The 461,373-nt window shown below is 51.9% G+C and carries 308 protein-coding genes, 3 pseudogenes and 2 riboswitches (2 of these 313 cut by a window edge); of the genes and pseudogenes, 73 read left to right on the plus strand and 238 right to left on the minus strand.

Annotated features, from left to right (window positions below; translation table 11 throughout):
* The 3 genes from KJW29_RS16755 to KJW29_RS16765 all read right to left on the minus strand — a co-directional run.
* Nucleotides 1-353, minus strand: partial view of an AEC family transporter gene (locus KJW29_RS16755; RefSeq protein WP_214630620.1) — the 5' end (the start) only. The gene continues 601 nt to the left of window position 1, outside the view; the window shows 353 of its 954 coding nt (coding positions 1-353); the start codon lies at nt 351-353; the stop codon falls past the left edge of the window.
* 374 nt (nt 354-727) lie between these two features.
* Nucleotides 728-2,596 carry an ABC transporter ATP-binding protein gene (locus KJW29_RS16760; RefSeq protein ID WP_246608750.1) on the minus strand — a complete coding sequence of 623 codons (1,869 nt, stop codon included), beginning with the start codon at nt 2,594-2,596 and terminating at the stop codon, nt 728-730.
* Complete coding sequence (locus KJW29_RS16765; RefSeq protein ID WP_214630621.1) at nt 2,593-3,261, minus strand: PadR family transcriptional regulator; 669 nt, start codon at nt 3,259-3,261, stop codon at nt 2,593-2,595. Before KJW29_RS16765 ends, KJW29_RS16760 begins: the two co-directional genes overlap by 4 nt.
* Before the next feature lie 231 nt (nt 3,262-3,492).
* A riboswitch (ZMP/ZTP riboswitch) is annotated at nt 3,493-3,574 on the plus strand.
* A 49-nt stretch (nt 3,575-3,623) separates the two neighbouring features.
* Here KJW29_RS16765 and KJW29_RS16770 point away from each other — a divergent pair.
* From KJW29_RS16770 to tnpC, 4 genes are all read left to right on the plus strand, one after another.
* Nucleotides 3,624-4,733, plus strand: a complete 1,110-nt coding sequence (locus KJW29_RS16770) for a GNAT family N-acetyltransferase (RefSeq protein ID WP_214630622.1) — start codon at nt 3,624-3,626, stop codon at nt 4,731-4,733.
* A 511-nt stretch (nt 4,734-5,244) separates the two neighbouring features.
* Entirely contained in the window at nt 5,245-5,574 is a 330-nt protein-coding gene (gene tnpA, locus KJW29_RS16775) for an IS66 family insertion sequence element accessory protein TnpA (protein ID WP_214626437.1), read from the plus strand.
* Nucleotides 5,568-5,921 (plus strand): IS66 family insertion sequence element accessory protein TnpB, encoded by a 354-nt coding sequence (tnpB, locus tag KJW29_RS16780; protein WP_087567547.1) that lies wholly within the window; start codon nt 5,568-5,570, stop codon nt 5,919-5,921. The genes tnpA and tnpB overlap by 7 nt, the downstream gene beginning before the upstream one ends.
* 72 nt (nt 5,922-5,993) lie before the next feature.
* Nucleotides 5,994-7,571, plus strand: a complete 1,578-nt coding sequence (tnpC, locus tag KJW29_RS16785) for an IS66 family transposase (RefSeq protein ID WP_214626438.1) — start codon at nt 5,994-5,996, stop codon at nt 7,569-7,571.
* 354 nt (nt 7,572-7,925) lie between these two features.
* Here tnpC and KJW29_RS16790 read toward each other — a convergent pair whose 3' ends face one another.
* From KJW29_RS16790 to cysK, 13 genes are all read right to left on the minus strand, one after another.
* On the minus strand, nt 7,926-9,770 hold the full coding sequence (locus KJW29_RS16790) for an ABC transporter ATP-binding protein (RefSeq protein WP_214630623.1): 1,845 nt from the start codon (nt 9,768-9,770) through the stop codon (nt 7,926-7,928).
* Nucleotides 9,754-11,655 carry an ABC transporter ATP-binding protein gene (locus tag KJW29_RS16795; RefSeq protein WP_214630624.1) on the minus strand — a complete coding sequence of 634 codons (1,902 nt, stop codon included), beginning with the start codon at nt 11,653-11,655 and terminating at the stop codon, nt 9,754-9,756. Before KJW29_RS16795 ends, KJW29_RS16790 begins: the two co-directional genes overlap by 17 nt.
* A gap of 52 nt (nt 11,656-11,707) precedes the next feature.
* A complete protein-coding gene (locus KJW29_RS16800; RefSeq protein ID WP_214630625.1) occupies nt 11,708-12,697 on the minus strand; it encodes a carbohydrate ABC transporter permease in 990 nt (329 codons plus the stop codon).
* Between the two features lie 14 nt (nt 12,698-12,711).
* Nucleotides 12,712-13,566, minus strand: a complete 855-nt coding sequence (locus KJW29_RS16805) for a carbohydrate ABC transporter permease (RefSeq protein WP_214630626.1) — start codon at nt 13,564-13,566, stop codon at nt 12,712-12,714.
* Nucleotides 13,559-15,838 carry a DUF5696 domain-containing protein gene (locus tag KJW29_RS16810; protein WP_214630627.1) on the minus strand — a complete coding sequence of 760 codons (2,280 nt, stop codon included), beginning with the start codon at nt 15,836-15,838 and terminating at the stop codon, nt 13,559-13,561. Before KJW29_RS16810 ends, KJW29_RS16805 begins: the two co-directional genes overlap by 8 nt.
* Nucleotides 15,835-17,988 (minus strand): YIP1 family protein, encoded by a 2,154-nt coding sequence (locus KJW29_RS16815; RefSeq protein WP_214630628.1) that lies wholly within the window; start codon nt 17,986-17,988, stop codon nt 15,835-15,837. Before KJW29_RS16815 ends, KJW29_RS16810 begins: the two co-directional genes overlap by 4 nt.
* A 17-nt stretch (nt 17,989-18,005) precedes the next feature.
* Nucleotides 18,006-18,896, minus strand: coding sequence for a carbohydrate ABC transporter permease (locus KJW29_RS16820; RefSeq protein ID WP_214630629.1), 891 nt, complete (start codon nt 18,894-18,896; stop codon nt 18,006-18,008).
* The gene (locus KJW29_RS16825; RefSeq protein WP_425517561.1) at nt 18,897-19,865 is read right to left on the minus strand and encodes a carbohydrate ABC transporter permease; all 969 of its coding nucleotides are present in this window, start codon (nt 19,863-19,865) and stop codon (nt 18,897-18,899) included.
* 46 nt (nt 19,866-19,911) lie between these two features.
* Nucleotides 19,912-22,896, minus strand: coding sequence for an extracellular solute-binding protein (locus KJW29_RS16830; RefSeq protein WP_214630631.1), 2,985 nt, complete (start codon nt 22,894-22,896; stop codon nt 19,912-19,914).
* Nucleotides 22,897-22,959: 63 nt separating this feature from the next.
* On the minus strand, nt 22,960-24,069 hold the full coding sequence (locus KJW29_RS16835; RefSeq protein ID WP_214630632.1) for an ABC transporter ATP-binding protein: 1,110 nt from the start codon (nt 24,067-24,069) through the stop codon (nt 22,960-22,962).
* 66 nt (nt 24,070-24,135) lie between these two features.
* Nucleotides 24,136-25,500, minus strand: a complete 1,365-nt coding sequence (locus tag KJW29_RS16840; protein WP_108994483.1) for an ABC transporter substrate-binding protein — start codon at nt 25,498-25,500, stop codon at nt 24,136-24,138.
* Between the two features lie 149 nt (nt 25,501-25,649).
* Nucleotides 25,650-26,237 carry a thioredoxin family protein gene (locus KJW29_RS16845; protein WP_214630633.1) on the minus strand — a complete coding sequence of 196 codons (588 nt, stop codon included), beginning with the start codon at nt 26,235-26,237 and terminating at the stop codon, nt 25,650-25,652.
* A gap of 144 nt (nt 26,238-26,381) precedes the next feature.
* Nucleotides 26,382-27,326: a cysteine synthase A gene (cysK, locus tag KJW29_RS16850; RefSeq protein ID WP_214630634.1), complete on the minus strand. Its 945-nt coding sequence runs from the start codon at nt 27,324-27,326 to the stop codon at nt 26,382-26,384.
* 321 nt (nt 27,327-27,647) lie between these two features.
* Here cysK and KJW29_RS16855 point away from each other — a divergent pair, with 321 nt between their 5' ends.
* Nucleotides 27,648-28,313: a hypothetical protein gene (locus tag KJW29_RS16855; protein WP_425517541.1), complete on the plus strand. Its 666-nt coding sequence runs from the start codon at nt 27,648-27,650 to the stop codon at nt 28,311-28,313.
* A 101-nt stretch (nt 28,314-28,414) separates the two neighbouring features.
* Here KJW29_RS16855 and KJW29_RS16860 read toward each other — a convergent pair whose 3' ends face one another.
* The gene (locus tag KJW29_RS16860) at nt 28,415-29,218 is read right to left on the minus strand and encodes an alpha/beta hydrolase family protein (RefSeq protein ID WP_214630636.1); all 804 of its coding nucleotides are present in this window, start codon (nt 29,216-29,218) and stop codon (nt 28,415-28,417) included.
* Between the two features lie 407 nt (nt 29,219-29,625).
* Here KJW29_RS16860 and KJW29_RS16865 point away from each other — a divergent pair, with 407 nt between their 5' ends.
* The 3 genes from KJW29_RS16865 to KJW29_RS16875 all read left to right on the plus strand — a co-directional run bounded on the left by KJW29_RS16865 (nt 29,626) and on the right by KJW29_RS16875 (nt 33,053).
* A complete protein-coding gene (locus tag KJW29_RS16865; RefSeq protein WP_187101437.1) occupies nt 29,626-29,979 on the plus strand; it encodes a 4Fe-4S dicluster domain-containing protein in 354 nt (117 codons plus the stop codon).
* Between the two features lie 69 nt (nt 29,980-30,048).
* Nucleotides 30,049-31,428, plus strand: a complete 1,380-nt coding sequence (locus KJW29_RS16870; protein ID WP_214630637.1) for an ABC transporter substrate-binding protein — start codon at nt 30,049-30,051, stop codon at nt 31,426-31,428.
* A 20-nt stretch (nt 31,429-31,448) separates the two neighbouring features.
* Entirely contained in the window at nt 31,449-33,053 is a 1,605-nt protein-coding gene (locus tag KJW29_RS16875) for an FAD-dependent oxidoreductase (protein WP_214630638.1), read from the plus strand.
* 107 nt (nt 33,054-33,160) lie between these two features.
* Here the strand turns inward: KJW29_RS16875 and KJW29_RS16880 are convergent, their stop codons facing one another.
* From KJW29_RS16880 to KJW29_RS16920, 10 genes are all read right to left on the minus strand, one after another.
* Nucleotides 33,161-33,730: a type 2 periplasmic-binding domain-containing protein gene (locus KJW29_RS16880; protein WP_214630639.1), complete on the minus strand. Its 570-nt coding sequence runs from the start codon at nt 33,728-33,730 to the stop codon at nt 33,161-33,163.
* A gap of 33 nt (nt 33,731-33,763) precedes the next feature.
* Nucleotides 33,764-34,501, minus strand: a complete 738-nt coding sequence (locus tag KJW29_RS16885) for an ABC transporter substrate-binding protein (protein WP_214630640.1) — start codon at nt 34,499-34,501, stop codon at nt 33,764-33,766.
* Between the two features lie 150 nt (nt 34,502-34,651).
* Nucleotides 34,652-35,002, minus strand: a complete 351-nt coding sequence (locus KJW29_RS16890; protein ID WP_214630641.1) for a 4Fe-4S dicluster domain-containing protein — start codon at nt 35,000-35,002, stop codon at nt 34,652-34,654.
* A complete protein-coding gene (locus KJW29_RS16895) occupies nt 34,999-36,627 on the minus strand; it encodes an FAD-dependent oxidoreductase (protein WP_214630642.1) in 1,629 nt (542 codons plus the stop codon). Before KJW29_RS16895 ends, KJW29_RS16890 begins: the two co-directional genes overlap by 4 nt.
* Nucleotides 36,624-36,806, minus strand: a complete 183-nt coding sequence (locus tag KJW29_RS16900) for a YezD family protein (protein WP_214630643.1) — start codon at nt 36,804-36,806, stop codon at nt 36,624-36,626. Before KJW29_RS16900 ends, KJW29_RS16895 begins: the two co-directional genes overlap by 4 nt.
* A gap of 26 nt (nt 36,807-36,832) precedes the next feature.
* Complete coding sequence (locus KJW29_RS36140; RefSeq protein WP_246608751.1) at nt 36,833-37,048, minus strand: nitroreductase family protein; 216 nt, start codon at nt 37,046-37,048, stop codon at nt 36,833-36,835.
* Between the two features lie 2 nt (nt 37,049-37,050).
* Nucleotides 37,051-37,236, minus strand: a complete 186-nt coding sequence (locus KJW29_RS36145) for a hypothetical protein (RefSeq protein ID WP_246608752.1) — start codon at nt 37,234-37,236, stop codon at nt 37,051-37,053.
* A 48-nt stretch (nt 37,237-37,284) separates the two neighbouring features.
* Nucleotides 37,285-37,665 (minus strand): 4Fe-4S dicluster domain-containing protein, encoded by a 381-nt coding sequence (locus KJW29_RS16910; RefSeq protein ID WP_214630644.1) that lies wholly within the window; start codon nt 37,663-37,665, stop codon nt 37,285-37,287.
* Nucleotides 37,662-39,308: an FAD-dependent oxidoreductase gene (locus KJW29_RS16915; RefSeq protein WP_214630645.1), complete on the minus strand. Its 1,647-nt coding sequence runs from the start codon at nt 39,306-39,308 to the stop codon at nt 37,662-37,664. Before KJW29_RS16915 ends, KJW29_RS16910 begins: the two co-directional genes overlap by 4 nt.
* 44 nt (nt 39,309-39,352) lie before the next feature.
* Nucleotides 39,353-39,814 (minus strand): type 2 periplasmic-binding domain-containing protein, encoded by a 462-nt coding sequence (locus KJW29_RS16920; RefSeq protein ID WP_214630646.1) that lies wholly within the window; start codon nt 39,812-39,814, stop codon nt 39,353-39,355.
* A gap of 396 nt (nt 39,815-40,210) precedes the next feature.
* On the opposite strand from KJW29_RS16920, the gene KJW29_RS16925 reads away from it, so the two are divergent.
* Nucleotides 40,211-40,972, plus strand: a complete 762-nt coding sequence (locus tag KJW29_RS16925) for a class I SAM-dependent methyltransferase (RefSeq protein ID WP_214630647.1) — start codon at nt 40,211-40,213, stop codon at nt 40,970-40,972.
* Nucleotides 40,973-41,067: 95 nt separating this feature from the next.
* Here KJW29_RS16925 and KJW29_RS36500 read toward each other — a convergent pair whose 3' ends face one another.
* The 4 genes from KJW29_RS36500 to KJW29_RS16945 all read right to left on the minus strand — a co-directional run bounded on the left by KJW29_RS36500 (nt 41,068) and on the right by KJW29_RS16945 (nt 45,281).
* Nucleotides 41,068-42,561 (minus strand): methyl-accepting chemotaxis protein, encoded by a 1,494-nt coding sequence (locus tag KJW29_RS36500; protein ID WP_214630648.1) that lies wholly within the window; start codon nt 42,559-42,561, stop codon nt 41,068-41,070.
* Nucleotides 42,558-43,133 (minus strand): hypothetical protein, encoded by a 576-nt coding sequence (locus KJW29_RS16935; protein ID WP_214630649.1) that lies wholly within the window; start codon nt 43,131-43,133, stop codon nt 42,558-42,560. The genes KJW29_RS36500 and KJW29_RS16935 overlap by 4 nt, the downstream gene beginning before the upstream one ends.
* A 136-nt stretch (nt 43,134-43,269) precedes the next feature.
* Nucleotides 43,270-44,310, minus strand: coding sequence for an EamA family transporter (locus KJW29_RS16940; RefSeq protein WP_246608753.1), 1,041 nt, complete (start codon nt 44,308-44,310; stop codon nt 43,270-43,272).
* A 116-nt stretch (nt 44,311-44,426) separates the two neighbouring features.
* Nucleotides 44,427-45,281, minus strand: a complete 855-nt coding sequence (locus KJW29_RS16945) for an AraC family transcriptional regulator (protein ID WP_214630650.1) — start codon at nt 45,279-45,281, stop codon at nt 44,427-44,429.
* A 161-nt stretch (nt 45,282-45,442) separates the two neighbouring features.
* Between KJW29_RS16945 and KJW29_RS16950 the strand changes: the two genes are divergently transcribed.
* On the plus strand, nt 45,443-47,509 hold the full coding sequence (locus KJW29_RS16950; RefSeq protein ID WP_214630651.1) for a beta-galactosidase: 2,067 nt from the start codon (nt 45,443-45,445) through the stop codon (nt 47,507-47,509).
* A 191-nt stretch (nt 47,510-47,700) separates the two neighbouring features.
* The gene (locus KJW29_RS16955; RefSeq protein ID WP_214630652.1) at nt 47,701-48,186 is read left to right on the plus strand and encodes a hypothetical protein; all 486 of its coding nucleotides are present in this window, start codon (nt 47,701-47,703) and stop codon (nt 48,184-48,186) included.
* Here the strand turns inward: KJW29_RS16955 and KJW29_RS16960 are convergent.
* On the minus strand, nt 48,183-49,163 hold the full coding sequence (locus KJW29_RS16960) for a Gfo/Idh/MocA family protein (protein ID WP_214630653.1): 981 nt from the start codon (nt 49,161-49,163) through the stop codon (nt 48,183-48,185). The genes KJW29_RS16955 and KJW29_RS16960 overlap by 4 nt on opposite strands.
* Before the next feature lie 211 nt (nt 49,164-49,374).
* Here KJW29_RS16960 and KJW29_RS16965 point away from each other — a divergent pair, with 211 nt between their 5' ends.
* The 3 genes from KJW29_RS16965 (at nt 49,375) to mraY (ending at nt 52,566) form a co-directional block, all read left to right on the plus strand.
* Nucleotides 49,375-50,304: an ABC transporter ATP-binding protein gene (locus KJW29_RS16965; protein ID WP_214630654.1), complete on the plus strand. Its 930-nt coding sequence runs from the start codon at nt 49,375-49,377 to the stop codon at nt 50,302-50,304.
* Between the two features lie 2 nt (nt 50,305-50,306).
* Entirely contained in the window at nt 50,307-51,428 is a 1,122-nt protein-coding gene (locus KJW29_RS16970) for an ABC transporter permease (RefSeq protein ID WP_246608754.1), read from the plus strand.
* A gap of 187 nt (nt 51,429-51,615) precedes the next feature.
* Complete coding sequence (mraY, locus tag KJW29_RS16975; protein ID WP_214630655.1) at nt 51,616-52,566, plus strand: phospho-N-acetylmuramoyl-pentapeptide-transferase; 951 nt, start codon at nt 51,616-51,618, stop codon at nt 52,564-52,566.
* Nucleotides 52,567-52,585: 19 nt separating this feature from the next.
* Here the strand turns inward: mraY and KJW29_RS16980 are convergent, their stop codons facing one another.
* The 3 genes from KJW29_RS16980 to KJW29_RS16990 form a co-directional block, all read right to left on the minus strand.
* The gene (locus KJW29_RS16980; RefSeq protein ID WP_214630656.1) at nt 52,586-54,526 is read right to left on the minus strand and encodes a PAS domain S-box protein; all 1,941 of its coding nucleotides are present in this window, start codon (nt 54,524-54,526) and stop codon (nt 52,586-52,588) included.
* A 228-nt stretch (nt 54,527-54,754) separates the two neighbouring features.
* The gene (locus tag KJW29_RS16985) at nt 54,755-55,123 is read right to left on the minus strand and encodes an ArsR/SmtB family transcription factor (RefSeq protein WP_214630657.1); all 369 of its coding nucleotides are present in this window, start codon (nt 55,121-55,123) and stop codon (nt 54,755-54,757) included.
* 74 nt (nt 55,124-55,197) lie between these two features.
* A complete protein-coding gene (locus tag KJW29_RS16990; RefSeq protein ID WP_214630658.1) occupies nt 55,198-57,531 on the minus strand; it encodes a glycoside hydrolase family 95 protein in 2,334 nt (777 codons plus the stop codon).
* Between the two features lie 131 nt (nt 57,532-57,662).
* Between KJW29_RS16990 and KJW29_RS16995 the strand changes: the two genes are divergently transcribed.
* The 4 genes from KJW29_RS16995 (at nt 57,663) to KJW29_RS17010 (ending at nt 59,423) form a co-directional block, all read left to right on the plus strand.
* Nucleotides 57,663-57,824 carry a hypothetical protein gene (locus KJW29_RS16995; RefSeq protein ID WP_179215307.1) on the plus strand — a complete coding sequence of 54 codons (162 nt, stop codon included), beginning with the start codon at nt 57,663-57,665 and terminating at the stop codon, nt 57,822-57,824.
* A gap of 83 nt (nt 57,825-57,907) precedes the next feature.
* The gene (locus tag KJW29_RS17000; RefSeq protein WP_214630659.1) at nt 57,908-58,552 is read left to right on the plus strand and encodes a metal-dependent hydrolase; all 645 of its coding nucleotides are present in this window, start codon (nt 57,908-57,910) and stop codon (nt 58,550-58,552) included.
* Between the two features lie 195 nt (nt 58,553-58,747).
* Nucleotides 58,748-59,116, plus strand: a complete 369-nt coding sequence (locus KJW29_RS17005; RefSeq protein ID WP_087566041.1) for a DUF6864 domain-containing function — start codon at nt 58,748-58,750, stop codon at nt 59,114-59,116.
* A complete protein-coding gene (locus KJW29_RS17010) occupies nt 59,109-59,423 on the plus strand; it encodes a hypothetical protein (RefSeq protein WP_214630660.1) in 315 nt (104 codons plus the stop codon). Before KJW29_RS17005 ends, KJW29_RS17010 begins: the two co-directional genes overlap by 8 nt.
* Nucleotides 59,424-59,463: 40 nt before the next feature.
* Here KJW29_RS17010 and KJW29_RS17015 read toward each other — a convergent pair whose 3' ends face one another.
* The 9 genes from KJW29_RS17015 to KJW29_RS17055 form a co-directional block, all read right to left on the minus strand.
* On the minus strand, nt 59,464-60,525 hold the full coding sequence (locus KJW29_RS17015) for an S-layer homology domain-containing protein (RefSeq protein WP_214630661.1): 1,062 nt from the start codon (nt 60,523-60,525) through the stop codon (nt 59,464-59,466).
* A gap of 113 nt (nt 60,526-60,638) precedes the next feature.
* A complete protein-coding gene (locus KJW29_RS17020; RefSeq protein ID WP_214630662.1) occupies nt 60,639-65,039 on the minus strand; it encodes a CBM96 family carbohydrate-binding protein in 4,401 nt (1,466 codons plus the stop codon).
* 352 nt (nt 65,040-65,391) lie between these two features.
* Complete coding sequence (locus KJW29_RS17025) at nt 65,392-66,192, minus strand: polysaccharide deacetylase family protein (protein ID WP_214630663.1); 801 nt, start codon at nt 66,190-66,192, stop codon at nt 65,392-65,394.
* A 17-nt stretch (nt 66,193-66,209) separates the two neighbouring features.
* On the minus strand, nt 66,210-67,121 hold the full coding sequence (locus KJW29_RS17030; protein WP_214630664.1) for a carbohydrate ABC transporter permease: 912 nt from the start codon (nt 67,119-67,121) through the stop codon (nt 66,210-66,212).
* 1 nt (nt 67,122) lies between these two features.
* Nucleotides 67,123-67,998 (minus strand): ABC transporter permease, encoded by an 876-nt coding sequence (locus KJW29_RS17035; protein WP_246608755.1) that lies wholly within the window; start codon nt 67,996-67,998, stop codon nt 67,123-67,125.
* A gap of 161 nt (nt 67,999-68,159) precedes the next feature.
* Nucleotides 68,160-69,845 carry a type 2 periplasmic-binding domain-containing protein gene (locus KJW29_RS17040; RefSeq protein ID WP_214630666.1) on the minus strand — a complete coding sequence of 562 codons (1,686 nt, stop codon included), beginning with the start codon at nt 69,843-69,845 and terminating at the stop codon, nt 68,160-68,162.
* 100 nt (nt 69,846-69,945) lie between these two features.
* Complete coding sequence (locus KJW29_RS17045; protein ID WP_214630667.1) at nt 69,946-72,675, minus strand: sensor histidine kinase; 2,730 nt, start codon at nt 72,673-72,675, stop codon at nt 69,946-69,948.
* Between the two features lie 2 nt (nt 72,676-72,677).
* Nucleotides 72,678-73,454: a response regulator transcription factor gene (locus KJW29_RS17050; protein WP_214630668.1), complete on the minus strand. Its 777-nt coding sequence runs from the start codon at nt 73,452-73,454 to the stop codon at nt 72,678-72,680.
* 134 nt (nt 73,455-73,588) lie between these two features.
* Entirely contained in the window at nt 73,589-74,665 is a 1,077-nt protein-coding gene (locus tag KJW29_RS17055) for a sialidase family protein (RefSeq protein WP_214630669.1), read from the minus strand.
* Nucleotides 74,666-74,860: 195 nt separating this feature from the next.
* On the opposite strand from KJW29_RS17055, the gene KJW29_RS17060 reads away from it, so the two are divergent.
* On the plus strand, nt 74,861-75,751 hold the full coding sequence (locus KJW29_RS17060; RefSeq protein ID WP_214630670.1) for an AraC family transcriptional regulator: 891 nt from the start codon (nt 74,861-74,863) through the stop codon (nt 75,749-75,751).
* Here KJW29_RS17060 and KJW29_RS17065 read toward each other — a convergent pair.
* From KJW29_RS17065 to KJW29_RS17175, 23 genes are all read right to left on the minus strand, one after another.
* Nucleotides 75,676-76,674, minus strand: coding sequence for a D-2-hydroxyacid dehydrogenase (locus KJW29_RS17065; RefSeq protein ID WP_214630671.1), 999 nt, complete (start codon nt 76,672-76,674; stop codon nt 75,676-75,678). The two genes, KJW29_RS17060 and KJW29_RS17065, sit on opposite strands and share 76 nt — an antisense overlap.
* A gap of 59 nt (nt 76,675-76,733) precedes the next feature.
* Nucleotides 76,734-77,657 (minus strand): N-acetylneuraminate lyase, encoded by a 924-nt coding sequence (locus tag KJW29_RS17070; RefSeq protein ID WP_214630672.1) that lies wholly within the window; start codon nt 77,655-77,657, stop codon nt 76,734-76,736.
* Between the two features lie 25 nt (nt 77,658-77,682).
* A complete protein-coding gene (locus KJW29_RS17075) occupies nt 77,683-78,156 on the minus strand; it encodes a NanQ anomerase/TabA/YiaL family protein (protein ID WP_214630673.1) in 474 nt (157 codons plus the stop codon).
* A gap of 18 nt (nt 78,157-78,174) precedes the next feature.
* Nucleotides 78,175-78,921, minus strand: coding sequence for an RraA family protein (locus KJW29_RS17080; protein ID WP_214630674.1), 747 nt, complete (start codon nt 78,919-78,921; stop codon nt 78,175-78,177).
* 223 nt (nt 78,922-79,144) lie between these two features.
* Nucleotides 79,145-80,692 (minus strand): L-glutamate gamma-semialdehyde dehydrogenase, encoded by a 1,548-nt coding sequence (gene pruA, locus KJW29_RS17085; RefSeq protein WP_214630675.1) that lies wholly within the window; start codon nt 80,690-80,692, stop codon nt 79,145-79,147.
* A gap of 118 nt (nt 80,693-80,810) precedes the next feature.
* Nucleotides 80,811-81,938, minus strand: coding sequence for a response regulator (locus tag KJW29_RS17090; protein ID WP_214630676.1), 1,128 nt, complete (start codon nt 81,936-81,938; stop codon nt 80,811-80,813).
* A 22-nt stretch (nt 81,939-81,960) separates the two neighbouring features.
* Nucleotides 81,961-83,748: a cache domain-containing sensor histidine kinase gene (locus KJW29_RS17095; RefSeq protein ID WP_214630677.1), complete on the minus strand. Its 1,788-nt coding sequence runs from the start codon at nt 83,746-83,748 to the stop codon at nt 81,961-81,963.
* A gap of 35 nt (nt 83,749-83,783) precedes the next feature.
* A complete protein-coding gene (locus KJW29_RS17100) occupies nt 83,784-85,334 on the minus strand; it encodes an extracellular solute-binding protein (RefSeq protein ID WP_214630678.1) in 1,551 nt (516 codons plus the stop codon).
* A 65-nt stretch (nt 85,335-85,399) separates the two neighbouring features.
* Nucleotides 85,400-86,281 (minus strand): carbohydrate ABC transporter permease, encoded by an 882-nt coding sequence (locus KJW29_RS17105; RefSeq protein WP_187101462.1) that lies wholly within the window; start codon nt 86,279-86,281, stop codon nt 85,400-85,402.
* A gap of 13 nt (nt 86,282-86,294) precedes the next feature.
* Nucleotides 86,295-87,179 carry an ABC transporter permease gene (locus KJW29_RS17110; RefSeq protein ID WP_246608756.1) on the minus strand — a complete coding sequence of 295 codons (885 nt, stop codon included), beginning with the start codon at nt 87,177-87,179 and terminating at the stop codon, nt 86,295-86,297.
* Nucleotides 87,180-87,379: 200 nt separating this feature from the next.
* A complete protein-coding gene (locus KJW29_RS17115; RefSeq protein WP_214630679.1) occupies nt 87,380-91,174 on the minus strand; it encodes a cohesin domain-containing protein in 3,795 nt (1,264 codons plus the stop codon).
* A complete protein-coding gene (locus tag KJW29_RS17120; protein ID WP_214630680.1) occupies nt 91,171-92,859 on the minus strand; it encodes an S-layer homology domain-containing protein in 1,689 nt (562 codons plus the stop codon). Before KJW29_RS17120 ends, KJW29_RS17115 begins: the two co-directional genes overlap by 4 nt.
* A 247-nt stretch (nt 92,860-93,106) precedes the next feature.
* The gene (locus tag KJW29_RS17125; RefSeq protein ID WP_214630681.1) at nt 93,107-93,409 is read right to left on the minus strand and encodes a DUF6509 family protein; all 303 of its coding nucleotides are present in this window, start codon (nt 93,407-93,409) and stop codon (nt 93,107-93,109) included.
* Nucleotides 93,410-93,543: 134 nt separating this feature from the next.
* Nucleotides 93,544-94,476 (minus strand): manganese-dependent inorganic pyrophosphatase, encoded by a 933-nt coding sequence (locus KJW29_RS17130; protein WP_214630682.1) that lies wholly within the window; start codon nt 94,474-94,476, stop codon nt 93,544-93,546.
* Nucleotides 94,477-94,736: 260 nt separating this feature from the next.
* On the minus strand, nt 94,737-96,455 hold the full coding sequence (locus tag KJW29_RS17135; protein WP_214630683.1) for a methyl-accepting chemotaxis protein: 1,719 nt from the start codon (nt 96,453-96,455) through the stop codon (nt 94,737-94,739).
* A 171-nt stretch (nt 96,456-96,626) separates the two neighbouring features.
* Entirely contained in the window at nt 96,627-100,037 is a 3,411-nt protein-coding gene (locus KJW29_RS17140) for an S-layer homology domain-containing protein (protein WP_214630684.1), read from the minus strand.
* A 232-nt stretch (nt 100,038-100,269) separates the two neighbouring features.
* On the minus strand, nt 100,270-101,919 hold the full coding sequence (locus KJW29_RS17145) for a hypothetical protein (protein WP_214630685.1): 1,650 nt from the start codon (nt 101,917-101,919) through the stop codon (nt 100,270-100,272).
* Between the two features lie 25 nt (nt 101,920-101,944).
* The gene (locus KJW29_RS17150) at nt 101,945-103,720 is read right to left on the minus strand and encodes a type 2 periplasmic-binding domain-containing protein (protein WP_214630686.1); all 1,776 of its coding nucleotides are present in this window, start codon (nt 103,718-103,720) and stop codon (nt 101,945-101,947) included.
* Nucleotides 103,721-103,877: 157 nt separating this feature from the next.
* Nucleotides 103,878-104,801 carry a carbohydrate ABC transporter permease gene (locus KJW29_RS17155; RefSeq protein ID WP_214630687.1) on the minus strand — a complete coding sequence of 308 codons (924 nt, stop codon included), beginning with the start codon at nt 104,799-104,801 and terminating at the stop codon, nt 103,878-103,880.
* On the minus strand, nt 104,795-105,703 hold the full coding sequence (locus KJW29_RS17160) for an ABC transporter permease (protein WP_246608757.1): 909 nt from the start codon (nt 105,701-105,703) through the stop codon (nt 104,795-104,797). Before KJW29_RS17160 ends, KJW29_RS17155 begins: the two co-directional genes overlap by 7 nt.
* A gap of 763 nt (nt 105,704-106,466) precedes the next feature.
* The gene (locus KJW29_RS17165) at nt 106,467-107,696 is read right to left on the minus strand and encodes a response regulator (protein WP_214630689.1); all 1,230 of its coding nucleotides are present in this window, start codon (nt 107,694-107,696) and stop codon (nt 106,467-106,469) included.
* The gene (locus KJW29_RS17170; RefSeq protein WP_214630690.1) at nt 107,693-109,438 is read right to left on the minus strand and encodes a sensor histidine kinase; all 1,746 of its coding nucleotides are present in this window, start codon (nt 109,436-109,438) and stop codon (nt 107,693-107,695) included. Before KJW29_RS17170 ends, KJW29_RS17165 begins: the two co-directional genes overlap by 4 nt.
* Nucleotides 109,439-109,552: 114 nt before the next feature.
* Entirely contained in the window at nt 109,553-110,440 is an 888-nt protein-coding gene (locus KJW29_RS17175) for an AraC family transcriptional regulator (protein ID WP_214630691.1), read from the minus strand.
* A gap of 137 nt (nt 110,441-110,577) precedes the next feature.
* On the opposite strand from KJW29_RS17175, the gene KJW29_RS17180 reads away from it, so the two are divergent.
* Nucleotides 110,578-113,310: an alpha-L-rhamnosidase gene (locus tag KJW29_RS17180; protein WP_214630692.1), complete on the plus strand. Its 2,733-nt coding sequence runs from the start codon at nt 110,578-110,580 to the stop codon at nt 113,308-113,310.
* Nucleotides 113,311-113,812: 502 nt separating this feature from the next.
* Here KJW29_RS17180 and KJW29_RS17185 read toward each other — a convergent pair.
* From KJW29_RS17185 to KJW29_RS17195, 3 genes are read right to left on the minus strand one after another with little or no spacing between them, the layout of a single operon-like run.
* Nucleotides 113,813-114,712 (minus strand): sugar phosphate isomerase/epimerase family protein, encoded by a 900-nt coding sequence (locus KJW29_RS17185; RefSeq protein WP_214630693.1) that lies wholly within the window; start codon nt 114,710-114,712, stop codon nt 113,813-113,815.
* Nucleotides 114,713-114,731: 19 nt separating this feature from the next.
* Complete coding sequence (locus tag KJW29_RS17190; protein WP_187101477.1) at nt 114,732-115,592, minus strand: sugar phosphate isomerase/epimerase family protein; 861 nt, start codon at nt 115,590-115,592, stop codon at nt 114,732-114,734.
* Nucleotides 115,589-116,647: a Gfo/Idh/MocA family protein gene (locus KJW29_RS17195; RefSeq protein WP_214630694.1), complete on the minus strand. Its 1,059-nt coding sequence runs from the start codon at nt 116,645-116,647 to the stop codon at nt 115,589-115,591. The genes KJW29_RS17190 and KJW29_RS17195 overlap by 4 nt, the downstream gene beginning before the upstream one ends.
* A 162-nt stretch (nt 116,648-116,809) precedes the next feature.
* On the opposite strand from KJW29_RS17195, the gene KJW29_RS17200 reads away from it, so the two are divergent.
* Complete coding sequence (locus tag KJW29_RS17200; protein WP_087566008.1) at nt 116,810-117,688, plus strand: AraC family transcriptional regulator; 879 nt, start codon at nt 116,810-116,812, stop codon at nt 117,686-117,688.
* A gap of 347 nt (nt 117,689-118,035) precedes the next feature.
* On the opposite strand, the gene KJW29_RS17205 is transcribed toward KJW29_RS17200, so the two are convergent.
* The 6 genes from KJW29_RS17205 to thrC form a co-directional block, all read right to left on the minus strand.
* Nucleotides 118,036-119,553 (minus strand): ABC transporter substrate-binding protein, encoded by a 1,518-nt coding sequence (locus tag KJW29_RS17205; protein ID WP_214630695.1) that lies wholly within the window; start codon nt 119,551-119,553, stop codon nt 118,036-118,038.
* 41 nt (nt 119,554-119,594) lie between these two features.
* Nucleotides 119,595-120,491 (minus strand): carbohydrate ABC transporter permease, encoded by an 897-nt coding sequence (locus tag KJW29_RS17210; RefSeq protein ID WP_187101481.1) that lies wholly within the window; start codon nt 120,489-120,491, stop codon nt 119,595-119,597.
* A gap of 16 nt (nt 120,492-120,507) precedes the next feature.
* Complete coding sequence (locus KJW29_RS17215; protein ID WP_214630696.1) at nt 120,508-121,422, minus strand: ABC transporter permease; 915 nt, start codon at nt 121,420-121,422, stop codon at nt 120,508-120,510.
* A gap of 135 nt (nt 121,423-121,557) precedes the next feature.
* Nucleotides 121,558-127,308: an Ig-like domain-containing protein gene (locus tag KJW29_RS17220; RefSeq protein ID WP_214630697.1), complete on the minus strand. Its 5,751-nt coding sequence runs from the start codon at nt 127,306-127,308 to the stop codon at nt 121,558-121,560.
* A gap of 151 nt (nt 127,309-127,459) precedes the next feature.
* A complete protein-coding gene (locus KJW29_RS17225; protein WP_214630698.1) occupies nt 127,460-129,817 on the minus strand; it encodes a helix-turn-helix transcriptional regulator in 2,358 nt (785 codons plus the stop codon).
* A 640-nt stretch (nt 129,818-130,457) separates the two neighbouring features.
* Nucleotides 130,458-131,855 (minus strand): threonine synthase, encoded by a 1,398-nt coding sequence (gene thrC / locus KJW29_RS17230; protein ID WP_214630699.1) that lies wholly within the window; start codon nt 131,853-131,855, stop codon nt 130,458-130,460.
* 223 nt (nt 131,856-132,078) lie between these two features.
* Here thrC and KJW29_RS17235 point away from each other — a divergent pair, with 223 nt between their 5' ends.
* From KJW29_RS17235 to KJW29_RS17255, 5 genes are all read left to right on the plus strand, one after another.
* Complete coding sequence (locus tag KJW29_RS17235; RefSeq protein ID WP_214630700.1) at nt 132,079-132,678, plus strand: DUF4358 domain-containing protein; 600 nt, start codon at nt 132,079-132,081, stop codon at nt 132,676-132,678.
* Between the two features lie 10 nt (nt 132,679-132,688).
* The gene (locus KJW29_RS17240) at nt 132,689-134,176 is read left to right on the plus strand and encodes an MBOAT family O-acyltransferase (RefSeq protein WP_214630701.1); all 1,488 of its coding nucleotides are present in this window, start codon (nt 132,689-132,691) and stop codon (nt 134,174-134,176) included.
* Nucleotides 134,177-134,193: 17 nt separating this feature from the next.
* Nucleotides 134,194-135,357, plus strand: coding sequence for a DHHW family protein (locus KJW29_RS17245; RefSeq protein ID WP_214630702.1), 1,164 nt, complete (start codon nt 134,194-134,196; stop codon nt 135,355-135,357).
* A 669-nt stretch (nt 135,358-136,026) separates the two neighbouring features.
* Entirely contained in the window at nt 136,027-137,775 is a 1,749-nt protein-coding gene (locus KJW29_RS17250; RefSeq protein WP_214630703.1) for an alpha-glycosidase, read from the plus strand.
* A gap of 117 nt (nt 137,776-137,892) precedes the next feature.
* Nucleotides 137,893-139,134 (plus strand): sugar phosphate nucleotidyltransferase, encoded by a 1,242-nt coding sequence (locus tag KJW29_RS17255; RefSeq protein WP_214630704.1) that lies wholly within the window; start codon nt 137,893-137,895, stop codon nt 139,132-139,134.
* Between the two features lie 115 nt (nt 139,135-139,249).
* Here the strand turns inward: KJW29_RS17255 and KJW29_RS17260 are convergent, their stop codons facing one another.
* From KJW29_RS17260 to KJW29_RS17340, 17 genes are all read right to left on the minus strand, one after another.
* A complete protein-coding gene (locus KJW29_RS17260) occupies nt 139,250-141,115 on the minus strand; it encodes an FAD-dependent oxidoreductase (RefSeq protein WP_214630705.1) in 1,866 nt (621 codons plus the stop codon).
* A 2-nt stretch (nt 141,116-141,117) separates the two neighbouring features.
* Complete coding sequence (locus tag KJW29_RS17265) at nt 141,118-141,954, minus strand: hypothetical protein (protein ID WP_214630706.1); 837 nt, start codon at nt 141,952-141,954, stop codon at nt 141,118-141,120.
* A gap of 15 nt (nt 141,955-141,969) precedes the next feature.
* The gene (locus KJW29_RS17270; protein ID WP_214630707.1) at nt 141,970-144,279 is read right to left on the minus strand and encodes a helix-turn-helix domain-containing protein; all 2,310 of its coding nucleotides are present in this window, start codon (nt 144,277-144,279) and stop codon (nt 141,970-141,972) included.
* A 46-nt stretch (nt 144,280-144,325) separates the two neighbouring features.
* A complete protein-coding gene (locus KJW29_RS17275) occupies nt 144,326-145,219 on the minus strand; it encodes a carbohydrate ABC transporter permease (protein ID WP_214630708.1) in 894 nt (297 codons plus the stop codon).
* 50 nt (nt 145,220-145,269) lie between these two features.
* Nucleotides 145,270-146,175, minus strand: a complete 906-nt coding sequence (locus KJW29_RS17280) for an ABC transporter permease (RefSeq protein WP_087565992.1) — start codon at nt 146,173-146,175, stop codon at nt 145,270-145,272.
* A gap of 64 nt (nt 146,176-146,239) precedes the next feature.
* Nucleotides 146,240-147,883, minus strand: a complete 1,644-nt coding sequence (locus KJW29_RS17285) for an extracellular solute-binding protein (protein ID WP_214630709.1) — start codon at nt 147,881-147,883, stop codon at nt 146,240-146,242.
* Between the two features lie 168 nt (nt 147,884-148,051).
* Entirely contained in the window at nt 148,052-151,888 is a 3,837-nt protein-coding gene (locus tag KJW29_RS17290; protein WP_214630710.1) for a polysaccharide lyase family 8 super-sandwich domain-containing protein, read from the minus strand.
* 363 nt (nt 151,889-152,251) lie between these two features.
* The gene (locus KJW29_RS17295; protein ID WP_214630711.1) at nt 152,252-153,130 is read right to left on the minus strand and encodes a DUF72 domain-containing protein; all 879 of its coding nucleotides are present in this window, start codon (nt 153,128-153,130) and stop codon (nt 152,252-152,254) included.
* A gap of 20 nt (nt 153,131-153,150) precedes the next feature.
* The gene (locus tag KJW29_RS17300; protein WP_214630712.1) at nt 153,151-153,615 is read right to left on the minus strand and encodes an MEKHLA domain-containing protein; all 465 of its coding nucleotides are present in this window, start codon (nt 153,613-153,615) and stop codon (nt 153,151-153,153) included.
* A gap of 194 nt (nt 153,616-153,809) precedes the next feature.
* Nucleotides 153,810-155,696: a glycoside hydrolase family 5 protein gene (locus KJW29_RS17305; protein ID WP_246608758.1), complete on the minus strand. Its 1,887-nt coding sequence runs from the start codon at nt 155,694-155,696 to the stop codon at nt 153,810-153,812.
* Between the two features lie 14 nt (nt 155,697-155,710).
* Nucleotides 155,711-156,532 carry a carbohydrate ABC transporter permease gene (locus tag KJW29_RS17310; RefSeq protein WP_214631181.1) on the minus strand — a complete coding sequence of 274 codons (822 nt, stop codon included), beginning with the start codon at nt 156,530-156,532 and terminating at the stop codon, nt 155,711-155,713.
* A 71-nt stretch (nt 156,533-156,603) separates the two neighbouring features.
* Nucleotides 156,604-157,494 carry a carbohydrate ABC transporter permease gene (locus KJW29_RS17315; RefSeq protein WP_425517542.1) on the minus strand — a complete coding sequence of 297 codons (891 nt, stop codon included), beginning with the start codon at nt 157,492-157,494 and terminating at the stop codon, nt 156,604-156,606.
* A 52-nt stretch (nt 157,495-157,546) separates the two neighbouring features.
* Nucleotides 157,547-158,866: an ABC transporter substrate-binding protein gene (locus KJW29_RS17320; RefSeq protein ID WP_108993923.1), complete on the minus strand. Its 1,320-nt coding sequence runs from the start codon at nt 158,864-158,866 to the stop codon at nt 157,547-157,549.
* A 503-nt stretch (nt 158,867-159,369) separates the two neighbouring features.
* The gene (locus KJW29_RS17325; RefSeq protein WP_214630713.1) at nt 159,370-160,761 is read right to left on the minus strand and encodes a response regulator transcription factor; all 1,392 of its coding nucleotides are present in this window, start codon (nt 160,759-160,761) and stop codon (nt 159,370-159,372) included.
* The gene (locus KJW29_RS17330; protein WP_214630714.1) at nt 160,754-162,559 is read right to left on the minus strand and encodes a sensor histidine kinase; all 1,806 of its coding nucleotides are present in this window, start codon (nt 162,557-162,559) and stop codon (nt 160,754-160,756) included. The genes KJW29_RS17325 and KJW29_RS17330 overlap by 8 nt, the downstream gene beginning before the upstream one ends.
* Nucleotides 162,560-162,658: 99 nt before the next feature.
* Nucleotides 162,659-165,790, minus strand: a complete 3,132-nt coding sequence (locus tag KJW29_RS17335; RefSeq protein WP_214630715.1) for a glycoside hydrolase family 3 N-terminal domain-containing protein — start codon at nt 165,788-165,790, stop codon at nt 162,659-162,661.
* 12 nt (nt 165,791-165,802) lie between these two features.
* The gene (locus KJW29_RS17340) at nt 165,803-169,471 is read right to left on the minus strand and encodes a discoidin domain-containing protein (RefSeq protein WP_214630716.1); all 3,669 of its coding nucleotides are present in this window, start codon (nt 169,469-169,471) and stop codon (nt 165,803-165,805) included.
* Between the two features lie 228 nt (nt 169,472-169,699).
* Between KJW29_RS17340 and KJW29_RS17345 the strand changes: the two genes are divergently transcribed.
* A complete protein-coding gene (locus tag KJW29_RS17345; RefSeq protein WP_214630717.1) occupies nt 169,700-170,971 on the plus strand; it encodes a carboxylate--amine ligase in 1,272 nt (423 codons plus the stop codon).
* 168 nt (nt 170,972-171,139) lie between these two features.
* Here KJW29_RS17345 and KJW29_RS17350 read toward each other — a convergent pair whose 3' ends face one another.
* Complete coding sequence (locus KJW29_RS17350) at nt 171,140-171,733, minus strand: thymidine kinase (protein WP_214630718.1); 594 nt, start codon at nt 171,731-171,733, stop codon at nt 171,140-171,142.
* A 37-nt stretch (nt 171,734-171,770) separates the two neighbouring features.
* The gene (locus KJW29_RS17355) at nt 171,771-172,562 is read right to left on the minus strand and encodes a TerC family protein (protein ID WP_214630719.1); all 792 of its coding nucleotides are present in this window, start codon (nt 172,560-172,562) and stop codon (nt 171,771-171,773) included.
* A 398-nt stretch (nt 172,563-172,960) separates the two neighbouring features.
* Between KJW29_RS17355 and KJW29_RS17360 the strand changes: the two genes are divergently transcribed.
* Nucleotides 172,961-173,278, plus strand: coding sequence for a thioredoxin family protein (locus KJW29_RS17360; RefSeq protein ID WP_214630720.1), 318 nt, complete (start codon nt 172,961-172,963; stop codon nt 173,276-173,278).
* A 27-nt stretch (nt 173,279-173,305) separates the two neighbouring features.
* On the opposite strand, the gene KJW29_RS17365 is transcribed toward KJW29_RS17360, so the two are convergent.
* From KJW29_RS17365 to KJW29_RS17380, 4 genes are all read right to left on the minus strand, one after another.
* Nucleotides 173,306-173,983: a S1 family peptidase gene (locus KJW29_RS17365; RefSeq protein WP_214630721.1), complete on the minus strand. Its 678-nt coding sequence runs from the start codon at nt 173,981-173,983 to the stop codon at nt 173,306-173,308.
* Nucleotides 173,984-174,069: 86 nt separating this feature from the next.
* A complete protein-coding gene (locus tag KJW29_RS17370; protein ID WP_214630722.1) occupies nt 174,070-183,144 on the minus strand; it encodes an S-layer homology domain-containing protein in 9,075 nt (3,024 codons plus the stop codon).
* A gap of 97 nt (nt 183,145-183,241) precedes the next feature.
* Nucleotides 183,242-190,873: an S-layer homology domain-containing protein gene (locus KJW29_RS17375; protein WP_214630723.1), complete on the minus strand. Its 7,632-nt coding sequence runs from the start codon at nt 190,871-190,873 to the stop codon at nt 183,242-183,244.
* Between the two features lie 24 nt (nt 190,874-190,897).
* Nucleotides 190,898-196,228 (minus strand): DUF5011 domain-containing protein, encoded by a 5,331-nt coding sequence (locus tag KJW29_RS17380; protein WP_214630724.1) that lies wholly within the window; start codon nt 196,226-196,228, stop codon nt 190,898-190,900.
* Between the two features lie 789 nt (nt 196,229-197,017).
* On the opposite strand from KJW29_RS17380, the gene KJW29_RS17385 reads away from it, so the two are divergent.
* The 5 genes from KJW29_RS17385 to KJW29_RS17405 all read left to right on the plus strand — a co-directional run bounded on the left by KJW29_RS17385 (nt 197,018) and on the right by KJW29_RS17405 (nt 200,982).
* Nucleotides 197,018-197,650 carry a M15 family metallopeptidase gene (locus KJW29_RS17385; RefSeq protein ID WP_246608759.1) on the plus strand — a complete coding sequence of 211 codons (633 nt, stop codon included), beginning with the start codon at nt 197,018-197,020 and terminating at the stop codon, nt 197,648-197,650.
* A gap of 291 nt (nt 197,651-197,941) precedes the next feature.
* A complete protein-coding gene (locus tag KJW29_RS17390; protein ID WP_214630725.1) occupies nt 197,942-199,168 on the plus strand; it encodes an SPFH domain-containing protein in 1,227 nt (408 codons plus the stop codon).
* Between the two features lie 6 nt (nt 199,169-199,174).
* A complete protein-coding gene (locus KJW29_RS17395; protein ID WP_214630726.1) occupies nt 199,175-199,912 on the plus strand; it encodes a hypothetical protein in 738 nt (245 codons plus the stop codon).
* Between the two features lie 258 nt (nt 199,913-200,170).
* Nucleotides 200,171-200,476 carry a hypothetical protein gene (locus tag KJW29_RS17400; protein ID WP_214630727.1) on the plus strand — a complete coding sequence of 102 codons (306 nt, stop codon included), beginning with the start codon at nt 200,171-200,173 and terminating at the stop codon, nt 200,474-200,476.
* Between the two features lie 29 nt (nt 200,477-200,505).
* Nucleotides 200,506-200,982 carry a hypothetical protein gene (locus KJW29_RS17405; RefSeq protein WP_214630728.1) on the plus strand — a complete coding sequence of 159 codons (477 nt, stop codon included), beginning with the start codon at nt 200,506-200,508 and terminating at the stop codon, nt 200,980-200,982.
* A gap of 614 nt (nt 200,983-201,596) precedes the next feature.
* Here the strand turns inward: KJW29_RS17405 and KJW29_RS17410 are convergent.
* The gene (locus KJW29_RS17410; protein WP_214630729.1) at nt 201,597-202,631 is read right to left on the minus strand and encodes an LLM class flavin-dependent oxidoreductase; all 1,035 of its coding nucleotides are present in this window, start codon (nt 202,629-202,631) and stop codon (nt 201,597-201,599) included.
* Nucleotides 202,632-202,682: 51 nt separating this feature from the next.
* A complete protein-coding gene (locus tag KJW29_RS17415) occupies nt 202,683-203,468 on the minus strand; it encodes a DUF4184 family protein (RefSeq protein WP_214630730.1) in 786 nt (261 codons plus the stop codon).
* Between the two features lie 135 nt (nt 203,469-203,603).
* Between KJW29_RS17415 and KJW29_RS17420 the strand changes: the two genes are divergently transcribed.
* The gene (locus KJW29_RS17420) at nt 203,604-207,002 is read left to right on the plus strand and encodes a DEAD/DEAH box helicase (RefSeq protein WP_214630731.1); all 3,399 of its coding nucleotides are present in this window, start codon (nt 203,604-203,606) and stop codon (nt 207,000-207,002) included.
* 100 nt (nt 207,003-207,102) lie between these two features.
* Nucleotides 207,103-209,727, plus strand: a complete 2,625-nt coding sequence (locus KJW29_RS17425) for a winged helix-turn-helix domain-containing protein (RefSeq protein ID WP_214630732.1) — start codon at nt 207,103-207,105, stop codon at nt 209,725-209,727.
* Nucleotides 209,728-210,553: 826 nt separating this feature from the next.
* Here KJW29_RS17425 and KJW29_RS17430 read toward each other — a convergent pair.
* Both KJW29_RS17430 and KJW29_RS17435 read right to left on the minus strand, forming a co-directional pair.
* Nucleotides 210,554-211,318, minus strand: a complete 765-nt coding sequence (locus tag KJW29_RS17430; protein WP_246608760.1) for an HAD family hydrolase — start codon at nt 211,316-211,318, stop codon at nt 210,554-210,556.
* A gap of 230 nt (nt 211,319-211,548) precedes the next feature.
* Nucleotides 211,549-212,304 carry an RNA polymerase sigma factor gene (locus tag KJW29_RS17435; protein ID WP_214630734.1) on the minus strand — a complete coding sequence of 252 codons (756 nt, stop codon included), beginning with the start codon at nt 212,302-212,304 and terminating at the stop codon, nt 211,549-211,551.
* A gap of 183 nt (nt 212,305-212,487) precedes the next feature.
* On the opposite strand from KJW29_RS17435, the gene clpP reads away from it, so the two are divergent.
* A complete protein-coding gene (gene clpP, locus KJW29_RS17440) occupies nt 212,488-213,072 on the plus strand; it encodes an ATP-dependent Clp endopeptidase proteolytic subunit ClpP (RefSeq protein ID WP_214630735.1) in 585 nt (194 codons plus the stop codon).
* A 143-nt stretch (nt 213,073-213,215) separates the two neighbouring features.
* Nucleotides 213,216-213,626, plus strand: coding sequence for a hypothetical protein (locus KJW29_RS17445; RefSeq protein WP_214630736.1), 411 nt, complete (start codon nt 213,216-213,218; stop codon nt 213,624-213,626).
* Nucleotides 213,627-213,835: 209 nt separating this feature from the next.
* On the opposite strand, the gene KJW29_RS17450 is transcribed toward KJW29_RS17445, so the two are convergent.
* The 7 genes and pseudogenes from KJW29_RS17450 to yicI all read right to left on the minus strand — a co-directional run bounded on the left by KJW29_RS17450 (nt 213,836) and on the right by yicI (nt 224,785).
* Complete coding sequence (locus tag KJW29_RS17450; RefSeq protein ID WP_214630737.1) at nt 213,836-215,554, minus strand: ABC transporter substrate-binding protein; 1,719 nt, start codon at nt 215,552-215,554, stop codon at nt 213,836-213,838.
* A 274-nt stretch (nt 215,555-215,828) separates the two neighbouring features.
* Nucleotides 215,829-216,659, minus strand: a complete 831-nt coding sequence (locus tag KJW29_RS17455; RefSeq protein WP_397374756.1) for a carbohydrate ABC transporter permease — start codon at nt 216,657-216,659, stop codon at nt 215,829-215,831.
* Between the two features lie 72 nt (nt 216,660-216,731).
* A complete protein-coding gene (locus KJW29_RS17460) occupies nt 216,732-217,622 on the minus strand; it encodes an ABC transporter permease (RefSeq protein ID WP_425517562.1) in 891 nt (296 codons plus the stop codon).
* A gap of 969 nt (nt 217,623-218,591) precedes the next feature.
* Nucleotides 218,592-220,127 (minus strand): response regulator transcription factor, encoded by a 1,536-nt coding sequence (locus KJW29_RS17465; RefSeq protein WP_214630739.1) that lies wholly within the window; start codon nt 220,125-220,127, stop codon nt 218,592-218,594.
* Nucleotides 220,120-221,922, minus strand: a complete 1,803-nt coding sequence (locus KJW29_RS17470; RefSeq protein ID WP_214630740.1) for a sensor histidine kinase — start codon at nt 221,920-221,922, stop codon at nt 220,120-220,122. Before KJW29_RS17470 ends, KJW29_RS17465 begins: the two co-directional genes overlap by 8 nt.
* A 159-nt stretch (nt 221,923-222,081) precedes the next feature.
* A pseudogene (locus tag KJW29_RS36800) lies at nt 222,082-222,189 on the minus strand (glycoside hydrolase N-terminal domain-containing protein); the annotation flags it as partial.
* Between the two features lie 304 nt (nt 222,190-222,493).
* Complete coding sequence (gene yicI / locus KJW29_RS17480; protein ID WP_214630742.1) at nt 222,494-224,785, minus strand: alpha-xylosidase; 2,292 nt, start codon at nt 224,783-224,785, stop codon at nt 222,494-222,496.
* Between the two features lie 202 nt (nt 224,786-224,987).
* Between yicI and KJW29_RS17485 the strand changes: the two genes are divergently transcribed.
* Together KJW29_RS17485 and KJW29_RS17490 are read left to right on the plus strand one after the other, a co-directional pair.
* Entirely contained in the window at nt 224,988-225,890 is a 903-nt protein-coding gene (locus tag KJW29_RS17485; protein WP_214630743.1) for an AraC family transcriptional regulator, read from the plus strand.
* A gap of 106 nt (nt 225,891-225,996) precedes the next feature.
* The gene (locus tag KJW29_RS17490) at nt 225,997-226,725 is read left to right on the plus strand and encodes a class I SAM-dependent methyltransferase (RefSeq protein WP_214630744.1); all 729 of its coding nucleotides are present in this window, start codon (nt 225,997-225,999) and stop codon (nt 226,723-226,725) included.
* A 304-nt stretch (nt 226,726-227,029) separates the two neighbouring features.
* Here the strand turns inward: KJW29_RS17490 and KJW29_RS17495 are convergent, their stop codons facing one another.
* Nucleotides 227,030-227,950, minus strand: coding sequence for a fumarylacetoacetate hydrolase family protein (locus KJW29_RS17495; RefSeq protein WP_214630745.1), 921 nt, complete (start codon nt 227,948-227,950; stop codon nt 227,030-227,032).
* A 45-nt stretch (nt 227,951-227,995) separates the two neighbouring features.
* On the minus strand, nt 227,996-228,784 hold the full coding sequence (locus tag KJW29_RS17500; RefSeq protein WP_214630746.1) for an SDR family NAD(P)-dependent oxidoreductase: 789 nt from the start codon (nt 228,782-228,784) through the stop codon (nt 227,996-227,998).
* A 320-nt stretch (nt 228,785-229,104) separates the two neighbouring features.
* Here KJW29_RS17500 and KJW29_RS17505 point away from each other — a divergent pair, with 320 nt between their 5' ends.
* On the plus strand, nt 229,105-229,788 hold the full coding sequence (locus KJW29_RS17505) for a transcriptional regulator (RefSeq protein WP_214630747.1): 684 nt from the start codon (nt 229,105-229,107) through the stop codon (nt 229,786-229,788).
* Nucleotides 229,789-230,391: 603 nt separating this feature from the next.
* Here KJW29_RS17505 and KJW29_RS17510 read toward each other — a convergent pair.
* Both KJW29_RS17510 and KJW29_RS17515 read right to left on the minus strand, forming a co-directional pair.
* Nucleotides 230,392-231,138, minus strand: coding sequence for an IclR family transcriptional regulator (locus KJW29_RS17510; RefSeq protein ID WP_214630748.1), 747 nt, complete (start codon nt 231,136-231,138; stop codon nt 230,392-230,394).
* 97 nt (nt 231,139-231,235) lie between these two features.
* On the minus strand, nt 231,236-232,123 hold the full coding sequence (locus KJW29_RS17515) for a LysR family transcriptional regulator (protein ID WP_214630749.1): 888 nt from the start codon (nt 232,121-232,123) through the stop codon (nt 231,236-231,238).
* A 125-nt stretch (nt 232,124-232,248) separates the two neighbouring features.
* Here KJW29_RS17515 and KJW29_RS17520 point away from each other — a divergent pair, with 125 nt between their 5' ends.
* A complete protein-coding gene (locus KJW29_RS17520; RefSeq protein WP_214630750.1) occupies nt 232,249-233,433 on the plus strand; it encodes an MFS transporter in 1,185 nt (394 codons plus the stop codon).
* A gap of 177 nt (nt 233,434-233,610) precedes the next feature.
* Here the strand turns inward: KJW29_RS17520 and htpG are convergent, their stop codons facing one another.
* On the minus strand, nt 233,611-235,491 hold the full coding sequence (gene htpG, locus KJW29_RS17525) for a molecular chaperone HtpG (protein WP_214630751.1): 1,881 nt from the start codon (nt 235,489-235,491) through the stop codon (nt 233,611-233,613).
* A 448-nt stretch (nt 235,492-235,939) separates the two neighbouring features.
* On the opposite strand from htpG, the gene KJW29_RS17530 reads away from it, so the two are divergent.
* On the plus strand, nt 235,940-236,458 hold the full coding sequence (locus tag KJW29_RS17530; protein WP_214630752.1) for a hypothetical protein: 519 nt from the start codon (nt 235,940-235,942) through the stop codon (nt 236,456-236,458).
* A gap of 273 nt (nt 236,459-236,731) precedes the next feature.
* Here the strand turns inward: KJW29_RS17530 and KJW29_RS17535 are convergent, their stop codons facing one another.
* The 3 genes from KJW29_RS17535 to KJW29_RS17545 form a co-directional block, all read right to left on the minus strand.
* Nucleotides 236,732-237,136 (minus strand): carboxymuconolactone decarboxylase family protein, encoded by a 405-nt coding sequence (locus tag KJW29_RS17535; RefSeq protein ID WP_214630753.1) that lies wholly within the window; start codon nt 237,134-237,136, stop codon nt 236,732-236,734.
* Between the two features lie 106 nt (nt 237,137-237,242).
* On the minus strand, nt 237,243-238,886 hold the full coding sequence (locus tag KJW29_RS17540) for a thiamine pyrophosphate-binding protein (RefSeq protein WP_214630754.1): 1,644 nt from the start codon (nt 238,884-238,886) through the stop codon (nt 237,243-237,245).
* Nucleotides 238,887-238,900: 14 nt separating this feature from the next.
* On the minus strand, nt 238,901-241,135 hold the full coding sequence (locus KJW29_RS17545) for a putative bifunctional diguanylate cyclase/phosphodiesterase (RefSeq protein WP_214630755.1): 2,235 nt from the start codon (nt 241,133-241,135) through the stop codon (nt 238,901-238,903).
* Between the two features lie 392 nt (nt 241,136-241,527).
* Between KJW29_RS17545 and KJW29_RS17550 the strand changes: the two genes are divergently transcribed.
* Nucleotides 241,528-243,102 (plus strand): histidine kinase N-terminal 7TM domain-containing diguanylate cyclase, encoded by a 1,575-nt coding sequence (locus tag KJW29_RS17550; RefSeq protein ID WP_214630756.1) that lies wholly within the window; start codon nt 241,528-241,530, stop codon nt 243,100-243,102.
* A 507-nt stretch (nt 243,103-243,609) separates the two neighbouring features.
* Here the strand turns inward: KJW29_RS17550 and KJW29_RS17555 are convergent.
* A complete protein-coding gene (locus KJW29_RS17555) occupies nt 243,610-244,392 on the minus strand; it encodes a sporulation protein (protein WP_214630757.1) in 783 nt (260 codons plus the stop codon).
* Nucleotides 244,393-244,584: 192 nt separating this feature from the next.
* Here KJW29_RS17555 and KJW29_RS17560 point away from each other — a divergent pair, with 192 nt between their 5' ends.
* From KJW29_RS17560 to KJW29_RS17580, 5 genes are all read left to right on the plus strand, one after another.
* Entirely contained in the window at nt 244,585-245,268 is a 684-nt protein-coding gene (locus tag KJW29_RS17560; RefSeq protein WP_246608762.1) for a response regulator transcription factor, read from the plus strand.
* A complete protein-coding gene (locus tag KJW29_RS17565) occupies nt 245,265-246,695 on the plus strand; it encodes a sensor histidine kinase (RefSeq protein WP_214630758.1) in 1,431 nt (476 codons plus the stop codon). Before KJW29_RS17560 ends, KJW29_RS17565 begins: the two co-directional genes overlap by 4 nt.
* 99 nt (nt 246,696-246,794) lie before the next feature.
* Complete coding sequence (locus tag KJW29_RS17570; RefSeq protein WP_214630759.1) at nt 246,795-247,715, plus strand: ABC transporter ATP-binding protein; 921 nt, start codon at nt 246,795-246,797, stop codon at nt 247,713-247,715.
* Nucleotides 247,712-248,422: an ABC transporter permease gene (locus tag KJW29_RS17575; protein WP_214630760.1), complete on the plus strand. Its 711-nt coding sequence runs from the start codon at nt 247,712-247,714 to the stop codon at nt 248,420-248,422. The genes KJW29_RS17570 and KJW29_RS17575 overlap by 4 nt, the downstream gene beginning before the upstream one ends.
* Nucleotide 248,423: 1 nt before the next feature.
* Nucleotides 248,424-249,173 carry an ABC transporter permease gene (locus KJW29_RS17580; RefSeq protein WP_214630761.1) on the plus strand — a complete coding sequence of 250 codons (750 nt, stop codon included), beginning with the start codon at nt 248,424-248,426 and terminating at the stop codon, nt 249,171-249,173.
* 123 nt (nt 249,174-249,296) lie between these two features.
* On the opposite strand, the gene KJW29_RS17585 is transcribed toward KJW29_RS17580, so the two are convergent.
* From KJW29_RS17585 to KJW29_RS17670, 18 genes are all read right to left on the minus strand, one after another.
* Nucleotides 249,297-249,860, minus strand: coding sequence for an NUDIX hydrolase (locus KJW29_RS17585; RefSeq protein ID WP_343222819.1), 564 nt, complete (start codon nt 249,858-249,860; stop codon nt 249,297-249,299).
* A 33-nt stretch (nt 249,861-249,893) separates the two neighbouring features.
* A complete protein-coding gene (locus tag KJW29_RS17590) occupies nt 249,894-251,768 on the minus strand; it encodes an ABC transporter ATP-binding protein (protein WP_214630762.1) in 1,875 nt (624 codons plus the stop codon).
* Nucleotides 251,758-253,494, minus strand: coding sequence for an ABC transporter ATP-binding protein (locus KJW29_RS17595; protein WP_214630763.1), 1,737 nt, complete (start codon nt 253,492-253,494; stop codon nt 251,758-251,760). The genes KJW29_RS17590 and KJW29_RS17595 overlap by 11 nt, the downstream gene beginning before the upstream one ends.
* 5 nt (nt 253,495-253,499) lie before the next feature.
* Nucleotides 253,500-253,943 carry a MarR family winged helix-turn-helix transcriptional regulator gene (locus KJW29_RS17600; RefSeq protein ID WP_246608763.1) on the minus strand — a complete coding sequence of 148 codons (444 nt, stop codon included), beginning with the start codon at nt 253,941-253,943 and terminating at the stop codon, nt 253,500-253,502.
* Between the two features lie 490 nt (nt 253,944-254,433).
* On the minus strand, nt 254,434-256,365 hold the full coding sequence (locus tag KJW29_RS17605; protein ID WP_214630765.1) for a hypothetical protein: 1,932 nt from the start codon (nt 256,363-256,365) through the stop codon (nt 254,434-254,436).
* 199 nt (nt 256,366-256,564) lie between these two features.
* A complete protein-coding gene (locus tag KJW29_RS17610; RefSeq protein ID WP_214630766.1) occupies nt 256,565-257,974 on the minus strand; it encodes a restriction endonuclease subunit S in 1,410 nt (469 codons plus the stop codon).
* Complete coding sequence (locus KJW29_RS17615; protein WP_214630767.1) at nt 257,967-259,454, minus strand: class I SAM-dependent DNA methyltransferase; 1,488 nt, start codon at nt 259,452-259,454, stop codon at nt 257,967-257,969. Before KJW29_RS17615 ends, KJW29_RS17610 begins: the two co-directional genes overlap by 8 nt.
* Nucleotides 259,455-262,706: a type I restriction-modification system endonuclease gene (hsdR, locus tag KJW29_RS17620; protein WP_214630768.1), complete on the minus strand. Its 3,252-nt coding sequence runs from the start codon at nt 262,704-262,706 to the stop codon at nt 259,455-259,457. It abuts the gene before it with no gap.
* A 123-nt stretch (nt 262,707-262,829) separates the two neighbouring features.
* Nucleotides 262,830-263,549, minus strand: coding sequence for a DUF6946 family protein (locus KJW29_RS17625; protein ID WP_214630769.1), 720 nt, complete (start codon nt 263,547-263,549; stop codon nt 262,830-262,832).
* A 265-nt stretch (nt 263,550-263,814) separates the two neighbouring features.
* Nucleotides 263,815-264,423, minus strand: coding sequence for a Uma2 family endonuclease (locus KJW29_RS17630; RefSeq protein ID WP_343222820.1), 609 nt, complete (start codon nt 264,421-264,423; stop codon nt 263,815-263,817).
* 96 nt (nt 264,424-264,519) lie between these two features.
* Nucleotides 264,520-264,810: a hypothetical protein gene (locus tag KJW29_RS17635; RefSeq protein ID WP_214630770.1), complete on the minus strand. Its 291-nt coding sequence runs from the start codon at nt 264,808-264,810 to the stop codon at nt 264,520-264,522.
* Nucleotides 264,811-264,908: 98 nt separating this feature from the next.
* Nucleotides 264,909-268,373: a UvrD-helicase domain-containing protein gene (locus tag KJW29_RS17640; protein ID WP_214630771.1), complete on the minus strand. Its 3,465-nt coding sequence runs from the start codon at nt 268,371-268,373 to the stop codon at nt 264,909-264,911.
* The gene (locus tag KJW29_RS17645; protein WP_214630772.1) at nt 268,366-271,515 is read right to left on the minus strand and encodes a PD-(D/E)XK nuclease family protein; all 3,150 of its coding nucleotides are present in this window, start codon (nt 271,513-271,515) and stop codon (nt 268,366-268,368) included. Before KJW29_RS17645 ends, KJW29_RS17640 begins: the two co-directional genes overlap by 8 nt.
* 918 nt (nt 271,516-272,433) lie before the next feature.
* Entirely contained in the window at nt 272,434-274,608 is a 2,175-nt protein-coding gene (locus KJW29_RS17650; protein ID WP_214630773.1) for an alpha-amylase family protein, read from the minus strand.
* A gap of 158 nt (nt 274,609-274,766) precedes the next feature.
* Nucleotides 274,767-276,299 (minus strand): sulfatase, encoded by a 1,533-nt coding sequence (locus tag KJW29_RS17655; RefSeq protein WP_214630774.1) that lies wholly within the window; start codon nt 276,297-276,299, stop codon nt 274,767-274,769.
* On the minus strand, nt 276,280-277,737 hold the full coding sequence (locus KJW29_RS17660) for an ABC transporter substrate-binding protein (RefSeq protein ID WP_214630775.1): 1,458 nt from the start codon (nt 277,735-277,737) through the stop codon (nt 276,280-276,282). Before KJW29_RS17660 ends, KJW29_RS17655 begins: the two co-directional genes overlap by 20 nt.
* Nucleotides 277,738-277,763: 26 nt before the next feature.
* On the minus strand, nt 277,764-278,582 hold the full coding sequence (locus tag KJW29_RS17665; RefSeq protein ID WP_214630776.1) for a carbohydrate ABC transporter permease: 819 nt from the start codon (nt 278,580-278,582) through the stop codon (nt 277,764-277,766).
* Nucleotides 278,583-278,666: 84 nt separating this feature from the next.
* Nucleotides 278,667-279,563 carry a carbohydrate ABC transporter permease gene (locus KJW29_RS17670; protein ID WP_087565903.1) on the minus strand — a complete coding sequence of 299 codons (897 nt, stop codon included), beginning with the start codon at nt 279,561-279,563 and terminating at the stop codon, nt 278,667-278,669.
* A gap of 191 nt (nt 279,564-279,754) precedes the next feature.
* Between KJW29_RS17670 and KJW29_RS17675 the strand changes: the two genes are divergently transcribed.
* Both KJW29_RS17675 and KJW29_RS17680 read left to right on the plus strand, forming a co-directional pair.
* On the plus strand, nt 279,755-281,071 hold the full coding sequence (locus KJW29_RS17675) for a response regulator transcription factor (protein ID WP_214630777.1): 1,317 nt from the start codon (nt 279,755-279,757) through the stop codon (nt 281,069-281,071).
* A complete protein-coding gene (locus tag KJW29_RS17680) occupies nt 281,068-282,843 on the plus strand; it encodes a sensor histidine kinase (protein ID WP_214630778.1) in 1,776 nt (591 codons plus the stop codon). Before KJW29_RS17675 ends, KJW29_RS17680 begins: the two co-directional genes overlap by 4 nt.
* A 500-nt stretch (nt 282,844-283,343) precedes the next feature.
* On the opposite strand, the gene KJW29_RS17685 is transcribed toward KJW29_RS17680, so the two are convergent.
* From KJW29_RS17685 to KJW29_RS17770, 18 genes are all read right to left on the minus strand, one after another.
* Complete coding sequence (locus tag KJW29_RS17685; RefSeq protein WP_246608764.1) at nt 283,344-284,363, minus strand: asparaginase; 1,020 nt, start codon at nt 284,361-284,363, stop codon at nt 283,344-283,346.
* Nucleotides 284,364-284,388: 25 nt separating this feature from the next.
* Nucleotides 284,389-285,090 (minus strand): copper homeostasis protein CutC, encoded by a 702-nt coding sequence (locus KJW29_RS17690; protein ID WP_214630779.1) that lies wholly within the window; start codon nt 285,088-285,090, stop codon nt 284,389-284,391.
* A 241-nt stretch (nt 285,091-285,331) separates the two neighbouring features.
* A complete protein-coding gene (locus KJW29_RS17695; protein WP_214630780.1) occupies nt 285,332-286,192 on the minus strand; it encodes a phosphotransferase enzyme family protein in 861 nt (286 codons plus the stop codon).
* 205 nt (nt 286,193-286,397) lie between these two features.
* The gene (cntE, locus tag KJW29_RS17700) at nt 286,398-287,612 is read right to left on the minus strand and encodes a staphylopine family metallophore export MFS transporter CntE (protein ID WP_214631187.1); all 1,215 of its coding nucleotides are present in this window, start codon (nt 287,610-287,612) and stop codon (nt 286,398-286,400) included.
* 49 nt (nt 287,613-287,661) lie between these two features.
* Complete coding sequence (locus tag KJW29_RS17705) at nt 287,662-288,399, minus strand: ABC transporter ATP-binding protein (protein ID WP_214630781.1); 738 nt, start codon at nt 288,397-288,399, stop codon at nt 287,662-287,664.
* A complete protein-coding gene (gene cntD / locus KJW29_RS17710; protein WP_214630782.1) occupies nt 288,386-289,207 on the minus strand; it encodes a staphylopine uptake ABC transporter ATP-binding protein CntD in 822 nt (273 codons plus the stop codon). The genes KJW29_RS17705 and cntD overlap by 14 nt, the downstream gene beginning before the upstream one ends.
* 5 nt (nt 289,208-289,212) lie before the next feature.
* Nucleotides 289,213-290,112, minus strand: a complete 900-nt coding sequence (cntC, locus tag KJW29_RS17715; RefSeq protein ID WP_214630783.1) for a staphylopine uptake ABC transporter permease subunit CntC — start codon at nt 290,110-290,112, stop codon at nt 289,213-289,215.
* Nucleotides 290,113-291,045, minus strand: coding sequence for a nickel/cobalt ABC transporter permease (gene opp1B, locus KJW29_RS17720; RefSeq protein ID WP_214630784.1), 933 nt, complete (start codon nt 291,043-291,045; stop codon nt 290,113-290,115).
* Between the two features lie 52 nt (nt 291,046-291,097).
* A complete protein-coding gene (gene cntA / locus KJW29_RS17725) occupies nt 291,098-292,717 on the minus strand; it encodes a staphylopine-dependent metal ABC transporter substrate-binding lipoprotein (RefSeq protein WP_214630785.1) in 1,620 nt (539 codons plus the stop codon).
* A gap of 274 nt (nt 292,718-292,991) precedes the next feature.
* A complete protein-coding gene (gene rpmG, locus KJW29_RS17730; RefSeq protein ID WP_214630786.1) occupies nt 292,992-293,141 on the minus strand; it encodes a 50S ribosomal protein L33 in 150 nt (49 codons plus the stop codon).
* 160 nt (nt 293,142-293,301) lie between these two features.
* Nucleotides 293,302-294,144: a DNA alkylation repair protein gene (locus tag KJW29_RS17735; RefSeq protein WP_214631188.1), complete on the minus strand. Its 843-nt coding sequence runs from the start codon at nt 294,142-294,144 to the stop codon at nt 293,302-293,304.
* A gap of 134 nt (nt 294,145-294,278) precedes the next feature.
* Nucleotides 294,279-294,899: a Crp/Fnr family transcriptional regulator gene (locus tag KJW29_RS17740; RefSeq protein WP_246608765.1), complete on the minus strand. Its 621-nt coding sequence runs from the start codon at nt 294,897-294,899 to the stop codon at nt 294,279-294,281.
* Nucleotides 294,900-294,982: 83 nt separating this feature from the next.
* Nucleotides 294,983-295,756, minus strand: coding sequence for a DeoR/GlpR family DNA-binding transcription regulator (locus tag KJW29_RS17745; RefSeq protein ID WP_214630787.1), 774 nt, complete (start codon nt 295,754-295,756; stop codon nt 294,983-294,985).
* Nucleotides 295,757-295,812: 56 nt separating this feature from the next.
* On the minus strand, nt 295,813-296,889 hold the full coding sequence (locus KJW29_RS17750) for an aldose 1-epimerase family protein (protein ID WP_214630788.1): 1,077 nt from the start codon (nt 296,887-296,889) through the stop codon (nt 295,813-295,815).
* 59 nt (nt 296,890-296,948) lie between these two features.
* Nucleotides 296,949-297,452 carry a D-lyxose/D-mannose family sugar isomerase gene (locus KJW29_RS17755; RefSeq protein WP_246608855.1) on the minus strand — a complete coding sequence of 168 codons (504 nt, stop codon included), beginning with the start codon at nt 297,450-297,452 and terminating at the stop codon, nt 296,949-296,951.
* Nucleotides 297,453-297,682: 230 nt separating this feature from the next.
* A complete protein-coding gene (locus KJW29_RS17760; RefSeq protein ID WP_214630790.1) occupies nt 297,683-298,930 on the minus strand; it encodes a carbohydrate kinase family protein in 1,248 nt (415 codons plus the stop codon).
* On the minus strand, nt 298,927-300,093 hold the full coding sequence (locus KJW29_RS17765; protein ID WP_087565887.1) for a Gfo/Idh/MocA family protein: 1,167 nt from the start codon (nt 300,091-300,093) through the stop codon (nt 298,927-298,929). Before KJW29_RS17765 ends, KJW29_RS17760 begins: the two co-directional genes overlap by 4 nt.
* Nucleotides 300,090-300,935, minus strand: a complete 846-nt coding sequence (locus KJW29_RS17770) for a class I fructose-bisphosphate aldolase (protein WP_214630791.1) — start codon at nt 300,933-300,935, stop codon at nt 300,090-300,092. The genes KJW29_RS17765 and KJW29_RS17770 overlap by 4 nt, the downstream gene beginning before the upstream one ends.
* A 167-nt stretch (nt 300,936-301,102) precedes the next feature.
* Between KJW29_RS17770 and KJW29_RS17775 the strand changes: the two genes are divergently transcribed.
* The 3 genes from KJW29_RS17775 to KJW29_RS17785 are packed head-to-tail and all read left to right on the plus strand — an operon-like array spanning nt 301,103 to nt 306,048.
* The gene (locus tag KJW29_RS17775) at nt 301,103-302,869 is read left to right on the plus strand and encodes a hypothetical protein (RefSeq protein WP_214630792.1); all 1,767 of its coding nucleotides are present in this window, start codon (nt 301,103-301,105) and stop codon (nt 302,867-302,869) included.
* The gene (locus tag KJW29_RS17780) at nt 302,866-305,787 is read left to right on the plus strand and encodes a DEAD/DEAH box helicase (protein WP_214630793.1); all 2,922 of its coding nucleotides are present in this window, start codon (nt 302,866-302,868) and stop codon (nt 305,785-305,787) included. The genes KJW29_RS17775 and KJW29_RS17780 overlap by 4 nt, the downstream gene beginning before the upstream one ends.
* A gap of 33 nt (nt 305,788-305,820) precedes the next feature.
* The gene (locus tag KJW29_RS17785) at nt 305,821-306,048 is read left to right on the plus strand and encodes a hypothetical protein (RefSeq protein ID WP_214630794.1); all 228 of its coding nucleotides are present in this window, start codon (nt 305,821-305,823) and stop codon (nt 306,046-306,048) included.
* An 86-nt stretch (nt 306,049-306,134) separates the two neighbouring features.
* Here KJW29_RS17785 and KJW29_RS17790 read toward each other — a convergent pair whose 3' ends face one another.
* The 3 genes from KJW29_RS17790 to KJW29_RS17800 all read right to left on the minus strand — a co-directional run bounded on the left by KJW29_RS17790 (nt 306,135) and on the right by KJW29_RS17800 (nt 308,298).
* A complete protein-coding gene (locus KJW29_RS17790; RefSeq protein ID WP_214630795.1) occupies nt 306,135-306,920 on the minus strand; it encodes a DUF3226 domain-containing protein in 786 nt (261 codons plus the stop codon).
* Nucleotides 306,917-308,038 (minus strand): AAA family ATPase, encoded by a 1,122-nt coding sequence (locus KJW29_RS17795; RefSeq protein WP_214630796.1) that lies wholly within the window; start codon nt 308,036-308,038, stop codon nt 306,917-306,919. Before KJW29_RS17795 ends, KJW29_RS17790 begins: the two co-directional genes overlap by 4 nt.
* A 116-nt stretch (nt 308,039-308,154) precedes the next feature.
* Nucleotides 308,155-308,298: a hypothetical protein gene (locus KJW29_RS17800; RefSeq protein WP_214630797.1), complete on the minus strand. Its 144-nt coding sequence runs from the start codon at nt 308,296-308,298 to the stop codon at nt 308,155-308,157.
* Nucleotides 308,299-308,531: 233 nt separating this feature from the next.
* On the opposite strand from KJW29_RS17800, the gene KJW29_RS17805 reads away from it, so the two are divergent.
* Nucleotides 308,532-309,971, plus strand: coding sequence for a copper amine oxidase N-terminal domain-containing protein (locus tag KJW29_RS17805; protein WP_214630798.1), 1,440 nt, complete (start codon nt 308,532-308,534; stop codon nt 309,969-309,971).
* A gap of 71 nt (nt 309,972-310,042) precedes the next feature.
* On the opposite strand, the gene KJW29_RS17810 is transcribed toward KJW29_RS17805, so the two are convergent.
* The 10 genes from KJW29_RS17810 to KJW29_RS17855 all read right to left on the minus strand — a co-directional run bounded on the left by KJW29_RS17810 (nt 310,043) and on the right by KJW29_RS17855 (nt 320,635).
* Nucleotides 310,043-311,158 (minus strand): ABC transporter permease subunit, encoded by a 1,116-nt coding sequence (locus KJW29_RS17810; protein ID WP_214630799.1) that lies wholly within the window; start codon nt 311,156-311,158, stop codon nt 310,043-310,045.
* Nucleotide 311,159: 1 nt separating this feature from the next.
* Entirely contained in the window at nt 311,160-312,032 is an 873-nt protein-coding gene (locus KJW29_RS17815) for an ABC transporter ATP-binding protein (RefSeq protein ID WP_214630800.1), read from the minus strand.
* A complete protein-coding gene (locus tag KJW29_RS17820; RefSeq protein ID WP_214630801.1) occupies nt 312,016-312,816 on the minus strand; it encodes a hypothetical protein in 801 nt (266 codons plus the stop codon). The genes KJW29_RS17815 and KJW29_RS17820 overlap by 17 nt, the downstream gene beginning before the upstream one ends.
* Nucleotides 312,794-313,372, minus strand: a complete 579-nt coding sequence (locus KJW29_RS17825) for an RNA polymerase sigma factor (RefSeq protein WP_425517543.1) — start codon at nt 313,370-313,372, stop codon at nt 312,794-312,796. Before KJW29_RS17825 ends, KJW29_RS17820 begins: the two co-directional genes overlap by 23 nt.
* Nucleotides 313,373-314,816: 1,444 nt before the next feature.
* Nucleotides 314,817-316,760, minus strand: coding sequence for an FtsX-like permease family protein (locus tag KJW29_RS17830; protein WP_214630803.1), 1,944 nt, complete (start codon nt 316,758-316,760; stop codon nt 314,817-314,819).
* Nucleotides 316,757-317,512, minus strand: coding sequence for an ABC transporter ATP-binding protein (locus KJW29_RS17835; protein ID WP_108994868.1), 756 nt, complete (start codon nt 317,510-317,512; stop codon nt 316,757-316,759). The genes KJW29_RS17830 and KJW29_RS17835 overlap by 4 nt, the downstream gene beginning before the upstream one ends.
* Nucleotides 317,513-317,612: 100 nt before the next feature.
* Nucleotides 317,613-318,617 carry a sensor histidine kinase gene (locus KJW29_RS17840; RefSeq protein ID WP_214630804.1) on the minus strand — a complete coding sequence of 335 codons (1,005 nt, stop codon included), beginning with the start codon at nt 318,615-318,617 and terminating at the stop codon, nt 317,613-317,615.
* Nucleotides 318,614-319,303 (minus strand): response regulator transcription factor, encoded by a 690-nt coding sequence (locus KJW29_RS17845; protein WP_214630805.1) that lies wholly within the window; start codon nt 319,301-319,303, stop codon nt 318,614-318,616. The genes KJW29_RS17840 and KJW29_RS17845 overlap by 4 nt, the downstream gene beginning before the upstream one ends.
* A gap of 42 nt (nt 319,304-319,345) precedes the next feature.
* Nucleotides 319,346-320,302, minus strand: coding sequence for a permease prefix domain 1-containing protein (locus tag KJW29_RS17850; RefSeq protein WP_214630806.1), 957 nt, complete (start codon nt 320,300-320,302; stop codon nt 319,346-319,348).
* 6 nt (nt 320,303-320,308) lie between these two features.
* Nucleotides 320,309-320,635: a PadR family transcriptional regulator gene (locus tag KJW29_RS17855; RefSeq protein ID WP_108994871.1), complete on the minus strand. Its 327-nt coding sequence runs from the start codon at nt 320,633-320,635 to the stop codon at nt 320,309-320,311.
* A gap of 631 nt (nt 320,636-321,266) precedes the next feature.
* On the opposite strand from KJW29_RS17855, the gene KJW29_RS17860 reads away from it, so the two are divergent.
* The 7 genes from KJW29_RS17860 (at nt 321,267) to KJW29_RS17890 (ending at nt 328,625) form a co-directional block, all read left to right on the plus strand.
* Nucleotides 321,267-321,560, plus strand: coding sequence for a helix-turn-helix transcriptional regulator (locus tag KJW29_RS17860; protein WP_214630807.1), 294 nt, complete (start codon nt 321,267-321,269; stop codon nt 321,558-321,560).
* Nucleotides 321,560-322,378, plus strand: coding sequence for a MauE/DoxX family redox-associated membrane protein (locus KJW29_RS17865; protein WP_343222834.1), 819 nt, complete (start codon nt 321,560-321,562; stop codon nt 322,376-322,378). Before KJW29_RS17860 ends, KJW29_RS17865 begins: the two co-directional genes overlap by 1 nt.
* A 374-nt stretch (nt 322,379-322,752) precedes the next feature.
* The gene (locus KJW29_RS17870) at nt 322,753-323,244 is read left to right on the plus strand and encodes a hypothetical protein (RefSeq protein ID WP_214630809.1); all 492 of its coding nucleotides are present in this window, start codon (nt 322,753-322,755) and stop codon (nt 323,242-323,244) included.
* The gene (locus KJW29_RS17875) at nt 323,241-325,004 is read left to right on the plus strand and encodes an ATP-binding cassette domain-containing protein (RefSeq protein WP_214630810.1); all 1,764 of its coding nucleotides are present in this window, start codon (nt 323,241-323,243) and stop codon (nt 325,002-325,004) included. Before KJW29_RS17870 ends, KJW29_RS17875 begins: the two co-directional genes overlap by 4 nt.
* A gap of 501 nt (nt 325,005-325,505) precedes the next feature.
* A complete protein-coding gene (locus KJW29_RS17880) occupies nt 325,506-326,822 on the plus strand; it encodes an ABC transporter substrate-binding protein (RefSeq protein ID WP_214630811.1) in 1,317 nt (438 codons plus the stop codon).
* A gap of 22 nt (nt 326,823-326,844) precedes the next feature.
* On the plus strand, nt 326,845-328,155 hold the full coding sequence (locus tag KJW29_RS17885) for an ABC transporter substrate-binding protein (RefSeq protein ID WP_214630812.1): 1,311 nt from the start codon (nt 326,845-326,847) through the stop codon (nt 328,153-328,155).
* A 182-nt stretch (nt 328,156-328,337) separates the two neighbouring features.
* Nucleotides 328,338-328,625 (plus strand): hypothetical protein, encoded by a 288-nt coding sequence (locus tag KJW29_RS17890; protein ID WP_214630813.1) that lies wholly within the window; start codon nt 328,338-328,340, stop codon nt 328,623-328,625.
* A gap of 40 nt (nt 328,626-328,665) precedes the next feature.
* Here the strand turns inward: KJW29_RS17890 and KJW29_RS17895 are convergent, their stop codons facing one another.
* The 4 genes from KJW29_RS17895 to KJW29_RS17910 all read right to left on the minus strand — a co-directional run bounded on the left by KJW29_RS17895 (nt 328,666) and on the right by KJW29_RS17910 (nt 333,534).
* Entirely contained in the window at nt 328,666-329,454 is a 789-nt protein-coding gene (locus KJW29_RS17895) for a TatD family hydrolase (RefSeq protein ID WP_214630814.1), read from the minus strand.
* Nucleotides 329,432-330,025, minus strand: a complete 594-nt coding sequence (locus tag KJW29_RS17900) for an RNA 2'-phosphotransferase (protein WP_214630815.1) — start codon at nt 330,023-330,025, stop codon at nt 329,432-329,434. Before KJW29_RS17900 ends, KJW29_RS17895 begins: the two co-directional genes overlap by 23 nt.
* A 142-nt stretch (nt 330,026-330,167) precedes the next feature.
* A complete protein-coding gene (locus KJW29_RS17905) occupies nt 330,168-331,793 on the minus strand; it encodes a response regulator transcription factor (RefSeq protein ID WP_214630816.1) in 1,626 nt (541 codons plus the stop codon).
* Nucleotides 331,780-333,534, minus strand: a complete 1,755-nt coding sequence (locus tag KJW29_RS17910; protein WP_214630817.1) for a sensor histidine kinase — start codon at nt 333,532-333,534, stop codon at nt 331,780-331,782. Before KJW29_RS17910 ends, KJW29_RS17905 begins: the two co-directional genes overlap by 14 nt.
* 302 nt (nt 333,535-333,836) lie before the next feature.
* Here KJW29_RS17910 and KJW29_RS17915 point away from each other — a divergent pair, with 302 nt between their 5' ends.
* The 4 genes from KJW29_RS17915 to KJW29_RS17930 all read left to right on the plus strand — a co-directional run bounded on the left by KJW29_RS17915 (nt 333,837) and on the right by KJW29_RS17930 (nt 339,509).
* The gene (locus KJW29_RS17915) at nt 333,837-335,414 is read left to right on the plus strand and encodes an extracellular solute-binding protein (RefSeq protein WP_214630818.1); all 1,578 of its coding nucleotides are present in this window, start codon (nt 333,837-333,839) and stop codon (nt 335,412-335,414) included.
* A gap of 80 nt (nt 335,415-335,494) precedes the next feature.
* Nucleotides 335,495-336,403, plus strand: a complete 909-nt coding sequence (locus KJW29_RS17920; RefSeq protein WP_087565870.1) for an ABC transporter permease — start codon at nt 335,495-335,497, stop codon at nt 336,401-336,403.
* A gap of 19 nt (nt 336,404-336,422) precedes the next feature.
* Nucleotides 336,423-337,292, plus strand: coding sequence for a carbohydrate ABC transporter permease (locus KJW29_RS17925; protein ID WP_214630819.1), 870 nt, complete (start codon nt 336,423-336,425; stop codon nt 337,290-337,292).
* A gap of 21 nt (nt 337,293-337,313) precedes the next feature.
* Nucleotides 337,314-339,509 (plus strand): alginate lyase family protein, encoded by a 2,196-nt coding sequence (locus tag KJW29_RS17930; protein WP_214630820.1) that lies wholly within the window; start codon nt 337,314-337,316, stop codon nt 339,507-339,509.
* A gap of 83 nt (nt 339,510-339,592) precedes the next feature.
* On the opposite strand, the gene KJW29_RS17935 is transcribed toward KJW29_RS17930, so the two are convergent.
* Nucleotides 339,593-341,659 (minus strand): beta-galactosidase, encoded by a 2,067-nt coding sequence (locus KJW29_RS17935; protein WP_214630821.1) that lies wholly within the window; start codon nt 341,657-341,659, stop codon nt 339,593-339,595.
* 126 nt (nt 341,660-341,785) lie between these two features.
* On the opposite strand from KJW29_RS17935, the gene KJW29_RS17940 reads away from it, so the two are divergent.
* Nucleotides 341,786-342,634 carry a helix-turn-helix transcriptional regulator gene (locus tag KJW29_RS17940; protein WP_214630822.1) on the plus strand — a complete coding sequence of 283 codons (849 nt, stop codon included), beginning with the start codon at nt 341,786-341,788 and terminating at the stop codon, nt 342,632-342,634.
* A 146-nt stretch (nt 342,635-342,780) separates the two neighbouring features.
* Here KJW29_RS17940 and KJW29_RS17945 read toward each other — a convergent pair whose 3' ends face one another.
* The 20 genes from KJW29_RS17945 to KJW29_RS18040 all read right to left on the minus strand — a co-directional run bounded on the left by KJW29_RS17945 (nt 342,781) and on the right by KJW29_RS18040 (nt 370,473).
* Entirely contained in the window at nt 342,781-347,445 is a 4,665-nt protein-coding gene (locus KJW29_RS17945; RefSeq protein ID WP_214630823.1) for a DUF4838 domain-containing protein, read from the minus strand.
* A 350-nt stretch (nt 347,446-347,795) separates the two neighbouring features.
* Nucleotides 347,796-348,980, minus strand: coding sequence for an N-acetylglucosamine-6-phosphate deacetylase (locus KJW29_RS17950; protein ID WP_214630824.1), 1,185 nt, complete (start codon nt 348,978-348,980; stop codon nt 347,796-347,798).
* Between the two features lie 16 nt (nt 348,981-348,996).
* Complete coding sequence (locus KJW29_RS17955; protein WP_214630825.1) at nt 348,997-349,734, minus strand: glucosamine-6-phosphate deaminase; 738 nt, start codon at nt 349,732-349,734, stop codon at nt 348,997-348,999.
* Nucleotides 349,734-351,008 carry a Gfo/Idh/MocA family protein gene (locus KJW29_RS17960; protein ID WP_214630826.1) on the minus strand — a complete coding sequence of 425 codons (1,275 nt, stop codon included), beginning with the start codon at nt 351,006-351,008 and terminating at the stop codon, nt 349,734-349,736. Before KJW29_RS17960 ends, KJW29_RS17955 begins: the two co-directional genes overlap by 1 nt.
* Before the next feature lie 34 nt (nt 351,009-351,042).
* A complete protein-coding gene (locus tag KJW29_RS17965) occupies nt 351,043-353,022 on the minus strand; it encodes an alpha/beta hydrolase family protein (RefSeq protein WP_214630827.1) in 1,980 nt (659 codons plus the stop codon).
* Between the two features lie 45 nt (nt 353,023-353,067).
* Entirely contained in the window at nt 353,068-354,297 is a 1,230-nt protein-coding gene (locus KJW29_RS17970) for a Gfo/Idh/MocA family protein (RefSeq protein WP_214630828.1), read from the minus strand.
* Between the two features lie 18 nt (nt 354,298-354,315).
* Nucleotides 354,316-355,146 carry a carbohydrate ABC transporter permease gene (locus KJW29_RS17975; protein WP_214630829.1) on the minus strand — a complete coding sequence of 277 codons (831 nt, stop codon included), beginning with the start codon at nt 355,144-355,146 and terminating at the stop codon, nt 354,316-354,318.
* Nucleotides 355,139-356,020, minus strand: coding sequence for a carbohydrate ABC transporter permease (locus tag KJW29_RS17980; protein WP_214630830.1), 882 nt, complete (start codon nt 356,018-356,020; stop codon nt 355,139-355,141). The genes KJW29_RS17975 and KJW29_RS17980 overlap by 8 nt, the downstream gene beginning before the upstream one ends.
* Before the next feature lie 78 nt (nt 356,021-356,098).
* The gene (locus tag KJW29_RS17985; RefSeq protein WP_246608766.1) at nt 356,099-357,442 is read right to left on the minus strand and encodes an ABC transporter substrate-binding protein; all 1,344 of its coding nucleotides are present in this window, start codon (nt 357,440-357,442) and stop codon (nt 356,099-356,101) included.
* 283 nt (nt 357,443-357,725) lie between these two features.
* Nucleotides 357,726-358,760 (minus strand): LacI family DNA-binding transcriptional regulator, encoded by a 1,035-nt coding sequence (locus KJW29_RS17990; RefSeq protein WP_214630831.1) that lies wholly within the window; start codon nt 358,758-358,760, stop codon nt 357,726-357,728.
* Between the two features lie 44 nt (nt 358,761-358,804).
* The gene (locus KJW29_RS17995) at nt 358,805-359,884 is read right to left on the minus strand and encodes a GNAT family N-acetyltransferase (protein ID WP_214630832.1); all 1,080 of its coding nucleotides are present in this window, start codon (nt 359,882-359,884) and stop codon (nt 358,805-358,807) included.
* Nucleotides 359,885-360,112: 228 nt separating this feature from the next.
* Nucleotides 360,113-360,769, minus strand: coding sequence for an SGNH/GDSL hydrolase family protein (locus tag KJW29_RS18000; RefSeq protein WP_214630833.1), 657 nt, complete (start codon nt 360,767-360,769; stop codon nt 360,113-360,115).
* A gap of 5 nt (nt 360,770-360,774) precedes the next feature.
* The gene (locus tag KJW29_RS18005; RefSeq protein ID WP_214630834.1) at nt 360,775-361,395 is read right to left on the minus strand and encodes an SGNH/GDSL hydrolase family protein; all 621 of its coding nucleotides are present in this window, start codon (nt 361,393-361,395) and stop codon (nt 360,775-360,777) included.
* A gap of 174 nt (nt 361,396-361,569) precedes the next feature.
* Entirely contained in the window at nt 361,570-362,133 is a 564-nt protein-coding gene (locus KJW29_RS18010) for an SF0329 family protein (protein ID WP_214630835.1), read from the minus strand.
* Between the two features lie 229 nt (nt 362,134-362,362).
* Entirely contained in the window at nt 362,363-363,511 is a 1,149-nt protein-coding gene (gene dgoD, locus KJW29_RS18015; RefSeq protein WP_108994839.1) for a galactonate dehydratase, read from the minus strand.
* A complete protein-coding gene (locus KJW29_RS18020; RefSeq protein ID WP_214630836.1) occupies nt 363,501-366,299 on the minus strand; it encodes a glycoside hydrolase family 2 protein in 2,799 nt (932 codons plus the stop codon). The genes dgoD and KJW29_RS18020 overlap by 11 nt, the downstream gene beginning before the upstream one ends.
* A gap of 17 nt (nt 366,300-366,316) precedes the next feature.
* The gene (locus KJW29_RS18025; protein ID WP_246608767.1) at nt 366,317-367,150 is read right to left on the minus strand and encodes a carbohydrate ABC transporter permease; all 834 of its coding nucleotides are present in this window, start codon (nt 367,148-367,150) and stop codon (nt 366,317-366,319) included.
* Nucleotides 367,151-367,181: 31 nt separating this feature from the next.
* Entirely contained in the window at nt 367,182-368,060 is an 879-nt protein-coding gene (locus tag KJW29_RS18030; protein ID WP_214630837.1) for a carbohydrate ABC transporter permease, read from the minus strand.
* A gap of 71 nt (nt 368,061-368,131) precedes the next feature.
* A complete protein-coding gene (locus tag KJW29_RS18035; protein WP_214630838.1) occupies nt 368,132-369,427 on the minus strand; it encodes an extracellular solute-binding protein in 1,296 nt (431 codons plus the stop codon).
* Nucleotides 369,428-369,546: 119 nt separating this feature from the next.
* Nucleotides 369,547-370,473 (minus strand): ArsR/SmtB family transcription factor, encoded by a 927-nt coding sequence (locus tag KJW29_RS18040; protein ID WP_214630839.1) that lies wholly within the window; start codon nt 370,471-370,473, stop codon nt 369,547-369,549.
* Between the two features lie 128 nt (nt 370,474-370,601).
* Here KJW29_RS18040 and KJW29_RS18045 point away from each other — a divergent pair, with 128 nt between their 5' ends.
* Nucleotides 370,602-371,249 (plus strand): bifunctional 4-hydroxy-2-oxoglutarate aldolase/2-dehydro-3-deoxy-phosphogluconate aldolase, encoded by a 648-nt coding sequence (locus KJW29_RS18045; protein ID WP_214630840.1) that lies wholly within the window; start codon nt 370,602-370,604, stop codon nt 371,247-371,249.
* Between the two features lie 101 nt (nt 371,250-371,350).
* Here KJW29_RS18045 and KJW29_RS18050 read toward each other — a convergent pair whose 3' ends face one another.
* From KJW29_RS18050 to KJW29_RS18100, 11 genes are all read right to left on the minus strand, one after another.
* Entirely contained in the window at nt 371,351-372,391 is a 1,041-nt protein-coding gene (locus KJW29_RS18050; protein ID WP_214630841.1) for a sensor histidine kinase, read from the minus strand.
* Entirely contained in the window at nt 372,388-373,071 is a 684-nt protein-coding gene (locus KJW29_RS18055; protein WP_214630842.1) for a response regulator transcription factor, read from the minus strand. The genes KJW29_RS18050 and KJW29_RS18055 overlap by 4 nt, the downstream gene beginning before the upstream one ends.
* Before the next feature lie 22 nt (nt 373,072-373,093).
* A complete protein-coding gene (locus KJW29_RS18060) occupies nt 373,094-373,819 on the minus strand; it encodes an ABC transporter permease (RefSeq protein WP_214630843.1) in 726 nt (241 codons plus the stop codon).
* Nucleotides 373,758-375,569, minus strand: a complete 1,812-nt coding sequence (locus KJW29_RS18065; RefSeq protein WP_214630844.1) for an ABC transporter permease — start codon at nt 375,567-375,569, stop codon at nt 373,758-373,760. The genes KJW29_RS18060 and KJW29_RS18065 overlap by 62 nt, the downstream gene beginning before the upstream one ends.
* Nucleotides 375,566-376,243 carry an ABC transporter ATP-binding protein gene (locus KJW29_RS18070; protein WP_214630845.1) on the minus strand — a complete coding sequence of 226 codons (678 nt, stop codon included), beginning with the start codon at nt 376,241-376,243 and terminating at the stop codon, nt 375,566-375,568. The genes KJW29_RS18065 and KJW29_RS18070 overlap by 4 nt, the downstream gene beginning before the upstream one ends.
* Before the next feature lie 152 nt (nt 376,244-376,395).
* Entirely contained in the window at nt 376,396-381,102 is a 4,707-nt protein-coding gene (locus tag KJW29_RS18075; protein WP_214630846.1) for an S-layer homology domain-containing protein, read from the minus strand.
* Between the two features lie 318 nt (nt 381,103-381,420).
* Nucleotides 381,421-389,778 (minus strand): S-layer homology domain-containing protein, encoded by an 8,358-nt coding sequence (locus KJW29_RS18080; protein WP_214630847.1) that lies wholly within the window; start codon nt 389,776-389,778, stop codon nt 381,421-381,423.
* A 260-nt stretch (nt 389,779-390,038) separates the two neighbouring features.
* The gene (locus tag KJW29_RS18085; protein ID WP_214630848.1) at nt 390,039-395,039 is read right to left on the minus strand and encodes an S-layer homology domain-containing protein; all 5,001 of its coding nucleotides are present in this window, start codon (nt 395,037-395,039) and stop codon (nt 390,039-390,041) included.
* 639 nt (nt 395,040-395,678) lie between these two features.
* Nucleotides 395,679-400,820: an S-layer homology domain-containing protein gene (locus tag KJW29_RS18090; RefSeq protein ID WP_214630849.1), complete on the minus strand. Its 5,142-nt coding sequence runs from the start codon at nt 400,818-400,820 to the stop codon at nt 395,679-395,681.
* Nucleotides 400,821-400,834: 14 nt separating this feature from the next.
* Nucleotides 400,835-403,204, minus strand: coding sequence for a helix-turn-helix domain-containing protein (locus tag KJW29_RS18095; protein ID WP_214630850.1), 2,370 nt, complete (start codon nt 403,202-403,204; stop codon nt 400,835-400,837).
* 18 nt (nt 403,205-403,222) lie between these two features.
* Nucleotides 403,223-404,818: an extracellular solute-binding protein gene (locus KJW29_RS18100; RefSeq protein WP_214630851.1), complete on the minus strand. Its 1,596-nt coding sequence runs from the start codon at nt 404,816-404,818 to the stop codon at nt 403,223-403,225.
* 321 nt (nt 404,819-405,139) lie between these two features.
* Between KJW29_RS18100 and KJW29_RS18105 the strand changes: the two genes are divergently transcribed.
* Entirely contained in the window at nt 405,140-406,888 is a 1,749-nt protein-coding gene (locus KJW29_RS18105) for a DUF8769 domain-containing protein (protein WP_214630852.1), read from the plus strand.
* A 135-nt stretch (nt 406,889-407,023) separates the two neighbouring features.
* Here the strand turns inward: KJW29_RS18105 and KJW29_RS18110 are convergent, their stop codons facing one another.
* From KJW29_RS18110 to KJW29_RS36810, 23 genes and pseudogenes are all read right to left on the minus strand, one after another.
* Nucleotides 407,024-407,560, minus strand: coding sequence for a pyridoxamine 5'-phosphate oxidase family protein (locus KJW29_RS18110; protein ID WP_214630853.1), 537 nt, complete (start codon nt 407,558-407,560; stop codon nt 407,024-407,026).
* A 93-nt stretch (nt 407,561-407,653) separates the two neighbouring features.
* Nucleotides 407,654-413,380, minus strand: a complete 5,727-nt coding sequence (locus KJW29_RS18115) for a CBM96 family carbohydrate-binding protein (protein ID WP_214630854.1) — start codon at nt 413,378-413,380, stop codon at nt 407,654-407,656.
* 86 nt (nt 413,381-413,466) lie between these two features.
* Nucleotides 413,467-415,059 carry an extracellular solute-binding protein gene (locus KJW29_RS18120; RefSeq protein WP_214630855.1) on the minus strand — a complete coding sequence of 531 codons (1,593 nt, stop codon included), beginning with the start codon at nt 415,057-415,059 and terminating at the stop codon, nt 413,467-413,469.
* Nucleotides 415,060-415,083: 24 nt separating this feature from the next.
* Nucleotides 415,084-415,980: a carbohydrate ABC transporter permease gene (locus KJW29_RS18125; RefSeq protein ID WP_214630856.1), complete on the minus strand. Its 897-nt coding sequence runs from the start codon at nt 415,978-415,980 to the stop codon at nt 415,084-415,086.
* A gap of 2 nt (nt 415,981-415,982) precedes the next feature.
* Nucleotides 415,983-416,939 (minus strand): ABC transporter permease, encoded by a 957-nt coding sequence (locus KJW29_RS18130; RefSeq protein ID WP_246608768.1) that lies wholly within the window; start codon nt 416,937-416,939, stop codon nt 415,983-415,985.
* 157 nt (nt 416,940-417,096) lie between these two features.
* Nucleotides 417,097-419,397, minus strand: coding sequence for a helix-turn-helix domain-containing protein (locus tag KJW29_RS18135; protein WP_214630857.1), 2,301 nt, complete (start codon nt 419,395-419,397; stop codon nt 417,097-417,099).
* Nucleotides 419,398-419,763: 366 nt separating this feature from the next.
* The gene (locus tag KJW29_RS18140) at nt 419,764-420,468 is read right to left on the minus strand and encodes a response regulator transcription factor (RefSeq protein ID WP_214630858.1); all 705 of its coding nucleotides are present in this window, start codon (nt 420,466-420,468) and stop codon (nt 419,764-419,766) included.
* Between the two features lie 6 nt (nt 420,469-420,474).
* Nucleotides 420,475-422,622: an ATP-binding protein gene (locus tag KJW29_RS18145; protein ID WP_214630859.1), complete on the minus strand. Its 2,148-nt coding sequence runs from the start codon at nt 422,620-422,622 to the stop codon at nt 420,475-420,477.
* A 258-nt stretch (nt 422,623-422,880) separates the two neighbouring features.
* Complete coding sequence (locus KJW29_RS18150; RefSeq protein ID WP_214630860.1) at nt 422,881-423,666, minus strand: aspartate dehydrogenase domain-containing protein; 786 nt, start codon at nt 423,664-423,666, stop codon at nt 422,881-422,883.
* Between the two features lie 243 nt (nt 423,667-423,909).
* Nucleotides 423,910-424,023: pseudogene (locus KJW29_RS36805) on the minus strand (S-layer homology domain-containing protein); the annotation flags it as partial.
* Nucleotides 424,024-424,196: 173 nt separating this feature from the next.
* Nucleotides 424,197-426,884, minus strand: coding sequence for a right-handed parallel beta-helix repeat-containing protein (locus tag KJW29_RS18160; RefSeq protein ID WP_214630861.1), 2,688 nt, complete (start codon nt 426,882-426,884; stop codon nt 424,197-424,199).
* Nucleotides 426,885-427,010: 126 nt separating this feature from the next.
* A riboswitch (cyclic di-GMP riboswitch) is annotated at nt 427,011-427,096 on the minus strand.
* 36 nt (nt 427,097-427,132) lie between these two features.
* A complete protein-coding gene (locus KJW29_RS18165; protein WP_214630862.1) occupies nt 427,133-427,801 on the minus strand; it encodes a DUF4956 domain-containing protein in 669 nt (222 codons plus the stop codon).
* 21 nt (nt 427,802-427,822) lie between these two features.
* Nucleotides 427,823-428,533, minus strand: a complete 711-nt coding sequence (locus KJW29_RS18170) for a polyphosphate polymerase domain-containing protein (RefSeq protein WP_214630863.1) — start codon at nt 428,531-428,533, stop codon at nt 427,823-427,825.
* A 1-nt stretch (nt 428,534) separates the two neighbouring features.
* Nucleotides 428,535-431,651 carry an exopolysaccharide Pel transporter PelG gene (gene pelG, locus KJW29_RS18175; protein ID WP_214630864.1) on the minus strand — a complete coding sequence of 1,039 codons (3,117 nt, stop codon included), beginning with the start codon at nt 431,649-431,651 and terminating at the stop codon, nt 428,535-428,537.
* Nucleotides 431,626-433,065, minus strand: a complete 1,440-nt coding sequence (gene pelF / locus KJW29_RS18180; protein WP_214630865.1) for a GT4 family glycosyltransferase PelF — start codon at nt 433,063-433,065, stop codon at nt 431,626-431,628. Before pelF ends, pelG begins: the two co-directional genes overlap by 26 nt.
* Before the next feature lie 4 nt (nt 433,066-433,069).
* Nucleotides 433,070-434,917 (minus strand): DUF2194 domain-containing protein, encoded by a 1,848-nt coding sequence (locus KJW29_RS18185; protein ID WP_343222821.1) that lies wholly within the window; start codon nt 434,915-434,917, stop codon nt 433,070-433,072.
* 2 nt (nt 434,918-434,919) lie between these two features.
* On the minus strand, nt 434,920-435,813 hold the full coding sequence (locus KJW29_RS18190) for a hypothetical protein (RefSeq protein ID WP_214630867.1): 894 nt from the start codon (nt 435,811-435,813) through the stop codon (nt 434,920-434,922).
* Between the two features lie 4 nt (nt 435,814-435,817).
* On the minus strand, nt 435,818-437,998 hold the full coding sequence (locus KJW29_RS18195) for an NAD-dependent epimerase/dehydratase family protein (RefSeq protein WP_214630868.1): 2,181 nt from the start codon (nt 437,996-437,998) through the stop codon (nt 435,818-435,820).
* Between the two features lie 229 nt (nt 437,999-438,227).
* A complete protein-coding gene (locus KJW29_RS18200; protein WP_214630869.1) occupies nt 438,228-438,383 on the minus strand; it encodes a hypothetical protein in 156 nt (51 codons plus the stop codon).
* Between the two features lie 200 nt (nt 438,384-438,583).
* The gene (locus KJW29_RS36155) at nt 438,584-438,871 is read right to left on the minus strand and encodes a group II intron maturase-specific domain-containing protein (protein WP_343222822.1); all 288 of its coding nucleotides are present in this window, start codon (nt 438,869-438,871) and stop codon (nt 438,584-438,586) included.
* Nucleotides 438,783-439,883 (minus strand): group II intron reverse transcriptase/maturase, encoded by a 1,101-nt coding sequence (gene ltrA, locus KJW29_RS18205; protein WP_246608770.1) that lies wholly within the window; start codon nt 439,881-439,883, stop codon nt 438,783-438,785. Before ltrA ends, KJW29_RS36155 begins: the two co-directional genes overlap by 89 nt.
* A gap of 613 nt (nt 439,884-440,496) precedes the next feature.
* On the minus strand, nt 440,497-441,069 hold the full coding sequence (locus tag KJW29_RS36505; protein ID WP_214630870.1) for an IS66 family transposase: 573 nt from the start codon (nt 441,067-441,069) through the stop codon (nt 440,497-440,499).
* 97 nt (nt 441,070-441,166) lie between these two features.
* Entirely contained in the window at nt 441,167-441,670 is a 504-nt protein-coding gene (locus tag KJW29_RS36810; RefSeq protein WP_425517563.1) for an IS66 family transposase, read from the minus strand.
* 26 nt (nt 441,671-441,696) lie between these two features.
* Here KJW29_RS36810 and KJW29_RS18220 point away from each other — a divergent pair, with 26 nt between their 5' ends.
* Both KJW29_RS18220 and KJW29_RS18225 read left to right on the plus strand, forming a co-directional pair.
* Nucleotides 441,697-443,112 carry an EAL domain-containing protein gene (locus tag KJW29_RS18220; protein WP_214630872.1) on the plus strand — a complete coding sequence of 472 codons (1,416 nt, stop codon included), beginning with the start codon at nt 441,697-441,699 and terminating at the stop codon, nt 443,110-443,112.
* A 2-nt stretch (nt 443,113-443,114) separates the two neighbouring features.
* A complete protein-coding gene (locus tag KJW29_RS18225) occupies nt 443,115-443,999 on the plus strand; it encodes a hypothetical protein (RefSeq protein WP_214630873.1) in 885 nt (294 codons plus the stop codon).
* 83 nt (nt 444,000-444,082) lie between these two features.
* On the opposite strand, the gene KJW29_RS18230 is transcribed toward KJW29_RS18225, so the two are convergent.
* Complete coding sequence (locus KJW29_RS18230) at nt 444,083-444,682, minus strand: Uma2 family endonuclease (RefSeq protein ID WP_214630874.1); 600 nt, start codon at nt 444,680-444,682, stop codon at nt 444,083-444,085.
* A gap of 278 nt (nt 444,683-444,960) precedes the next feature.
* Between KJW29_RS18230 and KJW29_RS18235 the strand changes: the two genes are divergently transcribed.
* Nucleotides 444,961-446,988 carry a 5'-nucleotidase C-terminal domain-containing protein gene (locus KJW29_RS18235; RefSeq protein ID WP_214630875.1) on the plus strand — a complete coding sequence of 676 codons (2,028 nt, stop codon included), beginning with the start codon at nt 444,961-444,963 and terminating at the stop codon, nt 446,986-446,988.
* A 56-nt stretch (nt 446,989-447,044) separates the two neighbouring features.
* Here KJW29_RS18235 and KJW29_RS18240 read toward each other — a convergent pair.
* Nucleotides 447,045-447,530 (minus strand): annotated as a pseudogene (locus KJW29_RS18240) (response regulator transcription factor); the annotation flags it as partial.
* Nucleotides 447,531-447,652: 122 nt separating this feature from the next.
* Between KJW29_RS18240 and KJW29_RS18245 the strand changes: the two are divergent.
* Nucleotides 447,653-448,495, plus strand: a complete 843-nt coding sequence (locus KJW29_RS18245; protein WP_425517544.1) for a YitT family protein — start codon at nt 447,653-447,655, stop codon at nt 448,493-448,495.
* 142 nt (nt 448,496-448,637) lie between these two features.
* Here KJW29_RS18245 and KJW29_RS18250 read toward each other — a convergent pair whose 3' ends face one another.
* The 9 genes from KJW29_RS18250 to KJW29_RS18290 form a co-directional block, all read right to left on the minus strand.
* Entirely contained in the window at nt 448,638-449,633 is a 996-nt protein-coding gene (locus KJW29_RS18250) for an NAD(P)/FAD-dependent oxidoreductase (protein WP_214630876.1), read from the minus strand.
* A gap of 324 nt (nt 449,634-449,957) precedes the next feature.
* The gene (locus KJW29_RS18255) at nt 449,958-451,544 is read right to left on the minus strand and encodes an MFS transporter (RefSeq protein WP_246608771.1); all 1,587 of its coding nucleotides are present in this window, start codon (nt 451,542-451,544) and stop codon (nt 449,958-449,960) included.
* 656 nt (nt 451,545-452,200) lie between these two features.
* Entirely contained in the window at nt 452,201-452,911 is a 711-nt protein-coding gene (locus KJW29_RS18260) for a DUF421 domain-containing protein (protein ID WP_214630877.1), read from the minus strand.
* Between the two features lie 212 nt (nt 452,912-453,123).
* Nucleotides 453,124-453,960, minus strand: coding sequence for a carbohydrate ABC transporter permease (locus KJW29_RS18265; protein ID WP_214630878.1), 837 nt, complete (start codon nt 453,958-453,960; stop codon nt 453,124-453,126).
* Between the two features lie 11 nt (nt 453,961-453,971).
* A complete protein-coding gene (locus KJW29_RS18270) occupies nt 453,972-454,853 on the minus strand; it encodes a carbohydrate ABC transporter permease (protein ID WP_214630879.1) in 882 nt (293 codons plus the stop codon).
* Between the two features lie 105 nt (nt 454,854-454,958).
* Nucleotides 454,959-456,260: an ABC transporter substrate-binding protein gene (locus tag KJW29_RS18275; RefSeq protein ID WP_214630880.1), complete on the minus strand. Its 1,302-nt coding sequence runs from the start codon at nt 456,258-456,260 to the stop codon at nt 454,959-454,961.
* Nucleotides 456,261-456,373: 113 nt separating this feature from the next.
* The gene (locus KJW29_RS18280) at nt 456,374-457,966 is read right to left on the minus strand and encodes a response regulator (protein ID WP_214630881.1); all 1,593 of its coding nucleotides are present in this window, start codon (nt 457,964-457,966) and stop codon (nt 456,374-456,376) included.
* A gap of 2 nt (nt 457,967-457,968) precedes the next feature.
* On the minus strand, nt 457,969-459,774 hold the full coding sequence (locus KJW29_RS18285) for a cache domain-containing sensor histidine kinase (protein ID WP_214630882.1): 1,806 nt from the start codon (nt 459,772-459,774) through the stop codon (nt 457,969-457,971).
* A gap of 1 nt (nt 459,775) precedes the next feature.
* Nucleotides 459,776-460,705, minus strand: a complete 930-nt coding sequence (locus KJW29_RS18290) for a helix-turn-helix domain-containing protein (RefSeq protein WP_214630883.1) — start codon at nt 460,703-460,705, stop codon at nt 459,776-459,778.
* A gap of 204 nt (nt 460,706-460,909) precedes the next feature.
* Between KJW29_RS18290 and KJW29_RS18295 the strand changes: the two genes are divergently transcribed.
* On the plus strand, nt 460,910-461,373 hold the 5' portion of the coding sequence (locus KJW29_RS18295) for a phytanoyl-CoA dioxygenase family protein (RefSeq protein ID WP_214630884.1). The gene runs 448 nt beyond the window's last position; 464 of the gene's 912 nt are visible here — the first part of the coding sequence; it begins with the start codon at nt 460,910-460,912; its stop codon lies beyond the right edge, outside the window.

The following is a 461,373-nucleotide window of genomic DNA, read 5'->3' on the forward strand; positions in this document are numbered from 1 at the left end:
GCCAATTGATTAAGCGGTATACCGTAGTTCGCGCTGTTGTAGAAAAGCACGCTGTTCTTCATGGCGCTTCTCATGCTTGCCTTGTAGCCCTTTATGCGAATAACGATCTCGACGATGGCATACTGCGCGAACATGAATATCAACAGAAACAGGAACACTTTGCCGATTAGCGATAACTCTAGTTTCTGATTGTACAGCAAGTTAAACATGAGCGCGGGTGAAAACAGATAAAAGTTCAGCTTGGACAGCGTCTTGATATCGAGCTTGAATGCCCGCATTAGCACGATGCCGAGTCCGATCATCACGCCCATCGGAAGTACGTTATTCGTTAGAATGTGCATAAAAACCGTCATGATGATCTCTTCTTTCCAAGTCGGTGATGCGCTAAGCATGTCAGCGTGATAAATGGGCGAGCCGTGCAATTGCCGCTATCGGCCTTGGTTCCCCTCCAACTTCGAGGCAAACCCTTCCCCGCGAGCCTTCCTCCCTCTACGACGGAAGATCCCCAATAAAGTCTACCAGCATAAACGACTCCTGACTATACTTTTGGCCAAATTCGCTTGCGAAAAAAACATCCTGGCCGTTCATGCTCTGCATTCCCTTTCCTTGCCAAACCTAGTCTGACAGATTTGCGGCGCTCAATATTCGATGCTCGTCCTCATAAAGCTAGCTCTACGTCTACCTTCCTCCCCCGAACAGAACCCGCCTTCTGATCCGCGGTACCGCTCTACTCCAGACTTGCCCCGGTCTCGTACCCAGCACCGGCTCCTGCCTCCGCTTGCGGGAATTGCAACTCGTACAGTTGGCTATATCGTCCTTGCCTGCGAAGCAACTCTTCATGCGATCCGCTCTCGAGAATGCGGCCTTGCTCCAGCACGTAAATGCGGTCGGCCTGCTGGATGGTCGACAGTCGATGGGCGATGACGAGGCAAGTGCGGCCCTTCAGCAGAACGGCGAGCGCATCCTGAATATGCTGCTCCGATTCCGAATCGAGCGATGCCGTCGCTTCGTCGAGGATAATAATGCGCGGGTTTTTCAGAATGGCTCTCGCGATGGAGATGCGCTGCTTCTGCCCCCCCGACAGCTTGACTCCGCGCTCTCCTATTCCCGTATCGTAGCCATCTGGGAACGCGCTGATAAATGTATCCGCATTCGCGGCTCTCGCAGCCGCGATGACCTCCTCATCCGAGGCGTTCGCGTTGCCGTACCGGATATTTTCGCCGATTGTGCCGTTGAATAAGACGATGTCCTGAGACACGATGCCAATCTGTTCTCTTAGCGACTCCAGCTTAACATCCTTTAAAGAGTGGCCGTCTATAGTGATGTCGCCCGACCTCGGATCGTAGAAACGCGGAATCAGATGCGCGATCGTCGTTTTGCCGGAGCCCGACGAACCGACCAGCGCCGTAATGCGTCCCGCTTCCAGCTCCAGATTGAAGCCGCTCAGCACCTTCGCATCTCCCGAATAAACAAAATCCACATCGCGGAATACGATATGCCCGCGTACCGGCGGAAGCACAACCGCATCCGCCTTCTCCACGATATCCGCTTTCGTGTTCATCACTTCCATGATGCGCTCGTAGGCGGCTGCGGATTGTTGAACCGAATTAATAATGCGGCTGAAGTGGCGAATCGGATTCTGCAGCAGCCGCAAATACGCGATAAACGCCACGATCGTGCCGACGGACATATCGCCACGCATCGCCAGCCAAGCTCCGAACACGAGAACGATTGCCAGACCGACGAAGTTAAGAAAGTCGATGATCGGCTCGTAAGCGGCCCTCAATCGGACGACCTGGATGTTGGCGTCCATATTGATGCGCGTCCTTTCGGAGAACCGTTCGGACTCGTATTCCTCCTTCGTAAAAGACTTGATCAGCCGAATGCCGGTCAACGAATTCTGAAGATGATCGCTAACGTCCGCCACCGACTCCTGCACCTTGCGGAACGATGAACGCATCCGCCTGCCGAACAGGCGCGTCGTCATAATCATAAGCGGGAACGTCGCGAGCAGCAGCAGCGTCAGCCGCCAATCGATCCAAAGCATATAGACGGCAATCGCCGTAAAAGTGAAAAAATCGGTAAACAGCTGCATCATGCTCGAGGAGATAAGCTGCTGCAGGATGCCAACGTCGTTTGTGACCCTCGACATCAGATCTCCCGTTCGATTACGATCGAAAAAGGCGATGTCCAGGTTCTGCATATGGCGATAAAGATCGTTGCGGAATTTGTAAAGCACCGTCTGCCCTATTGTCGCCATCAGCGACGTGCTTAGGTACCGCAGCAAACCAAGCGCCAGAGCGGAGCCCAACACGCCTGCTCCGATGTAGAACAGCTTGTCGTACTGCTTGCCGGGGATAACCTGATCGATCGTATACCTCGTAAGCTGCGGAACGATAAATTCCAGCAGCGACACGCCGATGACGCATACGACGGCCAAAGCAATCGCGCGCCACTCCTGACGCGCATGCGAATAGATTCGGGCGAACATGCCATAGATGCTGGCGGGCTTCGCCTTCTCGCCGGTGCCGAACCTGCCCATGCCCATTCCTCTGCCGGGACGATAGGCGCCTGTCGGATTGGCATTGCCGCTCATTCCGCTCCCTCCCCGGGATCTCTTCCCGCCACATCGTTAACGGATTCAACAACGGCTCCCACGATCCCGGAATCCGTCTCCCCCGTAATTCCCCGCAGTTCGCTCCTCAATGCCGCGAGCGCCTCTCGAAGCCGCGTTGCAAGGGCTGCGTCAGCAAGCGCCGCCCGCTCCGCCGCCTTAAGCAAATGGATCAGCTCCTTGCCGGCAGGCGTCAGCCTGCGATTGCGTCGCACGCCGCCCGGCTCTTGCGATTCGCCTTCCTCGTCCTGCCCCTCTCGCACTCGATCCCTCGTCTCCCATTCTCCCGATGCGCCGGCTTCGGACGATTCGGCACGGCTCAGCTCCTCTTGCAAGTAGCTTCTGCCTTCTTCCGTAATTTGAAAAACGCGTTTGCCTTCCTGCTTGAACGGCTCTACCAAGCCTTGATCCCGAAGCATCTGCAGCGTCGGATAGACGGAACCCGCGCTGGGCTTATACGTGCCGCCGGACTGATCTTCAAGCGCCTTCATCATTTGATAGCCGTGCATATTCTCGTGCGAAAGCAGCTCCAACAGCGCATATTTCACGCCGCCTCTGGTGAAGTAGCGTCTGCCGGAACCGCTCGTGTCGCGTTCGTTGCCCAGATGGAGAAACAATCGTTCCTCCGGTTGCCATTGCTCGCTCATATCGCGAACACCTCCAATGCGATATATCGTATTATTTTAAATTCTATACGATATATCGTATTATGGCAATTGTATGGATAAACAAAATGATTAGACCGAATGTATTGCATTCGCGCGGTCGGTAACCTATCTTCTTTTGCTTTTCTCGACCGACGGCCATATTCAAGTTCGAATATTCCGAAAATTGATGTTGATTCAACCAATCACTAGATTTATAATAAACATTAAATAAATGGGATGCGTAACTGGCGAGAACGTAGATCACTACGGGGGAGCGCATTCGTCAAACTAGCCGTTCGCCTGGGCAAAGCATTTGGTTGATTGTAACCAAATGCTTTTCTATTTTTCGAGGAGAGTGTCGGATGAGAAAGGCGAAAAAAGTAGCAGTGCTGCTGTATGAACAAGTGGATGCTTTGGACGTGACAGGTCCGTTCGAAGCGTTCGCAGTGGCGAGCAACTGGGGGCAGCACTTTCAGGTTTATACGGTCGCCCTGGAATCGAACGCGCCGATTCGGACAATCAGCGGTTTGACAATTCAACCTGACTTCGTTTCCTCAGAATGTCCGGTGCCGGACATTCTGATCGTTCCGGGAGGCTGGGGGGCACGCAAAGAGATGCACAATGAAAAGTTGACCGACTGGATCAACGAAACTTCACGACGGGCTGCATTTACGCTTTCTGTCTGTACGGGGGCTCTGCTGCTCGCCAAGGCCGGACTTCTCGATGAATTGCGCGCGACCACCAATCAGCGAGCCATGGATTTGCTAAAGGAGTGCGCACCGGCGAGCGCAACGCTGGTGGAGAACGTCCGATACGTGGACAATGGCCGCATCATTACATCTGCAGGCGTTACGGCCGGAATAGATGCCGCTTTGCATCTTATCGCGAAGCTTCACGGGGAGGAACTGGCGATCGATACTGCGTCAAGGCTGGAGCATAACTGGAGACGTGAGCCTTCCGAAGCACTCGCTATCCGAAGAGCAACGGCTGAAGACGTCGACTGTATCCGCTCCTTGCTTATTGATGCAGCGCAATGGATTCATTCGGCGCATGGCTTCTGGCAATGGCGGGTTGAAAGCTTCGAACGCGAGATTGTCGAAGCATTCGTCCGGGATCATGAAGTGTTCGTCGCGGCATTTGGGAATGAGCCGGTGGGTTGCTTCTCTGTCCATTGGGGGCGCGAGGAAATATGGGGAGAGCAATTTCATGATGACGCGGGGTACGTTCATCGGTTATGCGTCTCACGCAAACGAAAAGGAGAAGGAATCGGCCGTGAGCTTATTCGATACGCGGAAAGTTATATTGGGGACAGGGGAAAAAGCTGGCTGCGCCTCGACTGCATGGCTGACAACCCTAGCCTTAATGCCTTCTACCTCAGTCTCGGATTTGTCTTGCAGGGGCGCTTCGACGAGAGCCTCTGGAGCGCCAATTTGTACGAGAGGGAGATTCTAGGAAAGGCAACCCGCCACTGAGCCACATGCATCCTTCGTCATGGACCCACGATCTGAGCAGTCTGCAAAATCGAAGGAGTTGCTTGTTGAAATAGCTCACTTGATGAATGAAACCTCAAAAATGAAGAAATGGCGGTGCAGTTCATTATCCCTTCACCGCCATTTTTGGCTTTTGGTCTATTGCCGCCATCTTAAGCAAATTGTGAGCGAGCGAAAACCACCCGACCTCAAGGCTTACCTTCGGCAGCCGAAACGTCGCTATTGTTGCTGTTACGAGCCCCATAGTCGTTAAATACGCCTATGGGATGTTTTTGTCGCTGTTACGAGCCCCATAGTCGTTAATAACGCCTATGGGATGTTTTTGTTGCTGTTACGAGCTCCATAGTCGTTAATAACGCCTATGGGATGTTTTTGTTGCTGTTACGAGCTCCATAGTCGTTAATAACGTAAGCGTCAAACTGTCCCCACCTTCGAATCGAGCGATCGTTATGAGATAATCCTCCTCAATAGCCATTCTGAGGAGGATTTTTCTATGAGCAGAGAAGAGATTCGAATGAAATGGGAAGCTCGTGTCGAGGCATTTCGTGCAAGTGGCGAAAAGACAACACATTGGTGCAAAGCCAATCAAATCGACCGCCGTCAACTTTACACATGGATGAAGAAGCTGGATGAGTCACCCCCATCTTCTTCCGTTAAACAGACGACCTTCATTCCTGTTCAGGTGACTCCTGAAGTGAAACCGGCGCCGTGCCGTTCACTTCGCATTCAGATCGGTGCAGTCGTCATCGAAGTCGATGCGGGATTTGAGCCCGCCTTGCTCCGCGAAGTTGTTCGAGCACTGGGGGCCGATCCAGTATGTTAAACGAAATCACGTCAAAGCCCGTCTATCTAGCTTGTGGCAGCACGGATCTACGTAAATCCATCGACGGCCTTGCCGCACTCGTCCAAGAAGGACTCGGGATGAGTCCCTTTTCTCCGGCGCTGTTCGTTTTCTGCAACCGTGAACGTAACAAACTTAAAATATTGTACTGGGAGCATAACGGATTCTGGTTGTACTACCGCAGGCTCGAACGCGGTACGTTCCAGTGGCCGCAGGCAAATGGGGAGCCTGTTGCGATCACAAACCGCGAGCTTCGCTGGCTGCTTGACGGGCTATCGCTAAGTCAACGGCAGGCGCATCCGAAAGTACGGGCCGAAGTAGTCATTTAACAAATCATTTCTTACGCAAATTGTCATACCTGGCAGCAGGTACTTGCCTGCGCGTTATCGAAATCATACGGTATGGAAAAGCGAACGGAAACCCCTAACCCCGAAATACTCCAGCAGCAAATTTCAAAGCAGGAACAGCAAATTGCCGAGCTCTCTGCGAAGCTCAAATGGTATGAAGAGCAGTTTCGCTTGGCTCAGCAGAAGCGCTTCGGCGCTTCCAGCGAGAAGACGCATCCCGACCAACTGGAGATGAATCTGTTTAACGAAGCTGAAGTGCTTGCTGCGTCCGCTCCTCAAGAGCCAGACGTCGAGACGGTCACGTACAGCCGGAAGAAGACCTCTGGCAACCGGGAAGCCAAGCTGGATCAGTTCCCTGTCGAGACGATCCACTATGCCTTGCCGGAGTCTGAGCAATTCTGCTCGTGCTGTGGCGGTGGACTCCATGAGATGAGCACCGAAACGCGTAATGAGATTGCTGTTATCCCGGCGGAGGTGAAGGTCATCCGTCATGTGCGGCAGGTCTATGCGTGCCGCCACTGTGAGCGGAAAGAGATTCGCACGCCCGTCGTTACGGCGCCCATGCCTAAACCGATTCAGCCGGGCAGTCTGGCGTCCCCGTCCATTGTGGCGCATGTCATGAGCCAGAAGTATGTGGACAGCCAGCCGCTCTATCGTCAAGAGCAGCAATTCGCAAGGCTCGGACTTACGCTATCGCGCCAAACACTGGCAAACTGGATGATCTACGGATCGGAGCAGTGGCTGTCGCTTCTCACGGACCGCATGCGTGCGCACTTGCTGAGCAAGGACATTCTGCATGCCGACGAGACGACACTGCAAGTTCTGCAGGAGCCCGGCAAGTCCGCGTCATCCAGTTCGTACATGTGGCTGTATCGTACGGGCCGTACCGATGCGCCAATCGTCCTCTACGACTACCGGTCGACGCGCGGCGGCGAGCACCCGAGGAACTTCCTCGAAGGTTTCAGCGGCTACCTGCATGTGGACGGCTATTCCGGCTATCACAAGGTCAAGGACGTGACACTTGTTGGATGCTGGGCCCATGCACGCCGGAAGTTCGACGAGGCATTAAAAGCGTTGCCGCCTACGCAAGATAAGACAACGACCGCAGCCCAGCAAGGACTTGCCTTCTGTAACCAGCTATTTGCGATCGAGCGCGAGCTGGTCAAGGCGGCAGCCGAAGAACGCTACACCATCCGTCAGGAGTGGAGTCTCCCCCTTTTGGATGCTTATTTGGTGTGGCTGAAGCAGCAGCGCTCGCGGGCATTGCCAAAGAGCAAGCTCGGAGAGGCGATCACCTACAGTATCAATCAGTGGGAGAAGCTGACGGTGTTCTTGAAAGACGGACGGCTGGAGATCGACAACAATCGGAGTGAACGCGCGATTAAACCATTCGTCATTGGACGGAAGAATTGGTTGTTTGCCAATACACCGCGAGGTGCAAAGGCAAGTGCGACGATCTACAGCGTTATCGAAACAGCGAAGGAGAATGGATTAAATCCGTTCAAGTACCTTCAGTATCTTTTTGAACAGCTACCTCAGTTAGCCGATCCTAAAGATCCGTATGCACTGGACAGGCTTCTTCCGTGGTCATCATCGCTACCGCTAACTTGCCGCATATTTAAACAAGAGTAAACTTGCCAAAACAATAGCCCTCATCTTGATTTCAAGGTGGGGGCTATTTGACGCTTACTTAATAACGCCTATGGGATGTTTTTATCGCTTTTACGAGCTCCATAGTCGTTAATAACGCCTATGGGATGTTTTTATCGCTTTTACGAGCTCCATAGTCGTTAATAACGCCTATGGGATGTTTTTGTTGCTGTTACGAGCCCCATAGTCGTTAAATACGCCTATGGGATGTTTTTGTTGCTGTGGGTCGGTCAAGGATTGGTATCCTGACCGACCCTTTCCGTGTCTATGTGCATTACTGTCTCGCTATTATTTTATATCTTTTGGGACAGCCCCCAATTTCCGTTTGATACCCTTCTACCTGGATTGAACGCTCTCCTTCGCGGCAGCGTCATGCTCCCCCTGGGAATGACGGTACAGCTCCTCGTAATAGCCGGCCGCGTCCAGAAGCCCTTGATGCGTTCCCTGCTCTACGATCTCGCCCTTGCTCATGACCAGAATGCGGTCCGCTCCCATAATCGTCGACAGTCTGTGGGCGATTACCAGCGTCGTGCGGCCGACTGCAACCAGCTTTAGCGCATTCTGAATCAGCTGCTCGGTATGGGAATCGAGATTGGCTGTCGCTTCGTCGAGAATCAAAATTTTCGGCTTGAACACGATGATCCGCGCGAAGGAGATCAACTGCCTCTCCCCGGCGGACAACCCGCTGCCGCGTTCGGACAGGCGCGTGTCGTAGCCATCCTTCATCCGCCCGATGATCTCGCCCGCTCCGATAAATTCGCAAGCCTCGATGACCTCTTCGCGGGATATGCCGGGATCGAACAAACGCACATTGTCGAGCACGGTGCCCGAATACAGGTAGGGCTCCTGCTGCACAAGCCCGACGATTCGATGAAGATCCCGCTGCGGTATCTCCCTCACGTCGTGGCCGTCAATGAGGACGCTCCCCGCGCTCACGTCATAGAATCGGCATAACAGACTGATCAGCGAGCTTTTGCCCGCGCCGGTCGTGCCGACAATGCCGACCAGTTCTCCTGCGCTTACATGAAGATCGAGGCCCTTGATAACGGGAGCTCCGTCGCCATAGGCGAATGTGACCCCGTTGAAATCTATTTTTCCTTTTATCTCTTCCCTCTTAAAGGGAACGGTCTCCGCCTTATCGTCTACTTCCGGCTTAATGGCGAAGATGCTCCAGACCCGATTGATCGCCACCGTGGCGGACTGCAGCGTATTCCATTGCTGCGTAATCGTATTGATCGGCTGGAAGAACATGCGAATGTACGTGATGAAAGCATACAACACGCCGAACTCCAGTTCCTGACCGAGCACGGCCCGGCCTCCGAGCCAGACGACGAAAGCGATCGCGATGTTGTTCAAGATCTCGAACGTGCGGTTGAATACGACATTGGTCCGGATTTCCCTTACATTCGCGCGGAAGTAGGAATCGTTCCGCTCCCGGAACTGCCGCTTCTGCTCATCCTGCTGATGAAAGACCTGGATCAGGTTCATCCCGGACAAGTTCTCCGCCACGAAAGCCACAAGCCGGGACAGCCGGGTTCGGGCCATCTGGTACGTTTCGCGCATGAAGGAACGGAAGGCGATCGCGATGCCCGCTATAATCGGAACGAGAATGAGGCAATACAGCGTCAGCTGCGGGTCGAGCTGGAACATGAGCACCAAAATGAACAACAACGTCAATCCGTCGCGGAACAAGCTCAGCACGACCTGGTTAAAGAATTGGTTGATCGCCTCCGTATCGCTGGATACGTGGGTAATGAGGCTGCCGCTCGGGACGCGGTCGAAGTAGGACATCGACAGCTTGCCGATATGCGCGAACAACCGCTTCCGTATGCTGGCGACGATGCTTTGGCCGGCCTTCTGGAGCAAGTTATTTTGCAAGTAGGAAAATATTAAACTTAATAAGGATAAAGCCATATAAATGCCGCAAACGAGCAGCAGCCCCTTGTAATCGTTCCTTCCCGACATCAAATTATCGTCGATCGCGATCTTGACCAAGTATGGCTGGAGCAGCTCCGCCGTAATGGCGATAAGCGTACAAACGATAAATCCCGCGAACGTCAGACGATGTTCTTTGATATAACCGGATAACGCCTTAAACGTCGAGATGTACTTCGGCTTGACCTGAGGCGCGGACAGATCGGCCTTCTGGTCCATCTGCCAATTGTTAATGGCCTGTGCCATTCCGCATCGTCCCCTCTTCCTGTATGTCGTGCTGCGTCCGGTACAAGCCGTTTTTGGCCAGCAATTCCTCATGGGTGCCGCGCTCCACGATTGCTCCCCCATCCATGACGATAATGGCGTCCGCATGCTTCAGAGCGCTGATCCGGTGGGCGATGACGATCGTCGTCTTGCCCCGGCGAATCTCGCGGATCGTCTCCATGATCTCGGTCTCGGTCACGGCGTCCACCGCACTGACACTGTCGTCCAATACGAGAATCGGCGCATCCTTAATGATCCCCCGGGCCAGGCTGGTACGCTGGCGCTGTCCGCCGGACAACGTGACGCCGCGCTCGCCGAGCCGGGTTTCGAACTTGTCAGGGAACTCGATAATATTGTCGTAGACCCGCGCCAGCTTCGCCGCCCGCTCCACTTCGGGCAATACCGAGTCGCGCTTGTAGAAAGCGATATTCTCCCGAATGGTAGAACTGAACAGAAAGCCGTCCTGAGGCACGTAGGCAATGCCCTCCCGCAAGCTCTTGAGACTGAGACGGCGAACGTCCTCCCCGCCGATCCATATCGTGCCCGGAGGCGGATCATAGGTGCGGAGCAGCAGCTTCATGAGCGTCGTCTTGCCGCTGCCGGTTCTGCCGATGATGCCGAGCGTCGTGCCGGGAGCCACGCTGAGGTTAATATCGCGCAGTACCTCTCGCTGAGCCTCCCCGCCGCTCGAGTCATTGCCGCCCGTTCCGGGCTCCCGCTTGCTCTCCGGCACGGAGGCAGTCCGGCCCTTCTTGTCACCGGCGCCCGTTACGCTGTCCGCCTTCATCTTCCTCTCGCCTTCGATAGCCGTCTCAGACTCTCCGTAAGCGAACGTTAATCCCCTTACCTCGATGCCCGCGCCGGAGGAAGAATCCAGCTCAAGCGCTTCGTTGTCCTCGGTGATGTCCGGCCGCTGCGACAGCAGATTGTTAAGCCGCTCCAGCGAAGCGCGGGCCCGCTGCACGACGTTGATGACGTTGCCGATCTGCTGCAGCGGGTTCATCAGCATGCGGATATACAGCGTAAGGGCAACGAATCCGCCAAGAGTTATCGTCCCGTTGATCGTCAGGTACCCGCCGAACGCCAACGCGATAATCAGCGACGTCGCCCCGAGGAAAGGGACAAGCGACTGGAAGAAGGAGGAGACGCGAACCAGACTGAGCTGCCTGCTCCGAATGCGGTCCACCGTCACCCCGAACCGCGCCCCCATCACTTCCTCGACGGCAAATTTCTTCGTCACGCGAATACCGCCGAATTGCTCCTCCGCCGATTCCGTCATCGCCCCGAGCGCTTCCTGCACGCCCATCGAACGTTTTTTGATCATGGGTCCGAACCAGGCCACCACGACCGGGATGAGAAGCAGCGGGAAGATGCTGGCCGCGACCAGATAAAGCGGAACATCCGTCAAAAGCAGCATAACGACGGTCGAGATAAGAAGCATCGACGCCCCTGCCGTCTGATTGACGCCCATGGAGATCGACTCCCTCACGGCCGTGACGTCGTTCATGAAGTAGCTGAGCAGCTTCCCGACGCCGTTGCGGGAGTAGAACCGTTCGCTAAGCCCCGCGAAATGAATAAACAGCTTGCGGCGGTTGATGAATTCGAAGAATCGGCCCGTGTACATGACCAGATATTGCGCGAAGCCGCCGATAATCGCGTACCCCGACCCGATCGCAAGCAGAATCCAGCTGTACTGGATGACAGAATCCAGCGTCAGGACTCCTTCCTTCAGCTCGTCGGTGAAATTCCCCAGCACGCGCGGGAAGTTTACATGCACGATGCTGGCAATCAGATGGAGACTGATGGACAAGACGTAATACAACCAGGTTTTACGGAAAAAATCGGCCAAAATGCGTTGTGAATCCAACCTCTGTTCACTTCCCGTCTCAAGGGCGTGTATGCATACACGCCCTAAAAAATTATTCTACCAGCCCCGTTCTCTCCACGCCCTCCACGAACCACCGCTGAGTGAAAGCATACAGCACGAGCAGCGGCAGAATGATGAGGAACGCCGCTCCCATTTTGACCGGTTCAAGGAAGGCTCTGAGCCTTCCCTCCTGCGCTTCCATCGCCAATTGGGCATTCAGCTTGGATAAGCCGACGGACAGCGGAACATCGGATGCGCCGAACATGTACATGGATGGGAAGTAGGCATCGTTCCACGCCCATACGAACGAAAACAAAAAAACGACGATGATCGCCGAACGCGAAATGGGAAGCATGACCCGAAAGAAGATGCGAAGCGCGCCGGCTCCGTCGATGCGGGCCGCCTCCTCCATCTCCTTCGGCAGCGTGAAGAAAAACTGGCGGAAAATCAAAACAAACAATGCGCCCTTGAGTCCGTGTCCGAATACCGCCGGCACGATAAGCGGCCAGAACGTGTTGATCCAGCCCAGCTCCTTGAACAACAGGATGGAAGGCAGGATCGTCACCTGCGGCGGCATGATGAACGTGAACAACAGCGCGGCGAACCAGAACTTTTTGAACGGAAAATCAAGACGCGCGAACGCGTAGCCGGCTACGGCGCAGGAAAATACTTGCAGCACGGCCGACAACGTCGATACGGTTAAGCTTACGCCAAAACTTTTCGCATAGTCCAGCATTTCTATCGCTTCCGACAGATGTCCTCCGTATACGCCCGTCGGCACCCAGATGACGGCGGGGTCCAGCAAATCCGGCGCTCCCTTAATCATCGTGGTGACCATATAGAAGACGGGCTTCAAATAAATAAAAGCCACGTCGATCAGCAGCAGGTACATAAGAAGGCGAAACAGCAGTCCTTTGTCCGCCTCCCTGCCTAGCAGCTTAAACTTCAGCCCGGCGAGAATCCCCTTTCTGCCAAACCCGGCTGGAGAGGACCTGCGCCTTGTCTTGATCCACGGTATACTTTCAAGCGACGGCTTGGCCATAATGCCCCTCCTCTCTATTGACGTCTAGGCGATAACGAAGCATTGATTCGCGAGTAGATCAGCAGCGCAAACGCGACGAACAACAGCACGATCATGAAGTAGATCCAGGCAAGCGCGCTGGACAGGCCGTAGTTCTCCGTCGTCACCTTGCTGATGATGGGGTTGGACGGATACGTAAACAGATCCACGATCGTGAAGATCACGTTAAGGAAGATAAAGGGCACCATGCCCGGAAGCGTGATCTTCCAGAAGGTGCTCCATGGATCGGCGCCGTCGATGCGCGCCGCTTCGTACACGGTACGCGCGATGGTCTGGCGGCCGGCGAGGAAGATCAGAATCTGGACGCCGGAGTACCAGAGCACGAGCACGAAGGAGCCGATGACATTGCCGATCGGTCCCGCCCAGGAAGGCGGCAAATAGCGGGCCAGCATATAATCGATTCGAAGCGACGAAATAATGCCGAGGGACCCTTCGCCCTGCGCGATGAATTCGCCGATGATCTGCCCCGACGCAAAAATGACCGGCAGGAAGAAGATGACGCGGAACGCCGTTCTTCCCGCGAATTTCAGATTAAGCAGGATCGCGATCATCAAAGAGAAAACGATAATGATCGGGATCATGACGAGCGCTTCCCTAAGGAACGGCACCAGATCGTCGTAGAGCAGCCCACCGTCGGCGAACAGAATCTCGCGATAATATTGCACACCGATGGGAGTCGTCTGCACGCCCGTCACCGTAATCCGCACCTGATGGAAGCTCATGTACAGCGAATAGAAGAGGGGGAATGCCACGAACGCGAGGAAGCCTATGATCCACGGCGCGATAAACATCGAGCCTTCTAGCTTGCGTTGCGCCGTCTTCTTATTCATAGACCTTCCCCTCCTTCCTGATGGCGAAATCGGATGCGCCTACGACGTATCCGTCTCCTTGATACGGCTCAGCGTTGTAATTGACGATAACGGCATGACCGTTCCCGTAGACCGTTTTCTTGACGCCCGGCGCGAGCGTCGCGTGATCGACGATGAACGCGTCCTGGACATCGCGCAGCGCCTCGTTCAACCTCTCGTACTGTTCGGCCGCCACGTCGATCCAGTCCTTGTAGTTCATGCTGTAATACCAGACGGAATAAGCCTTTTTAAACGCTCCGGACGCTGCCGCCGTGAACACGTAAGCCGGGTATGCTCCGTACTCCACGCTCTTTAAGTAATCGCTTTTGTATTCGTCGCGCAGGTTCCCCCACTCCGATGTATACGTCACAAGTCCATGCAGGGCGATCTGGGCGAAAGGAACGGCTTCGTCTACGAAAATATCGTAGGAGTAGTCGTCGGCCATACGGTGAATATGGGATATGCCGGGCAGCGAATAAAACGAAGCGTTTTCCGCCGCGGCATATCCGATCGTATCCGCCGTTGCGGCGAGCACGGCTTGCTGGCCGTCCAGCACCTCCGACCTCGTCGCCCGGTGGCGGCTGTTGAAGTCGGTATTTAGCGAGCCTCCTATGCCGCCAGTGAACAATATTCCGTCCACACCCAGCTTCTCGTACTCCGGCAGATCGTCCAGCGCTTCGCGGAACGCATACAACGGACTGACGACCGGCACATCTTCTTCCTTGGCCGGCAGCGGCTGATAGAGCAGCGTGCCCGCCAAATTCCGAAGGCCGTCGTTCAAGCTCCAGAAGCCGCCCCGCCCGCTGTTGTTGAGCGAGTAATTAGCTGCCAGGAGCAGCTTGCCGCCGAGCTCGCCTGCCGTATTCGCCAGCGACCTCAGCCCCTTGTCGCCGCCGATTCTCCGATCGGCCGGGAGCAACCCGCCGTGCGAGCTGTAGCCGTAACGCTGCCAGCCGTGATAGATGGCCGTAATGCTGCCTATGCCCGCATCCGTCAGCTCGCGCAGCATCTTCTCCGCTTCTCCCGTCGTCGTGCCCACGATGTAATCGTCCCATAGCGGACCTTGCTTCAGATCCGCCGCCACGATGTCGGCGAAGAACGGAATGTCGCCGTCCCCGGACGGCAGGCGCTGCAAGCCGCGTTCCTGAATCAAATAATCGCGGAATTTCGCGGCCATGGCGGGATAGCCGACATCCTCTCCCTCCAGCAAGTAATAACGGACGCTCCGCTCCGCGGCTTCGAACCGCTCCTTGCTGAACGTGTAGAAACCCTCGACGCCGCGGCGGTCGGTGCTTTGGAAAAATTTGATTCGGTACTGCCACTCCGCCGTGATCCAGTTGCCGTTGCCAAGAGAGCCCGCCGGCGCCGCGAACAGCTTGGCGTATTCCTCGCCTTCCGTCAGCACGCCGAGGAACGACTGCTCCCCCGACTTGAGGCCGAAGACGGGCATCTTAACCTCGCTTCTGTTCGTCACCTCGTTGTAGAAGGCCAGATCGGAGCCGTATACCGGCTCCCGATAGACGGACTTGTCATTGCTCCGGTTCTCGTCGAAGCGGGCAAGCGCGCCGGATCCGTCCGGCAGAAGCAAGTAACCATTCTTGTCGATCGACGGCTGCGAGCCGAACATCGGGTACGCCTTCAGGTTAAGAAGACTTAACGCTTCTTCCGTAATGCCGCCGTCTATGATCTTCACCTCGACGTAATCCCCCCGAAGCGCGACCTCAACGGGAATCTTGAAGCCCGTAGAGTTAAAATGGTAGGTCGCGCGGAAACCGTCGTCCAGCTTCTCGAACTCCAGGACGCCGCGCTCTTCCATCCAGTTCGTCAGCTTCGTCTGCGACTTGGAGCTCGAAGCGTCGATGTATTCCAGCATGATAGGCGACAGCAGATTGCTGCGCCAGACGCCGCTTGTCGCTTCATCCTCCCAATAGGCAGGCTTCGGGTAGGAACGCCAGACGTTGCCGCTGATCTTGCTCTCCGCCTTAAAGTGTCCCGTCTCCGCGTCGGCCCATAGAATAAGGGAAGCCGACTCGGCTACCCTCGCGAAGCTTTCCTCGTTCGGCAGTCTGGGCTCAATGGGAAAGGAGTGATTCCTCGAAGAGGAAGCCTCGTCTTGAACAGCTTCCCCGGCGACCGTTGTCGCGTTGCCCTGCCCGATCGCTGTTCCATCGCGCTGAATTAGCCAGAACATGGCACCTAGAAGGAGGATTATAGCGACGCCAACCGAAACCAATGCCAGTATCCTCCGTTTCATCGAATGGCCACCTCCTGATAGATGGAATAGATAAAGCCGATGAGTTCGCTGGTCAGGCTGAACGTGATGAAGATAAGAATAGCCATAATGAACATGGTGAGCACGGTCAGGAACAAATTTTTGACCGTTTCCCCTACACTGTAATTCTGAATGCCCTGCACTTGCCAGAACAGCAGCAGTCCCGCCCAACCGTACAAGCCGTATTCCAGAAATCCGTAAATAGACGCTTCGTTAAGCGTCATGACTCCGGACAATACGGTGAGCGGCACGCCGACGATCGCGAAGGGAAACATCGCATACGCGCTCGCCGCATAGACGTCCCGGAATCGTCCTTCCCCTTGATTAAGGGAGCTGACCAGGTAGCTTGCGACGACGAAGCCCAGCCAGACGACCGCGAATTGCAGCAGCGGCGTCAAGACGCTGGCATCCACTATAATAGAAGGATTATAGATGAAGTTCGTGCCGGAGCGAATGAAACCGTACGAGGCAAGCGCGATCAGCAGCACCGCGCTCCCGCCGGCCACGCTCCCCTTGCCTTCGTGCCTGATGCCGTAGAAGCCGTCAAGCGGGTGGCGAATCAGATACGACACAATGCCTAGCTGCGTCGACACCGCCTTCCATCCGCGCCAGAATTCTCTTCGCTTCCGGGCACGCTCCTTCCCGTATCGCCGTCCCAGCTTCTTGGCCAGCAGGAATATCAGGAAGAAAACGATGGCGGCGTTCATGAACAGCCCGAATTGGCTTTGGAACCACAGCAGTCTGTTCTGCCAGAAGGAATCGGAGTAGCCCTGCGCGAGGCCGATATCCTTGAACAGCCTTTGCGCCTCGGCGTAGTCTCCGCGCTTGTAAGCGGCCTTTGCCAATCCCAGCACGGCCGGGGCGTAATAGGCATTCTGGCGATAGACTTCCCGCCATAACGGCTCGCTGTCTTCATAACGTCCGTCCTCCGTCAAGCTGTTGGCCTGGTGCACCAGTGCTCCGAATTCCGTCAGCTCATACTTCTGAATGACGTTGTTCTCGCTGTCAAGAATGTACAGATTGTTGGAAGAATCGTTCGCGACGGCCGCCGGAGTCTTTACGAGGCCGAGCTTCGTCGTCGTGTCTCCCGCGGCGCCGCCCCAGAAAAACAGCAGATTGCCGTTGCCGTCGTATTGGCTGACGACGTTCAGCCGGGAATCGACCACCGTCATGTTGCCGTCGGCGTCCACGGTCAGATCATTTAATTGCGGAGCCGTCTGCCGTACGGCGTTCGGGTCCCGTATCGTTTCTCCAAAGCGGCCATCCGACAAAGAATCGGCGAATTCCCCCTTCCCGGACAGCTGATCGAGACCGGCGATGTTCAGCTTTTTGAGCTGCCCCTGCCCTACCTCCTTGGTGACCGTATAGATGAAGCCTTCTCCGTTCTGATCGACGCTCGTAATGGATCCCGGCAGCTTGCTGATCTCGCGCTCGTACATCTCCCGCGTATACAGAAGACGCTTCACGCTGTCGACGAAGGAAAAGCTTGTGCGGTTGGCGCCGAAGAAACCTTGAAATTCGCCCTTGGGATCCAGTTGCAGCAATCCTTGATAACCGCCAAGCGTGGCGATGTACAGAAATCCGCGTTTGTCGACGACGAGCTTGACGGGGTCGAACTTGAACGAATCCGGGATCAGCTTGGAGTCCGGCCGGCCGTATTCCGCGAGCACTTCTCCTTCCGCGCTGACGCGGAGCACGCGATTATTGCCCGTATCGGCAATGTAGATATCGCCGTTGTCATGCACGAACAGCCCTTGCGGACGATTGAGCGGATTATCGGGAAAGGTCAACATGCGCACGAGTTCTCCGCCGCTGTCCAGATGTACGATCCGATTGTTGTTCGTATCCGCGATATAGAGCTCATCCTGAGCATCGATAAACAAATCCTGCGGCTGATTAAGCGGAGAGTGCTTCAGCCCCCCCTCGCTTTCGGGGTCTGCGATGAACAGCTCCCGGCCAAGCGCGCCTTCGGGGCGATATGCCGTCTGAATGCGATATTGCTGATGATATTGGTCTTTGTAGTACGTCTGGTATGGCACATCCGCATGAGCCTTGCCCGGATAGACCGCAAGAAACGCGATCGTCGCCGCGGCGGTCAGCTGCAACGCGCGCAGCGCAAGCCGTCTCTTCATCTCTTCTCCCTCCGCTCTTATTTGATTCCGGAATGCGCCATCGTGGCGATCACCTTGCTCTGAAGAATGACGAACACGATGAGGTTCGGCACGAACATAATAAGGGAAGCCACGGCTGCCGCGCCTTGCATCGCCACGTTGTTGGCAAGATTGTTCGTCAAGGTCGACAGGAAAAACGCGAAGCTCTTCATCTCGTCGTCCAGCATGAACAGCGCCGAGGTTTCGATATTGCCCCACGAGTTCTGGAAAGCCAGAATCGCGACCGTCGCGATGGCGGGCATGCAGACCGGCACCACGATGCGGAGAAAAACGACGAATTCGCTCGCCCCGTCGATCCTTGCCGCCTCCAGAAGCGAATCCGGTATTTGGTCCACGAACTGCTTCAGCAGGAATACGCCGATCGGCATCGCCATTAGAGGCAGCAAATGGGCGAAATACGTGTTCATGATGCCGATCTCGCTGACGACCAGATATCGCGGAATCTGCACGACTTCCGGCGCGAACATCAGCGTCAGAAGAATGGCGGCGAACACGAAGCCCGCTCCCGGGAAGCGGTGCTTGGAGAGCGGGAAGGCGCACAGCGCGCTGACGCCCGTCACGAGCAGCACCGCAAGCGCCGATACGAACACGCTGTTGAACAGGTACCGGATCATAGGGACGGTGGAGCGCGCCGTCACGGCGAGCAGCTCGTTTACATTCTGCAGCGAAGGTTCTTGAACGAAAAACGTCGGCGGATACAGGAACAGCTCGTGGTAGGGCTTGAAGGCATGGCCTACAATATAGACGATCGGCAGAAGCATGAATACCGACAACACGATAAGCAATAAGGTGAGCAGCTTCTGAAAGCCGTCCATCGCCGACAGGCGGGGACGTCTCCGAAGCTTCAGCAGCGAGCGCAGCTTGTTCATCTATTCGTCTCCCTTCGAGCCGAACAAGCCCCAGCTTAATTTGTTGGACGCGTACATTAATAGAAGCAGGAAAACCGAGATAGCCGCTGCATATCCCATCTCGAACCGGATGAAACCAAAGTCGTCGATATGGTTAATGATGAGATGGCCGGAATAGGCGGGCGTCGGATTGACGCCGGACAGCTCCACGCCGATTGCGCCAGTCTTAAAGGTCGTCACGATCGCCATGACGGCGCCGAACAGCATCTGCGGCTTCATGGACGGAATCGTGATATACCAAATTTCCTGAAGACGGCTCTTCATGCCGTCGATGCGGGCGGCCTCGTAATAATCCTTGTTCACGTTCAGAATGCCGGCCAGCATCGCGAGGAAACCAACTCCCATGCTGGACCATAACGTCACGCCGATCATGGCATTCATCAGATAGCTGGGATCGGTGACCCACAGCTGCGGCGTGTCGATCCAGCCGAGCCTGAGCAGCACGCTGTTGAGATAGCCGATCCTATCCCCCGTCAGCATGGGCAGCCAGACGATGGACATTGCGATGCCGATCGTAAGCGACGGCGTATACATCGCCAGCGCGAACCACTTGCGCGTGACCGCAGGAAGCTGCGAGATGAGCCAAGCGAGCAGGAAGGCCGCGATGTAGCCGCCCGGACCTACAATAATGGCGAACTTGAACGTATTGGGCAGCGCATGCTTCAGGAACAGCAAATCCTGCGAGATGAGATATTGAAAGTTCTGCCAGCCAATGAAACGCGGCGATTCGATTGCGTTGAAGTACGTGAAGCTTAAAGCGACCGCGGCCAGGACGGGAACGACGATGAAGGCGACGAAACAAAGCATGAACGGCGCGATAAACAGATAGCTCAGGCGATAACTCCACACTTCGTTCAGCAGCGTTCTAAAGCGGCCCGGCGATCGAACGGAAACCGATACCGCTTCGGGTGGAGAGACCGGTCTTCCCAGCTCGGACCTCGATTCTCTCAATGCCGCGGTTCCTCCTGCTCCGGTCTTACTTGACATAACGATTCACCTCGTCCCATGGCTCCTTCACGATCGGGAAGTCCAACGTCCCCAGCGGATTGCCCTCCGCGTCTACGAAGCCGAACTCTTGCTGCTTCCGCAGCAGCTCCCGGTTAATGTCCAGAATGGACGCCTCCAGCGACGCCCTGTAGTTCATGCCGTCGATGACGGAGCGTACCCACGCGTTATTAAGCTCGCGCCCCATAAAGTACCCGCCGGGCGGATTCTCCTTCTCCTTGTACCAGGCCCACTGCCGCAGAATAACGTTGGCGTCCTCCCGCTTCCAGGGCAGCTGGACGAACGCTTCGATATTGGCGGTGTTCCAACGGAACGACACGCCGTTGATCGCCTCCAGGTCGGAGCCGTAACGCACTTGCGTCTCCGTGGACACCCACCATTTCAGAAACTCCCAGGCTTCATCCTTCTTCTGCGATTCCTGAAAGACGACGCCGGTCGTTTGCTGACCGCCCGCCCAACGCTTAACGGAGCCGTCCCCCTGTTCGACGCCCGGAATGAGCGCGATGCCCCAACGACCGTTCAGCTCCGGCGCCGCCGCGGAGAGCTGCACGTACATGTTGTAATCGGAGATGCCGATGGGCATCTTGCCGCTCCGGAAGTGCTGATAGAAGCTCGGCACTTGCTTCTCCAAGGCATACATATTAAACAAGTCGGTCCACTGCTTGAAGGCGGCGAAGCCCCCCGGCGTATCCAGTCCCGTCGCGAAGCCGTCCGGCGTATAAAACTCCACGTCGTTCTGCGAGATAAACGGGAGAAATTCCCCCGGATCGATATAGAAATTCATGAAGTGCTGCTGCAGCGTCGGCAGCAGATCGTATACATCCTGCCACGTCTCCGGTATGTCCAGCCCAAGCTCCCTCATAATGTCCTTGCGATAATAAAGCACCTGGAAGGATTGCGTCTCGGGCACCGCGTAGTACCCCTTATCGTAGTAGAGCGCCTGCCAGGAGCCTGGGCTATACTGATCGTAGATGTCCCCGAAGTCATCGAACTGGGACAAATCGTACACGCTGCCCCGAATCGCATAGTCGACGGGCAAATCCTGGTTAAGGCCCAGCGCAACATCCGGCTGTAAGCCAGCCGCGTTCGACATGACGAGGAGCTGCGGGTTCGGCAGCAGATTGACCTTTACTTTGATGCCGGTGAGCGGCGTAAACGTCTCATCCGCAAGATCTTGCAGCTGAGTCACGTAATCGCGGCCGCGCAGCACCCAGACGTTTAGCTCCCTGTCGTCCATCTCGCCAAGACTTTGACGCGTGTTAAAGGAATAAAAGAAGTTCGCAGCTACTCCAGCCGCCTTATCCGCCCACGATGCGGTCATATTCGGAAAGCTCTTGTCGCTCGGAGCGATGAAGATCTCGTCAAGCTGCAAAGGCTGCTTGTGCATATTGACCACGAAATTGTTGATCTTCTCCGTAATGGAGGATATTTCGTCGATATGGTACGGAATTTCGTCCGGAAAACGCAGCAGGCTGCGGATATCGCCGGCCGAAGAGCGGAAGCCTTCGCTTGCGCTGTCCTTGCGGCCGTTCACTTCTTCCATGCTCGCCGCCAGCGCATCCAGATTGGAAGCCGCCTGCTCCAGCTGCTCCCGCAGCCCCGGCAGATCGCGATCGATCTTCCATGTCCGGTTGCGGTCGGTTTGACCGCTGGTCATGGAGCTGAGATCCTGCTCGATGTCCCGCAGCAGGGCGCTCAAATTTTCGATGCCCCGCACGATGGGGCTTACCGCTGCATGCGTCAGCGCGATCGACAGCGTGTGTTTGCCCTGCTCCAAATATACGAGGAAGGGTTCCCCCGCATCGTCGGACAAGACGACTTCTTGCCAATCGGAGTGATACGGGAATCGATACGTCAGCCATTCCCGAAACGGCACTTCGCCGTCGATCCGGATCGTGCGGAACGAAGCCTTCTGGGAGAAGCGATTCTGCAACGCCCTCAGCCCGATCTTGTAATAGCCGCTCTCCGAGACGTCGAACTCCCAGCCTACCTCCTGGTTCGGCCAGTCCCAGCGCACGCCGCCCATCGTGTTATAGGTGATGCGTCCCTCGGCTCTGGGAACGGTGCGCCAGTCGCGATCCCACATCATGACGACGGACGGATCGTTTTTCCATGTCATTCGCTCGGCTTGAATCGTCAGCACCTCGGCGTCCCCCGATGCGGCTTCGCCATATGTCGCTGCCACCTCCCCGTACGAAAGCGGCGTCCGCGGCGGCTCAAGCGTCAGCTCGGAGATCGCGACGGGCTCGTAGCCCTCCAGCCGGATCGTATGTTTGCCCGGGGTGAAGTGCCATCGAAACGGTTCGGCGTAATTCGCTCCCGAATCGGCTAACGGATGGGTCAACCATCCCGATATGTCCTCGGCTACGGGGCGGATTTCATCCCCGTCGTCGTTTTTTTTCAGCTCGTCCTTGTCTCTCCACAACCTGTATAACGTAATGGAAGAAGCCTCCCGGAACGGGCGGGCGCCGTCTATCGTGACATCCAATACGATCGGACGGGTGTAGCCATCTCCCATAAGCGGGTGATAAGACGCGTAAATTTCATACAAGCCCTCCTCCGCCACAGTCACCTCGTACTCCACCCAGTTCGTATCCTTGGATTCCCATATCAGGACGCCGCTCTTTCCCTCGTATTCGCCTACGGTCAGCGCAGTGTCGCTTGATTTGGCGGATGGCGTACCGGCAGGGATCGTTATGCGAGATTCGGCGTTCTGTACGCCTTCCGACCCCAGCCCCGCCAGCACATTGGCATAGTAGGGCTCCAGCTCCGCTTCCGCGATGGAGCGGTCGTCCCATTGCCGGAAACCCGCCAGCTCGCCGGTCGGCTCGTAAGTCCCCGACAATCCCTTTGCTCCATTCGCCGGCGCCATAAACGCGGCCAGCAGCAGCACGGCGACGACCAGCGCGATCAGAATTCCGAACAATACCCTTTTGCCGCCGTATTTTCTCGTCATTCGTTATCTCTCCTTTCCGCCATGACTTCGCCGTCTTCAATAGAACTTTTTGAACGCCCCCATTTAATGCGTCAACCTTTGTCCGCTATCCGCATCGAAGAACAACGCCTTCGACATGTCCATGACGATTCTCAGCTTCTCGTTCTCTTCGCAGCGATAGTAAGCCTCAACGCGGACCACCAGCGGCTTATCTTGACCGATATCCAGATGCAGGAACCGGTCGGCTCCCATCAGCTCGCTGACTTTGTAGATGCCCGTCAAGACGGAGTCCGAATACAGCCCCTCGGGGCCGATATGCTCCGGACGTATGCCAAGCGTAATCCGGCGGCCGATCTTGTTATGCTTGCGCAGCAGATCGGCGGAATCCTTCGGAATCCGAAGTCCGAACCGCGAGGTGTTGAAGAGCAGGCCGCCGCCGGGCTCCTCGACGACCTTTCCTTCCACGAAGTTGATCTGGGGAGAACCGATAAAGCTGGCGACGAACGTATTGCTCGGCGTCTGATAGACGGCCTCGGGCGTATCGATCTGCTGAATGATGCCGTCCTTCATGACGACGATCCGGTCCGCCATCGTCATCGCTTCGATCTGGTCATGCGTCACGTAGATGAAGGTCGCGCCCAGCGACTTGTGCAGCTTGATCAGCTCCATCCGCATCTGAACGCGCAGCTTCGCGTCCAGATTGGATAACGGCTCATCCATCAGAAACACCTTGGGATCGCGCACGATCGCCCTGCCCAGCGCGACGCGCTGGCGCTGGCCGCCCGATAGTTCCTTCGGCTTGCGATTCAAGTAAGGCTCTATTTCCAGCACCCGGGCCGCGCGGCGCACCGCAAGATCGATTTCGTGGCGCGGCTGCTTGCGCAGGCGCAGGCCGAATGCAATATTTTCGTAGACGCTCATGTTGGGGTATAACGCGTAATTCTGGAATACCATGGCGATGTCGCGGTCCTTTGGCGGCAGATCGTTGACGAGCTGCTCGCCGATGTAGACCTCGCCCTCCGTAATGTCCTCCAGTCCCGCTATCATCCGCAGCGTCGTCGATTTGCCGCAGCCGGAGGGGCCGACGAAGACAAGAAATTCCTTATCCCTGATGTCGAGATGGAAGTCGTCCACGACGTTCTGCTTATCCTTGCCGTATCGCTTATACAAGTGCTGAATCGATATGCTTGCCATCCCGCCCGCCTCCTATGAGATGCAAAGGGACCGCCGCTTGCTTGGCGACGATCCCGCTTCGCTTGCTTACTTGCTCGTATTGTTCAGCGTCTCCAATTCCTTTTCGATTCCTTCCTGGGCTACGCGAAGCGCCGTATTGACGTCCACGCCGTCGACGGCGATGCTGCGCTCCGCCTCCGTCAAAAATTTGCGCACTTTGCTTTCGAATTTGTGAGGCTTGATCGCGTTGCGCGGCGGCGCTTTGAAAATATTTTCGACCGTCTTGCCCTCCAGCACCGGAATTTCCTGTCCGTACACTTCCTCGAACTGCTTGCCTTCCACCGTTGGCACACGTCCCGCCTTGGCAAGCGCAAGCTGCGATTCGTCCGTAAGCAGGTTCGCGATGACTTGGAAAGCCAAATCCTTATGTTTGCTCGCTTTCGTCACGACCAGGGAATGCACGTTGACTGCTTTGCCCGTGCCGAGGTTTTCCTCGAAATTCGGGAACGGCGCGAAATCCCAGTTCAGCTCGATTCCTTGCTGGCGCAGCTCCTCGAGCGGTCCCAGCAAGTGGGCGATATTGTAAGCAACAATGGCCAGATTCTGTTCATTAAAGAAAATATCGTCGTCGTTCGCATATTGGTATCGACCGTCGGCACCGATATATCCCGGCACCTCATAGCTCTTCTGCAGCTGCTCGAACACTTTGCGCCATTGCGGCGTCGTCACGTCGGCTTTGCCCGTCTCCGGGTCGATAATGAACAGATCAAGTCCGGTCGCGATGTTGCTGGAGCCGAATAGATCGATGCCGACATAGTCCACGCCATTGTCGCTGCGCGTTACCGATTTGCCGACCTCGATGGCTTGATTCCAGCTCATTTGCTCATTCGGCGGATACGAAGCCCCGAACTTGTCGAAGATGTCCTTGTTATAGAAAATAACGGGCAGGTTCACGGAGAACGGGATAGCCGCCACCCCCTCTTCCGGCGAATACTTCTGAACGACGTCCAGCACGACCGGCTTGAGACGGCTTAGATCCACGTTATGTTTCTCGATATAAGGCGCCAGATTCTCCACAAGATCCAGGTCCTTTAGCGTCGTGGCAATGGAAGTCGTCGACACGAACATAATGTCGGGAACCTCGCCCGACGTGATCAGCGGCTCAAGTTCCACATCCTCAGGCGCGTCCACCCACTCCAACGTGACATGCGGGAATTTCTCCTTCGTCTGTTGCAGCAGCGTCTTCTCGAATTCCGCTTGCGTGACGGTAATGCCCGCCCGAAGCACCTTCAGCGTGACGGGCTCCTGATTGTCTTCCCCCTTCTCCGTGGCCGTCGGCGTCGTGCCGCCGCTTGTATCGGCTCCCGAACCGTTTTTGGTTCCGCCGCTGCATGCCGCAAGCATCGTGATCATCATGATTAACGACAATAGAATAAGTCCAGCCCTTTTCATCTTTCATTCTCCTCTTGTGGGTCGATTTTATATATATTAATAATTCGCATTGAAATAGTTGGAATTAGTTACATGAAAAAAAGGACACGCGAGCGAGGCCTGCTTCGCTCCGCTCGCGAATGTCCTTATGTCTCGTACTGATCCGTTATTTAATTAAGCACCAAATCGCAAGCTTCTTCCGGCATCCACCGTTTGTCCTTGCCCTCCCATTTCACATTGCAGCCGATCGGGTTGGTCAGCGGTACGGCAACTTCCCGCCCAGCCAGGTAGTCGTCAAGCGCGTTCTCCAGATCATGTGATGTAATTTTCTCCGCATCCTTTGGAGAGTCGACCGCACGGCCCGTATAGATCAGCTTGCGCTCGGCATCGAACACATAGAAATGCGGCGTGCGAAGCGCGCCGTAGGCCAGTGCCGCTTCCTGCTGCGCGTCGTGAAGATAAGTCCACGGGAACTTATGCTCATCGATGCGCTCAATCATCTTCTCGTAGGAATCATCCGGGTTCGTTGTTGCGCTGTTCGCATTAATCGCGACGAAGGCAACGCCCTTCGGTCCGTACTTTAATGCCGTCGTCCGAGTCACCTCGTCCGAGCCCTTGACGAAGGGGCAATGATTGCACGTGAACCATACGACAAGCGCCTTCGCATCCGCGAAATCGTTTAAGGTATAATGTTTCCCGTCGGTCGCAAGCAATTTAAACTCCGGTGCGTTCTCACCTATTTGTACTGTGTATGCCATATTAATCATCCCTTCTCCATTTCAATGTTGTATAGCCGCTTCCGCCCATAGCGGAAACAAAAAAGAGACATGACTGCCCGATTCGGGAAGCCGTGTCTCTGGTTGACCAGTCGAACGCTTCATTTCTTATTTGAACTACCTCTATTAAGCTTGTTGTTCCTCCGCATACAGGACCGTCGACAAATAACGTTCTCCGTTGCTTGGCACGACGGCGATGACACGTTTGCCTTCTCCCAGTCTCTCGGCCAACCGCAGCGCGGCATAGATCGCGGCTCCCGACGAGATGCCGCCCAGAATCCCTTCCTTCTTCGCTGCCAGCCGTGCCGTCTCGAAAGCTTGCTCGTTCGTCACCTGGATCACTTCGTTGTAGATGTCGGTGTCCAGAATAGAAGGAACAAAACCCGCTCCGATGCCCTGAATTTTGTGCGGGCTTGGGCTTCCGCCCGACAACACCGGCGATGCGGCCGGCTCCACCGCGGCGATAACAATATCCGGGAACGCCGTGCGAAGTACTTCTCCGGCTCCCGTGATCGTGCCCCCGGTACCGATGCCGGCGATGAATCCGTCAAGTTTGCCATCCAAGGAGTTGATCGCCTCCACGATCTCCGGCCCCGTCGTCTCCCGGTGAATCTTCACATTGGCGGGATTGTCGAATTGCTGAGCCGGGAAATAGTCGGGATTCCGGTCCAAAATTTCTTTGGCGGTCCGGATGGCTCCCTTCATCCCTTCGGTACCCGGCGTAAGCACCAGCTCCGCTCCGTAGGCTCTAAGCAGATTGCGCCGCTCCAGGCTCATCGTCTCCGGCATAACAAGTATGGCGCGATAGCCTCTCGACGCCGCCACCAGTGCGATGCCGATCCCCGTGTTGCCGCTCGTCGCCTCGATAATCGTTGCGCCGGGCTTCAGTTTCCCTTCGCGCTCCGCTTCCTCGATGATACTGATGGCGATCCGGTCCTTCACGCTGCTGCCGGGGTTAAAAAATTCGAGCTTCAAATAAATTTCCGCGCTGCCCTCGGGAACGATTTTGTTCAAACGAACGAGCGGCGTATCTCCGATCAAATCGGTAATATGATTGACGATGCGTGCCATTAGAGCTTCCCCCTTCATGGTTTCGAAAATAAAAATGCGCCTCCTTAATAAAAGGAAGCGCATCTCCGTTTGAACGGTTGATTGCTTAATACCCACTATTCCAAGTGACTTTATAAACTTTTTATTACTATAACATGAGTCGTTTAACTTGACAATATGTATTTACACATTTGTTTACGTTGCTGCTCCGAACGAATACTTTTGCAGCTCGCTCGTTTTTGATTGAGTTCCAATTGAAGCCCCTTTATATGAATCTAGTTGTTATGTCCGAACTTTCTTATTCCTTTTCCATAAACTAATGGGAAAACCTCTATCAAGGTTATGCGAGTGAAAAAAGGAGATGAGAAAGTGGGTAAGAATAAGCATCGCTCTTTAAGCAAAGATGAAGCAAAAATAGGATCGGCACACCAAGAGTGTATTGACCGTGCCTATCGTATTCCCGTATTTTTAAGCACGACAACTCATTTAAACGACAAGCAACAACAGTTTCTAAACCGTCTAATTTTAGAGATCGAGAATGCTTTGCTTTTTCCGCGCACGTTACCTTTAAGTGAAAGTTATCCCGAATCCATTTTGACTGATATTCGCCGGTTGGTTTCATCCAGCTATGGAATGTTGGCAGTAAATCTTCGTCGTTTTAAAATTCAGACCGTTGAACTCAATGAACAGACCACTCCGCCAACCCCTCTACCATCTCCTGCGTTCTGGGAAGGATCCGTTTATTCGCAAGTGGAACCTTCAATGGCTTTTCAATTTGGTCTACCCTTATTATTAGTAAGGGAAGAAGATACCGACCTCAATAATGGAATTTGGGCAGGAGGAATTGCCCCGCTCAACCTGTTTATAGTTTGGCATTCCGATACTCAAACCGTGGATCAATTCTTTAACACTCCTGAATGGAGATCAGCCTTTGCAAATTGGAGTGCACAAGTAAGAAATGCTTTTTATATTCAAACAGAGCCTGCATTCAAGTACAGATGTGAATAATAAACCGGTACTTTAGCCGCTAGTCGAAAACCTCTAACGACAAATAACCCCCATCCCCGTTGTCGCGGGATGGGGGTTATTTGCGTTGCCTTTACTCTGACTTATACGGCTTTGCCCGACCATTCGTTCAGGAACGCGGCCGTCTCCTCGAACGCGGCGTTCAACTGCTCCGTCGCCCCTTCGTACGGATGCGTCACGCCAAACGTATGGTTTGCGCCCGGAATGGACACGTACTTCTGTCCCGGGGCCAGCTCCTTCAGCCGGTCCACGAAGTCGAGCAGCCGCTGGCTGTCGGCATCTCCTTGCACGATAAGAGCAGGCTGCTTCAGACCGACAAAATGGTTCGTCACATTGAAACGTTCCGAATTCTTCTCCTGATCCAGCGCTACGGCGCGCTGAACGGCCGTCAGATCGGGATCCGAGGAAACATTAACGGGCGAAGCTCCGCCGTTCCATACAATAACCGCCGACACCGCTTCGGGATTTTCGCCGGCATGGATAATGCCGCTGCCGCCCGACCGGCTGTGGCCGAGCAGTGCTACCTTTCCTGCGTCCGCCTCCTCTCGCAGCGGCAATCCTCCATGCTTGAGTTTTCCCAGCAACACCTCCAGATCCCTTAACTCTTGGCTGAGGGTGCTTGCTTCCGCGATCCTGGATTCGTCAAGCCCATCTTCCTTCGCCGTAATCCGGGAGAAGTCGAAGCTCACGGCGTAATACCCGAGCCCAGCCAGTCTCTCGGCGACTTCCGGCCAGAACGCCCAATCCTGGAAACCTCTGAATCCGTGGGCAATGACCACGACGGGCTTGCGAACGCCGTCCGGAGTTGCCCTGACTCGCCCTCTTACTTTCAATCCTTCGCCCAACCCAATTTCGAATGTTTCAGATGCACTCGCTTGTTTCGACATTTCTCCTCGCTCCTCTACTTAAAATAAAAAAACAGAAGTTTCGTCTTGCTGGCAAGACAACCTCCGTTTGAACGGTCAATTCCATTTGTAATTACAATAATCCCCATTGACTTACTATGTTATTCGATAAAAGCCTATCAGCATGCCATTCATTTGTCAACCGTCCCTTCCACGTCTTTTCTCCCAGGCCTACCCTTATAATTTGTTCTTGACCGCATCAGAATGGGAATGTATGATACCGATATATCCAAGTAAACTAATATGAATAATGTATATCGGTTTGCCAATCAACCGTTTGAGCGGAGATGCCTACAGTCGTAGCGCATCTTTTTTTATTTGCGCCTAAGCCTGTAGTGGCGTCATACACCTTGCATACCCTTATACGCACAAAGGAGGCAGAAAGGAAATTGATCGAGCTGGTTAGCGAGGAGAAATGCATTACCTGCGGGATATGCGTCAAGGTGTGTCCCACCTTCGTGTTCGATGCCGACGATAGCGGCCTTCCCGTTATCGCGCGCCAAGAGGATTGTCAGACTTGCTTCGTCTGCGAAGCCCATTGTCCCGCCGATGCGCTGTACGTTGCGCCCTACGCCGATACTCCCGTATCGGTAGACGAAGCCGAGCTTGCCGCTTCGGGAGTTCTGGGAAGCTGGCGCGCAACGATCGGATGGGGACCCGGCCGCACCAAGCTGGCGTCTATTGATTCAACCGAATTCATTAATCGTATTCTTCCGCCGCGTCCGCAGCAACGGACATATTGACCGGCTTGTTCGTTCTTGGAGCGACAAACTTGCGATTTCAATTCCCATATGAAGAGAGGGGCATTACCCATGAAAAGAAAATCAAAGACAACCGCGCTAACTATGGCGCTTATATCCGCATTCGCTTTATCGGCTTGCGGGAGCGGATCCGGCAACGCTCCGTCATCCACTGCAGGGGCCAAGGCAACGGATCAGCCGAGCGAGACAAAAGCTTCGGAAGCTCCCGTTACCGAAGCCGCATCGGAGCCCGTTACGCTCAAATTTTACGTCGGAGGCGGTACGTTGACCGATACGGAATTCAAATTATTTTTTGAAGAGCCGACCAGGGAAAAATTCCCGCATATTACGCTCGAGAAGATCGTTCCCGCCGATGGCGTCAAGCCGGCCGAAGTACTGACCTCGAACGATGTGCCCGACATTATCTATCAGACGAGCGGCTCCTACTATACGTTCCAGGAGCTTGGCGTATTTGCCGACCTGACTCCCCTGGCCGAGAAACACGGATTCGATACCAAGCGGCTGAAGCCGGTATTGCTGGACTCCGTCCTGAATTTCTCCAAGGAGGGAGAGCTGTTCACGCTCCCCTTCTCATCCAATGTCGCCGCACTATTTTATAACAAGGACATCTTCGACAAATTCGGCGTTGCCTATCCGCCCGATGAACAGATCACATGGGATGCCTTGCTCGACATCTCCCAGAAGCTGACGCGTTCCGATGGCGGCGTCAACTACATCGGCACCGATCTGAACAACGGCCCTGCCACTCTGCAAGGAAGCTACGGCATCTTCGCGCTTGATCCGGAGAGCGGCGAGCCGACGCTTCAATCCGGGCAATGGCGGCGTGTGTTCGAGACCGTGCAGAAGAACGTGCAGCTCCCCGGGTTCGTCCAAGGCGAACAATATCAATATGACCGTGACTCCTTTATCGTCGATCAGAATCTTGCCATTCGACCGACGCTGCTCGCTAATCTGATCGGCCCTCTGGAAGAGCTTCGCGCCCAAGGCAAGCCATTGAACTGGGATCTGGCTCCAATCCCGAACTTCGAGGATAATCTGAAGCAGGGCAAAGTCGCCAACGTGCATTCGGTATCCATCTCCAGCGTCAGCAAGCACAAAGACGAGGCTTTCCAGGTGCTCGCCCATATTTTGTCGGACGACGTGCAGCGGATTCTGTCCCGCAACGGCCGCGTGCCCGCCATCGACAATCCCGAGCTGGAGAAGGAGTTCGGCGCCGATATCGAGGTGCTGAAGGGCAAGAAGCTCGAAAATATTTTCAAAACGAAGCCTCCCGTTTTGGATCAACACCGTCTGGAGGGTGATGTCTCCAAACATGTAACACAAGCGTTCGCAGATATCGCGCTCAAAGGAACCGACGTCAATACGGCGATCCGAGCGGCCGAAGAGGCCATTCGCAAAGACTTGGAAACGTTAAAGATTACGAAACCTTAATGCAGAGAGGAGATGAAAGCATGAGCGAACTGGGACGTAAATTGACCGCGGACGTTCTCGTGCTGGGAGGCGGCCCCGCGGCCGCTTGGGCGGCGTGGAGCGCCGCCTCCCGAGGCGCGAAAGTCGTACTTGCGGACAAAGGGTATTTGGGGACAAGCGGCGCGACCGCACCCGGGGGCACGAATCTGCTTTATTTGCCGCCCGATCGGGAATTGAGAGACAAAGCCGTGGGGCAACGATACGTCGGCGGAGGTTATTTGTCCGAGCGCTCGTGGACTTATCGCGTATTGGACCAGGTATATATCAATCTGGAGCGCATTGAGCAATGGGGCTACCCGTTCGTGCGCGACGAGCATGGCGTTCCGCAACGCGGACATCTGCAGGGTCTGGAATATATGAATTTGATGCGAAAGGTCGTTCTAAAAGCTGGAGTCAAGGTGCTCGATCAGCATCCGGCGCTCGAATTGCTCGCGGATGAACATGGGGTCGGAGGAGCCCGAGGCGTATGTCGGCCGGACGGGACCGACTGGGAAGTCAGGGCGAACGCCGTCGTCGTCGCTACCGGCGGATGCGCCTTCTTGAGCAAGGGACTCGGCTGCAACGTGCTTACGGGCGACGGCTTATTGATGGCCTCCGAGCTGGGCGCGGAGCTGTCCGGCATGGAATTCAGCCGAGCCTATGCGCCAAGCGCGGCGTTCGGCACCGTCACGCGCGGACGATTGCTCGGTTGGGCGACGTATTACGACGAGGCCGGCAACGTGCTCAATTCGGACGGCAACCGCGGCCAAATTCTGCACAAGGCGGTTAGCGAAGGCCGGACGGTCTATGCCATGCTCAACAAAGCCGACACCCCGGAGAAGCAAGCCATTTTAAGAAGATCGCACGCGATCTTCTTCCTTCCTTACGATCGGGTCGGCATCGACGTGTTCACGCAGAAGTTCCCGCTTACGGTCAGGGGAGAAGGAACCGTCCGCGGCACGGGAGGCATACGGCTCGTCGGAGAAGATTGTTCGACTACGGTTGCCGGCTTGTATGCAGCGGGAGACGCGGCATCGCGCGAGCGGCTGATGGGCGGCATGTCCGGGGGCGGAGCTTTCAACGCTTCGTGGGCCATATGCTCGGGCACATGGTCCGGCGAGGCGGCGGCTGCTTACGCGGCGGTGCAGCCTGGCCACGCAGGTCAGCGCAATCTGCGGCCCGTTGGCCGATTCGGACTGCAGCCTAAGTCGGGCAGCGGCGTCAGCGAAGCCTCCGCGATCTCGGACATCCAACGTCCGGATAACTCCGAGCTCCTTAAAGCGGTTCAGCACGAAGTGTCGCTCAAGATCAACTACTTCCGCCGGGAGTCGACTATTCGGGAATCGCTGCAACGTCTGAACGCGTTATGGCGGATCGCCGGCAGCGCCGCCGGTTACGAGGGCTTCCAGCAGCGAATTAGAGCGCGAGAGATCGCGGCCATGACGGCTACCGCACGATGGATGCACACCGCCTCGCTCCAGCGCAAGGAGACTCGGGCCATGCATACGCTTGCCGAATATCCCGAGCAAGATCCCTCGCAGCTGCACCGCATCGCCCTGTGGGGGCTGGATCACATATCCGTGCGATATGACAAAGTACCTGTCTAAACGCGAATCAAGAACTCAGTTTGTTACAAAAAAAAGACGCAGGCATCATCCCTGCGTCTTACGATCCCCCTGCATCTTTTAGTCTTCCCACTCACCCCGCTCATTCGCTACTTCGTCTTTCCCAGCGTCTCCAGGTCTTTGTTTATTTTGTCCGCCGCCGTACGAAGCGCCGTGTTGACATCCACGCCGCGAATGGCGAGATCCGCCGCGGCTTCGCCGATGTATTTTGTAATTTTGCGTTCGTTCGCATTTTCCGCATTCAACTCACGCGGGTCGGCTTTGAAAATATTTTCGATCGTCTTTCCTTTCAGCACTTCAATATCCGCGCCGTATTCCACCTCAAGCTCCGGATTATTTAGTACGGAGACGCGGCCGTTCCGGCTGACGAGCCGTTGTACTTCATCGGACAGCAACTCGTTCAAGACCTGATAAGCCTCGTCCTGATATTGGCCGCCTTTCGTTATCGCGAATCGATGCACGTTAATCTCCACGCTGGTGCCGAGCGCTTCTTCGAAGTTCGGATGCGGCGCGAAATCCCAATTCAGCGTGACTCCCTGCTGCCGAAGCTCCTCCAGCGGACCGACAAGCTGGGCCAGGTTGTGGGTATAGATCGCCAAATTCTGATCCGCGTAGAATACGTCATCCTTGTCGTCGTGACGGTAATCCTCCCCTTGCACGAATCCCCGAATGGCATACAGCTGCTCCAGCGTCTAAAACACCTTGGTCCATTGCTCGTTCGTTACCGCAGCTTGCCCCGTGACCGGGTCGATAATATCGAGCGACAAGCCGCTACCCAGCCGCGTAGGAGAGAGATCGATGCCGACATATTGAACGCCTCCTTCGGACCTGGTCAAGCGGCTAGCTATTCCAATAATCTCGTCCCATGTTTTCACTTCATTAATATACGGTTCGTTGAATCGATCGAAGATGTCTTTATTGACGTACAAGACGGGCAAGTTGATCGAGAACGGGAATTGATTGCCTTCGGAGGACTGATTGATCGCGCTGACGACTTCCGGTTTCAACCGGCTTTCATCGTATCCGTACTTTTCCTTTAATGGTCCGAGATCCGCGATCAGATCCTTTTCCTTCAACTCCGCGTAACCGCCGCCGAATATAAGATCGGGAATCGTCCCCGCCGTTATAAGCGGTTCAATGGGATCGCCCTCCGGAATGTCGAGAAGCTTGATCTTGATGTGAGGAAATTTTTTCTCCACCGGCTTGAAGTACGTCTCGACCTCCGTGTTCGTCAAGGTGACTCCGCCGTATTTGAATATCGTCAGCTCGATTTCCTCTTGGGGGATCTCGGTCGCTTTCCCGGTCGGCGACGCAGAGACCGGAGCGCCTTCATTCGTACTCCCAGTGACCGTCTTGCCGCCTGTTCCCGACGCGCATGCCGATACGACAAACAACGTCAACACGATTAATCCAATCCATGATCTCTTCATACATATCCACCTTTTCATATAAATATAGTTGGTTTTAATTGCAATAAAAAAGGAGACAGCGCCCCGTCAAGGTACGCTTATCTCCTCCGTTTACACGGTCGCGATCCATTTCTCGCTATGCAATTGCAGCATGACTCTTTCATTGTCCGTTCATTGCGCTCTGCCGGTCCCGGACCTCATTCTCCTTAAAATCGGCGTCGTATCCGATGCAGCCATCGATACTTTGCCGCCGCTGCCAAATCCGATCACGGTCCGCCAACTGCCAAGCAGTCCGCGTTCGATCAAATCCTGTTCGTTCACGTCCACCTTCTCGTCGGCATGATGGGCAACATAAAGCGCGTCGGCGGGACAATGGGCTTCGCACATAAAGCAGGTCTGGCAGTCCTCCTGCCTGGCAATGACCGGCAAGCCTAGATCATCGCTGTCGAAGACGTTCGTGGGACATACTTTCACGCATAACCCGCATTGAATGCAGCGGTCCTCGCTTACCAGCTCGATCATACGGATTGCCGCTCCTTTACGCTGACCGGCGGGATATGACGGCCTTGATGCCCGGGAACTTGCTCCGCGCGAAACGTGATGGTATCGGTCCCGGACAATAACAACCGGTGATTCAACCGGTCGTCCAGCTCAGGGTATTCCTGCATCGTATGCATCCCCCTTGTTTCCTTTCTAAGCAGCGCGGCGGTATACATCCATCTGGCATTCGCGACCATCGCGGCAGCTTCCCGGGACTGCACGCGATTGGTCGCGGTAGGCCCGACTTGTCCTTGCACGAGCGGCCATAGTAGATTCAGCCTCTCCAAGGACGCCTTCAACACCGGCTCGCTCCGGAAGTAATTAATGCGAAGCGGAAACATCTCCCGCTGCACGCGCTCTATCACCTCGCGAACCGGAATTTCGACGGTTGCGGATGCGGTATGGGCAAGTCCATGCCTGCCTGCAGCCTGCAGATTGCGCTGTCGCGCTTCCTTGGCTTGCTCCAGCGCGTATTCCGCGGCCCCTTGGCCCGACCAGGTTCCCGACGCAATCGCCCACGAAGCGTTATAGGCGCCTCCGCCGGAGCGCGCTCCCGCCGTCTTCTCCCGCGAAGCCGCATCGCCGGCGGCATACAGACCTTGAACCGTCGTCGAACAATCCTCGCCCGTAATCCGAATGCCTCCGGTTCCGCGAATCGTCCCCTCGTATCTCATCGCAATCGGGAACTTCTGGGTGAAGGGGTCGATGCCCGCACGATCGAACGGGACGAACCACAGGGGCGTGGAAGCTCTCAGAATATCCCTTTTCTCTTGCGTGTCGGCCTGGGTAAGCATGGCGTACACCGGACCCTTGTCGAGCTGCACCGCAAAAAAATGGTCTCCGCGCGGGCCGCCCTCGTGAATGATCCGTCCCTCCTCGTCGTAGAAGGACGCGAATCCCAGCAGACGGTTGCGCGTAATCGTGCCGAACGCTGCCGTGGTCGCGTACTGCCGGCTGAACTCCATGCCGGACATCTCCACGCCAAGCTCGGCTGCCATTAACTGTCCGTCGCCGGTCTGAACATTGCAGCCCAGCCCTTTGCTAAGGAACGCGCAGCCGCCGGTCGCGATAATGACGGCGTTTGCCCGCACTTCCCAGGAACGGCCGTTCAGCCGGTTGATGCCGCGAGCTCCTCCTACACCGTGCTCGTCGGCAAGCAGCTCCAACGCCGGGTGTTGATCCAGAATTCGAACGCCGGCTCTCCGAACAACCCTCCGCATTAACTCCATGTACTCCGGCCCTTGCATATGCGCCCTGTATAAGTTGCCGTTATTGTCCAGCGGGAAACGATAGCCCCACTTCTCCACCAACTGTATATTGAGATAAGCCTGCTCCATCAATCGATAGATCCAAGGCCCCTCGGAGAGAAAACCGCCCGATGCAAGCCGCTCTTCCACCGCCTGCTCCCGCTTTCTCTCGTCCGGCTCCACGTACAGGAAGTTCGTGCCGCCTGGCGCCGTCGCGCCGCTCGTTCCCAGATATCCTTTGTCCGCCAGAATCGTTTTGGCGCCGTGCGAAGCCGCGCTCCATGCCGCCCATGCGCCTGCAGGACCGCCGCCGATAACCAGCACGTCGGCGGTTAACGTCTCTCCTTCGTGGCCGCTCACTTCCTTCTCGCTCCGCCGACCTGCGATTTGGGAACATCGAATCTGCTGCGCTCCGTCCGGTCGATCTGGACGATTTGTCCGTCATGCACCGTTATTTGCACCACGCCATAAGCAAGTCCTTGAACTTGCTCCAATATTTTTTTCAACCACTCATCCGTCACTTCTACTGAACGTCCCATCCACGTTCTCCCCTCTCGCATTGGAATTAATCGATTAGTCCATCCGTCTTCACCGGGAGGATGCTGTCGGTCAAGGGGCGCCTTCCGTTCGGTTTCTCCTGCTCGCGAAAGGCATAGTCCAGGCTGCCCGCTTCCCCCTTGTAACCAAGCGCGATTACCGCATGCAGCGCAAGATCATCAGACGTCTGCAACGTCTCTCTGGCGATTTCGTGATCAAAACCTCCGATGGCTCTGGTAGACAATCCTAGCAATCTGGCGTGAACAGCACTTCGTCGCTAACGGAGCGATCCTCGTACGATCGCGGAGACCAGCGGTTAAGAATAAGCGGATGTACCGGATGATCGGGCCGGCGCGCCTCGGCGACCTCGGCGTTATAGGCAAGTTCGGATAATGATGCGTAACCTTCCAATGGGTTGGCGGATATACTCATACTTCACTCTTCCTCTCGATTATATGGAATGATAAATAACAAGCGGCTCTACCCCGTAGTCGGAGATCCGACATCGGAGATGCCGGCAGCCCTGATCGGCCTGGCCGGCAAAATTCGATTAATGAAAGGCGTCTTGTCGACGGCAGCCAGCTTCGTCCTGCCCGGTCCCCAGCCAATCGTCGCGCGCCAGCTTCCCAGTATGCCGTCGGCGGCAAGCCCCTCTTCGTCCACGGGAACCGCCTCGTCCGCATAAGGCGACACATACAGGGCGTCCACCGGACAGTAGGCTTCGCAGATAAAGCAGGTCTGGCAATCCTCCTGCCGCTTTATGACAGGCGCATGATCCGTCCTGTCGAATACGTTCGTCGGGCATACTTTAACGCAAATGTTGCAGCCGATGCATCGTTCGGCGCTTACTAGCTCAATCATCCGATTCCCGCCTTTCTCTCCGACGGCTCGCTCGACGACGCCGGCTTTGCCGCCGCCAGGAATGATCGGTCTCTTTTTATTTCAATATGCTCCAGACCCGAGACTAGCAGCCGGTGATGTTGATGAGGGTCCAGCTCCGGATATTCCTTCAACAAATGAAGACCGCCTCCCCTCGTTTCCTTCCGCGCCAATCCCGCCGTATAAATCCATCTGGCCGTCGCCGCCATTGCCGCCGCTTCCCTCGCATGAACCCGCTCATGAACATCGCCGGGCGCCTGCCCGTTCACATGCTTCCATAAACCGTCCAGCTTCTGCAGCGCCGCGGTCAATCCCGTCTCGGTGCGGAAATAATTGATTTCCAGCGGCAGCACTTGATCCTGGATCGCCTTGACGAACTCCCTCGTTGCGACAGGTTCGGCTCCCGATGATGCTTCATTGGAGGAAGCACCAAGCCCGTATCGCCCTGCGGCTCGCAATTCGCGCCCCGCAACGGTCTCCCGATGAGATAAGGCATGCTTGGCCGCGCCCTCTCCAGCCCATGTGCCGGAGCAGATCGCCCAAGAAGCGTTAAAGGCTCCGCCCCCGGAGGCCGCGCCGGTTATTCGCTCTCTCGTGGCGGCATCGCCGGCTGCATACAAGCCCGCGACGGTCGTGCCGCAATCGTCGGTAACGATGCGGAGGCCTCCCGTCCCTCGAACCGTCCCTTCGTAACGAAGGGTGAGCGGGAACGGCTGAGTAAATGCATCGATTCCCGCTCTATCGTAAGGAAGGAAGAAGATAGCGTGCGACGAGCGTAAGATGGCTTGCTTCTCTGGCGTATCCGCCTTGTTCATGATGGCATATACCGGCCCCTGGAGGAGCCGCTTCGCCAGGAAATCCCCGTCCCGCTGCCCTTGCAGTTCATTGCCGTATTCATCGTAATACGTCGCCCAGCTAAGCAGGCGCGAACGCGTATTGGAACTAAAGGCCGGCGCCGGCGCGTATCTTCGCGAGAACTCCATGCCGGACAACTCCGCTCCGACTTCCGCGCCCATCAAATATCCGTCGCCGGTCAGCACGTTGCAGCCCAATCCTTTGCTCAGGAAGGCACAGCCTCCGGTGGCGATGACTACCGCGTTAGCCCTTATTTCCCAATCTTTCCCGTCCTGACGAAGCACGCCTCGCGCGCCGCCCACGCCATGATCGTCTACCAGCAGCTCAAGCGCCGGCGCATGATCCAATACTTTGACGCCGGCCTTCTTGACCGCCTTGCGCATAAGCGCCATATATTCCGGTCCCTGCAAGTGATTGCGCTGGGGAACGCCGTCTTCATCCCTTACGAACGGATATCCCCACTTCTCGACCAGCTCCAGATTGATGTACACCTGATCCAGTACTCTATGAATCCAGGCAGCCTCGGACAAATATCCGCCGGACTTCATTCGTTGCTGCACAGCTTGCTCCCGCAGTTCCTCATCCGGAGGCAGATAAAGCAGATTGGTCCCGCCCGGGGCGGTCGCTCCGCTGGATCCGAGATAACCTTTGTCGACCAGCGCCACCTTGGCGCCTTGCGATGCCGCGCTCCATGCCGCCCAAGCGCCAGCCGGCCCCCCTCCGATCACAAGCACATCCGTTGTCAGCTTCAAAGCCGTTTCCCCGCTCATTGCAACGCCTCCATGTTCGTGTTGTCGCAGCGTTCGTCGCTGCGTTATGGCCTTGTTTTCTCCCAAGCTTCAATGATCCGATTGCTCTCCTCCTCCGCGCCCCGCAGAGCCGAATTGACATCTTTGCCGTTAAGCGCGATCTCCTCCGCAGCCTGGCTTAGCTCCTCCCCGAGTTGATTATCCAAAGGATGCGGCGGATTGTTGGGTTTGGCTTCCAGCTTAAACACATTCTCGATCTTTTTGCCCTGCAAGACGGAGACATCCGCGCCAAATTCCTTCTCCATCTCAGGATTGACGATAGAAGGCACGCGGCCATTGCGCGCGACCAGCCTTTGCGTCTCGTCCGACAAAATATTGGCGATAACAAGAAATGCATCGTCCAGATGTTTGCTCTGATTGGACAAAATGACGGAATGAATGCTTCCGCACAGCATATCAAATAAAAAAAGATGCACGCCGCACGGCTTCCCGTCCCTCTTCGAACCGAGGGGCAGAATGCTATGCAAGCATACATCTCCATTTGTATGGTCAATGCCATCCATATAACCTATAAAGCCAATTGAATTACTATGAATTGTATAAAACCAATCTTAGCACCCTCTAAAGAAACTGTCAACAGGTGAAAATGCACCGATGAAAATGCCGATTCTCGAAGATTCGCCGCGCTATTCCCAATGATACATTCGCTCCTCCCGGGTCCTTTAGCTCTTCCATAGCTGTCCAAGTTTTTTGCAAAGTATTTTGGAGTTTGATAGAATTGGCGTAGATTCTATAATGAAAGCGAGTGATTATGATGACAGTCAGTTCCGTTAACTTAACAATCAATTCAGAGGTTCGGAAGGGATAACATCAGAATATTTTCTATGAAATCTTCCGAGTCCAAAAATGGAGGATATGAAAATATGTTTAGTTATTACAGTACACTTTGTACCGAAGTCTATGATTTCACAAAACCTGTGGGGTACTCTTTAGACGGGGATATTGAATATTACCAAGAACGATTAAAAACTTGTCAGGGACGTATTCTCGAAGCTGGAGTTGGCTCAGGGCGTTTTATAATACCGCTTCTTGAGGCTGGATATACAGTTGATGGAATCGATTATTCTCCTGAAATGTTGGATTCTTGTCGAAAACGTTGTGAAGAAAGAGGATTGACCCCTAATTTATATGAAGGTAAATTACAGGAATTTTCATTGCCTATTAATTATGAGGCCATTATTATTCCTACTGGTTCCTTTTGTTTGATCGAAAAGCGAGAAGACTCTCTAGACGCATTAAAATCCTTTTATAAACATCTTGTTCCAGGGGGGCGTTTAATCGTCGATCTTGTATTTCCTCATGCTTGGAAAACAGGAAGTATTTCTACCTCAACATTTTCTCTGCCTAATGGCGATGGTATTACGATGGAAAGCAAATCGATTGAAATGGATTGGTTAAATCAATCTACTGTATCCTATATTAAATATGAGAAATGGCGACAAGGAAAGTTGATTCAAAGCGAGTTGCAACGTTTTGCATTGCGTTGGTATGGAATTGATGAATTTAAACTAATTTTAGAAAGTATCGGTTTCACCGATATTACATGTTCTGCTGATTACGTTTACCAAAAGCAGCCATCTAGTGCGGGTCAAATCATTACTTTTGAAGCCGTGCGAAAGCATTAAAGCATATAGCAAATCCCCTAAACGACAAAAAAATCCCGCTGCGCGCGCCGCAGCGGGATTTCCATTTGCTGTTCCTTGCCGTTCTTATATCATTCTTATGCCGTTTTTTTGCCGCCGCCGCCCGATACGCGTTCCAGCTCGGATACGAGCGAATCCAGCTTGGCGTATTCGTCGACCATCTCGTTAATCTTGGCATGCTGCGTCTCCATGCTCGCCTGCACCTCTTGAACGGACGCCATGTTCTGCTGCGTCGTGGCTGCGATGCTGTCGAGCTCCTCCGCCAGAGAACCGTAACGAAGATGCAGGCCGCTCGTGCTGTCGCCTACCTGAAGCGCCTGCTCCTTGGCTAACCTGGCGTTATCGTTAATGGTGACGAACGTATCAAGCGCGCCTCTCGCCGCCGCATCGCCCCGCACCACCGCTTCCTGCCCGCGTTCTACATGGCCATACACATCATTAATGCCTGTGCGGATCGTCGTCAAAATAGCGCCGATCTCCTCGGCGGAGCGGCGGGAATGATCCGCGAGCTTCCGCACCTCGCCGGATACGACCGCGAAGCCCCGGCCGTGCTCGCCGGCGCGCGCCGCTTCAATCGCGGCATTTAACGCCAGCAGGTTCGTCTGCTCTGATATATCCCGGATCGTATCGACGATATCGGTCACTCGATCGTTCTGCTCCTGCAGCGTGCCCATCTTGTCGACCGTGCTCATAATCATGACGCGAAGCCCTTCCATCTCGGAGGACAGAGCTTCCAGCTGCGCCTTGTTGCGCTCCGCCAGCTCCGCATTGGAATCCGAATAACCGCGAAGCAGATTCGCGCCGTCCAGCAATCGTTGGATGGCCTGCTCGATTTCTTGAGCGGATTCGTTGATGGACAAAACGCTGCCCGTCTGCTTTTCGATCGCTGCCGCCATCTCGACGAAGGTGCCTGTTACTTCGCGGGAGATAACGCCTGTGGAGATCACATGCCCTTGCTGGCCGGCGCTGAACGATGTCAGCATCTCAATGGAGCCGCGCAGCTGCGACAATACGCCTTCCGCAAGCTCCTTCGACGCCAAGGCTTCGCTTTGGCGGGCGCCGACTTCGCGCTGCAGCTTCTGGCTGTAGTGCGCGGCTACGGACAAGCCTGCCGTGGCAAACGCCAGGTACAGGAACAACAGCACAAGAGAGTCCGAAGGGAATAAACGCTCCTGGAAAAATGGATCCGCGAACAGATAGGACGAAAGCGCCGCGCCCAATACCCCGGTTACGATGATAGGGCGATAATCCGAATAAAGAGCGATGATCGCCATATTGACATAGACGAGAAAGTAGGTACTGACTATGGGGTTAGGATCCATCAGAATCAGCATCGCTACGATAATCGTCAAATTGCAAGGCATGATGTACTTAACGAGGCCGCTGCCGACTTCCCGATACGTCATGAACGTTACAACGGCGCCTAGCGCTGCGCCGACGCCCGCCAGAAGCAGGATCATGTCGGCGCCAAGACCAATCATGATATCCGTCAAAATGCCTAGCAGAAGCATGCCCCAGTATATTTTGACCAAAAGCCTATTGCGCTTGTCCAGTTCCGATAGCTGCTTCATAAGCCTGCTTTCACCTCTATTGTCGTATTTATAGCTTCGGGATTAGACAGCCACTCGTAGCGTTGTTTGTTTAGATACATGGCCGACATGTCAAACAAGACGGGCACGACATAATCCCCTTTGTAGAACAGTCTTTCGCCAAGACGCTCGACCGGTACTTTGAACGAGATCTTGAGCGCGCGAAGAAATACAGGCTCCAGCAGGGAAACAAAGTAGTCCATGTCATGCTGTTCGGCGCTGTACACGGCGGAGGACAATATCCAGGGCAGCATATTGCCCTTGCCGCGATATGAGCCTAATATGGCAATCTTGTCGATCTCCGCGACGCGTCCCTCCGAAGCGATCACTTTGGGATGATCCCGGAAAGGGGCGATTTCGTTAATGGGACTGCTATCCCTGTCGTACGGCTTAATCTCCGAGGTGCCAACGCAGTAGCCTTCTTCATTCATCACAACGAACCGATCCAGAACATGCTCCGCGAATTCAAGCTCATATCCCTTCTCCCGCCAAACCGTCGTCCAAATGCCGTTAAACATGGCCAATTCCAGCTCATTCTCCACACGTTTAATCATCGATACGATACGTTCTCCTTATCCAATTATATTAATCTCTATTTGGAATGATATGTATATCGTATCGGATTGCTTAACAAAAATCATTAGTTCCAAAGCATGTTTTACAAAAATTTCAAAATATCCGCCATCGTCGTTATCCCCCGAAAAGCCGCATGAGCAAAATGCCTGCGAGCGACATAAAAATGCCTGCGAGCTCCGTTTTGCTAAACCTCTCCTTAACGACGAATCTAGTATAGAGCAGCACAAGCGGTACGTTTAGAGCGACGACCGCCGAAACAAGACCCGCTTTGCCGAGGTCGAACGCGGGCACGATCAGCAGCATGCCGGCCGTATTCGTCAGGCCGACCGCAAGTCCGGTCACGAAAGTTCGACGGATGCTCCAGCCCGCGACAGCCCGGTTAGCGGTAGACGCCGCTGCATGCTGCCCATCCGCTGCCTCGACGGAGGCAACCGCCGCCGACGTTGGCATCGACGAAGACACCGTCGCCACAGAATCGGAAGCTCCGCTGGATGGGGATGACAGCGCCCCGCCGGCAGTCTCGGAGGCTGCAGCTTGAGCACGAGCGTGCATCATGGCCGCTTCCCGGCGGAGATCCGCCAGCCACCACAGGCCGAAGCAGAGCATCCCCGTCGCGAACATAAAGAACAACGTCGGCATGAGATCGGCTCCCAGCAGCGTCGACCATTTGCCCGAAAGATCGTTGCACGCGAACAGCAGCATAGCCAACAGTCCCCACTGGGCTCCCTGCAGATTGCGTAGCGACAGCTCATTGGAGTATCGGACAAGCAACACGCCTCCCACGATAACGGCAAAGGCCGCAAGCTGGGCTCCGTTAATCCGTTCATCCCAAAGCAAGTAGGCGGCAAGGACGACGACGACCGACGGCAGAGCGGTCAGAATCGCGACGAGCGATGCCTTGCCGACGGCAAAACCTTTGAACATGCTGGCGTTCGCCCCGAAGGAGAACAATCCCATCTGAATGCCGACCAGCGTGCTGACCGTCCAGTCCGCGGACGTCGCCAAAGCGCCTACAAGATTGATGACGGCCCCGATGGCGAAAACGCCGCAGAGCATCAAATTCCGATTGACCGGCTTTTGGCTGGTCCAATGATAGAGCATGCCTCGCAATCCGAATGCAATGGCGGCAAGCAGAGATAATGTAAGCCACAACATGATGTAATAAAGCTCCTTCCGTCTTTTCACTATAATTTTCGCTGCCTGGATCGGCATCCCAGTAAATGCGAGTTCTAAAAATTAAGTTTTCAGCATCAGCGGTATGAAACGAGACTTCATCCCTCGTCCCGAGAAACGCTGGCATGCAGTTGCCGGTACGCTTGGGGAGTCAACCCTTCTGCCGTCCGGAACTGTTTAATGAAATAACTGGCTTGGCCGTAACCGCAGCGCTCTCCCACTTGTCCGACCGACAGCTCGGTCGTCGCGAGGAGTTGCTTTGCGCGGACTATACGGCTTTCCGCCAGGAACTCATTAGGCGTCCTTCCCGTCGCGAGTCGAAACAGCCTCAGGAAATGATAGCGGCTATAGCCTGCCAGAGCCGCCATCTCGCCAAGGCTCCAGTTCTCCTCGCAGCGGTCGCGAATCCCGTCGGCGGCCACTCGGATAACGTCGCGCTTCCGAAGCTGGGATGGAGCCTCCAGCCGCTCCGTCTGAACCGCAAGCAGCGACAGCGTTTCGTAGAGCAGCGCGGACAACGCCGGCTCGTCTGCGAGCGTTATTTTGCGGCCCAGCCCATACATGCGCTCCGACAACTCGACAAACCGTTCCCGCGCCGAGAAGGAGAACAGCCACATACCGTATTCATCCGCTTCCCTGAGCAGCGGCAGCGGCAACCCGGCCGTAAAGTGGATCCACCGGATATCCCAGGGCTCCGAAGGATGAGCGGCATATTGCTGATACGCCTTCTTGCCGTACAGGAAGCCATCCCCCGCCGCCAGTTCGATCCGTTCTCCCGTATCAAGCACAATGGAGCCGCGCCCGCCGAGCACAAGATGCAGATTGTACTCCTTGAGCGCCCCGCGCTCTCTGTGCTCGGCGTGCTCCGGCATGCCGGCATATCTGCCGAACATATCCGGATAACAGGCATAATGCAGGTACGATGGTTTCGGCACAATATAATGCTGCCTCACCTTCTGCCCTCCCTCTTCGCGATACTGGAAAAATGCGCAATTTCCTCATATGAAAAGCAATATGTTGTCATATACCGTTCATGACCAATAACTTTAAAATTAACATGAGACGTAGAATACCGCAATATCCTCATATTTTTCTCACAGGGAGGTTCTTATTGATGAGCAAGCTTACCCTACTGAACCAACTAAAGCTCGGCGTCTGCTACTATCCCGAACATTGGCCGGAGCAGCTCTGGGAAGACGATTACCGCAGGATGCGCGAGCTCGGCATATCCGTCGTACGCGTAGGCGAATTCGCCTGGTCGATCTTCGAGCCGGAGGAGGGCGTCTTCTCCTTCGAACTGTTCGACCGCGCGCTTGACCTCGCCCATAAGCAGGGCTTGAAGATCATACTCGGAACGCCTACGGCGACGCCCCCTGCCTGGCTTACGCAGCGTTATCCGGAGGTGCTCAACGCAACCTTTGACGGCGTCACCATCCAGCACGGGCTGCGCCGCCACTATAACTATAGCAGCACGAAATACCGCGAGTTATGCGCAATCATTACTCGCACGATGGCGGAGCATTACAAGAATCATCCCGCAGTCATCGGCTGGCAGATCGACAACGAGTTCAACTGCGAGACCAGCGAATTTTATGCCGATGCGGATCATGCCGCATTTCGTCAATGGCTAAAAAAGAAATACGGCACGCTCGACGCGCTTAACGCAGCCTGGGGCACCGTCTTCTGGAGCCAGACCTACTCCGACTGGGAGCAAGTCCATCTGCCCCGCCAGACAACGGGAGGCAAGCAGCCGAATCCGCATCTCGCGCTTGACGAGAAACGATTTATTTCCGATAACACGATTTCCTTCGCGGCCGTGCAAGGCCATATTCTGCGCGAAGTCGCGCCGAATCACTGGATTACGACCAACGGGCTGTTCGGCCATCTCGACAACCATCGCATGACCGACGAGCTGCTGGACTTCTTCAGCTACGATTCCTATCCGCAGTTCTCGACCATCTATTACGACGAGAAGGAGGAGAACCGGCTTGCCGACCGGGGCTGGAGCCAGTCGCTTGGCGCAGTCCGCTCCATCTCGCGAAACTTCTGCATCATGGAACAGCAGGCTGGTCCGGGAGGCTGGGTGAACAAGATGGACATGCCGTCGCCCAAGCCTGGCCAGATGCGGCTATGGACGTACCAATCGATCGCACACGGAGCGAACTTGGTCGTCTATTTCCGCTGGAGGACGGCAACGTTCGGCCAGGAGATCTACTGGCACGGCCTTAACGATTACCATAACCGGGAAAATCGCCGCATTCGCGAAGCGCGGCAGATCGGCGGAGAGCTGACCGCCATCGGCGATCGTGTTGCCGGCACGACCTATGCGGCAGAAGTCGCGATCGTACGCGATTACGACAACGAATGGGATGGCGAATACGACGTCTGGCACGGACCGTTCCGCTGGAAGAGCAACACGGAATGGTTCAAGGCGATGACGCGCCGCCATATTCCCAGCGATATTCTGTTCATGCGGACGACCACTTCAATCGAAGACCTGCGCCAATACCGCATGCTCGTCTACGCGCATCCTGCCATCATGACCGACGAAACGGCCGCGCTGCTGGAGCAGTACGTTAGCGAGGGCGGCATTGTCGTCTTCGGCTGCCGGACGGGCTACAAGGACATGCGCGGTCACTGCTATATGCGTCCGTTCCCTGGCGCCGCGGCCAATTTATGCGGCATCTCCGTCGAGGAATTTACGATGGTAAAGGGATCGCGCGCTCCGATGTCTATGGCTTGGGGCAAAGCCGGCGAGTCCGGAGAACCGGTCATCACAGCAGCAAACGCGTTCAACGACGTTTTGCTGCCGGAGTCGGAGAACGTGCAGGTGATGGCAACGTACACGAGCGAGCATTACGCCGGCAAGCCTGCCGTGACGCGCCATACGTTCGGCAGCGGCGAAGCCTGGTATTACGGCGCCGTATTCGATGAAGCCGCGGCCGCTCTCGTCCTGGAAGCCGCAGGCATCTCATCGCCCGTTAGCGACTGGCTGGAGCTTCCGCCGCAGGTGGAGCTTGCCATTAGGCAGGACGAGAGAGGCCCTCTCTGCTTCCTGCTCAACTACGGCGAGGAGCCTGCCGCCATCGCGGTTAAAGGACTCAAACGCGACCTCATTAGCGGCTCCGAACTGCATGGCGATGCCGTGATCGAGCCGTTTGGCGTCATGATCCTGGAGTAGCGGCAGGCACCGCACGCCTTCTTCACATAGACAAGGGACTGTCCTGACTGGACGGTCCCACTACCACTTTCCCGACTATATGCATCGGATTATATTCAAACATACATTGACGCGGCAGCCGACTGCCCTTAAAATGTAACATGGCGCAGAAGTTCTAGCCCCATAATCATTCGAAAGAAGGTTCCGCATTCATGCTTCGCTTCAAAACATATGCGATCTGCGTATATCTCGTCTTGATCTATTGGATTTCACTCCATATTCCACATATGAATGCCTTGTTCTTCCCGACGCTGGGCGCGTTCAGTCTTTTGTTCATCTCCCGGTCATTCGGCAAAGCCGAGGTTGGACGAATCGCCTTGGGTGCTGTCTCCGCTTCGCTCGTCGGTTCCCTGCTGGCCTATTGGAGTGCCGGAGCGCTCTCCCTGCTGGCTACGCTGTTGATCGTCATCGCGCTTATCAACATCTTTAAATGGAACGCCCCGCCCATTCTTGCCGTGGCGCTTATTCCTTACTTCACCCAGCCGCCGGTCTTTTGGGCCATCCCCTTGTCCGTGTGCGGAGCGCTCGCAGGCTTGCTGCTGACTTTATCCGTCGCCGACTATTGCGAACAGCTTATCGCGGAGTCCCGCTGGCTGGGCGCCAAGCCGTCCAAAACCGAGTCCGACACGGCGGCCTAAGATTTGTAGTAACTCTCGATCAGCTTGTCCATGACGACGTTCGCGCGAATGCCGCTCGTCCCGTCGCTAGGGCTGTCCGGGCCTCCTCGCAGCTCATCAACGATCATTCCAATTAGACCCTGCTGTATATGCGGCGGTTTCTCGAAGGTGAACTGCTCGGTGCCTGCCGCGGTCTCCAGCGTAATGATCTCGTTGCCGAAGGTGTCGAACAGAATGCTCCCCTTCTCGCCGACGATCTCGTTTACGTCGACATGTTTGTACGCGCTGAAGCACCAGACTCCGACGCCGCGCACGCCCGACTGAAATTCGAAGCTGCCCGTCACGATATCCTCCGCCTCGTACAACCCCGCTTGATTACCCGCTCCCCCTGCCGCCTCGGCGATAGGACCAAGCAAATAATCCATTATATCCAGCGTATGGCTGGCCAAATCGACGAACAAACCGCCTCCGGATTCCTCGGGGTTAAGCCGCCAAGGCAGCTGCTCTCCCTCATTTACTCTGGCAGGCTGGTATTGCTTCATGGAGACGAAGCAGACGCGGCCGATAGCCCCACTATCCAGCAGCTCCTTGATTTTGCGGAAATAATCGAGCCCTCTCCTATAATAAGCCACAAATAGCGGTACGCCCGCTTCGCGGCATGCGTCAATCATTGCCTTGCATTCCGCCGAGCTGCGCGCCATCGGCTTCTCTACATAGACAGGCTTGCCTGCCGCCGCGCATTGCAGCACGTATTCCATATGAGAAGCAGGAGGCGTCGCTACGTAAACCGCGTCCACGTCGGGATCGTTAATCAGATTATCCGCATTGTCATACCACTTTGGCACGCCATGCCTTGCCGCATAGTCCGCCGCGAGCTCGCCGTTGCGCCGCATGACCGCCACTAGCTCGGAGCCCTTCGTCTTCTGGAAGGCCGGACCGCTCTTAACCTCCGTCACATTGCCGCACCCGATGATCCCCCATCTTACATTATCCAGCATTGCCGCACACTGCCCCTCTCGATTACAACGTTAGAATTTTTCTAATAGAATACTCATTCGCTGTCTCTTCCCTTTTCCCTTCTTATCGGTCTCCAGACGGAGGAGAAAAGGTTCCTTGGACGGTTTAGCAGCCTCCCCGTTCCTTATACAATCAGAATAGATGTGGGGTTCAGGCGACGCCTGACACAATACCTGAAGGAGTGATATTGCGATGCCCGTATTGGAAGTTTCGCATTTAAAGAAGTCGTTCGGCGCCGTACATGCCGTCGAAGACATCAGCTTTACAGTGGAAGCCGGCGAAATATTTACGATCATCGGCCCTAACGGCGCCGGTAAAACGACAACTTTGGAGATGATCGAAGGTCTGCTCCCTCCGGATGAAGGCGACATATCGTTCGGCGCGATGAAGTGGTCGCGCAACGAAGAAGCGATCAAAAACGACATAGGCGTACAGCCGCAGTCCAGCGCTCTGTTCGATCTGCTCACCGTGGAGGAGAATCTAAAGCTGTTCGCCACCTTTTACGACAAGTCCCGGCCGGTTGCGGACATTCTGGAGATGATCAACCTGACGGAACATAAGAACAGACATGTGAAGAAGCTTTCCGGCGGACAAAAGCAGCGGCTGGCGATCGGCCTCGCGATGGTCAATGATCCAAATATTATTTTCCTGGACGAACCGACAACGGGGCTCGACCCGCAGGCCAGACGCAACATTTGGGACATTATTCTGAGACTGAAGCAATTAGGCAAAACAACGATTTTGACGACGCACTACATGGAGGAAGCGGAGAAGCTCAGCGATCGGGTGTGCATCGTGGATCAAGGCAAGGTGGTGACGCTCGACACGCCGAGCGCCCTGATCGACCGCCTGACGAAGGAACGCGAGGTGCGTCTGTCCTTCCTGGACGGCGAACAAGCCGCCATCGAGACGGAAGCGATCGTTCAGCGGCATCCTGCCGTCGTTCGTACGGTGCGGGAAGGTGCCGCGCTTCAGATATGGACGACCCAGCCGGAGGATACGCTGTATGAGCTGTTCGGCTATACGAAGGATTGTGGTTATCGCGTCGAACAGATTTCGATCCGAGAGCTAAGCCTCGAGGATGTATTCATCGCCTTCACGGGCAAGGAATGGAGGGACTAAGCATGGCGGCCAAGCAATTCGGTGCAATGTTCGGAGCACATCTCAAGATGATGTTTCGCGAGAAGCAGGTGTGGTTCTGGAGCGTATTTTTTCCCGTTATTTTAATGGTGTTGTTTATGATTATTTTCGGCGGAGGGGGCGGCAGCTCGGAGTTCAAGGCGAAGATCGCCGTAGTCGACGCGTCGCCGAACGTTTCCTCCGGCATGCTTCTGGAGCAGATCAAGTCGATTCCGATTTTCGAGCTAACGGAAGGGGAGCCTGTAACGCTGGAAGCGGGCCAGACGCTGGTCGAGGAGAAGGAGATCGACGCGTTGATCGTCTTGCCGGAGGTGGAAGGGACCTCCGAGGTTGGACTCATCGTCAACCGCGAGAACGAAGGCGGCGCCACCACGCAAGCCATCTCGAGCATCATGAGCAACTTCGTCCAGCAAGCTAATTTAGCAATTGCGGGCGTCCCTCCGACTTATACGCTGGAGCTGGAATCCATCACGACCGCATCCGAAGATACGAGCTACTCCGACTTCCTGCTCACCGGCATGATCGGGTTGTCCATTGCGCAAGGCGGCTTGTTCGGCATGGGCGATCTCGTCGATATGCGCAAGCGCGGCCTGCTCAAGCGGCTTCGCATGACTCCCGCTCGCATGGGGTTGTTCGGACTATCCAGCATGCTGGTTCGTCTTATGCTCGGCATCATACAAATCACGATTCTCGCGCTTGTCGGCGTCTACGGCTTCGGCGCCACGCTGCATATTAACTTGCTGAGCCTGTCCGTGGCGTTTTTCGCCGGCGCTCTCGTCTTCAACGCGATGGGCTACTTGTTCTCCTCCTTCAGCAAAACGATGGAAGCGTACATGGGCATGGCCAACATTACCAGCATGCTGATGATGTTCCTGAGCGGCATCTTCTTCCCGGTCGCCAACTTGCCGGAATGGCTGCAGGTTGTGCCGAAGGTGCTGCCGCTGTCCTACTTCGTCGAAGGCATGCGGGACGGCCTGATTTATGCGGAAGGCATCGCCTCGTCCAGCTTCTGGATAGGCATGGCGATTATGGCGGCTTGGGGCATTGTCTGCTTCCTTATCGCCGCGCGGCTGTACAAATCGCAATCGATCGCGGCAACCAGGTAAACTGAAAAGGGCAGTCCCGAGTCTTGGATGACTTTAGGGACTGCCCTTTCTCGTTACACCTGTAATATAGGAAGAAGACAACAGCAAACCTTCGCTTTTTTGAGACCGCAACATTATGTATAGTCAATGAAAAGGAGTCATTGAATCACATTTGTGGTTTAAAAACTGGCCAAGGGGGTCTATTTAGATGTTCGAGATGCTAGGCATATCCGCTCTTTCCTTTTTGCTTGTGGTCCTCATTACGCCAATACTTATTAGAGGGCTGCGCGTCTTGAATCTAACGCAGCCCATTCGTTCTGAATTACCCCCTGATCATCATGCCAAAAAAGGGACGCCATTGATGGCTGGCCTCATTCTTTTTATCGGTGTCGCAGCATCTCTCCAATTTTATCCGGAGCCACTAATGATTTTTTTGTGCGTTACGTTTCTTTTATTCAGTTCCATAGGCTTTATGGACGATCTAAAAAAGGCGGTTTGGCAAAATCCATCCGGCATTTCGGGACGAACGAAGCTTGTGCTTCAATTCGCATTTACAGCTACGCTGCTGATCGGTTTGTTCCATTCCTTTTCGCTAAAGAGTCATATATCGTTATTCGGCGGGTTTCAGCTGCATTTGCCTGTTTACATATACATATTAATCATGCTGCTATTCGTGGTTGGGTCCGCTAACGCCATTAATTTTACAGATGGACTGGACGGGTTATTGATCAATGTCGCGATACCAACTTATTTTTTCTTTTTCCTAATTTCAGACAAGCCCGAGGTCCAAATATTTGCAATCATCATGATAGGTTGTCTCCTCGGCTTGTTTCTCTACAATATATACCCTGCCAGGGCGTTTATGGGTGATACAGGCTCTCTCGCTATCGGGGGCTCACTCTCCATCCTAGCTGTAATCGAGAAGGTGGAAATATTAATCCCCATCCTGTTTTCAGTCTATTTAGCGGAACAAATATCTGTTATCCTGCAAGTCTGGTACTTTAAGCGAACGAAATTACGACTATTCAGAATGACCCCGATTCACTTCCATTTCAGTTTAAAGTACGGCTGGAGCGAAAATAAGATCGTTATGGTATTTGGTTTCATTTCCTGGGCCTCCGCCCTTTTATGCTGGTTGATTTGGAAATTTGCTCTTTGACAATGGTCAGGAATCATTACTACGATTTCATCTTTTTAACTCTTTCAATGATTTCCGAAATGGCGCTCATGCTGACCGGCTTGCTGATATAAGCATCCATGCCTTCGGAAAGATATTTTTCGCTGTCTCCTTTGATTGCGTGGGCCGTAACTGCCACAATATAAGGACTTTTCTTGCCATGTGTCATTTCAATGATTATCTTAGTGGCCGTCAATCCATCCATCGAGGGCATTTGAATATCCATAAAAATGATATCGTAAGGATAATGTTTAACGGCTTCCACCGTTTCTTTTCCGTTTTGTACGATGGTTGTTTTGTGACCGAGTTTCTCTATCATCTTTTTTAACACAAGTTGATTCACTTCATTGTCTTCTGCGATTAGAATTTTCAAGGATGGTTCGGCTGCATGATCGACAACGTCAACTTGTTGGGGCCACATATCATTTTGTGACGAGTCGGAAATATTGAATTGGGCCCGAAAGTTGGCTGTAAACAAAAATGTTGATCCTGGTTGATCTTTGGAAGCTTCGTGCCAGATTTGACCGTCCATGAGCTCAACAAGCTTTTTGCAGATCGCTAATCCTAAACCCGTTCCCACCGTTTTCCTGGTCATAAAATGATCCGCTTGATAAAAGGGTTCAAATAAATGAGCGACCTGTTCCTTCGAAACGCCAATGCCTGTATCCCGGATCGCAAATTGAAGGCGTACCGTCCCCCGCTCCTGCGACACGGCATCAACGACGATCGAAATCGATCCTTCAGGCGTGAATTTTATGGCATTGCCAAGTAAATTAATAAGAACTTGTCTTAACTTCGTACTATCTCCATAAACCAGGTTAGGAACCTTAGGGCAGACGGATGTCGTAATCTCCAGGTTTTTTTCCAGAGCCTTGGACATGACGATATAAAGCGTTTCCGATAAAATCGTTCTCACATTCAAAGGTTCTTCGATTAATTCGGTCTTGCCGGATTCAATTTTGGAGAAATCCAAAATATCGTTGATAATGGCAAGCAGCGTATCGCCGCTTTTTTTAATAATGTGTACATATTCAAGCTGCTCTTCATCCAGCTTCGTCTCCAAGAGCACATCCGTCATACCGATAACTCCGTTCATAGGCGTACGGATTTCATGACTCATCATGGCAAGAAACTCGCTTTTAGCCTTATTCGTCTTTTCAGCGGCTTCCTTCTCGATGATCAGCTTCTTTTGTTCCGTCATGTCTTTCGCTATGAGGTAAAAGCCCATGGTATGAGTCTGGATAATGATTGGAGCGAGCGTTACCAACACTTCAACGGAACGACCATCCTTGTGATCGATGAAAGTGATGTCTTTTTCAACTTTTTCGATTTCTTCATGATCGTTTAAAGCCAGAAGCAAACTGGATAATTTCTTTTCGCCGATTAATATGGACATTTTTTTGCCGATCAACTCTTCAATGAGATATCCGGTCATCTGCTGCACCATATTATTGCCATTCATAATGATGCCGTCTAATCCAAAAGAAATAATCGCATCGTGATTGTATTTTTTTAAAGACGTGTATCGTTCGATGCTTTCCTGCAGCTTTAGTTCCGCCAGCTTGTTTTTGGTTACATCGATAAATTGGGTAATGTAATACAAAGGTTTCCCGTCATGATCACGGACTAATGAAACATGTACGGAGGTCCAAACGATGTTGCCATTTTTATTAAAGTAACGATTTTCCAATTCAAACGACGGAATGACGCCATCCAATAATTCGATTAATAAATCGCTGCTGTTGCCGCTATCATCAGGATGTCGGATATCATCTATGGTAAAGGACTTAAATTCTTCTTCTTCGTAGCCGAAAATTCTGCAAACCGCAAGATTAACATTCATCCATTTTCGATCAAGAGAGATTAAAGCGATCCCAATGGGAGCATTTGTATAAATATGTTCGAATAAAGCCTGGGGATTAAATAACTTTATATCCTGCACCCACGCATCCCTCCATTTGAAATAACGCGTTAGCAGCCTCATGTTTTCACCTTGGCAGCTACTCCTATATTAACATAGTTTAAGCTGCCAATTTAATTAAGCTGGCACAAACACTCGATTCTCCAACATTGCTATAAGTTAAAAAAACGCATGAAGTCCACGCTCATACGCGAGCAGTGGTCTTCATGCGTCCAGGACCGGAGCCGTAAGAGGCCGGCAAACCGCTGGTTATTCGTGCCGCAGATGCTGCAGCGTCAAGACGAACAACTGCTCGACATGATCGTCGTCGAGCGAATAAAACACCGTCTTGCCTACCTTGCGTCGCTTGACGATGCGCATATTGCGCAGCAGCCGCAGCTGGTGCGAGACGGCGGATTGTCCCATCTCCAGCACTTGCGTCAGATCGTGTACGCACAACTCGGATTGCAGCAGCGCATGAATAATTTTTACGCGCGTCGGATCGCCGAGCGCCTTAAACAAGTCTGCCAGTTCCGACGCCGACGTATCGTCGACCAGCTTGGCCTTAACTTCAGTAATATCCGCTTCCGTGCCGGCGCATGTATCGTCGCATGCAGCCGTTGCCGTTACATTGTCCATTCGGGCATCCCACCATATCGTTCTTCGATTATGCCCCATTATACCATGAGTGCGGCCAATGTCGCACGTCGCGGTTACCTGTACGCCGGCACCAGAATTACCGACTCGCCTGCGCTTAGCGTCAGCCCGAGTTCGCGGGATGCCCTTGCCGCGACCGCAAGTTCAGGTTCAAATCCATCTTCTGTTCTTGCCGCAAGTCCCGCACCTTCATAACGGATGACATAGCTGCCGCCTTTCTCCGAACGAAGCACCGCTCTTGCAAGCGCCCCGCCGCTCCATTCCAAATCGACGACACAACCGCCTCTACCCCGCAGTCCCGATATTCTCCCATCGGGCCAAGCCTGCGGCAGCGCGGGGAGCAGCAGAATTTCTCCGCGATGCGACTGAAGCAGCATCTCCGCCAGGGCGGCCGTGCCGCCGAAGTTCGCGTCGATCTGGAATGGCGGATGATCGCCGAACAGATTAGGGTGCACCGACTTCGAGAGCAAGGCGGTCAGATGCTGGAACGCAGCCTCTCCATCGCCGAGCCTTGCCCAGAATTCGACGATCCAGGCACGACTCCAGCCCGTATGTCCTCCGCCGTTAGCCAGTCTGCGTTCCAATGTTGTACGAGCGGCCGCCGCCAGTTCGGGTTCGCCGCGCGGCGTAATTTGTTCGCCTGGGTGCAGCGCGAATAGATGCGAGATATGACGATGGCCCGGCTCCACTTCCTCATAGTCCTTCGACCATTCCATCAAGCCGCCGGCGCGGCCAATCGCCGGCTTCGGGAGCCTGACGATCGCGTCGGCAACCTCCGTCCGGAAGTCGCGCTCTTGCGTGTCGCCGCTGAAATCCAGCACATCGATCGCTTCCAGGCATGCAGTAAACAACGCATGCGCGATCTGGGAGTCCATCGACGGACCGACGCATAATCTTCCTGTCTGACCGCTCGGCAGACGGTACGTATTCTCAGGAGACAAGGACGGAGCTGTCACAAGTCTGCCGTCGGCATCTTCCACGAGGAAATCCAGCAAGAACAGCGCCGCTTCCTTAAGCGTCGGATAGGCCCGCTCGCGCAGGAACGTCTCGTCCATGTTATAGCGGTAATGCTCCCATAGATGCAGCGCGAGCCAAGCCCCGCCCATTGGCCAAATAACGGCTGGCATGTGTAAGCCGATAACATTCGTCTCGGCCCACAAGTCGGTCGCATGATGTGCCGTGAAACCTCTTGCGCCATAAATCTCCTTGGCCGTGACGCTTCCTCTCTCCCTCAGTCGATCCAGCAAGTCGAATACGGGCTCGTGGCATTCCGCCAGATTGCAGCTCTCGGCCGGCCAATAATTCATCTGAAGATTGATATTCAGATGATAATCGCTTTCCCATGGAGGCGTATGACTGTCATTCCAGACTCCTTGCAGATTGGCGGGAAGCGATCCCCGTCTTGAGCTTGCGATAAGCAAATAGCGGCCGTATTGATAGAAAAGCGCGAGCAAGCCGGGATCGGCGCCTCCTTCCCGGAATCTTGCTAGCCGCTCGTTCGTCGGCAGCCTCTCCGCTTCCTCTTCTGCGCCCAGCTCCAGCGATACCCGCCCGAACAGCTCGCCGTAATCCCGGATATGATCGCGGCGTATGTCCTCATAACCTTTGTTTGCTGCCGCGTCCAGCACACTCATACAGGCGCCAACGGGATCCGCGCAGCGGAACGTTGTGGCAGCAGCGATATACAGCGTCGCCGCATCCGCGCTGTTCACGGAGAGAAAATCTCCTATAACGGAAGCTTCTCCTCCCTCTGCAACGACTCGTGCCGCCATGCCATACCGGACGCCATTCGGACCGCATTGCCCGGTCATATAGACCGTTGGCGACTGCTCCAGTCTCCCGGCTTCGCCTTCGAACGGCCTGCGAATGAGATTGGCGTCGAACGTTAATGCGCCCGGCGTCCCGGCTGTCAGACGAATGGCAATAACGCCATCTACATGACTGGCCAGCACTTCCCTTCGATAATCGCAGCCTTCCAGCTCGTAACCGACGGTAACGATTCCTTGATCCAAGTCAAGCTCTCTTGCGTACTCGCTTGTCTCGCTAATCGGAGAATGGAAGCTGAGCTTGAGATCTCCCAATGTCTGATAAGGCGCGATATGCTTCGGCGTTGACGTTAGCGACAGCCTGGCCTTCCGCTCCGCCTCATCCAGCTTTCCTTCGAATAGCAGCCCCCGAATCTCGGCGAGCGCCTTCCCCGCTTCCGGATTAGCCCGCTCCATAGGGCCGCCGTACCATAACGAATCCTCGTTAAGCTGAATGCGCTCTTCGCGAACGCCGCCGAATACCATTGCCCCAAGCTTGCCTGATCCGATCGGAAGCGCCTCTATCCATTCGCGGGCAGGCTTGATATACCATAATCGATTACGTGTCGTCGACAAGTCCAACATCTCCTCGTTTTGTGATTCCTCTCATTATATAAACTTTGCGAATGGACAAGGAGTGTTTTTACAGGACTTTGACGGGTAAATTATTGACTTTTATAATGATAGTATCAGGAAGGACAGAAGGAGGGGCGGAGATGTTTACATTAAAAGAGAAAATATACCTGCTCAAGCTGCTGCAAACGCAGAAACGCAAATCATGGCTGGGAATCGGGCGGAAGGATCCCGTGCACGACAGGCTGGTGGAGAAGCTCGAGCAGATGGTCCGCAACGAGCAGGTCAATAAGGAGCATCTGTAAGCCGGCTGCAACCTGCAAACCAGATCATCCGCGACATGTAGCCAAAGTCAGTTAGTCAGTCACAAGAAGGGACAAATAGAATCATGACAGGGAAGACTCATCTCATCATCGGGGCGGCCATTGGCGCCCTCGCGGTTGTCGTACATTCGCCGGACATGGAGGATAGCCTCCTGTATATCGGCGTCGCGGCATTTTCCGCCTTGGCCCCGGATCTTGACGGTCCCAGCATGCTTAGCAGCAAGCTGACCAAACTAAGCAAACGAATTCGGGAGCTCGCCCTATGGGGCGGCATCCTGTATCTGGCGATTACGGCCTACTTGTATTTCAGCGGTCAACCGTTGTCTCCCATCTGGGCGGGAGGCAGCATCGCCGCTATTTTGGCCGGTCTTGTTATGAAGCAAGGTGCGATACGTAATGCCCTTGTCAGCGCCGTCGGCCTTTATTTGATCTATCATGGTTACATCCATGGAATGATATGGTTGATCGGATTGGGCGCCTTCGTCGTATGGGCGCCATGGCTCAAACATCGCGGGATGACGCATACCGTCTGGATGCTGCCCGTCTGGTTGTGGTTAGGCTGGGGATTGGAGGAGCAACTGAAAGCGCCCGGACTTGGCATAACCGCCATGCTGGGTTACCTCTCCCATCTCGTAGCCGACACTCTGACGCCAAGCGGCGTCAAATGGCTGTCCCCGCTGGTCAAGAAGTCGTTCAAGTTCCGTTGGTAATAAAGCTGCAGGCAAGCCCCGGTTCAAACCCGTCTTACAAAAGACGCGCTTGAACCGGGGCTTTTTAGTTTGATCGGATGGTTTATGACGTTCTCTGCAAATCTCTCTTTTCGGAGGTTGTCATGTCTCCGCCATTGCTTTCGTAGAATAGTAGTAGGAAGCCGCAATAGTTCAAATCGTTTTGGAGGGATTGCAATGAAAATTACGTCCGGAGGATTCGAGGTCGTCTATCACGGCAGGGTATTCGCCTATGAAATGAATCCGATCGAAATCGTGTTGTCGGAGGAAAACGATCCGCTTGCGTTTGTTTTTTGCATCGAATACATACAGGAGCAGGATGATTTTACAACCGATATCCGACTCGTGAAATACAATGAGGTACGAATTACATGCGTCAACTTCCCGAGAGGCAAGCCGATCGGAAGCTCGGACATGATTCATCTCGGCATTTTAAACAATCGAAAGCTTTCGCTGCGCTATGAGATTACCGTTAATTCCGATGCTTCTTCCTGGGCGCTGACCTTTACGTTTTATGCGGGCGAGGGGGTTCCTGCCCATGAATAAACTCGAAATCCAGGACCCCAAAGTCGCCAGCAAAATCATAGCGGCAAATGCGGAAAACGAGAAACGCAAAGCGGAACTCGGTTTTCTCGGCAAATTTTTCGGATCGGGCGACAATGTTCGCCTGTATATCGTAGGCACGATCGCATTATTTGTCCTTCTCATTGCGCTCGTCTATACGCTGACGCCGGAAACCTACCGTTCCCCCGGCTTCGGCTTAAAGGAGATGTGGACGTTAGTCGTGCTTCCCGTCGAATCAACCATAATCGGCTATTTGATCGGATCGCGATCGAAGGATAACGGCGGTTAGAGGGAGCGACTGACATCTATTATGGACGCGAGCAACATGATTAGCTCAACCCCGCTGAATCCAAGACAGAAAGAATTGCCTTTACCGCTTCTGCCCTTGTAGTTAATTCGTTCGGTTTAAACCGATTATTGCCTCTTCCTTGCAACAATCCCGCACTTACAGCAGCAGCAATAGATGGTTCTGCCCATTCCGCCATTTCTTTCGAATCGTTAAACGCATGATGGTGAACATCACTCGTATCCAGCTTTAATGTTCTGGCCATAATAACCGCTAATTCGCTTCGTGTAATGTCTCTTGTTGGCCGGAAGGTCTCGTCAGGATAGCCGTTTATAATCTCCCTTTCTACCAACGCCGAAACACCCGTATGAGCCCAATCATGAATAAGATTTTGATCTTTGAACATGGCTGGGTTTCCTTTAGGAGATAGTTCCATCGCTCTTGCTGTCATCACAGCAAACTCCGCCCGTGTGACCGGCCGGTTCGGGCGAAAGGTCCGATCTGGATATCCATTCACAAAACCTAACTCCAACGCACGTATAATATATTCCTCCGCCCAATGCCCGGCAATATCCTTTAATTGAATTTGAATCTGCGGTTTAATTTTAAAATCAACTTTTTTGCTAACATCGAATGAACTAGCATCCTGATCTCTAGTTATCAATTTTACTTTTGAAAGTTCAACTATGATCGTTGTATCTACATTTTTCTTGCTGATCACATCGAATTGAATTCCCGCTAGATCGAGATTCCCGCTATCTCCTTGCTGCCTCCCTGTTTTCGTGCCAAATACGAGTAATTTTCCCGGTTCCTTGTCAAAGAGTTTATGAAAAGATGCCGAACTGAATGAACTGGCTGACTTATTAAAGCGCAAATGCTCCGCAGGATAATGAATGGTTAATTCGTATCCATAGACAAGTTTGGCATCTTGTGCAGAGACTGATAGCTCGATGGTATCTCCGGGTTTCGCCTCAACGGTCTGACTAGTAATTTCAAATGTGGTATCACTTGCTGCTGCTTGTAGTTGTTTTGATGGTTGCAAGATTGATACTGCGATGAAACTAATGAGTAAAACAGCTATCATCGCAAATCGCGAATGTTTCATCCTCTGTCATCCTTTCTTCACCATAAAGAATCGAAAGGGGGCAAGCCCCCTTTCGTTATCCAACATGGTACATCTTCTCTAGGTTTAACTAAATGTGCAATCGCCTAAATCCATCATTGTTTATCCAGTATTAATCTAGCGACGAAGACAAGATCTTCAAGACCAATTTCTCCATCGTTATTGAAGTCCAGATGTTTCACTTGATTCCATTCAGGAGCATGTTCCGCTACTCTATATGCGTCAACGACCTTCACTAAGTCTCCGATAGTGAACTTGCCGTCTTCGTTCAGATCGCCTGGTTGTGCAACATGAACCGCTTTGCTGAAGATACTCAGCGCTTGCTTCAATGCTGTAATTGCTGCCTCCAACTCAGCCTCTGTTAATTTCACATTATCCGCTGCGGCTTGTGCTTGTTGTAATGCATGTTGCAGTGCCGCTTTTGCTTCAGCTGGATATTGACCCGGCAAGCTTCCCACTTGAGCCTTCTCCAAGACTTGTTCCACTTCTGCAATTAATGTGTTCAGAGCTGTTATATCAACCTTCACGCCTTGAATCTCTACTTTATATTCTGTGCCGGCACCGTAGATTTCTTCATCCGGCACATTGGCAAGCTGCAATTCCGTTACTTTAATCGATGCAGCAGCATTTTCTGCAGTTGGCGCGATCGCTTTAAAGCGAAGCTTCACAAGTTTTTCGTTGGATAGTTCAGTATTCTTCGAGACATCTACGGCGATAAATGTTAGTTCTCCCTCACCAAGCACATGTTCAACAATGATGAATCCTTCTTTCTCGCTTGGTTCAACGAAGCCTTCAAATTGTAATTGAGCAGGATCGAATTCTAACGTTGCCATCTGACCTTGATATAACTTCGTCCCTTTGGAAAGACCATAGGTCAGCTCAAAGCTTTCTCCGGCTTGAACTTGTTTCGGACCTGACAATACAGCTTGATCCACTTGATCCGACTCCCCTACCCATTGCATCGTCCGGAATTTGCTTGGCGCTTTCCCGTCGCCGATCCCGCCTCCCCATTCGATATAGCCTCTTCTTAGATTACCGTCGTTTTCATTAACCAGCAGCGAAAAGCTCATGACCCCGCTTTTGGTTTGGACAGGCGCCAATTCGGACCAGGGAAGCGCCAATTCATACGTCGTCAGCTTCCCTTCTTCGTCTCGGCTCACCTGAACCTGCCCGTTTGTGACCAAACCTTTTGTAACGTCTGCCGGCGAAATCCAGCGATAAATTTGAGGGCCTGCCGAGGTTTGCGAAATACCGTATTCATAATATCTCGTATCCTCCCCGGGCAGCCCATTCGAAATCGCAAATTGGATACTATCGTTGTTCCACATATTCACATCGGTTGCCGGATACGCATGGATGTCATCTTTGATTTTCGCTGTCAAATAAAAATGATCTTTGTCATAGTTCAGCCATATCGCACCGCTTAAATCGTCGGCCCCTTTATGGCCGCTTACTTTCACGTTCCCCTTGGAAAGATCGATGGTCGGCGGTTCAACCACGACAAGCGGGTCGGGGATTCCATCTATGTTAACCGTTTTCATGTAAATCGCATTAAACTGGATGACTCCGGCATAGGTGTAAGTTTTGTTATTCCCGTGTCGAACGGTTACGTTCGACTGGTAGTCTTTCCCTAAATCTATGTTTGGCAGCGCGATTTCGAAGACCCCTGTCGTGTCCGGCTGAACGATTGCGTTCAGGTCCTGCTTCCCCGTTAACGTTCCAAGCTGCCAATCCACCTCTTGAACAGGCAGTGCGTTTACCTTCGAGTGATTTTGGATCTGTACGTTGATTGATTGGCTTAGCGGCTCGGTACCGTTAATAACCGGACGAATTTCAATGGTCTCGGATGGATTAACCGCAGCCGTGTACTGCAATAGTCCGACCGATAGTCCGCCAGCCTTCAATACTCCTTTTACGATCCGGCTTCCAGGGGCATCCATTCCGCCGACGACGACCGTCTGCTGGCTTTTTTGGCCGGGTGCGGCTTGTAGTGCGTATGACTGTTGTTTTTCGGTCTCAAACGTAAAGTCAAGCGCTTCAGCCGTCTGATTGTTCAGCTCGACCTGCAGCGTCACCGGTTCGCCGGCTACTGCTCTCTCGCTGGAGAGGGTGAACGTGGCATCCTTTTCAATCCCTTTGATATCACCCTTTATATAAAGGGGCTCTCCGGTCAGGGCAACGTATATTTTGCCTTCGGTAGGCGTAAACGTTTGCGCATTTCCCATCATGTCCGTAATTTGAACCGGTTGATCCGTCCGGATAACAGCCGATTCAGGGGCAAGAGACCACACGACTCTATGATTCTCTCCGTCCTTGGCAAATAAATAGCTTTTCAGGTTCGGCTCAAGCGGCTCTTCACGGACGAATTGGGCGCCGGTAAGCTCTCGCGTCATCGCCGCATAAGCCGCGTAAGCGGGTTTTGGGGTAAATGCGCCAAGCGGGTCGGCCGCATTTCGGAGTATGCCGAAGTTGTCTTCGTTATAGTCTTTGCGCAGCCCGTCGTTCACCATATCATACCAATATAGTTTTTCGACGCCGCTGGAAAGCGCCACCACATGATAGCGGACCAAATAGTTCGCCTGCGTAATTTCATCGACCCCGTTCGTGGAATGGAAGGTCGGATATCCGAATTCCGTTAACCAGATCGGCTTCGTTTCGCCGTTATTGTATTTGCGCATCAAGTCCCTGATTTTCTCGAGCGATTCGCTCAATACTTCCGGCGCATTCGGGTAATAGTAAGGATGCAGCGTAACGGCATCCAAATACTGCAGCCCGCCTAGCTTGAATACTTCCTCGATCCAGCTTACGGCCTTATCGGAAGCGACCATGCCATAGACCGGAAATTCGGGATGCTCGGCTTTGACCGTCTCGTACGTCTTTTTCAAAAGTTTAAAATAATAATCGGGCTGGGAATTCGCCGGGCTGTTGCCTCTTTTGCCGAATCCGCCATGGAATTCATTGTAAGCTTCCATCGCAATCAGCTGGTCTTTATAGTGATCGACATACGCTTCCGCGTAATTCGCGAAACCTTGCCGGCCTTCGTCCGTATACGGCGTACCGTTATTGTCGTAGAACGGGTTGTTGTAAGCGGCGACAAGCACCATCCCGAGGTCGTGATCTTTCAGTTCAGCCATATAATTGTCCGGTACGGGACTGAACGTATACACCCCTTTGGTTTTCTCGATGTTATTCCATTCGATCCCGTCCCTGACGGATTTAGCGCCTGCCTTTTGAATGATAGGAATCGTACTTTTTTGCCCGCGGTGCAAATGGGTAGCCATTCCAAACGGAGAATCCGCCACTGCATGGAAGTCATAAGGTGACAGAACCGCGAATGAAGTCTCTAGTTGTACAGGCTGCAGGCCTGCCGATTCCACGGTCGCCTGGAGTTTGAAGTAGCCACGTTTGGAAAAGGGAACATTTACGATTGCCGCCCCCTTGTCGGTTTGTCCGGTTCCTTTGGAGACTTCGGCTCCTTGCATATCGTACACGGTCCATGATACGCTCGGCCGAAGCGTATCAATCTTGAATTGGATCGGTTCGTTATCGATAAAAACGTTGCCGATTTCCATCTGCTTAAGCTCCGTCTTCGGAACCGTAACCGTAACGAACGGGCCGTCGCTGCTCCAAGCATTCTGGCTGTTCCCGGCTTCAATTTTGAAGGTGTACGTTCGGCCGATATCCGCATCCTGAATCGGATAATGCCACGAGTTTCCGGGTACCGTTGCTACGAGTTTCCCGTTCTGATAGATTCGGTAACCCTGTACACCTGAAGGAGCTGCAGAATCAGACCAGCTCAAATCTAGCCCCGTCTCGTTTAATTGCATTAGCTTTACCTCGCTGTCGGATGGCCACTGCGGAGCGGATCCGTTGACACGTGCGCCCGACAGGGACAAGTACGGTTGATTCGCCACATTCTCTTTACTGTTGATATGGATCAGCGCGCCGGCCTTGGCATCCTGGGTAAACCCGAAGCTGGCAGTCTGGTCGAGCTCCAGCTGTCTCTTTACAAAAGAAGTAACATCCACTTTGATCCATTTCCATTCCACGCTTACGTTCACATTCGCCAAGTAATGATTCATGGCTGGCTTATCGTTCCAAGTGGTCATAAACTCGGACCATGAATCATCCTCGACTCCGTACACTTGGAACGCCAAAGGGCTTCCGTTTGCGTTGTTTACCGCAGCATACACGTTCAGTATTGCGGTTCCTAGCTCGCTGGTATATGTACTCAGGTCGAATTTCATGTAGGATTCACGGGTATAATTCGGATCGCCGCTCCATGTTCTCACTTGCAGCAGTTGCTCTCCGCCATAATTTAGATTGGCGGACGATCCCGCATTCAAATAAGTATCCGCAGAAGCCGGAACTTGAACGCTATCCGTCCCCTGGGCATGAACGAAAGCTCTCCCGTCAATGCAGAAAGTAAACAAGAATGCCGTAAGAACCCAAACCAGGAAAGTGCGGAAAAACGACCTCTTCTGATGCGTGGTCATGATTATTCACTCCTTTTACAGTTTTTTTGATTCAAAACATTTCCGTTCAATCACTTTAATTTGATAACGCTTCCATATAATTGCGAACCTCCATGATCTCCCTCCCTACGTGATCAACAGATTGTTTGTCTTGCATGTTTATTATATAAAAGAGGCCCCTTCGATCCGTAACAGAATCATCAGGGGGTTATAGTACGATTCTCACTTCTTTGTATGCGGTTCCAAGCGCCTTTTGTAAGGAAGTCGAGTCGTGCCGGTGCCAGAATCCCTCGCAACATACATCGGGTTCATTCATCACCATAAAAAAACGGCAAAAGCAGTTTCGCTCTTGCCGGGTTATCCAAAAGTTAAACTAACACAATTGCAGAACTTGCCCCGGCTTCACTTCCACGATGTCTCCATCCGCGCTGAACCACACGGACATAGCCGAAGGATTATGCACCCACTGACCAGAAACCGAAAAACGCAAATCACGAAGCGCATTCCGGTACAGAACCACTTCGATGTTGGTCGCATACCAGACTTCCGATCGACCGCCAACCATTTCGCAGAACCGTTCCAGCTGATCCCAGTTTTGCTGATTGTGAAATTCGTAGCTGTGCCCCCATACATACAGCAGCGACATAGCGGGATGCCGTATCTGGTTGTCCATAAAGCGTTGACCGCATTCCAACATATCGCGATGATGACAGGTAGGAGACCACGCCCAAAAGTCGTCAGGCATATCAAATCTTCCGTGGCTGTTAGTCGTCCTAGCGTATTCGATGCCCAAAACAGGAAGCATGGAGGCAATTTGTATATTCCAGTCTCCATGTGGATACGACATGCCTTTCACGGGGTAGGTCGCCAGCAGTTCCAACTCGCGGCGATCCTGCTGGATTTCATCCACGATTCTGTCCATTGGACATCTGGTCAGAAACGGATGCGTCGCCGTATGGCCGGATATTTCGTGACCAGCATATAGCTCCCTCGCCTCCAAGCGGTCAATATAACCTAGCTTTCCGAGCAAACCGGAATTGAGATGGAACGTCCCGCGGATTCCATAACGATTTATAATTTCAATGAATTGCCGATCATGCTCCCTTCCGTCATCGTAGCTAAGCGTTACCGCTTTTTTCTTCCCCTCCGGATAACAATCAAATTGAATTTTCATATGAACCCTCCGAGCCGTCAGCCTTTGATCGAACCTAGCATAATTCCTTTCACGAAGTACTTTTGCAACCACGGATACACCAATATGATAGGACCTATCGAGATCAGCGCAATTGCCGAACGTACATTGTTCATAGCCAACTTAGCTTGATTCGTATTATTGTCAAACATCAAATCATTACTGACATCGCTGACGGACATCAGCATTTCCCGCATAATTACCTGTATGACGGTCAAATTCCGGTCACGTATGTAAATCATGGCGTCAAACCAGGCATTCCAATGCTCGACAGCCGCCCACAATGAAATAGTCGCCAGCACGGGAGTGGAAACCGGAAGTATAATTTTAAACAAAAGCGTCATATAACCTGCTCCGTCCATATGCGCGGATTCCTCGAGCGCCACGTCCAGCGACATGAAATAATTCCGCATAATGATAATGCTGAATACGGCAACGGCTCCTGGCAGAATAAGCACTAGAAAATGATCGAGCAGCCCCAAGCTTCTTATAATCAAATAAGTCGGTATCAAACCGCCCCCGAAAAACATTGGAATGATGAAATACGTCGTCATGGTTCCGCGGAAGGGCAGTTCTTTCTTGGACAGCGGATAAGCTACCAAAATCGTAAATAATACTTCCAGCGCCGTTCCGAATATGGTTCGCAGTATAGAGTTCATATAGGGACGCATGATTTCTCCGGAAGAAAACAAAAATCGATACGCCTCATTCGACCAGCTCTGCGGCCAAAGATGAAAACCTAACGTTGTAGCTTCCCTTCCATCGGAAAAGGACAACAAAAAAACTTGCCAGAATGGATAAAGGATTAACAGAGCAAACACAACCATAAACGCACCGTTAAACAGATCGAACCACCAACCGGAATGAAGCTTGAATCGCTTTCCCCCTTTTCCAAGCTGCGTTTGTCTCATCTCACCACACCCCATAGTCGTTGTATTTCCGCACAATTTGATTTACCGTGACAAGCAGTACGATTCCCACCACATTTTTAAACAATCCGACCGCAGCGGAGTAGTCCATCCTGAATTCCACGAGGCCTGAACGGTAAACATAAGTATCGATAATATCCCCAACCTCGTACACGAGCGGACTGTACATGTTAAGAATTTGGTCGAAGCCTCCCGACAGGATGTGGCCCAGTCGAAGCAGAAATAATATGGTGATTACCGGTATGAGCGCAGGCAGTGTAATATAAATCATTTTGTGGAAACGGTTTGCTCCATCCGATTCGGCCGCTTCGTAAATGTCCGGAGAAATAGACGTGATCGAAGCCAAATAAATGATAGAAGCCCATCCGACCTCCTTCCAGATATCTGAAATGAGCAAAATCGGTATAAAAAACACTTTGCTGGATAAAAAGTTGATCGGAGTTCCGCCGAATAAGGTGATGATGTAATTAACAACCCCCCGTTCGGGCGAAAATACTTCCACAACCATCCCGGCAATAATGACCCAGGACATAAAATGCGGAAAATATGAAATGCTCTGTACCGTCCGTTTGAATCTCGTTTTTGTAATTTCATTGATCAGCAAAGCGAATATGATTGGGAACGTAAAGCCTACAAGTAGCCGCAATACACTAATGATGAGCGTATTGCGCAATGCTCGCAAAAAAACGAAATCCTGGAACATGCTTTTAAAATGTCCAAACTGGTTCCACGGGCTATCCCAAATGCCGATTCCGGGCTTGAAATCCTTGAATGCAATGATGATGCCATATAGCGGAGCGTAATGAAATATGGCCAGACTCAAGAAGGGCAGCAGCAAAAAGAGATACAGCATTTTCATTCGTTTCATACGTCTCCAGACCTGAGCTCTGGTTGTATTAACTTTAATCAAGGGCGTCGCCTCGGCCGAATTGTTCAAGATATACCGCCTCTCTAACCGCTGGGGGATTCGCTCATGCGCCCTCCCCCGCAGCTCTTGTTCGTGTCAATCGCAATCGATTGTCAGTTTTTGCGCAAATCAGCTACCTTAGGCGCTTTTTCCAATTCGGCGAGAAGTTCGCTTCCGCCGCTGTTAAGCCATTTTGTCACATAGGAATCCCAGTTGGAATCCACATCAACTTCTCCGGTAATGGATTTAAACAGAAATTCATCCGTTATCGTTTTCAGTTGCGCGCCGTAGGTCGTGTTTAAGTCGTTGTACTTGGTTTCATTAAAGTAATCCCATTTGTAAGGGCGGTATGCCATATTCCTGCCTTCATCGGCGCCAAAAAACATTTCCGTTAATTTCGACACGCCCTCATTCGCGTAATAGGCCGCAACGTCCCCGTGCTGAATGGATAGATTATAATAACCGATTCCGTGCTTCTCGCGATCGGCTTCCGCACTCTCAATCGGAATTACAGCCGAACGGTATGCCTCTCCTTCCCATGTGTAATCTATGCCTTCTTCGCCGAATTGCGAAAGCATAAGTCCTTCTTGATCGAAATTGATATAGTCGAAAATCTGCAAGATCCGAGCCAGCTTCTCGTCGGTGACATCTTTTTTAATGACCATCGCGTAGCCAAAGCCATCAACAGGCGTATACGCGGCGGAACCTTGCTGCCCCTCAAAGCCGATAGGAGGCGGAGTAAACAGAAACTTCGCATTGGAGTCATTTTGCACAAGATTTCCGGGAGGACGATTGAATGTAAAAGGCATCAGACCGGCCGCTTGAATTTGCACTTGCGCAGCGCCGTATTTCCCGGCTGCGAATTTCTCCCAGCTTTTTGCGCGGTTGAGCGTGGTGAATTCCGGATCGATCAGCCCTTGTTGATATAACTGAGCCAGATATTTCAGAAATTTTTTGTAGTTATCGCTGATTGCATACCCCGTTACCTTCCCGTTTTCTTCCAGATTATAGTCCCAGCCAAAGCCGAAGGCGCCCGCCACCGTGTTTAATGCCCAAGAGGCGTCGCTATTGTTCATCAATAAGCCGTGAGTATCCTTTTTTCCGTTGTCGTCAGGATCGTCTTGGACGAATTGTTCGAACATCTTCAGTTCCTCATCCAGTGTAAATGACTCCTTCGAGAAAAAAATGCGTTCAAGTCCGCCGGAAGTGCCTAAAGGAACGAGTTCTCCCTTGGGTTCGATCCCGAGCTTTTCCATCCAATCCAGACGGTACACCTGACCCCAGATAAGATTATCCCATTCTTCCTTGTAACCGGTGAGGGCGTAAAATTCTCCGTCCTTCCCATCAATTTGGTTCACTTTCCACCCCGTCGGCTGACTGTCCAGCATTTTAGCGTAATTAGGGGCGTGCTCCTCAATCATAGCTTTAGGAATGCTGCGAGTGGCAGCGTCTTCATAAAGCTTCACAGGGGTAGCCATGAAGGCGATATCCGGCAATTCGCCGGAAGCCACCATCAAATTTCGCTGTTCATTGTTGTTGGCGTCAATCTTCCGGTTTAACAGCTTGACATTAAATTTCTGTTCAATCATTTGCTGCACCTTGTTGTTATCTTCGACCTTGCCTCTGGCCCCTTGGCCCATCCAGCTAATTTCAAGCGTTTTGGGAGCCTCCGTATTCTGAGCAGGCGCAGTAGAGTCCGCAGGTTTTACTTCGTTCGTGACATTATTTCCCGAGCATGCTGAAGCTCCAAAAACCGCGAATGCCAATAGTGCTGCCATTCCAACCTTTTTTATTGCCATATTCATCCCCCATATTGCTCATATTTGGCTTGCAAGTTCATTATATAAAAGGAACCCCCGAGATACGTAACAGTATCATCAGGGGTTCATAATACGATTTTCAGTTATATTTATGCGATTCCGGCGAAGCTTCCCCGCGAATGGGCAGACGAAGCTTCACGATCGTTCCCGAGTCGCTGCTTTCAATCCGCAAGCCGAATTTCTCTCCAAAGTGGAGCTTGATTCTGCTGTTCACATTGTAAAGGCCTACCCTCCGATGATCTCTTCTGTTTAAATTCCGGCGAATTTCCTCCAGATTTCCAGATTCGATGCCGGGTCCATTATCTCGAACGGCGATTTCCAAATCATCTTCCATTCTTTGCGAGCTGATCACAATTGCAACCTGATTATTTTTCGGAAAGCTATACTGTATAGCATTCTCGATAATCGGCTGAAGGATCATCTTATTGACCCTCTGAGAATGGAGAGAACCATCTGTATCCCAAACGATATTAATTTTGTCATAGTACCTGTAATTCATAATTTTGACATAGGATTTTGTATAAGCGATCTCCTCGCCAAGCGTTGTTAGCGGACTTTCTTTCCCCATTGCGTACCGAAACAACCGGCTCAGCAACCCAATCATATCAACCGCAAGCTTTCGCTCGTCTTTTTCGATCATGTACATAATATTATCCAGCGTATTATAGAGGAAATGAGGGGTGATTTGCGCCTGCAGCGCCTCTATATGCAATTCCTTCTTCTCAAATTCCAGAGTCATTTTCTCTTGATTGGCTGTAAGCGTATCCTGCACCAGCTGATGAATCCGCTCCAACATCGCGTTAAACGAAATACGCAGCTGATCGACCTCGTCAATGGTATAGGCAGATTCGTCAGTCAATTGCTTAACGGTATCCAGTTCGATGTTTAGATACCGATTTTGCAAGGATGCGAGCGGTCTCACCAAATACTGGGACATGAAATAAGAAAAAAACAATGTCAGAAGAAAAAGAATGACCAGCAAATAGATATCATCGAAAAAAAGGCGGATCACTTGATCCTGTATGGCCGAAGCATCATATTGGGCAACAAGATACCAAGGCAAAGAATCGACCTTCGCAACATAATAGACCGCATTGCCCTCCCGGAACGTATTCACCGCTTCGCCTTCCGGCTGAAACGGCAAATCTATCTTTTGACCCGCTTTCTCCGCGTCAAGATGAGATAAGATGAGACCGTTCCCATCCACGATAAAAGCTTCGCTGCCGCTTCCCTTCAAATCGACATATAGATTCGTAAAGTAAACGCCGTCTATATCTACTTTCAAATATCCGAGCGTACGGGCATCGCTATGAATATCTACGATTCCGATTCCCAAGCTGATAGTAGAAGATGCCGAGCCCGGCGGCAGCCAATAAAACAAATTTTTGCGGTTTGCGCGCATTTGATCGAAAAACGCCGGATCGATTTGGGTCGCATGCTTGAAGCGATTGCTGTAAATCAATGTATTTTCCACCCCGTAGATGCCAAGGGCATCCTCGCTCAGCGTCGGGAAGCTGCTGTCGAATATAAGCTGGTCCATATCTCGCTGCCGCTCTTTGCTAGGCTGAAACACGTAAGATACCACGAAGGCATCGTACGCCAAACGGGCCATTGCGGTTTCTTTTTGATTGGCGAACAGCTCGACCCGGCGGGCGGTCTTGTCAAACAACATTTTAAAGGTTTCTTCCAGCTCATGGCCAATAATTTTCGATGAATTTACATAAAAAACCGTCACAAACAGAAATACGGGAAGCAGAATGGTTAGTAGAAAATAAATGAAAAAACGGTCTCTCATTGTCAACCTTCTACGTTTGTCCCGCTCCTCCCCTGACGGGTCCCATCTGGTATGAAGCGAGCGATGTCGTCCGATCCATTTGACCAGGCTGTGCAAAGGAAACATAGCTTTGTCGCTGATTAATTGAGAGAGATACAAAGCCAGTATGGCGCTGACTCCAAGCGTAACGAATGAATATATAGCGAGGGAGCGGAGCTGTTTCCGATGAAACCCGTTCTCCTCAACGTTCAAGGCAACGTGAAGGCCGTTAAACCCGATGTCGCGATAAAAACGGCCGCGCTCTGCGAAATCGGATGCGGCCTTGCTTCCTTTATACAACACCTCTTCATAGGCATCAAATACAGCCAACGATTTACTGTACGGGAGAATATGTTGAAATGCATCGAAGTTCAGATTCATCTTCAAGACGCCAAGCGTTCCGTCCGGACCAACGATCGGACACAAAAAGTAACTGGACCCGTTCCAGTCCTCAAGAAGGCGATGCAGCGCTTTATCCTTGATATTCGAGGACTTCAGACCAAGCGCTTCATAAGTCCGATTTCTGGTTATAAACTGTATCCCGTTACTGAAGGGCGCTAAAGGCAACTGATAACCTTGAAAATAATAAGAGGTATATTCCGTTTTTGAACTATACTGCTCATCTTCCGTCCATACCGTTATGCTGTCTATCAATTCATTCCCTTTATTGAGATTGAATAGGGAGGACTCCAGATTTTGCGACAATACGACTTCCTCGTAAGAAGTAGTCTGCTTCTGGCGAAGTCTGTCCAGTGTATGGATGAACGTCGAGGTATGGCGTAAGCTGTCCATCGTCTGATAGATATCTTCGAATTGCTTGCGCATATCCTTTACGGTCTGATTCATCTGCATCGATTGCATCAAATCGGATTTTTCTTCAATATACCTTTCCGTTTTCAAATAAATCATGCATCCGATACAGAGTGTCAGAACGGTTACAACCGAAAGGGAAAACAGCATCAAAAACCGGTTTAGCTTCAATTTTTCCCGTCTCATTCTCAGCCCTCTCTGCATGAGTAGACCAATCCGCCAGATTCCCTGTAGGTTTGTGGAGTTACGCCGCACAGACGTTTGAACATTTTGTTATAATACGAGAAGTTCCCGAAACCGACAAGCAACGAAATTTCGAACACTCTATGTTCGGTATAAAGCAGCAATTTTTTCGATTCATTAATTCTAACCTCATTCAAATAGTCGATGAAGTTTTTCCCCGTTTCCCGCTTGAACACGGAGCTGAAATAATTCGCGTTGACATACAGTCGTTCCGAAACGTCTCTTAGCCTGATCTGTTCGGAATAATGATCCGCTATATATTTCTTTGCGTGAGTGACATAAGCATTGCGATCTCCAGAATCGTCGATTTCACTTTGATAGCAAAGGGGAGGTGTTTGCCCCCCCTCTTCTTTAATGTCCTTGGCTATGCCTTGGAACAGCTCAAGAAATTCATCGCGAATGACTGGCTTTAGCAAATAACCCTTCACTCCGAAACGAATCGCTTCCTTCGCATAATTGAAATCATCGTAGGCGCTCATCAGAGCAACCTTTATTTTTGGAAATTCGCCTTTCAACCGTTGAGCCAGCTCCAAACCTGTCATATTTGGCATCAATATATCGGTCAAAATGACATCGGGAGGACATGCGCGTACTTTTTCCAGAGCCGCTTCACCGTTGGAAGCGCATTCAATTACTTCAAATCCAATCTCTTGCCACGGCATGTTATTCTTGATTCTCTCACGAATAAATTCCTCATCGTCAGCGATCAAAACTTTGAACATAGGATCCCCTCTGTTATTCAATCTCTACCATAAGCAAGAGCAGAAAGTTATCTCTATTATCATAACATATCCCGGTTAAGCAGAGCAGATATGATTGATCCGGCTTCTACGCTGCGTCACGACAGGAGTTGATCTTATTTGCCCGATAGTTCCTTCCCTTCCATTATAGCAGCCTTCAAATCCATGCCGGTCCTTTGAAATGGCGGGTCGCCCGATTCGTGAAACGCAGGATCTTCTACTTGCATATATGTGATGACGGCTTTTCCGGATCTTGTGAACATGCAATTCAGATTAGTGAATTCATAAGGACCTTCTGCAATATTGCCTATTTTTGACCATGTTGCACCGCCATCCTTGGACAACGCCGCACTTAGAGGCGTTCTCCTGCCAAAGTGATGCTTGCCCGGTTCGTACAGGCTATCGTTCCATAACAAAAGAAGTGCATTCGTACCGGGAATGGCCCGTAGACAAGTACACGATTCGGGGGCTTTCAAACCGCATGCCTCAGGCAGACTCCATCTGTTTCCGCCGTCGCTGGACATGCTGATAAACACCGACCCTAATTGTGACCGGAGCGACATCACAAGCCAGCCGTCCATTCGTTCTGCGATAGATGCTTCCATTGCGCCGCGCATAGGCAGATCCACAGTATCTTTTGAATGTGACCATGTTAGTCCTTCGTCATCGCTAAAGAAGCAACCAACCGTATTATGCTGATCTCCTTGGTGTCCATTGCCGAAGTGGTAAGGCAGCAGCAAACGGCCTCCTGATAACAAATTCATGTGATTTGCTCCGCCTTGCAGCCACTGGCCGCTCGTTCGTTTCCATATATGCGACCGAAACTCCCATGATTCTCCGCCATCACGCGAAATATAGACTTCCATCGTTGAGCTAGAACCGCCCTGATGACCTCTAAGACAATGAAGCAAAAGTTCGCCGCCGGGAAGCATGCAAAGGCCTGGAGCCTGTACGTTGTTGTCTTCCGGATTATTATCTATCAGTAATCTCTCGCGTTCCCATGTTAATCCGCCATCATAAGACGATTTGGCATAAATACGGCACAAATCAAAATCGCTTCCATCCGATCCTTCGTACTTATGCCATACTGCCAATAGAGAACCGTCTCTCATTTCAATGACGGAAGCTGTATCATTTCTTGGATTATTTGCTGAAGCTGCTGCAATCGTCGCATATTCTATTGATGCAAACAAAGCTGCCTCCCCTTTCTTACACCTTTTTTCTTTGATAACTATCATTATAAGAAAAAAATCATGAAGCTCGATAACAGAATCATCAGATATTAATAACACAATTCTTATGGAATCATTGCAAAAGGTTTACTTGACTTTCCAATAGCAGTATTATGTATAAAAAATATAAACAGGATATCCAGGAGGCGCAACCGCATGTACCCGGAATACTTGTTTGAATATCCAAATATGAGCTCTACCTTCCCTATATACGTCAAACGTAAGCTCCAGAGGAAAACCCCAGCACACCGTCATGACTTTGTTGAACTGACCTTGGTTGTATCCGGCAAAGGAACGGAAACTATTAATGGAGAAGCGCATGATATGCTGCCAGGCACATTGGTATTGCTGCTTCCTTATCAGGTTCACGAGATCGTATCCGATCCAAACCATCCGCTGGATTTATATATTTGCAATTTTGCGCTGGACATATTTTCTGAGCTGGACGACAAGGAATTGGTTCTGCACGAATATGTGATGAGAAACCACATGAACGAGCGGAGAGCATTTGTGCAGCTTCAGGACTCCCTCTTCGAAGAGATGCAGCTGTGCTTCTCCGACCTTCTCAAAGAGTATGAAAACGACCATCCGTTTAAAACAATGATGCTAAAAGCTCATTTAATGAGAACTATAGCCCAATATGCCCGAAGCAATCTTTCAGAAATACCTTCTTCATCCTCGCGAAGCTTGAAATGCGTGACCAATGCCCGCAGCATTTGGTCTATTATTAACTATATCCACAAGCATTATCAGGAGACGCTCACGCTAGGCAGCTTGTCCGAACAATTCCGCCTCCCCCCATCCACTCTTAGTGAAATGTTTATTCAACAATATGGCATTCATTTCACGGATATCCTCCATGAGCTGCGAGTGCGGCACGCTTGTTCACTATTGCGTACGACTGACATGCCGATTGCTGACGTGTCCGAGGAATCGGGATTTGGATCTTATTCCAGCTTTGTTCGCGTATTTCAAAATACCAAAGGCTTATCGCCCAGGGAATACCGGGCACACACCACGTTAATAGGCTTGCCTTCCATAAATTGAACCAGATTATATACGGCCGTATCCATCAAGCGCCCTCTGGCTTCTTTGGTTGCCCAAGCCATATGCGGTGTAATCATGCAATGCTTGGCTTTGAACAGAGGATTATCTTCGGAAGGCGGCTCAGAAGACAATACATCCAAAGCTGCCCCGGCTATCCAATCATGATTGAGCGCATATGCTAAATGCTCTTCATTTACAAGTTTTCCACGCGCTGTATTAATGAGAAAAGCGGTTCGCTTCATTGTCGACAAGGTATCTTTATTGATAAACCCTTCGTTATTTGCCGTAAGCGGACAGTGGAGGCTGATCACATCAGAACATTGAAGCAGTTCATCCATTTCTACCCATTTCAAATTTGGAATGTTGGTTTTATGACGGCTATTGCCCAAACGGCTCAAGGCCACTATATTCATTCCGAGAGCGCTCGCGATGTGTGCCGCTTGCAAGCCAATTCGTCCTGCTCCGACCACACCAAATGTTTTGCCCGCCAGCTCTATTAAAGGATTGTTCCAATAACTCCAATCTTTACTCCTTGACCAATCGCCCTGACGAACGGATTGCTCATGATGACCAATGCGGTGACAGAGCTCCATCATTAATGCGATTGTAAATTGGGCTACGGAATTTGTACCATAAGTCGGAATGTTCGTAACGATAATTCCTTTCTGAGCCGCTGATATTGTGTCAACCACATCATATCCTGTAGCAAGCACACCGATGTACTTCAAATCTGGCAGTTGATTAAGCGCTTCTGCATTCAAGGATGTTTTATTAGTCATTAAAACCCGTGCACCTTGAGCTCGCTCGATAATTTTATCTTTAGGTGTCCGTTCGTAAACGGTTAGTTCACCTAGCTTCTCCAACTGTCCCCAGCTTAGATCCCCAGGATTTAATGTAAATCCATCCAATACGACAACCTTCAACCCGCTTCCCCCTTAAACAACAAGCCATGAATTTCACTATTTAGCCTCCGCTGCCTCTGCTAGCTTTTAATGAGACTATTAGATTGCAAAACTTCATTTTGATCGTAAAATAACTTTATCTTCTGTTGCTCTTCTGTTGTAAGCTGTTTTAAAGGCTGGCGGATATAGGGACATTTAATAATTCCTTGCAAAAATAAAACATATTTTTCATACGACAGCACATCATATTTGATCAACTCTGCGATGATCTCATTAGCTTTAGCCTGAAGATTCTTCACAGACTGCCAGTCAGCTTTTCCTGCATAATCAAACAATTCTACGAATAGGCTTGCCATAATATTAAATGTGCTGCCAATGGCCCCATCAGCCCCGCTCAGTGCGCCGCCTGCATAAATTTCGTCATGACCATTGAAAATCAAGAAGTTCTCTCCGCATATCGAACGAATCTGCTGCATTTCAAACAAGTTAAGCGAGGTGAATTTTACTCCTAAGCAATTAGGATGCTTACCCATCGTTTCGTAGAAATCCATTGTCAAATTCACACCTGTCGCGCCAGGGAAATGATAAATAATCATAGGCAGCTCGGTGGAGGCCATTATCGCTTCATAATGCTCCTGAATTTCTTTCATCGAAAGCTTATAGTAAAACGGTACAACTGCAGAAATAGCGTCTACTCCGATTTTTTCTGCATGTTTTGCCAGGCGAATCGACTCGCTGGTACTGATACAGCCAACATGGGAAATGATCGTAAGCTGTCCTGCATTAGCATTTACAACCTCTTCCAACACCTGCATGCGTTCCTCGGCGGTTAGGATAAATCCTTCCCCTGTGCTTCCACCGACATAGAATCCTTTCACGCCTAAACTGATCTGATGCTTTACAAGATTTTTTAATGATGCAATATCTATTGCTCCATCTGCGTGCATTGGCGTAATCAATGCGGTAAAAATTCCTTTAAATTTATTTAGATCATAATTAGTCATCTTATAATCATCACCTTTATTTGGGTTAGACTAGCAAAGCTTTATTAATTTTAATGACAACCCGTTTAGTAGTTGTTCCACCTTCTTGACTGCAAGCAGGACGATGGAGATCTCTAGGAAAATAAACCACAAACATGCCTGGCATTAAATGAATATTCATTTCATTCTCAACTGTTTCATAAAGTGCATAATCTTTTGTTTCCAGTTCATTCTCAATAGCTTTATTCTTCTCTGATTGTTTAGCTACCCTATGAATTTCTTCCCCTGTTAAAACCATCTGTACATCAATATATTTAGCATGATGCTCCGATTTTCGTTCCTCGGGAACTACTGTTTTAGCTTCCTGCACCATAACATACATGTCATCTCCCCGCAGATCGTAGCGGCCAAGCTCCATGTTTAGTAAATCTGTAGTTTTCAAATAAGTGATAGCCTCCTGCAATATGGGGGCATAGGCCTGCTTCTCTTGTTCCCATGAATTCAAATCACTAATGATCATGTTTTTGTATTCCCTTTCTTACCATTCTCCGGTTGTTCCAAATCTCTGCTTCATATTATGTCCGAATTGACGGCCAGCCTCATCCATACCCGACAGTAATTGTTCAACAGTTTTGCCCATAACGTTTCTTGCAGCAGGAATAACGGTATTGCACTCATTGCCATCCATATATACGGATGCCTCAAGCAATCCAGCTTCATCTTCCTCGGGGATGACAAGGAAACCATGCTTATCGGCATGGATCAACTGTCCGGGTTTTACTCTGCAGCCGAACACCTCTACCTCAATTCCCCAACGAACCGGTGTACTGAAGGCATGCCCAACGCAAGTTCTGCGAGCCAGCGCCTTAAAGCCTGCGTTGTTCATTTCATCGATGTCACGAATCGCACCGTCTGTAATGGTTCCTACACATCCTAACGAGCGGTGAATGTTACTGTTCACTTCGCCCCAGAAGGCACCAATTACACTCGGTTTATCCAAATCCTGCACGACAACGATCTTAGGTCCCGGGATGCTTGCAACATATTGGCGATACTCGCTCCATGCGTTAGGATTTTGCCGCGGGTGTTCAGAATTTCCAGGTTCAACTTGCACCGTAACCGCATAGCCTGCCATCGGCCCCATATGCGGCATATAATCTCTTGTTTCCTCCCGATTGAATCCCTGTGTAATATCATGTTTGGTAATCGCCTCCCAACCATTGTAGATCGTAGGCGAATTCCACCTTTTTAACTGCAATAATTCTGAATGGGATAAGTTTGCCATCTCTATCATTCCTCCTATATGTCAATCTGTTTTGATTGTATAGGTTTAATGAAGACCATATCTTTCAACTCTTAATCAAAACCTCTCATTTTTTCGGGAATATCATTTCTCTTTTAACAGCATAATCGCCTTGTAATCGGTCGTTAAGTATAAAAATACTCCCCTAACAGTAACAGGTTTTGTTATTTCACCTGTCTACCGTAAGGAGAGTATATCAAGTCATCTAAAACCGCTCCGATACGACCTTCGGCTGCGTAAATAACAACAGATAATCTCTGCCGCCCGCCTTGGAATCCGTACCGGACATATTGAAGCCGCCGAATGGATGAACGCCGACGAGCGCCCCCGTACACTTGCGATTGAAGTACAGATTGCCGACGTGAAATTGCTCCCGCGCTTGCTCCAGCCGGCTTCGATTATGCGAGATGACGGCTCCGGTCAGTCCGTACTCCGTATTGTTCGCAATGTCGAGCGCCGCCTCGAAGTTCGCTGCCTTGATAAACGCCAGCACCGGACCGAATATTTCCTCTTGGGCGATAACCGCGTAGGGCTCCACGTCCTTGAAAATCGTCGGCTCGATGTAATAGCCGGAGCTGCTGCCCTTGTTGCCGCCGCATACAAGCGTTGCTTCCGATCGGCCGATCTCAATGTATTTCAGAATCTGAATGTAAGCCCGCTCGTCGATAACGGGACCGATGTACGTCGATTGCTCCGCGGCCTTGCCCATGCGAAGCGCAAGCGTCCGCTCCACGACTTTCCCCAACACTTGGTCATAGACCGCCTCGTGCACGACCGCTCTGGAGCAAGCCGAACACTTCTGGCCGGAATAACCGAATGCGGATGCCGTGATGGCGTCCGCCGCCAGATCCAGATCGGCGTCCTCGTCGACGATAATCGTATCCTTGCCGCCCATCTCCGCCATGACTCTCTTGATCCACTTCTGATCCGGCCGCGTCGCCGCCGCCTTCTCGTTAATGCGCAGGCCAACCTCGCGCGAGCCTGTAAAACAAACGAACCTCGTCAACGTATGCTCCACCAGAAAGTCGCCAATTTCTCCGCCCGCACCCGGCAAATAATTGACCACCCCGTCCGGCAGCCCCGCGTCTTCCAGCAGCTCCATAAATTTGGCGGCGATAACGGCCGTGGGGCTTGCGGGCTTTAGCACGACGGTATTGCCTGCCACAACGGCCGCCATCGTCATCCCGACCATAATGGCCAGCGGAAAATTCCACGGCGGAATAATGACGCCTACGCCGAGAGGCAGATATACAAGCTCGTTGTCCTCTCCGGCAAGCGGCACCAAAGGCTGACGTTCCGACAGGCGTTCCATCTCCCTGCCGTAGAACTCCATAAAGTCGATCGCTTCCGCCGTATCGCCGTCTGCCTCGGCCCAGCTTTTGCCCGCTTCGTAGACCAGCCATGCGGAGAATTCATGTTTGCGTCTCCGCAAGAGAGCCGCCGCTTTGTAGAGCACTCTTGCGCGAGCTTGGGCCGGGACCCGCTTCCAACCTTCGAAGGCCGCCGCGGCTGCCAATATCGCTTTATGGGCATGCTCCTCATCGCCTTGGGAAACCAGGCCGATCATTTGCGTAAATTGCGACGGATTCAACGACTTGCGTTTGTTCGTCGTCTCGATCCAGTCCGCCCCAATCTTGAGCTTGTATTCCCGCCCCAACTCGGCTTCCACCTGCGCAAGCGCAGCTTGAAAGTCCGCGATATTGTCGCTGACTCCGAAGTCGGTAAACGGTTCGTTGCGGAACGGCTCTCGCATACGCTTCTCCCCTTTGCCGATAGAGATAAAGTTCACGCTGTTTGTTTGAAACAGCTCTTCTTGAACTTTATGCGGCGAAAGGGGCGAGCATAACAAATACCACATACATTGTTCAAGCTCACCCTTCTTTATTTATCCCGTCCGCTTTTTTCGGCAAGATGCGCCTTCTGTACTCCATCGGGCTCAAGCCATAATAATCTTTGAACAGCTTGGAGAAATGGATGCTGTTGTCGTAGCCTACCTTTTCGGCAATTTCATAGCTCTTCAAGGAGCTGTTCAACAGCGCCTTGGCATTTTCCATCCGGATGACCAGTAAATAATTCCAGACCGTCATCCCGGTCTCCTGCTTGAACAAGTTAGCCAAATACGTCCGGCTGAACGACACGGAATCTGCGATGTCCTGCAGCGAGATCTTCCCTGCATAATGCGCTTCCATATATCGTTTGACTTGCTCTACCATCAGATGGGAATGATTGCCCCCGATGCCTCGGAGCACAGTGAACATTTGCGTTACCCCTTCTTCCAGCCTTCTACCCGCAGCATCCCGGAACACACGAAGGATGTCCGCATTGGGAACGGCTTCGCGCGGCGCTTCATCCGAATCGTTCGAGAACGACAGCTCTCCGGCTCGCTGCAGCGCCATGGCCTGGGTCAACTTGCCCCATACAAATTCCAGCCATGCCTCGGACAATTCCTTTATCAAGTAGAAACGATGGCCAACCCACGGCTCCAACGTACTAAGGGTTTCCTCGATTAACGGTTTGGCTTCATCCGCACGCATGGCCTTCAGGATCGTTATCCATCTTTCCACCAGGAAGGCGTGTTGCGCAATATGCTTCATCAGAATGTCCGTCGCCTGATGGCTTCGGCTTCGACGCAATCGTTCCACCGAAACGTTTAGCGCCTGATTCAATGCGCTTTGTTCGATCGGCTTCAGAATATAATCAATGGCGTTCAATTGCAGGCTTGTTTTGACATACGAAAAATCGTCATAGCTGGATACGACAATGCAAACCATCCAAGGATAACGAAGATTGATCTGATGAATCAATTCCAGGCCGTTCATGTGCGACATCTGGACATCCGTAATGCAAATGTCAGCATAAAAGCTATCCAGCCAATCCAGGCATTTGTAGCCGTTGGCAAAAGCCTCCGCAGCGCTGATTGCGGGATAACCGCCCACTTTGCTGGTCAGGCTGGTGCGAATCAGATGTTCATCGTCGACAACAACCGCATAATACGACATGACGCGCCTCCTTCCTGCCGAGCTAACGTCGCAACGGGAAGCGGACCTCCACGACCGCTCCGTTATGACGATTGTATACTTTCATGCCGGCTAGTTCGTCTTCCTGATAATACATTTTCAGACGAAAGTGAATATTCAGCAGGCCGACATTGGGATGGGCATATTGCAGCGGGAACACGTTCATCTGCTGAATTTGTTTGTTGATCCAGTCCAGCTTCCCTGCCTCGAAGCCCGAGCCGTTGTCGGAAATGCGAATTTCAATATAATCGGCGCTCCCTTGCTTAAGGTTGCGGACGGCAACCTCGATTCGCAGCGGCTCATCGAGCGGCACCTTCCCGTGCTTGACGCTATTTTCCACGATCGGCTGCACGATGGCTTTCAAGCATTCGGCTTCTTCCGTCTGCTCTTCGATGTCAATTTCGTATTCAAAATCGTCGCCCAGCCGTATTTTCATAATATCCATAAAATTGTTCAGATGGGCCATTTCATCACGGAGCATAACAACAATGCCATTATACTGCGAAGTATAGCGTAGCATTCGGGACAACAGGATCGTAATTTTTTCGATCTCCGAATTCCCAGACATATGGGCTAAAGAATTGATAGATTCCAAGGTGTTGTACATAAAATGCGAGTCGATCTGGGACTGCAAGGCAGACATAACCGCCTTCTCTTGCTTGATCTTCGAATTGGCCAGCTCGTCCACCGTATCATTTAGATCGTCCAGCATCGACTTGTATGATTTGCCTAGCTCCGCTACCTCGTCGTTACCGTTGATCACGATATAGGAGTCCAGCTTGCCGTTTCGCGTGTTCCGCATCATTTTGCGAAGCTTCTCGATCCTTCCCGTAAATGAAGACGATATGCCTGCAGCTATCAATACGGCTGCCGCAAGTCCGGCAAGCGCAATGATGACCGTCGTTCGCCCGATATAAGAAATAATCGAGACGAATTCGCGGTAAGGCAATACAACGACCGTCACCCAATCCGAGGAAGGAATGGAGCGGTACAATATGATTTCTTCCGTCTCCTCTTTGAGGGAATATCCTTGCGTCTGTCGCCCTATTCGTTGCTGCATATCCTCCGAGAGCGGCTTTAATACAAGATCGGGGTCATGGTGAGCCACGATTTGGCCAGCCTCATTGCTTATAAAGCCGTAGCCTTCCTCCCCTAACCCCATCTCATTGACGATGTCCAGCGCATGCTGCAGATCAATGTCTATTTTCATATAGCCGTTTTGCTTGCCGCTCCGTATCGCTTTATAAAGCGTCAATACGGGGATCTCTAGCGACTCTCCGCTCACCGACACATATTCGCCGCTGAGACGCAGCTTCTGGACAAAGCTTTGGTACGCTTGCAAATCCATCTCGGCCGGGTCAAAGCCATGGTTCAGCCTGAAACCGTATTTGTTCGCAAAATGAAAGGCGTTGCCGTTGTCGTGCACCAGACTGATGGATATGACATCCGGATATTGAAACATATACGGCTTCACATAAATATCGATCATTTCCTGAAAGTGATAGTAGGCATCCAGACGCCTATCCGCCCCCATTTTGAGCCATTGCTCCTCGGCCGGAGACGAGGAGATCAGCAGGAACCATTCCGAATATCCTCTCAAATATCTCTCCAGATTCAAATTCGCCTGCTTCAATATATGATCGCTTAATCGAATGACGTCGTTCTGGACCTTGCGGGTGGTCTGTTGATAAAATAAATAGCCGGTGGAACTGACAACAAACAAAATAAGTAATGAGATAACCGCAATCAGCTTCCGTTTCATTTTTTTGCCAAACCAATTTACGATATACACTTTATCGACCACCCGCATCGAGCCGCTTGTTCAGCTTATTTTTTGTTATTATTATACCAGTTCGTCATTTCGTCAATAAGTTCTTGGCCGCCCATCGCACGCCAGGACTCCGCGAACCGATCCCATGTCTCGTCGACGGGCGCGCCATCGATAATGATTTTTGCGGCAGGCTCGTGATATTCGTAATAGAGATTGAATAAATTTTGCCCTACTGCCGGCATGCCCATCGTCAGGCTCGGAATGCCTTCCGCATTGGATATTTCAATGGCCGCCTGCATTTTCTCTTTCATCAGGCCCGTATATTTGGCGGCAAAAGCTTGCTCGTTATAGCCGTGCATTTTGAATTGCTGACGCCATTCCGTTTTCTGCTCCACCTCGGATTCGGCTTTGTAGAAATAAGTCCCGCTTTCTTCCGCATAGTTGATTCCTTTGACGCCCAGCTCCGTGAACAGCTGCCCCTCTTCGGTGTACAACCAATCGAAAAACTTGATGATGGAAGCCGGGTCCTTGGCCGTTTTCATGATCAGGTACGACTTGTCAACCGGGAATACCGTTGCACCGATAGGTCCGTCGTATCCCGTTCCGCGCGGTGTCGGAATCGTGATGACATCCACGCCTGCGTCCGGCAAGCTGTCCGTCAGGCTTTCTTGCCACTTGTATCCGTCGGAAGGAACATGTCCCCAGACGCCAGCCAATCCCGCATTGATTTTTTGCGACCAGATCGGCGTGGAGTTTACCAGAAATTCGGCATCCAGCAGTCCCTCGCGGTACATGATCTGCATAAATTCCAATCCTTTTTTGAAATTGGGATGAAGGAAACCCGGAACGATCTCGCCGTTTAGTTCAATTCCCTCATAAGGCGATATGCCCCACATGCCCCAAATGTTATCGCCGGTCCAGGAGAAGTTCTCGCGCATCGTAAACGGGATTTCATCCTTTTCTCCGTTCTGGTTCGGATCGCCGTCCCTGAATTTGCGAAGCATGTCCAGCAGCTCATCCGATGTTGTCGGAATGGCGGTAACGCCTACTTTCTCCATCCAATCCTTACGAACGTACAACACGCGGGAAGAAGGCGTGTGATTGGTCTGCGGAATCGCCATAATTTCTCCGTTAACCGTTACGGAATCCCATACCGATTGCGGAATAACCCGCTTCATATTGGGGCCGTGCTGTTCGATCAGGTCGTTGAGAGGCATGATCAGACCGTTCTCCAGCGCGCCATCGCCCTGGGAAAGTCCGTACCCGAGATAAACATCGGGAAAGTCGTCCGATGCAAATTTCAGCTTCAACTGATCGACATAGTTGGCGTGCGAGAAAAACGTGATTTGCGGGTTAATGCCCGTCTTCTCCGCCATATGCTTGATTGTCGGATCCTCCAGCAGATTGCCCGAAGGCACCGGCTTATTCACGTCCGACACATACAGCTTGAAGCTTGGCGTTTCCTTCGGACTTGCCGTTTCCGGCTGTTTGGCGTCATTACGCGCATTGTTTTCTCCCTGAGTATTTGGCTGCTCGCCCGAACAAGCCGTTGCAGTCAACGCAACCGCAAGCACCAATGCGCCCATCGTCTTAATTCCTTTTTTCATCTGAATTCCCCCTCAATTACTCCATTTTATTATGTCAGGCTTAAGCCGTGGACATCAAATGAATCTTACTCCTTCAAGGAGCCAAGCATGGCGCCTTTAATGAAATGCTTCTGCACGAAGGGATACACCAAAACGATCGGCAGAGTGGCCACGATAATGGTTGCCATCTGCAACCCTTGCGGCGATACGTCCATGCTGACCAGACTGCTTGCACCCGTCTGCAGATCGCTGGTGTCGAATTGGGCCATCAGAAAGTATAAGTACAGTTGCAGCGGCCTCAAGCTTGTGTCCGTAATGTAAAGAAGCGCTGAATAATAATTGTTCCAATGGCCGACCGCATAAAAAAGCAGCAGCGTAATAACGATCGGCATGGACAGCGGCAAGGCGATCGTCCACACCATTCTGTACTCCGACATTCCGTCGACCCTTGCGGCCTCGAACAACTCCTCGGGCAACGAGCGGAAAAAGGTGATGCACAATATGAGATTAAACGCGCTTAGCGCGCCCGGTATAATAAGTCCCCATATGGAATTAAGCAAGTCCAGATTTTTGACCAGCAGATAAGTGGGGATCATCGGCGCCTGGAAAATCATCGTTACGATAATAAACAGGATAAACAGCTTTTTCCCCTTCAAATAGGACTTGGACATCGGATACGCGGTTAGCACCGTCAGAAACAGGTTGATGCTGGTCCCTATGACGACAATAAGCAGCGTGATCGCAAACGACCTCCAAAACGGCTTGCTTTCAAATACCAGCTGATAGTTATCCAGATTGAACCCGACGGGCCACAGCCCGACCTTCGAATGGATCAGAGCGTTTGTATCGCTGAAGGAGCCCGCCGCGACATGCAGAATGGGAATGGCGACCAAGAGACAAGTCAGCAGCATAAAGATGATATTTCCCGTATCAAATGCTCTTTCCGCCAACGTTTTTTTTATTTTCATGCGAATATCCTCCCTAATATAACCCTTCGCCCGTCGTCGATTTGCTCACCCTGTTCGCTACGACCAGAAGCAGGAAGCCAATGACAGACTTGAACAATCCGATGGCGGTTGCAAGACTATATTTGCCGCCAAGAATTCCGATGCGGTAGGAGTAAGTATCGAGGACATCTCCTACGCTCATGGTCATCGGATTAATAAACAAATAAATTTGCTCAAAACCCAAATCCATAATATGACCGATTTTCAGCAGCAGCAAAATCATGATCGCGGGCAGCATGCCGGGCAACGTAATGTGGAGAAATTGTTTGAATCTTCCTGCGCCATCCATTTTGGCCGCTTCGTACAGCCCCGGGCTGATGCCCGCAATCGCGGCCAGAAAAATAATCGCGCTCCATCCCATCTCCTTCCACATGCCGGTCGCGATGATGACTGTGCGGAAGTACTCCGCCTTTTGCAGGAAGTTGACGGCCGTTCCTCCGAAGCTCTCGATCGATTGATTGACGATTCCGGTGCGGACGGACAGCAGCATGTACACAAACCCGAATACGATCGTCCATGACAGAAAGTGAGGCAAATAAACAACCGTTTGCACAACCCGCTTGAAGACGATATTGCGTAATTCATTCAGCAGAACGGCCAGAAGAATCGGCGCAGGAAACGAAAATATGATTTGGTAGAAACTGATCACCAACGTATTCTCTATCAATCTTTGCAAGTTTGGATACGAAAAAAATTGAATGAACCATTTGAGCCCTACCCAGTCGCTGTTCATAAACCCGCGGAAAATATTAAAATCCTGAAACGCGATGACGCTGCCCAATAGCGGGACATACTTGAACACCAAAAAATACAGCAAACCCGGCAGCAGCATGACATACAAAGCCCGGTTTTTAACCATAAAACGCATACCTCTCCGCACCACCTGTCTTTAATCTCTCAATATAGCTAAATGATACCGTTTGCACTCAAAATCCAACAATGAGGCGATGTTTGTATTTGATGTGAAATGTTAAGATGTTGTAATGAAACAAAAAACTCCGAATCCGCATTTGTACGGATTCGGAGTTGCATGAGAAAATTGTTATGCGGTAAATAAAGTCAAGTCGTTCCTCGTATTCTGTATGCGGCCAACGCAATATCTTTTACGTCTATCCGGCCGTCTCCGTTCAGATCGTACCGCGCCGTTGCCGCGTCGACGGCCATGCCGGCATGCTGCGCCACATCCGAAATATCCGCATCATTCAGCAGACCGTCCCGATTCGCGTCTTCGGGCTCGTAGACGCCTGCCGCCCATACCCTGTCCTGTCCGACAGGGAAGAATCCGCCCGTAATATGCGCATCGTCCGCAAGCAGCAGACTGCGGCCGTCAAGTCGAACGGAGGCGCTTGGGTCGCCGTTCAGCGCCGTCAAATGAAGGATAGCAGCTTCCCCGTCCGAACGGATGCTCCTCGCCCCTGTCAGCGTCAACACCAGCTCAATGCGTCCGGGCACCGTCTCCCGATAGAACAGTTCACCGTCGCGGAACAAGCTGCCGGCAACGACGCCGTCCCAATGAAATACAGCCGGATCGTAATGAATCGTCGCCTTAAGCGCGTACAGCGAATTCGCTTGATCGGTCAGCAGCGCCATTGACGCCTGCCGGCCCGTCACAATCTCCGAATCCCCTTCCAGGCTCAAAGAACCTGGATGTACAGGGGCATTCGCTCTGGCAATCTGAATTTTTTTTAGCTCGGTGGCTTCCGCGTAATAAATATTGCCGTCTTCGCCCAGCTCGAATAATGGCGTGATCACCGGCAAAGAACGATGCTCCATCGTCGCGGTATCCACTATGGTCAATTGGCCGTGCAGATCGGTATAAAGCAGGCCGTCGCTTCCCCAGCGCATATGAATGGGCCGCCATTTCCCGTATTCGGTCACGCCCGGATAAATGACTTTGCTTTTCGCCACTTCCAGCGTATCCGGATCAAGCGCAAAAATAATGCCGTCGGCAGCCGCCCACAATAAACCGTCCGGCCCAAAGGTCAGGCCGCTTATCATGATGGGGGCTTTCAAAGCGCCCGGAATGTCCGGCTCGAATTCGGAAATTTTGCCCCCGCCTTCGACATCCCAGACAAACATCTTGGCCGATGTCTCGGTAGGCGTGCTGCCCTGGCCGCCATGAATCGAACTGGAGCCGTAAATTTTGCCGTCGCGATAGGCCAGGCCTACGATGCTTTGATTATTGACCACATGGCGATACACGTCCGTTTGCAAGGATAACGTGTCATGAACCACCAATGCGCCGCCAAGCTTGCCGTAATCCGGAATCGTTCCGACAAACAGCTTGGTCCCGTAAGATTCCATCACATAAGGACGATCTTGCTCATTCCCGATATGAAAGGTCAAGCGAGGATTCTGATCCGGCTGCGATGCCTCCGTCTGAAGCGGCTTGGTTGTATCCCATTCATGGACGTAGGCTCCCGGATAAACGCCGAAATAAACGCGGTTGCCGAGTACGCCCATGCTTTCCGCCTGCCCCATCGGGAAGGAAAACGACGAGGCTGTCGCCGGATCGTAGCGAACCCCGGTAGAGGACATGAACGCACCCATATAAAGCGCTCCGTCAGGACCTTTCTCCAGCGAATGAATTTCGATCGGTTCTCCCTGAACGACAACCGGAAGGTGGCCGGAACGTCCCGATTGCGGATTCAGCTTGGCAACCGTTCCATTGTATTGAATGGAGACAAGCGTTGAACCATCCGCCGGCGCATCTCCCGGAAAACTCACCCATCCCGTATGGCGCAAACCGACGGAATAGGATATTCCGGTAGTCTGGGCGGTTCCGGTCGTCAGATCGAAGGACGCAAGCATGCCGTCCCGGACAAAATACGTTTTCCCGTCGTAGACAGCCGACATATGCAGCCCTTTGACGCCGGTATAAACATCATTCAGCCATTGTCCGTTTATCAAGTCGTATATAATCAGACTGTCAATGCCGTTCCCGTACAAATAAGCAAACAAATAATCTCCTCTTGCATCGAGGCCGTACACAAACGGATATTCGGCTACACCTTCCAAAACGGGCAAGGCAAGCTCCTCTTTGGCTCCCGTGGCGGGATTCAGTTGGATAATGGCGCCGTTCGGTCCAATTCCGGCGTACACTTTGCCGTTATAGTAGGCGATGGACCGCGCGATCTGATTGCCCGGCACCATGGAGCCGTAATCGGTAAACTGCGAGGTTGCAGGATCGTATCGAAACACCTTACCGCTAGGCGATGTCCCCCCGTATACGCGTCCTCCCTCGTCGATCTCGATATCGTAAATAAGCGATTCGCTGGCAATGGCTACGCCGAGATCCGTCAACTGCCCGGTAGACGGCGAGTAGCGGAACAGCTTGGATGTGGCCGCAATATAGACGTTGCCGCTCTGGTCCACGGCATGTGACCAGGCATTGACGCTTCCGTTTAATGGAAACGACTTCAGCAGAGCATTATTGTGCAGATCCACCACGTTGAATACGGCCGGATCGCCCGAAACGGTCGTATACATAACCGCAATCCCGTTTTCATAGCCGTATGCGGCATCCAGTGTGGCCACATTCTGCACGGGCGAGCCCAAGCTTTCCGGCTCTCCGAAACTGAGATCCGCGATGGCGGTCGCCGATGTCGCTACAGGGACATAATCTTCCTCGGCTTGCTTGGTTGCGCCTGCAGCCGCTTCGTCCTCGTCCATCCATTTGTACGCAATGATTTCCATATCCGCTCTATCGATGACGCCGTCTCCGTTTACATCAAGATGAAGCGTTTGATCCGTCAAGGCGGCCCCTGCCCGTTTCGCCGTCATCATCAGGTCTGTCTGATCGATCCGATCGTCCCGATTGACATCCGCCGGATCGCCGATGACCTCAATCCTGATCGTCTGATCGCTTGGCAGCGTATAGAAACGTCCGGTTTGACCGGCATCGCTTTTGCCCAGCGTGGAGCTTTCGGACAATGTCAGTTCTCCTCTCCCCTGGCGAACAGCTTTGAAACGGATTTCCGCTACGCCGCTGTCTCCATTGATCGCATTGCCCGTGTCTGCCGACGCATGGACGACGAGCTGACCCAGCGCAGACGTATCAAATGAGCTTGCGCCCGTATCGAAGGGGGCGGTGAAATTCACGCCCACGACCTCGAACCGACTCGAATCGTAGCCGACAATGGCGTTGACAGTCTGCAACTGCGCGGCATAACGTACCCCAAGCGATACTGTCAACGTCTCCTCGGACTGCAGGACGGGATCCGCTTCAATCGCAAGAACACCCGGTATAGCCTGCTCCTGTGCAAACCTGCCTGTTATGCTGAAATCGTCATAATAAGACTCCGCCATCCACAGGGGAGATATCGAGGCGAAGATACGGACATACGCTGCGTTTGCAGGTGCTTGCCCCGAAACTTTCACCTGTTGCCAGGCGCCAAGGCCTGTCTGCTTGTGGTCGACAATATCGCCGACGCCGTTGCCGCCAGCATCAAAAAAACGCATATAAAAGCTGGATCGTCCCGATTCGATAAATAACATGCCGGTCGCTGTGTAGGTCTCGAGCGGCTTAACCTGAATCGGCACGCTGCCGACGGCAACCGTCTCCGTCGTGGAGCCGTCCGTCAATTGGAGACTCCGGCTTCCGTTGTAGCTCCTCTCATCGCTTACGGAAGCCGTCACGCCGGCAGTCAATGGCTGCAGAAGGGTCCATTGGCTGGCGCTTCCATCCGGCTCGCTTTCTTCAAAGCTTGAATTAGGCAAGTCATAGATTCCAAACACAAGATCGTCCGATACCGGATCTGCACTCGCCGTTAAATCACTGTTGGCGAACGGCCACAACACCATCAACGCAGCCATTGCCGCCATGAATCGCCTGCTCCAGTTTCTTCTTGTCACGCTGCGTCTCCCCCTTTCTCTGCCGCTTGATCGAGAATATCCAGCATATTGGCGAAAATAACCGCCGCCTCGGAGCGTGTAAGCTTAGCGGAAGGCCGGAAAAGGACGCTCTCCGCATCGTCAATCAATCCAAGCGCCTTGGCCTGGTGTACGGCCGACCTGGCCCAGTCCGCAATCCGATCTTCGTCCTTGAACGACTTCTCTTCGAACTCCGGCACCATCCCCGATATGGCATAAGCTCTCATCATCATGACTGCCATCTGCTCTCTGCTGACCGCTTCATCCGGAGCGAATCGCCCGTTGTAACCCTGAATAATTCCCGCTTTATGCGCCGCTGCCACATATTCGGCATGCCACTGACCGATATGGACGTCGGCGAAACTGTTCGAATACGGCTCCCGCTGCAGCCCGAACACAAGCGTAACCATTTTGGCGAATTGCGCCCTTGTCATGACGTCGTCGGGTGCGAATCTGGATTCGCTTTTGCCTTCCATCAGTTGAAGCCGACTCAACCGTTCAATCGCTTGGCGCGTCTGTTTATTGACATGCCCGATGTCCCGATACGGCATGTCATATCGCAATATGGCGTATTGACGATAGGCAACCGTCTCCAGACGGAACATGTTGTTCGTACTGTCTTTTTTCGCGTTCGCCATATAACGCCATCGTCCCGTCTTCTCGTCCAGAGCGTACAGACCAAGCTTGTCTGCGCTTTCTTCGCTGAAGTCGGTCAGTTTAAAGCGGATTCCGATATTGTAATCGTCCATTAGCTTAATGAACGGTTCGGAGAACTTCACGGTTTCCCCCAAGACAACGGCATCAATCAGCAAATCATTATGCGGAGCGATTGCCAGCCGGTGGCGTTGCGCCTCCTGGCGAAGCTCCCGAACCGTTTCGAGCCGTTCCCGCACAAGCTCGGGCAGCTTAGCCGCGTCCTTCCATTGCTCCGCCGATATCGAAAGCAGCCAGTCGGCAAGATTGTCTATTACGGACGGCAATTCGGTTGCGGCAGAGTCGGCAATGACAACCTGGCGATCCGACAGCAGCTTGATCAACTGCTGCGCAGAATCGACTGAATAAGGCTGCGTCTGCCATTGGGTCAGAAATGGCTTGTCCAGTACCTTCCCGAATGGCCCCGGATTAACGGCGGAACCGTTCGTCGGCTTCGTAATGCTCAGAGTAATGCTCCCTTCCACCGTTAGCGGAATTTCCTTCATGTCCTTGTACCCGAATTCGTTGAAGCCCTGTTCGGAGCTGACGGCTGCCGCACTGACCAGCCGTATCTCCCCGGTTCCCGCTTGTTTGGACACGAATTCGAATGAAGCCAGCGTAACGCTTGGCTTGTGTTCTGTATCCCGAATATCTTTTCGAATCAATGGGTAATAGTTAATGCCAGACTGGCCGAACCATTCGTTCCCGCCTCCGAAGAACTCATAATCCTCCGACATAGAAAACCCTTTCATTTCGAACTTGGCGCGATCATACGCCAGTTGAAATTCAATCCCGTACAAATCGCTGACATCCTTCGCCTTGATCTCGACGGTAAAGGATTCCCCCACTTTAACAGCAGAGCTTTCTCCGGTAAGCGTAACCAACGTATTTCCGTCCCCTTCGGCATGCGCAACCGTTAACCACATACACAACGCGATGAACACCGGCAAAACCACAGCAAATCTTGTTCGCAACCCGAACACACTCTCCTTTCATTCGTCTGTTAATTCTCCGTTAGCGGACAACTTGAACGATGTCGGACGTATTCGTCCGCTTGTAGAAAGTGTACCGCTGCTATTCGGTTACCAACAATATAGCGATGTTAGGATTTCAACTGATATGTTAAGATGTTCATTTATTGCGGCAAGGAAAAACCGCTCAAACGTCAAAATTCAGGATTTTGACGTTTGAGCGGTTTGCGTTTTCCTTTTGCGATATCGTTTATTCCACAGTCGGTCCAAACAGTTCCTTATGGCATAAGGATCTCACCAGTGCCAATTCTTCCTCTTCCAATTCCATATTGATGTATCCGCCTGTAGTGGTTTTCTGAAATTCATATTTGACGACGCGTTCTTCTTCGTTATTATCCTTCATATAAACAACCCGAAGCGATACCCCTTCGTCATGATAAAGCTCGTCATCTTCCTCCACTTCCAGCTCCAGCACAAACTCATACCGTTCGCCGGGCAATATGTTAAACGGGTCCTTTAATTTCTCCACCGTGTAGGATGTCACAGTAAACATGGGCCATCAACTCCTTCTATCGTTATAGATTCACTTCGCCAATAGCAAAGGGCAGCCCGATGCCTCCTTCCGAAGACCCGGACTGCCCGACCCCTTCTACTCTTCTAGGGGCTCTTATAGCTAACTATTTTCGATTACTCCGCGCTCAGCGTCTCCGTCAGCGGAGGAACGATCTGGGATTTGCGGGACACGACGCCCTTAAGCAGCGCCTTGTTGTCGCTCAGCGACACATTGAACGCCTTCTCTACGCTGCTTGCCTTGGAGCCCAGCGCAAGACCGATAGAATCGTTGTTGAGAATATCGGTTACAACGAGCAGGAACAGATCCAGCCCTTTGGAAGCGATAATGCCGTTAAGCGCTTCTTCCAGCTCCGCCTGACGGCTCAGCACGTCGTTCGTGTCAACCGCATTCACTTGCGCGATCTCTACCTTGTAGCTGCCCATGGAAAATTCCTTGGCGTCGATGGAGATCAGCTGCTCGATCGTTTTGTCGCTCAGGTCAGCGCCAGCTTTGAGCATGTCCAAACCGTAAGCATCGGCGTCTACGCCTGCGATTGATGCCAGCTCGCGAGCCGCCGCAACGTCTTGCTCGGTGCAAGTCGGGGATTTGAACAGCAGGGAGTCGGAGATGATTGCAGAAAGCATAAGGCCCGCGATTTCCTTGCGGATCTCGACGCCGTTCTCCTTGTACAGTTTGTTCAGGATCGTCGCCGTGCAGCCAACCGGCTCAGCGCGGAAGTACAGAGGGCCCGCCGTCTCGAAGTTGGCGATACGGTGATGGTCGATCACTTCCACGACGCGTACTTTGTCGATATCGTTGGCGCTTTGTTGGCGCTCGTTATGGTCAACCAGAATAACGTCCTTGGCTTCGTCAGCTACGTTTTCGACCAGGCGAGGAGCCTCGATGCCGAAATAGTTGAGCGCGTATTGCGTCTCGCCGTTGACTTCGCCAAGGCGTATTGCTTCAACGTCCGCGCCAAGCTTGCTCTTAAGCTCTGCATAGGCGATTGCCGAAGTAATCGTGTCCGTGTCCGGATTTTTGTGTCCGAAGATTAACGTTTTTGCCATGATTCAAACTCCCTTAATCGTTATTGATCCGCTGGCTGAGGACTCCGCCTCCGCGCCGGACCTGTGAGAAACGTTCTCCACTAATTTCGATTATAACCTTAAGTCCACCGTATTCCTATACCTTTACACCGAATTATGCAAAAAAGTAGTGACCGCATACATAAGTGCTAGTTCAAAAAGTTCGATTTTCAGTACCGAGAAGGTTGAACTTTTTGAACAACCTCTATAAGCATACGGTCACCCTGCGCCTTGCGCCTCTGCTAGACGGTAAATCGCTTGTTCAAAGAATCCAGCTCGGTGGATATATGTCGCAGCGTTTCAGCCGATGACGCCACCTCGTCCATCGAGGCGATCTGCTCGCCGGAGCTTGCGGCGATACCCTGGAAGTGAATGGCCGCATGGCGCGAAATTCGTTCCATCTCCTCGACGGAAGCCGCTACTTCCTCTGACTCGGCGGTTACTTCCTGCGATGCCGCGGAAACCTCCTGCAGCTGCTGGTTGACCAACTCCAGCCCATCCGCAATCGCATAAAACGCTTGGCCGGCTTCTTGCACGATATCGAGGCCGGAACGAACCTTGTCCGTATTGCCCTCCATCTCTGCGGCAAGCCTCATCGTCTCTTCCTGCGTAGAAGCGATCAGCTCCCCGATCTGAACGGCGAAAGTCTGGGACTGCGCAGCCAGCTTGCGCACCTGCTCCGCGACGACAGCGAAGCCCCGGCCCTGTTCGCCGGCATGAGCGGCTTCGATCGCTGCATTAAGCGCGAGCAGATTCGTCTGCGAGGCAATATCCGCCATAACGGAAGTAATCTCGCCGATCTCGATCGAACGAGTTTCAAGCCGCTTCATGGACTCGAACATCCGGTCCGCTGCCGTGCCGATCGCGTTCATCTCCGTCAGCGCGGACCCGATAAGTATGCGCCCCCTGTCGGAATGCAGCTTCGTCTCCTGCGCCGCGTCGGAGACAATCGACGCCGACTCCGTTATTCGCGACATGCTGCGAGCGACGCCCTCCACCGCTCTTGTCATGTCGGACGCTCGGCTTACCTGCGTCTGAGCGCCGCTCGAGGCATCGCCGATGCTTGCCGCGATCCCCTTGCTCGCTTCGCTTGTCGACTTGGCATGCCGCGACACATCCTCCGAAGCCGTCAGCAGCCGGTGCGAGCTGTCTCGCATATTGCGGATGGATGTCCGCGTACTTGCGACAAGCTGCTGAAAGGTTTGCGCCAATATGCCGACCTCGTCCTTGCGCGTTACCTTGATGTCGACGGTCATATCGCCTTCTCTCACCTTCGCGACTGACGAAGTCAACCGCTTGAGCGGACGGGTGAGATAGCTCGCGAGCGCAATGACCAGCAGAATGCCCGAAACTACGATGGCCACGGCGATGTAGATCGTCGTCCGGGTGTTGGCGGACATTAGCGCGAACACCTTAGTCGCATCAAAATCGGCGCCGACGACGCCGATCAAGCTGCCGCTACTATCCATGAGGGGCACATAAGCGGTAATCGTTGCGCCATACTCGTCGTCAGACAAATCACCGATTACGGACTCGCCGGACTCGAAAGCAGTGATCATGCCGGGATAATCATTTTCTTCCCTTGTTCCGATCGGAGAGAAGTCTTCTTCTGCTGCATCCGCCGGCGCGCCATCCACCATATAATAGTAGTAGTTTCCCCCGTTTTCCTCGCCTTTCGCAAGCGTATACAGATATTTAAGTCCGTTCGCCTCTCTGAGCTTATTAAGCGACTCCCTCAGCTCCCAATAATATTCGCTCTCCCCGCCTTCCGGCGTTAATTCCGCGTAACTGGCAGGATCGATCGTTTTCGCCGCGCTCTCCGCCACGAGCTGCGCCTGCGCGCCGAGCGAATTCTCGACCAGATTCATGGATGAGCGATAGATGGTAAAGCCAAGCACGGCAACCGCTGCAAAGATAAGGCATGAGAAAAACAAGACCATTCTCGTAAGTAAAGAATTCAAAGCCTGGTGCCCCTTCCCCGAATATACGATTATCTGACACTATCTTACAGGATTCGATCCGGGTTGCGCTACTAAATCTTGCAAGACGGAACGTCTCGACCGCTCTCCGGGGAAGCGTCAAGCAGCCCCCACCTTGTAAGATGAGGGCTGTTTGACGTTTACGGCGGGGCATCATTGCTTGTCATTCAGTAAACGAACAAGCAGCGTTACCGCCTCTGCTCGAGACAGTGGGGAAAGCGGATGAAATGCGTTGTTCGTTTGCCCTACCAGCAAACCGCGCTCCCTTGCCGCTTCGACGGCCCCTTTGCTCCAGGCCGGAATAAGTCCGTCGTCGGCAAAGTCCGTCCGCTCGGTCGGCTCAAGCTTCAGAGCCAGAGCACGCGCAACAATGACCGCAACCTCCGCGCGACTGACAGAATTATTGGGACGCAAGGTACCGTCCGAATAACCGGTAATCCAGCCGGCCTCTACCGCCCGCAGCAATGCGGAACGCGCCCACTCGCCAGCCTTATCCAGATCGGCAAAGGTTCCGCTCGCTTCTTTTCCTTTGCTCTTGATCGTCCGCTGCAGCATGACAACAAATTCCGCCCGGGTCACTTGCCGATCCGGCCTAAAGGACCCATCCGCGTAACCATCGATAATTCCGTTCTCCCGCGCCGAAACAATAGCTTGATAAGCCCAGTGCTGGTCGATGTCATGGAAGTTACGCTGACCGCTCGTGGAGGGATTCGACTGCTCCGGATCCTTATTACCCGGTTCCTCCGACGGGTCAGTCTCCTCGGAAGGGTCTGTTTCCTTCGGATCGTTTTGCCCCGAACCGCCTACAGGAATATATACGTATTCGCTTCCGCCGCCTTGCTTGATATGGCTGGCCGACAGCTCGAAGGTAGCGAACTTCACCACTCGTCCTAGGGGATCCAGCTCATAGGCCGCGATATGTTTGCCGGCAGCCGCCGCGCCGATTTCGATGCCAGCCGTGGAGGCAGCGGGAGCCTCCGTTGCATGCTCTACATTCCCTCCGACGGGCGGTACGGGAACGGGTTCGTCTTCAAGCGATACGGCTAGCGTATTCCCGTTCGCTACTACTGCCGATATCCGGGTGGTGCCCGTCGCCGTCCCCGGGGCAACCGTTACAGCCAACTCCGGCGTCATAAGAATCGTTACTGTTGCAATGTTGGAATCCAGATTGCCGTCGTTCGCCCGGAATGTAAACGTATCCGAACCCGTTGCCGCCGTGCCTGGCGTGTAGGTAAACGCGCCAATAGACGGGTCTACAATCGTCGCTGTTCCTTTCTGTCCATTAGAAACGATGGAATACGTGAGCGAACCATTTTCATGATCTGTCGCTTGCAGCATCCCGGCGGCAGCATGGTTTTGCAGCACGTTCATGGTTTGATCTAGCGCGGCAGGAGCGTAATCGTCGGGCTCTTGGTCGATGGCAAACAATTTGCCCTCGCCTGGCAGGAAGTCGCCAGCGCGCAGTACGCCGGTCAAGTAGTTATAGTCCGCTCCAACCTCCACTCCGCTGGCCTTCGATACTTCAGTAACCTTCCCAGGGGCAGTCGACAATGTAAAGGTGCCGGATTGGCTTCCTTTTTCGTTGCGGTTGACGACCATTACATACTTGCGATCGTTCTCGTCCCGGAAGTAGGAAATAATCCATGGCTGCTGCGCATCCGCAGGCTGCCAGAAAAACTCTCCCGGCAACGCATTCGTCTTCGCCGGAGCCGCGCCCGTATGATACACCGCCAGCGACTGCAGCCTGTTCAGCGTATCCCCCAGCCCAAGCACTTCCGCATTCAGCTCCTGCGCCCAATAGTAGGATGGATTCCGATTGCCGCCCGGATCGATAATGGAGCCGTTAAAGCCGTCATAAACCGGATGCCAATACGTAAAATAAATCAATCCTTTTGAACCGTAAGCCAGATTCGTATAGATGTTGTGGCGAAGATCATCTTTGCTTGGCGATCTCAGCCAATTGCCAATGCCGACGGATTGCACAAACGTCCAGAAATCAATTTCGCCGGCCAAGGATTGGCGCCGTACAATCTCCAAATTGTTATAATACTCATCCGATACGGTGCCGTCGAAATAATACGGATAATAATCGTGCAGCATGACATCGGGATCGGCTCTAACCCAGCGGTAGACGTAATCCTCATAGGAGAAAGGTTCGACGTCCAGATTAAAGGCATGCCAGAAATCGGATGTCAAGGCATTGCCGCCAGCATAGGCTTGACCGCCGGCATACCATTCCACGCCCGGTGCGGATCGCCATACGCCGAAGAAATTGTCATGACCGCCGTTGTGCGTCAGCTCCATATAATAGGAAGCGTTAGGTTGAACCTCCGCGTTAAGCTCGAAGGTCTGATGCAGCGATTGCGACGTAGGGGCGCCAAGCGTAGCCTGCGCCAACTGCTGACCTTTGCTCACGGAATCGTACAGCGTCAAGGTGACAGCTTCTCCCGGTCCCCATTGATCGTAAGGAATCGCCCATTGCACGGTTCTAATTTCGTTCTCGTATGCCTTGGTTGTAAAGGTCTGTCCTACCGGAGTGGAAGTGCTAAGAACCGAACCGTCGCGATTCAACTCCATGCCGGTCAAGCTGACGTCCGCGTCGCTGGGCCAAAGGTTGACGAGGGACATGGCGTCGGTGTCCAGTCCGCGCAGCGTCCTGACCATGTTGCCGAGCTGAGGCATCAAAGTGGAGTTCGGCTCGTCATAAAGGTTGTAGCCCATCAGAGCGGGATGATCGCCATAGTCGTCCACGATTTGCTGCAGCGTTTCGAGCGACGGCTGGCCTCCGTTTTTGAAAGCGGATTCGGAAAACAGCACCTTAAATGCCAGGTCGCTGCCCGTCTCCAGTACACCGTTGCTGTAGGCGTCGCCATCCGCATACGGATTCAAGTCGCTAAGCCGAAGTGAAGCGCTTACCGGATTGTCGCTCGTTAGCTCCATATAATATTGCGTCCCCATCTGCACGCGCGTCAGCAGCCAAAATATCGTAGGTTCGGCGGCGGGAGCAGCAGGCGTAACAAGCGAGGCCGATGCAATCGTCGTTCCTTTGGCCGGGCCGTCGTACAAAGTCAACGTCAAGTTCGTATTGGCTGGCCACGTCGACTGGTCGATATCGAGCGTAGCATAATTAAGTCCCCAATCCGAGCCCCGATTCGGAGCGAAGAAGGTTTGGCCCCACGATTGCGACTGGCTGACCGCAACGATTTCTTCTCCCTCGTTCTGTTCGACGGTTGGTTCGTCCCAGGCAAATCGCGCATCGGATACCAAAATCTGCAGTCCGTTCGCCTCCGCCAAATCCAGCGCGTTGCGATTTACATCGTAATAATGATTGCTGTTGCCGCCTACGATAAAGTTGACGTTCATGCCGGCAATATCCCCGTATGTCGCCTGATTCGTATGAATGGGAGCCGGAGGATTAAATATTCCGATATGAAAAGGTTGGGTCGGCAGGTTCGTGCCGCCTGAGTCTTGGGATGTCTGTCCGTCGGCAAAGCCGTAGGGCATCATCGAAACAAACATGGCCGATGCCGCGGTTGCGGCAACAAGCTTGCGCAGCTTGGTCATAAATTTAACAACTCCCTTTCAAGTGGTTGTTGAAAAAAACTTTATCCTCGGATTTCTAACGGTCACGAGAGACGCTTACAGCGCCAAGTGGACGGTATTCCGCCACTTTTGTCACGCTAAGGCTCTGATTTGACCGTTAGAATCGTGATGACGGAAAAAAAATATCTAAGGCGCTCGTGGCCGTTAGAATTCCCGCGGCCGGATCATTAAACTGAAGTCAACGATCTATCGCCTAGAAACGCAACGAAACTTTATTGCCTTGCGCGAGGATAAACAGGGAACCGGAAGTCGCATGGACATCTTCTGCAGCTATTGCGACCGCGCTATCCTGCGTCTTCATTAGGTCGTCCTCAGCTGATGCTAACTTGCAGTCCTTCGTCTCCAATGGATCGTCGATCAACATAGCCCCATGTACGTCCACGCCGTAGGACATGTCTTCGTACATGTACTTGATCCGATCAGCCGAGTAATGGATCTCGGCCGTGGCGTTGCCCCAAACCAGCTGCAGGCCCCAGTCCGGGAAGTCCGACCGAATCGTAATCGACCGTTCCTCCATGGCAATCGCCATCTCCGTTCCGTCCGCGAGGATCAGCGCCAGCGCCAATCGGTCGCCATCGGCTTCGACTCGTTCGAGTCTATCCACTTCCGCAGGCGAAAGCTCGCCGTTCTCGTTTCGCACGACAGGCACAATGCCGGGCCGGACTTGCCCGTCCGTCCATCTGCCGGCGTCCATGATCGGCAACGTATCGTACCAACATTCCTCGGTCTCGCACACATCCCGCAGATAACGCTCCTCGTAGTTTTCGTCGAACAGATGGACGTCGCGCAAACAAAATTTCGCCCCATCCTTTAGCAGATTGACTCGGTAGAACCGGCTGCAATACCAGAGCGACTGCTTGCCAGAATTTCGCCAGTCCTTGAGCGCGATAATCGACGAAGCCGGGGTAACCGGATACGTTTCCTTGAACCACGCCCCCGACTCCGCCAACGTTTCTACCCGTACCCGTTCCTCTCGCTGCCAGTCTGCGAGCAAAGCGATCTGATCGATCAGGCCGGCCGATATGCGCTCCCAACCGAATGAATTCTCCTGACCGATCTGCGTGTAGCCGAAGGAAAGCTGCGGCACGCCAAAGCTGGTGTCGAAAAACCAACGCACCCACTCCGGATTGCCTCCTCCTCCCTCTGCTCCCGTATAGACGGGCTCAAGCGTAATGACGGATTGACCATAACCGTAATCGGCAGCGTCATATTGGTAGATAGGATCGCTGCCGAGCATGCGGAACACGGGCACGGGAATTTGCCCCTTTGCAGTCTGGGCTGGCATAAATCCGTTTAGGCGGCTTGGATAATACGCCTGGTTGTAGTAACCGCCCCAGAGCGTGTAACCATCGGTGCCCCATTGATCCTTGCAGTTGCAGGAGGCGACGATGCCATATCGATCGGACAAATGGCCAAGCAGATGCGCGTCCATAAACCAGGAGCCTGCTGACCGCGGGTAATAGCCGAATTGCCGGTGGAATTCCTCCATGAACAAGTCCGCCAACAATACGCGCTCATCCGGCGTATAGCCGATCGAAAACCCGACATTCGCATGCCAATCCCACGGATAGCGGCCATGCCAGGCCAGGCCGGCCCGATCGGTCAGCGGCTGCACGACTTCAAACCAGATGCCGATTTCATGCCGGTCGTCCAACTCCTTCAATACGTCCGTGAACTGCGGATCGATCAATGCATCATATTGAATAAGCCAGGTTGCCGGCAGTTCGTATTGATTGACCAGCGCAATTTCCCGCTTCAGCGTATCAAGCAGATCGATTGGCAGCCGGGGCTCGACGCCCCGGACAAAGTTAATAATATTGACGAGATTGTTGGCGTTGTTCATCGTTTTCGCTCCTAATAATGTTGAATTAGCGGCCCACTGCCTCCGCTTTGTCGCTAAATACGTTGCGCGGCATCGAACGCGTTACCTCAATTTTCACCTGGCCGGCAGGCGTCGCCATGTAAGCCGCGTATTGCTCGTTGAACTCGGCGATTGTTTCTTCGTCGTGGCCGCGCACCTTCATCTCGTTCAGGAATTGATTGTATACTTGCTCGAATTCCGCCTCCGACTTGGCCAGCAGCAGCTTGGCATAATATTGCAGGCGAATGTCGGTTTGAACCGGGGTATACTTCTCAACCATCCCGCCGACAAGCGCTTTTGTACGGAAAGTCGCCGGCAGCAAGCCGAATGTCCCTTGCTCCTGATTGATTTGCTCCGCCTTGTACAGCATGGCGTTGGTGGCGATCCACGGAGCTTCGAGAGTCGGAATATGCGTGCTAAGCGTACTGCCCAGCTGCTTCCACCAGAAAAAACCTTTTTCCGTCACGTTGGTCATGCCTTCGCCGCCCCAGAATTCCGGGCCCTGGAACACATCCTGATTAACGACAACTACGCCGTCCTCCATCTTGTAAGCGCCCATCGATTCCTGGCCGTATTCCATCAGAATAAATGCCTCCGGCGTTTGCAGCCAATCCAGCCCCTTCATCAGAGCGTCCGGATTTTTGGTGTCCTTTCCGACACCGGTTCCCAAGCCTCCGAATGGGTTAAAGTTTGCGTATTGGGCGGGCTTGATATTGTCGACGGTCGGCAGCTTGACCGGCACGAACCAGCCTTCCGGGAAACCTTGCTTCTCCAGCTCGCTATAGGTAATGGAAGATGGCAAGTTATTGTTGGCCAAAATCGTTGCGTTCGGGCTATCCCAGCCGTTGGAGATCATGGCGCTGAAACGCAAGGAATTCGTTTTTTCCAGGAACAGATCACGTTTGTGGAACGCCGTTTCCGGATCTAGCAATCCTTGCAGATGCATCTTGTTCAGCCATTGAAAGCCGCGTTTGAAACCTTCGGTCCGATAGTCGGGTACTTGCGTGCCGTCACCGCCCTCGTTCCAAGCCGCCACGCCGAACATCGACATGACATATTCCAGGCCGGCAAAGTTTTCTCCGCCGAGCGACAACGGAATCAGATCGCGGCCTTGCGAATCCTTTAATTGTTTTACGGCCGTCAGGTATGCCTCGAAGCCTTCAATAGTGCCAAGGCTGTCCACGGTAAGCCCCGCCTTCTCCGCAAGACCGCTCTGAATCCACAATCCCTGCGCGTTGCCCTGCCATGCCGAAGGTTCCTCCGGCTTCGGTTCGTAGCCCATCGGTACAAAATAAATATGGCCATCGGTCGCGCGCCAGTTGTCGATGATGCGTTTGTCGATTTTCGCCAGATTCGGATATTCGTCAGGCTGATTAAAATAATCGTCGAGCGGCAGCAATCGGTCTTCGTCAATCAGTCTGGACCAGATCGGGCTCTCGGGACTCAAGATAATTGCATTCGGGAAATTTCCGCCGACCAGCTTCAAGTTGACTTGCTGGGCAATATCGCTGCCGTTGCCAATCTCGATTTTTTCAAATTCGATGCCCATCTTTGCCAATACTTCTTTAGTAACGGGGCCGTTAAGGTCAATCGGCGTCGTTTGATGCGGATGATAAAGCGTATACTTTTCTTTGACGGCCGGCGCGCTGCTTTCCTGTTCCTTGGGCTCGGCGGTGGCATTGCCCGTCGCAGGGCTATTGTTGGAAGTACATGCGGCCATAAGCGAGATGACAAGTCCAAACACAATGCTTTTAAGCAAATATTGTTGTGCGCGTTTTCTCATGTCTGCGTCCCCTTTACGTAATCTTCTTTATATAATCGGCATCATCCGGAGCAAACCTAGCGCGACAATGCTGCGGGCCCTGCATCATTATCATAGTGGCTCCCCGGCTATCCGGCTATACCGTTGGCGATTGTCTTGCATGCAGCACTTGTTACCCTTACTCTTTGACCGAACCGATCAATACGCCTTTGACAAAATAACGCTGCAAAAACGGGTACACGAGCAAAATGGGCAGCGTTGTCAGCATAATCGTCGCCATGCGGACCGACTTTGTCGTTACAGCCGCCGGATTGTACATGCTTGCCTCGCGGGCGGCATTTATCTGGCTGGCGCTGATCATATTGGACGCCTCCACCGAGCTCATCACGCGCTGCAAATAGGTAGGCAGCGGCTGCAAGTTGATGTCCTGGACGTAAAACGCGCCGGTAAACCAGTCATTCCAGTGGCCGACGGCCGTAAACAATCCCAGGGCGGCCAGCAGCGGCATCGAATACGGCAATATAAGCGTAAAATAAATCCTTACATAGCCGGCGCCGTCAATTTTCATCGATTCCACGACCGTTTCCGGGATGTTGCTTCGGAACGACGTGCGCATGACCAGCATGTTCCATACGCTAAACAAGCTCGGAAAAATGTAAACCCAAAACGAGTTAATTAGATTTAAATCAATCAATTGGATATAGAAAGGGATAAGTCCCCCGCTAAACAGCATGATGAGCAGAAAAAAAAGAGTAATCGGCCTGCGGCCCGGCAGCTCCGAGCGCGACAACGCATAAGCGACCATGGAGGTGACCAGCAAAGAACCTACCGTGCCAATGACCGTCCGCAGCACGCTGATCCAGAAGGCGCCCGCGATAATGCTGTTGGACAGCACCACGATATAGTTGCCCAATGTAAATTCGCGCGGCCACCAATAAATCCCGCCCATCATGGCATCTTGTCCCTCGTTGAACGACAGAACCAGAATATACCACATGGGGTAAGCGCACAGAAACGAAAACAGCAGCATGCAGAGCGTATTCGCAATTGTAAATGTGCGATTGCCAAACGTCTGACCGAGTCCTCGGCGTCCTTCTACCATATGCCTTCTCCTCCCGCCCGTTTCGACAAATAGTTGCTGCCCAGCAGCAAGGCGGTAGCCATGACGCTAGTTACGAGCCCGATAGCGGTTGTCATAGAATATTGAGCCTGGCCGATGCCCAGCCGCAATATATACGTATCGATTACCTCGGCCACTCCAATGTTGGCCGGATTAATCATCGGATAAATCTGGTCGATGCCTGCGCTGAGCAGACTCGGGATCTGCAAAATAAAAACGATGGAGATTATCGGCAAAATGCATGGGAGCGTAATGCTCCACATCTGGCGCCAACGTCCCGCTCCATCCATCGAAGCGGCTTCGTACAATGCCGGATTGATGCCGGCAATCGCTGCCAGATACAGGATCGTGCCCCAGCCCAGCTCCTTCCACATGCCGCTCAGCAGAAATATCGGCCTGAACCATGCTTCGGAGCCCATAAAGGGAACCGGCTGCAAGCCGATGCTTCTGAGCATCGAATTGGCCCCGCCGCTGTCCAGCGACAGAAAGGCATCCAAAAACCCGATAACGACAATCCAGGAAATGAAATGCGGCAAATAGCTCATCGTTTGGACAAACCGCTTGAAGGCAAAGGATCGAATTTCGTTAATAAGCAGCGCGAAAAGAATCGTTGTTGGAAAAACCAGCGCCAATCTCAGCCCCGTGAGCAGAAATGTATTGCCGGTCGCCCGCCAGAAATCGGCGCTTGCCGCAAATTCCCTAAAGTTCTGCAACCCCACCCAGGGACTGCCCCAGACGCCTTCTCTAAAGCCGTAATCCTTGAAGGCGATCTGCAAGCCCAGCAGCGGAATGTAATTGAACAAAATAACCAGCACGATTCCGGGAATAAGGAAGAAGTAAAGTGGCAGCAGCGCTTTCCACCTTATCCAAGACCATTTCACCACATGTTTTCCTCCTTGATGCGAAAGTTGATTCATGAACCTGAATTAAGTATAGTCAACAAACGTAAACGCTCTCAATAATCGATTGGCATGATAAGTGCTGCTTTCGCACGAAGTTGCTTTTCTAAAATCAAGTAGAAACGCGCTGCGTCGTCCTTTGGCGGCGCAGCGCGTTTCGTTGCCGCCCTGCAATCCGATTCTTTCGGGTTGCAGCTCCGAAAGTAGCTCCGCAACGGGGACAAATGTGTATGAAAAGCCGAGTACAATTCGTCGTTGGCGGGGGCACGAGGGCTAATGTGTATGAAAAAACGAGCACAATACGTCTTTGGCGGGGGCACGAGGGCTAATGTGTATGAAAAAACGAGCACAATGCGTCGTTGGCGGGGGCACGAGGTCAAATGTGTATGAAAAACGAGCACAATGCGTCGTTGGTGGAGGTACGAGGGCAAATGTGTATGAAAAACCGAGTACAATGCGACGTTAGTGGGGGCACGAGGGCAAATGTGTATGAAAAAACGAGTACAATGCGTCGTTGGTGGGGGTGCGAGGGCTAATGTGTATGAAAAACCGAGTACAATGCGACGTCAGTGGGGGCACGAGGGCTAATGTGTATGAAAAACCGAGTACAATGCGTCGTCAAAAAAACGCCGCCTCCGCAACGACATCCCAATCGCTAGATTGAATCGCTCCAGCGGTCGAGATGCCCTTTTTGGGAGGTTGGCGATTGAGATGCCCTTCTGATGGCGGTTCAATGGCGCGAGAGCCGTTATTCGTTGTCCGCCATACTTTGAAACTGCCGGTAGTCTTTGGGCGTAAAGCCGGTCATGCGTTTGAACAGATTGGAGAAATGGCCGAAATTTTGATAACCGACCCGCTCCGCCACCTCGTACAGCTTTAAATCGGGAGCGAGCAGCAATTCCTTTGCGCGGGCAACTCTTATTGCGACCAGTTGATCGGTAAAGGAGGTGCCGAGCTCCGAACGCAGCAGCGCGCCCAGATAGTTTGGGCTCAAATAAACGGCGTCGGCTACTGAACGCAGACTGAGATTGTTCATGTAGTTGACGTTCATGTAGTCGATCGCGCGCTGGACGATGCCTTGGGCATGGCTGCGCTTGCGATCGCCGATCAGCTGCTCCCAGTTATACAGCGGCCCTTTCACCCCGAGCTTCCGCTGATTAACAGCGCTTACTGCGTGGCGGTAGCTGTCAGCCAGTTCGGACGGCGAAGCGGCGTCCCCGCCGATGCCGATGGCAATGCCGGGTACTCCGGCTTCCATCAGCGACTCCGCAAACCGCTCCAACGCGTTCCCGAACCATCCATCCCTCGTCCCTGTGCGCACGATAAAAGCCATTTGCAGGCGGGCAGTCGTCACATGGGCTTCCACCTGCCCGTCAAATGCCATTTGTGCGCATTCGCCCATTACCTTCGCCCACTCCGCATCATCCTCGGAGCAGACCGCAACGATGACCGCGCGAGGGTCTGCATCCGCAAACAAACCATGCTGCGCCGCTTGCGTTTCCAGCGTATGTTCCTCGACCTCGTTCAGCAAGCCGTGCAACAAATCGTCCAAGAAGCTTGCGCGCTCCTTGTACGCGTACCCCTGGAGCTTCGCCTGCAACTGCCGCTCCTGTTCCAGCCCGTCGGCAATTTGAAGCAGCACCTGCTCCAGCCGCGCAAAATCGATCGGCTTGACGAGGAAGGCCTCGACACCGATATCAAGCGCCGTCTTCGCATATTCGAACTGTTCGTAGCCGGTCACCATGACCACCTTCAGCTTCGGATTCCTGTGCCTCATGTCCGCCGCCAGCTCCAGACCGCTGCTGCCCATCAGCCGAATATCGGTGATGAGCACATCCGGCGTTTCGAATTGCTTCAGCGCCTGATCCGCGTCCTCCGCTTCGCCAATGACGTTCATCCTCAGCTCCTGCCATCCCACATGTTTGATAATCGATTGCCGTTGGCGAATCTCGTCGTCCACAACTAACACCTTGATCATGTCGTCGCCCCCTCTGGTTGAATGTTCGGCTGCGGTATTCTCAAACTTACGACCGTTCCTTGTTCAGGCACGCTTGCGACCGTCATTTCGAAGCCGACTCCGTAGAAGCGAGTGAGCCGCTCCCGGACGTTGTACAATCCGAATCCTCCTCCGCTCTCTTGCATCGGCGGGTTCATCAAATCTTGGAGCTGAGCCTCATTCATCCCTTTGCCGTCGTCTTCGATGCGAATAAACAGGAAGCGCTCCGCAAGTTTTGCGGATATCGATATTGCTCCTCTGCCCCCACGATGAGTAAAGGCGTGCATCAGTGCATTTTCTACGATGGGCTGCAATGTAATTTTTACGATCTCGCAGGGAAGCGTCGCCTCGTCAATATCGTAACGAACCGTCACCTTGCCCGGATAACGCCACTCATGGATGTCGAGGTAAGCCTGAATATGCTCCAGTTCCTCGCGAAGCAGGAGCACATCGCGTCCCTGATTAAGCGCCAGTCGAAAAAACTTGGCAAGCGCGTCCACCGTTCCGCTGATCTCCGCCGATCCGACATCCATGGCCATGCTTTTAACCAGAGCTAACGTATTATACAAGAAATGGGGATTGATCTGCGCCTGCAAAAGCCGCAGCTTCTCCGTCTCGGCGGCGCTTCTGGCCGCGGCGTTTTCCAGCATTGACGTTTCCAGTTGCCGGGACATCTGGTTAAACGTCTCCTCGACATCGCCCAATTCATCCTTGCCATTGATTCTGACCGTCAGGCCAAGCGTTCCTTCCCTTACTTTGCGCATGCTGCGAATCAGCACATTAAGACGGTTCGTAATTCGTTTTCCGAAGCTGATCAAAACAACGAGCGTCAATACAACGAACAGGATGCTTGCGGCTATCGCGGCTTGCCTGACGAGCTGCAGTCTCTCCCATAACGCCTCCTGGCTGACAATCGTTATGATTTTCCATCCAAGCGATGTCGTTTGATAGACGATCAGATGGTTTTTGCCGTCAATGCGCTCGGTATAGGAGCCGGATTTACTGCTGTAAGAATCGCTTAAATACGTTAAATCGGCTATGGAATCCCCGGTTTTGAGCCCTCTGTAGTCAATCAGCGCCTTGCCGTTTTGATCCGCGATGACGATCCAGCTATCCTCGAATTCCAGCGGATTGGCGAGATTTTCGAACAGCGCCTGTGTTGTCACTTCATAATCGATAATGCCGTAATCATCGTTACTCATGTAATCGACAAGCCACTTGCCGATATGAAAGGCCGGTTGGGGATTGTCCGCATCAAAGTGCCAGTAGAAGGGCTGACGGGATTCGGACATTGCCGCAGTCCAGGGAAGGCGCTCGGCCCTCTCCATGTCAAAAACGGCGCCGCCATCCTCGCGAAGCGTCGGGTTGCTTTTGTAGAAACGAATCGTTTTGATGGGGAAATAGGAGCGGACGCGGCTGATCGAAGCGTTAATCTGCTGCAAGGCAAGCACTTCGTCCTGCAGCTCCGAATACGTCTGCGTCAGGGAAGCCGAGAGTCTCGGATCCACGGCCATCTGCATCAGCATGTTCTGATAACCCGTCACCCGATATTGTACGTTCTCGTGCAATTGATCCACTACTTTACCTAGCATGTCCCTCGTTTCGCGTTGCGCAAGCGGCAGCGTAATGGAGAACAAACTAATGCCTACCACGAGCACGGGAACGATTAGAAACACGATTAGTACAATAATCAATTTTTGCAGCAATCTGATCTGAGACCACATCTACGATCACCCTACCCCTGCCTTCAATCGGTTAAGCGAATTGTAAACGCTCGCAGAATCGTCGTCAAGACATCCGGCGAGCCGGGGCTTCGCGCAGGACCGCATTAAACTCGGCTACGGATAAAGGTTATTAAGGGGATGAATCAAAACGGTTTGCCGATACTGGTGCGGCGACGTGCCTGTTTTCTTTTTGAACAAACGATGGAAAAATTTCATATCTCTGTAGCCGGATAAATAAGCGATTTCCTGCACCTGGAACTCCGTATGCCGGAGCAGCTCGCAACTCTTTTCGATGCGCAAATTCTGAATGTATTCGACGATCGTTTGCCCCGTGGCACGTTTAAACAGGCGCTGCAAGTAGGGAATGCTGAGCGATACGAGACCGGCGAGCGTTCGCAGCGCGATCGGCTCTTGGTAATGTACCGCGATATGTTCGAATACGGGCGACAGCTGGCGCAAGGATAGAGACTCCTCGCCGCCCTTATCGTTGCGGTGCATCGAGATCAGCAGTTGCATCAGCAGACTAAGCAGCGCCGCCTCCGTTCCTGGAAGACGCAATACATGTTCTCGATACAGGCTTTGCATTAGCGTGCGATATTCGTCATTGCGATCGGAGAACGAGGCATAACCTTTCTCCCCCCCTGTCGTCTGTGAGAAGACTTCATCCTGTGCAGGAAATGCGATTCGCAAGCGCTCGATCAACTCAGGCGCGAACAGGCAATTGTATACGATAAGCTCGTTGCCGATCCGTTCGGTGAGCGGGCGATACACATGGGCGGTACCCGTCGGAATAATAAACAGATCGCCCCGCTTCACTTCCAGGCTATCTTCGGCAATATAGTGCATGCCCCGTCCTTCGGCGACAAAATTGATCTCGACAAAGTCGTGGCAATGGAGCGGCAAAGAAAAAGCTTCCTTCTCCCGATTGACATGCAGCGGGAACTGATCCTCATTCCAGTAAATGTTTCCCTGCAAGACAGGGTGAGATCGAGGCCCTTTCATTATGAACACTCCCCAGAGAAGGTATTGTAGTATGTAATCCACCTATAAATATAGCATATCAGCCCCTGTCGCGGATCAACTCTCTGGGCTACGATAGCAGAAACGACACTTGATGCAATCGCAAAGGAGAGAGTGGCATGGCGCTCATACATCACCTGCACGTCGACGGACAAGATTCTCCAACCGGTATAGACGTGACCGATCTTCAAATATCCTGGCAACTGGATTACGCGCGAGGGGAAGCGCAGCCCGTTGCCGCCCAGCTCCTCTTAGCTACGCGGCGAGATCTGCTTTCCCCCGGCCAAACCGATGTCTGGGACAGCGGCATGATGACCGGAAGGCTGACAGATTGCCGATATGGCGGGCCAGAGCTGGAAGACTGCACCCGTTATTGGTGGAAGGTGCTCGCCAGAGACGAGAAAGGGGATGTCATCGCATCGGAGCCCGGCACCTTCCTGACTGGTCTGGGCGATGCGGAAGCTTGGCGCGCTCAGTGGATCTGGAAACCTGGCGAATTGCAAATCAACGATTTTGCCTATTTCCGCAAAGATATCGAGCTGCGAGGGCCAATCCGCCAGGCGCTGCTGTTTGCTTCGGCTCATCATGCCATGCGCTTATTCATCGACGGAAGCCGAATCGGCGGCTATGGCTCCCCCGCGCCGACCAATCCGGAGCAGCGCAAGCTGTATACGGCCTATGAGGTAACCTCGTCTCTTCGTCCCGGCAAAGTATGTCTGGCTGCGATTGCCCACTATTTGGGAGGCGGCGGTCAAAACTATGTCGACGGCTTGCCCGGCTTCCGCCTGCAGCTCGAAGTGATCTACGAAGACGGCTCAAGCGAAACATTCGGTACCGACGAATCTTGGCAGATCGTACAGGAAATTCCGCATGCTTGCGGAACCCCCTACCAGCAAAACAGGCGCGTATCCGCCATCGAAGATTATGATGCCCGCAAGCTGGATCCGGCGTGGAACCGGACGGACTTTGCCGCAGAAGCATGCCTGCAGGCCGTGCCGTCGGGGATTCCGGCTCATCGCTGGCCGATGAAGCGGCAGCGCCTGCAGGAGGGCGCCGAAGCGGAGCTGATTGTGCCGGCCCTCGTCAAGCAAGCGTTGACGCCGGGGGATGACGGAGCGCCGGAGACGCTTCGGCAAGTGTTCGACGCCGGACAAATCCTGTCGGGCTGGCCGCGGATTACGCTGACCGGCATCTCGGGAACGACAATTCGGCTGCGGTACTCGGAGGACCTGGATGAGCATGGCTTTGTCAAACACAACGTTAGCAACGAAACATCCCATCATTATTACGATCAATTCACGATGCGCGGCGATGAGTTGGAAACGTGGCAGCCGGATTTCTCATACAAGGCGTTCCGATATATCGAGGTGACGGGTTATCCCGAAACGATTCGGCCGGGAGAGCAGTTGTCGCTTGTGCTCGCTTATACGGGAATGGCCGAGCTCGGCTCGTTCGACTCGTCCGACGAGCTTCTGAACAAGCTGTACGCCGCCTGCATCCGCACGCAGAAAAACAATGTGCTGGGCCAAATCGTCGATTGTCCGCATCGCGAGCAGGCGCAATATCTCGCCGATTCCGATCTTCAGGCGGAGACGCTGCTGTACAATTTTGATGCCAGGGCAGCACTGGAAAAGGTGCTTACTGATTTCGCGGGAGGGCAGTTGGATGACGGAACCTTCCCGTTTGTCTATCCGACGAACTACGATAAGCCGGATTTCAAGCTGCAAATTCCCGAATGGGATTTGCACTTCTGCTCCCTGCTCTGGAAACTGTACATGCATACCGCCGACGATCGCCTGATCGTAAGGTATTACGATACAGCCAAACGCATGGTCGACTACTATCTCGGCATTCGAGACACAAATACCGGTCTTGTCCCGCTCGACAAAGGCTGGCATATCAGCGATTGGCCGTATCCGTCCGTCGATCACGGCTCCAATTCGCTGGAGCAGGAGACCAGCTCCGCACCGTTTACGGTGCAAAATATGAAACTGCATCTGGCAGTTGACGTCCTGTCGCGGATGGCCGGCCTTATCGGCAGGGACCGGGATGCCTCGCATTACGATGCCGAGGCGCGTCTGCTTCGGGAAGCGATTGTCGAACATTTGTATGATTCGGCTGCCCGCCGATTCCGCTCCGGGCTCGGTACCGGCCAGATCCATCAAGGCGTCAACGCGCTTGCCGTACATCTCGGACTTGCGCCTGCCGGCGACGCCGCCGATATCGTCGATTATATCGCGAACTCCCCGTGGGAAAGCCGCACGGTATTGTCGCTGCCGCTGCTGCGGGCACTCTTTGAGAATGGACAAGGCGAGGCCGCATATCGGCTGATAAGCAAGGAAAGTTATCCCGGCTGGGGTTATATGATCAGTCAAGGGGCGCCTACCATGTGGGAAGGCTGGGACGATATCGAATCGCATTGCCATGCATGGAACGGTTATCCGGCCAGGATGCTCCAGGAATACGTCGTGGGCATACGTTCGATGGCGCCTGGCTTCGCGGAAGCCGAGATCGCGCCTTTTATGCCGGAAGGGCTCTCGCACGCGAGTGCTGCCATCTCCACACCGTTCGGCGCCTTGTCCGCCGGGTGGGAGCGAGGAACGCAAGAGTCGCCGAATGAGTATAGGCTGACGCTTCATGTGCCGACAGCCATAAAGGCCAAGCTTGTGTTGCCAATGTTCAAGCAAGACGGGAGCTCCAATGCCGTCTTGCTGGAATCGGAGCAAACACTATGGGCCAACGGTACAGCCTGCGGACTTACGACAGGCGTCCGTGGAATCGATTATGTGAACGGATGTCTGGAGGTTCGAATCGAATCCGGAACTTATGATTTCGTTATGAAGGGCGTATAACTTAAATTCATATACTCGCAGCGTCATCCGATCAACTAGGTCAATGACCGGATAATTGCTGCAGCAGAACAGCCAGCCCGGCGTCCGGGCTGGCTGTCTTTATTAAAGGCTTGATGAAGCTACATATTCAGCACCGACTTCATCAAGCGAGTACATTGAGGTGCTGGCAGCTGTAGACGAGCGATTGTGTATGAAAAAGCGAGTTCATTGAGGCCCTGGCAGCCGCGTACGAGCGATTGTGTATGAAAAAGCGAGTTCATTGAGGCCTTGGCAGCCGCATACGAGCGATTGTGTATGAAAAAGAGAGTTCATTGAGGCGCTGGCAGCCGTGGATGAGCGATTGTGTATGAAAAAGCGAGTTCATTGGGGCGATGGCAGCCGTGGACGAGCGATTGTGTATGAAAAAGCGAGTTCATTGGGGCGATGGCGGCCGTGAATAAGCGATTGTGTATCCAAAAAAGCCAACCCGTCAAAAGACGAGTTAGCTCATTATTGCAAAATGTTAACCTCTATAACGTTTCAGGAATTGCACGGCCATCTCGATGTCCTTCTCCGGACTAGCGCCTACTTCTCGCTCGATCGTCAGATATCCCTTATAGCCGATATCGTTTAAAGCCTGAAGGTAACCGTTCCAGTCGACTTTGCCCTCGCCGAGCGGCACCTCGCGGAACGTCTCGCCGGTCTCCGCCTGCTGTGCGATGACATCGTGGTCGAGACCCTGCGCCTTCTCGTAGCCAAAGAAGCCATATACATCGCGCGGATCAATATTGTCCACCAGCTTAACGCCGTCCTTGGCATGCGTATGAACGATATAATCCTTCAGCGTGTACACGCCTTGAACAGGATCGTCGCCAGTCACCATGACCATGTTCGCCGGGTCGAAGTTGACGGATACGCCCCTTGAGCCCAGCGTGTCGAGGAACGACTTCAGATGTGCGGACTTCTCCGGTCCCGTCTCGATTGCGAAGAAGGCGCCCATTCCCGCAGCGAAGCTGCTCAGCTCCACGCAAGCCTCATGCATGGAACGGTAGACGGCACTGCTCTGGTCATCCGGCACGATGCCGATATGCGTCGTTATAATATTGGTGCCGAGGTCCAGGCCAAGCTCCATAATCCGCTTCGACTTCTCGATCTTTTCGCGGTTGACCGACGCATCCTGGAAGCCATGGCCGCCGAGATCGCCGACAAGGGCCGAGATCTCGAGACCTAGCGATGCGATATAATCCTTTAACTCCCGGCGGGCAGAAGCCGACAGGTTGGCGGGATCCATCTCGCCGTTGACGGCATAGATTTGCACGCCGTCGGCGCCGACCTCCTTCGCCTTGACTAAGCCATCGCGAACGCCTAACTTAAAGCTGTCGACGATAACGCCGATTTTGTTCGTCATAACTGGTTGTGCCATTGTCGCTCACTCTCCTCGATTAAACAATTTCGTTCCATATGCGTCTGACATTGTCGAGCGCAATCTTCGTCCCATTGCGGCATTCTTCCATACCTTCGAACTCGATGGAAATAAAGCCGTCATAGCCGCTGCGTTTTACGATGCCTAACACGCCAGGGATGTCGATGTCGCCTTGGCCTGCGATCGCGCCCCGCAGGTATTGGCCTCCCGTTGACTTGAACCAGCCTTCTCCGGGATTACGATTTGCCGGACGAATATAAAAGTCCTTAACGTGAACCATCGACGCCAAGCCGATGTTATTTGCCACCGCCGTCAAAGGATTCTCGTCCGCGCACAAAAAGTTGCCTATATCGAGCGTCGTGCGGAAGTTGTCCCTTCCAACCGAATGGACAAGCGCTTGTACACGGTCGCTATGCTGGATGAAGTAACCATGGTTCTCCACGCTGGTCGTTATGCCGAAGCCGGCTGCGTAATCCGCGATCGTCTGGCAAGCTTGCGTCAATTGCGGGAGCTGCGCCAGAAAATTGCCGATGGACAGATCCTTGGAGGAAGCAACGTCATGGCGCATCCGCTTGATGCCAAGCGCCGCGCATACGTCGACTTCCCGCTTGACCCGCTCGACCTCGTCTTCGAATTCCGCGCCACCCTTGTCCGCAAAGTTCGCGCCGATCGCGTAACTGGACAGCTCCAGCCCGTTTGCGGCAGCCGCGTCACGGATCGTTTCGATCAGCGACGGATCTTCGATCATGCTAAAGCCAAGCGGCACGATCTCCACATGCTCGGCTCCGATGCTGGCAATGTAGTCGATGACGCCAGTTAACGAGAGCTCGCCCGAGGAGAATGCCCTGTGCAGGCTGTATGTGCTTACTCCCAGCTTCATAGTCTCACCTCAGCGCCTTTTTCTGCCGATTCGTAGATGCCGCACAAAATTTTCATCATTTCGACGCCATCTTCGACCGGACTGATCGGCTGCGTGCCGTTCTTTACATTGTCGACGAAGTGGTTGATCTCGTTCTGGAAAGCCGCCTCGAATCCAAAGCCCTTGTGATCCGTCTGCGGGATCACGTTGACGATACGGTTGTTGATCTCCGTCACAAACGTTGTCTCCGGCTCGATCTCCATGCCGCCTTTGTCGCCATACAAGCGAATCGCTGTCTCGTCCTGCTTTCCGTGGAGCGTAAAGCTGACGTCAACCATCAGGGAAGCCCCGTTTTCGAAACGGATGAGCGCGTTGGCCATATCTTCGACGGTATTTTTGCTTGCGTCGTAGTCTGCTGCTTTATAGAAGGAAAGATCCTGGACATTGGAGCGGTTGCCCAGCTTGCGATAAGTGTTTGCGCTGACGGAAACTGCCTTCGGACGCCCCATCATATACCAGCAAATATCGATGGCGTGGACGCCGATGTCGATCAACGGGCCGCCGCCGGAACGTTCGATATCCGAGAACCAGCCTCCGGGATTGCCGAGACGGCGCAGTATCGACGCTTTTGCATAATAGATTTCACCCAGTCGCCCATCTTCGACAAGCGAGCGAAGCAACTGGCCGTTAGGATCATAGCGGCGCACATATCCGATTTGCAGAATTTTGCCCGTCTCCTCGACCGCCTTCTGAATGTTAAGCGCTTCTTCAACAGAGCGGCAAAGCGGTTTCTCCACCAGCACGTTCTTGCCTGCGCGAACCGCCGCGATGCTGATCTCCGCGTGCGTATTGTTCCAGGTGCAGATGCTGACGGCTTCCACGCCGGGATCCGCAAGCAGATCGTTGTAATCCGTATATACTTTGACCGCGCCGTATTTCTCCGCTGCTTCCTTGGCGCGCGCCTCGTTCAGATCGCATACCGCGTAGATGGTTGCGTCCGGATTGTTTTTATAAGCATTCAAATGCAACGATGAGATTGAGCCGGTTCCGATAACGCCGATTTGTACAGTTGACATTTCCGATCTCTCCTTGTCATTTCGAGAATACGGGGATATAAATTCCCGTTAGCCTTTGGCATGTATACACTTCCGTATTATAATGGAATCAGCCATGTAAGCCATGCAAAGCCGTGCGGATTATTTGTACATTTGTGCTCTGGCAGAAACGGAGGAGAGCGGATGACCGATTCATTCGATAATTTCGAGAATTTGCGCGAACCCATGAGCATGCCGGATCCCCGGTTCCCGATCAAAGTGCATCGCACCCACTTCGAACATGCGGACACGACGCTCTTTGCGCACCACTGGCACGCGCATCTGGAATTCCATTACATCGAAGCCGGCGAAGCCGTTATGGAGTGCGGCACGACGGCCTATGAGGTTCAGCCGGGCGATCTGATTGTCGTCAACAGCAACGAACTGCATCATGGAGTAAGCAGGTCGTCCGATTTGTTCTACTATGCCCTAATCGTGGATACTTCGCTCTTGCACAGCCAATTCGAGGACGCCGCCGATACGAAGTTCATCGCGCCTATTATTCAGAACCGCATCCTGTTCCGCAACCATATCAGGGGCAACGCGGAGTTGAACGCATGTGTCCTATCCATCGCGCATGAGCTTAAGACCCGCTCCTTCGGCTTCGAGCTTGCGGTCAAATCGGAGCTGTACCGCCTGTTGACGCTGCTGATGAGAGGGCATGTCGCAAGTGTACTCACCAAAGATGAATATGCGGAGCGGATGAAGAACATCGAACGCTTCGAGCCTGTTCTGCACTATATCGATCTCCACTTCAAGGAACCGCTTGGTGTCGAGCTGCTCTCCGAGATTGCCGGGCTGAGCCGCTTCCACTTTAGCCGGGTATTTAAACAATTGACGGGACGTACCGTCACCGAATACGTAACGGCAACCCGCCTCGACAAGGCGGAATACATGCTTCGCCATTCGCCCCTGACCATATCCGAGATTGCGGCCGCGACGGGGTTCAACGACATCTTCTACTTCAGCCGTACGTTTAAAAAACATAAAAAACAATCGCCGTCGAGGCTCCGGGATGTCTAATGGGATCGCGCCGAAAATCGGCCTCTCTGCACATTTGTGCATTTCTCCCCAATTTCTCAAACAAACGGAGCCCCTGCGCAGCAAATTGTACGAAAATACACAAATTCTCGCTTCCTATCTTCGAGCGGGATCTCTTGGAACCAATATTTGTGTATATATGTACAAATGTACGAATAACTTGCTCTTCCCTCATCTTAATTGTGTATTTTTGCTCAATTATTGTCCCGTTTGCGTAAGTTCTCCTAGCCCGAAAACTTTTACATTCTAAAAAAAGGGGCTGTATCACCCACAGGTGATTACATCCCCTTTTATTTAAACCTATAGAAATCAGTAATGCCGGATGCCAATTACTTCTTCACATTCTCAGCTACCCAAGCATCCAACTGCTTCTGCAGCTCCGCTTGCACCTTCTCGGCGCCGGCGTTTCTCAGCTTCTCCAGGTACTCCGGCAAATACTTGTCGGGATCCACCGTACCGGTCATCAGAAGCGGCTGATATTCCGCTTTTACCGCCATCACGTTGGCGTATTCCGCTTTGACGTTGGTGTCGTCGAATGCAAAGCCGAAGGTTGGCTGCACAAACGCCGATTCGTTAAGCTTTTTCGTTTCCTCCCAAGTGTCCGCCGCCTGTCCCTCGACCAGATAGCCGTTGAATACGTTGCCGAACACCCAGTTCTGGGCTCTGTATCCGGCATTGGCGCCGATCTTGACCGTATTGTCCTCCACCTTCTCGTAATGCTTCCCTTCGATTCCGAAGCTAAGCAGGTTGTACAGTTCCGGATCGTTGTTCACCAGCTCGATAAGCATCATTGCGCGATCCGGGTTCGCGGACGTGCGGCTTATCGCGGTCAGCGTCGTAATATTGGAGGTGCGGCGGGTCGTCGCTTCCGTAAGCGGAACGCCGATCACGTCGTACCCTCCGTTGGATGCTTTTTTCTCCGCTTCGTAGCCCGGCTTCATGGCGCTTTCCAGACCGGCCGCGTATTTGCCGTTGTAGATGGAGTCGATCTGCTTTACCGTCGAGGCGTCGTCGTTGATGTAGCCTTTCTCGAACCAGCCGCGCATCAGCTCCACGAAACTTTTATACTCCGGCGTCTGCTCCAGCCAGTTGCTCTGGAACGTATCGTCGCCGATCCGGACGCCGCTGTCGTCGAAGCCGTACATAAACGGCTCGAACACGGTGCCTGGGCCCGTTAACATCAATGGCACGATGCCCTTTTCGTTTTCCTTCACCTGCTTAAGGAACGGTTCCAGATCTTCCAGCTTCTTGACGCTGCTCGTATCGAAGCCGTATTTGTCTACAAAATCCTTCCGCAGACTTACTCCATAACGCGATGTGATCGTCTGATAGTTTGGCACCGCGTAGATTTCACCTTGATACTTGGTTGCGTCCCATGTAAACGAAGGGATCGCTTTCAACGTCTCTGGCGCATGCTTTTCCAGCAGCTCATCTAGCGGGATGAATGCGCCTTTCTTTACGTTTTCGTCGTAATTGAACGCCCAGTTGGCGGTCCAGACCAAATCGAATTTTTCGCCTGCTGCGCTCGCCGTATTCAACTTGGTCGTATAGCTGCCGAAGTCGACCGGCCGCAGCTTTACGGTTGCATTGATTTTTTCCTTTACGATTTTGTTGACCTCGTCTTCGATCAGTTTCTGATCCGGCGATACTTGCGATACCCCGTAATACCAGATCAACTCCACTTCGGACAAGCTGTCGTCCTCGCCGCCTGCGCTCCCGTTGTTGCTCGGCTGGGCTGTCTCCCCGCCATTGCCCGCCGGTTTGTTTCCTTGACCGCCGCCGCTGCAAGCTCCCAGCAGCAGGGCGCCGCACAATAGCAGCATCGACACGTATTTCATCTTTGTCATGGTTATTCCCCCTGATTTTAATTAAACCATTTCAGTGCCGGTTAGCCCTTTAACGAGCCGACCGTCATTCCCTGCACAAAGTATCTTTGGAAAAAAGGAAACACGAACATCATCGGTCCGGCGACCATGACGACCAGCGCCATCCGCACGGATTCGTTCGGGAACTGGCTCATGTCGATGCCAAGCCCCTGAATGTATTCGCTGTTGTTGCGAAGGAAATCCAGCGTGTTCATAATTCGCACCAACAGCAACTGCAGCGGCACCCTTCGGTCATCATCGATGAAGAGCAATGCGTTAAACCATTCGTTCCAATAGTTGAACGCGATAAACAGTCCCAGCGTCGCAAGCGCCGGCGTGGACAACGGCAGGATGATGCGGAAGAAGATCCGCCATTCTCCGGCACCGTCCATCTTGGCCGACTCTATGATTTCATACGGGATTTTGCTCATGAAACCTTTCATGATCAGCACGTAGAAGGGTGACAGCAATCCAGGCAATATGATCGCCCATAACGAGTTCTTAAGGTGCAAATATTGCGTGACCAGAATATAAAACGGCACCAGCCCGCCCGAAAACATCATCGGAATAAACACGAATACCGTCAGCGGAGAGCGCAGCGCGTAGTCTCTTCTGGATATCACGTAGCCGATTATGCTCGTCAGAAGAATGCTGAGCAGCGTGCCCGCGAGCGTAATGAACAAAGTGTTGCCGTACGCCCGAAGAATGACCATCGGCGTCTGCAGCAAATATTCGTACGCAAGCGTGCTGAACCGGCTGGGAAGAAACGAATAGCCGAATGACGCCAGCGCGCTTTCATCCGTGAGCGAGACGGAGACGATCAGAATGAACGGTGCGACTATGAGCATGGACAGTACGATAAAAAAAGCGTTAAAAAAGATATTGGCCATGCCGCCGCGTCGGTTTGCGTAAGTTTCCATCGGTCGTTCCCCTATCCTACCATAACGAGTTTTCTTCGCTTATTTTTCGAACCGTATAATTGGCCCCCACCACGAGCAGCAGCCCGACCACGGACTGATACAGGCCGACGGCCGTAGCCATTGGGATATCGCCGCTGACGCTGAGCGCCCGGTACACGAACGTATCGATAATATCGGTGGTGTTGTACAGAAGAGGCGAATTGTTCGAGACAAAGAAGTGCAGGCCGAAATCGCCTCGGATCATGTTGCCGATCGCCATGATCATCAGAATAATGATAAGCGGCGACAGCATCGGAATCGTGATCTTGCGGGCCATCTGGAATCGGGACGCCCCGTCCATCTTCGCCGCCTCGTAATAGGACGGATCGATGGCCACAATGCCCGCGTAATAGACAAGCGCCGAGAAGCCGATCGATTTCCACAGATGAGCCAAGGTCAGGATGAGTGGCCAATAGTTGGCTTCCAGATACCAGCGGATCCTGTCAAGGCCGATAGTTTCGTACAAGCGGTTTAGAAACCCGTAATCGTGGCTCAGGAACATTTGCGCCAGAAACATGACGACGACCCAGGACACGAAAGTGGGCAAAAACATCGTGGTCTGATAATATTTGCTCCACTTCCGAGATATCTCGTTGAGCAGTATGGCCACGATCAGCGCGCCGAGCGTGGTGACGACCCAGAACCATAGACTGTACAGCACCGTATTGCGGGTCACGATAAACGCCTTTTCGGAAATAAAGAAAAATTTGAAATTATCGAAGCCCGCCCAGTCGCTGCCCAGAATGCCCTTGTCGTACCTGTAGTTTTTGAACGCGATAATCGCGCCGAACATCGTCAAATAACTGAAAACAAAAATGTACAGGACCGACGGGAGAGCAAGCAGGCTGAGCTCTCTGTCTCCCTTGCCGAAACGGAAACGGCTTTTTTTCATAGTTGTTCACCTCCTTATCCATGATGGATCGCAGTGCCGTCTTGTCACACATCATGGCATAAGGAGGGGTAAAGATAAATCTTAAAATGGATACAAAATATCAATTACCGTACCAATTTTTAAGCAAAATGATGATTATAGAAGTTTCAGCAGATTATAAACGACCTGTGCCGTTTCATCCCGATTCGCGAGACGCTTCGGCTTGAATTCGCCGTCCGGGTAACCGGTCATCAGGCCCAGTCCGACAACCTCGCTGATGGGTATCCGCGCCCATTGCGACGCGGCCGTCAAGTCCTTCGGCCCGCTCACGCCAGTTTCCACCCGGTCCTTACCGGAGGCGTAGGCGTAAGCCCGCAGCAGCATGACCGCCATTTCCTCCCGCGTAATCCGTTCGTTTGGCGCAAAGACATCCTCCTGACGTCCGGATACCAACTTGGCCTCGTAGGCAGCCGCAATGACTTCCGCATGCCAGTCGGACGGTCGTACATCCCGGAACGGAAGCTTCGCCGTTCCTTTGCTCTGCAGTCCTAACGTCCGTACGAGCAATGCCGCAAATTCCGCCCTTGTCGTCGTTCCGTCAGGATCAAAGCGATCTTCCGATTTCCCGGTGACGATGTGCTTCGCGGCCAGCGCCTTGACGGCGCCGATCGCCCAATGTCCAGACGGCATGTCGGCAAAGGCCGCTTCGTATTCCATCACGGCGTAAACGCTAAAGTGCGGCAGGTCCGCCGACAGCGTCCGGCTGGCCGGATCGAACTCGCCTCCGACATACTCCCACTTTCCTGCTTGATTCTCATAATAGATGCCCAGCCATTCCTCATTGACGTCAACGCCGGATGGCTTAATCGTGTATGCCAACTGAATCGGCGCCGGGAAGTCCGATAGATAGCGTGGCTCCTCGCCGTCCGCCAGCGCAAGCAGTTCAAGACGGTACGGAACTCCGACCATTTTATAGCTTGAAGAAGGTTTCGACGCAACGTTTTGTTTGGTCAGAGGAGCCATCTTGATCGCCAGCTTGGCATTCCGCGGCTGCTCCTCCGCAAGCTTCTTGAGAAGCTCCGGCTCGAAGGTAAGCTTTAGCTCCCCGGACCGTACCTCAATCGGATGCTCGAGCAACTTTAGAATCTCTTGCGACAAAATCACGCCGTTCTGACCGGGCTCCAGCTCGAAAGCAAGGACGCCGTCCCCGCTCCCCGAGGTCAGATCGCTCTCGCGGACAACGACCAACTTTTCGTCCGGCTCAGGCTTGGGCGTTACGATAGGGCCGGTTCCCGTTCCAGGGTTCGTCCCCGGGTCGGTGCCAGGGTCCGTTCCAGGATCAGGCTTGCGCGACGGTTTCAGCTCGATAGCATTATCCGCTCCCGCATAGTTGTATACATTGAGGTAGCCCTCGGATGGAATCGGGTTGGCCGGATCGGTGTCCAGTACGTTAAGTACAGCCTTCCCGTCCACCTTCAGGATAAACCGGACGCCACCTTCGACATCGATAGCCCCGATTTCGATCAAATGCTCTTGATTGGGCAGGACGGATGTATTCGGGATCATGTCCACCATCGTTTGTCCCGGCTTCCACGTCTGGAATTCGATTACATCTTCCTTGATGACGACCAGATATCCCTGATTGCCATTGACCCAGGTTGGATCCCCGGTCCGAACCGATCGCAGCGCGAATCCGTACCAGCTGGAGTTGAAGTCGTCGAATTTCGCCTTGAACGTAATCAATCCGCTGCCGAACTTCTCTCCTCCATAGCCGAATACGCCATCCCCGAATATACGAACCGTACCTTCGCCGAATTTCACCGCGTCTGCCGCCGTCCAGCCCTCCGTATCGCTGAGCTGGCGGTCCAGCTCAATAACGGGATAAACGGGCGCCGCTACCGTGACGACGATGGTGGCTTTAACGTCCGCATTCTCGCGCGATGCAACCGTCACGACAGCCGTACCCGGAGATACGGCTTGGATCGTTCCGCCGCTGTCTACAGTGGCCGTCTCCGGATTGCCGGAGCTCCAGACCAGCTTCTTGTCCGTCGCGTCCGGCGGCGACACCGTTGCTTTCACTTTCACCTTTTCGCCCGGCTCCAGCGACAGCTCCTGCCGATCCGGCACAACCTCCGTTGCAGGCACCCTCGCCAGTTCGAAGACGATATCGTCGAGCTCCAGATAAGCGAAACCTTCTACATAGAAGCCGACTTGCCCGGTAGCATTGTAAGACGGGTTCTCCCCATGCAAGCGCAGCTCGCCGTCAACGAAGACACTGATGTCCGCGCCTTGAGCAACCACCTTGATTTCGTAGTCCTTATTCGGCAGCAGATCGTCGCTCTCGAAGGTCGCCTCCTCCTGCGATTGCCACTCCGAATTCATAATCGACCAGGATGAGCCTGTTTGGTTCTTCTTGTAGCTGATGTACCCCCGTCCGCTCGCGCTATCGCGATCATACATGAGCAATGTCGCTCCGACCGGTATCTCCTCCGGCGTTCTGAGCTTGTAGGTCAGCTTGTAATTGGAGAAGCTGCCGGGAGACTTGGTGCTGGCCCCGTCGACGAGGCGATACCAGTGATTGCCGTCACCATCCTCCTCGATACTGTGATTGGCGTCAACAAGCCATCCGCCGCCGCCCGACTCGAAATCGACGGCATGCAGCACATCCGATACGATAACCGTTGTTGCTGCGTACACATCCGGATTTTGAGCCGACCGCGCCGTGATGACCGCTTCTCCCCTGCCCGTCGCCGTTACGAAGCCGCTGTCGTCCACGGTTGCTACATCAGGGTTGCTTGAGGACCATAGCAACGATTTATTGGTGGCATCATCCGGCTTCACGACTGCGCGAAGCAGCTTTTGTCCTCCTTCGTTGAGATGCAATAAAGCCGTTTCAATCGCAATGCTCTCTACCGTTTTCCGCGGCAGCGAGAATTTTACGTCATCGAACCACAGATTCGCAATTTTATTCACATAGAAGCCGACCTTGCCGGACCCGCTGTGTGCCGGATTCTGGCCCTCGATGACCAGTACGTCGTTCACATAAACGCTGATCGACGAACCCTGGGCCACCACGCGGACATCATAGATCGTATTCGGTTTCAAGAACCCGCCTGCGACCGTTTCCTCTTTTAACGTCTGCCATTGCGCATTGTAAATAATCCAAGTCGAATCCGTCGCTGTTTGACGATATTGGATATACCCGCTTCCTTTATCGCCGTTGCGATCGTACATGATCAGTTCAGCACCGTCCGGAATCGTCTCCGGCGTCTTGAGCCGGTATTCCAGCACATAATCGGAGAACAGGCGTGGATGCTGCGAGTTCGCTCCGTTAACGATGTAATACCAATGGTTGTTCTCTTCATCCTTCACCATGCCGCGATTGGCATCGACCGGCCAATCGTTGCTGCCCGACTCGAAGTCGGTTAAATGCATGACGCCGTCGCCTTCGGTCACCGTAACGACGGTTTCATCCTTCAATTCCGGATTAGCCGAAGACACGACCGTAATGACAGTAACGCCTGGCTTTAGCCCGGACACCTGGCCGTTTCCATCCACCGTCGCAACCTCAATGTCGCTGCTGCTGTACGTGACGGCGGCATTGTTTGCGTTCCATGGCACCACCTCGGCCCGGAGCGACACCGTCTTGCCGATTTCCATCGTCAGATTGTCCGTTGGGAAGTAAACGCCCGATACGGCGATAAAGTCTACCCCATTGGGGAGCCCTACTTTGCCTTGGGTACCGATCATCTCGAACGGAATGGCCTCGAAGTCCGGAATCTGCTTGAACACTTCCGCATCCGGCTTCAGACTGAATTCTCCCGCCGCCAGATCGACAAAGCCGGGATCAACGTTAGCTACCCAATTGTCCTTGTGGTTCATCAGATTGTTTATATCGCGTACGCCATGCTCGTTTGTCTGGCTCGAACGCGGGAGCGTCGGATTATAAATGACATTTCGTTCGAAGTTATTCGTCGTCGGTTGATAACGATCCTCTTCGAAAAACTTCAGAAGCTCGGGATACTTTTCCGCATAAGGCGTGCCGATAAAGTTGTTGTTTTCCTCGAATAGCTTCTTCCATACGGGCATATAATCCCGGTCGACCCGGTTGCCCGGTTCCTTGCTCATAAACATCTCATAGTTGTCGTAAGGAACATAAGTATCTACAAAAATATTGTTGGAGGTATAGATATAGGCGCCGGTACCGCTTTTGATCGCGCTGTTCCCCATCTTGTAGAAAATGTTGCCTTCGATGGTCAGATCCATCGTCATATTGTCGGGATAGACGCCTTCGACGCCATGCAGATTCTCCCCGATATGATGGAAGTAGTTGTGCCTGACGATCGTTCCTCTCTCCTCGGGATCCATGCCTGCATTCATGTAGATCGCGCCCAGGTCCTGGAATTGCTTGCAAATGTCGTAGATGTTGTTGTATTCGATCAAATGGTCGTTGCCATACACGATGATGCCGGGATGAGGCGCGTCATGAATTTCGTTGCCGATCGCCTGATTGCCGACGCCCGCGAACAGCACCCCGGGATTGTAAGCCTTGTGATAATAGGCAAAATCATGAATATGCGAATTTTCCACCCGGTTGTTGCCGGGCTCCAGCGTCTTTGTATCCCCGCCATGCAGGGTGACTGCCGTCCCTCCGACATGCCGGATATGCGTCGAGACAACTGCATGGTTGCGCCCGTCCAGTTCTCCCTCGATGCCGTCATAGGCGTAGCGGCCCGGCGAATTGATCAGCACGCCCCCGTTCGTGAAGTTGCTGATCTCGCTGTTGGCGATCGTAATATCGCTGCCGCCGAGAATGACCGCCGCCGTATCGCGTCCGTACTCCATCGCCAGCTCTTCGAACCGGATATGCGAAGCGCCGATCGCGCGGATCATCGTCTCCTTCAGCATCGTTACCGTGATATCGCCTTGTCCGTTTCGAAACGCGGCATTGGGCATCAAGTACAGGATGCCGTTTGTGCGATCAATGTAATATTCGCCGGGAGCGTCAAGCTCCTCCAGCAGATTTTGGGCAAAATGGAAATCCGGATACCAGTTCGTGAGCAGGCCCGACATTTCGCCGTATTGCAATGTCATGGTTTTTTTCGCCGTATCGATGGCCGCGACTTTGTTGTACGACCATTCCCAGCTGTAGCCGAAAATGCCGTCCAGCCAAATATCGTCTGCTTGGGACCAATACTTCGGCCTGTCGTGCGTATAAGCGAAGGTGCCTCCGCGCTTCTGTAGATCGGCATCGTCTACCGTCGGTCCCGGATCGATGATTTCTCCCATCTGCACGGTACCTTCGTTCGGCCAACGGGCAAGCGTCATCCCTTGTCCGTCAACGTACAGCTCCATTGGCGGCACGAGACTGACATCGTTTGCCTTCCAATAGCCGTGACGGCTCATCTGGCCATAATCGGTAATGCCGAGCGAAGGCAGATTGACCTGCAGCACTTTACCGCGCGCTTCTTCGTCGATGATCCGCCCAAGCACCTCTTGATCGTTGACGGGCTCGAAGCTTTCGTGATCCAGCTCCTTGCCGCCCGTCAGACGAACCGTTTCTCCAGGGTAGGAACGGTACACGATCGGGGAATCGGCCGTTCCCGAATCCTCCTCTCCCAGCTCGAACGTCGCGTTTCGCTCGTAGACGCCTTCCCGCAAATAAACGGTAATGCCTCCGGGGGGAAGCCCTCCATCGTTTTTCATAGTTCTGATTGCATCCCGCGCCCCTTCGAGCGTAAGCAGCGGGTCGTCCTCCGTTCCGCTATTGGAATCGCTTCCAAATGTCGATACAAATAAAGCCGCCCCCTCCATCTGCTCTGCCTGGTCTGCTTGCGCGATTGCGACGGGCATGCCCATCGCGAGCATGCACACAATCAGCCAAGCCGACAAATACTTCTTTGCCACAGTCTTCACCCTTTCGCATGGTTCATATTGGCCTGCGACATTATTGTGGCAAAGGGAGGCGGCGAACGAAATCACAAAATCGATGAAACGTCCTTACTTTTGTTTCGTTTTTTGTCAATTGTTCCAATTTCCATAACTGAAACAAGATTTTTTATTTGCCAAGAGCCGCATTCAGGCGGTATTCCTTGGGCGTAACGCCGTATTTTTTCTTGAACAGGGTAATAAAATAGCTTGCGTTGTTAAAGCCCAGACAATCGGCGATTTCCTTTACGTTATAGCTGCTGCCAATCAACAGCTCGCACGCTTTGTCCAAACGATAACCATTAAGATAATCGCCGACGGACCCTCCTTCGTATTGCTTGAAGATCCGGCCCACGTACGCAGGAGACATCTTTAGGTAGGCCGCGATGGACTGCAAGCTCAGATTGATGTCCGAATAGTTGTTTTCGATAAACTCCTTAATGGTATCCACGATTATAAGGTTCCGGTCCTCCTTGAGATGGGACGGATCCTCCTCGCACAGCTGCTGCAGGAAATGTCCGATGATCTCGCGCATAACGGTCAATGACTCGGCTTTGATCACCTTCTGATTCATATTTTGCAGCTCGACCGAATTGGCGTAGGAGGCGAACGCCGGCTCGCGCATGATTGCCTTGACGAGCAGCACGACCTGAATGACGGCGTACGTCATGTAATCGTAATGAATGGACGCAATCAGCTCGAAGACCCGCGATAAATGTTTGTCAATGGCATCCGCATCCTTACTCCGGATGCTGTCGGCCAGCTTTCTCTCCAGCTCCGCTGGCAGGGTAAAATCGCTTCGCTCCATATTGCCCCGCACGTCGTCGGGCGTAATGATCGTCTCCGGCCCCAATGCGAGACGATACAAAAGCTGCTGCACGGTCCATTCGTAGACCTGCGTCAGATCCTTGTAATCCTCGACCGCATCGCTGACGGCCGCCGAGAAGGTTCGCTGGCGGTAAAATTGCTTGAAGATTCGCCGGGCCTCCGCCAGCAGTTGCGTTAATGCGGGTTGGTCGGCCTCCCCTTCCATGACACGGATGATGACGACAATATATTCGTTGTTCATATCGACTACCCGGTTCGAATAATGCCGAGCGACCGTCTCCTCCACAATATTGCATGCCGCGAACCGATACAGTTTCTCTTGCGTAGCGGATTCCGGCGTTTTTTTGTCCGTTATAGGCTGCTCCAGAGAGAGAACGGCCAATTGCCACACGGTTGCTCCATCTCCTCCCGCCTCAAACAGTCCCGGGCTCGCTTCGGCGCAATGATGCAGTTCCTCGCCGGTCATGGAGCGGCTGTCGGTCAACCATCGTCGCAAATAATAATCGCTGACAATTTGCTTCTTGCCGCTTTCCTCGCGATTGGCCTGACGCAGCTTATCGAGCGTAAGCCGATACACGTCGGATATAAAGCTCATTTCGTCATGGCTGCCCGACTCCGACTCGTCCGTCCGCACATCATTGCGATGGAACAATTCGAACAGCTTCCCGATCGGGCGATAAAGCCGGCTTGTAATGACCAGCGACAGGATGAAGCTTGCGACCAGAAAAACGACAATGAGCGCCAGCGTAATATCGCGCAGCGTCTCCGCCTTGCCCATGACCTTCTCGTACGGCAAAATGTTCATGACCTTTAATTCGCTTACATCCATGTTCATTTCCGAAATGACGTATTTCCTTCCCTCGATTTTCTGAATCGAGAAATCATGCGTCGAGTTTCCCGCCGAATGGACCATGCGCTCCAGAAGCCGCTGCACATCGGCGGCATACGGCGAGCCAATCCCCTCCGTTTGCAGCAGCTTCCCCTGCTCGTCGAGAAGCACCATGCCGTCGCTATTGTCCGTTACATTATCCAGACTCTTAATATTATCGAAGATCCACTGCGGTCTAATATTAACGATGACGGCGTTCGGCAACTGGCCGCTTCCCGGATGATTCTCGGTCAGGATAAACGAGAAGAGATCCACGTCCGGCCTGCTCTCGTCCAGCTTGAAGGGAATCAGCTTGGCATCCGCATATCTCCCCATCGATTCCAGCTGCTTCGTCAGCCGTTCCTGCAGTTCTGTCCAGTTAGATCGGCTCCATGCGCCCGATCCTCCGCTGTATAATTTTCGCTCCGCTCCGTTAACCACAACGATGGAATCAATAAACGAGGTAGAATCCGCCAGCGTGTCCAGCTTCCGAATCGTCTGGAACTTCATCACCGGCTCCGGGACCGCCGCATTCATCAGATAGATGATGCTGGGATCCATGCTGGCCGTTATCCCGATGTTGCGTACGATATCCGTAATATAGGTAATGTTGTGTTTGATTTGCGCCAACACTTTGCGGCTGGAATCCTTCTGCGTCTGCAGAATGATCTGCTGGGAGTAGAGGTAGAACGACACCGCCGCGATAACGAGCAGCCCAGCCATGGATAAGTTGACATAGAAAAAAATCCGCTGTAAATACTTCCGGTTAGCCATGGTTCGAATGATATGCATAGTCCGACAACTCCGCTCCGGTGGATTCGGCAGGCGTGCGAGCGAGCGGATGAACGCTCACGAATGTCGCTTCGCGCAGGGAACAGCCGATTATGTCAGAGTGTACCCTCACCTTGCAAGCCAGGTCAAGGCGGAACGCAGCATTTTATAACAATGTACGGAATTTGGTATGGAGGATGCTTATGCGCCAATGCCTGCTGCCTTATTATTCAACGGCGTACAATTATCGTTCATAACGGGACATTCTACTCATAGAACATCCAACCTCCTTACGGGAGATTGAACTTCGAAATTATGCAGTATTGCAAGGGCAAGCCAAGATCAGGTTGAGGGCAAAAACAAAGGGAAAACCTCCCTCTTTTTCTCCACCCTCGCCTCGCTTCAGAACAATAACGGGAAATGCTCCCACTAATCCACGCAAATACGGAGCCTGTCTCATATTTAGAAGCATATAAAGGGAGGATTTCCCTTTAACACCACAAATTCAGGTATTTTCGCGAGAATAGAGGGAGCTTTTCCCTCTATCTATCCATGCCATCATTCCTATATTGGGTATCCTAACCACAAACGGAAAAACCGCCCATCCAGGCGAAAGCCCCGGACAGGCGGTAGACATCGCAGACGCAATATAGCGGATGCGTTATGCGTTATAAAATTGAACGAGTTCCTTCGTCACGTCCTCCAGCTTGCCGTCAACGAATGTCTGACGCTGCGGCTTTTCGAACAAGACTCGAATCTCGGCCGGGAACTTCTGTTCAATGCCGCAGAGACGGATCGCCTCGTCGAACTTCGCGGGATGCGCGGTAGCCAGCGCAATTGTCATCTCGCCCTCTTCGCTGCAGCGATCTGCCGCGGATACGCCGCAAGCGGTATGCGGATCCAGCAAGTAGTCGTGCTTGGCTTGGTAATCGGAGATCGTGTCGAGACATTCTTGTCCGCCGACGCCGTGCGCCGCGAATTCCGCCTGCACCTTGAGATGCGCTCCTTCGGGAATGCTGATCTCGCCTTCCGTCTTGAATTGGTTCATCAGACGTTCCACTTCGGCCGCGTTTTCGTCAAGCACGTAATACAGATAACGCTCGAAGTTGCTCGCTACCTGAATATCCATGGACGGACTGTACGTCATGCGGAAGTCGCCCGGCATATAGACGCCCTCGTGGATGAACCGCTCCAGAATATTGTTTTCGTTTGTCGCCAGAATGAGCTTGCCTACCGGCAATCCCATCCGCTTCGCTACGTAACCGGCAAAGATATCGCCGAAATTGCCCGTTGGCACGCTGAAGTTGACCGGCTCCCACTTGCCTGTTGCCTTCGATACCTGGAAGTAAGAGTAGAAATAATAGACCGTTTGCGCCAGTATGCGCACGAAGTTAATGGAGTTGATGGCCGCCAGATGATTGGCCGACTTGAAATCCAAATCCGCGAACAGCTCCTTGATCATACGCTGGCAATCGTCGAAGTTGCCCTCGACCGACAGATTCAGCACGTTGTCGTCCTGTACGGTCGTCATCTGAAGCTCCTGTACTTTGCTGACCTTGCCTGTCGGGTGCAAAATACAAATTTTGATGCCTTCCTTACCCTTCACGCCTTCGATGGCGGAAGCGCCGGTGTCGCCGGAAGTAGCGCCCAATATATGAATTTTTTTGCCTGTTTGGTTTGCGACATAGGAATAGAACTGACCCATGAATTGCAGCGCGATATCCTTGAAGGCGAACGTCGGTCCATGGAACAGCTCGAGCAAGTACAGATCGTCGCGGATGCGGCGAACGGGCGTCACTTCCGGATTGCGGAATGTGCCATAGCTCGCGGCGATCATCGCCTTAAGATCCGCTTCGGGAATTTCTCCGTTGGTGTAGTGCGAGAAGATCGCGAACACCAGCTCCTGGTAGCTGAGCGATTGCCACTCTTTCAGCGTTGCTTCGGAGATGACGGGAATCTCGCTTGGAACAAGCAGACCTCCGTCGTCCGCAAGTCCCATCATAAATGCTTCGATAAATCCGATTTTGCCAATTTTGCCTCTAGTGCTGATATACTCCATTGTCGTCCTCCTACTTGCCGGCGCACCATGCGCGGAATAGCTCTTTTATGCATTCTATCACAGATGGGACGTGATCCGCGACCCCTTGATGCATCTCGCCTGCACAGTAGCAAAAAAATCCATCCGGCTCCCTTCTTGCAACATTCCGGGAAAGGGTACCGTCTGTAGCGGTGTGCACGCAATATTATGTCAACAAATTACAACTACCAAGGAGATGGACACAATGAAGAAAAAAAGAATACTGAATATGCTGATGATTCTCGCTATGGGAGCCGCGCTCGCGGCTTGCGGCGCGGACAACAATAAGGGAAATGCCGAGCCTACGAATACGGTCGCTCCAACCGAGACAGTCGCTCCGACCGAGACGCCGGATGCCGGCAACGGGGCCGGCTCGGAGAACGGCGATGGCGGCGAAGAGGGCGGGGAACCCGCAAAAGAAGGCACTTCGCGCTACGTGATGGACGCTCTCGTTAAAGAAGACGAACGCCCCGCGTTTATTGAACCGGACGCTGCGATGTTAAAGGACATGTACCACCTCGACGAAGCTTTGTTCCAGGACTACGTCGTGCTCATGCCTATGATGAATATTTCGACGACGGAGTTCGCCGTCTTCCAAGTGAAGGACGCCAAGGACATCCCGGCCGTTGAGGAAGGCATCAAGAAACGCGCGGAAGCGGTACAGAAGTCGTTCGAGCAGTATCTTCCGGATCAATACGAGAACGCCAAAAACTACAAGCTCGTGACCAAAGGAAACTTCGTCATGTTCGCGATTGCCAAGGACGCGGCCGATGTAGCCGCCAAATTCGAAGAAACCGTGAAGTAATACCGCCATTATGGTATTCAGCAGCCTGCTGTTCCTGATTCTGTTCCTGCCCGGCGTTCTGATCTTGTACTATTTGTCGCCCCGGCGAATCAAAAATCTGATGTTGTTCCTGGCGAGCCTCGTGTTTTATGCATGGGGCGAGCCCATCTACATCGCGCTTATGCTGTTCTCCACGCTGGCCGACTACCTGTTCGGCCTGCTGCTGGATAAGAAAGGCATGAGCGGCAGAAGCCGAAAAACCGTGTTGATCGCGTCCGTTATCGTCAACCTGGGCGTGCTCGGCTTCTTCAAATATGCCGATTTCCTCATCGCGAACGTAAATGCCGTGCTCGGCACGGCCATTCCGCCGACCGACCTGCCTTTGCCGATCGGCATATCGTTTTATACTTTTCAATCGATGAGCTACATTATCGATGTTTATCGCAGAGATAGTAAAGCCCAGCGCCATTGGATCGATTTCGCGACGTTCGTCTCGCTTTTTCCTCAGCTTGTTGCCGGGCCGATCGTGCGCTACAACACGATTGCCGAGCAGCTGAAAGATCGCCGCGTAGACGCCCGTATGTTCGCGGAAGGCGTAAGGAGATTCTGCATCGGATTGGCCAAAAAGGTGCTGCTCGCCAACAATATCGGTCTTCTCTGGAACGAGGTGTCCGCGGCCGACAGCTTGTCCGGTCTTCCCGTATTGACCGCGTGGCTGGGTATCATCGCGTTTGCTTTCCAGATTTATTATGACTTCAGCGGATATTCCGATATGGCGATCGGTCTGGGACTGATGTTCGGCTTCCGCTTCAACGAAAACTTTAACAAGCCGTACACGGCGGTCAGCATGACCGACTTTTGGCGGCGCTGGCATATTTCCCTCGGCACCTGGTTCCGCGAATACGTCTACATCCCGCTGGGCGGCAACCGAAAAGGAATGACGAAGCAGCTTCGCAACATTTTGATCGTGTGGCTGCTGACGGGCATCTGGCATGGCGCAAGCTGGAACTTCCTGCTGTGGGGACTGTACTTCGGAGTCATTTTGATCGCCGAAAAGCTGTTTTTGCTTCGTTTGCTTGCGCGGCTGCCGCGCTCAATCCGCCATTTGTACGCTGTGTTGCTCATTCTGATCGGCTGGGTTCTGTTCGCTTTCGAAAATATCGGAGACGTTGCTGCTTATATAAGCGCCATGTTCGGGGGGAACGGCATTTGGTTCGACCGACACAGCCTCTATTTGCTGTATACGAATGCCATTTTGCTTCTCCTGCTTGTGCTGGGTTCGCTGGAATGGCGGAATTTGATTCGCTCCGCCCAGGCGCGCCTGAATGGCGGAATTCAAAACCGTACGGTTGCAGATGATATAACTGGCAACGATGGGACTCTGAAAGCTGGCAGCGGCAAATCCGCATCCGTAGTGCTCCCTTTGCTCGGTTTTGGCTGGCATGCGGTTTTGCTGCTGATGTCCGTCGCCTACCTCGTCGATGCTACCTTTAATCCGTTTCTTTATTTCCGCTTTTAGCCTGGGAGGCCTCATCTATGTCCGGCAAATGGATTGATCGCATATATATCGGGGGTTTTCTTGCGCTGCTCATCGGATTGCTGCTGTTTTTTATCTTCGAGCCGAAGACGATATTCTCCGAGCTTGAGAATCGCAAGCTTCAGGAGAATCCGGAGTTTTCCTGGAGCCGGATTTGGTCTCAGCAATACGCCAAGGATGCGGAGCTGTACGTGACCGATCATTTCCCGTTCCGGGCCGAGTTTATCGCAACGAAGTCCCTGCTGGAGCAGGCACGGCTGCAGAAGGAGAACAACGGCATTTTCCTGGGAGAGGACGGATATTTGTTCGAAAAGTTCGGAAAACCCGACTTGGATGAGTTAGGCTCCTACGTAGACGCGATAAACAAATTCGCCGCCAACCATCCCGAAGCGCGGCTCTCCTTCCTGCTTGCACCCAACTCCGTGGGCATGTACCCGGATCGTTTGCCTTGGATGGCGGAGGCGTATTCTCAGCGGGAAGTCCATAAATGGATCAGCGGGAGGCTTGGCGGCGGATTGACGTTTCTCGACGGCTTCGCTTTTCTGGACCATGCGGATACTGGGAGCAAACAAGACGATCGCCAGCTATTCTACCGCACCGACCATCATTGGACGACATTCGGCGCTTATCTGGCATATCGGGCTTATGCCGAATCATTGGGCTGGGAGCCTCTCGCGGAAGAGGACTTTCATATTCGCACTGTCTCCGACTCGTTCCTGGGCAGCTATCATACGAAGGGGCAATACGGCGGCCTGCGGCCCGACGCCATCGAAGTATACGAGCCTAAAAATCCCGTAGCGTACGAGATGCACATCGTCGATACCGACGAGACAAGAGACAGCCTGTACGACGACAGCTACTTGGGCAAAAAAGACAAATACAGCTACTTTCAAGGCGGTGTCCACGCACTTGTTACGGTAACAAACGAGATTGCATCCGAGGATGCCGATTTGGAGAAGCTGCTGATCGTAAAGGACTCCTACGCGCACAGCATGCTGCCATTCCTGACAAATCAAGTAAAGGAAATCCATATGATCGACATTCGTTATTACAACGGCAACATCGGCGATTACATGGAGGAGAACGACATCCAGGACGCGCTGTTCCTCTTTAACACATCAACGTTTGTTCAGGAACGGAATTTGCTGAAGCTGAAATATTGAGTCGAGGCTGCTCCTTTATTGTGAATTAGAACATTCTAGTCGGAGACTCCGCCTCAGCTGCCATCGAAAACCGCGCACTGTTGGCGTAGTGAAGTTCGATCAAGACAACATCAACCTACAACAGCCCAATATACAATCCCACATCGCGATGAATAAAGAGAATTCAAAGGAACATGAAGTAACAGGAGACAATAGCTTATTAAAACATGGAAGTAGCCGGCTGACGACCGGCTGCTTTTTTTGTTGTTCAGGAAACCGTAACGGAAATGAAAGACGTTATTTCAGCAAAAAGCAGCTCTTTTAAAATCTAATGGAACTGACAGCCCTTATGATGGACAAAACTTCGCGGTTTGCCTGGATTTCTCACGAATAACGTCGCATAGTTCCGTTAGATTTTAATATCACGCCAAACGATCCATATAAGGGCCCTCATTTCCGTTAACAGGTTGGCGACGATTGATTGCGGCTGCAATTCCAGTTTTGCGCACAATGAATCGACGGCCTCGGTATGTAGCGTCACGGCCGGAGTAGGATGGATCAACATCAAATGTTTAATAACGATAGAAACAAGTGTACTAACATACAAAGGCCATGAGGGGGCGATTTATCCCATCGTTCTTTTAACGCACCTATTGAAACACAAAAGTACAGAGAAAAGGAGCTGACCCCGTGCAATTAGAGAGCATCTACCATTCCCCTAGCCACAGATGGGCGTATGCCTATGATCCCGAGACGTTCCATTTGCGTCTTAAAACCAAACGTAATGATGTCGAGCGAGTTGTTGCGATTGCTGGGGATAAATACGACTGGGATCATCATTGCCAGGAAATCGAAATGGACCACATCGCCGCGGATGCCCTGCATGATTATTGGGAGGCCGTCATCCGGCCGGAATTTAAACGATTCAGCTACGGATTCCGTCTGCACAGCGGCGAGGAGACGATCTGGCTGACGGAAGAAGGCTTCTCCTCCGAGCAGCCTGCGCCTGCCGGCGGGTATTTCGAAGGGCATTACATCCATGCCATCGATCTGTTTGACGCCCCCCAATGGGCCAAGGAAGCCGTCTTCTATCAGATCTTTCCCGATCGTTTCGAGAATGGAGACGCGTCCAACGATCCGGAAGGCACCTTGCCTTGGGGAGAAAAGCCGGAGAGAGATTCCTTTTTTGGAGGGGATCTTCAGGGCATCATCAATCGAATCGGCCACTTAAGCGAGCTGGGCGTAAACGCCGTTTATCTGACGCCGATCTTCCGCTCCCCCTCGAATCATAAATATGACACCACCCATTACCGAGAGGTTGATCCGCAGTTCGGAGACAAGGAGCTGCTTAAGAAGCTGGTCCAGCAATGCCATGAGCGCGGCATCCGCGTCGTCATGGACGCTGTTTTCAATCATGCGAGCGAACAGTTTCTCCCGTTTCAGGATGTCCTGGAGAAAGGCGAGCAGTCGGAATACAAGGACTGGTTCCATCTGGGCGGGTTCCCGGTTGAAGTAAAAGATGGCGTCCCGAACTATGACACGTTTGGTTTCTACGGCCATATGCCAAAGCTGAATACAGCGAATCCTGACGTCAAGCAATACTTGATCGAAACAGCGGTCAACTGGATGAAAGATACGGGAATCGACGGCTGGCGGCTCGATGTAGCCAACGAAGTGGACCATCACTTCTGGCGCGACTTCCGCAAAGCGGTCAAAGGGGCGAACAAGGACGCTTTTATTATTGGCGAAGTCTGGAGCGATTCGCTGCGCTGGCTGCTCGGCGACCAGTTCGATTCGGTTATGAATTATCCATTGACGGAGCTGATGCTGGGCTTTTTCGCGGATCGAAAGTTCTCTTCCGCCCAATTTGCGGAAAATGCGAACAAACTCCTGATGCGATACCCGCAGCAAACCAATGAAACGCTGTTTAACCTGTTGTCGAGTCATGACATTCCGCGTTTGATGACCCGCTGCGAGGGCAATGTCGGGAGAGTAAAGCAAGCCGTCGTCTATATGATGACCACCATGGGCTTGCCTTGCGTGTATTACGGCGACGAATTTGGATTGGACGGAGGCGACGACCCCGATTGCCGCAAATGCATGATCTGGAACGAAGAAGACCAGAACAAGGACCTGTTTGACTTCTACAAATTAATCATCGCGCTAAGAAAAGAACATGCCGTCCTGCGCAGCGGCCGTTTCCGCGTATTGTCGGCACAAGCTGACGGCGGCTCTCTCATTTACGAACGGCTGGACGACAATGAGCACTTTACGGTATGGATCAACCGTTCGGATGAATATGTCGAGCTTCAACACCCCATGATAGAAGGCGGATGGCAGGATGCATTAACCGGCGAGGGGATCGACAATCCGGACGGCAAGCTGGTCATCGGACTTGAGCCGAATGGTTACCGGATCGTATGGCGGAAGATCAAATAGCGCAACGGTCAAACACCTAGCTTGTTTCAAATACAGGAAATAACGTGTAAGTAATGGTTACCAATACAAATGGACGAGCGATACCAACCCAAATAAAAAAGCTTGGAGGACGATATAATGACGCAAATGGTTTGTATGGCCATGCTCCTGGCAGGCGGCGAGGGCAAACGGCTGGCACCGCTTACCGCTTCACTCGCTAAACCGGTTGTACCGTTTGGAGAACGGTATCGGATGATCGATTTTCCGCTTAGCAACTGTTTGAACTCGGGCATTCGCAGGATCGGTGTGTTGACCCAATATTGCGCCGACACGGTTCACCGCCATATCGGGGATGGTGGCGCTTGGCTTAATGCTATACCGACCAAACATCTGGGCGAAATTGCGATGCTGCCGGCTTCCGATCATTCTCCGAGCGGCTGTTACACAGGAACTGCCGACGCGATTTATCGCACTTTATCCTACATCGAGCCGCGCAATCCGCAACATGTTCTCATTTTGTCCGGCGACCATATTTATCAGATGGATTACCGCCCCATGCTGGAGGCGCATATCCGCAGCGGAGCTTCTGCTACAGTAGCGGTTAAACGGGTGCCCTGGCATGAAGCAAGCCGCTTCGGCATTCTAAATGTAAACGATGATTACGGCGTCGTTGAGTTCGAAGAGAAACCCGCTCGTCCAAGAAGCAACCTGGCTTCTATGGGCATCTATTTATTTCGTACGGACAAGCTGAAGGAGGTGCTGGAGCAAGATGCATCCAACCCGGCCTCCAGCCATGATTTCGGCAAGGATATTATACCGAAGCTGCTGGAGGATGGCGACAACCTGAACGCATATCCTTATGAAGGCTACTGGCGCGATGTAGGCACGGTGGACAGCCTGTGGGAAGCCCACATGGAGCTGATCGACGGCACGCTCCGGTTGTCAAAGTCTCACTGGCCGCTTCTTTCGGGCTACGCGCCTGCTTCAACCCGCCGCGAACGCCGTAATGGAACCGCGCCTCATGACTGCATCGTCGATCCTCATTGCCGGATGGAAGGCGCCGCGCAACGTTCGATTATGGGCACGGGATCGGAAATCGGCAAAGGCAGTTTTGTCTACGAGAGCGTCATTATGCCTGGCGCAAGGATTGGACGCAATGTCCGTATTCATAATGCGATTATCGGCGAAAACGCCGTCATCGAGGACGGCGCCGTCATCGGTGTTCCACAGAGCGAAAGAATTACGGTCGTTGGACCGGGAGAACGTGTAAGCGCGGAGCGCATAACGGTGCCTCAAAGCCGCGATACCTTTGCAGCCTTGCTGTCTGGCGCCGGACGCCGCGATCGCGAACTGCATGCGAGCAAAGCATTCAGCTATTAATACGACACGAAGCTTTTCCGCACACGCAAAAAAATTCCAGCAATTCAACGCCAACTGCAAAAGCCGTGCCCCTGTCATCAGGCGCACGGCTTTGTCGTTCCATCCTCGATCCCTTTCAGACTACCTTCCGCTCCACGATAAGCTTCATATTTTCGGCAATGGAGTGATGGTACGTTCCCGGCTTCTGCCCGGTTATGCGCGAAATATAAGCGTCATGGCCGACCGCTCTCTTTAAGATGCCGCCGATCCGGTCCCGCTGACCCGGGCGATCCCCATAAATTTTCAACAAGGCCATAATGGCATGGGAGAAAAATTGGTAATAAATTTCGTTGAATTTTTTCGGTTTAAAGATATCGCTGGTATCCACACCTTGGTAAATCGGCTTGTTCAGCTCCTCGGGCTCGCATACAAGCAGCTCCAGCTCGTCGATGCTGCCTTCGTCCCTGAGCTTGCCCAGCAGATAGATTGCCATATAACCGCGCATCTGGTTGTTCTTGCGACAATCCTTGAGCTGGAAAGCGTCCCTCTCGGCCAACATCCCGCGCAGCTCGGGCAGCGCCGCCTCGTCGCCCAGCAGTCCCAGCGCGAACGCGCTATGCTTCCGAAGAAAAGCGTCATCATCGCCCAGCCATTCTCGAAGCGCGGCTCCAACCTCGGCATGCCCCTGACGGAAGGCGGACCAGATGGCGATCCCCGGCGAGTCGGATGCAAGCCCGCTGCGAATCTCCTCGCGGTCCTTCAGCCATTCGATCCGCTGCGGCGGCTTGCGGTCGGCTGGATAAGCGATCTGATAACCCTTGTCGTTAGCGGGATCGTAACAGCCCGTTTCGGTCAAATAGCCAACCAGCTCCTCGTAAGGCACGTCTTTAACGGATACCCCTTTCTCGATCGCCACCCAAGCCGCCGTCGCCGCCGCTTCCCCGCACTTCTGCATGTCGCGGTTCATCCGGACGCAGGTGGACAAACTATGGTCGACCGCGAGACAGCGTCCGGCGGCCATCAGTCCGTCGAATCCCCGCGGGATCATTGCGCCGAGCGGCACGGGCACCGTCACATTGATCGCCCCGAGATTGCTGCCTACGAACCAGTCGGCAAGCTCCTCGGATTCGAAGGCGTGATCTCTGCCATGTTTGTCGATATCGGCATAGGCGTAGAACAGGGGCTCGTCGGTAACCCGATCCGCGAAAAAGCGATCCAGCGTGATCGTCTCTTCCCCTTCGATCAAACGCCCTTCCCTGATGCCGAGCAGCGGCGCAAGATACAACATGCGCCCCTTGCCATCCTCGTACTTTTCCTCCAGATGCTGCGAATGGGAGAATAAAATCGCTCGGGACAGCTCCACGCCGTCTCTCTGATCCGTGCAGCCCGAATCGAAATTAATCCAGCTCACCTTCCGGTTCGCCGCATAAACCTTCACGCTCGTAAACGGCTGCGTTCGATTATCGAGCTCCCGTCCCACGCTCGTTGCGCAACCCGCCATGGAACAAACCTCCGCGTCGCCCGTACAGTCGATGATAATCTTGCTGGCGGCGCTCCGGATGCCGCTTGGACCGATCCACTGTATGCCCGTTGCCTGCCTCCCGTCGAGATACACGCCAGTAATGGAAGCCTCGAAAACAAGCTCGGCTCCTGCGAGAACCGCTTCCTGCTCCAGCACGTATTTTTTGGCTTCCACGTTGTAGGCGCCTGATTTCGCGTAGACCGATTCGCTCAGCTCTGCCGCTTCCCGGTCCAACGTCTCGTAGAGCCCGCCCTGCGAGCCGAAATAATAGCCGTTTACAGAGACGGAAGTGCCCATGCCGCCCATACTGTTCAAACGCTCGATGCCCAGCGCCTTAAGCCCTCTTTTCGCTGCCGCGATCAGCGCCATGGAGCCCGATGTCCCGAGTCCCACGACGATAATATCGTAGGCAAGCGGGAACTCGACTTCTCCGACTTCCTCGGCGACAACCTCGCCGTCCATTCTTTGCGATAGCAGCATCTTCAGCCCACCATCCTTCCCGTCGCTTCGATGCCGGCCTCATAAGCCTCGAGCGGATTGCGATAGGCTGCGGACGTTAAACGCTGGATACGTCCTTCCTTCGATGAACCGGATACTGTCATCTCTACCTCGAAGCATGTCGCCACCGCGCAGATCCGCCAGTCCAACCACTCCCCCGTCCTGTTCGTCCAGACCCCGTTCAGCTTGCTTCTTGCCTGCACCCAATCGTCTTCGTTCCCGATTGTTAGCTTGAGAATAAGCTCACCGTCAAGCTTGCCCTTCACGATCTCCGTCTCGGCATCCGGGACGACAAAAGCGTCTGGCACGACGGCATCAAGCGGCGTCTCTCCGACATACAGCAGCATGGCGTTAATCCGTCTGGCCGTTTTATCGGCGGCGGCGTCCATAACCGCTTCCGTCCGCGTATCGATGAGACGATCCGCTCTAACGACGCTTCGTCCCGAAGCATGATGAATCGTCACTTCCACATAATCGTTTTTCTCTTCGACAAGGAGCACCTCCGTCAAAAGAAGAACGCGAAGCCCGGACTCATAAATCCGGTTATACAACACGGGAGCCAAGGCGGGAAGATGGACGAGTCCGTCATCGGACAAGATCCCTCTCTCCCTCAGCTCCTCTCTCAACGAGGCGCCGGAAGCCGATAACGCCGTATCGTCGTTCCAGTCACCCCCCGGATTAAAGCTATTAATAAATTCATGACCGACAAGCGCCGTCCGCTCGATGACCAAAGTGCCGTCGATATCTTCCAATGCTGCGCCCAGGCCGGTAAAGGTCGCTCCAAGCACAATGGTTCGATAGTGACTGATTTCGGTCCCCATAGGTTCACTCCTTCGCTAATCTTGCGCGTTATGGATATCGCGATACGCGCTTGGCGTAATACCCTCGTATTTCTTAAACAAGCGGATAAAGGTGCTTATGCTAAAGAAGCCTACCCTATCGCTAATATCCTTAATATAAATGTCATCCCGCAGCAACAGTGCCTTGGACTTCTCGATACGCCATTTGTTAATGTATTCCGTCAGCGTTTCACCTGACTGCTCCTTAAAGTAACGGGAAAGGTAGGACGGGTGAACCTCGAATTGATCCGCGATCATGTTAATGCCGAGGTTATTATCGCCATACCGTTCTTCGATAAGAGCAAGCACGCCATCGTAGAGCCGATATTTGCTCTTTTTCCTCCGCTGCTCCGCCAACGCGCATATACGCTGAAGAAACTGGGACATGCGCTCGCGCATGACCATCACCGTGCTTCCGCTCGACAATTCGCGAATCGCGGCAAGATTCTCTTCGTAGAGTTCCTCGCGCGCGAGATTCGCCTCTATGCCCGCCTTCATCATCGTGCTGCACATATCGAACAGCAGACAACGGATCAGATCGGCCGATACGTTTTTCTGCTCCAGATTACAATCGATGATTTCATCCAACGTCGACTTGGCCGCCTCGTAATCGCCGGCATTGACGCAATTAATAAGCTGCTGCTCCTTCTCGATGGAATAGACGTAGGCCAGCTCGCGAACAGTGGTCTGCTCGTACCATATAATGGACTGCCCGCTCTGGAGCATGCGGTATTCCATCGCCTCCAGCGCTTCTTGATACGCTGCGGGCAGCTCCTGGGCAGAATGTCGCATCGAGCTGACGGAAACCGTAAACAGAATACGGAATCTGCTGCCGATAAAGCGCTGCGCTTCTTCGGCCACGCCCTTTAAATAAGCCATTGCGGCTTCCTGGGACGTCTCGGGATTAAAATTGACGATACACGCCAGCATGTCGTCGATATCCGTCATCCAGCCTTGATGTTCCTGGCCCGCCAGCTCCTCCACGATGTTCGTCATGACAAGATGGACAAACTCCCGCTTCTTCTCGGCATCCTGCTCGTCGATTCGGAAAAAGCCGCTATAGTCTTCCAGATAAAACAGCATGACGGCTACTCCGCTGCCTCTCAGACTGAGGCCGTGATCCGGCAATACTTCGGCAATAGGAACGCCGTCCTTGATCCTTCCCTTGAGCAGCCGGGCAAGCAGGCTGGAGCGTAGCGCCTGATTCTGGCGTTCGATCGTCTGATTCATCAGCTTGTAGCGATCTAGCGTGTTGTCCAGCGCTTCCTCCAGATAGTCGTATTCGGTCCCGTTGCTCTCTCTCGAAGGTTCGATTTCACTGCGCGCCGCCACATTGCGGACGAGCCGCTGCAGCGGGTCATAATTCCGTTTGGCCATCCATACAGATAAGATGGAACCAAGTACAGCGGCAATCGCCAGCATGAGAACGGATAAATTGCGGATGTATTCCGCCTTTTGGCTATACAGCTCGGACGGCAATGCGTAGATGATCTTCCAGCCCGTCGTCTCCGACTTAATGTAGGACAGCGTCATCGGCTTTCCATCCCAATCTTCCGTTACCGTGCCGGAGCTGTCGTTCTTGCTATCCGGAAGCTGAAAGCTGCGCTCTTGCGCGCTTGCTTGTTCGGAGGAGGCAAGGAGTCTGTCCTCATCATCCAAAATGTAGACGCTGCCTTGATTATAGGACTGCAAATTACGGATGGATTCCATCAATCGACTTTGATTAAGCTCGATGACCAACGTCGTCCCCACAGATTCTCCTTTGCTTGGAAAGTGCAGCGACTGCGCGTACATAATGCCCGGCCGCGCGCCTTGGCTGAATTCTCCCAGACTCATAAAACGGCCGCGATGCTCCTCTGCAAGGTTGCTTCTCCAAGACGTGAGCGATAAGTCCGATTGACTATAGTTCAACTCGTAATAAAGTTCATCTTCGTAATAGGAGCTGTCGGTCAATACAAAGTTGCCCGCGCTGAAATAAATATAGAAGTGGTCCACAAACCGATTCGCGATATTGTACGATTTGAAATCGGCGATGGCATGCTTCATATTAAGCCTATCCTTGGCGTCGATGTTTTGTTGGTTGCTTATGATCGATCTGACTTTCGGATTAAGCGAGATCATCTCGGACAATCGATACACGTAATCCGTGTAATTCTCGATTTCCAGCTTGAGCTGGGAGAGCAAGGCGGAATTGGCTCGATGAATTTCGTCGTTGATTACATGTCTCGTTTGCCAGTAAGTGGCCGTCATCATTATGATCGGAATCAGCAGCACTATGGCATACGATTGCAGCCATCTCCGCTGCACCCCTTTCATCCTCCAACCCCGCATCCCATCACGCTCCGATTCTTCGCTACCCTTTTATTGACCCAATCATAACACCTTTTACAAAGTATTTCTGCAAGAAAGGATATACCGCCAAGATCGGCAACGTAGCCACGATAATAGTCGCATATTTGATGCTTTCGCCTACTGCCTCTACATCCGATGCCGAAGCGTCGCCAGACATATAGGCTGTGCTGTTCTGGATCAATATCTCTCGAAGAATCAATTGCAGCGGGAACAGCTCCCTGTCGCGAAGGTAAATCATGGCGCTGAACCAGGAGTTCCAATGGCTGACTCCGTAAAAAAGGACCATCACGGCCATAACCGGCAGAGAAAGCGGGAGGACGATACGGAAAAGGATGGTGAAATCCTGCGCGCCGTCCATACGGGCAGACTCGATCAAGCCATCCGGAATAGCCTCGAAGGATGTACGCAGAATGATGAGGTTCCATGTTGAGATCAAGCCCGGAATGATGAGGGCAAGCAGTGAATTCCCTAAATCCAGCCAGTTATTGACAAGCAGGTACATAGGAATGAGTCCGCCCGAGAAAAACATCGTGAAAACGATTAACAACATGACGGTTCGGGTCCATGGAACGCCCTTGCGCGAGAGCACGTAAGCTCCCAGACTGGTCATGAATAAGTTAAGCAGCGTTCCTCCTACCACGATGACGATCGTATTGATATATCCGCCGATAATATTGGGATTCTGGAACACCTTTACGTAAGCATCCAAATTAAAGCCTTGCGGCCCCAGCAAAAGACCGGTGTGAGAAATCAATTGTCTCGAATCGCTTATCGATGACAGCAGTACATAGATAAACGGATATAAGGTGATCACGATCATAAATAACATGAACAGGACAAGTATGGCCTGGAAAATACGTTCACCCTTTGTTTTTTTGACGGATGTTGTCTCCATCTGTAAGGCCTCCTATTGGCAGATTACCGCTTGAATGTCGTTACGCGCCGTTACCATAGGCTGTTCTCGCTTACCTTCTTGCTGAATCGGTTTGCCGCGAGCAGCAGCATGAAGTTGATGGCCGATTGGAACAGGCCGATTGCCGTCGCATAACTGAATTCATTGGTCCCGCCCAAGCCTTTCCGGTACACGAACGTGCTAATAACGTCTGCCGTCACGTACGTGCTGGGATTATACAGCAGTATGATTTTCTCGAAACCGACATCCAGCATGTTGCCGATCTTAAGAATGAACAGAATTGTGATGATGGCAGCCAGTCCCGGCAAAGTAATATGAAGCGTTTGCTTCCAACGATTCGCGCCGTCGATGCGGGCAGCTTCGTATAGCTCGGGATTGATGCCTGATATGGCCGCTAGATAAATAATGGAGCCCCAGCCAACGCTTTGCCAAATATCCGAAATGACGTATACCGCACGGAAATATTCGGGGTGGCCGAGCAAGGCTGTACGATCCATGCCGAACCAGACTAGAATATCCGTGACTACTCCTTCTCTGGCTACGAATTGCGTAATCATCCCGCAGATGACGATCATGGAGATGAAGTGCGGCAAATAAGTGACGGTCTGCACCATGCTCTTGAATTTTTTCCCGGCGATCTCGTTGATCAGCAAAGCGAAGAGAATAGGCGCCGGGAACGAGAACAACAGCAAATAAAGATTGATGAGAAGCGTATTTTTGAGCAGCCTCCAGAAATAATAGCTGTCGAAGAAACTGATGAAATGGCTGAAGCCCGCCCAGGAACTGCCCAGAAAACCGTCGGCGATCCGGTAGTTTTTAAAAGCAATAATAGCTCCATACATAGGAACGTAATGAAAAATGAAGTAATAAAGTATGACGGGGGCGATCATGAAATACAAATATTTGTGCCGCCGGTAATCCTTCGCAATGAATCGCATATGACGCCTCCTTTATGCCTAACCAGCCGGAGAAGCGCATAGGCAGCGCTTCTCCGCCCCGCTTCTACCGCTGGATATAACGCTCGTAGGCCGATTGATAAATTTCAACCGCGCGCTCGATCCCCATCTTCTTCAGTTGAGCCGTGTAGCCGTCGAACTCGGTAATTGGCGCCGCGCCCATCACGAACTGCATGAACATTTCTTCGAAGTACGTGTTCACCTCCGCCATGATGGAGGACAATTCCTGTCCTTCGCTATCCGTCGGCGTTACGCGGGGCAGACGAGTCTCCTTCAGGTTGTCGTAATATTGATTGAATAATTTAACCGCATGCTTCTGCTGATCGAAGCTGTAATATTGTTCGGTGTAACGATCATCGCCGACAAAACCAGGCGAAGGAGTAGACACTCGCAAATATTTGGCCATCGCATCGCCGATGGACAAGCCGTCCGGATTATTTACGATCAGATCCGTATATTTAGGATAATCGCCTTCTAGCGTATAGGTCGTCCCTTCTACGCCGAACGACTTCAGCATATTGCCTTCCTCGGAGTACAGATAGTCCAGCCATTGCGCCGTCCGCTCCACGTTTTTGTTCGCCGGCGTAATCCCCGCGCTGTTTTCGCCGCGGTAATCATAAGCCGCCGTGAAGAATCGCGGCTCGTCTCCTTTGTTCAGCACCGGATGCTGCGCCGCCACCAGATCGTAGGCCGGATTGCTTTCCTTGTTGGCGTTCAAGTATTTGCCCATGGCCGATCCGATAAAGGCCGGGAATGCGCCAGCCGAGCCGTTGGTCGCTTTTGCATCCTTGGCTGCTCCGTCTTGCGTAGCGAAGTCGGGATCCAGCAAACCATCCTTATACCATGCGCTTAGCTGGGCGAGATAGTCTTTGTAGCCCGCCTCGATAGGACCGTATTTCACTTGGCCGCCGTCGAGGTAGAAACCAACGCCGATGCCGAACGCTCCGTTAAACCGTTCGCTCTTGAATTCGGCGAGCGTCATGGTCAGAGGCGTCTTCGCGCCTTTCTTTTCTTTGAATTGGGTGAGGACGTTCGTCCATTCCTCGATGGTTTCAGGAACCCCAAGCCCCAGCTCATCCAGCCAGTCCTTGCGCAGCACCAAGCCGCCGCTAACGTTGGAATTGCCTGTACCGAGGGCGGGAAACGCGTAGATCGTTCCGTTATCCGTGCTGATCTCCTTTTTCATCTCCGGATTGGCGTCCAGGTAAGCCTTGAAATTCGGCGCATGCTGCTCGATCACGTCGTTTAAAGGAATAATGACTTTATCCGAGATCGCTTTTTCCGGTCCGCCGGGGTATGTCGTGAAATTGTATTCGATAACGTCCGGCAGCTTGCTCGATGCAATCAATAGATTAAATTGCTCGGCCTCGGAGCCGACGGCCGGATGATCGAACTTCACGCTTACGTTGGTCCGCTTCTCCAGCTCTTGATAGAATAAGGATTCGCCGTATTCCTTAAGCGATCTTGCCGCGCCTGCGTTCAAGCCGGTCCAATACGTCAACGTAATCGGATCCGTCGACGGCGTCGAATCGGTAGCCGTGGGAGCAGCGGTGCCGCTCGGCGTTCCGCCGTTCGATGCCGAATTGTTGTTGTTGCCGCCCGTGCTGCTGCATCCCGCGATAAGCGCCGATGCCAGTACGAGAAGCATGGCTTGTTTCCGCCATTGCGGATTTTTTTTGTTGTTAGCCAATGTAGATGACCTCCTGTTTATATGGGTTTGAACCCGTCTTGATTGCGCTCCGGATTCGACCTTAGTGTATCCCGGCCGCAGAGCGCGGTACAATCGACAACTCTTGATTGTGTAAGCGCTTGTTGACCTGGTCATGAGATGGAAAGCCGGGTTATTAGATAACAATCCTCAATCTTCAACGCCATTGCTGCCACTTGCGGAGGGGCCCGCTATCGGTTCGGAACGATTCCAATTCAGACTTGACTCGCTCCAGCTGTCATCCGCAACTCTAAACAGTCTGCTGTTCCTGGTTTGATCCGCATCCGTTATGGCTCCGTACAAATATAGCTTTGCCGAATCCATCTCGCCTTCTATTTCGCTTAAATCGAACTTTAAGAAGGATTGACGATTGAAGTTCCCGCCGGCATTATTTAGCTCCAGCAATACCTGGCTTCCATAATTGTCGACTGCAAATGTTCCGCTTCTAACATGCGCATCTTCGATTGGAAGAAGATCCGTCACTATTTCTTCATAATAGACGCGAATCGCAATCGTCGCCGATTTGGTTACGCTGCCTAATGTAACGGTTACGGTTAGATTTGCGGTACCCGCCATGATGGGATTCACATTTCCATTCTCATCAATGGCTACTATGGATGGATTGTCGCTGCTGTACGTAATATCCGCTGTACTTAAGTCAATCGGCGCGCCCGTCTCAAGTTCCGCTTGAACATCCAGCACTTCATTTTCTCCTGCAATGAGGACCGAATCCTCGGAATCTACGCTTACAATCACATCAAAATCTTCCGGCTCGAACAAATAAGAGCTGACCCGCAAATACGGTTTATTGTTCGCGCTTTCCCTGCTGTTAAACGATGTGTATTGACCGGTACCGTCCTGCATAATGGCCAAGCTTGCGATCTGGTCGCCGGCATCTTGGCCGAATATATAATCCGTTATATCAAGCTCATGATACGCAGCCGCCGTATCCGTAAATGCCGATGCCAGATAATCGACTTGCGCGGGTTTGTTATTCCAATTAACGGCTGTCTCTGTCCAATTGTCATTTTCGACGCTATAAAGCTTGTTTTCCTTTGGATTGCCGGAACCGTAAACATAGAGCTGCGAAGAAAAAATCTCGCCTATAATCGGGCTTAGATCATATTTCAAATAGGAACGGCGATGGAAATCGCCCCCGCCTCCATTGACTTCAAGCCTTGTCGAATTTCCATAATTGGTTTCGGCGTAGGCTCCGCTTCTGACGAAAGCGTCCTCAACGGGGTGCAGATCGACAACGATGGCTTGACCATATGGGATGCGTATCGTTATCGTTGCCGCTCTTGTAACGGCTGCATGGGTTACGGTGGCCGTAAGATGGACGGTGCCTCCATTTAATGCCGTCACATTGCCGGACTGATCGACAGTGGCAAGCGTTGGATTATCGCTGCTGAATTCGACAACCGCATTCGATAAATCAAGGGGTTGACCGTCCTCCAGACTAGCGGAAACATCCAATGCGGCGCTGTCGCCGACAAGCACGACGGACTTGTCGGCCGTCAAATGAACTTGACCCAATTCCGGCCCGCCGAATCCCGGTGCAGGGGCTGCCGTGTCGTAAGCCAGCTTGAAACTGTGAGTGCCGCCGCGCGAATCAGCCGTGTTGACTTCGACTTTGATGTTCGGCGTCGTACGCAGAACGGTAACGGATGGATCCGCGCTGATGACCGATGTTCCAACCTTGTCGATTTCGAACACAAGCTTGTCGCTCGTATGCGTAGGGTCGGATACCGCAAACGTCAGTTCTCCGGCGGCATCCTTCATCATAACGGAAGACGGATTATACGACCACACATCTTCATACATGCCGCCTTCCCAGAAATTAATGCCCGTCAGGCCAAGACTCGTTTCCGTTACGGCTTGAATTTCGCTCGTGTTTTGCAAAATTTGGATGGTTGGATTTTGGCTGTAGCTCTCCGTCCCCGCTTCGTCCCGGTTCGGCAGCAAAACATAAGCATAGGCAGCATCATCCGGATTATTGCCATGATCAAACCATAAAGAAAGATAGTTTCGTGTAACCAGAGGATCCAGGCTTGGCAAACTGGATGTCGAGATATCTCCCCATCGTCCCGATCTTGCTTCCCTCAAGCTTTTGATCGTCGGCGAGTCTGGGAAATAGTAGCCGATGTCCGAACCCGGCACGCTTCCTTCCAGATGAGCCCAGTTAACGCCCGACATCGTCTCCGACCAGCCAATCGCATCCGATTTCAATGTCCCGTTTACGGTCAACGCATTATCGCCGATGGCGTTCAGCTTTCTATTTTCGACAATCGTCTCGATCGCGCGGTTATCCGTGCTTGTAATTCCGGCGCCGAGCGCAACCGCTTCATCGTCAAACATAAACCAGGACTTTTTCGCCGTTAGCGAGCTTGGGGTCATGACATCGCCGTTTGCATTCAAATCGCCTGACGCCTTCAAATCCATGCCAACCGCTCCGTAAAGCCCATCGAACACAGAACCGCCTACCCACGTATTGGGACTCAAATATTCCTTTTGATAAGGGATGCCGGTCACCGTTCTCGCAAGCGTATCCACAGTCGTTCCCGGCATTCGGTAAGGATTAACCGTAGACCAAAATTCTTCGCTGTATTGCGACAAGTCGTTGTTATACAAATAAGTCATTCCATCGGCCGTGTACCACGCCTTCATGTTTACATTGCTGATCGACTCGTAATTATAAATGCGGTTGGAAGACATGCTAAGCCCGATACCGAATCCCGGCCTAAGATGAACGGCCCGATCCATATTGGAGAATTGCTTATGCTCGATCAACTCTCCTCTGGAGACAATCGATTGATCCGCCATAATCTCTTTCGCCAATATCGTATTGTCTATCGGTCCGCTTGCATAAAAATTTCTAAACGTATCCGCCTGAATCCAATATTTCAGCATGCTCTTCATTCTGGCCGCATCGGCAGGAGGAGCAAATTGGGATATACGAAGAATAGCAGCCATCGTCAAATGGCCAACGGCATGATCCTGGAATGCATATCTTGAAATTTCTCTTCCCCGGACCATGTCCATCATGGCGCCCTTATAAATCAAGGGCTCGAAGGATTGATAGATCCACTCGTAGAGATGACTTAAATTCGGGTCCGTCACTTCCCATCTTGACCCATGCAGCAGGTCCACGATGACTGCGATCTCCCCGAGCAGCGACTTTCCGTACCCGCCGTTATAGGGGTGCTTGATATGCTGGATAAAGGAACCGTCTCTATAAAATCCATCTCCGCTTTCCGAGTAAGGAAGGATCAGACTGACGCGATCTCTCGCGATTTCCAATAATTCCTCGGACTTTACGATGATGCCGTGATAAGCCATAATTTGCGTTTTCCACATCAGGTTGGCGCCGGTCATCAATCGGATGTTCGGATCGGACGAAAATTTGTAGACGGCATTCATATAGTTTGTAATTTGCGAGTTTGTAAACTCGTCGTACATTAACATGACGACAGCCGTTATGCTTTGCGGCGCCCCGATCTCCCAATGATACCAGCTATTGTCTACGGTTTCCCATCCGGACGACAGCGTATCGTTATATCGATTATCGTGCAGCCAATCCATGGCCGATACAATGTCGTCTCTAAGCATGTTATTCCCGTACAAGGACGAACCTATCGTCGAATAGGCAACCGCCATCGCTTCGACCCGAGAGTAGCTGGATGCCATATGGTGCGATCGGATCGGATTGTTAAGATCGTTCCATAAATAGGTGCGTGCCGGATCTTTAATTAACGTATCCCAGTGAAGCTGTCCCGTATTTGATATTCTGGCCAGCTTGGTAGCGATATCCGGATCATTGACATCGTAAGAAGTATCGCCTGCGAATTTATTTCGAAGCGCATCGAATTCGTCTACCGTTACCGCATTGGCCGATGCCTGGCTTGATAAGTTTCCATAAGGATGAGGGATGGCGGCCGTCATCAGAAACAGTACCGCAATCAAAATTTTACAGATAAATGATTTCATACACGAATATCCTCCTGTCAAACCTCATTTTTGTAAGTGCTTTCAAGATTCGAGTCGACATTCCCTTCTACCATTTGCACCCCTTTCTAAAAACCGGAATCCGCAATAAATTTCCGAACCTATTGAAACAATCTGACTTATCTAAGCAGCTATTACCGAGTGTAGCCCCGCTTTTACGGCCTGCACAATCGACAACTGTTGATAATGTAGGCGTATGCTAACCTGGTCATGAATTAGAAAGCCGGGTTATCAAATAACAATTCCTTGCGCATGACGCCATTCTCAAGAGCCTGAGCCAAGGTGAAAAAGCCGTCGCCTTCTTTTCCGGCGCAGCTTGTTTCATACCGAGATTTAACCTGTATTTCAAAATAATTCGAGCTGCTCAGGCTCGGGAGGCGGCAGCTCAAGCGGATCTCCTCCGCCTGGCTTTCGCAATCCCAGCAAGGACATCATCGTCTTGGCATTGCCTGCGGCATGCCCGCCGGAATTGTTGTTGAAAATGACGGCAACGCGTTTGCTTTGCTGCTCCAGCTTTTGCAGCTTCGACTTCCACTCCGTCAGCTCCTGCTCCGAATAATGGTACAAATATCGGACTTCCCTCCAGTTCGGGCCGCCGCCATTATTCCAGTTCGCGACATTTCGTCCATGAAACCTTACGATCGTCGTTTCCGCATCCGTCGCCTCCAGCACCTCGGGAATGCTGCCGATCCCCGCCTGAGGTTCGTCGCAGACGCTATGAATCCAGCCTTCCTCCCGCATAAAATCGAGCGTCCTCTCCCGCATCCCGCCATCGAACCAGCTTTGATGCCTAAACTCGAGGGCGCAAGGAAAACCTTCCATTCTGCGCTTTATCTCGCGCAGCTCCCTGACATTGCGGCTCGCGCAATCAAACCAAGGCGGATATTGGAACAACGCAGCCGTCAATCGCCCGCTGCTTTGCGCAGGCTCCAGCATGCGGCAAAAAGCATCCGCCATCGCGGCGGGATCGTTGCTACCAGCTGCCGGCCCGCGTTGGTGCCCCGTCATGCCTTGATAGGCTTTGACGACAAAGGACAGGGTGGCAGGCGAGCCGTTCACCCAAGCCTCGAACCTCTGGGGCGGCTGTATCGCATAAAACGTGCTGTCCACCTCGACAACGGGAAAGTGGCTGCCGTACACGTTAAGCTTCTCTCCTTGCTTCGTTCCAGTGGGGTACAAGGTGTCGTGATCGCCCCACCCGGCAAGCCCGATCAATAGGGTCATCCTGTGTCCCTCCTTCGTGCCTAGATGTATGTAAATGCCGAGAAAGTCGCCGCTTGTCCGCGATTAACCCCATAGTCGTCCACTAGATTCCATACCGTTGCATTCACGATATAAAATCGTTTGCCCGTACTCGAGATGCGTATGCCCGTATAATCGTCGACATACCCTCGTTCAGCGACTTGCGCAAGGAAACGCGCCCGCTCTTCGCGCTCCATAGGCTCAGCCGTCAGCCGCGACGGTGTCCGGACGAAGGTCTCCATATCCATTTCCCAAAGCGCTCTCGCCGCCCGGTTGCCGTAGTTTAGCACGGGGTCCTGCTCCGTGTCGTGAGACAACACGATAATGTCTGCCTCCTCGATGACGGCGGCGGGATCGGCTCCGTCCGGGACGCGAAGCAGCTCCTTGCCCGTGAGCCGACGGTAACTGTCCAGCAGCAGCCGGGCATGGATCTCCCTCGTGCCGCTTCCCCTTATCTCCTGTGTCAACGTCCTATCTCCCCTCTTAACCTGTTGATTCCATCATGCCGTATCTGGAAGGCTATATCAAGTGCAAGAGCCGCGCGGACTAGTGTCCAACGCGGCTCTATAATGTTAAAGGCAAACGATGTTTCCGTGCTAACCTGACCGCTCTGCCATTGATTGCGGGCGGATCCTAGTCGGCGTTCAAGCGAAGCGATTCGTCAGCTTCCCCCTATATTCACCCACATCACGCGGATTTTGCCTTCCAAACAGGTCAGGCGCAAGCTCTGGGTTCCTTCCGAATGGGCAACTCGACTAACTGTTTGTCCTGTATGCCAATCGGTCTCTTGCACGTCCAGGGTAACGGAGCTACCGTCGTTAAGAGCCAACCGAAGCTTCCCGTTGCCGTCTATCGACTGTAGTCTAAGAACCACATTCAGCTCCGGGTCTTCGCCCGTCCTCTTTCCTTCGCCGCTTCGTTCAAAGTCGTAAACAAACCAGTCTCCGACGGTCATCTCCATGCATAACCACTGATCAAGCTCCCATTCTTCCCCCCCGCCATGTGCGAACGTCGCCGTCTCGCGATCACTTTGGACGAACGCGATGCGCGTTCCGTCCGAGACGCGAAATTGAACGCCCGCTAGCGCAGTGGATGCAGACTCAGCCGCAGCACGGTTGACAAAAGTTGGCCTCTCGGCCGAGCCAAAGCCAAAGCTTGTGCCTTCTCCCTTGTAGCCGTAAAAAACGGCAGGAATACGTACAGGCGCTCTGCGCAGAAGTGCCCGGGCGACCTCGGGTTGATAATCGCAACGTTCCAGCGCCATGTTGTCAAGATATTCCCATAGAATGGTCCTCGCGACAGCCGGCTCCGGCTTCTCTCCGCCTTGCAGATAGTCGACGAGCAGCGGCCATCCCTCCGGCTTGCGGATGGAGCAAGGCGAATTCGTTGTGTCCATCTTTTTCCACGTCCAGAAGTTCCAGGAGATATCATGGTCGTCGAACATCCGAAAGGCGCCCGTGTACCAGTCCTTGTTGTTCTCGCCTCCTTCGCCCATAAAGATGGGCACGTTCCAGCGGTCGCGGAAGTCGAGATACTTCGCGATGCTTTCCGTGTCGGGATTGTTCCAATACTTGTGGAATTGGAGCAGCACGTTGCGGTCGACAAGATCTTCGCCGAAGGCATTCTCGAAGATGGACCAATCCGTGGACCAATGCACGCCTTCCAGAATGATCATATGCCGCTCGTCCGCCTCGCGGATCGCCGCGATCATCTCCTTGTACAATGGCATCACCCGGTCGTTGTAGTTCGAGAACCAATCCGGTAGCGGCTCGTTGAGGAGGTCGTATCCCGCGACGATCCACTCGTCCTTGTAACGTTCGGCGAGCGTTCGCCAGATCGCGACGGCTTCCCGCGCGCGGAGTTCGTCCGTAAAAAGCTCCGGCCGATCCTGCTCGGAGTCGTCGATATTCGTACCTGTCTGCCCGCCGGGCGCTCCGTGAAGGTCAAGGATGACATACAGCCGATGCTCTCTGCACCAGCCGATGACGCGGTCGAGCAGCACGAGCCGATCTTCGCGAAGCCCAAGCGGCTCGCGCGGCTCGGATTCGTGGTCCGGTGCGTCTCGATTGCCGATTGAGTCCTCTTCTAACGGATCGATGCTATGACTGGACCGGTCCGTTGACGACGTAGCCTCAACTTGTGCCGATGTCTTGCTTTTGGTTTCATTCGGGCCCGCTGCTGCGTCGACATGCGCTTCGGCACGGCCGCCCGGCCCTTCTCCCGTCAGAAATCTCGCGTTGATCGGCACCCGCACCGAATTGAAGCCTTCCTCCGCAATCTTGGCGATATCCTCCTCGGCAATGTATCGGTCGTAGTAGGCGGCCCAGAACAGATTCGCTTCCTCGGAACCGACAAGCGACTCGATCATGGCTTCGATTCGGCGAGGCCGGTCGCCTCCTTCGGGGAATCGCCACATATAACCTTCCGGCAGCAGCCAGCTGCCGAAGCCAACGCCCCTCAATAGGATGGGCTCTCCTCTGCCGTTAACCAGCCTGGGTCCGTCCGCTTTGACGAAACCGTATACTTCTTCGTTTCTTATTGCGCTCATCTCTATTATCCTCCCTACGACTTGATCGCGCCTTCCGAGATGCCATGCAGAATGTACTTCTGCAGCAGCAAATACAGGACGATGACCGGCAACATGGCAAGCACGAGCGAGGCGAGAATTGCGGACCAGTCGTTATTGTATTCGCCGAACAGCATATTGGTGGACAGCAATAACGTATAGCTTTTAAAATCCGTCAAAATAAGAAGCGGCAGCAAAAAATCATTCCACATCCATAACATGTTCAGAATCGCAATCGTGGCCGTAATGGGCAGCAGGAGCGGCAAAATGACGACGAAATAAAGCTTGAATTCGCCGCAGCCGTCGATGACCGCAGCCTCGTCCAGTTCCTTCGGCACGGACTTGACGAAACCGTGATACAGAAAGATCGCTACCGCTACTCCGAGACCGATGTAGAGCAGGCCGAGACCGACGGCGGATCCCTGCAGCCCCATGTCGCTGCTGATCCGAACCAGCGTAATCATGATGGAATGGAACGGAATCAGCGTCGACATGACGAACAATCCGAACAGGAAGCTGCTGAGCTTGCCAGGCGTCCGCGACAGCTTGTAGCCCGCCATCGACGCGAACAGGATGATCCCTGTCAGTCCGACCGCCGCGACGACAACCGTGTTCCACAAGCTTCGCATGTAATCCGTCTTGCGGTAAGCATCGGCGTAGTTACCGAATTCCAGCTTAGTCGGGAGCGCCAGAATGTTCGTCAGCATCTCCCCTTGCGTCTTGACGGAGTTAAGCAGCGCCATGTAGATCGGGAACATCGTTACGACGGCCGCCAGGATCAGAAACAGGAACATGGAAGCGGAGCCCAGACGGCGCATGGTTTTGCCGCTACTGTTGTTGGTGCTGTTGTTGGTGTGAGCATTGGCATGGTAGGAATGCACAGATGCACTCATGCTCTCACCTCCCTGCGCTTCATGACGGCCAGTTGAATGATCGTGATGATCATAACGATGCCGAACAGAATCATCGCCTTCGCGCTGGCGTAGCCGTAACGATTGGAGAAGCTGAACGCCTCTTCGAAAATGTTGATCGCGATAACCTGCGTCGATCGGCCCGGCCCGCCCCCCGTTAGCGAATAAACCGCGTCGAACACTTTGAACGAGCTGTTCAGCGTAAGGAAAACGCCGATTGTCAGAGCCGGGTAGATCATCGGCAGCGTCACATGCCGGAACAAGGTAAACGCCCCTGCGCCGTCGATCGAAGCCGCCTCCTTGAGCGTTTTCGGCACACCTTGAAGCGCCGCAATGTAGATGACCATCAAGTATCCGACCCCGCCCCATAACGACAACGCCAGAATGGAGAAAAACGAATACTTGGGATCGCCGATCCACGATTGATCAAGCAGCAGCCAACCCGTTCGATCCGCCAGATAGGGGAAGACCCGCGTGAAAATAAACATCCACATGAAGCCGCCGATGATCAGGCTAAGCATGTTCGGCATGAAAAAGATCGTGCGGAACCAGACCTTGCTCCGTCCCATGGCTTCGATGAACAAGGCGAGCAGTATCGCAATCGCATTTTGCAGCACCAGCATGAACGCGACGAATTTGAACGTGAACCATAATGATTTCAGGAAAAAACGGTCCCCCATCGCTTCGACGTAATTGGAGAACCCCACCATGCGGTAAGCGGGGTTCAGTCCGTTCCAATCCGTCAAGCTGTACCAGATGCCCCCGATGGCGGGGGCTAAAGTAAAGGCACAGTAGAACGCAAGCGCAGGGAGGACGAATAGGAGCAGCATCGCGGATGGCTTCATCTTTCTGGTTCTCGTTGTCATCATTTCTTTTCACTCCCGGTCCGATCCGGACGGTTCTCCCGCCCGTTGCGCTGTCCTAGTTGCTCTTGACGGCGGTCTGCCATACTTTGTCGAGCGCCGCGATGATGTCGTCTTGCGTCACGTCCTTGATGTAATAGCTCTGGAGCAGCTTGGCCGTCTCGTCCGTCACGCCGTTTGGCAATTTGAGATCCAGATAGGCCTTGCCTTCGGAGACGTAGGCGCTCGCTTCGTTGACCCAAGGGAATACCTCGTACTGATGCACCGTTGCGATAGGATTGAACTTCAATTCTTCGAACAGGGCCGAGGAATCTTTGTCGTCCAGAATGTAGTTAAGCAGATCAAGCGCTACTTCTTTGTTCTCGCTTGTCGGGGACAGGGCGAGCGAGGTGGATGTCGCCAGGTTGATCATGGCGTCCGCCGGATTGTTGCTCACCGGCAGCGGCGCGACGCCGAAGTCCATGTCGGGATTGACTTTCAGAATCGTCTCCGCGTTCCAAGAACCTTGCACCCACATGGCGGCGTTGCCGTTTGCGAATTCCGCGGAGCCTGCTTCGTTGCCCGTCTCGAACGGCTTATCCGTACCGTTTGCCATAATAATATCGATGATGTCGAATACCGAGCGCACATCGGCGTAGGAAGCGGTCCCTTCATTCATCTTTGTAATCCAGTCGGGATGCGCCGAGGAAACCGTGCCGCCCAGCGACAACGCCATCATCAGCTGCGGAATCCAGGATTCCTGGAAGGCAAGCAGAAACGGCTTGATTCCCGCTGCTTGCAGCTTCTCCGTCACGGCCTTCATTTCGTCGAGTGTTTGCGGAGGCGTCAGGCCTTGCTCCTTAAAGATCGTTTTGTTGTACAGATATCCCCACGACAGGCTTTCCAACGGCAGCGCGGCCACCTTGCCGTCGTATTTGACCGTCTCCGTCACCGCTTCGTACAGCTTGCCGACGAACGGCTGGCCCGTCAGATCCGCGACGTATCCGGCGTCGTAGTAGGTTGGAATGTCGTTGGCGTGCAGCGTATACAAGTCGGGCGCGTCGCCCGAGGACAGGCGCGATTGCAGGATTTGTTTCGCCTGGTCGGCGTTCGGCATTTCCAGCTGGATCGTGACGTCGATGTTTTTCTCCGCCAGCTGTTTCTCTTTGAACTGGGCAAAATATTGCTCGAACTGATCCTTAAATCTCGGGAAGCTCATAAACACCTTCAGCTCCACCTTCTTCGGCGGCTCCGTCGTCTTGACCTCGCTGGTCGGGCTGCCGCCCGTGGTCGGCTTCGCGCCGTTGTTCGCTCCGTTGCCGTTATTCCCCGAACTGCAAGCCGCCAGTACCGCGATTACCATCGTCAGCGTCAGCAGCAGATGAAGCGCTCTCTTCATTGTGAATTCCCCCTATGAGTTAGATGCAGCTTCAGTATAACGAAGAAATTAAGCGCTTTCTTTCGAGGATTTTAACGTCGCTATTTGTACAATATTGATGTGGGGCGACGGTGGCGCATTGTGCTCGGTTTTTCATACACATGTGCCCTCTTAGACCCGCCAACGTCGCATTGTGCTCGGTTTTTCATACACATTTGCCCTCGCGCCTCTGCCAGCGCCCCAATGAACTCGCTTTTTCATACACATTTGCCCTCGCGCCCTCGCCAACATCGCATTGTACTCGGTTTTTCATACACATTTGCCCTCTTAGACCCGCCAACGTCGCATTGTGCTCGGTTTTTCATACACATGTGCTCGTCCCCGCCTGCCAGCGCCCCAATGAACTCGCTTTTTCATTCACATTTGCCCTCGCGCCCCCGCCAACGTCGCTTTTTGCTCGGTTTTTCATACACATTTGATCGTCCCGCCTGCCAGCCAGCCCCGCAGCAGAAGGGAAATACCACTTACTCTCCCTCTTTGCGGAGCTCTCCCGGCGTAATGCCGAAGTGTTTTTTGAACACTCGGTAGAAATACGCGATGTCTTCATATCCCGACAGTTGAGCTGCGTGCTTGATAGGCAGACGGTCCACTGCAATGAGGGAACGCGCCTTCTCCATCCGTTTGCGCACGATATAATCCGAGAGGTTCTCGCCCGTACGTGCTTTAAACGCGCGGCTGAGATGCTCCCGGCTGATCAGGAATTGCCCCGATACCGTCTCCAGCGAGATCGCGTCCTGAAAATGGGCGTCAATGTAGGCGACGACATCCTCCATATCCAGCCTGCTACGGGACTGACGCAAGGAGAGCAGCCCCTCGACGGCCAAAGCGTAAATCTCGCCAACAGCCAGCGCAGCCTCTTGCGGAGAGGCTGCGCTCCTCAATGTAACGGAGCCCGTGGCCGTATCAATCATAGGGTTCTTCTTTATGTTTGGAGAGGTTTCGTTTCCCGGACAGATACCGGTAACAAAGCCTGCGAAGGTGGCGCTGCTCCTGTTCGTGCCCTGATCTGCACCTTCGTCGGTAAAAGAGCCAGCATCCATGGAGCTGCTCTCGTTCACGCCCGGGCCTAGGGCACCGTCGGCACCGGCAACAGAACCATTGTCGATGACGCTGCTTTTGACCGTGCCCGGACCCACGCCTGCGTCGGCACCGGCATCGGAGCCAGTGCCGGAGGCGCCTTCCTTCTCCGCAGCCCCGGCGCCGGCAACGCCCCTGTCAAGGAGCAGCTGCTCCAGCGTCACTTCCTGCTCGGACAGAAACTGCTCCAGCATGAACAGCAAATCGCTCGCGATCCGGGACGAGCCGCCGGCTTCCGCCACGCTTGTCTTCGCGCTTGCAAGCTCGCGGGCAAGCGTCTCGAAGGAGCCTGCTATCCGCACTTTGTCCAGCGTGAGCAAGCTGGCATAGATGCGGGCGCGGTGACCGGCGTAACGCTGCGCGTCTTCGCCGCTTGCGAAAATGGAGGAGCGGGTGCCCGCTTCGCGGTCCAGCTCCTCCTTGCATCTCGCAAGAGCAGCATTCAAGTCCTCTGGGCTGATCGGCTTGAGCAAATACTCCATGGCTCTGGACCGGATCGCACCTTTTGTATAGATGAAATCGTCATAACCGCTCATGACGATCAGCTTCGTGCCGGGATGGCGCACATGAAGCGCCTGCAGCAGCTCAGCACCATCGATGCCGGGCATTCGCATATCCGTTACAACGATATCGGGGAGCTGATCGCCGATTTGCCGCAGCCCCTCCGTGCCATCCTCGGCTTCTCCCGCCACGCGGAGCCCAAGCTTTTCCCACTCGCCAAGCGCCTTAACGACCTCCCTCGACCACGGCTCGTCGTCCATGATAAATACGTTATACATGCCGTTCCCCCTTCTCGCTTGCGCCTTCACCAGCCAGGCCGTCGGCCGGCATCGTCAGCACGACTAGCGTGCCCTTGCCTTCCGAGCTGAACAGCCTGACTCCGTAACGTCTGCCATAACGAATAGCGATCCTCCCGTGCACATTGGAGAGACCGATGCCGCGCCGGCTTCGCCCCTCTTCGGAAGCAGAAGCGGACGCGGAAGTCCGTTCGCCAGAAGCCAACTCCTTCCGCAAGGCTTCCAGCTTATTGCGCCCCATCCCGACGCCGTCGTCCCTCACCATCAATACCAGCGTCCCGCGAATCAACCTTGCCTTGACCTCAAGCGACCACTCGCCTTCCTTGCCTTGCAAGCCATGCTCGAACGCGTTCTCCACGATCGGCTGCAGAGTGAACTTCGGAATATCGACGCCCCCCGTACCTTCCTCCGCGTCCACCTGGACCGAACATCGCCCCGCGAAACGCTGCTCCTGAATAAACAAGTAGTTGCCGGTATGCTTCAGCTCGTTGCTTAGCTGAACCGTCTGCTCCATCTCCGAACTAATGGAATAACGAAGAAGATCGCCTATCACATACGTGACTCGATAAATTTCCGGAGCGCCCTTCGCGAGCGCCATTCCTCCGATCATATGCAGCGTATTATTGAGGAAATGCGGATTGATCTGCGCCTGCAAAGCGATCAACTGAGCGTTTTTGACATCGATTTCATGCTGGTACTCATTCTCGATGAGCGCCTTCATCCGGGCCATCATGAAGTTGTAGCCAGCCTCCAGCAAACCGATCTCGTCCTTGCTCTGCACGGACTTCATCTCGAAGTCGTGAATATGCGACTTCCTCATCGTCTTCGCCAGGCTGACGATAGGGCGGCTGATGCGAAGCGATACGACAATAGACAGCAGAATCGATACCGCCGTAAACAACCCCCCGGTCCATAGACCCGCCGTCATTGTCCGCTGGGCGATGGCATCGATCGTCGCGGCAGGTATCGCCTTGATGACCTGAAGCTCCCCGCCGCTAACCCGCTTAGAGAACACATAGTCGTGTTGCGTCCTGACGAACGCCACATCCGAAGAGCGCGGTTTGTCTCCTTCCAACACGCGGAGCAGCTCCGGATCGTCCGGCAACGGCGAAGAGCCGGGAAGCAGCTCGCCCTCGTCGCTGACGAGATAGATCGCGCTTTCTGGCCCCGATTGCAATAATTCTCCCGCCTGCCCCCATACTTTGCCGTCAATTCGTACGGAGATGCCGCCGATCAACCTCTGTCCCTGGAATTCGTTCATAGAATGGTACGCGCTCAGCGTGTCGCCGGACGCCTTGAAATACAAGCCTGCCGGTTCGCTCAACATACGGCTCCACGGACCCTCCCTAATATCCAGCGAATGGGTGATGCCGCTATTGGCATAATTGACGGAGTACGCCCGCTTCGTGGCATGGATGTACAATGTCAAATTGTCGATCTTGCGGGAGAACGAATAGTAAGCCGTGTTCATAGCTGCGAATAAAGCATTCTGCAACCGATAACGCTCCCCCGCTTCCATATCGTCGATACTTGTCAAATCGCCAATCAGGTCGGAACGGATATGAAGCGCATAAAACAAAGTATCCACCTGCTGGATCAATTCGTCCAAATATTGGCTCGCCCAGATCATTCGGGATTCGTTGGCATCAATCATCTCCTTCTCCACGGAGCTTCTCGTATTGTTCGTAGCCTGCCAGGTTACCGTAATAACCGGCAACGTCGTTAACGTGATCATAAGCACCATTAGCCGGAAGCGGATGCTGATTCGTTGCAGCGGCATAGTCTCCTCCTGCTCCCGGCTCTCCGGGACGTACTGTTGTAAGGGTCTTATCTCTTACCTACAATTCGCTCTCCTGTAAGCGTTCTCCTGCGCTACCGCCTACAAGGTTCGCACGAGCTCGAACCGATCGAACACGGCCCAGGCTCCGGCATTCGCAGACGACCAGACACCGACCTCGATAGTACCGTTGGTCACCGCGATGCCGCTGATCTCGTACGGGGTCCAGACTGCCGTTCCGCTCGCGATCGGAGCGGTTAGCTCCGCGCCGCCGTACCCCTTGGCGTACAACTGCAGCGCCAGGTGTCCCGTGCCGGATCGCGCCCATGCCCTTAGACGGTAGGTCCCGTTCGGCACGGCCAGCGTCTGCCCCGTCAACTGCTGATACGCCGTGCCCGCCCAATGCGTCAGCTTGTAGCTTCCCGCGGCAGGTCCGTCGCCATCCGTCTTCTGTGCGAGCGGGCCGCTATGCCATTCGTTCCATCCGGCCATGCCGCCCGGCTCGAAGCCCGGATTGGCAAGCAGATTGGCCGGCGTAAGCTCGAAAGCGTCGAAGGCCGCCCAATTGCCGGCTTTGGCGTCTGACCAGACGCCGATCTCGATGATGCCATTTGTCACTGCGATCCGATCTATTTCGTACGACTTCCAATATTGCGAGCCGGCACTGGAAATATTCGCTCGCCGCTCGTTGTCCGACGTCTTGGCGTACAGATGGAGCGCGTTCTGCCCGCCGCCCGTTCTCGCTTTCACGCTTAGCCGGTACAAGCCGTTCGGAACGCTCACCGTCTGACGGGTAAGCTGCCGGTAATCGGAAGCCGCCCAATGCGTCAGCTTGCTGGCGCCGTCATACGGCATATCCGTATCGACGCTCTGCGCCGCCACGCCTCCGTTCCATTCGTTCCAGCCGGCCGCGCCTCCCGATTCGAAGCCCGGATTGGCAAGCAGATTGCCCGAAGCCGCGGCTGAAACCGGAATCAGCTCCAGCCAATTCGCGTTCCACCCTCCCGCAAGCGCGGAGAGCCGCAAGGTCTGCGTGCCTGCCGCCAGCGCGACCGTCTCTTGCACGGTCGTCCAGGACTGCCAGCCTCCCGTGCCGGGAACGCTTAGCGTCGCCAAAGACGTTCCGCCCGAGGCGACGCCGACGGCATTAGGCGCTCCTCCTGCATGGCCGCTCGCGACGCGAACCCGAAGTCGATAAGAGCCTGCGACGGGAGCAAAAACGCGATAGTCCATCCAATCTCCCGCATCAATGAAACCAACGTTTAGACCGCCGCTCGCATCCGTCGCCGCCTCGGTCTGCACGCCGAACGAAGCATTGAAGTTCTCCGCTTCGATCGCACCAGGGAGCTCCCGAACGCCAGTTGCCAATGCGTTTAAACCGTAGCCGAGCGGGAACAGCGGCGAGTAGCCGGTGTCATTGAAGTTGGCCGGAATTTGCGCCATGTCGCGAGGCCAAGTAAAGGGCAGCTTGCCCGTGAAGTCGTAGTCGCCGAACAGCACATCGGCCACGCCGGCGCCTTCCGTGCCTGGCAGCCATGCCGCCACGAACGCCTCCCAATTCGGCAGCAGTCCGCCTATGGTCATCGGTCTGCCGGACAGCATGACGACCGCGGTCGGAACGCCGCTTGCCAACACGTTCGCGAGCGCCGCTTGGTCTGCCGCGCCGAGGTTCAAATCCGGACGCGGCTGGCCGGGACCAACGTCGCCCATCATCTCCGCCGACGGCGCTTCTCCGACGACGACGATGGCGGCGTCATGACCTGCGGCTCCCATGCCGTTAGCGGAGTAAGTGACGTTTGCGGCATTTGTCACGGCCCCCTGGATGCCTTGCAAAATCGTCGTGCCCGGCGTTATCCCGCCGGAGGAGCCTTGCCAACTGATCGTCCATCCTCCAGACTGCGTGCCGATATCGCTGGCCTTGGAGCCTGCGACGAACACCTTGGCATTCTTTGAGAGCGGCAGCAGCTTGCCTTCGTTCTTGAGAAGCACCGCGGACTTGCGTACCGCCTCGCGGGCTAGCGCCCGATGCTCCGCTCCTCCGAACGAGCCATCCGTCAACAGCGACGGATCGCCGTAAGGCGCTTCGAACAGGCCAGCCTCGAATTTGACTTTGAGAATGCGCGATACGGCATCGTTAATGCGGGCTTGGCTCACATGCCCTCCGTTTACAAGAGCCGTCAGGGTAGGGATAAATTGCGTCCAGTTGTCCGGCTCCATAAACATGTCGATACCCGCATTCACCGTCGCCTTCAGCGCCTCCGAATAATTGGGATATACGCCCTGGTTCACCAAAGAATACGCCCCGTTCCAATCGGAGACGACCATGCCGTCGAACCCAAGGTCTTGCTTGAGCATCGTAGTGACGAGATAAGGATCGGCATGCATTTTGGCCCCGTTCCAGGTAGTAAGAGAGATCATGACCGATCTTGCTCCAGCCGCGATGGCTTCCCTATAGGGCTGAATGTAGGGGTCCAGCGCGCTCTCCATTAAAGTCACGTTGCCCTGATCGTCGCCCGCCGTCGTGTTGCCGTCGCCCAGCCAATGTTTGATGGTGCCGACGGCCTTCGTCCCCTTCAGAAAACCTGCTTCGCCCGGCCGTCCCTGCAGTCCTTCCACGAACGCCGTTCCCAATCTGGCCACCAAGGCCGAATCCTCGGAGTAACCTTCGTACGTCCTGCCCCAGCGGATATCCTGCGGCGCGCACAAGCACGGCGCAAAATCCCACTGAATGCCAGTGGCTCTAATCTCCCTGGCGGTAGCGGCTCCGATCCGGCGCGCCAGGTCTTCGTCCCCCGTCGCTCCCAATCCGACGTTATGCGGAAAGATCGTCGCGCCATAGACATTATTGTGGCCGTGCACCGCATCTACCCCGTACAAAATGGGGATACCGAGCCGCGTGCCTACCGCTGCCGCCTGGTAGCCGTTCACCATGGAGGCCCAGCTTTCCTTCGTATTGGGGGAAGGATTGGATCCTCCCCCGCTTAATACGGAGCCGATGTAATTGGCTCCTACCTGGGCAGGCGTAGCGGCGAGCCGCTCCACCTGCAGCATTTGCCCAACCTTCTCCTGCAAGGTCATGCGTCCCAGAAGATCCGCCACACGCTGCTCGACTGGCAGAGACGGATTCTGGTAATCGTTCGCGTAAGCTTTGCCGGGAAACGCCGCCATCGTCGCCAGCATAGCCGCGGCCAAAACGGCAGATACCCATTGCTTAAGCTTCATTGTTCCACTCATGGCTTCAGCCTCCTACTCGAACACGCGGAAATCGCTAATGGACCACCAGCTCGGAGAAGCTTCCTTAAGAGTTACCCGAATATAACGGGCTTCCGTAATCGGGAAGTTCGCCGCAATCGTCGCGGATACGCCCTCTCCGCTTGCTACCGTTCTCCAGTTGGAACCATTCGAGGATACTTCGACGACATAACTTCTGGCATAGTCGCTCGTGCTGGCTCCAGAATCCATAATGATGTGATTGAACCAGCGATTCGCCCCCATATCCACTTGGAGCGTCTGGCCGCTTCCCTGCGCCACTCCGCCGCTCCATCTCGTCGATGTGCTCGCGTCAAGGACGTTGCCCGCGCTGCTTCCCGCTTGCGTATGCGAAGCCGATGCCGTCCAGCCTGTCCGCGACAGTTCCTTCTCTCCGTATACTTGCAGATCCGCGATTCCCCACCAATTCGCTGCCGTGCCCGTCTGCACAACACGGATATGACGAGCCGTCTGAACAGGGAATTGCAGAAGCAAGTTCGCGTTCATATTGCTGCCGGAGGCAATCGTCGACCAGCTTGATCCATCATTCGACACTTGGATCTGATAACCTCGCGGATAATCGCTGAAGGAAGCGCCCGTCTCCAGAAGCAGCCGGTTGAAAGTCTGCGTCTTGCCCATGTCGACCGCGTAATATTGTCCGCTTGCCTGGTTAGCGCCGGTGCTCCATCTCGTCGTGAGGCTGCCGTCGAGGGCTCCGCCTGCGGAATCGCCCGCTCCCGTCGACGATGCGCTGGCGGTCCAGCCGCTTCTGTCCAGCGCCGGCTCCGAGTACACATGGAATTCCGAGATCGACCACCATTCATGCGCGCTTCCCGTCTGGACGACCCGGACATATTGGGCATATTGCGGACCTAGCACGATAGCCTGCTTCCAGCCGAAGCCTTGGCCGCTCGCGACCGTCGTCCAATTGCTGCCGTCGTTCGAAATCTGCACCTGATAGCCTCGCGGATAATCCCATTTGCTCCCCGTGCCCGTCTCGAACGAGATTTGATCGAACGCCTTGCGTGCGCCCATATTCACCTGGAACCACTGTCCGTTTGCTTGCGGCGTTCCGCTGCTCCAACGCGTCGAAGCGTTCCAATCCAGGGCGTTGCCCGGCGAACCTCCCGCTTCCGTCGAGGAAGCCGTCGCCGTCCAGCCGCTTTTGTCGATCGGCACCGTAGCCATCCATGGCTGACCGGCCGCGAACCGGCTCACGACGTTAATAAATCTCGTATTCGGCGCGAACTGCGACGTGCCGAATTGGCCGAGCTTAGCCGCGATCGTCGCGGAATTGTCGCTGTTGATAATGGGAAGCGGATTGCTGTTCGAATTGTAGAAGCCCCAGTAGCCGCCCGCCCCTTGATAATGATCCTGCCGGACTTTGTAGGACCAGTTCGTCCATGAAATTTCCAGCGCGTTCAGGCCCGACATAAACTTGGCCCATACGTCGTCGTTATGGTACAGCGAATATTCGCCGAGCAGAATCGGGATATTCCAGTTGGGATCGTTCTGAATCGCTCCCACCTGCGCCACCGTCGTCTCGACGAGCGCATTTTGCGCATCCGCGTCCTTGCCGTTCGGCATATCGTAAGGATGCACCTCGTACACGACGTTCTCCCAGCCATATACGCCAGGCGCGGCAATGCTGCTCCAATTGAAGAACGCCGCGAGGTAGATCGTATGATCGGGATCGATGGCGCGGACGGCATCGTACAACCGGTCGTAATACGCGCTTTTTTGGGCGACGTCGTCGCCATCCTCCGCGTAATCGATCAGCGGCTCGTTGATGAGATCATAGCCTGCAATCGCCGGATTGCCGACGTACCTTGCCGCGATCGCTTTCCAAATATCGACGACCGTGTCCTGATAGGCGGGCGTCGTCCAGAACGCGTTGGGATTAGGACCGACGCGGCCGCAGCTTCCCCACGGACAGCCGCCTCCCGGCACCGTGTGCAGATCAAGCAGGACGTACATGTCTCTCTCCGCCGCTTCGGCGACGATCCAGTCGATGTTGGTCCATGCGCCGGGCTTGACCGCCCCGCTTTCATCGACGATTTCGAACCAGGCGATCGGCACCCGGATGAGATTCATGCCCATGCTTTTGATATTGTCGATATCGCTCTCCACGATCCACGTGTTTTGATGCGTCGTGTAGATGCTCTCTCTCGTCGACGAGCCGAACCGCTGCCCCAAGGTGGAATACAGCGAGTAGTCGTCGTTGTTCAAGCTGACGTTGAGCTCGCCGATCGACCACCAATTGCCGGCGCTGCCCGTCTGATTGATGCGAATGTATCTGGCGCCGACCGCCGGGAAGTTAATAGGCGTCGCCTTGCGCAGACCTTGCCCTGTGGCAACGGTGGTCCAGGAGCTGCCGTTCTGCGATACTTGCACGGTGAAGCCTCTGGGGTAATCTTGCTCCTGCCCGGAATTTTTGGCGTTATCGAGCACGATTTGATTAAAAGTGATTTTAGCTCCGAGATCGATCTGGAACCATTGACCGGGAGCTTGCGCCGCGCCCGTGTTCCACACCGTGCCCGCGTTGCCGTCCCTCACGTTGCCCGGAGAAGCGCCGGACCCGCTGGAGGAGGCGCTCAGCGTCCAGCCCGAACGCTCCAGACTGCCGCCGGAGAACACGGATACGTCCGCGATCGACCACCAGCTCGAGCTGGTGCCCGTCTGCACGATCCGGATCTCCGTCATCCAATACGACCACCAGAACTCGGCATGAATGAACCGGGACGTGCCGATGCCGCTGGCGTATTTGGTCCAGACGCCGTCCGTCAGTCCCCATACCTCGTACCCCAGCGCGTAATCGCCTGCCGATGCCGCTCCAGCGTCGATCAGCACGCGGCTGACTTCGCGGTTCCCGCCGAGATTGATCGTATACGTCTGGCCCGGCATCTGCGCGGCGCCGCTTGTCCATCTCGTGTTCACGTCGCCGTCGACACCCGCCGCGGCGGTGCTTCCGGACCCGGAGGCGAATGCGGTTGCAGTAAACGGACCATTGTTCAGCACGGGATCGCTGAACAGATTAAATTCCGCCACGGACCACCAGTTCGAAGCCGTGCCCGTCTGGCTGATTCGAACGTAATGCGCCACCTGTGGAATCGTGCGAACAACCGTATTCGCGCTTACGGATGCGCCGCTGGCGATGTTGCGCCAAGTCGTCCCGTCGTTCGACGCTTCAATCGTATAACCGCGCGGGTAATCTTCAGGTCTTCCGCCCGCGTCCACATAGAGACGATTGAAAAACGTCGGCGCTCCGAGATTGATCTGCAGCCATTGACCGCTGGCTTGGTTCGCTCCCGTATCCCAATAGGACGTGCTGCTTCCGTCAATCGCATTGCCTGCGTTACCGCCGTTCGCCGAAGCCGTCGCGGTCCAGCCTGTCCGGTCGGCGGCGAACTCGCCCAGAGGCGACATCCAATCCTCTTGCGCAAGCCAGCCCCCGACATTTGTGCCGCGCAACGTCACGATGTCTCCATTGCCGCTATTGTTTTTAATAAACCTCCCGTCCGTCTTCAAGAAATCGGCCGGACCGATCGCCGCTTCCGCCAGTTGCAGCCCCGGTCCCGCGAACAGCGCGGCCTGCGCCAGCAAAGCCAGAATCAGCAGCCTCACCGCGTGAGGCTTGAGTGCAGCCCGAATCCTCGTGTTCCCCATCTTCAACCATCTCCCTTTTGAATGATTGTAACGATGATAACGCTTTCATTTTCCAACAATAGTATACTGCAACCGCTGGATCCGCTCATTCGATTCTGTTAACCTGCCTCATTGCACTATATTGATGGAGGTCAGGCAAAAAATAGAGTTGTAGTTTGGCAATTGAAAGTATTAGACTGTAGATTGAGATCATACTGCATTATAGAGCCTACTCAACAAGGAGACCATATGAATAACAACGATTTTTTGCCTATCATACTTGGAAGCGACGAGAACGCATACGGAAATGTCAGACTGATCCACGAAGCATACGGAATCAAACCGCTGCTGCTGTGCAGCCGCCTGCTTATCCCGACCATGAACAGCAAATTGTTCGATCTCGTTCGCATCGACGATTTCGACCGTGACGACATATTCCCTGGCGCTCTGCTGTCGGTTTTGGAGGGACAAGCTTCCAAGGGCCGCAAGCTGATCGTCATCCCGTGCTCCGACTATTATGCCGGCATGCTGTCGCGTCATTACGACAAATTTAAAGGGCTGATCGCCAACCGCTTCATCTCGCACGAGCTGCTAGACACGTTGGATACGAAGGACAAGTTCTATAAGCTATGCGAGCAGTACGGTCTGGATTATCCGAAAACGATCGTCTGCGAGCCTCATGAGCGGGAGAAAGCGCTGGAGCATATGGATTTCCAGTTCCCGATCATCGTCAAGCCCGAGAACAGCAACGCCTACGACTATTTGCACAGCCAGTTCGAAGGCAAGAAAAAAGTGTTTTTCTTCAAGTCGAAGGACGAATATTTTACAATGGTACGCAGCATGAACAAATCCGATTATAGGGGCAAGCTGATCATCCAGGAATTTATTCCCGGCGAAGACAGCTCGATGCGCGTCATTAACAGCTTCTCCAACAACGATGGCGTCGTCAAGATGATGTGCTTGGGCCAGCCCGTGCTGGAGGAATACGCGCCGAAAACGCTCGGCAATTACGCCGCGATCATTTCGCGCTCCGACATGGCTATTTATCGCAAAATCAAGGAGTTCCTCGAAAACATCGGTTATGTCGGCTATTCCAACATCGATATGAAATTCGACAACCGTACGGGCAAATATATGCTGTTCGAAATCAACCCTCGGCTGGGGAGAAGCAGCTTCTTCGTTCGTGCGGCCGGACTCAACATGATCACCGCTATGATCGACCAAGTCGTCTATGGCAAAAACACGGATTGCGTCTACGGCAACGGGACCGGCCTTTGGACCAATGTCCCTAGAACGGTACTGCGCAAATACGTTACGGAGCCGGCCTTGGCGGCCGAAATAAAGGGGCTGTACAAGGAAAAGAAGGTGCTTTACTCTATCTGGTACAAAAAAGACCTGAACCTGAAACGGATTATTCGGATATCCCGTTACTACTACAGCCACGTCAAAAACTTCAAACATTACTACTTCGATAAGAAGCAGGCAAATGCGGTGAGTGACAAGCAGCGTCTACACTCTTAAGATCAGTCTCGCAAGAACAGCTTCTTAAGCCGCATAAAGGACAAAGAAGCTTCCAAACCACATCTCGTGGCTGGAAGCTTCTTTTTTAATGGATGTTTCAGTTGCAACAAGAAGCCGCTCTGCGGGAGCGGCCTCATTCAAGCTTGTCCAATATTGTAGAAACAAGATTCATTCTTTTCCTGACGATTGAAAAGCTTTGTTGTAACACTTGCGACAAACGGGTTTATAATCCTCATTGCCGCCGATTTGAATCTGCTCTCCCGAATGGACTGGCTGGCCGTCGCGGAAGCGGATGACCATCGTCGCTTTACGGTCGCAGTACCAGCAAATCGTCTTGATTTCTTCGATCTTGTCTGCTTGCACCAATAAATTATAGCTGCCTTCGAACAACTGGTTCTGGAAGTCATTTTTCAGGCCGAACGCCATCACGGGAATATTGAGCTCATCGACTACGCGCGTCAGTTCCAGTACGTGATGCCTCTTCAGGAACTGCGCCTCGTCGATCAGCACGCAATAGATTCGGCCCTTCGACTCGAGCTGAGCCTTAACGTTCTCGAACATGTTCGTATCTTCGTCTACCGCAATCGCTTCGCGCTCGAACCCGACGCGGGAACCCACTCGGTCGCAATTCCCTCTGGCGCCGATTGTCGGTGAATAGATTAAGACTTGTTTGCCTTGCTCCTCGTAATTATGGGCTACCTTTATAATTTCGAACGACTTGCCGCTGTTCATCGTGCCGTATTTGTAATAAAGCTGTGCCAACCTGCGATCTCCTCCACCATCTGACTCGTGGATTTTATTATACCGCTTCTACCTGCTTCTTGTCTTTCTCCTGCTTGCTGCCCGACAGGAACCAACCGCAGAGCGCAATAGCTACAAGCACGGCATAGAACGTCAGCTTCCAGCCCGTCGATTCGGCAAAATCATGCGGAATGACATGCAGCGAAGGATGCGCCAACGTATGAACAGCCAGCTTGACGCCCACCCAGCCGACGATACAGAAAGCAGCGATCTCGAGGCCTGGTCTGCTCTCCAGCAGCTTGACAAACAAGGTTGCAGCGAAACGCATAATAATTAATCCGATGAAGCCGCCCAAAAAGATAACAATGAAGTGTCCGCCATCCATGCCGCCGAACTTCGGCAATCCCGATGCCGGGAGCGCAACCGCAAGAGCAACTGCCGCCAGGATAGAATCGATCGCGAATGCGATATCCGCCACTTCAACCTTGAAGACGGTCATCCAGAAGCCGCTTTGCTTTTTCTCCTTGCCGGCCGACTTGTCGGCAGCAACTTCACCCTTCTTGACAACCACTTTCCGGAAGATGTGATTAAGCGCGATAAAGAGAAGATACAGAGCGCCGATCGCTTGCACTTGCCATACGTCGACGAGGAATGAGATAACAAATAACGACAAGAATCGGAATACGAATGCGCCGGCGAGTCCGTAAAACAATGCGCGTTTCCGCTGCTCGTCGGGCAGATGCTTAACCATAATCGCAAGCACGAGCGCGTTATCCGCAGCGAGCAATCCTTCCAGCGCCACTAGTACAAGCAGCACCCAACCATACTCCAACAATAATCCTAATTCCATTTCCATACCCTCCACATTTTTAATATTTCCTTCCGTAGTACCTCTTACACGAAAAAAAGACCTTTGCCTCTCAACGCGATAGATTTTACGCGTTTGATGGCAAAGGTCTCGCTAACAATACCCTGTCGGCATTGCCAATAAAGCCGGAGAAGCAAGCTTCTCGTAATGACGACTTTACTGTTGCAGCTACTCCCCTTTGAAGGGTGATCATCCGTTTCCGTGTTGCACAGGGATACATACGGCGAGCAGATTCAAATGGTTTCAATATTTTTTTACCACAATAAAAAAATATGATTTCAAGAAGCTCCGGTAGAAGTTTTCTCATTTTTTTTTGCAGCCAATCGAAAACTGCTGCTATGATTAGAAACGAAAACAAATCATGCGAAGGAGTGCCCGACATGCCGCTACAGGAATTAGACGAACATCAATTGAAGCAACTGGCCGCTGCACAAGTAGGCAGAACTGCCGTCCTCTTTACAACGCCGCTATGCGGCACCTGCAAAGTCGCCGAGCGGATGCTTGAAATCGTCGAGGCGGCCGGGAGTGACTATCCTCTGTACAAAACGAATATTAACTTCACACCCCGGTTGCGCGACGACTGGCAGATCGAAAGCGTTCCTTGTCTTGTTTTGCTGAAAAACGGGAAGGTTATATCAAAAGAATATGCTATGCGTTCGGTGGACTATTTGTATTCGCTTATGAAATCGTCCAATTAGCCGAGCGCCTAGATACAATATTATGCTTTAGTTCATAATATCTGATAACTGCTTCGTACTCGCGACGAGATGGATGCCTGTCATTGTTCGAAGCGATCCTGACACTATGCCCGCAAGTTGTCCGTTCTCGTCGATAACCGGTCCTCCCGACATGCCGCTGGCGATTTGGGCAGAGATCAAAATGCGCTCGCGGCTATTAATGTCAGCGGTAGGCGCATTAACGATGCCTTCCGTAATGATCGGCGTGTTCTTAAGCGGATAACCGATGGCGAATATTCGTTCGCCATGCATTACGGGCTCCTCGCGGAGCGGAAGAGACACGTATGATTTACCTGCGGCAAGCTTGGGTAATGGAAGTTGAAGCACGGCTGTATCCGTTTGTTCGTCGTAGGACATTACCTTGACGTTCTTCACGACGGTACCGTCCGCTAGCGTTGCTTCAAGCGACGCCGCCCCCTGCACGACATGGTAAGCGGTAGCCGCCTTTCCGTTCCCCGATAGGAGAAAGCCGGTGCCAACCGATCGCAGAGTTCCCGATTCCGTCACGTTCCTCAGATAGAATACGGCATTCTGGGCTTCACGATAAACTTCTTTCGCAATCAACGGTTCCGTTTCAAGCGCCTCTGTTTGATTCATATAGGTTGTCAGACCGACCAAAGTAACTGCGATTAGAAGCATCCACCAGATACTCATCTTTCGGTTCATCGGCGATTCCCCCTTCTCCTTTTCATCGAGATGGCCCCCGGCCTTCATAGCGACCGGGAGCCAACTTGTAACCTCGTCTCAATCTGTTAGCGCTTCGCCGCTCCCATGATTTCATCGTAAGCCCAATGATCTTCAGGCACGTCATGGAATCGAATCGACGCATTGGCTTTAGTGGCCGTATGCAAAATATTGTTCAGCAGCACGATAGCCTCGGCGCGCGATAAGAGTCTGTCAGGACGGAACGTTCCGTCTGGATAACCATTCACGTAACCAGCCTCCACGAAGACTCTCACATAATCCCCCGACCAATGTTTCTCCGTATCTGAGAATGGCGACTTGCCACCCTTCCCGATATCCAATCCCAAGATTCTGGAGAGCATGACAACGAACTCCGCTCTCGTTAAGCCTTTCTCCCCTTGGAATGTGCCATCCGGATAACCTTGAACGATTCCTGCCGAAGCAAACTTCGCTACCGCGCTTGCGTTCTTCCCGGTTACGTCCCCGAATGTGGAGGCGATCGGCGTTGCCTCAAAGTCGATTAACAGCGCCAGCGCCGTAATTAATTCCTGGCGAGTAATGGCTTCGTTTGGACGGAATGAGGTTCCTTTGCCCGCCATGTAACGAATCTCGGACGCATTCTTCTTCACTTCGTAGTCAGCCGGCTTCGTAGTGTAGCGAACGCTATATACGGTGTCGTCTTTGCTCGTCATGAACTTAATCGTCATGTCGCCCGTTACCCAAATTTCGCCCGTATAGACAGAACTATTCTTCGTAGGTGCCGTGCCGTCCGTCGTGTAGTACACGATGGCATCATCCGGAACGGACAGCTTCACGATGCTATTTACGGCAGCTTGTACAGGTTCTTTGCCGTCAAGCGGGATATCGCGATCGCCTATCGTCATCTTCGGCTCCACGGGAGCAGGTGGCAGCATCGGTACTCCGCCTCCGCCAAAGACGGCTTTGAGAGTCCATTTGCCCGTCGACGTCGCGCTTAATTCCTTGTCGTCCGCAAAAGTGATCGCCCTCACCGTTGTCGTAGCCTTAAGCTCCAATGGAACTTCATATACTTTCGTTCCTTCTTTGCCCGGCACCGGTTCGGTTCCGTTGACCGTGTAATAGATAATTCCATCCGGTTCTGTCGTTGTCAGCCCGACAACGAGCGTACCTTCGAACTGCCCATCGGGTTGGTTGAAGGCTGGAGCGGCGGCTGTCTCCTCAAACAGAAGAGCCGTGCGACGAATCAATACTTCGCGTTTTGGTTGTCCCACTGCCGCAACGCTCAAGACAACGTCGCCGCTAGGCGCGGTCACTCTGCCCGCCATAGTTGCTCCGGAAGCCGTAAGACTCGCACCTGTCGCGCTCCAAGGAATATCGGAAATTCGCGTTAGCGAGAACTGGCCTATGGCTCCGTAAATTGTCATTCCGTCTGGCAACGCGATTGCAACCGCGCTTACACGGGAACGAGTACTGTCAGCGAATGCTTGCAACTGCGGATAATAGCCAGCCGCTGCTTTCCAATCAGCGGACGCAAGACCATTAGGCAAAGCATTGGTCGATAGCGCAGCACCGTTCATGCCCAATGCCCCTACCGTGCTTCCACCCGCAACGCGCTTGCCCGTTCCGTCGTAGAATGCGGTGTCCGTCTTCAACATCTGACGGTTGTAGAATCCGTCCTGAATCGTAGCTGCATCTTCTTTCTGACCTGCGATACCTCCAAAGAAGGTCTGGTTGCGAGCAATCTTGCCATTGGTTCCAGCCAAGGCTTCCGCCGCGTTTACAACATCTGAGATGCTGCCGCCAACAGCATGTCCGACGATACCGCCGGCTCTTGTCAAGGCACTGCCGGAAGCTGCAATATTACCCGAAAAGAAGGCATTGGAGATGCTTCCTCCGCTGATTCCAGCAATACCTCCGGCAGCAGCCTCACCGGCATCTACCGCCGTTACCTTGGCATAGGAGAATACATTCTCGAGCTGGCCGGATGCAGCATGATCGCCGGCAATACCGCCAGCCGTTACTCCGCTCACGGTTCCCGTCGATGAAGCTACCGCGATGGAACCCTTATTGATTCCCGCGATTCCGCCAACGACTCCCCCGTTAACCGTACCCGAAACGTTAGTGTTTTCGATTTCTCCGCCGAGTTCATTGACGCCTGCCACAGTGCCGACTGCATCCGTGTTCGCCGATCCGGAAGAGAACTCGGCGTTAACGAATTGCAGGTTAGCAATCCGACCGTAGTTGACTGTCGCGAAGCCCTGCGGACCGCTTTGACCTTTCAAACTCACGCCGGTAATGGTATGCCCGTCTCCATCGAACGCTTCACGGAAATCCTCGAAAGGCGTCCAAATCATTCCCGTCAAATCGATGTCCGCTCCAAGCAGAATATCGGAATCAGGCGTCTCCGTAGCTGCACGGTTGTACAATCGATAGAAGTCCAAGCCCGTCGAATCATTCGCCAGCAGCACTGCCGTGAACAATTGGTAAGGGTTCAGAATGAAATAAGGGTCTTCTGAAGCACTCATTAACAATGTCGTATCCGTACGCAATTGCCAATCGTCAAGCCGTAGCTCCGCGAGCTTGTTCTCGTTCGCAAGACCGGACAAGCTGCCGAGGTTGTGGCCGATTGCCGGGATGGCCGCCGCATGGCTCGACTCCTCGATGCTGCCTCCGCGATATTGGTAGCCTAAGAGCGCGCCCCTATAGGCGCTTGCTCCTGCCGCGGCAAGCGAAATTGATTCCGCATGCGCATATACGGTGTCGAGTTCCCCGTCGTTATAGCCGGCAAATCCGCCGATATACGCGCGAGTCGCATGATTAACGCCAGTTGCGGAGAGTGTTGTTTGGACGGCATAACCTTTCTCTACCCTTGCCCCGCGCTCAATGGCACCGGCAAACCCGCCCGTACGCGTATCGAAACCGGTATTGCTTACGTTGCCGGAAGCATAAGCTTGAGATACGTCATAACGATTGATTGAACCCGCAAATCCGCCAGCAAGCGCGGTTGTTTTAATGTTGGAAGTTACGCTGCCCGTCGCATAAGCCCATTCTAGCTGCGCTTCAGGCAATGCCGGGTTGTATCCAAGCACGCCCGCGAAACCGCCGACTTGAACAGAATCCTCTTGGTTTGCGCTTGTTGCTCCAACGGCCATATTCGTGCTGACATGACTCATGTCCGTACCGCTTGCTTCGCCTACGAAGCCGCCGACATGCGCGGCTGGAAGCTCGGGGAGCCTTGTAACCGGCTTCGAAACTTCGATCTTCGCATCCTGCTCGGATGTCACAAACGTATAATGGATAGAGCCGCCAGAGGCAAGACCTACTGCTCCGCCAACATAATTAATCGTGTTTTCGGTAGCATATGCTCCGCCATGCGTATCCGCAGATACGATAATGCCGTTGCTTATGCCTGCAATGCCGCCAAGCGCGGCCAATTTTGCGCCGTTAACCGATACGGATGCGTCGGTTTCGCTGAAGTAAATCGAGGCGCTCGATTTTCCGACGATACCGCCGGTCGCAATCTCGGCTGTATTGCCAATACCGCTGGCTTTGATCTCTATGGCAGGAACGACCGCTTCATAGATGCCTACGTAATAAGGCAGTTTCGAACCTAATTCAAAGTATCGATCGCGATCGGTCGCCAGCATCTCGCCTGCGATGCCTCCGATTGCAGACTGTCCGCCGCTCGCCGTGAAAGCAAAAACCGGCTGTACGCTGGCCTCTCGCAACAGGCTGTCCAGGCCTTCGCCGGCAATGCCGCCGATATTGGCTTGAACGCTTCGAGCCGTCAGGTTGCCTTCAAATGAAAGATCAAAAGCCGCAGCATTCGTAATGGAGCCGAAAAGTCCACCGACGGCACCTTCCGCCGCTCCTTCCGGCGTTGTCAAGGATACGCCGTTCGCTTTGAGAGATTCGACATCGTACTGATCCGCTGCTTGTCCTTCCTTCGCTCCTATTACGGCACCGACCGTTCCTCCGATGACAGGCGCTGCAGTCTCGTCCGCCGAGAATGCCAGACGTTTCACCGTGTTGCCGCCATCCGACGCACCCACGATGCCGCCGGCAATAGAATTCGCGCCGATCGACTTGATGGTGCCTTCTTGCAGTCTGAATTTAATATCCGTCAACTCGCCAGCTACGTATTGACCGATAAATCCTCCCGCAATGCCGCCAATGCCGCTAGCCGATATTTCATTTTGAAGTATGATGTCAAAGTCGGCTACATTGCCTGCCGATTGACGACCGACATGTCCGCCGATCACCGCTCCGTTAGCTGAACTCCGAACCGTTCCAAGCAGGACAAGCTCTGTCCAGTCTGACGGTATCAGGTCGCTGCTGTTGTCGCCGAATAAAGCGCCGCCAGCGGCTTCCGTTCCGACGGCTTCAATAATCGCTCCGGTTGGGAAATGAAGGGCAATGTCTTCAACCGAACCTGTATTGCGTCCCGCCAGGCCGCCAACCGACTGTCCCGTTAATGTCGTCTCTTCCGTTAATTCTACTTTGATGTTGGACAAAGAACCATGGTTGATTGCGGCTACAGTTCCTGTATACCCGTTGCCAATAATCGTGCGAGGCTCAAGGACGACATGATCCAGTACGCCCGACTCGCCGATGACTCCGAACAAGCCGCTCATATCCTGTCCCGGTTCTACGGAAAGCCCGTCAATCAAATGTCCGCCACCGTCGAATGTTCCCTCGAACGGAGTCGTTTCGCTTGCACCCACGGAAGTCCAGTTCTCCGATTGAATATGAATCGGATTAACAACGCGAATGGTTTTTCCAGCGAAATCCTCGCGCTCTCGTCCCAATACCGTTCCGTTAACAAGCTGCGCCAAGCCCGCCAGTTCTGCTTCGCTGCGAATCTCGAACGTGATCGCATCCGGATTGCGAGTGTACCAGTTCAAACTGGCGTTAACGCCCGGAGTCGTGCCTCCGCCGCTGTTCGCCTTGCGAATCAGCTCAGGGTACAAGTATCTTGCGTTCACGGAACCATAGCGCCATACTGCAGTTTCCTCGTTGCCCGCATCGGCGAATATCCATCCGGATAGTGCCGGAAAGGCCGTACGATCGCGTAGCGTTTCTTCCAGCAACGTGCTTAGACGAGCCGGTACGTTCAGCCAACGAATATTGCCCTCTGCGAAGTCGGGCAAATCTTTATTAATGCCTGCCGCGTCATCCTTCAGGTAATACGTCTTATAAATCAGGTTCGTGCTGGTATTGTCATACCGTCCCGCGAAACCTCCGCCTTCGGCGCTTGCCGTGGCTTCCACGCTAACCGCGGAATAACTTTCGGCAATTTCGCCCGCTACGATTCGGCCTGCGAAACCGCCTGCCAAGCTTCCCGTCTTGCTGGCCAGAACTCGCCCGCCGGAATAGGAATGACGGATCGAGCCGCCGAGCTGTTCGCCAACAAGCCCTCCTACAAGGCTATAGTCGCCGCCGGCGGTCACGTTGGACACGCTGTACGACTTGGCGATGCGGCCTTCATTCACGCCGACCAGACCGCCGACTGCGACCGCCTTGGACGAGGTACCTGTAGCTTGCGACGTCACGTCGATGTCGATGTAAGAAGATAAAATGGCACCTTCATTCAAACCTACAAGACCACCAGCCGTAATATTCTGCCCCTGAACGGAGAGATTCGCGTTGGCATACGTGTAGTACAATGTGCCCGCTTCGATATTGACACCCGTATGACCGCCAACGATGCTGCCATCGCCCCTGGAGAGAAGCACGCTCTTGTCGATAACGCTGTTATTCGCTACCAGGCTGCCGTTCACGCCTACAAGCCCGCCTACGACCGCATTCGGACCGCGGCTATCGATCAGCGGAGAGCTTGCGTTATTGACATTGCCAATCAGCCTCGTATTCTGAATCGTGCTTGGCGTAGATGCCGGATCGGCGCCTGCATCGATCGATCTGGTATCGTTGACGCCTATCGCTCCACCAAGCACGGCTTCATACGCCGCTGCCAGACCGCGGATGCCCAGCGTCTCCAAATAGCTGTCTTTAATGACGGCCGTGCCCGTACCCTCATAGTAACCGGCGATGCCGCCAACTTTGTTCTGCGAACCATTAATGCTGATATTGATGACCGAACCATAGATGGAGTCGATTGCCGTATGGACGCCGTGGCCCATTACGCCGCCTACGAGCGCGTTGCCGGCATTCGTCGTTGTCGTCACAAACAACTGTTGAAGATTCAGATTGTCCAATCCGCCAATCCCCTCGATGCTGCCGCCTTCCGATTGTCCGGCAATACCGCCCGCGTATATGTCAGGCGCATTGATCGTCAGGATAACGTAATCGGAATTTTCCGCTTTCGTTACGGGATTGGTAATCGTAGTATCATTGGCTACGCCCGCGATTCCCCCCATGCGAACGTTCGCCGCGTTAGCCGTCAGGAGAATTGCTTCCAACGATAAAGATGTAGCATTTTCAATAACGGGATCCGTCGCTTCTTCATCAAGCGGTTCCGAAACGCCGGCGATACCGCCGATGATCGCCCCTTCCGCATCGGCCACCAGTGCCATGTTTACAGAGGTTACGTTCGCTAGAGTCCCATGATGAGAAGCCGCTATACCGCCGCCTCGGTTCGAAGCTCCTTTCAGAGCAATACTGCCGTCGGTTGCCGTTGCGTTTACGATCGTAGCGTCATTTCGTCCTACAATTCCGCCAGCCGAAATATCCTCGCCGAGTGCCGTAATTGTTGTACGAAGACCGTCAATCTTCGTAGACTCCGCTGCCTGAGCACCCTCGTTCCAGCCGATAACGCCGCCTGCAACATTGCTGTCGCCTGATGCATCGACTGTTATATCCGTCGTTTCAACAACGACTGACGATGAATCGCTGCGGCCGATCGCTCCGCCGATAACGACATGAGAGGCTTCTGCCGCTACAGTAAGCGACTCCACCGATACCGGGGACTCGATCGTACCAGCGATAGCCGTATCCGTCAGTTGTCCCGCAATGCCGCCAAGCATATAGCCGCTGCGTCCCGTCTCATTTAACAATGCCAATCGGGCTGCCGATGAGCCTGTAATCGTCAAGGAATCGGTGTTGACGCCAATGACGCCTCCCGCGGTGAATGCAAGCTCGTTGCCTGCGACCGCATCGGCTCCAATAATAACCGTATTGTCGATGCTGGCCATTTCATCGCCGACAACGGCATTATTCACGAGACCTTGCGCTTGCGCCGCTACGCCGCCTGCAACGCCGCTAGCCGTTAGAAGCGTCATATCCAAATAAGCGATATTCGCTCCATCCAGCTCGCCGTTCAGGTAACCCGCAACGCCGCCAAGCTTCCCGTCGGAAACGATGGTGGCATATTCCTCTGCGGATTTTCCTGCCGATGCATTCTTAAACAGACCATAACCGGCGTAACCCGCGATGCCGCCGGAGTAAGTGTATGCTCCGCCGCCACTTGCTTCCAATACACCGTTAAACGTTAACGATGCAAGCTCCGCCAAGCTCCCTGCCGGCTTTGCGTAATAGCCTACAATGCCGCCGGTCGCAACATAATCGCTTTCGGTCGAAGTCGTTGCCGTTACGTAGATGTCGCTGCCGAACGTCAAGCCCGCCATGCCGTGATCCGCGGCATCGGCAGATAGCGTACCGACGTAACCGCCGGTATGAATCCGGCTATCGCCATTGACGATAATATCGCCGGTACTGCTCACGTTGCCTGCGCCTATGCCGGCGAATGTCCGGTTGCCCGCGATGCCTCCCGTGTACAAGCCCGTATTTCCTTCTACCGTGACGGCTCCGCTGTTTCCGTACACGCCAAGCACAACGCTCTCCAGCAGAATCCGGTCTCTCGAGAAGCCGACGAGACCTCCGGTGTAAACTTCGTTTAGCATGCCTGCCGAAACTTTAGGCGTTACGTTAATCGTTCCGCTATTTCTCGCGCCTGTCGTCCACTGCACTTGTTTCTCAGCATGGCCGACAAGTCCTCCCGTATGCACTTCTTCGCTTCCCGTTGCGACTATCGCAACCGAAGACGAGGTATCATTCGTGAAGACAAGCGTCGTATTGAGATATCCCGCGATACCGCCCGTATATACGTTCGATCCGCCGTTATTCGTCACGCTTCCGCTATTCGCGAAGTTCAACCGGACGGGGTGCTCTCCCGTCTCTCCCAACATCGCACCAACCAATCCACCTGCCGCCGACTCGATTGCATCAGGTGCGTCGAGCAGCACGGCGCCATTGTTCGTCGTAGACAAAGAGAATGTAGCGATACCGTCCGTCTTGCCGACGATGCCGCCCGCGTAACTCCAATGTCCGTTCCGTACCGTTACAGCGCCCGTATTCAGAATCGGAGTTTCATCCTGTTCCATTTGCAAGAAACCGGCCGAATGGCCGACGATGCCGCCGGCAGCCATGTCTCCGTCAAGCCCGGCCTTCTCAACCGTCACGTTGCTGTTATTCGTAACCCGGAGGACGGTAACCCCTTGCGGGCCGCCATAACCGACGATCCCGCCGGCAGCCGCGTCTTGAGCGGTTGCTTCAAGCGATCCCGAATACACGGATCTGGATACCGTGCCTTCCGCATATCCGGCAATGCCGCCAGCATAGACGTCTTTGCCCGAAGCGGTTACCGTGATCGGCACGCCGCTTTCCATGTCGTAGACCGTGCCCAGGCCGATAATCTTGCCCACGACGGATCCGGCATAGATGGCATCTCCGGCAGCCGTTACATCAATCGAGGAACTCGCCCCGTCGATTGAAAAGCCGCCGATTGTCGCGTTTGCCGCGTTGCCAACCAATCCGGCATACGTCATGCCGCCGAGAACGTTCATGCCCGACACGGTGAAGTCTTGTCCAACAGGCGTGAACAATGTACCGCGGAACGGATTGTTCTCCGTGCCGATAGGCACCCAATCATGCGCCGACAAATCGATATTTGCCGCGATCTGCAGTATTTTCCCTTCAAAGCCGTTAACGCTCCCCGCGTTGACCAGCTTGGCTATGCCTGCCAGCTTCTCCGCGGAGTCAATCGTATACGTGTCGTTGTTCGGATACGAATCGTACCAGTCCGTCTGCGCGTAATCCGTCCATTTCGTGCCGCTTGCGCCAGCCGCTAGCATCCATACGCCCAGCATTGCCGCTGCCAACGCGCCAACCAGAGTCAAGCGGATCGTCGTCTTGCTCTTCCCCTTCATTCATACACCGCCTTAACAGAATAACTTCATGCAAGAATGGCATTGGCAGGGCCCCATCAGGTGCCCTGCCTCCGCCTCTTCTAGTTTTTATCCTTCGTTATTGTCCATGCTGTTCCGTCAGCCATTGCTGGAGACGCGTTGCGATTAGCGCAGCTTGCGCGCGGCTCAAAACGCCGTTTGTATTGAGATTACCGTTCGAGTCACCGCCGATAATGCCATGCTTGACGGCTAATGCGACGGATGCTCTTGCCCATTCCGGAACGCTGGATCCGTCTCCGTAGCGAGCCAGCAAACTCGCAATCTCCACTTCCGCCGGTCTTCCTTCGGCATCGTATCGCTCTAGCAGTCTTCCGATCATGGCCATGCCTTGCAGACGGGTCAGCGTCTGAGCGGGCGCATAACTTCCATCCTCCATGCCGGTAACCAAACCTAGCTTGCTTGCGATGCCGACGCTGCGGTTATACCAAGCATCGGAAGCCACGTCCGGGAAGGAAGCGTTCGACCCTTGCGTCATCAAGCCGGCTGCACGAAGCAACATCGTCGGGAACTCGGCGCGGGTTACGCGGCCGTTTGGATCGAATTTGCCTTGGCCTTTGCCCATGACAAGAAGCTTGGAGGCTGCTTCCCCGATTCCCGCTTTACCCCAGAAGTTGTCGGGAACATCGGAGAACTCCGTCGTTCCATCCAGGAAGTACAGACTTCCCAGTCCTGTCAGCGCGACGTCCGCATATGCCTTGCCGTTAACCATGACAAGCTCCCATGGCACCGGAGTCCAATTGCCATCAGCCGACACGAGCATAACGGAGGTCAATTCTCTCAGGCTAACGCCATTCGGAATCGCGACGCGAGACCAGCCTTGCCCCTCCCAGTCATCATCCTTCACGTTAATCGCTATGCTTACGCCAGCTCCCTTGCCCAATAGCTTCGCTTGCGCGGAGTTCGCGATAACGCCGGCATCGCGAATGCCTTCAATGCCGTTTGGCGTGATGGCAATATCTAGGTCTCCTTGCACCTTAAGCAACTGTTCCGCGCTAAGCGTCAACTTCGCTCCTGGAAGATCGATAACGACCGACTTTCCAGCCGCTGCGGTTGCTTGGACCACATCGCGTTCGACGCGGATCAAATACCCCGTGGACTTGGCGTTGTCGGAGCCGATACGCAGATCGCCATCGTTATCCTTGACATGCTCGGACTTAATGACCGCCGACAACATATCTCCGATCCACTGCGCTTCAACTTGCGCTCCGTTGATGGACAGGGAACCCGGCTCGACCGGTTCTTCGCCGCCCTCTTCGCCTTTTCCAGGACCGATCGGCCCAATTGGGCCACCTGGACCTCCCGGACCGAAACCGCCGCCCGGCGTCCAGACAAGCGCATTTATCGCATTCGAAGAAGAAACGGCTTTTTTATCCAAGGAAGTACGTTTGGCAACGATGATTTTGTCGCCCGACTTCGCTTCGATCGCCCCGCCTTCCGGCAACAGCGTCCAATTCGCGAGATCATCGCCGAATGCGGGTTTGGAAGGCGTCGCGCCATCCGAGAACAAACGGTAAACCAATTGATAGCCGAGCGTTTCGCCAGCATCCGTCACAACGACTCGAGTACGTCCACTCTGGCCATTAACCAGATTTGCGTAGGCAGAGACGGACTGAAGCGTAGTCGGCTCTACCTCTTGTACCTGAATCGGAAGGTAAGACGTTAATGTTACGTCCTCCGATACGCGATAGGATACCTCGACTAACGATGCTCCGGTGGAAAGACCAAGCGCGGAGCCATCTTCGTCAAGCAAGACGCTCTCTCCCGTCATTAAGCGGTATTCCAGCTTGGACAATTCACTGCCTTTGACCGCAACGGTTTTGAATAATTGCTTGCCGTCACCCGATCTGCCATCCGGATAACGTAGTCCGGCTTCGATCGCTTTCTCTTCGCCAGGGGCGACTGTCATGCTCCTGAGCACAAGACCGACCGGTACGGCAAACCCATCGTTGGTCACGTTGACGACAGCGCTGTTCTCGTTGCCTGCGCCATCTTTCGCCAAGAACGTCAGCGCGATGTTCGGCTCGGACGAATTGACCGGTACGTTGCCGCTGAAGCTGCCATCTTCCGCCGGACGGATCGTTACCCCTCCGACCGTCAAGACGGCGTCGTTGCTTGTCCTTCCTGCAACCCTTATCGTTCCGCTCGATGAACGGGCTCCCGTCTGTGGCTCCGTAATGTACAGAACAGGCGCTTCCGTATCCACGGTTACGTACAAGATCGTAATTCGTTTATCTTTGGTAACGGTGTTCCTCGCCATTAACTCTACTGCGTAGATACCATCAGCTTGGAAATGGTCGAAACTCAGCGTTCCTCTGCTTCCGCTGCCCGAATTCGTCAGCGCAGCGCTGCCGATCGTTTGCCCGTCGAATTTCGCCTCGATTTCGATGTTCGGCTGGTCGGAAACGATCGTAACGGTCTGTTTCGTCTGATTCGTCAACAGCTCCATCATCGGGCCGAACCCGGTATCGCTGGATAAACGAAGCCTCGGCTCCGCCGGCACGGGCAGGAGCGTCAGCGCGCTTGCCGTTGCCTCCGCGAAATGATAGTTCTCGTTTTTGTCGACCGACTTCGGAGGTTTCGTCGCGGAAGTGACGCCGACCATGTAACGAGTGCCGGTTTTCAGCCCCGTGAATTTGGCTTCTCCGTCCATTCCGGCGGATACTTCGGTCCAACCGCCGATCATAATGCCTTCATAGCGGCCGGTCGACGCGTTCCAATAAGACGCCAGTTCGCTTTCCGTAAAGAGCAATTCTCCGAAGTTCTCATACGGCGCCGACTTGCCATCCCGCATCGTTTCCGCATGAATGACATAGCTGTGTTCGTAGCCCTCATGTCCTTGCTTCTTCGCCGCAGGCTTGAAGGAAAGGGAGAACATGCCGTTCCCTGCCGGTTCCACGCGTACGTCGCTAACCGCGTTCGGAGCAAGCGGGTCAATAATTTCGAACTTCTGCGTGGAAGTCATCGTATCGAACGTCGCATAGGATTTCAGCTCGGCCCTTAAGTAGTAATCGCCTTGCTGCAATAAACCGCGTATATCCTCCGTATCGCCAAGGAGTTGTACCTTGGTCACGTCAATCGTATGACTGCCTCTGCCGCCGGTTCCAACGGGGAGGTCCTTCGCAATCAAAAGCCCTGGATCTCCAGGCTCCAGAATTTCTGCGGAATCCGCCCCCGGCTCTGACGTAGAGACGGAATCCTTGCTCAAATAAAGACTTACCGTGTCTCCGTCCTTGACGTTGCTCACGTTCCAGGAAGCATTAAACTTGTTGGAGTCGTTAGAATCGATAGCCAGATCTACGCTTGTCAACTCTGGAAGAGTCGGCACGGATAGAAGCTTGCTGTCGACAGGCGTCTCGGAAGTCAGCGTCCAAGTTCCCGTTGCTTTTGCTTGCGGCACGATAACATATAGCTTGCGGGAATCTACCCCGTCGCTTGCCTGTTTGGCAGGAATCCATTGCGTAAAGGCGTTGGCCGAAGGATCCGTATTATCGTTGTCGATGATGATCTGGTAAGGCTTCCCCGTACCGTCCTTAAGCGTCAGCTTCGGAAGCTCTGCCTGATCGTAAGTGATCTCGATCAAAGCGTTGCCGCCTACTTGCGTCATCGGAATCTGATGAGTCCGGCCGCCGTTGGTCGTCGTAATGCCGCCAATGCCGACGTTCATCGTGCCTTGGTCGATCATCGTGACGCCGTTGCCCAGTTCGCGATACACGATCTCTTGATTTTCTTGTTCAGGGGACAACCATGATGTTGCCACGGTCTCAATGCCCTGTCCGATTACCATAAGCTGCGAGCCCTTCTCGGGATCCTCGAGAATCATATGCATGAGTCCATCCGGCAAATCTTCGTTGGACGTACCGAACTCGACTCCGCCGCCCCAATAGTACGTAATGCCGAGGCTGATGAACAAAATGCCCACGCTGCCCCAGATTTTGTCGTTGTTAACGCCAAAGAATACGCTCGATAGCGGCATGCCGCCTACGATTGGAACGCTGCTCGGCACCTGAACCTTCGCGCCGATGAAGCCTTCAAAGTCGATTCTGTTCTTCTCCAGGTTCTGTCCGACGAATATGCCTGCTTTGCCGATAATGACATCCCAGCCCATAACGTCGACCTCGGCTCCGACCCGTACGAACCATGGAGTGACCCACTGGGCTTCAAGCAACGCCTCCGTAATCATCGGCATCAAGTCATCCCCATCTGGATTCGTGGAGAAGTCCAGCTTGCCCACAATCTTGATGCCGGTTCGTTTCAGCGTCAAGTCGATATCGCCAAAATTATATGCTGGAGCGATACCGAATCTCAGGGATACCCCGGCCTCCAGCGTCAGCGGGAACGGATCGTCCTTCGTACCGCCCGCGATCGTGTCGGCCAGCTCTCGAATCGCGCCGCGAATCGCCGTCAGATAAGTGGCGCCCGTAATCAATACGCCTGGTTTTGGAAGTGTCGAGCTGAAGCCGATCACATCCGGCAGAATTCGGCCGTCATCGACCTTCTTCAAGGCAAACTCGACTCCAACCTCCATCATATTACTGAGCTCGGCATTGAATTCCAGTCCGTAATAGTTGTTAATGCCCTCTACCTTCTGCTCGTAGTGGGTAATGTCAATCTGACCGCCTACGCCTTCCGCCTTGCTGTCTGGCTTAAGGAGACCCATCTCCTTGTCCAGCTCGAACTTCAGGCTGGCGTCAACGCCGACAAAGCCCTTGCTGTTAAAAATAACGTCCTTGATCTCCGCATCCACGACCTTGAACGAAATGCCCCCGCCGAACGAGATGCCGCCTTCGCGCAATATAAAGTCGTTGAACTTAAACGTAAATCCGCCAAGAGATAACGGCATCAAGGTGAACAAGGATTGACGGTTAAAGTACACGTCTTCGATCATAACCTGACGCATAGGGTTCAAACGGGAACCGATTGCGCCTTGTGCCCAAGCGAGAGAACCGTTAAGCGTATCATCCTCCGGATTGTCGTTCTCTTCTTCGTCTCCTTCTTCCTCTTCCTCTTCCTCTTCTTCTTCTTCCTCTTCTTCCTCATCTTCGCCTCGAGGCAAGCTCTTTTGGAAGCCGTTATAGAAGTCCAACGTCCATTCGCCGCGGTGGAATACAAAACCGCTGCCCGCTACGCTTAATGTACCGTCACCTTTGGCAAACAGCGTGTCCAGCAGAGGAATGTTCGGATATTTCGCGCCGAACACTTCCAGATTGCCCCTCGCGAATACAAGGTCCTTGCCTTGATAATTGACGGCATCATTGATAATGGCCGGTTCCGTAGATGTGTCGATGATAACCTGAAGATTCTCACCTTTGCCGATCTCGCGAACCATGCCCTGTATCGTAACCAGCGATTCCAGTTCGTCCCGGTCCTCGAAGAATTCTTCCATTTCTTCTTCGGATTCAAAAGACTTGTAATTGTAGATCGGGAATTCGCCGAATACGTCGTCGTTGTTTGTTTCGTCTACAAACAGATCGTCCACCTCGTGATCCGGGTCGATCACTCGGCTTTTTAAGGCCATAGCGGCCCAGGCCGGCACAAGCGCCAACTTGGCGTTGTACAAATCGGCTCCCGGCTTAAACGGTTTGTGGTACATGATTTCATTGATTTCTTCCAGCTCTTTTTCACTCATATTGGCAGATACGAATGACAAATCTACCAGATGTTTGTAGATAACTAGCAGGTTAGCGTTTCGGATACGAGCTTCGTCGTTTTCCGTAACCAGGAAGGTCTGGGACGTAACGATGTCGTATAGCGCGGCTACTTCCGCGTCGCCGCCTGCAATTCCTGTATAATCGATTTCCACTTTGTATTCCCCAAGCGGAAGTTCCGGACCAAGTCCTTCTTCGATGACGCCGCCATTGCCGTCAACGCGGTCGCCTCCGCGATAGGTGATGATCATATCACCCGTAGACCCGTCGTTGGTCGGTTGGATAACCACGGAGCTCTTGACGGGAACCTTGTAACGTTCTCCGGTTACGATCTCTTCGAAGAACAGATCAAAGCTCGGATCGGTATTATTGTCGCCCGTCTCATAAGCCTCAATGTTAGACATGTTAAGAGTAATATACTTCTCATCCGTCGAGAACGCTTCGTCCGGCGATAAGCCGTACACGTACGTCGCGCTTGCTTCCCCGATAGGAGGCAACAGGATAAAGTTTGCTTTGCTGGATTGATACTGAGCCATGATACCTTCATCTACTGGCTCAGCTACCTCATTGCCAGCCTTATCTTTAACAATTTTAACGGCATCCGGACGATCCGTAGCCAATTTGGCCATCGTCTCTTTACTGCTAACCGATAACATATATTGTTTGGTCGTCGGCCAAGGTCTTCCTTTGGCTTGCACCTTGTATGTTACCGTTATCGTGTCCCCTGGCTTGAATTTCGGTATGATACCTTGCTCCGCCTCTTCGAATGTCGGCGTCTTTTGTCTTGTAATATTTTTTGTTCGCACGTTTTCCAACTGCGCGCTGCCGTCGGGATTTCGTACGATATTGCCAAGCTCGTCAAGCCTTACGAAGCTTAAGCCGCTTTCCAATGTCATATCGATAATCATATTGGTATGTTCCATATTAAACGATGGCAGGTTCTCGATTTCCGCCGTAATGTCGAAGATCCCTTCGTTTGCATAGGCGCTAGCATCATCAAGTGTTGCAAGCTGCATTACGGGATCCATGTAACGGATCGAGAAAACCTTGTCGGGCGCTATAATCTCACCAAGACCATATACGGTTTCGAACGATTGTGTTCTACCGCTGGCTAGAGGCTCAGGCAACCAGTAGAAAGCTACTGCGGAGTCTGCACTCCCGTAATCGTTGGTATCGCGCGTGAAATCCAGGTTCCGATTAACCTGGTAATCCCACTTGGTGTTCGCCAGTCCGTTCCAATGGCCCACGATCATCTCGTCCACGATGTTGGTCGCGTTCTCGGAGAAGTTATTGAAGCCGTAAGCAATTACATTGGTCGCCAAAGGGTTCGTGTAATCCAGCTTATCTCGCATGACCCAATATGCCGGTATCTTGTTATTGGCGATATCCTCAGTCGGAACGCCGATAGCAGCTGGATCATGCACGAGCCTATGTTCTACAGTTAGCGGCGATTTGTATATGGTTCCATTCTGGAATTCCGGACCATCCTTGCCCGCTACCATTGTGTCAAGCAGGATCCTGGTTCCCACCTCCACTTGGGCGCCGCTGCGGTTCGATACTTCGTAACGCACGTTTACATTGCCCGCGTTTTTGAGATCGGCCGAATTGGAGTACAACATTAGAATTTGTTTGATCTGTACGCCTTTAATGGACCAGATCGTCTCGATCTGCTGCGTGCCGTTCGTATTCGTTACAATTCTCGGCTTCGTCGTTTCAGAGAAGAAATTCACTCCGAATTTATATGGATTACCGAAAATATAATCTGTGCCGTCAATTCGGAACGTCGTGAACGACGTCTCTGGATCGTCTCCGCGGAACAACATATTGACATTATCGTCGTTCTTGCGAATCGGCTGACCGTCTACCGTGCGAATGCCGAAGCGGCCTGTGGCGTTGTCCACGGTTATCTTGATATAACCGTTGGACAACTGCGTATTATTTGGCGCAACTGCCGCCTCGATAGCATACGTGATCGCGCCGCCATGCGTAGTGATGAATAAAACGAATACGAGCGATGCGATCAGAATTTTTTTGACTAACTTCACCTTGGCACCTCCAGCCATTCTTTCTTACTTGACCGAGCTAACGAAGAACGTCGCGAATTCGCGTTCGCGCTCCTGCGTGCGGACGATAATCGTATACCAGCCCGCTTTCGGGAATTCCACCGCGAAGCTTTTGGAAACAAGCTCATCGTAGGTAAGCTTCGTCGCTATCGTCTTCAACTGTCCTTCTCTGTACAGACCGGATTGGTACAGAACATCGAACGTGCCCCATTCGTTGATCATATCGGTTCCGCCAACGTTCATGCGGTTGAATCCGCTAATCGTGAACGTCAGTTTGTTGGAATCGAACAACGCTGTCTGACCTAGAGACGATGAGATCAACATGCCGTTAGCAAAAATCAGAAGTCCATCGCCATTGACGACATACACTTCTTGCGTTACGGAAGAGGAGTTTCCTACTTCGTCGGTAGCTGTATAAGTAATCTTTTTGTGTCCGAGGGTGCTCAGATCCAGCTCTGTGACGGTTACAGTCACATTCGCAGCTTCGGAAACATTGTCGCTGACCGTGTATCCGCCCAGATCGACCTTCGCATCAAAGTTCGCCTTGTTTCTGACGACCCCGGCAAATGGCTGCGACAACGTGATGGACGGTGGCGTATTATCCAATCCTTCAATCTTGACTGCTAATTTGTTTGTCTGTCCAAGAATATCCGTCAATGGCACTACGATTGATCCATTGCCTTCGATTATGCGAGTTAACGTATACTTCCCTTCGTTATCGCTAATCAAGTTCGTATATTCGCCAGCTACGTTCAATGCTGGCTTAACTCCGCTGAATACAAGATTATCCGGCATGGTCTCGCCGCTAATCGACAACTGGACCTTGCCTTTCGCATAACGTTTGCCACCGATCGTTTTAATCATGCTCTCCGGCAAAGGAACTCCATTCACGTCCACGAACGTCGTCTCTACGCTAGCAGGAATCGGAGCGGATTCAACAACGTGATTAATGGTGTCGCTCACTATAGTCGTATTGCCGAAGCTATCGCTTACCGTAAACGAGTAAGTGCCGTTTTTGTTCGTTACAATTGAGGACTGACCGCCGACCACGTTAAAATCCTTTCCTTGCGGATCGCTTTTCTCCACCGTCAGTATCACTCCGGAAGCCAAGCGCACATTTCCGTTTTCCCCCAATATCGTACCGAAGGAGACGTTAGATCCTGCTTGTCCTTCGTATGTGCGTACAATCCGAACGCTCGGAGCGGTCTTGTCGATATTCGATACCGTCGCTACGGCCATCGCTTCGTTGCCCGCTTCGTCGGCAAACCGGAAAGTAAATGAACCATTATCCGTAAACGTGTAGGTATTGCGTCCATTGTTGTTCAGAACCCGCACGGCTTCATTACTTTCGAGCTTGACAACGGCATTGCCGTTCGTAGGCGTCACGCTCATGTAGTAGATGCTTCCCACAGGAGGCGTATCGTCGATGTTGTCGACGACTACGTAGAGCTTGTCAGTCCGTGAAGTATCGCCAAGATCAGTAAGATCGAAGGCATAATAGCCATTTGCCCTGACCTTGAAAGTATTGCCGCGCTGTTCGACTCCGGATGGCGGATTATCCGCTGCCGGCTTGACTCGAACGCCGAGCGGCGGCGTAATTTGAATGTCCACTCCAGTGGAGGATTTGACCGGCTTGGTGTTGCCAAGCTTCGCAAGCGCGTAAACAGGCTCCCGGTCAGGCAATTCCCCGATGATCAGGTCTTGTAGATCTCCGCTCGGACCGCCATTCTTTCTGAATTTAAGTTGAATTTTCAGAAGTGTCGTATTGTCGGTTGGCAGCTCGACCGATACAAAATTCGTATAAGGCTGCCATCTGGACCAGATTGTCCCACCATCGGCAGAGATCGAGTATTCATATCCGCGTTTATCAGGCGAATCCAGATCTAGCTTTATGATGCCGGTATAACCATCGTTCGAATCTCCGTAGAGATGAATCAGATTAGACTTTCCACCTGACGGAATCTCGGAGTTATCCATCGCTAACGCGAATAGTCCCGTAGAGGTAATCGTCATATTTCCTGCCGCGTCCGCGGCATATGCGAATAAGCGGAAATTCACGGTTTCGCCCGGTGCGATAAGGCCTTCGGCATCAATCTCGACTAGACCCGAAGCTGGCAGGTCCAGCCATGCGCCAGAGAGTGCATCGGGATCGGCGCTTCCCTCTTTAACCCATTGATATTTACGAATGTTGATTGCAGCACGGCCCGCTTCCTCGGCCACGGCAACAGTCACTTCATGCTTCTGCTGCGGATAAGGCACGGCCGTGCGGCTAAATCCAACCGTTGGCGGCTGGTTGTCAAAGTAATAAGACTTGGCGAACGTATATAGTCGGCTTCCGTCGCCAGGGTCGGCAACGACATGAACGTATACCATGCCGTTCAAAGCCGGATCGATCGGCAAGACGTAACCGTACTCGCCGCCAGCTACCGGCGCAGTTACGGATTCCGAATCGCCTGCTTCTCGGATGATGATTGGTTCTACCGTCGTGTAAGCCCCATCGTTGGTCGGACGGGCAACGCTGGAAGTAACGGCATACTTGACGTTAGCCGGAACAATGCCGCTGAGATAAAATTCCACTAGATGCGTGTTTACGTAATTTGGGTCCGAAGCCGGCAAGAATGCGGATCGGACCGTGGACGTGGAATCAATCGTAATCGACTGATCCAGCGGCACTGTTACTTCGTTGCCCGCTTGGTCGGATGATTTCACGAATAGCGTGTAGTTCCCGTCCTCATAGACTTGGTTCAGCGTTGAAATCGTTGCGATACCGCTGCCGTTCGGCGTTAAAGCCTGCCAGCTTGCGTCGCTTGGTTGCTCGTCTGTTTTGACGAATTGGAAGGCTGCATCCCGAAGTCCGCTATGGGGATCCTCAAGCCGAACGGTGATAACGGCTTCCGCCGTCGAATTGCCGGCAATATCCGTAAACGATACTTCCGGTACGCGATTATCAAGCAAAAATGGCGTCATGCCGTATTGCCAGTTGGAATCGTCTTGCTTGAAATCGTCCAAACTCCAAACATCCAGATCGGCGTAATCGCCGACCGCTGCGAGCGCTTTTGCATCCGCATAAATAATTTTGTCGGGTTCGGAACCGTCGCGTTCGTCCTTCCAAGCCTGATATTGATCAGGATGGTCGGCGATATAGGTTTTCATCTTTGCATACTGCGCAAGCTCCCTTGCGGAATCCCACGTCATGTCTGCTGTCCATGCATGCATATACCAGACGCCGCTGTTTTCGGGGAGCAATGCTTCCGACGGCGGAGCAATCATGCTTGTTTTGTTGTTGACGACCGCCAAATTCAAGTCCGCATATTCGCTCGGATACAAATCCTCGCGCGGCTGTTTTCCCGTAAGCGAGAAGCGCTTAAGCGCGGCATACTCGTCGATCCCCTTGTCTCCGAACGGATTGGCTTGGCTTTGGCTCCACACGTAGTAAACCAAACCAACCGACGGCGCTGCTTCCCCCGTCATGTTAGACGGCCTGTATATACCGCGGCTCGGAAGCACAGTAGGCATCTCGATCCCCGGAATAGTCGGCTCGAGAGGAGGCACCTTGATAACGGGATCGTCTGCCGCGATCGTCACCTTGCCGTTCTTACGGTACGTATTTGCCGTCGCTCCCTCATCCTCGAAGAAGAAACCGATCGTTGGCGACGTGTTGTCGATCATCAAGTTCGCCCAATCGATGGTTGAGTCCATATAAGACGTATCGCCGTCGACATGATTTCCTTTGTAATTCGCCGGTTGGAACAGCAGGTTGCCCGCATAATCCTGAACGACCAGCGTATCCGTAGGCTTGTTGTCATGCGCTAGCATAATGACTTTGAGGAGCGGCGTCTCCAGATTAATATCGTCTGTCAACGTCGTGCTGAACAACCAGGTTTTCGTTCCCACGCCTGTTCCCGGACTTGCCTTATAGTAGGCTTTCATGCCGTTATTAAATTGAAGGAACATTCCGGCGGGGTCCCATGAAGAGGTATGGTTGCGCCAGGCGGTAACCTCTTCCGTGAATTGAACTGCAAAATCGATCGTATCATTGTCGTTGACCGTAACTCCGGTCAGTATCTCAGGTTGAATTCCGTTGCTCGTTTTTGAATATTTCGGACGAACCGCATCAACAATGACGCGGAAACCGCTGCTGTTAAAGTTAAATGGGTCGTTTAAGTTTTTCCCCCGAAGATGTTGATCGCTAGCGCTATCCGGCCTAATATCCACATAATTAATGATTGCGCCGTTACCGGCCGCATCAATGAATTCCGCTTCCTTTAGCTTTTCTCCAAGCGGCATTCCGTTATTTGCATCGGTTGTGTCGCTAATCGCGGGCTCCAACGGCAAATTGCCACTGGTATGGTAACGAGTACCCGTATAGTTGTATGTAATCGATTTATAATATTTTTTTAAACTGTTTTCCGTACTGTCATATTGCTGGTTAATCAGATATTGCTGTTGCCCCTGCGCAGGCAACCCCGTCCCGTCTTCGTTAACAAATAATTCGTGACGCAGGAAAGCGTCCGTAGCCGGGGGCAATACATTGCCGGTCTTTGGTATAATACCGAAAGGACGAACGGGCTCGCTGAACTGATAAGTCAAATTAATGTACTCATTTTCTTTGACATATAGTTCTTGTTGACCCGTATTAGGATTGGTTCTTTGCAGACCGTTGCCGCTAAACGTATAGGCATCAATAACTGGGGCCGTTGTATCCTCAAACTCCACGTACATCCCTTCAACGCCGGTCGGCTTGCTTCCGAGATGATCACGTACCCCTAAAACCCGTATCTTGATTACGGTGTCTTGAGTAATGGCGGCCGTCAGACTTCGACCACCAACACCGCCATGCCAAGCTTCTTCTTCAATCTTCGCCACTTCCTTGTTGCCATGGAACACCTTCATATATGCATAGGTTCCTTGGAAGTCCTTGTCTAAAAATTGACTTTCCTCTGCCCACAGCAAGTGCGCCCAGCCCATCTTTACCTTGGCCTGACCGCTCGCGGCAAGCTGTCTAAGCGTTTCATTCTCGCTAACCCTGATTTCCAGATTGATCCATTCATCCTTGGTTACTCGGATCTCTCCTCCCCCAAGTCCAACTATATTCGCATTGTGCAAATCATAGCTGAAGCCCGAAACGTTGCGTCCTGGGAAATTGGCGAGCATGTTGCCTGGGTCTTCAGACTGATTGCCTATCAAGGCATTACCTACCAAAACAGCCACATCCGGGATATTGTCCTTTACCGCAGCACTCACTTGTGAGATAGGCCACAACGACAAGACCAGACTAATCGCCAGCAGGATCGATATTCCTTTCCTGCTCTTCTGCATCAATCTCAACGCCGACATTCCATTTCTCCTTCTTCCATTTCGACAGGATTTGCTAGATCCGGACGAAATTCGATTTTTTTTAAAAGTATATCAGTGCGCGTTGAACACATACTGAACAAATGATGGTCATACAGACCCAATTCACGCATACTCATGGTCTTTTGGACTATTCTTTTTTCAAAACTTTAAATAAGTTTTTGTCGAACTGGTATGGTGTAAGGAATTTGATAATCAGAGTTGTCTGGTAGAAGGAGCCATATATGCTGGTTTGTTGAATACGATATACTGAACTCGTGCAATCGTGGTGTTCAGAATATGTTTATTGGCCTCGTGTATGATAGAAGTAGAGAACGTCAAAAAATGTCGATAACGCCAATATTGTAGGGAAATGGCTCGAAGCTTTGGTGTTGAAAAGGTGGAATTCACGATGCTTTTTATTTTATGGAACGCACTCGGCGGCCTACTGTTTATAATGTGCTTATGGCTTAGCTTTCGCATGATGAGAGGCTCCAAATACGAGCAAGAAGAGGTTAAGCCTCGTCACAAAGACATCGCCTGACTATTGAACTATTCATTCAACCTTCCAACACCCAGTTACTTCCTCGTTTTTCCGACTTCACTTTTACTCCCGCTTTCTATCTAAATCGAATAAAATCACCTTCTCCTCGTCGATTATTCTCGTGGATCTTTTTTTCGTTCTACCTCTGCCGCTTGCAATCCCCAACCTTTGTTCAGTTGTGTCCTCCACCCTCAAACCTTTATAGTAAAAGAATCACTATTACAGCTAACAGTTAGGAGATTCACGATATGCCCGAATACAGACCGCAGCCCACGCAACATCTCCAGCCTTCTGGCCCATGGCCGCCGCCGCATCGTCGCAGTACCAGAGGAAAAAGCAGGAGAATTCGCAATTGGCTGGTTCTTCTCTTCCTATTGATGTTTGTTCCCTCCATGCTTGCAGTCCGCACAGACGAACTCGGCAGAATACTGCCGTTTATACAGAAAGACGCACCGACCGTCATGGGTCTTCATCCCATCGTATTAGCCAAGAGCAACGAGCTTGTGGAAGAAAGCGCAAAAATCGGCATCGAAATTCTTATTACCGACGACTTCAGAAGCCATGCCGATCAGGATACGCTGTTTGAGCAGGGGAGAACGGCAAAAGGTCCCGTCGTCACTCATGCACGCGGTGGCGAGTCTTATCACAACTACGGACTCGCGATCGATTTTGCTTTGAAGACAAAGAAAGGACAGGTCATCTGGGATATGGAATATGACGGAAATAGAAATGGGGAACCAGACTGGCTTGAGGTCGTAAACATAGCAAAGGGGCTGGGGTTCAGCTGGGGCGGCGACTGGAAGGGCTTCAAGGACTATCCTCACCTGCAGATGGATTTCGGTTATTCGATCAGCGAGCTGCAGCGAGGGTATCGTCCGTAAAGCCTATAAAATCCCTCAAAAAATACTAGTTCAAAAAGTCCGGTTTTCAGCACCGAGAAGATTGAATGAAAGTAGAAACTGAGGAGCGGAGCGTAGTGGAGGCTACGTGAGCACCGGAAGTTTCGCTTGAATTCAAGATTCGATGTCGATTTTGCTTCGCGGCATACTTCGTGATCAAAAGCGGACTTTTTGAACAAACTCTCAAAGTTATAGCCCTCAGCCTCGATTTCGATTACTATAGTAGGAGATTATGTTGGGACGATTCTCCAACTATTTAAAGAGGTGACAGTAATGGCATTAATCGATGTTGTCAAATATGATGGTCCTTCCGATGTGTATGCCTGGAAATTCCCGGATCAAGAGTTGGGAACATGGACCCAATTAATCGTTAATCAATCCCAGGAAGCCATCCTGTTTAAAGGCGGCAAAGCGCTGGACAGTTTCGGGCCTGGCCGGCATACGCTAAGCACGGCGAACATTCCTATTCTTAATCATGTCATTAACCTGCCTTTCGGCGGCAAATCTCCTTTCACGGCCGAGGTCTGGTATGTCAACAAAGCCAGCTCGATCGACATTAAGTGGGGAACGAGTACGCCGCTCCAGATTAAAGATCCGAAATACAATATTATCGTTCCGGTGCGCGCATTCGGCCAGTTCGGACTGACCATCGAGGACAGCCGCAAATTTTTGCTCAAGCTGGTCGGCACGATGCAAGAATTTAACAGGGAAGAGTTGAGCCGCCATCTGCGCGGCGTCGTCATGATGAACATTACGGGGATTCTGACGAGTTATTTGATCCAGAAGGGGATCAGCACGCTCGAGATCAACGCGTTCGTACGGGATCTTTCCACGCACGTGGAGCACGAGATTGCGGTGGAGCTCCAGGATTTCGGCATTAAAGTACATAATTTTTACTTTGAAAATATTAACGTGCCCGAGGACGATCCTTCCATCTCTCAACTGCGCAAGGTGCTGAACAAACGTTTGGAGATGGATGTCGTCGGCTATTCGTATCAGCAAGACCGCTCTCTGAGCATATTGGAAGGAGCCGCGAACAACTCCGGCGGCATGCAGCCGTTATTTATGAGCGCCAGAATAGGAGATTCGCTTGGCAACGCATTCGGCCCCCAAATGACGCAAGTGGCAGGAGCCATGGACGTGGCGCCGCCCGGGATATCCTGTTCGGGCTGTCACACGACGAATATGCAAGGCGCGATGTTCTGCAGCGGCTGCGGCAAAAGCTTGACAGCCCCTGCGGCGCCGCCCCCTCTTACGGTGCTTCCGCACAATTGCGACAAATGCGGCAAGCCGCTGGTCGCGGGAGCGAAGTTCTGCGCGCATTGCGGCGACCGATACCATGCCTGTCCGTCTTGCGGTGCCGATACGCCGGAGGGCAGCTCCCACTGCAGGGAGTGCGGAACTTCCCTGCCCAAGCCTTGCGTGAGCTGCAAAGAGACGATTGACGGCAGCGCGCGCTTTTGCAATCATTGCGGCGCCGGGCAAGCGCAAGGAGGATAAGCCGACATGAGGTCCAGGAACTATGCGCCGATAGCGGCGTTTATCATCTTCGTTGCCATAGCCGTCCTTACATTGGTTATCGTATGGACCGCAAGCTCGCTTCCGGAGGGAGATGTGCGGTCACTGGCTGCGCTTTTCGCCTTGCTTCTGGCAGAGACGTCCGCATGGCTGTACGTCTCGCGGCTTCTTCGAGGCGAGCTTCGCTCCTCTATCGCCGCCTTTGCGGCATTCGGCTATGTGGTTGCGGCTTATTGGCTGGGTACCATTATCGTGGCTTTTCTTATGTTTCTGCCGGCCGTGCTCTACTTGGGCATCCAAACATTGCTGCTCGTCGTAGCGGCTCTAGCGGGAGGCATTCTGTATTTGTCGAACAGGCACATCAGCGGCGGCGAGCGCAGGGACGAACGCCGTACCTCCGATTGGAATGAGCTGCTAAGCGACGTTCAGCGAGCCAGAGATATGCTTCAGTTATGGAACGAGGGAGAGCGGCGCATGCTGGCGAAGGAGATGGAACAACTGGTCGACTCTGTCCGCTACAGCGATCCTGCCACCGTGTCCGAGCTTGCCACCGTCGAATACACGCTTCAGATCGATTTGCGTCTGCTAACGGATAAGCTTGAATCCCGAAGCGGAGGGAGCGCCGCCGAGCAAGCGGCCTCCGTTCCCGAGCTGCGCCGCGCCATCGTCGGTCTTAATAATGACATCAAACAAAGAAACCGACAGCTAGCGGCCAGCAAAGGTTAGGAAAGGAGAAACGACGTGCGCGTTCTCGGAGCTATTATGTTTATCATTGGGGTATTGGTTGCCGTAACTATGTTTCTGCCCGTGCTCATATTTATTTTTATTGAAAATGACGACACGGCTTCCACAGTTGTGGCAGCTATTATTTTATTGCTTTTTTTAGGAACCCCGTGTTTTCTGCTTATTTTTTTCGGAGCCCGATTGTTTCGAAGAAAGAGACCCGCAGTTGAAGGTGCTCGTCCCTACGTTCCGGAGCCTCCGATGGCAGCTCAGCCTGCTAGACCGGCACCAGCACCGGCGCCTTCATCCGACTCCTATTCGAGCTACGAACACAGCAATAACGAACCGGATCAAGTGGATGAGTTGTTGGACGCTATAAACAGGCGGGCCAAGGAATTGAATCAACAACGAAAAGCAGCTTCCCGGTCGACTCCGGAGACATCGGCAACTCCGTCTCCTCCCCCTCCCGAGCCTAAGACGGCCGTATGCAAAAACTGCGGCGCTTCCAAAAATGTGGCCGGCGGGGAAAAAGCCGTCTGCGATTATTGCGGAACGGTCCTGAGCTGAATGGCGCTACCTAAGAGAGGAGGGACATCATGCGCGTTTGGGGCACGATTATGTTAACGCTTGGCATTATTATAGGAGCTCTGATTTTTCTTCCTGTATTCATCGGCGTTCTTATTACCGAAAAGGACACGCAAAACGTCAACTATTATTTAACTTTTACGGTTTTATTTTTCGGTGTTCCCTCCCTTCTACTTATTCTGTATGGGAGAAAGCTTCGCCGTAAAGGACGACTCGCGGCAGAAGAAAACTTCCGTCAACAGCAATTGCGAAACGGTTCCTCGGAATACGCTGCATTTGGCGACAGGGAAACGAAAGCTGTACGCCGACCGGCTATGGAGACCATGCAGAACAAACATAACGTTCCGCAAACCGCACCAAAGCTGGTTGTACCGAAAGTAACTGCGCCTCCTAAGACGGTCATATGCCGAAACTGCGGCGCATCCAAAAATATGGTCGTCGGACAAGAAGCAGCCTGCGATTATTGCTCCACCATATTAAAAGCCTAAGGTGAAACGGCTGTCGCCATCCTTTAGCGGCGCAGTAAGTTTCATTTCGAGAATTATAGGTCAAGTATGGGGAAAACTATTAAAAAAGGAGCTTTCCAATAAGTCTCAAAAATAAAAAGGTTGGGCGAGAAAACGCAAGGTTTTCCGCACAACCTTTTTGTGTGCCTGCTTTTTCAGGAAAGTGGCGAGGTTGGTGTCTGCCACTTAACATTCAACCAAAACGGGGGTGTCCAGCATTCCGTTTTCACTGGTTTTTTGGATAGCCATTTTGCCAAGTGCCGGTCTGTTTGGTGAATTGTATATGAATTTTCATACACGTTTGGTCAAGCGCGGCCTGTTTGGTGAATTGTGTATGATTTTTCATACACGTTTGGCCAGATGCCGGCCTGTTTGGTGAATTGTATATGAATTTTCATACATGTTTGGCCAGGAGCCGGCCTATCTGGTGGATTGTGTATGATTTTTCATACACGTTTGGCCAGATGCCGGCCTATCATACACACTTACCCCGGTGAAGCCACTTGTGTTGAATTTTGTATACAAGCCTCCGTATAATCGAGCCATAAGGACAACGGGCTACCTTAAAAGTTCACTTCTCGGACAGCCCCTTCTTCTTATAAGCCCGCAATAATTTCGTACGACCGAACGCGCGCGGCGTGATCGAAGATATGGGCGGCGATCATAATCTCGTCCGCGCCTGTCGCATCGATGTATTGGGACAGCTTCTCCTTCACCGTCGCGGGACTGCCCGCGATGGAGGAGCCCAACTGCTGCTGCAGCATGTATTTCTCCTGCTGCGTCCACAGCGACTCCATATCTTTGACCGGCGGCGGCAACGGTCCCGGTCTCCCTCTGACGAAGCCCAGAAACAGCTGCTGCATGGAGGTAGCCAGATAAGCGGCCTCCTCGTCGGTGTCAGCCGCCACGACGTTTACCGCGACCATCCCATACGGCTCGTCCAGCACGGCTGACGGCTTAAAGGAGCTGCGATACAACTTCATGGCCGGCACGGTATACGTTGGCGAGAAGTGGCCTGCGAATGCAAATGGAAGACCCAATTGCCCCGCCAGCTGCGCGCTGAAATCGCTGGAGCCAAGCAGCCAAATCGGGATGTCGGCGCCTTCGCCCGGGATGGCGCGAACGGCCATCGCTTTCTCGAAGGTCTGCGGGTCCAGAAACGCTCGCAGCTGCTCCAGCTGATCCGGGAAATTGCCGCCATTGGTCCCTCTCTCTCCCCGAAGAGCGGTTGCCGTTAGCTGATCCGTGCCTGGAGCGCGTCCCAGCCCGAGATCGATGCGTCCCGGGAACAGCGCCTCCAGCGTTCCGAATTGCTCGGCAATGACAAGCGGTGCGTGGTTAGGCAGCATAATGCCGCCGGCGCCGACGCGAATATGCGAAGTGCCGCCCGCCACATGGCCGATGACGACTGATGTAGCGGAGCTTGCGATGCTTGGCGAGTTATGATGTTCCGCCAGCCAGTAGCGATTGTAGCCCCAGCTCTCGGCATGCTGCGCCAAATCTAGCGAGTTGCGAAGCGACTCCGCGACCGTCCCGCCTTGCACGATCGGTGCAACGTCCAGAACGGAAAACGGGATGCCATAGGAGGCGTGCGGCTTGTTAGGCTGCGACTGAGGTTCTTTTTTGGCCATTATCATGATCACCTGCTGACTTTAGAATACTGTAATTTTATTATATACAGTTTATGAAGTCAAATTTTCCTTATCAACTTTCCTTACAGGCGGAATCCATGGAGCGAACAGGATCGAAGCGACTATAATGCCCAGCAGAGTGCCGGATATGGACGAAACCACGAACATCCCTAGCTGATTCGCGCTGCCGAAGTAAGTCCATTTAACAATAATGGCGAGAATAGCGACCGCAAAAACCACGCACCAGTACCCCTTTTTCAAGCCTCGCGAGACGGAAGGTTCGAAGGGAACTTCGGCAGAAGCTTTCTTTAATGTTGCAATTATAAATAGGATAATAACGCTAAGGCCAAGCAGCGAGCCTCCGTGCTGCAATAGCTTATATATAGGAAATCCGAGAAGCTCCTCCCTCAGCACTCCCCACCTGGATACGAAAAAACCGGACTGGTGCGTAAAGGTATCCACAAACACATGCGAGAAAAAGCCGATTGCAATGGAAACGAGAAGCTTCAAGATATCCCCGAGATTCCTTAGACGCCATTCACTCTCCCGAATCAAATTCCTCGCTCTACTATCTAATCCGAATCGACTTGGCAGACAAGTCGCCAGCGGCTCTTTGATCAGGTAATGGAAAAGGAGCGCCAAGCCAAAACTGACAGGCAGCGCAAAAAGATAAAGCCCTTCCAGCGAATGCCCGATCGTCTCTCTTGGCTCGAATGCCCAAAAATATTCGAAATCGGGCGACATGCTTCCCAGCACGAGTCCAGTCAAACTAAACAAGCCGGGCTTTACCAGCTTGAGCGGAGCCGCATACAGCGGATGCGCGAACGTAAATGGCATATCATACCTCCCAGGAATGTGATGCCTGTCTCCTTATTGTCCTCTCATTGTACTATAATAGGACTAACTGTTGCGATGGAGAGAAAGTGCCTTTATCCATATCCATTACCGAATGAAGCGTCAAAGGAGAACATCATGTCCGTTTCACTTACTCGAAATCAAATTATAAACCTGTGCGGCCTGGACAACTATGAAAAAGGCGCCGCCTATGCAAGCGAAGGCAAGGTTTCCGTAGAACGCTCCGGCAGCCGTTATTCGGCGACCGTATCGGCCAGTCGTCCTTATGTCGTGCATGTCAGGCTTGGAACGGGCGGCAGCGTCGAACCGGAATGCGGCTGCTTGTCCAGTCTGGCGGAGGATCAGCATTGCAAGCATATTGCCGCAGCGCTTATCTCCATCGTCGAAGCATCGAGGAAAGGCCGGCTTCGTACGAAGCCGGCAGAGAGCGCAGGTGCCAAAATCTATTTGCAAAGCGCCCCGGATCGCGAGCTCGTCGAGCACCTGCTTGGGCTGTTCGGCGAAGATGCCGCCGTACCCGTCAGCTTCGGAAGTCCCTTGCGCGACGACCGGATGGCGCTTAACATCGAATTCGGCATCCTGTTGCTCCCCGCCAAGGACGGCAGGCATACGATCGGCCTGGATATGAAGATCGGGCTGCAGAAGCTTTATCCCGTCCAGCAGGTGGCGGAATTTCTGCGCAGCGTCGAAGAACAACGGGAGTGCCAGACGGCCAAGTCCTTCCGATATACCCCCAAGCAGCATCGCTTCTCTCCCCAGGACGAGCCTGTCATAGAAGCTCTGGTCTCGTCATTAAGAGAGAACGATCGCTACCGCTCCGCCATGGCATCCGGCACTCTCCCCTCACCCGGACAAGAGGAGAGCGAGCGTCTCCTTGTCGTTCCGCCGCATAGCTGGACGAAGCTGCTGACCGCGTTAACCCAAGCCTCCAGCGTAAAAACGGAAGTCTACGACGCTCAAGGCAAAGGCCGTTCCAAGCAATCGACATTCGGCAAGCCTGTGCCAGGTCCTTCGCAAGGCCGATTGCCCTTGCAATTCAGACTCGATCGTTCCCATGAGGATGACGGTTATTCCCTTACGGCCAGCGGCATCAGAGAAGCGATCGTGCTGGAAGCGTACGGAATGGCTTTTATGGGAGGCGTATTCTATCCGCTCCCCTCCGCCCGACTTGTTCAGCTGGCCAAGCTGAAGCGGCTGCTGTTTTCCGGGATCCGCGATACGGCCGACGAAGAGTCGGTAACAATCGCTGCGGAGCAGATCGACCGCTTTATGGACAAGGTCGTGCCCAGCTTAACGAAGCTTGGGGAGCTGCAGCTTGCCCCTGCTGTCGCGGATCGAATCTGGGTACAGCCGCTGAAGGCGCGTCTCTATCTGGATCGGATTCGCGGGAGACTGCTGGCCGGGCTGGAATTTCAGTACGGCGATATCATCATCAACCCGCTTGAGAACGGGGACAAACCCCGCGGATCCGAGCGCATTCTAATGCGAGATTCCGAGAAGGAGAAGGAGATTCTGCGGTTGTTCCAGCAGGAGGGGTTCGTAAAAACAGAAGGCGGATATGTGATGGAGGGGGACGACGACGAATTTCTGTTCCTTCACGAGATCGTCCCGCAACTGGAAGAGCTGTTGACCGTCTATGCAACGACGGCCGTTAAGCTCCGCATCCTTAACGAAACGATCCCGCCCAAGCTGTCGCTTACCTGGGACGAAAAAACGGACTGGCTGGAATTCAAATTCAAGATGGACGGCATCTCCGCGCAGGAGATCAAAGCGGTCGTAGAGGCGGTCGAAGCGAAAAAGCCTTATTACAAGCTGGCGACAGGCGCTTTGCTGCCGCTTAGGACGGAGGCGTTCGAAGCGATGCTGCGCGTCATGAACGGCGTCGGTCTGCATCATCTTGCCCTTCATGGCGATATGGCCAGAGTGCCGATCGGCAAAGCTGCCGCGCTCCTGGATATGCCGGGGTCAGACGCGGTAAAGCTTGGGCGCTCCCTTAAGGAGCTGCTGGACAGCCTGCGCGATCCCGAGCGGCTCGATTTCCCTTTGCCGGAAGCTCTCGGCGGCATCTTGAGAGATTATCAGAAGATCGGCTATCAGTGGATGAAGACGCTCGCCGCCTATCGGTTCGGCGGCATACTGGCCGACGAGATGGGACTCGGCAAGACGATTCAGAGCATCGCCTTCTTGTTGTCCGTCGCGGATGACATCCGTGCCTCCGGCCGGCCGGCTCTGATCGTATGCCCCGCTTCCCTGATGTACAACTGGCGAGGCGAGCTGACGCGATTTGCACCTGGCTTGCGCACGGTTATCGCGGACGGGAGCAAGGAGGAGCGGCTGGACGCCTTGGATTGGACGATTGCAGGCGATGACAGTGGCGGTGGCGGCGTCAGTCGTGGAAAGCCCGTTTTTGACATGGACGGCGAAGGCGACGGAAGGCCTGACGTCGTTATCGTTTCTTACCCGCTCCTGCGGCGGGACTGGGAGACGTATGCCGCGCATTCGTTCCATACGCTCATCCTTGATGAAGCCCAGGCGTTCAAAAACGTAAATACGCAAACGGCCGGAGCCGTACGTTCGCTGAAAGCCGAATACCGCTTCGCCTTGACGGGCACGCCGATCGAAAATCGGCTCGACGAGCTGTGGTCAATCTTCCGGGCCGTATTCCCCGCGCTCTTCCCTGATCCTCGAGGCTTCGGAGAGCTAACCCGCGAGGAAGTCGCGCGACGCAGCCGTCCGTTCCTGATGCGCCGGCTTAAGTCCGAGGTGCTAAAGGAGCTACCCGAGAAGATCGAGACGCTTCAGACCAGCGAACTGCTGCCGGAGCAGAAAAAGCTTTACGCGGCTTATCTCGCCAAGCTGCGCGAGGATTCGCTCAAGCATCTCGACAACGGCGACGAATTCGGCAAAGCCCGTATCCGCATATTGGCGGGCATTACGCGTCTTCGACAGCTATGCTGCCACCCCGCCTTGTTCGTCGAAGGTTATCAAGGCAGCTCGGCCAAGTTCGAGCAGCTTCTGGAGATCGTCGATCAATGCCGCAGCGCGGGCAGACGCGCGCTCGTGTTCTCCCAATTCACGGAGATGCTCGGTTTGATCAGCCGCGAGCTTGGCTACAAGGGCGTACCCTACTTCTACCTGGATGGCAGCACGCCAGCCGCCGAACGCGTCGAGCTATGCAGCCGATTCAACGAAGGGGAACGCGATCTGTTCCTGCTCTCGCTGAAGGCGGGCGGCACGGGGCTTAACCTGACGGGAGCGGATACGGTCATCCTGTACGACCTTTGGTGGAATCCGGCGGTGGAGCAGCAGGCAGCGGACCGCGCGCACCGGATCGGCCAGCGCAATGTCGTTCAGATTATACGTCTCGTCTCCGAAGGAACCGTGGAGGATAAGATGGTGGAGCTTCAGCAGCGCAAGTTAACCCTGATCGACGATGTTTTGTCGCAGGACGGCCTTTCCTCCTCCTCGCTGACGGAAGCGGATCTGCGGGAGCTGTTGTCGCTCGGCAATCGCTAGAAGGTTGCGTCTCTACATTTCGACAGCTTTCCCTTATAATAGACAATAACAGCAACACGAACGGAACGGCCTTACTTCGCAGTTGGGAGGAACGATTGGAATGACTGTCATGCACGATCGCGCGGCTCTGGCCAAAATCACATTACCCACCAGAAGAGGCAGATTCGTGACTCGCGAACGGCTGCTTCAGACTCTTAATCGATCCCTCGCCGGCAAGCTGACGATTGTCTGCGCACCGGCCGGATATGGCAAAACATCGCTTCTCGCAGAATGGGGAATACAAGCCGGACGACCTGTCGCATGGCTCTCGCTGGACGGCGCCGACAATGACAGCAACCGCTTCTGGCGTTGCCTGACGCATGCGCTGGCTGCTTCCGTGGACGATCCTGCCGCAGACCGTTTATATTTGCTCGCGGAGGGAATGAACTCCGTGTCCCGGCTGACCTATATCGATGCTTTGCTGAACGAGCTCGCCCTGGTCTCGCTCCCTCTCCTGTTTATTATCGACGATTATCATGCGATCACAAGCGAGCAGTTGCACGAGCACATCGCTTATTTCATTCAATACATGCCGGATAATCTGCATCTCGCCATAGCAAGCAGGCAGCCGATTCCGTTCCCCACGATGAAGCTTATGATTAGCGGCGAAGCGGCGGAGCTGACCGTCTCCGAATTACGATTTACGCTGGAGGAGACAGAGCTCCTGCTGTGCGACTCCGTCCCTGCCCCTGTCGAGTGCCTCATCGAGCTGTTAGATCGGACTGAGGGCTGGATTACCGGCATGATGCTCGTCCGGGTGATGCTGCGATCCGGTCAGACCATGGAACATGCGCTACGCTCCTTCAAGGGGCACGAGCGCCATGTGTCCGATTATTTATTTCAGGAAGCTGTAGCCTCGCTCCCTATCGAGCTCAAAGACTTCCTGCTGCGCACATCGTTGTTAACAAACTTCGATGCGTCATATTGCAACGAGGTGACCGGCCGGGATGACGGCGATGTCATGCTGGAGCAAATCCATGAGCTGAATTTATTTCTGCTTCCGATCGGCGAGCGTTCCGGTTATTTCCGGTATCATCGACTTTTCTCCGAATTTTTGGCGGAGACGTTCCGGATGGAGCATCCGGAGGAGTGGAGGCGGACGCACGGCAGAGCAAGCGTCTTGTTCGCCAGGCACGGCATGCTTCATGAAGCCATCGACCATGCCTCGTTTGCCGGAGAATATGACAAGATGGAAGAGCTGCTGGGCAGACACATCCCCTATGTCCTGCGCCGCGGCGAACTGGTAACGCTGCTCCGATGGTTCGGCAACTTCCCGGACGATTATTCGCTCTCGCATGAGATGTCGCTGCTCCATGCCTTCGCGCTCGTGCTGACGGGACAGCTTGCGCCGGCGGAGCATCTGCTCCAGCGGTTGGAGCGGGCGCTGGAGCAGGCCGGCGGCTTGCAATCAGAGAACAACGCAGATCTGAAGTCGGGCATCCTGTTCGTCCGATCGAATCTCGTATTCATCAGCGGCGATTATGAGCGTTGGCTGGCATACAGCACTGGCATTTTGGATGAACTTGTCCCGGAGAATCCGCTTTTCTACAACTTTAACTACAACCTCAAGGAGCCTTTCGTCCGTAGAACGGTAATGGGAATGAACGGCGTATTATCGCCGACGACCGAGACGATGGCGGAGCTGTTCAGCGGCACGTTGGATTCCCACGGCTGGGACCGCTCTCTTATCAATCTGTACGTCAAACAATCATTGGCGGAAGGTTACTACGAATGGAACCGGTTGAAGGACAGCCTCAGCCTGTTGAGAGGTATCGAGCAAGCGGTGGCGAGCCGCGGCATTCCCGGTCTGCTCATTCCGCATCGGCTTACCGAAGCATCCATCCATAAGGCGCTCGGGGACATAGCTCAAGCAGAGCAAGTCGTCAAGGATGCGTTGCGATTCGCGTCCGGTCTTGAGGACAAACATTGGCTTATCGCGGTATACGCATACCGGACGAGATTGGAATTATCCATTGGCAGCTTGTCGCAAGCGAAGGATACGGCCAAACATATGTCGGTAACGGCCAAGGAGCTTCCGATATACGCGAAGGAGTACGAATATTTGACGCTTGCCCGCCTGCTGGGACGTCAACGCAAGGAGAAGGAGGCGCTGCGTCTCCTGGACTTATTGAAGCCCCAGGCCAGAAGAGAAGGGCAGTTGAGCAGTCTTGTGGAGCATGCCGTGCTGCATGCCCTCTTCGAATACAAGGTCGGCAACCGGAACTCGGCCTTTGCATCGCTTGAAGAGGCGCTCATAATTGGCGCCGAGAACGGATATATCCGCAGCTTCGCGGATGAAGGAGCGGAGATGACCGAGCTTCTGCATCGCTACAAAGAATACGCCGTCGCTCAAGGCCGCGTCAATTATCCGCGCAGAGGCAGGAAGAACAGCGGAGATGCGCTGCCTGGAGTAACAGGCTCCTACCTGGATGAGCTGATTGCCGCCTGCCCGGCTCCTGTTATCCCGCAGGTCAAGAAAGGACGCGCCTCTAAGGAACCGCTGACGAGCAGCGAGCTCGAGTTGCTGCGCCAGTTGCGTAAAGGAGCCTCCAACAAACAAATCTCCGCCGCCTTGCATCTGTCAGAAGGTACGGTAAAGGTCTATTTGTCCACGCTGTACGGCAAGCTCGGCGTCTCCTCCAGGACGCAGGCGCTGATTGCCGCACAGGAGCGCAAGCTGCTCTAGAACCTGGGGGACGAATGTCGAATAACCCGTTAAGCCGAAGCGTGCTTGCTGCACGTTGCTTAACGGGTTTATTCGTATGCGGCCTGCCTGCTATGTTCGGCGGATCAGGGCCGGGCTGGCTGGGAGGACGAGCGGATGTGTATGAAAAAGCGAGTTCAGTGGGACGCTGGCGGGCGAGGACGAGCGGATGTGTATGTAAAAGCGAGCACAACGGGGCGTTGGCGGGCGAGGACGAGCGGATGTGTATGAAAAAGCGAGTTCATTGGGACGCTGGCGGGCGAGGACGAGCGAATGTGTATGAAAAAGCGTGTTCATTGGGGCCCTGGCGGGCGAGGACGAGTGAATGTGTATGAAAAAGCGAGTTCAGTGGGGCGTTGGCGGGCGAGGACGAGCGAATGTGTATGAAAAAGCGAGTACGATGGGGCGCTGGCGGGCGAGGACGAGCGGATGTGTATGAAAAAGCGAGTTCAGTGGGACGCTGGCGGGCGAGGAAGAGCGAATGTGTATGAAAAAGCGAGTTCATTGGATGGGCCGGGCAGGCCCGGTGCAGCGCATTATAGCGAATTTTTCCGCTATATCGGGCGGATCAGGCCCGGCCTTAACCATTGTAGACTACACAGGGAGCCCGTTGTAGTATACTTTTATGCTTCTTTCGGCGATTCAGGCAACCTACGAGCTCACTCTAGTATAATTCGGCGATACGAGCACCAGTGTGACCAACAAAGCTTACTTTTATGCTTCATTCGGCGGAACGAGACCAACGAAGCTTCCTTTATGCTTCATTAGGCGATACAGGCTACTTGAGCCCATAGGAGTTTAATTCCCGCTATACCTTAACTGTCTGATCAAGTCTGGTGCGGCTCATATTGAAAGCAGCCATCAGCTCCATTAACAGATCAGCCAATTCTTTATAATCGGCAACGATGTGATGGGGCTTATCGTCGCTCTCCGGCTGAGCCCCCCGGTAATTGAACCAGACGACGGTCCAACCCGCGCCCAAGGCGCCGACCACGTCGTTGCGCCAGGAATCGCCTACATAGACACATTGCTCAGGCGTCGTTCCCGTAGCCGCGTTAATTTGGCGAAATAGCCGAATGTCGGGCTTGTCCCACCCCATCTCGCCGGAAATAAAGATACGCTCCGGAGAAACCAACTCATCTAGCCGCATAGCCTCGATTTTGCGCCGCTGGTGGTCTCCTGCTCCATTCGTGATCAATCCTACGGCGATGCCCGATGCCGTCAGCTTGGCAAGCAGCTCCCTCGCGCCCGGGAACATCTCGATGTCATACTGGCAGCCGATATAAGCCGCCTGCACCTCCGTAGCTTCCTCGTCGCTCAACTGAATGCCGAACTCGGCCAAAGTCAACTGAAAACGCCGCCTTCTCATCCCTTCGGTCGCCGCTCCCGCTTCCATCGCTCCTGCGCCGCCCAGCTCTAATGACAACTTGTCGCTATAATATCGGAGCCGGTGATAAGCTTCCTCGAAGGGGAAGTCCGGCCTATCGCTCGTCAAACCTTGTATCGCCTTCCGAAACGGCAGCAGGTGGTCGTACAGCGTATCGTCTACGTCAAAAAATACCGTTGTATGCATAGTAGCGCTTCCCATCTTTCCTTCTTTCCTTTTTTCCTTCTTCTTGTTCCAGTATATCAAATGTCCCTTAATACCGCCCTAACCTCCACTAGCCCGCCTCAATAGCTGAGGCAGGATAGCAAGGAAATATATCCGGTCAACAGAAACGTCCATTACGCAGCTTTCCCGGCCCAGGTTATCAAGCCACAGAAACAGCATTTACGCCGAATCAGGCCAGAAATCCACGGACATCAAGCCGACATAAGCATGGAATACGAGGCTTGCGGCCCCATCGAGGTTGTGCCATAGCTTGGAGACTGTACGCTCCAGCCAATAACCTCCAGTCTCCCCGCAGAGATCTGAGGCACATACAGCAGCCGTATTAACTCGTCGGTTCGGCCAAAAACGTAGGCTTCCCGGACTTGCCGCACCATCGCTTCCGATTCTAAATCTTCCGTTCCCAAAACGTGGCCCTTATCGTATTCGCTATCTTGAAGCAACGCCGTCCTTACGTCCTCAAGCGTACGACGCGCTCTGTGCAGCGCAGCTTTCACTGCTCCTTCGCTTGTATCCAGCAATTCTGCAGTCTCCGCGATGGAGTAACCGAGCGTGTCTCGCAGCATGAATACGGTTCGCTGGATCGGCGACATCAGTCGATAGATCGCGGCGATCGCCCGATCCGCTTCTTCCGTATCCTCCTGAGGCGGCTGACCGCCAGCCTCTTGCAGCTGCCCGATACGTTCCCGCAGCATCCGTCTTCGGCGGCATTCGTCGACCCAGCCGTTCTTGGCTACCCGGATCAGGAACGCCTCCGGATTAACGTGACTCTCTATCTTCCGGCTCTGTATCGCCTTCAGCCATGTCTGCTGCGCGAGGTCCTCCGCATCGGGGATAGAGCCCGTCAGCGATATGCAGTACCGGTACAACGATGCCTGCAGCGCTTCCAGCTCCATACTTGCATCCCGTCTCTCGATCCCTCTATCCGCAATGCCATCTTTGCTTATCATTGTCCAGCCTCCTTCACCCGCTGCAAGCGAAGCGGATATCGTCCTTATGGGGTAAACGAACGAATACGCTTAAAAGTTACTCTCCGCATTATACTTATATCCTATCCCGAACTCGCGTATCCTTCCAGCCCCCTGGATCGTTTACCCGGCGTAATCCAATTCAAACCTACGGGAGGTTACCCTATGAACATTCCAATACCTTACGTCGTCGAGCAGACGAACCGCGGCGAGAGATCGTACGATATTTATTCGAGACTGCTGAAGGACCGCATCGTCTTTGTCGGCTCGGAAATTAACGATGCCGTTGCTAACAGCATCATTGCACAGTTGCTGTTTCTAACGGCGGAAGATCCCGACAAGGATATCCATATGTACATCAACAGTCCGGGCGGTTCGGTGACGGCAGGTCTTGCCATCTATGATACCATGCAATACGTGAAGCCGGAGATTAGCACCATCTGCACGGGTTTCGCCGCTTCCTTCGGCGCCATTCTTCTGCTGGCAGGCCAAAAAGGCAAGCGATTCGCGCTGCCTAATAGCGAGATCATGATTCATCAGCCTCACGGCGGCACCCGGGGACAAGCGAGCGATATCGCCATTACCGCCAGACATATTCTTAACACGAGGGAAAAGCTGAACCGCATTACCGCAGAGCGCACCGGTCAGTCGCTGGAGAGGATCGAGCGGGACATGGACCGAGACTATTACATGTCAGCGGAAGAAGCGGTCGAATACGGCATCATCGACAAGGTGATTATTCAGCGCTAACGCCGTTCCGGCAACCTGATTCCATCAACTCTTTCTATGAGAACAACGCTCTATCGGGACAGATCTCCTTCGGCAAAAGTACAAGCAAATGCTAGAGCTGATTCATAGCATATAGTACTTTTACAAGAAGAAGGTGAAAGCATTTGGCTAAGAACAAATTGTTGTTCAGTACACCCGCTGAAGGCGTATCGATCCGTACTGGCTCGAGCAGAGTATTGACTCGAAAAGACCGTCACCATCATCATCACCACCATCACAAAGACCGAGGCATCGAAGTCAAAAAATATGAAACCATTCGCTTGTTCGCAGAGAATCGCGGCACATCCGCGACGTCCGTTACTGTCGCCATGACCAGCACGCAGAACGGTAGAAGCAACAATTATAGGCTCGCAAGAGTGAGGCTCGCTCCGGGACAATCGTATACGGACACGTACAGGGTGCCCGGCAGATATGTCAACATTACAGCCTACTCAACGGGATACTCCGGCGACTGCGGCGGAAGAGGCAGAGGCAGAATCGACACAATCGACGTGCAGCTGTACGGCCGCAAGTAAGTCAAAGAAATAAAATAAGACAATGTGAAACGTCTGTCGCCGTCCTTTGGCGGCGCAACGCGTTTTATTCCGAGAATTAAAGGTCAAGTATGGAGAAAACTTATACTTTCTTATAAAGTGAAAAAGGTCGAGCAGAGGTTTCCTTTGCTTCGACCTTTTCCCTTGTTACCTGTTTGAAATGTTCTCTTTGGTGCGCTCGTATTGCGTTATTATTTGGACCAAAGTTCCACGCGGGCTTTGACCATGTTCGAGAATTCCTCGTTCAACTTCGCCACGCCGGCATCGTCCAAATCCTTCAGGAAGGCGTCATAGATTTTATCGAAGTCTTCCGGCTTCGCCAGGATCGCTTCGGGAATACGTTTTTTCATAATGTCCTGCGTCTTCTGGAAAATAACGTTCGCTTGCGAACCCGTCTCAAATGGAAGTGTCCAAGCCGCTCCGTATTTGCGCTCAGGGAACGCGTCGTTAGCCGGCCACAGATCTCTGTACGTCGTTGCACCGTAAGCCGCCAGCGTCTTTTTGTCCGCTTCGGAATAAGCCGTGACGATCTGCTCCGGGAAGTTCGTTGTATAGTAGTTGCCGCTTGGATCCATAACGCCGTCTCCATAACGGGCGGAGATCAGATAGTTGCCGATGCCCGTCGTTTTCTTGAACGTATTGTTGTCGTTCGACTTCTGCGCTTGTACGTCGGCAGGGATAACGCGTTTGCTGTTCTCTACGTTGTAATGCTTGCCTTCGATCCCCCAGTTGACGAGAACCTGGCCTTCATCCGATGCAAGGTAGTCCAGGAACTTGATGGCGCGGACCGGATCCTTTGCGTCTTTCGTGATCGCAATGCCGTAACCGGACAGGTAACCCGTTCCTTGGAAGGAATGGTCTTGATAAGTCTCGTCAAGCGTAACCGGGAAACGTGCGTACGTGGAGTCGAATTTGCCTTCGGCTTTCAGCGCGTTTTCGGCATCCGCATAGTCCCATTGTTGGTCAACCAGACCCAGAACGCGGCCGGAAGCGATTTTTGCTTTGTATTGGTCATACTTCTGGACGAAGCTCTCGGGATCCAGCAAGCCGATATTGTTCATGTGGTTCAGCCAACGGAAGTATTCGCGCTCTTCGGGACGCTGGTAATGCATGATAGCTTCGAACGTTTCTTGGTTGATGTAGAATTCGCCGTCATCCGGAGCGCCCGTTGCGTAGAACGCGGGGTTCGTTACGGAGATAAGGATCTGCCATTCGCCGCCGTTCAGCGACATGCCGATCGTAGGTTGTCCGTCTTCGGTTTTCGGATTTTTTTCGATGTAGGCTTTGATTGCGTTCTCGTAATCTTTTACCGTTTTGATCTCGGGGAAACCCGCTGCTTCAAGAACCTTATGCTGCAACTGGAAGCCGCCGCCCGCCTCGAAATAAGTGTGGCCTACGCCATCTTGCGGCAATACGTAGATCGCGTCGTCTTGCTCGCTCCAACGAAGACGGTTGAAGTATTCGCCATAAATTTTCTTGAGGTTCGGAGCATGTTCTTCGATCAACGGACGAAGGTCGATCAGCGCGCCGGCGTCAACCAGCTTGCCCGCGTTGCCCTTCGGCATAACGAGGTCCGGATATTCGTCGCTTGCGACCATCAGGGCAAACATGTCGGCATCGCTTCCGCCAACAGGGAACTCCTGTTTAAGCGTTACGCCCGTTTTGGCCAGAATCTCTTGGCCGACTTCGCTTTTCATGTCATCCCAGTTCGCGTTTACGTCGCCGGATGCAAGGCGAATCGTAATCGGCTCAAGCGATTCCTCGCCTGCATTGTTGGCATTGCCGGAATTGCCGCCGTTCGACGCGCCGGTATTTCCGCCATTGCCTCCAGTGTTGCCGGAGCAAGCCGCAAGGAAAATGAAGACGAGGACAAGCAGCGTGCTGAACATCATTTTGGTTTTCTTTTTCATCTGAGTGTTGCCTCCCTTTTAATAATGTACCTAACTATATAGAACAGGATACCCCGTCACTACCGATGGTGGTTCAAAAAGTCCGCTTTTGATCACGATGTATCTCATGGATGCATATTCGACGTCGAATCTTGAACTCAGCCGGAACTTCCGGTGCTCATGTAGCGCTGCTACACTCCGTTCCTCAGTTCTCAGTTTCGTCCAATCTTCTCGGTGCTGAAAACCGGACTTTTTGAACTTCGATTTAAACTTCAAACCTTCAAACCTTACAACCTCAGCTCTTCACCGCGCCTAGAGTCATGCCTTTGACGAAGTAACGTTGAAGGAATGGGTAAACCATCAGGATCGGAACCGTGACGACGATGGTGATCGCCATCTTGATGGATTCCGGCGATACCGAAGCGATAGCTTGCTGCGCGTTAGGATCGCGGTAGTTGTTGCCCGATTGCGTCGACTGCAGCACCTTCATAAGTTCGTACTGCAAGGTCGTATTTTCCGCCTTCATGTTATTGAAGAGGTAGGTATCGAACCAAGCGTTCCAGTGTCCCACCGCCACGAACAAAGCGATCGTCGCCAGCACCGGCTGGCATAGCGGCAGGATGATCCGCCAGAAGATGGTCCAATCGTTTGCGCCGTCGATTTTGGCCGATTCCTGCAAGGCGATAGGCAGGTTATCGATATAGGAGCGGACAACGAACACGTTCCATACGCTCAGGATAGCCGGAATGATATACACCTCGAAGGTACCGATTAAGCCCAGATGTCTCATCAGCATATAGCCCGGGATCAGGCCGCCGGAGAAGTACATCGTCATCGCGAACAGGACGGACATCCACTTTCTTGCTTGGAAGTCGCGGCGGCTCAGCGTGTAAGCCATCATGGAAGCCGACAGGACGCCGACGATCGTGCCGATGACGGTCCGCAGGACGGAGTTTTTGAAGCCCGTGAGCAATCCGTCGAACGCGAAGATCGTCGCGTAGTTGTCCAGCGTGAATTCCCGAGGGAAGATGGTAATGCCTCCGCGCACCGTATCGACCGAGTTGTTGAACGAAATGGCGAGAACGTTAAGGAACGGATAAAGCGTGACGATACCCGCAATGACCATTAGACAATAGAGGCCGATGTCGAACAATTTGTCGCCGTATCTGCGTTGTGAAACATTCATGCAAAGGCCTCCTTATATCACCGATTCTTTGGTAATGCGTTTATAAATGTAATTCGCCGCAAACACGAGGATGATGCTGACGACGGAGTTGAAGATGCCAATGGCCGTACCGTAGGAGTAGCGGCTGAGATTGATGCCGTAGTTCAGCGCGTATAACTCCAATACCTCGGAATAATTGCTGACGAGCGGGTTGCCGAGCAAGAACTGCTTCTCGAAGCCGATGCTGATCAGATGACCGATCGAGAGGATGAACAGTACCATGAAAGTTGTCCGGATGCCGGGCAGCGTGATGTGCCACATTTTGCGGAAGCGTCCCGCTCCGTCCACCGTCGCCGCCTCGTATTGCTCTTGATCGATGCCCGCCATGGCAGCCAAAAAGATGATGGAGTTCCAGCCCGTCTCCTTCCAAGCATCCGATGCCGTGACGATACCCCAGAACCACTCGCCCTTGGCCATGAACTGGATGGGAGCGTCGATGATGTGAAGCGCCATCAGCAGTTGGTTGACCGCGCCGCCATCTGTCGATAACATCTTGTACACCATTCCGGAGACGACAACCCATGAAACGAAGTGAGGCAGATAAGAGATCGTTTGGATCGAACGCTTAAAGAATTGATTCTTGATTTCATTAATGAACAGGGCGAAGATGATGGGAACCGTGAAGCTGACGATCAGCCCCATAATGCTCATGCCGAGCGTGTTCCGCAATACGAGATAGAACCTTTCGTCGGTGAACAATTCGAAGAAATTATCGAGGCCGACCCATTGCTGGTTCAGGATCGAGAATCTCGGCTTGTAGTTCTGGAACGCCATCAGCCAGCCCCAGATCGGGACGTAACTGAACACGATGATCCACGCTACGAAAGGAAGCGACATCAGGTACAAGTATCGGTGCTCGATCATCCTCCCGAGAAAACGCTTACGCTTATTGACTGCCGACGTGCGGCCGTGTTCCGTGGACGGCATTGTTTTCATCTGGCATGTTTCCTCCTCTGCTGACGCCATGCGACCTGCTTTTGTTGTTGTCCTAATCTTAACGGAAAATACACATCCCCCGACACCGTCCATATCGGTCATAAAATCATATCAAAATCGGCGATGCTCCCCACTGCTTTTCGGTCACGCAACTACGCCGAGCTTGTCGCGTCCCGCCGTTACGCCTAACTTGCCGCGTACCCGAAATTACGTCGAGCTAGCCGTGTGCCGCCTTTACGCCTGGCTTGCCTTGTGCCGCCTTCACACCTAGTTTGCCGCGTCACGCCTCTAAGGGACATCAGCGACGCTATTCCCTCCAAAATGAGCAATCGCCAAATCTAACGGACCTCAACGACATTATTCGAGTAAATGCACGGGACTCAATAGGATTTTCGACCAAATAGCGCCACTCTCGTCCGTTAGATTTCGAAAATGGACAATTCCACCGAAATAGTGACGCGTATGTCCGTTACAGATCCCGACTGAAGACGCTGGCCTCAATAAATTCGGCTGGTTGACGGCGCACGCAACCCACGAATACAAAAAAAACCTCCAAAAACCACAGTGGGAGTGGTATGGAGATTTTTAATCGGCATGCGGATTTCCCGCAGGGGTACGGACAGACACCCTTGTATCCCAACAGGGTAAAATGGAGTGGGGCACGAAACCGAAACCTGTTTGATTACGTTCGGAATCGTGGAGCCGGATTCGGCACGGCGTTCAATAGAACCCCGCGAGATACAGATTCCGATCTGGACGCTAACTTCCGACTTGGAGCGCGCCAAAGTCCCGCTAGGAAAGGGTTTCTGAGCCGGGAGCCATTTTCTGAACCGAGTGCACCAAGGCCTCGGGATGATACCAACGACGGTTTATCGTCCCGCTCCCGACCGAAGCAAACTACTTTTCCGCCCCGCTCTTGAACGACGAGGGGGACACGCCTTTATACTTCTTAAACTTCGCATGGAAATAATCGACATTGGCGTAACCTACGCGCTCCGCGACCTGATGCACCTTGTGGCCTTCGCGCAGCAGCTTGATAGCCTGCTCGATGCGCACCTTGTCGAGGTAGGTGTTAAAGCTTTCGCCCGTGTGGCTTTTGAACAGCTTGCCGAGATATCCGCTGTTGTAATTAAAAAGCTCGGCAAGCGTCTCCAGCCGAAGCGGTTCGCTGTAATGGCGCTCGATAAAGTCTGTCACCCGCTTCATGGTGCCGCTGCTGTCTGTGCCTCCGATCTTGGCGGTTAAATCCGTCAGCCGCGTCTTAAGCTCATCCAGCATTTCTTCATAGTGGTGGGCCAAGTACAGCCTCGTTACCATATAGAGATCGTCCTTCAGCGACAGCTGAGGGTGGAAGGCTGCGGCTTTGTTCAGCATAAGCGTCAGCAGCTGCGCCCAATTGCTTTTGAGCGTCTGCTCGGAATCATCAAGCCGGACAAGCTCCTCCGCGAACTCGTCGACTTGCTGCAGCACGTCGTGCCCATTGCCGAGATCTACCCTGTAAAATAATACTTGCGCCAACTCCTCGATGCTTAGCGGCTCGCGTTTAGTCTTCGCCATGTTCTCGTCCGATGCCTGCGAATTGTAGATTTTTCCGCTACCAAGCAAGAAGCGGCGTCGGAGCCGCGCCTTCGCCTCGCTGCTTGCGCCGGGCAATTGGGTTAACGACTTCATAGGAGGTCCCGCTACAGCCGTGTAACGAATCCGGTCGCCGCATGTTTCCTCCAACGTCTCCCTTATCGGGGTCATGTCGCCGCGCAGCCATGGACCGTTCTTGAGCAGCAGACCGATATATGGTTCCGTCGAAAATACCCAGCCCAGCCCCCGATCCTCGATCAGCTCCGTCAGCTTTTTCTTCGCTACCGCCTTCATCGTGAGAGAGTGCTCGCGGCTATATAACTCGATCAGCAACAGACGGCTGCCCGCAAGCGAAGCTTCCGACCCGAACAGGCTGGGAATATCGAAATCTAACTGAGCCTTGCCCTCCGCCAAGCCTTGAAGCAGCTCTTCCCGAAGCAGCGACGCATTACGTTCGCTCAGGCCCGAGCCGACATCCTTGCGCAAGCCCAGTTCCTGCGAGGCGCGCTCGACATAGCTCTCCAGCTCGTCCTCGTCAATCGGCTTGACGACATAACCGCTGACGCCGTGAACAATGGCTTGCTTGGCATAATTAAAGTCCGCATAGCCGCTTAAAATAAGAATGCGGCAATCGGGATCGCTTTGCCTTATTCCTTCGATGGCCTTCAGACCGTCCATGACCGGCATTCGGATATCAATCAGAATCAGATCCGGGCGCAGCAAGGCATGCTGCTCGATGGCATCCTTGCCGTTCGCGGCCGTCCCCGCAATCTCGAAGCCAAGACGCTCCCATTCGATCAAGGTTTGCAGTCCTTGCCGGATCATCGGTTCGTCGTCCACGATCATTACCTTATGCATGACGTAATCCCCCCGTCGGAATATTGAACGTAATAAACGTTCCCTCGCCAAGAACGCTTTCTATTCGCAACCCGAATGATTCGCCATAAATCATGATTAACCGTTGATGTACGTTGCGAAGACCAATCCGATATTGTTCTTCTTCCATATCGTCGAACGAACGAAGAATGCTCCCCATCCGCTCCTCGTCGATGCCGGAGCCGTTATCCTTGATCTCGATCCCGACGCCCTCCTCGTTCCGATAGACGCGGACGGATACGAAGCCGCCTTGCTCGACATGGTCGAGACCATGCACGACGGCATTCTCGACAAGCGGTTGAATAACGAGCGGCGGAAGCTCCACCGAAGCGCAGCTTTCATCGACGTCCAGCAGGAAGGAAAGCCGGTCGCCGCCGTAACGGAATTTCTGAATTTCCAGGTAACACCGCACGACCTCGATTTCGTCGCGGATCGCGATGCGTCGATTGCCGACCTCCAGGTTTTGCCGAATCATCTTGCCGAGCATCCGAACGACGACGGAGATTTCCTTTTGGCCGTTCATATGAGCCTTCATCCGGATGGATTCCAGCGCGTTGAACAGGAAGTGCGGATTGATCTGGCTCGCCATCATCTTAAGCTTGATCTCCCGTTGGCGGAGCAGCAGCTGCGCCTTCTGGCTTTCGGAATCCGCAACCTCGTCCATTAATCCTCTGATGCTGACGACCATGTTATTAAATTGACGGGACAACATGCCGATCTCGTCGTTGCCGCTGACGGAGGAGATGACGTTTAAGTCGCCCATCGCCACCTTGTTGAGATCCTTGTGAAGGAGCAGCATTCGCTTGGAGATTAACGTTGAGGTCAAATAGATAAGCCCCCATGCAACAGCGAGACTGACAAGCATGATGGCCAGCCCAAGCAAGCTGATCCGGTTCGCTCCGCCGACAATGCTGTCCACGGCGAACACGGAGACGACCCGCAGTCCGTTCCGGCTCGAAGTCGGGATAAGCTTCTCGATCACGACGCGGGAAGGTTTGCCGTCATATCGGAATTCATAGGTCCCCTCCGATTTGCCTGCTATGGGACTGTTAAAGGTCGCGTCATTGATGTTCTTGCCGACAAGCGCGCCGTCCTTCGCCGCTACGATGTAGCCATTGTCCTCGATGATCATGGTGTCGAACGCTTCCTGACGCATCATGCTGCCCAGCACCTCGGGGTCGATCGTGATGACGAGCACTCCGCTTGTCCGATATAGCGGAAAATTGACTTTGCGCACCAGACTGAGATATTTCCGATTGCCCTTGGTCTCGTCCTCGACGTATTGCCAACGGATGCCGTCCTCGGTCATCGCTTGATGGAACCAAGGTTCGCGCGTCTTCTCCGGCGTGATTCGGAGGAATTCCCAGTTGTCCAGCATCGTCGGGTTCGTATAATAGAAACGGATATTATGAATTTCGTTATACAGCTTGACGGAGTCGCGGATGTCTCGGTATTCCCGGTATGCTTCTACAACCGAATACGTTGAAGCATACTGCGTATTAACGACGTTCATCAACCGAGCATCGCTGAGCAGATTATCCGAAACTTCAAGCGGCATGCGGACGATGTTCGCAATCTGCGACTTCACCCTGTCGACGTTGCTGCCTACTTGCTGCGTGGCTTGATCCAGCACATTTTGGCGAAACGCCAGAGTCAGAAATACGCCTACGATAAGAACCGGGACGAACACGACCAGAATGAAGGAGACGATCAGCTTGGGCTTGATTCGAATATCATTTGTACGGTTCGCAAGCCGTCTGACAAATTCAATGAACATGCTGCTATCGTCTCCTTGCCGCCATGCCGGCTAATATTTCCTCCATTCTAGCATAACCGTGCTGGCTCCGCTTTCCCGCCTATAGCACCAACGAGAACTCGACCGGCAAACACCCGCGCCCCGGAAAGTGCCTCCGCGTCCAGCTGTTCGAAGCTGATCCAGCCGCTCCGTCCCGATCCCGCCGAATACCAACGCGCCCAGTCTGCCGTTGCCGATCGGCAGCGCCTCGTTCCAATCCGCTGCCGGCTCGTTGTACCACAATTTCATCGCCTTCACCACCTCCGTCCAATTTCCCTTACAGTCCATCATAACGAACGTCGACCAACCGCAATACCGCTTTCATTCCACATAAAATCATATGGAAATTAGACATGGCCAGCACGGAAACTATTCCGCTAAATTCCCTTCTTATCGAAAAAAAAGGACAACAGAGCCGCTATTGCCTCGATTTAACGCTTATGCGCGCTTCAACCGACCAATAACGTCCCTGAGGTCCGTTACAATCGCGATACACTCCTCCGCCCAAGAACGGCGGGGATATCCTTGTTGCTTCCGTCTTCCAAGGGTAAGACTAGCCCTTCAGCGTGACTGCGAAGCTCTCGCACGCGCCACCCGCCGGCACTTCTACCTTGCTTCCTTCTTGGCCCGCGATCTCGAACGCGAACGTATGGCCCGCCGAACGCTCCACCTTAACGATGACTTCATTGCCATTGCGCGTTGCAACGGCGCTTAGCGAGACTCCGCCCTTCGTTTCGTGCACGGTCGCGGTTGCCGACTTGCCGTCTTCCAGAGCGAACAGCTTTAACGTCACGCCATCCGCATATTCGTAGTCCGGCACGTTGTCGTTCGCGCCGATCGCAAGAAGCGTATTCGGCCTTACGAATAGCGGCAGGCTCATAAAGTCATGGGTCTCCTTGCGCCACGAGCCGCCTTGCACCGTCTCGCCCGTAAGCAAATGCGTCCAAGTGCCTTGCGGCAAATAATACGTGACCCTTCCTTCTTCGTTAAAGATCGGCGCAACGAGCAGGCTGTCGCCAAGCATATATTGGCGGTCGATCGTCTCGCAGCTTGGATCCTCGGGGAATTCCAGCACCATCGCGCGCATGGACGGCACGCCTTCTTCCTTTGCCTGCACCGCCGTGCGGAACAGGTAAGGCATGAGCGAGCACTTGAGCCTAGTGAAAAATCTCGTCACGTCTACCGCTTCCGTGTCGTACGCCCATGGCACCCGGTACGATCTGCTGCCATGCAGCCTGCTGTGGCTGGAGAGCAATCCGAAGGCTAACCAGCGTTTAAACACATGCGCCGGCGCCGTGCTCTCGAAGCCGCCGATGTCGTGACTCCAGAAGCCGAAGCCGGACAAGCCGAGGGAAAGACCGCCGCGCAAGCTTTCTGCCATGGACTCGTAATCCGCATAGCAGTCCCCGCCCCAGTGAACCGGGAACTTCTGCCCGCCCGCCGTAGCCGATCTCGCGAACAACGCCGCTTCGCCTTGGCCGAGCTTATCCACCAAAACGTCGAATACCACTTCGTTATAGAGGTACGTGTAGTAGTTGTGCATTTTAAACGGATCGGAGCCGTCGTGGTAGACGACATCGGTCGGAATCCGCTCGCCGAAGTCCGTCTTGAAGCTGTCCACGCCCATGTCCACCAGTTCGCGCAGGTATGAGGCGTACCACTCGCAGGCTGCCGGATTCGTGAAGTCGACCAGCGCCATGCCCGGCTGCCACATATCCCATTGCCAGACGTCGCCGTTTGGACGTTTCACCAAATAGCCTTTTTCCTTGCCTTCTTTGAACAGTCTGGAGCGCTGGGCGATGTACGGATTGATCCATACGCAAATCTTGAGTCCCTTCTCCTTCAAACGCTTCAGCATACCGACGGGATCGGGGAAAACGCGCTCGTCCCATTGAAAGTCCGTCCAGTGGAACTCTCGCATCCAGAAGCAGTCGAAGTGGAAGACGTGAAGCGGCAGATCGCGCTCCGCCATGCCCTCGACAAAGGACATAACCGTCGATTCGTCATAGTTGGTCGTAAACGACGTCGTCAACCAGAGGCCGAATGACCATGCCGGCGGCAGAGCCGGCTTACCCGTCAAGTCGGTATAGCGGCCCAGCACTTCCTTCATGCTTGGCCCGTCTACAATAAAGTAGCTGAGCGATTCGCCTTCGACGCTGAATTGCACCTTCTTCACCTTTTCCGACGCAACCTCAAGCGAAACGAGCTCCGGATGGTTGATGAACACGCCGTACCCTTTGTTCGTCAGGTAAAAAGGAATGTTTTTGTAGGATTGCTCCGAGCTTGTGCCGCCGTCCTCGTTCCACAGATCGACCGTTTGGCCGTTTTTTACGAACGAGGTGAAACGCTCGCCAAGTCCGTATACCCATTCGCCAACGCCCAGATCAAGCTCTTCGCGCACGTATGCCTTGCCTTCGCCTTCGGCTTTGATATAGGCCATGGACTTCTGGGCGCTGCCCGTCAGCCGCTCGCCGCCCCGGTAAAAATCAACGCGCCATGTGTCTCCCTTGCTAATGCGCACGCTAAGATTGCCCGTCGTCAGCGTTGCCGCTTCGTCCGTCTCCGCGATGACCGCGTGGCTGCCGTCGCTTGCCAGCTCGAATGCGGGACCGCGTTCCACCACGCCCGCATGGTTAATCAGCTTAACCCCGATCACGCCTTCGATCGGCGAGTGGAACTGGACCGTCAGCAGCATTGTATCCAACATGTTGGAACGCGACAGAATGGGCCGGGGCGACGCGTAGGCCGTCAATTGTCCCTCCGATTTCTCGAAGTCGTGTGCCTGCACCGCGCTTAGCACCTCATACCCTTTGCGTATCATCCAGTTGCCGTCTGTAAATTTCATGTGTAAAGCACCGCCTTTATTTTTAGATATTGTTCAAAAATGGCATCATCAAAGCGCCTGTTGGATCCATTTGCATCATTTCCTCTACAATTAAGCATATAGAATTATGTTATACTTGCAGTATACTGACTGGTAAGCGTTTCATCTAACAGAATTATGCCTGTTTATAGCATGATTCCGATGTAAGATGGGGGAAAGAAAAATGGATCGTTCGCAGAAGGAATCGCTCAAGGAGAATCGCCTGCATGGAACGGAAGGGTTCCCTCTGGCGGCATACCGCATCGGTCCCATCCCCCCCGGAGAACCGGTGCTGGAATGTCATTGGCATGCGGAAGCGGAATGGTTCTATATGCTGGAGGGAGAAGTACTGTTTCAGGTCGGGACGGACTACTTTCCCGTCCGGGCGGGCGAGGCCGTCTACATCGACGGCGGGGATATACATGCCGGTCATGCGCTTGGGGATTCCCCGTGCTCGTATTGCGCAGTCGTCTTCGATACAGAGCTGTTGGCGAGCGCGGTGATCGATGCCGTGCAGGAGCGTTACGTCGTTCCGCTGCGGGACAAGTCCCGCACCTTCCCCCGCCATCTTAAGCCGGGGACGGACTGGAGCGATGCCGCGCTGGATTACTTGTCCGGCTTGATCGACGCAAGCGAGAGACAGCAGACGGGATACGAAGCCGCGGCGAAAGGGCTGTTATATTTGATGCTGCACCAATTCGCATCCTCGGAGCAGCTCGTTAGCCGAAGCGATCACGGGGGCAACGCACAACTTCAAATTAAGCTGGAACGGCTCAAGGCCGTCATCGGCTATATGCAGGAACATTACGGCCGACCGATCCGAATCGCCGAGCTGGCAGAGCAGATTCCGATGAGCGAAGGACAGTTCAGCCGCTTCTTCAAAAGCATGACCCACCAAACTCCCGTCGAATTCTTGAACGGTTACCGAATCAAAAAGGCGGCCGAGCTGCTGCTCCAGCCTGACGCCAAGATCGCGGCTGTCGCCATGGATGTCGGCTTCGATCATATCAGCTACTTCGTAAAGGTGTTCCGGAGCCGTATGAAATGCACGCCGTCCGAATACAGAAAATCGCATGTGATTGGCTAGGCTTGAGCCGGTGCCGGGGTTATAGCTGCCGGAACATTCGCCGTCGCTCAAATCAAGCCTCTAGCATGTCCCGAACTTCCCATTAGTAATGAAGGAGGCCTTATTCATGAAACAAAACAAATACGACGAAGCGGAATTTTTTGATGCTTATGGCAAGATGGAGAGATCTTTGAAAGGTTTGGAGGGAGCCGGAGAATGGCATGTGCTGCGAACGCTGATTCCCGAGCTTCGTGACCGGAGCGTGCTGGATCTGGGCTGCGGCTATGGTTGGCATTGCCTGTACGCGCATGAGCAAGGCGCAAGCGACGTAACCGGCATTGATATTTCGTCGAAAATGTTGGAGAAGGCGTCAACGTTGGCCCAAGGAACAGGCATACAATATATGAGGCTGCCTGTCGAGGATATCGTGTTCCCGCCAGATCGCTTCGACGTTGTCATCAGCTCTCTGGCTTTTCATTACGTAGAGGACTTTAGAGCAATCTGCGAGAAAATCTACAATTGCATGAAGCCTGGAGGGACGTTCCTCTTCTCGGTCGAACATCCCGTCTTCACCGCCCGTTCAGAGCAAAGCTGGGAGTATGGAGAGGATGGCAAGGCGCTGTATTGGCCGCTGGATAACTATCAGTCGGAAGGACAACGCATCACCTCATTCCTGACCGATAACGTCGTGAAATACCACCGGACGCTGGCAACTTACATAAACGCGGTCATCCGGGCCGGCTTCGTCGTGACGGCTGTCGCGGAACCGAAGCCGGCAGAGGATAAGCTGGACATCCCCGGCATGCGGGACGAGCTGCGTCGACCGATGTTTCTCATCATTTCCGCCACAAAGTGAAGCTGCAACCCGATTTTCTCGGGGTGCAGCTCGCAATGGCGCTTCGCGGCAGGCTGCAACCCATTTCTCGGGGTGCAGCTCGCATTGGCGCTTCCCTTCAGGATGTAACCCGATTTTCGTGACTGTCGATTAATTCAAACGATTCTCCTTTCAGATCAATTTTGATTTGAGAGTTCATTCGACGAAAAAATAAAATCATTTAAAATTGATCTGAGTGACATGTTTTTGCGAGTTGAGCTGAAAAATGCCTCCTCAAAATAATTAATCGACAGTCTCTTTTCTCGGCTTACAGGCGCCCCGATCATTACCCGATTTCTGCTACCATTGTATTCGTTAGCGAACCCAGCTTTTCGATCTCGATCGTCACGACGTCGCCTGGCTGCAAATAAACGCGCTCATCGACTGGCTTGCCAAGCACAACACCTTCAGGCGTACCCGTCAAGATGACATCCCCTGGCACCAGTGTCATAAGCTGCGAGATATAACTGACAATCTCATCGCAATAAAAAATCATGTCTGACGTGTTGGAGGCTTGGCGAACCTCTCCGTTAACGATGCATTTGATCTCCAACTGATTAGGATCGCCGACTTCATCCGCCGTTACCAGATAAGGACCGAGCGGCGAAAACTTGTCACAGGATTTACCCGTCAGCCATTGCGACGTACGGAACTGCAGATCCCTGGCGGACAGATCGTTGACGTTGCAATAACCAAGCACATAGGACAACGCGTCTTCCTTGACCACGTTTTTGGCCTGCTTGCCAATCACGATTACCAGCTCCGCCTCGTAGTCGACCTCGCTTGATACCTTCGGCAACGGAATCTCATCTCCCTGACTTGCCAGCGTATTGCTGAATTTATTAAAGAGGACGGGATAAATCGGAATCTCCGCGCCCGTCTCCTCCGCGTGTTTGCGGTAATTGAGCCCAACACAAATCATTTTGTTAGGATGAGTTACGCAAGGTCCAAGCGTAAGGGCCGACTCCGGGCGAATATAAGTAAAACGGTTGTCCGCGCGAAGAGCAATCTCGACAAAGGTCCGAAGCTTATCCATTGCATTCGCACCGCCTTCGATAACCGCCTGCAGCGTGACAGGTACTCCGTCTTCTACGTCCATGCCTGATACGTTGCCCAGTGCCGCGGCTATGTCCAATATCCCCTCTCCTTCCCCGCTATGTACGCCAAGCTTATACGTCTGATCCTCGAAAAAGGTTAACAGTTTCATTATCCATTCGCTCCCTTGTCAAGTTGTGATTGTGTTTTGCTATCGCTAAGCATCTTTGCCAAATACGGCACCGCCGTCGATATAAAGCGGCGATCCCATCATAAACTTGGACTCCTCGGAGGCCAGGAATACCGCTGCGTGCGCCACATCCTCGGGCCGCCCCATCTCGCCGCTTAATTGACGTTTTTTGAGAGACTCAATGGCCGCTTCGGGATCGTCATACGATTGCTTGAGGTAATTCTCGACAAATGGTGTCAATATCGTGCCCGGAAGCAAAGCGTTAACGCGAATGCCATAGGACGCATAATCCACTTGCATCGATTTCGTTAGCGCCAGCACCGCCCCTTTGGTCGCCGAATATGAAGCGCGTTTAGCCAGTCCAATCTCCGCCACGCAAGAAGACATATTGATAATGACTCCGGACCTGCGCTGCATCATGGAGGGTAGTACATACTTGCTCGGAAGATATACGCCTCTTATGTTGACTCTCATGACTCGGTCCCAGGCGTCCGGCTCCACTTCATGCAGGGCGCCCACTCCGCTAATGCCCGCATTATTAAACAAAACGTCGATTTGGCCGTGACGCTCGATCGCTTGATCGACCATCGCTTCTACCTCGGACGGATCCGTAACGTCCGCTACGATTAACGATGCCGAACCTCCGGCGCCGCGAATCTCCTCTACCGTCTCTTCTCCTTTGCCTTCATCCAAATCGTTAACAATGACCGTCGCGCCTTGCATGGCGAAGGCGATTGCGGAACACTTACCGATCCCGGATCCCGCACCTGTAATCAACGCCGTTTTATGCTGTAGTCGCTGTCCAATCAAGCTCATGATAACCTTCTCATCCCCTATTGGTTTATTATATTAAACCATGTTTTTTATAATAAAATAGTAACACAGTCATTCCGATTCCACAATAAAAAAGAGACCGTTCCAAACGGTTGCCTCGTAGATCAGCAGGTTGAGCGAATCCCTATAAGACTCTCTCCGTATAAGTCTCTCTCTTGAATCTGAACAAATGTCAATGCTATACTAAGGCCAACGGTCGTGAAGCACATGCCGCTTTGATACTTAAGTGTATCGAAGCGGCATTTTTATGTTTAAGCGAGAATACAGGAGAATACATTACTTCATAGTGGGAGGATGGGTTTGTGTTTAAAAAAGAATACGAATTATGGTTGCAGAAGCAGATTAATCAGGAGAAAAACCATCGTAGAAAAGAATTATTACAGAAAGGACTCAGTCATGGATCCTTTGAGATGCTCCGGCTGATCTGGTATCCTGTTGTCGGTAATTTCGAGCATTTATATCCCGAATGGGAGGTCCGTGATTTTAATAACGGCTACCGTTATCTTGACTTTGCCTTTTTGCGGGGCGGTGTCAAGGGCAATATTGAAATACAGGATTATCGATCCCACGCCAGAGATTTGGATACACGTCGATTTAAAGACTTATGTCAACGACAAAGTTTGTTATCGCTCGATGATTGGGTCTATTTGCCGGTCGCATATTTATCAATCCGTGATGAACCAGAGTTTTGCAAGCAGTTAATATTATCGTTCGTTGGCAAGTTCCTATCAATCAATGTGGATGCCGGGTTAAATGGCCTGGAAGCGGAAACCGTACGCTTTGCTCGACGGAAGCTCAGGCCGTTTACACCGAATGAACTCGCCGTACATCTTCGAATTACTGACCGTTATGCTCGAATGTTGCTTCATCGTTTAGTCGAGGGGCAACAAATAACAGTCGTTGGCGGAAACATAAGATTTCGAACGTATCAATTGAATATGGGAGGGCTGCTGGGGCCGTCAGAGGACTATGAAAGACCAGAATAAGAGCTTGGGGAAATGAGAGACATTATTATTCGCAGAGGAACTTGGAAAGCCGGTGGAAGCTTGCGGAACTGAGAGACGTTATTCGTCGAAAAAGAGGGCTTTTTGATGCATAGCGGAACTGAGCGCCTTTATTGCTTTCAATTTAAATGGAATCACCAGTAAAACAGGCGAATAGCGGCGCTCAGTTCCATTAGCATTAAAATAACAGCAGAATTCCCCAAATAAGACCCCTCATTTCCGTTAAACTCGCAACTGAAGCAATGCAACAGGAGCAATGGGCTTTCTTTGCTTGCATAGCGCCTGTCCGACACTTGACGACGCCAACCGCAAAGAACAATTCGTACGCCGCGCTCGCCGCGCTAATGCCGTTTATAACCTATTGATCATGCTTGCCGCTTCCTTTTGCGCGAATGACCTTCTGCCTTCGCAATCCAAGAATCCCACCCTCAGCCTTTGAAGCAAACGGGCAAACGCCTACTGATGCAGGTTTATCCGCTACCGGGCTAACGCCTACTGATGCAGGTTTATCCGCTACCGGGCTAACGCGTACTTTAGCCGCATCCGGGCAAAAGACCTAAAACGCCCGTCTATATGGGTCTACTGTCAAAACGATAATCTACCCGATAATTGCTTAAGTTCTTTAAGCACTTTGGCCCCCTTAGTCTCCCACCGATGCTTGAGCATCGAACAACTGACGGCAGAAACCACTTGTCCGCCTCGTGTGATCGGAACGGCGACGCAGCAAAAACCTTGAACCGCTTCCTCCAAATCCTCGGCGTACCCTTTTTCTCTTACGATTGCCAGAGCCTTCTCCAACGTGTCGAGATCGGAGATCGTATTCGGAGTCATTTTTTGTTGCCAGGCATAGGCGCTATACAGCTCCGCTACCTGCTCGGGAGATCGTGCGGCTAAAAGCACTTTGCCCAGCGCCGTCGAGAGCGCCGGCAACCGCATCCCCGGCTCGGACATCAGCTTAACGGGACCGGGGAATTCTTCTTTGGCCAAATACAGCACCTCTGTTCCTGCCAGCTCCGCCAGTTGTACCGTCTCCTCGATGACGGTCTTCGTTAATGCCGCTTCTATATGAAAGGCGTCGATTAGATCATGATTTTGAAAGTATCCGCTCACGAACGACCCAATCGCTGTGCCAAGTCTATATGTGTCGTCTTTGTCTTTAAGAATCCAATTTAATTTCTCTAGCGTGTTAAGCACGGAAAACATCGAACTCTTATTAATGTCTGTTCGTTTGGATAACTCCATAAGCCGAAGCTTGCCTGGATGCTCTGCCACGAGTCGCAGCACACGATCTGCTCTCTCAATTGCCGGCACCCAATATTTATTGTCCGTCATTGCTGCCCGCCTCGTTTCCTTTGCAAACTAAAGATTATCGGCTCATTGTCGGTTTGCGAACCATTATAACAAGCCAAAATCCCCGATTCAATAGCTCTCACTCTTTTGGACCACCAAAATAAGCTATCGTTTTCTGAATGAACAATTTGGCCGCTTGACCTAAATACCGGTCCGATTGATAGATGACGCAGAGATGCCTCTCAGGGGCTCCGCCTTCGATCTTTATACACCGGAACGACGGATCGTTTATGCTTTCAATCAGGGCAATGGGCTGCACGGTCGCGCCGATATTGGCTTTTACAAGCTGAAGGATGGATGTGACCGAACCCGTCTCCATAATCGTCTTCATGACGAAGCCGTGCGACTTAAAGGTCACGTCTACGATCGTTCTTCCAATCGCGCCGACCGGGTACATTACCATGCCGACCTCCTCTAGCTCCGCAAACGCAATCGAATGGCGATCTGCCAATGGATGATGCTCCGATACCACTAATCCGTATTCCTCCGTACAAACCGGAATCGTTACGAGCCGCTTATCCTTTACGGGCATAAGCCCGACGCCGATATCCGCCTGGCCGTTCAGGACGAGCTGCGAGATTTCAATCGATGGCGTTATGCTAAGCTTGATTTGGGGATATTCTTGATGATACTCGATCAGAAGCTTGGTGATCCGGTAATCCAAATCCGAAGGCAGGACGCCGACGGATACCGTTCCCAGACGAAAGCTTTTCAGATCGTGGATGGAGTCTCTTGCATATTGCATCCTTCGCAAGATGTCTTCTCCCTGCTCTCTCAGCATTCTCCCCGCTTCGGTGAGAGCGATTCGTTTGCCGATCCGATCGAATAACGTTACCCCGAATTCATTCTCCAAGGCGCGGATTTGCAGGCTAAGCGTCGGCTGGGATACGCCCAGCTTCTCCGCCGCTTTCGTCACGTGCAATTCCTCGCAGACCGCCAGGAAATATTCCAGCTGACGAAACTCCATCGTCATCCCCCTCAATCATTGTCAAAACTTATCATCATCATAGTTTTCATTGTATTGATTAATCGGTCCTATCGCAATACACTAGATCATATTCCACAATGAATGAATACAGGAGGACCGCCATCATGCGCAAAACAACATTGCTTCTTCTAGCGTTATTTCTCGCTTCCCTTAATTTGAGGCCAGCCATTACCTCCCTCGCTCCCATGCTGGAGACTATTCGGCAAGCGCTTGGCATTAGCGGCACGATCGCAAGCTTGCTCACCTCCATTCCGGTTCTGTGCATGGGCTTGTTCGCGCCAACCGCCGTTATCTGGAGCCGGAAGTGGGGATTGGAGCGCACGATCATGATCGCGGTGACGCTCATCGGAATCGCCACGGCCGCCCGCTACTTTGCCTTTTCGTCCGGCATCCTGCTTGCCAGCGCGTTTGCTGCGGGCATCGGAATCGCGGTGGCCGGTCCGCTTCTATCCGGCTTTATCAAAAAAAACTTCGCCGACAAAGCTTCCTCCATCGTCGGCATCTATTCCATGGCGCTCGTCGTTGGCGCCGCAGTCAGCGCCGGACTTTCCGTACCATTGCAAACCGCTTTCGAAGGATCCTGGCAATCGTCTGCCGCAATATGGGCTTTATTTGCTTTCATCGCTCTGCCTTTATGGATCTATCTGACCAGGAAGAATCGTATTGGCCTCGTATCGCGGCCATCATCGTCCGGCAGCATTAAGCTGCCAATACGCAATAAACGCGCGTGGCTGCTCACGCTCTATTTTGGCCTGATGGCCTTCGAATTTTATTCCATCACTGCATGGCTGGCCCCCACCGTGGAAAGCATGGGTTACAACGCCGGTTTCGCGGGAGCCATGTTGACTTTGTTTACGTTCATCCAAATACCGGTCAGCCTGCTTATTCCGTTCCTCATGTCCCGGTTCCCGCGAAGGCTGGTATGGCTGCTCGCTTGCGGATCGCTGGAGCTGATTGGTTTGGCTACGCTCGCTATGTCCGGCAACCCTTGGTTCTCCACGATCTTGCTTGGTCTTGGCGCCGGGGGACTGTTCCCGATCGCGCTGATGCTGCCGATCGAGGAAACCTCCGACGCGGAATCCGCGAGCTCCTGGTCTGCCTTGAACCAATCCGGCGGATATGTGATCGGCGCGATGGGACCGATTCTTGTCGGCTGGACGCATGACGCAACCGGCGGCTTCACGCTCGCCTTCGCGGGACTCGCCGCCATCGCCATCGTGATGATGATCGTGCAGCTGCGAATTGGCAACAGAAAGCCGGTTCCTGCAGTAAAGCGCAGCGCCGCCTAACGACAATTATTGCCGGGGAAATGGTCTTTTCGGCATATGCTGCTTCTTCAAAAAAAGAGCTCATCTCCTACTTTAGTTTCGTAGAAAATGAGCTCTTTTTGTTTTGTGGAGCCGCTTTAGTGCCTTCGATGCTTCAAGCGAGCCCTATTTATGATGTTAGTGCGAGTCTCCGCGATGTTACACCATCACTTTACAAATATCGTTCGTAAATTCCACAGGATCCTGGAGTGGAAGTCCTTCGATCAACAGAGCTTGGTTGTATAACAGCTGCGTATACAAATTGAACTTCTCTTTGTCAGAGCCGTGTGCGTTCTTAAGCGATTGGAATACGTCGTGGTTAACATTAATTTCCAGAACCTTATCCGCTTTCACGTCGCCGCTGTCCGGCATCGCTTTAAGGATTTTTTCCATCTCGATGGAAAGCTCGCCTTCAGCGGAGAGGCAGACGGGATGACTTCTCAGACGTTTGGAAGCTTTGACGGACTTCACTTTGCCGGAGAGCAGCTCTTGCATGCTGTCGAACAATTCCTTGTTCGTGTCCGCTTCCGTTTCGGACTCCTTGTCCTTTTCGTCCTGCTCGAAACCAAGATCGCCGCTGGATATGGAGCGGAACTCTTTCTCCTTGAAGTTCATGATCATTTTGATCGCGAACTCGTCGATGTCGTCCGTCAGATACAGAATTTCGTAACCTTTCTCCAGCACGACTTCGATTTGCGGGAGCTTTTCGATCCGCGCGATCGATTCGCCGGCCGCGTAATAGATGTACTTCTGATCCTCCGGCATGCGGGATACGTATTCTTCGAGGCTGACCAGCTTGTTCTCCTTGGAGGAGTGGAATAGCAGCAGCTCTTGCAGATCGGCTTTGTTCATTCCGTAATCGTTGTAAACGCCGAACTTCAGCTGACGGCCGAACGCTTTGTAGAACTTCTCGTAGTTGTCGCGATCATCCTTCTGCATCCCTTGGAGCAGGCTTTTGATTTTGTTCTTGATGTTCTTCGCGATCAGCTTCAACTGGCGGTCATGCTGCAGCAACTCGCGGGAAATGTTGAGCGACAGGTCCTCGGAGTCGACCATCCCCTTAACGAAGCTGAAGTAATCCGGCAGCAGATCGGCGCATTTGTCCATGATCAGAACGCCATTGGAGTACAGCTCAAGCCCCTTGGCATATTCCTTCGTGTAATAATCGAACGGCGCGTTCTCCGGAATGTACAAAATCGCGTTGTACACGACGGCTCCGTCGGCGCTGATGTGAACATGCTTAAGCGGTTTGTCGAAGCCATAACGTTTCTCCGCATAAAATGCGGCGTAATCCTCGTCCGTCAGCTCGTTTTTGTTCCTGCGCCAGATCGGTACCATGCTGTTGAGCGTTTGCTCTTCGATCGTTTCCTCGAACTCGCCCTCGCTGCCTTCCTTTGGACGCTGGCTCGTCATATCCATCTTGATCGGATAACGGATAAAGTCGGAATATTTTTTAATAATCGCGCGCAGACGGTACTGCTCCAGGAACTCGTCGTATTGCTCGTCCTCCGTATTCTCCTTGATGCGAAGCACGATCTCGGTACCGACTGAAGCTTTCTCAGCTGGCGTAATCACATAACCGTCGGCGCCTTCGGAGACCCATTGGTATGCCTGGTCGCTGCCAAGCGCCCTTGTCGTTACTTTTACTTCGTCGGCCACCATAAATGCGGAGTAGAAGCCTACGCCGAACTGACCGATAATGTTATGGCCATCCTTTGCTTCGTTCTGCTGCTTAAACGCCAACGATCCGCTCTTCGCGATAACGCCGAGGTTATTCTCGAGCTCCTCCTGCGTCATGCCGATGCCGGTATCCGTCAGAGTCAACGTACGAGCGGACTTATCTGCCGTCACTTTAATGAAATAATCTTCTTTATTGAAAACAAGGCTGTCGTCCGTCAACGCTTTGTAATAAATTTTGTCGATGGCATCACTCGCGTTTGAGATCAGCTCCCGCAAGAAAATCTCCTTTTGCGTATAAATCGAATTAATCATCATCTCCAGCAGTCGTTTGGATTCCGCCTGGAATTGCTTCATAACCATGAATGCGCTCTCCTCTCAATAGTGGAACTATGTAATCGGGCTCCGACGTCGGCTTGTCCGACACTTCGTGTTAGCACTCATTCATCAGGAGTGCTAATCCCTCCTTTTATATACCATATCTATAATTTTGATGTCAACTCTTTCGTTGGTTCTTTCGTTCTTTCGTTCTTTCGTTGGCTTCCGTTTGTATCACGGTTATCCGTTTGACTCCCAGTCGGTTCTACTTATGCAGATGCAGCTCCTTTATCCTCCGTTTGAAGCCATGCATAGTTTTCTAAATCACAACAAAATCACCCTTGCGAGTGATTGGAAGTTAATGTCTGCGAGTTCGCCTCTCCTAACAACCTATGATAGACGGCAGAGTCGCTATTTTGTCGATTTTCGACATTTTCGAATTAAAAAAATCCTTATTCGCTTCGGTTAACACAACCCAGCGAGCGTGGAGCGAATGGACTATGATAGCGGATATATCCGCTTTATTCGGCTGTGCCGGGGGCGCTCGGACTATTATAGCGGATTTATCCGCTTTATTCGGCTGAGCCGGGGGCGCTCGGACTATTATAGCGGATTTATCCGCTTTATTCGGCTGTGCCGGGGGCGCTCGGACTATTATAGCGGATTTATCCGCTTTATTTGGCTGTGCCGGGGGCGCTCGGACTATTATAGCGGATTTATCCGCTTTATTCGGCTGTGCCGGGGGCGCTCGGACTATTATAGCGGATTTATCCGCTTTATTGAGCTGAGCCGGGGGCGCTCGGACTATTATAGCGGATTTATCCGCTTTATTCGGCTGTGCCGGGGGCGCTCGGACTATTATAGCGGATTTATCCGCTTTATTGAGCTGAGCCGGGGGCGCTCGGACTATTATAGCGGATTTATCCGCTTTATTGAGCTGAGCCACAAGGTTGTACTGCTAACGGACAGGAGCGTCACTATTTTTCGAATAAATGATGTTTCTAAAATCTAACGGACACACGCGCCTCTATTTGCACCATCCGAGCGTTTTTTTGCTGTAATCGGCCATATAACGGCGCTCCTGTCCGTTAGAATTTGACCTTTAAGCAAAACAGTCTAATAGTGTCCCGTAAGTCCGTTAGCTTCTGGGCCGGCCCTTTTTCTATAGGGCTAACTTTCTTATTTGGCAAATAAAAAGCTGCCGCATCACAGATGCGGCAGTCATAATTATTCCAAATAATATTTTTTAAAATAAATTTCCAATATCGAATCGACTGGATGATCCTCAGTCAACGATTTCGCTCTCGCCTGGCTTGATGCCGAGTTCCTCGAATATGCGCATGGTCACGAACAAGGCGCTGATCGACTTGGGGAATCCCGCATACGGCAAACAATTCATAATGGCCTCTATAATTTCATCGGGCGTGAGCCCTGCGTTAAGTCCAGCGTGAATGTGGAAGTCCAATTGCGCATCGGAACCGGATGCGATCAAAGCGGAGATCGCGACGAGCGACCTCTGCTTGTGATCGAGTCCCGGCCTGGAATAAATCATGCCATACGGGAAAGATACGATCATATTCGCGAAATCCGGACTAAATTTCTTCACTTTCTCAACCGTTGCTTGCAGCATCTCCGGGCCAACCATCTTGCCCAGCGTCTCGATTCCTTTGTCATACGCCTCCGAATTCATCGTACTCCCCCTTACCTATCCTTAAATAAAGACTTGCATCATATGATACGCGAAACCCTGCATACATTCGCGCATCCATCTATATGTCGGCCGATTACAGCCGAAATTAGGCCATCGACAACAGCCGCGTCAAGATCGGCGGGATTTCCAGCGGATCGACCATCACTTCGATCACGGTCGGTCCGTTCGCGGTTAGCGCCGCCTGAACGGCTTCACGGATATCTCTCGGGTGATGGCAGCGATAAGCCGCTGCTCCCATCGATATCGCGAATCCGCTGACATCGAGGGGATGCTCGTATACAGCGCCTACGGAGCGGCCCGTATTGTAGGACATCCCCTTATCCACCATGTCCAGTCGGCCGTTGTTCAAAACAAAAAAGATAACGGGTACGCTATGGCTGACCGCCGTCGATATTTCGGTTCCCTGCATCAGGATGCAGCCATCGCCGGTAATACAGACGACCGGCTTATCCGGCTTCGCAAGCTTCGCGCCTATGGAATAACCGATTGCGGCGCCCATTGCAATAAATACTTCATCGAAGTAGAAGGTACCCGTGCAAGGCATATCCAGATGCTGCACGGCATAAAAGGAGTGGCTGCCCGCATCTCCGAACATAATCGCCTCCTCGGGCAACGAAGCACGCAGCGCGCGGAACGATTCCCCTGCTTCCATCGGGACGCGCTGGTAACGCTCCGGATCATAGCTGGGCAGCGGCTTCAATTTGTAATCGTCCGGTCGGCCTTTGGCGCCGGCCGTATGTATGACTTGACTCAGGTTGGCCTTTAAGTCGCCAAGCACGATCTCCGTATATACATCCACCGACTTGCCCGCGAACGTCAGATCATATTCGAATTGCAGCATATGCTTTGGCTTCATCTCTTCCGTAAAACCAGACAACTGCATGTCGCACAGCTTGCTGCCGATGACGATCATCAGATCGATTCCGGATACCATATAGTCCATCGCAGTTGGCGACCCGCCCAGCCCATAACCTCCATGGTACAAAGGATGCGTTGTCGGAAAAGCGCTCTTGCCTCCTGGTGCGGTAACGACGGGAATACGCCAATGTTCGGCGATGATACGAATCTCCTCGAACGCTTCCGCCATCACTGCGCCTTTGCCGAGGAATAACACGGGACGGGCTGCCTCGTCCAGCATCGCGACCGCCCGATCAACGCTTCGGGCGATCACCGGCGATGCGTAGTCCGGCATCATGACCTGGAAGTCCTCGATCTCTTCCATTAATACATCAAACGGGATGCAGAGGTGGACAGGCCCCTTCTCCCCATGGTAGGCTCTTTCGATAGCATGCCTTAGATATAACGGGAGCAGATCCCCGCGTTCGACCCTTGCGCTAAACAGTGTAACCGGCTCGAACATCTTTACAAGATCCATGCCGAATTGGCTGGAATCCTGGCTGAGCGCCTTGCCTGTATCCTGCATGGAAGGTTGTCCGGTAATAAACAGCACGGGAACCCCGAATTCCTTGGCCTGCCCGGCGGAAGTAATCATATTGGTGCCGCCGGGTCCCGATGTTGCGATGGCTACGCCTAACGAGCCGCTCGCAAGAGCGTAACCCGAAGCCTCGAAGCCGCAGCCCGTTTCATGACGGCCCAGCACATATTGAATTTCCTGACTGTCCAGCTCCAGCATGAGCGGGGATATCGATTTGCCCGGGATGCCGAATACATGCTTTACACCCCAGCGCTTGAAATGTTCTACTATGATCGAATATACCTTTTTTTTCATTTGGTCTCCTTCATCTAATACTCGTAATGGCCATACGGTTTCAAAATACCTTCCATTTGCTCGGCAGGCAGCGGCCGGTGGAAGTAATATCCTTGCACCTCGCGGCATCTCAGCCGCTTTAAATAATTTAATTGATCCTCGGTCTCCACGCCCTCCGCGATGACGTCAATTCCCAAGTTGTAGGCCATGGCGATGATAGTAGACACAATGTCGGCGTCGATGGAATCCGTCATAATATCCCTTACGAACGACTGGTCGATCTTGAGCCTGTCAATCGAAAATAACTTCAAGTAATAAAGATTGCTGTAGCCTGTGCCGAAGTCGTCGATGCACACATGGATTCCCAGTTTTTTGAGATCCCCAAGCACTTCGATCGCAAAATCAACATCCATCGTCATCGATTCCGTAATTTCCAATTCCAGCAGCGAGGGATCGAGCCCCGTCTCCAACAGAATTTTCTGCACGGTCTCCACCAGATCACGCTTTAGAAATTGCCTTGTCGACAAATTAACGGAAATTTTCATCGGCGTCACGCCTTGATCGATCCAAGTCTTATTTTGAAGACATGCGGTTCGCAGCACCCATTCTCCGATGGGCACAATTAATCCCGTTTCTTCGGCGATGGGGATAAACTTGGAAGGCGACACCAGGCCCAGCGTAGGATGGTTCCAGCGCAACAGCGCCTCCATTCCGATAATATGACCGGTCTCCAGCTCGATCTGCGGCTGATAATGCAAAACGAACTCATTGTTCTGCAGAGCCTTCCGAATGGAGCTCTCCAGCGTGAGCTGCTCCATGCCGATACTGCTCTTTGCGGCTTTATAAAGCGCGTAATTGTTTTTGCCCCCGTCCTTGGCCAGGTACATCGCGATATCCGCGCGTTTCATCAGCGTCTCCGCATCTGTCCCATCCTGCGGATAGAAAGCAATGCCGAGACTTGACGTAATGTAGAATTCGTATTCGTCAATCTCGAACGGCGTCTCGAATGCCTTAATGATGTCATCCGCTACTTTGATAATCTCGTCCTGACTTTTTATGTCCTTCACGACGATCGTGAATTCATCCCCGCCCATGCGGGCCACGAAGTGCTTGGAGTTGCGGCAGCAATTTTTAAGTCGTCCGGCGACCAGCTTCAGCAAGGCATCCCCGTTGTTATGACCAAGATTATCATTGATTTTCTTGAAGCTGTCGAGGTCGAGGAACATTAAGCCGAACGGGCTGCGCTCGCCTTCCTGCGAGTCCAGGAGCTTCGTCAGATGCTGCGTAAAGAAGCGGCGATTCGGCAATCCGGTCAGATCGTCGTGGTACGCGAGGTGATTGATCTGCTTCTCGGCCTTGGATCTCTCCGTGATATCGCGAAATTGAGCAAAGGCTCCCATAATCAGGCCCTTCTGGTCATAGATCGGGAAGGCGTCGAACAGGCAGACAAGCCGCTCGTCTTGATTCTTCTGCTTAATGCTGATCTCCATATCCTCATAGACGATGCCGTAATGGAGAACCTCGTTAATGTATTGGCTAATCTTAAGCTCGACGATCGACTTGTGAAGCACGTCCTGCTTCTTTAGATCCGTAATATACTCCGCGAACTGATTATATTCGGTAATTTTGCCCTCGCGGTCGGTAATGATGATGCCGTTTCTCGTCGTCTCGATAACCACTTGATTAAGAATATGTAGTCTTCTGTTCTGCTTCTTGAGCAGGAGCTCGCGCTCGATGGAATCCACCACCGTGCATAACATCGCCAGCAGGAACGGATTATGCTGGTCGATTGTCGTCATTATGGTTATTGTGCCTAAGAGGCTGCTGACATCGGTGTGCTGGAACGGGACGGAATAACAAGCACTTTCTTCCAAGAAGTGAAAGTAATGATCCCTCCCGATCAACTGGAACGGCTCTCGATGATCCAGTGCCAGGTTTATGCTGTTCGTACCTGCTTCATGCTCCGTGAAGACAAGCCCGACCTTGATGCCGGACTGGCTGACGATGGTTTTGATCGTCTCGTCCCCGGCCATCTCCAGGATACATCCGTTCTCGTCCGAGATGAGAATCAGCAGCGGCAGCCCCTTCATGAGCTCCAGCATCTTGTTGACAAAAAAATTAATGACGGACAAAATCTCCTCGTACTCCATGCGCTTGCTCGCGAGTTCTGCTTCTGTCAGTACAGTCGTGAACGTCGGCACGACCTCGGGGTTAATGCCGAGCAGCTTGCACCTGTTTTGCGATTGCCGCAGCCAAATCTCGTTATCCATCTTGTTCCTCGCTTCCAACCATCCATCTATGAAATCACAAGGTGAAACGGCTGCGCCATCGTTGGGCGGCGAAGCGCGTTTCATAAAAAAAACATAATCTATGAAAAAAGCCAGCCTCATAGACTATGCAAGGTTAGTCGATCTGGCTGACGTTAGGCAATGAGTAATAAGGGATTTATAGACTTTTTGAACTTGTACTTACACCTTTTATCTATTTTACTTCACGGATTGTCAACGTTCAACAGTAATATGCAGGAATTTGCAGGAAAATTGGGGATTTGGCGATTTTCTCAAAAATGCCGACTCGAATACTGCGCTTTTATTTGTTTCGTCGAACGCGTCACCTGTGATACGATAAAAAAGACAATGATCACGAATGGAGGACTTCCTTCATGCAGCTGGATTTGACGCCGTACATCTCGTTGATTACGACCTCGGGCGTGCTTAATACCTTCCTGTGCCTATACGTCTTTTTCAAAAAAAGAGAATTCCCCGAAGCCCGGCTGCTAGTCTGGTGGACAGCCCTGCAATCGGTCTATATCTTCGCCTTCGCCTTCGAGCTTGCCAGCGATACATTGGAAGAAATAAAGAGATGGGGCGTCGTGGAATATATCGGCATCGCCTTTACGCCCGTAGTGGGACTGCTCCTTATCATGCGTTATATTGATTGGAACATATCGAGAAGAACAGCTCGCGCGATGTTTATCATACCGGCCATTACGTTCCTGCTCGTCGCAACGAACGAAAGTCATCATCTCTTCTACAAGGATGTTTACCTCCGTTCCGATACGCCCACGCCCATGGCCGACATCGTCATCGGTGACTGGTATATCGTACATGGAGCCTATACGTTCGGTTGTCTGTTCGCTGGCGCCATCCTGCTGCTCAGGCAGTGGTTCAAGACCAAAAAAACCTTCCGTATCCAATTGCTCACTTTGCTCTGCGGACAGAGCTTGCCCATGATCGGAGCCTTCCTCTATCTGATCGGCGCTACGCCATATGGCGCGGATCCCGTACCGTTTATTCTCAGCATCACCTCGGCCCTGTATATATGGGCCATTCTCTCTACGCGCCTCCTCATGATAGTGCCTATAGCCAAGGAAAATATATTCGAGAGTATGAGAGAAGGCGTCATCGTGCTCGACCGGTCGGGACGTCTGATCGATTATAATAAAGCGGCTTCCCGGATGATTCCCGCGCTCCGCAGAAGCTTGCTCGGCAAAAGGCTTGTCGATATATGGGAAAATCTGACCGGCTTGCCGCACTATGGACTTAAGCGGCCGGGAGCAGATGAGACGGTACAGGAGCTGCAGTGGGAGAGCGGCGGCGTCCTGTCGATTTACCAGGCCAAATTATCGATCGTTCGTGGCCGGGGCGGCGATGTTATCGGAGATCTGCTTATGCTGGTCGATGTTACAGAACAAAAGCGGCTTGAGGAGCAGCTTCGTCATATGGCTTATTACGACGGCTTGACCGGCATCTATAATCGGACGCAGTTCATCATTCGCGCCAAGGAACAGCTGGAGCTGTCCGCCTTGCGGGAACGCCCGACCTCCGTCATCCTGTTCGATATCGATAACTTCAAAGCATTCAACGACTCGTACGGTCACGAGACGGGCGATGAAGTGCTGCGCCACGCAGCCGCCGTCTGCCAGCGCGAGCTGAAGCCGGACATGCTGTTCGCGAGATATGGCGGCGAGGAATTCGTTGTAGCGATACATGGCGAGTTGCCGGAGAGCGCGGACTTGATCGCGGAGCGGCTGCGGATCGCCCTGTCCGGCAATACGCTGGACACCCCAGCACACGGAAGCCTCACCGTGACCGCCAGCTTCGGCGTCGCTTCCTCGGCGGACAGCGCCGCAAGTTTGGAGACACTCCTAAGGGAAGCAGATGCTGCCCTGTACGAAGCGAAGCGAGGCGGACGCAACCGGGTTTGCCGCTATCAAGGACGTATGGCGGCGACTTAGACAGGTAAACTGGCTGACGCCGCACTTTGGCGAATCAGATCACTTCCAATATGAAACGGCTGTCGTTGCACTTTGGCGAAAAAAAGGCTCGCATGAACGCGAATTAGCGGTTGCGCGGACCTTTTTCCATTACGTTGTTTACACTGCGGCGGCAAGTTATCCAACTCTCCTGAACCATTTCGGCGACAAACTTTCAACGAGTCGGGAACCATGGGACGGGATGGGGCGTAACCGTGCAAAGATATTCCATAGGCGTTAATAACGACTATGGAGCTTCGATTGGCAGCAACAGCGTCCCATAGGCGTTAATAACGACTATGGAGCTTCGAATGGCAGCAAAAGCATCACATAGGCGTTAATAACGACTATGGAGCTTCAATTGGCAGCACAAAAGAGCTGTCCAATAGGATCGATGAATGGTAATTGTACATCATCGACCCTGAGACAGCTCCTATACTAACTTCGCTTTCTACTAACTTCGTTCTCTGCTAACTTCGCCCCGGCAGCTTAATGAGAATAGCGCGATATCACATTGTTGAGAAGAGAAGCCACGTATTGCGGTCCTTGCGCAAAATCGGCTTCTTTGACCACGACCTTTACGAAGCTTTCGTCCGTATCCATAGCTTCGGCGAACAAACCGAACAGATTTTTTGCACGACGGTCAATCTGCAGCAGCAGCTCCAGCTCGCTGCCTCGATTGCGCAGGAACACGAGCTCCACCTCGTCCAGCTGTCCGCGATAAGCACCGCCATACGGCACCCATTCGAACTCTTGCACGAACGGAGAAGAGTCTCCGATTCGAGGCGCGTAGACCGTTTCCGCTTCGCGGAGCTTGAAGCCCAGCGATTCGATCGCCTGCAAAACCATGTGCATAGGCTGGGTCGGCACAACTTCGATATAATCGTTGTCCGTCGGATCAACGGAGGAGCGAATATCAGCCGACGTCTTGATCCACACCGGCGATCGGCCGATGGACAGCGGCGTATTGGGAGCCAGGTAGAAGCTGAAGCCGATTTCCCTGTTTTCGCCCGCGCGCACCATTACAGGCGGAGAGACGCGTACCTTGCCAAGCTCCACGTTCTGCTTCAACTTGCTATCGTTCACTTCTTTGATGTAATAAGTCATGATGGACAAATCAATGCCTTCGATCTGCTGATCGACCGAACCTCCATAAATGCGTACCACACCGCGCACCTCGTCGCCGGGACTATAGGATGTGCGCTCCAGCAGCGTATCCACCTTCGCCGCCCCAATTCCCACGCTTGCCATCATGCGGTTGAACAATGACATGGAATCCACTCCTTCTCGTATCATTACCTCATAACCAACTATTACGAAACACCCTAGCAAATGGTATCAGCAACATCATAACAAATTTTCACAATTTGTGTACGGTTACTTGAACAGACTTTCCCGCAGGCTTTCGCGGCAAGGAGTCTTCGTATATAATTTTCGAAAAACGGGTGCGAGGGGACGATCGACTTGACCACTAACTCCATTAAGTTGCTTTATATCGAGGACGACACGGAAATAGGAGAGCTTGTAACGGAGCAGCTCCGCTCCAAATCATACGAGGTGAAATGGCTTAAAAGCGGCGAGGAGGCTTTGCGTGAAGCCGAGGGCTGCAGCTTGGTCGTGCTGGACGTCATGCTGCCCGGGCTTGACGGCTTCACGATCGGACAAAGACTGAAGAAAGCGAATCCGGATCTGCCTATCCTGATGCTGTCCGCTCGAACGTCCATCGATGACAAGCTGCAAGGCCTTGAATTCGCGGATGATTACGTGACCAAGCCATTCCATCCCGACGAATTGTCGGCCCGGATCGAAGTGCTCCTCCGCCGCGGCGGAAGACGCTCCAGCGAACCGACCAAGGTAAAGCATCTGCTTGTTTATGAGGCAGAAAACCGGATCGTGCATGCGGATACCGGAGAAGAGCTCGCCCTCGGGGGCAAGCAGTTTCACATCTTCATGTTTCTGTTCCGCCATCTGGGGCAAATTCTGACCAAGGAGCAAATCTACGAGGCGGTATGGGGCGAATCTTATCTGGACGGGGATAAGACGCTTATGGTACATATCCGGCACTTGCGCGAGAAGATCGAGAAGGACCCCGCTTCGCCCGAAGTCGTCGAGACGATTCGCGGGCTGGGTTATCGGGTACGGGCATGAACAAACGCAACGATTCGCAAGCTCCCGTACGCAAGTCGCGTCTCCTGCCTGGCTCGCTGCAGGGACAATATTTGATCATCGTGCTGGCCGCATTCCTGTTCATTCCCGTCATAATCCCGCTTGCCAGTCTCACCTACACCATCGTTCAGTGGAGCTCGAAATCAGATATGGAGGGCGGCGCCAAGTATGGCGGGACGTCTGGTCTTTTGTCGGATTGGCATGCGCATGCCGCCAATATGGAAGGCAAGTCGGATGAGGCCATCGACGAAGCTCTCATCGAGCTGAAAAGACGCTATCCCGAAGCCTCCATGTTCTGGGTCGACGCAAATGGCGCGACAAGGAGTCAACTGCCGCCTCAGCTCGATATTCCGGCGCAATGGACGCCGGAGGAGGCCATCCGGTTTATGAAGGCAAGCATCGGTAAAGATCCCTATACGGTCATCGCTTTCCTCGGCAAGGAAAATGCCGGCCCTTCCTTTATGACGATCCGAATGCCGCGCGAAGCGATCTCCACGGGCAATCCGAACGGCTCCGGGACGCCGTATTACATCGCCTTCGTCTTTGTCATGTTCTCGGTGTTCGTAGCCATGTCGCTCTTGTTCTTCCGCCACATCCGCAGACGGCTCCTTCGTCTGCAATCCGCTATGGCGCGGCAGGATGAGCACGGCATCCCGGAACCCGTCGCGATCAAACGCTGGGACGAAATCGGAGCGCTGGAATACTCCTTCAACGGCATGGTCGCCCAGCTCAGGGACAGCCGGCAGCGCCAGAGCGAAGAAGAACAGCTGCGCAAGTCGCTCGTCGCGAATCTGTCGCATGATCTGCGCACTCCGCTCACGATTATGCAGGGGCATCTCTACCAATTGCGCGAGGAGCCGCTTAGTCCGAAGGGGCAGCAATCCGTATCGGTCATGCAGGGCAAGGCCGAAGGGTTGGGCGAGCTTATTGACAACCTGCTTGCCTATACGCTCATGACCAGCGGGCGCTATAAGCTGACCCTGGAGGCTGTTGACATCGTCCGGCTGGCGAGAGAATCCGCCGCAAGCTGGTATCCGCTCTGGGAACGGGAAGGTCTCGAGGTCGACGTTCGGCTACCCCATGAGCAGCTGATATGGCAAGGCGATCGCGCGGGCTTGCAGCGCATGCTGGACAATTTGTTCCAGAATGTCGTTCGCCATGCCCGGGATGGCGGTTATATCGGCTTAGCGTTGGAGAATCGGCAAGGACAGCCCTGCCTTGTCATCTCCGACAGAGGCCGGGGTCTGAACTCCGAATCCTCTGCCACAGGGGCGGGCGTCGGACTTGCCATCGTGGATTATTTGGCCGACAGCATGGGACTTGTCCGCGAAACGGCAAGCTCGGAGGAAGGGACGCGGGTGTATCTGTACGAAAAGACGAAGGCGAAGGACGAACGCGGCTTTTTTTAAGAGGTCGTTCAATTTGAACTCGCATTTAAACGAAATTTAACCTTCGATGTACACGGGACTTAACCTTGAGACGTTAATCTGGATCTCGAGGTGATCGACTTGAAAGAATGGATAATTGAGACAAGAGGTCTCGGCAAGAGGTACAAGGGGCGCTACGCGGTATCCAACCTGAATCTGCAAATCGCAAAAGGGGAAATATACGGTTTCCTGGGGCCGAACGGCGCGGGCAAAACAACGACGATCCGCATGCTGCTCGGTCTGATCAAACCATCGGGAGGGTCTATTCGGATTTTCGGACGACCGCTGGAGAAGGACCGGCTGTCTATTCTACGGAAGGTCGGGTCGCTGGTGGAATATCCGTCGAACTACGGACATCTGACCGCCGTTCAGAATCTCGAGGCGATTCGCCGCATCATCGGCGTGCCTGCGGGCCGAATCGATGAGGTTCTCGCTATCGTCGGATTGACGAAGGAAGCAAAGCGCCCGGTTAAAGGATATTCGCTCGGCATGAAGCAACGCCTGGGTATAGCGAGCGCTCTGCTCGGCAACCCGGAGCTGCTCATCCTGGATGAGCCCACCAATGGCCTCGACCCGTCCGGCATCCTGGAAATTCGCGAGCTGATCAAGGAGATGCCGCGTGAGTACGGCATTACCGTGCTCATCTCCAGCCATCTGCTAAGCGAAGTGGAGCAAATGGCTAGCGTCGTCGGCATCATTCGCCGCGGGGAGCTGGTGTTCCAGGATACGATCAACAGCTTGCGCACGCAGTCGCAGAGCGCCGTCACGCTCCGCGTCTCGGAACGCGAAGACGCCTTGGGCGTGCTGGCGAACCGCGGTATCGAAGCCGCGATCGGCGCGGGCGACTCCACGCTGTCGCTCGGCAGCGCCGGAGACGCAGACGTAGCCCTGGCCGTCAAAGAACTGGTGCAATCCGGTCATGCCGTCTATCGAGTGGAAGAAGATCGCAAGACGCTGGAGAAGCTGTTCCTCGAAATCGTCGGGGAGGATGGAAGCTTATGATCGTTCAAGCGATAAGATCCGATCTGCTCAAGATCAATGGCAAAGGACTGTGGTTCCTGACCTTCCTCGCCCCGGTCGGCTTAATCGCGATGCAAGGGCTGAATTACGGCCTCCGTTACGATTATATGATAAAAGCCTACGCCGGCGATCCCTGGGGCGGCCTGCTGGACAATATTTTGATGTTCGTTCCCATCGCGCTTTTGATGGGCATTACCATTCTGAGCTCCATGCTGGCCAATGTCGAGCATCATACAAGCGCGTGGAAGCAGTTGCTCGCGCTGCCGATCTCGCGATACGCGGTGTTTGGCTCCAAATTTGCCATCGTCGCATTGCTGCTTGCCGTTGCCAGCATCGTGCTCGCACTCGGTGCCTTCGGACTCGGACTGCTGCTCGGCTTCGATGCGGCGGACTTCCCCGTGACCGATGCTATAAAGCTGGCGGCTTATCCCTATCTGGCATCCTGGACGCTGCTGACTCCGGTGTTATGGATGTGCGTGACTTACCGCAACCAGTCTCTGCCGATCACGATCGGAATCGTTGCCGCCTTGATCTCGGTGTTCCCTCTCTCGGAGTGGGTGCCCACCAACTGGCCGCTTGCTTCCTACAAAGCAGAAAACGGCGAAACCTTCGTCCTGGCCGGGCTAATCATCGGACTTGCGATTTTGCTGCCGGCTGCCGTCCATTTCAATCGAAAGGACGTGAACTGAGATGGGATTCCGTTCTTTCCTGGGGCTGCTCGGCGCCGAACGGTTAAAGCTTAGCCGCTCCTTGATCTGGCTGCTCGTCCCCATTAGTCCGCTGCTGGCCGCGCTCATCGGCGCCATGTCGAATTTGACGGACGTACCGGAAGCAGCGCGATACGATCTGCTGCAATCCACCGTCTTTATGCTCCATGCCCTGCTTCTGATGCCCATTTTGACAGGCATCTTCTCCTCCTTCGTGTGCAGATACGAGCACAGCGGGGGCGGATGGAAGGCAACGCTTAGTTTGCCGGTATCGCGCACCGCTTTGTATGGAGCCAAATTCTTTATGGTGGCTGCCTTGCTTGCCGCCGTGCAGCTCGCCATGATCGGCGCGCTGCTCGCGGCCTCCGCCGTACAGGGAATTACAGGCAGCATCGACTGGCAATCGGCGCTCGTCTCCCTCCTTACGGGATGGATTGCGTGCCTGCCTCTTGCCGCTTTGCAGTTGTGGGCTTCCATCGGCTGGAGCAGCTTCGCCGCGCCGCTGGCCATCAACGTGTCCATGACGATTCCGAATATCCTTATCATCAACTCCGCCACGTACGGACCGTTCTATCCCTGGGCACAGCCGGCGCTCGGCATGCTTGTACAAAGCGGAGAGCAAAATTTCGGAGCGTTTAATCTGCCCCTCGAGAACATTCTCGTGACGGTAGGCTGCAGCTTCGTGTTGTTCGTAGCAGGGGGACTTCTCTATTTCCATCGCAAAGAGATTTGATTGTTATGAGCGACTTCGCCGGTACGGGCTGCCGGAACAAGCGCGAGCAAGCAACATCCCGTTCTTGAACTTAGAGAAAAACCGTCAGGATCGATCTTCCTGACGGTTCTTTGCGTTTGAGTACTACACCCGGAACAACCCGTAACCGTTCAGCGGAACGATGGGGGCCGCGTCCTTAAGCAATCCCGCCGATTGACCGCGGAACGCGATATCGGCCAGCCATCTGGTAAACGGGGCGACGTTCATCTCCGCCATCTCTTCAAGCGTAAAAAAACCTGCGGCATCCACCTCGTAGTCATCCGGCCGCGGCTCGCCGCCGACATAGTCCATGGCAAACGCGATGTAAACGTTGTGAATGTCCCTCGGCTGATCGCGCAGCGCAGCGACGCCGGTAACGACGGCCTCTATGCCGCTTTCCTCCATCACCTCGCGCACAATCGTTTCTTCGATGGGTTCCAACTGCTCGATGTATCCGCCGGGATTGGTCCAAAAACCTTTGCCCGGATTTTGCGCGCGGCGGACGAGCAGCATTTTGTCGTCCTTCTTCACGAGTGCCCCGACGCCGATGCTATAGCTGCCCCAGTGCACGAAGCTGCATGTCGTACACGCTTGTCGCGAATGACCGTCCATCTCCCTGTATTCCATCGCGCTCCCGCAGGCTGAACAAAACTTCACTTCCACTTCCATACCTTCTCTCCATGTCTTGGATCATTACTTTCACTATGTTTGCACATTCTTGAACTGTTGGTCAAACATGCCGTAATATACGCCTCGCCGCTCCATCAGCGAGTCATGCGTCCCTTTCTCCTGAAGCTTGCCCCGGTCAATGACCATGATCGCATCGGCGTCCCGGATCGTATTAAGCCGGTGCGCGATAATAAACGTCGTCCGGCCCTTCATCACCTTGAGCAGCGCTTCCTGAATATGCAGCTCCGTCCGAGTGTCGATGCTGCTGGTCGCTTCGTCGAGGATGAGAATCGACGGCTTAGCCAGGATGACCCTGGCGATCGCGAGCAGTTGTCGCTGCCCCTGGCTCAGATTGCCGCCGTTCTCGGTCAGCTCCGTACCGTAGCCTTGAGGAAGCCGCCGAATAAAGGCATCGGCATTGGCCATCCGCGACGCCTGCAGCATTTCCGCCTCCGTCGCATCCGGCTTCCCGTACAAAATATTGTCCCGGATCGTGCCGGAAAACAGATATGTATCCTGCAGCACGATGCCAAAGCATTGGCGCAGGCTCTCCCTCGTATAGTCCCGGATATCGCGGCCGTCGATCAGAATGCGGCCGCCCGTCACATCGTAGAAGCGCGTAAGCAGATTAACGATGGTCGTCTTGCCCGCTCCCGTCGGCCCTACCAGCGCCGTGCTGCTCTCTTTTGGCGAATCGAAGCTGACATTGTTCAAGATCGGGACATCCTGGCGATAACCGAAGTTGACATTCTCGAATACGACATGCCCTTTAGGGTTAGACAGAACGATAGCGCCGGGCGCATCGGGCTCCTCTTCCTTTTCGTCCAGCACCTCGAACACCCGCTCCGCGCCCGCTACGCCTGACAGCAGAACATTGTAGATTTGAGCCATCTCGTTAAGCGGACGGACAAATTGCCGGGAATATCCCACGAAGCTCGCGATCAGACCAACGCTAAGATGTCCGTTGACGGCCATCACGCCGCCGACGATTGCGATGGTGGCGATCCCGATATTGTTAATCACGCCGAGGAGCGGCATCAGGAAACCAGACCAGATCTGCGCTTTGAGCGACACCTGAAGCAGCTTGCCGTTCACTTCCTCGAACTGCTGAATCGACTTGGCTTCGTGATTGAACGCCTTTACGACCTGCAAACCCGTGATCGTCTCTTCGATATGGCCGTTAAGCTTGCCCAACTGCGCCTGCTGCTCCTTAAACAGCACGCCGGTCCGGCTCGTCACGAATTTCGCGAGCAGATAGACGAGCGGCACCGTGATCAGGGTAGCGAGCGTCAGCAGCGGGCTTAAAACCAGCATCATGACAAGCGAACCGACGATGCCAATGAAGCCCGACATCAGTTGCACCGTCGATTGCGATACCGTATTGCTGACGTTGTCGATATCGTTCGTCACCCGGCTCATGAGCTCGCCATGCGATCTGGAATCGAAGAAGCGCAAAGGCAGCTTCTGCAGCTTGCCGAACAGCGAGCCTCGCAGCTGCTTTACCACACGTTGGGACAACCCTGCCATCAGCCAGCTCTGGAGGAAAGACAACGCGCCTTCGCTGACATAAGCAGCAATTAATACAAGCAGAATGATCTCCAGCAGGCCGAAATCGACGCCGCCATCATCCGCCGCGCTCATGGCGTCGATGGCGGATCCAATCAGATACGGCGCGGCCACAGCCAGCAAGGAAGTCGCAATGACGAATGCGAAGATAACAATAAGACGTTTGCGCTCGCTGCCGAAGTAACGCCAGAGCCGAAGCATCGTCGCTCGCATTTGCTTCGGCTTGACCGGCTTTCGTCCGTGTCCGCCCGCTCCGGGTCTGCCGATTCCCGGGATTGCCGGAGGCACCTTGGCTTCGCTTGCGCCACCTTGACCTTGGCTTCCGCTCGAATTAGACGACATCGGTCTTCAGCTCCTTCCCGATCTGGGAACGATAGATCTCTTGGTACACCTGGCAGCGTTCCAGGAGCTCATCATGCGTTCCTTTATCCACGATCTTCCCTTGATCCATGACGATAATGTTGTCCGTATCCATTACGGAAGTAATCCGCTGCGCGATGAGCAGGCAAGTCATGCCTTGCGCATAAGTCTTGAGCGCCGATTTGATGCGAGCCTCCGTCACCATATCGACCGCGCTCGTGCAATCGTCGAGAATAAGAATGTCCGGTCTGCGGATCAGCGCTCTCGCGATGGATATCCGCTGCTTCTGACCGCCGGACAGATTAACGCCGCGCTGTCCTAACAGGGATTGATAACCTTCAGGCAGCCGCTGGATAAATTCATGCGCCTCGGCAAGCTTAGCTGCCTCCACCACTTCTTCGTCCGTCGCGTCTTCCTTGCCCCAGCGGATATTGTCCATAATGGAGCCCGTGAACAGCATGGTTTGCTGCGGCACGATGGCGATGCGTTCCCGAAGCGCCGACGGATCGAGCTCTCTGATATCCGTATGGCCTACCCGGATCACGCCGGAGTCCGCATCGTAGAAGCGGGGAATCAGCTCCACCAGACTGCTCTTGCCCGAGCCGGTGGAGCCGACGATGCCGATCGTCTCGCCGGGACGGCATGCGAAGGTCGCGTCGTCCACCGCCGGGCTGCCTTGTTCGCCGCCGTAGGAGAAGGTGACGTTCCGGAATTCGACAGCGCCTTTGGCTGTCGGATTCCAATCGCCCTCTTCCCGCCAAGTCATGCCGTTCTCTTGTTTGAATACCTCGCCGATCCGCTGCGCGGACGCTTTGGCCCTGATAAACATCGTGAATACCATCGTCAGCATCATGAGCGCGAACAGAATCTGAGTCATATAGTTGACGAAGGCCACGAGATGCCCGACCGGCAGCAGATCGGCATTTAACCACCGCCCGCCAAGCCAGAGCACCGTCACGATACCGAAATTGACCGTCAGCATAATCGCGGGATTAAAGATCGACATCGCCCGCATCGCGTTCGTCGAGCGGGCGCGCTGCTCCTCGTTCGACTTCTCGAATCTCTCTTCCTCGTAGTCGAATCGGTTGAACGCCTTGACGACCCTTACGCCGGATAAGTATTCGCGCACCGTCGCGTTCACCTTGTCCAAGGACTTCTGCACGTTCATGAACCTCGAAAACCCGATTCGAATATTAAGCGCTACCAAAACAATGACGATGGGAACGATAACAAGCAGAATAATGGACAAATTCCAGTTGAGCCGGATCGCCATAATAAGCGCGCCTATCCCTATAATGGGAGCCTTTACGAAAATGCGCATCATCCCGTTTAGAAAGTTCTGCACGAGCGTTACGTCGTTCGTCAGTCGCGTAATGAGCGATCCGCGGTCGAATTGATTCATGCTGTCGAAGGACAACGACTGGATTTTGGCAAACAGATCCGAGCGAAGCTCAGCTCCGAATTTCTGGGAGACATGGCTCGCCACAACATTGCGGATGGAAGCCGCTACCGCCCCCATTGCGGTAATGAGCAGCATAAGCCCCCCCATTTGGAGGACATGGTTCATATCCTTCTCCGCGATCCCCTCGTCGATGATGTTCGCGAGCAGCGTCGGCATCATCAGATCCGCGCCGGCTTCGATCGTGACGAACAGGATGGCGAGAAGAAAGCTTTTCCAATATTTTCGAATGTAGCGACCGTAAGGCATTGGAGTTAGTCTCCTTTCCTTGGCAGATGCGACGACAGCTTCTCCATCAGGGCCACAAGCTGCCGCTTCTCGTCTTCGTTGAAATGGGCGAATGGCTCCTCGAGCGATTCCAGCCAGGCCGCTTCCATGCCGGCAATGGTCTCTTCGCCGCTCGGCGTCAGCTTGACGAGCTTTACCCGCGCGTCCTCGGGACTGTTCTCCCGCACGACGTGTTTCATCAGCTCGAGCCGGTCGATCATCTGGGACATCGTGCTCGCCCGCACGTCCAGATGGGCGGCGAGCTGCCCGATCGTCCTTCCCTCCGTGCAGCGCAGATGGCGAAGGAGCATCCATTGCACGCGCGTCAGCTCCGGCTGGTTCCGATGGAACGCCTCCGAGCGCAGGTAACGTTGAATGCGTTGCATGTGGCCGACGAAGTGCTCTAATGTGACTCGGCTATGATCGTTCACGTTCTCCCCTCCCGCTTCGAATGTTTTATCGCTAAACATATTATATAGCGAACCTAAATAAATTTAAAAGAAAAAAGTGCTTAAATAAATAATTGATTTACTTACAAATAGGAGTCCCTAACTAGGCATCCTAGTTAAAAGCTGACACGACAAAATATGATTAAATATTGAGACAATTCTTAATAACTAGTTGATGCTATATTAAAATAACAACTACTCTTCGTTAGAATTACTAAATTGTACGTTTACTAGCACTTAGATTGTATAATGAGGCCTCAAAAATGTGATAATAACATTGTTGATAAGTTTTTGAAAACAAACAGAAGTTGTAGGAGACTTGTCCACTGAATTGATCTATGAGAAATATATTATCGAAGGAAATGAAGTGTCCTAGTTAAATTGAAAATTCATCTTAGTAAAAATAAGGCTGTCACTAAACAGCCTTATTTCAATCAGCTTTAAGCATACACTTATTTTTAAAATTAACCATTCAGGAGCTTAAATTAATAAGAACTTTTTCAATTTGTCTACTTATTACCAGCTCTAACTTTCTAATTAGGCTTTTTATTGTCGTACCATACATCATATTAATTATCATTACACTAAGTAGCAATATGAACAGGCCGGATAACAAATATTTATTCCACAAGACAGGAATCTCCCAAGGAAATGTGTAAACTACCACTGAAGTTAAAAATACAATAAAAATAAATTCAATTCCTTTCGACACTAATCTTGCATATTTATTAGATTTGTTCTTGATATTGGTAATTCTTATTTGTTCTTTTTCTTCTGCAGCTACTACTCGTTGATATGATGATTCCTTCTCACCTTCTAATTCTCCAATTCTTTCTTTTAACTTTTTCTGAGTATTTTCTTTTACCATTTCTAGTATTTCCGACACTGTGCCTTGTGCAAAGGCACCACTATCACCTTCAGTTACTTGAACTAGTGCTTGCTTAGCATCTAGTGAATGTCGAAGTATAAAATAATCTTCATTTGTAATTGACTTATCACCTTTCAACTTTTCTAATTCTTGCATATATTTCTTCCATAAAATTTCATCTGGCTGCAAAGCAGCGTAACTGTTTGCAATAATCATTTTTCTAGCTAAATTGGGAGCTTTAGTTGGTTTTTTAAGCCATAACAAGTTAGTAAGATCAGTGTCTGTTATTAATGGTGGAGTCGCTTCTTCTTTATAATCATTATTAAAATGTTCATTTGCTACTTTAACAAGTCGATGATTAGTCGTAACAAAAAGCGCTCTACAATCTTCAATCGAGTAATAACTCTTGTTTCCCCTTAATCTATAAATTGATGAAATTGATTTCACATCTCTTGTTAACGAATTATTATTTCTATAAGTAATTTTCGAACGAATGGAATCTTCAAGTCCTTTTTCATCGTTAACTGAGGAGTGATCATCATAACTTGGAGTATCAATTACTTTTATTCGCAATAGTTCTAGGCTGGATTCGATTTTCTCAGCTAACAGACGCACATCTGAATCAGTCTTCCCTCGCAATATAAAATGTTCAAATGATTCAAGGCTAAACCCTGTTAAGTCATAATGATTTCTTCCCGAACCACCTAAGTCAGCAGCACATCCCTCAAGAATAGCTTTAACTTCTGATACAGTATGTCGAAAACATTTTAGATCTGCCCCAGTCTCATACAATAGATTCAAAAGCTCCTGACTTGGTTCTCTTCGAGAATCTCCTGTGTACCCGAGCACAAATAATAAAAAAGCCGTATCAAAGTATACAGTTGTTTTTTTAAACTTTTGCATCACCTTTCCTTGGTCCTTTACAAATAATGCATTTGCTAGCATGTTACCTTTGAACACTTCTTCTAAGTATTCCATTCTTGGGTCATTTAACTCTTGTAATTTCCGAATAAAAGATGCAACAATAAATTTATAATTTGATGGTGATGATCCAGATATTTTTATTAATGCTCTGTTATGAGTAACGTGTAACATTTGTAATATTTCTTCATCAAAGTACTTTATTAAAGCGCTTTCAGATTCTTCATAGCTCCAATCAGCTTTATGTTCGTTTAGACAGAATTGTTGAAAAGAAGTTATTACAGCATCATGTGCGGTTAAGACTCTCTGTTGAACTGCATTTATATCAGAACTCTCAACCATCTCTCGATTAATATAATATGCATTATATTCTTTTCTAACGTATTTCCCTTTATTTGCTCTCGCGAGAAGCCTAATAATTACATTGTGAGGAAAGCTTAGTCCAAACCTTTCCTCAACCTGCTTTTTAAGTTCAGGCACAGATACTACTTCACTACTAGTATCCTTTAAACATTCTACAATAAATGGTATAAAATTATGTATGTAGTCTTTTTTATTGCTATCCCAATTAACCTTTAACACAGCTAAACTTACAAGAACAGAAGTGTCACTCAATGTTTTTCTTCCCCTCGGATTGTATGGATTTTCTCACACCAAATAGACTTTTCACTTCATGCAGATTTCCACTCCAGGCATTTACGAGGTTGATGAGACGAACAGCAATCGCAAGCTCTTCCTTCGTCACTGTGGTTAGATCGTGTCTTGGGAAGAACTCGCGCAACCTCACCTGCCGCACTTCTTTTTACAATCCTCTTTAAAATGATTCATCATCAATATGGTTTGTACCTAGCACTCCAGAGAATGCCTTCATCAACATTCCATTAATCAATAAATCAATTTCTGGTTGGTAATTTTCCAGTTTATTTAAAGCATCATTATCACTATTAAAAACACAATCTAAGACTTTCATAATAACTCTTTGTTCTTCTATCGGCGGTATTGGAACTAATAAGTTTTGCAGAATTGATTTATTAATCTTAGGCATATTACCTGCAGTACCAGTTGCATTTTGCCTGAAATACTGTTTTCCATACATTGAATTAATCCAATGTACCAGATATTGATTTAATACAACAGTTTCATTTACTTTACCTTTCATAATTAAGTCGGGATAAATACTTTCATTATCTGCTCCTGTAAAAATTGCCGATGTTCCTACATACTCGATCGAATTAGCACGTTGAATTAAAAAATCCCCGTTTTTCAACCAAAGATATGAATCTTGTTCTATACGTTCATCAACGTACTTAAATTCATCGTTTTTATAATATCCCTTTGTAATTGCGCCTAATTTTAATGTTTTTGTGATAAAACTTGATTCTGTGGACTTCGGGGAATAGCCGTTTCTAGGAAACTCATCAAATAAAAATTCTGCCCTTACCCATTTCCAACTATCAGGTATTTTAGAATCATAATATGCATAATTTTGCTCGGTCTTTAAATCATTTTTTATGAAATTCTCTTCCCGCCACTTCTTCGTGAGCTCACCACGAAAAACTTTATCTAAAATTGCCGCTCGACGAAGTTCAAAGGTCGCCTTGGCTTCATCAATTAATTGTTTGGCTTGATTGATTTTGTCCAAGAGTCTTTCGACTTTGTCAGCAATTCGTTTTTGTTCGTTTAGTGGTGGGAGCGGAAGTTTCAAATCTTGAATTCTATGCAGGGCTAACTTCGGTTGAGAGGTTGATTTCATTGAATTTTTAATTTGATTTTTTAATATTTCAGTATTTAATACATAATAGATGTATCTATTCGTTGAATACTTTATATCCGTTATCTTTGCTGCATTTTCAGTCAAATTTGCTCCATCAAGAAAATCTGGAATAATTCCACACTTACCAATGGTACCTGCAATTGAAATATATACATCATCTTTTGAAATGGTATACCTTGAGATCTTACTTTGAATATCTTGAGAAATATATTTCAATCCATCACAATTTATTGTACCATTCTCAAAATCACTAACACGAATATATGGATGATTTGTAATTTCATCAACAAAATCAGCTCCAGCTGGTAACCTTTTACCACCTTTGACTTCAGCTATTGACTTTATTCTAACCCAAACCCAATTCCCCGGCACCTCATAAGGCTGCTCCTCTACCGGCACCAAAGCCTCTTTCAATAACTCTTCCTGCGACTTCGTACTTTTCTTACTCATTGCCGTACACCCCGGATACTTCCGCGACTTTCTCCAATACTGGTTTGCTTTCCTCATAGCCAGCCGAATTCGTCTCAATGGCCTTCAATTCAGCGACTACTTCGCCAAGCAATGCGAGTGCTTCCTCAAGCTTCGCCATCGCTTCTTCCGCAGAGTCGATTGGATCAGGAAGGTTGTCGTAAGCAGACAGCGACTCGTCAGCGATCAATCCGATATCGAGACTATCGTCCTTTTTACGGATATCTTCGCGTGTAAACACGTTCCAACGTTCGTCTTCGACCTCCTTACGATCCTCAGCTGTATAAGCTGCCACAAACGCATCAAAATGAGCCGTAGTCAGCGGTGTGCGCTTGCCGAAGCTTGGCATATTCGTGCGTAGATCGTACACCCATACGTCTTTTGTGCTGTCCTTGTCCATCTTCTCTCGCGTGAAGAACAAGACGTTCGTTTTAACGCCTTGTGCATAGAATATACCGGTCGGAAGCCGTAATATAGTATGCAAATTGCACTTATCCATCAAGTCGGCACGGATTTTTGTGCCCACGCCGCTCTCGAACAAGACGTTGTCCGGCAGGACAACTGCCGCGCGCGCTTTGCCGTTCGCCTTCAGGGCACGATAAATATGTTGAAGGAAGTTCAGCTGTTTATTCGTCGTCGTGAATGTGAGGTCATCACGCGTCGGACGTTCGCCGCCTTGCTTTGTGCCGAAAGGCGGATTCGTCAGAATGACATCGAAGTTTTTAAGGTTGGCTCCATCGTCAGATAACGTATCGCCAAGTATAATTTCGCCTTGAATGTCATGAAGCATCGCATTCATCATCGCGAGGCGATGCGTATCTTTTACTAATTCAACGCCTGTGAATGCTTGATGCTTCTGGAAATCAGCCTCTTTCTCCCCAAGGTCGAAGTAATCGTCCGTCTTGCTGCGCACATGACGATCTGCTGCAATCATGAAACCAAACGTTCCTGCGGCAGGGTCGTTACAACGCTCGCCAGGCTGTGGATCTGCCAGCTTGGTAATTACATCAATGAGCGGACGTGGCGTAAAATATTGCCCCGCTCCAGACTTCGTCTCGCTGGCGTTCTTCTCCAGTAATCCCTCGTATAGATCGCCTAGCCCTTCTTCCTTCGCGCTGTACCAATCAAGCTGATCGATGGACGTAATGATTTTCTCAAGGTTTTTCGGCTCGTTAATATTTGAAGCAGCATTCATATAGATCTGTTTAATCGTCTCATTACCTTGGTTGCCAAGATCAAGCAGCAACTGGCGGTAATGCTGTTGAAGCGCCATGCCATGACGTTCCGTCAGCGAATCCCAACGGTACTGTTCCGGCAGAATACCTTCGTTGTTGGTTTCTTTCATCATTTTCAAGAACAGCACGTACGTCAGTTCCGTTACATATTGGTGATATGTGATGCCATCATCCCGCAGCACATTACATAGATTCCAAAGTTTCTGTACGATATCCTGATTGCCCATTTATGCGTAATCCCTCTTTCGCGGCGTATATAGCGCCGTATTGATCGTTGATACAATCGTGTCCATATCGCCATCAAATATTTTATTCAACTGCTTGTAGCCGCCTCTACTCTTGAACGGTTCTACTTCGAACGCCTTCTCTGGGTTCGGATCCAGAACCGATTCCTGAAGCAGCTGTTTCTCGATTCGTTTCAGCCAGTCCTTCTGGACCTTCGACCAGACCTTCATATCATAAATCTTTTTCATCGCGCCTTCAATCCGCTCTTCATGGCTAATTAATGGATCGCCGAGCGCCTGCTGACGGATGAAGCTGATTATATCAGCCGCAATATCCTCGTTCTTCGCATCCCGCCATGCCGCTTGCAGCATTTTCTCCGAATAACCCTTTTGATCGAGCTCCACCCGCAGCTTGCGCAGCTCATCGCGCGTTAAGTCATTCGGTCGTGTGCAGATAATCGTAAGAGCAGGAATAAGGTTCAGGTTCTCTGTAATAAACAAATGGAACCCTTCCAAGTAATCCTCCGGCTTATCAGCTTCTCCATAACCGCGTGAGGTGGAGAGCAATTTATCTTCATGCTCCGAAATATAGATCCGGTGTCCCCTGCCGCGATTCTCATCTATAAAAGCAATCAGGGACTTCTTAGCCTTCAAATCGGCAATCGCTTGAAGAGCACTCATGCTTTTCAAATCATCGATAATCTTATCAATACTCACCCCGCCGGACAAAGCCTTGAAATCATCATAGTCCTTCTGCGTCCATGTACGTTTCTTGCGCTGAATCTTGGCAATGATCTGCTCCTTATGCGGCATGCCCTTCTCTTCGCTCTCCAGCTGTGCAAGCTCGTCCACCAGCACATCAAGCGACACTGTCGGTTTCGCCACTACCGGTTTCATGTCCGTGTAAGGTTTCAGCGTCTCGTAGATTCCAACGGCATCATAAATCATGAAATGATCCTTGCCGATCTCATCGCATCGTCTCGTCGCTCTGCCTAACATCTGCTCGTACAAGATCCGCGAACGAACACGGCGCAGGAATACTAGATTCGTAATGCTTGGAATATCTATGCCCGTTGTCAGCAAATCAACCGTTACGACGATATTCGGCAGCCTTTCATTCTTGAAGAGCTTTATGGCATGCAGCGGATCTTTGATTGAACCGGTAATTTTGAGCACGGCGTTGTCGTCTACCGCTCCGTATGCCTTTCCTAGCTCTTCTTTCAATATTCGTACGACCATGTCTGCGTGATCATCGGTAGCGGCGAAAATAAGCGTTTTCCCTTCGGATTCCGGATCGATATATTTCGTCAACTCTTCCAGAATAACGCGATTGAAGTTTTCCGTAATAACCGTTTTGTTAAACTGGGTTACTTCAAGGTTGATCTCATCTTGAAGCAGTTCTTTCTCAATATTGCCTGAAGAAATATCATATACGGCAACCTCTTCGCCAACCTGCCACTTGATCCCATGCTTTTTCAGCTGCGTCTCGAATTGCATAGGAGGTTCATGATCAATCAAATATCCATCTATAACGGCTTCCCGATAAGAATAATTGTATACGGGACGTCCAAAAATCTCTACCGTATGCAGAGCCGGCGTCGCTGTCAATCCTATTCGGACCGCATCGAAATAGTCTAGTACCTTACGGTATTTGCTTACGTAATCTTCGTGATCGCGAAATTCCAACTCCAGCTCGGACATTTCCTTATCAAGCGTATAACCTCGATGGGCTTCGTCGACGATTACGCAGTCATATTGGTCAACGGATGGAATATCCGCATCGTCTGTTTCATTATAGAAAATACGCTTAACCAATCCTTGTACGGTTGCAATCTGTACTTTGGTCTCTGTATTCGGCTTTTTATCATCCAACGACTGAAGTTCAAAAATCTCCGTAAACGAATGATAGCTCTCCAACTTGGAATCTTTAAACGCAGCCTCTGCCTGATACCCTAGCGCCGATCGGTCTACGAGAAACAAAATACGATTAAAGCGGTTATGCTTGATCAGACGATAAATAAGCCCGATTGCCATACGGGTTTTCCCGGTACCTGTCGCCATCGCCAGCAAAATGTTGCGCTGCCCGCTATCTATCGCTCCCTCGACTGACAGAATGGCATCCTCTTGGTAAGGACGAAGCTTTAAGTAATCCAAGGTTTCGTCACGCAGGTCCTTGGCAGCTTTCTCCGTATCTTGCTTCAGTAATTCTTTCAGCCCTTGCGGAGAATACCATGCTTGCAGGGGACGAGGATGGTTCGTCGGTTTGCGAGCGTCTAGGAACCAAATACCCGACAGATGCTTGAGCTGCTCCAGATACGGTCGACCATTCGTTGAGAACAAGAACGGGGCCTGATAGTTTCCCCATGGTCCATTAACGATCTCATCGCCATGTCTTACAACATGCATCGCATATTTTTTGGCTTGGGCAATATCCGCTTCTACGTTCTTGCTGATTCGCTTCGCTTCTACTATCCCGACTAATTCTAATCCGCAGAATAACGCATAGTCGGCGAATCCAACCTTCAGCGCCCATTCCGCAATCGCCATATTACGCCCTTTCTCGGGACGCGTGCCAAGCCCAAAACGCAACTTCTGGGAATCGGCTTCCCAGCCGGCTTGCCGGAGCTTCTCGTCAATAATGAGTCGCGTTTCGGCTTCAGTCAGCTTAAAAGCATTGCCCGCTTGCCTGGACTTTGTATGTCGCATCCGTTTGTCCTCTTGCGTAATGTTCGTCTGCTGCTGGCGAAGTATTTCCAACTCCTGCTGGAGCTTCGCCATCTTTTCTTCGTAGGCTTCTGTCAACTGATACAAATGTTCTTCGTTGCCGGCGTTATCTTGCTGTTCTACTGGCTCTATATACTCAGGTGCCTGGAAGTTCCAATCGCCGTATACTTGCATAAACCATACGCTAAGCCGAAAAGCCAGCAACGTCAATGCACGAGATTCAGGCGTTGTACCGTAACCCGACTCGTGGACGGCTTTGTTTCCGATTTTACGTAAGGTATGCAAATAATCCACGATATCGTCGGAGATCAGATCTTCACGTTTCAGTTGCGACAATCGATCGACTTGAGTAAGTTCCTTTGTTTCGTCCATCTCTTCCATTGCACATATGTATTTCGTCAACGTTTCTCCGAACATACGAAGCTTAATGAGAGATGTATTCGGGTCTACGAATAAATTACGCTCCGCCATCTCGCCAAGGTTCGATAAGATCTCCCAACGATCTTGCAAGAACTCAAAGTTGCCAGCCATGTAGAACACCTCGATACTTGGTTGATATTGTGTCTATTGTAACATGTTTACACGCCGCAAAGTCGTCATTTTCCTCGCACCTGGTAGAATTCTCCTCCGTGTATTTGCGTGAACGTATGTCCTTCATATGCTTTCAGGTTTCGCCATACCCTGTCGATCTTCGAAGCTTTTGTGGTCCGCAAGCCAACCAAACCATAAATCTATGCCGTTGATATGCAATGGTCCTGAGATTGCACCTGCTTTTCCTTCTATTCCATATAAGGCTAAGAATGACTGATAGTCTAATAAACCAGCTGATCTATCACTAAAAGAGTGGACAAGCACCACGGCATGTCGAGCATGATGACGCTTGGCTTCTAGAAGTGCGGAAGCTGTGCGATGCAGCAACTGATACCTTTGGGAGTGTATTTTGATATTGTCGATATCTCTTAAATTTAATTCGTCTAAAAGAAACTGCAAACGCCTCATCTTCCCATCGCTTGCTTCCTTCAACCAATCCGCAACGGTCGGGCCAAACGTCTCATTTACTTTACCTTCCACCATGATGGTCATAAGATCGTGTGCATTGCGAGCCAGGACGAATAGATCATTCTGAGAAGGAGCTTGTTTCGTGTCCAGATAGACCGGGTGTTCAGGGAACATGGCGAGCGGCTCTAGTTTGCGAAAGACATCGGACCCTGAGTCTATAAATAATTGTTGGACAGCCGAAGGAAACTTTGACTTCGGGATTTGTGTCCAAGAATGGGCTAACTCAAATGCCGAAAACCTCTCAACCCAATGTTTTCCTGGATCGGTAAGCAATGATCTCCAACTCTCCATATCAGTAAGCGGGACATATAACATAACTTATGGACCCCTTTCCTCATCCTTGGATAACTTCAAAAAAGTGCATTTCAGTCTTTCGCCAACATAAGTGTAAACGAACATTATAGTTAATTCGACCTATGACCAAAACAATCCTTTATCACAACAACCGAAAATACCCCTGCCCCTAAGCTACCATGCACACGAAGTGAGTTTGGGTAAATCCGATTCGCGATGCTCCATTAAATGCAAAAAGACATCTGCCGGATTACCTCCGAAACAGATGTCTATCCATTTTTTATTTTCAATTCGAAAGATCCGGCACTCGGCTCAAAATGTCCCCCATGGTAAAGGACACGCACGGGATATGATTCGAATGTACCGTCATCTCCGAGGTAAATATCTCCGACAGCAAGTAGGCTTCACCATTCAGCTCATATCGTTCGAGCGCGCCTAACGTGGGATCGACGATCCAATATTCCGGAATGCCGTATTGTGCATAACTTCGCGACTTATCGAGCTTATCTCTTCGAAGAGTGGAGGGTGACAGGATTTCGACGACCAGATCGGGCGGTCCCTCGACACCGCGATGGCTCACGATGCCGAGACGGCTGCGATGTATCATCATCAGATCAGGTTGACGCACCTCAACCGCGCTTAAGATCAAATCGACGGGCGCGCTTAGAATCAGATAGTCCGCATCGCAAGTGTCCGCCATTCGTTTCAATATTTCAGCGCTAATAATTTGATGGGGAACGGAAGGGCCAGGCGACATTAACTCCAAAACACCGTTCGCAAGCTCATATCGGTTGCCGTCATCCAAAGAAGCATAGTCCTCGTACGTGACTTTATCTTCTTTCACCCTATCCGGATATGAATGGCCCTTGCGCTTAATCTCCTTGTCATCCATCATGCCGATCCGCCTCCCCCTTACAATCTCATTGGCTACAAAAACGAACGTATATTCTCCACCAATTGTATCATGAGCTCGTATAGCGGACAATTCCTGTCATTCCTTCGCTCTATCCGCCCGAATCCATTCTTTTAATTTTTCCATGCTGTCAGGGTACTCATCCGCTAACTCGACATGCTCCATTAAAAACCTTTCTCCTTTTTCCAACAGCCTGGCCGGCTTTAGTGAGAAGCGATCTCCGACTCGTAATATCCGTTCTATGTAACCTTGTTTCTCCAGCAGCTTTATCATCCGTTCGAACTCGACATCCTTGAGTCCATACACTTGTCCGCTAATGTCGGCTCTTTTGTCCTTTATTTCTTTCAGAATGCTGAATCCTACTCTCATGGATACCGTCTCCATTTCCAAGCGTCCTTAGCAGATCCGGAGGCTCCGCTGTCCTCATCCATGACGACAGCGGTCCCCCATGCAAGATCGGAACGCGCCTATCCTTCTGATGCGTCGCTCCAGCTTGTTCCTTCCTTAACATAAGTCCCCGTCCCCGCAAAATAAAGCCCCGCTTCCTTAACCGGGAAACCAAACGTCTTGCTCCACTCCTCTGCGTACGCCAGCACTTGCGGACGATAAAAGTCGATAAACGACTGCAGTCTCCCATCCGGCACGGCGTCCGTCTTGAAGTCCACGATGACCCAGCCGTCCTCTTCCTCGAAGAGGAAGTCGATGACGCCTCGGAGAAGAAGGTCTGATCCCTCGTCCTGGACCTCGTATGCAGTGTTCCTAAGTTCAGCTGCGCGCGATGGGCCTGCCTTCTCAGCAATGCTCCGCGGGCTTGCCATTCCGGCAGTGTGCGACGAGATTATCTTCTCAGCAGACACTTGCTTCCGGATCATGAGCGGCACTTCGAACAACCGCCGCTTTGCCCGCAAGCTTCGCTGCCACAGCTCGCTCCCGAGGATGGCTCGAACGATTGCCGCAGCATCGACGATATGCTCGGCCGCAAGTCCCTCTTCTTCGGCAAACATCCTGACGCCAGCCTCTACTCTCTCCTCCTGCAGTCCCTGGCCAGCGAGCTCGATCGCACGATGCACGACGCTGCCGAAAGCGAGCCCCCTTCCCGTCGCCGACCATTCCGGGATTTCTCCACCGTTTTTCGTCTGCCCCGTTACCGATGCCAAGCTGTAGGTTGGAGCAGACAGCCGCCGCAGTCGCTCATCTCGCTTCTCTTGTATCCGCACCATATCCGGCGCCACGGTCATGGTTTCCTTGCGTTCCGGCTCCAGCTCCGGCACGTCCAGCTCGCGCACCAGATCCATGCCATGCATAAGCGGCGTCCACGGGCACTTGGCGGGCTGTTCCGGGTACAAGCTGACGACCAGCATTTGCTTGGGCCGTGTAGCTGCCACGTACAACAGCCTATCCTTCTCCGCATTCGCGAACAGCCGCTCCCGCTCATTCATGTCACTCCAGCCCGGCGGCTGCGCCACGACCTCGCGACCGTACTCCCCGACTTTCCGGCTCATCGTAAAATACCCCTTGGCCGTCTCCCCCGATCGGTCGATATATTCCGTCGCGTCATGATCGGTTTCGCCGCTGGGGCAAGCCAGGATAACGACCGGCGCTTCCAGCCCTTTCGCCTTGTGCAAGTTCATAATGCGTACCGCTCCATTGCCGCCCGCGTACAAGCTGGAAGTTTCCATGCCCCGATCAGCCAGCAGCTCGCCGATCATGCGGCTAAGCGCCGGCCAGCTGGCCGCTGAGGCGGCGTCGTTTTGCAAAAGCTGCATTAATCGCACGAGCGTCCCTGCACGAACCGCACCCGCTTGAAGCGTCGAAACGTACGGCAAAATGCCCAGATCCTCGATAATTGCCGCGAATACCGACATCGCGCTCGAATTTCCGCGAAGCCAATCCCGATACATGCGAAGCTTCGATAGCGCCGCACGAACGGGAAGGGCTTCCTTGGGGCACGCCTCCTCATCCGGAAAGCCGTGGAGCGTTATTCGCCCCGCCGCCTCTTTATAGGCCCATAACGCCCGGTCGCTCACGCCGAACAACATCCCCCGAAGCACGCCTAACAAGGCGGCGGAATCGCCGGGATCATCGAGGTAACGGGCAAGCTGCCAGAGCGCAACGAGCTCTTCGTAGATCGTCCGGCTCCCCGACGTATCGGATGGCAAGCCGTACAGATCCAGCTGCTCCGCGTACAGATGGATAAATTCGCGCGTCTTCGTCAGGATGAGAAAATCGCCCGGCACCGCGGCGCGGCTTCCCCCGTCCCTCTCCGCGATGCGAATGCCGCCCTTGCTTTTGCCTGCGCCGCCGCAAGCCCATGCGATATAAGCGGCGATCCGCCCCGCGTCGAGCTGCGCGACGGCGGCTTTGCCTCCGGCTATTTTCGGATACGTAAGCGCAAACACGCCGAACGGCGAGCTTTTGCCCCCGGCTGGATTAGCCGCCCTCGTCTCCATATGCACATAGGCGGCTTGATGCGCCGTTTCCTCCTGCGGCAGCTTGCCGACGAATTGGCCGTTGATGAAATCGCCAATGGCTTGCGCCGACCGGAAGTTCGCCGTCAAACGAAGCACCGCCCCGCAGCCTTCGATTCGCGCCTTCACTTCATTATAGATCGAAATATCGGCCCGCCTGAACCGGTATATCGATTGCTTGGGATCGCCCACGACGAACAGCGAGCCAGGCCGCGGCGTCAACCGGCGCCAATCGCGTTCATGACCGCTCCCGGTTGTTTCTCCCGTCAGCAAAAACATAAGCTCCGCTTGAATGGGATCCGTGTCCTGAAACTCGTCGACAAGCAGCCTCGTATACCGTCCCGCATAATAGGCCCGAACCTCCCCGTTCTCCCTGACAAGCTTCGCCGCTTCCATAAGCAGATCCTGGAAATTCAGCTTGCCTGCCGCGAATCTTTGCTCCCGGCATTTATCAAGCGCAGGACGCACGAAAGCAATCAGCTTGGGGTACAAATATTCCCGCCACTCCTGAAGGAACGGGAACAATACATCGCGCTGCCATTGGGGGAAGCGCCGCTTCATCTCGCTCGCCTGCTCCTTGGAGGTCCACCTGTTCAATGTCACGTCAAGCTTCCGGTCGAACGACTTGGCGAGCTCCAACACGAACCTATCATTTTTCAAATTTTCATACTTCAGCTTCTGCAGGCTTTGGCGCACCAGCTTCTGCACCGCATCCCAGCCGCTTGCCGGTTCGGTTGTTGGAAGAAAAGGAGCAGCGGCGTCCAGCAATGGAATCAATGTCGCTCTAATGAGCTCGCAATCGGGCTGTTCCCGTTCCTCCGCCGGCAGGTCGACGTCCATGAAACCCGATACGCGATCAAATACGTCCCTGAGCGTATTTACGTCGACGCCAAGGCCGATCAGCTCCTCCAGCTTGCGGGTCTCCGACTCGTTTAGTGCAGACATATAAGTGTCCCAACAGATCTCCCGGAACGACTTGTCGCTTTCCTCATCCATTTCTTCGAATGAAGGGTCCAGCCCCGCTTCGATCGGACGCTCGCGCAGCAAGGAACCGCAGAACGAATGAATCGTGCCGATAAAAACAAGATCGAGGTTCGCAAGCGCACCGGCGTATCGTTGTGCGCGATGGGAGCCCGCGGCAGCAACAGGTGGTGCGTCCAAGACAGCGGTGGGGGCGTCCGCGGCAGTAGCCGGGGCGCCCGCCGACGCTTGCCGATAGGCTTGCTCCAGCGCCAGCCGGAATCGTTCCTTCATCTCGTCGGCCGCCTTGTTGGTGAACGTGATGGCGGCAATCTCTCCCACGCGCACTCCGGTTTCGATCAAAGCAAGGAGCCGCCCGACGAGACTTGTCGTTTTGCCCGAGCCCGCTCCCGCCTCCACTAAAAGCGTCGTGTTCAGATCCGTCAAAATGCGCTCGCGATCCTGTAGATCGGCCAGTCTATCCATCCCGTTTGCATCAGCCATAGCTCTCCACCTCCAGCAGCGTACCCAGCAGTCCTCCATTGCCTTCCAACTGACGTTTCTCGACCATTCGCGTCGCATGGGCGCCGCACACCGAAGCATAGTCGCACCATCGGCATTGCTGAATATCGGACGCCGGAATAAACAAGCCGCTCTCGCGGGAGTCCAGCAGCCCTTTGATAACGACGGCAAGCTCCGATCTGCGATTCTGCTCCCTTCGCACGAATTCGCCTCGCCCCTTCGCCGTTGGAAATCGGTAATCGGCCTCCGTGACCGATGCTTGGGCATCGTAACCGGATGTCCGCAGCCACTGCTCGGCCGCAACGGAGTAGATCGCATGCTGGAGCTGCGTCCCGCCGCTGAAATATTCGGAAAGTTTAAACTTGGCCGGGCTTCCGGTTTTGTAATCGATAATCCGGTATTCATGCGGTCCGATCCGATCGATCCGGTCAATAAAACCTTTTAGCCTAATGCGCATCCCGTTCGCCAGCTCGACCTCCATGGGCTCCCCAGCCTCCGTCTTCAGCTCCAGCTCGAAAAATAGCGGTTGATCGGCATTAACGGATTCCACATGGTAGAACACATCCGCATCCCGCCGCAGCTCCTCGGCTTCCTTATCGAATACATGGCTGCTTGGCGCAGGAATCCGTGAAGCAAATTCCGACAGGACCTGTTCGAGCAGCCGGTTCAACCGCTCGCGTTCGTGCACGGCTGCTCTCGCGCCGTTCCCCGTCGCTTCCTCCATATACCGCCGATACGTCTCGTGAAGCAAGCTGCCTTTTTCGTTCGCCTGCAGCCAGCTCGTTCGATCCAGCTCCGCCGTCTCTTTGGAACGCAAATTCAACACATAGCCGAAGTAATATCGCAATCCGCAGCTTGCGTACTGCTCCAGCTCGCTGACGCTGATATAATCCCGCTTTGGCACTATACCGGGGCTGGACTCGCCTTGGCGGTCTCCCTGCTCCATCACTCGATTAAGCTCGCCGATCCAGCCGTCATACGCCGACAATTCGTCCGCCTGCCTAAGCGTGACTGCCCGATACCCTTCCGCCAGCGCCGGATAACTGCCGCGTATGGCTTCGCGTCCGTCCAGCCGCTCGCCTCTTGCGTTCGCCAGCAGCTTCGCCCAAGCGTCGATTCCGTTTAGCGGCAATCTAACGGACTCGGCATTTGGCGGGGCATGATGTGCGGCTTTCGGCGCGGTACTCGGTCCGGTATTCGGCACGGTTTTGGGTGCGGTATTCGGCGCGGTATTCAGTGCGATATTCAGTGCTGCATTCGGCGCTGCATTCGGCGGGGCATGATGGGCGTTTTTCGGCACGGTATTCGGTGCGGTAACTGGCGCTGCGGCCTTCTGGGGTCGATTCGCTTGCCCTATATAGCCTCCGGCAGCCCAGCGCATATCCAATACGCCGTACGGTTCGCCAAGAGCGTCCGACAAAGCGCCAAAATCTTTGGTCGCATCTCCAGTCCTGAGCCGAAAAAGCTGCAGCATTTCGAAAGCAGCGCCATGACTCTTCTGTTCGCCGGGATCGTAGGACGAGTAGCTGAGCCACAGCTCGCCCCGAAGGAATCCAATTCGGGATTCGCGCTCCAGCCTTTGGGCGCTTGCCCCTTCTCTCCTTGTCGTCAAATCCGGCGAAAGCCGAATTCTCTCCTTGTCGAGGAGTACGGGATCCTGCCTGGCCGATACGCTCCAGGAGCTTTCGTCCATGCCGGGAATCCAGAACAGTCCGCGTCCGCTCCATCCTCCCCCCGCAAGCGAGCTGACGTGAATCGCTCCAGGCTTCGGCGTCGGCGATACGCGTATGCGAATGCCGTCAAGCATCCCGCGCACGTAACGGATCGCAAGATCCCTGGACATGCTCCCGGATGGCGACTTGGCATGCGTAAGCGCCAGCTCGCGCAGCGACGAATGTACGCCGGCATCCTCCGGTGATCGTCCCGCCGCGTAGATCGCCACGTTGCGAGCCAGCCAATTCAACAGTTCGAAAGGATGCCATTGGTCATTGTCCGGCAGGGAGCCGAACCATTGCAACGCATGGGCATGCAAGGCGGCGCCTTGTTCCCTATCCCCCTCGGCCAGTCCCGATGGCCCCAGCAACGAGATATATCGGTCCTTGCCCCAACCGATTCCGGATTGCTCGAGCAGACGGATCCAGCTGTTTTGCGTGAAACGTTCGTCCTCGATTCGCAAGCGCCCATGCCGGAGCAGCTCCGTCAGCTTGGATACGGGATACCCTTCCTGTATCCAATCCAGCAGACCGAGGGCTGCTTGCCCCGCCGGGCAATACCCGATCGGCAGGCCGCTCGACAAAGTACAGGCAAGACCCAGCGCTTTCGCGTGATCGTATACGATAGGCGCGTAACGCTCGTAATCCGCCGCCATAATCTCGATGCCGTCAATTGAATCCACCTGCCCCAGCATTCTCCGCAGACCTTCTCTCACTTCCGCGATGGGCCCGGAAGCGCTGAACAATGCAATGGAGTTTCCCGCGAAGCCCGCATTTTGACCGAATGGCGCCTCCGCTTCTAAAATCTCTAATCGTTCTCCCGCGATCCGCACCGTCATCTCCCGCTCCGCCCGCGTCCATCCCGTCGGCTCAATCGCCAAATACACCGTATCCTCGCTGTCTGGCGTTACGTAATGCACGAGTCCCGCGAAATCCGTGGTCCGGTGCTCGGTTAGATACGACTCGTATCTCGACAGAAGCTGCCGCATATACTCGGCTTTGCCGGAATGCGTAAACGCTTCTGCCCGCAGATCTGCAGCCGCAAGCCGCGCAAGTCTAAGTTCGCCCAAGGAACGATTTACTCCATCGACGATTCCGGGCTTCAGATTGCCCTCATGGATGTAGCCGGTCGGCGCCTCAGTCGCCAACTCCTCCATCAGCATTCGTACAATCCAAAAGACTTGCCCCTCCTCAAGCAGTGTAATGCCATTCAGGAACAACTCCAGCTTCGCTCTCTTTGCCGCAAGTCCGCGCACGGTCTCGATCTCCACATTCGCAATCGCGCCGGCACGGGCGCACAGTCTCTCCAGCAGTTGCTGCCCTTGCGCGTAGGAATGCGCAAGAAGCACCTTGCGTCTAAGCGGCTCCCCGGTTACTGCCTCCAACAGTCGATCCATCAGATCCTTGGGCATGACGGTCACCTCAACTTTGCAGGATTGGAAATTTCTCTCTTCCATTCTAACATTTGAACGGAAAACGTCACATGCCGAATTTGAATCGGGAGATCTGACTCATGAAAAGTAATTTTTCCGGTTGATTTCATTGTAAGCCGTCGCTGCGACAACAGGATGTCAGCGAATCGATGTTCGGATTCGAACAAACAGACGAGATTCTGAAGGGCGCTGGCGGCTGGGGACGAGCGTATGTGTATGAAAAAGCGAGTACATTGGGGCGCGGGGGGCCGAGACGAGCGTATGTGTATGAAAAAGCGAGTACATTGGGGCGCTGGCGGGCCGGGACGAGCGTATGTGTATGAAAAAGCGAGTACATTGGGGCGCTGGCAGGCAGGGACGAGCGAATGTGTATGAAAAAGCGAGTACATTGGGATGCTGGCAGGCAGGGACGAGCGAATGTGTATGAAAAAGCGAGTTCATTGGGGCGTTGGCAGCCAGGGACTAGCAATTGTGTATGAAAAAGCGAGTTCATTGGGGCGTTGGCAGCCAGAGACTAGCAATTGTGTATGAAAAAGCGAGTTCATTGGGGCGCTGGCGGGCCGGGACGAGCGTATGTGTATGAAAAAGCGAGTTCATTGGGGCGCTGGCAGGCCGGGACGAGCGTATGTGTATGAAAAAGCGAGTTCATTGGGACGCTAGTGGCCGAGGGCGGACGTATGTGTATGAAAAAGCGAGTTCATTGAGGCCCTAGAGGGCGAGGATGAGCGAATGTGTATGAAAAAGCGAGTACATTGGGGCGTTCGGGGAACGAGACGAGCAAGATAACAACCGGCAAGCCCCTACTCTTGGGCTTACCGGTTGTCGTAATAATATGACTATAAGTTCAGAAGCCCGAAATTACGAAACGCTAATTGCTGCCAGAGAAGCTGGCGCGCATTACCGCTTAAGCTGCACAATCGCGTGAATATGCAGCTTCGGCACGGTGAAAGCGACGCCGTCATCCATGCGGCGCAGCGGCAGCTCCAGCCCTTCCGGCTGCAGAACAGCCTGCTTGATCGAGCTGTCGCGTACCGTAACGCCTATGTCGTGCATCGGCGTAATCGTTTCGATCGGCGCATAAAACGCCGTGCTTTTTTCTCCGACCTGCACGCTTTGGTACTGGATAAGATGCAGGAACCGGTCGTCGCCGCGTTCCATCAGGTTCGCCTCGACATGTGCCGGAGCTTCCACCGTAAACGGCTTCTGCGTATCGTACGCGTTAAGCAGATTGCCCACGATGCGGCGCACCCAGAAGTGATTCGAATGCCAATACGACCGGAATACCGGCGCGGCGATGTAAAGCGCGGTTCCTTCTCCGTAGCGGTTAACCGTAATCGCTGGATAATCGCTTTCAAGCCCTGCCGGCGGCAGCGGGTGGCGGAACGCGCGGTTGCGAGCCGGCACGGTGAGCGGCCACTGGATACGGCTGCGCGTTTCGGCCGTCGTCGGCGTTACCTTGAGGAACGGCTCCTCGACCAGTTGCGGGATGCGGGCAATACCTTGCCACAGCTCTTCGTCTTCCGTCATATACGCAAACGGATACGGCGTCCGCTCCCGATACTCCACGCCGAAGACGTCGGCAAGACCGAAGCGCAGGAAGCCGGCCTTCGACAGACCCGATGCACCGCTGCCAGGCACTGCGCTGCCTCGAACAGACACCGCGCTTGCCGAAGCGGCCTCGATTGACGCGGCCGCTGTCAAAGCGGCACCTGTTGTCGACGGGGCAACAGGCGCTCGACCCAAAGTGGCCGCGCCTTCCGCCAGCAGCAAGCCGCCGCGCGCGACGAACCGGCGAATGCGCTCCTGCGCCGCCTCGTCCAGTTCCACCGTCTCCGGCAGCACGACAACCTTATAGCCGTCCAGCTCCGGGAAGGCGCTGTTGCAGTAGAGGTCGAACTGGTGATGTCCCTCCAGCAGCATTTTGGCCGCGCCGAACGTGGAAGCATCATCCTTGTCGTGATACCAGTTCGTCGTATTGGTTCCGATCAAAGCAATGTGCGCCACGCTTCGCGCTCTCAGACAATACGCTTCGCGCTGCTCGACGAATTCGAACGCTTCGCCGATGACATCGTAAACGCCCTGTTGCAGCGTTCCGTCCGGCAGCACCTGGTCGCCGATATTGACAATGCCGCCGTTCGCCAAAATCGTCGCGAACTCGTATTTGAGCTGCTCTGGCGTCTTGCAAGACATAAGGCCCCAGCCTTCCGTAAACCGCACGGTCATGATCTGCACCGGCACGTCCAGCGTGCGAATATGGCGGGCGCGGATGGAATGGTTGTAAAACGTGCCCGTCGCCGACGGCTGCGATTCCCACAAGCCGTAATCGCTCGTCAGGTTCAGCTCCTCCGGCTCGCCCATTCGCCAGGCGCCGTTGCAGTTGACCAGCACCTCGGGCCGGATCGCCTTTACCAGCTCGCGGATTTCCTGCATCGTGCGGATCGCCGTGCGGCGGCCGAAGTCCCTGACCGTCTCCGGCTCGTCGCGGTACAGCTCCGTCGTCAGCTCTCGCCCCGTCTCCTCGCGGAATTTTTTGCGGCAGTACGTGCAGAAGCATGTATGGTTATGCTGGTACGGAATATCGAACAAGTAGCCGTCGAAGACATACTTCTCCGTAATCTCGCGCACCTGCGGAATAACCAGTTCCTCGCGGTACGGACTGTTGAGGCAAGGCAGCTCCCATACCGTCCCTTCCGAACCGCGAACGCTGCCGTTTTCGTCGATCTGGTACCAGTCGGGATTCTGCGTCACGGCGTAAGCATCCGTGCCCAGCGAATAATAGGCGATAACCTTAAGGTCGTATTTGCGCGCCTCTTCCAGCACTTCCCCGAAGAAGTCGCCCTTAAGCCCGTTATGCTTATGTCCGTATTCATTATCGTAAAAGGCGTTGCCAAAGTGGCATTTCGTAAATACCCCGATTACGTTGGCCCGGGCGCGCACGAAAGTTTGCACAAATTGTTCGGAATCGAACTTCGCGATCGCGCCGACCGGAAATTCCGGCATATGAAAGTCCACATGCACCTGCCTTGTGTAATCCCAGAACCAGTTGTCTCCGTCTCTCGTCATTGTTGTCATTGCTCCGGCTCCTCTCCAGTCGTTGAACTCGTTCCTCTATGCTGCTTCCTCGCAACGAGGGCGGGGCGGAGGCGCAGCAGCGCCATCCGCCCCGTCTTTGAACCTTGGTGGCCCTGCTTTAGCACGGCCCGCGGTCTGCAGGTCATCGCAGCCCGCTTTTACAGCCCCAGCCGTACCGCCTGCTCGGGCGGCGCGCCCAGCTCCGCGAGCTTTTCGCGCAGCGCCCCTCGCATGACGGCGAGCTTGTCCGGATGAATCGCCGCCCGGTTTACCGTTTCGCCCGGATCCTCCGACAGACAGGTCAGCCATGTCGGCTCCGGCCATGAGGCCGTAACGACGGCCCTGCGGCCTTCTTCGACGGGACCGAGCTCGTATTCGATAAATTTGGCGGCATGATGGCTGTACCAGTACAATGGTTTGTTGCTTGCCACAGGCGTCTGATGAAGCATCCATCGCCCGTCCGTCAGCGATACGCTGCGTCCGTACATGCCGGTGATCGCGTAAGAGCGCGTCGGCGCATCCGGCGACATGACGGCCGGTACAAGATCGACGCCATGTATCCCCTCCGGACACGGGATTCCAAGCACGCTAAGCACCGTCGGGTAGATATCGACAAGCTGCGCGAGCTGCTCGCGCCGTTCGCCCTGCGGACCTTCCGGGTGCGCGATCACAAGCGGAAGCCGGCTGCATGAAGCAAAATGATGCGTCTGCAGCTTGCCGATGCGGCCGCGGTCGCCGTTGTAAGTGCCATGATCGGTCGTGAAGATCAGCACGGTGGACTCCCACAGCCCATGCTCGTCCATCTTGTCCAGCAGATGTCCGAGCCACTTGTCGGTCAAGACAACCTGCGCCGCATACCTCGCCTGCACATGTCTCAGCTGATCGGGCGTCATATGCCGCTCCCATTCGTCGTACGGCACCATCGAGTTCCAACGTTCCACATCATAGCCGCGCGGGTCGAACATCTTCAGCAAATCTTCCGGCGGATCCCAAGGTTCGTGGGGATCGAAGCAATCGATGTGCAAATAAAACGGATCATGCGTATGGTTGCCGTCCAGCCATTCGGCCGCGCTGCGGAATACCCGCTCCGCAAACGGAGCGCGCTCCTCCGGTGGAAGCGCCGCGAGGTTGCGGAAATGCCGCTCGACCTTATGCGTATCCCCATCCGGCACCTCGAACTCGACGGGATCGGTCTTCCAGGCGTCGGCTTCGTGTCCTCTTACAAACTCGAAGCCGCTGTAGCCCATATGATAGTTGCCGGCCCCTCGCTCCCACAAATGGAAGTGATCGGTCACAAGGTAGCTGACCGGCCGTCCTTCGCGAAGCTGCTGCGCCAGCGACTGGTTGGACGAGCCCGAGATAACGCGCGGCAGATCCGCGTCATCGTCCTCGAGCGGTCCCCAGCCGCGCTCAAGAAACTCATAGCGCCCCGTATAGATGTCGCGGCGAGCCGGCATGCAAGGCGTAGAGCCTGCCCATGCCTGGTCGAACACGACGCCGCGCTCCGCCAGCCTGTCCATATTGGGTGTCGGCACGACCCAATCGGGCTGCTGCGCATGCGTCACGCCGGATAGCGGAAGGCCCCCGTGATAGGGGCCGCAGTGATCCCGCCGCAGCGTGTCGCAGACGATGACGATGCAGTTCATCGGCCGCGAAGCGCTTACGGTCGCCTTATTTGGAACCGTAGCCATTGTCCTTGTTCCAGCTGTTCTGTGTGGCTGCCGCTGCCATGTCCGTCGTAAGCGTATTGTTCATTTCCGTCGTAAATTTCTCCAGATCGATCGAACCTTCCAAATACAGCTGGCCGATTCTCACGAGATCCTCATTGAGCTTCTTGTCGATATGGGCCGCGTAGAAGTTGACGAGAATACGGTCGCCGACGAATTCGAAGCCTTTGAGATTGTCCGGCAGCTTCGCGCCCGACAGCGTCGTCGTCAGGTATAGCTTGTTGCCAAGAATCGACGCGACATCCGGCGAGGTCAAATATTTCAGCACGTCGACAACGACGTCAAGCTTCTCGCCCGTCACCGTCTTAGGCACCGTATACACGCCGTCCGGGTAGCCGCCGAGCTCGTAGTAGCGCTCCGAAGCGTCCGGATGTTCGGCCTTCGTCAAGTAAGGAAGCGCGAACGTGCCGTATTCGAATTTGCGGCCGCTGAAATCCTGAATCGATTTGAGCTCGAAGTTGCCCGCCATCATCATCGCCACGTCGCCGCGCAGGAACATCTGCTTCGCCGTGTCGCCGTTGACGCCGTTGTAGCCTTTGGCCCAATACTGCGACCAGTCCTTGATGATCGGGAATACCCCGTTCCACTCCGGGCTCGTCAGGTCGATCGTCTTTTCGGAGACGGCGCCGACGATCTCGTTGAGTTCCAGCTGCTTGTTTCCGTTATAGTCGTACGAAGCCACCTTATCGGCCGCGATCTGGTTCGTCAAAATATTCGTCGCCCACAATAGGTGGTTGTCGCCCGGCTTCGAATTGGCAAAGGCGAACGGAGTAACGCCTGCGTCTTTCAGCGTTTTCTGCACGTTCAGAAATTCGGTCCATGTTTTCGGAACTTCCAGATTATATTTGTTGAACAGATCCTGGTTGTAGAACACGCGGATCGCCAATGTTTGCAGCGAAATGCCCGCAAGCCTTCCGTCCACGGGGTTTTTCATCTCATTGAATACGGTTGGCGCAAAAGTATCCTTCCACACCTTATCCTCGTTGTACGGGTTCGGCTCGTCGTAGCGCGCCGTCAAGTCGGTCAGCAGATCCTTGTTCAGATCCTCATGCGTCCATGTATAACGGCTTGGGAAAATATCGGGCGCCGTGCCGCCAATCAAAGCGGTAGTCATCCAAGTGCGCGCGGCGTCGCCGTCATTGGGTGTGTACTCGATTTTAAACGTGACATTCGGATGTTGACTGGTATAACCGTCGAGAATTTCCTTCCAGACCGTCTTCGTCTGCTCTTCCTTCGGCGTCTCCATCGCGAATCGCAGCTCGACCGGCGCTTTGTCTTGACCCGGCTCGGCGCCGTTTGAATCCGGTTTGTTGTTTCCGTTGCTGCTGCAGCCTGCAATGACGACCGACAACGATAAAGCGGTTACGAGTAACGATTTGTACCAACGATTGCTTTTGCTCATGTGCTGAACACCCCTAGTTTATATTCCTAACCTTTGACCGCGCCGGACGTAATGCCGGAGATAAAAGGTTTGGTAGCGAGAAAGAAAAATGCGAGCAGAGGCAGCGACGAGATAACGTAACCCGCCAGCTTGACGCTGATGCCTTGGTCAAGCGTACCGGTAACCGTCGACAGAGCTAGGATGACCGGTTTTACCGAATCCCCGGTTGTGGCAACCAGCGGCCAGATATAGTTGTTCCATCCCGCCAGGAAATTAAGAATCGCGACGGTCGCGATCACGGGCAGAGACAACGGCATTACGATGCTTGCATAGATGCGCCATTCGCTGGCGCCTTCCGTATCGGCTGCGTCGAGCAGGCTTTTCGGAATGCCTTCGAAGAACGCCCGCATGAGGAACGTCGCCATCGATGCGCCGAACGCCATCGGCGGGAAAATCTGGCCTTGATACGTGTTGAGCATGTCCAGCTTCTGCACCAGCATAAACTGTGGAATAAGGAGCAGGAAGCCGGGAATCATCATCAGCGACAAAATAAGCAGGAACAAGGCGTTTTTGCCGGGATAATCGAAACGAACGAACGAATAGGCGGCCAGGGACGAGATTATAATAACCCCGACCACGATACAGGACGAGATAAACACCGTGTTCCAGATAAATGGCGCGATCTGGCGGAACGCCGACGCGTAATTGTCTCCGTGCAACGGCAACGACGGCGTCCAGAACTCCAATATCATTTGGTCAAAATGTTTGAACGAGCTAATGAGCAGCATATAAAACGGGAATAGTGTAAGAACGAGCAGGAAAACGAGTCCCGCGTACACTCCCCACGACGTCTTGCGGTCCGTCATGACGGCGATTCCTCCTTCTGTGCGGATATGGCGCGGTTTGGCGCGCGTGGCATGAGCCTGTTTCACCCAGCTGCGGTCGCACGGTCAATCGATTTTGTCCGTGTCGCGGATAAACCGCTGGTTCACCCAGGTCAGCAGCAGCACGGCCGCAAACAACGTCACTCCGATAGCGGAAGCATAACCGAGCCGGCTGTAAGAAAATCCTTGGATGTATAAGTACAGCGCCGGCGTCATCGTCGACGTGCCGGGACCGCCGTTCGTCAGGACGAGAACATTTTCGAAGCTTTGAATTTGATTGATCAGCGTAAGCACGAGAATCAGCTTGATCTGGCTGCGCACAAGCGGCAGCTCGATATGTTTGAAACGTTGCCAGGCGTTCATTCCGTCCAGCTTTGCGACTTCGAACAGTTCCCCCGAGATGGCCATCAGACCGGCAAGATAGAGCAGAAAATTGATGCCTCCGATCCAAGGGAAATTGACGAAGACAATCGACGTAAACGCCGTTTTGCTCTCGCCAAGCCAGGCATGCGTCCATGATTCCAGGCCAACGACTTTAAGAAATTCGTTTAGTACGCCGTATTCGCCCGCAAATATCCACTGCCATGTCAAAAACACGATGATAGACGGTATAACGAGCGGTACGACAAACCAAACTTTGAAAAACTGCTGCAGCTTCCGGTTCGTTACATGAAAGACCAGCACGGCCGCAATTAGCGGCACGATCAGTTGAATGATGACCGCCGCGAACGTAAATCCCGCGACGTTGCCGAGCGAATCCAGAAACGTAGCGTCCCGGACCAACTCTTTGAAATTGGCCAAACCTACGTAAGACTTGACGTTTGCCCCGTTCCAATCGTACATCGACATGCGCAAAGCGTCGAAAAACGGGATGAATTTAAAGGATGCCAGTACGGCAAACACGGGAATCAAAAACAAGTATCCCTTCCAATTGCGGCGCAAACGCGCCAATGAAGCGCTCATGATGCGTATCCCCCCTCCTGTCGGCTTCACGCCGATCTCTTATCCATTCCCTTGCGGCGATGTTCTCAGTATAAAGAAAGCGGTTCAATTTCATAAGGGCGCATTCTTTGACAATAGGAGGGTCGTTTTTTGGCGTATCTTGCAATCGGCGCCGTAAGCGCTATACTTGTGGACAAAGGAGGGAGCTTGCTATGAACGTGCTTATTGTAGACGATCAGCGGCTGTCGCGCTCCCGGCTGATTCAGCTGGTGGACTGGCAGGGGCTTGGGATCAAGCTGGCCGGCGAAGCGGCGAACGGGCAAGAGGCGCTTGAAAAAATCGGCGACACGGATGCCGATCTCATCTTGACCGACGTGCGGATGCCGATCATGAACGGCTTGCTGCTCATCGAAAAAGCTCGCGAGCAATACGGCGACGATATCGGCTTTATTGTAACAAGCGGCTACGACGAGTTCGAATACGTGCGGCAATCGCTGCGTTTGACGGTAGCCGATTATCTGCTCAAACCGGTCGACGGCGGAGAGCTGAATGCGGTGTTGTCGCGAATCGTCGAGGCCCGCAGGGAACAGACGGCACGGCAGGAGGCCCAGCTGCGTCACCGGCAGGAACAATGGTTGTATTATGTCGTGGAGGGCGTGTTCGAAGGAGACACGGCGTTAATGGAAGCGGAGGCAGCCGACGCCGGCTTTGCCGAAACGGGGCGGGCGTACGCCGTCGCGGCGCTTGAGCCGGATGCGGGTCTTGGCGCCGATGTCCTGGCCGGCACGCTGCCTGCCGAGGCGGTGCGGATCGTCATCCGCACTCGCGGCGTATGGCTGGCGGCGATAGCGCTGCCTGCGGAGAATGCGGACGATGCCGGCTCGCGTTGCCGCGCAGCCGGTTTAACGATATCGAGCTTCGAAGACAAGCTGGCCGAGTGGCCTCGATTGATTCGCGAGACAATCGGTCGGACGGCAGGAGACGGCGTCAGCCGATCGACGTACGCTCAGACGGATGGACAGACGGTTGGGCTGTCGGACGGGCAAACGAGCGGGCAGTCGGACGGGCAAACGGATGGCATCTTCGCTGGTGCGAGAGGAGGAACGCCGGCCAACCGGGGGACGGAGGCGGATTCAAGCGGCGGCTACGGCGGAATTGGAGCGGAGCGCCCGGACGTCGGGATGCCGGATATCCGGCAAGCGATGCTGGAGATGAAAGCTTATATCGACGGACACTTCCGAGAGTCGCTTACGCTCACGGAATTGGCCAAGCGGCTGTATATTAGTCCCGGCTACTTCTGTTCGCTGTTCCGACAGGCTACAGGGGTGAACTATTTGGAATACATTGCCTCCTTGCGCATGGATTTCGCGAAGCGGCTGCTGACCGAGGATCCTAGCCGGCGCATCAACGAAGTGGCGGAGCTCTGCGGCTATCAGGATCTGAAGTACTTCCGCAAGCTGTTCAAGCGCCATCATGGCATGACGCCTATGAAGCTCAAGGAGGAAGCCCAAGGAGGAAGCCTGGCATGATCCGCCGCTTGATGCATAAGCTGAGAAGCAGCATTAGAGCCAAGCTGCTTCTCACCCTCGTATTAATCGCGGCTTTGCCGCTGACCGCGATCGGGGTCATTCTGTACAGCTCCACCGTTCGCTCTTCTGAGGAACAGACGATTCGCAATCGGCAGCAGGAAATGCGCATGCTTGGCGTACAGCTGGCCGCTTTCGTCGAAAGGATCGAACGTTATACTCGCGCCATCTATACGGGCGAAGTGCAGGCTTTGCTAAACGAGGGACCGCCAGAGGATCTCGTCCGATATAAGCGATGGGAAAGCGAGCTGTTCCAGCGATTCGACGAGTGGTACGGATATATGAACATCCAAACGCCGGTGAAAAACGTCGTCTGGGTTTCGGCCGACGGGCGCATCGTATCCAAGGAACGCAACATCGAACCCTACAACTCCTGGATCAAGCAGCCCTGGTTCGACAACGTGATGGCCCAAGGCGGACAAGCGGTCGTGGCGGGTCCCTTTCGCCGTCTCGAGCCCTACGGCCAACCGGATCGATTGCCGTACGCGGTCGTCATCGGCCGCAAAATCAACAATACGTTATCCACGGCTCCGCTAGGCGCCGTGCTGGTCGAGCTCAATCTGAGCACGATCGCCGCGCTGATGGCCGAGACCGACACTTCCAACGTGCTTGTGCTGGACAATGCAAATCGAATCGTCTACAGCAGCGATCTGGACGAGATCGGATCGAATTGGCTGTTGTCCACCGACTGGGACAATCTCTCCGGCAAGCGGCTCCTCTGGAAAGGAGAAGAAATGTTCGTCAATCAGACGTGGCTGTCCGGCATCGGCTGGCGAGCCGTCAGCCTCGACCCGGTCAAGAAGCTGCACACCTATGCCGATTCGTTCCGCAACACGACGATTCAGGTCGGGCTTGTCGCGCTGGCGTTCGCCGTATTGCTGGCGGTGCTCGTAGCCAGACGCGTATCCCATCCCCTGCGAGAGCTCAAGGAGCGGATGAAGCAGCTCCAATCGGGCCAATTTCCGCCTGCCGTGGAAGTGCACAGCACCGACGAAGTCGGACAGCTCGCTCACGGCTTCAACCGGATGAACGAGCGGATCGAGAATCTGATCAAGGACGTCTACCACTCCGAGCTGATGCGCAAGCAAGCGCAGCTTCAGGCGCTTCATTCGCAAATCAACCCGCATTTCCTGTACAACACGCTGGATGCGATGAGCGCGCTTGCCATCATCGAGCGCGTCCCCGTGCTGTCGCAAATGTCGGTGATGTTGGCCGATATGTTCCGCTACAGCATCTCCTCCGGCGAGTCGCTGGTGTCGCTGCGGGACGAGATCGAGCAGGTGCGCCGTTACTTCGAGATCAACCAGATCCGATACGATTACCGCTTCCATCTGCATATCTCCGTACCGGACTCGCTGATGGCGACTCCTATCCCCAAGCTGACGCTGCAGCCGCTCGCGGAGAACGCGATCTACCATGGACTGGAGCTTCGCCCGGATGACAATGGTTTCCTCGCGGTAACGGCTTATGTCGCTGACGAATTTATCCGGATCGAAGTATTCGACAACGGCATCGGCATGTCCCCGGAGACGCTGGAGGCGCTGCGCGCGAAGCTGGCGATGGCCGCCAAACACCCGGACGCCGAACATATCGGACTTGCCAACGTGCAGCAGCGGCTGCAGCTTCATTACGGCACGACCCACGACATCGAGGTGGAGTCGAAGGAAGGCGCCGGCACCAATATCGTGCTGAAGCTTCCGCTTCCGAACGAGTGACGTTCCAGGAAGGGCCGCTTTTAAAAACGGAACGGGGCTGTCCAAAAGTCAATTGCGACTTTTAGGCAGCCCCTTTTTGCCTGCGACTGGTCAAACGTGTATGAAGTTTCATACATAAATGCCCGGCTCTGTAACCCGATTTCTTCGGGTTACAGCTCACAAAGTCGCTCCGTGCGGCTCTGTAAACCGACTTTTTCGGATTACAGCTCACAAGGGGCTCGTGAACGGACAGATGTGTATGAATTATCATCATACACAAACGGCAACACGGGTTCGTGAGTTACTAAGGGGTTGTCCCAACAGTCATCTAGCAAGACTGTTAGGACAACCCCTTTCGTTTCCGCGCGATCACGATGATCCCTAATGAAGCAGTCGTGCTGCTAATTTGACTCGTCCTGCTGCGGTATCTTATCATCGCCGCCTGCTCTGCTCGTTCTGCTCGTTCAGATCTGCTCTGCACTGTCTTGTTCTTTCCGCTTGGCTCGCATAGCCCTAGCCCGCTATTTGTCCTCGTTCCAGTCGAAGCCGATCCGGTGCTCGCCTACGAGGGTGCCGGATCCGTTGACGATTTCCACCGGACATAGGCGAAGCAGCCGTTCAATCGTCCGTTTATCCTCGTAACCGATCTGCATGAGGATAGAAGCGACGACGAACGGCCACTTGTCCTCGCTGCCGTCCATCACTTTAAAGGCGATGCCGATCCCCTGCTCTTTCAACGCGAAGCAGTAAATGCCTTTGGCCCCTCCCTTGGCTACAATATTGGGATCTTCAAGCAATGCCGGACAAATGAGGTCGCTGCCCGACACCCACAGCGGACGCGTATGCATGGCTGCCGTCAAGTCCGAAGCAGCGGCGGACAGCTTCCCGTCGCCGATCGTCTCCGGACGCGCCAGCCGAAGGAACGCCCTCGCCATATGATAGATCGGCAAGCCGAACACCGGCAAGCCGCAGCCGTCGATGCCGATCGCGATATCCTCCGCGTCGCAGCCGGACAACTCCGACAGGAGGTCGATAATCTCCCGCTGGAGAGGATGCGAAGGCTGCTCGTACCCTTGCTCGGGGTAACCCGCGGCTCGGCACACGGCGAGCATGCCGAGATGTTTGCCGGAGCAGTTATGGTACAGACGCCGCGCTGGCGCTTCCCGCTTCAGCAGCTCGACCCGGCTCGGCCCGTGCAGCGGGTAGGCCGCGCCGCACGCCAGTTGCCGCTCCTCCACGCCGATCTTCGCCATCAGCGATTCAAGCGTCTCCACATGGAATGGCTGCGACCGGTGCGAGGCCGTCAGAATCGCCTGCTCGTCCTCCGTGAGCTTCAACTGCCGGTGCAGCCCTCTTGCGAAGAAGGGCAGCGCCTGAAAAGGTTTGGCAGCCGACCGCATGTAAGTCACATGACGAGGATTGCCGATCTCCCTTACGATTGCGCCATTTAAGTCGACCGCAACGAGATGGCCCACATACTCGCACTCGACCAATGGCCCCCTATGCTCTTCCACAAGCAGTCCCGCTTTCTCCGTCATCATCCTTCGACCTCCTCTTTGATGTCTGTCATTCGATCTGTCCGCCGCCAAGCAGGCGCGCGCATGCCTCCACCCGTTCGGGATCGATTGGCGAATCCTCTCTGCCGCCAGTCCTTACTCCGGTTCCGAAATGAACTTCGTTCACGCCCTCGGCATCCTCCAGGAACGTTTCGAGCTTCTCTACCGTCAAACCTTTGGCCGCGATTAGCTTCAGCGGCGTAGCCGCCTGCAGCTCGCGGAGCTTATGACGCGCGTGCCATGCGCCGTCGGCGTGGCCGCCTGACGTCAACACGCGGTCGACGGACGGGATCCGCTCCAGCTCCCGCAGCGCTTCTGCGATGTCCCGCGCTTCATCGATCGCCCGGTGGTACGTCAGCGGCAACTTCGGCGCCTCCGCGCATAGTCTCTCCACAGCGGCAACGTCGACTTGCCCGTCCGGCGTCAGCACGCCGAACACCAGCCCCGATGCGCCTGACTCGCGGATCATGCGTATATCCGCCGCCATCGTCTCCAGCTCGTCCGATGTATAGACGAAGCTTCTGCTGTGCGGCCGCACCATTACGCGGACGGGGATGCGCACGGCTTGCACGGTCCGCGCGATCGTGCCGTAGCTAGGCGTCAGGCCGCCTTCCGACATGGCTGCGATCAACTCGATGCGGTCGGCCCCTGCCCGTTCGGCCGCCAGCGCTTCAACAGGCGAGGTCGCTATAATTTCCAATTTTCGCAACATGATCTATTCCCCTCAATTTGGCTTCCGTCGAATTCCGATCCTTGAAGCAGGTCTTCTGCCGCTATTTGGCGGAGATCCCGCTTTCCTTACCATAACGAATACATATACCCTTGCCAAGGGGGCGTTTTGTTCTAGAGGAGGGGCATTTTTTGAGTTTTTGCCGAGTATACACGGGCGGGAATAAGCTGCGCATGACTTCGATTTCATTGCCAGTCTTGTTGCCAAATCGTGATCGCCGGGCCTATAGGAGCGATTGATCCAGCCATGAATTGCCTTGAATCAACCCTTTGACCCGCTTGATCGTATCGGCCTTCCTGAACGTGCCGCCCCGCTTCATCAGAAACAGCCATCTCAGGATGCCAAGCGCCTCGAACGCCTCCAGCTCCTCCTGCTCCATCGGATTCTCCTCCAAGTACGCGGAACGAAACATGGCTGCGTACCTTTCCGACAGGTAGATCCGCATGAGAACAAACGACCAGGCAAAATCGTACCTAGCATCTCCCCATTGTCCATTGGTCCAATCAATGACGATGAGGCGTTCTCCATCCTCCACGATGTTATTGAGATGATAATCGCCATGAATGATTACATCCTGCCTAAGTCCTGCATGGGGAATGATCGCGTTTAAAGATTTGTCGAGATTCTCGTATTGATCGGCTTCAGCGAAAAAATAACTTTTAAAATCGTATTTCGGCACGACAGAATGACGTTCTGCTTCTGAGCCAGCCCGATGGATAGCCGCTAGCAGCTTGGCAAGCTCCCTTACTTTCTTCGGGTTTACCTTCTGGACGGACATGCCGTCGAACGTCGTGAGCAGTACGGGATTAGAATGGGCATCCTCGCCCCAGCCCAGCGGCCTGGAAACGGAAATGCCCTGCGCTGCGAGTATCTTTAATAAGGTAAACTGGACTTCGACGCGAGGCTTCGATTGTTTGTTCCATACTTTCCATATAAAGCTCGTATTCTCCGATCGCACCTCCGCCACTTCCGCCTCGAAGCCCTGTACCATGTCATGAACGGTTAATTTCTCTCCAAGAAGGATCAGCGCATCGATTTCTTCGTTCTTTTCTGCCCATTGCACGGATGCCAGAGGGTTTCCCACGCTCGATCTTCCTTTCTGATTCGAATAAAATCTGTCCTTAATCAATTCTGGATTTGGCAATCATTTACCTGCTGAGGAGTAACCTAAAGTGGTTAAAAGGAAGGGCCGGTCACGCCTTCAGGAATATCCAAAAAGCCATAGCGGCCGGATCGTCCGGCCACTATGGCTTTCACAATTCAATGCGACTTTAATCCAGAGGGATCCATTAGCCCCCACTGCGCTCCGCTGCCGATACTCCGCCGCCCCCAATACGTCCCTGCAAGACAAACAAGGCAGCGAGAAAGCCTAATACGGCGCATATAAGATACATAGAGGAATAAGATGTAAGGTCCGCGACCGGTCCCATGACGATGCCGCCGAGGGCTACGCCGAGATCGGCCGTCGCGATGAACAGTCCGATCAGCACGTTGCGCTCTGCCTTCGGCAGCACAAAGCTCAAATACGTTGTCAGCGTCGGGTACAGCAGCGACTGCGCGATGCCCATCAGCACGGCGCCGCTATAGAACAGCGCCGCTCCCGCTTTCGCCGCCAGCCCTACCGCAACCGCCGCCGAGATCAGCATGAGCATCGTTCCTCCGATGAAAGGAGTGCTCCAACTGCCATCCGACGGTATGCGGGAGCGGAGCAGGAATCGGGCTGCTACCACCACGACCGCCTGGATCCCCAAATAGACGGCGGCGCTGCCTCCCGCTATCTGGGGAGCGTACAACGGCACGAACGGCGTCACCGCCCCGAATACAAGCGAGGCGATCAGCATGAGCATGCCGCAGCGCCGAAGATGGGGATTGCGGACAAGCTGACCCATGGCTTGCAGCATCATAACCGCCGGATTGCCAGTAGAAGACTCTGCTCCCTTCTCCTCCGGCTGCCGTTCGATTCTCGCCGTGAAACCAACGACGCCGGTTAGTACCGCTATGACGACCATCGATAGCGTGAATACATCCGTCTCCCCCGTCTGCCACATGCCGATGGCTAGCAATGGACCAAATATTCCCGGCATATAGGAACACAAAGAATACATGGATATCCCTTGCGAACGATCCTTGTCCGGCATCGCGTCGATAATGCCAAGCTGCAAAGCCATCGAGAAGAAAGCGGTGCACACCCCTTGCAGCACGCGAGCGAACAAGTATCCGCCGAAGCCAGTAAAGGAGTAGATCAGCAGCGTCAAACCGTTGACGATCAAAATAATCCGCAGCACCCGGATCGGTCCGTGACGTTGAATGACTTGCCCTGCCCAAGGACGAAAGACCATCGTCGTCAGCAAGTAGGCGCCCATTATAATGCCGATGGTCGTATTCGTGGCTCCCAGCGCTTCCCCTTGCAGGGGAATGATGACGTTCAGGATGGAGTTGGCGCTAAAATAGAGCAGCGTTAGCACATAAAGCCGAATAAACGGCCAAGACAACGCACCTATCACCGACACGTTCTCCCTTCTAATAGATTTCGAACAGTCCGCCCGGACATCGTTAAGAAATAACCTTTCGCAGCAGTTCCTTCGCATATTCGGACTGAACATGCCTCAGCAGCGGCGTCTCCACGGTTTCCACAACTTCTCCACTTCGCACGATCATAATCCGATCGCATAGATAAGCTGCGGCCTGGATATCGTGGGTAATAAAAATATATCCCATGCCGTATGTCTTTTTTAATTGCTTCAGCAGCTCCAGCACTTGCATCTGGACGGAATCGTCGAGGGAGCTTATGGCTTCATCCAGCAGTATGCATTGCGGGGCAGTGGATACGGCTCTGGCGATACAGACCCTCTGCGCTTCTCCTCCCGATAGCTCATGCGGATATTTGTCCAGATAGGATTCGCCCAGTCCAACCTGGCGCAGCAGCTCGACCATATCCTTCGTATCCGTCTGCCCGCCAACAAGCTTTAAGGGCTCCAGCAAAGCTTGACGCACGGTGTAGAAAGGATGGATGGACGAGGTATAGTCCTGGAAGACGGCACTAATCGTCCCGCGGCGCACGCGACGGTCCGTGACGGGACGCCCGTTCCAAGTCACGCTCCCCCCATCCGGCTTCTCGATGCCGAGCAGCAATCGGCCCAGCGTCGACTTGCCGCTGCCGCTCTCTCCGATAATGCCGAGGGATTCTCCCTTGTTCCATCTCAGACTAATCTGACGCAGCACTTGCTGCCGTTCGCCGCCTAACCAGCCGTTCCTTCGATAAGACTTGCTTACGCCCTCAACCTTCAGCAACGTCCGTTCCTCCCATCAATTGCAAGTAATGGTTGCGAAGCGCATCCTTGGAGGAGACCAGGTAACGGGAGTAGGGGTGGCTTGCGTCCGCTAAGATATCGCTTGTCTTCCCCCGCTCCACGATAACCCCGTTCTTCATGACCAGCATATCGTCCGCGATTCGCCGTACTACGCCCAGATCATGAGACACGAATAAGATGGCGCTGCCGATCCGTCCTCGCAACTGTACGAATCGCTCTACCACTTCGTATTGCGTGACGGCATCCAGCGCGGTTGTCGGTTCATCCGCTATAATAACGTCGGGTTCCAATACGATGGCGAGCGCAATCATGACCCGCTGCAGCATCCCCCCGGACAATTCATGCGGATACCGTCCCATAACGGCGGACGGCTCCTGCAATCCAACGCTAATCATCGCGGTAGACAGGCTGGCGATCATCTCGCTGCGACTCCAGTCGTAATGCAGGGACAGCACTTCCAGCAAATAAGCTCCGACCGGACGCGACGGATCGAAAGCGCGCATGCCGTTCTGCATAATCATACACATTCGCTTGCCCCGATAAGGGCGCATCTCCTTCGCGGATAGCGTCGCCAAATCGATCCCATAAAGCGCAACGCGGCCCGACTGGCGAATAAAGGGACGATTGAGCCTCATGAGCGCTTTGCATGTCAGCGACTTGCCGCTTCCGCTTTCGCCCACAATGGCCAAACATTGGCCCTTCGACAGTCGGAACGAGCTGTCCGGCACAAGCACGTCGCCCGTCCGCCCTTCCCATATTCTCAGATGTTCCACTTCAAGCAAGCTCATCGGCTTCAGGCCGCCTCCTTCTTGCGCAGACCGCGAAAAATTCCTCCTGTAAGGACGGATGCCCTTGTGCCTGTGCCGGACGCCGCAAGCTTGGGATCCAGCGCCTTCTGCAAAGCGTCTGACAAGAAGTTGACGGCCGACACGACTATAATGATGGCCAGACCGGGAGCGAACATCAGCTCGGGACGCGTAAACATGACCGATCGCGCTTCGTTCATCATCATCCCCCATTCCGCATGCGGCGCTTCGATGCCAAGTCCAAGGAAGGACAAGCCGGATATTTGGAGAATCATCGACCCGAACGAGCTGCTGGCGATGACGGCGATCTCCGGCAATGCCGCCGGGGCGATATGCCGCTTCATAATGCCCAGATGCCCACTGCCAAGCACCTTGGCAAACTTCACGTAGTCGGCGTCCGCGTATTGCATCACCGTGGTCCGAATGACGCACGCGAACCAGGCCCATTTCATAACGACGAATGCCAACAAAATATTCGTAAGCCCCGCTCCCAGCATACCCACGATAGCCAGCGTCATCACGTAACCGGGGAACGATAACATGACGTCGCAGATTCGCATCAAAACGGCATCGATTCTCCCGCGGAAGTATCCCGCCATAAAGCCGAGTGCCGCACCAAACCATGCGGCGGCCCCAAGAGCGGCAAGCACCCACAGCACGCTGGGGCGAATACCGTAGATCAGCCTGGACAAAATGCAGCGGCCAAGATGGTCATTGCCAAGCCAGTAGGTCCAGGAAGCACCGGCAAACCGCAGTTCCATATTGGCTTCGTTCGGAGGATGCGGGGCAACAAACGGGGCGCATATCCCGATTAGCAGCGTCGCCGCCACCACGGCGAGACACGCCGCCGCCAGTCGGTCCTTCATTATTCGCTTGAGCAGCTTCATCTAGAGCTCCTTCCTTAGCCTTGGGTTCAAGGCCGCATTCAGGACGTCCGATACCGTATTAAACAGGACGAACGCGACCGCAAGCACGAGAACGTAGGCTTGAATAATGGGGAAGTCCCGGCCAAGTATGGAATTGACGGTAAGCGTGCCGAGACCCGGCCAGGCAAAAATATTTTCCACGACAACCGTGCTGCCCAATATGATCGGAATCGCGAGACCGAACACCGAGACGGCAACCTGCAAGGAATTGCGGAGCACGTGCAGAATGAGCTTCCTCTCCGACATCCCGCAGGCTCTGCCGTAGAAGACGTATTCTTCGTTCAGATTGCTCAGCATGGAGCTTCGAATGACCCGGAAGTAGATGCCCGCGTAACCGAGCACGATAACCGCAACCGGCAGCACGTAGCTGTCCGCCAAATCCATCCCGCTGGTCGGAAGCAAATCCAGCTTAACGGCGAAGTACCAGACCATCAGCGCCGCCAGCCAATAGGCCGGCATGGAAGTAAGCAGAAAGGAGACGCCTCTGACCGAAAGATCCAGCCACTTTCCCTCCTTCAAGGCGCAGACGACGCCGAGAACGATGGAGAGCAATATGATGAACAACGAGGAGACGAGCGTCAGCTTCAGCGTGTTCAGCAGGGCGGGACCGAGCAGGGACCATACCGGCTTGCCCGTTATGTAGGAAGCCCCGAAATCGAGCCGGAAGCTGTCTAGCAGCCAATCACCGTACCTGACCAGCAGCGGACGGTCCATGCCGAGCTCCGCTCGCGTATCCGCGATCAGCTCTTCCGTGATGGCCGGCACGCCTTGCGCATGCAGCACGACTTCGGCGGGATCCATAGGCGAGAGCCCATTCAATATAAAGGTCAAAAATGAGATCACGACAAGCAGCGGCGCAAGGGCACCTATTCTTTTTAACGTGTACAGAGCCATAGCTTCTCCTCTCGTACCAGCCTATCTAATCTTTTACGGCTTCACCCCTGGCCTATTCAAAGCTCATTCGTTCGAACGGCAGTTCGAATTGCGTTTGCTTGAAGGAGATGCCCACCAGATCCGAAGGCGCCACGATCGTCACACTGCCGTTCGTAAGCGGGATGAACACGGCTTCCTCGTGCACGATCGTCAAAATATCCTTGTACAGTCCTTTCCTGGTCTCTTCGTCCGTGGATATCATCACGTCCTCGATCTTCGCGTAGAGCTCCTTCGCTTGCGGCAAGCCGCTCGTCGTATGGAGATAAGCGTTGTCGGAAGCAAATGCCGTAATCGTGCTTTGCGGATCGTAGGCAAGTCCCCAGGTCTGGTTAAATAACAGATCGTAATCACCGGTCGCTCTGCGGTTCGCGATCGCGGAGGATTCCTCTCCGACAAGCTCCAGCTTTATGCCGATTTTGAGCGTTTCGCTCTGCAGCAGCTCCGCCTGCGTCTTCTGCGACGACGAGTTCACATCGTAATACAGCTTCATTGTCAGTTGGCGGCCATCCTTTGAGCGGATTTCAGCCCCGTCCGCATTCGTCCAGCCGGCTTCCTCCAGCAGCATCGCGGCGGCTTCGGGATTGTATTCTCTCTTCTGCAGCCCCACATCGGCATAGTTGACGTTAGGCGAAAACAAGGTTTCCGCAGGCGTTTCCGTACCGCCGAAGATGGTGCGGCTGATCGTCTCGCGATCGATCGATTGCCAGATGGCTTCCCTTACAACCTTCTCGCTGACGGGACTTGCGGCTTGGCTGCTGTTGGCCACGATCATCTTCGTATTCATGGGCTCGCTGCGGACGATCCGGTAATCGCCCGTATCCGCCAGTCGCTGCATGGCGTCTACATCGATGCTGTCCGTGCCGCGATCGTCGGTAAACACGAGGTTTACCTCTCTCTTCTGGAGCGCGAGCAGCGTCGTCTCGCCAGCCGGCAGCACCTTGGCCGTCAGCTTTTTCACGGAGGGAGCTCCTCCCCAATACTCTTCGTTCGCCGCGAAGGTGGCGTACTGCTCCGTTACATGCTTTTCTAGAATATAAGGGCCGGTGCCATGGTAAGCCGTTACGCCATCCTTGGTTTCTCCGTCCCGGAAGTCCTTGGGCGAGATAAACACATACGGCCGCGTCATGGATAATTCAAGCAGCGTGGGGTAATACGTTTCCGACAACGTCAGCTTGACGGTGAATTCGTCCATAACGCTCACCTCTTCGAGCTGCGTGGACAGCTTGATCCAGGCGTGTTTGCCGGCGTTGCGCTGAACCGCGTCGATATTTTGTTTCACGGCTTCGGCATTAAACGGCTCTCCGTCATGGAACTTCACATCCTTGCGAAGGTGGAAGGTATAGGTCTTGCCATCCTCCGAGATCTCCCACGATTCCGCCAGGAGCGGCTTGATGCCTTCCGGCGTGTTCTCGACAAGCGATTCGTAGAGAATGCCCTGTGCCGGCATCGATCCCGGGTACAGATGCGGATTCATGTCGTTGATGTCCTTCGCCGTGGCGTAGACCAGCTCGCGGACTTCCGTCTCCGTTCCGGAGCCTCCCTTATTCCCTTTTTCCCCACTCCCGCTGCATCCCGCGAGCATCACGATCGCCAGGATGGGTGCCAGCAAAATGACTGCCTTATTCCTTCTCATATGTAGAACGCTCTCCTTTTTGCAAGTAATAATTACGATTAAGTATTGGTTTAATTGTAATTATTACGATTATAGCTTGTCAATTGTTTTTTCTTGCGCTTTCCGCCCTTGAGAAAACTTTTGCTACAACTGTCCATAAGCCCATGCGATACCGCAGCCTGAAAACATCAGCCTGCTGCAAGCAAGCAGCTTCGTTCGAAAAAAATACATTCCAAAAAGCAAGACCGCTCCTCTCGAGCTGCCTTGCTTTTTGTTCAACGGTACTCGCTTCGCCTTATCGCGTTTCTCTGTGGATCGTATATTTTTTGAGTCGGGGAGAATATTTTCTAAACTCCAGCCGCTCGGGATTTGTACGTTTGTTTTTGGTCGTCGTGTAATTGCGATCGCCACTCTCCGTACATGCCAACGTGATGATAACCCGCATGGTTGTCTCCTCCTTTCCAAGTGTTCTCGCTTAATGTTGGCGTTCGAAGTCCGGATTTCCATTTAATCGTAATCATTCTTTTTTTATTAATAGTAATGAATACGATTTAACTTGTCAACCTATGCGCATACAAAAAGAACGGGCGAGCGCATCATGGCGCTCACCCATTTCCAGCTATATTTCTTTGCGCCCGAGACGTTATTCGCTTCGTCGCTTTATGATCTGACGTTTCCAGCCAAGATCGGCACACGTCCGCCACCCAATCAGGCCGGGACTTGGCCGCATCATTTAACCAATTGGCGACCGAATCCTGAACGTACTTCGACGGGTCGGATTTTAACGGCTCCAGCAGCGGAAGCCCTTTCTCGGGATGTTCCTTTAATTCCGTTATATGACGAGACCAAACTCCTCGCGGGCGGGTTGCTTCAACGGCAAAACGTCTAACATTGGCATCCTCTGCCTGAACCCACTCACTTAACCAATGTATGGCTTGACTCAACTGCTCCGATACGGATTGACGGACGGCCATCCACGCGATTTCACGTACGCCAAAGTGACCATCCGCGGCAAAACGACGCATCTGATTTAGCTTATGTTCCAGATCGGATTGGCCTAATCCAACGACGAAAGCTGCCCAACAGCGCACACTGTCGGATCGGTGTGTTGCCAATTTTTCGAAATGCAAGGAGTCCCCATCGGTTTGTAGACCGATGGTTGTAAGCCACTTGATTGCGATAGCAGGTATTACTTTCATAGTCGATTGCCCGTTTACCCTCTCCAGCTCCGACAGCAGCGATTGGGTGTGTTGATCCAAGCCTAACTCGAGCAGAATCCGTTCGAGCAATTGAAAATGATCAACTGCAAGCCATTCCGTCAAGTTAACCGTTTCGATGCACCCGCTATTTAATAGATCGAGGACTTCCGGTTGAATTTCACTGGCCTTAACAGGTCCTGTCCGATTCTTGACCTCGCTTAGTATGGAGAAAACTTGATCTGTATTCATTTTCATTTCATTCCACTCCGGTATACTTTGGCTTGTAATTTTGGGGATTCATCCATTTTTCTTTGCTCCTTCATCATAGGGACAAATGCATAAAATAGATGTAATGTAGATTACAAAATCCACAGCATCCGAAATTAATTCCGCTCTGGGGCAAGCAGATCATGCCTAACCGCTACCGTGCGGAATCCTGTACGGATTGCGCCAATTTCCGCAAGCTCCTTGAGCGCTACAGAGACAGCTTCTCGCGAAGCCCCCACCAGGCTGGAAATTTCCTGATGAGACAGATTCATCTTTATCCGGCTGTAACCGTCGTCTACGGTCTGAACTCCAAGGCGTTTGGACAAATCAACCAAGATGTAAATAATCCTGTCGTGCAAATTCCCGAGAGCCAGATTCTGCGCGAGACTGCTCAAATGGGACAACCGTTCGCTCATTGCCTTTATCATATTCCTCATAAAATGCGGATGGCTAATCAGATAGCTTTCAAATCGATCTTGATTCATCATGCAGATGTCGCTTTCTTCAACAGCCTCGATAAACAGATCTTTTGTACCTAAAGAAATATCCTTCATTTCCCCAAAAATATTTCCCTCGCCCAAAATATCCAAAGTGAATGGTTTCCCCTCTCCATTGAAGCGATACAGCCGTACCTTTCCTCGCTTGATAAAATACAGCGATTCCGTGTTAGAGTCCGGCGTCTGGATTAAAGCCTGCTTCGGAAAGGTAGTAATGATCGTGAGCTTGTCCATCTCCATTAAGTCCTCCCTGGAAAGGGAGTGCATCAAATTAAATTGGGACAAAAATTGAACCCGATCCCTACCAGAACGACTGTCCAACGTCACTCGGAAGCCTCCTCCAGCACGACGCCCGCTTCTTTGCAAGCGCGCAGCAGTTCCTCATCGGGAAGGCGATTCGTTATAATTCGATGCGCACCGGACAGAGGAGCGAATGAAATCAGAACCTTCGCGCCAAACTTGGTATGATCCAGCACAATATTCGTCTCAGTCGATTGGCGGATGGCGATCTGCTTGACTTCCGCCTCATTGATATTGGAGTTGCTGAAGCCATGCTCGACGTTAAGGCCCGTCGCGCCCAGAAAGATTCGGTCGAACGCCATGCCCGACATGTTTTGCGCCGCGATCGGGCCGACGAGAGAACTCGTTGCCTCGACCAGCATCCCTCCGGTCATCAGCACGGGAATTTGTTTGCCGGACAGCTCGGCCGCCACATTTAACGCGTTCGTCACAACTGTGATATTCATGCCCGCCGTCAAAAATTTGGCCACCTGCAAAGTTGTCGTCCCGCCATCGATAAAAATCGATTCTCCCGGCCGAATCAAACTTGCGGCATGACGGCCGATCCGAATCTTCTCTTCCGTCAGAATGCCCGCCCTCTCTTGCAGAGCGATATCCTTGCCCACAAAAATGACTCCTCCGAAGGTCCGCTTGACCGCGCCGGTCTCCTCCAGCTTCTCGAGGTCGCGGCGGATTGTCATCTCCGTCACCTGGTAGGTTTGCTTCAGTGCCGCAATACGAAGCTCCCCCTCCCTGGATATGTGCTCCAGCATTTGCTGCTGTCTCGCATTCAAGGTTTGGTATATGTTCTGCCTCATTCGTTCCTGGCCTCCGATAATCTGGTTTCCCGCTATGCCTTCATTATCTCCGGCAACTACTCAACAATCAACTCCAACTTGTACGTTGTCGACTCCCCGGGCTGCAGCATAAACGGACCGCCATAACGCTGCTCGGCAGCGCGTCCCTCCACTCGGCAATTCGCCGGCTCGAGACCAAGCACATGCTCGCCCGCCCCGGGCATCCGCCATTGAACAAGCAGCGGCAGCGTATCCGCCGACCAACGCAATGTTACGCTGACCGGCCCCAGCGCTCCGCCCGTGGGAAAAGAAGGATTGGCAATGGTCGCCTGCGCCATCCCATCCGCGTCGATTGCTTCGTTGCGCAATTGATGATAGTAGACGGTCTCCGCAATAGAGGCGTCCGGCGTTTCCCAGCGAGCCGCCCGGGCAAATACATCGGTCATATCGCTGATGCCGTCCATTGCGGGGGCCCCGCTTCCTCGAACCTCGCGATCGGCGGCAGGCAATACAATTTCCGTATGTTCTCCCAGCAGCGGATAGCCAAAGTTAAAGTGATACAGCATCATGTGCGACGCCGGCTGGAAGCCGACGTTTTCCACCCGGTCGCTTATAACGATCCGATTGTCGCCGAGCTTCCCGGTCAATTCGCGCTTAAGTCTAAGCTTGCTGCCAAACATCGCGGTCTCCTCGACAACGCCTGATACTCCCCATATCCGCTCATCGTCGACCCACTCCTCGCGGACGCTCACCAGAGAAGCCGGAGTATGATGGGCTCTGCCGTGCAGGCCGTAGCTTCCGGATTCGTCGACGGACGGAGAACCCGCATGGGATAACCCGCAAGTCATCAGCAGGCCGCCGGAAGCGGTGCGAAGCCAATTCGTGCCGTCAGCGTCGTAATGTCCGGGATGAACGTCGCCGTTCGGCGATTGCCAGGACAAAGGAACTCCCCAAAGCTGTGCCAAAGAGATGTCCATCCCTTTAGACGGAGTCACCTCAAACGCAAGACCGGCGCCTGTACGCACCTCTATGATTTCCACTCCCGCAGATTTGCCTTCCGTCAACGTCATCCGCCTTACTCCGCCTATTTGCCCCAGCTGTCCTACTCTGGCTTCTACCTCGCGGCGACTCCGTTTTTCTCCGTATAGCTGCATGCCGTTCGCTCCTTTGCCCTTGCGCTCCTTCGATGACAGGCTCCTCGGACAACCCGATTCTACTCGTCCTCAACCGTCACGGGCATTCTTACAATCGCAGGATCTGTAAAGATGTCCAGCTCATCCCGGCTAGTGCTGGAAAATTCCGATACAACCGCGCCTTCGGGTCCTCCCTGGAACCAGTGTTTCGTCCCGGGCGCAATCGTATACTGCTCGCCCGGATGGAGGACGATTTCATGGAATACCGTATAATGCGGCTCGCTTGCCGCAGGTACATTCGCCTGAATGCGCGGAGTCGTTTCTCCTTCTACATACAGAAACACTTTGCCGGAGCGGCAGCGGAACGTCTCCATCTTGCCCGGCAAACCGTCCACGTCCGGATGCAGATGCTCCGGACATGTCTGCCCCGGAAATAACACAAGATCCTTCGCGCAATACCGATCCGTGTTCACGTAAGTAATCAGTTCCAGCCCTTGCTCCTCCAGATTGCCAAGTCCGAAGCCCGCCACCTCGATCCCTGCGCGCTCCTCATCGGTCAATACGATTCCCGCTGCCGCAAGCATCTCCGCCGCGCGGGCTTGCGCCTTCCTCACTTCGCTTCTGCGCAACGTCATCTTGTCGCCGCCTCCTCCATGTTCAGCTTAGGGCGTGTCTGAAAACCCGCTCAGGGGCATCTTTCACCGCCTTTCCGCCCCCTGCTTCGTCACTTTTGCTTGATGTACACCCGGTACAACTTCACAAAAGTTCCTTGCATGGAACGAAAATTCGGCAAAATCTGCTCCCCTCGGAGTATTCAAACTCGCCCTAGAACGTTTTCCCAAATGCCATACGATTGGCGGTATGTCCAGCCGGGCAGCGGCAACGTCGCCTCGCGCTGCTTCCAGCCCGATGCAATCCGCCCCTGCACAGTTTCCCAGTCCGGAATGCCGCTGACCGCATCCGCTCTCTCCACATTGCAAGCCCCGACGCCTACCGCACCTAACAGCATTTCTTCGATCGGCAAACCTTTAACCAGACCGGTCAGGAATCCGGCAATCGTACAATCGCCCGCTCCAGTCGTACCGACGACATTGACGGCATAACAGGGAGCCAGCAGTTCCTTGTCCAGCCAATTACTCAGCCGTTCCGCATCGGGCGCGCACTTGCCCAAGCCGCGCAATCGCTCGGCGCTTGCCGTCGTCCGCACATACAAGCCGTGTTCGCCAAGCTTGATGCCAACAATCGCAGCTCCCATATCCAGCAGCTGCTGCGAGAGCGAACCCAGCAAAGGCCCTTCCGCCCAAGCCAGCAGCTCCGTCGTGCCGTGCCGCTCGCTCAGCTCATTGTATTTGTCCGGCCGAAGCATATACAAGATCTCTTCGAAGCTCGGCAGGAACACGTCCACATACGGCAATGCTTCGGCGAGAATGGCCGCCCAATCGGCTTGCCCCGCCGGAGAGTCGGGATCCGGCCTGGCGAGGTCGAGCGATACCGTCAGTCCTTCCTCCTTCACGCCAGACAACAGCGTCTTTAGCTCTGCTCCCTGCCGTTCGTACATCCGTCGCATAAGCGGGGGATAGCCGAAATGGAACAGCTTTGCCCCTCGCAGCGACTCCATCGCGACATCCTCCGCCGTAAACGTATCGTTAGCTCCCGTACAATGCAGGAAGATCCGGTCTACATCGGGCGGACTGATGACAAGCGTATAGGAGCTATGTTCGTTCGGAGCGACAATCATGCCTTCGGCAAGATCGTCCCCATATTCGCCAAGTATACTCCGTATAGCATCGCCAAACAGATCTTCCCCTATCTTGCCCATGAGCTTGACGGGGATGCCAAGGCGATGCAAAGCCAGCCCCGTATTGGAGACGGCTCCCCCTGTCGACAGCTGAGCCGGCCCAATGTCAACCAGCTTGCCGGGTGCAAGCAGATCCCCGATTCGCCCATGACCCTGATGTCCGCCTGGAGCATTTTTGTTTCCGCCATGAATCGCGGGGATGACATCCAGGCAAATATGTCCGGCTACGACAATATCCGGATTTGCGGCGCCTCGGCTGCTCACGCCAGCGTCCCCCAGTCGACAACAGCCGTTCCGCCTGTCCGCCCGGATTCCAAAGCCGCAGTGAACAGGCAATGGCTACCCGCCGCTTCCTCCGGCGTCGCGCAACGGAAGGGCTGCGAAATGCCTTGTTCGCCATGAACGACCTCGTCGCAGAAGGCCGCCCACATCTGCAAAATGGAATCCGTAAATCCGAATTCGAAGATCCCGCCCGTAATCGTGCCATACGCGGATTTGTATGGCGCATCGACGATATGCCAGGCCTGTTGTCCGCCCGGTTTGTAAGGGAGGGAAGCGACCTGCTTCGGATTTTTGGTCGTAAACTCGGCAGACAGCTCCGTTCCCTGGATGCGAATAAACCATGTATTGGCATGCCCCGGCGCAATTCGTTTGGTAGACAGAACCATCGGGAACTGCCCCTTGTCCGACTTCACCTCGCAAGCCAAAATCGCATTGTCCCAAGTTTCGCAAGGAGCGCTTCCTCCTTTTCCGTCAGGACGTTCCTCGACGATCTTGGACAGCAAAGCCCGTACGCTCTCCGGCTTCCAGCCGAATCGAAGCGGCAAGTGAAGCACATGAAGCCCCAGATCGCCCATGCAGCCATATTCGCCGTTCGTTGCAATCCGCCGCTTCCAGTTGATCGGCTTGTTGGGATCCAGATCGCTCGAATGCCAGAAGCCGGCCTCCACCTCGATTATTTGGCCGAATTTGCCTTCATTGACCCATTGTACGATCTGCTGAGCTCCCGGGTAAAACGGGAATTCGGACGAGCTCCGCACAACGACCTGCGGATTGTCTCGAATCGCCGCCATAATCTCTTCGTTCGCGCTGCGGTCGATGCCAAACGGTTTCTCGCCAAGCAGATGTTTCCCGGCACGAATAATATCGATATAGATTTGTTTATGAAGATTATGAGGCACGGCGCAGTATATCGCTTCAACCTTTGGATCCGCCAGCAGCTCCTTATAATCGGTATACGCTTGCTCCACAGTAGGAACATTGTCCTGGAACCACTGCGTTGCAGCCGGATTCGCATCGCATACCGCCACAATGCGGGGCTCGAAATCCACGTCCGTCAGATGGCACCAGCGCGCCGCCGCGCTAGCGAATTCCTTGCCCATCAGCCCGCAGCCGATGACGCCGAACGAAATGATCGTTTTACTCATTTGTTGTTTGCTCCCTTCAGAATAGCCAGCGCTTGATCCGCCGCAGCTCCTTCATGCACAATGCTCATCAAAGCGGCTGTCATGCCTGCAGGATCCGGATGCTGAACGACATTGCGCCCATACACGATGCCCGAAGCGCCTTGCTTCATCAATTCGACCGTACGATTGATAATCTCTTCGTCGCTTGCCCGTCCGCCGCCTCGAACCAATACCGGGATGCCGGAAGCGATCTCGATCACTCGGTGATACTCCTCCACGTTATCGCAAGGATCCGCCTTGATGACATCGGCGCCAAGCTCCACGCCTTGGCGGACCAAAGGCATGATCTTTTTAATGTCGCCGTCCACCATATAGCCGCCTTTCTCTTCGTTCGGCAGCATCACAAGCGGCTCAACCATCAGCGGCATGCCATACTTCTCGCATTCCGTCTTAAGGAGCGTGACATTGCGCACGCATTGATGATGCAGCTCCGGCTGTCCCGGAAGCAGCAGCAAATTCACGCACACGGCGACGGCGTCGAGCCGAACGGCTTGTTCGATCGCGCGGTCGATCAGCTCGCTGAACAGAAAACGCGGAAGCACGTTTCCGTAGATGTTCGCCGCATCCGTTCTCAGGACAAGCCCTGGCTTATGTTTGCCCGGAATATTTTGCAAATGCCTTGCTTGGCCTGCGCTTAATTGAATGCAATCCGGCCCCGCCTGAACAACCGTCGCAACGGCGTTTTTCATATTTTCAATGCCCGACAGGAATGAGAACTCGTTAAAAAAACCATGGTCAATCGCTACATCAAAACATTTTCCTTGCTCGCTAAACATCCGGTTTAATCTTGCTTTTGTAGACATGTCGATAACCTCTCCTTTTCGTTTGTAAAGTATTATGTTCGTTTATAACATTATGATATACAAAAAGAACATGGATGTCTACTGAATCTTTTGGTGGCATGTTTCATCTAGCTCACCTATTTAAAACTTGATAGAATAAACATAGACTTTTTGTTGGAGGACTACTTATGTCGAGTCTTGGTATATCTACTCGCAATATGGACCTGCTGGCCCAGCGAGTTAAGCTTCATATAAAGACAGAAACGCTAAGAGATGGTCTGTCCTTGCTCCAAATGCAGAAGATTGTCTCGCTGCATGCGGACAATTCCGGCTATCGTGTACATGCCAAAATAATGGACAAGTCGAACGTTGAGATGATTTACGACTTGACCATCGATGTCGAGCTGTTTCAATTCAGCAAGTGCAGCTGCATAGATTCCGAATATTGCGCGCATATTGCGGCTGCATTTTTGCTTGCCTATTCGATGAGCGGTCATAATGCCGTGCAGTTTGCCGGCGCCAAGAAGCTTGAAAATAAGGCTGCCGCCCTTGACAAAAAAGCCGATCCGACGCAAGCAACAGGGCATAAACGCTTCCCTCCGTCTGCGAAGTTGCAGCCCACCGTGAAGCCGTCGGAGGCATGGAAGCAAGCCCTTAGCAAAAACGAAATCATCGTCAGCGCAGCGGAAGCTTCAGCGGCCAGCAGCACCGTTGAACAGGCGGCAGAACCTTTGCCGCTTCCTCTTCCTTCGCAGCCTGCTTCCCAGTGGCATCGCTACATGGATGAAGTGCTTGGACAACTGCTAAAGACCAAGTCTATCCGGTCGGATGGATTTATTAAACGGGGTCTTGAACTGCTAACTCCGCGCAGAAAGGGCTGGGATTCCTTTCATGAGGCGCTGTTCGGACTGCATGTGCGTCTTAGCCTTGTCCATCATACTTATCGCAACATAAATACCATCTTCAAGTCGGACAATTATTCGAGCAGTTTCCATGCCAATCAGCAATTGTCGAATATGATGGACGAGCTGTACCAGAACGCTCAATCGATGAAGTGGCATTCTTTTTTTGCGAAGCATCCCGATCGGGCAGAGGAATTGCAGGTGCTCTTGTCCAAGTACGCATTCGATTGTGAAAGCCTTGAGATCGCTGAATACTGGCTGGGATTCTATCGTACGGTGTGGGGATTGTATATCGGTACATTCGACGGTTCTGAGGAAACAAGCCGTTTGCAACGCGCGCTTAAGCGAGCCAAAGCTTCGTCGGTGGAATACGAGCATATCTCGATGGCGCTCGCATATTGGGATTTCAGAAGAAGCGACGACGCCATGGCGATCATACGGCTGGAGAAACTTCGTCACAACTGGAACTTGGGAGTTCATTTGACCTATGCGCATACGAGATTTCATCAGAGCAAGTGGGATCAATTGCTGCAGTGGCTGCACTTTATAGCCCGGATAACAGCGAAACAAAGCTATAGTTATTCGAATCCACATGCGATATGGAGCAGACTGTTCGACTATTGGTCGACCGGAGCAGAATCTGCGGCAACACAAACCGAATGGCAAGCCTGGCTGCTCGACTATATAGAATACTTGTACGACGATTATGAACAATTTTTGTTGGACCGAAAAATGTACAAAGAGTGGTTCGACATTATGCTGTGTACCGACCGTGAGCCAGGTCCGCAGTATAATAGCTTGCTAAACAAGCTGGAGAATTCAAATCCGGAAATACTGCTGCCGTTCTATCATCACACTGCCGACTATTGGATAGGGCGTAAAAACAGGGAAGGTTACCGCTATGCGGTATCGATCATTAAAAGGCTCTCGCAAATGTATAAAAAAATGAACGACACGCCCCGTTGGGAACGGTACCTCGCTCATTTAACGCAGAGTTACTCCCGCTATCGCGCGTTTCAGGAGGAGCTAAAGAAAGGAAACGTAATCGCATGACAACGAAACATAAGCAGCATGCTTCATCTATTCGTGTCAGCATGCAGCCGGACGGCAACTTTCGGATCGGAACAGGCGAAACGAACAAATTGCCATTATTGCGCAACAAGCTGTTCGGCTGGCATAAAGCTTCCTTTTACGGCACGATGTTGGCGGAGAATGACGGATATTTTATTTTATCTCCTTTCATGGCTATTTCCTACTTCGCGGAGGACCATCACGCCATACACGGACTATTGAACTGGAGCGAAGAAGCAATCTTATTCAGGCAGGCAGCCCCTATGTTGAAATCCGTGCTTGAGAACGGCCACTTCATGCCTGACTTTGGAGCGTACCTCGAAGGCCGTTTCGGATGGAAACCTCACTTTACTGAGTCAACAGCGGCAGAAGACTACAAGTTAATCGAACAGTCATCGCTGCAACAAGGCATTGACCTGAAAAAATGGTTGACGGATGCCCTACTGGATCTGCGGCAAATGCACGCTTCATCTGCGCAGCATTGGCAGCTGTTGACGGAGCGTTATCCGGCGCTGTCGGGCCAGACGTCCTCCGATGGAGCTTCGGATAGAGGTATGCCCGTGTTGGCGATGGACGAGCAGGATTGGCTTGAATCGATAGGCTGGCGTCAGAATTCGCTGCCCTTTTATATCGCCTTGCAATTGGCCGAGCCTGACGAGACTAAGCTTGACTGGACGCTGTCGCTGACCGTCATTGGCAAGAACAATGGAGAACAGGTCGGGGTAGTCAGTCCGACTGCCTCTTCCGGCAGTTTCCCGAAAACCTGGGAGCCGCACTTGCCGGCAGAGGCAGCCCGAATGACAGCAAAAGCACTGCGGCTATGTCCGTATCTGGGCCATCCTGCGGATTCCGATATGCTGATCGCGGAACTGTCCGAGGAGCAGGCATGGCAGTTTCTCAGCGCCGACAGCTTGAAGCTGGCCGAAATCGGCATAAGCGTGCTGCTTCCTGCCTGGTGGGAAAAGATCAAGCGCATCAAGCCGAAGCTGTACGCCAGCATTCATTCCGAAGCAGGCTCGGCCGCGCGTTCGTATACGGGCATCGAGCAGTTGATGTCCTTCGACTGGAAGCTGTCTATCGGCGACATCAAGCTATCCGAGTCGGAATTCGCTGCGCTTCTGTCCTCAGGCAAGCCCCTCCATCAGATTGGAGGCAAGTGGATGATGCTGGATGCGGCCGCCGCCAAGGAAATCAAGCGAATCCTGTCGCGCATGGGCAAGATGCAAGGTCTCAGCTTGCGCGACATTATGGAGATTCATCTACTGGAAGGCCTTGTTGAAGATGATGATACGCCCCAGAACAGGGAGCTTCCGGAAGGCGATCAGTCTGACTCGGAGTCGCGAATTTCAATCGGCGTCGAGTTGAATGAACATTTGTCCGCGATGCTCGGACAATTGACGAACACCGGCTCTATTCCATTATTGGAGGAACCGGCAGGCTTTGCCGGAACGCTGCGCAAGTATCAGAAGGAAGGTTTCTCCTGGCTCGCCTTCTTGCGACGATTCGGGCTGGGCGGCTGTCTTGCCGACGACATGGGCCTCGGCAAGACTATTCAGTGGATCGCCTATATGCAGCATGTAACGGCCGTTGAACAGCCGAACAAGCCAGCTTTGCTAATATGCCCGACCTCCGTCCTCGGCAATTGGGAGAAGGAGCTTGGACGATTCGCGCCAAAGCTGAAGGTTTACGTTCATTACGGTATTAATCGTCCTAAAGGAGAGGCATTCGCAGTTCAGGCACTGGAAGCGAACGTTGTGATGACCTCTTATTCGCTGGCCCTTCTGGACGAATCGGAGATGGCCTCCCTCCACTGGAGCTCGCTCTGTCTGGATGAAGCCCAGAACATCAAGAATGCCAATGCCAAACAATCGGCCGCCATTCGCAAGTTGCACGCGGATCATCGCATCGCATTGACGGGCACGCCGATCGAGAACAGATTGACGGAGCTGTGGTCCATTTTCGACTTCGCCAATCCGGGTTATTTGAACAGCCTATCCGCATTCAAGAACAAGTATGTGTCCATGATTGAGAAGAACAAGGATGCAGCCATGGTAAAGGAAGTTCAACGGCTCGTACAACCGTTCCTGTTAAGAAGGATGAAGAAGGATCCCGCCATTATGCTCGACTTGCCGGACAAGCACGAAGCCAAATCGTACGTTCCGCTCACTGCGGAACAGGCTGCCATGTACGACAATACGATTCAGGATATGTTGTCGCGCATCGATACTTTGTCGATCATGGAGCGACGCAGCCTAATCCTATCGACATTGACAAGACTTAAGCAGCTATGCGACCATCCCGATTTATATCTGAAAGAGCAACAAAAGGATGTGGCCGTCTCGCGTTCCAATAAGCTGATCCGACTGCTTGAGATGGTGCGTGAACTGCGCGAAGAAGGAGACAGATGCCTGATTTTTACGCAATACGTCGAGATGGGCCATATGCTGCAGCAAGTTTTGAGCCGGGAATTGAGAGAGAAAGTTCAGTATCTGCACGGCGGCATTCCCAAGAAAGCTCGCGATCAAATGATGGAACGTTTTCAGAACGACTCGCTTCCTGATTTAGAACGAAGCAATATCTTCGTTTTATCCCTCAAGGCCGGCGGAACGGGGCTTAATCTGACCGCCGCCAATCATGTGTTTCATTACGACCGCTGGTGGAACCCGGCTGTAGAGAACCAGGCTACGGATCGCGCTTTCCGCATCGGTCAAACCAAGGATGTTCAGGTGCACAAATTTATCTCGCTTGGCACCATTGAGGAGAGAATCGATGAGATGATTGAAAGCAAGCTGGAGTTGACGAATCAAATCGTTGGAACGGGCGAAAATTGGATTACGGAGCTATCCACTGATGATCTGAAACAAATGTTCATGCTTCGCAAATCCTGGCTGAACGAATAAAGTCCACTCACCTTTCGAGAAGGGATGAATCGAATGTCCAAAAAAAGACGTGAAAAAATGAAGGCCAAAGCATCCAGACACTCCGTCTCGAAGCCGGCCGGCCAATCAACTCATGTAAACAGTCCAAAATCCGAGGCGCTAAGCATCGTGAAGCCCAAAAACGTTGAACGTGCCAAGTCGCCAGTCGTACTGAAAGAAGCCGCCCCGGGGTGGGGCAACTTTTATTCCAGCATACAAGCTGCCGTCCGGGAGATTGGTTGAGTAGAATTACAGTCCCTCGAAGCTGCATGACTTGTTAAACGAAAATATCCCGCCCAGGTCGGTAGCCTGCTTGCGGGATATTTTCTTTATAATTCAGACAGCTTGCGTAACTGTTTAAATGTAACCTGTATGAGTTCAAATTTCTCCCAGGGAACTGACCTTAACAGGTCTCGCCTTTGTCCGAAAGCCTCTGCAGGAGTCATCACCACGAATGTTGTGTCGAATTTCGCTTTTGTTCTCTCTCGTCTCTTTCTTAAATATTTGTCCTTACAATCGATTGAATCGATAAACTGTATGCACTGATCAATGACCAGTTTATCAACTTGATCCGGGTCCTCTTGCTCCGAAGCATTTGAAAGGGCTTGCAATAAAAAAGTTTCAATCGCTCCGGTTTGCTCAAAAGGAACAATCAATGGCAACAAATCAACCATCAATTGATCCTGCATTGCATTCGTATAAACAGCGGTATTCCATTCATTATTCCTAGGATCAACAGCGAACTGTATCGCATTTTCATCAAACTTGTCTAAAATCTCATCCAGAAAATGCTGTTCGGTCTGTATTTCATCACGATCAGAAATAATGACGATTCGAGAAAAGGGGACAATTGAACCTAATTGGTTCATATCCAAAACGCTATTAAGCAATCCCGGGATTCGCGAGACACCTCCGGCAGACATTATGCTAAGAACAGCACCTCCGGGGTGTTTGAACCATTTCATTAGCTTTGCGTTCCGAATCTTATTGATCATTCCCTCTTCAAAATCTTTATAATCGGATTCTTTGATATGCTCCCACCCGTGTACCTTTTCCATGAAATATTGAATAAGCGTCAGATCGGTATTCCCTTCGCAGATGATCACATGTTTCATGATCTCAGCTCCATATCGTAATCATCACGAACCTGTACTGCTTTTTCGCCAGTCAGTACCCTTGCTACTGTTTTATCCGCCTTTTTATTCAAAGTAATAACTCTGGCCATATCCTCCTGCATCACTATTTCATCGCAGTTTAAAAGCTCGTCTACAACTTCCAGGCTGTGAGTAGTCATGAACAACTGCACGTTATACCTTTTGCATGCACGAACAAGCCAGGAGAACACTTCTTTCATAACGCTCTTATGAATAGAAGTTTCAATTTCATCAATCAATAACACGCCATCTTTAGTGCCGGCTATCCCGTTTGCCAAAGCAATAACCTTTTTTATTCCATCCCCATATGACGATAGCGGCATTAGTCCCAAGGTTTTATGCTCAATCATTTGCACATATCGAATATCGTCTTGGATAATTCGAAGATCTTCTATTCCAGCATCAAAGGTTTGCAAGATATCGATAACCTCACGCAACATTTGTTTGCTGCGACTAATATTTTTAAATATATTTTGTACAAGGTGCTCTGTTGTAGATATGAACATCATATTTACGATTGGTTTATGGCGATCCAGTACCGTCTTTTTTACATACTTATGAAAAGTTATCGTATTCTTTACAGGTATTTCATCAAAAAAGGTGCGTTGTTCCATCTGTATATTGTAAGTATGAACGCCCTCAAACCCTTCAATCTCTTCCTCTATTACACTATCCCTTAATGCGCGCTTCATAGTTAAAGATTGTTGAGCCAATTCCGCCGCATCCACCAATATTTTGCGTACTTCACCGTCAAGTTCAAAGCTTATTGCTCGAGAATGCATCTTTCCTGAAAGCAGGATTTGTTTATGTTCCGATTGACTATCAAACATGTAAATAAACGAATCAAACAGACTCAGACTGGTTCGAAATGTAGCCTTTCCTCCTTCCCGAATTCTGGAGGTGCTTATCACATTATTGAAATCAGCCGGATTGCCAAGAATCATTAAGGCTTCCAGTACACTGGTTTTTCCGCTATTATTGTTCCCTACAATAATATTCAAGTCTCCTAAATCATGGATGGACAGGTCGCGTGTTCCCCGAAAGGAAGACACGCTCATGCTTTCAAAATGCCGTGCCATAAATAACACCCCTTCCTATGGCTTGCTAACAGTATCGCCACCGGTTTCCTTTTTTACCACAATTCATTATACAACGGATCGCAAGCCACATGCTCATCAAACTTCTATCATGTTTATCAATTCTGCCGGATCGCAGACGCCAGCTTGCCCAGCATATACTCATACAGATCGCCTTGCATATCCAAGTCTTTAATATCGTGCTCGTACAGCTCGTCGAACCCCATAATCATCTTCTGCAACACTTGCTGGGTTATTTTCATAAAAGACTATATCTTTAGAACTATCATTCTACAATATCGGTCCTGTTTCCTGCCACTCGAATTGGAATCCGCAACCTATTCACCTGGAAAACGTCTAATGGATGTAGAAAACATTTACTTTACAATAGAGGTGATCCATCATTCATCCTTTTAACATGATTTCTCCGAAAAAGACTTCACTTTTTGTCGGTAAGGTTGTACTCGCTGTCACAATCGTATTTGGCAGTACCAGTATGGCACCAAACATAACTTCTCATCATGTCATTCACTCGGCAGCAGCAGCGGTCAATCCATTGACTTCGGAAGAAGCGGTAAAAGCTGCCAGGGATACGCGATTGATTCCTCAGGATGCTGAAATTCGCTCAACCCGTCTTGAAGCAACCAGAAATAGATGGGTCATCGTTTATGCTCATTCGGATACAGAAGGCAACTTTCGCGATGGTACTTTGGAGTTGAACGATTCAAACGGAAACTTGCTGTATTTTACTGAGAGATTAAATTATGAACGGATTTTTGGAGATATGATGGCGCCGCCGTTTGATCCCGCTGAACAAAAAGTCAGTTTCTCCGAAGCTGTCGGGATCGCTCATGATTATGCAATCGACCAATCATGGCCAATCGAGCATCAATGGAAAGAAACGGTTATTCCCCAATCCGAGTATTCGCTCAGAGCCGTAAAAAGAGATTTGCATGCCGTATCGCTTAATCGCGCTTATAAAGGCGGAAGGTACCTTGCCGATAAATTTGACGTTTATGTCGATCGTAAAACCGGAGAAGTGATGGGACACGAAGTTCACTGGAGTAAAACCAACTTTATTATTCCGGGAGACATCAGCGCTTCCCAAGCCGCAGCTGCAAAATACAAACCATTTCAGCCTGTGCTGGACTGGACGGAAACAAACAATAAGAGGCTTGCCTATTCCTTGGATGGTCTTACCGGTTATCTGACAGAGAGTGAAAAAAACAAATGGAGTCCGAAATATAACCAAAATCTTGCCAAGAAGAGGCTACTTGCCCTGTATGAGCTGGAGATGGTGTTTACGCCGGACTTCAAAGGAAATGCTACCGCAAAATACGATTTCGTCATCAAACAAGATGTCCCGCTGTTCTACAGCGGCGTGGTCCCGGCGATTGATGCCAATACTGGCGAATGGGTCGATTTCCTGGGAAGCGCCATAACCCAACCCATTCCTCCCGCAAGCGAATGGCTCGTCGATCAAGCCGTTCCTGTCGGCAAAACGGGTTACAAGGCTGCCGTTATCTGGAACAATGACTTATTAGCTTTGAACAACGAACCGTTGATTCATAATGGCTCGACGCTCGTGCCGTTTCGAGAGCTATTGAACAAGTTGAATGCCAAAATCGGGTGGGATCCGGAGAAGCGCAAAGTAACGGCTAACAAAGACGGCATATCTATCGAATTAACAATCGGATCATCGACTGCTTACATGAACGGCAAAGCTCGCCAGCTTGGAACACCTGCCATTATTCAAAAGGGGCATACGTATATACCCGCACGGATTGTTCTGGAGGCGTTCGGAGCCAAAGTCGATTGGGACAACGATTCGAGACTGGTGCTAGTCAATACGGATAAAACAATTCCGAAACTAACCCCTCTTCAACTAAAACAATTCCGCTTCCAAGCGCATATTAATTGGGCGGAGAAGCAGTAACAAAAAGAGCCGCTCCATTCGCAAATGTTCATTCGCGGCTGGAGCGGAACTCATTTAAACAATCGATATCACTAAGCAACCTCCCTCCGTTTCATCGTATACAACAGAAGCCTCGCCGCCGCTATCGACAAAATCGCCATTACGACAATCGCAGCATACGAATATAACACCGGGTATCCGAATAGATTGAGCACTTCGAATCTATCGAACAAATCGGTTACCCTCATTACATTCGTATAGGTGAAGTCAAGTATGTTCTCATACATGCCCAGTTCTATTTTGAAAAAAACAACGATCGCAATCGGCAAAGAAAAAATGGCTCCCGATACAAGAATCGAAAGGATGGTATGCCTGCACCATGCTGAAATCAGCAGCACAAGCAGTGCGAAACCAACTGCTCCTAATGCATGTATGCCCAGCTGTACGAAAATAAAAGTCAGCATATCATAGTCATACGGCGAGTAGCGATACTGGAACAACTGTTGAAGCGGCGCGCTCCAACCTCCATCCCCGTATACAAAGATTCGCTGGACGAGATTGAACACGCCCCAAACAACAATAACAAATGCGGTATAAATGAGCGCGGCTGCGATTTTGGCATAAACCCCCTTCCGCCTGCCATGCCTGGTGCTTAACTGCAATTGATCCATTCCCGTCATATACTCATTCGAGAATATGGGGGCGAGGCCAATCAGGAGAAGCGCTCCCGTCAGCATAGTTCCAAAGGTTCTAACAAAATCGATCATTTCGGCCGGCGCCTTATGATAATACAGCTTGTTTACATTCACGTTCTCCAGCATCCGCAAATGCAACGCTTCTTTTCTGTACTCGAAAGTTTGTTTCTCTATTTCGGTCAGATGACTTCGCAGATAGTTAATGCTCATATTGTTTGTTTCATCGAGCCGTTTCGCCACGGCTATCTGTTCATATACACCTTGCTTCCTCATGTCTTCAATCCTGGGGCGATTCTCATTCCAATTTTTCATCAGCTCATCGTGAGCCGCTTCAGCTTGCGTGTATTTTTCGCTAGTCAACTCTCCCTCCCAGTCTTTATAGGAAACGGATTCCCCTACCACATACTGGGCACTGAGGCTGATCATAACAAGTCCCAGAAGTACAACGTAAACAACATAAATGCTTTTTTGCCGAAAAATTTTATTGAGCTCAAAGGCCAACAAGGATTTCATCTTACTTCGCAGCCTCCTCATCAAAATAATGCAAGTAAAGATCCTCGAGGTTAGGTATCGCCTCTTCCGCATGAGGCGAGGGCTTGTTCTTCGAAAGGATGCGCAGCTCCGTGCCGTTTTCTCTCACCAGCATGCTGCTCACCTTATGGCTGGTTTGCCATGCCGCCAGTTCATTCGGACTTGCCATAACGGTCCAGACTTTGCCGCTAAGAGCGTCCAGCAGATGCTGCGGCTCTGCCTTTTGGATCAGCATGCCCCGTTTCAAAATAAGCAGTTCCTTGGCTATATACTCGATGTCGGATACGATATGCGTAGACAATAATACGATTCGATCGGCCGCTATCGTAGACATCAGATTCCGGAATCTGATCCGTTCCTTAGGATCGAGGCCTGCCGTCGGCTCGTCGACAATGATGATTTTCGGATCGTTTAACAACGCTTGGGCAATGCCTACTCGTTGCTTCATGCCGCCCGACAGCTTGCCTACCTTCGTGCGCCGCTCCTCTTGCAAGGATACGGCCTGCAGAAGCTCGTCTATCTTGGCTTTAGCTCGCCCCTTCTCAATACCCTTAAGCGCGGCAATATAGAAAAGAAACTTTTCAACGCTGAAATTTTTATAATAACCCATGTGCTGCGGCAAATAGCCGAGCAGATCGCGATACTTCTCGTCCAGCAACTCGATATCAACGTCGTCCAGCAGCACTCTGCCCGAGCTTGGTCTGGCGACAGAAGCCAGTATGCGCATTAGCGTTGTTTTGCCGGAGCCATTTGCGCCGAGAAAAGCGTATACTCCCTCCGTCATTTCGAAGGATACGTTATCCAGCGCGCGCTTTGCGCCGTACTGCTTGCTTACTCGTTCAATGGACAGCTTCATAGTAGGCAAATCCTTTCTTTAATCGTTGTATTTGCTTGGCGATACAAGCTGCCACAAAAACGGTTGCAAGTCCGGCTATATAAGGAAGCTCCGATGCTTGTTCATAATATTCGAGGCCGGTAAGAAAGCCGTAGGCAATAAACAGCCAAATAACGAGTGCAATCGGAACGGACAGCACATTTCGAACACGGCTGGCAACGGCCAGTCCAACGCTTACCGCAACCGCAAATGGCGCAGTCCAATACATGAGGAGCTTCGATAGCAGCAGCGGCTCGCCAAATAGTCCAAATACGCCGATCAATGTCAGGCAAAGCAGTATATTATAGGCGCAAATAACGATCAGCTTCATTAACAGCAGTTGCTGAGCCGAATATTTGCAGGAGATTTCAAGCTCCAACAGCCCTTCATTACGGCCTCGAAACACTTCAAGCAACCCGAGCAAAAAAGGAATCGGCGAAAGCAGCAGCATGATTTTGTAAGGATCTCCCTCCCAGACGTACCATACGAGCAGCCCCATACAAAAAAACAACAGGTTGGCCAGCCAAAATAACGGTTGAATCTGCATAAGGCGCAGTTGCCCGAGACAGGAATATTTGTCCCGTGGAGCAGCTGCCTGAGTTACATAAGGGCGCATAGCGTCAATTGTGCGTGTTATTGCGTCCTCGCTTGGGTATTCTACCGTGAACTCCTCCAGCTTAAACTGCTGAAACTCCTTATCCAGCTCGATCAGCTCATCATCGTGATTGCGGGCTCCGAGCGAGCTAGTTGCTTTCTTTTTGCTCATGCCGATCTCTCCCTAACATGGTTTTGAGCTTCCCAAGCCCTTGCCTGAGCCTGGCTTTGACCGTATTTTCGTTCGCCCCCGTTACAGAGGCGATTTCGCGTATTTTCAAGTCATGATAGTACTTCAGCAGAATCGCTTCGCTTTGCGCCTCCGGCAGCTGACCGATCGCTTCTTTCAGTTGCTTTCTCGTTTCCTTGTTTTCGAAAATATAGGGTATGTCGTCCCCGTTGCTTGAGCGCTGGGCCGCATGTTCCTCGTATGATTCGGTGCCGGCGGTCCGGCGATAGGCGGCCGACCGGTAATAATCGCGGCAAATGTTTACCGCAATCGTATACAGCCAGCTGCTGAAATTGCCTTCGCTTGCATACGTTGAAATGTTCCGAATCATTTTAATAAATACATCTTGCGTCAAATCGTAAGCCATATGGCTGTTGCTTGTTTTACGATAGATGTAGGCGTAGATCCGCTTGTAGTAACGCTTGGTCAGCACCTCCATCGCAGCCTGGCTGCCATTATTAATTTCCTGTATCAACTGCTCGTCAGTCGGCAATATCATCACCTCGGCTAATAAAGGATGTTCAAAAAAGTCCGCTTCCCATTACGAAGTAATCCTAGAAGCATACTCGCGTCGAATATGGAATGCAGCCGAACCTTCCGTTTCTCACGTAGCTCTGCTACGCTCCGATACTCAGTTTCTAGCTGCCTCCCATCTTCTCGGTACTGAGAAGCAAACTTTTTGAACACGTACTTAATGGAACGGAATGGGTGGATGAAAAGTTGTAAATGGTTTTAAAATATACGATAAACAATCGTAAAAATAAAAACTAGGGCGTGTCTGAATTCTCCGAGGGGAGCAGATTTTGCCGAATTTTCGTTCCATCCAAGGAACTTTTGTGAAGGCGTTACCTAAGGCTACGTCAAGCAAAAGTGACGAAGCAGGGGGCGGAAAGGCGGTGAAAGATGCCCCTGAGCGGGTTTTCAGACACGACCTAGTTGCTTTGCCAGCACAGAGGTTGCGAAACTTGTACTTTTGGGGCTTCATAGACACTCTTTTCGCATAAAGCTGCTAATCAGAGTTACTTTCCGGTCCATCGGCGTTTTTAACGCCTACAGCTGCTCGTTCGCCTACTTTTTGGAGCCATAAGCGTTACTAACGCCTATGGGCGCTAATCAGAGTTACTTTCCGGTCCATCGGCGTTTTTAACGCCTACAGCTGCTCGTTCGCCTACTTTTTGGAGCCATAAGCGTTTCTAACGACTATGCACGTTAATCAGAGTTACTTTACGGTCCATCGGCGTTTTTAACGTCTACAGCGGCCCGTTCGCCTATTTTTTGGAGCCATAAGCGTTTCTAACGACTATGCACGCTAAACGGAGTTACTTTACGGTCCATCGGCGTTTTTAACGCCTACAACAGCTCATTCGCCTACTTTTTGAAGCCATAAGCGTTACTAACGCCTATGGGCGTTAATCAGAGTTACTTTCTGGTCCATCGGCGTTTTTAACGCCTCTCAGCACATTTGTGCATATCTCCCCAATTTTCTTAAACAGACGGGGCTTCTGCACAGCAAATTGCACGAAAATACACAAATTCTCGCTACACATCTTCGATTGGGGCCTCTTGAACCAATATTTGTGTATATATGTACAAATATACGAATGAATGGCCCTTACCTCATCTTAATTGTGTATTTTTGCTCAATTGTTGTACCGTTTGTGAAAATATCCAAGGGCGCACACTAGCACCAGCACTCCAGCTCAGCTCCAGTACCCGCACTCCAGCATCACCCTTCTTCAATCTGTGCCCAGAAACAGCACTCCAGCACCATCATTCGCCTCCAAATCGCGCCCAGCACCACACTCCAGCACCACCATCCGCCTCCAATTCACCCCCGCACACAGCCGTTATATTGGCGTAAAACTGCGCAAACTAATCTGCTTCCGAAATCAAAATTCATTTAAAAAGAGGCCCAAGCATCACTCTGCTTAGGCCCCGCCATTTCACAACGATTCTTTAATCACCCGCTTGTAATACAGGACGGAGAGGATTCCGAAGACGGAATACAGCGCCGTATACAGCACCATAACAATAAGCATGGGAGCCGTAAGCTCCGTGCCGAACAGGAACCAGCCGGATTTCACGGCAAAGTAACCATGGCTCAAGCCGACAATAAGCGGTATGCCGAAGTTAAACAACTGCTTGTACGCGATTCCGCGGAGCAAGTCGCCCTGCGTAAATCCCAGCTTGCGCAGGATCGTATAATTCGGCTTCTCCTCCTCGCTCTCATCCATCTGCTTGAAGTAAAGAATGCAGCCTGACGTGATCAGGAACGCAAGTCCGAGAAATCCGACGATGAACATGATCAATCCCATATTCAAGCGTCCGTTCATCATAAGCTCATGCTGGGAAAACGACACCTCGGAAGGGGATGGCTGCGTATCCGCATAGGCCTGCCGCGCCTCTTCCATCCGTGCTGAATCCAGGATGTCCACGCCGTAATAATCCAGATATTTTGCATTCTGAATAGCCGGATCCAAATTTTGAAGGAGCTTCTCGTACACGCTGTCATCGACGATCGTCGTCGGTATTCCCTGGCCGTATCTGTAGAACAAAACGCTTTGTTCTTTAGTGCCGACAAGCTCTTGTTGAAGGCTGCCGTGCAGCCCCATGAATTGAAAATCGCCGGTCGACTTTAGCGACATGAAATTCTGCATCGCTCCGCTGTAGCCCATAAATATCGCTTCGTTCGGCTCCACCTCTACTCCCTCCACCATGGCCTCGCCAAGCACCGGGGAGATGAATGTGTTGCCCTCCATAGAGTTGAGCATGTTGGAAGATGCAATGCCCGAATAGTCGATTTCCACGTAAATCGGCACTCTGCGAATGACGTCGTAGGCAACTTTCCTGGCATCAAGCTCCGAGATAAAACGATCCTTCGCCTCCACGTTCGCGAACGCAAAATCATTTGGAACATCCCGCTCCGCTTGCGCTTCGGCCGAGTAATAAGAAATATAACTTAACGACAATAATCCGATGGCAAGCGCGGATACGGTCGTAATGACGGTGAGCAGCAACGCGTTCGACTTCATCCGAAACATGATGGAGGATATGGACAATACTTCCCCAATGGACAAGTATCCTTGTTTGCTTCTGCGAACGGCGTTGAAGATGACGCTGACCGAACCTTTGTAGAACAGGTAGGTCCCGATAATGACCGCTGCCAGAATAAAGATCATCGCCATCATGAGCTCGCCCATTCCCATGAACCGTCCTTTGAACAGCTCTGCGGAAACGTAATAACCGACCAGGATGAAGACGATGCCGCATAGCCCGAACACGAGTTCCAGCACGGACCGCTTCTGAGTCCGCTGCTGCGCGACGGATACGGCGCGGAACAAGGAGAGAATCGTCTGCCTTCTAATAAATGCATAGTTCATGAGCATGATCAGGAGGTAAATGGCGGCAAACACGATAATCGTCTGAACGAGCGCTTCCGAAGAGAAACGCAGCTTGGCCATCTCATCGACGCCGATAATGCGGAACAGAATCATCAGAATCAATCTGGAAACCGCGAAACCGGCCGCGATGCCGACGATCATGGAGCCGAAATACAGAATCAGGTTTTCGGCTGTCATGATTCTGAAGATGCGTTCCTTCGTCAAACCGATCAGCTGGAATAATCCGATTTCCTTGCTTCTTCGTTTAATGAAGATCGTGTTGGCGTACAGCAGGAACACCGCGACGATGGCCACGAGCAGCACGGACGCCGCTCCGAGAGCCGCCGCTCCCTTGACCGAGCCTTTGGCTTCGTCCATGGACGGATCGTATTGCAGCGTAACGAACGAGAAATAAAGAGCGACGCTGAAAATGAGCGCGAACACATAAAGAAAGTAGTTTTGAATGTTTTTTTTCAAATTCCGCAAGATGATCGTATTCAGACTCACCCTTGAACACCGCCCAGCACGCCTTGGGTTTTGATGATGTCGCCGAGCAGCGTTTGCCTGGATTCCTCGCCCTTATGAAGCTGGCTGTAGATTTGGCCGTCCTTGATAAAGACGACGCGGCTGCAATAGCTGGCGGCTACCGGATCGTGCGTGACCATAATGATCGTCGCGGCGTGCTTCGCGTTCATGTAGCTGAGCTTATTCAGCAGGTCGGAAGCCGACTTCGAATCTAGCGCCCCGGTCGGCTCGTCCGCGAAAATAATGCCGGGATCGTGCACGAAAGCCCGTGCCGCGGAGGTTCGCTGCTTCTGTCCTCCCGAAATTTCGCTAGGATATTTGTCGGCAAGCTCGTAGATGCCCAGTTCGGTCGCAATCTGCTTGAATTTTTCAAGCGCGGCCTGTTTGGATACATCTCGGATGGATAACGGCAGAAGCACGTTTTCCTTTACGGTCAGCGTGTCCAGCAGATTGTACTCCTGAAAAATAAAGCCGAGGTGATGCTTTCGGAATTCCGCGAGTTTCTTCTCCTTCATGCCCGTAAACTGTTTTCCCTGGATCTCGATCGTCCCTTCGCTCAGTTGATCGATGGAAGAGAGCACGTTAAGAAGCGTTGTTTTGCCGGAACCGGACGCTCCCATAATGCCGACGAATTCTCCTTTGGTTACCTTCAGGTCGATTCCCTTCAGCACTTCCTGCCTGTTGAATTTATTGCCGTATGTTTTGTGAATTTTTTTGGCCTCTAAAATAATCATGGGGTTACACTCCTTCTTTCGGATGCCTTTATCGTACCCCAACGGAACCTGGATTTCCTGCGATTTAACGAACAAAATAAATAAGCATGTGACATTGTTGTCACATGCCCATCATTACATCAAAATCGTTGGCGACGGGGAACAACAGCCGGAACGTCGTCCCGCTGCCGTATGTGGACTCCGCCTCCATTCGGATTCGAAGCGAATCCGCCGCTTTTTGCGCCAAATAAAGTCCCATGCCGGTGGCCGCGCTATCCTGATGCATCGTCGTGGACGTAAATCCCCGTTCGAATATGCGGGGCAAGTCCTTGGCGCTAATGCCGCGGCCTTGGTCCTGGATCTCGACGACGACATGCCCGTTCTCCTCGCAGCTGCTCACCTTTATGTCGGAGGACTCGCTGTATTTAACCGCGTTGGTTAAAATTTGCCTCAATATAAAACCCAGCCACTTGGCATCGGTCAGCACCTGCTCGGCCTGGAGGGATACGTCAAAGCCGATCCTTTTTTGCATGCACCAGGATCTCAAATCCTTGATTTCCTGGAACAGGATCGGCTCCAGCTTCGCGGACTCGACGTACAGGTCGTTCTCCATAAAAGGAATCCGCCTTTGATGCAGCTGCCGGTCCAGCAAATGATGAATGCGAAGCCATTCGTATTCCAGCTTGCTTTTGGCCGATTCCTCGGTTAAACGGTCGATCACGAGCCGCATGGCGGTAAGCGGCGTTTTTACCTCATGAATCCAGGCCGTCAATTCGTCCTTCTCCTGTTCGAGCAGCAGCAGATGTCCGGACGCTTCGCTCTTGTAATGAAGAGCTTGCGCGGACATCGACTCCTCCACCGCCCGTTCGAACGGACTGCCGGCCTCCTTTAGGGATTCCGGACCGCAGGTGTGATCCCAGGCCTCCAACTGCTTGATGAATTTGGTTTCCTTATAGTATCTGGCAACCAGAAAGACGATGCAAACCATCGAGGACAATAACGTACTGTACAAGATCGGCATCAGCGGGATGGAGACGTCAATGGACGCTATGAACAGGGGCAGCAGGTGGACGACGGCAAGCAGCAGCAGCCAGCTTCGCCTTTCCGCGATGTATTTGCGAATCATGCCCCCGCCTCTTCCGTTGCCATGTAACCTCGGCCGACCTTCGTCTCGATATACGGGTCCAGTCCGATACTTTCGAGTTTTTTGCGCACGCGGTTTACATTGACGGTAAGCGTATTATCGCTCACGAACTGCTCGTTGTTCCATAGGCTCGCGATCAGCTCGTCGCGGCTCACGATTTTATTTTTGCGTTCAACGAGATAAGTCAGTATAAACATTTCGTTTTTTGTCAGCTCCGCCGTTCCCTTGTCGTTCGCAATCGTATTTTTCATGTAGTCGACGGCGGCCCCCCGCCACGTTTTCAGCTGGGTCGGCTCATTATTGTAGTTGTATGTTCTGCGCAGAATCGCCTGTATTTTGGCAATAAGCACGTCAAAATGGAATGGCTTCTGCACGAAGTCGTCGGCTCCGAGCTGCATCGACATCACCATGTCCATGGGATGATCGCGGGAAGAAAGGAAGATGATCGGCACATTGGAATGCGCGCGAATCATCCGGCACCAGTGGAAGCCGTCGAATTTGGGCAGTTGGATGTCGATGATGACAAGCTCGGGACCCGCCTCCGCGAACTCCTGCATAACTTTATCAAACTGCTTAACGCCGAAGACCTCGTAGGACCATAAGGACAATCGCTCCTTGATTTCCTGGAACAATGTCGTATCGTCCTCTATGAGCATGATTTTGAACATCGTTGGTCACCACGTTTCTTAGGCAAACTCTTCTCGCTTACCTTACATTTCGCTCTTGCGATTCATATTATAGACACCGTTCAGCATGCCGTGCAAGATGCCCGCAATGGGGAATACGGCCCAATTGACGTCCCAGCGATGATAGACAAAGCCAGTGAACAGGAAAATAATCGTCGCCAGCGGCCATATTACAGCGCCCACGGCTCCCGAAATTCTTTCCTCTTCCTTCTTGGCGGCAGCGAGAATCGGCTCTTCCAGAAGCTTCGTATATGCTCCCTGAATATTCCCGTAATAGACAAACAGAAACACCGCAACGGCCGCCAACAGCAAGAAAGCGGCAACGCCATAAGGAGCGTATTCTTCGTTGACATAAGATGCGGCGAAGATCAAGATGGGTGACAGCACGCTCAGGCAGACTCCGGTGATAAGAGAGAAACGATAAGTCGGAGCGTAATGAGCTTGACCTTGCCGCAGCTCCATCTTGAGCGCATAGGATAATTGGAAACCTTGCTCCAAAGTCTTGAACCGGCTGAGCTTCATGCCGCTGTTAAAGAACATCCCTACTCCCACGGCGCCTAGCATGAACATACCGATCAGACCCAGCATCGAGCCTCGTTCAGAGTCGACCGTTGTTTCGAATAGCGTATCCAGAATAATCAGCAACGCCACACCGCTTGCGCAGAAGAAAATCCCCAGACCAACCCACAATCCGGCGCTTCGCTTGGCAGCCGTATACGCGTAAGCCTCATGCTCTGTCAGCATAGGTGCTGCCCGCTCCGGTTCGACTGCACGAATGCCAAGTTCGGCAGTCAATTCCTCGATATTGCCGAATTCCGAAATGACGATGCCGATTGCCTCGTTCTCCGACTTGCCCCCCTCCTTCAGCTCCCTGTACTTCTCCTCCATCCCGGACAGCAGTTCCTGCTTCATGCGCATGACTTCCAGTGTCTTTGGCAGATTGGCAAACATATGGTCCAAGTAGACGCTTATCGTTTCCATGATCCTTCACCACTCCTTTATAAATTGGTTGACAACAGCCTGCGTAACCATCCATTCTTCGCATTTCTCCTTGTAGTAGGAGAGACCCGGCGGAGTAATCCGATAATACGTGCGCCGTTTGCCGAGGCTCTCATCCCGGTAAAAGGATTCTATATAGCCGTTCTTCTCCAGTCTAGCGAAGGCGGAATACAGCGTGGTTTCCTTCATGACGTACTTCTCCTGCGTCAGCTGCCGGATCTGCTTGGATATCTCGTATCCGTAAGATTCCCCGCCCAGCAGCATGTAGAGGATCATCGTATCGTTATAACCGCGTATAACATCACTGCTGATCAACTCTGGCAGCCTCCTCCATTACTTCATCTGTCGTAGTAGATGCAGTATAACATAATTACTACGACAGGTGAAGTAGCGCGACACGAAATGCTGGATTTTTTTCGCTTTGCGGCCCCCTGTCGCAACTTAGCTTGCCGCAAATTCACACGTCGACTAAATGAGGCGCCGATTTGGCACGCTTGGAGCGCTTTTGCACACTTTAGCCTGCAGGCTTGCCACCTAACGGACATGAGCAACGCTATTCCACCGTTTCGGGAGGTTTGTCAAATCTAACGGACAGCAGCGACGTTATCCCCTACTATGGAGGATCATTTAGTATAATTTCGACCAATTAGCGTCTTTCCTGTCCGTTACAATTTAATTATTGAAAAAAACGGGCATTTAGCGTCTCTCCTGTCCGTTAGAACTTTTAACGCCAGCGTACTCGAGACTCTCACTCCATAGTCGATGTGCTGCCAAGCGCACAATTTGGTACCCCAACGACGTAGCGACTATGGGAACACGTTCTGAACCTGCTCTCTTTTAATACGAAAATTACAATCATTCACATCACGAATTGTTTTCTATAGATCACAGTAAACAAAAACCTTAAATGGTAGTATCAAGATATTATTGAAAAGGTGGTGTTTATTTGCCGAAAATATTAACGCAATTAGCTGCCGATAAAACGGATTCCACTGCTGCACTTCAATTAAACCAGGTACTGGGCCTAAAACAAAAAATAGAAAAATTCAACTTAACCAGCAGGGAAACAGAAGTTGCCTTGTTATGGATTCAAGACTTTGATTATCGAACCATTTCCAAACAGCTTTTAATCAGCGAGCATACGACTAGAGCAACGATCAAAAACATTTACTTTAGGACTAAGGTGAACTCTAAAGCGAGTTTACTGCTTAAGATTTTTTTTAGTGTAGACGCGACATGATGCACGTTATAGGCAATGTGATCGCGTTCGTGTTTATGTATCTTTTTTTAATTTCAATAATCATGAAGCTAAAATCCATGAAAATATTTATTTCGGATTTAAATTCTTATCGCATCGTACCCGTGAAATTACTTCGAGTCGTTGCCGTTTTCTTGCTAGTGTCTGAGGTATTAGTAATTCTATCTTTTTGGTCAAATGCCCCCGAAAATCATGAATGGTTTTCTATTGTTATTTTGCTAGGCTTTTCTATCGCCGGTTTATACAAATCAATCCACTCCAAAGACTCCCATGATGCATGCTCATGTTTTGGAGAAATGACATGGCTCAACGCTAACCCTTTTATTCGGAATATTTTTCTCATTCTACTTGCCCTATTCCACCTCTTTTTTGGACCTGAGGCTCGTTCATCCGAGGAACTGATCTATTTGGGACTGGCTGTTTTCATCTCGTTGACAACGACGATAATTATACAAAATGCAAAAAACAGAAAAAGAAAGAAGTACTTTCTCCAAAAGGCGGAACACCTATTAAACCATAAGAAGACGGAATATATTTTGTTTGTAATTGGCTACAAATCACCGTACATGGCTACTATTGATCATTATTTGGCTATAACTAAAGGCTTTTATATATTGTTTTATGCTCCTGACTATGTTTTAGCATTAAAAACTACGAAGTGGTGCAATCATATCGTCATTTCCATAGGTTCCAGTAACCAGGTTAATCATAAGCATGAAGATGCCGCATTTGTCATTTCAAAACATAATAAGAAATCCACTCGAATCCAAGATGCCTTAGCACATATCAATAAATTCTAATTTAACCCATATGAGTAATATTATTTAAATTATGATTGTGATACTGTTATGGAAGACCTCCAATTCAGACCTACTCCATTCCCAAAGAAAGGAGGTGTTGTTAAATGGCATCATGCCCGGATGATTATATTTACGCAGGCACACAAAGCACTCCCAGTTGTCAATCCAACTATCCATGCAGTTCATCTCGCAATTATCAAATTCAATACGAGAAAACAACTTGCGTTAGACCTAATCCCTTTGATGTTTATGTTATTGATACAATTTCCGTAACTAACATTTGTTGCCCATAAGACTAAGAGATCCCCCCGTCTGGGGGGGTCTTTACCGCATGAAATCCTTACCTTTGAAGCAAAAAAGAATGGGGGCATACGATGGATAGAATTAAGCCGGAAAACCAAAACAACGATTGCAACAGCAGATTGTTCTTGCGAAAAAAAAATGCCTATGAAGTGGGGCAAACACTCGAAGATTTAATCGTGGATGAAAACAACAAAATTAGCCTGTACCATTTAATCGGTGATGGATCATTCCTGGCGTTACTAAGCACAGGATGCGAACCGTGCTTGCATTGGCTCAATCAACTGGGAGACATGAAACCGGGTGCGCCCGTCATCTTGCTAATCGAATGCGAGGAAGACGAAAAAAATATCATTGATAAAGTTATGGGTGAGAAATACAGTATATTTCGAGTTCCCTTACAAAAGATTTCAACAGGACTAAGAGCTCCCTCCATTCCTTGGGTATATTATGTCGACGGCAATAAACAGATTAAAATATGTGAGCCCGCCGACCCTTATTTTTCGTTTATCAATCATTTTGACAGACTTGAGAAGCTCGATCGTATAAGAAAACTACAATCATGAGATTAAAAGAGTGGCTTAAACTTTTGATGGAGGGCTGTTGGCGTTTATTAGCGGGAATTGCTTTATTAGTTGCAATTTTACCGATAATTGGATGGCTTAAATTTGATCAAACCAAATATTTTTTTGATCAATTGACCGTTAATAACGGCAAACTATTATTGGTTCATCTAGCCCTGTTGCTAATGCTTCTTCAAATTGGCGAAATAGCGATCAATCGCTGCAAAACGTATATTCAGGAAATATACTCCATGCGCATAGCCTATAAACTGAACGATTATTTGGCTCAATTATATGCCCGCATGCACACCGTTACGAATATTGAATCGCCAATGTGCAAAAATGATTTTTATATCTTAAAAAATCATATGGCTCAATCTGGACAGTTCATGAAAAGGACGCTAGACCTGCTTCACCAATGCGTCATGATTGCCGTATATTTTTATTTGATTTCAAAATACTCTTGGCTGGCCGCTTTTGTCGCACTCGCTTTCTCGCTCCCCAGCCTGTTGTATTCCACCAATGAAGTCAAAAGGAATCTCATGCATCAGACATCAACTTCTCAGCTCGGCATGGACACTGCAAGTCATTTTTCTGCCCTGCTCAATCCGTATTACCAAAAGGAATTGATTCTGCATTCTTTTCGCGAAAAGCTGCGTCTGAAGTGGGGACAACTATTTATCGCATTGCAGGAGTCGAAGCGCAAAGTATTGACCAAAACCACCATTTATGGTGTGGGAATTGACACTATTGGCCCTGTCGGTTATTTGGTACTGCAACTCTTGTTAATTTATCAGATATCCCGGAATAGCCTGACTATTGGAGAGTTTGTAGCAATCGGCACAGCTTTCCTCTCGCTCAGCGGTTCTCTAAAAACGGCTTGTCTTTTAGGCGGGTCCTTCAGAGAAATAACGGTACTAAACCAAATGTTGCTCGCATTCTTACGAAACTATGTGCTTCAAAATCAAAAAGATGCCCTTATAGAATTACAAGAACCTATATCCGCTATCGAAATAAGAAACTTGGCTTTTCAATACCCTACTTCTAACAACTCGATTCTTAAAGGTATTTATTTAAAAATAGAGATGGGCCAATTCATAGTTATAGTGGGAAACAACGGGTCAGGCAAATCAACTCTGGCCAAAATCGTGGCAGGTCTGCACGACGTCGAAAGTGATCAGGTTTTCATTAATAATAGGGACATTAACGCCTATAACAGAAATAGCCTTTATCAAGAAATTTCATCGATCAATCAAGATTTCGCCAAATACCCGTTAAGTATGAAAGAAAACATTACAATGAATGTGGATACGGACGAAGCAACTCTCAATCGGTTTTTCGATACATACAGATCCTTAATCCCCAAAAAAATAGAGGCCTTTTTGGACACGCGATTAGGGAGTGATTTTTTTAATTCCATAGAACTATCCGGTGGCCAGTGGCAAAGAATAGCCGTGGCGAGGGCCTTATTCAAAGGCAGCTCCTTATTGATTATGGATGAGCCCACCTCCGAGATCGACCCTGCTACAGAAATGAAGCTCATGGAAAAAATCAAAGCAGCTTATGCCGATAAAATCGTGCTGCTGGTCACGCATAATCTGCAATTAGCCCAATTAGCCGATCTGGTCTATGTCATGCATGACGGCGAAATTGTGGAATGTGGAGACCATTATACGCTGTTATCCAACGAAGGAAAATATAGAAGTATGTGGGATATGTATAGCGGACAAACAAACAGAACCATGCAGGAAATGTCGGTATAATATCTATCTAAAAAGTAGAAAGGACTGATTTTATTGAGTTCAATCGATTTTGTCGAAATTTTCGGAAACAAAAATAAACGAAAAATTACCCCTTTAGTACCTGGTTCGAAATTTCCGGATATGATTAGGGCAAACGAAAAGACACCGAGCTATTGCTGTTTTTTATCGTTTACCTGCGCGACATGTATGGATATGCTTCCGCATATAGCGGAGATTAACAAAAATAATGATCTCGATTTTTATCTGTTTACGAACGGTACCCCTGAGGAAAATGACAGTATCGTACGGTACTTCGGATTTACATGTTCCGTAATGGCCGTCGATGAGTCAACATTCAGACAGGTTTTCCATGTTCCTTCAACACCTTTTTTGTATGTCCTAGACAAAGATGGTTTTGTACAAAAATGGGGAATTGTTGATACGCCAGAGGCATTGGACGGGCTCATACAAAAACATGAAAGATAGATCTTCCTATTGTCCACGGAAAGGGGGCGGAAATAAATGAAACTCAAGTATTGTTTACTTATCATTATGATTCTAGCTTTGTCGATAACAGCTTGCAGCAAAGAGAAGTCTCAGGAGCCGATCAAACTCAGAATTGCCACTAAAATGACCGAAGTATTCGAAAAAGAATATGGCATCCCGTTCAAGGAAGAGAACCCCGGCATTCAACTGGAATATGTCACGTTTCCCGGTTATGGATGGAATAAAGAAGAGATCCATAGCTGGCTGCAAGAAAATGAGCCCGACTTCCTCTACGTGTCGAAGCTCCAATATGATGATTTTGTGGAAGCCGATATCATTCTTCCTCTTGACGGGAGGGTGAGCAAAGAAAATTTCGATCTGTCCCGGTATCCGGACTCTCTCATAGACATGCTAACTCTAGAAGACAGACTATATGGCATACCCATTGAATATTCTAGTTTGGTTCTTTACTATAATAAGGCCATTTTCGACAAGAGCGATGTAGAGTATCCCCTTCACGGCATGCCATGGGACTCTCTGATGAGTCTGGCCGCAACCATTCCCAAAATCAATGAGGAAGGCAAAGAACAATATGGATTTGTAGACGTTATCACTTCTTCGCTGGAGGAAGCCCTATTCGGTATGATCCTGGACGCAGGCATGTCCATGAATCTCCAATTCGCCGATATGACCAAAGGGGTAGGGACGACACAATCCAAAGCCTGGCATGAGCTGTGGAGCACAATTATCGACGGTTATCAGGCAGGTGGAGTCGATTTCGTCCCCCTGATCGACGATTCGGACAAGCCTGAGGACTTAAAATTAGAAACCCAAATTGAGCGCTATCGCCCCTTTGTAGATAATCAAGCGGCAATGATAATTGCGCAACCCGATCTCATGACGTTTCTCGGTAATTACGAACATCTGGACTGGTCGATAGTTGCGCCTCCCGGCGATTATCAATATTTTATGCAGCCGTTGATTGCATCGATAATCAAGCAGTCCCCTCATGAGGACACAGTCTGGAAGCTGATCGATTATATGAGCAAGGACGAGACGCCGCTTCTCCTTGAAGCAACAAGCAAGAAATGGACTTCATGGGGGGACATACCCTCCAGCATCTCGATAGCCGAAAAAATTTGGAAAAGAGATCTGTCCGCCTTTTACAATCACCCCGTTATCCCTAAAGGGCTCATCATGTACGATCATCTTCCGGACAATGTGTTCCAAGCCTACAGGGAGGAATCGCTGGAGCAAATCGAGATGATCCTGGGGGGAGAACAAAACATAGAGAACGCATTGGCCGCCATCCAAACCCGGGTGACGGAGGCTATTCTACTCAGTGGCGAGTAATGGAAACAAAAGGGGTGAAGAGATGTTCACATACAGATCCTTATTTAAGTCGGTTTGCTCCTCTGTCGTGCTGCTGACTTTATTGACAAGCTGTCAAACGGGACCAAACGAGTCCGAACAAACCAAGTTAAAAATTTTGTCGGTCTATGATCAAGCGACGATTCATAATATGGGCCTTCGAAGCTTCCTGAACGAACATCCAGATATAACGGTAGAATTTCTGGATATGTCCGACAATGAGGGAAATGTCCTCGATAAATACGGAAGAATGGAAACGCTCATGACGGATCAGAAGCCGGATATCGTCATCAACGACGCTTTGTCCTATCGCCTGCTTGCCGAGCAGAACCGTTTCCTGGATTTGAAGCCGATGAGCAACAGCGATGACGATTGGAGCGCGGGAAGGTATGGCGCAATCGATCAGTGGATGGCCCTTAACGGCAACGGAACATTGGGGGGACTAGCTCCGGTTTTTGACAGCATGGTTGTTTTGTACAACGCCGATTTATTCCATACCTATGGCGTCTCGATTCCGGGGGATGGACTGACCTGGAATCAGCTGCTGAACACGGCCAAGCTGTTCTCGATTGCAGGGGATGGGGAGAATCCGATTCATGGCTATTATACCGATCAGCTTGAGGTACAGTTTATTGATCAAATGGCCGCGACCCATAACTTGAGCTACATGGACTGGGACAGGAAGGTAGCAACCGCCGACTCCCCCTCCTGGAAAACGATTTATGAAACCGTGATCCAAGCCTTGCAATCCGGCGGCTTGGGCATAAGCAAGGCCGCCCCCGCCGAAAGGACAATTGCCGATGCCGCGGAGCTTTTCGCGCAAGGACGCATCGCCATGATGCAAGCCAATTACGGAACGGTTAAAAAGCTGGAAGGCATGGAGACAAGCTTTGCGTGGGGGGCCCTCACCCAGCCGGTGGAGGAAAGTAATAGGGGAGCCGGAAACATGACTCCCTCCTTTATTTATTCCATCCACGGGGAGTCCCGTTATGTAGATCAAGCAAAAGAGCTTTTACTTGCCATGAACAATAAGGAAAGCGCCTTGAAGCATAGCGCCGCCAACGGTTTATTGCCTGCCTGGCAATCCGGACAAGCCGGAGCGGAATCAAACCTGGCTCCATTCTACAGCCTTGAAGCAAAATTCGTCAGACAGGATCGATTCTGGGAAATCCCGCTCGATTTGCTGCTGCAGATCCGGCAAATTCGCAGTGACAACTTCCAATCGGCCTTGTCCGGCGACATCACAGTCGAAGAAGCGCTGAGAAAAACGCAGGAATCGCTGCAAAGCTTGCTCGACTCGGCAATAAGCCAATAAGGCGCATTTATGACACCAGCTTGCGGCATCCCCTTACCACCTTCTTCGATGTTTAATTTTCAAAGCCATAGCAACCTATTGCCAACAACTACGTCTACATATACAGTAACTAAGTTAGAAACGAGGTGGACGATGAAAAAATTAGACGGCCTCTAGCTTCCCGCTAGGAGGTTAGAGTGCCAATGAGCCGTAGTGTGAAAAAATCACCTGTTGCTACAGATCAAAAATCACCAGGCAGCCGCTGGATCAAACGACAGGCTAACAAAGCCGTTCGCCGATACAGGAGCGGAGTCGCAAACGGCAAGTGGTACCGAAAGCTGTTTTGTCCTTGGAATATTTGCGACTATCGTTTTTACAAAACCAAGCAACAAGCTATTCATGAATGGAAAGAATCTCGTTATCCAAGGTGCCGCTCCAAGAGTCAAGTAGAAGTCATTAACGATTGGGAAAAGTTCTATAAAAGAAAATAAGCTCGAACGTCGGTCAGGGAAGCCCGGCGCTTGAGCTTTTTTAAATGCCGAAAAACGCCGCCGCCGTCTTCGTCGTCGCCTTGGCGACCTCTTCGGCAGGTCTGTCGACGCACCGCGCCACGGCTTGCAGAATATGCTGCAGAAACGCGGGCTCGTTCCTTCCGTCCGCCGGCTTTTCCTTCAAGTCCCGCGGAGTCAGGAACGGCGCATCGGTCTCGATCATCAACCTGTCGAGCGGAATGAGACGGACGAGATCCTTGAGATGCCGGCCCCTTCGTTCATCGCAAATCCAGCCGGTAATTCCGATATGGAAGCCCATCTCGAGGTAGGCCTCCAGCTCGGACCGGTTCCCCGTAAAGCAATGGACCACCGCTTGTTTCACCGCATGTTCCTTAAGGACCGCCACAAAATCCGGGAATGCCTCGCGTTCGTGCAGAAACAGCGGCATGTTAAGCTCAGTGGCCAGCCGAACCTGCTCCGCAAACCATCGACGCTGGACGTCTCTCGGCGAGAAATCGCGGTTATAGTCCAGGCCGCATTCCCCAATGGCTACGACCTGCGGCAGCGCCGCCAGCTCTTTTAGCTTCGCAATTGTCTCTAGCGTACAACTCTTCGCATCATGCGGATGGATGCCCGCAGTAGCGTACAGCTGTCCGCGGTATTTTGCCGAATAGCGGGCAGCGTCAACGCTGTTTCTCAAACTCGTTCCCGTAAGGATAAGCGGGGCAACGTTGCTTGCTATCGCCCTTGCGACAACCTCGTCGCGGTCTTGATGAAAGTTGCGATGCATCAGATTGACGCCGATATCAACGATGGAATGATTCGTCATTTCCGTCCTCCTTCCCCTTGCTCTCTGCCACCGAGCAGCACACCGGCGGCACATGATCGGCCAGCCATACTTCGTTCCCCGCATAATAAAACAGAACGCCCGACTGCTTCGCTATCAACGTGTCAATCTCCAGTATGACAAGCTCTCCTCTGCGGCTTCCCGCGAGCGTAGCGAAATGAGTGCCTTCCGACAAATGGACATATTGCCGGTTCATCGGTTTCAGCCCTTCCTTTACTATCGTCGGGAGTGCCTTCCGATTCGTTCCGTGGTAGAGAACGGCAGGAGGGTCGGCGGTCGCGTAGGCGACTTTATTATGGCTGTGGCCGTATCTCGCTCTTATGCGACCGTCTTGTATGTCAAATCGTTGTTTGTCCGAATGACGGACCACCTGTTCGATATCCTCTTGTTTCACCCACTCCCATCGGGGCTGCGCCCGAACGGCTTCCAACAATATATCTAACGGACACGAGCCGTCCACAGGATCGAGGACGACGCCGAATTGCTCCGGAGCGTGTCTAAGCAGCTTGGTGATCATCTTGCTGAGGCTTTTTTCCGCCGATTCATCTATCATGATCCACGCTTCACTTCCTTATGGCTCTCATACTAATCTCGATATTCGCATTATAACCTTTGCGCTTGCTCGCGAGGAGGGATTATTTGGTTTGAAACAAACATTACGAACGAACGCAAGCCTCTCGGCACAGGCACCGGCTTTATCTCCAACCGCCCTCAACGCCTTGCTTGCGGTAGTCGGAGGGAGTAAGCCCCGTGTCCCGCTTGAAGAGCCGGTTGAAGGAGCGGTAATTCTCGAACCCGATTTCCTCCGCGATCTCGAACGTCTTGCGATCCGTCGTGAGCAGCAGCAGCTTCGCTTTCTCCAGCCGCAGCTTGTTCAAGTATTGCACGAAACTATCGCCCGTCGTTTTCTTGAACATGCTGCTGAAGTAAGGCACGCTGTAATTGATGGACGCCGCGAGCTCCTCCAGCTTGAATGGTTCGTGCAGATTTTCATGCAGCCTCTGCACGATTTTGGCTATCCACGCATCGAGCTTCCGATTGTCTCCCTGCAGCAGCTTAAGCTTGCGGAAGCAGGCGACCGTGGAATCGTGTACGGCGTCGAAGGTCTGGCATTGCTCCAGCCTTTTGCGGAAAGCCGCTTCCAGATCGGCCATCCCCTCGGCTTCGTTGGTGAACTGGCTGAGATCAAGGAAAATGCGGAGATACAGCGACTTGATCTGCTCGGGCTCCCAGCCGTGTTCCATAGCTTGCTTGCGGAAGGAGCTTCGTTCATGCTCCACCGCGGAGGAAACCAGATGCGACTCCAGCAGCGCCCCCTTCAGCACCTTCCCCCAGAAGCGGATGTATTGTTCCGGGATATGGACATACGCGTTACGTTCCGGCGCGAGGGATCCGCTCCCAAGAGCCGGAAGGCTATCGTAAAAAAACGGGTAAGCGGCGGACACCCACGCCTTCAGCTCGCCCATCCGATCCCGCAGCCCCGACGGGAATCTCCTGATTATGGAGAGCGAGTCCATCTTCAAGTATTTCGAGAAGGAATCCACGACCTGATCCAGCAGCGTCTCGAGCGAGGACTCGCTCGTCGGGGCGAAGATCGCGACGAACCTGCCTTTGTCCAGGGCGATCACTTTGTGCGGGCCCAGCGCGCCGAGCAACTCGTTTAGCACGTTCACTCCCGCGAACTGCCATAGCTTAAGTTCCTGCGGCTGCTCGATCGAGAAACGCAACGAGCTGCGATCCAGCTCCAGCATCAGCGCATATGACTGGGAGCCGCGAGCCGGGATGCCGATCCTCTCCAGCGATTGCAGCCATTCGTCTCCGGCTGCCGGATTGCGGAGCATCTCCAGAAACAGGTTCTGCTCGATCACGATTTCGTTGGACCGCACCTTCTGCTCCAGCTCCAGCTGCTTCTCTCTCGTCTCGTCCCGGCCGACGACCTGCTCCGTCAGCTCTTCTAGCGTACGAGCCAGCAGTTCCGGATCGTTCAGGCAATCATCCTTGATCAGATAAGCGGCCGCCCTGAGCTGAATGGCTTGCTGCGCGAACTGGAAGTCCTGGTGGCAGGTCAGAATAACGACTTGCGGCATCGTCCCGCCGCCGCTCTCGATCGCCCGCAGCATCTCGAGTCCGCTCATGCCCGGCATCGTAATATCGGTTACGACCAGCTGCGGCTTATGCCGATGGTACAGCTCCAGGCCGTCCGCGCCATCCTCCGCTTCTCCCACAAGCTCGAACAAATCGCCGCGTTCCTCGATCATTCCGCGAAACACCGTTCTGGCGGGAATTTCGTCTTCGACGAGAAGTACCTTATAGCCGCTCATGCTCTTCCTCCTTGATCTGAATTTGATCGGCCTGCAATTCGATGCGAATGAGAAGCCCTTCTCCCTCGCAGTTCAGCTCCATGGCCGCCGAATGGCCAAACATCAGCTTCAGCCGCATCTTTACGTTTTGCAATCCGATGTTTTCGCTTGACTCCTCGCGCATGAGATGCACCCGCAATTTCTCCATTTCCGCTTCCGGCAGTCCGAGACCGTCGTCCCGAATCTCGAGGACGATTCGTTCCCGTTCCCGATCGGCAAACGCCTTGACGGAGATCCGACCGGTCTCGGACTTCTTCGGCAAGATGCCGTGGAACACGGAGTTTTCGATGAGGGGCTGCAAGCTGAGCTTCGGGATCTGCATCCTGCCGAGCGGCTCCTCGATCTCGTAATCCAGGGCGATCTGGCATTTGTAGCGCATATTAAGCAGACCGACATAATCCTTCAGATAATCCAGCTCTTGACCGAGACGGACGGTTTGGTCGTAATTTTCCATGGAATAGCGCAGCAACCCGACGAAGCGCCCCATCAATGTGTTAATCTTGTCATAGTCCTTCAGCATGGCGAACATTCGAATCGTATTCAAAGTATTGTACATAAAGTGCGGGTTGATCTGCGATTGGAGCGCCCGGATTTCGAGACGGCGCTTGAGCTCCTCCGAATCCTGCAAATCGTTCACCAGCTCCTGGATTCGGATGGCCATCGAGTTGAGCATGCGCCCGAGATCGCCGATCTCATTGTTCGCGAACGTGTCCACCCGGGCGTCGAATTGTCCCTTCTTGATCGCGTTGACTTGCCGCTTTACCGCCTGAAGCGGCCGATACAAGTGATAACCGAAGCCGAGAACGGACGCGGCGCCGAGAACGATTAGAATCGCCAGAAAATATACGACTGTCTCCCGGATAATGCCGGTATTCTGGGTCAGCTCTTTGGACGGGATCTCGGAGACGACAATCCAGCCGTCATAGGTTCCGGTCTGCTTGACCGAAATAATCGAAGAGGCCTCCGCGAATTGATTGGGCTTGCCTAGCTCCCGCCAATGCTCGAGGATCGTTGCGACCCGGCCCTTGTCGTCCTCGTCGCTCAGCTTGCTCGTCGTGGCGATCGGACTCCCGGACGGCGTGAGCAGCGTAATGGAGCCTCGCGAGCCGAGCTGGATATTTTCGATTTGCTGCTGAAACTGGTTGTTCTTCATGGAGATCATCATAACGCCCTTCATCTCCTCGAACTTGTTGTACGGAATCCGCGCCATATAGATGCTGGAATCGCGGAGCATCTCCATCTCCGGGATGGAATCCTTGTCGAGAAACAGCTCCGATCTGGGGGAGCTTAGGAAATGGTCGATCAACGGCCCGTAGATCGAGTGCTCGATCCGGGACGGGGCATCCGTGGAAGACAAAATTTCGCCCGTAATGGCGGAGTATACTTGCAGCCCTTCCACGTTGCCGATCACGACCGAAGCCGTGGTAAGCACCGAGATCAGCTCCCTTTTGAGCACGACGTCTTCATAATACAACTCCGAGGGGGAGACCAGCGCGTTCTGAATCGAGGACAAACCCGAATATTGCACGCTCAGCTCGCGGAACCGGTTCATGGACAGCTCTACCCGGTCGATGAGCTGATTGACCAGTTGGGCGTTCAGCTTGTTCACCTGCTTCTCCACCGTCGAGCTGGATACCGAGATGGATATATAGGAGAGGAGAAGCAGCGGAATAATCGAAACGGCGAGCATGATCAAGATCATGCGTACATAAAAACTCCGCGTCAAAAAACCAAAAAAAGGTGACGGCATCCTTCTAACCCCTTCGTCAAACATGGTTGGCACGAGCGCCTCAGCGCGCGCTCCGTGTCGCCGAAACCGCGTTTTAAACGGCCGCCTTCGGCTAACCTAAGTATAGTACAATCTCTCCGGCCAATGATACTCGTTACGCTCATCATCTTAAAAACGGTGACACTTTCGCTTGTTTCCGTCATGTCAAGGATGACCGCCGCTCCACTATAATCGAAATTGTAACCGCAAGGAAAACTTTGAAATGGGGGATACACATGCAAATCAAAAAAAATCTCGCGCAAGTCGTGACCGCATCCGTGCTGATGACGACCGTGCTTGCTGGCTGCTCCGGCAACGGCAACAGCAGCGCAGGAGAAACGGCCAGTCCAACCAATGCCGTAAACGGTCAACAAACGGCAGCTCCGAGCGCGGAGCCGACTACCATCAAAGCGATGACCATCACCTTCGGCGATCCGCCGTCCGCGGACAACAATCAGGCGAAGGCCGATCTCGAGAAACGCGGCAATGTCAAGCTCGACCTGACCTTCGTACCATCCGAGGCATACGGAGACAAACTTGCCGTTGCCGTATCGGCCAACGATTATGATCTGCTGCTGATCGACAGCGGCAAGGACAACAAATATACCAACCTTGTCAAAATGGGCGCCTTTCACGACTTGACGGATTACATCGAAGGCACGCAAAACATCAGTCAGATCGAAGACGCGGTATGGAACAACACAAGCGTGCAAGGAAAAATCTATGGCATTCCGAGACCGCGCGGTCTGTACGGCGGCGGAGAAGCCAGCGTCATTATCCGCAAGGATTGGCTGGACAAATACGATCTCGAGGTTCCTAAAACGATCGACGAGTTGACGAACGCCCTCCAGGTATTCAAGGACAACGATCCTGCAGGCGGCGGAAACACAGTGCCTTTGACCGTCTACGGCGTGGACGGCGTATCGGGTCCCGGGCCGTTCGGCTCCGTCTTCCCGATGTTATTCGCCTTTGGCGTGCCGCATATTTGGGCGCTTGACGACAGCGGCCAGCCCGTTCGCGATTTCCAAACAACCGAATACAAAAACTATCTCGACTGGCTTAAAGACGCATGGAGCAAAGGTCTGATCGATAAGGACGCTCCCGTTCTCAAAAACCAACAGCAGGCTCGCAACAAGTTCCAGGCCGGCGTAGCCGGAGCGTTCGTAACGAACGTAGGGGACATCTCGGAGACAAGTCTCGAGAAGATGAAGCAAGTTGATCCGAACGCCGAGATCGCGGTGATTGACGTGCTTGAAGGACGCGAAGGACAGAAGGGCGTAGCGCTGATCGGCGGCTACTACGGGATTTGGGCGATTCCCAGCTCCGTGCCGAAGGAAAAGGTCCAAAAAATTATCGACTTCCTGGACTTCACGTCCGCCGAGGAAAACATCGCTTTCTCCAAAGCAGGCGTTATCGGCGTACATGCCAGCGACTTCAAGGACGGCCTTCCGGTACAAACCGAAGACCAGAAGAAACTTTTTGATCTGGAGAAACCAAGCGCGTTTGTTCTGCAGAACCGCGTAGATCCTTACATCTATGCCAACTCCAAGGTTCCGGAAATTTTGGAGGTTCAAAAAGCATCCTTGGACGTTATTGCCAACTACGGCATTCCGAATCCGTTCTTGAGCTACAGCTCGGCAACGGCGGCCAAAAATCCGGATACCTATAAAAAAATGAGCGCGGTCATGACGCAATATGTCCTGGGCGAAGCAACCTGGGAAGCCGTACAGAAGGAAATCGACGCGTGGACGGCAGGCGACGGCGCGGTTATCGCCAAAGAACTGCTGGAAGAATATAACGCAGATCAACAATAAAGACAAAGTCTGCACAGAGACAAAAAATAGGGGTGCGAGACCCCTATTTTTTGTCCATGGATAAGGAGGAACGAGAGCTCATGGTGAAAAGTCATCGCTTTAACCGATTCAGTCAACTATGGCCCTTTTATTTGCTTGCCGCCCCGGGCATCTTGTATTTTCTGATTTTCCATTACGTTCCCATGTCGGGACTGTTGCTTGCATTCAAGGATTACAGCCCGTTTATCGGCATGATCAAGAGCCCATGGGTCGGTTTCGAGCATTTTCAACAATTTTTCAGCACCAACAACTTTTTTGTCCTCTTAAAAAATACACTTATGATCAGCCTGCTTAGTCTCGTCGTCTATTTCCCGTTTACGATCCTGCTTGCGATCATGCTCAACGAGCTCCGCTTAAAAATGTTCAAGCGCGTTTCCCAAACAATCGTCTATCTGCCACACTTTCTGTCTTGGGTCGTCATTTACGGCATTACCATTTCTTTTTTTGGCCCATCCGGGGTCATCAACCACTATTTGGAACAGTGGTTCGATACGAGCGCGAACTTCCTGGTCAGCAACGACTGGTTCCGGCCGTTGATCACCTTCCAAGCCATCTGGAAGGATGCGGGATGGGGCACGATCATTTTTCTCGCCGCGCTGGCCGGCATCAATCCCGAGCTGTACGAAGCCGCCAAGGTGGACGGAGCCAACAGGTTCCACAACATTTGGCATATTACGCTGCCGGGAATCAAAAGCACCATCGTCATCTTGCTGCTTCTAAGGTTGGGATCTTCTCTGGATTCGAACTTCATGCAAATTTTCCTGATGACCAACAGTCTCAACCTGGATGTCTCGAACGTGTTCGACCTGTTCGTCTACCATACCGGGCTGCAGCAATTCAATTACAGCTTCGCCATTACGGTCGGCATGTTCAAATCCGTCGTCAGCCTTATTCTGGTGCTCGGCGCCAACTATTTGGCCAAGCTGATGGGCGAGGACGGCATTCTCTAAGACAAAGGTGGGACATCACATGAAACTTCGCATCACTTGGTTCGACAGCGCGCTTGCAGTCATCATCCTTCTGATCAGCTTGATGGTCGTACTGCCTTTTCTATATATCATCGCGGTATCCTTCAGTCTTCCGGGTCAATCCATGTCAGGCGCGTTCTTCGTCTGGCCCAAGACTTGGACGCTCGATGCGTACAAATATTTGCTTAACGCCCAAACGTTTATGACCTCGGTCAAAAATTCCGTTTATATTACCGCGCTTGGCACCTGCGTCAATTTGATCGTATCGTTGTCGCTGGCATACGCGCTCTCCAAAAAGATCATGCCGGGACGGAAACTGATCCTGCTGTTCATCCTTTTCACGATGATTTTCCATGGCGGCATGATTCCGAGCTACCTTGTCGTCAAGGGACTCGGACTGCTGGATTCGTATTGGGCGATCGTACTGCCCGCCGCCTCCAGCGCCTTTAATATTCTGGTCATCCGAACCTTCTTTCAGAGCCTTCCCGAGAGTCTGGACGAAGCGGCGCGCATCGACGGCGCGGGCGAATTCCGCATACTGTTTTCCATCGTGCTTCCGCTGTCCAAGCCGATCATCGCGACGTTCACGTTGTTTTTTATGGTCCAATACTGGAACGAGTTTTTCTCGGCCGTCATCTACATCAACGACACGACGAGGTGGCCGATTCAGCCTCTTCTTCGGCAGATGGTCGCCATCAGCTCTTCCAACATATCCGCCGATGCCGCGCTCGACGCGCAGATGGCCGCCAATCTCGGGCCGAACGTACAGAACGCCGCGATCCTGCTGGCGATGCTGCCCGTCGTAGTCGTCTATCCGTTCTTGCAAAAATATTTCGCCCAAGGCGCGATGCTGGGCTCCGTCAAAGAATAGCCGTTATTAGGAGGTATACAAATGGGATACAAGGATCTACGGCACGACCCGCGCTACACGCAGCCGCTCCCCTTGGACGAGTCGTTCCTTCGCGACGAACTGGATCTCGAACGTCCCGGCATGGAAGGCGTACGCGAGAAGCTTAACGCCGGCGATATCGCAGGCGCCCGGGATGCCTATCTGGCGCTGATCGCATCCGGAGCGACGAAACGGTATTACTTCGAAGCATCCGATCTACCCGAATTAGCCGATTACTCCCGCAAACGATACGCGGATGACCCGGAAGCCGTTCTCGCACTCGAAGAGGCGGAGCTGCTGCTGAAGAGCAACTTCCCCCTCTTCAAGGGAAGACGGATTATATTTCCCGAAGGAACGTACGACTGGAACGGCTGGCTGTTCGACAGCTCCCAGTACCAGCTGCATCTTACCCGCTTCGGCTACCTGAAGCATCTGTCCCGCGCGTATGCGCTCACGGGCAACGAAGCCTACCCGCGTTGCTTCAACGACATGATGAAGGATTTTCTTATCGACAATCCGATGCCGAAGGACGGCACCTTCCGCTCCGAGCATTGCACATGGGATCCGCTGTCGGTCGGCGTCAGGCTATTCGTGTTGCCGGAGCCGTTCATGGCGATGTTCGGCTCGCCTTCCTTCGAGCCGGAGGTCAAGATGATGATGATCAAGTCGTTCCATCAGCACGGCGTGTATACCCGAAATTACCACGCATCCCACGGAAACCACGTCTGCATGCAGCTTCGCGGCTTGATTACGCTGTCCCTGCTGCTGCCGGAGCTGAAGGACTCCCGGGACTGGCTGGCGTACGGCATGAAGGAGCTGCCGGGCTACATCCGGCAGAACGTATACGAGGACGGCGTGCAATTCGAAGCCAGCCCCAACTATCATCATATCGTCATGAGAGACTTGTACGAGCTGGTCGCGTTACTGCAGAAGCTTGGCATCCCGGCGACTGAATACGACCGGACGCTTGAGGCGATGTTCGACGTGCTCATGCATCTTATGACGCCGGACGGACAGCTCCCGAGGTTCGGCGATACGGACGTCCAATCGTCGCATGATCTCCGCGCGGTCATGAGTCTGGGCGCGTACTTGTTCAATCGACCGGATTACAAATATCTCGGCTACGAGGAATTGCCATTATCGCTGCTGTGGAGAGTCGGCCCGGGCGCGCCCGGGAGCTACGCGAAGCTTGAGGCCCGAGCGCCGGAAGCGACGGCGGCGTGTTTCCCCATCGGCGGTTATCTCACTTCCCGCCAGGATTGGGGCGGCGAAGCGCTGTATATGGCGGCGCGCGCGGGAGTCGGCGTCGCCGGGCACGCGCATGCCGACACGCTGAGCGTCATCGCGTTAGCCGGCGGCCGGGAGCTGCTCGTCGACTCCGGGATCGGATTGTTCGAGTGGAACAAGGAGCGCAAATACGTCATTTCGACGCGGGCCCACAATACGGTCGTCGTTGACGGCGGCGACCAGCATGTCCGCAGCGCCCATTGGAACACGCCGCAGACGGCCCCTTGCCGCATCTGGGATTTCCGCAGCACGGAACGGTACGATTATTGGTTTGCCAGCCATTACGGCTATACGCGGTACGACGATCCCGTGATCCATTCTCGCAAGGTACTGTTTGTCAAAAACAGGTATTGGCTGATCGTGGATCTTCTCGAAGCGAGGGAGCTGCATACTTACGAGCAATATTTCCATCTGCCTCCCGGCGCGGCTACCGCCGACTTCGGGCGCGGCCGCGTTTGGACGGACCGAGAGGACGGCGGCAACGTGCTGCTGGCCTACCCGGAGCTGGCTTCCGCCCAGCTTTCGCTGGAGTCGGGCTTGTATTTCATCCATGGGGAATACCATGACAAGCCGGTCGTCAAACGGACGATGCAAGCCACGGGAAGGGCGGTTATGGAAACGGTCGTCTTGCCTTGTTGCGGTTCCGCGACGCCAAAGCTGGAGCTATCGCGGATCTCCGCCGTCTCGGATGGCGCGGAGCTGGACCGCTTGGACGCGACCGCCCTTCGTATCGAGGGCGACGGCTGGACGGACGAGATCTGCCTCGACCACCGCGGGCTGCGGGTCGCCGATTATCTCGACCATACGGGCAATCCCGTAACGGAAGGACTGCTGTCGAAGCCGACGGTTCGCGAGATCGAATACGGCGGACGGCGCGGCGTCGACGATGTTCTGCTTCATTCGCTGACGTAACATGCTATATTTTCCTGTAATTGAATAAACAAAAGCCCCGGACTCGCGACTTGATCGCTTGCCCGGGGCTTTTGCAACTATCATTATTGGCGAGACGCGTCCCGCTTCAATACCCGAATGCCGTTAACAGGCAACGGCACGACCGCTCCCATCGCTTCGCCGCTTTCGAGATCGACGTAGGAGCGTCTGTCCAGCGCCACCTCGGCCGCTTTATCGCCAAAATTCATCAGGAACACAAAATCCGAGCTGCCGTCCGTCCGCTGCTGCGCGGTAACGCCCGCCGGCAGCTCCGTATCCAGCACGCGCGTTACGCCGGCTTGCGCCGTCACCGCTCGATAGAATTCAAGGAGGAAGTCGCCTTCAAAACGAGTCGCCATATAATACGCCTTCCCTTGTCCCAGGCTATTGACCGTGAGAGCTGGCCGCTCCGCGTAGAAATCGTCGGTGTAGCATCCTAGCGCTTCCGCTCCCTCCAGATGAATCAGCTCGCACAGCTCGCGGGATTCGTAACGGCCCGACAGCCCTAGCGGGTTGCCTTCTACCAGGGACAAGCCGTTGCGCTCGTGATCTTGCAGCGCGTCGATCTCCTCCGCCCAGATGCCGAGCGTCTTGCGGAGCGGCCCGGGGAAACCTCCCAGATGGCATAGGTCATGCTCGTCGACGATGCCCGACCAATAAGTAACGACAAGAGTTCCGCCGCGCTCCACGAACGACTCCAGCTTGCGTCCGGTTTCCTCTCTGCACAGGTAGAGCATCGGCGCAACGATCAGCTTGTAAGGCGCAAAATCGTCCTCGCTGCCGATCACGTCAACGGGAATGCCCTGATTCCAGAACGCGCGATGATGGTCGTGCACCGTCTCCTCGTAATGCAGTCCGGCATTGCGAGGGCCCTTGGCGTCCTTAACGGCCCAGCGGTTCTCCCAGTCGAGCAGGATTGCGGTCTCCGAAAGAGTAAACGAGCCCGCAACTTCCGAAAGGTCGGCCAGCGTTCCGCCTAATTCCGCGACGTCCTTGAATACGCGGGTATGCTCGTGACCGGCATGGTCGACGACCGCGCCGTGCAATTTCTCGCTGGAGCCCCTGCTTTTCCTCCATTGGAAATATTGCACGGAATCCGAGCCGTGCGCAACCGCCTGCAGGGAGGACAACCGGTGCATGCCCGGCTTCTTCAGCTTGCTCACCGCCTGCCAGTTGGTCATGCTGGGCGTGCTCTCCATTAATAGAAACGGCTTGCGCAGCATGGAGCGGAACATGTCGTGCATGAAGGCGAACGTCGAAGCTACCTTGACGTTATCCGGCTCGCTATGCCAGTCCGGATAGGCATCCCATGAGATGACGTCCAATATGGCGGCGAATTTGCGATAGTCCAGCGTCTCGAGCGTATACATGTTGGTCGTAACCGGCAGGTCGGGATTGGCCCCTTTGACGGCATCGATCTCATGCTTGCAGAAGGCGACCGTCCCATCCGTCACGAAGCGGCGCCAGTCCAGATTCAGGCCGTGAACCATCCGCTCCCCGTGCGGGGCAGGGGATTCGATCTGCTTCCAATCCGTATACGTATGCGCCCAGAAGGAGGTCCACCATGCCAGATTCAACGCGTCGAGCGTGCCGTATTGGCGCTTCAGCCAGCTCCGGAACGCCTCCTGGCACAGGTCGCAATGGCATTCGCCCCCGTATTCGTTGGAAATATGCCAGCCGACGACCGCGGGATGCGCCGCGTAACGCTCTGCCAGCTTGCGATTGATCGTGGCGACCTTCTCCCGGTAGACAGGGGAGGTAAAGCAGTGGTTATGTCTCCCCGCATACAAATTGCGAACCCGGTTAGGTCCTGCCCGAAGCACCTCCGGGTAGCTCTCGGCCAGCCATGCGGGACGCGCGCCGCTCGGCGTTGCCAGCCAGGCGTATATGCCGTTGTTGCTGAAGCGCTCCAGCACCTGGTCCAGCCACTCGAACCGGAATTCGCCTTCGGAGGGCTCCAGCGCCGCCCACGAAAAAATGCCGATCGCCATCACGTTGCAGCCGGCAAGCTTCATTAGCCGTATGTCTTCCTCCAGCACGGCGGGATCATGCAGCCATTGGTCGGGATTATAGTCGGCTCCGTGCATGAGCACGGGAAGTTTCGGGCTTACCGGAGCTTTTAAAATAGTCATCTACGTTCCACCTCATCATCTTATATTTCGCTTATGCCTTGATCATAGTCCATAATGGAACGCCGATCATTGACCAGAACCGCCAATAAATCGTCCAATCTTATCATATAAGGAGTGTCGTAAACGATGATGCCATTCTTGTTCGCCGACAACGCCAATCTGGAGCAGCGCCTCCCCCTGTACGTCAGGTGCGTGGGCAGCCATGAGCAGAGGGAGATCAATAGGCTTGGCAGCGGTTATCCCGCGCATCAGTTGTTCCTGACCCGGAGAGGCAAGGGGAGCTTCCGCATAGCCGACGGGCAAGAGTACGGGCTGTCGGCGGGCATGGCGCTGCTGATGCCTGCGCATACGAGACATCTCTATCAACCCGATTCGTCGGAGGATGCCTGGAATCTCGGCTATATCGCCTTTGGCGGCAGCGCGGCTGACGGGCTGCTCTCGGAAGCCGAACCGGTCGCCGTCCACACGCCAAATTTTGAAGAGCTATGGCTGAAGCTGGAAGGCATCTGGCATACGATACAGCAGGACCGCGAGCATGCCTACGACGCTTCAAGGCGGATGTACGATCTGCTGCTCGCCTGGATGGAGGGGCAATACCCGGCCGCGAAGGCGTCCAGAAAAATCGCGCCGTCGGATCTGCCCAATTCCGCCTTGCAGGCGGCCGTGCAATGGATGCACGACCATCAGGCCGAGCGGCTGCTTCTGTCCAACGCAGCCAAGGCGGCCGGGTACTCGGTTCAGCATTTTCACCGCCTTTTCGTCGCGGGCTACGGCATGACGCCTCAGCAATACATGCTGCAGCTGCGCATGAACCGGTCTTTGCAGCTTTTCAAGGATTATCCCGGCATTACGGTGGAACGGGTCGCCGAGAAGCTCGGCATGGACGCCAGCCACTTCATCCGGGTGTTCAAGCGTACGTACAGCAAGACGCCGAAGCAGTATGCCCTTACGGGCAAACCCCCGAAGCCGATGTGAAGCTCGCCTGAGCAGGGCGCGATCAAGTTCAAGTCTATCGGCAGCGAGGAAGTGCAAATTAGAGGCACACCATAAATAGGACTATGAGAAAAACAGGCTGTCCAGCAGCCAGTTTCCACTGGTTTCTGGACAGCCTTCTCTCGTGATTAAGTATTCCTCACGGTTACGCTCCTGATTGCACTGGAAGTCACCCCGGCATCATTAACAAGCTCCACGCGATACTCATACGTACCGGCTGGCCTGCCATTGATCTGTGTCCGTGCCGTCTGCGCACCTGGCGTTGCCGCAACAAGAGACTGCTCGTCGATCAGCACTCCGTTCTCGTACAAACGATATGCGGTTCCATTCGTTCCCCACCACATATTCATTGTAATCTTGTAATTGCCGTCTCCATCCCAGTTATCATCAGAGAGAACCGGAACACCCGGCGCTGCATCAGTCACTGTGACTGTCAATATATTGCTGGTCGTCACTCCAAAACCGTTGATCAATTCTGAGCGATACACATAGATACCGTTCGCCCGGCCGCTAATAGCGGTTGCCGTTGTTTGCACTCCCGGCGACTGATCGCTCAGTAATTTTGTTTCTATTAATACATCATTCTCATACAAACGGTAAACAACACCGTTGTTTCCCCACCACATATTCATTGTGATGGTATAATCGCCATCGCGAAGCCCTGTATCATGACCATTATTATCGGTCAATGTCGGCTTGCCCGGAGCAGCATTGCTTGCCGCAGTACCGATGACTTCTACCAATACCGCTTCTGCAGTATGCGAGCCATAGGCTGCACCAATGAATGCCGTACCCGCTGTCTTATACAACACAATCCCATCAGAGAGCACTTCAGCAACTGCATGATCTGAACTTGAATACACAACCTCTGTGCTTACATTTTCATCTGTACCGTCACTGTAAATAGCATGAACCGTTATCCGTCCTGAGCCGCCCGCCGGGGCAGACAAGTCCAGACCGCTCAACTCCAGACGAAGCAACTCGGGTTCTTCTTTTGCATTCACAACAACCAGCTCATACGAATCCGTCAATCCTTCATATGTCGCAGTTATCGTCGTTGTTCCCGCAGCCTTAGCCGTAACAACACCGCTCGCGCTTACTTCTGCTATCTTCGGATTGCTGCTTGCATACGTAACACCATTTGTTAAGTCTTCGCTGCTGTCATCACTGTACGCAGCTATCACTTGCAACTGCACAGTCTCAGTGACTTCCAACGAAGCAAGGGGATCAGCAATTTGAATACTTTGCAGTATCGGCTCTCCCTCTTCAACAACGATTTCCAATCTCATATCGTCAAACCATACCGGAGAACCATCATATGCCGGTATGCGGAAGTACAGTTGTAAAATTTCGGTCTGGCTTCGAGGCGTGATTTCTCTTTCATAATACACCCAATCATCGACAGCTCGAACACCCCCTAAATACGTATAGAGAATGGTTTGACCGCTTGTATTCGTCTCCCGTATCCCGAATTGCCCTTGCCCTGACGGACTGTATATCCAGCCGCTAACGCGATATGTTGCACCGGGCACAACTGCGACATTGTTTGATCGGCTCTGCTTTACCACGCTCGAATCCGGTATAAATTTAAACGAATAAGTTCCGCTATGCGCTTTTTCGTCCACGCGTTTGGCACCGGTACTCCCCACTGTCCAGCCAATCGGAATCGTCGGATCGTTGGGATCGCCATTCTCAAAACCCGGATTTCCAATCAGGTTGCTGGTATACTCCGCTTGAAAATCAATCGTTTTTATCGGCACTCCGCCTATCATGATTACCAATGCAGCATCATACCGATCTTCTTCCAATTCCGGAGTAATGGTCAGATTGCCTGAAATGGTCATTTTCTGACCGGCTGGTATCTGAACAGGGTTGTTGAACGCCAATTGCATTCCTTCCGGCACTATACCTTCCAACGAGAGTTCAAGCGGCTGCGTTTCTTTGTTGTGCAAGGTAACCGCAATCGGATGCGCTCCTCTGACACTTACACGTATATCCTTTGAATCCAATTGGACGGCAAGAGATTGGTTTAATATTTTATTGCCATCACTATAGAGGACATCGACAAGCTCGTTCGGGCCCCCCTCTTCCATCCGCTGTTCCAATAGGGCCAAGAATTGAGCTAACTGTTGTATATAAGACGCCAGTTCATTTTGATCATAATGACCTTCCGCCAGATCGAGATGCTGCAGCAGGTCTGACGCCAACACTACTTCATCTTCAGCCAAACGATCGACGAGCGGCCTCAAATCTCCCACGGAAGATGCGGATTGATAAACAACTAAATCATCTAAATGTACAACAACATCTTCCGTATTGCTGACTTGTGTATTGATCAAAATGCTGGTAAGATCGCCGCCATTAAAATACTCCGGCAATTCTTCCAGGAAATTCACAGTCGCCCATGTTCCGGCTGTATCTGCAAAAGCGACTCTGTCCGATCTATATACAAGTTTTTTTCCGGCAGTATTGTAGGCCTCGATAACAATTTGCAGTGTTCCGCCGCTCTCCGAGCCCTCAGGGGTATAGTAACGAACCGAAGACGCCAGCAATCCTGGCGTGACCGGGATCGTCTGATACACCCCACCAGCTTGCGTATTCTCAAAACGCATACTGCTATTTCCCTGCTCATCAGTCACCCTCGTAATTTGCGCGGATTGATGCGGATTCCAAATGTTCCAGGAATCGGGCTTGGTGCCGCCCCACGTAAAAGAAGGATTCATCGACAAGGATGTCACTGAATCAAGCGCCAGCAGCAATCTTGAAAACTCTCTCAGTTTAGGCGTTTCATAACTCTGCAATAGGGATTGCAACGCATTCGTTATCATCCCGCCCTCGGGCTCATACTGCTCAATATATTTCACCAAGTTCCAAAATTCATACGCATTCCATCCCGACCAGCTCTCTCCAACCGGAGTAGCAGGATATCGCAATGCAGGGATCTCTTCGTATTCCGCAAGCAACTCATTACGGCGTTGAACCACGTTCAACCGAAATTCCAACGTCTGCTCCAACTCATCCAATATGTCCAGAGCTTCCTGCTCCGTTGTTGGCATATCTATTTTACCCGGATAGCTCAAAACTGAAATTTCATAGTATTCAAACTGATGAAGCAACTGCTCCGCCCGTAATTTTTGCTGTTCCGTTTCTGCTTTGGCGAGCACCGAGTCAAGTAATTCTCTGCTCCTTCGAATCTCATCTTTCGCCAAAGCAAGATATCCATTCTCATTAAATGATAAGTAAATATAATCCTTGGAAATTTGGAACCAACCGCTATTTACCGCTTTCTCATACCAAAATGTTTCCCATATTTCAAAATATTCTTTTAGATCGGCAGCAGCTTCCTCCCCAACAGCGCGTTCATACCAATGTTCCAAAAGTTCATCTACATCTTGATCCCGATTCCATTGCAATTTTGCAATAATCCATGGCTGAGGTCCGTCTCCCAGTACAGGGTGCATATCCCAATGATGTACCAGAACATTGTTTTGTTCTGCATATTCATACAAATCAGCCAGTAAATGCGGATACACGCGAGGCAATGGGTAGTGGTAACTCAACATATAATCATACCAGCCCAGTTGTGAAGCAACCTCGCCCCACTGATCCATCAGATCCTGTTCTCTTTGCCTGACCTCATCATCCATCCAGGCAAGACGGTCTTTCGTAATGACCGGAATCACTCGTTCGTTCAATTCAAATTGAGGAGGCTCTGCAACTTGATCGTAAGCGTAGACGCCAAACCATTTATCCGGATGTTCGACAAGCACTCGCTCAACCACATCATTAACCCATTTATAATAGATTTCAGACATATGGGTTCTGCCGTAAGAATTTATCCTGTCAGGTCTGTCCGGATGACCGGGCACATCTTCACAATAACCTTGTTTGTCATTGACGGCCAAAGAATACGAGGTTGCTTCCGGATTTCGATCAAAATAAGCGTTAATTCTTTGAACAGCTACGTCCACCGTTCCCGGTACAGTAAAGCAAGGCTGCCAGCCGTGTATCGCTCCCGGTGCCGGAGGAGTATTGTTGGGATAGAACTCCGGATTGGTTTGCCCATATATTTCTACTGGAAACAAAGCATACAGATTATGCCCCAATGCAATGGGTTGTTCCGATACCGTCCTGTTCCGTTCCAGCCACTTCTTGCGAACATCTCCATACTTGCTTGTACTTCCCATATTGATCGTGCGGCGCAAAGTCATGAAAGTGGGTTCATCGCGTACATCTTGCTCGGGAAGCAACACTTCATTTAATTGCGGCACATCTTCCCAGTCCTCAGTGGGCATCAACCAGGTTACTCCCACATAACGTTCAAGGAAGTCAACTACGCCGTTGCGTGTTCCGATTGATGTCGGACCCACAATGGTAAGGGAATCACCGTCCGGGTGGATGAAAAAACCGTCCGGATGCAAATTTTCCAATCCGTCGGCAACATGCTGATCTGCCGGATAAGAGCCGGCGCCAATTTGAATGCGAACGACGGACTCATCATAAGCCGACTCATCAAATTGACCTAGCTTATGCACAGGGAGTTCTACTCCTGTTGACTTAGATAAATATTCGACCAAAGTGTCGGCGGCATCTTGCGTTACGGCATCAGCATCGTCCGCAATAAGAATAACAGCATGAGCTTCACTGTCACTAATAATCACCGTCCCTGCTATCTCTTCCGCATGCACATGCGAACGGCCCATCATTGTAAGCGTTAACAAAATTATGATTAAAGATACAAAGAAAAATAGTATGACAGAAGGCTTCTCTGATACTCTCTTCAAGTTCATCATCTTTTTCCTCCCTGTAATACAATATTGTTACTCTCAAAACACCCATGCGATCCCCTCGGATCAAGTCATATAACTTTCTTTTCCCCTCCCTTGCTCTTTTGGTGGACTGATCATTTGCTCGCAAACATAAAAGAAATCGTTTTCTTTTATGTCAGTACAAACCCACTACTTTAGTTGTCTCCTCCAACCTGCTGAATACCCCTAGTTTGATAGCATATATCCCAATTTTTCAATTCAAAGATATACTCTTCAAACAGAAAGCACTCCGCTATAAGTCCTTTTTGAACAGGGTCTGTTCCACAAGTCAAACTTCCCTTGATATCGAACAGACCCATCGAATAGTTATTCAGTTACCCTGTGAACACCGACTTTCCTGACACGACAGTCTCTCTGACCAAAATCTTACCGCTCTGTTCATCATAATCGAACAACGTTAAATCGGCCGGACTGCCGACTTGCAATCGCCCTGCCTGCTCATCCCGCATCACCTTCGCGGGTCTTAACGTCACAGCTTCGACCGCTTCTGCCAATTCCATATCCGTATAACGAATCGCATTAGCGATACCAGTGTCGAGAGAGGCGGCAGAACCCGCCAAAATATCCGGATTCGCTGCCGTATGCAGCCAGCCGTTCTCATGCAGTACGACTTTACCGCCGATCAGACTGCTGTATTCTCCGGGAGGCATGCCTCCGAACTGTGTGGTGTCGCTCACCAGGATGCTTTTCTCCCGCTTGGCCCTGAGCATGGCCTTCAGCACCGGAGGAACCAGGTGGTGGCCATCCGGAATAAACGCCGCCCATAGCCGATCATCCGCCAATTGATGCCAAATGTAATTCGGATGGCGCGGCAGCATCGGATGCGAACCATTGCCCAAATGCGTACATAACGTCGCTCCGGCACGAACGGCCTCATTCAGTTGTTCAGCCGTTGCCGCCGTATGCCCGATCGCCACGACTACGCCGGAGTCCGCCAAGCGTTCGATGAACGCGGCAGCCCCGGCACGTTCCGGCGCCAAGGTCACCATGCGGATTCGTCCTTCGGCAGCATCCTGCAAACGCCTGAACTCTTCCCAATCCGGGTCCCGGGTATGGAAGCGCGGATGCGCGCCTCTGCTTCCGTCCTCACTGGATATATACGGTCCTTCCATATGAATGCCTCTTATCGAAGCAGCCGCATATTGATTTGTACGGCTATAGTCGGCAATAACCGACATCGCTTGATGCATCCGCTCAAAGCTTCCGGTGATCACAGTAGGCAAGTAAGTGGTCAAGCCTTTGGCATGCAGTGTTCGGGTCACGCCCTCGATATCTTCAAACGTTGTCTGCTCTGCGTTTAGATCATGCCCGCCAAAGCCATTCACTTGCAGATCCGTCCAACCTGCCGAAATCCAAGGCAATGACTGGTGCAACAGCTGCTGGTCTGCCGCCGATGGCGAGGAAGGGGCGGCTAACGGGGTCACCCCCGTAATCACACCGCGCTCCGCCTCAACTTGCACAGCTTCGCCTGTAGTTGTCAGCTTCCCTTGCCATTTCATCTCCATAGCCTCCGCTTCAGCACCACGCATAAATGAGCGAAGAAGACTGTTTATCCAGATACAAGCTCCAATTGGCATGGGTTTTCATAATCGTGGCTGGAGTATTCACGTCAACTTCATTCTTCAACGTGTCTTGAATCGCACGCGCTTTCGATTGACGAGGCACAACCGATATAATATTGCGGCTCTTCAAAATTTGCTGCACCGACATCGAGATGGCTTGCTTCGGCACGTCTTCCATCGTTGCGAACCAGCCTTCGCCAACCTGCTGCATTTTACAAGTGTCCGATAAATCCACCACTTTGAACGGCCGCTCATCCTCAAAGTCTGCCGGCGGATCATTAAACGCAATATGCGCATTCTCTCCAATGCCAATCAACGCCAGATCGACCGGAGCCTTGCTGATTTCCCGGTTCAAGTGGTCAAGCACTTCATTGGTATCCCCTTCGCCATCCACCAGCCAATACGTTCCTATATTTACATGCTGCAAGAAGCGTTCTTTCAAATATTTGCGGAAACTGGCGGGATGCTCTACCGGCAACCCGATATATTCGTCAAGATGGAACATCTCCACCTTCTCCCAGGCGATATCCATTTTCACAACATGCTCCAAAAATTCAAACTGCGATGCTCCCGTCGAAAGCACAATTCTGGCTGTGCCATTCACCGCTATCGCTTCATTGATGATTCTTGCACTCTCGCGAGCTGCCTCCAACCCGGATTGATCTGCTGATTCAAAGATATGAATTTTCACTATAATTGCCCTCCTACATAAAATTCCTCTAGCTGCACCATTCTTTTTTCTACTCTGGAACGTTCTGCGGCAAACGCAATCAGATGACTCTGTACCGATACTTTGGCTGATGTTCGTCCCTCACTCGTCCCCTGACCCGATGCCGCAGCTCGAACAGTTCGCCCAAAGTCCTGTACAAGCCGAGCATCGCCGCCGCCATGACCAACATGTCCATCCGCTTCCTCAAGCTTGATTACATCGGTTCGGTCGGCTCCGAACGTACGAATCTCGATTTCATTCGTTTCCATCGTCGCCCGAATCTCGCCCGTTGTCCCCATCAGTTTGAGCGTGCGGTTGCATTTCTCCGTAAATGCGGTCATCGTAAACACGGCTGTCACTTCATTATCAAATTCCATCGCCACGACTTGATGATCGACGACATCATTGTCGCTTTGGAATACACAACGCCCGAATGGACCTTCTTTCATTGCTTGATACATCGTTTCGAAACGGGGATCGGCACTTGCCGCTTCCGCTTTCCAGCCGCCATTTTCGATCATATACGTATCCGGCGCGTAATAGACGCACGAATCGGCCACCGGGCAACCGTCGATACAATATTTAGGAGCCCCTTCCGGAGCATTCTCTTTGTTGAAATAGGACAGATGTCCATAAGATGAAACGCTCAAACACTTTCCGCCTGCGAACCATTGGATAATATCTGTATCATGACAGGATTTGGCCAGAATCATGGGACTGGAATTGTCCACACGATTGAAATAGCCCCGCACGAAGCTGTGAGCCTGATGCCAATACCCGACATTCTCATTATATTGAATCGACATCAAGCGGCCAATCCGGCCTTCATCCAGCAATTGTTTGATCGTCTGGAAGAAAGGCGCGTAACGCAGCACATGGCAAATAGTCAGAATACGATTATGTTTATCCGCTACACGCTCAAGTTCCACACATTCTTCCCAATCCGGCGACATCGGCTTCTCCAACATGACATGGTAGCCCGCTTCCATCGCCTTGATAGCTGGCACATAATGATCTTTATCTCGCGTGCAAATAAATGCCGCATCCGCTTGCTTGCCGGCAGCAAACAGCTCATCCCACGTTTTGAAGCATCTCTCTTCCGGGATACCAAATGCTTCTTTTGCACGATTGCGCTTAACATCATCCGGTTCGGCCACAGCTACAATCTTCATCTCATGCGATCGCTTGCTGGCATATTCACCGTACCTGATCCCTCTAAGACCCGCTCCGATCAATGCAATTGTAATTGGCTTCATCGAGCTCTCCCCATTTCCTTACCTTATCCTGAACCTATAGCTGATCTATTTGTACGTCATAATATTGCAATATTCCAGGTATAATCACGCTCATTACGTCGCGGTCATCCACTATTCCCTGCGCCAACCAATCAGATAGAGCGATGGATGGCGAGTTGCCGTCTGCCGACAAAGATACTTGGTGAAGTCTTGCATCCAGTTCGGCAGCCAGTTCAGCATATACGCGGAACAAACCTTTTGCGTACAGTTCAATCTGACCGCCGCTGTTGTTGAACAAAGATGCTGCAAAATCCGCTGCCCGAAGCACATCATAAGTACGCAGCGCCGCCAAGCTGTCACCCAGCCAAATCAATTCATCCGTAAACTTATGAAGCATGCCAAAGAATCGGTCATTGGATCGTCCATAAAGCAAGCACGGTTCATGCGGTCCCACGGCAGATACATTAAGAACCAGTACCGTACGCCCCGAAGCACACATCGATTGAATCCAGCTCCACTGCCACTCCAAATTGGCCGTACCGCCCGGCCATAACGCAATTGTGATTGGTGTTGAACAGCCATGCCCATCTGCAACTTCCGCATGCTCACCTGAGCTGAACAAATATCCGCTGTTCATGACTTCCGGCTGCGACCACCATAACGCATACCTGATACACAGACCATCGCGAGACGGCAATTGGACAAAACGAGCGTTCAACTCGCAACGTTCACGGTCAGCCAGCACGGTGCGCTGCAACCATTCTCTGGCCGCACCCTCATTCTCAGCAGAAGCACGGGTCACCGCAAGCCGCGCGGCATGAACTGTGAAGGCATCACTAACCGTTCTGGCATCCGCATATTCCCGATTCGCCTGCCCGTTTGCCGTACACTTCAATTGCTCAGCCGCAAGCGGAGCAAGCTTGCTTCGCTTCATCTCGTTTCGATACAAATTCCGTTCGGCTTCATTACGCCCCAGCAAATGCTCAGCGAAGAAATCCGCCGCCTCTATAGCCAGCATATCTGTGTATTTATGCACGGAGTCATCTTCGGCCAAACGCAATCTTTTCCCGTATCCGAGCATTTCCCAGAACCGGCAGCAACGCTGAACTGTGCGACGTGTTGCTTCAATCGGGAAAAAATCATATTTCACGGCACAGACAAGCAGCGGCTTTGGCGCAAAAGCCAGAAGCAGATCCTCATGATCAAATCCAAGGCCGCTTAGTCCCGGCCATACTTGCTCCGCATCCTGCACACCTCCGGCATGCATATACTGTTGTCTGTTCATAATAAAGGTCGCAGGCGCAGCGGCAGCAATCCGCTCATCACATACCATCATCATCGCCGTCTGCGTCCCGCCCCCGGAATTGCCTGTCACTCCGATTCGCGTATGATCCACATCCGGACGCGACTCCAGGTAGTCCACCGCACGCATCGCATCGTGAATAAAATAACGGGCAACGCTTTGCCCAAGCGCAAGACACTGAACGCCCAGACGCTGATGTTCTGCCGTCCCCCATACCTCTCGCCCTTCTTCATCATGCAGCAATGTCATACGTTCTCCTTGACCAATCGGGTCAACAGCGAAAACGATGAATCCTGCCTGCACCATACGCAAACACACTTCATGGTAAGTGCTATCATGTTTGGCTTCCAAGGAATGACCGCTCAGAAACAAAATAGCGGGCGAGACTTCGGCTCTCTGCGCAGGCAGATACATATTTCCCGTCACATATTCCTTCGGTCTTGATTCGAAGACTATTTTCTCCACGGTATAGCCTTCGGCAACGACTGTATTCACAACAACAGCGTTCAAAGGAGCATCAATGGCAGGCAAGCCGCCAATCGACTTGATGAACGCCTGCTTCATTGCTTGTCGGCGTTCTTCCAAACTCTCGCAGTTATCTATGCGATCCCGCTGCTCATCGCCCGCTTCAAAAGCTTGATCGGCACGCTTATAGATATGTCGCGGCAACTGCTCCTTTGTCCAATACAACGAACACACATAACGTTCAAGCTCCCTGATCTGTTCTGTCATATCCAACGCTCCCGTGCATAGGTAATTGAACCCTGTCGTTTTGTCTTAGTGATGCAACAACCGAAAGTCAGGTACCTGCAACAGTTTTCCTTCCGCAATAGAACGGTTCGCCGTCGCTCCGATCAAGCAAGAATACGCTCCCGCCAAACTGTCCGCTTGTTGACCAAGCGGGTCTTCCACACCGCCTGCGAATATCGCCGCGCGCAGCTTGGCATCGCCGCCGCCATGCCCGCCCATTTGCGCGGACACCTCAATAAGTTCTGAAGTACCATCCAGCTTATAGTGTTTGATTGTGTCGACACCCACCGCGCTCATATTAGCATCACGATATATATTGCCGACTTCCAGCCTCCCCTTGCTTCCATTAATAGTCGCTCTCCACCCCTCATACGGACTGTAGGCTACCAAGGAATAAGTGAGGAATACCCCGTTCTCGTATTGCAAATTGACGCTCATCGTGTCATAAATATCTACACGTTCATCGAACACGCAGCGGTCTCTCCAATAGCCGTCTTCATGCTCGGCTTCTGCGTAATATTTTGTCATGAACGGATCTTGCGTAATATCCTTGTAAAACTCGCAGGTTGCTGTATATTCACACGTCATGCAACGCTCGCCTTTTGGCTGACCTTGATCACCGTATACTTGCAGGGCTCCAAAAGCTTGAAGCTGCTTCGGTCTGCTGTCCACCCACCAGTTGATAATGTCAAAATGATGCGTAGACTTGTGCACCAGCAAGCCGCCGCTGTTCTTCATCTCGGAATGCCATCTTCTGAAATAATCCGCACCATGATCGCGGTCAAGGAACCACTCCAAATGGACATGATGGACCTCGCCAATTGTCCCGCTCATGATTAATTCTTTTATTTTTGAAAAATAAGGCGCAAACCGCAAATTAAATGTCACCGTTACTTTTTTGCCGCTCTTCCGCTCAGCTTCCAGAATGGCCCGCGTCTTTTCTTCATCAATCGTCATCGGCTTCTCGGACACAACGTCGCACCCGGCTTCAAGCGATTCAATAATATATTGATGATGCGTGTAATCTGTAGTAGCAACCACAACGACATCCGGTTTAACTTCACCAAGCATATGATGGAAATCATTATACACAGGCACTCGACCGCACTCTTCGCTTAATAGTCTCGCACGCGTCTGATTGGTATCAAACACACCTTTAAAATCCACATACTCCTGCAATTCCGTGGCCATCGGCTTTGCGAACATATACAGCGACCTTCCGCCCGCACCGACAATCACGTATTTTTTCTTCGTCATGGTGACCCTCTCCTCGTCCTAACCTTTCATACCTGTAGATGCAATTCCTTGCACGAACTGCTTCTGCGCAACCAGATATACAATCAATACCGGCGTTGTCGTAATCACCGCACTGGCCATAAGCAACGCCTGATTCACATTTTCTGATTTCAAATACAAAATCCCCAGCGGCAGCGTATATAACTCTTTCGATTGCAAATAAATAAGCGGTCCCAGCGTATTATTCCAGGCGCCCATGAAAGTAAACACGCCAAGCGCCGCAAGCGCCGGTTTGCATAGCGGCAAATAAATTCTGGCGAATATGCCCGGAGGACTGCAACCATCTATGACAGCCGATTCATAAAGCTCTTTAGGCAGCGCCTTAATGTATTGATGCATCAGGAAAATACCGAATGCACTCGCCAGAAAACTTGGAATAATAAGCGGAGAATAGGTGTTCAGCATACCGAATTGTTTCCAGATAAAATAAGTCGGGATCATGGTCACTTGACCAGGAATCATCAGAGTTGCCAACATAATAGTGAAAATAAGAGAGCGTCCCCTAAACTGAAACATCGCTAAACCGAAAGCAACAATGGCACAGGACAGCAATGCTCCGATCATATCCAGGGTGACAATAATAAAGCTGTTCAGCGTATAACGCCCAAAATTGACTTTATTCCAAACTTCCGCAAAGTTCCCAAAATCAATGGGATTGGGAATAAGCTGCGGCGGCATCGCTGCCACTGCCCCGCTTGTCTTCAACGATGTTGAAACCATCCAGACGAAAGGAAAAAACATGACAATAGCGCCAACTAATAAAAACAGGTAAATTATGATTTTAAGCGGCAGGGGAGTGGTCTTAGTCATAATGCACCCACCTCTTCTCAAAGCTGCGCTGGACTAATGTCACCGCAAGAATGACAAAGAATAGGATCCAGGCCATTGCTGATGCAGGTCCCATCTTGAATAGCACAAACGAGTCTCGATACACAATCAAGTTCGGCACCACACTTTGTTTCGGAAGACCGACTTGAATACTTCCGAATAAACCAAGGAATACATCGAATGCCTGAAATGCAGAAATTGTAGATAGAATAACAACCAGGTAAACCATTGGCGTCACAATCGGAAAGACGATATGAGTCAGTTGCTTCCAGCCGGAGGCGCCATCAATCTGCCCTGCTTCCAATACTTCCTTGGGAACATTCTGCATGCCTGCCAACAATATAATCATCGATTGTCCCAAGCCTTTCCACACGCTTACAAGCGCAACACTGGTAATAACGACAATCCACGAACTACTGTCCAGCCAACGAACAGGATCAATATTCACCAGACCGAGAAACCAGTTAACAACACCATATTGATAGTTAAACATCCAGGCCCAAACAACGCCCCCTGCAAGCCATGGCGTTACGACAGGCATGAAATAAAGTAATCTAAATAGTGCCTTGGCGCGAATCGCCTGATTGAGCAGAAAGGCGATCAGGAACGCAAATAATGTTTGAAGGGGTACGAAAATAAGCGCAAATGCGAATACATTTCGCATAGCAATCCGAAATTCTTCCTTATTAATAATGTTAATCCAGTTCGTTAACCCCACCCACTTGGGAGCATTAAACAAATCGTACTGAGTAAACGAAATATACGCGGAAAAAGCAACCGGAAATATCAGGAATACAACAACATTAATAACAAACGGCAGCGTAAATATATAACCCCAGTAATTTTGTTTACGCATGAAGTACCTGCCTTTCTATACATTGAAAGGTGCTAGTCCTAGCGAGCCAGCACCTTTCAACCATATAAAACTAGTTAATTATTGATTCTCATCCAATACTTGTTGCACACTCTTATGGGCGGATGCCAGAGCATCTTCCACACTTTTGTTTCTGTGTACAATCGCTTCATTCACTTCTTGCTGAACGAGCAATCTCCACTCTGCCCAGCTAGCATTCTCATCCAGTGTTGTACCACCTTCGGACACACCTTCTGTGAACCCTTTCTTATTCAGCGGTTTAGTCGTGCTATTGTCAATCACACTGTAAGCAGATTGTTTTACCGGCAGTGATGCGCCGCTTTCGGCAAGAATGGTTTGCGCTTCATCACCAAGATAGAACTTCAGGAACTGCCATGCCGCTTCTTTGCTGTCATCCGATGCCCGGGAAGAAACCAGCCAGGAATTCGTAACCATCGGCACATAGCGTTTGCCATCTACCGCTTTCGGCACCTTCACAACATCCCAATCCGTATCCGGGAAATTCGTGTTCATAGCCACTTGCTGGCTGTACTGCATCATATACAGGGGTGACTTGCCGGTTGCGAACACTTCCAGCTCGCCGCCATTTGCTTTTATATAATCACCATTCGTAAAATAACCTTCTTCAATGCCTTGACGCAATTGATTCAATCCTTCAAGCGTTTTTGGATCATCAAGCATCGATTTGGTTTTAGTGTCATCAAGAACCATGCCGCCAGCTTGCTTTATCCATGGAAACCAGCCTGTTGTAATAGAAGAACTGCCAATGAAACCAAATTGTTTTGTGTCTTTGCCTTCTTTAACCGTCAGTTGCTTAGCTGCTTCTATCAAATCCGCATATGTCCAGTCATCTGTCGGCAAATCAACACCAGCCGCTTCGAATGCGCTCTTATTGTAAGCAAGCGCTACTGAATTGATGCCGTGAGGAATACCCCACACATTACCTTCCAGTGTCCCCGCCGCGAATAGAGCGTCAATATATTCCGAAGCATCCAGATCACGCTCGATATAAGGCTTCAAATCTTCAGCAACTCCGCGTTTGCCATAACCAAGGATCGTGGCATTCTCTTGAAACCATACATCAGGCATGGTATTCCCTGCGATTTGTGTTGCAATCTTGGATACAAAATCTCCCCATGGCGCTTCTTCAATCTCCACCGTAATATGCGGATGTGTTTCAATGAACTTGTCAATAATCTCTTTCTTCGTAACTTCATAACTGCCCGGCAATCCAATCTTTAACGATAATTGCTTAGGCGGTTCTTCTGACGGAGCAGAGGATTCCCCCCCTGGCGAAGGAGCGCTTGATGGCGCAGTAGTCGAACTACCGCCGCCAGACGAGCATGCCGTGAACACTAACACCAACGCTAACATCATCATCCACAAACCAGTCCTTCTCTTCAAACCATACCAGCTCCCTTTTCGTTTAATGAACCATGTTTAACGTATATTTCAGAAATCGTTACTATGTTTAGAAAAAGATAAAGCAATCGATTTCTATTTGAATTGTATCATGAAATCCCTTACATAGCAATGTTTTTTGAAATAACCGCCTTTTCCTTGCGTATTCTCGGTTAAATATTCGACTCCGCCCTGTGCATTTTAGTAATCGAGTACTTTTTAGAATTGGATTATAGCACACTAATTTCTATAATCCCAATCTAAATGCCCCTTCGCTCTGACGAATTTACTGCCCCTGACATTGACCGACTGAACTTCGTTCCAGCAGTTCAGGCTGCAGAATAATATCGAACGACGGAACGTCTTCCCCATTCATTTTATCAAGCAACATTTTGCAAGCCAGTTTCCCCATCTCATAATCCGGCTGTTTAATTGTTGTTAGTTGCGGATTCATCATCTGGCCAAAGTCAATGCCGTCAAACCCCATCACGGATATATCTTGAGGCACTCGAATATTTCGTTCCGACAATTCATTAATGACGCCGAATGCCATCATATCGTTACAAGCAAATATCGCTGTCGGCGGATTCGGAGCATCCAGCAGCTTTCTCGTCAAGAGCTTGCCGGTATCGAATTCAGACAACGCATCATCCGAGAAATTTGTCTTCGACTCCTCCAGCATAGGAGTTAGTCCTTCTGCCTTCATGGCCTCCATGTAACCATTCGATATACTTTTGCGGCTGGGACGGTCTAGCTTCGAGGTCACATAACCGATCTGTTTATGTCCTTTCGATAGAAGATGCTTCGTCGCCAAATATCCGCCTTTCTGATAATCGAATTCGATTTGACTGATCCGATCTTCTTCAATCTTTTGATCAATTGCTATGACTTGAACACCGGCTTTGATCATACTTTTGAGCTGGGATTTATCGCTGGAGATCGAAGATATAATAAGCCCCTTAATTTGTTTCTCCATAATGGTTTGGATATACTCATCCTCCAATAAGGGATCATGAAGCGAATTGCAGGCGATGACAGTAAAATTATTGTTCCGGGCGATCTCCTCGATTCCGAACAAAACCGACGAGTAGAACGGATTCATGATGGAAGGAACAATAACCCCAATTGTCGTACTTCTGCTTCCTTTCAGCTGCCTGCCAAGCAGATTGGGAACATAATTCATTTCCTTGGCAAGGAATAGTATGCGCTCACGCTTTATTTTGCTAACCGGATAACTGCTATTGCTGAGCACTCGCGACACCGTCGCCGATGAGACATTCGCCGCTTTGGCTATATCATGTATTGTTGTTGGCTTACTCATGATACCCTCCGTTAGAATCAATATTTGATGACATGAAATGTCCCCTACACATAATTTAGTCCTACCGTGTATGGGAACGGCAATGGCAATCCAGTTATTCCCGCTCCATCGGCGGCAGGCATGTTGAACAAAGCTTGAATACGCTGCTCATCATCGAGCAATTCGAGCTGTCTTGTCAGTTCCGCGGCCGATCCTCCTCTATCTCTCAAATAAGGATCCAATTGAGCGCATAATTGCTCTAGATTGACCAGATGAACCAAACCCGAATTCGGCAGAGACTCGCCGGGAATGGTGGTTAGGCATTCCTGCAGTTCGTTCTCATACCAATTCACTTGAAGTTGCAGCCGCTTCACTTCCTCCGTTGCGATAACATGAGCATAAATAGCGAAAAACGCCTCAACGTCGCCAGCCCACTCTACTACAAATGACGGACGCTCTGATTCCTTGCTGTTGCCTGGCACGGCAATTACAGCAAAAGCCGCCGCGTTCCCCTCGCTCTCCGCGACCCAAACCTGATGGTGAAACTTCATATTACTTGCATAAGCTTCGCTATGGATCAACACGGCCAAATCTGTCAAGCTTTGCTCATAGCGGCTGGACCTTGACCTTGCCAATTCGGTCAGTCGAAACCAATCCGTCGGCTGCAGATTTCTCACGTGAATTCCGGAAACGGCGCTCTGACCATTCCGAGCAGGCATATGGCTTGCATCCAGCACATATCGTTTCATGCTGCCGAATGAATAACATGCGGCACGCGCATAAATGGAACGATGACCCGACACCAGAATAAGCGACGCCCCTGATGCATGGGCGTGCTCAATGACGGCTGACATCAACCGGCTCGCGTAGCCTCTTCCTCTTGCTTCCTCATGCGTGCATACCGCTCCAACAGAATAGATATGCAATCTTGCTTTCTCAATCTGTATAATAGCTGGAACAAATCCCATAAAAGCGACCAGCTTGTCTTCTTCGAACACACCGAATGACTGTCCCAGGCTTGGTGAGAAAATAGCGGGATAGGCCGTTCCCATCGAAACCTGTCCATTATTGCGAAACACATGATCGGCCAATTGTATCGCCTCTTCTAACTCAGCAGCACCTTGCAGCAAACATATGGTTGCCATGTCTGTTCCTCCTAGATACGCTTCTACAGCTTCCTTGATTATAGCAATAGAAATCGCACGAAAGCAATCGTTTTCTGTTTTGTTTCTATTGAATGCGGACAACTCACCCATTCGGCATTTGTGATTCGCTACATTTTTTTAGACAAGCAAAAATATCCTCCTAGGTCTGACCGAGGAGGATTTATTCATGGACGTTTTTTCGAATGAACTCGATCAGAAGTAACCGGCTCAACCTTCCCAAGAGTAACCTAAAGCTTGAAGCCATGCACGGGCAATAATCATATGACCGATTTGTGTAGGATGCACCCGATCCGAGGCGATTTCCAACGAATAATGGTGCTCCAAATATTGATCGAAGGCCTGCTGCACATCAACAAATATTGCATTATGACGCTGAGCGACCCTCTTGGCCGCTTTTCCATAGTTGTCCGTCATCTCGCGAAGTCGATCGCTGCTATTTTGTTCTATAAAGAATGGCGTCATTAGGATCACGCCTTCCACCTTGCTTTGTTTGGCGGAGGCAATCAAATCATCCAGGGTATTTTCATACTCTTCTATTGAGATATGCATCTCGCGCAAGTGGCGGCGATTGAAATATCGCATAACATCGTTAATCCCAATCATAACGGACAGCCAATTCGGAGATAAATCCAATACGTCGGTTTGCCAGCGCTGTTGTAACTCACGAACAGTATTACCGCTCACCCCCATGTTGACGATACGGATTTCATGCAAGGGATATGTAGCTTCTATTAATGCATTAATGAGGGAAACATAACCATGACCCAAAGTGTCGCCTTTGCCTTCGCCTATCGGTCTTGCTCTGTCGCAATCCGTAATCGAATCGCCAATCATTACTAGCTTGGAACGTTGAGGGATAATCATAGCGGTTAATCTCCTTCTTTTAAATGCGAGTCTAGAAAACCGGCAATATATGCCGCTTGAAGCCGTCTGACTTCTTCCGTGAAATGCACATGATCGTTATAAGCAGATTCACCGAAGATGCGCGAGAACCGATATAAATCCAGGATGGGTACATCGCGTTGTCCAAAAACCTGATCGGCAATTTCGTTGTAAGCAACTACATCCCGGTGGTATCGGAAAAAAAGCTGACTCCGCTCATTATGAATCCGGTCCACTACATCCGTCGTTCGAACCCATACGGTTTCCTTCGCCATTCTGATTGATAAAGCAAGTATCTCTTCCAGATTCGTTCGATACTGTTCAGCCGTTATTTGGATGGAGCGAGTACTCATATCCGTCTTGATATCATGCAGCCCGCAATTGAGTAACAAGAGATCATAACGAGTCCCCTTCTCATCTTCCTTCTGCAAATATTCCAGAACTAGCGAGCTGTCTCCCCCGTTCGCTCCTGCCGGTCGATCCAGATCGGCAAGCGCTTCTTGTTCGCCTCTTTTGCGGTCATAGCGATATGCGCCTTCAACCATCCATTTTAAATGAGGACCATACTGAATGGATATACTGTCTCCAATAACAAACAAAGATCGCATGTAAAACCCCTTTCTATTTTTCGTTATTGCGTCAGTAAATATCGCTACGACGCCTATTGATAAATAGTATAGCTAGAAACGACAAGAAAAGTAATCGATTTCTCAAATAGATTATCACAAAATGCTTTCTTTTACACACTTTTTTTCGAGACCTGTCCATTATTGCGAAACATATCAATTGAGCCGCAGCTCATAAAAAAACTGCACAACAGGATGTTTGAGCTTCATCTTTTCGGCCATGTTCAATAGTCGTTTTTTGCCAACGCGTCTGTCCACCAAAGCTAATATATTGGGCAAGATATCCTTGCTCTCCAAGCTTTTTTCTATAGGACTGGATAAAAATGTATTGGCCGCAACGATAAAATTGGATTTGCTTAATGTTGTCTGCGCCAACAAAATTTCCTTGGCGTAATTTGTTATTTTTCTATTTCTCGCAATGACGATCAGGCGATCCTCGGGAACTCCTCCCTTGGTCTCCATTCTGACTGCTTCAATTTCTTCATTGCTAACAGGTATTTGAATATCCGGATCATTTTTAATTTCCAGCTCCGTCTTATACCATTTGATCAAGCTCGTTGCATCCGTCATATTAAATACATTCTTTTTATCGACTGCAATATAACAAAGCCCTGCTTTGTCAGGTAAATAACGGTAGCTGGTCGAACGGTATTCGACCCTTCCGCTTAACGCAGGACTAAGAAAACTATCCAGGTTTTGTTTCAATTTGCTCCAGGACATAGGCTCCTCCTTGTTCTACATGCAATACTCTACAGATAGGTCGCACTTTCACTTTACCAAACAAAGCGGTTTTTTACTATTTTGCAATGTAGTCGTCAACAGAAAAAGCGTCCGCTTACTGATAGAATCAGTAGCGAACGCTTCCGTCCGTGCGATTGCTGCAAACCGCAGCATTATAGGACATACATAACGAGATGTACATGCCGGCACAGCTCTGCCGGCGGACAGTTTACCACTCTGCCACAGTGCCGTCCGCATTGCGCCATAACGGATTTTTCCAGTCATGGCCAATCTGGGCCATCTCTCTTACCTTCTCTTCATTCACTTCAATTCCGAGTCCCGGGCCTTGCGGTATCTTAACAAAACCGTTTTCGTATCCGAACACTTTCGGGTCTTTCAAATAGTCGAGCAGGTCGCTTCCCTGGTTATAATGAATACCCAGGCTCTGTTCCTGGATAAAAGCATTCGGGGAACATGCGTCGACATGCAGGCAAGCAGCCAAAGCAATCGGTCCGAGCGGACAATGCGGCGCGAGAGCAACATCGTATGCTTCAGCCATCGCCGCAATTTTGCGAGTCTCCAGAATTCCTCCGGCATGGGAAACATCCGGCTGGATAATATCGACGATCCCTTGCTGCAGCAGCTCCTTGAAGCCCCAACGCGTATACATGCGCTCGCCTGTCGCAATGGGAGCAGATGTGTATCTGGCAATCTCCTTCAGCGCTTCGTTGTTCTCGGGCAACACCGGCTCCTCGATAAACATCGGACGCAGAGGTTCCAGCTCCTTGGCGAGAATCTTTGCCATCGCTTTGTGCACGCGTCCATGGAAGTCGATGCCTATGCCGAATTGCGGGCCGCCTACTTCGCGAACCGTATATAAGCGATCCAGAACCGCCTGCACTTTGTCGAAGGAATCGATGTAATGCAATTCTTCCGTACCGTTCATCTTTACTGCGGTGAAACCTGCATCAATCTGCTTCTGGGCCGCTTCTCTAACGTCGCTTGGACGGTCTCCCCCAATCCAGTTGTAGACGCGGATGCTGTCCCGACAGGAACCGCCGAGCAGATCATACACAGGTGCATTGTAAAATTTGCCCTTGATATCCCACAAGGCTTGCTCGATGCCCGAGATGGCGCTCGTAAGGATGGGTCCTCCGCGATAGAAGCCGCCTCTGTACATGACTTGCCACAGATCTTCAATCCGCATGGGATCCTGTCCGATCAGATAGGAGCTGAGTTCTTCGACGGCAGCGCGAACCGTATCCGCACGACCTTCGACGACAGGCTCGCCCCAACCGACTAGTCCGTCATCCGTTGTCATCTTGAGGAAGAGCCAACGGGGAGGAACTTTAAATAATTCGATCGATTTAATTTTCATAAGGAGTCCCATCCTTTGCAATATGAAGTAGACGATTGACAATCATTGTAGCCATCGGCTCATGTCCATAACGTTCGATCAACTTCCAGGTCACGACCGTCACATAACCTTTGCCGAGCGGATGGCGTACGATCGAACCTCCGTTTTGTCCGAGCCATCCCTGGAAATAGCCGGATATAACTTCCCCGGCTTCCGCGGTGCCCGGATTGCCAAACATATTAACCGTCCGTTTTACGCCTACCTTCTTATAATCGCCGAACGGAAGCACGTAGTCCGGATACAAACCTTCCAGCTCCCAGCCCATCTCGGGCAGCAGCGGCAGTCCATCGAAGCAACGGGAATCCACGTAATTCATGGAGGATGCTCTCGGCCAGCTCTCGCCGGGAGCGAGCTGCCTGAAGGTAAACGGGCCAGACGCCTTAAGGCCGTCTCCCTTCTCGGCAAGGAACAGCACGCTGCCGCCCTGGCGCGCAAAGCTCTCCGCTTCCTTGTCCAGGCAGTCCGTTACCATAACAGCCTCGTTCGTTAGGGTACCGGTAGCGGCCGTCCCCCATCGGTTGGCTTCCAACGCTTCCTGGAAACCCGCATTTAACCCGTGAATCGCCACGGCGGACTCCCGATCGGCGTTTACTAGCTGCTTCGGAGTGAAGGTCAGTTCGTATTCGTTGCGGGCCACGCAGCTTCCTTCGACGATCCATTCCAGCACCAGACGCTCCGCGAGTACCTCCTTGCTCTCAGGCACGGTAAACGTAATCGCGCCGGGAAGCTGCTTCCATACGTCGTCGACCTCTACTTGCACCGTGCCTTGCATAGCGCTGTTCGCCAAGGACCACTTGACCTCGCCGGACATCCGTTTTCCGTCGTCGTTAGTCAGCACCAGCTCCCAAGAGACTTGTTCGCCCGACCATAGATTCGCACGCTCCACCTCGGCAAATACGCAGCAGGCGCCATTAAAGTCGATCAGGCGATCGAAACCTTCCTTAGGTTGACGCAGGAAATCCAGCCATCCGTTCGTTTCCCACTCGATGTCGGTAAATTCGGTGACAACGTAGCCGCCGATGGCAGGACGCTTCCGCATCTCCTCGATTAACGACTTGACCGCGCGGAACATGCGGCGCTGCGAATGAACGGCTAAAGTTTCGAAATCGCCGAAGGCGCTTGCCAAGCCGAACTTGTCCATATTGTCCAGAGCCGTCGTAGGTTTCTTATAGTCGTCCTGATGGGTCTCTTCGCCCTGATTGATAAACCACCAAGGTTCGTTGCCGTCATAAAAGTCTTTCAACCGCTCCACGCTCGGCAGTCCCCAGACGCCGAATTCGGATACAATGATCGGCTCCCCCTGGGACCGATACGGCGCTACAAAGTTTTTATCCGGGTTGCCGATCAACAGCTCATCCAGATCCTCTCTCCACTCATCCAACTGCTCGGGGCAGGCAAAGTAGCGGTGATGATCATTGATGTCCGTCTTGATATGCGTCCATCCGCTGTTATCGCAGATCAGGCGGGTAGGATCCCATTCCTTCATCCAATCGTAAAGCTCCGCGACATGCTGCTGCTTCTCGACATCAAATTCCAGATCCCACTCCAGGCCCCATTCTTCGTTATAAATGGACCATATAATAATAGAAGGATGATTGTAATCCCGTTTTAGCATCGCTTCGATCTCCGACACAAATCGGGTTCTCGCCGCTTCGGTCCACTTTACAAAGTTCGGCGGCTCCGCCCAAATGAGCATGCCTAGCCGATCCGCCCAATACAAGTACTCCGGGATTTCTACTTTGATATGTTTGCGCAATAAATTGAAGCCCATCTGCTTGGCCAGCTCAATCTCCTTGCGTATCTCATCAACGGAACCTGCCGTGTAGATGGAATCGGGATAAAAAGCTTGATCCAGCGCCCCCCGAATATAGACAGGTTGGTTATTGACATAAATGCGGCCGTCTCTTTGCTCTACCTTGCGCATGCCAAAGATCGAAACAAACCGGTCAATGACGCCGCCCGCATCCGATAAGCAAACTTCGATCTCGTATAAATGCGGCGCTTCCGTCGACCAGAGGAGCATCCCGGGAACCGGCTTGTCCCAATGAACTTGAATCGACCGGTTAAGCCCCTCGGAGCGGATTTCGCCCAGTTCGCCCAACTCGCCGCTGTAGCTGGCCGCCTCGAATGTGTTCTCTTCCCCCAGCGCATGAGGGCGAATCGTATAGTCAAGCTTCAAGTCATGCCCGCCGAAGACAAGCAGCTCTGCCCGCAATCCCAGCTTCATGCCGTCCAGATCAGGCGTGACCAACACGCTTTCTACGTAGGAGGATGCACGCTCTTCCACCTTTACCGACTGCCATATTCCGCTCACCCGGGTGTACCAGCTGCCTTGCTTGCCAATCGGAATCTCCGCATTATCCTTCGGATCGAATACGCTCAAAACGACCTGGTTTTCCTCTTGCATCAACCCGGTAGGAATGGAGAATTCGAACGGCGTAAAGCCGCCCTCATGTTCGCCGATATAGGCTCCGTTCCACCATACCGCGCAGCGGTAGTCTACCGCGTCAAAGCAGATGTAATGCTGCTTGCCGCTGTCGCGGCCGGGCAAGCTGATCGTCTTGCGGTACCAGGCCACGCCGTGGTAGCCGACCAGCTCTCCGCCTTCCCGCTGCCAGATATGAGGAACGGTTACCTTCCTCGCCTCGTTCCATGGCTGTTCATTGTCGTACCAGCTTTCCCTCTCTCCCGCTTGAAGCGGATCGATCAGGAATTGCCATTCTCCATCCAAACTCCAACTTTGTCTCATTTCTCTCTCTCCTCGCCTTACTTAATTCCGGTCATCGTGATGCCCTTAATGATGTGCTTCTGGAATAGAATAAACGCAAGGATAGCCGGCAGGCTGGCAAGCACATTGGCTGCCATCGGTATAATTAATTCCGCCGTATAAGCGCTTTGGAATGTAGGAATTCCAACAGGCAGCGTCATCATCTTCTCTTCCGTTACAGCCAGGAACGGCCACAGGTAATTGTTCCAGGAGGTGACGAAGGTAAATATCGCCAAGGCCGCCATGGAGGATCGGGACAGCGGGAGGAATAAGCTCCAGTAGATCCGCAGCAGTCCTGCTCCATCGATTTTCGCCGCTTCCACCAGGTCCTTCGGAATTCCGTCATAAAACTGTTTTAGAATAAATACGCCCAAAGGTGCCGCCAAGCTGGGCAGAATTAACGCAGGGTAGGAATTGATAAGATTAAGGTCGACCATAATTTGGAATAGCGGTATGATTTTCGCTTCTATCGGAACCATTAGTCCCATTAGAACCAGCCAGAAAATCAGTTGTTTGCCTATAAAACGTATCCGTGACAACGCAAAAGCCGCCAGGGAATTGATCAGCAGCGTAAGCACGGTTACGACAAGAGCGACCAGCGTGCTGTTTAAAGTCCAACTCCAGACAGATGCATTCCCTAACACGTATTTGTAGTTGTCCAGTGTAAACGGCGCTTTAAACAACTCGCTCATCACCGTGACCGCACTGCCGGCAGGTTTAACGGCCGTAACAATCATCCACACCAGGGGGGCCAGCCATATAACGGCCAGTCCGAAGCCGAGCACATAGAGGATCAGACGGCCGATGCTCATTCTGCGCAAGCTGTTAGTCATCAGGTATCCCTCCTTCTTCATTCATCTGCGGCTAATCTTTATTAGTAAAAAACTTAAACTGAATTAAAGCAAATATGATGGTGACTACAAAGAGAACATAGGACATGGCGGAGGCTGTGCCCATATCGCGTTCGATAAAACCTTTTTCGTATATATATTGCACGAGCGTTCTCGTCGATGTTCCAGGCCCGCCCTTGGTCATCAGATACGTCTGTCCAAAGAGCTTAAATGAAGATATCGTCTGTAAAACAACGGTAAGCAGCATCACATTTTTCAGCGACGGCAATGTGATGGACACCAATTGTCTCCAGGCTCCCGCACCGTCGATTCTTGCCGCCTCGTACAGATCCTCCGGAATTTCCTGAAGGCCCGCGAGGAACAGAACCATATTAAAGCCTACCGTCCACCATACCGTAGCGATAAGAATGGATATCCATGCGAGCGTAGGCTCATCCAGCCAAAAGATTTCCGACACCACGCCCATTTTATGAAGAAAGGTATTAAGCAACCCCGTATACGGTTGTAGAATAAACACCCAAATACTCGAAATAACCGAAATCGACAATACAAAAGGCAAGAAATATACCGACCTGAGAAACGTCGTGCCCTTCAGGTTCGCATTTACGATCAAGGCAAGGCTTAGTCCGACAATAATGAGCGTCGGGGTCGAAATCAGAACAAAGTAGAACGTATTCCAGAGCGCCTCCCAAAAATACTTGTCGCGTATCATCTCCGCGTAATTGGACAAGCCTGTAAAGGTGGATTCCATCGAGATCGAGACCTTATGAAAGCTGGTCACAAATCCTCTCACAATCGGATACAGCATAAACATCGAATAGATAATCAAAAAGGGGAGTAGAAACAAGTAACCCGCAATGTTTTCGCCCTTCGATCCCAGTCGTAATTTCATTTCGGCGAAACCTCCTCTCAAAAGCAGAGTGCCTGGATCATCACCCAGACACCCTACTAGTCAACCTTGCATTATTTGGCAAGCAGTTCGTTGATTTCCTTCTCGGCGCGTTCAAGAGTCTCTTCCGGCGTCGCCTGTCCGTTCATCATGACATTCAGATGTTTTTTAAAGATATCTTGTACGGCCGTAATCTTAGGGGAGTTCGGCATATAGCTGACATAATCGGCAATTTCAACATAATCGCTCCTGTATTTCAGCGCTTTAAATTCATCCGAGTTCACTACCGCAGGTTTACTTGGCACATGGCCGGCTTGCGCCCACACGCCCGCGTTGGAAGCGACCCAATCCGCAAACTTCAGCGCCGCTGCCTGTTTCGCGGCATCCTGGCTCTTCTGGTTAGGAAGGACGAAGGTATGCGAATCGCCCCATGTCGCTTTCCGTTCGAATAGCTGAGGAATAGGCAGCGCGATAAACTTGAGGTTCTCGTTCTGCTCCATCGATCCTGTCATCCAGCCGCCGTTAAACATAAGCGCGCCCTTGTTGGCCGTAAAGATTTCGCCGCCGTTTTTCGTGTTTTTTGGCCACAGGTCTTCATTTACCATTTGGTTCATGTAGACAAGCGCTTGTTTCCCTTGTTCATTGTTAAATGCAGCCGTCTTGGCATCATCGCTCAAGAGCTTGCCGTTCATCTGGGAATACAATGTCCACCAGATACGCAGCGGAGAGTCGCCGTTCGAAGTTGCAGCTACCGGGAATACGCCTTCCGGCAGTTTGCCTTTAAGATCTTGCAGCGTCTTCATAAATCCTTCTTGTCCGCCTTCAAGCTCCAGCTTGCCTTCGGCGTTTACAAGGCCTGCCTCTTGTACCAATGTCTCGTTGGCATACAGAATCAATGCGTGAGTATCCAGCGGCACGGCATAATTTTTGCCGTCGAGCACAGTTGCGTTCAAGATGTTCTCGCTGTAGGTGCTCCAGTCAATGCCGGCTTCTTTGGCAACATCGCCAATCTCATGGATCAAGCCGCCCTCCGTCAACTCCGACAATTTGGAAGCATGCGCGATCGCGATGTCGGGAGCCTGATTCGAGACGATGCTCGTTTGAAGCTTGGTGTAATATTCTTCAGCCTTCAAGTTCAAAATTTCCACTTGAATGTCTTCGTGGCTGCTATTGAATTTGGTAACAAGCTCCTTCATAAAGTCGCCATCCCCGCCGCTAAATGGAGCCCAATATTTAAGCTCCACTGGAGCTGCTGCCGGCGCTTGTGTGGAACCGCCTTCATTTGGGGCTTTCTCAGCCTCTTTACCGCAACCCGCCAATGTTCCCGCTATTAATACAGAACTCAAAACCAAAGCGCTTAACTTTTTCATACCGATCCCCTCTCAATTGTGCAATATAAAATCTGTATCTTTATTATTACATCATTTGTCGTTTTATTTCAAGTATTATTATAATAATAAAATAAGGAAAATAAATAGAGCAAGAAGCATCAGCTCCTTGCTCGTCTCGGGCTGTATTTGATTTTCATCAAAAAATCCTGCTCGTAATTGCCGAACTTGCGTCCAAAAATATTGATTCCTCCAACGTTCGCCGCGTTCTTTTTTACGCCTAATCTCACGGAAATATAGGGTTTGTCCAGCATCGCAAGCTCGTCGACAGTTACTGGAGAGATCGGCACCCCGTCGATAAAGCTGCCTTCGCCGCTGATTCTCCAACTCTTTAGCAAGCCGTATTGCGTATTCATCGTCCTCCACCACGAAGGTGTCAGAAACCCGCGTTCGCCGCCGAAATCGCCCGGCGATGTCCACGTTCCGACCTCAATGCCGTTTACCCAGCAAGTAATATCGGACGGCCAATCCAGCTTATGATAGGGCGCTTCCGAGCACAGCTCAAGCGAAAGCTCCAGCTCCTCTACTTGCGTTCCATACGGGATGCGGTTGGGAAAATGGTATTCCACATAACCCGAACGGAACCATAAGAGCTGTGCTCGCTTGCGCTCCGGCTCATAGAAAGAGCGCGGATCGTCCTGGACCAGCAGGATGCCCTCTTCGCTCAACAAACCGCAGGTAGGCTGTATATCGCAATGGACAAAATCGCCGATCGGAAGCTCGACGATAAAGGAATTCTCTTCCTGCTTTCCCCTGTCCGTCAAATTGATAATAATCCGGTCATACTTTTTGGAATTGACTTTCTGGCTGCCACGTCCCGGAACAATCTCCGTCGAGATGATGCCCGCATCCTCCAGTTTCTTAATGTTAACTGCGGCCGTTGAGAAAGGAAGCTCCATTCGATCGGCTATTTCATTGACATTTAGCGGTCCTTCACTCAAAATCCTCACAATTTCCATCCGGTGCTCATGGGATAATGCTTTGCATATTTCCAACGCTTCTTGCAAGGTTAGCTCTAATGTTCTCATAAGGACCTTCCTTTATAACAAGTTTTATTATTATAATAGTAACTGTACTGATAAAAGTTCAAAATAGCAAGCGGAGGGGAATCGTAAATCACCCCAACAAAATGATGAACCCGATGGAGGTTAACGCGATGGAAAAAAAGACTGGCCTGGAGCTGCTTGAGCAGACGAAAATTATTGCTATTGTTCGGGGCATAGAGAGCAAGGATGCAGAGGATCTCGCTCAGGCGCTGCTGGACGGCGGCATCCGAGTCATGGAGATTACTTTGAACACGCCCGGGGCGGAGGGGATGATTCAGTCGCTTCAAATGAAGTTCGGGGAGCGCATGTATATCGGGGCCGGCACGGTGCTGGATTCGGACGATGCCAAGCGGGCGCTTGACGCCGGAGCGGACTTTTTCGTGACGCCGAATACCGATGAAAGCGTGATCCGATATGCAGTGGAGCACGGAAAAGCGATTTTCCCGGGGGCCATGACGCCAACAGAGGTTGTCCGGGCTTGGAAGGCCGGCGCCACGGCGGTTAAAATTTTTCCGGGAGCAAGCTTGGGCCTCGGATACTTCAAGGAATTGATGGGTCCTCTCAATCATATTCCCATGGTAGCGGTTGGCGGCGTTCACGCGGGCAACCTCGGCGAGTTTCTGCGCGTCGGCTGTTCCGGCGTTGGCGTTGGCGGTTCATTGGTGAATTTCCAAGCTATCGCATCCGGCCAATGGGATCAAATACGGGACAACGCCAAGCAATTTATCCAAGCTGTCGATGAATCAAGAAACGCCTAGAGAAACGTGTGAGGTTGTACGTTTGTCCTTATCAAGCTAACAAGCAGGGGCTGCCCTGGAAAGTCCGTCTTCACAGATTTTCCAGGGCAGCTCCATTTGTATCAGTCGACCAATATGCTGTCGCTAACTGGAAGAAAGATCGAAAACATACTCCCTTTGCCCCATTCCGAGCTCACCTTTATATAGCCGCCTTGCTCCGTAATGATTTTCCTGGTCAAATATAGGCCAATTCCCACTCCGTGTGTATCAGTGACATCGGCTCCGCGATAAAATCGTTTAAAGATTTGGCTTATTTCATGCTCCGGTATGCCCTTGCCGTTATCTTCGATATCAATTCTCGCGAACATCTCGTATTTTTGAAGCGAAACTTTGATGACGCCCGCTTCATCCGTATATTTTACGGCGTTGTCCAGCACGTTTACGATGGCTTCTCCGGTCCATTTTACATCATGCTGCAATTCGATCCTTTGCTCGCCGCTAAATTGAATTTCTACGTTCTTCTTCTCTGCGTGAGGATACATTTGTTTGATTGCGGCAAAAACCGTTTGGCCAATATCGTGCTTCCCCGTTTGGATCTTAATAATGCCGCTCTCAAGCCGGGACATCTTGATCAGATTATCCATTAACCACGTCAGCTTTTCCGTTTGGCTTAACAAAATTCGAGTAAACTCCTGACGCTTATCCGTAGTCAACCCGCTATCCATTAACAAACCATTGTAGATAGTCAAGTTGGCTAGCGGCGTTTTCAACTGGTGGGCAATATCCGAGATGAGCGATTTTACTTCCTCGCTTTCCTCTTTATACCGCTGCTTCTGCATCCTTAAAATTCCCGATAGCTTAAGCACTTGCTCCTGCAGCTTGGACAACAGATTATCTTCTGAAACGGGGAACAATTCGTTGTCCTGTCTATCGATAATAGATTGAATCGTTAACGAAAGCTTGGATAGGATCGAGGACATTTGATTTCGAATACCCAGCATAAAACCCGTAAATATGCCAGCCGCCGCCAAAACGAAAAGAACCGACAGCGCAATAATGGCCGGACTGGCCTCATATTGCATTAATAAAAAAATAAATAGGCCGCATGCGATTGCATACAGCGCCGAGCTAGCGATGATAATTCGGGTAAAGGAGCTTCTCAACCTTCACTCCCCCAAGTATATCCGATGCCAAAAACAGTCTTGATATAGACGTTTTGTTTCGGATCATCTTCAATTTTATTACGCAATCTTTTGATATTTACGCTTAGCGTATTTTCATCCACGAAGATCCCATCCAGATCCCATAACTTTTCGAGTATCATCTGCCGGGTTAGCACCATCTTGTTATGTCGGGAAAGGATCGTTAAAAGTTTGAATTCCGTTGTGGTCAGCTTAATCTCCCGGTTATGTTTATACACCTTCATCTTATCATAATGGATGATTAAATCCTTATAAGAAAACAACTGCGGATTTTCTTCTCTCCCGCCTCTGCGAAGAATCGCCTTAATTCGCTGGCTTAACACCGCCATGCTAAATGGCTTCGCGATATAATCATCCGCGCCGGATTCGAAACCCGCGATCATATCCTGCTCTGTATCTTTGGCAGTTAAAAATAGAATGGGGACCGTCGAGATTTGGCGAATTTCCTTACACAACTCCATACCGCTTTTATCGGGCAAGTTAATATCAAGAATAATGAGATGAACCTCATGGCCGCGATAGGCGATCAACCCCTCTTCACTTGAGAAAGCAGATAAAATATCGTAGTTTTCATTCCCAAGCGCATAAGCCAGTCCTTCATTTAATAGCCGATCGTCTTCGACAATGAGAATCCTCGCCATGACGTTCACCTCCTCTTATTCTTTAACTCGCTTCTCTCAAACGTTCCACGATACTCATCTTCTTTGATCTATTATAAGCGATAATCGGCACGCTTAGGCAAGCTGCGAACACAAACACCAGCGCGATCAGCAAAGGAAGCGTTGGGTACGTAAAGATGGCATAATCGGCTTCTTGACTAAACACATAATAAGCACCATAGCTAATCAATGACCCTAACGAAATAATCAGCAACGTTGATATAACTCCATAACCTGTTCCTTCGAGCAGCAGCATTTTCCGCAATTGGCGTTTCGTCATCCCGATGCTTTCCATCATTGCAAACTCATGCTTGCGTACCACAACGCTCGTTAGCATGGTACTGATGAAGTTGAGAATGCCGATAGCGGCAAGAATCAGCGTAATAGCTCCTCCTAGAATGTAGAAGATGATCTTGGCAGACTCCATTTTCTCCGCCCATTGCAGCTTTGATGTCAGCTCAATTTCACGGTCGCCTGCAATCAAGGCCTCCAATTGCTCCTGAATTCGCTCATGCCCGCTCTTCTCGGCCTGGATGTTCATTTTATACAAAAGCGGATCGTTAATGATTTGCTTAAAAGCGTTATGACTGACGTACACATTAGGCGCCAGCCCGCCGAATGAAACCTGAAATTGCGGGCTTACAAAGCCGCCTATCTCAAGCTCCCGCTCAACACCCGTCTCCTTGAAGTTTAACGGAAAGCGATCCCCCCCTGTTAAAAAGCTCTTCACTTGCGCTCAGCAGGGCAATCTCGCCTTTCTCGAATCGTTCGACATCAATGGGTGTTTCGAGACTTTTGTTTAGTTCGGTTACATATTTGGTATCGATCCCGATCAGCACGGACCAGAACATGCCCGAATCCTTTAATTGCTCGTCCGTGGGTCGTTCCATCCCGTATCTCATAACGATATCATCGACGAACTTACCAAACACTTCGGGCGTATAACCGAGACTTCCTCCTCTATCGATATACGTTTTTCTGACGTCCGTAATCCCGCTCATTTGCCGAACGGACTCCGCCAACTCCTCCGACAATTTCTGTTTTTGCTCCCCTTGATATCCGAAATCGACCGTCTTGTTCACTAATTCAAAATCATTATCCACATAGCTGGCAATAAAATTGTCCGTGTTCATGCTTAGCACAAGCGTATTGACCGTCAGGAAAGTAGTGAGACCTATAAACAGCGACAGGAATACGGTTAATGCCCGCTTTTTATCCCGGAACATATTACGTAATGCCATTCGATATAGTTTGGAGCCATGTCTCCCCTTCTTCGTTGTCGTCCTCACATACTTTGCGGCTTCGACCGGGGAAATCTTTGCTGCAATTCGGGCCGGCTTCCTGCATCCGGCCATTGTCGTTAACCAGGCGAACAACGCCGCTCCCGCATAGATAACGGGATGAAAAGATATCTCGACTTCCGTATCCAAAGTAAAGGCTTCAATCGCCAACGGCACCGCAACTAATGCTGTGATCATACCTGCCGCAACGCCTATCGGTATCCCGATCCACGCCAATCGGACAGCTTGGCCGTTCACCATTTTTATAATCTGTTTCCTCGTCATCCCAATCGTCTTTAACAGCCCGTAAAATTTTGTGTCTGTAGCTACAGAAATATAGAGCACATTATAAATTAGCAAATATCCGCTAAACATGATAAACACAATAATTCCGGCGATACCCAGCGCGGTTGCCATTTTCGAGCTGTTCTGGCTTTCTGTATTGGAGTAGCTCGCCAAATTCTGATCTTCGTGCAGCTTCAGGTCCTGTTCCAGCCTGCTCATGTTTTGATCGATGCCGCTTCCGCCTTTAAATGCAATGGAAGCTACTGAACCCTTGTCGCCAGAGCCCGCGCCTACGGATTCGGCAAATTCACGCGATACAATAATGACCCCGGCATTACCTGAACGCAGTTGAGAATAATCCGTATACCAGCCGCTTAGAATGAAGGATTCCGTGCTCTCCCCCGCTTCGCTTCGATACGTTAGAGGCAAAGTCATCCCGATCGTCGGCTCTGCGATATTTAACTTGTCCAATATCCAGGTCGGAACGATCACTTCGTTGCGCTTCTCCGGATAAGTATTGACTTTATTCCCCAGGAGAGGCGCTCTCATCTTGTCCCATTCGGACTCGTCGTACCTGTGCATACTGATATCCAGATCACCCATCTCTTGCGTTGGGATCACTTGGCCCACTTTCGTATCGAGTCCTACATGGCTCACATACGGAAGCTGCTTCAACCGTTCAATCTGTTCTTGTGAAGGATTGGATAATGCCACATCCGCTGTCGTGCCAATCATTCTTATCTCCTGCATGTCGAAGGTTTTTATAAAACTCATGCCAAGAGTAAATACCGTTGTGAGCAACCAGGTGGTTAAAATGACGGCCAAGATGACGTAACGGTTCCTTGTCCGGTTTGCTTTTAAGCTTTTGCGAGTCAGTTTTTTAATGATATTTTTATTGGAATTAGGAAACATCATCCTTGTTTCCCCCCAACCACCTTACCGTCGCCAAGGCGGATGATCGTATCGGCAAGCTGGGCAATTTCTTCGCTATGCGTAATCATCGCCATCGTCTGATTAAATTGTTTACTCGTTACCTTGAGCAGTCCGATGACCTCCTGGCTTGTACGGCTATCCAGGTTGCCGGTAGGTTCGTCCGCCAGAATAATAGAGGGCTTCGTGGCCAATGCGCGAGCAATAGCAACCCTCTGTTGCTGTCCTCCGGACAAATGACCGGGCAAGTTATCCAGCTTCCCCGCCAAACCTAACGTTTTAACAATATGCTCCACATACGATTTATCGATCGTATTGCCGTCCAGCTCAATCGGCAGCACAATATTTTCATATACATTAAGGATCGGAACAAGGTTGTAATGTTGAAAAACAAACCCGATCTTCCTGCGCCTAAATACCGTTAGCTCGTCGTCGTTCATATCGAATATAGACTTCCCGTCCACGATAACCTGTCCGCCAGTCGCTCGATCCAGACCGCCCAGCATGTGCAACAACGTGGATTTTCCGCTCCCCGAAGTACCGACGATAGCCGCAAACTCTCCCTCTTTGATCTCTATATTTACGCCATCCAGCGCCTTCACCTGATTGGGCTCCTTGCCATAGATCTTCCTTAAATCAACCGTTCGCAAAATACTCATCCTGATCCACCCCATCCTGCATTTTCAAACTATAGTCTGAATGATACTCGCCACTTCTTACATTCTCGTGACAGGGATGGCCAAACACAAATGACCCACAAGAGGGTCACCTTTTTCAAAGTGTCCTTCTTATGGGTCACAGTTCAATCGAATCAAGTTTTTTGAATGTTTAAGTCCAGTAATCGTTTCTGAATATTAATGGCGACAATCGCCATTTGCGCGCGAGTCAACTCCGCGTCCGGACGTATGGTTCCATCGCCGTAGCCTGCGAATATTTTATACTTCACACCTACTGCGAGCGCATTCCTTTCCGATCCGGACAAGGCTGCAACATCTGTAAACGGCGCCAGCCATTCATTAACCTCCGCCTTGGATAAGGTTGTATTTACTCCGGCAAGCTTTAGCGCGGCAGCCGCAATTTGAACGGCGGATTTTCGCGCAATATTGCTGTTTGGCGGCGATGCTGTTATCCCCTCCGTTAAGCCCTTGCTTTCAGCCGTTGCCATTGTTTTGCCAAACCATTCATTGGTCGTTGTTATTACGTCAGGATTGACAGCCAAACCTAAAGTGCGCATAAACATGGCCATCGATTCGGCAACGGTAACGCTGTCGTTCGGCCTGAACAAGCTGTTATAGCCGGAAACAATAAGCCGGTTTGCTGCCTGCTCAACGGATCCTGCATACCATGCCGATGATTCAACATCGTTGAATCTTTTGTTTACCGCGACAGGGAAATAATCTCCGTTCCTGCTTACAAGCAACATAACGGCTCCTGTCGTGCGGTCAATCACCGTAGGAACGGGAACGACCGTTCCATCGCTTTCCATATACGCGTATGTCGTAACTTTAGCTGCAACTGCGAGAGAAATCGTTAACGATACCGGCTGCATCGCTTCTGTGCTCCTTAGCGTAATTGTGCTGGCAGGTCCGGCTACCGTAATAGCCGCATCCGTTTTTGGAGCGTCCTGCGCAATTTGCTTCTGCCGCTGAGTTGACGTTCGACTAACCGTCGGCGTCGTGCTTGGCGCAGGCGTTACAGTAGGCACTGGGCTAGAGGTCGGAGTAGGCGTTGGCCCCGTTCCGCTTGGCGGACCGCCATTATTTGCGCCGGGATCCGGCGTTGGAGCAACGATAACTGTAACCGTTGCCGTACCGCTCTTGGTGATATCAACAGTCGACGTCGCTGTTATGGTAATGGTCGAAGCTGTTTCTGCCGCGCTGACCGTAACGATTCCGTCAGAGCTGATTGTTGTGCCGGCGTTAAGCGCAACATTGCCCGCAATCGTCCATGCAACAGTATGCGCCGGATTGTTTGTTCCTATAACCGACGCTGTAAATGCCTTCGTACCGCCCTTCTGCACCGTTGCGGTCGAAGGTGAAACGGTCACTGATGTTACGGACGTGGCGTATGGCGTCGCAGTGATCGCCAATGTCAGCGTAACCGTTGTTTGCGGCGTACCCCCTTCCTTGCTTAGGGTTACTGTAAAGGTATAGCTGCCGTCCGTTCCTCTCTCATCGCTCTCCGTGCCCGCGACCGCCGCCGTAAACGTATCGTCCGAAATCGTTGCGGTCACGCCGTTTAAATTCAGGCTGCCGATGAGCGTTTCCACTGCCGATTTCGCCTGAGCGATGTCGGCTGCATCCGCCTGTTCAGCCCTATAGGTTGTGCTTTCCACCGCAGCTTTGGCCGCATCGATGATCTGATTGACCGGTATTTCGACCTCATTAAGATTAACAAGATAAAACACGTCTTTTCCGTCCGTGCGACTTATTCGCACAACTGCGGTTTTTTCTTCGGCGGTCGCTTGAATAAGGTCAATCTTTGCGCCAGCGGCTATCGAATCCGAGCTGAGCGTCGCCGCTACTGTCGGGAGCGGATGATACGCCGCCACATCCCACGTGTAGTTTTTGGTGCCGGGTTCGAACTCTGCAACCGGGACGCCGTCGACCGTCAGCGTCTCCAGCACCATCAAATCCGCGAGATCGTCATGCAACTCGCCAATGACGGCGAAGTCCAGAAATTGCATCGGGCCCGGCGAAGATCCGCTAACTGTCCCAGGCGGCCCGGTGACCGACGAGAAGAAGTTCAGCTCGTTTACGACCATCACATACCGCGCCGTAATCGGCTTGCCGTCATTGTTGGCCAGAACATCGGTTGCTCGGCGCCCAAGCGTGTAGTTGGTTCCGAGAGTACCGCCTTTTAACGCCTCTTGGGTTAATGGATCCCAATTTGATGCGGCGGACGTACTTTGGCTATTGGCGTTAGCAGGCTGGCGCCCGCTGCCTGCAAAATAGTTCCATGAACCGCTGTACCCCACCAAATTTTCGACGCCAAAAGGATTTTTCGTCGGCCAGTTGTTAGCCTCATAATACGGGCGATCCGGCTCCGGTTGTCCGGCCGCGAGCGCCGGGTCTAGCGGGTTATAGAAATTATTGTAGGATTCTATAAGCGATTCATAGGCCTCCGCGTCGTTCGTCCACCAGGCGGAGCTGTTCCTTGAACGACCGGGAGAACCCATCGTGCCAAATTCTATTTCGATGCGCGAAATATCAATTTGCCGGCCCAAATCCAGGGCAACCCAATAGCGCCAAGGAGTTCTGCCCGCGTTCAGCTCAAACGAAGAGCCGCTTTGGAAAAAAGCGTATCCTTCCGAAGTCGTCATGGAGGTGCGGTCTTCCTCAAGGACGTTCCCCTTCGGGGCCTCCTCGTTATGCGAAACGATTTTGATATCCGCGCCCATCACGGCCTTGCCCCAATCATGCACCGTGGAGTTGTTGATTTCGAAGTACGGCTTGTAATAATCTGGATAATAATTGTCGGGAGCGGCGGGTATTGTGATGCCTGATGCTTCCGACGGCTGCAACTCGCCTAAAATTCTGTAGGTGCCCGGGACGGTCGGCCTGTAGCCGGACGTATCCCACTTGACCGGGACTTTAACGGTATGGCCGTTGGATAAGGTGACATCCAGTTCGTCCTTCAGCGTTAAGTCTGTAACCTTGGTGCCCAAAGACACTTTCATCTGGTTTTGATGCTCCCAGCCCATGATACGCAGGTTAAGATCCCTGTCGGTCGGCTTGTAGCCGTTCGGGAACACGTATGTATCCCGGTCGCGCTTGATAATCGCGATGTCCGCCATATAAATCGTCGATGATTGCCACTCTTGGCGGGCAGTGCCGGTGGCGGGGAAGCTGCCGTAAATGCCCCACTTGGAACGCCCGAAATTGACGTTATTCCCCTGATCGTCCTTCAGGGTATTGTAATTTCCTTCCCTGTATACAGGGCCGGGGCCGGACGTGTTGGGCGCAGGAAGCTGCAGCTCCGTGTTGCGCCTTAACATATCGGCTTCATTAAGCGATCCCTCTCCGAGCAGCTCGCCTGTATCCGTATCTGTTACCCTTACGTAGAGATGCCCGAAATCCGCCGTTTCGGTTGTCAACTCGATATCGATCCAGCGGTCGACGAATTCCTCTTTTGACAGTGTAAGGAAGGTGCCCGTGTTAATCCCTCCGGCGGATTGCATGCCGCTCGGCGTCGAATTGTTGCGACTGTGTTCAAATGACAGGGTGCCGTTTGCTCTAAGCCCGATACCTACAGTCGGAGATCCGTTGGCGTTGCCTTTGGCTTCCTTGATCTGATAGATATAACCGTAGTTGTTGGGAGACCAGGTTCCTGTGGCGTTGGCGCCGACCTGCTTCTGCCGCTTCACGGTTTCCGAGGGAACCAGCAGCCGCCAGAAATGGGTCGTTATCGTACCCGGACCGTCATTGGCGACGACGTTGTCAGGCGTGTAGTTGGTTTTCATCTCAAGCCGCTGGGTCGTGCTGCTGGCCGCGCCGCGGTCGCCATCCTCATGCCCGGACGCTGCGGCAGGCGCGTCAAACTTGTGGATACGGATAATATCCGACTGGAGTTTGTCAAACCCGGAGATTTTACCGGCCTTGGTCATCGTGCCGTCGTATTTTACGTCCACCCCGTAGGCGTCAATCCTGCCGTCGGAATTGTCCTTGGCGATCGTCTGCACGTACATGTTATCGCCGTACCAGGCGAGCGGAATCTCTCTGTCATCCTTGGGCAGATCGTTCGAAACGCCGGCGGGTTTGAATTTATTGACGTCGTTCGCCGTATGGACGTAGATATCCGGCCCCCAGAACGAGTCGTACCAGTCTTTCCCGCTATATGAGGACGGCTTCATTGGCGCCTCAATGGAGTTTAAGCCGGTGTCCCCATAGCCGATATAAGTGGAGCCCCAAGTATCCATACCGTGCTCGTTCGCGCGGATGTTCATCGGCGCGACCAGTTCGCCCGGCTTATTAATGGCTTCGGTTTCCCCGCCTTGCACGCTTCGGGTTAATGTAAAATCCGATAAAGGCTGTATGGTTACAGTGATCGTGTATCTCCTTGTGTTTTGACCGTTTGCAACGTCAAGGTAATAGGTTCCTCCGGTCCAGCCCGGTACTACTCTATTCCCCTGCGGATCCTTTAGCCCCAGCTCGTAATCGCCGTTGTTAATGCCGGTAAGACGGACGATTTCGGCGCCGTCGCCCTCATAAACCTTGACAGTCGAGCCTGCGTTGACGACCGGGTGCAGCATCTGATAAAACGTGCCGTAAGGCAGATCAATCGCAATGGTGCCCGTGGCTCCCGATTTGGTTACAGCCTGGCCTCTGTACGGCTTCGTGAGCACCACGTCCAAAGGATCGTCCGGGTCGAGCGTTTGGTTCGCCGCAGTCGAATAGATATCCGTACCGGCTGCCTGGACAGTTGTACCGGGCAACACTATGCCGCCGAAAACCTGAAAAACAAGCGTTAATGCAATCAGAAAACTAATCGGCGCGTTAAAGAATTTCCTTTTTCGCATGTTATCGTTTCCTCCTCCATAATAGGCTTTTTCATCGAAATCCAATTTGCATCAAGACATTGGTTAAAGATTTTAGTAAAGCGCTTTCATTCTCTTTACCAGTATATTTTGAACCTTGCGGGGTCACAATGGACTGCGTTTGTATTCGTTTGTCATTTTTTTAGGATAATAATCGCCACGGACGCCAAAAACAGCCTTCAAAATGGTAAGACGCCTCCCGCACCACGATTAACGTGATACGGGAGGCGTCTCTTTTCGCCCCATTCTGTAACTCATGAACAACCGTTATGCTTCTACGAAACAGCAGCCTTCGGAACGTTAACGCTTCTCCTCGATCGCTCCGATATCCGTCAGTACCCGCAGCAGCATAACCGCCGTCTGGGCTCGGGTCGCCTGCCGCTTGGGAGCCAGTTCCGTGCCGCTTACTCCTTGCACCCAACCGTTGCCGACAGAGATTGCGACCGCCTCCGCCGCCCAGCCGGATACCTGATCTCCGTCCGCGTAACGCCGCAGCACGGCGATATCCGGCGATTTCGCATCGCTCTCCAGCAACAACTGCACGAAGCGGACGATCAGCACCGCAAGCTCCTCGCGCGTTACCGGATCGTTCGGACGGAAGTTGCCGCCCGCTCCCTTTACCAATCCCAGCTCATAACCCGCTGCTATATACGAGGTAAACCATGCTCCCGCCGGCACATCGGCGAACAACGCGCTCCCGCCGATATCCGAAACCAACGCCTCCGCGCCGCCGTTCCCGAGCAAATGCTGTACCAGCAGCTTCACAACCTCAGCCCGTGTAATCGCCCGATCCGGAGCGAAACGATCCGCCGATGTGCCGTCTACAATATGCCGGCTGACCAGCACCTCGACATCGAGTCTGCTCCAGTGGTTGTCGAGATCCGCGAAGGTGCGATCGTACAGCATCACGGCGTATTCGCCCGGTTGCGCAACGGTCGACGCTACCATACGCTGCCGCGTATCGACAATGCCGCCGACATAACTCCATCCTCCCGGCGCCGCGGCATCCTTGCGGTACAATCCTAGCTTGCGCGCATCCGCTTTGCCAAGCGGCTTGCTCCTATATTGCAGCGCCAGCCGGAACGGCTTCGCAGGCACGGCATCTTCCGTATCGATCACATAGGCATCGGAGACGGGCTTGTAGCGCTGCGAAGCCGACGGTTCTCCAAGAGGATTTCGGGTTACGACCAGCCGCGTACCTTCCGCGAACACGCCCGCCCCTGCCCTCAGCACGAACGCCCCGTCAAAAGCGGCATATTCGCCACCTTCGGCATCCATCTGCCATTCCGCCGTGCCTTCCGCCGGAGTCGGTTCCGGTTCGCCGCCCGGAGCCGAACCTCCGCCGCTTTGGCCGCCTCCCCCGCCCCCGCCCGTTGCTGCGGCGGTGCGCACCTTCAAGTACATGGGACTTGATACATTCCCGCTTCCGTCAACCGCCGATACGGCAAACGTATAATCCGTCGATGGCTCCAGTCCTTCAATCGCCGCCGTACGCGTACCGGCAGCCACTAGCGTCTCCCGAACGAGGGCAGGATTGTTGTCCGGCGTCCATATGATCGTTGCCGACGACATCTGTCCCGGCTGGATCGGCTCCTCCCAAGCGAGCTGCACTTTTCTGGCCTCCGTCGCCGTCGCCTTTAGCCCCGCTACGGGAGGCGGAGGCGATACATCCACTTCGTCGCGCGCCCCCGCAAGACTGAGCAATGCCGGCTCCGATTCATTGCCCGCCGCATCGACCGCGATTACGCGGAAATCGTAATCCGCCGACGGCGACAGCCCCGTTGCCTCCGCCCATTGCCGTTCCCGGCCGATCTCCAGCGGTTCGCCGCTGTATGACGTTTCCTCGGCCTTTTTCCACCAGAGCTTTACCGCTGCGAAATCGCGATCCCCGGGCCGCTCCCAGACGAGGACGGCGCCGTTATCGCCGGTCAGGCTGCCGTTAAGCCCGCTTACCGGCGCCGGAGGCGTCGAATCTTCGACAATCGCCGTTACGGCATGCTGCACATCATCGCCAATCGGAACGCCGGCATAGCTGAATATGTCGCCGCTGATGACGACCGTATAGACAGCCCCGTCGGTCAACGCCGCATCCGGCGTAAATTCTGCGGCCATTGCAAGCGTTCGGCCGTCTGCGGTCTCAGCGTCAACAGGGCTTACCGTTCCCTGCACGCTTGCTCCGCCGGTTGCCGTCAGCGTGATGGCATCGTCCGCGAGCGACTGAATATCGATCGGCTTCGTAAAGCCTGCCAACACGCCGCCGCCCGGCACAGCTTCCACATAAGCCACTTCAGGCGGCAAGTTCGACACCATCCCGATGTTGACGTCAAAGTGAGGAGGCGGAACTTCCAGCTCGTCGCTATACGTGGTTGCATACCCTTCCTTCTCGTATTTGACCTTCCAACGGCCCGGCGGAACATCCCAGCCATATCGTCCCTGCCCGTTCGTCCAATGCGGATTCAGTTGCTCATACCATTCCGCGTCCCATATTTCCCATACGCCGGTGCCGGCGTTTTGCTGCAAGGCCGTCGCTTTGACGCCCTCCAGAACATTGGACATCATGCCCTCGTAGACGAAGCCGCTAGGGTCCCAAATATAGCTCGGCTCCGCTACCGGCGGATCGTAAGGTTTCACCTTGCATTTGTTCTCCTTCAGGTAACGCTCCAGCGTATCCAGCTCTTCGGCAGCCAGCTCATCCAGATGCAAACCGATTTCGTACGTGACGTACCAGAAGCCGACGCCGGGCAACCCGGCTCCCTTTACCGTGCCCGCTACGCCGATAGCGGTTTTAAACGCTTCCTGCATCGCAATCATGGCGCGGACCTCTTCCGCGAAGCTCGTGTAATACTCTCTTGCCTGCGCATCGCACAGCCTTCTCGCGTCTTGCGCGGCGCGCTTCGCCCGTTTGAACAGATTGCTGTCATCGTCGAGCCCTTTGGCGTTTACGACCACATCTCTTGCGCCGAGCAGTTGATTCGCCGTTGTAAGAGCAACTTCGAAGGTCGATTTGACCGCCGGCGCGTTCAACGAAGCCAACCGGCGTTGTCCGGCCGCGTCTCCGTTAGCTCCATCCGCCTTCGCCGAAGGCAGCTCCGACCTTGGAATGGTGACCGTAACAGACATTCTGGCGCTGTTGTTATGCCATTGCCTGCGAACGGACACATCATACACGGGCACTCCCGTCCGCTCCACCCGTCGCTGCTCCGCCGCCGAAGGCGTGAAGCTGTCGATCATGGAGCTTGAAGCTCGAATCGTCGCTTCAAGGCCATCCGACAAGCTCACATCGGCATACACGCCTCCCGCCTGCACAACCGTGCCATCCGGCTCTTGTTCGCCGCCCGCCGCGGCCCGTTGCAGCTCGAAATCCTCATAGGCGACAGGCACAATAAAGCGCAGTTCGTCTTCCGTAGGTTCCTCCGTTTCCGATAGGACGGCATCGGGCTTCTTGCGGTAAGTGACCCATACCGGTCCCAGATTGTAGGATGCGGGAACAACCGCTTCGTATACATCGCCCTTCCGCGTCGCCGATACCGACCTGTCGCCGAGATGCACTTCAACATCGTATACACGTTCCGGGCTGCGAAACTTCATTTGAAAAATAAACGGATACGACGGTATGACGACGTACGGGAATACCGCTACGCCATCATCCGGCCGGAACGTCACCAGCCGGCCGTCCATTTGCCGCATCGCCACCTCCGCAAGTCCCGGATCGGAAGGATCGTAAGCGACAGTGGTCCCTTCGCCCGCCAGCATCTCTCCTTGCCAGACAATGCCAACCCTCAGCCGATGCTTCTTCCTGGCATTCTCAACCAGTACGACAGGCAGGCTCCATGTACCGAAGGAAGATGCGGTCGTACGTCCCAACTCGGCAGCTCCATCGTATACGATCACCTCCGCTCCCGCCGGAGCGGTGCCGCTCGCTTCAATGTCCGGTTTCGTCGTCAGCTGCGGCGCGCGAATCGTTGCAGGCGTCACTTGCAGCAGAGCCATGCCGATAATGGCCTCTTGCGCTTCCTCTCCAAGCTTGTAGCGAATGCTCGCCTGTATGGGGAGATCCGGCTGCGCAAGGGATGATCCGGCTTTCAGCTTCAGCTGGAATGCGCCTTTCTGGCGATACGCAATATCGCCGAGCGGTACCGATACCGTCGTTCCGTTAAGCTCGGGAGCGACGGGATTGCCGTTCAGCGTCGCTGATCCCGGCAAGATCTCGACCCCCTCCGGCAGCTTGAGCGCCAGCATGGCATCCGTGGCCGCTTTCGCATTGTATTGCGAATGCTCGTAGAACGCCCGAAGCGAGAGACGCCCTTCCGGCGTCGTCCATTCCGACGATGCTTGCAGGCCGTTGAGGGTGAAATCGCCGAACACTCCGGGCTTTCGCAGCTGTATGACGCCAAGCTCGGCGGTATCGCCCGGACGCGCATGAAACTCGACGATCGCAAACTCGCTGGATGCGCGGATAATCAACCGTTGGCTGCCGGTAGACGCCACGGGCAGCGTGAAGCGGGAGTACCCCCGTTCCATGTTCAGCGAATGCCCGGTCATGCTATTGTCCTCGTTACGGTACAAAGACGCATTCGCGGAAGTGACCTCCCGTCCGTTCGAGTCGACTAACCTGAACTGCGCCTGGCCTCCGGCGTTTTCCAGCCGAAGCTCTACTTCCCCCACTCCGTCCTCGCCGATTACGGTTTCATTGCATGCTTTCGGCAGCTTTGCTTCCACGCCGTCCGCACATACCCTTACCGTGTCGCCCGCGACCGCCTCCACGATTGCGGGCGGCCCGTGATTCGTTATAGCAGGCGTGGACTTAATGCGATAATGAACGCCGCTTGACCAATCCACCTCCAGCGGTCCTTGCCATCCTCCGTCTATTTTCGCATACAGCCGGATGTTCAGCTTCGCTTGCTCCTTCAAATGCAGATCGGCCTGTACAGGCTCAGATCCACTCGCCAGCACGGTTACTCTCTGCGACGCATATCCGCTGATGTGGTTGCCCGTTGCGCGCATGACCGCCTCGCCTTCCGGCAAGGACAACGTGTATGCGCCTTGCGCGTTGGCGTTCGCCGTATAGGTCTTGGACGCTCCGTCCAGGGCAACGGTCGCCGTCACGATGGAGCCTGCCGCCGGCTTGCCGTCAAGCGCGTATACCCGTCCGGATACAACGGCCTCCGGTCTCCTGCGGAACGCCGTATCGAATGCGATCTCCTTGCCCGCAACGATCAGATCGATCCATTCGGCGATAAAAGCCGGATCCTTCGGCATCAGCTTCACGCGGAGCTCCTGGTCGGGCACGACTGTCAATGTCGCGTTTAACGCTCCGTAGCTGGAGCCGGACAGCACGGCATTGCCGCTGCCGTCGCGCACTTCGTAGCTGTATTGTCCCGCTCCCGTGGCAGAGCCAAGGAGCCGGACGGCAAATTCCGGCGACAACGTCACGATGGCCGTGCGGCCCGGCGGAGGCGCCTCCCGCTTGATGGACAAAGGCGGATTCTCCCGCTTAACCGGCCTGCTCGAAATGGTGTATACGCCTGGCAACGGCGCATTTAGCCTGTATGTCAACGACTCCGCATCGATGGCTGCGCCGGTCCAATGATTTCCCCAATCGTAATCGATGGCCGAGGCTTCCAATGTCCCTCCCGCCAATTCTTGGTGCCAGACCGACCGTTCGGGCACATTCAACCGAACTTCGTAGCGGCCGGCAACCTCTTTGTTGACCGGATAAGGCGCTCCAAGCCAATTTCCATCTATCTGAAGCAGTGCGGAATCGATACGCGCGATTCCCTCCGTAATCAGAAAAACGCCCTCATACTCCCCCGCATTTCGCTCTGCGAGATCGATAATCCGCGAAGCTGGCCCCGTCTTCTCCTCCGATATCCACTCCGTATAGTCGATCCGCGCCTTGAGCGCGAGCCCGGGCTGGCTGCGCACCTTGACGACGGCATCGGAATCAAGCACCGGGAGCATGCGTTTCTTGCTGCCCGCCTGTTGCGAATAGTCGATCCGGAACGACAGGACCGTGTTCGCCAGACTTCGCAGAGGGACCCTCAGCACGGATGGGCCGAGCGTCAGCGTGACGGTCTGATCCCCCGCGGGAATATAATCCCTCTCCGGAAGCACGCTTACGACAATTTCATCGCCGGCGTAATGCTCGCCCGGCAGAGCCGCCGCTCCGCTCGCATCCGTCACTCCTTCATGGATAATCCGGCCGCCGTCCTTCTCCTTGAAGACAACCGGTATCGAAGCCAGCGGCATCCCGGTCCGTTGATCATCGACCTGTACTTTCAGCGACGCGGGGAACACCGGCGTCAGCCGAACCTCGGTCCCGCTGCCGCTGCTTACAGTCACGCCATCCCTGCTTGCGAGCAGCAATCCTCCTGTCTTGCTGGCCATCGCAAGCCGTACTTCTCCCGGCTGCAAGTACCGCTCGTAGCGCGTGACCGCCGACTCCAGCGGGATGAGGGCGCTGCTTCCCCCGACCGTAATCGTCAGATTGGCCGCGCCAAGCAGATCGGCTCGATCCGTCGCGATTTCCACTACCAGCTTGCCTGCCGCATGAACCGGAAGATTGGCTGCCGTCCTCGCCTCGTCCGCGCGATCCTTTGGATACGCGATGATGCGGTCGATCTGCGTCATGCCTTCTTCAACCTCGAATACGGCTCCATAATAACCCGGCGCCGTCTCGATTAGCTCGACTGCGGTTTCCCTGGGCACGGCTTCTCCGTTGCCGCCTTCCGTCACCGTCCGGTAATAGACGATTGCCTCCACGTTCAGACCCCGTTGACCGATCGCCTGGATCGCTACTTCCGTATCCCACTTCAACAGCCCGTCGACTTTTCGGTCTTCCGCAACCGACCAGCGAACGCTTTCGATTCCTTCTGCCGGGGCCTCGTCGCAAGCTTCGAAACATACGCTATAAATGCCGTAACCGGAATAATTGCTTTCGCCGCGCAAGTACACGGCCTTGCTCCCGTCGCCGCTCAAGCCCACCTGCGTGGTCGACTCGCGAAGAGCCCCTATCTGCCGGAAGCTTCCCTCCTGCACGTCGAACCTGACCGCTCCGAATCTGGATCGGATGGGCAGCGGGGCTTCCGTCGGGTTAAGGATTCGGTAATCAAACGCCACATATCGCCCGTCATCCGATAACAAAGGAGTGCCCATATAAGCGCCGATATTGCGGTTCTCCGCCCACGCCACCGTATGTTCGCCCGTCTCCCGGTCATACAGGCCTACCTGCTTCGCCACTTTGTCGGTATACGCCACATAACGTCCGTCCGCGGACACGGCCGCCGCGCCGATGGAAATCTCGCCGTTTTCCGTGTCGTTATTGCGTATCGGAACAGAAGCCGTCTCACCCGTATCCGTATCGTACAGATACAAGCGGCTGATACCGGCGCTGGCTCCGCCAGGCGCAAGCTCGGGGGCCGCGGTGACGAACGCCGCGTATCGCCCCGCCCCGCTTATGGCCGCCGCGCCGCTCAGTTGCGACAAATCCCCGCCGTCCGCCTGCTCGCTGATCCGTGTAATGCGAATATCGCTCCAATCGGACAAATCCGCCACGAAGACGTCCTGAAGCCCGTTGGCGTCCCCCGCAGTCAAAGCGCCGGAGGCCGATTCGAACAGCAGCTTGCCGCCATCGTCGCTCAGCGACAAACCGGACAACCGCCCGGACGCCACCGCCGCTACACGCACCGCAACCTCATTCGTCCGATCGTACACATACAGAGAGAATTCCGTCCGATCTTCATTGGAATCTTCATAGGCAACGAATCTGCCGTCGCCGCTGACCGCAAGCCCTTGATCGATATACGCCTTGTTCAAATTCCCGATCACTTGCTTCGTGCCGGCCGCGGCGTCGTATACAACAATGCCGTCCCGATCCGGATGCCCGGAATAATAAACGGCCGTGCCGCCGTCCCGGCTTATTGCCGGCAAGGTGTAGACTTCTTCTTCGCCGCTTTCGATTGCCGTCAAGTACCGGTGAGAAGTCGCGGCATGGATCGGGAGCGGATCCGAGCGGTTCCCGGCTTTGTCGATGGCATAGAAAACATAATCCACATATGCCGCCTCGGGCAGGCCCGCCTCAAAAAATTGCCGATCCGCCGTTTCCGTCACCAGCGTGCCGTCTCGCCGCTCCAGGCGGTATCGGTCAATCGACGCATCCGGAACGTAATTTCCATGCTCGTCGACCCGGTATGGAGGCTCCCACTGCAGCATCACTTCATTGTAAGCGATGTTGAACCAGCGGATATCCATACTGTACGCATCCGGCTCCGTCAGGTCGACCTCCACCGTCGCCTTGTCGGACAAGGCGCTCCTCTCTCCGCCCAGCTCCGCCGCCGCGGCAAGCTCGTAACGCCCTTCCGAAAGCTCCAGCGTCATGCCGAATCTGCCGTCTCCAGACGCCTCCACCGCATCCGTCGCGACCGGGGTTTCGCCTGGCCGGTTGTAATAGACGGTGACGGTCGAGCCGGGCGCCGCCGTCCCGCCAACCTCGACTGCCCGCTCGTTCGTAAACTCCGGCAGCGGGTCGATGATCGGCGGAGCAACCCCCGTGCCCGCTTGACCGTCGTCGGCCGCCTTCACGCCGCCTCCTGCAGGCAGAATCAATTCAAACAGCAGAGCCGCCGCAAGCACGCATGCCATCATTTTTCTGAATATCACCTTTGCCTCACTCCTCTCGCCCTCCGTTATCCATTCGCCTCACCATTGCATACAGAATAATCCAATTGTAAGAGAAGGCCATCGGCTGCAATAGTTACAGGCCGTCATCACTTTTGTCACCGATGTCACTATAGTCCCAGACCGGAACGGCAGCATGTGCCTGACTCAAAAACGCTCACGTCAATGACGGTGATGAAAACACCGGCACAGAACGTGAGCGTTACTATCGGACGAGTCCGATTCGCAAATGATGAGAGGTTTTAATCGAGAAATTCGACATATTGCAAAAACCGCCTTAACATCAGAGCGGCTTGCGCTCGAGTCGCAAAGTTAGAAGGCGCAAATGAATCACCTGTCATGCCTGAGATGATGCCTGCGTTTGCGGCTTGAGCAACCGCTGCTTTGGCCCATGGAGATATAGTCGTATGATCCTCGAATTTGTCCAGAACAGTCGGCGCTTGATCGGGATGGATCGGGGCATAGCCCAAAACCGCCAACGCATTGCTCAGCATAACGGCCATCTGTTCTCTTGTCATAAAGCGGTCTGGAGCAAAGTTATTCTCCGACACCCCTCTGACCAATCCAGCCCTGACGCCTGCTTCAATGGCCGCCGCATGCCAATCCCCCTGGGCTACATCATGGAAGATGGCGCTCTGCGCGGATTGTCCGACCTTTAAGCCCAAACCGCGCACCAGCAAGGAAGTAAATTCGGCTCTTGTAATGGAGCTGTTCGGCGCAAATTCGGTAGCGGATACTCCGTTTACAATAAGTTTGGACGCCAGCAGTTCTACGGATGTTTTCGCCCAGTGACCGTCAAGGTCGGAATAGGATTTATCATCGGCTTCCATAATCGCGTAGATGCTGTTGTGCGGTACTTTGATCGCCATTTCCGGCGTACCGTCATCCCTTGCTCTGGTCACTGCCGGTGCAAAGTTCAGCTCTCCAGTTGCGGGATCGTACAAGACGGCAACGATAGTTCCGTCTGAGCGGCCCTCGTCCAGCACGATGGCGCGAACGATATATACCCCGCCGAAATCCCTGATTTCCTCGATTCGCCCATCAGACGAAACGGTCACCTCATAACTAACGGCATGACTGATCCGTTTAAGACCTGCGTTGTTCGCGGCACGCTCCAGCGACTCTTTTTGTTGTCCGGCAATTTGGCCGATCGCTATATTCACATGTGTGGCAGACGGCATTGACTCCAGAGGCAAAGCACTCACCTGCAGCTCATAGCTTGAAGCGTTTAATCTGACTTCGACTGTGGCGGCTGGATAGGCCGCCTTCAACTTGAACAGCGAAGAAGCGGGAAACTGCACTTGCACGGCCTGTTCAGAATCGTCGACTACTATGGAGACAAACGTTCCAGCCGCCTTGCCAAGCGCATCAAGCACCCGTTCAAGGATTTTGTCAGTCAATATGACATGCTCGACAACAGTTCCGTCTTCAAGCGTTTCCTTACTGATGATCGAAGAATCAACAATCAGTTGAATACCGAAATCCGTGTAATTCAACTGCAGTTCCTGGTTTTTGATTGGCACAGGATAGAAGACAGGGTTCCAGATATTCGATATACGAATTTCCGCTACCTCTTCATTGCCCGCAGCGTCCTTTGCATACACGGTATAGGCGTCATTTTCCGTAACGATAAACAACCCATCGGTCATGATATCGGTTCCGCTCGTCCCGTCGGCGAAATCGGCGACGGAGCGGCTCCCCGGCATCCAATTCAGTTTCGTAATCCTATTGATATCGCCATGAGCTTCAGCCAAGGCGCTGACTGAAACGGAGCGACTCCCTTCCGCGAGAGTGGCGGTCAAGGATATTTGCGGCATCGTTTTAATGATATTGCCAATCTCGATTGTCGCAACGAAGCTGTTTCCCGCTTCGTCCTGTGCGAAAACCGAATATGTGCCGTTGGCGTCCGCCCGGAAGCTATCCTCGCTCAGCTCAATGCCTTCTGCTGCAAAATACGCCTTGGTTCTCAGCCCTTCCGCCCACTTTACCGCTGCAATAGCGCTGCCCGTGCCGTCTGCATTCACCGTTATTGCGATGGATTCGTTGGTCGGCACAGTATTCGCAGGCTGCTGGGTTAACAAGATTTCGGGCCGGACAGCATCGATAACAATGCCCGTTGTATCCCTTGTCGGCAAATTCCGCTGAACGGCAATATCCGTATCCGCAACATGGATTTCGGCGCCGTCCGGCAGTCCGATCTCCGTTCCGATTTCAATTGCGCTGTCATAGGCTAGGCCCTCCTGCACCTCATACGTAAAGATCAGCTTGTTTCGTTCACCGGCTGGCTGGCCGTCATAATCGGCGTAAACGGTGGTGGCATCCGCTCCTTCTCCGATCATTACAGGAATCGTTGGCGCTCCTGCAACATCCACATTTCCTGCGTAGCTGACAATAAACGTCAATGTATCGCCGATACCGTAATAACCTGCTGCCGGCACATCAAACCCGGTCAACTGCGTCATTCCGGCAACGATATTGTCAATATCGATTGTCGCAACGGCGTTATTGCCTGCTTCATCTTTTGCAAATACCGAATATGTCCCGTTCTCATCCGTCTGAAAGCTGTCTCCGACCAGCAGAGTGCCTTCTGTGGCAAAATACTCCGGCGCTCTCAGCCCTTTCGCCCACTTTATCGCTGTTAATGCGCTGCCCGTGCCGTCCGCGTCTACCTGTACTTCAACAAGATCGATCGTTGGCGCTGAAGGCTGCTGCGTTAACGTAATCTCCGGCCGGACGGCATCGATAATAATGCCCGTTGTCGCCTTTGTCGGCAAATTCGGCTGAACGGCAATATCCGTACCCGCAACATGGATTTCGGCTCCGTCAGGCAGTCCGATCTCCGTTCCGATTTCAATTGCGCTGTCATAGGCCAGGCCTTCCTGCACGACATACGTAAAGAGCAGCTTGTTTCGTTGACCTACTGGCTGTCCGGCATAAACGGCGTACACGGTGGTCGCGTCCGCTCCTTCTCCGATCATTACAGGGATCGTTGGAGCTCCTGTGACTTCCATATCCACTCCATAGCCGACGGTGAAAGCAAGCGTATCTCCGATACCGTACAGTCCGGCTTCAGGCACTTCAAAGTCGATTAATTCCGGGGCGGGAACCTCAATAATTAGCCGATATTCACCGTCAGGCTTTCCGAAGACGCCTGTCGTTGTCACCACAATCTCATTGCTTCCGACTGTAACGGCCATCTGCTCCGAGACCGACTCCGTTGTGCCGATTGTCACCGTTGCATTGGAATCGGCAGGAGCCGCCGTAATCGTAACGGAATCCATATAACGATCGGCCAACAATTCGTATACGCCTTGACTCGGCGAGAATGCTCCGGAAATCCAGGTCAATTCGGCATCGCCAGCTGTTGCCGCCAATGACTGAAGCTTAACGGCATCAAAGCTCTCGACAAACATCGGATAAGTGGTACCTCTAATCATGGCCCAGCTATCGTCCCAATCCCAGCCCTCATACGTCGCGGGAAGCTTCATGTCCGCCGTTGATTTTCCTTCGCCGCCTCCGGAAATCAAGAGCGAGCCGATTTCAGCATCCCAGTACGAATCGTCGACGACTCCGGAAGTGGTTCCGCCAATCAGCCCGCCCGTATGCGCGTTGCCGCTCACGTGCCCTGCGGCATAGGTAAAGGTCACGTTAGCCGCTCCGCTGTTTAACCCGACTAAGCCTCCAACATGCTCATCTCCGGTAACGTTGCCCTTTACATAAGCGTTCGAGATGATTCCCGTATTGCTGCCGACCAGGCCGCCAACCCGGTTTCCTCCCGATATAGCCGCGTTCTCAAGGCCAATATTGCGGATGCTTCCCGAAGAGGCTCCGAATAATCCGGCGTAGTCATCCGAGCTGTCGACGGTCAAGTGGCGAATGACATGCCTGTTGCCTTCAAAAGTCCCCGCAAACGGTTGACCGCCGTCTCCGATCGGGTTCCAGTCCAGACCTGCCAAATCCAAATCGTTCATTAGCTCATAGATGCCGCTTAACGCATAAGGAGCGGTCCCGATCGCCGCCAGCTGAGAAGCGGTCGTGATGCGATGGGCGTAATCTATTCCGTCTTCGCGAATGACTTGAAGCGTATAGGCTGCTTCGAACGGATTGGTATCGGCTCCCGGTACGGCAACGTCGGTCGAAACCTTGATGTCAACGTTGTTTACGCCGGGAACCAGAGAAATGACTTTCGAGTCCAAATCCTCGCCGTCGATCAATACGTTTGCGCGGCTGCTGCCAGAGGATGCCGCCACCTTCACGCTATCCACTTCGCCTGTTACCCGGCTCGAATACGTCGCTATATGGGGGGCGAACTCCGGCTCGTATACCATTTCGCCATCGTTGATCGCCAGCTCGTCCAGCACAATCTGATCCAGCGTGGTGCGATGCATCGGGAAGGTCATGCCCTCCAAAATGCCCCATTGTCCTTGCGCGGAGAAGTCCCACGAGAGGAAGCTGGCTGCATGTTTCATTTGCGATGTAGTCAAGCCTATTCCATTCCCGGAAAAGCCGGCCAAGCTGCTATTGTAGTATGAATTCGTTATGCTGATGTCGTGTCCTTCCGTGCGGCCGACAACCCCTCCGGCTTGAGCCGACCCGGTTCCGGTTACGATAGCGGAAACGTAAGAAGAGCGAATCCGGCTTGGCGCTGTGGGAACTCCAAGACCGTAACCGGCCAATCCGCCGACACCATCTGCACCTTCCACGGATCCGGTGACATAGGCGTTTTCAATTGTTGTGCCAACGATATATCCAACCAAACCGCCGACGTCGCTATCTTCCCCTTTTCCCGAAATATTTACATCGATCAAACCTATATTTCGAATAGCGGCACCTGAAGTCACGCCGAATAAACCGACTGCGCCAGCGGTTGAATTCATTTGCAAATTGGAGATCGTATGGCCGTTGCCGTCCAATGTACCACTGAATGCATTGGATATGTCACCTCCTGTACCAACAGGCTCCCAGCCATCCCCGTCATTGTAGCCTGCGCCTGTTGGGCTTAAATAGTCTGACAAATCGATATCTGCGCCAAGCGCATAATGCCCTGCCAGATTATTACGCATTGCATTAAGCCCGGGGGCATCCGTAATGAAAATCGGACATTGGGCAGACGTTCCGGGCGTTACCCCGTCGCAAGCAGAAGCCAACACGCGCCTTTCCGGACCAAAAGGCAACGCAATGGTCGTGAATAAAAGTACAACTACAAACCTAGCTAGCCATTTGCGATACAAATTACTTTTCATTGTTCCCCTCCAAGTATGTAGTTCTAAACAAACATGACTTGGGACTGCTAGAGTCTGCCATATTCCGCCGCTACGTCAGGATGTGTGTCTAGTAATCCCTATTTAAAACTAAATCCAATTATACTATATTCTAGAATTGCTTAGCACGATAAAATGGCAAGGGGGCTGTCCGAGAAGTGAACTTTAAGGTAGCCCCGTTGTCCTTATGGCTCGATTATATGGGTAGGTTTGTTCAAACGTGTATGAAAATTCATACACAATCCACCAGATAGGCCGGCAATTGGCCAAACGTGTATGAAAATTCATATACAATTCACCAAAGAGGCTGGTATCTGGTCAAACGTGTATGAAAATTCATACACATTTCACCATATAGGCCGGCAACTGGTCAACGTGTATGAAAATTCATATACAATTCACCAAACTGACCTGCACCTGGCAAATGACTATCCAATAAAATCAGTGAAAACGGAGCGCTGGACGCCCCGTTTTGGTTAAAAGTTAAGTGGCAGGCATCCACCTCACCGCTTTTCTGAAAAGCAGGTACACAAAAAGGTTGGGCGGAAAACATTGTGTTTTTCCGCCCAACTTTTTATTTTTGAGACTTATTGGACAGCCCCGATTCGTTGCTGTCGCGTTTTATTCCAGATCCAAAAGTCGAAGCAGCAGCACGCAGCCTTCGGCTCGCGTCAGCGTTTCGAGAGGAGCAAACCGATTGGCGCCGCGTCCTTGCAGCAATCCATTCGAAGCAGCAAGCTGCACGGAATCGATCGCCCAATCGGGTATTTGCTCCGCATCGTCGAAGGATTGCCGAGCCGCATCGTTTGCAGGATCGACCAATTGGCCGCTATATTTGGCAGCCCTGACAAGCATAACCGCCATTTCCGCGCGGCTGATTGCCAGCGATCCTCTGAACGTGCCGTCCTCGTAACCCAATAGCAACCCGGCTTCAACCGCGCTGTATACGCCGGAACGCGCCCATTCCGGCACTAACCCATCATCCGCGAACGGAACGGCAGCGCCACTTTGCGGAAGCTCAAGCGCACGAGCCAGCATAACCGCAAATTGCTGGCGCGTCACCTTATGCTCCGGACGGAAAGATCCGTCTTCGTATCCGTTTACAATGCTGCGTTTGGCCGCCAGCCTGATGGCGTCGGCTGCCCAGTGCCCCGCGATGTCATGCCACTTTGGAAGATCCTCCGCTTCCTCCGCGCCATTGCCGGATTGTCCGGTTTCTTTGGCTTCCTCGGATGCATCGTCATCATCATTCCGATTGCCTTGATTCCCCTGCTCACCGCTGCCGTTTCCGTTTCCGTTGCCATTTCCGTTTCCATTACCATTTCCGTTTCCATTACCATTTCCGTTGCCGCCGACTTCGCCAAGATCGAGCAGCATCGGAGAATACGGAGCCAGCTCAAGGCTGGATATCGCCATTGCCTTCGCGCCGATCAAGTCATAAGCGGTTTGTACCTGCTGGCCATGCAAGCGAACCTGAACCGTCTTTGTATTCCAGCTATAATTGGATACATTCAACAGCAGTCTTCCTTCATGCTCAACCATACGCCATTCTACATCCATAACAGGCTCTCCCGTCGCGCCATCGACGATTTCCGTCTGCAAAAGATCAAGCCCTGCCAGAACGGGAAGCAACTGCATCCTTACCTCGCCCGCAGAAGGCGATTGCATGGCGCTTGCCGTTGCCGTGACGGGAATAACCGTGGAACGCACCATCACATCGTTACGAATCTGCGCGTCCAGATTGCGCTGATAGACATCGAACTGGAGCGCCTGCTCGCCTATCACAAACACTGCTCCTCCTTGATTCAGATAAGCTTGAATATGATTCAGCGTTTCCGCGTCCACATACCGGCTGTCCGGAACGACCAGCAGCTTCAAGCCGGATAACCCGCCCTCCCGAATCTGTTTCTCGCTAATAAAACCCGCCTTCTGGCCGGAAAAACTAAGCGCTTTGTAAGCCCGGTCCACCGCATCCAGATAGGCGGGGCGGTACAAGCTCGAGGCTTTGGCATATAGAATCGCCGTTTCATACGGAGCATGCTGGAAAGCGGTCACCTCATCCGCCAGACGATTTAAATCCAAATTGGTTTTGCCGATGGCCGAAACGACATCCGGCCGATTTAGCACGCTGCCCGCCAGATCGCTTGCGGTATCGTCCGTCCTTTCCCAAACCCATATTACCGAAGCGCTGCGCCCGTGAACGGCTCCTTGCCATATATCGTTGCTGACATGCGAGACCTGCTCCGGCACAAACCGGGTATCCTTGTCGGGAATAATATGATCCTCCGAATTGATGACCGGCGCTTCCTTGAACGATGCCAACAGATCGTAAAATTTCAGTTTTTCCATAATGGTTGCGCCTTCGCTATGCAGGAAATTCCAGGCATCCAGCCCGTTCAACTGGCTTAAGCCGGAAATCTGCTCGGGATCGACGCCCCAGGATAACGGCGACTTGGCCAGTTGCTCTCGGGACAACGCCCCCGCCATTATTTTCACATTGACCGGAATATCCGGCGCCATCTCATGAATAAGATCGGCCATCCATTGATGCCATTCGCCAAACAACTGATCATTGAAGTTGATCCAGTCATAATAAAGCGGGGAACGTTCTTCCGCCGTCGGAAGCGCGATCTGGTCAAAAGCGGCGTAGCTTGTGCCGTACGCGGCATTTAACGCGGCAATATCTCCATGCGCCTCTTCCAGATACTGTCGCCACTCCGCCGTAAACACCGGATCTTTATACGACATAAAAACAGGTTCATTGGACAGCACCAAATTGTTCAACGACGGATAATCCTTTACCAGAGGAATAACCGTTCTCAGAAAATCCTCGACAGCCTCCCTGGCTTTGGGGTGATTAAAGTTATATTTAATAAATCCGTTATTATTCGACTTCATGTCCGGATATTTCTCCAGCAAAAAGGCAGGGAAATAGTGAGGAGACAACAACAAGCTAACCGCCTGATTATGATCTGCGGCATCCTGCAGCACTTTCTGTATATCGTTGCGGATGGCCGCTTCGGAAATCGTATAATCTTCTTTAATCGTGGTGTTCTCATCCTCGAAATCCGGATAAGCGATCAGGTTCAGCGAAGTTCCTTGCTCCTCCATGCTGATATTGTCTATATATAACGCGTCCGTTACATTTTCCGTCAAAACACGAAAATCGATCGCGGTTTCCGCCTCTCCGCTTCTGTACGAATAGGTAACCTGCTGCCAGTCATACGTCCCGGTCGGCAGATTGTTCCTGCTTGCGAAGGTGCCGATCCAGGCGTTGTTTACGTTTGCTCCCTTCACCCAAAGACGAATCGTATAATCCGTATCGGGTTTTACCTCTACACGCTGCCATACCGTACCGTACACATTGGGACTTTTAGTCGTATGGTTAGTCAGTTTAAGGGAACGGGTGCCCTCTTGAAAAAAATCGGTATCATAACCGAACGTTACATCGGCGTTCCCCCATATTCCCTTGTTCCACCCTGCAAGAGAATCCGGCGCCAACAGCACGCGGCTTGGACCTGTTTCGATCTGAATCATATTGGCTCCGAAGGAAGACATATGGGCAACATCCTTGCGAACCTGCTGGAAATGACCGTATCCCGTAAAAAATACCGGGCGTGTTTGCAGCTCTCCCGCAGCATCGACCGTTTGGCCAATAAAAGAATATCCGTCCAATTCAATCGGCCCTGTCACATAACGGGGAACAGTCAGCGGAGCGGCATCGCCCGCTAGATAGGCCTCCAGCCGGCTCTTGGTTTCCAAGTAGAGTCGTTCCAGCTGCTCCAACACGTATTGGGCTTGATCAAGCCGCCCTTTCAGCACATCTTCTTTGCCATACGGAATAAACCTCTCGATAACGGCAATATCCACATCATCGTAATCCATGGGCAATCCTTGTGCCAATGCCGCATCCCGCAGCGCTTTCAGCGGCGGCAAAGCCAATGCCAGTTGATCCAGCTCCGCTACAAGCTCTTCCCGATTGGCCAGCACCTGAACGCTCCATTCGGGAGACTGGCTGGCATCTTCGGATAACTCCGTTACGTCGGCAACCAGCTTTTGCGCACCCGTCTCCGCGAAGGAGGTCTGGAACTGCTTCCTCCATACCGTATGCGCGGGAACGATGACCGAATTGGCGCTCTCATTCAAGCCGGGAATCGACACTTGAAATTCTTTGTCCTCCGGGAACGGGTTGGTTACATAAAGCGAAAAGTCCAACATCTGGCCATTCTCGCTTATATAACGATTTTCCTCTACCGATTCGTAATCCCGGTCCAGCCAAGCAAACCACTCGGAATGCTGCGGCGCCAGAAACAGATTGCCAAAGGCATTCTGATCCTTGTATTTTCCTATCCCTGGCGTCCACTCGACCCAACTTTTACGGCCCGCCCCGTCATTGTCATTGATTAGTAGATTGAAAGGAAACATTTTTTCCGGCTTTTCCTTTTGCAATGCTTTCCAAGGAATGGCCGCTTCATAGAGGGTCGCATCGGCAAGACGATTGGTGCGTAATTGAATGGCATCTTTGCCAAGAACAGCCGTCCCCGAACTCCAGGACCATACCTCGGGCTGATTGTCCGCATGAGCGAATCCAAATTCGGGGCCGAACAAGGCGTCGCTTCCCGTAGCGAACTGAATGCTGTCCGCGGACCACATGGAAGCGCCCGCCGATGCATGATGAACATTATCTTTGATTTGCGCTCCCATATACAAGTTGTTGGCATCGTAAGCGAACATCATTCGGGCCGAGAGGTCCTGTGCCCCCTCCCAACTGGCCAGATTGGACGGCAAAGCGCCGTTTATAAGAGGAAGCTCCACATAGCTTTGGCCGTCCCAATCAGCCAAACTGCCATCGATTGCAAAGTCGTCTTTATAGTAAACCGGAATGGATTTCCCTGCCGACAACCTGGAGAAAAAATCCTCTTGATCGATATAGGAAGCCCCTTCCTCCAAAGCCAAGCTGTAATGGAAGGCGGAAACCGGGCTGGCAGCCAGCCCATTTTTGGTCGCGTAAGCCTTGATCACCAAAGGACGTTCAATGGAAATCGGCCATTCATACAATTGCCTGGTTGGCGATGTAACCGGATCGCTCTTATCCAATGTATAATACACGGACGCCGCTGAAGTGGGAGTCGACAAGGACACCAACGTCCCTTGCTCCACTGCTCCCGACGGGACATTCGCCACCACGTTTGCGACCGGTACAAGCGTTTCAAAATCGCCGTTTTTGATCAAATTTTCAGAAGTGCCGCTTTCTCTCATCACAATGTCGTCTATCCATACCGCCTCGGTCAATCCATCGGACAAAATGACAAACGGAAATGAGGTCGTGGAGGAATCCGTTGTAATCGTAAAATTCACCTGTTGCCATTCGTACGTTCCTCCAGGAAGATCCTTTCGCGCTGTCCAGGCAGGATTCAGAATGACACTCATCCGGGACGCCTCATGCGCCTTTACCTGCAAGGCCACCTCGTAGGCGGTGTTGGGCTTGACCGCCACCTGCTGGCGGATAGCCAGGAAGACGTTGTTCGTTTTTGGAGTCCGGTTTACGATCTTTAATGAACCTGCTCCCGCAAAGGTTTCTTCCTGGTCGATATAAGCTTCCCCGTCTGCATTGTTATTGTTGTAGCTGGCAGACCACTGTGGAATATTGTTTATAGGCTCAGAAGCGGCCGATGCCTGAGGGAGAATGCCAAGGCTCCCCAACCATACAGACAACGCCAGCATAATAATGGAAATTTTGCCCAACGATGATTTTGTTTTCACAATAAATGCCTCCTTTATGTTCCTTCTCTTGAGTCCTGATTACGCTCGCGATATTCCGAAGGCGTCAGCCCGGTCAATTTTTTGAAAATGCGTACAAAGCTGTTAACGTTCGTATAGCCGACTTGCTCGGCGATATCGCGCACCTTGCCGTCTGTCGCGGACAGCAGCTCCTTTGCTTTGGACAAACGAATCTCCATCACGTAATCGATAAAGTTGATCTCCGCCTTCTCTTTGAACAACTTGCTCAGATAGGGCACGCTAAGTCCGAATTCGCTCGCCAGCAAGTTCAGCGACAGATCGCTGCGCATATAATTCGTCTGGATAAACACCAGCGACTGATCGATCAGATCGTTCCGCTCGCGTTGGCTCCGCTTGTCCCGAATCAGCCCGATCAATCCCGTCAGCCGATTCAGCGCGAAACGCTCCAACTCGTCCAACTGCTCGTAGCGGTTCAACATCTCATATTGGTTCAAATGATCGTACATATCCTGCTCGGGGAACAAGCTGCCGGCGTCTACGCCGATATCGACCGCATCCGTAGCGGCGCGCATCAAACATTGGACGATCAGTTGGGCGATCACCTCGGGCGGCACCTGCTGCTCTGCAAAGGATGCGAACCAGCGGGCAAGCTGCGTTTTCAGCATCTCCCCGTCGGCAGCTTTTACGGAAGCAACGATCGTGTCGATCGATGCGAACAGCTTGTAGTAGCGCGGACTTTGTTCATTTACAATATCGTCCATTGTGATAATGGCGTTGCCGCCCAACACCAGCTTGTATCGCAGCGCTTCGCAGGATTCCTGGTACTTAGCGGAAATATCGCCCGGCGAATGCGCTAAATTGCCGATGCCGATCGTAATCGTCCGCCGGAAATATTCCTGCACGAATTGCTTGAGCAAATCGGCTACCGTAACAGCGCGCATAATATAACGCTGATCGTCATCGCCTTCGTCAAAGCTCATAATAATCGCTGCTTTGCCGTGCTCCAGCTCGGCGGCAATACCTTTGCTCTCTGCATTCACCAACTCCTCCGCCGCATTGCAAAGAGCATACGTATACAGACGCACATCGCGTTGCGAGGGGATTGCACTCTTGTTGTCCAGCTCGATACTCATCACGACGAAGCGGCTGCCGTATAAACGGATATTGAACATATCCTCGTACGTTTGCAGCATTTCCGTACTTTTGCGGCGGCCCGACAGCAGCTCGGCAACGAGTTGCAATTTGATAAACGGTTTGCCCTCCGACACCTGCCGCGACAGTTCCTCGCGATCGGTAAGTATCCCCTGTACCGTATGTTCCAAATAATGAAAGTCGTCCGTATAGCGCCGTCCCGCCATCCCCGCTTCCGCCGACTTCAGCTGCCCCGTCAGTTTGGTGCGTACGCCTCGCACGAAGCGGTTGATCGGCAGATAGGTCCATCTTCCGGCGAAGGCCGTCGAGGCGGCTGCGATGACAACCAGCAGGAGCGACAAGCCGATCAGCGTATTGCGGATAACGGTCATTTGTTGCGACATCTGCGACGCCGGAATGACGCGCACGATCCGCCAGCCGGTATAATCCGATTCCATATAGAACACCCAGGACGGCTGCCCGTCAATCTGCGCCGCAAAATAACCGCTTGCGGCATCGCTGCCGAATATCCCCCTCACAAACGGTAATTCGCTGATATCCTTGCCCAGACGGGTTTTATCGTCATGCAGCGCCATAACGCCTTCGCCGTCCAACACGAAGGTTTCTCCGCGGTCATCCGACTCGGTATTCCGAATCAAACTGTAGAGCAAATCCTCCTTGACATTGACAGCCACCGCGCCTTTGCGCCCGCCCGGTAGATGCACCAACGGATAAGCGCGTACCAGAGTGACTACATTGCGGTATACCGACTGGCGCGCGTTAAGCGCAATTTTGCGAGTGGTCAACCATTTGAACAAGCCGGCCTCCTCTTCGAACTCCGGAATCCAGCCAAAATCCTGAACATTATTGTTGAGGTCGGAAGACACGCTTCCGGTCAGCAGGCGCTGTTTCGTATACGAGTACAAATCCATAGAGAAGATGTATTCCATGCTGCTGGACGTGCGGTTGATTGTATTGACCACATGAAATTCGTTGTTGATATTCACATCGGCGTTTCGTCTTTCACTGAAAAAACGGACAACGGCATCATTTTTCATAAATTGAATCGCGGTTTTGTCGATATGCTGAAGCGTCAGCTCCAGCTTATGATTCTGTTGTCCGAGCAGCTCCATGTTGGTCGATATCAGCTGCTCCTTGAGCTGCTTCGTGAACAATTGATAGGAAATCGCCATCGCGGCAAAAACAAGCAGGAACAAGATGATGGACACCGCGCCCCAAGCAATCCATAACCGTCGGTTTTGCCGTATATTCATCCTCTTGCTCCCCTTTCCTCAGAAGCTTGCTTTATTCTCCTCATACCACCGCTGCGCGATTTGCTCCGCTTCCGGGCCGCCAAGACGCTCCCATTCCTTGCGAATTTCCTCTAGCGCCCATTTGCCGCTATATTTGTCCCCTTGCTGCGTAACCGCCTCCGCACGGGTTTCCCTAATAAATTGGTCAAGCGACGAACGGATATCATTGATTTCGTCGAAGTTTGGCTGATAGGGGATATCTCTGCGGAATGGATGCTTCAGCGCAGTAGTCAGCGACTCCGAGTTCAGCTTCGCGATGCGCTGCGACAACTCATCATCCGCCGCCATAATGGACAAATACTCCGGTTTGACAACTTCCTGGCGCAACACGGCGTATTCCCCTGCGTAGCCGACTTCCTTGGAAAAAATGTCCGCATCCAATTTTTTAACTACGCCGTCCACCATTTCATAATGCACGCCTTCCTCGCCGGATACTAACGTTCTCCAGTTTTCGAACACCCAGTCCAGGTATTCGATCGCCGCTTTCGGATTGGCGGCATCCTTGCTCATGGCAACGAACATAAACGGAGCCGATTCCTGATACGAGCCATAATGTCCGTAAGGGCTCGATACCATCTCCAGCGGTACCGGCTCAGCGACAGGTACGTTGGTCAACAGGTCGCGATTCAAGTTATCAATGTTGCCGAGCCCCCACTGTCCCATCAGAATGCCTGCCCGTCCGGTCGACCATAGCTGCGCCGCGCGCTGATTGTTGCTGTCGGTCAAATATTCGCGATCGACCAGCCCTTCCTCGTACAGCTGCTTCTCAAGCTGCACGACATCGCCAAAACGATCCAGCGTAGCGCCGTATTGCATCTTGTCGTCCTCGACATACCACATATTGTTGAAAGCGCCATAACTTGCGGAATAGATGTCGAAGGAATTCTGCCCGACAATCGGCGCGATGTCCGGATAACGATCCTTAAACGCCCTCGCCACCGCAATCAATTCCTCAATTGTCGTAGGGCTATGCATGCCAACCTCATTCAGCCAGTCCTGGCGGATCCACATCCCATGGTTGACGATGGACGTAACCGGGCGTTTCGTTGCAACCGCATATATTTTTTCCTCGAACGTCAGATACGGCAGCAAATCCTGGTTTTCCTCCAAATATTGTTTGTAGCTTGTGCTGTATTTCTCGATATACTCTCCGATTGGCTGCAAAACCCCTTGGGTCACCAGCTTGCCGATATAGGTGTGATCATATTCCCAGATCAGATCCGGCGACTGTTTGGATGCGATCAGCACGTTAAGCGAATCCTGTGCCTGGCCGCGCGGAACCGGAACCATCGTTACATCGATGCCCGACTGCTCGCGAATCCAATCCACCCAACGGTTTTTCTCGTAGGTGCCTTCGTCGCTCGATACCGCCCCCCTGTCGAAGGCGGAAATACTCACCTTGCGCGGAAGAGCATCCAACGGATCGGCTTCCGGCGCGGTTGACTCGCCGGAACTTGCCGTCGGACTCGTTCCTCCTAATGGTGTGCCGGACGTGGATTTGTCTCCGTTCGAGCACGCCGCGAGCAATACAACGATCGCAAACGCAAGCAACAGACCTTTCATTGCGTTTCTCATGCTTTGACCTCCTGAATGTATGGCGTCAAGACTGCTCCCCTTTTCCTGTTTGACATGTCGAACTGCTGCAGCGGCTCTTGTACCACGAATGTAGCACGCCGCTTGAGTGCCTGAAACCTCCACTTTTTACCTTGCTACTCCATGCGTCACCTATGCGGACATTCTTTTTTTGAGATGATATTCCTTTTTTTCGATCAAGGACTTGCAACGACGCGCGAACTAGAAAGGCGTAACCGGCAAAAAGTGAAACTTTCGGGCCGGAAACATCCGTGTTACTTTGATGTGGAAACGTTTATCATGCAGAAGGGATGCGAAACGCCAATGAGCTTAAGCGAAACAACAGAGGGTTACCCATCGGCCAAAGAGGAATTGGAGCTGTTAAAGAGAAGCGTCTCCATGCTGGAGAGCGAGTTTAATCCGGAGCTAAATCTGTTACGCGTCAAATATCACACCAACGGGTATCACACCATGCTGACCGGCGTGGAATACGTCCATTCAACACGCGCTTCCGTCGAATACGCGCTAGCCCTGCTCGATACCGGGCTACCGGAGTATGAGGCGAAAGCCTTCAAGATTATTGAACAAATCATCTCCCTGCAGGACCGCGACCCGTCGCGCGATACGTACGGCATCTGGTCGTACTATTATGAAGAACCGCTGGACAAGATGGCACCGCCGGATTGGAACTGGGCCGACTTTATCGGCAAGGTGCTGGTGATGATCGCGATTCGTCATGGCGAGCGGCTGCCGGAGATGTTGGCGGGGCGGCTGCAGGAGGCTGTCTTTCACGCCTGCGAATCCATTATTCGCCGTAATATGGGGCCGCATTATACCAATATTGCCATTATGGGCTCCTTCGTCGCGATTGCCGCCGGAGAGCAATTCGGGCATAGAGGCTATCTGGAATATGGTTTGGGGAAATTCGAAGCTTTCCATGCCTATACGAGAAGATTAAACACGTTCCAGGAGTACAATAGTCCGACTTATACCGTAGTCGCCATTATCGAGCTATCCAAAATTCGATCCTATTGCCGATCCCCGCGCGCTATTGCTATCGCCGACGAAATGCTCCGACTGGCATGGACGATGGCGGGAGAGCATTATCACGCAGCTACAGGACAGTGGTCGGGTCCGCATAGCCGTTGTTACCACACGCTGCTCACCGACGCAACTCACGCCTTCCTCCGGCGTTGTCTTGGCAAGGAATGGACGGAACTAGCCGCCGACTATCCGGTTCATTTGCTGGAATGGCATCGTTCCGGCGCCAGCTGTCCCGACGACTTGCGCAGCCTGTTCCAAAAACCTGCCGAGAGGCAGCTGCGGGAAATCTATTATCGCAGAGAAGACGGATACGAAAAGATCGGCACGACCTGGATGACGCCTTCCTATTCGGTCGGCTCCGCCAGCAAGGAAGTCATGTGGAATCAGCGCCGGAACCTGCTGATCTACATGGACAACGGCGGCAAGCCCGCATATGCGTCGCTGCGCATGCTGCACGATGGATACGACTTCTCCGCGCCGGTGCTGACGGCGGTTCAGGACAAAGGCCATGTGTTATGCGGCATGCAATTTTCGGTTAACGGAGGCGATACGCATATCGGGCTGGACCGGATCAATGGCTCGATTCAAGCCGAAGATTTGCGACTACGCCTGGAATTCGGCGGCGCCTTGGAAGGCATGGAGCTTAATGCCGCGCAGGAACACGTCGTATTGACGATCGGCGGCACTCGCGTATCGCTGTCGTTGCTCTCGCTGGTGTTCAACGGCGATGTTCCCGAGGTGCAACCCAAATGGACGGTGACGCGCGAGGGAGACTTGCTTGCTCTGGATCTGTTGTTGTACAGCGGCTCCAGACGGCTCATCGACTTCGCGGGCATGCGGCGTGCGGGCATTTGCTTTGCCGTGTCTGCCGAGGCTGCGGAAGCGGCAACCGCGCATGACCTGGCCGGGATGGAAGCCTCCGCGGATGAAACAGACCTAAGAGCCGACTGGTCGCCTGCCGGTCGCAGATTGTCGCTGATGCTGCCACTCAAGCCCGATCGTGTAGAGACGCTTCGCGGGCAGCAATAAAATGTATTTCCCCCTTGGGATAAATCGAAAAGGCGGTTACAGGGATGTTTACCCTGTAACCGCCTTTTCAACTAATGGGATATTTTGGACCACAAGGACAACGGCAACTCACGTTGTCTTTGATAAAAAAACCGCCTATACCGTTTTTCCTGGCTTGAACATTTTTCCTTCTTCAAGTTGATTTTCTTTCGCCGTGATTTGATGGGGATCAATTCGGTATACCCGAACCGGCCCCCCAAATACTGTTGATCGATATTTGTCCACATGCTGCTGGGGAAGCGGTCGATTGTAGTACCCGGGAACATACTTATCAATCATTTCTTGCAGCATACGTGTTGCTTCATCCAGATCGTCGACGGGATGTGCCTTGCCAAAAATCATCACGCTCATATATGCGGTGTCCGTCTTGGCTGGTACGGGATCTGTAATTGTCCCGTATTCTTCACTAACCGTAAAACAAACCTCGGGGTTTGCTTCCATAACCTGATTTCGTCGCCCGCCTGCGGCCCCATGAAAATAAAGCTTCCCGTTTGTCCAAACAAAGTTAAGCGGAACAACATACGGCAAAAGACCGTCGGCCATGCCTAAGTGTCCAATTCGGACTTGTCGAAGAAATGCCTCGATTTTATCCTTGTCCAACACTTCTCTTATTTTGTAACGTACCCCGTCCATTTGTTCACTCCTCGAATTGAAGTATGGAGTAAGTTTATCAGTTATTGGAGTGAATAGAAATATCCATAACTATACAAATGGAGCAATCCATATTTACATCTGCTGCACCATTCGCACCGCGATCGCAGCAGCTTCCGCCCGGGTGACCGTTCCCAGCGGCTTGAAATGGCCGTCCCCAGTTCCTTCCATCAAGCCGCTTGCCAGCACCTGCGCTACATATCCTTGTGCCCATACGGGGATTTGCTTTGCATCCTTTAAGCCGTTCAGTTGCATTTCTACGCCGGCACCTTGTCCTGCCTTACCGACTGAAGCGCTGATGCGCGCCAGAACCGCTGCGAGCTCGATCCTTGTCATTCCTCCCTGCGGTCGGAAGCTGCCATCCTTGTAGCCCGTAATCCACCCGTCCGCTACGGCTCGCTGTACCGCCTCCAGCGCATACTTGCCAATCTTCGCGTCGTCCGTGAAGACTACCGCTCTTTCGGCAGGTTCATCGGCTGCTTCTGAATGTCCTTCCAGCAACTTCATGCCTCTTGTCAGAATCGTAACCAATTCCTGGCGGGTAACCGCCTGGTCAGGACGATACGTATGATCCGGGAAGCCGGTAATAAGTCCTGCCTCTACTGCACGCTCAATCCACGCTTGTCCCCAATGTCCGGCGATGTCTGCCAGCTCTTTCTGCGGCTTTGGCTCCTCCTTCGCGAAGACTGCCACAGCAAAAGTACCTAGCTCATTGATGTCTGCTGTAACGCTCAGCTCGCCAGATTTGCCTCCTACCTTCACCCATGCTTTTTGCTGTTCATCGTATCGAGCAAGGACGGCCTCCTCGCCTGTTTTCAGTTGACCTTCATAGGCGATGCGAAGTACTACCGGTTTGCTTAGCTCGGCATTCCCATCCTGACTTAGCAAGTAAACAGGGCTTAGCATTCGAACCCCTTTCTGGCCTTTCAGTCCTTCCTGCCACTCCTCGATCTTGAAGAGTGCGCCGACTGTGGTCGCACCTTTCGGAATGCTCAGCTTAATTTGCCGACCCTTGCTTACTTCACCGCCCATGCCTGCAGGTACATAAAGTTCCCCGTTAAAGGATTCGTTAGGCGTCACGCCTCCCGGATAAACAGGCGGATCGGTCGGCGGCTTCGGCTCGCTATGGATAGCCAGCTTGACCGTTGCCGTATTGGAATAGCCATAACCGTCATAAACCCGGAATCGAAATTGATCCTCTCCCGATGCTGACACTTTGGCAACATAGAGAAATTCGCCAGTTGCAGGATCAATCAGCTCAATCGTTCCTTGCTTACTCGCAGTTGCAATTTCATAGGTTACTGCACTTCCTGAAGCAGCCTCATTCTTAAGCGTGCCGCGCAGTTCCTCTCCTGCTTTCACACGATATGAAGCGTCAACTGCAACCGGAGCAGGCTTCGTATGCATCCACTGCATGGTGCGGAACAGGCTGGCTCTCTTCGTAAGACCGATCCCCGATCCCCATTCCATCCAGCCTCGCCTGCCCTCGCCGTTGTTGTCATTAACAAGCAAGGAGAAGCTCATGACTTCATTTCGGAGCGGAAGCACCGGCGCCAGTTCAGACCATGGCAGCGACATTTGATACACGGTAATCTTTTTCTCCTCGTCACGCTTTACGACTAGCTTGCCAGACTTGATTGCTCCTTTATCAATACCTGGCGGAGCAGCGAATCGATACATTTGCGGGCCTTCGGTCGTATCGGACAATCCAATTTCATACCAGCTGCTGCTCTCGCCTGGTACACCTGATGAAATCGCAAATTGCAAGCTGTCATTATTCCAAATCTGGTTGCCGGTTGCCTTTGCAGAGTGAATCTCATCCTTAATTTGTGCTGTCAGATAGAGATGATCACGGTCATAGTTCATCCACAGCTTGCCGCGAACATCGATCTTGCCGCTAAAGCCGGACAACAGGACTTGCGTTCCTTTTTCCAAGTCGATGGTTGGAGCTGTTGCTTCAAGCTCCGGCTCAATTTCTCCATTCACCCTCACCGTTCGCTCTGTAACCGGGTTAAAACCGAAATTGCCTTCGTATCGATACGCATCACCATTACTAAATTTTACAAGTACGGAAGCCTTGTAATTATCCCCGAATCCGAATGAAGGAAGAGGAATGTTAATTTGCTTTGACGCCTGAGGTTCGATACTGGTATTCAAAGCCTGCTTACCGGATTGGTTCCCAATACTCCACTCCACTTCCTGCACATCAAGTGCGTGAAGCTTGCTGAAGTTGGCAACATCAATATGAAGCGATTGCTTATACTGTCCTTCCGCGCCTTCCGCTTGCTCCATGATCGGACGTACTTTTACTTCCTTGGCTTTCTCAACCTTCAGCTCATAACCAAGCTTACCGACCTTTTGGCCTCCTGCCATTAAATAAACCGGAATATATCGATAGCCGTCACGCGTGTCCATTACTGTAATTTCTTTGTTAATCGTTTGGCCAGGCTCTATCGAAACAGGGTGCTCCTTCCCTTCAACATCCAAAGTAAGGGAGAGCTTCGATTTGCCCGTATTGGTCATGGAGATTGCGAATTGTCCTTCATCCCCTACAACGGTAGCTGCGCCGCTAATTGTAATAGTAGGCTCAACAGCAATTTGACCGATGTGGCCTTTCACATAATACGGCTCTCCAGTAAGGGAAAGCATGATCTTTCCGTTGAGCGGAGAATACAGCTCGGTATTGCCCATCATATCCGTGATCTCGATTGGAGCATCCGCCGCAATCTGGATAACGGTATCCTCCGTTGCCCAGACCACCCGAACAGGCTGCTGATCCTGGACAAAGCGATAGCTATGAATCGGCTCTTCGACTGCCTCTACTTCCTCGAATTGTGCGCCGGTCAGCTCTCGCGTCATTACCGCATAGCTCAGATAAGCCGGCTTGGCTGTATAGGCCCCCAACAAGCTTTTTTCATTTCGGATCATTCCAAAATTATCTTCGTTCAAATCCGCTATCATGCCATCGTCCATCAGATCGTACCACATCATTTTTTCCACGCCGCTGCTTAATGCGATGACATGCCCACGCAGCAGGTAATTTGCTTGCAGCTTCTCATTGATTCCGCGTGATCCGACAAAGGTTGGCCATCCAAACTCCGTCAGCCAAATCGGAACCAAATTTCCGTCATTATACTTTTTAATCAATGTTTTCAGATCTTCCAGCTTCTCTGCTAATTCCTCAGGAGCGTTGGGGTACACATATTCTTGTACTGCAATAGCATCAAGATAATCCATACCTCCCAGCTCGAGCACTTTTTCGATCCAGTCCAGACTGATGCCGGCCGATACAATACCGACAATCGGCAAGTCCGGATGCTCCGCATGTACGACCTCGTAGGTTTTCTTCAATAATTCAAAGTAATATTCCGGTTGTGAATTCGCAGGGCTATTGCCGCGTTTGCCAAATCCGCCGTTAAACTCGTTGTACACGTTCATGGCGAAAATCTGGTCCTTATACTTCTCCACATATGCCTTTGCGTAATTCGCCATGCCTAGTCGCCCTTCATCTGTATAAGGGGTTCCGTTATTATCGTAAAATTGGTTATTATAAGCGGCAACAAACAGCAGCGGAATGCCTTCCAGCTTCAATCTAGCCATATAATTTTCGAGATCAGGAAAGTAGGTATATACTCCTTTTTCTTTTTCAATATATTGCCACTCTATACCATCGCGAACAAAGCTGGCGCCTGCATATTTTACAAGCTTCACAAGATCCGCATTCCAGCCGTATCCTATGCGATGCAAATGCGTATTCATCCCGAACGGTGAATCGCCATTCGCCGGTGCTGTGAAAGGTGTAAGCACGGAATAGGTTGTTTCCAACATAATCGGCAAGCTGCCGCCTTTCTCGGCCTGTGCTTCGAGTGTGAAATATCCTAGCCCACGATCGGGAACTGTAATCGTCGCCTGCCCATTATGAGCTTGTGCCGTGCCTTCGGCGACCTTCGTGCCATCCAGATTGAAGGCTTTCCAGCTAACATTCGGCCTGACTGTCTCAACGATGAACTGAACAGGCTCATTATTCAAAAACACATTGCCAAGCACAGTCTGCTTGAACTTCGTGTCTGGCGGAGTAACGGTGAGAATCGGACCATCCTGACTCCACTCTCCTGCCGCATTGCCTGCTTCTACTTTATAGGTATAGCGTTCGCCAATAATAAGACCTTCAACAAAGTAGCTCTCCTCTTGGCTGCTTATGGTATCCATTAATGTTCCATTTTGATAGATCCGATATTGCGTAACGCCTGTCGGATCTACCGCTGCCCCCCATTGGAACGCCACTCCTTCCTCTTCCATGCTCTGCAGTTGCAAGGTGCTGCCCGTTGGCCAGCTTGGAGCTGCCGCATTTGCACGTGAGCTGTTGATGGATAAATAAGGCCGATTCTCTGTATTTTCCTTACTATTAATAATTGCTACGAGTCCGACATCTGCTAACTGTACTATACCAAAGCCGGCATTTGTCTCTCCTTTGCTCATCTGATCCTTTACATAGGTGGTAACATCAACCTGATGCCACTTCCAAGTCGTATTCATCGGAACCTTGTTCAAGAAATGGATAACATTCGGTTTCGTGATCCAGGTCATTTCCGCTTCTTTCCAGGAATGATCCTCCAATCCATACACAACCATATCGCTCGTACTGCCGCCGCCATCTGAAACAGCTCCATAGAAGTTAAGAGTTGCAGTGCCGACCTCTTCTGGCAGCGCTTCCATTTCGAATTTCATAAAAGCTTGGCGAGTTACATTAGGGTCAGCCTTCATATTTTTGACGATCAGCTTGTCACTCGTGCCATAATTCGACTGACTTGCACTGCCTGAGTTAACATGGGTGTCCTCAACAACCGGAAGTCTGACAATGCTTGGCATAGTTACGACTGCTTCCGGTCCATCCTGTGACCAATTGCCAGATGAATCTCCCGCTTCCACCCTAAAGGCATAAGTTTGCTTTTGTGCCAACCCCGCTGCATGGTAATGCTTTTGAGTTACTGGCACTGTGGCGATCAGCGCATCATTCTGATAAATTCGATAGGATACAACCATTTGATCGTCTATAGCCGGTGTCCACTGCAATTCAACTGCATCATCTGCAGTCTGAATCGCTTTTAGTTCACTGCCATTTGGCCAGACAGGTGCTTCATGATCCACTGGCGCCCTATATTTCACTTCCACATAGGGTTGTTGACTGTCGCTTTCTTTACTGTTTAAAACGACGGCCAGTCCTTGCCCTCCCGGCATTTCAGGCTGAACAAAGGCCATACTAACCTTCTTATCTGCTGCCAGCTGATCTATTGCCAGATCTGTAATATCGGCCTCATAACCCCTTGCTTCTTTGCCCAATGTAATAGAAGTCATTGCATCGGATGTATAGGAAGGCTTGTTGTTCCAAGTGATTGTCTCTTCTGTCCAATCATTGTTTGTTACGCTATGAAGCTGAATACTTGCCCCGCTTCCTTCCCCGACAGCGCCGTACACGACCAGCGTAACGGATTCTACTTCTCCGGAAAAATCGGTGAAGTCAAATTTCATGTAGCTCTCGCGAGTTAATTCCGGGCTCCCCTTCTTGACCACCAAAGACTTCTCTTGACCAAAGTTGCTATTAGCAAAAGCATTCGAGCCTCGCACATATGAATCATCCGATGGTGATATCTTGAGCGTATGAAGCTCTGTTGCTCCACTTTGAATGACGTCTCCCGTATCATTAGCATAGACAGACATGTTGTTTATCTGAAATAGCGTGCAGATCATGGCCAGAATAAGCAATTGGACTAATGCTTTGGTTGAGCGTTTCCTTCTCCTCATCTTCCAACCTCCTAGAGTGAGATCATTGGACAGCTGTTGCTTCACCTGCAGCAGCTGCAGGTGAAGCATCTTTGATAGCCAGCTTCTTACAAATTGCCCTTATTGGCTTCGTACCACTCTTGAACCATAGACTCGATATTTTCTCCGCCAAGACGTTTCCACTCTTTACGAATCTCATCTATCCCCTGCTGTGGCGTCATTGCGCTGCCGCCTGTTACGACTTTCGTTTCAATTTGCTCGGCAATCGGCTTGAACGTGGCAATTAATTGGCTCAGCTCAGGGAGATCCGGGTTATAGGCGATATCTCTGCGGAAATTATTTTTAAGCGCAGTTTCAATCGATACGGACTGCTGCTTGGCATACGCTTGCGCTACATCGTCCTGCGCCGCCAAAATCGGGAACCACGAAGCTTCCGGACTCCATTGATGAACAACGGCATACTCGAATGCATATAAAACCTCTTTGCGGAATTGTTCGCTATCAAGCGTTTGCGGCACGCCATCTACCAGCTTGTAATGCTCATTTTCATTCCCTTTTTTCAGCGGCAACCAGTTATCTTCAATCATCCAATCCAAGTAAGCAATCGCATCCTTGATTTTTTCCTCGCTCATTTCGCTGTTGAACATAACATAGATGTTGGCCGGTGTTTCTTGATACAATCCTGTTTTGCCATATTGTGTTGCGAACGGCTCGAGCGGAACCATCTTCGCATCCGGAACATTCGCCATCAAATCGCGGAATTGATTAGGCATATCCCATGCGCCGAACATAATCGCCGCTTTGCCCGTTACCCAAAGCTGGTTGGCGCGTTCGAAATTGTTGTCCGTAATGTATTCCTTATCAATCAGCCCTTCGTCAAAAAGCTGCTTTTGAAAAGCCAGGGAGTCGCGATGGCGATCCAGCGTTCTGCCGTTAACCAGCTTGCCTTCCTCTAAATACCATTGATCCGAAACCGCTTGGAACAACGTTCGCATAATCGGGTTTCCGTTGCCGTTAAATGCAATCGGAGTCATTGTCGGATCGTCTTCCTTTATTTTACGCGCTACTTCAAACAGCTCTTCTACAGTTGTAGGAGCCTTTAGCTGCAAGCGGTCCAAAATATCCTGGCGAACCCACATCGCATGGTTGGCAATAGCATCTACTCCGCGCTTGGAAGCAATCGCGTACACCTTGTTGTCCACGGTCAAATAAGGCAGCAAGTCCGCATTTTTCTCCAAATAAGCTTTGTAGGAGGTGCTGTACTTTTCAATATACTCCCCGATCGGCTGTATAGCGCCCTGCGCCGCCAATTGCGTCATATAGTTGCGATCATATTCCCAGATAAGGTCGGGAGCTTCGCCCGAAGCGATCAAGGCATTCAGCTTGCTTTGCGCCTCGTTTCTAGGTACCGGAATAATCTCTACCTCGGTAGGGGAATTTTCGTTGATCCACTTCGTCCAGCGGTTACTTTCATAGGTACCTTCATCTGCGGCAACCCATCCGCGGTCAAACACCGAAATGCTGATTTTTCCTTTTGGTTTATTGGGCTCGTTTCCTTTATTATCCGTTTGCTCGCCCGTCGGTTTTACGCCTTCATTTGATGGCTTAGGCGTCTCCTTATTGGAGCTGCATGCAGCCAATATCGACAGCAGCATGATTACAGTCGCCAATATAGCACCTGTCTTTTTCAATTGCATCATATTTCTATCCCCTTTTTTTCAAAATTAGCCTTTCACTGAACCAATCAAAACGCCTTTAACAAAATGTTTCTGCAAAAACGGATAAACACATAAAATCGGCGTTATCGCAATGACAATCGCTGCAGCTTTAATCGCCTCCGGCGTCAACATCGCTTGCATAACCCCTTCGGATCCGCCAGCAGGGTTAAGCAAATGCTGATCTACCTGCCTGATCATCTGATAAAGCTTGAGCATGAGCGTCTGTTTATTGGATTTACCAATATAGAGCATCACCTGAAAATAATTGTTCCACCAGCCCACCGCATAGAACAGAGACAGCGCAACTACTATTGGCTTGCACAGCGGCATAATGATTTGCACAAGTATCCGCCAGTCCCCTGCACCGTCGATCGCCGCCGACTCTTCAATCTCTTCGGGCAGCCCTTCCATAAAGGTCTTCATAACAAACATGTTGTAGGTGCTGATTAACGCAGGCAGCCACAGCGACCAATAGGAATTCATCAACCCTAAATATTTGACCAAAATAAAGTTCGGGATAAGACCCGACACAAATAGCATTGTAAACGTTATAAACATTAACAAAGCACTTCGGCCAAGCAGCCGCTTCTTCGATAGAGGATAAGCTGCAAGTATCGTCAGCACGATATTCAGCAATGTGCCTACAAACGTAACCCATATCGTATTTTTCATAGAAATGAACAGCTGTCCGTCTTCAAATAAACGTTTGTAAGCTTCGATGTTGAATTCGACCGGCCAAAACATCACTTCGCCTGATGTAATCGCTCTGCTGCTGCTAAATGATGCTGCCGCCTCATACCAGAATGGATATAATGTAGCCAATGAGAAAAGGCCGAGAAATAGCGCATTTATCGCTCCTCCCAGTTGCGGCAGCAATCTCTTTTTGTCAGTTCTAGCGTTCATAGCTACCACAACCCCCGCTCTCCAGATACCTTAATCATTCGATTTACGCCAATAATAAGAATTAATCCTACAATGGATTGGAATAAGCCGATCGCCGTTGTATAGCTGTAATTCATATTTTGCAATCCAACCCGATAGACGTAAGTGCTTATTACATCCGCAACGTCAAGCACAGAGCTGTTTTGCAGCACCAAGGTCTGTTCCAGCCCCACGTCCATCATGCTGCCCATGCGCAAAATAAGCAAAATCGCTATCGTACTGCGAATACCCGGCAATGTCACATGCCATATTTGCCGAAGCTTGTTGGCACCGTCGATTTTGGCAGCCTCATACAGCTGCGTATCTATGGCCGCCATTGCCGCGAGATATAGAATCGTCCCCCATCCCGCTTCGCGCCAAATTCCCGATAACGTGTACATAACCGGCCACCATGAAGAATTAGCCATAAAATAAATCGGATCGATGCCAAATACCTTGTTTAATAGCAGGTTGACTATCCCGGTACTTGGCGACAGCATCGCAACCAGAATACCGCCCAGCACTACCCAGGATATAAAATGCGGAACATAAAGAAAGTTTTGCACGATGCGCTTATACCATTCTCTGCGAACCTCATTTAATAGAAGAGCCAAAACAATCGGTACCGGAAACCCAAAAACTAAGCTGTACACATTCAATAACAGAGTATTTCTTAATACACGCCAAAAATCCGCACTTTCAAAAAGCAATTCAAAATGCTTTAATCCTGCCCACTTGCTTCCCAATAAGCCGTCGGCGAATCTGTAGTCCTTGAATGCAATAATTTCGCCACCCATAGGAAGATACTTAAACACGATGTAAAAGACGATTACAGGCAACAGCATCGAATATAAATACTTGTCCCTGATCAATCTTTTCGTAATTGTGCCGTTCTTCTTCGTTCCGACGGGCACTTGGTCCACCGGGATCATCCCCTTCATTGCAATCCTCCTCCCTGCATCGATTAAGCTTGGCTGGTCATTCCGCCTCGCAACCCGATTGTATGCAGCTAGGCAAGATTGGCGAAAGAGACTCGTTTTAAAAACGTGTCATTTCTTGCAAAAGCCAGGTTACAATTATTCATTCAGGTTCATTTTCTTATGATTTTAGCGGCTTTTGCTCTCTAAACTCCGTAGGCGTCAGTCCTGTATACTTCTTGAAGGCTCGCAGAAAGCTGCGCGTATTCGTATAGCCGACTGCTTCTGCGACATCATTGACCTTCATGCTCCTGTCGTGTAAAAACTGCTTGGAAGCCGCAATCCGAATTTCAATTAAATAATCGATAAAATTCCGCTCCGTATGCTCTTTGAACAGCTTGCTTATATACGGAGGAGACAGCTCGAACTTATCCGCCAATTGATCCAGCGAAAGCTCGCTCTCATGATAATGCTCCTGAATATAGCTAAGTATGCTGTCTACCGTTTTATTTTTGCCGCGACTGCTTCTCTTTTCCGCGATATTCGCCGCTATTTGCTCCAACACGCTTGCAACTATGCGTTCGATGTCCTGCCAATTGTCGCAAGCCGTTATGCGTTGATGTAAATTGCCGAGGCTTGCAATCGTCTCTTCCGGGTCTATGCCGATAAAAGAGATCATTTGCAGCGACTTCATAATCAGCTCAAACGAAAGCTGCTTAATCAAGTCGGGAGATAAATTGCTGCCCAGCGCATCTGCAAACATCTCCTTCACGTACAGCTTCACGCGTTCGTCATCCGACTGCTTCAACGACTCCGTAATCCGTTCAGCCTTTTTGACGATATGGTAGTAATCCTGATTTTGAGAGGTGGAAATATCCTCTATCGAAATGACCGCATCGCTGCCGAACAGCAGCTTATATTGCAGAGCTTTAAGAGATTGGTCATAGGATTTTGGAATATCCGACATATCCGGATAGCAGCGTCCAAGCCCCACTGTTACGGAAAGCTTGAACTCCCGCTCCATCGCCTTCAGCAGCAAATCCAGCACAGCCAGCGCGCGCAAATGGTTCTGCTCCTCATCGCCTTCAGCAAAGCTGATTAGAATAACCGCCTTTCCGCCGCCCAAATCAACGGCTATTCCGGCATGCTCCATATTAATCAGCTCTTCCGCCACATTGCAGAGCATAAATGTATAAAGCGCCAGGTCTCTGCTGCCAAGTTGCTCCCCCTTTTCGATTTCGGCGCTGCAAACGATGTAATAACGGGGGTACAATTTAATTCCGATGTACTCCAATTGATGCCCTACAGCGGCGTATTCCGTTTTGTTGCCCGTCAGCATATCGGTCATGAGACGCCATTTCAGCACAGGCTTAAAATCCCGCACCTGCCGCTCCAGATGCTCGCGATCCAACGAAATTTGATCAAACATCGTCTCCAGCGAGCTAAAACCGTGCAAACGCCTTGCGGCCTCGGTCTGCGGCGTACGGTAGACGCCGAACATTTTGCCGGCCAGGCGCTCGATCGGTTTAAACGTCGTATGGTTAAAATAAAAGAGCACCAATAAAGCAACGACAATCATGCCCAGCGCAACGACGATGAGCAGATCCCGAGTCGATGAGATCGGCTTGTAAACATCGCTATTGGGGATGACCGTTACTATATTCCAATCCGTGTATTCCGACTTCATGTAGAACACCGAGTGCTTCGTCCCATGCCAGTCAATCGTAAATTCGCCCTTCGCGCCGCCTGCCATGATTTGTTTCGCAAACGGAAGGGAATCGGCGCTGCCATATCGTTGCGAACGGTCGCTATGCGTGACAACCTGGCCTTCCTGATCCATAATGATCGTTTGGCCGCTGTATTTTGATTCGTAGATGCCTGCGATCATGCGCTGCAGCAGCAGCTCGTCTATATTGACAGCCACCAGTCCCTTGCGAAAACCTGGCTTGCTAATCGCAGGATAAGGGCGGATTAAAGTGACAACATCCCTGGAAACAGCCCCTTCCCATATTTGATGAGTAGGCAGCCATTTTATATAGCCATCCATATTAATGTGCTCCACTAGCCATTCTTCGTTATTTTCCGAACCGGGCACATACACCTTGTTCATCAGCATGTTACCGCTTACATCGGAATATATATAAACCGAGGTCAACTGTGTATTGGAATGGGTAAAGCTTGTCACTTTATTGAATAGGCTGTAAAAGTTGACATACTTCTCCGACTCGTCGATATAGCTGTCATACATGAAATAAACAAACTCCATTTCATTCATCAGCTTCAGCAAATTTCTTTCCGTCTCCCGGAAGGACAGCTCGATTTTATTATCGATCTGATTGAGCAGCGCATAGTGCACATCCTTTAAGTCCTTCTCCAGCCTCCCAACTGTGCCTATAAAGGACAGCCAAAAGCTGAGTGCAATGATCACCATTAATACGATGCTGTAGGTGAGCTTGATTCTTCTCGAAATATGAACCGACATATAGTCCTCCTTCAGTCCGTGATGAAATAGATCGTCGCTCAAAATGAGCCAAGCCTTCCGAACATCTTACGTTTCGAAAGGCTTGGCGCGCGCTGCAACCCTTTATAGGCACTTTTTGAGCTTGGATTCGGTATACTCCGTACCCCAACGCACGATCGTATTATGATTCAATACTATTTACTATTGTTTATGTTGTCAATTTATTTCTTTTTAGTTTCGAATACTTTTCTTTTAGGAGGCGTTTGAACCAAGACAAAAAAGAAATAGAACGGTTCTCGACCCTCGACATTAGCGATGTACAGGTCTTGAAACACGTTCTAAAAAGGGTAACGTTGCTGCCGGCGATGCAAACATCACGTATTAACGCTATGTACGCGTTTGTAACGGACTTCTGGCAACCAGCATATATCCAGCCCCCCGAATCGTAATGATTCTCTCAGGATTGGCAGGGTCAACCTCGATTTTTTTGCGTAAATTGCTGATGTGCACAGCGACCGTTCTCGTATCCTCCAGACTCTCCATTCCCCAGATGAGCTGAAACAACGCATCACTACTAACGACACGATTGACGTTTTGTGTCATATAGGACAGTAGACTGAACTCTTTTTTCGATAAAAAGATGGTTTCGCTGCCCATGCTGACGGACTGGGCGTAGAAATCCAGCGTCAAACCCGGCAACTCCAGCAGTTGTTCCCTTCTGCCCGTCGACACTCTGCGAAGATGAGCCTTGATCTTGGCCATAAGTACGCCCGGACTGAAAGGCTTAGTCACATAATCGTCGCCGCCATAAGATAATGCGCTGATTTTCACCTCGTCTTCCTCGCGGCTGCTCAGGAACACAATCGGCGCATCCGTGCGGCTGCGTGCGTTCATGCACCAATCTATGCCGTTTTCATTAGCCAGCAGTACATCCAGTACAATCAAATCCGGCTCGAACGAAGCAAGCAGCTTTGTTGCTTCTGTCCCGCTGTGGCTAGAGGTGGATATAAAGCCTTCCCGCTCGCAATACACCTGGATAATCTCGCATATATGGGGATCATCATCGACGATCATTATTTTGTATGTGCCCATCCACCTTCACCCTCCCTCTTCTCGAACACACGGAAGCGATACATAGAAGGTCGTCCCCGTCTGACCATCGCTTTCCGCTCGAACCGTCCCTCCATGCGCTTGTACGATTTCCCTGCAAATCGCCAACCCGAGCCCGCTGCCCTCTACTCCCTTATCCATGCCCGGTCGATCATACCTGTAATTGCGATCGAAGATTTGCTCGAGCTGCTCTGGAGGAATACCCATGCCGGAGTCTTGTACGCTAATGATCGCATAGCGGGTATGATCCACCTCGTCCACAGCTAGCGCAATACGCACCACCCCGCCGCTAGAGGTGAACTTCATTGCGTTCGACACCAGATTGAACAAAGCCTGCTCCAGTCTTTGCGCATCCATCTCGACAACAGGCATCTCGGGTCCTTGATCCTCCGTCTCTCCGATATCCAGCTTGAAATGGAGCCCTGCGTCGCGCACAACCAGCTCATATTGTTCATAGAACAGACGCAAAAAGCGACCCGTATGGACCGGCTTCATCCGGTACGAGACTTGTCCCGTTTCCAAATGCGACAAGAAGGACAACTCCTCGATCATGCGGTTAATCCTTATCGTGTTATCCCGGATATACGCCAGATATTGTTTGTTGCGTTCGGGTTTGACCATATCCTGCACAGCCTCGACATATCCAAGCATGCTGGACAGCGGCAAACGCAGATCATGCGTGATATAGGCAAGGAGCTTTTTCCTCCCTTGCTCGGATTGAAGCAACTGGTCATACGATGTGCGGAGATCGTCATGAGCTGCGGATAAGGCATGTGTGCGCTCCTGTACGATCCGTTCCAAATTCATATTCATTTCGGTCAGCTTGTCGTTCGTGTCCTGCAGCTCACGCGCAATCCTCTCTTCATTAGATGCCGCCCTCGTAAATCTGGAAGATAGCAGAATCATCTGCGCGATTGTAAACACCAACAGACCAAGAGGAGATGTATTGCCGATTCGTGACCACTCGTTATAATACAAGAAGTCGTTGATAACCGTAGCTAAAGCAACCACCGACACCAGCAGGAAGATTAGCGCCCCCTCCATACGCCACACTGCCGCCTGGACCAGCCCAACCATCAGATAAACCATATGCAGCACAATCATCACACCGATTAGCAGTAACATTTTTGTATAGATAAGCGCAGGGCTCACCAGAACAACGATACAGAAAACGCTGGTTACGATCCGCGAGGCAAGATGAAACCACCTCGGCAAATATTTCGGGAAGATGCAATCGAAGTACATTGTGATAAGAAACCCACCGCTGCATAGGATCAGATACTCCATCTTGAACTGCAATTCCCATGGAAAAGCAGACCACCATTGTGTGATCAAGAGCTCGCCGACCAGCAAGGAGCGGATAGCGAACAACAGGGTGAACAGACCAAAATACAATGGAGCCCTGTCTTTGCGCCGCAGCCCGAACAACAGCAGATGATATACGCCAATCACCAGCAGGCTTGCGGTTATGAACATCTCAGCAGCGATTTTCAGATTGGTCCTGACCGTTAACAGATCACTGCCGCCCAGCTCTATATACTTGGTGATGCCGCCTCGCTTGTGATGGAAGTTGGCGACTTGCATAACCAGCTCCACCCTGTCATTTGCGGGCTGGAAGAATACCAGCTTCGTTGCCAGATGCGGTGTCACGCTGCTCTTGTTCTGACCAACTTCACCGACTTCTTCCAACAGCTCACCATTAACCCATAATTTGTACGCATGAAAAATGGTCGGCATCCGCAAAGCAAGCCGCTCGTTCCTATCCTGCTCGCTAAGCTGTATGACCAACCGAAATGTGGCATAGCCCGTACCGTTTAACTGCTGACCATCTAACCGATAACCTAGCCAGGAGCTTGGTATGCTGATCCACCGGTCACGATTTCCGTCCTTCGCTAAGCGATTCTGTATGTCCTCGGGCGACAGCAGCTCCTGCCAGTAGAACGCCCACTCCCCTTTTAACTTAAGCGGATTTTCACTGACATGAACCTGCGTTAAATCCAGAATACCTTTTTCGCTTTGTAAATTAGGAGAGTCCGGTGCAGAGATGACGGCATAGCTTACAACCAAACCAACAACAACGGCAGCAACGATATGAAACAACATCGTACGAGAACCGAATCGGAGAATACTCTTCACTATGAAACAGACCCCTATCTGCAAAAGCACCATAAGTAAGTTGATTATCTAGATCATATCATCATTACAGGAAAATGTGCCCTACAAATATCTGCGAGGCGTTGAACACCAACATTACGGCGGGATCCATGTTTTAAACGCACGAAAAACCGTCACACGGACGGTTCATTAACGTGCAAACCCTAAGACTTACCGATGCGGATCACTTTTGATCGCCCTTGCCGATTATCCGTAGACAGAGCTGGATCTTCTACTTCGTTAAAACACAATAGGCGATACGATATTTCGTAAAACAGCAACTACGCTCCAGCCGGCGATGTTGCTCGTTCTGGAATAAATATTAAGATCCGTTTTTACTTCTCCGCCTTCGATCTCTATCTTATATTCATCTCCTACAAAGCCAGGAACCGCATCGATGTTGAGTGTCGTCCGTTCAGGACCCGCGCTGGCAAGAGCTGTAGCAACCGCAACGTTAAAATGAAAAGGAAGCATTTCAATCGCTTCCTTCGTATTTCCGCTAAACACTTGCTCCGGCTCCGTTATATTCATTAGCTCTTCTTTAAAGAGCGGTGTGTAAAACAAGGAGCGTAACGATTTTTTAGATGTCATGGTTGCTTTGATAGGACTCATTAGGGCAGCAGTACGGAGAACATCAAAACCCCCGACAGCGCCACTGGCGATGTATACCTTTTGATTATTTTCGGCTGCTGTCTCTCTTACTCTATTATATAATGCCGCATCTGCAAAAGCTCCTATAGACAGTACGACCAGGCTTGCTCCGCCTTTCAGAATGGTTTCGCTGTACTCTCCGACTGCTTGAGGCGATGCAGCTTCTGCGATAATATCCGGCTTTAATGCCAACAGCTCTTCCATACTGTAACATGCCTTGCAATTGTGACGTTCGGCAAAAGTCGCTGTCCGCACAGGATTCCTTCCAAATGCACCAACGAGCTCATATTCGGGAAGATATCCGTTATGTAAAGCATTAGCCACGATCTCATTTAAAAATCCACAGCCCAAAAATGCCAGTTTCTTTTTTTCCATCGTTTTTAACCCCTCTCCTATTACAAAAACTAATACTTTCTTATATTTGAACCAAGCCGTAGCCTCTATACTAATAAGTTTTATTATATTAATCAAGGCTGTAACATTGGGGCGGCTATTATGCAACGGCCTGCGCATCATAAAAACACCCTGGATGAGAAGGCTCGCCAAGGTTGTTGACAATGATTTATCTTAATTAGCAAACTCCGCAGCCTTCAACAGCCTGAGCAGCATAGCAGCCGCCTACGACCTGCTGGCATTGCCAGCTGGCGCAAAGCTCCCATCTCCCTTGCCCGTGACAAGACCCATTTGGAGCGCTTGGGCTACCGATGAGGCCGCCCATGAGCTAATTTCGGATCCATCTTCGAATTGTTAGTGGCACTCTAGAATTGGGAGCGCTCCGGACAACCCCGATGCCCACTCGCAGCATTCGAAAAACCCCCGCGAACCCAGCCTAATGCCGGGCTCGCGGGGATTCTCGTCACCGTCTGCTTCGCCGTCTATTTCTCTGCCAACGCTTGCTAAACATGCTACTTCAGACTATAAGACAACATTTCGCCTTTTGTCGGAAACTTCTCATTCTTATTATCGTTGAGCAGGACCCCAAGTTTCAACGTTTGTCCCGATCCCGGAGCAACATTCAAATTCGCAAGCGGGATCGCCAGCTCCACAAGAGCCGAGCTCGAAACGTACAATTGGTCCTTCGATAAATTTACAACTTGATTAAACGACCATTCTTTCCCTTTTCCTGAATAACGGTACAATCTGCCCGACTCCAGCAAGTAATCAATGCCGGCTGTCGTCCATCTGGATGTCTGATAACCCGTTTTTTCACTAGCATCCGAATTCAAATAAACTTGCAGCTTGCCGTCCAACTTTGCGCCCTCGATGAGCATGTAGAGATATTGAGCGTCATTTGTTAGTTTGATGGATCTAACATTGCTGCTTCCGGACGCAGCCGCCGCAATCTGACTCCATTCATCCGCTTTCCCATCAACAGTGACCAACGACGGTATCGTTGTTGGCACCGGCGTTGGTTCCGGTGTCGGTATTGGCGTCGGCTTCGGTGTCACCATCGGCAACTCGCCGTCAATACTTACCTTTGCCATCTGATTGCTTGACGGCAACTTGTCTGCGGCAGAATCCTTCCATGCATAGCCGATGGAAACAGCATCTTTAACTCCGTTCAGGTCGGACAATGCGATCGCATATTCAACCGCCGTCGCATTTACTGCATACTGTTTCAAGCTTGTATAAGAAACAACCTTGGACCAGTTCCAATTGCTGCCGCCTTCGCCACTATATTTGTACAATATGCCGTTTTCTATCATATACTCCGAACCGTTGCCCACCCAATAAGGTGCGGCGAAGGTCGTTTCATTCGTGTCCAGACTGATGAACAACTGTCCTTTCTCGTTAAGCAGATTTCCGGTGACCAACACGTATAACCAATCATTCCGAATAAAGGCTTTCAGACCTCTTGCATTGGAGCCGCCGGTGGTTAACTCGGGAATAAGCGCCCAATCGTCGCTTGCGCCATCAATTATTACGTCCTGCGATGAAGCAGGCGCTCCGGTTGGCGTTGGTTCCGCTTCGGAATCGATTGGCGGAACCGTAGGTTGCGGCGCGCTTGTTCCAACAGGTTCTGCAGGTTCTTCAGGAGCAACCGGCGCATCAAATTCCGCAGCCCCCATATCAATACTGCTGCCCGCTATCCTTGGCTGATTGTAATAATCATGTGTGATGCTGCCGCTGTGCTGAAGCGTTCCTGTGTTAATCGCCGGCGATTGCTCCGCCAGACGAAGGTTGCCGGCTTCGATATCGATAAACAGCGGATCGGCAAAAATCGAGTTTTGATCAAATCCCGTTGTTTGTTTGAAGGCGTTCCAGGATTTATGCGATACTCCGTCATAACGCCAGCTTGTAGAATCTACCCCGTCCGTGCGGTAATACAAATTGTGGTCGATGACATTGCCGCCGCCAGTAGTCCCGGATTTTCGGATAAACGGCATTTTCGGAAATGTGTAGAGAATATTATTCGCAAATATATTCTGGTTATTATGGTGCTGAAGCGTTATTTCGCCATAACCTTGATGCAACGCATCGTTCATATAAAGCGTGTTGTTAACAATCAGATTATTGGCTGCTCCGCCATTGTCTGTGCCCGAGCCGCCCATTATTAGTCCTGCGCCTTGATTGTGATGCAAATAATTGTTCCTTAATACAATGTTGCTTGTTGCCCGGCCCAACTGTTCACTTGCCAATTCCACGCCAAAATTGCTGTTGAACACCTCATTGTTCTCGATAACAACATTAGTACCGCCATCGACATAAATACCGGCCGCGCTCCGGCTGCCCGAGCCGTAGGCAGGATTGGTATAGGTATCGATATTATAAACGAGATTATACGCCACAACGCCATTGCGGGCCTGATCTTGACAAGGACTGGAGCATGTATTATAGAAGCCGGCGATATCAATGCCAATATTGTTATTATCGTGAATAATATTATGATCGACGCTGAAGTCCTTCACATTGCCGACCAGAGTTAAGGATTCGCTCGAGCCGTTAATAAGATGATGCACTTCATTGCCGCTTATTTTAATATCTGAAATTGGATTTGCCGAATCGCCATATACAAGCAATCCATGTGCATTCCCTCTCGTCGCCCGGTTCTCAATATGATGGATATTATTATTCAAAATATGAATATTCGAGCCGCCGCCCTGAATTTTCACGCCGGCCGGATACTCGGAAGAGCTTGCAGTCGCCAGTCCGCGAATCTCGAAACCTTGCACCACAATATAACTGGCTGACCTGATCCCCATTAGGGAGCTTTTGCCGCTTGCAATCGACAGGTTTTTCCCTTCAATCACAGCCTGTTCTCCCGGATAAGCCTGAAAGGTAATGTAACCGGCTGCAGCCGAACCCGAGTTTCTGATTGTAACAAACTCTTCATATACGCCGCCTCTTACCAATACGGTTTCTCCCGCCATCAGCGTATCGGCTGCCTTCTGAATCGTACGCCAAGGCGCTTCAATCGTTCCCGGGTTGGTATCAGCGCCATTCGCGCTTACATAATAAACTTTCCCCGGATAATGATCGTTTGAATAGGCGATTGGCGAGACATTGGACAAGGTAATCATGGCTATCATTAATGTTGCAAAAACAACCTTCACGCGCAGCAGCATTTTTTCATGTCCGCTTTGTAGGTTCATGGCCAAATCACTTCCTTGTCTTGGAGTCTGCGAAAAAAACAAAAACACAGCCGGATAGACACCGAACTGTGTTTAAAAAAAAGTAATAAAAACAAAATTAACTTTTGCTTTTATATCCTCTTTTCGCTCGGCAACTGGCTACCATCGGCACTTGGCCCTAAGGTCCTGTAGTTTTGCGTCGCTGCCTTTCGGCAGGTTTGCCTTTTATCTTCTATTATTCACAAATCAAATGGCAATGCAAGCAATACTTATTGCGCGTAATCTCCGGTGTAATTGACTAACGAAACATCATTGACCCCGGTGATCTCGCTAATTTTTTGAACAAACGATGTATTGTCGTCGCGGAGCGAAATTTCCACTGTCAACTCCGTAAATCCTTTGCGAACCGTCTTTGATTTCAGCTTTGTTTTCAGCTTGGCCAGTTCTCCCCTCAGTTCATTGGCGGCGTCTTCCGTATGGCGAATGATCAGCAGGAAGACTTGCTCTCTGACCTTACGTTTCGACATGTAGAGCAACACCAGACCAATAATTAGGGAACCGCCAACCGCCAGCGGATACACTTTGGCGCCGCAGGCAATACCCGCAGAAAGCGCCCAGAACATAAACACAATATCGAGCGGGTCTTTAACCGCCGTTCTGAAACGAACAATACTGAGCGCGCCGACCATGCCCAGCGACAATACGATATTGGTGCTGATTGTCATAATAACTAGCGTAGTAATCATCGTCATCAGCACGAACGAAACATTGTAGTTATAGCTGTACACAACGCCGCGGAATGATTTGCGATAAATCCAATAAATAAACATGCCAATTAAAAATGAGAAAGCCAGCCCAAGCACCATATCCAAATAAGATATGGTTCTAAACGCCTCAAGCTTTAATACGCTTTGTTTGATAACATCCTGAAACCCCATTGACTCTCCTCCAGATGTGCACTATTCTTTGAAATGTTGTATTGATTTCTCCCGACAAAGCACGTACTTGGATATGGAAGAACGCACATTGTTCTCAGGCTGTAAAATTTGGCGAATATGCTCCGGCAGAAACGAGTCAAATTTGACTTCCATAATGGTGAGTTCTGGCGGAATAACCTCCTCAATAACTAATTGAGGGTGAAACAAATCCACTGTGTTGATTCCTGCGGACATCTTCTTGTCGAATGTAATGCGAACATTGCCCAATTCATGAACATAAGCCTCGCGCCAATAGTCCACAATGACTGTCGGACGAAAACCATACGTATTCAGCGCAACATAAAACTCACGCAGCAAGCTCTCTTTCCGCTCAATCAGAAAAGCGAACTCTCCCTCGAGAATAGACTCATACTCCTCTCTTGTAATAGGAGCCGATTCTTTGCACACAAATTCTCCAAACTTGCTTTTGCGCTCCAAATTAATCGTTTTATCGCCGCCATTGTAAATTCTGATGCGGTATTTATCCCTTTTGAAAACTCCGTCATTTTTCTCTTCCAGAGCCGAACGGCGCGGATCATCGAAATACAGGCTGCGTATATTGTAACCGTCAAAATCGACCGAATGGGCATCCAGGACAAGAATCGCCGCCAACTTCCTCTGCAGAGCCAGGTAATCGTGCAGATGCAAATAATATTTTTTCTCCGTCCTAAGCTTACGACCGCGAAACTGCATGTCATTCCACCTCAAACTCTTTTGTGCCAAAGTAGTACTCTCCATCGCTGTCAAGCACATAATCAAAAGCGGATTGCGTGTTTCCTTTGCTGTCTGTAACTGTTACCTTCCAAAAATATCTCCCGGCAGGCAGTTTTTCGAGCTCCAAAGAATTAGCCGTTAAATCCGGGACATGCTGCAACACATTTTGAAACGTTCTATCCGTTGCAAGCATAAAATCATAAGTCAGCTTGTCATCCTGCAAATCAAAAGATACCCCCCAAGAAAATCGCAGCTGGTTCCCTGACTGTTGAACATCATCCAGATAGAAAGGTTTCGGTTTCTCCAAATCTTCAATAAAGCGCTGCATCCCGGCCTCTGGCGTTTGTATAATCGTCTCCAGCTCTTGTTGGTAATTTTCAATCTGTCCTGCCAAATAATTCACATCAGGAGCTCGATACAAGAATGGAGTAGTAACGTCGGTATATTGACTGATCAGTGCTTCTACTGTTTCATTGTTAATATATTTCTCATATAATTCTTCTACCTTTTCTTTTAACAACTCGACATGACTTGCTTTGCGGAAATAGCGATTATGCAATATAGAACCCCAATAGTTGCTTATGCCGTTCTGATGAGGCGTGATTGAATTGGATCTTCGTTGCTTCTCCCATCCACCATCATAATCCCAGGGCAGTATATACCATGTATCACTGTTAAGCGGCGAGTATAAATAAAAGTTATTGGCGTCTGTATCCATATTATCCATCAAAATGTTGGCAGCCGTCCATGTCAAGAAATTATCCAAATCAAAGTGCTTGGCCATAACCTCATCAATCGGCATGCTGTAATCATTGACATCCTCCAGCATTTTGATTAATTTGGAGTGATCCTTGTGCCCTTTAATTTCAAGGATCGATTCGAAGCTTGTCAGATCAAACGTTGGATCATCTTCCATCTTGATCTGCTCTTCGTATCGCCCGTATTCAAAAAAGGCTACCTTGTACAGATGACCATTCGGGTCCAGCATATGTGAACGGAGGAAGGGTTTGTTGGGCTGTTCCACATGCGTATACAGTCCGTAGTCCTCATAGTTCGCTGAAGAAACGCCCGTCGTTAAATCCTTTACATACAAATGGATAAACTGTGTCCGCAAGCTGGTCATATCGGGAATCTTCTCGAATAAATCAAAGCTTAATTTATTGCGGATACGCGAATAATCCAAACTATGTTTATTCAGGTTTAACGTACGCTGATCCAAATAGGTGCCGCCCTCTTCCGTCATCTTGATTCGATATGATTTTTGCGGCGTATTCCAGGCCGTATTGCCCCTTATCGTAATGGTTGCATTCACGGCGGTCGCCGCATAACCGAACATCCCGGAACGCGGCCCCTGGCCATCGCTTAATCCTTCTTGCATAATAATATCAAGTTTTTGTCCGCTTTGATCTTTCGGCATACGGTTCAAGCTATACCAATCAAGGTTTCTGCCAACCTGCATATCCGGAAGAATGGTAATATATAAGGTCTTTAATGATGAATCATCATCCCGTTCATACAAGCGTTTGTCTTCAATCAGTTTCGTTTCGATATTGTCCGGCATTGGCGCCCTGTTGACAACACCGAGGGGATCGCTCTCCTCATCGGCGTTGGAGGCAAGCTCGCTGCAACCGGATAGAAGCAGTACCGTTACAATCATAATCGCTATCGTTGTTCCCGGCTTGAAAAACCTGGATTTGGATTTGCGCGGCATTTCATGTTGGTTAATCGGCTGCGAACAAAATGTAAAATAGTCGATATTGCGCAGCACATACAACAATCGCATAATAACAAGACCTAAAGCAATAAAGGAAGCAATAAACATACCCAAACCATCATACTCCAATCGCATCGTCCCGTACGTAAAACAAATGTTCAGAATAACAAACAACAAGCTGATGACAAAAACGCCTTTGCGGTCATCGAAATACATCAGAATATGCATCAGGACGAAAAATATAATAAAAAGAAAATATGCCAATGCCAAAATAATAAACAAATCCAATTGAGCCATTGTAAATCCGATTTTCGGCAACAGCTTTAACCCCAGCGCAATCGATACAATTGTAAATAATAATTGGATCTCCATCAAAAAGCTGATTTCTTTCGTCAATGTTTTTTGCATCATCTTTTTGGCCGTCATCACGTCCTGAATCGTTCCGCCATTCATAATATTTAAGTAATATAATCTGAATTTCTCATAAAACGAGGTTTCAACGGATACAACAAACGTCACAAGCGTTGGAATAACGGACAGAAACGCATAAAAAACCGGCGTATCATAAAACGGCATCGTACGGTATTGATCGGCAACAATGGAACTGTCAGGCGACAGCCAGTACACAAAATTGTGCAGATAAACCCCTGAATAAACAAAACATCCCGAAAAAAACAAAGTGGCATATCGCTTGAAATAATGCAGAAACTCAAAGTAATACGCTTTATCCGCTCGAGGAAACCGCTGTTCGAAATGAAAACCGGATAAAATAACAATGGTCAAAAAGCCGATGTCCAGACTCAGCATAGCCGCTACAGTCGGCTCCAGATCTGTATAATGAGAGGCCAACCAGCCGCATGACAAGGTTAGCACGGCGCCGATCGCAAATCCCCGGACAATTCTTACATAATCCTTGAGCGCGGACAGGTAAATTCCTTGTATCCACACAATAACGAGCAGAATAAAGAAAAAATAAGCGGAAAGCTTGTAGCCCCATCCCGCAGTTACGCCGCTAAGAAACAACATGGCAATAATCGATACAATCGGCAAAATAAAAATTAACGCCCCATAGTAAGAAGACATCAACCGGCTATATTTCTTCTCATAAAGCATATCTGCCGTGTAGCGGGTCAATACCATGGATACTCCGCTGGTAAACACAATCGAAAAAATAAAACAGTACGCTACTGTAGAAATATATAACTCCCACTCCAAATAAGTCATGTCTTCGGTTGAAATGATTTGTTGCAAGCCAATAATCAGCAATAGGCTAATAATCATCGGGCCAACTGTAGTCAGAGAGGAATAGGCATACGCTTTAATGTTATTAAACAGACCTTGCTCTCGAAATAATTTTCTAAGCTCGAACCCGATTCCGGCCATTTTTCTCTCCCCCCATCCTGCCATATAAACGCCGGTAGTTTTCAATAACATCATCCTGGCGATAATGTTTTTTGACCCGTTCGTATGCATTGCGCCCCATTTCAATCCGCAGCTTTTCATTTTTGCACAAGGCAATGGCCGCTTGCGCCAATTGTTCGTAATGCATAACGGGTACGACAAATCCGGCTGCGCCTATCTCGTCGTTCATACCTTCAAGCAACTCCTTGCAGCTTCCCACATTGGTGACCACAAACGGCTTGCCCGCGGCCATGCCTTCCAGGATCGCGAGCGGCTGGCCTTCGCTGATGCTGGTAAGCATCAGCAAGTCCATTTTGCCAATATAATCTTTAATCTTGACAGAGCCGGTAAAAATAACATCTTGCAGCTCCAACGATTGCACAAGCTGCAAACATTCTTCATAATAGCTTAAATCCTCTTCATAAGGTCCCATAACATAGAACATCGCATTGGGCAGCTCCCGCTTGATCAAAGCGAAGCTTTGCAGCATCGTTTTAATATCCTTGATTGGCACAACACGTACGATCGCACCTATATAATATTGATCGGCCGGCTTTTCGCTTGGCAAGTCTGCATAATCCTTAATTCTGACGCCATTAGGAATAATTGAAATTTTCTCTGCTTCGCAGCCCAGCTCTATTTCAATTTCTTTGTTGCGGCCGAACAGGGTTGTAACCTGATCCGACAACTCATAGGCACAGGAAGAAATACGGTAGAAATATTGGATCCACAAATCTTTGAAGTAACCTTTGACCCATTCCGCTTTAATGATTTCTTCTTCGCGTTCACGCGAATAAATGCCATGCTCCGTAAGCAAAAACGGCTTATTGTATATTTCTTTGGCCACAACGCCGATTACACCTGCATACCCTGTTGATACGCTGTGATATAAATCTGCTTCAGGAATATCATCGCGAATCGTAATAAACAACGGCAGGATCATCGAACGTACAGTCCAGAACATCTCCGTGAACGGCACAAGCGGGTATTTCTCCTGACAAAGCTCTTCCAAAATATCAAAAAAATCGCGGCTTGTTAAAAAATCCGATACGCGGTCAAATCTGGAGCTGCGAAACAGTCGAATAAAGCTCGTCCAGTCCAAAGTCCCGTCGCTGCCGAGCAATGCCTTCACATTTTTTTTCTGCTCCGCATCCAGACGAAATCGCTTGCCCCACTTGCTATCCTCCTCCAAATAAGAGTCAAGGAACGCTTCTTTCACCTCTATTACATTCGCAGGCAGATCATACTTAAACTTTCCCTGTTGTTTTTTCTGGGCTGCGATTGCATAAATAATAAATTCATGTTCCGGCATTTGGGTCGCGATGTTTTGAATCCAGCTCGATACGCCGCCTGTCACATAAGGATAGGAACCTTCCGCAATAATGCATATTTTCATGCCATCACCTGCCTAATCCAATTGAGAAGTCATTTTTGTAAGCCGTAACCAGATAGATTCCGTCATCCACTTTGCGAACATTGCAGTTTACCAGTTTGCCGATTTTTTTGTCCGTTCTGAATATAAAAAATTGTTCGGATGAATCGGCCGTTGTTGATACTTGCATTTGATTGACATCATGCTTGACACTCATCTTGCTGAGCAGAACGTCGGCAATACCAATGCCCGCCTCGTTTGAAGTAATGCTTCGCAACCATGGATACGTCGTATCCAAACGATTCAGCATATGTTCAAATTCCTTATATAGATCTTTCCATGATTTCTGCTGCCCTCGTTCTATGTCCGTCAAGTCGTCCGGATGCAGAAAGTGAGAGAATAATCCAACAGAAGTCATCGTATTTGCCTCAAACCAAACATTATAAGGAACATCAAAAAAACCTGAGGTGACTCGCGGCATTTCAATAATGCCATCATCTGCAACCTCAAATTCCTGTACATAAGCACGGTTCGATTCGTCTACGCCATATAAAGAGGCAATAACCGCTAAATTGGGCCATTCATGAATAAGCGCTTGCCTGCCTTCCGGCCCTAGAACATTGGATGGCGGAACATAGGACATCACCTTGTATTTGGGGAATCCCTCCGCAATATAATTTAGTACCGCTTCGGTTGCGGCTTCCATATCCTCTACGCTTCTCCATGTCTTGTAACCGAAAGACTCGGCAACCCTGGGGTCAGTCTGCATAGCTTGATGGTTGTAGCCGTGAATGCCAATTTCTCCGCCGCTTTTTATGATCTCTCGGCCGTATGAAATCAAACCATGCAATTCTTCATCCTCCAGTTTGTTGAAAGGAGGTTCTACCTGATCCTGATAAGATTGAATGACAACACCGGTGTACTTGACGTCGTATTTCTTGGCCGCCTTCAACATGTCGGGCCACCAAATATCCCGGAAAAAAGCAGGTAGATCTTTTTTATATTCACGATAAATAGGCAAATTTAATCCTCTCGGGATCGGTGCCGGGAAATCATCAATATAGAACAGCTTTGCGTTAAAAATCGGATAGATATAGTCCGCTTCCAGCATGCTGATGCCGCCTGTAATTAATCCCCTCGTTTCTTTTGTATTCAAGCTGCTGCCATTAAACATCACAAACTGACCATCTCCGTAAGGCTTTTTCCACATTAAAGGCACATGCTTATTGGATCTGGCCAATAACATTGATTCATCGTCCAATTCACCTGCGATGGAGTCGTTATAAATATAATCGCCATCAAACTTGACGCCTTTCTGGCCAATCAACACATTCGAAGTGAGCTCAATGCCGAAGTCGCCTTCTACAAAACTAAAGTTGATTATGCCAAGCTTGCGCGATAATTGGGTAAACACATCGCCCGGGTGGTCAGAGCGCATTACAAACATGCTGCCGCCATTCCAGACATACTCTTCAATCGTATCTACATCGCCGTCCAATTGTTCCAATGATGCAGTTAACAATATAGCTTTGCAATCCGAAAAATTCAATTCCTGCTGATCCATATTAATAATCGTATGGGGCTGCTTCATGTAGCCCAGAACCTGCTCCGTATTCTCTTTAATTTGAGTGCTCAACTCATCCATCTCATCGAATACGAGACAATAATTCCGTTCGCTGTCGACGGCAGCGTTTGGCGGCGCGGCTGCCAGCAATTTCTGTTTTTCTCTCATAGTTTGCAAATCTTCCAGAAGATGATCGTTATGATTAAGCTTCAATATAAATTCCGACCTTGCAAGCTGAGTTGCAATCCCCAGCAACAAAACGCATAACAAAATAATATAAACATTCCGCCGAAATTTAACATCCTTGTCCATTGTTACGCTCCCTCTGACCAGAACCTTACCATTGTAAGCGCGTGATTGGACAACCGCAGGGGCGCCCTTTTCAAACGATCAAGCGTTTCTTGCAACTTGGGATAAGATTTCATCACATAATAAACTTTAATCATGCTTAAATAAGCATTTTCGCTGTCCGGATACTGAGCCAAATACTTGTGAGCGCTTTGCTCCGCATCGCCGAAAGCTTGCAGTTCAATTTCCAGATCGATTTTTTCTTGATAAGCCCATTCCGAATGATCGGATATGGCAATATATTGATTCAGCACCTTTAAATACGTGTAACGATTTTTCAATAACGTTCGTTCATCCAGGAATCCGCTGCGCATATACGCTTGCAGTACTTCCGCATAGGTGGCGACCACTTGTACATCATCCGGCTGATTTTCGAATTTGACCGAAAACTCCTGCAACGCCAGCATCAGCTTGCGTTTGGTCTCCATAATCGCGCTTACCGCATAATGAGAAGTTTCTGTATCTTCATTGCTGACCGCTTTGCGCAAAATTTCGAGATAATTCAGCGAATCCTGTTTCAATACATCAATCATCACCCTGCGGCGGGTTTGATGCTCGCTTACCAATAAAGCTTCTTCAATCGGAATAATGTTTAATTCCCGTTGACGTTCAAACTGTTTGTATATGCCGATGCGGCGAACCTCATGCTCTTCCTGCTGGCGGGTTACATAATCTTCAAACGCTTCTTTGTTCCTCCCTGCAAACCATTTGGACCAGAATAACGGGAACAGCCATCCTGCCACAGGCAGGACGGCAACCACAACCGCTCGAACTAGCCATTGTTGCCAGGAGTTGCGATACAGAAGAGCAATCACCGCGAATGAAATAAGTACATAAACGCCATATATCATCCCATACATGCAATCACTCCTCCTCTATAACCCTGAACTTCATCGTCCCATGCGCCAGGCGTCCCAACACGTTCCCGGCGTCCTCAACTTCGGTATTGGATAGCAAAATCAGCAATTGAGCGTCGGAATCAATGCCGATATAGTCCGTCTCTCTCAGCTTTGCGGATAGATTTCGGGCCGCGTCCGTGAGTGAAGTTCCATGCAGATCCACGCCAACCAATAAGAAAGGAATCTGATGTTGTTCATAAGCCTGTCTCTTGGATGCAACAATTTCCTGGAAAATCTCGGGTTTAAGCAACATCGTGCCTTCTATGTATCGTTGTGTTTCAGTAGCGTCAATATAAATCAAAGCTTTGCTCAGCGCAGATGAAACAAGATCTACCGTAATACGGAACAAGTTTTCATGATATAACGAAAAGCTTTCAAAGGATAATCCATCAACCATTACAATCGCCGCGATTTGATTCTTATGCCGGATAGCCGCAGCCATCAGGGGAACGCCGTGGTCAAGCTGTCTGTTCACATACATTTCGCCGGTTTGAAGAATCGACGACAAGTGAGGATAATCCGTCGCCTTTAGCGATTTCGGCAACCCGTCCGGTCCGTAACCCGAGCTGGCGAGCAGACGCAAATAGGTTTGATGCGGATTAACGGTATAAATCGATACCTGCGGCGCATGCATAATCGATTTGACCACATTTACAGCCGCATTAAATACATTTTCCGGCTCCAGACTTTCCAGTTCCTTAGTGGCGGAATAAATTTTCCCGTAGCTGTCGCCCGAATTGAGAATGCGCAGTTGAAGCTCCTCTTTAACTTCCCGCACTTCCGTATATACTTCTTCCAGGAATCCGTAACGTTCGCCCACTTCCTTCACTTTTGCTTCTTGCTGATGTATCACGGCATTTTTTCTTTCGACGGTGTACCCGACAACCAGACCAATGAAGAGATAAATCGCAATTTGAAAAAATACATCCGTATCATAAGTCAACGATATCAGATCCATGCCCTCCAGCAGCTTCTGATAGATGAATAGCCCCGACGACAGAACAACAGCCAGAATAGCTTGTCTATTCCCATACAATATGCCAATAATTGTAATGTAGAAAAGCTTTACATCGATTACACTGTACACGATATTCAGATAGGTGAGCGTCAGCCATGCCGTCAACAGAAAGGCAATCAGATTTTCAATCGATGGCAATGCTTTTTTGAACAATGCCTTGAACTTGAGCCTGGAAGGCGAGCTTTCCGCTATGGCTGCAGCCGTCTGCCGCTCTGTGTTCTGCTGTATGAAAAACGCCGCTGTCCGTTCCAGGCCCTCATCTATTTTATAAAGCGGCGACCAATCCAGATCGCGCATAACCTTGCTGTTATCCAGCACGGAATGATCGATATCGCCCGCTCTTTTGTCCGCGTATTTAACGTCCTTGATGGGCATTATGCCGCCCAGCACTGCAATAATCCGGTTGACGCTGGTTTGAGTATTGGTCGACATATTATAAATGCCGGACTGATGGCTGTTGGCGCCACGGTAGATCGCATACGCAACATCTTCTACATAAATAAAGTCCCGCGTCTGCTCCCCGTCCCCATATACAACAAAGGGTTGCTCCGCAATCAACCGATTCATGAAGATCGAGATCACGCCGCCTTCCCCCAACCCGTCCTGACGGGGCCCGTATACATTGGAGAAACGAAAACCAAGCGTCGAAAGTCCGTACAGTTCTTCCCACTTGCTGCTGTACAATTCTCCGGTCAACTTGCTGATGCCGTATGGAGAGACCGGCGAACACTCCGCCTCCTCCCGAATTGGCAATACATCCTGAAGACCATACACAGCCGCGGAAGAAGCATAAATAAATTTGTTAACGCGGTATTCTACGCACAGATTCAGCATATTAACAAAACCAAGAACGTTGGCCTCCGCATCCTGCGCCGGGTTGGCAACCGAATGCGCCACACTCACTTGCGCGGCCAAATGTACAACAACATCAAATTTATTGGCCCGAAAAACCTCTGCGCATCTGTCATCCGCAATTGAAAGTATGTAACTTTTGTGTTTAAAGGATACATTCTCCCTCTTGCCCGTGCTCAAGTTATCAATAATGTATACATCGTAGCCCTCTTTATGAAATCGATCTGCTACATGAGAGCCTATGAATCCATAGCCCCCTGTTATTAATACCTTCATCCCCGCACCGCTCCACTTCTATTCTCTGTTACCTCATCTGGACAATTGCCCGATATGAAAAATAACGCAGATTAAAATGAAGGCCGCAAAGGCCTCCTTATTCCAGTAAAAAACCTCAAATTTCGACATTTATTGCAATGTCATTCATCATAGCACATGAGTCTGATCATTTTCTGAACAAATGAAAAGGCTCACAGTTCAAACGTCATGTATATAGTGTCGATCAGAATCACGATTCGAACTGCTGCTCTTGACGATAGAGCGGCTGGCTGTCCTTCTGGGTCATCACATGAGCCACGCCAGACGGAACTGCCCTTCTTACCGCTTGAGCTTCGCGGACAGCTCCGCGATTTGCTGCTCCTACTTCGAAATTGGCTTGCACCAATGAGTTGCCTTTTCTCCGCTTGCACGATTGTTCACTAGGCTTGGAGTTACACAATTTCCTGTAGAGTAGAGAGCTGAATTTCGATGGAGGGCATAGCCCTCCATTTCTACTTTCCAGCTCCCCCTTCATCAAACCGGACGTGAGGTTTTCCCTCATCCAGCTTTCCGATGTCCTTCTTTCTTCCGCATTACGGTACTCTCCTAATTAACCAGTTTCTTTAATCCAGCTTGCTGAGCAATAATCCCCACAATACCGGATTTACTATGCTTGTTTCGACGATTCAGCTTTTTGTTCCAAAACAGGGTTAACCTCTTTCGAATGTACCAGTCGATTTTGTTCAGGAATTGAATGGCAAACGAGTCCATTGCGTAATAGTTCCTCCACCCTTGTATTTTAGGGTTAAGTTCTTTGACCATCTCGTTCATTGTCCAGAACAAGCGGTTTCGTGGCTCCGTGACTTCCTTTACTTTTTCCTTCATTTTCTTCATGGCTTTTTTCGATGGATAACTCCGTAAGATGTAATGGGATCTCCCTTTCATTTGTTTTGGAGTCTTCCGATGATGCATGCCTTAGAAAATCGAATCCGTTCTTGTCATCCCACAGGTTGACCAGCTTGGATTTTGACGTATTCATTTCCAGTTCGAGCTTGGCGAATACAGCTTTGAGCACGTCAATGGATCGTAGTGCTTGTTCCTTGGTTTTGTAGAGGATGACCAGATCGTCCGCATAACGGACCATCGTGCCGAGCTCGGTGAATTTCTTCTCCCAGATCGTGTCGAGGTAGTTCAGATAGATATTTGCAAGTAACGGACTGATAACACCGCCTTGAGGGCTCCCGAGGGTGGTTTCGTAGAACTGATCATCTTTCACGAATCCCGCCTTCAGCCACTTCCGAATGAGCTTGAGGATTCTTCTGTCGCTGATTCGTTGTTCCACTAGCATCATCAGTTTCTCATGCGGGATGTTGTCAAAATACCCGGCGATGTCCACATCTAATACCCAGTAAACACCTTGTTTCACCGCTCGTCTAATGTGACGTATAGCTCCTTTGGTGTCCCGTTTGGGCCGAAATCCATAAGAGAAATCTTTGAAGTCTGTCTCAAAGATCGGTTCTATTACCATCTTCGTTGCCATTTGTACCGTGCGGTCTACAAGGGCGGGTATCCCTAGTGGACGGAACTTCCCGTCCCCTTTCGGTATTTCCTTGCGTCTTGCGGGCAGGGGATGATACGTGCCTGCCGTCAGTTTCTCCCCCACGTCTTCTACGAACTTTTCTTCACCGTACTCGTTCACGATGTGATCAATGGTTATACCGTCGATTCCACCGCTTCCTCTGTTTCCTTTGACTCGTCTCCACGCTTCCCTGAGCACATCTTCTCGGTATAGCTTGTCATACAACGCATGAAACCTTCGCTTCGGATTTTCCTTGGCGGCAAGAAATAGCTTGTTTTGAAGTTCTTGAGCTTTGACTTTGGCGTAGTTAGCAGACTCTGCATTCACTCGCTCGTACCTCCTCCACTTGCTTGGACAAAGCAGGGGCTCTTCCCTCCATGAGGTTTTGTTATCCTCACTTCATCGGCATTACTGCCCCCTCCGACTCCCTTACCGCAGCTCGCCACTTCACCTTTCGGGCTTATAGGTCCGCTCTTTACGGCATCTACCGTGCGGGGAAGGGTCTCCCTAATTCCAAGCACAACTTTCACAGCATGCCGATCCCTATACACCGGAGAGTTCTTCCGTGCTGCACTTCCAAGGGCTTCACACGTTCCAAGGCCTTCGCCCATCGCATCGGGGCTCGGCTCTCTCTTGTCCCTTTCGGGTCTTTTTTGACGATGCGGCAGGATTCACTTCATGTTACGGCCTGCTGTTTTGCTCGCACTCCTTGCGGAGTTACTTTGTCACAGGGCTTCAACCTTAGGATCTCTCCACCAGTTGCCTGTCAGCTACGAGGCGACTTGGCTCTTACCTCGATTGAACTTTCATCAATAAGTTGTGCCTAGCTTGGCTAGGCGCGCATACAAGAACAAAATCACCTGAAGGTGATTTAAAAAAAACCAACACACCCATTCACTCCTTGTCTATCGGACATAAATGGTTACTACTTAGGTCGGTGTCATTGGAAAGAAAATTCACCACGAAGTACAGCCATTAGGGAGGAGAGCACAGGTAGGCCTTGCTTATGGAGGGTAGAAATGAAGCCGCGGGCACGGGCAAACTGCTCCGCACCTTGCAAGGTGCGGAAAGTACCCGAAATCTTTTGTTTGACCTTCGTCATACGAATATCTCGTTCCGCCAGATTGTTGTCGAAAGGAACGAGAGGATCACAAACAAACCGAAGAATCGCCGTCTTGTAGAGGCGGAACCTTTCGGCTAGATTTGCCGCTTTACTCTTGGTCTTCCGGCCTTTTGGCCCCGTCTTCTGACGAATCCTGCCGGTACGCCATTCCGACTCGCCTTGGTCAAGAATGTGGTCGTAGCACCGCTCGATATGCCGGATCTTGTCCAAGGGCAGTTCATCGCCCGCAGCTCGAGCTACCTTCACGAGACGCCAACTTGTTTGCAGCAACCGTCTCATTCGAGTGGACCAGCGTTGCTGGTCGTGTTCAGTAATGCCCTGACACTCCCGCAGCAAATGCGCACCACATAACGCATGCTCAAAGTTGTAGATGCCTTTAAAATATGGCATTTTGCAATCGTGTGGACGAGAATGCCTTTGTAGTTAGGTAATATCCCCATGGCGTCAAAGGCCTTTGTACCACGATTTTGGTGGACCGCTTGATACGTCAGTTCGCTGTAGACATGGTGTGCAGCCAATGGTTCCTTCCCTCGACTTTAACGCTCGTTTCATCGGCGTGCCCCACGGGTGAGGCAAGCAACTGATCACGAACGGCTTGCTCATGAGGAATGAGTTTTGTATGCATCGTCTGCAGATGGGCGAGTAGTGTCGCTTTACTGGGACGGTGGCCAGTCAGATCGGCAAATAACTGACCGATTCGCTCAAGCGGCAACATTTGATACATGCTCAAATACACTGTCCAAGCCGCAATCCCCTGTCCGAACTGAACAGGTCCGCGAATCTCGGAGGGAAAGGTTGCTTGCTCCAGAGAATGGCTGTGGGGGCAACACTTTTTCTCCGTTCGATGTTCGGTGACGACAAAGCGAGGCTGTGGGAGATCAAAGACTTGGCGTCTCTCGTACCCCTGGCAGGCAGTATCCTCGAGCGAGGAAGAGCACCGTGTACACTGCAATAACGGATGTGTAACGATGGTGTCGGGCAGTCCCACCATTTGCAACGTAGAGCCTTTATGGCCTTTTGGCGCTCCCTTTTCCCCGCCTGCAGGAGCTCGAGACTGCACATAAAAGAACGGATATCATCATCCTGGCCTTATTGTGTGTTTCTGCTGCTCTTGTAATCGTTATGATCTTTATCGTTCTCAAGTATAAAAAGCGTTGGATCCACGTGCTTCAAACGGATCCAATAACGGGCTACGGTAATCACATTAAACTTTTTAAAGATTATGATGCATGTATTACGGATGATAATCGTGTCAGTTACAGTGTTGTCAATTTAAAAATCGAGAATATCTCTTCGATCAGCGAAGTGCATGGTTATGTAGAACGAGACCTTACCCTCACTCATATCTCAAAAATCATACAATCGCATCTTAGCGAACACGAGATGTTTGCCAGTGTATCGGAAGACAGTTTTATAATAGTGATGCAATATCTCTCCCAGCAACAATTAACGAAAAGACTGGGGCCGCTATATTTGGACATCGAGAGCTTATTAAAGCAAAAAACGAAGGATGATGCGGCAACGCTTAGGTCGGGCATATATGGTTTGGCGATTTACGATAAAGAATTAAACCCGGCCATCAATCATGCTATACAAGCCCGGGAATATGCACAGAGCAATAACCTTAGCTATGTCTTTTATGATAAGGCGCTCTTCAAATCGATCCATTTGGTTAAAGAACTGGATCAAGAAGCGATTACAGGTCTTGATAACAATGAGTTTATTCCATACTTTCAACCAATGCTCGATTTGGACCAAATGGGGATTGCAGGATTTGAAGCCTTGTCACGCTGGCAAAATAAAAAAAGAGGTCTGTTGTTCCCGGATCAATTTATCCCCATCCTCGAAAAGAATGGGCTGCTTGGCAAAGCGGATATCGCTTTGTTCCGCAATGTATGTCAATTGCTGGGTCAAAGAGTTAAGGACGGGCAAGATCTGCTCTACATTTCCTGTAATTTCTCACGATATAGTATCTATCAACCTGACTTCTGTACAACCCTAAAAGAGATTGCCGCAGAACAACAAGTTCCTGCAAGCTGCTTGCAAATTGAAATTTCCGATTCGATTTCGGCAGAAAATATGCCTGAGATTATAAGCAAAGTATCAGAATTAAAATCCTATGGCTTTACAGTAGCCCTCGATCATTTTGGAGGGGGCTATTCCTCCATTATGGAATTAAAAAACTTTGCTATAGACATCTTAAAGCTGGATAAGGAAATGATCAAAGATATTGAACATCCGAAAATACAATCCATCATGGGCAGTATAGTGGAAATGTGTCATGGCATTGGGGTAGAGGTTGCTTGTCAAGGGGTAGAGACGGATGCACAGCTGCAATTGCTTAAACAAATCAATTGTGATTATGTGCAAGGTTACCTTTTCTATCAGCCTATGCCTTATTCTGAGCTGGATAAGCTGATGCGGGGAATGTAGATATGAAAAAGCTCATTTATTATACGGGATTGACACTGATCCTGGTTATAGGAATTATCCTGATTGTTAATCGTGTTGCACAAAAATCAGCTGAAACACACAGCAAGCATAGTATCTTTTCTTGGTCAGATGAAGTCGTATTAGCTGAAGAGCGCCCTGCATTGCTATCCATTCTTGATCGGATGGATATTGGAGCCATCTATCAATCATTCTCCAAAGAATTACTTGCATCACAAGAAGCAGAATCTTTTCTTTCGCAAATGCAGGAACATACGATTGATGTATTTTATCTGACTGGAGAAGCCGAATGGGGCTTGGAAGCAGACGGAGCATCTCTGAAAGAAGAAATCATGAAAGTAGAGCTGCTCAATCAAAAGGTAGACAAAAAAGCTGGATTGAAAGGTCTTGTTATCGATGTAGAGCCTTATCTTTTGGAGGAATGGGATGCAGCTGACAAAAAGGGAAAAGTAAAAATAATTGAAACATTTATTGATGGTTTGGAAGCAGCCTATCAGGTGGCAAAGGATAAGGATTTAATTATGATTGTTACAATTCCTAATTTCTACGACAGATATTCTCTGTATGAACTGGATCGCTTGATTTCTTTGGCAGGCGATGGGATTGCCGTCATGAATTATGATCGCACAGACGAATATTCTCAAATCGAGAATGAAGTTAGTTTTTCCAAAAAGCATGGCAAACCGATCATCAATATCGCCGAGCTGCAACAGCCAGGAAAACATAAACTCGAAGATATCAACACCTATTATAACGCCGGCCTTGATGAGCTCCAAAAGTCTTGGGCCAGTCTGGACGAACGCTTCCAGTATCCCAAATTAAGCTTTTCCTATCATTATTATGATACTTTGAAGGAATTGCTCGAGTAGAAAATCCAATGATGAAAGGGCAGTCCAGAAAGTCAGTGAAAACTGGCTGCTGGTCTGCCTTGCACGGCTGAGATTGATCCCATCTATCTATTCCAGTCGGCAATTTCCCGAAATATATCCTCCATTACAAAACCGACGCACGGAATCTTATCCGATACAACGGTATCCTTCCCTTCGAATAGATTCATAAGCTCATATCGTCCGTCTTCGAGCAAATGGTGCTGCTCCAGCGTACGAGCTTCGATATCGACGATCCAATATTCCGCAACTCCATGCACGGCATAAGCCCTTCGCTTAACGAGCTTGTCTCGCTTATGAGAGCTGGGCGACAAAATCTCGATGACCAAATCCGGCGCTCCTTCAATCCCTCTCTTCGTTACAACATGCCCGCGGCTGCGATGAATCATGAGAATATCCGGCTGGACGACCGTCGTTTCGCTCAGAATAACATCGATTGGCGCATGAAACACTAGATAATCCTTTCTGCAGCTTTGCTTAATGATAAACTCTAATTCTCCGCTAACAGCTTGATGCATCGTCGAGGGGCCCGGCGACATCAACTCCATAATCCCGTCAACAATCTCATAACGCTGCCCGTCATCCGGCCATTCGGCATACATTTCATACGTGACCGGAGGTTCCAGCACTTTATCGGCCGTTTTCTGTTTCGGATTACGGTCCATAACATCCGCTCCTCTCCATGCGAAAAGCACCTTCAATAGCAACACAAATACAATGTGTGTCTACGAAGGTGCTTCCTTGTTATCCCTATTATGATCAGTCCTGTCGCTATTGTCAATGAATCCATCGACACCACGTTGACACCATCCCGGCACCAGAGCAAGCAAAGCTGCCCAACGTTAAGTCGGATTTATTTACATAATATTAAGCTGCAATTTATGTTTCAAAAATAATCCATCCCTACAATAAACATGATCACAACATAAAGGAGAGATTTATTTTGAAAAGAAAATGGATTGGTCTGGGCACCGCAGCCATCATGGTTTCTTCTTTAAGCAGCCCCGCAGTTGCACTTGCCTCCGAATCTTTCGATTTAACCATTATGCACTTGAATGACCATCATTCGCATTTGGAAAGTCAAACTTACGATCTTAGATTAGACTATGACGACGCGCAAGATGACGAAAAAGTACGCTTGGAGTTAGGCGGCATGTCTTACATATCGTCGTTGATTAATGAATACAAAAACGACGGCTCCTTGTATTTGCAAAGCGGCGAAGTGAACGGAACGCTATATTTCAGCCTCTACAAGGGCGAGACGGACATAAAGGTGTTAAACGCCTTGCAGCCTGATGCTTACATGGTTGGCAACCATGAGTTTGACGAGGGCGACCAGCGCCTTGCCGACTTGTACGACATGGCAACATTTCCGGTCTTGTCAGGAAATATTAAACCGACTAAAAAATCCCCGCTCTTCGGAAAACTGGACAAGCCATATATGATTAAAGAAATGAACGGCGAAAAGGTTGCCATTATCGGCGTTGTAAAAATCGAAAAAACGAAAGAATCCTCGCTTGTTAGCGACAATGTTGACTTCATTAACGAAATCGAGTTTGTTAAGTCTGCCGTTGAAGAAGTAAAGGAGCAAGGCATCAATAAAATTTTGGTACTGAGTCATCTGGGTTATGACTTTGATCAGGTTTTGGCAGCTGAAACCAGCGACATCGACTTGATTATCGGCGGAGATACTCACAACTTGCTAGACTCTTCGGGTGCGATGAAAGATCTTGGTTTGCCTGTGACCGGCGAATATCCAACGGTTGTTAAAAATGCGGACGGCAAAGACACCTACATTGTCCAAGCATGGGAATACGCCAAAGTTCTGGGTAAAATTGATTTGACATTCGACGAGCAAGGCGAAGTCATCAGCGCAGCAGGGAAGCCCATCGCTCCCGTCAACGGTCCTTATCAGATTAACGTAGACGGGAAGTGGGTTGACGCGGACGAAACTGCATTGGCCAAAATCAAAGATGCGATTGCGAAAAGCCCGGTTTTGGTAGAGGGCGCTACCAATCCTGCTGTGGAGGAAATTATTGAACCTTACCGGGAAGCGGTAGAGGCAGAGATGGCGACCGTCATTGGCACTGTGAAAGAAACATTGACCAACGATCGTATCCCCAAACCTTTTACAGCTATGAAAGATGCAAACGGCAGCTTTGCAGCACAAGTTGTTGCCGACTCTTTCTTGTACGGCTTGCCGCAAGCTGACCTTGCCATCCAGAACGCGGGCGGCGTCAGGTCCACCTTTTTACAAGGCAATTTTACAATGGCCGACGCCTACACCATGCTGCCGTTTTCCAACACGGTGACTACGCTTAAAATAACCGGCGAAGAAGTAGTCAATGTTCTGGATGACGCCATTCGCTACTCGCAGGGCATCACACAATCCACCGGCGCCTTTCCTTATGCTTCGCACTTGCGATATGACGTTTATTTAAATGCAAGCGACAACGTCAAGAGCGTATATAACGTAGAAGTAAAAGATAGAAAGACAGGCAAGTGGTCTCCCATCGACAAGGATAAATCTTATGTTGTAGTTACAAACTCCTTTACGGCTCTTGGCAAAGATGGCTATGTCACGTTTGAAAAGGCTATCGAAAGAGATCCAAATGTAAAGGAAGAAACTCACATTGAATATGCCGTACCGCTTGTTGAGCTGTTTACAAAATACCTAAACGGCGGAGAGCTTGTTAAACCGAACGCGGACAGCTACTCCATAAAATCGGTAAAAGAATGGCAATCCGAACCATCTGAAGGATCGGAATCAACCGAATCGCCTGACGGCGAGTCCACGATTCCAGCAGAAGAAGTAAAAACGTATACGGTAACAAAGGGAGACACTCTCTACAGTATTGCGAAGAAAACCTTAAATGACGGAAGGCGTTGGAAGCAGATTTATGAATTGAACAAAAATACGATCAAAAATCCGAACTTCATTTATCCAGGGCAAGTCATCGTACTGCCGTAAGGAAAAAGCCGCTCTTCCGTATTGGGAGAAGCGGCTTTTTTCTGTTTTGAAGTCCACTACACTAACCACCCGCGCTCAATTGCTTTTTCCGTCGCCTGCTGACGAGTCTCCACACTCAGCTTTTGAATAGAAAGGGACAAGTAGTTGCGGACCGTGCCTTCCGTCAAAAACAACTCCTTCGCAATTTCACGGGTCGATAACCCCGATCCGGATAATCGCAGCACATCCCGCTCCCGCTCGGTCAACGGGTTGTCCTCCTTCAGAAACAACGCCGCTGCCAAGTCGGTGCTGACGACTCGCTCGCCTTGCATAACTTTGCGAATGGACCTAATTAAATAATCGATCGGCTCATCCTTAAGCAAATAGCCTTCGACCTTCAAATTCATAGCCTTCTGGAGAAACCCGGGACGTGCAAAGGTCGTGACGATAATGATTTTGACGGATCGCCCCTCTTGCCTAACGATCTCCGCCACCTCCAGCCCCGTCCTGCCCGGAATCTCAATATCAAGCAGACAAACATCCGGCTCATGACTGCAAATCGCATATTCACAGCAATCAGCAAATTAATATGACAGTGTCATAACGCTTTCTAATCATTTGCAGAACATTTTTCACTCCACTATAATGATAAAATTAGACCACATACAATGAAAGTGATGATACCATGCAACTGAAGAAAATAAGCCGCGATCTGTTGATTTTGATGTTAGGCTCTGCTTTATTCGCGCTAGCCGTCAATGTGTTTATTATTCCCAATGAGCTTGGCGAAGGCGGAGTAACCGGAGTAACGATCATTTTATATTATTTGTTCGAGTGGTCGCCAGGTTTGGTGAACTTGATAATAAATGCCCTGTTGCTCCTATTCGGATACCGATTTTTGGACAGACAGTTAATTGTTTATACGATTATTGCAGTATTGTTCAATTCCTTGTTTCTTCATATGACGAGGGATTGGAGCATTGCTTCAAACGAAATGATCGTCAATGCTATATTTGGCGGGGTATTGACCGGCATCGGCATCGGGATCATTATCCAGGTTGGCGGAAGTACGGCGGGAACTACCATTCTCGCCCGTATCGCTAATAAATACTTAGACTGGAATATTAGTTATGCTCTGCTGTTTTTCGATTTAATTGTTGTTTTCTCCTCCTATTTCATTATTGGGGCTGAGCGCTTGATGCTCACCATTATTATGCTTTATGTTGCAACTAAAGTGATGGACTTCATTATTGAAGGGCTTAATCCGAAAAAAGCAGTTACCATTATTTCCAAGCATCAGGATCAAATTGCCGCGCGAGTGACGCTTGAAATGGACAGGGGCGTTACCGTGCTTCAAGGAAAAGGCTACTATTCTAAAGAAGCGAAAGAAGTTCTATATATCGTCATTACGAAACAAGAGCTCCCCAATCTGAAGAAGATAGTAAAGGCTACCGATGCGGATGCCTTCCTGACGATTCATGATGTTAGAGATGTGTTCGGCGAAGGTTTCATGAAGTTGACCAAATAATGAGAAAGCCGTTTTCGAAGAGCGAAAACTTATACTTTCTTATGTGGTAAAGCAACCATTTAGGCTGGCTTAGAACTCGAGACATCTCTAACGCTGAAAGCCGTCACCCGACCAAGAGTGGCGGCTTCACAAACGCATTTGCTTAAAGTTTCAGATTGCTGCTATGTCCGGGTGACAGCTTGGCGTCCGGATCGATGTAGACTTTTGCGTTGTTGACGGCGGTCGGCGCTTCCCCGAAGCCGACGGCGATCAGCTTCAGCTTGCCCGGATAAGTCGATATATCTCCGGCCGCAAAGATGCCCGGAATGTTCGTCTCCATCTTCGTATCGACAACGAGCGAACCACCTTCGACGTCAAGTCCCCACTCTCTTATCGGTCCCAAGGAGCTGACGAAACCGAAATTGACGATGACCTCGTCGACCTCCACCAGCGTCGTCGCTTGGGTTTTCACGTCGGTCAGCTCAACCCGCTCGATACACTCCTCTCCATGAAACGCCGTAATCTCGGCCGGAACGACGACGTTGACTTTGGATTGTAACAGCATCTCGACGCTATGCTCATGAGCCCGGAATTTATCGCGGCGATGAACGAGCGTCACTCGCTCCGCGATAGGCTCAAGCATCAGCGACCAGTCCAGCGCGGAATCACCGCCTCCGCTAATGAGCACTTTTTTGCCGCGGAATCGCTCCAGATCTCTGACAAAGTAATGAAGATGCGAATTCTCGAAGCGCGCCGCTTCCGCCAGTTCTAGCCTGCGAGGCTCAAAGGCTCCGACACCTGCAGTTATAATGACGGCTTTCGATTGGTGAATTGCGCGATCCGTAATGATCTCAAACGATCGTTCGCCGAGCTTGCGCACAGCCAATACCTTCTCCTCAAGTCTGACGTCGGTTCGGAACAGCTCCATCTGCTTCTTTAAATTATCGACGAGCTCCTGAGCTTTCACTTTCGAGAATCCGGCCACGTCGTAGATGTACTTCTCCGGATACAATGCAGCAAGCTGGCCGCCGAGCTGTGGCATACTCTCTATTAGCGTAACCGACATCTGTCTCATGCCGCCGTAGAAAGCGGCGAACATGCCGGCTGGACCGCCGCCGATAATGGCTACGTTCGAGTTCGTGATGATCTTTTCGTACATGCTTATACCTCCGAAGCTATTCTTTATTCTCTATTTGCATCAACGCACATGCGTATCGGATCATGATGATTTAAACTTTGAATTCTTCAAAGAAAGTTGGGGTAATCTAGCAAACCCGGTCGAACTTCGACCGGGTTCCCTCTTTTAACCACTGATTTTTTCATCTATTCGTTCATCCCTTGCTCATACGTGGCCTTCAGCTCCGATTGCATGGATCGCGCTTTCGATTCTAGGAACACAAGAACGGCAATTCATGCCTTGTACTTGAACGGTTGCCTCTTTCATTGTTTTCACCTCCTTTCAAGTGGATTCCTTAATCTGCGGTTACATAACTGCCGGCCCGTTTGTTTCCCCAGGCTTAGGAGAACGGATAAACAGAATGGCCAGGATAGCACCCGCGAAAGCGAAAATCCCCGACCACAGGAACGCTTGCTGGAATCCTTCGTTTAATGCAGTAACCGGATCTGCACCAGCTTGGGAAGCTGTACTCGCCGCAGCAATCGCAGCCATGATGGCCAGACTTATCGCTGAGCCGATCTGATAACTTGTATTGGCAAGCCCGGATGCGAGTCCAGCCTCTTCCGGCTTGGCTCCCGACATGGCAGCCATGGTAGCCGGAATATAAGCAAGCGACATACCGAGCGCGCCTAGCAATGCGGCTGGAAGTATATGTGTTGCGTAATTGCCATCAACCGGCGTGTTTGTTGCGAAAAGCATCAACGCTCCTCCAAGGGCTATCAATCCGACGACCAAATTGGCTTTCACGCCAAACTTTCCGATCAATTTGCCGGAAATGAACATCATACAGATGGCAGTGAGTACGGTCATAGGCAACAAACCGAACCCGCCTGCTAAAGCAGAAAACTTCAATACTTGCTGCATATAGAGATTAAGGAAAAACCATAACGGAATCCATTCGGCGGACAGCATAAAGAGTGCGATATTACCTGCAGCCAAGTTTCGCGCCTTAAAGATCCCGAGCGGAACAAGCGGTTCTTTTTTTACGGCCTGAATGATCAAGAACAGAATAAACAATGCGGCCCCCGAAATGAGTGTCCATAAGGTGGTCGGTGCGCCCCATCCATTGTGTTCTGCAGTCACAATGCCATATACCACCAATACCAATGCTGCCGTTACGAAGATAGAGCCGATAACATCGATGCTTCCTTTTCCTCGTCCCCCTTTCGATAAAATTCCAGGGGCAACAAGCATGACGATGATACCGACCGGTATGTTAATCAGAAATGTCCATTCCCAGCTTAACCACTCGGTTATGACGCCTCCTAGAAATACGCCAGCCGATCCGCCGGCAGCAGCCGAAGCGCCCCAAAACCCTAATGCTTTACCCAACTCCTTGGGGTTGCCGCTAAACAACATCATGACTATGGTTAATGCTGAGGGGGCAATTAACGCGGAACCGAATCCTTGCAAGGCACGCCCGATGTTAAGCGACTCCTCGTTCCAAGCCAAGCCCGCAAGCAAAGAGGCTAAAGTCAGGATCGCGAATCCCCACATGAACATGCGCCGCTGCCCAAACAGATCGGACAAACGCCCCCCGAGTAACAACAAGCCGCCAAAGAAAATGACATATGCATTAAATACCCATTGCAAATTAGCTTGTGAATAGCCAAGAGCTTCTTTTATTGCTGGCAGCGCAACCCCAATAATCGAGGTGTCCATAATAACCATAAAGTTTGCAAGACATAACAAAACCAGTGCTTTCCAACGCTTTGGATCCGGTTGAGAAGGAGCTTGATTGACCATAAATATACTCTCCTTGTAAAGTATCTTTTTGAAAACCTGCTGAGTCAGTTTTCCGAACCGGCAGGAAAATTTTGAAAGTGAATTTGCTCCGACGGCCGTCAAAAGCGAGATCAAAATGATTCCAAAAGTTTCACTTGCCGACAACATTATAGTATAGCCCCCTACCCTATTTGTCAATTTGTTTTTTTAAGCTCCTTGAAAGCCCAGAGAATGAATTGGTCGGACATAAACACTATTCTTCGATTTTTTAGGTTTTCGAAAAACTAACGGACATCCAGAGGCTGTCGATTCATTGTGACGGCAGCGCATTTAAGTAAAGGCTGATCGTAACGGACGCCACGGTCGCTATTTCGCAAAAATGGGGCCTGTTCAAATTGTAACGGAAACAGACGACCTTACTTCCGTCAAAACCGCATAGAATGGGCGGAAATGCACCAAATAGCGTCATCTGGGTCCGTTAGATTTTCAATATCGCGAAAATGCTGCAAATAGAGACTCTGCGGTCCGTTAGCGAAAGCAGAACGTTTCAGCTCAGTTACTCATAATGAATCGACAGCCTCATCCATGACGTTATTGGCATCATCATGCAAATTGGCTTCATTGCGACCTGTTCGCAAGTCTATGGGTTGTATCATTTCCTATAACAAAAAAGCCGACTGTGCTGAACACTCAAGCGTTCAGACAATCGGCTTTTTCGCCCTGTCGGCAGGCTGTGGCAGGATGCTGCCAGTTTTTCGGCGTTAAAACTTCAGAAAACGTAATTAAGTTGAATCTCAGGTAGCTATTTACACCAATAGTCCATATTATTCCACATCAATTGGATGCTGGATATCATCTTTATAATCATCCAAATAAAGTTGACCGTTGCTGCCTTTTACGGCATAGAACACGTCATCTAATTTTTTGCCGCGTGTCTTCAGTTGGGACAGAACCCATGATTCAGAAATATGATTGGCGTTTAAAGTGTCTTTCAGAAGCTGTCCGTCGATTACAAGCTCAATCGGGTACTGTGTGGCATCACCAGCATTCAACTTCAGATCTTTTAATGTCACGGCTTGCAGTTCCTTTTTCTTTTGAACAGATAGTTTACCGTTAATCTCAAGGAGTGCGTACTCAACATCTTCTATATTAAAAACCTCTTTCTGGCGAAGCTGCTCGTTCAAAGAATCCATTGTCAAATTATTTTTTTTCATATTATCTTCCAGGACCAGCCCTCCTTCTATGAGAACGGTGGGCGTACCTTCTGTCCACATCTTGAATTTTCTAAATTTCAAAAAAAGCTTGGATAAAATATAAGAAGTAATCGTAAAGACAGACAGGGCTATCAACAGGTGAACAACTTCTATTTTTTCATTAAATGCAAAATTGGCTGCTATAGCTCCCAATATGACTGCTGTAACGAAATCATGAAAGTTCATATTGGAAAGAGTTTGCTTCCCTAATGCTCTCGCAATAATCATTAAAATGATAAAAGCTGAAAAACTTCTAATCAAAATAATAAAATGATCCTTCATACAAAAACCTCCAAGTTTCAATGGATTTTCAGTATATAGATTACCCATTGCACTTGAATGATATACCAGTGGAATGGCTGTGAAGAGCCCGAATAAAGTAACCCGAATTGATCCTACGGCTTCTCCTTCGTAATCAAACAGCATTTCGCGAGGTTTGCCGGTTCTAAGGAACCCATGATCCAACTGGAATCGAAATCAGTAAAACTCGACGGTTAACCTTTCACGGCGGAACCCACAGTCATGGCCCTCTCGACATGCTCGCTAAAGAAGATATAAACAAGCACAGTAGGAAGCGAGGCAATGGTCATCGCCGCGCCCATAGCGCCCCAGTCGGTTGTGAATTGTCCTTGGAAGAACAACAGCCCCAGAGGAAGCGTCTTAAGATCCTCCTGGGATATGAGCATCAGAGCAATAGGGAATTCATTCCAGGAAGCAAGGAATACGAAAATCACCATCGTTGCGATTGCAGGCTTCACGATCGGCAGCATAACCTTCCAGAAGGTTTGATAGATCGTTGCTCCGTCAATACATGCCGATTCTTCCAGCTCAAATGGAATCGATCGAAAAAAGCCGTAGAAAACCAGAGTCGAGAAGGAAACATTAAAAGCAATGTATGGAAGAATGAGCGACATATACGTATTGGTGAGATTGAAATCCCGTACGAGAATAGCCAGTGGAATCATGATCACCTGCACGGGTACGAACATGCCAATGACGATATACATTTGCACGGCGGTCTTGCCCTTAAATCTCATCCTCGCCACGGCATAAGCGAACATTATCGCCAAAGCGATCGTTCCAACAACTGTAACGGCGGAAATAAATACACTGTTCATGAAGTAACGGGGAACATTAAATTCCGTCAGAGCAGAGACATAATTTTCAAATCTCAGCCGGGTGGGAAAGCCGAATGGATTGGTGACAAAAATCTCATTGTTGTCCTTAAGCGAATAAAACAGCATCCAAATCAATGGATATACGGAAACGAACGCGTATAACCATAGAAACATTTGAAACAATGGCTGACTTCTCTTGAGCCTGGTCCACATATGCCCGCCTCCTAATACACGATCCGCTCGCGAGCGATGAGTCGATTAATTGCAAAGGTTACGATCAAACATTCGATAACTAGAAATGCCGCCGCCGCGCTTCCATATCCAAATTCGCCTACTCGGAATGCGGAACGATACATCATATAAGTCAGGGTGTAGGTGCTTGTGCCAGGTCCGCCGCCGGTCATAATGTACATGTTCGCGAAGGCATTGAGTCCGCCAGTAATCGCTAACACCAAACAGAATTTGTAGGTTTCCGCCATAAGCGGAATGGATATTTTCCAGTGCGCCTTCCATCGTTCGGCGCCATCGATTCGCGCGGCCTCCATATATTGCTCCGGAATGGAACGCGCAGCCGCAAGCAATAGAGCAAAGTGATAACCCATATACTGCCAGGCATTGACAAGGGCTATTACCCATATCGCGGATTTGCTGTCCGTCAGCCAGTCCTGGCGATAGGAGATGCCCATCGCTTCGAACAGCTTGTTAATCAATCCATATTCACCGTTATACATGGCAAGCCATAGCTGACACACAACGGTAATGGAGAGCACAACGGGGATAAAGAAGCTGATACGGAGGAATTTGCGTCCCTTCACCATGGAATCGGAAATTGTCAATGCCAGCACCGTGCCTATCGTAATTTGCAGGACAACGAGAACCGCAGCAAATTTCAATCCATTGAAGAGGGATGTATAAAATAACCGATCCTGGAACAATCGGCTGTAGTTGTCGAGGAATAGAAATTCACCTGTCGTCAATCCGTCCCATTCGAACATACTGCGGTAGAAAACCTGAACAATCGGCCAAAAAACTAACACGCTGAACAGCAGTAAAGTCGGCAAAATAAAGATCGCAATCGCTGTCTTGTTCCCCATAAATTTATTCATATCGGTAGATCTCCCTTCGAGCAGCCAATAAATCGGGAGCATTAGCGCACATAGGCCGAATTTGGCCTATGTGCGCTCCATGCATACATACTTGCGATTCACACTTTACTTCAGAGCGCTTTCCAAATCGCTGACAAACTGTTCCGCAGAATAACCTCCGCTAAGCAACGCTTGACTGGAATCTTCGATGGCCGCTTTGAATTTGGAGTTGGACAAGCCCCAGGCAAACGCCGTCGTGCTTGTAATCTTGGGAATATCCTCGTTTAGAGTCGTCATCATGGGATCGAATGCCTTCACGATTTCCTTATCGACCTTCGTTGCGACGATCGGGCTGCCTTTTTGCGTAAATTTGAATTCTGCATATTTCAGCGCCATAAAGCTGGCTACCTCTGCAGCCAGATCCTTATCAGGCGTATTCGCCGATACCGCGAAGCCCCCAGGATTGCCGCCGCCGCTGAAAGCATATTTGTTCTGCTCATAAGAAGCGGAGTCCGGAGCAGGATAATACATATAACCTACTTTATCTCCAAGCGCCTTTGTTGAAGCTTCAATTTCCCACTGACCGTTAATAAACATGGCCGCTTTTCCTTCATGGAACAGCGCTGCAGCTTGGTCGTAGTTCAGGTTGGTCGCGCCTTTAGGGAACATGCCCGCTTTAACCAAATCGATTACATCCTGGGCCGCCTTTACGTAAGCCTCGTCGGATGGCTTGGCTTCTCCGCTGTCAAGCGCAGTGATGCCTTTTGGATTGTATCTTGTTGCAAATACATCATACAAAGCAACATTGGGCCACTTTTCTTTCGCAAAGATAGACATTGGCGTAATGTCCGCTGCATTAAACGCATCAACGGCAGCTAGGAGCTCATCTTTTGTCGTTGGAACCTTGACATTATGTTGCTGGAACAGCTCTTTGTTGTAATAGATCATAATAAATTCATTGCCTGCATACGGGAATGCGTAGACATGATTGTCATCCGCGTACAAGGTGTTCATCGCGCTTGGCTGCATTTTGTCTTTGAAGCCGAATTGCTCCACATACTTGTCGAGCTCCAAAATATTATTTGATTTGCGGAACACGCCGATCTGGTCCAGGCCTGCATTGAAGATATCCGGCAAATTGCCGGTCGCGGCATAGGATTTCAGCTTCTGACCGTCATCCTGCGCTTGAATTTCAAGCTCAAGCTCCACATTCGGCATTTCTCTGGCTAGCTCGGCTACCGCATAGTCATAATAACCTTTCGTATCTTCATCCGAGTATTGCGCGTAAATGCGAAGCTTTGTTTTCTTATCGCCCTCTCCGCCATTGCTTGCATTGGCCCCGTTTGTATTGTTGCTGTTGTCGCTTCCGCAAGCTGCAAGCGCGAAGACCAGCATCAAACTGAGTGCTCCCATTAATCCTTTTTTCATTGAAATGACCCTCCCCAAAAGATTCGTTGTTCCTCTACTAGCCAAGTATAGCTGGAGAGCCCCGTGAAATTAATGGAATATCTGCTACCGACTTGGATTATCTGAGCATTTGTTTAGGTGTTCGGCGTATAATCCAGTTCACTTGGCGCAAACCCGTAATATTTCTTAAAGGCTCGCGAGAAATAGGCAGGATCGTTGTAGCCTACCCTTGTCGACACATCTGAAATCTTCATATCTCCGGATAGCAACAAATCCTTTGCCGTCTGCATGCGCGTCTTGGTTACATAATCCGTCACCGTCACGCCATGGGCCTTCTTGAAGATCGCTCTGAGATAACTTCCATTAATGAAGACATGCTGTGCGATTTGTTCAACCTTCAACTCGGGATCTCCATAATGTTCATGAATATATTGCTGCGCCAAATCTGCAATTTTGTCCGATTTCGTCAATCTGTGCAGCTTCATGTAGTCAATGACCCTCAGATGGACTTCCATTATCCAATTGGCTGTTTCATCAATGGATTGCTTCTTCGTAATCATGCTGTAGGGATAGAAGTGTTCACCGAAGCAATCCTCAACGGGATGACCATTCTCTGTCAGGTGGGACAAGCAGGTTGATACAAGTCCCATGCATATGACATACACATAATCGATGGATAAGCTTTGTCCCTTCATTGCTTCGAAGATATCTTGAAGCTGGCTCTCAATGGCTTGCCGATCCATCAATTTCAGAGCAAGCTGCAGCTCTTCCCGGCGCTGCGAATTGACAATGCCGGAGGACCATTGTCCGGTATTGGCGCGCCTTTCGCCATGTACAATAACACTATCGTTGCCAATGACGAATTTGTTGTGCAAGGCATCAATTGCTTCGCTATAGGAACGTCTTAGACCATCATGTGCAGGATACACACTTCCTACACCTATGGTGATCGTTAATTTCAAATACTTCTTGATGAGCTCCTTCAAATGTTCAAAGCCTTCTATAAAGGCTGCTGATTGCATCGCTTCCAACGCATATATGCAAATAATTCTGCCCTCAGGCCCATTAAAGACGATCAGCTTTCCATCTACCTGCAAGGTTTCATTTAATATGTTCGTAACGGCGAACTTCCATAGCTCCCGATCGCTGCTATTGCTCCAATTTACCTCCATATGATCAATCTCTATGCATGCAACTTGATACGTATAGGTGGAGGTTGCGTGCAAGTGCAGAGCAGCCAGCCTTTCCCTGGATTCCTCCGAATCCGGCAATTCGTTCATAATAAGCCTGTTTAACGTCCATTCGTTCAGCATCGTCTCATTTACTTTCAAGGTTAACTTGTTCTCATTCGCTTTTTGAATATGGGAATTGATATGAATTAGCGTAAGCAGCAGCTCTTCCTTCGTAAACGGTTTTAGAATATAATCCTGCACGCCAAGCTTGATCGCCTTGCGAGCGTATTCAAATTCATTATGTCCCGTCACAAGTACAACCACCGTGTCCGGCACCGATTGCTTCAATTGCTCTGTAAGCTGCAAGCCATCCATAAAAGGCATGCTGATGTCCACGAGCATAATATCAGGCTTGCAAAGCTTTGCTTGCTCCAGGGCGTCTACTCCGTTACGGGCCTCCGCAACGATTCCCATCCCGTAGTCCTCCCAAGGCAGCAAACCTCGCAAATAATCGCGAAAGATGATTTCATCATCGACGATCATTACCTTAATCATTTCTATCCATCCCTTTCCTCTCTATAATCATCTGGCACATTGACCCATACAACCGTACCTTTTCCCAAGTGGCTTTCAATCTGCAAGCCATATTGACTTCCATAGGTAAGCTTTAAACGATTATTTACATTTAACAGGCCAAATGATGAATGCCCGGCATCCTCCCTGTCCTCTTGAAAGAGCCTGCTTAGCTGATCCTCGGACATTCCGACTCCATCATCGGCGACTTCAATGACGATTCGATTACCGGAACGATAGCCTTTGATGAGCAATTTGCCCATTTGCGTCTGTTCCTTCAGTCCATGGTATATCGCATTCTCAATGAGCGGTTGAAGGGTTAGCTTCAGGATATATACTTGCAGAATGGACTTGTCGATATCAATCTCATAGGTAAACACATCTGAATATCGGATTTGTTGAATCGCCAGGTAATCCTTTACATTTCTTATCTCCTCTTCAAGCCGGATATGCTCTCTGCCGCCGCTTAAACTCACTCTGTAGAAATCGGCAAGCGCTTTTGTCGTTCTTTGCACATCCGTATTTCTTCCCATTGTCGACAGCGCATAGATCACATCTAACGTATTGTACAAGAAGTGGGGCTTGATCTGCGACTGGATCAGCGCAAGTTCATATTCACGCTTTTGCCTCTGCTCTCTCATGACGTTCTCTAGCAGCTCCTTCAATCTTCTTAGCATTTCATTAAATCCAAGTGCGAGGTAACCCATCTCGTCTCTGGTAGCAACCTTAAGCTGTATGTTGAGATCCCCCTCGCGGAAGCCTTTCATGCTTCGAGCCAGCTCCACAATCGGCAGCGCGATTACATTGGACAAATACGACGAGCCTATAATAGCGGCAACGCTGCATAACAAAGCGATCGCGAGCAGCGTCCACTGCAAACTCTCCAGTCCAGCCGTCAGCGATCTTAGCGAGGTTGCGCTGACCAGCTTCCAACCAAGCTGAGGAAAGCTGCGAATCGCAAGAAGCTGCTGTTCTCCGTCTATGACTTGAATATCCGTCGAATCATAATGTGTTTTTACCCACGCTTGAACGTGCTCGGATTCAACAGGTTGCAGCAGCTTTTCTTTATCCGGAGAGGACACGACGAAGCCTTGCTGATTCACAATAAAATATTGACCCGCAGAAGTTCCTTTCATCTCCTTTAGGACGGAAGATAAGGTGTCTTCTCTCACATTGAGAAACAGAATGCCTAAGTGATTGCCAGAACCAATATCGTATAAATGTTTGCCCAGCGTGAGCACGGGTTTGTTGGTATCCTTTGATAGATAATGTCTCTTCTCCATCGGCAGCCATTTGTTCACGCCGTTTGTTGCCATTATGGTCTCATAAGCCTGACTCGCCAATACGGTATCCTTATAACCTTCCATCCAAACATCCGATCCATATATCCTACCTGCATGATCCACAAATGCGATAGACTCCACATCGGGAAAAACGACGAGCGCCAACGCCAACTCGGTTGTAACGGCGTTGTATCTAGGCAGGTCATACGTCTCATCCTCCGCAACAGGCTTTGGCGCTCCCAAAATGCGATTGAGATTCAAGGCCAACATATTCGCGGAGCTTTCCGCATTCGTCAGCATGCCGTTTAAACGATCAATAATCAGGGCTGAATTATCGGTAAAGCTTTGTGTCGTTTGATGAATGATGGCTTTGGAATAAATAGCGTTAGCCGCATAGCCAAGCACGAACAAAGGCAGAAGCAGCAGAGGCATGTAGATAAGCATGATTTTCGATCTTATTTTTTTATTTTTAAACCCGTCGCTTACTAGATGTAGAAGTTTATTCATGTTACTCCGGCAGACTCCTTCCGTCCTTGTTGATATGGTCTGCAATACGAGCCTTGGTGTTCATATATTGGGTAGTCAAAGAACCGCAGTATTGCGTCAGGCTTACTCCCGTCTTTTTCTTGAACATCTTGCCGAAGGTATGCACATCCGCATAGCCTACACTCTGGGCAATTTCGCCGACAGAAAGATCCGTTTGAATGGCCAGCTCCTTCGCTTTTTGCACGCGTACCCACACCACGTACTGCATGGGAGACATCCCGAATATTTTTTTGAAACCTTGAATGATTGTGTTTCGCGTGAGACCGCATACTTTCTCCAGCTCATAATGTCTGAGCTCCCGCTCGTAATGATTAAGAATATAATTTTTGACCAGAACCATTTTAGCCAGATTAGCGGGCTCCTTTTTTTCAAACCGATGCTGAACCTCAGCCGAGCTTCCCAGAATTCGCATAAGCAAGCCTTGACATTGGAGCTGTGCGGATAATCCGGGTTGTTGATACAAATGAACAAGCTCCGTCAGCATTCGCTCAATGGCATGTCCACGGAAATTTCCCAGCAAATGCTTATGCTCCAACAGCTCGTGAAATGGAAATGCCGTCGCTCCCATATGGAATACGATAGAAATGCAGACATAGGGGCTGCCTTCGATTGTACGAATAGAATGAACTTCTCCAGGACGATGAAAGAGCAAATCGCCTTCCTGCGTCACATAGTGATGTTCCCCTACCGGATATTCCGCAACCCCCTTTACAACATATTGCAGCGCATATTGATTCAGGATCCGATTCTCGATTCCCCAGCCTGACGGAGCATGAAAGCTGTGCGCGAGCGTAATATACGGAGGGCAATAATAATTTTCCATAATGGCGAGAGTATCCTGGGGATTCCATTCGATCAATTGATAATTGGCCACTTCAACATTCTTTTCCATCCTGTATTCACCCTCACAGTCCTTGTCATTCCTTTATTTTTATAGATTATATCATGCAACTTCCCCATGAATGATAGAAACTATCTCGTGATATTGGAAACCTAATCATGAAATCAGGCTAAATACAAAAGCTTCGCTCCGTTCTACAATAGGGGTATTGGGGTGACGGCATCCCATTTCAAAATTTGATGAGGAGTGACTCTAATGAACAACTCAAGTCTTAAACTTATCGAGGCAGATGCGGCAGTACAAACTGTCATAAGCGAGGAGCAAAAGCAGTTTTTTCTGGATAATGGATTCCTTGTCATCAAAAATGTATTGAAGGGCGAAGAGCTGGCAACCGTTCAAACTGCCATGCAGCAAGAACTGGAGAAGGGCATGGCCGGCGAACAAAATAAAGATTACCAGTATGGAAAAGGCGGCAAATCGGGAGAGAGCGTTCTAAAGCGAATTGAATATGTCGTAGAAAAGCAGCCTGCGCTTCGAGCTTTAATGGGACATCCTTTTATTCTGCGTTCCGTCGAAAAGCTGCAAGGCAAGAGCTTTATTCCAACCTGGGATTCCATGGTTGTAAAGATGCCTAATGAAGGCATTATTGTACCTTGGCATCGCGATGCCGAGATGCCGACTGGCTGCGAGGACAAGAGACCCATATTCAATGTGGACTT

It is taken from the genome of Paenibacillus agaridevorans, assembly GCF_018604145.1.
Classification (GTDB): domain Bacteria; phylum Bacillota; class Bacilli; order Paenibacillales; family Paenibacillaceae; genus Pristimantibacillus; species Pristimantibacillus agaridevorans.

What these genes read in the sequence shown, in the direction of transcription:
- KJW29_RS16760 (WP_246608750.1), bottom strand. Translation starts at nt 2,596, where the DNA reads ATGAGCGGCAATGCCAATCCGACAGGCGCCTATCGTCCCGGCAGAGGA.
- KJW29_RS16765 (WP_214630621.1), bottom strand. Translation starts at nt 3,261, where the DNA reads ATGAGCGAGCAATGGCAACCGGAGGAACGATTGTTTCTCCATCTGGGC.
- KJW29_RS16770 (WP_214630622.1), top strand. Translation starts at nt 3,624, where the DNA reads ATGAGAAAGGCGAAAAAAGTAGCAGTGCTGCTGTATGAACAAGTGGAT.
- tnpA (WP_214626437.1), top strand. Translation starts at nt 5,245, where the DNA reads ATGAGCAGAGAAGAGATTCGAATGAAATGGGAAGCTCGTGTCGAGGCA.
- tnpB (WP_087567547.1), top strand. Translation starts at nt 5,568, where the DNA reads ATGTTAAACGAAATCACGTCAAAGCCCGTCTATCTAGCTTGTGGCAGC.
- tnpC (WP_214626438.1), top strand. Translation starts at nt 5,994, where the DNA reads ATGGAAAAGCGAACGGAAACCCCTAACCCCGAAATACTCCAGCAGCAA.
- KJW29_RS16790 (WP_214630623.1), bottom strand. Translation starts at nt 9,770, where the DNA reads ATGGCACAGGCCATTAACAATTGGCAGATGGACCAGAAGGCCGATCTG.
- KJW29_RS16800 (WP_214630625.1), bottom strand. Translation starts at nt 12,697, where the DNA reads ATGGCCAAGCCGTCGCTTGAAAGTATACCGTGGATCAAGACAAGGCGC.
- KJW29_RS16805 (WP_214630626.1), bottom strand. Translation starts at nt 13,566, where the DNA reads ATGAATAAGAAGACGGCGCAACGCAAGCTAGAAGGCTCGATGTTTATC.
- KJW29_RS16810 (WP_214630627.1), bottom strand. Translation starts at nt 15,838, where the DNA reads ATGAAACGGAGGATACTGGCATTGGTTTCGGTTGGCGTCGCTATAATC.
- KJW29_RS16815 (WP_214630628.1), bottom strand. Translation starts at nt 17,988, where the DNA reads ATGAAGAGACGGCTTGCGCTGCGCGCGTTGCAGCTGACCGCCGCGGCG.
- KJW29_RS16820 (WP_214630629.1), bottom strand. Translation starts at nt 18,896, where the DNA reads ATGAACAAGCTGCGCTCGCTGCTGAAGCTTCGGAGACGTCCCCGCCTG.
- KJW29_RS16830 (WP_214630631.1), bottom strand. Translation starts at nt 22,896, where the DNA reads ATGACGAGAAAATACGGCGGCAAAAGGGTATTGTTCGGAATTCTGATC.
- KJW29_RS16835 (WP_214630632.1), bottom strand. Translation starts at nt 24,069, where the DNA reads ATGGCAAGCATATCGATTCAGCACTTGTATAAGCGATACGGCAAGGAT.
- KJW29_RS16840 (WP_108994483.1), bottom strand. Translation starts at nt 25,500, where the DNA reads ATGAAAAGGGCTGGACTTATTCTATTGTCGTTAATCATGATGATCACG.
- KJW29_RS16845 (WP_214630633.1), bottom strand. Translation starts at nt 26,237, where the DNA reads ATGGCATACACAGTACAAATAGGTGAGAACGCACCGGAGTTTAAATTG.
- cysK (WP_214630634.1), bottom strand. Translation starts at nt 27,326, where the DNA reads ATGGCACGCATCGTCAATCATATTACCGATTTGATCGGAGATACGCCG.
- KJW29_RS16855 (WP_425517541.1), top strand. Translation starts at nt 27,648, where the DNA reads ATGCGAGTGAAAAAAGGAGATGAGAAAGTGGGTAAGAATAAGCATCGC.
- KJW29_RS16860 (WP_214630636.1), bottom strand. Translation starts at nt 29,218, where the DNA reads ATGTCGAAACAAGCGAGTGCATCTGAAACATTCGAAATTGGGTTGGGC.
- KJW29_RS16870 (WP_214630637.1), top strand. Translation starts at nt 30,049, where the DNA reads ATGAAAAGAAAATCAAAGACAACCGCGCTAACTATGGCGCTTATATCC.
- KJW29_RS16875 (WP_214630638.1), top strand. Translation starts at nt 31,449, where the DNA reads ATGAGCGAACTGGGACGTAAATTGACCGCGGACGTTCTCGTGCTGGGA.
- KJW29_RS16885 (WP_214630640.1), bottom strand. Translation starts at nt 34,501, where the DNA reads ATGAAGAGATCATGGATTGGATTAATCGTGTTGACGTTGTTTGTCGTA.
- KJW29_RS16890 (WP_214630641.1), bottom strand. Translation starts at nt 35,002, where the DNA reads ATGATCGAGCTGGTAAGCGAGGACCGCTGCATTCAATGCGGGTTATGC.
- KJW29_RS16900 (WP_214630643.1), bottom strand. Translation starts at nt 36,806, where the DNA reads ATGGGACGTTCAGTAGAAGTGACGGATGAGTGGTTGAAAAAAATATTG.
- KJW29_RS36145 (WP_246608752.1), bottom strand. Translation starts at nt 37,236, where the DNA reads ATGAGTATATCCGCCAACCCATTGGAAGGTTACGCATCATTATCCGAA.
- KJW29_RS16910 (WP_214630644.1), bottom strand. Translation starts at nt 37,665, where the DNA reads ATGATTGAGCTAGTAAGCGCCGAACGATGCATCGGCTGCAACATTTGC.
- KJW29_RS16915 (WP_214630645.1), bottom strand. Translation starts at nt 39,308, where the DNA reads ATGAGCGGGGAAACGGCTTTGAAGCTGACAACGGATGTGCTTGTGATC.
- KJW29_RS16925 (WP_214630647.1), top strand. Translation starts at nt 40,211, where the DNA reads ATGTTTAGTTATTACAGTACACTTTGTACCGAAGTCTATGATTTCACA.
- KJW29_RS36500 (WP_214630648.1), bottom strand. Translation starts at nt 42,561, where the DNA reads ATGAAGCAGCTATCGGAACTGGACAAGCGCAATAGGCTTTTGGTCAAA.
- KJW29_RS16935 (WP_214630649.1), bottom strand. Translation starts at nt 43,133, where the DNA reads ATGATTAAACGTGTGGAGAATGAGCTGGAATTGGCCATGTTTAACGGC.
- KJW29_RS16940 (WP_246608753.1), bottom strand. Translation starts at nt 44,310, where the DNA reads ATGTTGTGGCTTACATTATCTCTGCTTGCCGCCATTGCATTCGGATTG.
- KJW29_RS16950 (WP_214630651.1), top strand. Translation starts at nt 45,443, where the DNA reads ATGAGCAAGCTTACCCTACTGAACCAACTAAAGCTCGGCGTCTGCTAC.
- KJW29_RS16955 (WP_214630652.1), top strand. Translation starts at nt 47,701, where the DNA reads ATGCTTCGCTTCAAAACATATGCGATCTGCGTATATCTCGTCTTGATC.
- KJW29_RS16960 (WP_214630653.1), bottom strand. Translation starts at nt 49,163, where the DNA reads ATGCTGGATAATGTAAGATGGGGGATCATCGGGTGCGGCAATGTGACG.
- KJW29_RS16965 (WP_214630654.1), top strand. Translation starts at nt 49,375, where the DNA reads ATGCCCGTATTGGAAGTTTCGCATTTAAAGAAGTCGTTCGGCGCCGTA.
- KJW29_RS16970 (WP_246608754.1), top strand. Translation starts at nt 50,307, where the DNA reads ATGGCGGCCAAGCAATTCGGTGCAATGTTCGGAGCACATCTCAAGATG.
- mraY (WP_214630655.1), top strand. Translation starts at nt 51,616, where the DNA reads ATGTTCGAGATGCTAGGCATATCCGCTCTTTCCTTTTTGCTTGTGGTC.
- KJW29_RS16985 (WP_214630657.1), bottom strand. Translation starts at nt 55,123, where the DNA reads ATGGACAATGTAACGGCAACGGCTGCATGCGACGATACATGCGCCGGC.
- KJW29_RS16990 (WP_214630658.1), bottom strand. Translation starts at nt 57,531, where the DNA reads ATGTTGGACTTGTCGACGACACGTAATCGATTATGGTATATCAAGCCT.
- KJW29_RS16995 (WP_179215307.1), top strand. Translation starts at nt 57,663, where the DNA reads ATGTTTACATTAAAAGAGAAAATATACCTGCTCAAGCTGCTGCAAACG.
- KJW29_RS17000 (WP_214630659.1), top strand. Translation starts at nt 57,908, where the DNA reads ATGACAGGGAAGACTCATCTCATCATCGGGGCGGCCATTGGCGCCCTC.
- KJW29_RS17005 (WP_087566041.1), top strand. Translation starts at nt 58,748, where the DNA reads ATGAAAATTACGTCCGGAGGATTCGAGGTCGTCTATCACGGCAGGGTA.
- KJW29_RS17010 (WP_214630660.1), top strand. Translation starts at nt 59,109, where the DNA reads ATGAATAAACTCGAAATCCAGGACCCCAAAGTCGCCAGCAAAATCATA.
- KJW29_RS17015 (WP_214630661.1), bottom strand. Translation starts at nt 60,525, where the DNA reads ATGAAACATTCGCGATTTGCGATGATAGCTGTTTTACTCATTAGTTTC.
- KJW29_RS17020 (WP_214630662.1), bottom strand. Translation starts at nt 65,039, where the DNA reads ATGACCACGCATCAGAAGAGGTCGTTTTTCCGCACTTTCCTGGTTTGG.
- KJW29_RS17025 (WP_214630663.1), bottom strand. Translation starts at nt 66,192, where the DNA reads ATGAAAATTCAATTTGATTGTTATCCGGAGGGGAAGAAAAAAGCGGTA.
- KJW29_RS17030 (WP_214630664.1), bottom strand. Translation starts at nt 67,121, where the DNA reads ATGAGACAAACGCAGCTTGGAAAAGGGGGAAAGCGATTCAAGCTTCAT.
- KJW29_RS17035 (WP_246608755.1), bottom strand. Translation starts at nt 67,998, where the DNA reads ATGAAAATGCTGTATCTCTTTTTGCTGCTGCCCTTCTTGAGTCTGGCC.
- KJW29_RS17040 (WP_214630666.1), bottom strand. Translation starts at nt 69,845, where the DNA reads ATGGCAATAAAAAAGGTTGGAATGGCAGCACTATTGGCATTCGCGGTT.
- KJW29_RS17045 (WP_214630667.1), bottom strand. Translation starts at nt 72,675, where the DNA reads ATGAGACGGGAAAAATTGAAGCTAAACCGGTTTTTGATGCTGTTTTCC.
- KJW29_RS17050 (WP_214630668.1), bottom strand. Translation starts at nt 73,454, where the DNA reads ATGTTCAAAGTTTTGATCGCTGACGATGAGGAATTTATTCGTGAGAGA.
- KJW29_RS17060 (WP_214630670.1), top strand. Translation starts at nt 74,861, where the DNA reads ATGTACCCGGAATACTTGTTTGAATATCCAAATATGAGCTCTACCTTC.
- KJW29_RS17070 (WP_214630672.1), bottom strand. Translation starts at nt 77,657, where the DNA reads ATGACTAATTATGATCTAAATAAATTTAAAGGAATTTTTACCGCATTG.
- KJW29_RS17075 (WP_214630673.1), bottom strand. Translation starts at nt 78,156, where the DNA reads ATGATCATTAGTGATTTGAATTCATGGGAACAAGAGAAGCAGGCCTAT.
- KJW29_RS17080 (WP_214630674.1), bottom strand. Translation starts at nt 78,921, where the DNA reads ATGGCAAACTTATCCCATTCAGAATTATTGCAGTTAAAAAGGTGGAAT.
- pruA (WP_214630675.1), bottom strand. Translation starts at nt 80,692, where the DNA reads ATGCGAGAGCCGTTCCGCAACGAACCGTTTACCGACTTCGGAGTCAGC.
- KJW29_RS17090 (WP_214630676.1), bottom strand. Translation starts at nt 81,938, where the DNA reads ATGTCGTATTATGCGGTTGTTGTCGACGATGAACATCTGATTCGCACC.
- KJW29_RS17100 (WP_214630678.1), bottom strand. Translation starts at nt 85,334, where the DNA reads ATGAAAAAAGGAATTAAGACGATGGGCGCATTGGTGCTTGCGGTTGCG.
- KJW29_RS17105 (WP_187101462.1), bottom strand. Translation starts at nt 86,281, where the DNA reads ATGAAAATAAAAAAAACGTTGGCGGAAAGAGCATTTGATACGGGAAAT.
- KJW29_RS17110 (WP_246608756.1), bottom strand. Translation starts at nt 87,179, where the DNA reads ATGGTTAAAAACCGGGCTTTGTATGTCATGCTGCTGCCGGGTTTGCTG.
- KJW29_RS17125 (WP_214630681.1), bottom strand. Translation starts at nt 93,409, where the DNA reads ATGTTTACTGTGACATCCTACACGGTGGAGAAATTAAAGGACCCGTTT.
- KJW29_RS17130 (WP_214630682.1), bottom strand. Translation starts at nt 94,476, where the DNA reads ATGGCAAAAACGTTAATCTTCGGACACAAAAATCCGGACACGGACACG.
- KJW29_RS17140 (WP_214630684.1), bottom strand. Translation starts at nt 100,037, where the DNA reads ATGACCAAGCTGCGCAAGCTTGTTGCCGCAACCGCGGCATCGGCCATG.
- KJW29_RS17145 (WP_214630685.1), bottom strand. Translation starts at nt 101,919, where the DNA reads ATGAACAACGCCAACAATCTCGTCAATATTATTAACTTTGTCCGGGGC.
- KJW29_RS17150 (WP_214630686.1), bottom strand. Translation starts at nt 103,720, where the DNA reads ATGAGAAAACGCGCACAACAATATTTGCTTAAAAGCATTGTGTTTGGA.
- KJW29_RS17155 (WP_214630687.1), bottom strand. Translation starts at nt 104,801, where the DNA reads ATGGTAGAAGGACGCCGAGGACTCGGTCAGACGTTTGGCAATCGCACA.
- KJW29_RS17165 (WP_214630689.1), bottom strand. Translation starts at nt 107,696, where the DNA reads ATGATCAAGGTGTTAGTTGTGGACGACGAGATTCGCCAACGGCAATCG.
- KJW29_RS17170 (WP_214630690.1), bottom strand. Translation starts at nt 109,438, where the DNA reads ATGTGGTCTCAGATCAGATTGCTGCAAAAATTGATTATTGTACTAATC.
- KJW29_RS17175 (WP_214630691.1), bottom strand. Translation starts at nt 110,440, where the DNA reads ATGAAAGGGCCTCGATCTCACCCTGTCTTGCAGGGAAACATTTACTGG.
- KJW29_RS17180 (WP_214630692.1), top strand. Translation starts at nt 110,578, where the DNA reads ATGGCGCTCATACATCACCTGCACGTCGACGGACAAGATTCTCCAACC.
- KJW29_RS17185 (WP_214630693.1), bottom strand. Translation starts at nt 114,712, where the DNA reads ATGGCACAACCAGTTATGACGAACAAAATCGGCGTTATCGTCGACAGC.
- KJW29_RS17190 (WP_187101477.1), bottom strand. Translation starts at nt 115,592, where the DNA reads ATGAAGCTGGGAGTAAGCACATACAGCCTGCACAGGGCATTCTCCTCG.
- KJW29_RS17195 (WP_214630694.1), bottom strand. Translation starts at nt 116,647, where the DNA reads ATGTCAACTGTACAAATCGGCGTTATCGGAACCGGCTCAATCTCATCG.
- KJW29_RS17200 (WP_087566008.1), top strand. Translation starts at nt 116,810, where the DNA reads ATGACCGATTCATTCGATAATTTCGAGAATTTGCGCGAACCCATGAGC.
- KJW29_RS17205 (WP_214630695.1), bottom strand. Translation starts at nt 119,553, where the DNA reads ATGACAAAGATGAAATACGTGTCGATGCTGCTATTGTGCGGCGCCCTG.
- KJW29_RS17210 (WP_187101481.1), bottom strand. Translation starts at nt 120,491, where the DNA reads ATGGAAACTTACGCAAACCGACGCGGCGGCATGGCCAATATCTTTTTT.
- KJW29_RS17215 (WP_214630696.1), bottom strand. Translation starts at nt 121,422, where the DNA reads ATGAAAAAAAGCCGTTTCCGTTTCGGCAAGGGAGACAGAGAGCTCAGC.
- KJW29_RS17225 (WP_214630698.1), bottom strand. Translation starts at nt 129,817, where the DNA reads ATGCATATCATTCGAACCATGGCTAACCGGAAGTATTTACAGCGGATT.
- thrC (WP_214630699.1), bottom strand. Translation starts at nt 131,855, where the DNA reads ATGGAGTATATCAGCACTAGAGGCAAAATTGGCAAAATCGGATTTATC.
- KJW29_RS17235 (WP_214630700.1), top strand. Translation starts at nt 132,079, where the DNA reads ATGAAGAAAAAAAGAATACTGAATATGCTGATGATTCTCGCTATGGGA.
- KJW29_RS17240 (WP_214630701.1), top strand. Translation starts at nt 132,689, where the DNA reads ATGGTATTCAGCAGCCTGCTGTTCCTGATTCTGTTCCTGCCCGGCGTT.
- KJW29_RS17245 (WP_214630702.1), top strand. Translation starts at nt 134,194, where the DNA reads ATGTCCGGCAAATGGATTGATCGCATATATATCGGGGGTTTTCTTGCG.
- KJW29_RS17255 (WP_214630704.1), top strand. Translation starts at nt 137,893, where the DNA reads ATGACGCAAATGGTTTGTATGGCCATGCTCCTGGCAGGCGGCGAGGGC.
- KJW29_RS17260 (WP_214630705.1), bottom strand. Translation starts at nt 141,115, where the DNA reads ATGCTGCTATCGCAAAGAATGGACGGCGAGGTTGTCGCCGAGGAAGTC.
- KJW29_RS17265 (WP_214630706.1), bottom strand. Translation starts at nt 141,954, where the DNA reads ATGGGGACCGAAATCAGTCACTATCGAACCATTGTGCTTGGAGCGACC.
- KJW29_RS17275 (WP_214630708.1), bottom strand. Translation starts at nt 145,219, where the DNA reads ATGGAGACAACATCCGTCAAAAAAACAAAGGGTGAACGTATTTTCCAG.
- KJW29_RS17280 (WP_087565992.1), bottom strand. Translation starts at nt 146,175, where the DNA reads ATGCGATTCATTGCGAAGGATTACCGGCGGCACAAATATTTGTATTTC.
- KJW29_RS17290 (WP_214630710.1), bottom strand. Translation starts at nt 151,888, where the DNA reads ATGAAATCATTTATCTGTAAAATTTTGATTGCGGTACTGTTTCTGATG.
- KJW29_RS17295 (WP_214630711.1), bottom strand. Translation starts at nt 153,130, where the DNA reads ATGACCCTATTGATCGGGCTTGCCGGGTGGGGCGATCACGACACCTTG.
- KJW29_RS17305 (WP_246608758.1), bottom strand. Translation starts at nt 155,696, where the DNA reads ATGAGCGCAATAAGAAACGAAGAAGTATACGGTTTCGTCAAAGCGGAC.
- KJW29_RS17310 (WP_214631181.1), bottom strand. Translation starts at nt 156,532, where the DNA reads ATGCGCCGTCTGGGCTCCGCTTCCATGTTCCTGTTTCTGATCCTGGCG.
- KJW29_RS17315 (WP_425517542.1), bottom strand. Translation starts at nt 157,494, where the DNA reads ATGATGACAACGAGAACCAGAAAGATGAAGCCATCCGCGATGCTGCTC.
- KJW29_RS17320 (WP_108993923.1), bottom strand. Translation starts at nt 158,866, where the DNA reads ATGAAGAGAGCGCTTCATCTGCTGCTGACGCTGACGATGGTAATCGCG.
- KJW29_RS17325 (WP_214630713.1), bottom strand. Translation starts at nt 160,761, where the DNA reads ATGTATAACGTATTTATCATGGACGACGAGCCGTGGTCGAGGGAGGTC.
- KJW29_RS17330 (WP_214630714.1), bottom strand. Translation starts at nt 162,559, where the DNA reads ATGCCGCTGCAACGAATCAGCATCCGCTTCCGGCTAATGGTGCTTATG.
- KJW29_RS17335 (WP_214630715.1), bottom strand. Translation starts at nt 165,790, where the DNA reads ATGAGTGGAACAATGAAGCTTAAGCAATGGGTATCTGCCGTTTTGGCC.
- KJW29_RS17340 (WP_214630716.1), bottom strand. Translation starts at nt 169,471, where the DNA reads ATGGGGAACACGAGGATTCGGGCTGCACTCAAGCCTCACGCGGTGAGG.
- KJW29_RS17345 (WP_214630717.1), top strand. Translation starts at nt 169,700, where the DNA reads ATGAATAACAACGATTTTTTGCCTATCATACTTGGAAGCGACGAGAAC.
- KJW29_RS17355 (WP_214630719.1), bottom strand. Translation starts at nt 172,562, where the DNA reads ATGGAATTAGGATTATTGTTGGAGTATGGTTGGGTGCTGCTTGTACTA.
- KJW29_RS17360 (WP_214630720.1), top strand. Translation starts at nt 172,961, where the DNA reads ATGCCGCTACAGGAATTAGACGAACATCAATTGAAGCAACTGGCCGCT.
- KJW29_RS17365 (WP_214630721.1), bottom strand. Translation starts at nt 173,983, where the DNA reads ATGAACCGAAAGATGAGTATCTGGTGGATGCTTCTAATCGCAGTTACT.
- KJW29_RS17370 (WP_214630722.1), bottom strand. Translation starts at nt 183,144, where the DNA reads ATGAAGGGGAAGAGCAAGACGACGATCCGCTTGACTCTGGTTGGCGCG.
- KJW29_RS17380 (WP_214630724.1), bottom strand. Translation starts at nt 196,228, where the DNA reads ATGTCGGCGTTGAGATTGATGCAGAAGAGCAGGAAAGGAATATCGATC.
- KJW29_RS17385 (WP_246608759.1), top strand. Translation starts at nt 197,018, where the DNA reads ATGCCCGAATACAGACCGCAGCCCACGCAACATCTCCAGCCTTCTGGC.
- KJW29_RS17390 (WP_214630725.1), top strand. Translation starts at nt 197,942, where the DNA reads ATGGCATTAATCGATGTTGTCAAATATGATGGTCCTTCCGATGTGTAT.
- KJW29_RS17395 (WP_214630726.1), top strand. Translation starts at nt 199,175, where the DNA reads ATGAGGTCCAGGAACTATGCGCCGATAGCGGCGTTTATCATCTTCGTT.
- KJW29_RS17400 (WP_214630727.1), top strand. Translation starts at nt 200,171, where the DNA reads ATGGCAGCTCAGCCTGCTAGACCGGCACCAGCACCGGCGCCTTCATCC.
- KJW29_RS17405 (WP_214630728.1), top strand. Translation starts at nt 200,506, where the DNA reads ATGCGCGTTTGGGGCACGATTATGTTAACGCTTGGCATTATTATAGGA.
- KJW29_RS17410 (WP_214630729.1), bottom strand. Translation starts at nt 202,631, where the DNA reads ATGGCCAAAAAAGAACCTCAGTCGCAGCCTAACAAGCCGCACGCCTCC.
- KJW29_RS17415 (WP_214630730.1), bottom strand. Translation starts at nt 203,468, where the DNA reads ATGCCATTTACGTTCGCGCATCCGCTGTATGCGGCTCCGCTCAAGCTG.
- KJW29_RS17420 (WP_214630731.1), top strand. Translation starts at nt 203,604, where the DNA reads ATGTCCGTTTCACTTACTCGAAATCAAATTATAAACCTGTGCGGCCTG.
- KJW29_RS17425 (WP_214630732.1), top strand. Translation starts at nt 207,103, where the DNA reads ATGACTGTCATGCACGATCGCGCGGCTCTGGCCAAAATCACATTACCC.
- KJW29_RS17430 (WP_246608760.1), bottom strand. Translation starts at nt 211,318, where the DNA reads ATGCATACAACGGTATTTTTTGACGTAGACGATACGCTGTACGACCAC.
- KJW29_RS17435 (WP_214630734.1), bottom strand. Translation starts at nt 212,304, where the DNA reads ATGATAAGCAAAGATGGCATTGCGGATAGAGGGATCGAGAGACGGGAT.
- clpP (WP_214630735.1), top strand. Translation starts at nt 212,488, where the DNA reads ATGAACATTCCAATACCTTACGTCGTCGAGCAGACGAACCGCGGCGAG.
- KJW29_RS17450 (WP_214630737.1), bottom strand. Translation starts at nt 215,554, where the DNA reads ATGAAAAAGAAAACCAAAATGATGTTCAGCACGCTGCTTGTCCTCGTC.
- KJW29_RS17455 (WP_397374756.1), bottom strand. Translation starts at nt 216,659, where the DNA reads ATGGTCATTGCGGGTATCGTCACGCTTTATCCGTTCCTTAACGTTCTC.
- KJW29_RS17460 (WP_425517562.1), bottom strand. Translation starts at nt 217,622, where the DNA reads ATGATCGAGCACCGATACTTGTACCTGATGTCGCTTCCTTTCGTAGCG.
- KJW29_RS17465 (WP_214630739.1), bottom strand. Translation starts at nt 220,127, where the DNA reads ATGCATAAGGTAATGATCGTGGACGACGAACCGATGATCCGGCAAGGA.
- KJW29_RS17470 (WP_214630740.1), bottom strand. Translation starts at nt 221,922, where the DNA reads ATGTTCATTGAATTTGTCAGACGGCTTGCGAACCGTACAAATGATATT.
- yicI (WP_214630742.1), bottom strand. Translation starts at nt 224,785, where the DNA reads ATGAAATTTACAGACGGCAACTGGATGATACGCAAAGGGTATGAGGTG.
- KJW29_RS17485 (WP_214630743.1), top strand. Translation starts at nt 224,988, where the DNA reads ATGGATCGTTCGCAGAAGGAATCGCTCAAGGAGAATCGCCTGCATGGA.
- KJW29_RS17490 (WP_214630744.1), top strand. Translation starts at nt 225,997, where the DNA reads ATGAAACAAAACAAATACGACGAAGCGGAATTTTTTGATGCTTATGGC.
- KJW29_RS17495 (WP_214630745.1), bottom strand. Translation starts at nt 227,950, where the DNA reads ATGAAACTGTTAACCTTTTTCGAGGATCAGACGTATAAGCTTGGCGTA.
- KJW29_RS17500 (WP_214630746.1), bottom strand. Translation starts at nt 228,784, where the DNA reads ATGAGCTTGATTGGACAGCGACTACAGCATAAAACGGCGTTGATTACA.
- KJW29_RS17510 (WP_214630748.1), bottom strand. Translation starts at nt 231,138, where the DNA reads ATGACGGACAATAAATATTGGGTGCCGGCAATTGAGAGAGCAGATCGT.
- KJW29_RS17515 (WP_214630749.1), bottom strand. Translation starts at nt 232,123, where the DNA reads ATGGAGTTTCGTCAGCTGGAATATTTCCTGGCGGTCTGCGAGGAATTG.
- KJW29_RS17520 (WP_214630750.1), top strand. Translation starts at nt 232,249, where the DNA reads ATGCGCAAAACAACATTGCTTCTTCTAGCGTTATTTCTCGCTTCCCTT.
- htpG (WP_214630751.1), bottom strand. Translation starts at nt 235,491, where the DNA reads ATGGTTATGAAGCAATTCCAGGCGGAATCCAAACGACTGCTGGAGATG.
- KJW29_RS17530 (WP_214630752.1), top strand. Translation starts at nt 235,940, where the DNA reads ATGGACTATGATAGCGGATATATCCGCTTTATTCGGCTGTGCCGGGGG.
- KJW29_RS17535 (WP_214630753.1), bottom strand. Translation starts at nt 237,136, where the DNA reads ATGAATTCGGAGGCGTATGACAAAGGAATCGAGACGCTGGGCAAGATG.
- KJW29_RS17540 (WP_214630754.1), bottom strand. Translation starts at nt 238,886, where the DNA reads ATGAAAAAAAAGGTATATTCGATCATAGTAGAACATTTCAAGCGCTGG.
- KJW29_RS17545 (WP_214630755.1), bottom strand. Translation starts at nt 241,135, where the DNA reads ATGGATAACGAGATTTGGCTGCGGCAATCGCAAAACAGGTGCAAGCTG.
- KJW29_RS17550 (WP_214630756.1), top strand. Translation starts at nt 241,528, where the DNA reads ATGCAGCTGGATTTGACGCCGTACATCTCGTTGATTACGACCTCGGGC.
- KJW29_RS17555 (WP_214630757.1), bottom strand. Translation starts at nt 244,392, where the DNA reads ATGTCATTGTTCAACCGCATGATGGCAAGCGTGGGAATTGGGGCGGCG.
- KJW29_RS17565 (WP_214630758.1), top strand. Translation starts at nt 245,265, where the DNA reads ATGAACAAACGCAACGATTCGCAAGCTCCCGTACGCAAGTCGCGTCTC.
- KJW29_RS17575 (WP_214630760.1), top strand. Translation starts at nt 247,712, where the DNA reads ATGATCGTTCAAGCGATAAGATCCGATCTGCTCAAGATCAATGGCAAA.
- KJW29_RS17580 (WP_214630761.1), top strand. Translation starts at nt 248,424, where the DNA reads ATGGGATTCCGTTCTTTCCTGGGGCTGCTCGGCGCCGAACGGTTAAAG.
- KJW29_RS17585 (WP_343222819.1), bottom strand. Translation starts at nt 249,860, where the DNA reads ATGGAAGTGGAAGTGAAGTTTTGTTCAGCCTGCGGGAGCGCGATGGAA.
- KJW29_RS17590 (WP_214630762.1), bottom strand. Translation starts at nt 251,768, where the DNA reads ATGTCGTCTAATTCGAGCGGAAGCCAAGGTCAAGGTGGCGCAAGCGAA.
- KJW29_RS17595 (WP_214630763.1), bottom strand. Translation starts at nt 253,494, where the DNA reads ATGCCTTACGGTCGCTACATTCGAAAATATTGGAAAAGCTTTCTTCTC.
- KJW29_RS17610 (WP_214630766.1), bottom strand. Translation starts at nt 257,974, where the DNA reads ATGAGTAAGAAAAGTACGAAGTCGCAGGAAGAGTTATTGAAAGAGGCT.
- KJW29_RS17615 (WP_214630767.1), bottom strand. Translation starts at nt 259,454, where the DNA reads ATGGGCAATCAGGATATCGTACAGAAACTTTGGAATCTATGTAATGTG.
- hsdR (WP_214630768.1), bottom strand. Translation starts at nt 262,706, where the DNA reads ATGGCTGGCAACTTTGAGTTCTTGCAAGATCGTTGGGAGATCTTATCG.
- KJW29_RS17625 (WP_214630769.1), bottom strand. Translation starts at nt 263,549, where the DNA reads ATGTTATATGTCCCGCTTACTGATATGGAGAGTTGGAGATCATTGCTT.
- KJW29_RS17630 (WP_343222820.1), bottom strand. Translation starts at nt 264,423, where the DNA reads ATGATGGATGACAAGGAGATTAAGCGCAAGGGCCATTCATATCCGGAT.
- KJW29_RS17635 (WP_214630770.1), bottom strand. Translation starts at nt 264,810, where the DNA reads ATGAGAGTAGGATTCAGCATTCTGAAAGAAATAAAGGACAAAAGAGCC.
- KJW29_RS17640 (WP_214630771.1), bottom strand. Translation starts at nt 268,373, where the DNA reads ATGGCTGATGCAAACGGGATGGATAGACTGGCCGATCTACAGGATCGC.
- KJW29_RS17645 (WP_214630772.1), bottom strand. Translation starts at nt 271,515, where the DNA reads ATGCCCAAGGATCTGATGGATCGACTGTTGGAGGCAGTAACCGGGGAG.
- KJW29_RS17650 (WP_214630773.1), bottom strand. Translation starts at nt 274,608, where the DNA reads ATGACAACAATGACGAGAGACGGAGACAACTGGTTCTGGGATTACACA.
- KJW29_RS17655 (WP_214630774.1), bottom strand. Translation starts at nt 276,299, where the DNA reads ATGGCTACGGTTCCAAATAAGGCGACCGTAAGCGCTTCGCGGCCGATG.
- KJW29_RS17660 (WP_214630775.1), bottom strand. Translation starts at nt 277,737, where the DNA reads ATGAGCAAAAGCAATCGTTGGTACAAATCGTTACTCGTAACCGCTTTA.
- KJW29_RS17665 (WP_214630776.1), bottom strand. Translation starts at nt 278,582, where the DNA reads ATGACGGACCGCAAGACGTCGTGGGGAGTGTACGCGGGACTCGTTTTC.
- KJW29_RS17670 (WP_087565903.1), bottom strand. Translation starts at nt 279,563, where the DNA reads ATGAGCGCTTCATTGGCGCGTTTGCGCCGCAATTGGAAGGGATACTTG.
- KJW29_RS17675 (WP_214630777.1), top strand. Translation starts at nt 279,755, where the DNA reads ATGAACGTGCTTATTGTAGACGATCAGCGGCTGTCGCGCTCCCGGCTG.
- KJW29_RS17680 (WP_214630778.1), top strand. Translation starts at nt 281,068, where the DNA reads ATGATCCGCCGCTTGATGCATAAGCTGAGAAGCAGCATTAGAGCCAAG.
- KJW29_RS17685 (WP_246608764.1), bottom strand. Translation starts at nt 284,363, where the DNA reads ATGATGACGGAGAAAGCGGGACTGCTTGTGGAAGAGCATAGGGGGCCA.
- KJW29_RS17690 (WP_214630779.1), bottom strand. Translation starts at nt 285,090, where the DNA reads ATGTTGCGAAAATTGGAAATTATAGCGACCTCGCCTGTTGAAGCGCTG.
- cntD (WP_214630782.1), bottom strand. Translation starts at nt 289,207, where the DNA reads ATGAGCTTGCTTGAAGTGGAACATCTGAGAATATGGGAAGGGCGGACG.
- cntC (WP_214630783.1), bottom strand. Translation starts at nt 290,112, where the DNA reads ATGAAGCTGCTCAAGCGAATAATGAAGGACCGACTGGCGGCGGCGTGT.
- opp1B (WP_214630784.1), bottom strand. Translation starts at nt 291,045, where the DNA reads ATGGCTCTGTACACGTTAAAAAGAATAGGTGCCCTTGCGCCGCTGCTT.
- cntA (WP_214630785.1), bottom strand. Translation starts at nt 292,717, where the DNA reads ATGAGAAGGAATAAGGCAGTCATTTTGCTGGCACCCATCCTGGCGATC.
- rpmG (WP_214630786.1), bottom strand. Translation starts at nt 293,141, where the DNA reads ATGCGGGTTATCATCACGTTGGCATGTACGGAGAGTGGCGATCGCAAT.
- KJW29_RS17735 (WP_214631188.1), bottom strand. Translation starts at nt 294,144, where the DNA reads ATGAATACAGATCAAGTTTTCTCCATACTAAGCGAGGTCAAGAATCGG.
- KJW29_RS17740 (WP_246608765.1), bottom strand. Translation starts at nt 294,899, where the DNA reads ATGGAGATGGACAAGCTCACGATCATTACTACCTTTCCGAAGCAGGCT.
- KJW29_RS17745 (WP_214630787.1), bottom strand. Translation starts at nt 295,756, where the DNA reads ATGAGGCAGAACATATACCAAACCTTGAATGCGAGACAGCAGCAAATG.
- KJW29_RS17750 (WP_214630788.1), bottom strand. Translation starts at nt 296,889, where the DNA reads ATGCAGCTATACGGAGAAAAACGGAGTCGCCGCGAGGTAGAAGCCAGA.
- KJW29_RS17755 (WP_246608855.1), bottom strand. Translation starts at nt 297,452, where the DNA reads ATGCTTGCGGCAGCGGGAATCGTATTGACCGATGAGGAGCGCGCAGGG.
- KJW29_RS17765 (WP_087565887.1), bottom strand. Translation starts at nt 300,093, where the DNA reads ATGAGTAAAACGATCATTTCGTTCGGCGTCATCGGCTGCGGGCTGATG.
- KJW29_RS17770 (WP_214630791.1), bottom strand. Translation starts at nt 300,935, where the DNA reads ATGTCTACAAAAGCAAGATTAAACCGGATGTTTAGCGAGCAAGGAAAA.
- KJW29_RS17775 (WP_214630792.1), top strand. Translation starts at nt 301,103, where the DNA reads ATGTCGAGTCTTGGTATATCTACTCGCAATATGGACCTGCTGGCCCAG.
- KJW29_RS17780 (WP_214630793.1), top strand. Translation starts at nt 302,866, where the DNA reads ATGACAACGAAACATAAGCAGCATGCTTCATCTATTCGTGTCAGCATG.
- KJW29_RS17785 (WP_214630794.1), top strand. Translation starts at nt 305,821, where the DNA reads ATGTCCAAAAAAAGACGTGAAAAAATGAAGGCCAAAGCATCCAGACAC.
- KJW29_RS17790 (WP_214630795.1), bottom strand. Translation starts at nt 306,920, where the DNA reads ATGAAACATGTGATCATCTGCGAAGGGAATACCGATCTGACGCTTATT.
- KJW29_RS17795 (WP_214630796.1), bottom strand. Translation starts at nt 308,038, where the DNA reads ATGGCACGGCATTTTGAAAGCATGAGCGTGTCTTCCTTTCGGGGAACA.
- KJW29_RS17800 (WP_214630797.1), bottom strand. Translation starts at nt 308,298, where the DNA reads ATGAAAATAACCCAGCAAGTGTTGCAGAAGATGATTATGGGGTTCGAC.
- KJW29_RS17805 (WP_214630798.1), top strand. Translation starts at nt 308,532, where the DNA reads ATGGCACCAAACATAACTTCTCATCATGTCATTCACTCGGCAGCAGCA.
- KJW29_RS17810 (WP_214630799.1), bottom strand. Translation starts at nt 311,158, where the DNA reads ATGAAATCCTTGTTGGCCTTTGAGCTCAATAAAATTTTTCGGCAAAAA.
- KJW29_RS17815 (WP_214630800.1), bottom strand. Translation starts at nt 312,032, where the DNA reads ATGAAGCTGTCCATTGAACGAGTAAGCAAGCAGTACGGCGCAAAGCGC.
- KJW29_RS17820 (WP_214630801.1), bottom strand. Translation starts at nt 312,816, where the DNA reads ATGAGCAAAAAGAAAGCAACTAGCTCGCTCGGAGCCCGCAATCACGAT.
- KJW29_RS17825 (WP_425517543.1), bottom strand. Translation starts at nt 313,372, where the DNA reads ATGATATTGCCGACTGACGAGCAGTTGATACAGGAAATTAATAATGGC.
- KJW29_RS17835 (WP_108994868.1), bottom strand. Translation starts at nt 317,512, where the DNA reads ATGATTATTTTAGAGGCCAAAAAAATTCACAAAACATACGGCAATAAA.
- KJW29_RS17840 (WP_214630804.1), bottom strand. Translation starts at nt 318,617, where the DNA reads ATGATTCGCAAATACATCGCGGAAAGGCGAAGCTGGCTGCTGCTGCTT.
- KJW29_RS17845 (WP_214630805.1), bottom strand. Translation starts at nt 319,303, where the DNA reads ATGTTCAAAATCATGCTCATAGAGGACGATACGACATTGTTCCAGGAA.
- KJW29_RS17850 (WP_214630806.1), bottom strand. Translation starts at nt 320,302, where the DNA reads ATGGAAACGATAAGCGTCTACTTGGACCATATGTTTGCCAATCTGCCA.
- KJW29_RS17865 (WP_343222834.1), top strand. Translation starts at nt 321,560, where the DNA reads ATGCACGTTATAGGCAATGTGATCGCGTTCGTGTTTATGTATCTTTTT.
- KJW29_RS17870 (WP_214630809.1), top strand. Translation starts at nt 322,753, where the DNA reads ATGGATAGAATTAAGCCGGAAAACCAAAACAACGATTGCAACAGCAGA.
- KJW29_RS17875 (WP_214630810.1), top strand. Translation starts at nt 323,241, where the DNA reads ATGAGATTAAAAGAGTGGCTTAAACTTTTGATGGAGGGCTGTTGGCGT.
- KJW29_RS17880 (WP_214630811.1), top strand. Translation starts at nt 325,506, where the DNA reads ATGAAACTCAAGTATTGTTTACTTATCATTATGATTCTAGCTTTGTCG.
- KJW29_RS17885 (WP_214630812.1), top strand. Translation starts at nt 326,845, where the DNA reads ATGTTCACATACAGATCCTTATTTAAGTCGGTTTGCTCCTCTGTCGTG.
- KJW29_RS17890 (WP_214630813.1), top strand. Translation starts at nt 328,338, where the DNA reads ATGAGCCGTAGTGTGAAAAAATCACCTGTTGCTACAGATCAAAAATCA.
- KJW29_RS17895 (WP_214630814.1), bottom strand. Translation starts at nt 329,454, where the DNA reads ATGACGAATCATTCCATCGTTGATATCGGCGTCAATCTGATGCATCGC.
- KJW29_RS17900 (WP_214630815.1), bottom strand. Translation starts at nt 330,025, where the DNA reads ATGATAGATGAATCGGCGGAAAAAAGCCTCAGCAAGATGATCACCAAG.
- KJW29_RS17905 (WP_214630816.1), bottom strand. Translation starts at nt 331,793, where the DNA reads ATGAGCGGCTATAAGGTACTTCTCGTCGAAGACGAAATTCCCGCCAGA.
- KJW29_RS17910 (WP_214630817.1), bottom strand. Translation starts at nt 333,534, where the DNA reads ATGATCTTGATCATGCTCGCCGTTTCGATTATTCCGCTGCTTCTCCTC.
- KJW29_RS17915 (WP_214630818.1), top strand. Translation starts at nt 333,837, where the DNA reads ATGCAAATCAAAAAAAATCTCGCGCAAGTCGTGACCGCATCCGTGCTG.
- KJW29_RS17920 (WP_087565870.1), top strand. Translation starts at nt 335,495, where the DNA reads ATGGTGAAAAGTCATCGCTTTAACCGATTCAGTCAACTATGGCCCTTT.
- KJW29_RS17925 (WP_214630819.1), top strand. Translation starts at nt 336,423, where the DNA reads ATGAAACTTCGCATCACTTGGTTCGACAGCGCGCTTGCAGTCATCATC.
- KJW29_RS17930 (WP_214630820.1), top strand. Translation starts at nt 337,314, where the DNA reads ATGGGATACAAGGATCTACGGCACGACCCGCGCTACACGCAGCCGCTC.
- KJW29_RS17935 (WP_214630821.1), bottom strand. Translation starts at nt 341,659, where the DNA reads ATGACTATTTTAAAAGCTCCGGTAAGCCCGAAACTTCCCGTGCTCATG.
- KJW29_RS17940 (WP_214630822.1), top strand. Translation starts at nt 341,786, where the DNA reads ATGATGCCATTCTTGTTCGCCGACAACGCCAATCTGGAGCAGCGCCTC.
- KJW29_RS17945 (WP_214630823.1), bottom strand. Translation starts at nt 347,445, where the DNA reads ATGATGAACTTGAAGAGAGTATCAGAGAAGCCTTCTGTCATACTATTT.
- KJW29_RS17950 (WP_214630824.1), bottom strand. Translation starts at nt 348,980, where the DNA reads ATGAAATGGCAAGGGAAGCTGACAACTACAGGCGAAGCTGTGCAAGTT.
- KJW29_RS17960 (WP_214630826.1), bottom strand. Translation starts at nt 351,008, where the DNA reads ATGAAGCCAATTACAATTGCATTGATCGGAGCGGGTCTTAGAGGGATC.
- KJW29_RS17965 (WP_214630827.1), bottom strand. Translation starts at nt 353,022, where the DNA reads ATGACAGAACAGATCAGGGAGCTTGAACGTTATGTGTGTTCGTTGTAT.
- KJW29_RS17970 (WP_214630828.1), bottom strand. Translation starts at nt 354,297, where the DNA reads ATGACGAAGAAAAAATACGTGATTGTCGGTGCGGGCGGAAGGTCGCTG.
- KJW29_RS17975 (WP_214630829.1), bottom strand. Translation starts at nt 355,146, where the DNA reads ATGACTAAGACCACTCCCCTGCCGCTTAAAATCATAATTTACCTGTTT.
- KJW29_RS17980 (WP_214630830.1), bottom strand. Translation starts at nt 356,020, where the DNA reads ATGCGTAAACAAAATTACTGGGGTTATATATTTACGCTGCCGTTTGTT.
- KJW29_RS17990 (WP_214630831.1), bottom strand. Translation starts at nt 358,760, where the DNA reads ATGAGTAAGCCAACAACAATACATGATATAGCCAAAGCGGCGAATGTC.
- KJW29_RS17995 (WP_214630832.1), bottom strand. Translation starts at nt 359,884, where the DNA reads ATGGCAACCATATGTTTGCTGCAAGGTGCTGCTGAGTTAGAAGAGGCG.
- KJW29_RS18000 (WP_214630833.1), bottom strand. Translation starts at nt 360,769, where the DNA reads ATGATTATCCCTCAACGTTCCAAGCTAGTAATGATTGGCGATTCGATT.
- KJW29_RS18005 (WP_214630834.1), bottom strand. Translation starts at nt 361,395, where the DNA reads ATGCGATCTTTGTTTGTTATTGGAGACAGTATATCCATTCAGTATGGT.
- KJW29_RS18010 (WP_214630835.1), bottom strand. Translation starts at nt 362,133, where the DNA reads ATGTCCTGGAGCAAATTGAAACAAAACCTGGATAGTTTTCTTAGTCCT.
- dgoD (WP_108994839.1), bottom strand. Translation starts at nt 363,511, where the DNA reads ATGAAAATTAAATCGATCGAATTATTTAAAGTTCCTCCCCGTTGGCTC.
- KJW29_RS18020 (WP_214630836.1), bottom strand. Translation starts at nt 366,299, where the DNA reads ATGAGACAAAGTTGGAGTTTGGATGGAGAATGGCAATTCCTGATCGAT.
- KJW29_RS18025 (WP_246608767.1), bottom strand. Translation starts at nt 367,150, where the DNA reads ATGACTAACAGCTTGCGCAGAATGAGCATCGGCCGTCTGATCCTCTAT.
- KJW29_RS18030 (WP_214630837.1), bottom strand. Translation starts at nt 368,060, where the DNA reads ATGAAATTACGACTGGGATCGAAGGGCGAAAACATTGCGGGTTACTTG.
- KJW29_RS18035 (WP_214630838.1), bottom strand. Translation starts at nt 369,427, where the DNA reads ATGAAAAAGTTAAGCGCTTTGGTTTTGAGTTCTGTATTAATAGCGGGA.
- KJW29_RS18040 (WP_214630839.1), bottom strand. Translation starts at nt 370,473, where the DNA reads ATGAGAACATTAGAGCTAACCTTGCAAGAAGCGTTGGAAATATGCAAA.
- KJW29_RS18045 (WP_214630840.1), top strand. Translation starts at nt 370,602, where the DNA reads ATGGAAAAAAAGACTGGCCTGGAGCTGCTTGAGCAGACGAAAATTATT.
- KJW29_RS18055 (WP_214630842.1), bottom strand. Translation starts at nt 373,071, where the DNA reads ATGGCGAGGATTCTCATTGTCGAAGACGATCGGCTATTAAATGAAGGA.
- KJW29_RS18065 (WP_214630844.1), bottom strand. Translation starts at nt 375,569, where the DNA reads ATGATGTTTCCTAATTCCAATAAAAATATCATTAAAAAACTGACTCGC.
- KJW29_RS18070 (WP_214630845.1), bottom strand. Translation starts at nt 376,243, where the DNA reads ATGAGTATTTTGCGAACGGTTGATTTAAGGAAGATCTATGGCAAGGAG.
- KJW29_RS18075 (WP_214630846.1), bottom strand. Translation starts at nt 381,102, where the DNA reads ATGCGAAAAAGGAAATTCTTTAACGCGCCGATTAGTTTTCTGATTGCA.
- KJW29_RS18085 (WP_214630848.1), bottom strand. Translation starts at nt 395,039, where the DNA reads ATGAAAAGTAATTTGTATCGCAAATGGCTAGCTAGGTTTGTAGTTGTA.
- KJW29_RS18095 (WP_214630850.1), bottom strand. Translation starts at nt 403,204, where the DNA reads ATGAATATACGGCAAAACCGACGGTTATGGATTGCTTGGGGCGCGGTG.
- KJW29_RS18100 (WP_214630851.1), bottom strand. Translation starts at nt 404,818, where the DNA reads ATGAGAAACGCAATGAAAGGTCTGTTGCTTGCGTTTGCGATCGTTGTA.
- KJW29_RS18105 (WP_214630852.1), top strand. Translation starts at nt 405,140, where the DNA reads ATGAGCTTAAGCGAAACAACAGAGGGTTACCCATCGGCCAAAGAGGAA.
- KJW29_RS18110 (WP_214630853.1), bottom strand. Translation starts at nt 407,560, where the DNA reads ATGGACGGGGTACGTTACAAAATAAGAGAAGTGTTGGACAAGGATAAA.
- KJW29_RS18115 (WP_214630854.1), bottom strand. Translation starts at nt 413,380, where the DNA reads ATGAGGAGAAGGAAACGCTCAACCAAAGCATTAGTCCAATTGCTTATT.
- KJW29_RS18120 (WP_214630855.1), bottom strand. Translation starts at nt 415,059, where the DNA reads ATGATGCAATTGAAAAAGACAGGTGCTATATTGGCGACTGTAATCATG.
- KJW29_RS18125 (WP_214630856.1), bottom strand. Translation starts at nt 415,980, where the DNA reads ATGAACGCTAGAACTGACAAAAAGAGATTGCTGCCGCAACTGGGAGGA.
- KJW29_RS18130 (WP_246608768.1), bottom strand. Translation starts at nt 416,939, where the DNA reads ATGAAGGGGATGATCCCGGTGGACCAAGTGCCCGTCGGAACGAAGAAG.
- KJW29_RS18135 (WP_214630857.1), bottom strand. Translation starts at nt 419,397, where the DNA reads ATGTCGGTTCATATTTCGAGAAGAATCAAGCTCACCTACAGCATCGTA.
- KJW29_RS18140 (WP_214630858.1), bottom strand. Translation starts at nt 420,468, where the DNA reads ATGGGCACATACAAAATAATGATCGTCGATGATGATCCCCATATATGC.
- KJW29_RS18150 (WP_214630860.1), bottom strand. Translation starts at nt 423,666, where the DNA reads ATGGAAAAAAAGAAACTGGCATTTTTGGGCTGTGGATTTTTAAATGAG.
- KJW29_RS18160 (WP_214630861.1), bottom strand. Translation starts at nt 426,884, where the DNA reads ATGAACCTACAAAGCGGACATGAAAAAATGCTGCTGCGCGTGAAGGTT.
- KJW29_RS18165 (WP_214630862.1), bottom strand. Translation starts at nt 427,801, where the DNA reads ATGGGGTTTCAGGATGTTATCAAACAAAGCGTATTAAAGCTTGAGGCG.
- KJW29_RS18170 (WP_214630863.1), bottom strand. Translation starts at nt 428,533, where the DNA reads ATGCAGTTTCGCGGTCGTAAGCTTAGGACGGAGAAAAAATATTATTTG.
- pelG (WP_214630864.1), bottom strand. Translation starts at nt 431,651, where the DNA reads ATGGCCGGAATCGGGTTCGAGCTTAGAAAATTATTTCGAGAGCAAGGT.
- pelF (WP_214630865.1), bottom strand. Translation starts at nt 433,065, where the DNA reads ATGAAAATATGCATTATTGCGGAAGGTTCCTATCCTTATGTGACAGGC.
- KJW29_RS18185 (WP_343222821.1), bottom strand. Translation starts at nt 434,917, where the DNA reads ATGGACAAGGATGTTAAATTTCGGCGGAATGTTTATATTATTTTGTTA.
- KJW29_RS18190 (WP_214630867.1), bottom strand. Translation starts at nt 435,813, where the DNA reads ATGTATGGGATGATATATGGCGTTTATGTACTTATTTCATTCGCGGTG.
- KJW29_RS18195 (WP_214630868.1), bottom strand. Translation starts at nt 437,998, where the DNA reads ATGAAGGTATTAATAACAGGGGGCTATGGATTCATAGGCTCTCATGTA.
- KJW29_RS36155 (WP_343222822.1), bottom strand. Translation starts at nt 438,871, where the DNA reads ATGAAGAAAATGAAGGAAAAAGTAAAGGAAGTCACGGAGCCACGAAAC.
- KJW29_RS36505 (WP_214630870.1), bottom strand. Translation starts at nt 441,069, where the DNA reads ATGCCATATTTTAAAGGCATCTACAACTTTGAGCATGCGTTATGTGGT.
- KJW29_RS36810 (WP_425517563.1), bottom strand. Translation starts at nt 441,670, where the DNA reads ATGGTGGGACTGCCCGACACCATCGTTACACATCCGTTATTGCAGTGT.
- KJW29_RS18225 (WP_214630873.1), top strand. Translation starts at nt 443,115, where the DNA reads ATGAAAAAGCTCATTTATTATACGGGATTGACACTGATCCTGGTTATA.
- KJW29_RS18230 (WP_214630874.1), bottom strand. Translation starts at nt 444,682, where the DNA reads ATGGACCGTAATCCGAAACAGAAAACGGCCGATAAAGTGCTGGAACCT.
- KJW29_RS18245 (WP_425517544.1), top strand. Translation starts at nt 447,653, where the DNA reads ATGCAACTGAAGAAAATAAGCCGCGATCTGTTGATTTTGATGTTAGGC.
- KJW29_RS18250 (WP_214630876.1), bottom strand. Translation starts at nt 449,633, where the DNA reads ATGTACGAAAAGATCATCACGAACTCGAACGTAGCCATTATCGGCGGC.
- KJW29_RS18255 (WP_246608771.1), bottom strand. Translation starts at nt 451,544, where the DNA reads ATGTTGTCGGCAAGTGAAACTTTTGGAATCATTTTGATCTCGCTTTTG.
- KJW29_RS18260 (WP_214630877.1), bottom strand. Translation starts at nt 452,911, where the DNA reads ATGAAGGATCATTTTATTATTTTGATTAGAAGTTTTTCAGCTTTTATC.
- KJW29_RS18265 (WP_214630878.1), bottom strand. Translation starts at nt 453,960, where the DNA reads ATGTGGACCAGGCTCAAGAGAAGTCAGCCATTGTTTCAAATGTTTCTA.
- KJW29_RS18270 (WP_214630879.1), bottom strand. Translation starts at nt 454,853, where the DNA reads ATGAATAAATTTATGGGGAACAAGACAGCGATTGCGATCTTTATTTTG.
- KJW29_RS18275 (WP_214630880.1), bottom strand. Translation starts at nt 456,260, where the DNA reads ATGAAAAAAGGATTAATGGGAGCACTCAGTTTGATGCTGGTCTTCGCG.
- KJW29_RS18280 (WP_214630881.1), bottom strand. Translation starts at nt 457,966, where the DNA reads ATGATTAAGGTAATGATCGTCGATGATGAAATCATCTTTCGCGATTAT.
- KJW29_RS18285 (WP_214630882.1), bottom strand. Translation starts at nt 459,774, where the DNA reads ATGAATAAACTTCTACATCTAGTAAGCGACGGGTTTAAAAATAAAAAA.
- KJW29_RS18290 (WP_214630883.1), bottom strand. Translation starts at nt 460,705, where the DNA reads ATGGAAAAGAATGTTGAAGTGGCCAATTATCAATTGATCGAATGGAAT.